This is a genomic window from Sorangium sp. So ce117 (assembly GCF_051524395.1).
Lineage (GTDB): Bacteria > Myxococcota_A > Polyangia > Polyangiales > Polyangiaceae > Sorangium > Sorangium cellulosum_B.
On record NZ_CP150309.1, the window covers coordinates 10,835,721 to 11,297,093 of the forward strand.

A 461,373-nucleotide genomic window follows, 5' to 3' on the forward strand; every position below is an offset into this window, starting at 1 on the left:
GCCAGCGGGCGAAGAGCCGGTCGCGTGGGTGCTGGCGACCAACGAGCCCGTCGACACGCCCGACCAGATCGCAGCGATCGTCGACCATTACCGGGCACGGTGGCTCATCGAGGAGTTCTTCAAGGCGCTCAAGACCGGCTGCGCCCTCGAGACGCGCCAGCTCGAGAGCTTCCGGAGCCTGACGAACGCGATGGCGCTGTTCGCCCCGATCGCGTGGCAGATGCTGCTGCTGCGCTCTCTGTCACGCCTTGAGCCCAACGCGCCCGCGGAACGAGCCCTGAACCCCACGCAGCTGAAGCTGCTGCACCAGCACCAGCCCAAGAAGCTGCCGGCTCAGGGGGCGACGGTAGTCGATGCGCTCTACGCCGTTGCCGGTCTTGGTGGACACCTCAAGCGCAACGGTCCCCCCGGCTGGCTGACGCTCGCACGCGGAATGCAAACCTTGCTCATGCTGGAGACGGGCTGGAACGCCGCCCTCGCCAACACAGCGAAAATTAAGGGGGAAATGTGATCAATCCTCAGACGACCACGACCACGTTCACGACGGCGACGGCTGGGGGTGGGCGTGGGGCCCTGAACGCGCTTGGTTGATGCCGACGGGCCTCCCCCTCAGCGCACCGCGGCCGATTCGAACCTGGGCGCCGCGTCGAACGTCTCCGCCAGCGTCCTCCGGTACTCGTCGGCCATCTGCACGAGCCCATCGATGAGCAGCGCCACATCGTGGTCCGCGCAGCCCTCCAGCGACGCCACGCACGACGCCGACACCTCGTCGCCCGTGAGCGACACGCGGAACTCCCCCGTCGTCTGGTCGTTCATCGTGAGCAGGAACCGGTAGAAAGGCTCGTGGTTCGCCGACGGCAGCCCCACGACCGGCGCGCGCAGCGTCAGCAGGCGCCCCGTCTCGTCGATCTCGATGTCCACCTGCGTCGCCGTCTCCGCCGTGGGGTACGGCCGCTGCGCGATGCGCCACGCCCTCGGACCGACACGCACCCGGTTGGCGATGAGCCCGAGCGCCGACAGACCCTGCCGGATCACCCGCTCGACGCCCGCGCGCGCCGGACACGGCGGGTACGCGTGCGGCAGCAGGCGGCCGCAGCCCAGGCACCGGTCGCACTCGACGTCGAACGGCTCCTCGCACGCCGGGCAGCGGTACACCGGCGCCCGGTCCCTGAGCTCCGCGAGCGACCGATCCCCCAGGGCGAGCAGCGGCTGGAACGCGCCCGCTGGGACCACCACGCAGTGACCCGCGAGCTCCCCGGCCGCGCCGGACGGCGCCGCGACAACGCCGATCACCCGCCCCTCGGGATCGAGCACCGGCGCGCCGAGGGGCGCCGCCACGTCGAGCTCGAACGCCGGGAGCTGCCCGTCGACCTTGCGCGCCACGTGGCAGACCCGCGCGACCGCGAGGCGCAGGCTCTGCCCCGGGAGGCAGCTCAGCACCGCGGCGCGCTCGCCGAGCCGCGGCTCGGCCGCCGCGCGGACGGCGAGCGCCGCGACGCCGGGCGGATCGGCCGGCGCGACGAGCGCCACGTCGCGGCCCACGTCCGCGGCGATCACCCGCCCCGCCATGCCCCGCCCGTCCTCGAACGTCAGCGCGACCTCCGTCGGGTAGCCGAGCCCGCGCCGGCTCGCCACCACGACGCCGTTGCCGAGCGCCACCCAGCCGGTCGTCACGAGCGCGCCGGCGCGGATCGCCACCACCGAGCGGCGGGCGCGGGCGACGCGCTCGTGGAGCAGCGCGAGATCGCCGTCGCCGTGCGGCGCCAGCTGCGACGTCATTGCGCGACGATCCTCGAGAGCGCCGTCATCAGGAGCTCGATCGTGCCGGGTTTGGCGCCGTCCCGCTGCGCGTAGGCGACGATGTCGCGCAGCCGCTGCTCGGTCTTGGCGGGCAGCTTCGTGCGCACGAGGAGCTCGGACAGGGCCCCGATCGCGAGGAAGTGGCGGAGCATCGGGTCGGCCGGCGCGCGCTCGATCTCGCGCAGGTAGCGGCCGAGGTGCTCGCGCGCGAGCGCCGCCGTGGTGAGCGGATCGATGTGGAGCGGCTTCTCCTCGGGCACCTGGCCGCGCACCGCCACGAGCCGCTCCATCGCGAGGAGCGCCGGCTCCGCGACGCCCGCGGTGTTCCCGCGGCGCGCGCCGCCCTCGGCCTGGATGAGCTCGCGGGTCGCGGCCGCCGTGCAGCGGTAGAGGTGCGCCACCGCGTCGGGCATAGCCTCGCCGTGCTCGTAGATCGCGCGGAAGACCGTGCACCGGATCAGGAGCACCATGACGCCCGGCCGCTCCTGGAAGCTGAGCGCCGCGCCGAGCACCTGCGCGTCCCGGAGCAGCTGGCAGAACCGATCGGCCGCCGCGTTCGCCGACTCCGGGCGGGACGGGATGCTCCGGCGCGACGGAGGCTCGATCTCCACCTCCGGCAGCGCGGGCGGGCGCACCGACAGCGGCGTCGCCGCCATGATGGAGGACGAGCGACGAAAGGGCACGGTGCGCGCGCTGCGGCGATCGCTGACCTGCGCCGGCGTCTCCCCGGCCGCCGCCTGCTCACCCGACAGCGGCGCCGCGGCCGCCGCGCTCCCCGGAGCCGGCTTCGCTGCGCCGCCCTCGGACCCCGGGCTCGCGACGCCGCCGATCGCCTTCGACGCCGCGCCGGCGTCGTGCGCCGGCGGGAGGATGCCGGCCTTGGGCGCGGGCGCGCCGCCGTTCTTCGACGACGCGGCGCCCGCCGCCGGCATCGGCGCCGACGCCAGGGACGGGGACAGGATGTCGGGGATCGCGTCCGCGTCGCGGATGGGGCGCGCGACCGACTCGGGCAGGCGCGGCAGGGGGGGCGCCGCCCACGCCGCCAGCTCCTCGAGCGGCGTCCGCGCCCCCGAGACCGGCGTCGCCGGCGCGCCGGCCCGCACCGACGGAGCGCTCTGCTGGCGGGCAGGCGCGGGCGGGACCGTGAAGCTCTTGAGCGGCCGGGCGCGGCCTGCCGAGGACCACGTGAGGCTCGCCCGCTGCTCCTCGGAGAACGGCGGCCGCGCGTCGAACCACGCGCCCATCGTCTCCCCGAGCCGCTGCGCCGCCTCGCCGCTCTCGCGCAGCGCCTGACGCAGCGCCTCCGGCGTGAAGGCGGCGACGCGGCCGACGCGGCGGAGCAGCAGCAGATCCTCCCGCATGCACAGCCGGAACGGCTCGGGGCCGCTCGACAGCTCCAGCGCCGTCCTGAGCAGCGGCACCCGGTGCCGCTCCGCGACGCGCACGACGGGGACGTCGATCGACACCCGCTCGTTCGCCGCGTCGAGCGAGACGAAGAGCGTCATCGCCCCGAGCGGAACGATCCACCCCACGCCCTCCTGCAGCGTCGTCGCCTGGAGGCTCGCCCCGGCCTCCGCGGAGGCGCAGTGCGCGACGAAGCGCACCGGGTCGCGCGTGCGCCAGGCGTCGATCGAGCTCCCGTCCCAGTCCGCGTCCGCGGGCGGCTTGCGCGAGGCGGAGAGCACTGGCGACCGGTCCACCCCGCACGCCTCGCACCGCGGCCCACGCAGCGGGAACCCGCACGCGGAGCAGAAGTCGGAGGCCGGGCTCGAGGGGACCGCCACGCCGACAGCATACCTCAGCGCAAGGCCGAGGTGGCACCGCGGTTTGCGCTCAGAGGAACGGATTCAGGTGGAGCGCAACCTTGGCCTCCCGCAGGTTGTGCTGAACCCTGCGGATGAAGTGGATGAACAGGTACGCCCAGGCGGCGAAGGTGACGACGCTGATGACGAGCTGGACCGTCTTGCTGACGCCGATCACCATCCAGAGCGCCGTCAGAAGGAAGGCCGCGAACGACAGCGGGACGAACCACTTCCAGCACAGGTTCATCATCTGGTCGATGCGGACGCGCGGCAGCGTCCAGCGGATCCAGATGACCACGAAGACGAGAGCCCAGCTCTTCAGCAGGAAGAGGAAGACGCCGACGAGCTGGAGCCCGAAGCTCGCCTCCTGCTGGGCCGGCGAGACGCCGGGGATCTGCCAGCCCCCGAGGAAGAGCGCGCTCGCGATGCCGCACATCACGAAGACGTTCGCCCACTCGGCGAAGAAGAAGAAGAGGTACCGCATGCCGGAGTACTCGGTCGAGTAGCCGGCCACGAGCTCGCTCTCCGCCTCGGGCAGGTCGAACGGCGCGCGGTTGCCCTCCGCGAGCGCCGTCGTGAAATACAGGAAGAACAGCGCGAACGTGATCGGGTTGCGGAAGACGAACCAGTGCCAGGGCCAGCCGCCCACGTCGAGGAGCGAGGGCCCGGCGCCGCCCTGGGCGCCGATGATGTCCTGGAGCCGCAGCGAGCCCGTCATCATGACAATGCACACGATCGCGACCGCGCCGGGGATCTCGTAGCTGATGATCTGCGCTGCCGAGCGGATCCCGCCGAGGAGCGACCACTTGTTGTTCGACGCCCAGCCGCCGGTCATGAGGCCGATGGTGACCAGCGACGTCACGGCGATGACGAAGAGGATCCCGATGTCGAGGTCGGCCGCGATGAGGTACTGGCCGAACGGCATGACGACGAACGTGGCCGACACGCCGACGAACACGAGGTAGGGCGCGAGCCGGAAGAGCGCCTTGTCGCTCTCGGCCGGGATGACGTCCTCCTTCATGATCGACTTGATCCCGTCGGCGACCCACACGAGGAGGCCCTGCGGCCCGGCGCGGTTCGGCCCGATGCGGGACTGCATGCGCGCCGAGACGCGGCGCTCGACCCAGGTGATGATCCCCGCGGTCGGCGCCATGAAGAGCAGGATGATCGCGGCGGCCACGCCAAGGAGGATCCCGGCGCCGAGCAGATCGGTCGGGGCGCTCGCGTGGAACCCCTCGGTCGAGAGCTCGATCTCGGACGGGGTCGCGCCGCCCCGCCGGATCCCGACCGCGGACCGCCGATCATGGCCGCTCGGGATCACGTCGGCCTTCGAGAGGACCTTCACGCCCTCGAAGCGCGTGATGACGTCGCCGGGCTGGAGCCCTGCCTGGCTCGCCGGGCTCCCGTCGCGCACGCCCGACACGACGAGCCCGCCGGCGGGCGGCGACTCGGCCGCGACCTCGACGCCGAAGAACGCGAGCGCCCGCGCCCCCTCCTTCACGCGCGCCTCGATGACGGCGCGGCGCGGGGTCGGCGGGAGGAAGTCCATCGTGACGCCCCTCACCGTGCCGTTCACGGGGAGCGCCCCCTGCGCGGTCGCGGGGATCTCGACGACAACGTCGCCGTGGAAGGTCGTGTGCACCGCGTCGTCGCCGCGGCCGGCGAAGCGGGATTGCAGGCCCTCGGAGAAGACCAGCGAGATCTTCGTGCTGCTGACCTGCGCGCCCTCGAGCTCGATGCTCTGGCCGGTGAGCGGCGCCTGGCCGGGGCGGCGGAGGGTGCCGCGGAACGTGACGACCGCCTCCTTCGCCTCGGCGGTCGGCAGGTTGGTCCCGAGGATCTCGATGCGGTCGCCGAGGTCGACCTCGCGCGGCACGACGTCGACGACGCTCAGGAGCTCGGGCGCCGTCCTGCTCTCGGCGCAGCCGGCCGCGCCGAGCAGCGCGAGGAGGGCCAGGAGGCACGGCAAGAAGCCTCGAGAGAGAGCTCTCCAGGGAGGAGATCCGCGCATGGTGCCGCTTATAAACCGCGCCGCTCGCGCGGTCGAGAATGCGGAGAAAAGCGCTCCTGCTCGCGCTGTCCGTCTCCCTACCGGCCTCGGACGGGGAGGAAGTACCGGCTGCCGTCGAGCTCGTTCACGCCCACGTAGAGCTCTGCCTCGAACACGTCCTTGAGCCGGCGGTAGGTCATCACCTCCTCGACGGTGCCGTGGGCCACCAGCCGCCCGGCCTTGAGGAGCGCCACGCGGTCGGCGTACTGGGCGGCCGAGTTGAGGTCGTGCAGCACCGCGACGCACGCGAGGCGCCGCTCGGCCACCTCCCTGCGCACGACCTCGTGGACCTCGATCGAGTGGCGGATGTCGAGGTGCGCCCCGGGCTCGTCGAGGATCAGCACCTGCGCCTCCTGCGCGAGCGCGCGGGCGATGGCCACCCGCTTCTGCTCGCCGCCGGAGAGCTCGGCCACCGGCCTCTCCGCGAGCCCCACGAGATCGCAGGCGTCGAGGGCGCGGGCGACCGCCTCCTCGTCCCGGCCGGCGGCGAGCATCCACGCGCCCTGGTGGGGCGCGCGGCCCATCATGACGACCTCGCGCACCGAGAAGCCGGGCGCCGAGGTGATCCCCTGCGGCACGACCGCCACGCACCGCGCGATCGCCCGCCGGTCCATGCCGGCGAGCGGCCTCCCCAGCAGGGTCGCCTCGCCCCGCGCCGGCCTCAGGGCCCCCGAGAGGACCCGGACCAGCGTCGATTTCCCCGCGCCGTTCGGCCCCAGGACGGCGCAGAGCTCGCCCGCGCGCACATCCAGGCTGATCCCCTCCAGCGCCAGCCTCCCGGTGGGATAGCTCGCGGCCACGTCACGCAGATCGATCGCCGGCCCCTGCACGCGGTCTCTTTTGTCGAATGATTTGAGTGATATCGAGTGATCTTCCCTTGCGCGAGGTTTCTTGCGGTGGTCCAATCGACTCGAGGCGTAGAGGAGATGGAAACGGCGAAGGAGACTCTGGGAGGCGGCGAGGTACCGCGTCGCGTTATTAAGCGCTACTCCAATCGGAAGCTCTACGACACGAAGGACAGTCGTTACGTCACCCTGCAGCAGATAGGGGAGATGGTCCGGGCTGGCGAAGAGGTCCAGATCATCGACAACGCGACCAAGGAGGACAAGACCGAGGTCACGCTGGCGCTGATCATCTCGGAAGATCTCAAATCGCAGCCGCGCTCGGTCCCGCTCGGCACGCTGAGAGATCTGATCCAGGAGCGCGGCGAGCGGCTGCTCTCGCAGCTGCGCGAGGGCCCGATCGGCCGGCTCATCCCCGGCGCGGTCCCTGGCGAGGGTGGCGTGGCGGCGCCTGGAACGGCGCCCGCCCCGGGGACGGAGCAGGCGACGCCCGCGTCGCCCTCGTCCCATCCGCCCCCGCCGCTCGACGCAGACAGGTCGAGCCACGCGAAGGGGCGCCTGAGCGGGATCGTCGAGAGCTCGAAGCAGACGCTCGATCAGTGGCAGCAGGCCGTCGACGAGCGCATCCGCGCCATCCTCCCGGGCCTCGGGCTCGTTCGCGATCTCCAGTCCGATGTCAAGCGCCTGTCGCAGCGCATTGACGAGCTGGAGGCGAAGCTCCAGGGACGCGCGGGTGAACCCATCGAGGGCGCGGCTCCGCACCAGGCGGGCTCCGGCGCGGACGAATCCGCGGGCGAGGGTCGCGAGGGTCAAGGGAGCGAGAGCAGGCTGGAATAGCCCTGGGCGCTCCTCTGTTCCCCCGGATGAGCCCATGCCGTTCTTCTTCAGCAAGAAACCTGCGTCCGTAGCGCAGGACCTGTCGTTGGCCAGCACCGATGGTGGCCGAGCCGACGCCTTCGAGATCGAGCTGCTGGGTCATCTGGACACGCTTTACGGCGTGAGCTGCCGGATGACGAAGAGCTCGACGGAGGCGGAGGATTTGGTCCAGGACACCATCGTCAAGGCGATGCGAGCCCGGGATCAGTTCGAGCCGGGTACCAACCTCAAGGCCTGGCTGCTTCGGATCCTGACGAACACGTTCATCAACCGGTACCGTCGCGGGGGCCTCGAGCGAGGCATCTTCGACGGCCCCGACGCCGAGCCGCTCACCGATGCGTGGGTCGGAGCGACGACGATGCGCGCGATGCGCGATCCGGAGACCCAGGCGCTCACGCCGCTCGTGGAGGCGGAGGTGCAGCGCGCCCTCGACGCCCTGCCCGAGGAGTTCCGGCTGGCCGTGGTGCTGTCGGACATCGAGGAGCTCTCCTACAAGGAGATCGCCGAGGCGATGGGCTGCCCCATCGGCACGGTGATGTCGCGCCTGCACAGGGGCCGCAAGCTCCTCCAGAAGACGCTGCGCGAGCACGCGGTCCTGATGGGCATCGTCAGCGAAGACGCGGCGAAGGACGCGCCCGCCGACCTGGACGCGTACCGCAAGCGGAAGCGGGGTGCCGCATGAGCGCTGCGAAATCGATCGAGAGCTGTTCGCGGTTCGACCACGCGCTGTCCGCCTACGTCGACTGCGAGCTGGATCCGGACCACGCCGTCGATCTCGAGTCCCACCTCGTCCAGTGCCCTCCGTGCTTCGAGCAGGTGAGGCTCTTGCGCTCGCTGCGGGCGAGCCTGAAGCGGGCGCGGCCGTCGGGGTGCCCGGACGCGCTGCGGGCGCGCGTCGCCGCGGCGGTGGCGCACGAGCAGGCGCGCGACGCGGCGCAGTCGGCCGAGGCGAGGCCGCGCCTTGTGCACAGGGGGTACGCGATCGCGCTCGCCGCGGCGGCGGGCGTCGTCTTCGTCGTGGGCGTGGCGCGGCGGCCGGACGCGCCGTCGGAGGCCGCGAAGGCGGACGCCGCGAGGGCGGCGCTCGATCGCGCGGCGTCCACCGAGAGCGTCGAGGTCCTGCTCGACGATCTCGTCACCCAGCACGCGCAGCCGCTGCCGCCGGAGACGACCAACCCGGAGGACCTCCCGCGCTTCGATCCGTTCGTCGGCGTCCCGGTACGCAGGCCGCAGTTCCAGTCGATACCGGCGAACTTCATGGGCGCCCGCGTGCACACGATGCGCGATCGGCGCGCCGCGCTGCTCCAGTTCGTGGTGCGGGGCAACCACCGCGTGACGGTCTACATGTTCAACTCGCGCGCGGTCCCGGTGCAGAAGGCGCAGCCGATCCTGCAGCCGCGCGTCGTGCGCGAGCGCCCCGTCTACGTGGGCAACATCAACGGCTACTCGGTCGCCGCCGCCGAGCGCAGCGGCGTCGGCTACGCGCTCGCCTCGGATCTCGGCGACGACGTCAGCACGCAGCTCGTCCTCGCTGCGATGCAGTGAGCGCGCCGGCGCCCGCTCTCTAGCGGGCGCCGTTCTCTCCCCTCCCTCGATCATCCCACCCCGACCAACCCTTACCGCGAGAGACCGCATGCGCTTCGTCTTCGTCATGGATCCGCTGAGCCGCGTGACGCACGACAAGGACACGTCGTTCGCCTTCATCCGAGCGGCGCAGGCGCGCGGCCACGAGAGCTACCACTGCTTGCCGCGCGACCTCTCGATCGAGGGCGGCGAGGCGCACGCCTCGGCCTCGCCGGTGCTCATCGGCGACGCGCCCCCGTTCATCTCGCTCGCGGGGGGCGCGCAGCGGCTCCGGCTCGCGGACGTGGACGCCATCTTCATCCGCAAGGACCCGCCGTTCGATCGCAGCTACCTGTACGCGACGCTGATCCTGGAGCGCGCGCGGCGCTGCCCGCTCATCGTGAACGACCCCCGCGGGCTGCGCGACGCCAACGAGAAGCTCTACGCGCTGAACTTCCCCGAGTGGACGCCGAGGACGCTGGTCACCGCGGACCGCGAGCAGATCCACGCGTTCGTGCGCGCCCTCGGCGGCACGGCGGTGATCAAGCCGCTCGACGGCGCGGGCGGCCTCGGCGTGCTGCAGATCAACGAGCGCGACAAGAACGCGCGCGCCATCGCGGACATGATGACGAACGAGGGGCACCGCCTCGCCATGGTCCAGGAGTACCTGCCCGCCGTCGTCCACGGCGACAAGCGCGTCCTCTTGCTCGACGGCGAGCTGCTCGGCGCCATCCTCCGGGTGCCCCGCGACGACGATCACCGCTCGAACATCCACGTCGGCGGGCGCGTGGTCTCGACGGAGCTCTCGCCGCGCGAGCTCGATCTCGTCCGCGCGGTCGCGCCTCGCCTCCGCGCCGACGGCCTCTTCTTCGTGGGCCTCGACGTCATCGGCGAGCGCCTGACCGAGGTGAACGTCACGAGCCCGACGGGCATCCAGGAGCTCGGGCGCTTCACCGGCGCGGATCCGGCGGCGAGGGTGATCGCCTGGGCCGAGGAGCGGGCGCGCGGCCAGGCCGCGCGCGCGTGAGCCACTTCGCTCCGGAAAGTTGGCCCGGAGCGCCCGCCTCTGCGAAGGCTCCCCCATGGGCGAGTCATTCGAGCGGTGTGCCGTGTGCAGCGACGGCGAGCAGGGTGATCGGGACGGCGGTGCGCCCGGGGATCCTCGCGCGAGGACGCGGATGGCGCGCGTGGTCATCCAGGGGCGCTCGCTGAGCCTGTGCCGGACGCACGCGGCGACCGTGGCCGTCGCCATGCCGGAGACGTTCGAGGAGATGCGCGCGCTGTTCGTGGGGCTCCAGCGCGGCGCGCAGCCGGCGCCGCGCGATCCGTCCGTCGAGCGCCGCTCCCCCATCCCGCGCCGCAACCCCGAGGATCGGCGCGTCTTCCCCCCGCGGCCGGAAGGCCGGCGGCTCGGTGCAGGACGCCGCGCCAGCGATCCGGGGGAGTGATCGCGACCGTCGCGCCGGCGCCCTCCTCGCGCGCGCCGGCGCCCTCCTCGCGCCGATCTCCGGAGCGGCGCCCGCTCTCCGCGCGGAGCGCCGCGGGCCGCCGCATGCGCGCGGCGCGTGGTAGGTTCTCGCCATGAGATCCCGCCGGCATGTCGTCATCGGGCTCGGGTCGAGCCTGGGCGATCGCCTGGCGACCCTCCGCGCCGCCATCGCGTCGCTCGGCGCTGATCCCGATCTCGACGTCATCCTCGAGTCGTCGCGCTACGAGTCCCCGCCCGCAGGCGGCCCTCCGCAGGGCCACTACGTGAACGCCGCGGTGCTCGTCGCCACGTCGCTGCCCGCGCGCCAGATCCTCGAGCGCACCCTCGCCGTGGAGCGCTCGCTCGGGCGGACGCGCCCCGATCCGGTGCGATGGGGGCCGCGCACGATCGATCTGGACCTGCTCTGGATCGAGGGCGAGGTCGTCGCGGAGCCGGATCTCGAGGTGCCTCACCCGCGGCTCTGCGACCGAGTGTTCGCGCTCAGGCCGCTGCTCGACGTCGCCCCCGACGCGCGCGACCCTCGCACGGCCGTCGCGTACGCCGCGCTCCCCGAGGCGAGCGCGCCCATTCGCAAGCTCGATCCCATCTGATCGGCGCGGCAGCGGCGCGCGGGCGCGGCGCTCAGCGCGAGCGCGGCGCTCAGCGCGAGCGCGGCGGGCCGGATGCGGCGCGGGATCGGAGGCCGGCGCGGCCGCCAGCGTACGACGCCGCGCTGCCGATCGTGACCACCACGACCAGCAGCAGCGCCCACCCCAGCGCGCCCGCCGGCGCGCCCTCGGCGAAGGCGAGCGCCCACGCGAGCGCCGCGACGACGGCGCCGCTCGCGGCGGCCTCGCGCCGCCCGGCGCGCCCGCCGAACCGCCCCACGAGGTAGCCGCCGGCGACCCCGGCGAGCGCGAACGCGATCACGTTGAGCCCCACCATCGCGAGCCGCACCGAGCCCTGTGCCCCGGCGTCCCCCGCCCGCTCGATCATCCGGCGCAGCAGCGTGTTGACGAGGCCCGCGAGCGGCAGCCACGCGATGAAGATCGCCACCGTCCCGAGCGCGATCCAGTGCCACGGCGGCCGGTCCTCGCCCTCGTCGTCGCCGCTGCTCTGCAGCACGGGGAGCTTGCGCTTCTCCGGCGCTGCCGCGCTGCCCCGAGGAGGCGCAGCGCCTGCCGCGCCGCTGCCGACGACCGGGAGGCGTCGCTTCGGCGCGTCCCCCATGGCGTCAGCTGGGCTTCGACGTCGGGGGCGGCGCGGCGGCCGGAGCCTTCCGCCAGAACTTCCGCGCTTCGTCCTGCTGGCGGACCAGCCGCCGCTGCTCCTGGATCAGGCCGCCGTAGGCGCGAGGCACCCGCGGATCCTTCGCGAGCGCGTACAGGACCTGGAGCGCCGCCTCGGCGTCGTCCGTCGCGCGGTGCGCCTTCTCGAGCGAGATCCCGAGCCGAGCGGCCATGTCGCCGAGGGCGCGGCTCTCCTCGTTCTTGTAGAGCTCGCGGGCGAACGTGAGCGGATCGACCCAGTCGACCTCGCGCCGCATGGCGGGCGGCGGCTCCTGCGGGCGCATGCCCACGCGCTCGAGCTCGGCGAGCAGGAACGAGCGGTCGAAGGTGGCGTTGTACGCCGCGGGGATCGCCCCCTTGAAGCAGCCGAGGATCTCCTCCGCGACCTCGGCGAACGACGGCTTGCCCTCGACGTCCGCGTCCTTGATCCCGTGGATGGCGGTGCTCTCCGCGGGGATGGGCCGCCCGGGGTGGATGAGCCAGTTGTAGCGCGTCAGGATCTCCCCGGAGCGGCCGATGACGATGCCGAGCTCGATGATCCGATCGCCCGCCGGATCGCGCCCCGTGGTCTCGACGTCAACGAAGGCGATGGGCTGGTCGATCCAGGCGCTGCCCGCGTCGATCTCCGACGCGACACCGACGGCGCGCACCTTGAGGAGGTGCGCGATCCCAGGGTAGTGCCGGCCCGTCGGGAAGCAGCCGCACGGGTCGGCGACCTTCACGGCGTCCTCGGCTTGGCGGGCTGGGCGGGTGCAGCCGAGGTCGCGGGGCGCGCCGCGCCGCCCGCCGGCGCGCTGGTCCCGGCGGCGGGGGTCGCGCTGGCCGCTGGGGTCGCGCTGGCCGCGGGGATCGCGCTGCCGGAGGGCGACGCGTCGCCTGGCTTCGGGGGCGCAGGCCGCGGCGTCTTGCCGAGGAGCTCCAGCTCGAGCTTGACCCACGCCTCGAGATCCTCGCCGGGGTTCGAGAGGAGCTGGAGGTTGACCTCGCGGCCGTTGATGAAGACGAGGGGCGTCCCCTCGAGCCCGACCCCGTCGGCCTGCAGCTTGTCCTTGTCGATGCGCGCCTTGGTGTCGGTCGAGACGAGATCGGCGCGGAACTTCACCATATCGAGCTTGAGCCGCTGCGCGTAGCGCTCGAGGTCGGCCTGCTCCAGCTTGTCCTGGTTCTCGAAGAGGAGGTGGTGCATCTCCCAGAACTTGCCCTGGTTGAGCGCGGCGGTCGCCGCGCGCGCGGCGGGCTCGCCGTGGACGTGCGCCGAGAGCGGGTAGAACTTGAAGACGAGGCGCACCTGCCCGTCGAAGCGCTTCACGAGCCCCTCGAGCAGCGGCGACATCAGCCTGCAGAACGGGCACTCGAAGTCGGCCCACTCGACGATCGTGATCGGCGCGTCGGGCGGCCCCATCTCCGGCGAGCCTTCGGTGGCGAGCGTCTTCACCTTGTTCGCGTCGAAGCGCATGTGGAACGCTTCGTCGCGCTCCTTCTTCGATCGGCCGTCCTTGACCAGATCGAGCAGGAGCTGCGCGGCGGGGAGGCACGCCTTGCACGGGCGCTGCTCCTTCACGCACTGCGCGATGCTCACGGGCGTGTCCGGGCAAGGGGAGAGGAGCTCGGAGACCTGTGCCCCCCACTCCCGGCGCTCGCGGGGAGTCAGCGAGGAGGTGTCCACGCCCGGCAGCGAGACCGACACCTCCGGGCTCGCGGCCGGCTTGGGCTCGTTCGAGCTCGGGTTCCCAGGACAGCCCGTGGCGCCGATCGCGAGCAACGGCAACGCGAGGAGCGGCGGCATCCAGCGCAGGAATGACATCGCGGCGCGAGCTTAGTCGGACCCCTTGCGAGATGCTAGCGCGGGTGTAGCGTCAAGAGGTGCGGAGCGTCCTCTACCGCTTCCCGGATCTGCAGCAGTTCGAGCAAATCGTGTGCGATCCGGAGGAGCGTGACCTCGAGCTCGGACTGCCCGCGGGGGAGGTCGTGGCCGATGGCGAGTGGGTGCTCGCCATCTTCGAGCTGGGCGAAAACCGCCGCGCGACGTCGGCCGCGGCGTGCGCGTCGGTCTCACCGGAGGGGGCGCGGCTCACGTTCGAGCCGCGCGACTGGCATCGCCTCGCCCACTTCGCGCGGACGGAGGCGCCCCGCCCCGGATCCGTGCCCGACACCGACGCCGCGGCGCTCCTCCGCGCCGCGGACGGGGCCGGTCCCGCCGCGTCATCCGGCGTCCAGGGCGCCGGCCCGGCGGGCCGGGCGCCGCCGCCCCCTGCGCCGCCTCGGCTGAAGGGCAAAGGCTCACGGGTCCTCGTTGTCGACGACGACCCCCACATCCGCGAGCTCCTGTCGGCGATGCTCGAGGCGGTCGAGCTCGCCGTCGTCGCCGTCGCCAGCGCGGAAGAGGCGCTGGCGCGGGTCCGCGGCTCACCGTTTCACCTCGTGGTCCTCGACTGGAACCTCCCGAAGATGACCGGCATCGACCTGTGCCGGACGCTGCGGCAGGAGCCCGGGCTCCGCGATCTCCCGGTCCTCTTCCTGACGGCGCACGCCTCCTCGCAGGACATGGTCGAGGCCTTCGCCAGCGGCGCCGACGACTACATGGTGAAGCCCTTCCGCGCCCCCGAGCTGGGGGCTCGCATCTTCAGCCTGCTCCGCCGGACCCGGCGAGGCACCTCCTGAGGCGCCTCGCCGCGGCGCAGCGGCTCCGCCGCGACGCGAGTTCGCGCTCGGTCACCGCACGCAGATTCCGCGCTCAGGTTCCGCGCTCAGAAGGCGACATCGACGTTGAGGTTGATCACGCCGATGCTCTGCGCGTAGTGCCCGCCGGAGTCGGGAGCCCTCGAGTTGGGGTGCAGGCCCGCGGTGATGCTGTCCCCCGTGGTGTCGCGGCTGACGTAGAACAGGTGGGTATACGACGCGGCGAGGTGCAGCTGCTTCGCGACATGGAAGCGCCCGCCGAGGGCGAACGAGACATCGTGAAAATCGACGCCCGATGGATCCAGGGTCTCGTCCGGAACTGCGTTGGAGTCGTACCCGACGCCGCCGAAGACCTCGATCGCAGGCCGCGGCCAGTGGCTCCAGCCCACGCGAACGCCGAACGTGTCGTTCCAGCGGCGGGGGATGTTCTGCACCACGCGGGCGCCCTCTCCGGCGAAGCCGTCGCTGTCGATCTCGCACGCCGCGCCGACCTGGGTGAGGCACTGGTTTTCCATCGAGCTCCACCGCGTCCAGTCGCCGAAGAGCCGGACCTCGAAGCGCTCCGCCGGGACGAAGCGGGCGCCGAGCCGCACGATATCCGGCAGGCCCTGGTGCAGTTCCACGTCGCTCGGGGAGTTCGACACGCCGCTGAAGCGGTTGGTGAGCGTGCCCTCGAGCGACTCTCCCCCCGTGACGTTCGGCCGCGACTGGTACGACGCGCCGATCCAGAGCTGCTCCGGCACCGCCTCGACCAGCGCGCCGACGCCGAAGCTCGCGTGGAAGCCGCTCACCTCGAGCAGCGAGCGCCCCTCGGTCGCAAGGAGGTTGTCGCCGGAGGCGTTCCGGGCGCGCACGGTGTTGACCTGGGTCCGAATCAGGTTGCCGGAGAGGCCGAGGCTGAGGCGGAGCGCCGGGATCTTGTAGGCGGCGGCGAGGGTGAAGAACATCGCCTGGAGCGATGACTCGATGGAGTGCCAGCGCTGCACGCCGTCCACCGGCCCGGCGAGCTCGCGATTGCCCTCGAACGCCGCGTTCGTATCCCAGGACGCGGCGCCGCCGAACGGCACATAGACGCCGGCGCCCAGCGCCAGATCGCCGAGCCTGGCCGAGGCGCCGAGCATCGGCGAGGCAGCCACGTTGAACAGGCTCGCCTCCCCCGTGTTCGCCCGCGGCACCGTCACGTCATCGGTCGCCGCCGCCGAGTGCGTGTAGGACGCGGCGCGCAGCGCGATATTTCCGTCCAGGAACAGATGAATCCCCTCGCTCTCGGCGAGGCCTGCGGGGTTGTAGTAGACCGCGGTCGGATTGCTCGTGATCGGGTTGCCGTGCTCGCCGCCAAACCGCGCGGTCGCGAACCCACCGGCGAGCGCGGATCCGGTCCAGGCGAGACCGCCGAGGAGGCCGACGGAGATCGCGAAACAGGGGCGGTTGATGGACATATCCGGTGTTCTCGATTCTGAGGGCGGAGGAATGCGGCGCCTGCGGCGGACCCTGCATGGTAGGGTTGCAACACCTGCCACGTCAGGGAAGGTTCTACCCGCTCAAGTCAAATGTCACCTTTCGCACGGTGTCAAATGCTTTTCTCCCGCACCATCCGGACAACGCTCGCCTCAGCTGCCCTCACCACCACGGCGCTCCTCATCGGCTGCGCCGACCCGGCAGGCAGATACGATGACTTCGAAGCTCGCGATACCACGATCCGCGAAGACCAGAGCAGCGGCGGTGGTGGTGGCAGCGACGGAAATGGCGGCGCTGGAGGCGGCGGGGACAACTGCCTGCCGGAAGCGGGCGCCGTCGACGGCGATTTCCTCTTCAGCCTCTCGGCTTATCTCAACCCGCGGGCCCCTTTCCTCTTCGTGGCCAGCCTGACCACCGAGGCCAGCGACGGCGGCCTGAGCTTCTCGCTGACCTTCCAGCCGCTCGTGGCCGCCGATCGCAAGACGCCCACGGGCGAGCCGTTCGACGTGGGTCCCTTCGCGCTGTCCGGCGATGGGACGTTCACCGCGCAGCTGCCCACGCTCATCGTGCCGGGCGACGCCAACCCCATCTCCGGCAGCGAGCTCGAGGCCACCATCACGCTCACCGGCTCCCTCTGCGCGCCCGCCGACTTCATCTGTGGCGTTGTCACCGGCACGGCGGCGAGGCCGATCCCCCTGAATCTCAAGAACTCTACCTTCGCCATGGAGCGAATCGCCGATCCGAGCAGCTACCCGGCGCCGGTCATCAACTGCAAGAGAGACCCGGCGAACCCGCTCCCGTGAGCGCCCGGTCGGGTCACGCCACGGCCTCCGCTGCGGCGGCGCCTTCGAGCTCGATCAGCGAGATCTCGGACGGCGCGCCGACGCGCATCGGCGGCCCCCAGTAGCCCGTGCCGCGGCTCACGTAGATCTGGCTGTCGCCGTGCGAGGACAGCCCGGCCACGTAGGGCTGGTCGAGCCGCACGAAGAAGTTCCACGGGAAGATCTGACCACCGTGGGTGTGGCCGCTGAGCTGCAGGCCCACGCCCCGCTCCGCGGCCTCCAGGATCTGCTTGGGCTGGTGCGCGAGCAGCACGAGCTCGCGAGAAGGGTTTCGCCCCGCGAGCGCGCGCGCGAGGTCGGGGCCATGGCCGCCGCCCATGCCGCGGGAGCTCCAGTCGTCCACGCCGGCCAGGTCGAAGCCGTGCTCGCCGTCGCCGATCGAGACACGCTCGTTGCGCAGCACCGTCACGCCGAGCCGGCGGAGCTCCGCGATCCACGCCTCGGCGCCGGAGTAGTACTCATGGTTGCCCGTCACGAAGAAGACCCCGTGCTTGGCACGCAGATCGGCGAGCGGCGCGGTGTGCTCGCGGAGCTCTTCCACGGAGCCGTCGACGAGATCGCCCGTGATCGCGATGAGATCCGGCTCGAGCGCGTTCACGCGCGCGACGACGCGCTCGAGCCAGTCCCGGCCGATCGTCGGGCCGATGTGGAGGTCGGTCAGCTGAACCACGCGAAAGCCCGACATGGCCGCGGGGAGGCGGCGGAGGCGGACGCGCACCGGGCGGACGGCGACCTCACCGAGGGCGCTCGCGGCGCCGGCGACGCCGAAGCCCATGGCGAGCGCTCCGGCCGCGCCCGCGAGGGCGCGCGAGAGGAAGGTGCGGCGCTCGCCGTCGAGCGGCTGGTTCAGCAGCGCGGTGACGCCGTGGGCGCCGAGGCGGACGAACTCGGAGGTGAGCAGGAGGAAGAAGAGCAGGACGGCGAGCCCGACCCACGTGTAGACGACGCCGGCGACGACGCCGGCGATGTGCCGGGGCAGCGCGCGGGTGAGCAAGAGGCCGAGGGGCACCAGCGACGCGAGCACCACCAGGGCCACGCTGCCGACGCGGTGCCAGAGCGGGCCGAGCTCGGGCGCGCGGATCAGGCGCTGCCAGAGGTAGTAGTGGACACCTGCCACGATGGCGCTGAAGACAGCGATGAAGACGACGAACGAGAGGAGAGGCCGCTGCACGCGTCCAGCATGACCACGGCGGCGCGCGCCTGCCGCTCTGATCCGCGCCGGAGCCAGGCTCGACAACATTTCTTAACGGAGCGACGCGGCGGACGGCGACTACGACGTGCTCACACACACGCCGAACCCGGCGGGGTAGATCGCGCTGCCGCCCTGGCACTTGGCGCCTGCGCCGCATTCCGGCGCCCTGCTGTCGATCCGGCAGAGCTGCTTGCACTGGTTCGTCAGCATCGAGCACACGAAGCCGGGCGCGCACGGACAATGCTCGTCGGCCCGCCCCTCGCCGGGCACGACGCAGCTCGTCGTCCCATCCTCGCGGACGATCGTGCAGGTGAGGCCCGTCGGGCACACGCTGTCGTTCAAGAGCTCGCAGTTCGTCGCGGGAACACAGACGGGTATCGGAACCGGAGCCCTCGCGCTCGCCTCGACGATCGACTCGGCCATCGGTCGCTCGTCGCAGTACGTCCCCGCCGCGCAGCTCTCGACGTGACCACAGCAGTACTGCCGGCACACGCCGCCCTCCCCGTCGGCCGCCACGCACCCCAGGCCAGCCGCGCAATCGGCCGCGCTGTGACAAGGGCCGCCTGCCTCGAAGCGGCCCGCCGGCTGGCAGCTGGGGATCGCATCGCCGTCGTCGAGGACGAGCTGGCAGTGCAGCGTCTGCGCGGCAGGGAGCCCCGTCCCTGTGCCCGCGCCGCCGTCCGACGAGCACTCGGTCGGCTCCCCGCCCGGGGTGCAGCCATCGCCGCACAGGTAAGCGAAGCGGGTATAGGGATCCTGCGCCTCCGGAGCGGCCGGGATGTTGACGTCCTCGCTCACGACGCCGCCGGCACCACCGTTGCCGCTGGCGCTGCCGCTCGCGGGCGGTGGGCTGCCGCCCGATTGGGTCGACGCGCTCTCGCCTCCCCCACTCCCGAACGCCGCCCCGCCGTCTTCGTACCCACCCGCCGAGGCGTCGTCCATCGAGCACGCGGAGAGCGCGAAAACCCAGACCGCCACGAGGCCAGAAAGCAGACGGGCGTGGTGTGAGCTCATTCCAGGACTACCAGAAAAGCACAAGCGGAATGAGCGTATCATGTCGCCTCCTGCATTCACAGAATGTGCCGATTCTGTGTGTCGTCGCCAGGGCGCCGAGCGCAACCTGGGTGAGGACGCCATCCTGCGCGCCGCGAACATGGGGGCACCTCGCCTGCGGGCATCCCTGGCGCAAGCATGACGCCCGTGTCGCACCGAGCGCCGGGCCTCGCGCGATGGTGTGTGATGGCGCCTACCGCGCCTCGATGTCGCGGGTGACCACGTTGCCCGCGCTGTCATAGGCGCGCACCGCGAGCAGGTGCGCTCCCGGCGGCACGATCGCGCCGAGATCCGCCTCAAACGGCTCGACGGCCTCGTCGAAGACGCCGTCGCTCGGGAAGATGGGCCGCCACTCCTCCAGGCCCGCGATCGAGACCTCGACGCGCGCGACCGGACCGAGGCCGTCCGCGACCTCGCCCGTGAGCCGGCGCCCCTGCAGCGCGAGCGCCCGGAACACCGGCGGCGTGTTGTCGACAAGGACGGTGCCCGACTCGAGGCTGTGGCGCAGCGTGCGCTCGGGCGGGTTCGCCAGCTCGTCGCTCGCCTCGACGAGGATGCGGTACTCGCCTTCGGGAAGCGCGGTCGTGTCCCATACGTGCTCGGCGCGCGTCACCTTCTCGCCCGGCTTCAGCAGGCTGCGCCAGGTCGACTGCCCCTCCATCCGGTAGGAGAGGCGGTAGCGGAGGTCGTCCTGATCTGGATTGTCGACCTTCCATGTCAGCTGGAGCGCGCTCACGGGCTTCGGCGCCTCCCCGCCCGACGGCGGGAGGCTCGAGCGAGAGGGCTTCGTCTGCCCCTTCGGCGCGGCCTCGATCGACGTGACCACGGCGCGCGCGTTGTCGGTGACGAACGAGAGCTTCACCTCGCGGAGCACCGCGCCCGGATCGCGGCGCCAGCGCGCGCGGATCTGCGCGAAGCGCGCCGGCGGGCTCTTCGCGTCGCCCGGCGCGGCGAGCGCTGTGGACCACGGGCTCCAGGTGCTGTCCGGCGCGTCGGTGTTTCCGCTCCGGGTCTCGAGCTCCAGCGCGCCGTCGGAGCGCCACGAAAGGCGCCCGAACGTGGCCCGCAGCCCGGCGTCGAGCACCTTGCTCGTCCACACCGCGTCGGCGCCGCCGACGCCCTTCACCTCGTGGAAGACCGCGGGGTCGGTGGTCGCGACGAACCTGCGCCGCCCGGCCATCAGGAAGGCGCCGACCTGGCGCTCGTCGGTGTCGGCGACGAGCCGCGCGACGTGGTTGTCGCTCACGGCGTAGAGCTGGCCTTCCGCGCCGGTCCCGACGTACGGCGTCAGGTCGTCGCCGAGGCCGAGCGAGACGTAGTGGGTGTCGTCGTCGCTCATCATCTTCTCGGCGACGCCGCTCCGATCGAAGCGCATGAGCACGCCCTTGCCGGGCTTCGGCGCGCGCGCCGGCTGCGGCGACGGCGGCCCGCTCCGGTTGCGCTTCGGGGGGGCGAACGCCTCGGCGTACTTGTTGGCGATCGCGTAGATCGCGCCGCCCTTCGCGCCCGGCGCGATGGCGATGGCCTTCACGTCGTCGGCCTCGAAGTCGTAGAGCACGGTCGCGCGCCCGGGCGCCGTGAGCTTGTAAAGGAGCGCCTTGCCGTTCGAGCCGGCGTAGACGGCGCCGTCGTCCCCGACGGCGACGCACATGAGGTGCGGCTCGTCGCTGTCGAAGTACACCTGGGCCTTGCCCGCGGCGTCGACGCGGAACAGCTTCCCCCCCGAGCCGGTCGCCGCGTAGAGCGCCTTCGCCCTGGGATCGTACGCGAGGCCCCACACGTCCTCGGTGTCGGGGAGCTCGGCGAAGACCTTCGCCGGACCGCCGTTGCCCGCGCCGCGCGGCAGGCGGAAGAGCTTGCCCTCGGGGAAGGTCCCCGCGATGACGTCGCCACCTTCGGCGAGCGCGAGCGCGCTGACCGCCATCTGCCCGGTCGTGGCCACGAGCGCGACCCGGCCGCCCGAGACGCTGTAGATCTTCCCCTCGTTGCCCGTGCCGAGCAGCACCGTCCCGTCCGGCAGCACCACGGAGCTCCAGATGGACGTCGCGTCCGGCAGCGGCGTCGCGCCGAGCGTCAGCCCGGCGCGCACGGCGCCGTTCGAGTCCACGCTGACGCCGGTGAGATCCCCGCCCTTCAGGTCCTCGAGCGATCGGAGCTCGAAGCTGCGCGTGCCCACCGCGTGGGCCGGCAGCGCGACGAGCCCCACGGCGGCGACGGCGGCGGCGAGGAGCCTGCGCGGAGAGGGGACGGCGCGAAGGTGAGGCGTTCGGGAATGGGCAGAAGAGCGCTCTGTGCTCATGGGTCGCAAGATGGAGGGGGGTCAGGAAAGAGTCAGGGAAGAGAGGGAGGCGGGAGACCGGCGGGCTCAGCGGAGGATAGGCCGGACCGTGACGCTCACGGAGTCTTTCCCGACCAGGAAGCGCTTGAGGGACACCGGCACCTGCACCTGCGCGCCGAAGGTCTCGGGCGCGTCGGACGCGGAGCTCGGGCGCAGCGTGTCCATAGCGCCCGGGGGGAGCCGCGAGGCGACCTTGCCGCGGTACGCCGCGCCGTTCTCCCGGAGCCGGAACGTCGCGACGACGCTCTCCGCGTCGTGGGTCTGGCTCGGCAGCATCGCCACGAGCTCGGCGACGTTGTTCGGGGTCGCCATCGGGCGCTCCACCTCGTAGCCGGGCGCGAGATCGATGTCCACCTGGCTGCCGGCGAGCTCGCGCGGCACCGGCACCTCGATGACGCGCGACTCGATGGGGCCCTGATGGGGCTGGAGATCCAGGCGGATCCGCGCGGGCGCGCCCGCCTCGATCTCCGGCTCGAGCACCTTCGCGCCGCGCAGCAGCACGACCTCGCGATCGAAGGTGACCTTCACGCGGGTGTCGACGCGCTCGATCGAGACGTCCTCCCAGGGGTTGTTGAGCAGGGCCCCCATCGCCCGGACGAGCCGGCTGCGGACGAAATCGTCGCTGCTGAGCGGGGTGCCGTTGCCGGCGCCGAAGTCGACCAGCGAGATGGTGCCGTAGCGCCCGATCTTCACCTGGCTCACCGCCCGCCAGGTCATGTCCCGCCGCTCGGCCGTCGTGGCCTCGACGGCGTTGCCGACGGCCATCGAGACGAAGGCGGGCGCGAGGAACTGATCGTGCGCGACCTCGACGTTCCACGTCGGGTGCGGCGCGCCCTCCACGCCGTCGATCTGGACGCGCATCGGGAAGACCGGCGCCTTCGCCGAGCTGTCGACGACGATCGCGGCCTGCCGATCGTTCACCAGCGTGCCCAGAGGCCGCACCGCCTCGCCGATCTTGAAGCTCCGGTTCTGGCTCGCGAGGATCCAGTGGACCCGCGCGATCGCGGCGGGGAGGTTCGTCACGCCGCCGTTCATCATGGGGTGGCCGAACGCGACCAGCTTGTCGCCCGACACGCGCGTGACCGTGCCGATGCCCATCGCGGAGATGTCGCCGCGCACGAGCTCGACTCCGATCGCCCCCCCGTCGACGTACTTGGTCGGCGCGCCCGGCTCCGGGCTCGCGGACGAGCCGCCGCCGGCCTGCATCGGATCGAGCCCCATGGGGCCGAGCAGATTGCTCGCGATGCGCAGCGACGTCCCGCCGAGCCCGCCGAGCATCACCGGCGTCGAGGCGCGCGCGAGGCTCGTCGATTCGGGCGGGGCGAGCGACGGCGCGACGCGCGCGGCGATCTGGCTGGCGTGGCCGGCGAGGTCGTAGGCGTCGACGGCCCCCAGGAAGCCGCGGCTCCCGTGCAGGCGAGCGGGCGCGGCGGCGCGCGGCGGCGGCGCGCCGCCGGCGCGGCTCACCGGCGCGGGCAGCGGGCCGCCGATCTTCGGGGCGATCCCGCGCGGGAGCGGCCGCGCGAGCTCGTCGAGCATCGACTTGATCGGGGTGACGCCGGCGATCGCCTCCGCGCCGAAGAGCCAGCCGTACGCGTACGCGCCGATCATCTTGCCGTTCAGGTAGATCGGGCTGCCGCTCATCCCCGCCACGGTGCGCGCGACCTCGAGGCGCGGGTGCTGCGTCTTGACGAGGACGAGGTCCTGGTTCGGCCGGAAATTGCGGAGCGTCGAGATGACCTCGACGTCGAACTTCTCGGGCGTGGTGCCGGAGAAGACGGTGAGGCCGTACCCCTTCATGCCCGGCTTCACCTCGGAGAGCGGCAACGTATCGGGCGGAGCGGAGATCGCCTGGGCCGCGCCGACGCCGACGGCGACGCTGCACGCCGCGCCGGCGAGCAGGCTCAGGGGGATGAGGCGGCCGTCGCGGTCGACGAGGGCGCGGGCGGCGCGCGCGATCGCCCTCGCGCTGCGGGTCGCGAGCGGGGCGGCGCGCGTGATGAGGAAGGAATCCGGACGAAAACACGGCATGTTGCGCAGAGGCACGGGCCAAGCTTAGCCCGGATTTGGTAGCGCGACAGAGCGGGGGCTCCGGGCGCGCCGGGAGGTCGCCGCGCTGCCCAGGGTCGCCGTTTTCCAGAGGCGGGGCGCGCCGGCGACGCTAGGCTTCGCCCCGTGAAGGATATCGCGGCGACCGCGACGCTCGTCCTTTCGTTCGCCGCCTGGGTGACCACCCACGTCGCGCTGGCCGCGCGGCTCGCGCTCCGGAGCCAGCCGCGCTGGCGCGGGCTCGTCGCGCTGGTGGTGCCGCCGCTCGCGCCGATGTACGGCTTCCGGCTGGGGTGGCGGCGGACGAGCACCCTGTGGCTCGTATGGCTGATCGTGTACGTGCTCGCGCTCCTCGTCGCGCGGGCGTGAGGAGCAGGACGTGGCGCCTGACGTGAAGGCCGACGACGTGAGGGCGGGAATGACGGCGAAGCGGCGCCCGGGCGCGCCGCCCGCGATCCTCGTCGGCACGATGAACTTCGGCGGCCGCACGCCGCCCGAGGAGGCCGAGCGCATCACCCTGCGCGCGCTCGAGCGAGGGATCACCGCGTTCGACACGGCGAACCTCTACCAGGACGGCGCGTCCGAGCGGATCCTCGGCCGGGCGCTCCGGGGCCGCCGCGCCGAGGCGCAGATCGCCACCAAGGTCGGCCTGCGCCGCGTCCGGGGCAGGCCCGAGGGCCTCGGGCGCGAGCGCGTGATCCGCGCCGTCGAAGAGAGCCTCGCGCGCCTCGGCACCGACCGCGTCGACGTCTGCTATCTCCACGCGCCGGACCCGGAGACGCCCATCGAGGAGACGCTGTCGGCGATCGACGCCCTGCTCGAGCAGGGGAAGATCCTGCAGTACGGGGTCAGCAACTTCGCGTCGTGGCAGATCCTGGAGATCATCGCGCGCCGCGACGCCGCCGGGAAGCCGCGCCCCGCCGTCTCTCAGGTGCTCTACAACGCGCTGATCCGCCAGCTCGACGTCGAGTACGCCGCCTTCGCGCGGCGGTACGCGCTGGCCACCGCTGTGTACAACCCGCTCGCCGGCGGGCTCTTGACGGGGCGGCACGCGGGGCCGGAGGCGGCGCAGGCGGGCTCGCGCTTCGAGGGCAACCGCCTCTACCAGCGCCGGTACTGGAGCAGGCGCATGTTCGAGCTCGCGGCCGCCTACGCCGCGGTGGCGGCGGACGAAGGGATGAGCCTGCTCTCGCTGTCGTACGCCTGGCTCGCGGGGCGGGACGTCGTCGATTCCATCCTGGTCGGCCCGGTCCGGGCAGAGCACCTCGACGCGGCGGCCGACGCCGTCGGGCGCCCGCTCTCGGAGGAGGCGGCGCGGCGCATGGACGCGCTCTACCGCGATCACCTGGGCACCGACGCGAGCTACGCGCGATGATCGAGCTCCTGCTGCCCGAGGCCAGGGACCTCGATCTCGCGGGCCCCCTGGCCGACTACGCCGCCCGCGGCCACGCCCGCCTCGGGCGCGTGATGACCGACGCGGGGCTCGCGGCGCTGCGCGCGCGCTCGGATGACCTGATGCTCGGGCGCGTCACGTACCCCGGGCTCTTCTTCCAGCACGACGCCGCGTCGGGCCGCTACGAGGATCTGCCGTACGGCAAGGGCTACGAGGGGCCGAGCACGTCGTACCGGAAGCTCGAGAAGATCGAGAAGGACCCGCTGTTCCTCGCCTGGATCGAGAACCCGCTCTTCGAGAGGATCGCGCGCGCGCTCATCGCCGGAGAGGTCTCCATCTACCGGGCCGTGCTCTTCAACAAGGCCGCGTCCGGAGGGACGCCGCTGCCGTGGCACCAGGACGGCGGCAGCTACTGGGGGCTGGATCGCGACCCCGAGCTGCAGATCTGGACCGCGCTCGACGACGCGCCCGCCGGTGGCGGCTGCGTGGAAGTGCTGGAAGGCAGCCACATCGACGGGCTCGCGACGCCGCTCGGCGGCGTCATTCCGAGCGACCGCGTGCGCGCAGCCGACGCGGACGCCCGCAAGATCGCGCTGCCGGCGCGCGCGGGCGAGGCCCTGCTGATCCACAACTACCTCTGGCACTGCTCCGCCATGAACCGGAGCGGCCAGCCGAGGCGAGCGTTCACCGTCTGCTACATGAGCAGGGCGACCCGCTGCCTCCGGAAGAAGAAGGCCCCACGCACGTTCACGCCGGTGTTCTGAGCTCCCCCGGGCAGGCGACCTCGGCGCGGCGGCCCCTCGCTCGCCAGCCCTCTCCTTCCCCTGGCTTCCCCTGGCTTCCCCGGACGTTCCCCGGCCGGCGTGACGTTTCGACAATTTTTCGATCCGGTGTCGCATCCAGTTCGCCCCCGTGTCGTAAGGACGGACGCCTGGACCCGCGGCAACCTGCCGCGCCCCCGCGGCGACCTGCCGCGGCGTGGAGCCTCAATTACCCACAGCGGCAATCTGCCGCAGTCACGCGGCACTTTGCCGTCTTGTCGCACCCCGCCAGCAAGCCATAACTGCGCCCGCGCGTCCCTCCGACGCCCACCACAACCCTATGGCTCGGTTCCTGTTCCCACGATGGGCCAACAAAGTGGTTCCGCTGGGGCTGCTCTTCGGAGTTCTGCCCCTCGGCGCCGCTGTGATCGGCGGATTCTGGTACTACGGTACCAACAAACATCTCGAGGTCGGGTATCAGCCGGATCAACCGGTTGACTATTCCCACAAGCTGCACGCCGGCGACCTCGGCATCGACTGCCGCTACTGTCACAGCACAGTAGAGGTATCCAGCTTCGCCGCGGTTCCCCCCACCGAGACGTGCATGAACTGTCATGCCAAGGTGCGGCGGGACAGCGAAAAGCTCCTCCTCGTGCAGGAGAGCTGGGCGACGGATCAACCCATCCCCTGGGTGCGCGTCCACAACCTTCCCGACTACGCCTATTTCGACCACTCGGCCCACCTGGCCGCAGGGGTCGGCTGCGTGAGCTGTCACGGACGCGTGGACCAGATGCACAAGGTCCGGCAGGTCCAGCCGCTCTCGATGGGATGGTGTCTGGACTGCCACCGCAATCCGGGGCCCAACCTCCGCAATCCCGCCGACGTCACCAAGATGGATATGGCACCCGCGACGGCCGCCATTGCAGGCGCCGGCATCCCCGCGAGCCACGAGGCTTATAACGATCGCGTGCCAGCGGTCACTTCCTCCGGGCGGCAGGTGCAGGCGCCGCTTCACTGCTCGGGGTGCCACCGATGAGTAAACGAACCCCTCTCCCCCTCGCCCAGGACATCTCTGGAAAGACCTACTGGCGCAGCTTGGACGAGCTCTCCGGCTCGCCCGACTTCGTCGACGCGCTCGGGCGCGAGTTCCCGCCGGCCGCGTTCGAGCCGCCGGAGGGCGTCGGGCGGCGCACGTTCCTGAGCCTCATGGGCGCGTCGCTCGCGCTCGGCGGCCTCGTGGGCTGCCGCCGGCCTGTCGAGCAGATCCTGCCGTACTCGCGGACCCCGGAGGAGGTCATCCCGGGCAAGCCGCTGTTCTTCGCGACGGCGCTGCCGATGATGGGCACGGCCTTCGGCGTCATCGTCGAGAGCCACGAGGGGCGGCCCACCAAGATCGAGGGCAACCCGAAGCACCCCGAGAGCCTCGGCGGGACCACCCTCCACATCCAGGCCTCGATCCTCGACCTTTACGATCCCGATCGCAGCAAGTCGCCGCGCGAGGGCGCGACCGAAAAGTCCTGGGACGACGCGGCGGCGTTCCTCCGCACCGAGGGCGACAAGCTCCGCGGCCGCGGCGGCAAGGGGCTCACGATCCTGACCGAGGCGCACCGGTCGCCGACGCTGGCCGCGCGCCTCGCCGATCTCCGCAAGACGCTGCCTGAGGCGCGCGTCGTCCGGTACGAGCCCTTCTCGCGCGACGCCGCGCGTGAGGGCGCGCGGCTCGCGTTCGGCAAGCCGCTCGAGACCACGCTCGACCTGACGAAGGCGCGCGTGATCGTCGCGATCGACGCCGACCTGTTCGCCTCCGACGGCAGCCCGCTCAAGCAGGGGCGCGCGTTCGCGGCGGGCCGCGCTGTCGACAAGGACCCGAAGGCGATGAACCGCCTCTACTCCGTCGAGAGCACCTTCACGATCACCGGCGCGGCCGCGGATCACCGGCTCCGCATCCAGAGCCGCAAGATCCCCGCCTTCGCCTTCGCCCTCGCGACCGAGCTCGGCAAGCGCGGGGTCGCGCTCGACCCGCAGCTGCTCAGCGCGCTCGCGGGCAAATCGGAGGGGCTCGACGCCAAGGCGACCCGGCACGTCGCCGCCATCGCCGCCGACCTCGTCGCCAACCGGGGCGAGGGCGCGGTCGTGGCCGGGCGCTCGCTGCCGAAGGAGGTCCACGGGCTCGTGCACCTCATCAACCTCGCGCTCGACAACACGGGCAAGGCGGTCCGGCACGTCGCGCCCTTCGACGACTCGCGCGAGGGCCCCGAGGCGCTCGTCGAGCTCGCGCGCTCCATCGAGAAGGGCGACGTCGAGACGCTGATCATCCTGGGCGGCAACCCGGCCTTCGACGCGCCCGCGGACGCGCGCTTCGCCGACGCGCTCGCCAAGGTGCCCGTGAGCGTGCACGTCTCGACGCACGTCGACGAGACGAGCGAGCGCACCCGCTGGCACCTGAACCGCGCCCACCCGCTGGAGTCGTGGAGCGACGTGCGGGCGGAGGACGGGACGGCCAGCATCGCGCAGCCGCTCATCGCCCCGCTCTTCGGCGGCAGGACCGACGCCGAGGTCATCGAGCTCCTGCTCGGCGGCTCGCGGACGGCCTACGATCTGGTGCGGGCGACGTGGCTGACCGCCGAGGGCGCGAAGCGCACCGAGGACGACTTCCGCCGCGCGCTGCACGACGGCCTCGTCGCGGGGACCCAGCTCGCGGACGAGCAGGTGGCCGCCGCGGCGCAGGGCGCGATCGAGGCGCTCCGCGCGTTCGCGCCCGCCGTGGGCGAGGGCCTGGAGGTGACCTTCCGGCCCGACGTGCACGCGTGGGACGGCCGGTTCGCGAACAACGGGTGGCTCCAGGAGCTGCCCCACCCGATGACGAAGCTCACCTGGGGCAGCGCCGCGAACCTCTCGCCCTCGACGGCGGCGCGGCTCGGCCTGAAGGACGGCGACGTCGTGACGCTGACGGGCAGCGGCGCGTCGGTGCGGATCCCCGTCCTCGTCGCGCCGGGGCAGGCGGACGACTCGGTGGGCATCACCGTCGGCCAGGGGCGGCGCGCGAAGCTCCGGGTCGGCCATGGCGTCGGCGTCGACACGACCCCGCTGCGCAAGAGCGACGCCTTCGAGCTCGCCGGCGGCTTCTCGCTGGAGAAGACCGGCGAGGTCGTCGAGCTCGCGCGCACCCAGGAGCACTTCGTGATGGAGGGCCGCCCGCTCGCGCGGGAGGGCACGCTCGCCGAGTTCCAGAAGGACCCGGAGTTCGCCCAGAAGCAGGTCCACGTGCCGCCGCTCCTCAGCCTGTTCAAGGAGCCGAACCGGCGGCAGGGGCACGCCTGGGGCATGACCATCGATCTCAACGCCTGCCTCGGCTGCAACGCGTGCGTCGTCGCCTGCCAGGCCGAGAACAACATCCCGGTCGTCGGCGCCGACGGCGTGCGGCAGACCCGCGAGATGCACTGGCTCCGGATCGACCGCTACTTCCAGGGCACGGACCCGAACGAGCCGGAGAGCATCTCGCAGCCGCTCCCCTGCCAGCACTGCGAGAACGCGCCGTGCGAGCAGGTCTGCCCGGTCGCCGCCACGACGCACAGCCCCGAGGGGCTGAACGACATGGCGTACAACCGGTGCGTCGGCACGAAGTACTGCGCCAACAACTGCCCTTACAAGGTCCGTCGCTTCAACTTCCTCGAGTACAACCAGCCGGACTCGGAGGAGCAGAAGATGCAGTTCAACCCCAACGTCACCGTTCGATCTCGGGGCGTCATGGAGAAGTGCACCTTCTGCGTGCAGCGGATCAACCACGCCAAGATCGACGCCAAGCGAGAGGGGCGGGAGCACATCAAGGACGGCGAGGTCGTGACCGCGTGCCAGGGCGCTTGCCCGACGCAGGCCATCGTCTTCGGCGACCTCGACGACCCCAAGAGCCAGGTGGCCGCGGCGGCCGCTAGCCCGCGCGGTTACAGATTGCTGGACGAGATCAACACCAAGCCGCGGGTCACGTACCTCGCCAAGATCCGCAACAAGAACCCGGAGCTCGCCGACGCATGAGCGCCACAGCACCCCTCCAGGTCGATCACCCCCGGCTCTCGGACCGCGCCGCCCTCTTGGACGAGGCGCCGCTCGTGCAGGGGAAGGACGACTTCCGCTCTCTCACCGACAAGATCTCGGGCATCGTCCTCAGCAAGCGCCCCCCCGGGTGGCTCGTCCTGCTGTGCCTTGCCATCAGCATCCTCTTCATCCTGGCCGGCTCGCTCGTTCACCTCGTCGGGACCGGTATCGGTATCTGGGGGCTGAACACCACGGTCAACTGGGCGTGGGACATCACCGGCTTCGTGTTCTGGGTCGGTATCGGCCACGCCGGCACGCTGATCAGCGCCATCCTCTTCCTCTTCCGCCAGAAGTGGAGGACGAGCATCAACCGCGCCGCGGAGGCGATGACGATCTTCGCGGTCGCGTGCGCCGCCATCTACCCGGTGGCCCACCTGGGCCGGATCTGGTTCGCCCACTGGCTGTTCCCGATCCCGAACCAGATGAGCATCTGGCCGAACTTCAAGAGCCCGCTGCTCTGGGACGTGTTCGCCGTCTCGACGTACGCGACGGTCTCGACCCTCTTCTGGTTCGTCGGGCTCATCCCTGATCTCGCCACGATCCGCGACCGGGCCACGACCCGGACGAAGCAGATCGTCTTCGGGATCCTCAGCCTCGGCTGGCGCGGCTCGCACCGCCACTGGCTCCACTACGAGAAGGCCTACCTGATCTTCGCCGGGCTCTCGACGCCGCTCGTGCTCAGCGTGCACACGATCGTGTCGTTCGATTTCGCCGTCTCGATCGTCCCCGGCTGGCACACGACGATCTTCCCGCCGTACTTCGTCGCTGGCGCCATCTTCAGCGGGTTCGCGATGGTCGTCACGCTGATGGTGTTCGCGCGCAAGGCGTTCGGTCTCGAGGGGCTCATCACGATGCGGCACCTCGAGAACATGAACAAGGTCATCGTCGCGACCGGCACCATGGTCGGTTACGCGTACGGGATGGAGCTCTTCATCGCCTGGTACAGCGGCAACGGCTACGAGCAGTTCGCCTTCCGGAACCGCATCCTCGGCCCGTACGCCTGGGCCTACTGGACCATGGTGAGCTGCAACGTGATCTTCCCGCAGCTCTTCTGGTTCAAGAAGGTGCGCACCAGCATCCCCGCGATGTTCATCATCTCGATCCTGGTGAACATCGGGATGTGGTTCGAGCGCTTCGTCATCATCGTGACGAGCCTCCACCGCGACTTCCTCCCCTCGAGCTGGACCTACTTCCGCCCGACCATCTGGGACATCTCGACGTTCTTCGGTTCGTTCGGCCTCTTCTTCACGCTCTTCCTGCTGTTCGTCCGCTACCTGCCGATGGTCGCGATCAGCGAGGTGAAGGGGGTCACGGCGGCGGCCGATCCTCACGGCTCGCACAGCAACGACGAGGCTCATCATGCAGCGTAACAGCGATGCCCGACGCCAGAAGCGCTCCGGGAAGCCCGCCTCGGCCGAGGAGGCACGAGCGCAAAAGGACTCCGCGCGCGACAGCCAGCCCGACATCAAGCCGCAGGGCCACGTGCCCGAGGACGACGCGGAGTACGACGAGCCCCGTGAGAGCGGGCCGCACGGTCAGGCCGCGCTCGCGATCGAGCGCAAGCTGGAGCGCAAGGCCGAGCACGACGCGGACGGCGAGTCGGCCCTGTTCGGGGTGATGGGCTACTTCACGACCCCGAAGGACATCTTCCACGCGTGCGAGGCGCTCCGGGACGCCGGGTACAGCCGCTTCGACGCGCACACGCCGTTCCCCGTGCACGGGCTGGAGAAGGCGATGGGGCTCAAGCCGTCTCCGCTGCCGTGGCTCGTGCTCGGCGGCGGGGCGGCGGGGCTCGCCAGCGCCATCGCGCTCGCCTGGTACACGCAGTACTACGACTATCCGCTCATCATCAGCGGCAAGCCGTCGTTCTCGTACCAGGCCTTCATCCCCATCTTCTTCGAGCTCACGGTCCTCTTCGCGGCGCTCACGTGCTTCTTCGGGCTCTTCGCGCTCGGGCGCCTGCCCACCTTGTTCCACCCCACCATGACGCACCCCTCGTTCCCGCGGGCGACCGACGACGCCTTCTTCATCAGCGTCGAGGCGAGCGACCCGAAGTTCGATTCCACGGAGACGCGCAACCTCCTCCAGCGCCTCGGCGCCCAGGGCATCCGGGAGGTCTCCTCGTGAAGCGCTGGTGCATTCCCCTCCTCGTCGTCCTGGCAGGCTGCCGCGGACAGGCGAGCAGCGATCCGCCGATCCACCTCTTCGGAGACATGGACTGGCAGCCCAAGTTCCAGCCCGAGGAGGGCACCAGCCTGTTCCCCGACGGGCGGGCGATGCGGCCGATCGTCGAAGGCACGGTGCCGCAGGGAGCGCTCGACGAGAGCGAGGCCTACCGCACCGGCAAGGACGGCGAGACGTTCCTGGCGTTCGCGCCCATCACCGTCGATGAGACGGTGATCCGGCGCGGCCAGGATCGCTTCAACATCTACTGTGCGCCGTGCCACGACCAGAGCGGGAGCGGCCAGGGCATGGTGGTGAAGCGCGGGTACCCGCCCCCCATCGACCTCGCGTCCGAGCGGGCCCTCGGCCTGCCCGACGGCGAGATCTTCAACGTCATCACGAACGGCGTGCGCAACATGCCGTCCTATCGGAAGCAGATCCCGGTCAAGGACCGGTGGGCGATCGTCACGTGGGTGCGCGTGCTGCAGCACAGCCAGCACGCGCGCGTCGACGACGTGCCCGAGGCCCAGCGGGGCAACATCGCGAAGGAGAGCGGAACTCCATGAAGTCCCACGGAAGTGCTCTGGCCGAGGACGCGAAGGTCCTCGATCCGGCGGTCGCGAAGCGGCTCGTCTCGGGGAGCATGGTGCTGGCGATCGTCGGCGTGGTGCTCTCGGCGGCGGCGGCGGTCTCCGACGCGAAGCGCTTTGCGTTCTCGTACCTCACCGGCTTCACGTGGCTCGTGACGATCGGGCTCGGCGCGCTGTTCTTCGTGATCATCCAGCACCTGACCCGCGCGCGCTGGTCGGCGGCCGCGCGCCGCCACATGGAGTGGATGAGCGGCATCCTGCCCGCCTGCATCGTGCTCTTCCTCCCGGTCGCGGTGCTCGCCCACGACATCTACCATCACTGGATGGGGCCCGACGCGGCGAACGATCATGTGCTGCACCAGAAGGCGCCCTACCTGAACCCGACGTTCTTCTACATCCGCGCCGTGGTGTTCCTCGCGGCGTGGGCGGGCCTCGCGCTCTGGTTCATCAAGACCTCCCGCGCGCAGGACAAGAGCGCCGATTTCCGGCCCACCGCGAGGATGCGCGCCGGGGCCGCCCCGGCCGTCATCGTCTTCGCCCTGACCATCTCGTTCGCGGCGTTCGACTGGCTGATGAGCATCGACCCGCACTGGTACTCGACGATCTTCGGCGTCTACGTGTTCGCCGGCTCGGCCACGAGCTCCCTCTCGGCGCTCGCGCTGATCACGATCGCGCTCCACAAGGCGGGGCTCCTGCGGAAGGTGAGCAACGTCGAGCGCCAGCACGACATCGGCAAGCTGCTCTTCGGGTTCACGATCTTCTGGGCCTACATCGCGTTCTCGCAGTTCATCCTGATCTGGTACGCGAACATCCCCGAGGAGACGATCTTCTACCAGCACCGCTGGGAGGGCTCGTGGAAGGTCGTGAGCCTGGCCTTGCTGTTCGGACACTTCGTCGTTCCGTTCCTCGTCCTCCTGTCGCGGCACGCGAAGCGGAGCCCGCTCGTGCTCGGCGCGGCGTCGGTGCTCCTCCTCGTGATGCACTACGTCGACCTCTACTGGCTCGTCATGCCGAACGTGGATCACCACGGCGCGCACCTGAGCTGGATCGACCTCGCCGGCTTGCTCGGCCCGCTGGGCGTTGGCGCCTGGATGCTCGCGCTCCAGGCGTCCAAGAGCCCGCTGTATCCCCTGAACGACCCTCACCTTGCCGAAGCGGCTCGGATCGACAACCCGTAAGGAGCCGGCCATGAGCGAAGCGACCGACAACACAGCGACCGATCACGCCGACGCCCAGGCCGAGGTGGATCGACCGAACAACTCGCTCATCTTCGTGATCGTGATCGCCACGCTGCTCTCGATCGTGGTGGTCGTGCTCTTCGTCAACGAGATCTTCAAGTCGACGATGGAGCGCGAGATCTCGACCAAGGTGCTGGAGCCGCCGAGCAGCGGGGTCCGCGCCCTGCGGGCCCTGGAGAAGGAGCGGCTCAGCCGCTACCAGTGGGCTGACGAGAAGAAGGGCATCGTCCGCATCCCGGTCGATCAGGCCGTCGCGCTCACCCTGAAGGACTACCAGGAGAAGCGCGTGAGGACCGCGGCCGCTCCCGCCGCGACGACCGAGGGCGCGCAGCCCGCGGACGGCGCGGCGAAGCCCGCCGAGGGCGCCGCCGCCGGCGAGCCGTCGAAGGGTGAAGACGCAGCGAAGCCGGGCGACAAGGACGCGGCGAAGCCCTCGGAGGCCGCCAAGCCTGCCGAGACGGCCAAGCCCGCCGACGCCGTGAAGCCCGCCGAGACGGCCAAGCCCGCCGACGCCGTGAAGCCCGCCAAGCCCGCGGACGCCAAGCCCGCCGCGCCTGCAGGCGCGGCGCCCAAGCCCGCAGCCCCGGCGACCCCCGCTCCGGAGCAGTGATGTCCCGCCCGCTGTCTGCCCTGCTCGCCGTTCTCGCGCTCGTGGTGGCCACGGCCACCCCGGCGCGGAGCGCGCGAGCTGCGGACACGACCATTCCGACGGAGCTCGCCGGCATCGACATCGAGGAGCGGCCGGGAGCCCTGCTCCCGCAGAAGCTCCGGCTCCGCGACCAGTCGGGGCAAGAGGTCGAGCTCGCCAAATATGCGGCGGGCGACAAGCCCCTCGTCCTGGTGCTCGGTTATTTCGAGTGCCCGATGCTGTGCTCGCTGGTCCTGAACGGCGTGCTCCAGGCCATGAAGGAGAGCGCCTGGACCGCCGGCCAGGAGTACCGCGCGCTCGTCGTCAGCTTCGACCCCCGCGACACGCCCGAAGCCGCGCGCAAGAAGCGGGCGAACTACATAGAGGCGTACGGCAAGCCGGTCACCGGCGACGGCTTCGACTTCCTCGTCGGAGACGAGGCGTCGGTGCGCGCGCTCGCCGACGCGGTGGGCTTCCACTACCGGTGGGACGACACGACCAAGCAGTACGCACACGCGGCGGGCGCGTTCGTCTTCACGCCCGACGGGCGCCTGTCGCGCACGCTGTACGGCATCTCCTTCCCACAGAAGAACTTCGGCCTCGCGCTGCGCGAAGCGGGCAGCGGGCAGGTCGGGAACGCCTGGGATCGGGTGCTCTTGTTCTGTTTCCATTACGATCCCAACGCCCGAGGGTACGTCCTGGCGACGAGGCGGCTGATGATGGCGTCAGGCGTCATCACCGTCGTGCTCATCGGGCTCTGGCTCATTCGCTTCTGGCGGACTGAACGCTCCCGCACGAGGGCGCGTGTAAACGAGGCTTCCTAGATACAAGGTGGCGGAGCCACAACTATGGTGATGAAAAACCCGATCGAACTCGGCTCCTTCTGGCTGCCCCGCCAGGGCTCGACGCTCGCTGAGCACATCGACGCCGGCTGGGACGCGGCCTACTGGGTCTCCGTCCTCTTCTTCATCCTGGTGGCGGGGGCGACGGTGCTCTTCGCCATCAAGTACAAGCGGCGGAGCGAGCGCGACAAGACGAGCCCCATCGACCACAGCACGACGGTCGAGGTCGTGTGGACGCTGATCCCGCTCGCCATCGTGATCGCGCTCTTCTTCGTGGGCATGCGCGGCTACGTGCACGCCTCCGTCGCGCCGGCCGAGTCGTACGAGATCAACGTCACCGGCGAGATGTACCTGTGGACGTTCACCTACCCCGACGGGACGACGACCGTGAACGAGCTCGGCGTACCGCGGGGCCGCCCGGTGCGGCTCATCATGAGCTCGAAGGACATCCTCCACAGCTTCTACATCCCGGAGTTCCGCGTGAAGCAGGACGTGGTCCCGGGGTCGTACACGTCGCTGTGGTTCGAGGCGACGGAGACACGGGAGACCGTGCTCCTGTGCACCGAGTACTGCGGCTCCGGTCACTCGGACATGCTCGCCACGGTCAAGGTGCTGGAGCCGTCGGACTTCGAGAAGTGGCTCGAGGGCAACAACAACAGCGACCTGCCGCCCGAGGAGCTCGGCAAGCTGCTCTTCGCCAAGCGGAGCTGCGCGACCTGCCACTCGCTCGACGGGACGCGCATCCAGGGCCCGTCGCTCAAGGGGCTCTTCGGCCGCGAGGAGGAGCTCGCGGACGGATCCAAGCTCATCGCGGACGAGAACTACTTCCGCGAGAGCGTGTTCAACCCCGGCGGCCAGGTCGTGCGCGGCTATCCGCCGGTGATGCCGTCGTTCAAGGGGCTCCTCAAGGACAAAGAAGTGGACGCGCTCATCGCTTATCTGAAGTCGGTGAAGTGAGCGCCGGGGAGAAGCAGTCATGTCGCAGACCGTAACAACCCTCGACGTCAATACGGCACCCGCCGGCGGCCACGGAACGGACTACATCCGGGCCCAGAGCGGGATCATGTCGTGGCTCACCACGGTCGATCACAAGCGGATCGGCCTGATGTACCTCATCAGCACGTTCATCGCGTTCGCGATGGGCGGGGTGTTCGCGCTCGTCCTCCGGCTCGAGTTGCTGACGCCGAAGGAGACGCTGATGAGCGCGAACACCTACAACCAGATGTTCACGCTCCACGGCGCGGTGATGACCTTCCTGTTCATCATCCCGAGCATCCCCGGCGCGCTCGGCAACTTCCTGCTGCCGATCATGATCGGCGCGAAGGATGTCGCCTTCCCCAAGCTGAACCTCCTCAGCCTGTACCTCTACTGGATCGGCGCGCTCTTCACGCTGTCGTCGCTCGTCACGGGCGGCATCGACACCGGCTGGACGTTCTACGTGCCGTACTCGAGCACGGTGACCACGACGTCGGTCCTGAGCGTCACGTTCGGCGTGTTCATCCTGGGCTTCTCCAGCGTGCTCACTGGGCTGAACTTCATCGTCACGATGCACAAGCTCCGGGCGCCCGGGATGGGCTGGTACAAGATGCCGCTCATGCTCTGGGCGATCTACGCGACCAGCATCGTCCAGATCCTCGCCACGCCGGTCCTCGGCATCACGCTCCTCCTGCTCATCGCGGAGCGCGCGTTCCACATCGGCATCTTCGACCCGGCGCTCGGCGGCGACCCGGTGCTCTACCAGCACTTCTTCTGGTTCTACAGCCACCCGGCCGTCTACATCATGATCCTGCCGGGCATGGGCATCATCAGCGAGCTCATCTCGGTCCACGCGCGGCGCAGGGTCTTCGGCTACAAGGCGATCGCGTTCTCCAGCGTCGCCATCGCCCTGGTCGGCTTCCTCGTGTGGGGCCACCACATGTTCACCTCCGGCCAGAGCGAGTTCGCGGCGATCATGTTCTCGTTCCTGACCTTCCTCGTCGCCATCCCCAGCGGCGTGAAGGTCTTCAACTGGATCGCGACGCTGTGGCGCGGCTCCATCAGCTACAGCGCGCCGATGCTGTACGCGCTGTCGTTCCTCATCCTCTTCTCGATCGGCGGGCTCACCGGCGTCTTCCTCGGGATGCTCAGCGTCGATCTGCACCTGCACGACACGTACTTCGTGGTCGCGCACTTCCACTACGTGATGGTCGGCGGCACCGTCATCGCCTACATCGGCGGGCTCCACCACTGGTGGCCCAAGATCACGGGCAAGATGTACTCGGAGCGGCTCGCGTCGATCTCCTGCGTGCTGGTCTTCATCGGCTTCAACGTCACGTTCTTCTCGCAGTTCGTCCTCGGTAGCCGCGGGATGCCGCGCCGCTATTACAACTACCTGGACCAGTTCCAGCCGCTGCACGCCTTCTCGACCGTGGGCTCGTGGATCCTGGGCCTCGGCTTCCTCGTGATGATCATCTGCTTCATCAAGTCGCTGCGCTCCGGCGCTCCGGCGCCGGCGAACCCCTGGGGCGGGCTCAGCCTCGAGTGGACAACCGCCTCCCCGCCCATCACCGAGAACTTCGTCCGCACCCCGGTCGTGACCAAGGGCGCCTACGACTTCGACACGGAGAACGCATGAGCGCGCACGCCGAGGCCGCCGACCGGCCGAACAAGGCAGGCACGGCCCTGTCCCCCGACTTCCACGTCGCCCATCATTTCGATTCCGCCGACACGCAGTTCGACGCCGGCAGGATGGGCATCTGGCTCTTCCTGGTCACGGAGATCCTGCTCTTCGGTGGGCTGTTCTGCGCGTTCGCCATCTTCCGGGGCTGGTTCTTCGACTCGTTCGTGGAAGCCCACCATCACCTCGACAAGGTGATGGGAGGCATCAACACGATCGTGCTCATCTGTTCCAGCCTGACGATGGCGCTCGCCGTCCGGTCTGCGCAGAGGAGCGACAAGAAGACCACCACCCGGCTGCTCGTGGTGACCCTGCTCTGCGCGGCCGTGTTCCTTGTGATCAAGTACTTCGAGTACCAGCACAAGTTCCACGACGGCCTCCTGCCCGGGAAGTACTTCACCGCCCAGGGCTTCACCACGGCCCACGCGGGGACGTTCTTCGCCATCTACTTCATGATGACGGGCATCCACGGGCTGCACGTCGTCATCGGGATGGCGCTCATCACGTGGATCCTCATCCGCAACCTGCGCGGTGAGTTCTCGAGCCGTTACTACTCGCCGGTCGAAGGGGTGGGGCTGTACTGGCACCTCGTCGACCTCATCTGGATCTATCTCTTCCCCCTGCTCTACTTGGTGGGCTGAGGCCTAGAGGACAGCATGTCGACACACGCAGAAGCAGCTGGCGCGCACGGGCACGGGCACGGCCATGGCCACGGCGCAGACCACGTGCCTCACGTCCTGCCGCTCAAGGTCTACATCGCCACGTGGCTCGCGCTGCTCGTGCTCACGGTCGTCACCGTGGGCGCGAGCTACGTCGACCTCGGCGCGGCCAACCTGGCGATCGCGATCCTCATCGCGACGGCGAAGGCGGGCGTCGTGGCGCTCATCTTCATGCACCTCAAGTGGGACCATAAGTTCCACGCCCTGATCTTCGCGTCGTCGCTCATCTTCCTGGCGATCTTCATCGGCTTCACCATGTTCGACACGGCCAACCGCGGCCGGGCCGAGGGGATCGAGGCCGAGCGGCCGGCGGACATCAAGGCGCCGTTCGACGGCAAGCGCGCCGCCGACGACTGGAGGATGAAGCGGGCGCACAAGGCGCCGCCGCCGCCCGCGCACGGCGCGCACGGCAACGGAGCCGAAGAGGCCAAGTGACCGGCCCGGGGCCGAGCGCCCCGCCGGCGCGAGGCCGAACGTAACCCAGCCAACAATTCCAAGTCACGGTATTCGCTGGGGTTTTTCCTGACACCCCCCGGATGTGGGCCGGGGCGCACCTCGCGCGTGCTCGCGGCTTTCGTGCGCGGTACAAGGGAGCGGATGCAAGGCAACGTCGGAAGGTTGCTCCGGGATGGACGCCGGACGCCTCGACCACGCCCTGGAAAGCCCCCCTGTCCGCGCGCGGATGCAATCCTCCTTTCAGCCATGGTCGCTTGACGCCGGGCACGACCCCGCCAAGAGCAGCGCGCCCCCTGCGGCGCGCCGGCGGCTCGCTGTCCTGCTCTCCGGGCCGAAGCCCCCCTCCTGGGACACCGCCGACAGGTGGCTGATCCAGCTGCGGTGGGGGGCGATCGCGGGGATGATCGCGACCACGGTCGCGGGCAGGAAGCTCGTCCCCGACCTCGGGCTCGCTCCGCTGATCGTCGGCATCGCCGCGATCGCGGCGGCCAACGTCGCCTGGACCATCCGGGTCGGGCGCGCGCGCCGGCCGGACGGGGGCGAGCCGTCGGCGCGCGAGCCCGCGCAGGATCACGCGCGCGCCCAGCTCGTGGGCGACGTGATCGCGAACGCCTGGATGCTCTGGTTCTCGGGCGGGCTGGCGAACCCCTTCGCCGTCTTCCTCGCCTTCCACATCGCCCTCTCCGGCCTCCTCTGCCCGCGGCGCACGACCGTGCTCGTGGGCCTGTTGACGCTGGCCGCGATCGCCGTGCTCACGTACGCGACGCCGCTGCCGCTCGACGCGGCGCCGCTCGGCGGCGAGCGCATCCGGCGGCTCGGCGACCTCGTGTCGCTCACGTCGCTGACGCTGTTCCTCGGCTTCTTCGTCGTCGTCTACGCGCACAGGCTCGAGGAGCTCCGGCAGCAGAGCCAGCGGAACGAGCGGCTGGCGATGCTCGGGCGCATGGTCGGCGGGATGTCGCACGAGCTCAGCACGCCGCTCGCGACGATCCTCCTCGCGAGCAAGGACCTCGTCGACGTGGCGCGCGAGACGGGCTCCGAGGACGCCGCGCGCATGGCCGAGACCGTGGCCGGCGAGGCGCGGCGCGCGAGCGACATCATCGGGCTGATGCGCGGCCAGATCCGGCTCGATCAGCGGCTGGAGCCGCTCGAGCTCACCCGCTTCGTGCGCGACCTGGCGAAGGTCGAGCTCGCGCGGCTCGGCTACCGCGGCGAGCTCGCGTTCGACACGCCGCGGCTGGTGCAGGCGGACGTGCTGCGGCCGGCGCTCTGCCAGGTGCTCGTCAACCTGCTCGCCAACGCCGCCGAGGCGACGGCCGACTCGGCCGAGCAGCGGATCGAGGTGAGCGTCGTCGAGCGCGGCGACGTCTGCGAGATCGCGGTCTCCGACAACGGGCCGGGGCTCAACCCCGACATCGCCGGGCGGCTCGGGGAGCCGTTCCAGACGACGAAGATGGAGCAGGGAGGCATGGGGCTCGGGCTCTACATCAGCTCGATGATGGCCTCCCGCATGAACGCGGTGCTGCGCATGGAGAGCGTCGAGACCGGCGGCGCGAAGGCGACCTTGCGCCTCCGCCTCGACGGGAGCACGGGCCCCATGGACGCGGATCTGCCCGGCGCGCTGAAGCGCTCCGGGGCCGCCTGAGGTGAAGATGACGCGACGGATCGAGACGGCGCTCCTCGTGGACGACGACGACGCGTTCCGCACCACCCTGCAGGGCGCGCTGCGCCGCCGCGGGGTCGTGGCGAGGACGGCGGCGACGATCGACGAGGGGCTCGTGGCGCTCGAGTACGAGCCGGTGGACCTCGTGGTCATCGACTACCGCATGCCGCGCGGCGACGGGCTCAGCGCGCTCGCCCAGTACCGCAAGCTGCAGCCCGACGCGGCGATCGTGATGCTGACCGGGTTCGGGGACATCCCGCTCGCGGTGGCGGCGATGCGCGAGGGCGCCGACACGCTGCTCAGCAAGCCCATCGACGCGGACAAGCTGCTGCGCGAGGCCGCGACCCTCCGGGAGCGCCAGCGGCCCCCGCCCTCGGCCTCGGCCTCGGCGGCGCCGACGCCGCCGCCGGGGAGCCTGAAGCTCGACGATCTCGAGCGCGAGGCGATCCGCGCCGCGCTGCGGGAGTCGGGCGGCGTGGTGGCCACCGCGGCGAAGCTGCTCGGGATCGACCGGCGGACGCTGCAGCGGAAGCTGAAGAAGCTCGGCGGCTAGCCGCGCGCCGGCCTTCCCGGGCGGGCCGAGGCTAGGCTTTGCCGAGCGCGTCGAGCGCGCCAAGGACGTCCCTCACGACGTCCTCGGTCTCCTCGATGCCGACCGACAGGCGGATCAGCGCGGGGGAGATGCCGATCGCCGCGAGCTGCTCGTCGCTGAGCTCGTGGAAGCTCATGATGCAGGGCTGCTCGATGAGCGTCTCCACGCCGCCGAAGCTCGGGGCGATCGCGGCGATGCGCGTCCCATCCACCACGCGCGAGGCCGCCTCTCGCCCGCCGCGCACGGTGAAGCTCACCACGCCGCCGAAGCCGCGCATCTGCTCGGCCGCGACCTTGTGATCCGGGTGCGACGGGAGCCCCGGGTAGAACACCCGCTCCACCGCGGGGTGCGCCTCGAGCGCGCGCGCCACGGCGAGCCCGGTCGCGTTCTGCCGCTCGATGCGGAGCGCGAGCGTCTTCATCCCGCGCCCGATCAGCGCCGCGGCGTGGGGATCCATGATGCCCCCAAGGACGCTCCGCATGTCGCGGATCAGCGAGATCAGCGCGCTCGATCCGGAGACCGCGCCGCCCAGGACGTCGTTGTGGCCGGACAGGTACTTGCTGGCGCTGTGGACCACGAGGTCGATGCCGCGGCCGATCGGGTCGGAGTTGCAGGGGGTCGCGAACGTCGCGTCGACGACCGTCTTCACCCGCGCCTTCTTGCAGATCTCGGCGAAGCGGGACAGGTCGATACAGTGGAGATAGGGGTTCGTCGGCGACTCGCTGAGCGCGAAGCGGGTCCGCGGCCGGATCGCCGCCTCGAGCTGATCGAACGCGCCCGGGTCGATCAGCGTGTGCTCGACGCCGAGCCGGGAGAGCACGTTGATCACGAACTGCCGCGTGCGTCGGTACACGTCGCGGAACAGGATGACGTGGTCGCCCGCCTTGAGGAGCGCGAACGCCGTGGTCGTCACCGCCGCCATCCCGCTCGCGAAGAGCAGGGCGTCCTCGGCGCGGTCGAGCGCCGCGATGCGCTGCTCGACCTCGCGCACGGTGGGATTGCCGTAACGGCCGTACTCCTGCCGCTCGGGATCCGCGTCGCCTCCGGCGAAATAGCGCTCGAGGTCCGCCGTGTTCGCAAAGGTATAGGTCGCCGTCTGCGCGATCGCAGGCGCGAGGGTGTGGGAGGGGCGCTGGCGGAGTACGCCCGCATGCACGGCTTCGGTCGAGTTCGGCAGAGCGGTCTTCATGGTGCTGGGGGCTGGATACCTCGTGGAACCGGCGGTGATAATTGTCGCACTTGACGCGTCGGAAATATAGGGAATACCATCGGATATGTCGCAACGAGTCGAGCGCCTTGCGGCGGCCATCGACGTACACGCCGAGAACGTCGCCAAATTCAAACGTGGTGAGCTGACCCCCGACCAGTTCCGTCCTCTACGGCTGGCCATGGGTGTCTACGCGCAGCTCGCGCACGTGAAGCACATGCAACGCATCAAGATCCCTGGCGGACAGCTGACTGCAGAGCAGCTCGAAGCCCTCGCGGAAGTGACCGAGCGGTGGGGTCGCGGGCTAGCGCACGTCACAACACGCCAGGACATCCAGCTGCACTACCTGGAGATCGAGGAGACCATCGACCTGCAGCGCACGCTCGTGCGCGCGGGCGTGACGGCGGTCGGCGCATGCGCCGACACCGTCCGCAACGTGACCGCATCGCACCTCGCGGGCGTGGTCGAGGACGAGGTGTTCGATGTGACGCCCTACGCGCACGCGGTCACCGAGCATTTCCTCTTCCACGAGCACAACCGGCGGATGCCGCGAAAGTTCAAGGTGGGCCTGTCGGGCAGCGCGCGCGATCACGCGCAGATCATGATCAACGACGTCGGCCTCCTGGCCAAGGTCGGCGATCTCGGCCAGGGCTTCGCCATCTACGTGGCGGGCGGGCTCGGCTCGACGCCCGAGGTCGCCCACCTCTGGCGGGAGTTCATCCCGATCGCCGATCTGCTGCCGGCGTGCGAGGCGGTGGTCAGCGTGTTCTTCCGGGACGGCGAGCGAAAGAACCGGAAGAAGGCGCGGCTCAAGTTCCTGCTCCGCAAGATCGGCGAGGCCGAGTTCCTGCGCAGGCTGGACGAGGAGTTCGATCGCATCAAGGCGGCGCGGGGCGAGGCGCTCGCGGCCGACGTGGTGCGGTACGTCTCCGAGTACCGGGAGAGCGACCCGCCCCCGCTCGAGCCGTCGCGGGAGACGCTCGGCGACGGCGCCTTCGCGCGCTGGAAGCGGACCAACACGATCCCGCAGAAGCAGCCCGGCTACCGGGTGGCCACCGTCAAGCTGCCGCTCGGCGACATCACGGGCGAGCAGCTGAAGCGCCTGGCCGACATCTCCCGTCGCTTCGGCAACGGCGAGGTGCGGGCGACGAACACGCAGAACTTCGTGCTGCGCTGGGTGCCGGAGGCGAAGATCCTCGGCCTGCACCGCGAGCTCTCGCAGATCGGCCTCGCCGAGGCGGACGCGGGGCACATCACGGACGTGGTGACCTGCCCCGGCGGCGATTACTGCACGCTCGCGATCACGAAGAGCATGGAGGTCGGCACGCGCATCCGGGATCACCTGGTGCCGAACGGCAGCCGCCAGGAAACCGAGGACTTCGTCAGCTCGCTCGGCGAGTTCGACATCAAGATCTCGGGGTGCCCGAACTCGTGCGGTCAGCACCACGTCGCGGACATCGGGATGACGGGCCTGATGGTGAAGGGCAAGGACGGCGTCGAGCGCCCGCACTACTCGCTCCGCGTGGGCGGCTGCTGCGGCCCGAGCGCGCGCATCGGCGAGCGCCTCGACGGCCGCATCCCCGAGGAGGAGACGCCCAAGGTCATCGCCGCGATCGCGCGCTTCTACATGGCCGGCCGCGCCGAGGGCGAGAGCTTCCGCGACTTCGTCACGCGCAAGGGCGTGCAGGAGATCACCCGCGCCGGCTTCGCCGCCGCCGAGGGCGCCGTCTGACCGAGCCCCCGCCGTCCCGCGCCCCGCTCAGCTGCGGCGGCGCGGGATGAGGGGGGGATCCCCGGCGAACGGGTTCATCGACAGCGCGGCCAGCACGCCGGCCGCGCCTGCCTTCACCTTCTCCATCCCCGGAGCGACCGGCGCGAGCTCCTCGCGCTCCTCGATGAGCTCGGGGGGGATCTCGAGCATGAACCGGCTCGGCGTCCTCGGCACCATCTTGCCGCGCGAGCCGCGGTGCTTCGCCCGCGTGAGGTAGAGCCGATCGCGGGCCCGCGTGACCGCGACGTAGAAGAGCCGCCGCTCCTCCTCGATGCTGTGGCCGCCCGTGTCGCCGCCCTCCGCGCCGCTCGGCGCGGCGTCCGTGGCGCGCTCGTCGAGGCTGCGCTGGTGAGGCATCAGCCCCTCCTCCAGGCCGATCACGAACACGTACGGGAACTCGAGCCCCTTCGCGCCGTGCATCGTGGTGAGCGTCACCCGATCGGTGGCCTCCTCTTCCTCCGAGTCCTGCCGCAGGGCGAGCAGCCGCAGGAACTCGGCGAAGCTCGCGCGGTCCCCCTTCCCCTTCTCGTCGCGGCGCGCGAAGACGTTGAGCAGGCCCTCGATGTTGCCCCAGCGGCGCGCCGCGGCGTTGGCCGTGGACGAGCCGGCCATGATGTCTTCCTTGAAGCCGGCGTCGGCGAGGAGCGCGCGGGCGACCTCCGCGGAGGGCTCGCCGCGCTCGAACCGCGCGCGCGTGGCCTCGATGATCCGGAGCAGCTGGCGGCAGCCCTCGATGGCGGCGGCGGTCAGCTCGTGGACGGCGTGCGGCCGCGACACCGCCGTCCAGAGCGACGCGTCGTGCGCCGTCGCGTAGGCGCCGAGCTTGGCCACCGCGACGTCGCCGATGCCCCGCGCCGGGTAGTTCAGGATGCGCCGCAGGCACATCTCGTCGCCCGGGTTGAGCGCGACGCGGAGGTAGGCGATGAGGTCCTTGACCTCCTTGCGCTCGAAGAACTGCTGGCCGCCGATCATCCTGATCGGGATCTGCCGCTCCTTGAGGGCCGACTCGATCGCGGCCGCCTGGAGGTTCGAGCGGTACAGCACGGCGATGTCCTTCGGCCGCGCGGCCTCCCGCTCCAGGAGGCGCTGCGCCTCCGTGGCCACGAAGCTCGCCTCGACGTCGGGGTCCACGCAGATGATGGACCGCACCTTGTCGCCCTCCAGCCGGGTGGCGATGAGCGACTTCTTGTGCCGCCGGGCGCCGGACTTGGCGAGCACCGCGTTCGCGACGTCGAGGATCGGCTTGCGGGAGCGGTAGTTGTGCTCGAGCTTGACGACCTTCGCGCCGGAGAAGTGCTCCTCGAAATCGAGGATGTTGCGCACGTCGGCGCCGCGCCAGGCGTAGATCGACTGGTCGTCGTCGCCGACGACCACCACGTTGCGGTGCTCGCCGCAGAGCAGGCGCAGGAGCTCCAGCTGCGCGCGGTTCGTGTCCTGGTACTCGTCGACGATCACGAAGCGGTAGCGCATCCGCCAGCGCTCGAGGACGTCGGCGCGCGTCTGCCAGAGGCGGACCACCTCGCAGATGAGATCGTCGAAGTCGAACGCCTGGAACGAGCGCAGCGCCGCCATGTAGCGCGGGTACACGAGCATCGAGATCTCGTCGTACTCGTCGATTCCCTTGCCCTGCCGCTGCGCCTCGGCCCAGGTCTCGGCGTCGAGGAACGCGTTCTTGGCGTTCGAGATGCGCGAGAGGATCGCGCTGACGTCGTAGCTCTTGCCGGCGCGGAGCTCGCGGAGGATCTCGCGGATGACCCCCAGGGCGTCGGACTGGTCGAAGATGGCGAAGGAGCCGCCGCGCAGGCCGAGGGCGCGGGTCTCCGCGCCGAGGACGTCGAGCCCGAAGCGGTGGAAGGTGCACACCTTGAGCTCGCGCGCGACCTTGGAGCCGACGAGCTTGCCGACGCGCTCGTGCATCTCGGCGGCGGCCTTGTTGGTGAAGGTCATCGCCAACATGGAGCGCGCCGGGATGCCGCGATCGAGAAGGCGGGCGATCCGCGTGGTCACCACACGCGTCTTGCCGGAGCCTGCGCCGGCGAGCACCAGCATTGGCCCGAGCTCGTGCTCGACGGCCGCACGTTGAGACGGGTTCAATAAGTCCGACACCGTGCCGTGGCCTAGCCCGGCGCGCGGCGGAGCGGGAGCTTGATTTTGTCGGAGCGCGGAGGAGGCGCGAGATGCCCCCTGGAAAGGCTCAGATGCCGGGCGGCGTGGCGAACTGCCCAGGGAACGGGTTTGCCTCCCGGCGGCGCTGGACCTCGTCGAACGTCCAGGGCGCCGTCCCGCGCTCGTTGAAGAGGGCCACGCCGATCACGCCGACGTTCCTCGTGTCGCCGTGCTTCTGGTTCGCATAGGAGCCGCGGACCGAGCCGAAGCGGAACGCGGCGACCGTGTCGACGGACTGGCGGAAGCCGTCGATCTCGAGCTCGCCGTGGGGATCGATCAGGTAACCGCGCTTGCTGAACGTCGCGGCCTGGCCGTCCATGACGTCGAGGCCGTCGACGGAGACGACGCACTCGATCCGGGTCGGCGTGAGGTTGCGCAGCACGATGCTGTAGCGCTGGCCGGCCTCGCCGATGACGTGGCTCTTCTCGCCGGCGACGAAGCCGCTCAGGAAGCCGCCGCCCTCGCCGCGGAGCCCGACCGCGACGGCGCCGCCGGCCAGCGTGAACGCCTGCGGCGACGTGCGGCGGAAGCCGGACGCGCTCGCCATGGCGCGGGCGCCCTCGGCGTCGTTGTAGAACAGGCTCGCGACGACGAAGGGGCGGTTGACGTCGGCCCGGACGAACGGCGCGGTCGAGATGCGCGACACGCGCGTCTCACCCCACTCGGTGCCGAGGCCCGGGCGATCGATGGGCTCGGGCGCGACCTGGCTGCTCGGCGCCTTGCGCGCGGCCCCCTCGGCGCGCGAGGCGCCGCCCGTGGCGGAGGGCCGCTCGATCTCGGCCGCAGGCGCCGCGGGCGAGGCGTCGGGCGACGGCGGCGCGGCGGGCGCGCCCGGCTCGTCGAACGCGGCGCCGTCCTGGAACCCCTGTGCGCCGGAGGGCTCGGGAGCGCCCGTGATCGCGCGTCCCCCCTTTGCCGTGGAATCCGCCGGCCGGGCCGCTGTGCTGCCGCCGCAGCCGGCGGTGCCCGCGAGGAGCGATATCGCCAAACAAGCCAGCCCGATTCGTCGCATCCGGTTCATGGTCCCTCCACTCCGCATTTGCGGTGTCGACCAGAGAACGGGCGCGACGAGGCTACCTTACAGCCGAGCGCGCCTGCGCCCCGGCGTGCGCGGACGGCGGCGCGGGCGCGGGGGGTTCACTCGCCGCGATCCAGCGCTGCGCGAGCGCGAGCCCGAGCGCGGCCGACGCGACGGCGAGCGCGCAGACGGCGAGCGCGGAGGCGCGCGACGCCGCACGGGCGACGGGCCGCGCCGGAGGTGCGCGCCGCGTCGAGCGCGCCCTCGGGCGGCGCGAGAGGCGCGCGGCGCCGGCCGACGCGGCGAGCAGCGGTCGGCGAAGCAGCTCGGCGGGCACCTCGCCGCGCACAGGCGTGCAGGCCGCGACGGCGTCGGCCGCGGTCGGGGTGAGCGCGGTCGCGCTGACCACCGGCCCGGCGCTCGAGGGCGATCCCTCGTGCAACCGGACGTGCACTCGGCGCACAGCGGCTTCCATGTCGGCGGCCGTCTGGAAGCGATGCTCGGGCGCCTTCGCGAGCGCGCGCAGGATCAGCTGCTCGAGCGCCGCCGGGATCGGCTGCGGCGCGAAGCGCGACGGAGGAGGAGGCTCCTGCTCGCAGTGAGCGACGCGGAGCGCGTCACCCCGGCCGCGCAGCTCGTCGAAGGGGCCTCGCCCGGCGACGAGCTCGTAGAGGACGAGGCCCATCGCATAGATATCCGCGCGCGGATCGATCGGCTGGGCGGCACACTGCTCGGGCGCCATCGTCCTGGGTGTGCCGATGACGGCGTCCGGGGCGGTCAGCGAGGCGCTGGCGTGGAGGAGCTTCGCGACGCCGAAGTCGAGGACCTTGAGCGTGCCGTCGTCGCAGAGGAACAGGTTCTCGAGCTTGAGATCGCGGTGGACGATGCCCGCCGCGTGCGCGAGCGACAGCGCGGACAGGGCCTGCAGGACCAGGTCGAGCGCGGTCGGAACCGCGACCACGCCGAGGCGCGCGAGCTCGGTCCGGAGATCGCGCCCTTCGAGGAGCTCCATGGCGAAGTAGGGGCGGCCACCGTCGGTCACGCCGAGATCGAACACGTCGGGGAGACCCGGGTGGCGCAGGCGAGCGATCGAGCGCGCCTCGGCGCGCAGGCGCGCAGAGAGATCGCTGCGGCCGGCGTGGCTGCGGTGCAGCACCTTCACCGCGAACCGGCGACCGAGCGCCCGGTGCTCGACCTCGTACACCTCGCCCATGCCGCCCTGACCGAGCAGGCGCAGCACGACATAGGGTGTGCCGGGGAGCGGCTCTCCCTCACCCAGCGCGCGGAGCGGCCACGCGCCTTCGGACGGCTCGCCCTCGCCTTTCGCGCGGAGCGACCGCGCGAAAGGCACCCTCGGCGCGAGCGACACCCCGCGCGCGTAGAGCAGCGTGCGCGCCCCGGAGCACTCGGCGGACGCGCCGCTCATCGCGCCTCTCCGACCGCGAGGTGCGCCCGCGCGCTGCGCTCGCCGTCCGGCGGCGCGGCGCGCCCCGCTCCGCCGTGAGCCGGCGTCTCCTTGCCCCCGCCTTCGCCCAGCGCCTCCGCGAGCGCCGCGGCCATCGCGTCCGCCGTCTGCCAGCGGAGCCCAGGATCCTTCTCGAGCGCGCGCGCGACGGCGTGATCGAGCGCCGGAGGCACCCAGAGGAGCGAGCGAAGCCGCGGCGCCGGTGTGTTGAGGTGCGCCCGCATCACCGCCATCGAGTCGACAACCGGAAACGGACCGCGCCCGGTGATCGCCTCAAAGAGCAGGAGGCCCACCGCGTACACGTCGGTGCGAGCGTCGACCTCCTCGCCGCGGATCTGCTCGGGCGACAGGTAGCGCGGCGTGCCGAGGACGTTCGAGCCCGTCGACGGCTCCAGCCCCTCGCGGCTCACCTTCGCGATGCCGAAGTCGATGAGCACGGCGTGCTCGGCCTCGGGCACACCGGGCGCGCTCTCCAGATCGGCAACGCCCTGCTCGGCGCAGCTCGCTTGCGCGAGGAAGACGTTCGCCGGCTTGATGTCGCGGTGGACGATGCCAGCGCGGTGCGTCGCCGCGAGCCCGCCGAGCACCTGGATGGCGATGTGCACGGCGGTGGGCGTCGCGAGCGGTCCGCGCGCGTCGAGCCGCTCGCGCATCGTCTCGCCGAAGAGGCGCGGCATGACGAGGAAGGGCCGGCCGTCGCTCGTCACGCCGACCTCCTCGACCTTCACGATGTGGGGATGGCTCAGCGTCGAGAGAGCGCGCCCCTCCTGGACAAGGCGCGCTCCGATCTCGCTCGACCCCTCGTGCATGGCGCGGAGCAGCTTGAGCGCGCGCAGCTGGCCGCGGCGCCCGGTCACCTCGAAGACCTCCGAGCACGAGCCTGCCCCGATCCGACGGAGCACACGGTAGGAAGTCCCCGGCAGCGGCTGTCCGTCTTTCTTTTGCACCATGTCCGTCGACCTCCCTCGCGGGGGCGCGCGGCGGAGCGCCGGCGCCTTCGTTCGGGAAGGGAATCGTCGCTCTCGTGGCAGAAGTTGCGCGAACAAACCGCTCAGATCATCAAAAAACGCGCAATCAACGGATGTGCAGTGGGGCGCGCTGCGGGCCGTTCAGGGCTGCACAAGGGGCGCGCGGCCTTCGCTCAGTGATAGAGGAACCACCGGACGCCCGGCTTGATCTCCATATGGTAATGGTCGACGTGCGCCGCATTGAAATTGGGCGTCAGCACGTATGTAAAAATCCCGAGGTCCGCCGCTTCGCACACGATGGACCGGAGCTCGCGCGCCTCGGGGAGCTCGGGCTGGGGCGCCCCCTCACCGCAGGTCTTGTCCCCGATGCGGCCGTGGAAGTGGCGCGCGACGCTGATCCAGGTGCCGTCGCGCTTCTTGAGGGCGCCGACGTCGATGGCCAGGCCGGCGGGGTGCCGCGTGCCCGGCGGAGCCCACGTGCCGCGGGGCTTCTGCGCTGCATCGCTGCGCAGCGCGACGTCGCCACGGTGCTTGACCGGAGACGTCGTCGCCCGGGTCGGCCCCGCGGCTTTGCGACGAGCAGCGCGGCGCGCTCCGACCTTGCCGGCGTCCTTCTTGGCCGGCCCGCTGCGCGCAGCGACCGTCCGCGTCCGCTGGCCAGGAGCCTTGGAAGCGGCGCCAGGATCGGCTTCCAAGGCGCCCTTCTCCTGCGGCGCGGCCCCCGCTGCGGCCTTCTCCTTCGGAGCGGCCCCCGCTGCGGCCCTCGCCTTCGGCCCGGCCTCTGCCACACCCTTCTGCTTCGGCCCGGCCTCCACTGCGGCCCTCGCCTTCGGCGCGGCCTCCGCGGCCCCCTTCTCCTTCGGCGCCGCCTCCGCCGACCCCTTCTCCTTCAGGCGTCGCGGCCGCTCCTCAGGTGCCTTGGACGTCGCATCGAGCGCGCCCTTCTTGCCGAGCTCCACCGGCGGCGCAGGCTCGACCGGCGAGGCCTGCCTCGTCGATTCCTCGCGGGCAGCGCCGTCCGCGGCCTCTGCCTGTTGCACCGCGCTGTCAGCGGCCTTGGCATGAGCGATCGGGTGCCCGTGCTCTCCGTCGCCGTCCACGCCCTCGCGGCCGCGCATCGGCACGTTGGGTCGATACATCGTGTAATGGACGACCTCGTCGATATCGTGCCTTGAGAGCACGGCCGCGAAATCGTCGAGGGCGAGCGCGAGGCGCGCGTCCAGGATCTCGAACATGCTCGTCACGCGCTGCTCGGGCGGGAGCACCGAATGAAAGTTCACGCCGTTCAGCCGACCCGTGAGCCGGATCGGAGCGCGCACCCCGGGCGCGTGGTCGACCTTGAGGTACAGGATCTTCCGGCGATCCAGCTCCGCCAGCGCCTCTTCGTTCGTCATGTTGGCGTAGCGGTACGCCGGAGACGCCTCGGCGACGCTCGCCGCCGGCGTCATGAGGAACGGCGACGCGGCCGACGCGGGCGCCGGACCGAGCGTCGCGACGGACGCAAGCAGCGCGCAGGCCAACGGCTTCATCAGACAGCGAAGTCGGGAAAACGCCACAGCGGCCGCACTCTAACGTGGCCGGGCTGGAAGGCTAGAAAATGGGCGGTGGCTGGACCCGTGTGCAGCACCTGAATCGCGCCGCCCCGAGCGCTGACCATCGCGGAGGGACATCGTGGCGGCTAGGCTGAGCGCGCGCGGCCGCGACCCCGGGTCGCCGCGATCCCCGCGTAAGCCCCCGTACCGCGCGCTCCCCTCCGCGACGAACACGCCTTGCAGCCGCCCACACCCATCGAACCGAGCCGAGACGCCCGCGCACCTGCCGGCGACGAGACACCTGGCGCGCCGGCAGACGCGAACGCCGCGCATGCGAGCGCCGGTGAGCGCGAGCGCCCGCGGCCGCCCGAGCCGACCGCGGCGCGCGCGCTCCTCGCCGCTGGCATCACGACCGCCGCCGTGACGGCGGTGTCCTACGCAGCGCCGAAGAGCTACGCCGGCACGCTCGTCGGCCTCACGTTCTTCGCGGCGACGTCCTGGCTCGTGCTGAGGTACGACGAGTCGACGATCCGCGCCCACGGCCTGTCCCTCGGGGGGCTCCTGGAGCCCGTGCCGCTGTCGGCGAGGCGCCTCGCCCGCGCCGCGCTCCACGCCGTCGCCTGGGCGACGCTGGTCGCCGCGATCGTCTTCCCGCTCTTCTGGCTGGGCTACCGGCTGTACTGGGGCGCGACCTCGCCGTTCGTGCTGCGCCCGCCGCCCTCGCTCGCCGACGAGATCGCCGCGCAGCTGCTCGTGGTCGCGCTGCCCGAGGAGGCGTTCTTCCGGGGCTACCTCCAGAGCGCCCTCGACCGCGTCTTCCCGCCGCGCTTCCGCGTCGCCGGCGCGACGCTCGGCCCGGCGTGGCTCCTCTCGTCGGCGATCTTCGCGATCGGCCACGTGCTCACGATCCAGCACCCGGCCCGGCTCGCCGTCTTCTTCCCCGCGCTCCTCTTCGGATGGCTGCGGGCGCGCACAGGCGGCATCGGGGCGCCGCTCGTGTTCCACGCGGCATGCAACCTCCTCTCCCTCACCCTCGCCCGCGGCTACGGCCTGTCGCCGTGAGCGCCTCCCTCTAGGGCGCGGGCCGCACCTCTCGCGGCGCTCCGGCGCGCCGCCGCGTCACGCCGGCGGTCGCGACGTCGGAGGCGGTCGCGAGGCCGGCGGCGGTCGCGACGTCAGCGAGGGTGGCGGCTGCGACGTGTGCGGGCCCAGCGGGAGGCCCGAGCTGGAGATGCCCGCGCGCGTGTCGACCGCCCAGAGGACGATCGCGGCGACGACCGGGCCGATGAAGATCCCCGCTGCGCCGAACAGCTCGAGCCCGCCGAAGATGGCGAGGAGCGCGATGAGCGGGTGCATCCCGCCGTGCGAGCTCTGGACCCACGGCCGGATCACGTTGTCCGAGAGCCCGATGAGGACCGCCGCGGCGCACATGCCGATACCCGCCCCGATGCGCCCGACGACGAACAGGTAGATGGCCGCCCCCAGCGTGACCGGCGTGGTGCCGATCATGGGGACGAGCGAGAGCAGCGTGGCCAGGAGGCCGAACAGGAACGCGCCCGGCACCTTGCAGGCAAACAGCGCGATCGTCGTCAGCGTCCCCTGGACGGCCGCCGTCGCGAGCAGGCCGAGGACGGCGCCGTGCACCGTGTCCTGGATCGACGCGAAGAGGACGTCCGTCTCCTCGTTCCTGAACGGCGACTGCGTGAGCAGCCAGCGCAGCAGCAGGCCTCCGTCGCGGAGCAGGTAGTAGAGCGCGACGACGAACAGGAAGGCGTCGACGATCGTCTGCGGCACCGCGGCGACCATGCCCCCCGCGAAGCCGGCGATCGAGCTGCCCACCCGCTCGAACAGGTTGCTCACGTACGTGCGGACATCGTCCCCGGACAGGCCAGCCCTGTTGAGGAGCCCCGTTATCCTCCCGTCGTTCAGGAGGCCTTCGACCCGCTCGATCGTGTTCGACCAATCCCGCGCGAAGAAGCGGCTTATCGAGGCGGAGGCCTCGATGATGATCACCGCGAGCGGGATGCACACGAGGATGATCACGCCCGCCGTCGAGATCGCGGGCGCGAAGGCGCGGAAGCGGCCGAGTCGAGGCGCGAGGCGGCGCTGGAGCGGGGAGACGAGGAGCGCGACCAGACCGCCGAGCAGGACGGGGACGAGCAGCCCCTTCACCATCCAGAAGAACAGAGCGATGAGCCCCGCCCGGAGGGCGAACGACAGCCACCGATCGGACTGAAAATCTTGCTGCATCGCCGGGTGCGCTCGCTCCTGCGCCGCGCTCAGCGGCCCATCGTGGGCCAAGGTAGGGTGGGCCTCCGGCAACCACCAGCGATTTCCGCGTTGCGCAAGCGCGGCGCCTCGGTTCCAGGATACAGTCAGGCTCGGCTGACGACCGCGGGGCGCACGGCCGCCTCCACAGCCGCATCAGCTGGAGGGAACGAGGATGAGCAACAGCGGAGGCGGAGTTCCGCCCGGCGGCGGAGGCTGGGGCAACGCAGGCGGCGGCTGGGGAAATGGCGGTTGGGGGTCGGGCCCACCCGGCGGCCAGGGCGTGGCGCCGGGCGGCGGTGGCGGCGCGTCCTCGCCGGGCGGAACCCCGCCGCCGGGCGGATACCCACCGCCGGGCGGAGGATACCCGCCGCCGGGCGCAGGATGGGGCGTGCCCCCCGGCGGCTACGGCGCGCCGCCTGGAGGCGGCTGGGGCCCGCCGCCGGCTCACGGCGGCGGACCGCCTCACGGCGCCCCGGCGCAGGCCTACTCCGACAAGGACCAGGCGACAGCCTTCATGCTCGCCGTGTTTCTCGGGACCTTCGGCGTCGATCGCTTCTACCTGGGCCAGACGGGGCTCGGGCTCCTCAAGCTGTTCACGTGTGGTGGACTCGGCTTCTGGAGCCTCATCGACACGATCCTGATCGGCACCGGATCGATGCGAGACGCCCAGGGGCTCGTGCTCAGGCGCGACGCGCCCGTCGGCCACCCGACCAAGAGCCAGTCCACGCTGTTCTTGCTCTCCTATTTCCTCGGCTACTTTGGCGTCGATCGCTTTTATCTGGGACAGACCGGGCTCGGCATAGCGAAGCTCTTGACGTGCGGCGGGCTCGGCATCTGGTCGCTGATCGACATCCTCATGATCGGCATGGGGCGCTTCCGCGACGCAGAGGGCAACTCGCTGCGGTTCGAGCGCTGATCGAGGGGCACGCCAGGTCAGGAGGGCAGCGAGCGGAGATACCGAGCCTCGCTGGCCGTCGCCGCGCAGCGCGCGGCGACGGGGCTACTCCAGCGCGAGCATCCGCACGGAGCGAGGCACGAGCCGCACCTCGAGCGCCCCGCGCCGCGCCTCGAAGTGCGCGTCGTCCAGCACATCGCGCGCGCGCTGGGCGCTCACGGTGACGCGCGCCACCACGTCCGCGTCTCCGGGGTTCAGCAAGAACAGCACCCGCGGCGTGCCCGACGCATCCTCGTGCAGCGTCGCAAAGACACTGTCGGGATCACACGCGAAGGCCGGCAGGCCGAGCGCGTCGATGGCGCGAGACACCGCGGCGTCGGCCGCGGCGGGGTCGTCCTGGAGGAGCGCCGGCAGGTTCTGTCCGGGGGCGAGGAGCCGCTTCAGATCGTAGGGCCGCGGCAGCTGGCGGAAGGCGCCGTCGAAGGTGGGCTCGCGGGGGCCGAGCGTGATCAGCGTCCCCTGCCGGGACGTCGCCTCCAGCCACGCGAACAGCTCCGGGCTCAGGCCGCCCGAGGTGGCGCAGATGACCCAGCGCGCCCCGACGAGCGAGATGTCGCGATCCTCGCCGCCGACGTGGGCGTAGGGGACGCCGCGCGCGTCGAGCGCCTCCTCGAACGCACGCACGAACGTGTCGGACTCCACAGCGAGCGGGTAACCGAGCCCGAGGTCGTCCTCGAGGCAGCGATCGCGGGCGCCGAAGTTCATGATCGAGAAGAACGCCCCGGTGAGCGGGCCGAAGGCGTGCATCACGCGGGAGAGCCGGCGCTCCGTGCGCGGCGTGACGATGCGCACCGGCGCCGGGCGGCGGAGCTCGTGGAACCTCGTCGCCTCGAGGGCCGCGGAGAGCTTCCGCCAGAAGGCGGCGAAGGGACGAGGGCGGCCGCGCGGATCGATCGGCGCGCCGATCCAGCGGTCGCGCTCGACCGCCATGTAGATGTTGTACCCGCGCAGCCCGTACGCGAGCGCGGCCATCATCACGAACACGCTGTCGCGCTCCTCGAGCGGCGGGAAGAACGGCGGGAAGCCGGCGCCCATCTCGCACGCGAAGGGGGGCAGCGCGAGCGCCTCGCAGCGCACGGCGAGCTCGCTCGTCCGGCGGGCGAGGATCTGCCGGCTGCTCGGGCTCGCGACGCTGTAGTAGTCGAGGCCGACGAGGTCGACGACGCGCGAGATGCGCGCCGGGTTGAGCGGCGTCGCGTCCTGTCCCATCGGGAAATTGTGCATCGTTGGCAGGCCGTCGACGCCCGCCGCGGAGAGCGCCCTCGCGAAGCGCCCCATGGCGGTCTCGAGGAGGTGCTCGTGGAACTCGCTCCAGTCGAGGTGGCGCGCGAGATCGGCCGGCGTCTCGGCGTCGAACGCAACAGGCGGCGTGATCGTGGCGAACCGCAGGTCGCCCTCCTCGGCCTGCGCGCGCTCGCGGACGATCGCGCGCACGAGCGCCGCGCCGGCGTCCTCGGTCGCGTCGCCCTCCGGCGCGGGCTCCACCCTCCTCGTCGCATACGCGCGCTGGAGCGCCTCGATCGTCCGGTACTTCTCGCGCAAGAAGTCGCGGTAGAGGGAGATCGCGTCCGGGTGGTAATCCTGGTCGTACGCCCCGTCGCGGAAGTAGAGCGCGCCCTCGTTGTCGATCTGCAAGAGCACGATGGGCCCGTCCGGGTAGAGGTGCGGCTTCAGGACCGGGGCGAGCGCGTTGAAATAGCGGGCGACCTCGTCGTGGAATGCGTTGCTCGCGTAGCTCGGGACCGGGAACCCGTACGGCAACATCGGGAGCACGACCGGGTTGTTCCGCGCCGAGCGGGCCTGGCAGCTCGGGTCCCAGATGACGCGCTCGGGGATGCCGAAGCAGGTGAGCTCAGCGTTGATGTGCGGGCCCGGGCGGGCGATGACGTAAAAGCCGAGCTCGTGCGCGAGGCGGAGAAAGGCGCCGACGTCGCGGCGCGGATCGAGCCGGCCGAAATCGAACTGCCCCGGACCGGTCTCGTGAACGGCCCACGGCACATAGATGTCGATCAGGTGAACGCCGAGCGAGCGCGTGGCCTCGAGGCAGGCGCGCCAGTGCTGCGGGTCGAGCCGCCAGTAGTGCACGCTGCCGGCGTACAGCGGGACCAGCTTGCCGCCGATGTCCAGGCCGCCCGGGACAAGGCGTACCCCCCGCGCGAAACGTTCCTCTGGAGAGATCGCGTCCTGGGTCGTGGCCACGCGCGCGCACACTAGCAAGGATCGCGGGGAGATCGATACCGCCGCGTTCGGCCCGGCGCGCGCCGGATGGGGCGACGTCGGCTCCGCGGCACAGCGCGCACAGCGCTCAGCGCAGGATCGCCACCGAGCGCGCCACGAAGTCGTAAACTGGCCCCCAGTAGACCCCGAGCAGCACGGTCGGAACCGCGAGCGCGCACGTCGTCGCGCCGAGCAGCGGCCGCACCGGTGTGGGCTCGGTGCGATCGCTCTTGTCGAGATACATCGTGCGGAGCAGGCGCGCGTAATAGAAGAGCGAGATCACGCTGTTCAGCACGCCGACGACCGCGATAGCCCAGCTCCACGCGCCCCCGGCGGCGAGCAGCGCCGAGAAGAGGTAGAATTTGCCGATGAAGCCCGCCGTCGGGGGCAGGCCGGTGAGCGAGACGAGGAACACGGCCATCGCCGCGGCGACGAGCGGGGCGCGGCGCCCGAGCCCCCGGAAGGCGGCGAACGTCTCGTCTCCTCCGCTCTCCTCGGCCACGGCCATCACCACCATGAACGCGCCGAGGTTCATGAAGCAGTAGGTGACGATGTAGAAGGCGATCGCGGCGACGCCGGCGCCGCTGAACACCGAGAAGCCGAGCAGCATGTACCCCGCGTGCGCGATGCTCGAGTAGGCGAGCATGCGCTTCACGTTCTCCTGCTCGAGCGCCGACAGGTTGCCGACGGTCATGGTCGCCATCGCGAGGCACCCGAAGAGCACCGGCCACGGCGTCGCGACGCCGGGCGGCGCGCTCCCGGCGCCGAGCGCGTCCGAGAAGAAGCGGATCAGCACCGCGAAGCCGGCCGCCTTCGGCCCCACCGAGAGGAACGCGGTCACCGGGGTCGGCGCGCCCTCGTACACGTCGGGCGTCCACATGTGGAACGGGGCGGCGCTGATCTTGTAGCCGAAGCCCGCGAGCATGAAGACCGTGCCGACGAACACGACCTCCGGCACCTTGCCCTGCTGCGCCGTGAGCGCGGCGATCCGCGCCGCGCACTCGTCGAGCCGCATCGACGCGGTGATGCCGAAGATCCAGCTCATCCCGTAGAGCATGATCCCCGACGCGACGCCGCCGAAGATGACGTACTTCAGCGCCGCCTCGCTCGATTTCGCGTCGTTGATCTTGAAGCCCGCCAGCACGAAGCTCATGACGCTGACGAGCTCGATCGACAGGTAGATGAGCAGCAGGTGGCGGCTCGCCGCCATCAGGTTCATGCCCAGCGAGAGCACGAGGATCAGCGTGAAGAGCTCGCCCGTGTCGCGGCGGAGCTCGGGCTCGATCCCGGGGGCCCGCGGGGGCACCGAGAAGAGGACGATCGCCCCGGTGACGAGCGCGAAGATCACGCGGAAGAGGTTCGAGAAGCGATCGAACGCGAGCAGCCCGTGGAAGAGCGCGCGAGGGGCGGCGTCCGTCGCCAGGAAGTACGCGCCCAGCCCGCCCGAGCAGGCGAGCGCCGCGAGGCTGAGGATCACGAGGCCGGCGAGCTTGAGGCGCGCCGGGGACGCGAGGTCCCACACGATGAGCAGCAGGGCCGCCGCGATGAGGACGAGCTCCGGCGCGAAGTAGGCGAGGCTCGCCACGTTGTCGAGGGTGCGGGGTTCCACGGCTTACCTGGCGCTGGCGAGGGCGCCCTGCCCCGGCGAGGCGCCCTCCTCCGGGGCGCCCGCGCGGGCGTACGCGGCGCCGCCCACGCTGTCCGCGCTCGGCGCGCCGGCGATCTGGGACTGCCCCGGCCTGTCGACGAGGCGGTGCACGTCGAGGGCCCCGCGATCGATGAGGCTGAGCAGCGGGCGCGGCCAGAAGCCGAGGACGAGGACCAGCGCCGCGAGCGGCGCGACCGACGCGAGCTCTCGCCCGCTGATCTCCGGGAACCTCCCGCCGAACGGCTCGAGGTACTTGCTCTGCCGCCACGACGCGCGGAACGTGCCGAGGAACATCCGCTGGAGGGCCCAGAGGTGGTAGGCCGCGGTGAGGATGACGCCGACGGCGGCGAGGATCGTGAGGACGCGGTAGCGCGGGAAGGCGCCGATGAACGTCATCGCCTCCCCCCAGAAGCCAGACAGGCCGGGCAGGCCGAGCGACGCCATGAACGCGAAGCCGACGAGGGCGGTGTAGAGCGGCATCTCCGAGGCGAGGCCGCCGAACCTGTCGATGTCGCGCGTGTGCACGCGGTCGTAGACCACGCCGACCAGGGTGAAGAGCATCCCGGTGATCAGGCCGTGGTTGAACATCTGGACGAGGCAGGCCTGGATGCCCTGCGGCGTCATCGCGCCGAGCGCCAGCAGCGTGAAGCCCATGTGGCTGACGGAGGAGTAGGCCACGAGCTTCTTCAGGTCGCTCTGCGCCATGGCGCAGAAGGCGCCATAGAGGATGTTGACAACCCCGAACACCGCCATGGCCGGCGCGGCCCACTGCGTCGCCTCGGGCAGCAGGGTGAAGTTGATGCGGAGGATGCCGTAGGTGCCCATCTTGAGGAGCACCCCCGCGAGGATCACGCTGATCGCGGTCGGCGCTTCCACGTGGGCGTCCGGCAGCCAGGTGTGGAACGGGAACATCGGGATCTTGATGGCGAACCCGACGAAGAGCCAGATCCAGACCACCTTCACCGCGGCCACGCCGAGGATCGTGAGCCCCTGCGCCGCCCAGGCGACCCGCGAGAGCTCCGGGATCGAGAAGATGCGCTCGGTGGCCTGGCCGTCGACCAGGTAGGTGTGGCCGGCGTTCAGGTAGAACCAGATGAACGCGAGCAGCATGAAGACGCTGCCGGCCAGCGTGTAGAGGAAGAACTTGATCGCCGCGTACTCGCGCCGCGGTCCGCCCCAGATGCCGATGAGGAAGTACATCGGCAGGAGCATCACCTCCCAGAAGACGAAGAAGAGGAACAGGTCGAGCGCGATGAAGACGCCGAACATCCCCGTGACGAGGAGGTTGTACATCGCGAAGTAGCCCTTGAGCTGGTCGTGGACGCTGTAGCTCGCGAGGGCGCCCACGAACGAGATCAGCGCCGTGAGCAGGACCATCGAGATCGACACGCCGTCGACGCCGACGAAGTACTCGACGTTCAGCGAGCGGATCCACACGCCGTGCTCGATGAACTGGTAGCCGTCGTTCCCGTCGGCCCGGGTGAAGCCCCGATCGAACTGCGCGTAGAGCCACGCCGCGAGCACGAGGTTCACGCCCATCAGCACGACGGTCATCAGCCGGAGCTTCCTGTCGTCCCGGTAACGCAAGAGGTGCGCGAGGAAGACCGCGACCACGCCGAGCAGCGGCAGGAACGTCAGGATCGAGAGGATGTGGTCGCCGACGAAGCCAAGGCTGCTCCCGCGCTCCGCGTGGATGCCCATCGCGACGGTCCGCCCCGGCGCAGCCGCGCCGGCCGCCACCGCGTCCGACTCGACGACGACGTGCCCGTAGAGCTCCCGCGCGCGCACGCCCGCGGTCTTCCACCGGACCACGACCTTTCGGCTCGCGCCCGGCGGGAGGGTCGCCGCGGCGGCGCCGCCCTCGAGCTCCACGCTGACGCCCGGCGGGACGCGCGGGTCCTCGGGGGATGTCCGCACGATCACCCGCGTCACCTTCAAGGGGCCGTCGCCCTGGTTCTCGATCGTGAACGAGCCGACGTGATCCGGCCCGCTCGCGGCGAGCTCGACAGGCGCGCCGGGCGGCTCCGCGCGCAGCGCGATCTGGCCGCGCGGCCCGGGCGCCCTCGGCGCTTCGAGCGCCTGCGCCAGCGCCGGCGGCGCCGCCCCGAGCACGACGGAGAGCGCGACAAGGAGGGGGATCAGGAGCTTCATCGAGGTGGACCTGGCCGATCTCGCGAGGGCGAATCCACGGCGCATGCTGACGAGGGAGAGGTTCGACATCGGCCGTTCACCGTAGGAAGTAATGAACGATGCTGAACAAGGCGACGCCGCCCAGGAGGAAGTAGACGTAGCTCTGGATGCGCCCGGTCTGCAGGGTGCGGAGCTTCGCCCCGGCGCTCAGCGTGCCCTCGGCGACGAGGTTCACGACGCCGTCGACGAGGTACCGGTCGATGGCGCCGGTGACCCAGGCGGCGGCCCGGGCCAGGACCGCGACCCCGTTGACGATGCCGTCGACGATCCAGCGGTCCATCTCGGCGAAGAAGAGGCGCAGCGAGAGGGCGGCGCGCACCACCGTCGCGTCGTAGATCTCGTCGACGTAGTACTTGTTCGAGAGGAGCTGGAAGCCCGGGAGCCGCCGCTCCCCTTCGGCCCAGCGCGGGGAGCGACGCGCGCCGTAGCGGGCGCGCGCGAGCGAGAAGGCGACGACCGCGCCGCCGACGGAGAGCGCCATGAGCGCGAGCTCGAGCCCCAGCCCGTGGCGCCGGAACGAGACCTCCGCGTGAGCGAACACCGGACGGAGCCACGCCTCCAGCAGGGGCTCGCCGTGGCCGCCGACGAAGTGGCTGGAGCAGCCGAACACGACGCCCGCGAACGCCGACAGGACCGCCAGCACCGCGAGCACCCAGGTGATCGCCGGCGGCGACTCGTGGACTTTGGTCTCGATCTCCTTGCGGGCGTGGGGTCCCTCGAACGTCAGGAAGTAGCTCCGCCACATGTAGAACGAGGTCCCGAGCGCCGCCGCGAGGCCCATCGCATAGATGAGCAGCCCCGGGATCGGGCCGGTGTTCTCGGTGCCGAACGCCTTCCAGAGGATCTCGTCCTTGGACCAGAAGCCCGCGAAGAACGGGATGGGCGCGGCGGTGATGGCGAGGCAAGCCGCCTGGTACGTCCGCGCCGTGAGCGGCATGACGCGGCGGAGGCCGCCCATGTTGCGCATGTCCTGGGCCGCGGCCTCGTCGTGCTCCACCGCGTGCATCCCGTGGATCACCGAGCCCGAGCCGAGGAACAGGCACGCCTTGAAGAAGGCGTGTGTCATCAGGTGGAACACGGCGGCCCAGTACGCCCCGACGCCGACCCCGATGAACATGAAGCCGAGCTGGCTCACCGTGCTGTAGGCGAGCACCTTCTTGATGTCGTACTGGAAGAAGCCGATCGTCGCCGCGAGGAGCGCCGTCGAGGCCCCGATGAGCGCGATGACGCCGCCTGCGACCGGGCTCAGCGAGAACAGGAAGCTGAGGCGCGCGACCATGTAAACGCCGGCCGTGACCATGGTAGCGGCGTGGATCAGCGCGGAGACGGGGGTCGGGCCGGCCATCGCGTCGGGCAGCCACACGTGGAGCGGGATCTGGGCGCTCTTGCCGGCGGCGCCGACGAAGAGGAAGAGACAAGCCAGCGTGATCAGCGCGACGCCGCCCCACACCGTCTTCGACTCGAGGGCATCCTTGAGGAACGCCTTGCCGCTCGCGTCCTTGATGACGAGCTGATCGTGGATCTCGCGGAACGTGACCGTCGAGCCCACGGTCGCCACCACGATCTCCTTGCCCGGCTCGACGCGCATCCGCTCGATCGCGGCGATCTCGAGGCCATCGCCCCCGATCACGGCGCCGTCGCCCGGCACGATCACCACGGAGTGCGCCCCGGCGTCGATCTCCTTGCGGATGAAGGGGGACACGCCGAATGGCCGCGGGCTCGAGGCGAGCTGAGCGGCGTCGGCGATACCGAGGTACACGCGCGCGCCGGGATGACCGGTGAAGGTGAGGTATCCCTTCGCCCCGGCGAGCGGCAGCGCCCTGCGCTCGCCCGCCTTGCCGCCCGCGCCGTCCTGCGCCCCGGCGGAGGCGCCGTGATCGCCGCGCGCCTCCGCGGCCACCGCGATGAAGCGCGCGCGGTAATCGGAGAGGAACCGGCCGTCGTCGAGCCACCTGGCGCCGAGACCCCAGAAGAGGAGCGCGAGGCCGCACACGAAGCCCCAGTCGCCGATCCGGTTCACGACGAAGGCCTTCATGCCGGCAGAGGCCTTCTTGTAGTCGCTGTACCAGAACCCGATGAGCAGATAGCTGCAGAGGCCGACGCCCTCCCAGCCGAAGAACATCACGATGAAGTTGTCCCCGAGGACGAGGAGCAACATCGAGAAGACGAAGAGGTTCAGGTAGGTAAAGAATCGCCAGTACGCCGGCTCGGCCTCCATGTACGAGGCGGCGTAAACATGGATGAGCGTGCCGACGCCGGTGATGATCAGCGTCATGAGGCAGCTCAGCGGATCCATCACGAACGCGAAGTTCGCGTCGAGCGATCCGATGCGGACCATCTGCCAGGCGAAGCTGTAGAGCGCGCGTTCCCCCGGGGCGAGCCCGATGAGCTGGACGAAGCTCGCGAGCCCGAGAGCGAAGGCGCCCAGCATGGCGCCCACGGCGACGAGCGTGACGCCGAAGCTCCCGATGTGGAGCCGCCTCGACACGTCGCGACCGAACGCGCTCCGCTGCAACGCGCGGCCAAACAGCGCGTTGATCACCGCGCCGAGCATCGGCAGGAGCGGAATCCACCAGAGTGGCGTCAGCGCCGTGTGGACGTGCGTGACCTGGCCGGAGTAGTCGGGCATCGTTGGGGCAGCCGGTGAGAACATGGGCCGGCACGCGCGTCTTGCTCTGCAACCACCCCGCGACGTGTCAGTCGGCTCTGGTGACTTCCCCCGCGGAACCGGAGGAGCCGCACGTTAATGGAGGGCCACAGGGCGGGTCAATACTTCCATCGGCCCTGTTCCGCCGCGAGACGCGCTGTTTCTGCGCGGATCTCGCACCTCGGCGAGGTCAGCCGTCGGTCGTCCGCTGGTCATCGCCCTCGCGCGCAGCGCCGCCGCTCGATGACGGCGCCGCGCCGCCGAGCTGCGTCACGCGCCGGATCGCGAGCCACAGATCCCGCCTGCCCTCGCCGGTGATCGACGAGAAGCCGATCGAGCGGCGGAGAGCGCCGCCCGCCATGCGCGGGGCCGCCGCGGACAGCTGGTCCAGCGCGCGCCGGACCGACGAGCGCTGCACCTTGTCGACCTTCGTCGCGACGAGCAGCAGCTCCACCGGCCGTCGCGCGGCGTCGCGGGACGCCTCGATGAAGCGGATGAGCTCGAGATCGTCCTCCTCGAGGCCCCGCCGCGCATCGACCAGGAGCAGCACCGCGGCGAGCGTGACGCGCCCGCGCAGGTACCCCTCGATCAGCGACGCCCACGCCGCTTGCTCGGACTTCGAGCGCCGGGTGAAGCCGTACCCCGGCAGATCCACGAGCTGGAACACCGCGCCGTCGCGGGCCCGCGCCTCGTAGAGGTTGATCTGCCGCGTCGAGCCGGGGTTCGAGCTCGTCCGGACGAGCCCTTTGCGCTCGACGAGCGTGTTGATGAGGCTCGACTTGCCGACGTTCGAGCGCCCGGCGAACGCCACCTCCGCGCTGACGGGCGGAGGGAGCGACGCGAGCGAGCCCGCGCCGGCGACGAAGGACGAGTCGACGATCTGGAACGGATCGAGCTGGCGCTCGGCGCGTGCCGTCGGAGCAGCTTGAGGCTTGGGGGCGCGGCGGGAGGTGGTCACTTCGAGCGGGGGGGCTGGAACTGCGGCTTGCACTCGTCGCACTGGCAGAGCGAGCGCAGGTACCGGAAGGTGTAGATGCCCGAGTCGTGCCGATCGCCCCACGTGAACTGGAGCGCGTAGTTGCCGACCTGCTCGATCTCGCGGACGTTCAGGTCACCGCCGGGCACGAAGTTGATGGTGCCGCCGTGCCCCTGGCAGTTCGCACACGGGCAGTACCCGCGCAGGAGCTCGTGCGGAAGGACGCTGCGGTGGCCGTCGGCCCAGTGGATCTCCATCACCGTCGCGCCGTGCGGCGCCTTGACCTGAGTGGGAGTCAGCTTCGGATCCTGCGGCATCGTGCCCTTCCAGGCGACGGCAGTACCACGCCGATCCGGCGCTGCAAAGCGCCGCGGCGCGTCGGCCGCGCGCCGCTCCGCTTTTCTCGGATTCAGCGGTGTCTCCGAGGTTTCCAGGGCTCCCGCGGGCTCGACCGCGCCGGCGCTCTCCGCGCCCTGCCGGGCGCCTCGGGCTAGCCGGAACGGACCGCGGTTACGCACGTCACGCATGTCACCCTGCGGCGACCACCCGCGCGTCGACGGGAGCGAGCGTCGCCTCGACGCGCTCGAGGAGCCGCACGACGGCGGCGCCCTCGTCGAGCGGCGTCAGCGGCGGCGCGCGGTCCTCGACGCAGCGGAGGAAGTGCTCGATCTCCACGGAGAGCGGCTCGCGCCACGGCACCTCGAGCTCGCGCCCGGCCGGCGCGAGCTCGAGGTGCGCGGCGGGCGCGCCGGCCGGCGCGCCCGCCGCGGCGCCGCGCGCGTCCAGGAACACGATGCGGTCGGGCGCGCGCACGTCGTCGAAGACCGCGACGCCCGCGCTGCCGACGAGCCGCAGCCGCCGCTCCTTCGTCGGGCTCGACGAGCAGAGCTCGATCCGCGCCGCGAGGCCGCTCTCGAGGCGCGCCTCGAGCGTGACGAGCTCGCCGCACGGCGAGAGGTGGGCCCGCGCCTCGGCGAGCGGGCTCGAGTCGAGCGCCGAGAGCAACGAGAGGTCGTGCGGCCCGAGCGTCCAGAGCGCCGACCGGGCCCCGCCGCCGGCGCCGGCTGCGCCGGCGCTCATCGACAGGCGCGCCGCGCTGAAGCTCACGAGATCGCCGAGGCGCCGCTCGCGCGCGAGCGCGACGAGGTGCACAACGGAGGGGTGGTAGCGGAGCAGGTGGCCGACCATGCCGATCCGGCCGAGCGCCGCGGCGCGGGAAGCGCAGCGATCGGCCTGCGCGGCGGAGAGGGCCAGCGGCTTCTCCACGAAGACGTCGGCGCCGGCCTCGAGGGCCCGCAGCGCGAGCTCGGCGTGGCTCGCCGCGGGGGTCGCGATGATCACAGCGTCCACGCGCGCGGCCAGCGCCTCGTCGATCGTGCGCACGAGCCGCGCCCGCGGGGCGAGCGCGCGCGCCCGCGAGAGGCGGCCGCGGTCGACGTCCGCCACGGCGACCACGCGCGCCCGCGCGCTCTCCGACAGCGCGCGGAGGAGCTTCTCCCCCCACCGCCCGCAGCCCACCAGCGCAACTCGGACGTTCGCGGCGCTCACGGCGCCCCCGGCGCCGCGGCGGACTCGGCCGGCCGGAGCGTGAGCTCGCCAAGGATCGCCTCGCCCTCGGCGTTGCCCGGGTGGATCGAGGGCCCGTTGATGTCGACGAGGAAGTCGTACCGCGCGCGCGCCTCGCCCTCGATCGTCGCGCGCACGCGGACGTGCTGGAAGCAGGCCGACTCGGTGGTGGCGCTCCAGGCGGGCGCCTTGCCCGGGTGCCGCGCGCCGATCGCCTCCGGCACGCTCCGGCCGCCCTCGGGGCGATACTGCTGCACGACGCCGAGCGCCGTCCTGCGGTCCGAGGCGTTGAACCTCGATTGCGTCCAGAGGACCGCGCCGCCGGCGGCGGCGCTGGTGCCCACGAGCAGCAGCATCCGCACCGCCTTGCCGTAGTCCATCCGCGAGCCGTATAGCCCCGGCGCTCGAGGAGAGCCAGCCGGGGCGGCGCGCCGCCTAACCCACGAACGACCCGAGCCCGCGGAACCTGCGGTACCGATCGTCGACGAGCTCCTCCGGCCCGAGCCCGTCCATCGACGAGAGCGTCGCCCAGAGCGCCTTGTCGAGCCGCACCGCGGCGTCGTCGTGATCCTGGTGCGCGCCGCCGGTCGGCTCCTCGACGATCGTGTCCACGACGCCGAGCTGCAGCAGATCCGGCGCGGTGATCTTGAGCCGGGCCGCGGCCTCGTCGGCGCGGGAGCCGTCCTTCCAGAGGATGGCCGCGCAGCCTTCCGGCGAGATGACCGAGTAACAGCTGAACTCGAGCACCAACACCCGGTTGGCGACGCCGAGCGCCAGCGCGCCGCCCGAGCCCCCCTCGCCGATGACGGTCGCCACGATCGGCACCCCGACCCGCGCCATCGCGGCGAGCGCGGCGCCGATCGCCTCGCTCTGGCCGCGCTCCTCCGCGCCGATGCCCGGGTAGGCGCCCATCGTGTCGATGAACGTAAGGATCGGCAGCCCGAACCTGTCGGCCATCTCGTAGAGCCGGATGGCCTTCCGGTAGCCCTCCGGGTGCGGCATCCCGAAGTTGCGCTTCACGTTCTCCTTGGCGCCGCGCCCCTTCTGGTGGCCCACCACCACAACGCTCCGCCCGTGGTACGTCGCGAGCCCGCCCACGATGGAGCAGTCGTCGGCGAAGCGCCGATCGCCCCTCAGCTCGACCCAGTCGGTGAAGAGCCGCTTGATGTAATCGAGCGTGTACGGCCGGTTCGCGTGGCGCGAGAGCAGCACCTTCTGCATCGGCGTGAGGCCCGCGAAGATCTCGCGCGCCAGCCGGCCCGTGTTGTCCTCGAGCTGGGCGAGCTCCGGCTCGAACCGCGGGTCCGCCGCGGCGAGCGCGCGCAGCTCCCGCACCTTCTCGATGAGCTCTGCGACAGGTTTCTCAAAGGGTAGGATCGAAGCAGCCACGGCCCGGACCCTAACGCTGCAGCAGGCGGACGGCTACGGCGCTGTGCTGCCGCGCTGCATCGTCCACGGGATGACGCGCGCGCACGCCCCGGCCGATCGGCCGAGGCGCCGCGTCACCGCGGTCATTCGGGCAGGGCGTTGGTCGGCTCGGCGTGGATGAAGGCGTTCGCCGGGACCTGCGACATCGGCCGGCTCCGGATGACGTTGTAGATCGTGACCGGCTTGTCCTTGCCCTTCACCTTGGCGGGCTGGAGCTCCTCAGTCTCGAACCTTCCCCCGAGCTGCGCGTACGTGCTCTCGCTGATGACGATCTGTCCGGCCAGCGCGATGGAGCAGAGCCGCGCCGACGTGTTCGCCACGTCGCCGATCACCGTGTAGCTGAGCGCCTTCGAGCTCCCGATGTACCCGGCGACGAGCGGGCCGGTGTGGATCCCGATGCCGACCGCGAGCGGCAGCTCGCCCTTCTCGAGCCGCTCGCGGTTGAACTCGCCGAGCACCTCGCCCATCTTCAGGGCGCACTCCACGCTGCGGACCGCATCGTCGCGGTGGGCGACCGGCGCGCCCCAGAGCGCCATGATCCCGTCGCCCATGAACTTGTCGAGCGTGCCTTCGAACTGGAAGATGGTGTCGACCATCCGCTCGAAGTACAGGTTCAGCATCTCGACGAGCTCCTCGGGCCGCTTGCTCTCGGCCATGCGCGTGAAGCCGCGGATGTCGCTGTTGAAGACGGTGCACTCCTCGACGTGCTGGCCGCCCTGCTTCACGGCGAGCTGGCCGCTCAGCACGCGCTCGGCGATGTTCGGCGAGAGCAGCCGGCGCAGCTGCTCGCGCGTGACGATCTCGTTCTCGATCTTCTTCCCGAGGATGTTGATCTCGATGAACATCGCCGCCTGGTAGGCGATGGCCGTCACCAGCTCGAGGTCCTTGGGCTGGAACTGCGCGAGCGTCTCCGAGTCGAGCCAGAGCACGCCGAGCACCTCGCTGTTGTGCTGCAGCGGGGCGACGATCGCCGAGCTGATCCGGTTCAAGATCATGCTCTTGCCCTTCGACGCCGCGAAGTCCATCGCCGCGTCGTGGGTCAGCACCGCGGCCCGCTCGTGGACGACGTGGTTCAGGATCGTCGACGACACGCTGATCGGGGCCGTCGTCCCGTCGCGCCGCTGCATGGCCTGCGGGGTGAGCTCGCCGTTCTCGTTGCGCAGGAAGATCACCCCGCGGTCGGCGCGGATGAACTTGAACACGCTCGTGAGGATCTTCTCGAGCAGCTTCGTCGTGTCGCGCTCGGCGGCGATCTCGCGGGACAGCTCGTGCGACAGGCGCAGCCGCTCGTAGTCGGCGCGCAGCTGGTTCATGTCGTTGGCGATCCGATCGAACGCCAGGAACCCCTTGTCGACCGCGGCGATCTGCGTCCCGATCTGCCGGGCCTGATCGTTCACATCGATGCGGGTGCCCTGCGCGACGAACGAGCCTCCGTGCGCCCCCGAGCGCCCCGGCAGCGGCGCGGTCCCGCCCGGCCCGGCGCCCAGCGGCGGCGGCGGCACGTACGGCTGCCGCGTCACCGGCGGCGCCACCGGCGTGCCCGGGAGCGGCGGCTGCGCCGGCTGGCGCTGATACTGCGGCGGCTGCGGCGGATACCCGTGGCCCGGCGGCTGCGCCGGCGCCGCGCCCTGGTGGTTGACCACGGGCGGCCAGCCCGGGACGAGGGGCGGCGCGACCGGGGCGGCCGGATCGTCGAAGCGGCCACGCGTCGACCCCAGGGCGATCTCGTCCCCGTGCTTCAGCGGCGCTTCGCCCCGGACACGCTCGCTGTTGATGAACGTGCCGTTCAGGCTCCCCAGATCGCGCAGGACGAAGTGATCGCCCCGCTGCTCGATGATGCAGTGCTCCTTCGAGACGATCTTGTCGAGCAACTGGATGGAGTTGTTCGGGTGGCGCCCCAGCGAGTTCACGGGTCGCAGATCGATCGCCTGCTGGCCCTCGGCGGTCTGCAGGATGAGGCGGGCCATCGGTTCTGGCAGATTACCCAGCCGGGCACGGACCGACAATCTTTCCGGCCGAAGTCCAGCGCCGGCCGCGGGGAGCGACCGCACCGGGCCGCGCAAAATGCGCCTTCGCCCCGCTGGAAACACCTGCGCCGAGCTCGACCGCCCGGGGCGGCTGTCGTCGGCTGTCGCATGGATACCTGACCGGATGATTAGCTGACCGGGCCCTGCATCTCATGGAGGCGTCGCCTGGAACGGCTATGCGCCCACATGCCGCCGCGTTAGTCGGCCGCATGGATTCGGCGTACCTCCTCGCGATCGATCAGGGCACCACCGGAACGACGTCTCTCCTCATGGACACGTCGGGGGCGACGCTGGGCCGCGCGACGCGCGAATTTCGCCAGCACTTCCCGGAGCCGGGCCTCGTCGAGCACGACCCGGAGGAGATCTGGCAGAGCGTTCAGGATGCCGTGGGCGAGACGCTCAGGGCGGCAGGCGTGGCCGGCAGCGCGATCAAGGCCATCGGCATCACGAACCAGCGCGAGACGACGCTCGTCTGGGAGCGCGCGACCGGGCGCCCGATCCACCGCGCGATCGTGTGGCAGGACCGCCGCACGGCGGCGCGCTGCGCCGAGCTCCGCGCCGCGGGCCACGAGCAGGCGGTCGAGGAGACCACCGGCCTCGTGCTCGATCCGTACTTCAGCGGCACGAAGCTCGCGTGGCTCCTCGACAACGTGCCCGGCGCGCGCGCGCGCGCCGAGCGCGGCGAGCTCTGCTTCGGCACCATCGACAGCTTCCTCGTCTGGCGGCTCTCGGGCGACGCGGCCGGCGGCTCGCCGGTGCACGCGACCGACGTCACCAACGCGTCGCGCACCCTGCTCATGAGCCTCGCCTCGCTGAGCTGGGACGACGCGATGCTCGCGATGCTCCAGATCCCGCGCTCGCTCTTGCCGCAGATCGTGGGCTCGGCGGGCCGCATCGCGGCGACTCGCGGCTTCCCGCACCTGCCCGACGGCATCCCGATCGCCGGCATCGCGGGCGACCAGCAGGCGGCCCTCTTCGGCCAGGCCTGCTTCGCGACGGGCGACGCGAAGTGCACCTATGGCACCGGCGCGTTCGTGCTGACCAACATCGGCGATCGCCCGCTCAGGAGCCGCTTCGGCCTGCTCACCTCCGTCGGGTGGAAGATCGGCTCCGAGGTGGTCTTTGCGCTCGAGGGAAGCGCCTTTATCGCCGGTGCGGCGGTGCAGTGGCTCCGCGACGGGCTGGGCCTCATCAAGAGCGCGGCGGAGATCGAGGCGCTCGCCCGCAGCGTGCCATCGAGCGAGGGCGTCACGTTCGTCCCGGCGCTCTCGGGCCTCGGCGCGCCCTACTGGGATCCGGACGCTCGCGGGATCATCTCCGGGGTGACGCGCGGCACGACCGCGGCGCACCTCGCCCGCGCGACGCTCGAGGGAATCGCGCTCTCCGTGACGGATCTCGTGCGGGCCATGGCCGACGACCTGGGCCACCCGCTGCGCCGGATGCGCGTGGACGGCGGCGCCGCCGCGAACGACCTGCTCATGCAGTTCCAGGCGGACGTGGCGAACGTCGCTATCGAGCGCCCCACCGACCTGGAGACGACGGCGCGAGGCGCGGCGATGCTCGCCGGGGTCGGCGCCGGCCTCTTCCTCACGAAGGAGGACGCGGCCCGCATGTCCCGTGTGGGGCAGAGCTTCCAGGTCGCGATGAGCGAAGCGGCTCGATCCGCCCACCTCCACCGCTGGGCCGACGCCATCGCCCGCACGCGCGCGAAGCGCAGCTGAGCACTCGCCGATTCCCCTGAATTTCCACGCTGTTTTCCGCTTGAACCAGGTCTTCCGAAGCTCTCTCCCGAGCCGTCATCGCGCCGCGGCTCGGCGGCCGAACGGGCTTCCGGATCAAGGAATCAACCCTAGGTTGCGAGAGTTAGGCCCAGAAGCCCCCAACCAGCGTAGAGTGCTATGACGACGGCGCATTTCCGTTCAAACTTGGTGCACTTGAACCGAGGCGCGCGGCCAGCCCACCGCCGCCTCGCTGCTTTCGATGGAGACGAGGAGGACATGCCGACTACCGAGAATGCTTCAGCCGGCGGGACGGCCGTTCGCGACATCCCGATCGACTGGGAGGCGCTGGAGGACGCCTTCGAGAACAACGCCCCAGAGGTGCACTCGTACCTGCACCTCGGCACGGGCGACGTGCTGCGGGTGGTCGACGGCGTGGCGGATCCGCAGATGCACGCGCGCATCGCGGCAGACGCGAACTACCTCCGGATCGATCCCGTGAGCTCGCGCGAGCAGTACCGGTGGATGGAGCGCTACATCCCGATGGTGGAAGACATGGATCTCCAGGCGAAGCTCAGCCAGGCGATCGATGGCAAGGGCGCGTTCCGTCGCTTCAAGGATGTGTTGATGTCCTACGGTCCGGAGCGGGAGCGCTGGTTCGCGTTCCGTAGCGAGCGGCTGCGGATCTTCATGGAGGCGTGGCTCAGCGCCCACGCGCTGAACCCGGTCCCTCGCCCGCTGTGGGTGCCGGAGGTGCCGTCTCGTCCGGAGCCGATCGTCCCGGCGGTCCCTGCGGTGGAGCCGCCGGCGCGCGAGCGCGAGGAGACGCGAGAGCCCCGCCGCGGCAAGAGCGTGGAGAGCCTGCGCAAGAACCTCCGCGACATCGCCGAGGCGCTCGGTCCACGGGATCTCGACACGCTGACGGCGTTCGCGGAGTTCCTGAAGGCGCGCCGCGCGGCGCGCTCGTTCGCGCACCACTACCACGAGGCCCAGGGGCCGGTAGACGACGACGCCGGGCCTGCTTCGCAGGAGATCGCGAGCGAGTCGCGCAGCGACACGGCGTGAGGGCGCGCCGCCGGCGCCGCGATCGCGGCGCCGGGGCGCTGGCCTGAAGGTGGGTGGGGGAACGGAGGGGAGCGGCGGCTTCGAGCGTCGAGCGGTCTAGAAGTACCAGTCGGTGCGGGCACCGATGTACTGGCCGATCGTCGACCCGGTGGTCTCCCCGGGCGCCCCGCCGGGGAGCGGCTGCCCGGCGCCAGTCCTCTGCAGGTAGCCGGACATCGCCTGATTCTTCGCCGCCTCGTTGTAGATCGCCAGCGAGTAGATGAGCTTGAAGTGCGGCCGCGCGCCCGCGCTCAGCTCACCGGTCGGCACGAGGGTCGGGACGACCGACACCTTGACCGCGGTGCCCAGCTCGCCTTCGCCGTCCTTCCGGCCCTGGAACGAGGCCTCGACGACGGGGTGGAAGTTCTTGTGCGCGAAGATCGTGGCGTTCGCCTGGACCGAGAAGTCCATCTGCTTCTCGGGAGACGTGGGGGCAGCGGCGCCCTCCGCCTCGTACGCCGCCTTCGTGTAGTGGAAGGTGGCGAGGCCTTCCAGGGCGGCGGCGTCGCCGAGCCGGAAGCCGAGGTGCTCGACCGCCTCGATGCCGAACGAGCCCGAGAAGGTGCCGTCCGAGTTCGGGGCGCCCCAGGTCTGGTACGTCTTCGCGCCGCCGGCGGCGCCGTTGGCGATGCCGGTGCCGAAGCGCACCGCCGTGTCGCTGAAGTTGCCCTGGCCGAGGCCGAGGTGCAGCTTCGCGCCGATGACGCCGCCGAAGTCCGCCTTCCCGAGGGGCTGGGGCGCCGGGATGCCCTCGCCCCGCTTCGCGCCCGGCAGGACGTGGAACTCGCCGTGAACCTTGACGTGGTGCTTGGCCTCGCCGCCGAACTCCGCCTTGTAGTTACCGGCGAAGATGGTGCGGAAGCGATCGGTCCCGGTGGCGAAGTTGTAGAAGGGCGGCGCGGCGCCGGGGGTCCCCTCCACCCCGAAATTCCGATACCCGAGGATCGCGAGCTGCAGGCCGCCGTACTTGATACCGCCGCCCTGGCCGCTGAGGTCGTCGAGGTAGAAGTAGTCGCCGATGGGCGCGTACTGCTCGCGGAAGAACTTCGCGCCGCCCCAGACGCTGAGGCCCGGGACGAGGAAGTTGCCGGCCTCGATGTACGCCTGGTTGAACTGCACCGTGATCGACTGGCCACCGTTCGAGGACGGCTGCATGAACGGCCCGCCGTACTGGTTCCAGATGGCGAACGTCATCTCGGACTTGACGTAGAAGTCATCCGGCGTCGCGCCCTTCACCACGTGCGCGACGAACGACGGCTCGGAGTAATCGCCCTCTTCGTAGCGGCCGCCGATGCCGAACCCGAGCAGGTTCAGGGACGCGCCCTGGATGTTCTGCCCGAGGGTCGGGGACCACGCCATGCCGAGGCGTGAGTACCAGTGCCACTCAAAATTCTCGCTCCCCACCGCGTGAGCCGACCGCGGCGCCGCCGTGAGGCAAAGGGCGGAGACGGAAAGCAGCCCGAGGGCTCGGACAGCGGCGCGCCGACCCGCGATTCGCTTGCTGGGGACCGACGACCTGTCTCTCATAAGTGATGTCATCGAACGACGCTCCTATCCATTCTCTGGGAGTGTGCTTTGGGGTGATGGGAGGTGATTCGGCCAGATGGCCAAGCGCGGCAGAGGTAGTGGCCTGTCAAGAGAATCCAAGTTGACTCTGTAGGAAAGAGCCACCCGCTGCCACACATGCGGGGCCCGCGGGGGGCACAGTTAACAGGAACGTTCTGTTCATGTCAAAGGTCTCCGAACACCCTTCGGCAGTTTGTCATCTTCTGCGGCGCGTTATTATTAAGTAATCGAAATCACTTGGTTAAGCAGAACCGGCTGTCTTCCAGGGCCAGGAAGGGGGGCCTAAAATGACGCATCGCACCAAAACAAGCTCGCGCTGGCTGAAGTGTTGCCAGAAGAATTCACGGGTGCCCCCTGGTGCGTTACCGGGTGCGCGCCACGCGCGTGACACGGACAGGAAGGCTGCATTGGCGAGCCCCGACCAGCTGCGCTTTCGCAGGGCGATGGCGCCGCCGCGCGCGACCGTGTGGCGCGTGTTTCGGGACCTCGAACCTGGCATTTCATGTCGATACCCGGCCGGGGCGTCGCCAGGTGCTCGTCTCTCTCCTGGGTTGAACCCAGGGCGAGCCGCCGGCCCCGCTGAGCGTCATTGACGCTCGCCGGCGCAACGAATGCGCCGCGCCAGCGAGCGGATCCTGCGCGTGCGCGCAGGACCGTGCCGCAGAGCGCAGGCAGATCGCCCACGGTCGACACGATAACGCATCGCGTTGCAACGGCGCAACGATCGCCGCTGATCCAGAGCGGGTCAGTCTCGATTGCAGTGCAGCGCGGGTGGACATGTTCTTGTCCAGGAAGGGCGTTGCGCTGTCGCCCCGAGACATCCCATCTGCTTCGGCGAGGCTGGGTGGTGCCTGGCAGGCCTCCGGGCGCGGTTGCGGCGAGCGCCTCCATGCCAGCGGCTCGCCGCGCCGAGCGCCTGAGTTGTTGAAAGAGAGGCCTCCATCCTCCGCATGAACGACGGCTCGTGAGCCCTCTTCACGATGTCTGGTGCTGTCCTTCGTAACCAGAGGTGGAATCGACCCGCGAGATGGACTTCTGCTCTCCTGCCGCCCGGTCGTGCGGCTCGACGTGGCGCGCAGCCGGTCGCTCGGCGCGGCTCAGCGAGCGGGCATGATGCTCAAGGAGACCCGGGCCCGCGCGTTCTGGTAGTACGCGTCGAGCGCCTGGGCGAGCCGCTGCCCGACATACCAGCGCTTCAGCGCGGGGGCGACCTCCTCGTAGCGTTGATCCTTGAACGGCGTGGCGCCGGAGCGCAGGACGATCTTGAGCTCGAAATCGGTGGGCTCGAGCATCGGCGCGACCATGCGATCCAGGTACAGGCTCGCGCGCGCCTGGCGGCGCAGCAGCGCGTCGAGCTCGTCGGAGCTCATCCCCTCGGCGGCCGCCGCGGCGAGGAGGCGCGCGCGCCCGCGAGCGCGCTGCTCCAGCGCGATCCGGGCGGCCTCGGCCCGCTGCGCCACCTCGGCCGAGGTCGGCGCCGGCGAGATGGGCAAGCTGGCGAGCAGCGTCTCCGCGATGTGCCTGTCGAGCGCGGCGCGGACATGCCTGTCCCGGTACAGCCCGGGCTCCGCGTCGGGATCGGCGAGCGCCTCGAGGCGGGCCTCGAAGGCGAGCTCCCGCTCGAAGATGAACTGAGGCCGGCGCACGCCGCCCGTCTCCGGCGCGTGCCAGCGCACGACGACGCGGTCGAGCGGCACCGGCGCCGCCGCCGACGGCGCGACCTGGCCGTGGGCGCTCGGCGTCAGCGACGCGAGCGCGAGCGACGCGAGCAGCGTCGTGAGGAGCCCGGAGCGGCGCACATCGGCAGGCTAGCGCAACCGCGCCGCGCATCCCATTCCTGGCAGCGCCGCGCTCGCGGAGCGTCCGGGGCGCGGGCAGCGGGTATAGAATGGCGCCACCATGTACAGGCAATTCGCGCTCGAGGGCGAGGTCCACACCTTGCTCGACTGTGTGCCGCTCTCGGTGCGGCGGAAGCTGGACCTCGCCGAGATCAAGATCTCGCTCGCGGGGTGGCAGGCGCTGTCGCGCGCGGAGCGGCTCGCCCTGTGTCACCTGCCGGCCGACACGGACGAGGACGTCGCCGTCTACGCCGAGGTGCTCCGCGGCTTCGCGGAGCGCGCCGGGGTCGCCCTCGCCCCCCTCGCGGGCGCGCCGGTGCGCCGCGCCGCCTGGGATCGGGACAGCGTCAGCGCGCGGCTGCGCGAGCGGCTCGGCCCGGACGGCGCGCTCGACGAGGGCGCGCTCGGCCGCCTGGCGGAGCTGACCGAGGAGGAGCGCTACGCCATCGTCAAGCTCGCCGATCCGAAGCGCGGGCCCGAGAAGCTGCGCGCGCTGCTCGGCGAGCTCGGGCTGTCCCGGGACGCCGGCGCAACGCGCTCGCCGTGAACCAGGCCGCGGCGAGGATCCCGGGCGCGACGAAGGCGCGGGTGAGCGCGCTGTCCGCGCGGCTCGCGCGGCTCGCGCGGGGCGAGCTCGTGGTCCCCTCGCGCTGACGTCCGCGGCGGCGGAGCGTCAGCGCGCCGCGCTCACCACTTCACCATGACCTTCGACGGGTTGACCTCCGCGGTGACGCGCGGAACGTCGACGAGCACGTCGAGGAAGTCGCTGCCCGGCTGGCTCAGATCGAGGTTCGCCGCCTTGGGCTCCACGCGCGCCACGATCGCGTCGGCGTTGACGGCGCCCACGTCCTCCGGCGTCCCCGTGATCCTCACCTGCACCACGGCCGGCGCGACCGTCGCGCGCGGGATGCCGATCACCTCGACCTTGCGCTCGAACGTCCGCGTGGCGAGCTCGCGCCCGATCTCGAGCGTCGCCATCACGCTCTCGAAGCTGTACGTCACGAGCTTCGGCGGCCGATCGAGCGCCAGCTGCCGCTGGTAGGCGCCCTCCGTGAGCCCGCTGATGTCGAACGGCGCGGTGCGCGCGAGCTGCATCACGTCGACGACCGAGCGCGGGCCGCGGGCGCTGACCATCGGCGGCTCGACCGAGACCATCCCCTTCACGAGGAACCCCTGCGCGGCGTCCCCGGTGCGGGGGACGTGCACCGGGATGGCCCGGGTGACGACGTCGTCCCACCCGAGCTCGATCGTCGACGGGTACATCTGCTCGACCATCAGCCCGGCCGGCACGTGGAACATCGACGCGTCGAGGTCGATGTGCGTCACCGTGCCGTTGCGGAGATCGAGCCGCAGCGTCCCGAGGCTCTCGGCGCGCAGGTCGTCGAGCTGCGTCCGGGAGCCGTGCACCGTGACCGCCACCTCGTTCGGGATCTGGGTCATGAGCTGCCGGTTGCTCGACTCGGGCGGGAGGATCGAGACGACGCTGAGCATCAGCGTGCGCTGCGCGTTCTCCGCGCCGTGGATGAAGGCGTAGAGGCACAGCGCGAAGGTGATCGAGAGCAGCTTGAGGCCGAGGTTGTCGAGCAGCGCCGAGCGGAGCGCCTCGCGGATGCCGGCAAGCGTCATGGCTCATCTCGCGGGGGCATCCCCTCCGCGCTCCCCTTGGATGCGGCGGTCGCCGCGGCCTGCCCGGTCGGGACGAAGGTGCGCTGCGACGGGACGGGAGAGTCGGTCGCGGCCGCCGCGGGGACGTCGACCATCGCCGGCCGGCCGCGCTCGGACGGGCGATCCGCGTCCTGCGGCGCGACCGGCCCCCCGGCGCCGGCCCCGGCCGCGGCGCGCAGGTCGGCGCTGGATCCCGTCGCGGCGCGCGCCTCGGAGCTCGAGCGCATCGGCGTGGACGTCGACATCCGCGCCATCGGCCGCGCGTCGGGGTCCACGGCCGCCTTGATCATCGAGGACGTCTTCGAGACCGGCGCTGCTGGCTTGGCCTCGATCGGCGCGGGCTTCACGGCGGCGGGCTTGCCGGGCTCGTGGGCCTGCCCGGCGCCTTGCGTCGCGCCCACGGCGGGGCCGCGCACCGGCGTGGGGAGGCTCGCGCGGCCGACCTGGGCGACCTTCTTGGCGAAGCGCCGCCTGCGCGACGAGCGACCGAAGAGCCCGAGCAGCGCGTGCCGCAGCGACTGGCCGTCGAGGTTCGAGACGATGTTGCCGCTGAAGCAGAAGCTGATCGTGCCGCGCTCCTCGCTGACGACGACGACGACCGCGTCGGTCTCCTCGGTGATCCCGAGCGCGGCGCGGTGGCGGGAGCCGAGGCTGGCGTCCAGGATCTTGGTCTCCGGCATCGGGAAGAAGACGCCGGCGCGCGCGATCTTGAGGTCTCGGATCAGCACCGCGCCGTCGTGCAGCTTGTTCACCGACTCGGGGACGAACAGCGAGACGAGCAGCTCTCGGGTGACGACCGAGTCGATGTGGATCCCCTCGCTCTTCACGAACTCCAGCACGTTGGCGTCCTGCTCGAAGGCGATGATCGCGCCCATGCGGTGGCGGGCGAGCTCGGTCGCGGCGGCCACGACCTCGTCGATGACGCGCGACTGCTGCTCGCGTCCGCTCGTGAACCAGTTGCTGCCGCCCACGCGGATGAGGGCGCGGCGGATGTCGTTCTGGAAGACGACGACCACGATGAGGATGATCGAGGAGAGGAGCCAGGAGAGGAGGTTGAGGAGCGTGGTCAGGCCGAAGATCTTCGCCCCGAGATAGATGAGGAAGACGATGCCGAGCCCGAGGCCCATCTGCATCGCGCGGGTGCCGCGCAGCACGAGGAGCGCGCGATAGACGACGTAGGCGACGATGAAGATGTCGAAGAAGTCCCGGATGACCTGCGTCGCCGGCCTCACCGAGAAGAGTCGGAGGAACCCTTCAACCATCGCCGCGCGCCCCCTGGGCGACGGGGCCGTCCGGGCGCCGACGGTCGCCGGCGCCCGCGCGCTCGATCGCGCGCATCACGTCGAGGGCCTGGCGCACGGGGCGGACGTCGTGGACACGGACGGCCGCGGCGCCGCGCGCCGCGCACGCGATCGCGGCGGCGACGGTGCCGCCGAGGCGGTCCGGGGGCGGCGCGAGCGGAGCTTCCCCGCCGTCGCCTCGCCCCGCGGCCTCCGAGGCCGCGGCGCGCGCCAGGAACGACTTGCGGCTCGGCCCGACGAGCACGGGAAAGCCGAGGGCGCACAGCTCGTGCAGCCTGGCGCACAGCTCGAGCGACTGCCGCGCGTTCTTCGCGAAGCCGAGGCCCGGATCGAGGACGAGCTCGCCCTCCGGCAAGCCTGCCTCGAGCGCCCGCGCGGCGGCGCTCGACCACTCGCGGGCCACGTCGGCCACGACGTCGTCGTAGGCGTCGTCGGGATACGCGGAGAAGCCGGCCATCGCCGACATCGGGCCGCGGCTGTGCATGAGCACGAGCGACGCCCCGCGCCGAGCGCAGAGCGCGCCGAGCTCCGCCGCGCTGTCGAGCGAGATCGAGTTGACCACGGCCGCGCCATCGTCGAGCGCGCGCGCCGCGACGGCGGGAGAGGTCGTGTCGATGGAGACCACCGCTCCCCTCTTCACCGCGTCGCGCACGCTCCCGCCGATGCGCGCGATCTGCTCGTCATCCGGCACGGGCCGCGCGCCCGGCCGCGTCGACTCCGCGCCGATGTCGATCATGTCTGCCCCCTCGGAGAGCATCGCATCGATCTGCGCGAGAGCCGTATCTTCATCCGCGAAGCGACCGCCGTCGGAGAACGAGTCCGGCGTGCGGTTCAGGACCCCCATGATCACCACGCTCCTGCGGCGTTCGAGCAGCATGCGCAGCGGGGACATTTCCTGTGGGTAGCAACTTTTGCGCCGAACGGCAATTGTCTGCTCGAATCGATGTTTTCCAGGAGCAATTGGAACATCGCGAGGGGGGGTCCGGCGCGTCGCGCTCCGCCAACGCCGGCTGGGCCGACGGGCGCGCGCCGGCGTTGGACGGCGCACCGGCGTCCACATTCGCCTCGGGCGCCGGCTTCCCGGCGGCCGCCCCCACGCTCGGGCGGGGATTCAGCGCGAACCATGGGGAAGACACGGGACGGAGGGACCGGAGGGCACGCAGAGAACGGAGGCAATCAGGCGAGGAGAAGCAAGGAGAAGCAGGGGGTCGCGGCGCCGGGCCCCCCTCCCCCACGCTCCGCGCGCCGCTGACTCGGCCTTGCTTCTTTGCTAGGGTCCCGCCTACACATTGACATCGGCGGCCCCTCGCGGTCGTCCGGTGGAGGAGGCGGGGACACGCGCGAGCGTGCCCCGTCAACCGTTTCTCAGGCTGCACCAGCGGACGAGACCGAGCGGTTCCATGCTGCGCACGCGTATCCGGGCAGGTCCCCTCGCCGGCTTCGTCTTGAGCGCCCTCTTCGCGGCGTGCTTCGCCGTGCTCGGCGTGGGCGAGCTCTTCATCCCTGCGCTCAGCCCCGAGATGGGCATGCCTGCGCCCGTGACGCTGCGCGTCCCGTACGGTCCGCGGATCGTGCGCGACACGCACGACGGGAACTTCACGCTTTCGTACGAGCACAGGCGCGTGATCGTGCCGCGCGGCACGGTCCTCTCGGAGCACAACGAGGATCACAACGCCGCGATGGCGTACGAGACGGTGCGGCGGATGCGGCGGCCCGGGCTCGGCGCGCGCCTCGCGAGCATGTACGCCATCTACTTGATCGTCTGCCTGATGCTGACGGTCTACCTGCGTCGCTTCGGGCAGAACCGGGTGCGGCTGCTCCGCACGCAGGTGGGCATGTTCGTCCTGATGACGGGCTCGCTCATCGTCGCGAAGCTCCTCCTGCTCTTCACGGCGCTGCCCGAGTTCTGGATGCCGGTCGCGGCGCTCCCGCTCTGGGTGGCGATCGCGTTCGATCGGCGGACCGCGTTCCTCGTCGAGGTCGGGGTCGCGTTCATCGCGTCGTCGCTGCTCAGGTTCGACGTCGTGCTCCTGTCGGTGCTGCTCGTGCGCGGCATCGCCGCGACGATGTTCTTCTTCAAGCGCAAGGGCTCGCGGCAGCTGTTCGTCGCGGGCAGCCTGGCGGGCATCGCCGGCGCGATCGGGTTCATCGCGCTGACCGTGCTGTTCGAGGGGAGCTTCGATCTCGGCGCCGATCTGAAGCGCTGGCTCGGCTCGAACGTGCTCGCCTGCGTCGGCGGGGGGCTGCTCGTCGGCGTGCTCGGTCGGAGCCTGAGGGAGCCGGCCGAGCGGGCGATGGGGCACGTGCCCCGCGACAAGCTGCTCGACCTCACCGACCTGGAGCAGCCGCTGCTCAAGAAGATGGCGGCGGAGGCGCCGGGCAGCTGGGAGCACGCGCGCGCGATGGCGAACCTCGCCGAGGCCTCGGCCGCGGCGATCGGCGCCGACGCGCTGCTGACGCGCGTGGGCGCCTACTACCACGACCTCGGCAAGACGGTGCAGCCCAAGTACTTCATCGAGAACCTCCCGCCCGGCGAGCGATCGCCGCACGAGGAGCTCGATCCGGAGGTGAGCGCCGACGCGATCATGGCGCACGTCGTGATGGGCACGAAGATCCTGCGTGAGGGCAACATCCCCGAGCCGGTTGTCGAGTTCGCGTACACCCACCACGGCACGCAGGTCGTCGAGTATTTCTGGCACAAGTGCGTCGAGCACGGGAACCCGAAGGACCTGACGCAGGAGCACTTCCGCTATCCCGGCATGAAGCCGCAGACGAAGGAGACGGCCATCCTGATGCTCGTCGACTCCATCGAGGCGGCGTCGCGGACCATCTGGCCGCCCGAGCACAAGAAGTTCGAGGAGATGATCCAGCGGGTGATGTTCTCGAAGCTCGCGTCTGGCCAGCTCGATCAATCCGGGCTGACGATCGAGGACCTGCGCATCATGACGAGCCGGATGGCGTCGACGCTGGTCAACATGTACCACGGGCGCATCAAGTACCCGTGGCAGCGCGAGAGCGATCGCGCCGGGCACACGCCTGCGCCGCCGACGGTCACGCCGCACCCCACGCGCCCCGGCACGCCCACGCCCGTCCCCGCGTCCAGCGCGCCGGGTCGAGACGGGACCCCGCCGCCCCCCGCGAGCGTGCGGGGCGCTCCCCCGCCGCCCCCCGCGAGCGTGCGAGGCGCTGCCCCGCCGCCTCCCGCGAGCGTGCGAGGCGCTGCCCCGCCGCCCTCCTCGAGCGCGCGGGGCGCGGTCGCGCCCGTCGTCGTGGACGAAGCCGGAGGGCCCGTGAAGGACGAGAGCCCGGCGGAGTCCGTGCGGACGCCGAGGAAGACGCACTGAGCAGGCCGAGCGCGCCGCGCGCTCCCGCGGAGGCCGAGCGGCCTGCTCCAGGAAAGGAAGGTCCGATGCCTCCCACGATCGAGCAGAGCTTCATGAAGGCCCTCTTCCACGGCATCATCGCCGAGGACATCATCTTCCCGTATCCCGAGATGCCCGCCGAGGACCGGGAGACGACGTCGATGATGCTCGACAGCGTGCGGCGGTTCTTCGCGTCGAGCGTCGACAGCAGCCGGATCGACCGGGAGCACGCCATCGATCCGGGCGTCATGGCCGAGATGAAGCGGCTCGGCCTGATGGGCCTGCAGATCCCTTCCGAGCACGGCGGCGTCAACCTCAGCAACATGGCGTATGCGCGCGTGATGCAGGAGATCGGCGGGCTCGACGCGTCGATCGCCGTCACGCTCGGCGCGCACCAGTCGATCGGCTTCAAGGCGATCCAGCTCTTCGGGACGGAGGAGCAGAAGCAGCGCTATCTCCCGAAGCTCGCGACCGGCGAGTGGATGGCGGCCTTCGCCCTGACGGAGCCGGGCGCCGGCTCCGACGCCGCGGCGATCAGGACGCGCGCCGAGCTGTCGGCCGACGGCTCGTACTACACCCTGAACGGGTCGAAGATCTGGATCACGAACGGCGGCTTCGCCGACGTCTTCACGGTGTTCGCCCGGACCTCGGCGCTCGAGGAGGGCAAGAAGCCGAAGCTCACCGCCTTCATCGTGGAGCGGAGCATGGGCGTGAAGAGCGGGCCGAACGAGCAGAAGCTCGGGATCCGCGGCTCGTCGACGACGGAGCTCTTCTTCGACGACGTGAAGGTCCCGCGCGAGAACGTGCTGGGCGAGGTCGGCAAGGGCTTCAAGGTCGCCGTCGAGGTGCTCAACAACGGGCGCCTCGGGCTCTCGGCGGGGTGCGTGGGCGCGTGCAACACGCTGATCCGGATGGCGCTCGACCGGGTCCAGGAGCGGCGCGCGTTCGGCCGGAGCATCGGCGACTTCGGGCTCATCAAGGACAAGATCGCGACGATGCTGGCGCACACGTACGCGCTCGAGTCCATCACGTACCTGACGGCGAGCCTCGCCGACGCCAAGGTCCCCGACTTCTCGATCGAGAGCGCGATCTGCAAGGTCATGGGGAGCGAGACCCTGTGGTTCGTGGTCAACGAGACGCTCCAGATCGCGGCCGGCATCGGCTACATGGAGGAGTACCCCTACGAGCGGCACCTGCGCGACGCGCGGATCAACATGATCTTCGAGGGGACGAACGAGATCCTGCGCTGTTTCATGGCGCTCTCCGGGATGAGCGGCCCGGGCAAGTCGCTCGCGGACGTCGCGAAGGCGATGCGAGAGCCCATCAAGGGCTTCGGGCTGCTCAGCGATTTCGCGCTCCGCAAGGCGCGGTCGGTGCTCGGGCGCGAGCGGATGTCGAAGGCGCACCCGCTGCTCAGCCGGGAGGCGGTGATCTTCGAGGACTGCACGGCCGAGCTCGCCACCCACAGCGAGGACGTGCTCCGGAAGCACGGGCGGGAGATCGCGGAGATGCAGTACGCGCAGCGCCGCATCGCGGAGATGGCCATCGACCTGTACTGCATGGCCGCGTGCATCTCGCGCACGACCCGGGCCATCGAGCGGCGCGGGGAGGACGGGGCGCGGCGGGAGATCGATCTCACGACCGTGTTCACCGGCATCGCGCAGAAGCGGCTGAGGCAGCACGTCGCTGACTTCCAGAAGAACGACGACGAGCTGCGCAAGGCCATCGCGGTGCGAGCTTATGCGGATCGCGCCTACCCCTTCGACATCCTGTAATCGCAGTCTGCCGCACCTCGGCGGACATCGATTCACATCAAGTCACATCGAGTCGCATAGAGTCACACACGCGCTTCGGCGCAGTACGCTCATTCATTGTGAGCTGCGCTCTGTTTCGGGACGTTTTCAGCTCACCGCCCGGACGGATTGCTCTATAGTTTGATCAGGCGTAGTATTGGGGGTGGGCCCTTCGACAGGAATCAGGTGATCACTTGTCCCAGGCTAGAGCATTGGGTGGCAGGTGCGGAGCCATGAAGGAGACTGCTGAGGGTCGTGCCGTCATGGACAAGTACCGTCTCGAGCGCAGGCTCGGAGGCGGCGGGATGGGTGATCTGTGGCTGGGCTTCGATATCAAGCTCAGGCGGCGGGTCGTCATCAAGTTCATCCGGAGCTTCGCGGCGACGGAGCCGGAGCTCATCGCCCGCTTCGAGCGCGAGGCCCGCGCGTCCGCGCGTGTCCGGAGCCCCTATGTCATCGAGACCTATGATTACGGCGTCGATCGCGGCTGCGCGTTCATCGTCATGGAGTACCTCGAGGGAGAGGACCTGAATCGCCGCCTCGAGCGCGAGGAGCGGATCCCGCTCGCGCAGGCGACGGCCTTGTTCACGCAGCTCGGCAAGGCCCTCGACGCGATCCACGCCGCGGGGGTGATCCACCGGGATCTGAAGCCGGGGAACATCTTTATCACCTCTTCGGCGGGCGACGATCTGCTCAAGGTGGTCGATTTCGGCGTCGCGAAGTCGTCCTGCTCGCGCGATCGGATCACGAAGACGGGCATGGTCCTCGGGACGCCCAGGTACATGAGCCCCGAGCAGACCATGGCGCCCAGGCAGGTCGATTACAGGAGCGATCTCTGGTCGATGGCGGTGATCCTCTACCGCGCGATCACCGGCCAGTGTCCCTTCGCGGGCGCCAACATCAATGAGCTGGTCAGGCACATCTGTCAGACGTCGTTCCCGAAGGCGTCCAAGCTCGCGCCGGAGCTCCCGCCCGGGATCGACGCGTTCTTCGCCCGGACGTTCGAGTTCGATCCGGAGGCGCGGTTCCAGTCGGGCAAGGAGATGATGGAAGCGTTCTCCGCGATCGTGCAGGTGCCGGCCTCCCTGCCGTCGTCGGAGTCGCTGCGCGCGATCCCCGTCCCGCCGCCGTCCGAGCGGAGCGCCATCGTGAAGCGGAGCGCGGTAGGCGCGGTCGCGGCCCCGCTTCGCAGCGCGATGGATGATGAGACGACCATGGCCGCCATGCTGGCGGCGCCGGCGAACGATCTCGGCAGCCCCACGGCGACGGACGCGGCCGTCGAGCCCGCCTCCGCCTCATGCGACCGGCACAGCGAGGTCGTGCTGGACAGCCGCGTCCTGCCGCCGCTCCGGGTCCCCTGGATGGTCGCCGTCGGCCTGCTCATCGCGGCCGCTTTCGTCGTTTGCCACAGCGTGGCTCAGGGCGCGCCGCGGTCGCTCGAGGCCGCGGAGAGCCCGGCGCCCGGAGGACCGTGATCTCGCGGGGCATCGCGACGCCGCCCTGGCGCTCGCATCGCCGGCCATCGCCAGGGCGCGGCGGCGCCTTTACCGCGCGCTGGTCGTGGGCGCCTCGGTGATGCCGGACGTCCACGTGAGCCTCGGGGCGCCCTCGTCGATCCAGCGGTCGCGCACACGGCGCGCGAGCTCGGGGTGCTGGGTCGACTTCACGGCCATCGCGGCCACGAGGCATGTCCCCGGCCACGACTCGTAGACGGCGATCGCGCCGACGTACTCGTCGCTCGCGAGCACCGAGTCGACGCTGCCCTGGAGGACCTTGAACACGAGCGGCCGCACCTCACCGTCGATCTCCTGCGTCGTGCGGATGATCTGCGCCTCTCCGAGCCGCACGCCATAACCGTCGGCGAGCGGCGCGTTCTTCGCCCAGAACTCGTCGAGGCAGCTGTCGGGGTCGCTCGGCCCCGTGGTGGTCGTGTAGACGACCGACAGGGCGGCGTAGTGCTCGTCGCCGTACCGGAAGGTCGCGCGCGTCGGGTAGGTCAAGATCCGCACCCTGCGCCAGCTCTTCCAGTCGACCAGGGGCACGTCGAGCGTGTTGAACCGGTCCTGCCGCCTCCCCCACGGCTCGGCCAGCAGCCGCTCCAGCGCGGCCCGCTCGGGGTCTGCCGCGTCGCCCCCCGGGTTCTCGCGAGTGACTGACGTCGGCGTCGGAGGCAACCCCGGCGGCCTCGTCGGGGGAGTGCTGCTGCAGGCGACGACCGCGAGGGACGCGAGGACCGGGACCACCTGCGCGGCCCTCCGGCGTGTGGACGAGCGCGCAGTCGACCTGGAGCAGGACATGAGCAACACGAGCCTCGGCGAGCGGCCTCATCGACGGCGGTCACGCGGGCGGATCCCGCGGCGCCGCTACAATCCGACCTCGCGCATCGCGATTTTATTCTTGTCGAAGACGCCCAGACCGAGCTCGCCCGCGATGCGAATGTACGAAGGTTCACGGCTCGCCTCTTTCAGCGTGGGCAACCCGTTCTCCTTGCGCCACGTCTCGACCACGCCCCAGCCGATCACGTCCATCGCGACCGGATCGGTCGTCGCGTAGACCGACTCGTGGAGGACGCGCCGCTTCGGGTTCTTGTCGAGCGGGCCCTGGTCGTAGATGAGCTTGAAGCCGTCCGTGATGTGCAGGCGGACACGGCTCTTCACGATGTCCTGCCCGTAGAGCTCCGCGATCTGCGGGCTCGCGGTGTGCTCGTGGAAGGAGTGCGGGTTGATGGTCGCGCCGTGGGTGATGTTCTTGAGGCAGCCGGTATAGCCGCAGATCGAGTGGTCCTTGATCAGCGAGACGTTGATCACCGCCGTCGCCTGGGTGAACGGGCGCACGAACTTGGTGGGGATGCCGCAGACCGAGATGCTCGACATCACCGCGTCCTTGTTCTCGTGAACCGCGGCGCGGATCCCGGCCGGGAACTCGGCCGCCGGCTTGGCGCTGCGGTCGGCGCAGCGGGTGCCGGCGAGGAAGGACGGGTACTGCTCGAAGATCTCCACGTTCTCCGCGGGGACGCCCGCCGCGATCACCCCGCGCACGATCTCGAGCACGAGCTCCTTGTTGGTGGCCATGGTCGCCCCCTTCTGGCCGGCGATCCCGTTGGTCTTGATCGCCACGCGATCGTCCTTGTGGACGAACCGCGCGAAGGCGGCCCCGAGGTCGGCCTTCCCGGTGAGCTCGGCCATCGCCCGCTCGAGCATCACCTTCGCCGCGGACGCGTCGGGCCAGAGGCCGTTCGGCTGCATCGAGTTCGACTTCGTGACCTTCACGATCTTCCCCGGAATGGAGAGCGGCGTGAAGCCGGGGGGCGGCGAGGCCGCGAGGCTCAGGGGCGCCTCCGCGAACGCCGCGCGCGGGCCGAGGAGCGCGGCGCCCGCGGCGCCAGCGACGAGCCCGCCGAGGAAGCCTCGGCGCGAGCGCCCCGCGGGGCCGGGATCAACGAAGCGACGGGGATCGTAGGGCATAAGACCTCGTGGTGAGCGCCTCGCGGCGGTGGTGGATGCCGCCGGTCGCGGGGCGCCCGGGGCGCTGATGGTAGCCGAGCTTCTCGCTCGAGACACGGCGCTCGGCCGCCCGGCGGCGAGGTCGACAGCGCCGCGCCGGCCGCGCCGCGCGCCTCCGCCATGGCGGCGCCAGGCCCCAGAGCGCCTCCCACCCGGGATTTGCTCGCGTTTCCAGGCAAGCGCGCGCCGGCACGCCGCTCGCTTGGCGGTGGCGGCGACGCCGAGGAGACGAACGCCGCTCGCGGGTGCGCGGAGGGCGACGTCCCTGGCACGAGACGGGAAGACCGGAAGGAGACGCGGCACGATGCAAGCGACATCGAAGGGGACAGGCTCGCCCGCCGGGCCGGCCGATGCAGTGCAGGACAACGAGGTGATTCGCCCGTGGCGAGAGCGGGCGCTGGCAGCGCTGAGGGACTCGGCCTGGACCGCGCTGGGCGGCAAGGTCGCGGCCTACATTGCGGGGTTCTTCGCGCTGGCGCTCGTGGGCTCCGGGCACGCGCTGAGCCTGCTCCCGACCCGCCCGGCAAACCCGGCGCGCCCGACAGACCCGACCGCAGAGCTGGCGATGGTCGCCGGCGATCCAGCGCCGCTCGGCTCCGCCGGAAGCCCGCCGCCCCAGGCCACCTCCGAGCCCGGCGCCGACGCGGGGGCAGCAGCGGTAGAGCCGCCGCCGCCCAGCGATGGCGGGACGGGCGCTCCCGCGGGCGGCGGCGTGACCGCAGACGGAAAGGTCGTGCTGAACCTCGCGACCGAGGCAGACCTCCGGCGCCTTCCCGGTGTCGGCCCGGCGAAGGCAGCCGCGATCCTGGCGCTGCGAGCCAAGCTCAAACGTTTCCGGAAGGTCGATGACCTGCTCCGGGTCAAGGGGCTGGGCCGGCGGTCGCTGAAGCGGCTGAGGCCGCTCGTACTCGTCGATCCGCCCTGACGCTGGACGCGAGCCGCAGCGCCAGCTCGCCTCCTCGGTCGAGCCACCCAGACAGGGAGTCTGCCAGGACCGGTAAACGCGCGGAGCACGAGATAGTGAGTCAAGGCGCGCTCGTTCTCTTCGGTATCCCCGCAACGAGATCGCGCGCGACTCCAGACATCGCGGACGCGGCGCGCGCCGACTCCCTGGGATCGGCGCGGTCTGGCGAGCTCTCGCGCGGATGCCCCCTTGCCCCCCCGGGGCGCTCGGGCACACTGCGCCGCGATGCACGTCCACTTCGTCGCCGTCGCGGGCACCGGCATGGGTGCGCTGGCGGGGCTCTTCAAGGCCGCAGGGCACGACGTCTCGGGCTCCGACGTCTCGTTCTACCCGCCCATGGGGCCGGCCCTCGAGCGGTGGGGCATCCGCCTCCTGACCGGGTTCGATCCCGCGCACCTCGACCCCCGGCCCGATCTCGTCGTGATCGGCAACGTCTGCCGCCCGACGAACCCCGAGGCCCGCGCCGCGATCGACGGAGGCATGCGGGTGACCACGATGGCGCACGCGCTCGCGGATCACATGCTCGCCGGCCGCTCCCCGCTCGTCGTGGCCGGCACGCACGGCAAGACGACGACGAGCTCGATGTGCGCGTGGATCCTTCACGAGGCGGGCAGGGACCCTGGCTTCCTCATCGGCGGCCTGCCGAAGAACTTCGAGGCGAGCTTCCGCCTGCCCCGGAGCGCCTCCTCGGCGAGCGACCGCCGCGGCCTGCCGCTCCTCGGCGAGGCGGGCGCCGGGCGCCGCAGGACGCCGTTCGTCGTCGAAGGCGACGAGTACGACACCGCCTTCTTCGAGAAGACGCCGAAGTTCTGGCACTACCAGCCCGAGGTGGGCGTCGTCACGTCGATGGAGCACGATCACATCGACATCTACCCCGACGCCGCGTCCTACGAGGCGGCGTTCCGCGGGTTCGTCGAGCGGATCCCCGAGACCGGGCTCGTCGTGGCGGCCGCGCACGATCCGCGGGTCGTCGAGCTGGTGTCGCGATCGGCGCGCGCAGAGGTCGCGTGGTTCGCGCTCGAGGGCGACGACACGCACGGGCGGCCGCCGCACTGGCTCGCCGCGCCCGCAGAGGCCGGCGAGAGCGGCCAGTCGTTCGATCTGTACGCCGGCGGCGTCCTGGCCGGGCGCTTTGCCCTGCAGATGCCGGGGCACCACAACGTGCGCAACGCCATCGCCGCGATCGCGGCGGCGGCGCAGGGCTTCGGCGTGCCGCTCTCGACCGCGACCACGGCGCTCGCCGGCTTCGCGGGCGTCCGGCGCCGGCAGGACCTCTTGTTCGAGGCGCGCGGGGTCCGCGTCTACGACGACTTCGCGCACCACCCGACCGCGGTGGAGGAGACGCTGCGCGCGCTCCGGTCCAGGCACCCGGGAGGCGCGCTGTGGGCGGTGTTCGAGCCGCGCAGCGCGACCGCGTGCCGCGCCCTCCACCAGGAGCCTTACGCGCGCGCGTTCGACGCGGCCGACCGCGTCGTGCTGGCGCCGCTCGGGCGCCCGGACATCGCCGCCGGCGAGCGGCTCGATCTCGACAGGCTGGTGCGCGACCTCGAGGGCGGGGGCAAGCGCGCGGAGGCGGCGGCCTCGGTGGACGCGATCGTCGCCGCCATCGCGCGCGACGCGCGGGAGGGCGACACGATCGCGCTCCTGTCCAACGGGGCGTTCGGCGGCATCTACGAGAAGCTCCGCGGCGCGCTGTCGGCGGGGGCGCGATGAGCGGGCGCGGATCAGCCGAGCTGCTCGAGCTCTCCGAGATCGCCCTGCGCGTCGCCGAGGAGGCGGCGGCGCTCGTCCAGGCCGGGTTCCGGGCAGGGCCGCGCGGCCTGCGCGTGGAGGAGAAGGGGCCGCACGATCTCGTGACCGAGTTCGACCGGGCGAGCGAGGACCTGCTCGTCGCGCGGCTCGACGCGCTCTCGCCCGGCGTCGCCGTCGTCGGCGAGGAGCAGAGCGCCGCGCGCCGCGCGGAGCCGCGCGGCGGGCTCGTCTGGTACGTCGATCCGCTCGATGGCACGACGAACTTCGTCCACGGCCATCCGTTCTGGTGCGTGTCCGTCGGCCTGATGGATGACGACGTGCCCGTCGCCGGCGCCGTCGTCGCGCCCGCGCTCGGGCTCCGCTGGACGGGCTTCCGGCCGCGCGGGGCCGCTCGCGCGCCGGTGGGCACGGCGGCGATCGACGGAGAGGCGCGCCGCAACGGCGAGCGATGCGCGGTCAGCGCCACGGCGTCGCTGGAGCGCGCGATGGTGGCGACCGGCTTCCCGCCGATCCGCGACCGGGCGCCGGACAACAATTTCGACGCCTTCATGACCGTCAAGCGCAACGCGCAGGCCGTGCGTCGTTGCGGCAGCGCGGCCATCGATCTCTGCATGGTCGCGGACGGAACCTACGATGCGTACTGGGAGCGCCGGCTGCACGCATGGGACGTCACCGCCGGAAGCGCGATCGTGCGCGGCGCGGGCGGCGTCATCACCGCGCTCGACGGCGGTCCGCCGAACTACCACACAGGCAACATCGTGGCGTCGAACGGCCTCGTCCATGCCCCCATCGTCGCGCTGTTCTCTCCCCCGGGCTCGCCGACCTGCTAGGCGCCGGCGCGCTCGGGGCCACCCGTACGGCATCAGGCGCTCGTCCATGACGCGTGCAGGACTCACGGGTGAATCGGGCGAGATCCTTGCGCGATTCATGCATGACCCGTGCGAGCGATGTGAACCGCCACCGGCGACCAGCGACCAGCGACCGACGACCGCGACCATCAAAACACGAGCAAAACATGAGAACGTGCGGAAGAGCTGTTGACGGAGCCGCCCAGTGAACTATCCTATGGTTGTTCCCTCTGCCGACTTCGTGAGGCGCTGGACGATTGAATCCCGAGTAAGCAAGAACCAGGGAGCCAGCAACGATACCGTGGTGAGCTAGGCCCGGAACCATTCACCGGGAAGCCTGAAGCGGTACTTAGGCTCCCACCTAGCAGCTATGCTAGGGGTTCAAGTCCTTCGGCCCACGTCCTCGGCGGTACGGAACATCTCTCCCCTGCGGGCCGTCCAAGCGGCCCGCAGTTTTTTGATGTCCTCGACATGCGCCCGGCGCACCGCGGCATCACCTGACGGCGGGGGTACCCCCCGCCTGGGCGCGGCGCTGCGGCGCTCGCGGCACCGGACAAGGCCAAGCACACCGCACAAGGAACGGGGAGCCCGCAGGGCGGCGCGGGCGGGGCACGCGGCGCACGGCCCGGCTTTTGTTTCCGTTCTCATCCCCCTTCCGGTAGCTTCGGGCCTGCGATGGATACGAGATCCCCTCGATCTGCAGGTGCGCAGCACGACGAGCAGCGCCCGCTCGTCGGCGCAGCGCGGTTTGGGTCGTCAAGCCACCTCGCGCGCCGCCTCCCCGGCAGCTCGCGCTTCGTCCGGCGCCTGGCCTTGACGCTCGCGATCCTCACCGTGCCCGGGGCTGCCCTGGCGGCGGTGACGATCAAGGGCCGGGCCACGGGCATGCCCAAGCTCCTGAACCCGGTCTGGAACGAGGCCAAGGACCCGAAGGCGAACCGGTACACGTTCCGCGAGCCGTCCCCGACCGTCCGCGCCGATGTCCGCGCGCTCTTCGGCTACGCGCCGAAGGAGCTGTGCATCGCAGCGCTCGGCGAGAAGGGCGCGCCGCTCAAGACGCCGCGCTCGATCGTCATCGCGGGCGGCCGCACCTCCCCGGTGACGATCGTCGTCGCCGAGGGCCAGCAGATCCAGTTCGAGAACCAGGACCCGTTCCCGCACAAGATCTACGACGTCGGCAACAAGGGGCTCCAGCCGGTCGAGATCGCCGCGGCCAAGACCCGCGCCTGGACACCGCCAGGCCCCGGCAAGTACGAGCTCCGCGACCAGCTCGCCCCGAGCGTCCGGTCGTGGATTGTCGTCGAGCCGAGGGCGGTGGCCGTCGCCTACCCGGATCGCCAGGGCAACTTCGCCATGGAGATCGAGGCCGGCACGTACACGCTGCAGGGCTACTTCAACGGCGAGCCGGTCGGGAAGGCCATCGAGGCGATCGTGAAGCCCGGGCCGGACGAGCAGTTCATCAAGGAGCCGGTCGTCGTGGGTGAGGCCGGCGGACCGAGCGCGGAGGCTGGAAAGTAGGCCATGCTGCTGTCGCGTTTCTGGTACGGGGTGCTCGCGCTCGCGCTCGGCGCCGCGGTCTTCGTCCTCTTCGTCGCCGCGCAGCTCTACAACCGCTCGAGCCACCGCGCGATGAGCGAGGCGCTCAGCGCCGACTCCAGCGCGGTCGAGTGGTTCCTCAACGACGACGCCCGGAAGCGCTCGAGCGCGCTCATCCGGGTCGCGCTGAACCCGGCCCTGCGGACCGCGCTCGCCAAGTCGTCGGCCGAGGCCAAGCCCGGCGCCGATCTGCGCGAGAAGGCCCGCACCGCGCTGCGCAGCGCGACCGCGGAGGTGCCCCCGGAGCTCAAGTTCGATCACGTGTGGGCCGTCGACGCGGCGGGGCGGGTGATGGCGTCGGTGGACTTCGAGCACCGCGAGGACTGGGAGCTCGGCGGCTACCCGCTGGTCGCCGACGCCCTCCACGGCTGGATCCGCGATGACGCGTGGGTCTGGAAGGGCCGCATCCTCCGCGTCGTGGCGCGCCCCGTCGAGCAGGACGTCAACGGCGAGCCGGTCGGCGCCGTGATCGGCGCCAAGATCATCGACGACACCTTCGCCCGCGCCGTCACGAAGCGCACCGGCGCCGCCGTCGGCTTCTACGCCGAGGGGGCGCGCGTCGCCTCCGGCGCGCCCGAGGGGTTCGACAAGGCGAACCTCGACCAGATCACGCAGGATCTGAAGCTGCTCGACGACAACAAGGACTACATCGAGAAGGGGCGCTCGGAGGTCCGCGTCATCGGCCAGCACCTCGGCGTTGTCTACGCGCGGCTGCCCGGCGAGGCGTGGGAGCTCGGCGCCGGCTACGCGGTCGGCCGCCTCGCGGCGTCGGTCGAGTCGCCGCTCAACTTCCTCGACAAGGCGAACAACGACGACAAGAGCGAGGTGCCCACGGCGCTGATCCTGGCCGGCGTCCTCGCCATGGCCGCGATCGGGCTGGTGCTCTCGTTCCTGGAGCACACGCGGCCGCTCCATGTCTTCCGCGGCGAGGCGGCGCGCTTCTCCAAGGGCGAGGTCGACGTGCTGGCGCCGAGCCGCTTCCGCGGCGCCTACCGGAAGATCGCGGCCGACATCAACGACGGCGTCGAGAAGGTGGCCGCGAAGGGCGGCGCGCCCCGAAAGGCCGCCGACCTCGAGCAGGTGCTCGGCCCGATCCCGACGCAGCCGGCGATGAGCGCGTTCTCGGTGCCGCTCGGCCCCGGCGAGCCGCGCCCAGACTCGCGCCCCTCGTACCCGAAGCCCATGGTGAGCCCGCGCGGCCCCACGCGGCGGCCCGGCTCGCACCCGCTCAGCGGCCCGCCGCCGGCCCGCGACTCCGTGGAGCCGGTCGAGGCGATCGAGGAGGTCTCGGACGCGGGGATGGCGATCTCCGCCCTCGAGCCCCCGGGCGCTCCCGGGCGCCCGCCGCCGCGGCGCCCGCCGCCGCCGCCGCCGCCCAGGGCGCCGGGCGCGCCCGCCGCGCCGAACCCGCTCCCCGAGCCGATGAGCGCGCCGGCCGCTCCGGCCGCGCAGCAGGACGGCGCGGGAGATCCGGACGAGCTCACCGAATGGAACGCCGTCTACGAGGAGTTCATGTCGGTCAAGCAGCAGTGCGGGGAGCCCACGAACGCGCTCACCTTCGAGAAGTTCAAGGGGACCCTGCAGCGCAACAAGGACGCGCTCGTGGCTCGCCACAACTGCTCGCGCGTTCGCTTCACGGTCTACGTGAAGGACGGCAAGGCGGCGCTCAAAGCGTCTCCGGTGAAGTGAGGCCGAGCGGCGGGGATCGCCGCGCGGCGGGGACGGGGGGGTCATGAGACGAGGATCTGCCGGCGCCGCGGGCGCCGCGTTCGCTGCGATGGTGGCCGGCGGCGCCGCGCGCGCGTCGTCGGGGCTCGACTCGCCCGACATCGGCGTGCTCCAGCTCGGCCGCGGCGGGGCGTGGGTCGCGCGGGCGGACGATCCGCTCGCCGCCTACTTCAACCCGGCGGGGCTCGCCGCGCAGCGGAGCGGCGCCCACGGCGGCGTCCACTTCATCCAGCTGGCCCAGTGCTTCACGAGGCTCGGCCCCGGCGGCCGCCCCGTCCCGCCGAGCGCCACGACGGCGATCCCGGCGCCCGGCAGCGACGGGGGCCCCGACCCCGAGGTGTGCGCCGAGGGCGGCCTGTTCCCGAACCCGCAGCTCGCGGCGACCCTGCGCCTGAGCGACGCGCTCGCCCTCGGCGTCGCGGTGCTCGGCCCGCACGGCGTCGGCGAGCGGGCATGGCCCGAGTCGCTCCGGTACACGCACCCGAGCTTCGGCGACATGACGCAGCCGTCGCCCCAGCGGTACCTGCTCACGTCGCTCGACGCCCTGATGTTGATGCCGACGCTCTCGGTCGGCTTCACCCCCGCGGAGGGGATCTCGCTCGGCGCCGGCTTCATCTGGGGCGCGGCGGCGATCGATTTCGTCAACTTCAGCGAAGCGCTCTCGGGCGAAGGGGGCGACGACTTCAAGGCGCACGGCGATCTGCGCACGCGCGCGGAGGCGACCGACCTCTTCATCCCTGGCTTCGTCCTCGGCGCGCGCTGGGCGGCGGCGGCTCACCTCGACCTGGGCGCATGGTTCAAGTGGCAGGACGCCGTGCGCGCGAAGACCGATCTCACCATCGAGTCTCGCTACTGGACGCCGGCAGGGGCGAAGGACGAGGCACCGTGCAGGGGCGAGGCGCCGGAGTGCAACGTCACCGAGGAGCAGGGCGCCGGCGATCTCACGATGCGGATCCCCATGGAGGCGAAGCTCGGGCTCCGGTACCACATGCCCCGCGCCGGCGCGCGGCGCGCGGCGGACGCACGCCGCGCCTCCGCCGCCGAGCCCCGCGTCCGCGACCCGCTGGCGGATGACCTCTTCGACGTGGAGCTCGACTTCACCTGGGCGAACAACAGCGCGGTCGACGCGATCGAGGTCCGGTTCCGCGAGGGCATCCCCGTGCGCGGCACGAGCGTGGGCACGGTGCCGCCCAACGCCGACGTCCCGCACCGCTGGCGAGACGTCCTGGGAGTCAGGCTCGGCGGCGATTTCGTCGTGCTCCCGAGCCTCCTCGCGCTGCGCGCCGGCGGCTTCTTCGAGAACAAGGGGCAGGACGACGCCGATCTGAACCTCGACTTCCACCTCGGTTACCGGATCGGCGTCGGGGCCGGCGTGACCGCGCGAGTCGGCCCGGTCGACATTTCAGCCGCGTTTCAGCACACGTCCTTCGGTGCGCTGGACAACGGCGGGAACGGGCGCCTCAAGGCCGTATCCGGCGCTGCGCTCAGCGGCTACCGCAGCATCCAGAACGTCAACGGCGGCCGCTTCGAGAGCAGCCTGGACGAGTTCGGTCTGAGCGGAACCATGCGCTTCTGAGCGGGCGGCTGCTCGGGCGTGGCTCCGACGTGCTCCGACGTGCCTCCGACGTGGTGCAGCGGAGCGCAGGACGCGCGGAGCCGCGGCGCAGCGGAGGCGCGCCGGACCGCCGGGGCGGTCGACGCGGAAGGCGGTCGCGCCTATAAGATGCCTCCACCATGAGTGAATCGAACGTCCGCAACCTGGTCATCATCGGCTCCGGCCCCGCCGGGCTCACCGCCGCCATCTACGCGGCGCGCGCCAACCTGAAGCCGCTCCTCATCGAGGGCTTCAGCGCCGGCGGCCTGATCCCGGGGGGCCAGCTCATGTTCACGACCGACGTCGAGAACTACCCCGGCTTCCCCGAGAAGATCACCGGCCAGGAGCTGATGCAGCGCTTTCGCGATCAGGCCGCCCATCAGGGTACGGAGATCGTGACGGCGGACGTGACCAAGGTCGAGCTGACGGGCCACCCCTTCAAGGTGTGGGTGGAGGACACGCTCTACCTGGCGAAGGCGGTGGTGATCGCGACGGGCGCGCGCGCCAACTACCTCGGCCTCGAGAGCGAGGACAAGCTCAAGAACAAGGGCGTCAGCGCCTGCGCCGTCTGCGACGGCGCCCTCTTCCGCGGCCAGGACGTCGTGGTCGTCGGCGGCGGCGACACGGCGATGGAGGAGGCCACCTACCTGTCCGGCCTCTGCAGCAGCGTCACGCTGGTGCACCGCCGCGACGAGTTCCGGGCGTCGAAGGCGATGATCCAGCGCGTGGTCGAGAACCCGAAGATCAAGATCCTCTACAGCCACGTGGTTGAGGAGGTGCTCGACGTGAAGGCCGACATGGTGACGGGCGTCCGCGTGAAGAGCACGAAGACGGGCGACAGCCACCTCGTGCCGGCGGCGGCGATGTTCGTCGCGATCGGCCACACGCCGATGACCGATCTCTTCGTCGGGCAGCTCGATACGCACCCGAACGGCTACCTGAAGACGGTGCCGGGCTCGACGCGCACCAACATCCCGGGCGTCTTCGCCGCGGGCGACGTGCAGGACTGGAACTACCGCCAGGCCGTCACGGCCGCTGGCACGGGCTGCATGGCGGCCCTCGACGCGGAGCGCTGGCTCGCGCAGCAGGGCGGCCACTGAGAGGACGACCATGGTCGAAGCGCTGCGCGAAGAGCTCGCCGATCTGACCGCCTCGCTCCGGGCGTTCCTCGAATGGCACGCAACGACCGGCGCGGACGGAATGCCGGGCCACCCCGCAGCGCTCCACGAGGCGCTGGGCGCGACTTCTTCGGACGGCGCTACGCCGGCGCCTCGGCGGCCGGAGCGCGGCTTCTCCGGGCAGGATGCGCCCTCGCCGCAGGTGGCGCGAGGGGGCAGCGGCGCGGCGTTCTCGCCGCCGCCGCCGCGCGGTGGCGCCGCGGGCGCCCCGCTGCCGCATCCGGAGCAGCGCGGAGCCGCCGCGGGCGCCTCCCTGCCGCATCCGGAGCAGCGCGGTGGCGCTGCGCAGCCGGAGCAGCGCGGCGGCTTCGAGTCGCAGGGGGCGTGGTCGCCGACGCAGGCGCAGCGGGGTCCCGAGCCGTCGCCCCGGCCTGCCGTGAGCGCCGCACCGGCACCTCGCGCGGATACGGCTGCACGCGCGAGCGCGACGCTGCCGGACACGAAGGAGGAGCGCGCGGCGCGCCTCTCGCTCATCGCGGAGGAGGTCCGCACCTGCCAGAAGTGTCCGCTCCACGAGGGCCGTACCCACACGGTGTTCTCGCGCGGCGACCCGAGCTCCGCGGTCGTGTTCGTCGGCGAGGGGCCAGGGGCGGAAGAGGACCAGCAGGGGCAGCCGTTCGTCGGCGCGGCAGGGCAGCTGCTCGACAAGATGATCGCGGCGATGGGGTACCACCGCGACGAGGTCTACATCTGCAACATCGTGAAGTGCCGGCCGCCGAAGAACCGGAAGCCAGAGCCGGCCGAGATGGCGGCCTGCAGCCCGTACCTCACGGCTCAGCTCGCGCTGATCAAGCCGAAGGTGATCGTGGCGCTCGGCGCCACCGCGGTGCAGGGGCTGATCGGCACGAGCGAGGGGATCACGAAGCTCCGCGGCACGTGGAAGCTCTACAAGGGCTCGATCCCGATCATGCCCACGTTCCACCCGGCCTACCTGCTGCGCCAGCCGAGCGCGAAGCGAGAGGTCTGGAGCGACCTGAAAGAGGTGATGCGCCACCTCGGCAAGAGCGCGCCGGACAGAGGCTGAGGTGGCCGCGTGCGCTTCCGGGCGCGGGCAGCCAGCGACGCAGGTGCCCGCCGCCGTCCGCGCGGGCGCCGAGCCGCACGCGCTCGCCGCTGTCGGCGCAGGCGTCGAGCCGCACGCGCCCGGCGAATCGAGCCCGGCCGAGCGGCCCTCGCTGCTGTCGATCGTGCGCTGCGCGCTGGTCCTCCTCGGCGCCCTGCCCTGGAGCCTCCCCCTCGCGCGGAGCCACGCGCCGCTCGGAGAGCTCGGCGCAGCGCTCGATCGTGTCTTTGCGCCGATGTGCCACCGGATGCCCGAGCGATCCCTCGCGCTCGACGGCGTCGTCATGCCGCTCTGCAGTCGCTGCGCTGGCATCTTCGCCGGGATCGCGGCGGGCGCCGCGATCGCGCGCCCTCGCCTGGCGATGGCGGCGTGGCGCCCGATCCTCATCGCCCTCGCCGCGCTGATGGCGGTCGACGTGGCGACCCAGGACCTCGGGCTGCGCCCCGTCTGGCATGCGAGCCGCCTCGCCACGGGCGTGGCCTTCGGTTATGCCGCGGCCGCGGCGTTCCTCACGCAGATCGCTCGCCGCCCGCTCTGAGCGCTACTTGCGGCCGCCCATGGCCCTGCACTCGTGGACGGGGCCCTTCGTGGCGTTGCGAACGCAATCGCTGTACGCGGCGAGGCCGTCCTTCCACTTGCCCGTGTCCTGGAGCGCCGAGCCCAGGTAGAGATAGGGCAGCGCGTCGCTCGGATCGGCCGCAATGGCCGCACGGGATGCCTCGATCGCGTCCTTGTACCTGCCGCGGTTGAGGAAGCTCAGCGCCTCCTTCTTCAGCTTGCCCGCGTCCTCAGCGCTGGCCGCCGGCTCCGCGGCCTTCTCTGCCTCGGCCTTCTCCGCCGCAGCCTTCTCTGCCTCGGCCTTCTCCGCCGCAGCCTTCTCTGCCTCGGCCTTCTCTGCCTCGGCCTTCTCTGCTGCGGCCTTCTCCGCTGCGGCCTTCTCTGCCTCGGCCTCCGCCTTCACCGGATCGGGAACGGCGCCGGCCCCTTTTGCAGAGGACTCCGTCAGCGCCGACTCGGTTTGCGCAGGCGTCTTCGCCCGTGCCGGAGAGGGAGCGCCCGCCGCAGCCAGGAGCTTCGTCTCGACGGGCGCTGGCTTCGGAGCCGGCGCGGCCATCGCGACCGGCGCAGGTGAGGACGGCTTGCTCGAGAACACCGCCTTGGCGACGACCGCAACGGAGATCACCCCGGCGAGCCCCGCGACCGCCGCGACGATCCGACGAAGGCGCGCCCGCCGGGCGAGGGTCTCGGGCGACAGCTGATGAACCACGACGAGCCGCTCGTCAGCGTGATCGTCGGGGCCGCTGGCCACCTCGGCGAGCGGCGGGAACGACTCTTCCTCCTCGCGCCGAAAGAACGCCGCCGTGGGCGAGGAAGGGTCGATCAGATCGAGCGCATCCTCGTCGGACGCCAGCTCATCGGGCGGGGACGCAAGGGCACCCGGCTGGCTCAGGGCGCCGGCTTGCGGAGCCATGATCAACGGGTCGTGCTCCAGCGCCTTGTCAGGGTCCGCGTCGTCCCTGTCGCCTCGAACGGCGCGCTGCGCGGCGAGCGCCTCGGACGCCGGCGCGAGCGCGGCGACCGGTGCAGCCGCGACCACCGGTGCAGACGCGACCACCGGTGCAGCCGCAACGACCGGTGCAGCCGCAACGACCGGTGCAGCCGCAACGACCGGCGCAGCCGCGGCCACCGGCGCAGCCGCAACGACCGGTGCAGCCGCGGCCACCTCCACGACGATCGGTGCGGCGGCCACCTCCGCGACGATCGGTGCGGTGGGCGCCTCGAGAGCCGGCGACACAGCGGGAGCATCGTCCGCGGCGCTGGCTGCCAGCGCAGGAGCGGCGGAACACTCAGCTACCTCGGCGACGACGTCCGAGCCGCTCGCGACCGGCCTCGCGGAGTCCCCGGTCGCGACGGCCGGCCCCTCAGGCGCCGCCGACACCCGCGGCTGGGAGGCCCGGGGACGGAGACTTCGGCCCCTGTTCGCGCGGGCCGATCCAAGAAGTCGCTTCGACATGTCCGAACCATCCTCCCGTGATTGTCACGCCCCCGATGGCGCAGGGGACCGGCGACTCGCCCTATTCATGATCCAGGCCGACCCCAACGGCGAGCGCTCGCCCGCGCATTTCCGTGCCTTCGCAGCACCATCGCCTGTGCCGGATCGTGCCGCGGTCACCCCAGCCAACCCCACCCGCGCTCGAACGCGCACACACGCGATCTCGCGCCACCGCGTTCGACAGCCCCTCCGCAAAAATGCGCACCGAGCGCACCCACTGCCCGCTGCGGCCGGTGCGCCCCGAAGGCACGGCGATCCAGGCGATGGAGCCCCCCGGCGCCGCACACGTCAGCCTCCACCGAGCTGCACCGGCCGCCCCGCGACCGGGGCAGCGCGGAGCAGGACGAGCGTGTCGAGCTTCTTCTTCGCGTCGGAAGCCATGACCGTGCCCGCCAGGTTGTGCGCCATCTCCCAGGGCACCTCGTCGTCCGCCGAGAAGAAGGCCACCGTCGCGCTGCACGCGGCGATGTCCTTCGTGAGCTGCTCGCCGGTGTTCGACAGATCCGGGCCGGCGAGCCCCTTGCGCTGCTTCTTGCCCATGCCGCCGCCGAACGGCCAGATCGCCGTCGCGAGGTCCTTCAGCACCATCGTGCTGACGGCGCAGGAGGGCGGCTTCGACGCGCGCCCCTCGGGGACCACCGTGATCTCCTTCGGGAGGTCGTCTCGACCGTCGGTCTTGATGACGACCTTCGGCGCGCCGGCCGCGCCGAGCTCGGTCACGACCGCGGCGACGGCGCTCGGCTTCGCCCTCTTGTCGGCCAGCAGCGTCACGGGCTTGCCCTCGATCGGCAGCTCGCGGATCGCCTTCGTCAGCTTCTCGGGCCCCTCCTTCTGCGCCAGATCCACGCGCTGGCCGCCGATGTAGGGGCCCATGGAGTCGACGAGCAGCTCGGGCATGCCCTTCGGCTTCGGCGGCGCGACGGGCGCCTCGACGCTCGGGGCTACCGTGGCGGCCGCGCCAGGCTCGGAGGGCTTCGGCGCGCTCTCGCACGCCGCCGCGGCCAGGAGCAGGCCGGCGGCGAGCGCGAGGCGCGGCGAGGCGCTGACAAGGAGGCAGGAAGCTCTCATGGCGCGGCAGTGTAACCAACCGGCCTGGCTCCGCGCACCTCCGCTGTGCGAGAGTTCGCGCGATGGCTTCTCCGCTCGTCGAACGGCTCGCGCAGCTCGGCTCGTCCGCCCGAACCGCCGTCGAGGACGAGCGGGGGCAGACCACCTTCGCGGCGCTCCTGGAGCGAGCCCTCCGCGTCCGCGGCGCGCTGCTCGCCGGCGGCTCGCGGCGCGGCGCGGGTGAGGCCGAGAGCCCGAGCTCCCTCGAGGGGGAGCGCATCCTGCTCCTCGTGTCGCCCGGCGCGGCGTGGGTCTCGGCCTTCCTCGGCACCCTCCTCGCCGGGGGGATCGTGCTGCCGCTGTCGGCGCTCTACCCGCCGGCAGAGCTCGAGTGGCTCGCGAGCGACGCCGGCGTGCGGCGGATCATCGCCGACGGCGACCTCGCCGCCGTCGCCGCCCCGATCGCGCAGGGCCGCGCCGTGCTCCGCGTGGAGGATCTCGAGCGCGCCGCACCCGGGCGAGACGCGGCGATCTCCGACATCGCCGCGGACGATCCGGCGCTCCTGCTCTACACGAGCGGCACGACCGGCAAGCCGAAGGGGGCGCTGCTCACGCACCGCAACCTGGCCGTGCAGGCGGAGCTCCTGCGCGCGGCCTGGGGCTTCTCGGATCACGACCTCTTGCTGCACGCGCTGCCGCTGCACCACCTCCACGGCGTCGTCATCGCGCTCATGACGTCGCTGCTCGCGGGCAGCGCGACCAGGATGCTGCCGCGCTTCGACGCCCAGCGCGTCGCCGCCGAGATCGCGGGCCGCTCGGTGACGTCGTTCATGGCGGTGCCGACCATGTACCAGCGGCTGTTCGAGCACGTCGACCGGGGCGGCGCGCCCGGCTTCGCCGCGGGGGCGCAGGCCCTGCGGCTCGCGACGAGCGGCTCCGCGGCGCTGCCGGTGACGCTCGCCGAGCGCTGGCGCGACCTCACCGGCACGATCCCGCTCGAGCGCTTCGGGATGACCGAGATCGGCGTCGGCATGAGCAACCCGCTCGAACCAGGCGCGCGGCGGGCAGGCTGGGTCGGCTTCCCGCTGCCGACCGTCGAGGCCCGCATCACGGACGACGCGGGCAACGCGTGGGCGCCGGGTGAACAACCGCCGGGTGAACAACCGCCGGGGGAACGGCCGCCGGGCGACCCGCCAGCGCCGCGCGACGCCGCGGTCGCGCGAGGCGAGCTCTGGATCCGCGGGCCCAGCGTCTTCAAGGGATACCTCGGGCGCGAGGACGCCACCGCCGCGACCTTCCAGGACGGCTGGTTCCGCACCGGCGACGTCGCCGAGCGCTCCAGTGACGGGCGCTTCCGGCTCCTCGGGCGGACCTCGGTCGATATCCTCAAGAGCGGCGGATACAAGCTGTCCGCCCTCGAGATCGAAGAGGCCCTGCGGGAGCACGGGGCGATCGCCGAGGTCGCGGTGATCGGCGTCCCTGACGAGGCGTGGGGAGACCGCGTCGTCGCGGTCGTCGTCGCCGCGCCCGGGCGAGAGGCGGAGTGCGCCACCGGACCGCTCCGCGCCTGGGCGAAGGAGCGCCTCGCGCCCTACAAGGTCCCACGCGAGTCGATCGTCGTGCGGGCACTGCCGCGCAACGCGATGGGCAAGGTCGTCAAACCAGAGCTGGTGAAGACCATCGCAGCGGGCATTGCCGTGGAGGAGCGCGGCCCTCTCGCGCGGTAGACGCGCGAGACGCGCGGTCGTCGCGGCTTGACCGACGCGCTCGGCTCCGGCCTACTCGACGCCAATGCAGCCTGCCAGCCCCATGGTCCAAGCCCAAGCCGCGTACGGCGGCCTCGCGGTTCAACCGTTCTCGCACCCCACGTACACGATCAAGCGGCCTTTCTGGTCGCTGCTCGGCCGCAAGTTCCACGTCTATGCGCCCGACGGCTCCCTCGTCTGCTTCGTCAAGCACCCGCTGCTCAAGCTGCGTGAGGAGTTCACCCTCTTCGCGGACGAGTCGGAGTCGCAGCCGCTGCTCACGATCCGCTCGCGGCAGGTCATCGCCCTCAACCGGTGCCTCGACGTCCTCGACGCGCGCACCGGCGAGCGCGTCGGCACCATCCGCTCGCGCGGGCTCAAATCGATCGTCCGCGACACCTGGGACATCCTCGACCCCGCGGATCAGCCGGTCGGGCTGATGCAGGAGGACGGCGCCGCGCTGCTCCGCCGCATGTTCCCGCTCCTCATCGGGAAGTGGCACATCGAGCTCCATCAGCAGGAGGTCGCGAAGGTGAAGCAGGTGTTCCGGTGGTTCGTGAAGGAGTTCACGCTCGACCTGTCGATGAACCAGGGGCGAATCGACGCCCGGTTCGCCATCGCCTGCTCCCTGCTCGCCCTCATGGCCGAGACCGCGCGCGAGTCCCGCTAGGCCCCCACCCGAGACCCGCCGCGGCCTCGCGAGCGGCCCGCGGCCGGCGCGGCCTTCGGACGCACGCGTATTCGCTCGCTCGCCGAAACTTGGCCCATTTCCGCGAGCTCTGCGAGGGTCCGGCGCGATGCGCCTCGATCCTGTCTCCCGCCTCGACTCCGCCTCCGAGGAGGGCCGACCGACGTCCCCCCCTGCGCCCCCGTGCGGCACGGCCCGCTTCGCCCCGAGCGGGCAGGGCGCCGACTCCGAGCGCGAGCTCAGGTCGCAGCGCTTCCTCTGGGCGAGCGCGCCGGCGGCGCCCGACGGGCAGCTCCGCGCGACGATCGAGGAGGCCGTCGAGCTCGCGCTGGCCCTGCGCGGCGCGCTGCCGCCGCGGGTCCAGGAAGGCGCGCCGGTCGAGGTGGCGATCGCCGACCAGATCTTCCGGGCCAGGGCGCTCGGCGCCGCGGGCCTCGCCGTCGCCCTTCCGCGCCTCGCGGGCGGGCGCTCAGCCTCGCCGCGCGCGCTCCACCCGGACGACAGCGCGACGCTCCTCGCCTGGCTCGGCGCGGCGCGCGAGGCGCCCGTCGCCCTCGTCTTCGACGCGGACGACAGGTCCGCGCAGGTGCTCGCGCCGGTGCCCCTCGCGGACCTCGTCGAGAGGAGCACGCGCGGCGGGTACGGCGCCGTCTCCTCCATGTCCCCGCGCGGGCAGGCGCGGAGCCTCGCGGCGCGCGGGGAGGACCGCCCCGTCGGGCCGGCGCAGCCGAGCGCCGGAGCGAGAGCCCCGATCGAGGCGCTCCCGGCGGGGCCGACAGCCGTGGACGAGGCGCTCCAGGCCGGACCGACAGCCCCGGACGAGGCGCTCGAGGCCAGGCCGACGGCCCCCGAAGCGCACGGAGCGCCAGCGTCGCCCGCCTCCGCCGAAGGGCGGACGGACGGGCGGCTGCGCGGCGTGCTGCCCCCCCGCTCCTCGAGGATCCGCCGCGCGGACGCGCCGGCGGCAGTCGCCGGGAGAAGCGCCGTCGCGGCGCGGGCGCCGGGCGCGAGCACGCCGCCGGCCACGGACGAGACGGCCGCGATGGCGCCCGCCAGCGCCGAGCCGGCCGCGCCGGCCGCCGAGCCGGGGGCGCAGCACGAGGAGCGCGGCGCAGCGATGACGCTCAGGCCGCCGCGAGGGGCGTACGAGGCCGCGCCGAGCGCGCCAAACGCGCCGAGCGCGCCGAACGCGCCACACGCCGACGGAGCCCAGGCGGACGCCGACGCGCCCCCGCAGGCGCGGCGGGAGCGGAAGGCGCCGCGCGACCGGATCCTCAGCGCGGCGGAGTGGCGCGCGCTCGCCGTCGAGCTCGACAACGCCCGCGGCCCGAAGCCGGTCCGGGTCATCGAGCAGCTGTTCGCGACCCACTACACGCCGCTGCTCGGCGCGACGCTCGCCGGCGAGACGGACGCTGCCGTGCGCGGCGTGGTCGACAGCTGGAGGACCAGCTTCGAGCACAGCTACCGGGAGGCGTTCTCGGCGCTGCGCGTGACCGGCAAGCGGCCGCCCATGGTGTTCGACGCCCCGGACATCGCCGCCCGCATCGCCCGGCTCAACGGGGCGCGCGGGGTGAAGCTCCTGCTCGTGGACGCGATGCGCTTCGATCTCGGCGAGCGGGTCGCCGCGCACCTGAAGGAGATCCTGGTGGATCGGGCCATCCTGGTGGAGCGCTCGCTCCTCTGGGCGGCGCTGCCGCCGACGACGACGGCGCAGATCTCGCTGCTCGCCCGAGGGCCGGACGGGCTCCGCGAGACGATGCCCCCGAGCGAGGCGGAGCCCGCCATCGCCCGCGGGCGCGCGGTGGCGACGCTGCGGCGCGAGCGGGTCGGATCGCGCGAGCTGATGAAGCTCGACCTCGTGGAGGCGCGCCTGCGCGCCGCGGGGCCGCCTTTCGCCGAGCGGATCGAGGCCATCGCGGAGGAGGTCGCCGACGTGATCGCGCGGTTCATGGCCAGCCTGCCGCCGCGGACGCTGCTGCTCGTGTTCGGCGACCACGGGTTCCGCATGGCACCGATGGGAGACGGCAGCGTGACCGGCCCGGCGTCGCAGGGCGGAGGCTCGCCCGAAGAGGTGCTCGTCCCGGCGCAGGCGTGGCTCGTCGGCGGCGTGCACTGAGCGGCCCTGGACTCGACAGGGGCGCGCTGGCGTTCCCGGACGGCGCTCCCCAGTTCCTGGACGCCCACCGGCCCCCTTCCCGGAGGGCACGGCCGTGTCATGACGCCCAGGAGGGCTACAGGGAGGGAGCTGCGCCGGCCGAGAGAAACGCGGTGAGCGTCGGGAGGACGAGCGCCGGCTCCTCCAGGTGGGGCGCGTGCCCGAGCGGCACCATGTGCAGCGTGGCGCGGGGGATCGCCGCGGCCGCGGCGATGCCGATCGGCGCCGGGAACACGTCGTCGCGCTCGCCCCAGAGCACCAGCGTCTCCACGTCGATCTCGCCGAGCCGCGGGAGGCGATGGGGAACGGCGCCGAGGGCGGGAAACAGCGCGTTGAACGCGGCGACGGGCGCGACCCGGCCGTCGGGCACGGCGTAAAACTCGCCGTGCAAGGCGGCCAGACGCTCGCCGAGCGGGGTGGGCCGCGGCGGACGGAGGCGGCGGAAGAGCGCGGGGCCGAGCACCCGCGCCAGGCGCTCCGGCGGGGCACGGAAATAGGCGCGGCTCCACGCCGTCATGACGGGACCGACCCCCATCGCGCCGATGAGCACGAGCTTCCGCGGGCGCGCGCGCTTGCGGAGCGCGATCTCCGCCGCGACCAGCGCGCCGAGGGAGTGGCCGACGAGGGCGGCGTCGCCGAGATCCAGCTCGAGGAGGAGCTCCTCCACGGGATCGGCGAAGAAGCGGAGGCCTTCCTCGAAGCCCCCGCCCTCGAAGGGCGGAGACGACGCGTGGCCGAAGCCGGGAAGATCCACCGCGACGACGCGGTGGCGCCGCGCGAGCTCGGGGAGCAGCGGGAACCACGTCGTCGCGGCGTTCCCGCGGCCGTGCAGGAGGACCACCGGCGAGCCGCCGCCGCCCTCCAGGTAGCGGAGCGTCGAGCTCAGCGCGGCGCGGCGGTGCACAGCGAACGGCGGCGCGCCCGCGGCGAGCTCCGCAAGGATCGCGCTCTCCACCGGGCCCAGGCGGGAGACGACGGCGTGGACGTTCGTCACAGGCGCATTCCGTAGCGCGATCGAAACGGCGCGGGAATGCCGCAGCCCAGGAGCAGCCCAGAACCAGAAGAACCAGCGGGAGAGGGCCGCCGCCGCGCCCCTCCTTCAGTCCCTGCCGTGCCCGGGGCCGAGGATGAGCTGCATCTTGGCCACGGGGTCGAAGCCCTCCACGTGCGGCGGGTGGTGGCACTGCGTGACGCAGCTCTGGGGCGGGGGCGAGAGCACGATGAGCCCCTTCTTCTCGGGATCCTTCGCGTGAAGCGAGCCGGGGCCGTGGCACTCCTCGCACTGCACGTTCTGCAGCGACGCGTTGTGCGTCACCGTGGAGCCGCCCGGCTTGCCGTACCCGGTCACGTGACAGCTCACGCAGTCCAGGTTGAACTCCTTGAAATCCTGCTGCAGCGTGGCGTAGGCCCGCGCGTGCGCGGTGCCGTCGAAGACCTTGCGCTCCTCGTCGTGGCAGTTCGTGCAGGCGTCGATGCCGATGTAGCTCGCCTCGCCCTTCGCCGGCTTCTCGGGGACGCGATCCGCGAAGGCCTGCTTGTTGTGGTCGTTGACCCGCTTGTAATAGGCGAGGAGCTGCCCGGCGACGTCCTTGTCGGCCCCGAGCTTCTCGCGCACCTCGACCGAGCTGTAGCGGAAGAAGCTGCCGGTCACCTTCGTCTCCGCCGCCTCGAGCTGCGCCTTCTCGGCCCGGAGCTTCTCGAGATCCGCCTTCCGCGCCTCGACGTCCTTCGCCGCCACCCGCTTGTCGCCCTCCCAGCCGTTGAGGCGGATCTCGAGCTCCCGGATGCGCTCCGACAGGCTGATGAGCTCCCCGGCCTTCGCGACGCCGCCCGCGTCGGCGAACACGAGCGGGCCGCTGCCGCCGCCTCGAACGAAGAGATCCACGAGCGCCACCGACTGGAGGTGGTTCGGCGTCTCCACGACAAGCGTCGACCCGATGATCTCCGGCGGCTTCGGGCCGTCGTTGCCGTCGCCGCGCTCGCTCGGCTTGCCGAGCACCAGCACGTGCAGCTCCGGCACGTTGTCAGCGAGCCGCAGCGCCTCGCCCCTGGGCAGCGCCGCGAGCCCAACGAAGACGCTCGCGCCCTGCTTCTTCGCCTCCTCGACGCCGGCCTTCATCGCGTCGATCGCCGGGCCGGCCTTGACGCCGTCGGGGTAGGCGCCGGCGCGGCCCTTCGGGTCGCTCACGCCGATGAGGCCCACCTTCACGCCGGAGACGTCGCGCACGACGACGCCCTGGACGCCCTTCGCGCCCTCGATGTTCTTGCCGAGCAGCGCCGCCCCGGACTGCTCCTGGTACTTGCCGAGCGCCTCCGCGCCGAGCGCCCAGTCGTTCTCGCCAGGCGCCCACGCGGTCAGCCCGATCTCCTTCGCCGCCAGCGCCATCGCCTCGGCCTTCCACGCGTCCTGCGAGGAGCGCTCCGGCTTCACCTCGGGGTCCGTGAAGAGCATCGGCCCGGCGCCGACCACGAGCCGATCGGGGGCCTCGCCGCGCTGGGCCTCGATCAAGGCGGCGAGGTGGTCGATGCCTCCCAGCTGATCCTTCGTGCAGCCGCACGGCTCCAGCGCGCCGGCGACGGTGCTGAGCACGTAGAGCCGCACCGTCGGCTTGTTCGCGTTCGCGTTCGCGTCCACGTCCGCGTCCGCGCTCACGGCGGCCGTCGCGGGGAGCTTGCACCCCTGACAGGCCGAAGCGAAGGCCGCCGCGGAGATCGCGACGAAGGGGATCAAGAGCGCGTATCCGCGACGCACTCCGTGAAGAAGCGAGCGCTTCATGCTCGCGCTATAGCACAGGGGCCCGGGCGCACCGCCGGGGCCGCGCCGAGAGGGCGGGGGCGCGATCAGAAGCTCGACGGCGCGAAGGGCAGGACCGTCTTCAGGTCCGAGTCGTTGAACCGGAGCTGCAGGCCGATAAAGTAATCCCGGCGATCGCCGTTCAGGATGTCGTCCATCCCGCCGAGCAGCCACAGCTTCCGGATGAACTCGTACGCGAGCGCGACGCGCCAGCGCGGCGACAGCTCCTCGCCGAAGCCGAAGAGGTCCTGGCGGAGCTCGAACCGATCGTCGAGCAGGTGGAGATCGAGGCCGAGGCCGCCCGTCGACTCCTTGATGCCGAACCGGCCCGTGAAGGGCCCGAGCCGCTTCGCGAACTGGAACGAGAACCGGAAGGCGTTCGTCGTGATCGTGCGGACCTCGCGGTAGTGCGCGGGCTCGTTCGGGTTGGTCGTGTCGACGTCGATCTGCTGGAAGTCCGTCTTGCCGCGCGGGTCGTTCACCAGCTCGACGACGTAGTACTTGTCCTCCGTCGGCTGGAGCCTGAGCTCGACGTAGCTCTTGATGGTGTTCGCGAGGAAGTTGTAGTCGGTCCGCAGCCCGACCACGGTCTGGAACCGGCTGAGCCCGCCGACGAGCTCGCCGACGTTCTCGACGACCGTCTCGACCTCGTTGATCAGCGTCTCGTCCCGGGTGATGCGGCCGAGCGTCCCCTCCCCGCGGTCGACGCGGGCGGCGACGCTGTCGACGTGCTTCAGCGCCGACTCGAGGCTCTCGGTCGCGCGGCCCACGCGCTCCGCGGCGCTCCGGAGCTCCCCGGGCTGCCCGTTCCGGCCGGGCACCTCGGCCGCGGCCGTCATCGTGCGGATGTCGCGGCTCACCTGCTCGACGTTGCGCAGGATCTCCCGCAGGCGCGGGCCCGAGTCGCCCGTGATCTGGTTGATGTTGTTGATGGTCTCCGTGACGCCCGCGCGGTTCTCGCGCACGGTCGCGTTCATCTGCTCGGTGACCTCGGCGAGGTTGTCGAGGATCTGCGCGAGCCGCTCCTGCCCGCCCTCGGACCCGACGGTGTTCCTCAGCGTCTCGGTGACGGCCTTGACGTCCTTCAGGATCTCGGAGACCTGCCCCTGCATCGACTGGATCGTCGGCTCGTCGATGTAATAGAGGACCCTCCCCTCGTCGGGGATGCGCGGCTTGCCCTCGGTGCCGGGCGAGAGCACGACGAACGACTCGCCGATGAGGCTCGTCGCGCGCTTGCCGATGGCCGCGTCCTCGTAGAGCGGGACGTCGGGGCTCATCTTGATGTCGATGCGCGCCTGGCCGTTGTAGAGCGAGATCTTGTCGACGACGCCGACCTGGATGCCCGAGATCATCACCCGCGACTGCGGCGACACGCCGATCGCGTCGGGCAGCGTGGCCCAGACGCGGTAGCCGTTCCCGCCGCCGACGTCGCGCGAGACGAAGCGGTACCCGCCGTAGGCCGCGCCCGCGAGCACGATCGTCATCACGCCGACCTTCGCGGCCTTGGAGACCTCAGCCATGCTGCGCGACGGCCACGGTAGCACGAGCCGCCCGCGGGACCGCGCGGCTTTCGCGGCGACTCAGGTGAACGAGCGCCGGGGCGGGAAACCTGCTAGCCGAGTCGAATGCGGTCATGGTGGGCCAGCGGGGTGCTCGGCGCGGCGCTCGCCTCCGCCGGCGTGGCGGCAGCGGAGCCGCCGGCGCTCACGTGGGAGGCGACGACGCGCTCGCCACAACCCCCCAAGGCGGTCTCGCCGGAGATCGCCGCGCTCGCGGCGCACTGCGGCAGCGCGGACACGGCGCTCGCCGCCGTCGCCCAGCGCAACGTCGAGCGGCAGCTCCAGGGCGGGGAGATCATGCCGCCCGACGAGCTTTCGTTCACGCTGCGCGCCGCCGGCGCGCCGCACGCCTGGCCGAGGGGATGGTCGATCTCCGGCCGAGGGCTCGGGCCGGCGGAGATCGGGGCGCGGATCGACGGGTGGCTCTCGGGCTGGACCTCCCTCGGGGTGCGGCGATGTGGGGTGGCCCAGGCGAAGAAGCCGGACGGGACGGTGATCGTGTCCGCGATCGGGGTGGACGCGCTCGCGGATCTGTCGCCGCTGCCGACGACCGCGCGGGTAGGGCAATGGGTGACCCTCGAAGGGACGATGCGGGTCCCGGCGACCGCGGCGAAGGTGGTGCTGCTGGGGCCGCGGGGCGCGCCCAAGACGGTGCTGAGCTCCCTGTCGGGCGCGCGGCTCCGCTCGAGCTTCGCGGTCGACCAGCCGGGGAGCTGGCTCGTGCAGGTGCTGGCCACGGTGTCGACCGGGCCGAGGCCCGTGCTGGAGGCGATGATCTTCGCCGGGAGCGCTCCGCCGGGCCGGTTCGTCCGCGCTGCGGCGCCGGGCGAGGAGGCCGCGAAGGGGGCGCAGGGCGACGAGGACGCGATGCTGCGGATGATGAACGCCGCGCGGGCGTCGGAGCGCCTGCCCGCGCTCGCGCGCGACGCGGCGCTCGCCGCGCTGGCGCGGGCGCACTCCGAGGAGATGATCAAGGCGAAGATGGTGGGCCACGACGTGGGCTCGGGCGATCCGGCGGCGCGCCTCAGGGCGGCCGGCTACGAGGCGACGCTCGCGGGGGAGAACGTGGCCAGCTCGGGCACGACCGAGGGAGCGCACCGCGCGATCTGGGCGAGCCCGTCGCACCGGGGCAACCTGCTCGACCGGCGCTACCGGAGGACCGGCGTGGCGGTCGTGCGCGACCCGGCCGGCCGGGTCTGGGTGACGCAGCTGTTCGCAGGCTGACCGCGGGCGCCGCGGCGCTGCGCTGACGTCCGCTGTTCCCGTACCCCGCGGGCGGACGCGCGTCGCGGCGGGCGGGCGGGCGGGCGCCCGCGGCGCGCCAGCCGCGCGCCAGCCGCGCGCCAGCGGCTTCGCCGGGCGTGTTCCATGCCTCGCCGGGCGGCCGCCGTTCCGCGCGTGTATCCTTGCGAGCGATGGCTGCACGCCCGCTTTACGTCGGTATCGACCTCGGCACCACGAACTCGACCGCGGCCGCCTTCGACGGCGAGAAGGTCACCCTCGTCAGGAACTCCCAGGGCGCGACGCTCACCCCGAGCGTGGTGAGGATCGACGCGCGCGGGACGATCACGGTCGGCGCGCGCGCGCGCCGGTTCCTCGAGAGCGATCCGCAGAACACCCGCGCGGAGTTCAAGCGGCTGATGGGGACGGCCCAGCCGATCGATTTCGCGGCGGCGAAGGTCGCGAAGAAGCCCGAGGAGCTCGCCGCCGAGGTGCTGCGCTCCCTGCGCGCCGACGTCGCGGAGCACCTCGGGGTCCTGCCGGCCTCGGCGGTGATCTCCGTGCCCGCGCTCTTCGAGCTGCCCCAGAGCGCGGCGACGTCGGAGGCGGCGCGGCGCGCGGGGTTCGAGCGCGTCGAGCTGATCCAGGAGCCGGTGGCCTCGGCGCTGGCCGCTGGCTGGACGGTCGAGGAGTCCACGGGCAGCTGGCTCGTCTACGACCTCGGCGGCGGGACGTTCGACGTCTCGCTGCTCGAGACGCGCGACGGGCTGCTGCGCGTCGTCGGGCACGACGGCGACAACTTCCTCGGCGGGCGCGATTTCGACTGGGCGATCGTCGACTGGGCGCTCGCCGAGATCGCGCGCACCCAGGGCGTCACCGTGAGCCGCGCCGACCCGCGGCACGCCGCCGCGCTTCGCAAGCTCAAGCTCGCGGTCGAGGAGATCAAGATCGAGCTCACCCGCGCCGACGAGGCGGCGCTCGCGGTGCCCGCGGCGTTCGAGGTGGACGGCGCGCCGATCGACGTCGATCTGGTCCTGCAGAGGTCCACGCTCGACGCGCTCTGCGCGCCGATCATCGACCGCTCGGTCGAGGTCTGCCGCCGGCTGCTCGCGACGCACGGGCTCGACGCGTCGCAGCTCGCGCGCGTCGTGCTGGTGGGCGGGCCGACGGTGATGCCGGCGCTGCGCGAGCGAGTCCGGGACGCGCTCGGCGCGCCCTTCGGCGAGGGGCTCGATCCGATGACGCTCGTCGCGCAGGGGGCCGCGATCTACGCGGCGACGGCGGGGCTCGACGCGCGGGCCTCCTCCTCGGGCGCGAGGGCCAAGGAGGAGGGTCGCCGGCTGTGGCTCCAGTATCCGGCCATGTCGAGCGATCTCACGCCCCACGTGGTCGGCCGCGTCATGGAGGGGCCAGGGGCCGCGCCCGAGCGGATCCGGCTCGCGCGCGAGGGTGACGGGTGGACGAGCGCCGAGGCGCCGCTCGACGCCGAGGGGGCGTTCGTGGTGACCATCGACCTGCTGCCGCGCCGGCCGAACGTGTTCAACATCGAGGCGAGCGCGGCCGGCGGCGCGCGGGTGCCGGTGCACCCGCAGGCGATCACGATCGTCCAGGGGCTCACGATCGGCGATCCGCCGCTGTCGCGCACGATCGGGGTCGCGCTCGCGGACAACTCGGTGCGCGTCTACTTCGAGCGGGGCGCGCCGCTGCCGGCCCGGCGGACGTTCGTGCACCACAGCGTGGAGAGCGTCCCGAAGGGCTCCAGCGCGTGCGTGCTGAAGATCCCCGTCGTGCAGGGCGAGCTCGACGTCGCCCACCTCTGCCGCGTCGTCGGGACGCTCGAGATCGACGGGAGCGGGCTCACCGCGACCCTGCCCGCGGGCTCGGCGATCGAGCTGACGCTCGAGCTCGATCGGGGCGGTCACCTCTCGGCGCGCGCGCTGATCCCGTCGCAGGGGCTCGTGTTCGAGCGCGTCGCGCACCTCCTCGTCCCCGAGGCGGCGCCGGAGGTGCTCGACGCCTCGATCGCCGCCATGCGCGAGCGGCTCGCCGCGGTGCGCGAGGCCGCCCTGCGCAGGGACGCGCCGCACGCGCTCGGCAAGGTGACCTACGTGGAGTGCGCGCTCGCCGAGGTGGAGCGCGACGCCGCCGCGGCGCGCGGCGGCGACGCCGACGCGGGGCAGAAGGCGCGGCGCGCGCTGCTCGATCTCGACGTCCTGCTCGAGCAGGCCGAGGCCGACAAGCGCTGGCCGGAGCTCGACGCCGAGGCCCAGGCCGCCGTCGCGAGCGCGTCGACGTGGATCTCGCAGCTCGGCTCGAGCACCGAGAAGGCGCTTCTCGAGGAGGCCGCGCAGGGCGTCGCGCGTGCGCGCGCCGAGAAGAACCAGGTCGAGCTGCAGCGGCAGCTCCGCCTGGTCCGCAACCTGAGCAGCGCGGCGTTCCAGCGCCACCCGAAGGCGTGGGTGTGGATGTTCGAGGACGCCGCCTCCGAGGCGCACCAGGCCTCGGATCTGGTCCGCGCGCAGCGGCTCGTGCGCGACGGGCGCGGCGCGGCGGAGCGCGGCGACACGGCGGCGCTCAGGACGATCACCGAGGAGCTCTGGCGCCTCTTGCCGGTCGACGCGCAGAAGCGCAGGCTCGGCCACGAGTCAGGGGTGCGGTGATGGACGACGCGCTCGGCCGCATCCGCGACAACCCGTTCTACGTGCTCGGGCTGCGCCCGAGCGCGAGCCGCGCGGAGATCGAGCGCGAGGGGCAGAAGCTGCTCGGGATGCTCGAGCTCAAGCTGGCGAGCGCCGCGACGTACCCGACGCCGGTCGGCCCCGGCGCGCGGACGGCCGACAAGGTACGGCAGGCGATGGCGGCGCTGCGGGACCCGGAGCGCCGCCTGGCGCACGAGGTCTGGGCGCGGCTCGACCCGAGGCCGCCGCCGAAGGACGATCTCGACGACGACCTCGGCGAGCTGCCGCCGCCGGAGCCGACCGGGGAGGATCCGCGGGCGCCGTGGCCCGAGGCGCTGTCCGCGCTCGGCTGGAGGGCGCGATGACCTGGGGCGTCCTCCTGGCGCTCGCCGTCGTCGTGCGGGTGATCAGCGAGGCGGCCGCGCGGAAGGCCTCGCCCGGGGCGGCGCCGCGCCCCGAGGCGCTCAGCATGGGCTTCAGGAACACCGTCGTGATGTTCGTCCTCGTACCGATGACGATCCCCCTCGCGCTCGGTCTCGCCGCGGGTCTCTTCTGGTGCGCGCTGCCGCTCGCGCCGCTCGTGCTCCTCATCGCGCCCTGGCCCGTCTCCCGTCACGCGATCATTCCGCTCGGACTGCCGCGCATCGCCTACTATGTCGCGTTGCTGTCGGACTGGACCTGGCGCGCCGACCGGCGCGGCGGCGCGGCGCTCGCGGCCGCGTGGGCGCTCTGCCGCACGCGGAAGCCGGACCCCGCCGCGGAGGCCTGGATCAACGAGCGGAGCGAGCGCGCCGGCGAGCGCGGCGGCGCGGCTCCCGCGCCGTCCTCGGCGCGCTCCGCTCCGCTGCGCGGCGCCGGCGTCGCTGCCGGCGCGATGCTCGCAGCGTACCGCGGCGACGTGGAAGGCGCGCGGGCGCTCTTCGACAGCGTCGCCAGCCTGGATGAGCGCGCCTGCCCCAGCGAGGCTCGCCGCATCGCCGCGGGCTGGCTCGCGGCCGAGGCGGCCTCCCGCGGCGACTGGACGGCCGTGACCGGATATGCGTGCGTGGGGGGCGGCCGGGCGATGTCGTTGCTCGGCGCCGTCGCCGCGCGGCTGCTCGGCGAGGAGCCCGCGCCGGGGGCGCTCGAGCTCTGGCTGCGCTGGCTCATCGCGCCCCACCGCCGCGCCACGCTCCCGCTCGTGCGCCGGGCCCTGGCAGCGGGCGCGGGCGCGCCGCGCCCGGAGCCGGAGGCGCCCGAGCCCTGCGCCGCGAAGGTCGCCGAGGGCGATCTGTGGAGCCGGGCGGTGCTGCTCCACGCCGCGCTGCTGCTCCGGCCCCGGGACCAGGTCTCGGGCGACGATCTCAGGCGGCTCGGCGGCGCGTGGGACGCGGCGCTCGACGACGAGCGCGCGCAGGCCGAGCTCCGCGAGCGGGCGGCGTCGCTCGGCGCCTCGGGGGCGCAGGCGGCGCTCGGCCCGCTGGCGCGCGCGGTCGAGGAGGATCTCGCGGCGACGCTGCGCGCGGCGCGCGTGCCGCGCGCGGCGTGGGACGACCTCGGCGCGACCATCGGCCGCACGCGCCGGCGCCTCCGGGACGAGCTCCTGTCCGAGGTGGAGATCGCGTGCGACGCCCTGCGCCGCCGCGTCGACGAGCGGCGCGAGCTGCCGGCGCTCTCGGAGTGGCGTGAGTGGACGTCGCTGCGCGCGCAGTACGAGGCCGCGGCGGTGCTCGTCGGCGTGGAGTTCCGCCGCCTCGCGTTCCCCAAGCTGCACGCCGACGTGTGCCACGCGGCCGTCTGGCTGTTCAACACGCGCAAGGAGCGGGTGATCGCGAACGCGATGTTCCGGTGGCTCCTCGCCGAGGCCGAGGCGCTCGGCGACTCGCGCCTCACGGCGCTCCAGCGCGGCAACGTCGAGTGCGGGGTCTGACGCGGGCGAAGGGCCCGTCCCGGCAGGGCCCTACGCGCCGCTCCGGTCGCCCGCGGGCCCACCCGCGGGCCCGTCCCCGCCCGGCGCCCCGGCGCCCGGCCGCCTGAGCGTCACCAGGAGCTCTTCCTGGAGCGGCTCCGGCTGGATCGTGCAGTGGGTGAGCGCGTGCTTCTCGCGCAGCCGCCGGGCCACCGCGGCGGCCACGTTCGTGCCGTGGTGCCCCTTGGCGAGGACGACGTGCACGGTGAGCACGTTGAAGCCGTCGGAGATCGACCAGACGTGCAGATCGTGGAAGTCGACGACCCCGGGCACGCTCCGGATGGTGTCCTCGACGTGGGCGAGATCGATCTCGATCGGGCTGCCCTCCATGAGCACGCGGGACGTGTCGCGCACGAGCCGCCAGCCGCCCCAGAGCACGAGGGCGCCGATGGCCGCGCTGATCACCGAATCGGCCCGCGTCCAGCCGAAGGCGAGAATGAGCACGCCCGCCGTGATGGCGCCGACCGAGCCGAGCGCGTCCGACAGCACGTGCGCCAGCGCGGCCCGCGTGTTGATGTTGTGCCCGTGCTCGCCGGTCGAGAGCAGCAGCGCCGCGACCACGTTCACGAGCAGCCCCAGCGCCGCGGTGATCGCCAGCGCCTCGGCGTGCACCGCCTGGGGCGCGCGCCAGCGGTGGGCCGCCTCGATGAAGATCCAGATCGCCGTCAGCGCCAGCGCGATGCCGTTGGCGAAGGCCGCGAGCACCTCGGCGCGCCGGAACCCGTACGTCCGCTCGCGCGTCCGCGCCTGCGCCGCGATGCGCTGGGCGATGATGGCCAGGCCGAGCGCCGCGGCATCCGCGAGCATGTGGCCCGCGTCGGCCAGCAGGGCGAGGCTCTTCGACCACCACCCGACCGCCGCCTCGACGACAAGGAACGACGTCGTGAGCGCGAACGCCGCGATCAGCCGGCGGAGCGGCGCGCGCCGGAGATCGTGGCTGTGGTCGTGGTGCTGCGGGTCGCCATGGTCGTGGTCATGGCCGTGATCGTGGTCATGCCCCGGGGCATGGTGATGCCCGTGATCGTGCCCCTCGCCGCGCCGAGCGCCGCGCCCGTGCCGGTGCTCGTCCGAGGCGCTCCCGTGATCGTCGCGCACCCCCATCGCCGCGCCGGAGCGGCTCACACCCGCTCGAGGATGGTCGCCACGCCCATCCCTCCGCCGATGCACAGCGTGATCAGCGCGGTCGCCTTGCCGGCGCGCTCGAGCTCGTCGAGCGCCGTCCCGATCAGGCAGGCCCCGGTCGCGCCGAGCGGGTGCCCGAGCGCGATCGCGCCGCCGTTCACGTTGACGCGGTCGAGGTCGATGTCGAGCTTGCGCGCCGTCTGCAGCGGCACCGCCGCGAACGCCTCGTTGATCTCCCAGAGATCGACGTCGCGCGCCTGCATGCCCGCCTTCTTGAGGGCGCGCTCCGACGCGGGCGCGGGGGCCGTCAGCATGATCACCGGCTCGGCGCCGGCCGTCGCCGTGGCGCGGATCCTCGCCCGCGGGGCGAGCCCGTGCGCCTTCACGTAGTCGCCGGACGCGAGCAGCACGACCGCCGCCCCGTCCACGATGCCGCTCGAGTTGCCCGCCGTGTGGACGTGCTGGATGGACGCCACCTGCGGATAGCGCGCCAGCGCCAGCGCATCCACGGTCTCGCCGGCGGGGCCCATCGGCGTCGACCCGAGGCTGGCGAACGCGGGCTCGAGCTTCGCGAGGGCCTCCATCGTCGCCCCGGCCCGCGGGTGCTCGTCCCTGTCGAGCAGCGGCTTGCCGTCGAGATCGACGACCGTGAAGAGGCTCTTCGCGAAGCGCCCCTCGCCCGCGGCCCGCTCGGCCTTGCGCTGGCTCTCCAGCGCGAAGCGGTCGACGTCCTCGCGCGAGAAGCCCTCGATCGTGGCGATGAGATCCGCCGAGATGCCCTGCGGGACCATCGCGAGCTTCTTGCGGAGGGCGAGGTTGTTCCCGTCGAGGGGCGCGCCGTCCGAGCCCATCGGCACGCGCGACATGCTCTCGACGCCGCCGCCGACGGCGACCTCCTGCTGGCCGGACATGACCCCCATCGCCGCGAAGTTCACCGCCTGCGCGCCCGAGCCGCAGAAGCGGTTGACGGTCACGCCGGTCACGACGTCCGGCCAGCCGGCCGCGAGGATGGCGGTGCGCGCGATGCACGCGCCCTGCTCGCCCGCCTGGGTCACGCACCCGACGACCACATCCTCGACGTCCTGCTTGCGGATCCCGGTCTTCCCGGCCAGGCGATTGAGCGATTGCGCGAGGAGCTCTTGAGGGTGCACGCCCGAGAGCGCTCCCTTGCCCGCCTTGCCGCGCCCGCGCGGCGTGCGAACGGCATCCACGATGAAGACGTCTCGCATGACAGGCCTCCGAGCCCGGTGTCCGGCCCGTGCTTAGCACACCGCCCGTTCCCGGGGCAGCCTGGTCGCGCCGGGTCTCGGTGGACCTGAGCCGGCGCGGATCGGCTATGCTCGTCGCCGATGACGGACCGGTCGCAGCGCATGGTGTGGGTCGATCTCGAGATGACAGGGCTCGACGAGAGCTCGTGTGCGATCGTGGAAATCGCGACCATCGTCACGGAGCCCGACCTGACCGTGGTCGCCGAGGGGCCGTGCCTCGTCATCCACCAGCCGGAGAGCGTCCTCGCAGGAATGAGCGACTTCGTCCGCGATCTCCACGAGCGCTCGGGGCTCCTCGAGCGCATCCGCGCGTCCACGCTCTCGGTCGGCGACGCGGAGTCCGAGACGCGCGCGTTCCTCGAGGCGCACTGCCACAAGGGGACGGCCGTGCTGTGCGGCAACTCCGTGTGGAAGGACCGCGCCTTCCTGCAGCGCTACATGCCGGAGCTCCTCTCCTTCCTGCACTACCGCATCGTGGATGTCTCGACGCTCAAGGAGCTCGTGCGCCGCTGGTATCCGCTGCGCGCCGCGCCCAAGAAGCGCGAGATCCACCGCGCGCTCGACGACATCCGCGAGTCGATCGAGGAGCTCAGGTGGTACCGGGCCAACGTGTTCCAGCCGCTCCCGGGGAACGAGCTCCGCTGAGCGATCGCGGTGAGCCGAGGGGCGCCCGAGGGCCGACCGCGCCCTAGGGCTTGCGCCGGCATCCCCAACCTCGGTCGGCACCCCGCCCCCGGCGTCCCGCCCTCAACCTCGGTCGGCGTCCCGCCCTCAACCTCGGTCGGCGTCCCGCCCTCAACCTCGGTCAGCACCCCGCCCTCAACCTCGGTCGGCGCCGCCCTCAACCTCGGTCGGTTCACCCGCCGCCCGGCCCTCCCAAATCCGGCCGGAAAGGCGGCTCTGCTGGCAATCGAAGAAAAATTGTCCTCGAAGCGAGAAAATTCGATCGATCGAGGCAATGCATTGAGTAGGCTAGCCATGCGTCCAGGCCTCCGGCACGAGGTCTGCGGCGTAGACACCCCGGCGGCCCCAATCCGCCGGGGTGTCGTTTGCTACCCGGCCTGCGCGATTGCCTCAGAACAGCTGGTCGCCGTACCACCGTTGCCCGGGGCTACCCTTGGCTTCCACGGCGGGAGTCGCGACCAGCGGGGCGGGCTCAGCACGGCGCGTCACCCCGGCTTTCGTCGCCGGCGCCTCCACGGCAGAACCCGCCGCCTCGGAGGCGCCGGGGTCGCACTGTACCGGGGAGGCTGTCGGCTCATTGTGATGTGGATCACTCACGTGAACCGGCGGCCCGGCGGGTGGGGGCGGGATCCCACGTTGGGCGATGTACGAGCTCAACGGCACCGCGACGGCGGCGCTCGTCAGCGCGACGAGCAGCAGCGCTCCGCCGGCCAGCAGGACGTTGCTGCGCGAGCGCGGCGCGGCGATCTCGACGACGGGGTGCCGCATGGCCTCCGGAGGGAGGGTCCCGGTGGGCAGCGTGTTACGGGACGCCGGAGCGGGCACGCTCCGCTCCGTATCCGGCGCCGGCTCCTGCAGCGACGAGGCGGCCGCTGCTTGAGGGCGCGGCCCCCCCGGCGGCGGAGCGCCCCCCGCGAGCGGCGCCGTGCCCACGAGCAGCGGCCGCACGGCGGCCATGAGCTCGTGGACCGTCTGGAATCGCGCGTCAGGGTCCTTCGCGAGCGCCCGGGCCAGCGCCTCGTTCACCTGGGCCGACACCCCCTCGAGCGGCGGCGGCACCTCGTCGAGCGCGCACACATCCAGATCGTCGCGGCCGTCGAACGGGCGCTGACCCCCGAGGAGGCAATACAGCAGCATCCCGAGCCCGTAGACGTCGGTTCGTTCATCGATCGCGCGAGCGTCGAAGAGCTCCGGCGCCCGGTACCGCGCCGCATCCGCCATGGCGTCCTCGGGCGCCCCGAACGGCAGGTGCAGCCCGAACGCCCTCAGGACAGCGGCGCCCTGACCGGTGATCACCACCGTGTGCGGGCCGAGATCCCCGTGCGAGAGCCCCAGCGCGTGCGCGGCGCCGAGCGTCCGCGCGACGTCGACGACGAGCTCGTACGCGACGGAGCGAAGCCGGGGCAGCAGATCTTCCACCGAGGGATCGTCGCTCTGCCGGGCAGCGATCCACCCCGCATCTCCCTCCATCCCGCCCGCGATCACAGGCACGATGCCGTGCACCCGCGCAGACAGCGAGAGGAGCCTCTCCAGCGCGCCGCGGAACGCATCGGCGTCGATGCCCATGCCCTCCTGGACATAGAGCGTCACCTCGCGGCCATCGGCGTCGAGCGCGCGATACGCCTCCGCCGGAGCGGGAGAGTCGAGGCTCGCGACGATGGTGTACCCCGCGAACTCCTGCCCGAGGATCACCATGGCCCCTCCGCCTCGATCCGCGCGACGGGCACGGAGGATTCAGGCCTCGCGCGCTGGAAGGAGAGGACAGCGCGGCGCGCGTTCTTCAATGCTGGCTGCGGTGTTGGATCAGCCCAAAAGATTCTGCTCACTGCGTCGGACCTCCGGCACGAGGTTCGAGTCCATGACACCCCCGGACACAGCGCGGGGAACATCGGTTGGCGGGGACAGTAACAGAGGTCTCAGGCGCGCGGAAGCCGTCGCCAGCGTGGACCGGCGCCGCGGAGCGCGCGAGGCGGGTCTATCACTTTCCGGAACGACGGCTCGACGGCGGAGTAATACGCCCTGAAAAGGCGCGCTCCGGGCGGGGCGACTTGGGCGGAGCCGCCGGGCGTGCGCGCTCCGGATCTTCGCTGGCGAGGGCGAGCATTGCTTGCTTTCTCGGTGAATCGTCAGGCTCCATGAGCAGAAAGAGGATCGCGCTCTGGAGCGCCTCCTCGGCCTGGTCAAAGCGCTCTGCCACGATGGACCCGACAGGGCTGCGCCCGTCACCGGGGAGCAGGAGGCGCGGCTCGCACTGGAGCCCCTGGGCGATCAGGCCGAGGGCGCCGAGCCCGAGATCCCGCTCGCCGCGCTCGACCTGCCGCAGGTACGTGGCCGAGAGCTGCGCCCGCTCCGCGAACTCCTGCATGCTGAGCCCGCGGAGCAACCGGAGGATGTGGACCGCCTGGCCGACCTCCTTGGGGAGCGTGTCGCGCATGAGCGCGAGCCTAGCAGGCAGAGCTCGCCTGAGCCCCCGAGAAGGCAGGCCGCCCCGCGTGAGGAGCGCGCCCGCTCGCCGGCGCGCCGAACGCGCCGCGCCGGCGGCGCTACAGGTACCCTTCGGCCTGCAGCGCGAACATGCGGGCATAGCGCTGGCCACGGGCGACGAGCTCGTCGTGGGTGCCCTCCTCCACGATGCGCCCGCCGTCGAGCACGACGATGCGGTCGGCCATGCGCACGGTCGGGAAGCGGTGAGAGATGACGATGGTCGTCCGCCCCTTGGACAGGGACCGGAACCGCTGGAAGACCGCGTGCTCGGCCTCGGCGTCGAGCGCCGCGGTCGGCTCGTCGAGCACGAGGATGTCGGCCTGCTCGCGCATGAAGGCGCGCGCGAGCGCGACCTTCTGCCACTGCCCGCCGCTCAGCTCGACGCCGCCCTTGAACCAGCGCCCGAGCTGCGCGTCGAGGCCCCCGGGCACGACCGTGACGACCTCGTCGGCGCCGCCCTCGGCGACCGCGCGCGCGACGCGCGGCTCGTCCGCGAGGTGCTCGACGCTGCCCAGCCCGACGTTCTCGCGCAGCGTGAGCTGGTATTGGTTGAAGTCCTGAAAGACGACACCGATCCTCCGGCGGAGCGCGTCGGGCTCCCAGGCGCGGAGATCCTTGCCGTCGAGCAGGATTCGCCCCTCGGTGGGCTCGTACAGCCGCGCGAGCAGCTTGATGAACGTCGTCTTTCCGGCGCCGTTGTGCCCGACGAGCGCCAGGCTCTGACCGCTCGGGATGTGGAGATCGATCCCCCGGAGCGCCCAGCGCGACTGGCCAGGATACCGGTAGCCGACCCCCTCGAACCGCACGCCCCGGTCGCGCGCGCCGTCGACCGCCAGGGGCGCAGGCGCGTCTCCGCGGTCGGCCGCCAGGGGCGCAGGCGCGTCTCCGCGGCCGGCCGGCGGCGCGGGCGGCTCGCCGGTCGGGATGGACAAATACTGAAAGAGATTCGACATGTAGAGGTTGTGCTCGTACATGCCGCCGACGCCGGCGAGCACGGCCTGGAACGCCTGCTGGCCTTGCCGGAAGGCGGCGACGTAAAGGACCATCTCGCCGAGCGAGATGCGCCCCGCCGCGGCGCCGGCCGCCATGGCGCCATAGCAGCCGTAGAACGCGGCGGTGCCGAGGAGCGACAGGCCATAGGACCACCCGGCGCGGCGGACCGCGAGGGCGCTGTCTTCCCGGTAGAACGACGTCGCGAGCGCCCTGTACCGCTCGAGGAACGTCGGCCCGAGCCCGAAGAGCTTCACCTCCTTGGCGTGGCCGTCGTTGGCGAGCACGTACTCCAGGTAATTGAGCCGGCGGGCCTCGGGAGAGCGCCAGTTCCGGAGGCGGAACGCCGCGCCGGAGAAGCGCGCCTCGGCGACCGTGGCGGGGACGGCCGCGAGCACGAGCGCGAGCACCGCGAGGGCGCTGAACCCGACGAGCAGCGCGGCGTACCCCGCGAGCGTGATCAGGTTCTGCACGAGGGAGAAGCTCTCGGTCACGACGGCGGCGGGGCGGGACGACGCCTCGCGGCGCGCGCGGGTGAGCTGGTCGTAGAACTCGGGGTCTTCGAAATGGACCAGCGAGAGCGAGAGCGCCTTCTCGAGGATCATCCCGTGGATGTCGATCGAGAGCCGCGCGCCGAGCAGCTGCCGCGTCAGCGAGAGCCCGCGCTGCGCGAGCGCGAGCGCGGCCACGAGGCCGAGCTCGACCGAGACCCACACGAGCGCCGCGCGCTCGTCGCGGGCGACCACCGCGTCCGTGATCGCCTTTCCCACGTAGGCTACCCCGAGCGGCAGCGCCGCCGCGGCGAGCGTGAGCGCGCCGAGGGCGACGCTCGCCGCCTTCGACGAGCGCCAGACGAGCTGGAGCGTCCGTGGTGTGTAGGCAAAGCTGTCCCGCAGGCGGGAGAGGCCGAGCATGGACGGCGGATTCTAGCCACGCCGCGGCGCTCCGCCCGCGAAGACCGGCGAGGGCGCGAGGGCTGAGGGACGCGAGCGCGACGATCACGGGCGGCCGCGGTCGCGGGCGGCCGCGGTCGCGGGCGCGCGGCGGGCGAGCGGATGCGGTGGCGGACGCGCGCCCGGCGCGGTATCCCGGGCCTCCGAAAGAAAAGGAGGCTCTTCATGTCGAGCATGTCCACGTTGACCATGGGCTACGGAGCGCTGCTCACAGCGCTCGGCGTCGGCGGATTCGCGGCGACGAGCGCGCCGACGGCGCTCATCCCGGCCGGCTTCGGGGTCGTCGCGATCGGGCTCGGCCTGCTCGCGCGACAGGAGAAGTACCGCATGCACGCCATGCACGCGTCGGCCATGGTCGGCGTCCTCGGCTTCCTCGGCTCCGCCCGCGGCCTGACCCAGCTGCCGACGCTGCTCTCCGGCGGCGACGTGGCGCGCCCCCCGGCCGTCATCGCCCAGTCCGTGATGGCCGTCCTCTCGGCGGGCTACGTCGCCCTCTGCGTGCGATCCTTCATCACGGCGCGCCGCGCCGCCGCCCGCACCTGAGCGCGACGCGCGCCGCCCGCACCTGAGCGCGACGCGCGCCGCCTCGCCACGCGGCGCGCGCCGCCTCGCGTGAGGAGCGCGCTGCCCCGTCAAGGAGCCCAGGCGCGCCTTCACAGTCCCCTCTTCCCATCGCCGTCCAGCCGGCGCGCTCGGTGCGGTCCTGTCGGGCGCGAGAGCCATCGAACGGCGCGCTCCTGCCGATCCGTAGAGAACGGCCGCTGCGGCCCCTCTCACGTGGCGCGTGGTGGATGAGCCCCCTCCCCTCTCCTCACCCGCCTTACTCTGCACGTCCCATCTCTGCGTGTCCGATCTCCACGCGTCGGATCAGGGCGCTCGCACGCCGAGGACCTCTTCATGTCGATTATTTGACAATCCGGGCCACCAGTCCGGAATGCTATAAATCCGCGCGCAAAAAGCCAGATCGGTGCCCTCGATGCCCGTGCATGATGTACTGTCATCGTCACCAGACCATCAACTACGAGAAGAGCGAGCACCATGCTTCGACGCGTCATTGCATTGGGGCTGACGGCGCCTTTTTTCCTTTCCTGCGAGGGGAGTGGTGGTGTCATCCAGATCTGGAATTGCGAGGAGTGCCTCAAGGGCTGGACCTGCACGGCGGACGCCTGCATCCCCCCGCACTGCAGCAATGACGTCACGGATGAGGACGAAGGAGAGACCGACCGCGACTGCGGCGGCTCGTGCAAGCCTTGCGGCTTCGGCGCCTCGTGCGAGACGGGCATCGACTGCAAGGAGGGCGTGTGTCGCCTGGGGGTTTGCCAGGCTCCGACCTGCGTCGACGGCGTGGCGAACGGCTTCGAGACCGGCGTCGACTGCGGCACGCGCTCGTGCCCGCTCTGCCCCGCGGGCGAGGCGTGCCTCACGGGCGAGAACTGCGGGTCCGGCGTGTGCAGGGAGCGTGTCTGCCAGCCGCCCTCGTGCGACGACGGGGTCCTGAATGGAAGCGAGCTCGCCGTGGATTGCGGCGGGGACTGCCAGACGTGCCGGTAGCCCGGAGCGCCCAGCGAGGCGACCAGGCCTCGCGACCCCACCCCGACGAGGCGCCGGCGCGTGGGAAGAGCGCCCCTCGCCTCAGAGGAACTGGACCACGGGCACCGTCTCCAGGCTGACCGTGCCGCCGGTCGCGATCCAGCGGAAGCCATCGATCAGCGCGGTCGAGTCGAAGCGATCGTCGCCGGTGTCGAACAGGATGAACCGGAGCGAGATCTCCTCGCCGCCACGCACCGGCGCGCGGGTCTTGAGCCACCGGGTGCCGCCGTCGCGGCGCGGGCTGAACCCCGTCCCCACGAGCTCGTCCGAGCCGAGCGGACATCCGTCGCAGACATCGAAGAACGCGATATTGACGCTGACCGGCCTTCCCTCCCCGTCGAACGAGAGATTGCCGTTGTACGACCCGGGAGGCGCGGGCGTCGCCAGCGCGACGAATTGATCGTTGAAGTCCTCGCAGACCCACTCCGGGTATTCGAACGTATAGAACTTGAACAGGAACTCGTAGCCGGTCGCGTTCGTCGGCGCGCGGAGGACGACCTCGAGGCCGATGTCGTCGTTGATGAAGCTGGACGGAGGACAGGAAGGGTTGTCCTGAGGGAACCCGGGCGGCGCGGAGCCGGGACCATAACTCGCGCAGCTCCCGGACCAGCAGGCGTCGGGGTGGCCAGGCAGGCGTGCGCTCCCCGTCGAGAGCGCGAGCAGGCGCGCGCCGCCCTGCACGTGCACGTTGGGGCCGAACCCATCGAAGACGCCAACCGCGGGCGACCGCTCTGCAGGCGAGCCGTCCCCGCGGACATACCTCGCGGAGAGCACACCCCACCGCCTGTCCTCGCGGGACGCCACGACGCAAAGGTCGATCGCCCTGGCCCCGTTCGCCGGATCGAAGTCCTCCAGCGAGAGGCCCTCGTCGCACGGCGGCGGCACGTCGTCGATCACCCCGTTGCAATCCTCGTCCGCCGGCGCGGGGATCTGGCCGCTCGCGTCGGGCTCGGTGACCTCGACCTCGATCGCACCTGGATTCACATTTCCATCAACATCGTTGCAGTCGCCCTCCGCGGGCGTGAACCCGTCCCCGTCACCGTCCACGTTGGGATCGGTGATGGGGATTGCGTCACCGGGGCCGAGCCCTGGCTCGCCCGGCTCATCGAGCCCGCCGGGGCCGTCCTCGCCGAGGGTCCCCGAGGGCTCCTCGCGCCCGTCTCCCCCACCCCCCGGCGCGGACGCGCCGCCCACCGCGGAGCACCCGAATGCGACGGCGAGCACCGCGATCACGGCCATGCCGGCGCAGGGGAGAGCCAACCGTTGTTCGATCATGCTGCACTTTGCCAGAGAGAACGGACCGACGTCGCGCGCAACCTCGAGCGGGCGAGCGCAACCTCGGTTCGAATGCGCGGGCTGGCACGCGCAGCTCAGGCAGATGCGCATCCTCGGGCGGACGCGCGACCGCCGAACGCGGGCAGGGTCGGGCGCGCGCCGCTGCCGGACGCTCTACATCCGCTCCGGCGCCTCGATCCCGAGCAGGCCGAGGCCCTTCGCCAGCACCTCTGCCGTCAGATCGCAGAGCGCGAGGCGCGAGCGGCGCACCTCGTCGCTCTCGGCCCGGAGCACCGGGCAGCGCTCGTAGAAGCTCGTGAACGAACCGGCGAGCTCGAACAGGTAACCGCACAGGCGGTGCGGCTCGAGCGTGGCCGCCACGTCCTCCAGCACGGCGCCGAACCGGAGCAGCTCCAGCGCGAGCGCCCGCTCCGCCGGCTCGCTCAGCACGATCCCGGCCTCGCGCGGCGACTCCACGCCGGCCTTCCGGAAGATCGACCGGATGCGGGCGTGCGCGTACATCAGGTAGGGCGCCGTGTTCCCCTCGAACGCCAGCATGCGATCCCAGTCGAACACGTAGTCCTTGATCCGGTCGCTCGAGAGATCGGCGTACTTCACCGCGCCCACGCCGACCGCCCGCGCCACGGCATCGGCGGCATCGGCGTCGAGCTCGGGGTTCTTCTCCCGCACCACCTTCGACGCGCGCTCCGTGGCCTCGTCGAGCAGGTCCGAGAGCTTCACGGTGTCGCCGCTCCGCGTCTTGAACATCTTCTTGTCGGCCCCGAGCACCGAGCCGAACGCCACGTGCTCGGCCCGGGCCGGCGGCGCGAGCCAGCCCGCCTCGCGCGCGGTCGCGAAGACCATCGCGAAGTGCTGGCTCTGCGGCGCGCCGACGACATAGACGATCCGGCGCGCGCCGACCGTCGTGAGGCGGTGGCGGATCGCGGCGAGATCCGTCGTGGCGTAGCCGTAGCCGCCGTCCTGCTTGCGCACGATGAGCGGCAGCGGCTCGCCGCCCTTGCCGGTGAAGCCGGCCGGGAAGACGCAGAGGGCGCCCTCGCTCTCGCGCGCCAGCCCCTTGCGACCGAGCTCCTCGATGACGTCGGGCAGCATCGGGTTGTAGAAGCTCTCGCCGGCGAAATCCGCGTCGGTCAGCGTCACGCCGAGGCGGCGGTAGACCGACTCGAAGTAGCGCGTCGACTCGCGCACGAGCTGCCGCCAGAGCGCGAGGGTCTGCTCGTCGCCGCCCTGCAGCCGCACGACCCGGCGGCGCGAGCGCTCGGCGAACGCCGGGTCGCCATCGAACTTCGCGCGCGCCTGCCGGTAGAACGCGTCGAGATCGCCGACCGAGAGCTCCTGCGAGGCCGCGGCCTCGCCGAGGTCGAGCATGTGCTCGATCAGCATCCCGAACGGCGTGCCCCAGTCGCCGAGGTGGTTCTGGCGGATCACGCGGTGGCCGAGCGCCTCGAGCACGCGCGCGAGGGCGTCGCCGATGATCGTGCTGCGGAGGTGGCCGACGTGCATCTCCTTCGCGGCGTTGGGGCCCGAGTAGTCGACGATCACCGTCTCGGGCTCGGCCGCGGGCGCGATCCCGAGCCGCCCGCCGCCCGCCGTCTCGGCGAGCTCGCGCGTGAGGTACGCGTCCTCGAGCGTCAGGTTCACGAACCCGGGGCCCGCGATCTCGACCTTCCGGCAGATCCCGTCGAGCTGCAGTGCCGCCACGATGGCCGCGGCGACCTCGCGCGGCGGCCTGCCGAGGCGCTTGCCGAGCGCCATGGCGGCGTTCGCCTGGTAGTCGGCGTGCGTGGAGCGGCGCAGGGAAGGATCAACCGCGGCGTGCTCGGCGCCGAACGCGGCGGTGATCGCCGCCTGGAGTGCGCGGGCGAGGGCGTGGACGGGATCGGCCATGGCGCATCCTTTGGCCCGGGCGCCCGGCCAATTCAATAGGCAAGCCGGCGCGGCCACGCCACATCAGCGCACCTTTGACAAAAATCGGGGTAGGCCGGACAGTTCACGCCCCACGTGAGCGCTCCCCCGCCCCCTGCCCCCGGCGATCCGCCGCCCGCCGCGAGCAACGCGCTCGCGGAGAGCGCGGCGGCCCAGCTGGTCGGGACGGTCCTCTCGGACCGGTACCGGATCGTGGAGCTCGTCGCGACGGGCGGGATGGGCGCGGTCTACAAGGCCGAGCACCTGCTCCTGCGCAAGTGGCTGGCCGTGAAGCTCCTCCTGCCCGCGGCGAAGGGCTCCCCGGAGCTCACGGCGCGCTTCGAGCGCGAGGCGATCGCGGGCGCGCACATCCAGCACCCGAACATCGCCTCGGCGACCGACTTCGGCACCCTCCCCGACGGCTCCCGGTTCCTCGTGCTGGAGCATGTCCGCGGCACGACGCTCGATCGCATCATCAAGAGGGGCCCGTTGCCCGCCCCGCGCGCCGCGGAGATCGCGCGGCAGATCGCGGCGGCGCTCGCCGCGGCCCACGAGCGCGGCGTCATCCACCGCGATCTGAAGCCGCGCAACGTCATGGTCGAGGACGGCACCGACGCGGTGAAGCTCATCGATTTCGGCCTGGCGAAGGTGCCGATCGAGCGCCTCTCCACGACGGACGCGCACAGCAGCGAGGCGCGGCCCGACGCCGGCCGGATCACGCTGAGCGGCATGGTCTTCGGCACGCTCGCGTACATGGCGCCCGAGGCGGCGCAGGGCATGGATCACGTCGACGAACGCTCCGATCTCTACGCGCTCGGACTCATCCTCTACGAGATGCTCGCCGGGAAGCACCCGTTCGACGCCATCCTGCCCGTCGAGATCTTCCGCGAGCAGCTCCACACGGCGCCGCCGCCGCTCCGGCTGCGCGCCCCGGGCACGACGGCGCCGCGCGAGCTCGAGGCGCTCGTGATGCGCATCCTGCGCAAGGACCCGGCGGAGCGCCCCGCGAACGCCCGCGCGCTGCTCGCGGCGCTCGACGCGGCCGTGCCGAGGTCCGAGGCGCTCGGCCTCCTCCCCTGGAAGGAGCCGCTCTCGAGCGGGTCGTGGCGGCTCAGCGACCCGCTGCGCGCGATCCCGCACGCCATGCCGCCCGAGCTGCCGGCAGGGCAAGACCGCGCGGGCGCGGCCGGCGGTGCTGCGGCCAGGGGATCCGCCGCTGGCGGCGCGGGGACCGGCGGCGCCGAGGCCGACGCGTTCGGCCTGCAGCTCGGGGCCTCCGGAGCGGACGGCGGGGCGCCCGGGAAGGCAGCGCGCGGGGCGGCAGGGGGCCGGCCACGAGCGAGAGGGCGCGCGTGGGGCTGGATGCTCGGGGTGGCCGCCGTGGCCGCGATGGGCGCGGCGGGCGCGATGCTCCTCGGCCGGCTGCCCGCGGGCGCAGGGTGGCTACGCGCGGGCGCCCCGGCGGCCGCCGGCCCGGAGCTCCAGGCGGCGCCCGCAGCGGCGCAGACGGCCCCCGCCGGGGCGCCGGCCGCCCAGGCGCAGGATGCCCTCGGCACCCCTCTGCAAGCCCCCTCCACGGCGCCCGTCGCGAGCGCCTTGGCCCCCGGGTCGGCCGACGTCGCGGCGGCGCTGGACGCGGGCGCGGCGGCGCTGGACGCGGGCGCGGCAGACGGGGGCGCGTCGGGCGCGGCGCTCGCCGGCCCGGAGCCGCTCGAGGGCGCGGGCCTCCCGGCCGAGCGCGAGCGCCTCGTGGCGACGGTCCGGGCGAAGCGGTGGGGCGACGCGGAGAGCGCGCTGCTCACGCTGCTCGAGAAGGATCGCGCCGCCTTCGAGCAACGCGACGTGATGACGGCCGCGGCCGCCGTCGCCGTGAAGAGCTCGTACCGGACCGACGGCCGCGCGGACGCGATCTTCGACGCGCTGGAGAGCCGCCTGGGCCCGGAGGGCCTCGACATCGCCTACGAGATCTGGAGCGGCTACGGGGGCACGCAGGGCGGAAAGCGCGCGGCGGCGCTGCTCCGCCGCCCCGAGGTGCTGAAGCGCGCGAGCGTCCCGCTGCGCATCGCCGTGGCGCTGCGCGAGGCCCCCTGCCGGCGCAAGGAGGCGCTCTTCGAGCGCGCGGCGCTCGAGGGGGACGCGCGCGCGCTCGTGTTCCTGGAGATGCTCCGCTCGTCGCAGTGCCAGCCGCGCATCGGGCAGTGCTGCTTCCACCACCACGAGGGGCTCGAGCGCGCGGTGCGCGCCCTGCGGGACCGGCTGCGCTACTGAGCCGACCGCGCCCGCGTGGCGCGGGCTCCCGGCGCGACGCGGTCCCGAGGGCCGCCGAGATGGGCTAGGCTCGCGCCCCCGCGTTCCACGGCGCCCAGGAGACCAGAGCACGGCGACGGGGCGACAGGCGGCGCGCGGACGACAAGGACGAAGGATCAGGAATGAGCGACAAGACGAATGAGGAGATCTACAGGGCGTATCTGCTGGCTTACGCGTGCAGCGGCGACGCCTCGAAGGTCGCGGTGCTCCAGGACGCGCGCCCGCTGACGGCGGTGGTCGCCGCCGCGCTCGCCCTCGCCGAGCGCGACCGCCATGCGAGCGAGCCGCCGGACACGTGGGATTCCCTGAGCGAGCGCCTGCAGGCCATGTTCGATGGGTTCGATCCGCACGGGTACGACCTGGCGGGCGGAGGCGACGAGTCGCTCGAAGACGACGACGAAGACGACGAGGACGAAGACGGCGACGAGCCGATCGCCTCCTGAGCCGCCCGAGGCGCTTTATCGAGGAGCGGGCCGCGCGACGCGGCCCGGCTCACCCCCCGAGGGTCGCGCCGTTCGAGGCGATGACCTCACGATACCAGTGAGCCGAGTCCTTGAGGACACGCCGGCCCGTCGGGTAGTCGACGAAGACAAGGCCGAAGCGGTGTTTGTAGCCGTGAGCCCACTCGAAGTTGTCGAGGATCGACCAGTGGAAGTAGCCGTTCACGACCGCGCCCTCGGCGATCGCCCGGCGGAGCTCGATCAAATGACGCGCCATGAAATCGATGCGCTGGGGGTCGTGCACCTTCCCGTCGAGCGAGATCCAGTCCCGGGTCGACAGGCCGTTCTCGGTGATCACGATGGGCCGCTTGTACCGCTCGTAGAAGAATTTGGGCCCCCAGTAGAGGCACTCGGGGGTGACCGACCACTCGAACGCGGTGATCGGGTGTCCCACCGGGTGGGGCACCACCTCGGCTGCGCCGTTCGCCCCGGCGCGCACCGGGACTCCCCAGTAGACGTTCACGCCGCAGAAATCGACCGGCTGCGCGATGATCTCCATGTCGCCGCTCCGGACCTCGGGCAGCTCGTTCGCGAACAGGCGGAGCCCGTCCTCGGGGTACCTGCCGAGGAACACGGGATCCATCCACCACGTGTTGGTCCACGTGGTCCGCGCGTTCACCGACCACGTGGCCGCGCGCGCCGCCTCCAGATCCTCCGGCGACGAAGTCGCGGGGTATTTCACCTGCGCGACGGGCGCATAATAGACGTTGCTCCTCCCAGGGCTCGCCGCGCGGATGGCCTGCACCGACTTGCCGTGCGCGAGCAAGACGTGGTGGCAGACCCGGAGCACCTCGGCGAAGCGCAGCCGGTCGCCGGGCGCGTGGCGACCCTCGTAGTGGCCGGCGCCGGCGAACACCTGAGGCTCGTTGAGCGTCATCCAGTCCTTCACCCGATCGCCGAGCTTCCTGACCACGACGCTCGTGTACTCGGCGAACCAGTCGGCGCTGTCGCGGTTCAGCCACCCGCCCTTGTGGTAGAGCGCGAGAGGAAAGTCCCAGTGGAACAGCGTGATGTGGGGCTCGACGCCCGCCTCGAGCAGCGCGTCCACGAGACGATCGTAGAACGCGAGCCCGCGCTCGTTGACGGGGCCCGTGCCCTCCGGGAGGACGCGCGGCCACGAGGTGCTGAGTCGATAGGCGCGGAGGCCGATGTCGCGCATGAGGGCGACGTCCTCCGGGTACCGGTGGTAGTGGTCGCACGCGACGTCGCCCGTCTGGCCGTTCCACACAGCGTCCGGCTTCCTGCAGAACATGTCCCACACGGACGGCCCCTTGCCGTCCTCGTGCGCGGCGCCCTCGATCTGGTACGACGCCGCGGCGGCGCCCCACAGGAACCCTTCCGGAAAACCCTCTTCGCTCTGCTGTCGCGTCATGGTGGCCGCCACCATACCAAAGGCGGCGGAGCTCCGGCACCGCGGCGTCAGCCAGCGTCGCGCGCCTCGTAGCCGGCCTCGCGCACGGCCGCGAGGAGGGCATCCGCCGCCGCGCTCCCCTCGACGACCGCCTCTCCGCGCTCGAGGCTCACCTCGCTCACCCGCGTCACGCCAGGGACCTTCGCGAGCGCCTTCGAGACCGCCTGGACGCAGTGGCCGCAGGTCATCCCTTCGATAACGATTCTGCGCATCTCCCCCCTATGCCCGCTCGAGGCAGCAGCGTCAACGAGGGCACGCGGGTTGCGCCAGTTGCGGCGTCCACGCCCGCGTGATGTGCTCTCGAGCGTGACGGCTCTCGAGCACACGGCGCTTGTCGGCCACGGCGGCGTGCACATCATCGAGGGCGCCGGAGGGACGCGCCGCCATGCGCTCCACCTGGTCAAGCTGGTGGTGCCGGTCGAGGGGCCTCTCGAGATCGAGGCCGAGGTCGGGCGGCCGTTCGAGGTGCGCGCGCCCGTGCTCACCGGCGCCGGCGTCGCCCATTCCATCGGCTCTCCCGGCGCGACGGTGACGACCTTTCTCGCGCCCGAGGGGCTCGGCGCGGGCGCGCAGGCGGCCGCCCGCGGGCGGGTGCTCGTCCTCGAAGGCGCGCAGGCCGAGCGGGCGCGCGCGGCGGCGCGCGACGTGCTCCGGGGCCGGCTCGATCACGCGGCGACACACGAGCTCATGAGGGCGTGCGCCGGTGCGTTCGCGCCGGGCGGCCCGCCGGTCGATCGCCGCGTGCTCCGCGCCATGCGCCGCCTGGCGGAGCAGGCGCCGGGCCGCCCCGCGCTGGGCCCGCTCGCCGCCGCGGAGGGCCTCTCCCGCTCGCGGCTCTCCCACCTGTTTCACGGCGCCTTCGGCCACCCGCTGCGCGATTACGTGACCTTCCTGCGCGTGCGGACGGCCATCGGGGCGCTCATGGACGGCGCCCCGCTGGCGCAGGCGGCGCTCGCCGGCGGCTTCCACGACCAGGCCCACCTGGCCCGCGCGATCGTCGCCACGCTGGGCCGCACGCCGGGTTCGATCGCTCGCAGCCGCTTCGTACAAGCCGAGGCCACACGGCCGGGGCCATGGTGATCCCCTGAACCCAAGGAGGATCCATGCCCCCCCGCGCTGTCGGCGCAGCCCGCGTCGCCCTCGGCCTCATCGTCCTGCTCGGCGGCATCAACGGATTCGTGCGCATCGTGCCGGTCCCCGAGCCGCTCCACCCGTTCACCCAGCTGCTTGTCGACAGCGGCTACATCCACGCCGTCAAGGTCGTCGAGATCGCCGCCGCGGTCCTGCTCCTCCTCGACCGCCGCCGTCCCCTCGCGCTCGCGCTGTTATGGCCGGTCGTGGTGAACATCGCCCTGTTCCACCTGCTGCTCGACCCCCGCGCCGGCATCAACGCCGTCGTCCTCCTCGGCCTGCTCGGCGCCCTCACCTGGCATGATCGCCACGCGTTCGCGCCGCTCCTCGCCGAGGGGCGGTCCGGGTCGCCCGCCCCGAAGGGCGACCCGGCGCGCGGAGAGCGCGCCTCGCTCGCCTAGAACCCGTTCACCTACGGCGCGCTGTCCTGGAGCACGCCGTCGGGCACGAGGCGGAGCGAGCGAACCGCGCCCTCGCGCGCGAGCAGGAGGGCGCCGAGCACGCCGGCCTCACCGCCCAGCGGAGAGGCGACGACCGGCACGTCCGCGCCGCGGACGGCGTGGCGCGGCAGCTCCTCGCGCACGCCGGCAAGCAGGATGTCGGGCGCGGCCAGCAGCTCGCCGCCCAGCACGATGAGCTGGGGGTTGAGCAGGTTCAGCAGGACCGCGATGCCGCGCGCGAGCTGCGCGCCCGCCTCGTAAAAGATCGCGCGGGCGCTCTCGTCGCCGGCGAGCGCCGCGCTCGCGATGGCGCTGACGGCGTGCGGGCGGGCGAGCGCGGCGAGCTGGGGTGAGCGCGCCGACGCCGCCTCCGCGGCGCGCCGGAGCGCCATGACCGAGGCGAACGTCTCCAGACATCCGCGGCGCCCGCAGCCGCAAGGCGGGCCGTCGTCCGCAATACGGCAGTGGCCGATCTCCCCGCTGTATCCCTGCATCCCGAAGAACAAGCGTCCATCGGCGACGAGGCCCGCGCCGACGCCGAGCCCGACATAGATCCACACATACGACGCGTGCCCCCGCGCCGCGCCGAGCTCCCCTTCCGCCACCGCCGCTGCCTGAGGCAGGTTGTACACAGGCACCTGCATGCGAAGCGCGCGGCTGAGCTCCGCGCGCACAGGGAACCGCTCCCAGCCCAGGTTGGGCGCAAGCACGCAGACGCCGCTCGGCCGCTCGATGAGCCCAGGCAAGACCGCGCAGGCGCCGCGCAGCCGCTTCCGCGGCACCCCACTCAGCTGCAGCACCTTCGGCAAGAGCTCGACGATATCGCGGACCGTCCGGTGCGGATCGCGCAGGACGGTGGGCTGCTCCAGCCGCGCCCGCAGCCGCCCGCGGGCGTCGGCCACGGCCACGGCCGTCTGCTCGACACCGATCTCGATGCCGAGGAAGGCCGCGCTGTCGTCGTTGAACTCGAGGAGCCGCGCTGGGCGCCCGCCGCGCGATTCGGTCCCGACATCGCGGACGCTGCCGCTGTCGAGCAGCTCCTCGATGATGGCCGAGACCGTCGGCTTGGTCAGCCCGCTCAACCGCGCGAGGTTCGTGCGGGAGATCGGACCGTGCTCTTGCACGAGGTCGAGGACGAGGGAGCGGTTGAGCTCCCGAGGGGTGCGGTTGTTCGCCGTCTTGTCGTTGGCACGGACCATTCGAGCAAAACCAGACTTAGCCGTCCTCGCGCAGCAAAAGCAAGGGGCGTCGCAACCGAGCTGTCACGAAAGCGCGCGCGGCGAGTTTGGTCTCCCGCGCTTCACCCGTGGTTCCCCGCCTCACCCGTGGTTCCCCGCCTCACCCGTGGTTCCCCGCGCTTCCGCCCTCTCCCCGCACGTCTTCCGCACGTCTTCCCGCTTCCTCTCGCTCACCGCACGCATCGCTGCTCGACGCCCCGCCACCTCGCGGCGCGTCAGAGCTGCTTATGTCAGCACCACAATCGTCGCTGCCCGGACGGCCACCGGCGCAGCGCCCCTCCCGCCTTCCACGTAGCAAACTGCCCCGCTTCGGGGGATGGGCTCCTACAGCCCGCACCCCCGTGTGGCGGAACGCCGCATCGCCGCAGGTGAGATGGAAACAGGGAGCGCGCGCGCTCCTCTCGGCGTCCGACCCGCCCGGACCTGGCGATCGCCCCGCTCCCCGCTCTCGCGAGGCCGCGAAGATCCGCGGCGGGCGGGCTCATCTCTTCTCCGAGGGAACACCGATTGCAAACGACAACGGGCAACGAACGACAAGCGGGGGATGACAGACGGCAGGCGCTCACCGGCAATCGACGCTCAATGAACGACAAACGGCAAACGCGGAAAGCGAGCAAACACCGAGTCGACGAGCGAAGACGCCGTGGGGCGTGAAGGCGAGCGTTCGTCAAGGCGCTGGAGTCCGGACATGCCGACGCACTGTCACCCCAGGTCGAGCCGGGGCTCGACGCGTTGGAGGACACGGCGACATCGCGCAGCGACGCGTTGCCCAGCTCGCGCGCGATGCGCATGGCCGAGGAGACGCCCGGAGCGCCGGGCCGCTTCCTCACGAGGAGTTTTCACGATCATGAAGATGACACATGTTCTGGGTGCAGTGTTCGCTGTGACGCTCGCCGCCTGCACGGCGACATCCGACGATGCCGAGGTCGCGGATCTCGCGGATGCGGAGGAGGCCGGGGCCGCGGAGGGCGCGCTCGCGGTGAGCGACGTGGCGGCAGTACCGGCGTATTTCGAGCGCGAGAGCGGCTTCACCCGCGCCCGGCCCGGCGGCATGTGCGGGGGCATCGCCGGCATACGCTGCGCGGCGGGCCTATATTGTGACTTCGTCCCCGAGGCGAACTGCGGCGCGTACGACCGGAGCGGCGCGTGCAAGCTCATGCCCGACGCGTGCCCGCAGGAGTACGATCCGGTGTGCGGCTGCGATGGCCGCACGTACAGCAACGGCTGCGTCGCGGCCACGGCCGGCGTCTCGGTGAGGAGCGCGGGCGAGTGCGGCCCCACGGTCGTGGGGATCGGCGAGAGCTGTGGCGGCTTCACCCTCGGCGGGCCGCGCGTGTGCGGCGAGGGGCTCTACTGCAAGTACGCGCCCTCCGCGATCTGCGGGCGCGCGGACGCGTCCGGCACCTGCGCGGAGAAGCCCGAGGTGTGCACGAAGGAGCTCGCGCCCGTGTGCGGCTGTGACGGCCAGACGTACGCCAACGCTTGCGCGGCGGCCGCGAGCGGCACCTCCGTCGACGCGCGAGGCGCGTGCGCGGACGCGCCGATCGAGTGAGCGAGATCGCCGCCCCGCTCCGCGGCGGATCGAGCGCGAGGAGCGCGGGCGGCGCGGCGCGCTTTCACGGCTTCTTCTCGACGGACTGCACGTCGAGCTGGATGAATTGACCGACGTACGGCTCGGGCGCCGGGGGGACGCCGTCCACGACCAGATGCTTGAAGTTGGCGATGCTGGTGTGATTCGGATCCTCACCCTTGAAGGACACCTTGGATCCGCCCCGGATCGGAATGGTCTTCGTGTGGTCGATCTTGAACGTGTCGTGCCCCACGGTGGGGTTATCGTTGAGCCAGTAGACCTCGGCCGGGTCGGAGACAGAGATGCTGTAGCGGTTGTACGTCGCGTTGTCGGGTGTACCGCCCACGCGGAAGTGATTGCCGTCGGACGTGCCGCCCTTGTAGGTCTCCGGCTCGACGACGCCGCGGAGCCGGACGGTCACCATATAGACCGTGTCGGGCGAGCCGCCGAACGTCTTGGTCTCGTCGACCAGCGCCGAACACGGACACTCGTCGCTGTTGCCCGGGTCCCGGTCGCACGGCATCTCCCAGCGGAAGCCGTCGATGCTGTCGGCCGCGGCGAGCAGGTTTTCTTCTTCGCCGCCGCTGCCGCCAGCCCCGCCGCTGCCGCCGGCCCCGCCGCTGCCGCCGCTGCCGCCGGCCCCGCCGCTGCTGCTGGAGCTCACGCTGCTAGAAGAGCTCGTGCTGGCGGCCGTCGAGGCTCCCCCGCCCGAACTCGCAGCGCTCGTCGTGCTGGAGCTGGACTGGTCGTCCGCAGGCGGGTCGGCGTCGGAGCCGCAGGCAAGAAGGAGCAACATCGCAGGAACAACGATCAAAGAGATTCTCATTTTACACCAGTCCGGCGAGGGCGCCGGCAGCAGAGGCCGGGGACGCGAAACGCCGTTGCCTTGATATCACGGCTCGTTCGCGTGGCCATGTCAGGTTCGTGAGCGGCCCGGTGCACTACCGGACGAAGCCAAAGGAGGACGTGCGACCGACAATGTGAACGTTCACATGACGGGCGTCAATGCGAATCGACCGACCCGCGGGGATCCTCGAGCGCGCGGGGGGCGAGACCGAGGACATGGGGACATGGACCTGCGCTCGCGGTAGGATGCCATGGCGTCCGGGGGCGCCGCGCTCCGTCGCGCCGCCTTCACGCTTTGCAGCGAGGTTGAACGTGAGATCGTGGATCTCTGCCCGTCGAATCCTGTGCGTCATCCTGGTCGCGCCGCTCGCCCTCGGGATGGGCATCAGCGAGCAGGAGTTCCTGTGCGAAAACGCGGCTGCGCATCTCGAGGAGTGCTGTCCGTCGTTCGCCGCGACTCCCGCGCTCTGCCAGCAGAACGTCGGCTGTAACGGGAACGAGGAGCTGTGGCTCACGGCCGACGAGAGCCGGTGCATCCAGGAGAGGGAGTGCGGCGACCTCGTCGCGAGCAACGTCTGCGAGCAGGCGGCCGCGCGCATGAAGCTCGCCGAGGGGGGGAGCGCAGGCGTCGCGCGCCCGGTGGTGTGTCAATGAGGCGGCGTATCCGCTCGTCGAGCCGGCGATGGGGCGGCGCGGCCGCGCTCTGCGGGCTCCTCGCCCCGGCCCTCGCCAGCGCGCAGGAGGCGCCGCCGGCCGCGCCGCCTGGGGCGCCCGCACCCGAGGGCCCGGCGGGGTGGAAGCGCGGCTTCGGCGTCAAGCTGCACGCCGGGGGCTCGTGGCAAAGCTTCTATTCCCTCGCCATCTATGGAGCGAGCTTCGGCGCCGCCGCCGGGGGCACGCTCGATCACGTCGCGCTCTGGGGAGGGTTCGAGGGCTTCGTCGGCGTTACCGAGTTCGGCCTCCCCGCGCGCATGTTCCGCCCGAGCTTCGCGGTGGAGACCCACCTCGGCGATTTCCGGCTCGGCGGAGGCGCTGGCCTGCTCCTGCTCGCGGTGTCCCGCGCGACGTCAACGTCGTCCATGACCTCGACGGCGTTCGGGTTCAGCGGGCACCTGAGCTACGACCTCGTCACCCTCGATCAGCACGCGATCTACCTCGAGGCTCGGATGAACGTCGATCTCGCCTCGGCGATCCTCTGGGGGCCCTCGGGAGCTCTGGGCTTCCGCTACTGAGTCTACCCACCAGGAGTCCGGCCAGGATCCAGGGAGAGATTTCAACGCAAAGACGCAAAGGCGCGAAGACGCAAGAAAGAATAAATCTCGTGTATTTTTGCGACTTTGCGTCTTTGCGCCTTTGCGTTAAAATCTCTTCTCACTCGCCAGATCGATCGCTGGCAGGATCTCTGACCTGCGCAACCAGGGACGGCCTTTGGCGCTGCGGCGCTACGGCTCTCCGCCGCCGACGCTCCCCTCGCCGTGCCGGTGCACCCGCGCCCGCCGCTCCCGGTTCCTCGCCACCTTCGCCGCGCGGCTCGCCATGAGCTCCGGCGTCGGCTTGCGCCCGAGGTGCGGCACCTGCTCCGCGTGGTGCTCGTCGAACGACCCCGGCTCGCTGCCAAGCTCGAAGACCGCGACCTCCCGCTGGCCCCGCTCGCCGAGGCGCAACGGCATCACCGCCGCGCCGATCCCCGCCCCGACGTAGACCGCGCCCTGGCCAGGCTCCCCCCGCTTGCGCGTGCCGTAGAGCCCGTGAATGTACCGGTGCCCGGCGATCTTGCCGATCGAGAGCTCGTTCAGGCGCGCGACCGTCACCTGGCCGGCGTGCGTGTGGCCCGACAGCACCAGCGGGATGCCATGGCGCCAGAGCCCGTCCGCCTCCTCGGCGATGTGCGAGAGGCCCAGCGTCGGCAGATCGCGCCGCATCCCCTTCACCGCCTTCTCGAGCGACGCGTGGCCCGTATACGCGTCGTCGAGCCCCACCACCTGGAGCCGCTCGTGGCCCAGCGTGATCACCGTGCTCGCGTTGCAGAGCACCGCGGCGCCGCCCCGCTCGAGCGCGCGCTTCACCGCGTCGGCGCCCGACCAGTGATCGTGATTCCCCAGCACGGCGATCACCGGCGCCTCGAAGCCGCGCACCACCTCTTCCAGCTGATCGAGGTAGAGCTGGCTGTGACACACGAAATCGCCCGTGAGCACGACGAGGTCGGGCCGCTGCAGGTTCGTCAGCGCGACGGCCGCGCGCTGCACCCGCACCGACGTCACGCGACCGACATGCTGATCGGTCAGGTGGGCAATCCGGAGCGACGACATCTGATCCAGGTAGGCCGCCGGCCCCGCGAAACGCCGGAGCCGAATCCCCATGGCCGGGTCCGCTCCCTCGGGCGCGGGCTCCCCCCCGGAGGCGCCAGCGCCTCGCGTGAAGAGCCTCCGCCACCGCTCCCTCGCAGGTACTGCGCTGCTCACGATGGCCGAGTGTACGGGTGAGGCTGAATGGCCGCCACCTTTTCTTTCGTCGAAGACGCCTTGACACCTCGATTCAGCGGACCGCGGCAATGCATCGACGTGACCGACGTGCGCGTCGCGATCGCCGCCGTCCGCCGCCTGGTCGCACGCGGGACAGCGCCGATCTTGGAAAACTCCGCGCTCGTGCGACTCAGGCATCCATCATCGCGCCTGAGCTCGTCGGACCAGGTCGCGATCGATGGATGCCAGGGTAGGACAGCCGGCGAGCGCCATGGCGATCGAGAGCTCATCGCGCAACCCCGCGAGCACGCGCGCGACGCCCTCGCCGCCGAGCGCGGCGAGCCCCCACAGGACTGGGCGTCCGACCAGCACCGCGCGGGCGCCGAGCGCGATCGCCTTCAGCACGTCGGTACCCCACCGGATACCGCCGTCCATCAGCACCAGGCACCTCCCGGCGACCGCGTCGGCGATCGCCGGGAGGGCCTCGATCGTCGCGGGGGCGCCGTCGAGCTGCCGCGCGCCGTGGTTGGAGACGACGACGCCGGCCGCGCCCGCCTCGAGCGCGCGGACCGCGTCGTCCGGCCTGACGATGCCCTTGAGCAGAATAGGGAGCTTCGTGAGCGAGGCGAGCCACCCGACGTCGCGCCACGTCAGCGAGGCGTCATGTCGGGAGGCGACGTAGGACGCGAGCAGAGAGCCCCGCTCCTCGGCCGGCGCGGCCGCCGCGGCGTCGATGAGGTTCGCCATCACGAGCCCCTCGGGCAGCGCGAAGCCGTTGCGCACGTCCGCTATCCGGCGGCCGAGGACCGGTGTGTCGACGGTCAGCATCAGCGCCCGGTAGCCGGAGGACTCGGCCCGCTCGACGAGGGCACGCGTGAGGCCGCGATCCTTGTGGACGTAGAGCTGGAACCACTTCGGCCCTGGAGACGCGCCCGCGACCGCCTCAAGGCTCGTCGTCGAGAGGGTCGAGAGCGTGAAGATGGTGCCGAGCTCGGAGGCCGCCCGCGAGGAGGCGATCTCACCGTCGGGGTGCGCGAGGCGCTGATAGGCCGTCGGCGCCACGAGGATGGGGAACGGCACCCTCGTGCCGAGCACCGTCGTGCTCATGTCGCGCTCGGCCACGTCGACGAGGACGCGGTAATGGATCTCGAGGCGGCGGAAGGCGCGCCGGTTCTCGCGGAGCGTGCGGCCCTCGTCGGCGCCTGATCGGTAGTAGTCATAGGCCATCTTCGACAGCCGAGCGCGCGCTGCGCGCTCGAAGTCGTCGACGGTGAGCAGCGACGGGGCGGGGCGAGGGTCTTGCACGGTGTTCTCCGCAGGCCTCGGTCTCAGTTGCAGGCGGCGAACTGCCCGCTCGCGGGCTGGTTTCCGGCCTTGAGCTCCAGCATCGCTTCGACGGTGGAGCCGTTGATGTCGGTCGCGCGGACGTGATAGGGCGCATTCCCCATGTTCCCGTCGCCGACGACGAAGTAGTTGTACGACTGCCGCGTGGCCGTCTGCCACGTGCCGTTGATCTCCACCTCCAGCTTCTCGATCGGGTGCGCATGCCCCTCGACGAGGATCTCGTTCCAGTACTTGTTGCTCGCGTCCTTGAGGCGGAAGGAGACGGCGCTCGTCGTCGGACAGGGGATGTACCGCCAGGAGATCTTCCCCGCAGCGCCGCCGTGGGTGGTCCCCAGATACCCCTCGCGCTCTTCGCCGATCTTGAGAAAGGCGCTCTTGCTGAGATCGATGTGGCCCGCCGTGCACTTCGGGTTCGTGGCGATCGGACACTGGTCCACGACCATGGCCTGCACCTTGCGCCCGTCGTCCCTGGAGACCTCGACGCACGCGCCGCACATCGCCGCCGCGTTGTAGTCGGCGGTGTTCATGGCGGCGAAGTACTGGCCTCCGCCGAACGGAACGTGCCCGACGACGTCCGGGTTGCGCCCGACGATCGGGTAGCTGCAGTTCACCTCGGTCGAGCCCATGTCGAGCGTGTAGAAGGTGATGGATCCGTTCGCGTACTCCGCGGGAAAGTCGCAGCTCACCGGCTCGCCGCCCGTTCCCGTCGACGTGGTCGCGCCGGTGCTCGTGGCGCTGGGCTCGCCGCCGCCGCTCGTCGAGGAGGTGGAGCCGGCCGTCGTGGAGCTGCCCGGACCAGCGCCCGCGCCCGTAGTGACGCCGTCCCCGCCCCCTGCGCCGGTGCTGGCGCTGGCGCCGACCGCGCCCGCGCCGCCCGGCCCGCCGGCGGCGGACGAGGCGCTCTCCGCGCTGCCGGCGTCACCGCCGCCGCCGTCGCTGCAGCCAGCGACGCCGAGCGCGATCAGCGACACGAGCGGCCATGAAATGCCCTTGGGCAGATAACCTAGCTTCATCTCGACTCCTTAAGATTTACGATAGGGATGGATTCGCGAATCCACGCGGTTGGCTTATCACGGCCCCGCGGCGCGCTGCTCGATGAAGGTGCCGGCCGCGGTCGTGTACGCGATCCACAGCGAGCCGCCGCGATCCGCCTCGATCGCCACGTGCTTGAACGACTTGCCCTCCACCGCGACGCAGCGCGCGTGAAACCGCCCTTCGCCGTCGAGCTGCCCGAGCTCGAGCGCGTGACGCGCGCCGGGCTCGCGCGAGACCGGGCGGACCCGGGCCACGTGGATCGGCGAGACGCCCTGCGTGGCCGCGATCGGCGCGGGGCTGAGCCCGTTCGGGTAGAGCGACCAGACCGCGGGCATGTCGTCGCGCGGCGCCTCGTCGACGCGGATCGCCGCCATGCCGAACGCCGAGATGTCCTTCGACGCCGGCAGGAGCACGTACGCAGGCCCTGCGGCGCCGATGGCGAGCGCGCCGCCCATCCGCGATTCCCCCGCGTCGCCGATGAAGACGACAGCGTCAGGGCCGAGCTCGAGCTTGCCTTCCGCCGTGAGCCCCAGCGTGCGGGCGTGCACCGGCGTCAGCGCCGAGCGCGCGTCGATGTACATCGCCAGCGCGCCTCCCTTCCAGCGCGACAGCGCGACAAAGGTGGCGCCGCTGCCCTCCTCGGAGAGCGGCACGGCGGCCCCGTCGTCGAGCACGGCGAAGGCCTGCGTCACGGCGCCCTCGCTCGTCTTCCGATCCGAGAGGAAGGCGAGCAGCGTGCGCCCTCCGGGCAGCGCGACGGCGGAGATCCCCGTGCCGCGGCGCCCGGCGCCGATGGGCGGCCCCTCGCCGCCGCCGAGCGGGGTCCTCCGGATCGTGCCGCCGTGATCCATGCAGTACACGAACCGGGAGGCCACCACGCACGCCGGCCACGAGGCGCGCGCTGGATCGCCGCTGCCCTCCCCGGCGTCGGGCGCGGCCTCCGCGAGCGGAGAGCCTGGCGCGGTGAGCCCGCCGAACGACGGCGCGACGTGCTGCGCCACGCCGTCGCGGTTGAAGATCACCCGGAAATCGGCGCGCTCCGCCTCGTCGGGAGACCAGAGCAGCGCCGGCCCACGGAGCGAGAGCGAGAGCGGCCCTCGGCGCAGCGTGCAGCCTGCGCCCGGCGCGGCGGCGTCCGGCGCGGCGGTGTCCGGAGCTGCCGCGTCTGGCGCTGCTGCGTCCGGTGCCGCTGCGTCCGCCACCCCCGCATCCAGCGACGGCGCGCTCGGAGCGCTGGCCGCGCTCGCGGTGGGCGCAACGGAGGGCCCCTGCGCCACAACACCCGCGTCGGGCGCCGGCCCGGCGCCAGGTGCACCCGAGCCGCCACGGCAGGCGGCGAGCGCCGCCAACACGAGCACGCGCGCGCGCAGGGGGGGATAGCTCACCACCGCGGCCCGACTCCGAGCAGGGCCTGGATGTTCCCCGAACGCATGCGAAAGCTATCGGGCGAACGGCGTGTAGCGTCAACCCGGGAGGCATCGCCGGGTGCCGCCACGTCGAGCGCGTCGCACCGAGTCGAGATCCAGGGCTCGGCGAGGGAGTCCCAGAGAACACAGCACCGCTTTTCGCTCGGCAGTCTCTCTGTCTATCCGGTGCAACCTGCCTGAACCGTCACGGCACATGGCGAAGAAGATTGAACCATCAGACGCGAGAGAAACCGAGAGAACTCCGCCTCATGGCGCCCTTGGGCGCCTCGACACCTGATCATGCCCGCTGCCCGTGGAACGAAGGGGAAGTCCACGCGAAGGGCGAAGGCTGTTTTCTCGCCACCTCTGGCGAGTCGGTCGCGCGAAGTAGATGTACGCTATGCCTGAGGATGTGCCGCTACCCGCACCACCGGTACACCGCAGCGGGCAGCGTCTCCGGAGAGACCCTTGCTTGACCGGCACCGCTCAGCTGGGGTCGTCGAGCACCTCGGCGAGCGACGCGGCGACGACGGCCCGCTCAAGCCATCGTTCCAGAATTTCCGGGGTTTTCTCGGCCAGGATGCGCTCCCGCGTCACGTCCGGCACGGCGATGCCTCGACCCCGGAGCGCGATCAGCACAGCACGCGCCGCCTCCTCGGCACGGCCCTCGTCGCGGCCTTCCTTCCGCTCCTCGGCCCGGAGATTCCTCTCGTAATCCTCGAACCACGCCCGGATCTCTGCGCTCACCTCGTCCTCCTCGTCGCTCGCCGGCTCCTGTCTTCCGAGCCGGAAGTGTACCAGCAACGGCTTGGCGATGCTCTTCTCCCACGCATCGTCCGGCAGCGCCGCCAGATCCGCCAGCGCCTCGCGCAGGAGGCGGCCCGAACCGAGCACACTGCGAACAGCGCGCGATGAACGTAACGTCTCAGTGAACGACAAACACTTACGGACGTGGGGAGCCAATTGTGCGAAAATCGTCGTCGATCGCCGCGCCCTCCGTGACGCCGTGATGGATAGGGAACCTCAGGGAGCGCTGACGCGGCGCACAGGGCGCCATGGTCGCTCGCGATCATGATGTGTAAGGAGCGCCCTCCTATCGAATCGGTCCTATCGAATCGTTCGAGAAGACCGGCGCGCGCGGCGACACCGGCGGTCCGGCGCCGGGGAGCTCGACGGTGAACGTGGCGCCGTCGCCGGGCGCGCTCTCGACACGGATCGAGCCGCCGTGCGCCTGCGCGATCTGGCGGCTGATGTACAGGCCGAGCCCCAGCCCGCCGTAGTGCCGGTCGGACACGGCGCGCTCGAAGCGATCGAAGATCCGCTCCTGGCGCGCCGGGTCGACGCCGATCCCGTGATCCTTCACCGAGAGCCGCGTCGTCCCGGCCTCCTCGCCGAGGACGATCTCGATGGGCTTGCCCGGGCCGAACTTGATCGCGTTGGCGACGAGGTTCGTGACGATCTGGTCGACGCGGGAGCGATCCCAGGAGCCCACGTTCCGGCCGCTGATCCTCAGCGAGACGGAGCAGCCGGCGCGCGCCAGATCCAGCTCGAACCGCGCGATCACGTCGCGCACGACCCCGCCGAGGTCGACCTCCGCGAGGTCGAGCGAGGCCCGATCCGTGTCGATCCTCGAGACCTCGAGGAGCTCGCGGTTCAGCCGGGCCAGGCGCGTCGCCTGCCGCAGCGCGCGCTCGACCTGCCTGCCCATCGCCGGCGGATCGCAGAGCCGACCCGAGCGAAGGCCCCGATCCATGGCCTCGAGCGAGAGCGTGAGCGACGTCATCGGCGTGTTGAGCTCGTGCGTCGCCACGGTGAGGAACTCGTCGCGCATGCGGATGGCCTCCTGGGCAGCGCGGTACAGCCGCGCATTGTCGATCGCGAGCGCGGCCCTGTGCGCCACGTGCTGGACGATCTCCAGGTCGGCCTCCCCGTAGCAGCGCCCGGGCGCGGACGAGACGACGCTCAGCGCCCCGATCGGCCGCCCCCGCGCCATGAGCGGCACCACGATGACGCTCTGCGCCCCGAGCTCGCGGATGAGCCTCGCATGCTCGTCGTCCTCGCAGTATTGCCGGAGCTCTTCCTCGGAGCACCCGGAGACCAGCAACGGCTCACCACACCGCAGCGCCCTGGCCGCCGGATGGGGCGAATCCAGGGCAGGAGAATACCGACGCCGCAGCTGCTCGAGCAGCGACTCCTTGGCGGAATCCCTGTGCGCCCAGATGCTTCGCCGGATCTGCTCGCCTTCGACGACATCGGTGATGCACCAGTCGCAGAGCGATTGCACCGCGAGCCGCGCGACGCGCGCCAGCGGGGGCTGCTCGCGCGGGAGGCGGGAGGCAAGACCGAAGTCGGCGAGCTTCACCTGGCCCGTGGTCGCGTTGACGAGGATGTTCTGGGGCTTGAGATCCTTGTGGAGGATGTCCCGCTGGTGGAGCTCCGCCACGCAGGTGACGAGGCGGACCGCGAGCTCGAGGAACCGCCCGGCGCTCATGGGCGCGTCGATGAGGTGATCGAGCGACTCGCCGCCGAAATCCTCCATGACGAGCGCCGGCAGCCCCTCGAACGTCTCGAGGGCGAGCGGCTCGACGAAGGCCTCGTGGCGGAGCGCCTTGCCCATCGTGTACTCGCGCCGGAGACGCTCGATGTCCTGCGAGCAGCCGCTCCTCGGGTCGATGACCTTCAAGATCACCGGGCGGCCATCGACGCTCCGGACCGCGCGAAGCAGGCGGGTTCTGCCACCCTCGTGGAGGTTCCCGGTGATCGTGTAAGGGGACGGAGCGCGCACGTCCTTGGGCAGACTCACGAGGACGACACGCCTCGAATCGCTGGCGCCGGTCGGCCGGGCGGAAGTTCGGGATCGTCGGCGAACCCGGAGCTGCCGAGCCCGTGTGCCGCCCCGAGGGGACTCAGCCACACAACCGGCGCGCACCCACGGCTCCCGCCGGACACCGCGCCCCCCGCCCCATGCTCCCGCGATCGTGACATCGTCAGACCCCTCCTGTATCGATACATTATCGATACCACGAGGACCCGGCTGCGCCCGCCCCTGGACGGACGGCGACTACAGGAGGGGATTCACGAAGCGATCGCCCGGCGGCTCGGGCCGCCGGTCGCACCGGACGGGCGAACCAGCCTGGACCGAGGGTCGGATCAGGATCGGGAATCTAGAAGGCGAATGGCACGTCGATCTGAAGGATCTTGTGCTCTGACGCCTTCATCGGATCATCGAGCCCCATCGCGAACGCAACGCCGGGGCGCAACCACATCTTCTCTCCCAGCTTGAAGTGGCCGCGCGGCCCCACGGCCACCGTGGTCGTCTCGCGCGTCGCGCGGGAGGCGTCCTTCTGCACGGAGACCGGCGTCGAGAGCCAGCGCTGGTGCCGGAGCTCGGCGCCGATCGACAGCATCGGGACGACGAAGTAGCCGAGGTGCACGCCGGCGGTGAAGTTGGTCTTCGACGAGTCCGGCTGCACGTCCTCCCCGCGGACCCGCAGGAGCTGGAGCACCGTGGCCTCGGCCTGCGCGGTGAAGCCGTGCGCGACATAGGCGAACCCGACGCCCGGGAAGAGCGTGAAGTCGTTGACGGCGAACATCGCGTTATCCATCGCCGAGCGGGCGTAGATCCCGGCCGTCCTCGCGGGGCCCATCTCCGGGCTCGGCGTGTTGCCGCCGCCGGAGCCCACGGGCACCGTGAGGCCAAGAAACAGCGCGAGTCGCAGCTCCGGCGTGAGCTTCAGCGCGTAGGTGGCGCCGACGACAGGGTTCAGGAACCCGAAGCCCGAGTCGCCAGCAGGCGGGGAGTTCGAGACGACGCCGAGCCGCACGAGCGGGGCCAGATCGTCGGTCACCTTGTAGCTGAAGAGCAGCGTGGACGCGACGGTCGAGCCGGAGGAGCTCGCGGAAGGAGCGCTGTAGAAGGCGATCGCGGTGTCGGAGCGCACGACGGACACGGCGACCACCGGACGGAGCTGAAATGGCAACGAATACGGAGGCGGCTTGGGCTTGTCCGCCGGCGGAGGCGCCGCCGGATCCGCGGCGGCAGGCTCCGTCGCGGGCTGAGCCGACGCCTGAAACGCAGGCAGACAGAGGAGGCTCGCGCCGAGAAACACACGGAACAACGGACGACATGGATGCTTGTTGGTCATGGGCAGAGCAGGGGGTTGGGCTGGAGGACAACCGCTGTGGCCTCGTCGCCGACGCAACGAGACGACCTTCGGAACTGCCGTCGGCTCTGCTGAGCCTGCTCCCACTCTCTGCGCAGAGAGGTTTCGCAAAGATGACAGGGACGAAATTATGGCGCGTGTTCGACACCTCTGTTCGCGGGAGGTGTCGTCACCTGCGCGCCGCGGAACTTCGGAGAAACACGCCGGCCATCCAGAGGACCCGCGGGGGCGCTCCGCGCGGAGCGCCGCCCCGCCCGGGCTACTACTGCTCGAGCACCGTGATCGAGCGGTCCCAGTACGACGCGACAACCGCCCGCGCGCCGTCCTTCGAGACCGCCACGGCGCACGCGCCCTTGCCCGTGGGCAGCGACGCGACGACCCTCGGCGGGTCGCCCGCGATGACCGCGACGCCGCTGCCGACCGGCGGCCACTGGGTCCCGCCGAGCGCCACGAAGAGCGTCTTCCGGTCGGGCGACGTGACGCCCGTCAGCGGCACCCCGCGGAGCGGGAGCGTGCTCTTCACCTCCATCGTCGAGAGGTCGATGACGCTCGCGGTCCGCGCCTCGGCGTTGAGCGTGATGCCGTACCGGTCCTCATCGAGCAGGAAGCCCGCGGTCGGCCCGACGCCGACGGGCGTCTTCCTCGTCTCGGTCACCCCGGCGACGCTCAGCAGGATCGCCGTGTTGGACAGCCGATCCGGGAAGAACACGGCGCCGCCATCGCGCGTGATGTCGCCCTCGCGCGGCTCGCGCCCGACCGCGATGCTCCGCCGGGTCGCGCCGAACGGCGACTCGCTCGGGTCGAACAGGTCGATCCACGCGCCCGCCGGCCGGCCCGCGTGCGTCAGCGCGCCGAGCGCCGCGATGTAGGGGCGCCCCTCGGCCTGCACGAGGAACAGCTGCCCGGTGGCGTGCGGGAGCGTGATGTTCGCGAGCCGCACCCCCGTCGGCAGCTCGAACTTCGTCACGCGCTTCGTGTCCGTCGTCGCCGCGACCACCGTCCTGCCGTCCGGCAGCGCCACGATGTCGCCGGGCGTCCGGCCGACGTCGAGCAGGACCGGATCGCGATCCCACGCGGTCGTGTCCATCACCGGGATCCGCGCGGCGTCCTCGTGCCGCAGCACCGCGACGTAGCGGTCGAACAGGAGCCGGATGTGGTCGCCCTGCGCCGGCATCGACGCCTTGTGGAGGAGCTCGCCGCTCTGGAGCTTGTACTCGCGCAGCGAAGCGTCGTCGGCGCTGACGTAGATCGACGCGCCGCTCGGGTTGAAGACGACGTCGAGCGGGTGCACGTCCCCGATCCGGAACTCGCGGGCGCGCCAGCGGCCCTTCGGCTCCGCCGGGGGCGGCGCGGGCTCGGCGGCGTCGGGGCCGAACGCCGCGGGGTCCGGCGCGTCGTCTGACGTGTCGCGCGTGTCGCGCGCGGCGCGCGAGGCGGCGCCCTCCGGCGCGAGCGCGGTCAGCGGCGGCGCCTCGCCGACGGGCGACTTCAGGCTGGTCAGGGTGGCGATGATCACGGCCGCGACGCCGCTCGCCACGGTCACCGCGGCCCGCGCCAGGCGCGGCTCGCGGCCGGAGAGCGACCCCACGGAGCCGCGGTGGCGCTCGCCGAGCCACCCCTTGCAGGCGCGGCACTTGCGCGCCCCCTCGACGATCCGCGCGCCGCAGCTCGGGCACGGGACGCGACGCTCGCTCATTGCAGCACCCATGCGACCTTGGCGCGATCGCCGAGCGCGAGCGCCGTGCCGCCGTCCGGGGCGAGCCGCACCCGCGTCGGCTCGCCGCCGAGCGGGTGGACCTTCGCCGCGTAGCTCTTCAGATCGACGAGGGCCACCGAGCCCGCCCCGTCGCCGCTCAGCGCGACGACCGCCTGCGCCCCGTCGGGAGCGACGGCCATGTCGAGCGCGCGGCCGGGGAACGTGACGGCGTGGAGCAGCTCGCGCTTCGACAGATTGAAGACCTGGATGGCCCGCCCCTCGTTGCACCGCACGATCGCGCGCCGGTCGATCCGGACGAGCGCGATCTGCTCCGGCTCCCGGCACGTCGTGATGCGCGCCTCCTGCCGGACCGCGCCCGACGGGAGCCAGGTGAGCGGCACCAGCGTGTTCTCGGCCCGGAGGGCCACGAAGCCCGCCGAGCCGTCGGGGATCATGAGCGCGCTGGCCGGGTTGCCCACCATCGAGGTGCGCACGCGATCCTGCTCCGAGCCGAGCCGGCTCGGGTCGAACGGATAGGCGACGCCGCCCGACGGCTCGCGCTGGCCGGACAGCGGGAGCTGGCCCGTCGTCGTGATCGCCCGGCTGCCGCTGTCGTCCACGGCCACGGGGCCCACGGCGTCGTCGCCGAACTGGATGCGCTCGATCTCGGCGTGGTACTCGGTCGCCAGGATCGCCACCGCGTGCGCCGCCGGGAGCGAGGCGAGCGCGCGCCGGCCCGAGGCGCCGACCTGGATGTCACCCACGGCCTCGCCGAGCTCGATCGTCTTGAGCAGCCGCGTCGTGGCGGCGTCGATCACGTAGATGCGCGAGGGCGCGGTCGCGTAAACCACGTCGCCCACGCGGTGCAGGCGCCGGACATGGGGCGCCTCGGAGACGAGGCTCAGCGCCTCGCCGGTCCGGGAGCTGCGCACCTCCAGGCCGGCGGACAGCGCGACGACGAAGCGGTCGCGGTCGAGCGGGAGCGCGTCGAGCGTGTCCTTGGGGAGCGAGAAGGGCCCGGCGATCGAGGGCGCCTCGGCGAGGTGGCCGACGTCGTTCGGGCGCTGCCAGACGCAGCGGCCGAGCTGGCACGACTCGCCGCTCCAGCACGGCGCCCCGCACACCGGGGCCGGGGGAGCGACCGGCGACGCGGCCCGGGACGGCGCGAACCGGTGGGGCGCCAGGTAACGGAGCGCGCCGCCGGTGCTGATGAGCCCCAGGATCGCGCCGATCGTGACGAGCGGGCGCCAGTGGAGGGAGAGCCAGCTCGCGTCCTTGGGGGCATCGGGGATCGAAGGCGCCGTCGCCGGCCGCCTGGGCGCGTCGGCCGGCTCCCCGCACTCGGGGCAGAGGGCGACCCCGGCGGCGATGCGCTCGAGGCAGACAGGACAGGTCGCCTCGCCGGCGCCGGTTGAGCGCCGGGGCGGCGGCTCCGCCCACGGGACGGGCACCGGGCTCGCCTCGGCGGCGTGGCGAGCCTCCCGCGCCTCAGCGGCGCTGGAGCCGGGCTCGGTATCGCTCCGCGTCTCGTGGTCCACCGCGCACCTGCGTCTCTTCCGTGTCCGTGACGAGCGGACATCGCGTAACCCGAGCGTGCCCGGAAGTCGAGCCTTTCGTGCCGGCGCGGCGGCCCCGGCGACGTGGCCCAAGCCACGAGCGGCCCGCGCCGTGGACGAAACGACGTGGCAGGAGATCGCACCGCCACGAAAGACGCCTCGCGCGGCGGAATGAGGGCCGCCGGCGCGGCAGAGGGGAACATGGTTGTGGCCGTCAGCTCGGCAGTCGGTGGTTGAGCGTCAGCTCGGGAGTCGGTCGGCGGCCGCCGGGTGGCCGAAGCGTCGATATCACCGGATTGACGTGCTCCCTGCTCCCGGCGCGCTCGCGCGCCATGATTCGCCTCCCGGCGCGCTCGCGCGCCATGATTCGCCCGGCGAACACCATCAAAAGAAAATCCCAGCACCATCAAAAGAACAGGCACATTCGCCAGGTGCAATTCCACCAGATAACGCGCCACGTCAGCACGCCGGGGGGACACCATCATGCTAATTTACCGGCGGGGTCTTGGGACGGCATCTTAACACGAGGTTGGCGATGAAAAAGACGGCTGGGTGCGTGGCGGCGCTTGCGCTTGTGGGCGTGCTGGGTGCGTGCAGCGCAGTGGACAATCAGGGGGTTAGCAGCAGCGGAGGCGACGCGTCATCGCAAGGGCAGGGCGCAGGCGGGCCCGGCGGGACCACCGCCGGGCCCAGCGGGACGGGCGGCTACGATGACAGCTTCGGCTCGGTCAATCCCAGCGTCGGCAGCGGCGGTGTCGGCGGGAACCCCGGGGAGGACCAGGAGACCGGCAAGTCGTGCGACGGCAAGTTCACCGGCCGGGTGCGCGACTTCCAGGAGGCGCACCCCGACATGGAGCCGCAGGACGAGGGCAAGTGCATCAACTGCGACGATCACATGATCGTCACGGACATCCTCGGAGAGGACCTGAAACCCGTCTATGGCGGCGGGGCCGAGGGCACCACGACCACGACCGGCAAGGAGAACTTCGACGTGTGGTTCCGCGACACCGAGGGCGTGAACATGCCGATGAACATCACGCTGCAGTTCGAGGACCCCGAAGGCGACGGCGTGTGGACGTACAACAACCGGGAGTTCTTCCCGATCGACGAGGCGCTGTTCGGCAACGAGGGGCGGACGCACAACTACCATTTCACCTTCGAGATGCACATCGGCTTCCAGTACAAGGGCGGCGAGCAGTTCACGTTCGCCGGCGACGACGACGTCTTCACGTACATCAACGGGCAGAAGGTGGTCGACCTCGGGGGCATCCACGCCGAGCAGCTCGAGGTGGTCGACCTCGACGAGCTCGGGCTCGAGATCGGGAAGACGTATCAGCTCGACTTCTTCTTCGCCGAGCGCCACGTGACCGACTCTCACTTCCGGATCGACACCTCGATCGAGTTCCTCAACTGCGGCATCCAGGTCAACTGACGCCGGCGACGGGCGAGGCCGCGCGCGTGGCCCTCCCGTAGCGCCTCGTCGGGGTGCCCCCTCCCTGCGACGCTCGCGCGCGCGGCGATCAGTCAGCGCAGGTGAACGTCTGCGGGCATGCCCCCGACGGCTCGCAGGCGTCGCCGCACTCCTCGTAGCAGCGCACGCACGCATCGTGGCTCTCGTCGGTGGAGCAGGAAGGCACCGCGCCGCGCAGCTGAGCACAGCGCTGCTGCGCCTCCTCCGTCGAGAGCCCCCCGCAGCCACCCGCGAGCGCGACCAGCGAGAGCAGCGCCGCGCCAATCCCCAGCCTTCGAGCCATCCAAGCCTCCCTTCGAGCCGTCCAAGCCTATCCGAAGCGCCGCGACAGGGCGCGGCTTTCCGCCGCGCGCGCTCAGCCGTCCGCCGGCCTCGGCACCGTGACGAGCCCGTATGTCCCCGCGCCGCTCACCTGGATCCACGCGCGCAGCACCTGGATCGGCCGCCCCGCGCGCGCCACGGCGGCCACCGCGTCGCCGAGGTCGCGCGCGCACGCGGCGTGCAGGTCGTCGGTCGTCTCGTGATCCTCCGCGGAGCGGCGGATCCAGACCGCTGTCGACGGCATCGCCGCGCCATCGTGCCTGTCCTGCCAGCGCCTGCCGACGAGGTGCGCCCGCAGGAGCTTCCTCGCTTCCGGGGGCGTGTCCGGGTGGAGCTCATACACCATCGTCGCGATGAACGACCTCATGCGCCCGAGCCTGCCGGAGCGCCGCGCGCCCGTCCAGACGGCGCGCGGCGCGCGTCCGCCGGACGAGCGGGCGGGCTCGCGCGGAGTTCCTGAGGGCTGGGGCGGCGGAACGGGTAAATAGTGTCCCGCCCATGCCTCCAAGCGACCTCGACCCCAGGCGTATCCTGCCCATCGCGGACCGGCTGCACGCGGACCCCAGCTACGCCGGCCGCGGCGTCACCATCGCCTTCCTCGACTCCGGCTTTTACGCCCACCCGGACCTCACGACGCCCCGGAACCGCGTCCTCGCCTACCACGACCTCTCCGCGCCCGAGGCGGGCCCCTCGGCGCTCGAGCACGGGGACGCCTCGTCGTGGCACGGCATGATGACCTCGGTGGTCGCCGCCGGGAACGGCGCGCTCTCCGACGGGCGCTTCCGCGGCCTCGCCTCGGAGGCGAACCTCGTGCTGGTCAAGGTCGGCTTCGCCCACCGCATCGTCCACGACGACATCCGGCGGGGCATCGAGTGGGTGATCGCGCACCGCGAGCAGCACGGAATCCGTGTGCTCAACATCTCCTGCGGAGGCGATTACGAGGAGTCGTACCTGACCGGGAGCCTGTCGCGCGCCGCCGACGACGCGACCCGGCACGGCATCGTGGTCGTGGCCGCCGCGGGCAACGCTGGGCACGACCCGGGGCACCGCGTCCTGCCGCCGGCCAGCGCGCCGAGCGTCATCGCCGTCGGGGGGCTCGACGACGGCGGCGCAGGAGAGCAGACGTGGAACTACCACTCTTCGTACGGCCTCACCCTCGATGGGCTGCAGAAGCCGGAGCTCATCGCGCCGGCGATCTGGCTGGCGGCGCCCATCCTGCCCGGGACGCCGACGGCGGCGCAGGCGCAGCTCCTCTCGCTGCTCGACCGCGCCCGGGACGAGGAGCTGCCCGGGCTGCTCGTCGAGCACGCGTGCGTCGATCCGGACCTCGACGCCATCGCCGGGCGCGAGCCGTACCTCGTGCGCCAGCTCGCGGCGGCCAAGCTGCGCGACCAGAAGGTGATCTCCGGCCATTACAAACACGTGGACGGGACGAGCTTCGCCGCGCCGATCGTGAGCAGCGTCGTGGCGCAGATGCTCGAGGCGAACCCGCGCCTCTCCCCGCAGCAATGCCGGCGCATCCTGATGAAGACCGCGCGCGGGCTGCCCGGCATCGCGCCGGAGCGGCAGGGCTTCGGCGTCGTGCAGCCCCGCGCCGCGGTGGCCGCCGCGCGCGCCGCCTGAGCGGGAGGCCCGGCGAGCGCGGCGCTCGCGCCGGGGGGAGCGCCGGGCAGCGGTGCCGGCGAGCTTCACGGTGACGTCGGCGCTCGCCGTGAGCGGCCCGTCGGCGGCGATCACCTTGACGCGGCCCGGCGACGCGGTCGTGAGCTCGCCGGCATCCACGCGGGCGAAGAGGTCGCTGGTCCCCCCTGCCCTGCGCCGTGACGTCGCGCTCGGGGCCGTCCTGGAAGCGGCCGATCGCCGCGAGCTGCACGGCGGCGGACTCGCCGGAGGCGAGCGCGACCGAGGCGGCGCCCGGCGCGACGCGCAGCCGATCCGGCGGCCAGCGCCTCGGGATTTCGAGCACGAACGGCGCGAAGAGGACCCGGATCCCCGTTCGTCCACATCGCACCGAGCAGGGCGGCGCGAGGCGCGCGCCCTATCCAACGTGGGTGCGCGCCGTCGCCCGCCGGCCGACGCGATCGGCGGTCATGAACAGGCAGACGCGGCCAGCCTGGGGGAATACCTTGCGTACCCCGCCGCCGGCCGGTAGCTTCCAGAGCGCCTCAAGGCTCGTTCGTCCTCGACCTCTGATCCGGCCGCCTGCTGCAACGTGGTTGCCTCGTCCGAACGTGGGAGACGGCCGGTCGTCGGGGAGCGTTTTCGCGTACGGCCCGCAGCACGATCCGGGCCGTCCGCGAGGGAAGCGGGGATCGTGCAACGGGATTGGCGGCAGACATGAGCAAGCGGCTTTATGTGGGGAACCTCGCGTTCCATTCGACGGAAGACAGCCTGCGCACCGCGTTCGAAGGGGCCGGCGTCGAGGTGCTCTCGATTCAGTTGATGACGGACAGGATGACCGGACAGTCGCGCGGGTTCGGGTTCGTCGAGGTGAGTGATGCCCAGGCGCAGGCGGCCATCAATGCGCTGCACGGCAAGGACCTCGACGGCCGTACCCTGACGATCAACGAGGCGCGTGAGCGCACCGGCGGCCCCGGCGGCGGCGGCGGCGGCGGTGGCGGCTTCCGCGGGGGTGGTGGCGGCGGCGGCGGCCGCGGAGGTGGCGGCGGCGGGCGCGGCGGTGGCCGCGGCGGCGGCGGGCGCGACCGCTGGTAGCGCTGAGAGGTCGACCCCGACGGCGCGCTCAGCGCCGCGCGGGGCCCCTCGCCCTCTCGACAACGGACCCCGGGGCGCGGAGCGCAGGGGGATCCCCCAGGAACTAAAGCAAGAAACGCCAGCGCGAAGGCGCGGCGACCCGCGCAGGAGCCCGGCCATCGCTGGCCGGGCTCCTGGCCGGGTAGAACAGAGCTAGCTGGCGCGCTTCGCGCTGGGGCGGCGGAACGGCGCGCGGCCGGCGAAGACCTGGCCGTCGCCGAGCGCGTAGGAGATCCGGAGCAGCTGGTTGTACTTCGCGACGCGATCCGAGCGGGACGCGGAGCCGGTCTTGATCTGGCCCGCGTTCGTCGCGACCGCGAGGTCGGCGATGAACGTGTCCTCGGTCTCGCCCGAGCGGTGCGAGATGATCGACCGGTAGCCGCCCTCGGCCGCCTGGCGGATGCACTCGAGCGTCTCGGTGACGGTGCCGATCTGGTTCAGCTTGATGAGGATGGCGTTGGCGAGGCCGTCCTCGATGCCCTTCGCGAGGCGCGCGGGGTTCGTCACGAAGAGGTCGTCGCCGACGAGCTGGACCTTCTTGCCGAGCCGCTCCGTGAGCAGGCGCCAGCCCTTCTCGTCGTTCTCGGCGACGCCATCCTCGATGGACACGATCGGGAACGCCTTGGCGAGTTCGTCGTAGATCGCGACGATCTCCTCGCGGGTCTTCTGCTGCTTGTCGAAGGTGTACCGCTCGGTCTTCGCGTCGTAGAACTCGCTGAGCGCCGAGTCGAGCGCGACGCCGACGTCCTCGCCCGGGCGGTGGCCGGCGGCCTCGATGGCGCGCACGACGTACTCGAGCGCCGCCCGGTTCGACGGCAGGCGCGGGGCGAAGCCGCCCTCGTCGCCGACGGCCGTGATCATGCCGTCCTTCTTGAGCAGGCCCTTCAGGGTGTGGAAGATCTCGGTGCCCGTGCGCAGCGCCTCGGCGAACGACTCGGCGCCGTAGGGGACGATCATGAACTCCTGGATCTCGAGGCCGTTGTCGGCGTGCACGCCGCCGTTCAGGATGTTCATGAGCGGCGTCGGGAGGACGCGCGCCGCGGCGCCGCCGAGGTAGCGCCAGAGCGGCAGGTCGACCGTGTCCGCGGCGGCGCGGGCGGCGGCCATCGAGACGGCGAGGATGGCGTTGGCGCCGAGCTTCGACTTGTTGGGGGAGCCGTCGGCCTGGATGAGCACCTTGTCGAGCTCGGCCTGGTCGAGCGCATCCATCCCGAGGACGGCCGGACCGAGGACGGTCTCGATGTTCTTCACCGCGGTGAGCACGCCCTTGCCGAGGAAGCGCTTCTTGTCGCCGTCCCTGAGTTCGACGGCCTCGTGCTCGCCGGTCGACGCGCCGCTCGGCACGGCCGCGCGGCCCGTGCCGCTCAGCGTGGTGACCTCGGCCTCGACGGTGGGGTTGCCGCGCGAATCGATGACTTCGCGCGCGATGACGCTCTGGATCTCCGACATGACCTCTCCTCAAGGGGATCGCCTTCGCGCGACCCCGGCTGCTCTCGAAGGGGGCTCGAGAAGCGGCCGGAGCATAGGCACGGCCCCCCCCGGATGTCGACGCTCCGGTGCACCCGCGGCGCACGGCGCGGGATCCGGCGAGGACCGACGGTCGGCCCGTCGACCTACGCGCGGCGCGAGGTGAACGCGCGCCCGGGTCGACGGTCGGTGCGCGCCTGGCGTAAGCTCGCGACCGCGTGGAAACGTCCATCGGCGTCTTCGGTGAGGAGATGCTCCTCTGGCTCTGCATGCTCCGCCAGTCCCCGCGGCGGCCTCCGGCCGATCACGTGCTGCGGCAGGCGAACCTGCTGCTCGAGGAGCTGAAGGGGTCCAGGCTCGCGCAGGGGATGCCGGTCGCGTCGGTCGACGACGGGATGTTCGCGATCGCCGCGTGCGCGGACGAGTTCGCGATGTCGCTGCCGGACCTGCGGCCGGTCTGGGCGCAGCGCCCGCTCCAGGCGTCGCGGTGGACGACCAACAACGCGGGCGTCGAGTTCTTCGAGCGGCTCGAGCGCGTCCGGAAGGGCCCGCTCCCGGTGATGGCGACGTACGCGTGCGTGCTCGGGCTCGGCTTCCGCGGGCGCTACGGGCTGCCGGGGCAGAACCCCGACGATCTGCTGCGGATCCGCCGCGAGCTGTCGCTCAAGCTCGGCGTGGATCCGGATCGGGACTGGAAGGGCGGGGTGCTCAAGCCGGTGCAGGTCGAAGGCGTCGCGGTGCAGCACCTCCCCACCCAGTCGTTCTGGCGGTCCGTCCTCGTCGGGCGGGCGCTGGCGTCGCTCGTCGCGATCGCCGGCGCGCTCGCGCTCGCGTGGACGATCGCCCAAAGGGTCCGATGAGCGGCTCCTTCGTTTACGAGCTGGCGAGCGTTCACACGCTTGTCGAGCAGGCGAACCTGGGCAACGACCAGGGGATCTACGCGGTCCCCTGCTACCTGGTGCTCGGCGAGCCCGGGTCGGGCCGCTCCACGGTGATCCGCTCGATGAACCTGACGTGGCCCGTGAGCGGCGGGCAGCTCCCGATCGGCGTGCCCGCGGCGCGGTGCTCCTACTGGCTGGCGAAGGAGGCGCTCTTCATCGAGCCGGAGGCGTCGGTGCTCGGCCCGCGGCGGGAGCCGGCCGAGCTGTCGCGGCTCTGCGACGAGCTGCGCCGCTCGCGGGAGCGCGAGCCGATCGACGGCATCCTGCTCGTCCTGAGCATCGCGGAGTTCGTCGAGCTCGACGAGCAGGGGCTCGACGCGTACGCGAACCGCATCCGCGCGTACCTCGTCGAGGTCGGCCGGGCGCTGCACGCCGATGTGCCGACGTACGTGGTGCTGTCGCGCTACGACACGCTCTGGGGCTTCGCCGAGGTGTTCCAGTGGACCGCCGAGCGCGGGCGCGAGGAGCCCTGGGGCTTCACGCTCCCGCTCGAGACGAGCCCGGACAACGCCGGGCCGCGGATCCTCCAGGAGCTCGAGGGGCTGAACGCGCGGCTGGAGTCGACCTGCCTCGCGCGGGTGAGCTCGGAGGACGCGGCCGAGGCGCGGACGCGGGCGTTCCAGCACCTGGCCGAGGTGCGGGCGCTGATGCCGCGGCTGCGGCAGCTGTTCGGGGTGATCGCGATGGCGAACGCGTTCGAGCGGGCGCCGTGGCTCCGCGCGGTGGCGATCGGCAGCGCGATGCCCGGCATGGGGGACCGGCTCCGCGCGGGGGTGACGCGGTTCATCAACATGGGGCTGGCGCAGCCGCCCAACGTGGCGGTCGCGATGCGGCCGGGGGGGCTGCCGATCCACGCGACCCTGCGGGCCGTCGTGCTGCCAGAGCGGGACATCGTGCCGCTCCGGCAGCGGTGGCGGGACGACCGTTTCACGCTCTTCTGCTTCGTGGGCGGGCTCTTGCTGCTGCTCGCGGCGGGGATCACCGAGATCATCCTGCGGTACGCGATGTGACGATGTGAGCGCGCGCCGAGGGCGGCCCCGCCGGCCCCGGCCGTCCAGTTGACATGGCAACTCGTGGGCTCAAACGCCCGCGATATGCCGGACACGTCGGCGTCATGGAATCAACCTGCTGTCCAGGAGGCTCGCTCCGTCGAGCCCGGGCGCGCGCTCGCGCTGCGACCGGGCACAGCCCGGATCAAGGGGTATCACGTCACCGCGAAGACCGGCGAGGGCCCGGGCTCCGCCACGTATCGAGCCTGTCGGGACGCCGACGGCGTCGACGTGGCGATCAGGATGCTGCACACCGATGACGCCCGAGCCGGCGATATCATGCGCTTCAGGCACGCCTACCGCGCGATACGGCAGCTCGACTCGGAGAGGGTCGTCAAGGTGTACGCCGTCGAGGAGCACGAGGACGGCCTGGCGGTCGTCACCGAGGTTTTCCCGGGCGCCCCGCTGTCCGCGAAGACGGCCTGCAAGCTGGGCGTCCGCGCGTCGCTGGACGTCTTGATCCCCGTGGCCGAGGCCCTGGCCGACATCCATCGCCATGGCCTCATCCATGGCGACGTGAGGCCTACGAACATCCTGCTCGGAGAGGACGGCCAGGTGAAGCTCACGGGCTTCGGCGTGGATTCCATCGTGACGCGCGAGAAGGAGGAGATCTATTGCCGCCGCGTCCTCTCGAAGGTCCTCCCCTATACATCGCCGGAGCAGACCGGCCGCATGAACCGGAGCGTGGATTACCGCACCGACATGTACTCGTTCGGGGTCGTCCTCTACGAGATGCTCACTGGGCGGAGGCCGTTCGAGGCGCTCGACCCCCTCGAGCTGATGCACGCCCACATCGCCGTGACGCCCGTCGCCCCCTCGGAGCTCGACCCGGAGGTGCCCGACGCGCTCTCCGCCGTCACGATGAAGCTCCTCAGCAAGAACGCCGAGGACCGCTACCAGTGCGCCGAGGGGCTGAAGGCCGATCTGGAGGAGATCCGAGCGCGATGGCAGCGCGGCGGCCAGATGGGAGCGTTCAGCCCTGGCCGCCACGACAGGAGAGATCTCTTCCGGCTCCCCCAGAAGCTCTACGGCCGCGAAGGAGACATCCGGAAGCTCGTCGGCGCGTTCGACGACGTGCTGCGGGGCAAGCGGGCGATCGTCCTCGTCTCGGGCTATTCGGGCATCGGCAAGTCGTCGCTGGTCCAGGAGATCTTGAAGCCGCTTGTGCGCGAGAAGGGCTACTACATCAGCGGGAAGTACGATCAGGTCAACCGCGACACGCCCTACAGCGCCATCGTCCACGCGTTCGACACGCTCGTCAGGCAGCTCCTCTCCGAGAGCGAGGAGCGGATCACGCGGTGGCGGGACGCCATCCTGGGCGCCCTCGGGACCAACGGACAGGTGATCTGCGACGTCCTCCCGTCGCTCAAGCACCTCCTCGGCGAGCAGCCGCCCGTCCCCGCGCTCGGCCCGGTCGAGGCCCAGAACCGCTTCATCCTCTACTTCCACAACTTCGTGTCCGTCTTCGCCCGGCACGCCCACCCGCTGGCCATCTTCCTCGACGATCTACAGTGGGTGGACTCGGCCAGCCTGAGCCTGCTCACGAGCGTCCTCGCGAGAGAGGACGTGGAGTCGCTCTTCTTCTGCGGCGCTTACCGCGACAACGAGGTGAGCCCGACCCACCCCTTCCTCGTCGCCCTGGAGCAGCTCACGAAGGGCGGCCTCGAGGCGCGCGACATCGTCCTCGCGCCCCTCGGCCTCGCGCACCTGACCGAGCTCATCAACGACAGCCTGCAGATCGGCGGCGGAGAGGCGCTCGCGGCCGCGATCCTGAAGAAGACCGGGGGCAACCCGTTCTTCGTGAAGCAGTTCATGCGGCACCTCTACGACACGAAGGCGCTGGTCTTCGATCCACCGGCGGGCTGGCGCTGGGACCTGCGCCAGATCGAGCGGCTGGAGTGCACCGATAACGTCCTGAGCCTCATGACGGAGACCATCCGGCGCCTGCCGCAGGCGACGCAGCGGGTGCTCCGGCTGGCCTCGGCGATCGGCAACACGTTCGAGATGGACGTCCTGAACACCGTCAGCGAGCGGCCCCCCGACGAGACGTACGCGAGCCTCGAGCACGCCCTCGCCGAGGGCCTGATCGTGAGCGCGGACGAGCAGGTTCGATTCGCGCACGACAAGATCCAGGAGGCCGCATACTCGCTGATCCCGGAGGGAGACAGGCCGGCGTTTCACTACCGGATCGGGAAGCTCCTGCTCGGCAAGCCGCGCTCCGGCGACGGGCGCGCGCTGTTCGACGTCGTCAATCACCTGAACAGCGCCGGCGATCTGATCCGCGCGCCGGAAGAGCGCATGGAATCGGCCAGGCTCAACCTCCAGGCGGCCGGGCGCGCCCAGGAGTCGTCGGCCTTCACCGCGGCCCTCAGGTACCTGGAACATGGCATATCCATGCTGCCCGGAGACGCGTGGACCTCCAGCTACGAGCTGACCTTCACCTACCACACGAAGAAGGGGCTCCTGGAGTCGCTCTGCGGACGCCACGACGACGCGCTCTCCACCCTCGCGGGGAGCTTCGAACGAGCGGTGGGGCGCCTCCACAAGACGGAGGTGCGCCGCCTGAAGATGAACGTGGAGATCCTGAAGAACGACCTGCCCGCCGCCATGGAAGAGGGGCTCGCCGCGCTCGGGGCGTACGACATCGACCTGCCGCCTTATCCGGACGACGACGCGCTCATGGCCGAGATGGAGCGGACGATCGCGATGATCGGCGACCGCCCGATCGCGTCGCTCGTCGATCTGCCGGCGCTCGACGATCCCGAGATCGCCGCCCTGCAGGACGTGCTCCAGGAGATGTTCTCGCCGACCTACCAGCTCGGCACGAACAACTTCGGCATCACGGTGATGAAGGCGCTCCAGAACTCGCTGACATATGGCATCTCGAGGAACTCGATCTACGCCTACGTGAACTTCGGGACGCTCCTGTGCGCCAGGCTCGACATCGAGAAGGGGTACGAGTTCGGGCGGGCGGCGGTCCGCCTGAACGAGCGCCACCCGGACGCGAAGTCCGAGTCCATGCTGTGCAACATGTGGGGAGCGTGGGTCCAGCACTGGATGGATCCCTACGAGAGCTCGAAGGCGTCCCTGCGCAAGGGCGTCCACGCCGGCATGGAGACGGGGCAGTACATCTGGGCCTTCTACAATGCGTGCAACGCGAGCATGAACGGCCTCCTCCGGGGGGAGCACCTCCACGACGTCATCGAGGAGGCGAGGCAGTATCTGCCGCTCTGCAAGCTCGACAAGTTCAACGCGATCACGTGGATCGTCGGGGCCGCCGGGCAGCTCTGCGAATACCTGAGCACGCAGGACGAGGGCGACTGGAAGCGCGGGGCCTGGGTCGACATCGACGCGGTGACCGAGGCCGCCCGCAGCATCGACAACCGGGCGTCGCTCTACTTCGTGAACGTCTTCAAGGTCCACGCCGGCGTGTTCCAGGGCGCGTACGAGGAGGTGGCCGAGATCTGGGGCTCGACCGATCCGGCCAACCTCGGCATGCTCGCCGCGTGGCACGCGAGCCCTTGTTATCACTTCTATGGCGGGCTGGCCTTCTCACGGGCCGCGGACGCCGCCGCCCCCGCGCTCAGGGCGGCGTACCTCGCGAGGCTCGGGGAGTGCGCGCGCAAGGTGGAGTCGTGGGCGGCGCTCGGCCCGGAGAGCCACCGCCACCGCAGCTTGATCCTGAAGGCCGAGGTCGCCCGGAGCGAGGGGCGAGAGGGCGCGGGCGCCCTCTACGATCAGGGGATCGCGGCCGCGCGGGAGGGTCGCTTCCTGCACGACGAGGCGCTGGCCAACGAGCTCTGCGCTCGACACTACCTCGACCTGGGGAGGAGCTTCGTCGCGCGCGCCTACATGACCGAGGCGCACAGGCTCTATGAGCGCTGGGGCGCCGTGCGATTGATGCTGCGCCTCGAGAGGGACTTTCCGCACGCGCTCGGGCCGGAGGCGCTGCGCAGGCGGACCGACCTCGCGCGGGACGGGTACGCCGACGTCCGCGGCGCCGCCGTGGGTCACGGCGCTCGCCCGGGGCTCGACTTCATGACCATGCTCAGGGCCTCGCAGGCGGTCTCCGGCGAGCTGAACCTCGGCCGGGTGATCGAGGCCCTGCTGACGATCGCGGTCGAGCACGCGGGCGCCGAGCGGGGGCTGCTGATCCGCGCGTCGAGCGCCTCGCACGACGCGCACGACGTCGAGGCCGAGGTCGTCACCCGGCGCGGCCGGGTCGAGGTCACCCTTCGCCAGACGCCCGTCACCTCGAGCGATCTCCCCACAGCCGTCCTCCAGTACGTGATCCGCACGAGAGAGAGCGTGATCCTGGACGACGCCGCCGTACCCAACCTGTACTCGGAAGACGCCTACGTGCGCGCGCGGCGCCCCCGCTCCGTGCTCTGCCTCCCCCTGGTGAAGCAGGGCACGCTCGTCAGCGTGCTCTATCTGGAGAACAACCTGACCCCGCGCGCCTTCACCGCGGATCGGATCGAGGTGCTGGAGCTCCTGGCCTCCCAGTCCGCCATCTCGCTGGAGAACGCGCGCCTCTACACCCAGCTCCAGCAAGAGAACGGCGAGCGCAGGCGGGCGGAGCTGGCGCTGCGGGAGAGAGAGGCGCGCATCCGGCGCCTCGTGGACTCCAACATCATCGGGATCGCCGTCTGGGACCTCGACGGCAGGGTCATCGACGCGAACGACGGGCTCCTGTGCATGCTCGGCTACAGCCGTGAAGATCTGACCTCGGGGAACATCCGCTGGGCAGATCTCACGCCGCCGGAGTTCAAGGAGATCACCCACCGGACGCTCGAACAGATCCGCACGACGGGTGAATTCGGGCCGCAGGAGAAGGAGTTTTTCCGGAAGGACGGCAGCCGCGTCCCGGTGGTGATCGGCGGCGCGCGGTTCGAGGGGTCGGAGAGCCAGGGGGTGGCGTTCTGCCTCGACGTGACCGAGCGCAGGCAGGCGGAGGAACGCCAGAAGCTCCTGATGAACGAGCTGAACCACCGGGTGAAGAACACGCTGGCGATCGTCCAGGCGATCGCCGTGCAGACGCTCCGCATGGCGGACTCGCCCAAGGCCTTCACGAGCGCCTTCCTCGCCCGGTTGCTCGCCCTGTCCCAGACCCACAACCTCCTGAACCAGACCGCGTGGCAGGGCGCCGACCTCCACGATGTCGTCCGCGCCGAGCTGGCGCCGCACGCGAGCGGCGACGCCGAGCGCGTCCGCCTGGCCGGCCAGGACGTCTGCCTCCGCCCGGAGGCGGCGGTGACGCTCGGCATGGTCTTTCACGAGCTGGCGAGCAACGCGGCCAAGTACGGAGCGTTATCGCAGCCGTCCGGCCACGTCGCGGTCACATGGGACGTGATCACCCAGGCGCACGAGCGCCTGCTCCACCTGGAATGGCAGGAGACGGGCGGGCCGCCTGTCCGGCCGCCGCGCCGCAAGGGCTTCGGCTCACGCTTGATCGAGCGCGACCTCGGGCGCCAGCTCGCCACGGAGGTGCGCCTCGACTACCTGCCTGGGGGCGTACGTTGCGTGATGGACCTGCCCCTCGAGCGCGTGGGCGTAGGATGAAGCCGGTCCCAGGCGGCGAACGTGGGCTGGAGGGGCTGCGTGTCCTGATCGTCGAGGACGAGCCCATGATCGCCTCGTCCCTCGAGGACGCCCTGACCGACCTCGGCTGTGTGGTGATCGGCCCGGCGCTGAACATGAAGGACGCGACGCGTCTGGCCCTCGAGGCCGAGATCGACGGGGCGAGCCTGGACGTCAACATCGCCGGCGAGAAGGTCTATCCGGTGGCCGACATCCTGAGCGAGCGAGGCATCCCGTTCGTCTTCCTTACCGGATATGGCAAAGCCGGGTTGCGCGAGTCCGATCTCAGCCGTCCGGTGCTGCAGAAGCCGTGCAGTCTGGAGCGCTTCGAGGAGATCCTGGCGGGGTGGCGGTGAGCGATTCCACCGGGCTCCCGGGCGCAGCGGCGCCTGCGCGGCGCGCCATGGCGGACACGGTCAGCGGCGCGGCGTCGACAGGCCACGTCATCTACGCCGGTTCACGCTCGCGACACGGCACCACACTTGCAAGTCTGACGTTCGCAACGTTCGCAAGAAAGGAGGCTCTTATGGCGGAACAGCATCGTCAGCCGACAGGCCAGGACGTGTCCGTGAGCAAGTCGCAGCAAGGCAAGCCCGGCAGCCAGGCGACAGGTCAGACCCCTTCCCAGGGGGCCGGCGGTCAGTCGACCGGGCTGCAGCGTCAGCAGGGCGGCGGCCAGATGGGGCGGTACAGCGCGGCAGGCGGCGTCTTCAACCCGTTCGCGATGATGAGCCGGATGATGGAGGACATGGATCGCATGTTCGACGACTTCGGCTTCGGAGGGTTGCTCTCGCCGTTCAGGCAGGGCCGCACGATGGGTGAGCCTGGTGGCGGCCGGGGTCTCTCGTCCCTCGGGGGCGGCCTCTGGTCGCCGCGCATCGAGCTGGGCGAGCGCAACGGTCAGCTCGTGGTCAAGGCCGATCTCCCCGGCGTCACCAAGGACGACATCCGGGTGGAGCTCCGCGACGACACCCTGATCATCGAGGGCGAGCGCCGGCAGGAGCAGCAGGAGCAGCGCGAGGGGATGAGCTACACCGAGCGCAGCTACGGGTCGTTCACGCGCGCCATCCCGCTGCCCGAGGGCGTGCAGGTCGACGACGTGGACGCGAGGTTCGAGAACGGCGTCCTCGAGGTCTGTCTGAAGCTGCCGCAGCAGCAGCAGCGCGGCCGCTCGGTCGAGATCAAGAGCGGCGGGCCCTCGCAGGGGACGAGCGCTGGCGGCGGCCAGATGTCCGAGAAGAACCGGCCCAGCTAGCCGATCTCGATCTGGGTCCCACCGGGGCGGCGGCTCGCCGTCGCCCCGGTGTCGCCTGGCGAAGGGGGTCAATCGTCAACCGAGCGCGACCCGCAAAGGCGCGCGACCCGGCAATGCCGCGCGGCGGCCCTACTTTGCGTCGCGCGGCGCGCCGCCCCCGGGCGCCGCCGCCTCGCGCCCTCCGAGGATCGCGAGCTCGGTCTCGATCCACCGGTCGAGCTCGCCCTGCAGGCTGAACAGCGCCAGATCGAACTCCCGCCCGTTGATGACGATGAACGGCGTCCCAGAGAGCCCGGCGCGTTCGGCCTCGGCCTTGTCGCGCGCGACCACCCGGGCGGCGGGCTCGCCCGCCATGTCGGCGCGGAAGCGGGCCATGTCGAGGCCGACCTTCTGCGCGTAGCCGAGCAGGTCCTTCTCCTCGAGCCGCTGCTGGTTCTCGAACAGGAGGCGCTCCATCGGCCAGTAGCGGCCCTGGCGGTGCGCCGCGATGGCCGCGCGCGCCGCGGCGTCGGCGTGCGGGTGCGATCGCAGCGGATACACCTTGTGGATCAGCCGGACGTGGGGCGCGTGGCGCTCGACGACCTCGTCGAGGTGCGGGACCGCGCGCCCGCAGGAAGGACACTCGAAGTCCGACCACACGACGATCTGGATCGACGCGCGCTCCGGCCCGCGAGAGGGCGAGTCGGCGAGGTCGATCTGCTTCACGTTCGGACCGAACCTCACGCCGTACGCGGCCTGGGCCTCCGCGCCGCTCGCGCCGCCGCGGATCTTGTCGGCGAGGAGCTGCGCGGCCGGCGCGCAGGCCGCGCAGGCGCGCGACTCGCGGACGCACTGCGCGAGCGACACCGCCTGTTCGGGACACGGCGCGTAGAGCTGCGAGACGAGCTGCCACCAGGTATCGCGCTCGCGGCGGACGAGCTCGGCCGTGTCCACGCCGGGCAGCTCTTCCGGCGCGCCGCCGGGCGCGTCGAGCCGCGGCGCGCCGGAGGAGCTGCCCGGGGGCCCGGGGAGCGGGACCTCGGGGGAATCGGCGAACTGGGGTTCCTGCCGCTCCGCACCGCCGCAACCCGGGAGCGCGGCGAGCGCGAGGAGCGCGGCGAGCGCGATCCGTCGTGCACCTGATCTCGGAATGAACACGCGCGGATGCTACACCCCCGCCGCGACCGGGCCAGGCCGAAGCGCCGCTCGAGGCGCGCTGCCGGCGCCGCGGCCCCTCAGAAGGCGGCGCCGAGACCGAAGGTGGTGCGGCCGGGCGCGAGGGCGACGTGCGGCGCGAACCGGAGCCGGAGCGGGCGGAGGCGGATGTACTCGTAGCTCTCGGGCCCCGGGGGCTCTTCGTACTCGAGGAGCGTGGCGTCGACGATGTTGGCCGTGAGCGCTCCGAGGATGGCGCCGAAGACGAGGCCGGTGAGCTCGCCGTCTCTGTTGGGGGAAGCACCGCCGACGACCTGGCCGAGCAGACCGCCGCCGAACGTGCAGCCGACGTTGAGGCCGAGGCTGAGGAAGCCCTTGCCGAGGTGGCCGTTGGCCCAGTGGGTGACCGGACCGCCGAGCACGAAGGGGCCGGCGGTCATCCAGGCGAACATCTCGTTCTCCGTGGCGATAGCGAGGGGTCCGAACGCGAGGGTCCCGCTGAGCACGAGGAGGTGCTGCCAGCCGTACCAGACGCGCTCTGTCTCGCGCTGCTCGCGCCAGGGAGAGCCCCCGGGCTGCCAGGACCCCGGGCTCGTCGTCCAGCTCGGGGGCGCCTGGGGAGCTCCGGGCGGCGCAGCGGGCGCAGGGAAGGCCTCGGACGCGGGCTGCATGGCGCTCGCCGGCGCCGCCGTGACCACCACGGCCGCTGCACAACCGATCCACAGCCCGCCGCGAAGCACGCCTGTCATCCTGCGATCCTCTCTCCCTTCTTCCCGCGCTCAGGACCTCTTTTACTTCCTTTCTCTCGGCCGCTGCGTGCAAATCCGGCGCCGCTTTCCTGCGAGCGGCGATGGACGGCGGCTCCGCCGGCGCGCGCCGTCAGACCCAGCGCCGCGTCGACCGGGCGTAGGTCTCGTAGGCAGCGCCGAACCGGGCGCGCAGCCGCCGCTCCTCGAACGCGATGTACCAGCGGTCGACGATCGCGACGAAGACCGCCGCGAGCAGGAGCGACGTCGCCGCGCCGCTCAACGCCGCCATGCCCGCGGCCGCAAGGCCCATCCCGAGGTACATCGGATTCCTGGACCACCGGAACAGCCCGCCGGTCACGAGCCGCGTGGGCTCGGCAAAGGTGTTGATCTCCGTCGCGGCCCGCGCGAACTGCGCCCGAGCCGCCACCGCCATGACGACGCCGATCGCCAGCGGCAAGGCGCCGAGCCAGCGAGTCGACGCCGGGAGCACCGGCGGGAACGGCAGGACGGCGTGAGTCAGCCACATGACCGCCACCACGAGGAGGAGCAGGACCGGCGGGAGCAGATTGCGCGAGGGTGCGTTCGAGGTGATCATGCCCCACCAGTCTAGCGACAGGGCAAAACGCGGAGACTCGCGTTCGGGAGAGACGATGAAGCGCCCAGAAAAGCCGCGCAAAGAGCCTCGCCAGGCGCGCTCGCGCTTCCTCGTGGAGACCATCGTCGAGGCCGCGGCTCGCGTTTTCGACGCGCACGGCTACGACGGGGCGAACACGAACCAGGTCGCCAAGGTCGCAGGGGTGAGCGTCGGGTCGGTGTACCAGTACTTCCCGAACAAGGATGCCCTCGTCACCGCGCTGCACGAGCGCCACGTGCGCCACATGCTGCGGCTCGTCGAGCAGGTGGACGCGGCGGCCGACGGCGTCTCGCTGCGCGGAGCGACGGAGGCGCTCGTCGAGAGGAGCCTCGAGCTCCACCGGTCGGAGCCGCGGTTGCAACGGCTCCTTCACGCCGATCTCCCGACGCTGGAGCAACAGCGCACGCTGAGCGCGGCCAGCCGGGCTGTCTTCGATTGCACCCGGCGGCTGCTGTCGCGCCACGGCGCGGAGATCGTCCAGCCGGATCTCGCTCTCGCCACGTACGTTGTCCTGCGCATGTTCGAGGAGCTCGTCCACGCAGCGGCCCTCGATCCGCCCGCGGGCGTCGAGGACGGCGCGCTCCGGCGGGCGATCACCGACGCGCTGATGGGTTATCTCACCGTCGGCGCGACACCGGCGCGGGCGGCGAGCCCCGCGGACCGGCCGTAGGCGCGATGCCCCTTCCCCGCGGCGCGGACGCGGGAGCCACGCGGGACGCGAGCCTGTGCAGCGACGATCCGTCCGGTCGACGACGGGCCCGCGACAACTTGCCGCATATTCCGCGCACGGCGGCCGTGCCACAGGTCGTGCGCCGGGCAGCCAGCAAGAGGGCCCTGCGCGTTCCTTCGGAGGCAGGACGACCACCATGACCCAATCGCCGAGATCCACGTTGCTTGCGCTGGCGCTCGCCAGCTTCGCCGCCTTTGCTCCAGGCTGCGGCGACGACGAGGCTGTGACGCCGGCTGGGACCGGCGGCTCCGGCGGCGAGTCTCCCGCCGGGACCGGCGGCTCCGGCGGCGAGGAGCCCGCCGTGACCGGCTCTGGCGCGGGCGGCGGCGGCGAGCCCGTGGATGACGAGGACAGCGACCACGACAGGGACGGCTTCACCCCGCGCGAAGGCGACTGCGACGACTTCAACAACACAGTCCACCCCGACGCCGAGGAGCGGAATCTCGATGGCGTCGACTCCAACTGCGATCAGTCCGACGCGCCGGTCAAGACGCTCGTGTGGAACGGCGGCCCGGAGCCCGACCTTGTGGACGCGATCGACCTCATGGACGAGGACGGCGACGGCCAGATCTCGCTCGCCGAGTTCGCCGCGGCGTGCGCCAAGTCCGCGTCGCTGACGGGCCCCGCGCGCCCCGGCGTGGTCCAGATCAACTCGTCCTGCAGCCACTCGAACAGCTGCCGCGGCATGGTCTACCAGTCCTGGAACGAGCTTTACGAGCATACATGCCGCGCCATGAACGGATGCTCGGGATGGAGCTGCGTGGAGACCGCCGAGGATCAGGATCGAGACGGCCCCGCGGCGTTCAAGGCGGCGACGTGCGACCACTGCCACTCCGGCTCGGCGGGCTCGTTCGGCGTGAAGGTGCGGCCCACCGAGGACATGGCCACTTACGTCGCCGAGTTCTGGGAGCGCCGCTCGGATCTCTACCTGCAGTCCATCATCGCGTTCGGGATCGACGGCGTCCACCCCGAAGGCTACGCCTACTCGAACATGCCCGGCGCCTACCACCTGCTCTCGCTCGCCGAGATCGATCGGCTGATCGCCTACCTGCGCACCCTGACGCCCGAGGGCAAGAGCTTCGACCCGCTGGCGCCGGCCGACCCCATCGAGCCGAGCCCCTGAGCGACCGATGAGCGCGCCGCGAGGCCCGGCCGGCAGCCAGGCGCCCGTGGCGCGGGCGCTCCCGCGAGGCGCGCTCGGCCTCGGGCTGCGCCCGCCGCACTACGACGCGATCGAGCAGCTCCGGCCCCCGCTGGGGTTCTTCGAGATCATCGCGGAGAACTACCTTGGCGCGTCGCCGCTGCCCCGGGAGCGGCTCCGGCGCATCGCCGAGCGCACCCCGATCGTCGCCCACGGCGTCTCGCTGAACCTGCTCGGCGAAGCCCCCCTCGACCGGGATCATCTGTCGCGGCTCAAGGATCTGATCCAGGAGCTCCGGATCCCCTATTTCACGGATCACCTCTGCTGGACGGCGTTCGAGGGCGTGACGCACCACGACCTCCTGCCGGCGCCGTACGATCCGGAGCTGATCCCGTACGCCGCCGGCCGGGCGTTCGAGGTCCAGGAGGCCCTCGGTGTGCCCTTCGGGATCGAGAACCTGTCTTCCTACGTCGCATGGGAGCGCGACACGATGCCTGAGTGGGAGTTCTATCGCCGCGTGGTGGAGGAGTCCGGCTGCTGGTGCATGCTGGACATCAACAACGTCTTTGTCTCCAGCGAGAACCACGGGTTCAATCCGCGCGAGTACCTCGACGGCGTGCCCTGGCATCGGGTCTTGCAGGTCCACGTGGCCGGCCACCAGATCTTGCCCTCGGGCCTGCGGCACGACACCCACGATCGTCCGGTGTGCGACGAGGTATGGTCTCTCTACGAGGAGGCGTGGCGCCGGGGCGGCCCGTTCCCGACGCTCCTCGAGTGGGACGCGGAGATCCCGCCCTTGCACATCGCGCTCGCGGAGCTCGACAAGGCGCGGCAGGTGCGATCGTCATGAGCCCGAGAGGTGGAGATCCTCCGGGCTGGCTGCGGGAGCTCCAGCGCGACTTCACCGCCGTCCTCCGCGCGCCGCTCGACGCGAGCGCAGGCCGGTTCCGGGAGCGGCAGGAGCGGTATCCCGCGGGGCTCGTGGCGCAGGTGAAGGGCGGGCCGGGGAGCCTCGCGCCGGCGGAGCGGCTCGCGATCTATCACCGTCAGTACTGGATGCGGCTGTTCACCGCGCTGCAAACGAGCTTCCCCCGCGTGTCGCGGGCGATGAGCTATTGGCACTTCAACCACCTGGCCGCGCTGCACCTCGCCGTGTGCCCGCCCCGGGACGCGGACCTCGACTCGGCGTCCAGCGGGTTCGCCGAGCGGCTCCGCGGCGCGCTGCGCGGCCCTGACGGCGCGCGCGGCGGCCGCCAGCCGGGGCGCCCGGCGCGCGGGCACGAGGACGCGTGGCGCCGGCGGATCGAGCTCTCCGGGGCGCCGCTCGCGATGGTCCGCCAGGCGCTGCGCATGGACGAGGCGGAGCGGCGCGCCTACGAGTCGCCGTTCGAGGGCCTCTGGCGGCCGACGCCGGAGGAGCTCGCCGGGCTCGCCGAGGCGCGGCTGCGCTTCGCGGTGTCGTTCACGCTCACCCACGAGGACTGGGACCTCGCGCGCTTCTCGCGGCTCGCGGGGGGCGATCTGGGCGATCTGGAAGAGCGCCCCCTGGACGCGAGGCATCGCCACGCGTCCACCCGCGCGTGGGTCTTCGCCCGGAGCGCCGCCGGCACGACCACGACCTCGGTGGATCCGCTGTTCGCCCGCCTGCTCGAGCGCAGCCGGGAGCTCTCGTTCGGGCAGGCCCTTGCCGCCGTCGAGCAGGGCTGCACGACGGCGGAAGCAGCGCAGCTGCGGGCCGATCTGCAGGGCTGGATCGCGCTCGCCCTCTCGAACGGCTGGTGGACGGGCCTCGAGGGCGCCGGGACCGCTAGCCGCGGTCCTTCTTCTTCAGCTCGCCCTTGAACCGCCACTCCACAGCCGCCTTCACGCCCAGCGTGATCACCGACACGCCGGCGAGGAGGCTGGCGACGGCGAACGCGGGCACCACGCGGACCATGTTGGCGTAGTAGACGCGCTCCACGTGGAGCGGCAGCGTCACCTGATCGGACGAGCCCGACGAGACCACGTACACGGCGCCGAACTCGCCCATCGCCCTGGCGGTGCACAGGATGACGCCATACAGGAGGCCCCAGCGGATGTTGGGCAGCGTGACGCGCCAGAAGATCTGCCATCCGTTCGCGCCGAGGACGCGGGCGACCTGCTCGTCCTCGGTCCCCTGGGCCTGCATCAGCGGGATGAGCTCTCGCGCGACGAACGGGAACGTGATGAACACCGTGGCGAGCACGATGCCGGGAAGGGCGAAGATGACCCGGGTGGAGACCTCGAGGCTCGTGAACCCGAGGCTCACCGCGTAGGTCCTGTTCACGAACGCGCCGAGGAACCCGTTCGCCCCGAAGAGCAGGACGAAGCACAGGCCGGCGACCACCGGCGAGGTCGAGAACGGCAGATCGATCAGCGTGACGAGCAGGCTCTTGCCCCGGAACTCGAACTTGGCGACGGCCCACGCCGCCGCGACGCCGAAGAGCGTGTTGAGCGGGACCGCGATGGCCGTTGTGAAGAGCGTGAGCTTCACCGCGTGGAACGTCGCGCGGTCGAAGACCGCCTGTCCGTAGGCCCTCAGCCCCTCGCTGAAGGCGTGCCAGAACACCACCCCCAGCGGGAGGACGAGGAACACGCCGACGAGCGCCACGCACAGGCCGATCAGCAGCCGGCGCGCGCCGCCGCCCTCCGCGGAGAATGCCTTGCCTGCCCGGGAGCGCGCGGCGAGCATCTCGTGCCTCGGGTCCGCCGGCCGCGGGCGGTCAGCCCGCCGCCCTGCCTGCGTGGGCGCGCGCGGCGGCGCGCTGGAGCAGGTTGATCGCGAGGAGGAGCGCGAAGGACGCCGCGAGGAGCAGGACCGCGACCGCCGTCGCGTCGGCGTAGGTGCCCGTCTCGTTCACCTCGATCATCTTGATGATCACCTGGGACGCGATCTCGGTGTCCGGCCGGTTGCCCGAGATGAAGATCACCGACCCGTACTCGCCGAGGCCCCGCGCGAGCGCCAGCGCGAACCCCGTGAGGAGCGCCGGCGCGAGCTCGGGCAAGACGACGGCGCGGAAGATCTGGAACCGGCCGGCGCCGAGCGTCGCCGCCGCCTCCTCGACGTCCCGGCTCAGGTCCTCGATCACCGGCTGCACCGTGCGCACGACGAACGGCAGCCCGACGAAGGCCATCGCGATCACCACCCCGAGCGGCGCGAGGGAGATCCTGTCGTACACAGTCCACTCGATAGGCCACTCGCGCCCCCCGCCCCCGTCCGCGAACCCCCGCCACGCGGGCCACGGATACCGGAAACCCAGGCCGGCGAGCCACCCGCCGAGCAGACCGCTCTCGGCGTACAGCGTGGAGAGCGCGATGCCCGCCGCGGCCGTGGGCAGCGCGAAGGGCAGGTCGATCACCGCGTCGATCACGCGCGCGAACGGGAACGTGTACCGGCCGAGCACCCACGCGATGAGCAGGCCGACGACGACGTTGAGGAGCGCGGCGACGAGCGAGGCGCCCAGCGTGAACCGCACGGCCGCGGCGACCCAGCCGCTCGTGATCACCCCGAAGAACCGCTCCCACCCGAGCTCCGCCGTCTTCAGGAACAGCGCGGAGAGCGGCAAGAGGACCACGAGGCTCAGGTAGAGCACCGTGACGCCCAGCGAGAGCGAGAGCCCGGGGAGCACGCGCGCGCGGCGCGACATCACTTCTTCCGCATCTTGTCGAGCTCGGCCCCCTGGCTGAAGTGGACGTTCATCACGGTCGGCCAGTCGCTGAAATGGTCCTTGAACCGGAACAGCGAGAGCGGCCTGAGCCGCTCCGCGTGCTTCTTCGCGATCGCCTCGCTGTACGGGCGGTTGTAGCGCTTCGCGATGAGCTCCTGGCCCTCGTCGGAGAAGTGGAACTGGACGTACGCCTCGGCCGCGTCCTTGACGCCGTGCCGCTCGGCGACCTTGCCGACGACCGCGAGGGGGACCTCGATCGTGATCGAGTCCGAGGGGATGACGACCTCGAACTGGTCGGCCGTGGCCGGATCGGCCGCGATCTGGAGGATCTCGTTCTCCCAGCCGAAGAGGACGTCGCCCGTGCGCTGCGCTTGTCGCGACGAGTGCGCCCGCGCGTCCCGGCGGCGCGGGCGACGGCCTCCGGCCGCTCCCCCTCGTCAATCCACAGCGGTTCCCGCCCACCTCTGCGACGTGCAGAGCAGAGCAGAGCGACGGTCACCCGCACAGGAGACGGGCCCAGATCGGCGTTTTCGGCGCGCAAGCGCACTCCCGTGCGCTGAGCACCGAAAACGTCGAGGTGGGCCCGTATCCGAAGCGGGTGACCGTCGCTCTAGGCGGCCGCGCTCCGGCGGTTAGATGCGCCGTTTCCACCGTCGTTGAGCTTCGCTTCGTGCTTTGCGACCCACTTGCGGAGCCGCTGCGACAGAGGTGACCGTCCGTTTTCGTAGTTGGCGACCGAGCTGCGCGCGAGGCCGAGCTTTTCGCCGAGCTCGGCCTGCGAGAGCCCGAGCTTCTCGCGAAGCACCTTCAGCGTCGTCGAGCCCGCCGCCGCTTGCGCGCGCGCCTGTGCGCTCGGAGGGGTGGGCGGCACGGCCTCGACCGCGCGCCCGGCCCGCTGTGTGCGCTCGACCGCCGCCGGCTGGGACTCGGCGCGGGCGCCTTCCGGCGCGGCGCGCCGCGCGACGGGCGCTCGGACGCTGTTCGTGCTCCCCGCGAGCTTCTCGCCGCAAAACGGGCAGAAGTCGAACGCGAGGACCTTGCCCGCGTCGGTGCGGAGCTCGATTCCCTGGATCGACGCGGGAATCCCCTGCGCGCGGCGCTCTTCGCTCCCCCACCCGTACACGAGCGTGAGCCCGCGCTCCTCTTGATTCACCGGTAGCCCGGTCTGACTCATCCGAAGGCAGACCGTCCTGCCGTCGCGCGTGCACTGTCGTCCGATCATGGGCATCGTCATCTCCTCTTTTCCGTGCGGGCGCAGGCGTACCCGGTCGAACTTTTGCGCAGTACTGCTCACCTGTCAAGGTGGACACATGCCAGGTCGAACTTTTGCGCGATACTGTTCATTTGTCAAGGCAGAACAATGCGAAGCCTGGGCGAGGAAGAGGCGATGATGTAGGGATCGCCCACCAGCTCGTTCCCGTCAGTTTCAGTTTAAGTTTCAGCTTCAGCTTCAGCTTCACTCGCTCACTTTTCAGCTCCGGCGTGGGACCCGCGCGTGGAGTGTCCACGTGCCCTCGCGTTCCTGGGGGAGCTTGCAGCCGATGAGCCCCGTCAACGTTTACCACTGCCAGCGATGCATCGCGCCGCTGGAGGCCCCACCGGGAAGCCGCACGATCGTGTGCCGCTACTGCGGAACACACAACGAGCTGCAGCGCCCAGAGCTGCAGCGCGCAGTCCCGCCCGGCCCGCCCGTCGCCGCGCCTCGTCCCGCTGTGGTGCCGAGACGCACGTCCGCGGCGATCCTCCTCGGGGTCGCCATCGCGATCGCCATGCTCGTGAGCATCGCCGTGCTCGCCCCGCGGGGCGCGCGGGTCGCCAAAACGTTCCGCGGCCCGCTCGAGCTGGAGTGGTCGAACGAGCGCAAATTCGTCGTCAAGTCCGACGAAACGCTCCACGGCGACGTCGCCATCTTCGAGGGCACTTACCAGATCACCTTCCACGGCTTCCCGGAAGGCACCAGGTGGAAGGTCGGGGAGAAGAGCGGGCGCATCGAGAGCAATATCTATGACATCATCAAGCTCGACAATGTCGAGGGCCAGCTCGGAAGGGTTCCAGTCGCCAAGTACCGCGATCCCCTGCTAGGGCCCAAGGGGAAGCTCGAGATCGAGCTCCCCTCCGGACAGGCAGCTTCCATCGAGCTGCGCCAGGCCGACGCCGCCATGTCCGTCCTGTCGGTCCTCGATCGGGTCAAGAATGGTCCGGTCGTCTTCGAAGGCGAGCCGAAGCAGGAGAGCGATCTGAGCAGCGTGCTCCTCCTCGAGACGGCTTCCATGAAGCTCTTCGGCCAGGCGGTCCTGCTGCAAGACGTCGATCTGGTGGCCATCACGCGCCGGCTCCCGGAGATCAAGGGCCGAAAGACGTGCACCGGGTACAAGGACCGCGCGGGCGAGCCGCTCTCCGACCTGACGATCCGGTTCAAGGAGACCGAGGCCACCGTGTTCGATAGGCGGACCGGGCTCGTCGTGCAGAAGAAGGTCTTTCCGCCGGATGAAGAGTGCCCGATGTTCAGGTTGTCGATCGACGGCGATCGCGAGCGAGAGCAAGACAGCTACCCGCCGACGCGGGACATCGAGTCATGGCTGAGCTCCCTGGTCCAGCGTTAGCCGACCGAGACGACGGGCCATGTACCGCGCCGGCGACGCGCCGAGCGCCTTGCGGAACATGGTGACGAAGCTGCTCGCGCTCTCGTAGCCGAGGTCGCTCGCGACGCTCTGCACGCTCGCTCCGCGCGAGAGGCGCTGGAGGGCCAGGACGATGTGGAGCTGCTGGCGCCAGCGACCGAAGCTGAGGCCGGTCTCCCGGACGAGCAGCCGGTTGAGGGTCCGTTCGCCGACGCCGATCCGGCGGGCCCACGTGCCCATCGTCGCGCCGTCGGCGGGGTTCTCCGCCATCGCGTCGACCAGCTTTCGGAGGCGCTGGTCGGCCGGCATCGGCAGGCGATGCTTCTCGATCGTCGCCGCCGCCAGCTCGTCGAACAGGACGGCCACGAGCCGGGCATCCGGCCCGTCGAGGTCGTACAGCGCGGGGCGCGCCGCGAGACGGACGAGCAGCTCGCGAAAGAGCGGCGTGACCGAGACGGCGCAGCAGTCGGCCGGCAGGCTCGGAGCCACGTCTGGCTCCATGAAGACGCCGTAGCCCTCGAGCGGCGCGCGCCCTCGTATCTTGTGGAGCACGCCGGCGGGGATCCACAGCGCCGAACGCGGCGGGACGATCCACAGCGCGTTCGACGCCTCGCACGTGACCTCGCCGCGCTCGAGGAAGAACAGCTGGGACTCGCGATGGCTGTGGAACTCGCTCTCCAGCCCGCCGGTGACCATGCTCAGGCCGACGGCGCTGGCGGGCCGCGCGAGCGTGCTTCGCCACTCGCCACGATCCTCGCGCGCGAAGCGACGCGAGAGCGACTCCATCGCCTCGGCCGCCGATGCGCGTGGCTCGTTCGCGATCTGGACGTCGCCATGAAAGGTCCACCCGGGGGAGCCGATCGACGACGCGGGCGCGGCCGACGAGCCTTTCGAGGTGGAGCCGGCGGAGGGCGAGGCCGATGCCGGTGATGCCGCTGATGACACGGGCGACGCGGGACGCTTCCTTCGCTTCGAACCCATGGCCGGATTGCGAAACAAAATGTCCTCATCTCGGAATGCGGTCAAGTTCGCCGGCTGCGATGGTTCCTCTGCGCGCTCCGGCGGCCGTGCCGGACTCCGGCGGCCGTGCCGGAGCCCGGGAAACCGCTCTTCGGCGGGCAGGAAAGCGGAGGCTCTTCGATGCGGAAGGTGATGACCGCGCAGCAGATCGAGGCGATCGTCGGCGCCCCGATCCCGGCCGTGCGCATGAAGCAGATCGGCGCCCTGGACGATGGATGTCGGCGCGTCCTCGCCCATGCTCCGGTCGCCGGCTTCGGTTTTCGTGACGAACAGGGAGGCTGGCGCAGCACCTTCGTCGGAGGCGCCCGCGGCTTTGCGCACGTGGAATCGCCGAAGCGCGTTCGGTTCGAGCTACCGGCGAGACACCCGACGCCGGAGTCCGGCAGCGGCGCCTCCTTCGTCTTCCTCGTGCCGGGGATCGGCGAGACCCTTCGGCTCAACGGCTCCGTGGCCGAGCGACGCGGCGGCCGGATCGTCGTCACCGTCGAAGAGGCCTTCGTGCACTGCGCGAGGAGCATCCTCCGATCCCGCCTCTGGGAGGGGCCGCGCGCTCGCGCCGCCGCCGCCGCCGCCGTCGAGCCGCCATTGCCGCGTGATGGCGCGCGCCACGAAAGCGAAGGCGGGCCCCTCGGCGATCCGAGCGTCGCTCGATTCCTCGCATCGAGCCCCTTTGCCGTCCTCTCGTCGTGGGACGCCGCGGGCTCGGGCGATACGAGCCCGCGAGGAGATTTCCCGGGCTTCTTGCGGATCCTCGACCACGAGACGCTCGTCATCCCCGATCGCCGGGGAAACCGGCGGACCGATACGTTCCACAACGTGGTGACGTGCGACAAGGTCTCCCTCGCTGCCGTGGTTCCAGGGCGCGACGACGTTCTCCACGTGAGCGGCACGGCGCACGTCACCGACGAGCCGGCGCTCCTGTCGACCATGGCGCTCGCGGGAAAGCCACCGCAGGCCGCGCTCGTCATCCGCGTGGAGCGCGCGGAGCTCCTGGCGAACGAGGCCCTTCAGCGGTCGAAGATCTGGCAACGCTCCGCCGACGTCGACGCGGGCGCCGTCCCCGATCTGATGGCGCTGGCGACTCAGCACCTTGCGCTCAACAAGGGCGGCGGCGCGAAGGCGGCGATGATTCGCCTCCTCGGCAGCGGCGCCGGCGCTTTCCCGAGGCTCCTGCGCTGGCTCATCGATCTCGGTTACCGCAAGGGGCTGACGGACGAGGGCTACGACCGCGGCGCGACGAGGGCGGACGACCCGGACAACCAGCGCGAAGGGCGCCTGCGATGACGATCGGCTCGGACAGCGAAGCGATCCGGTTCAATCCACGCGAACCACGGCGACCTGCGCGATCTTGCCGGGGGGCTCGACGTCGACCGTCACGAAATGGCGCCCGATGCCGTCGAGCCGCTCGGGGATCGCGCCGCCGCCGCCCGAGATGTACGCGGGGATCCCCGCGTTCTCGAACGCATAGAACGAGTGGATGTGGCCGTAGAACGTGAGATCCACGCGCCCGCCCGCGAGCATCGTGAGGAGCTTGTTCGCCTCGGCGCGGCTCGCGAAGGCGCCGTTGCGGGAGCCCACCGGGTCGAGGGGCGCCAGGTGCATCGTGACCACGTGCAGGAGATCCTGCCCCTCGGCGAGCCAGCCGTCGAGCCACCCGTAGGCGAGCGGATCGAGCGTCGCGCTCGCCGAGTCGAGCATCGTGAACTGCACACTCCGGAACGCGAAGCGGTAATTCCCGCGGCCAAACCACTCGTGGTAGAGGTCGTCCCGCGTGCCGAGCTCGTGGTTGCCGAGCGTCGCATAGCAGGGAAAACGGAGCGTCTTCATCTCGCGCTGGAATCGCTCGAGCTGCTCGGGCGAGCCCCGCGACGTGAGATCGCCGCTGATGAGCGCGAAGCGGACGCCCTCCGCCTCGTTCATCCTCGCGTAGATGTCCTGAACGCGGTCGATGTCCTCCTGGACGTCGGCGAAGACCGCGAACCGCCACGGCTCGCGCCGCGCCTCGTCCGGCGGGCGCAGCGAGAGGGTCGCCTCGGCGCCGGGCGGCAGGGAGAGGCGGAAGGTGCGCTGGGTCGGAAACGGCGCCTCGACGAGCTCCACGGGCACGCTCTTGCCCCCGACGCGCGCCGAGAGCTCGGCGTCGGCGAGCATGTTCTCGATCGTGATCTTCCACGGCCCGCCCGCCTCGTCGGTGAGGCGGATCGAGAGCGCGGGCGCGCTCGCCCAGAGCGCGAGCTCGCCTGGGTCGAGGCGGCGGATCGCCGCGAGCCCCTCGTCCACGGTGACGCGCGCCTTTCCCCGTGAGGCCTTTCCCACCTCCAGGTCGCGGCGCGCGCGGCCCTCGGCCACGTCCAGGCAGGAGAGGGCGAGCGGCGCGGTGAGGGCGACGAGCGCGAGGAGAGCGTCTCTCAGGATCATGGCGAGTCTCCAGGGCGGAAGAGCAGCGCGAGGCGCCCGACGTACGCGGAGCCCGCCTTCACGTCGGCGAGCAGGCCCCAGCGGGGCGAGGCATGGAGCCGGCCCTCCAGGCCGAAATGGCCCGGGACGCCGCTGCCGAGGCCGGGGAGCTTCGCGCCGCCGACAACCCCGTCGTGCCGGTGGTCGTAAACCACCTTGGCCTCGCCGCGCGGATACCCCGCGTGCCCGAGGTACGCGCCGAAGGCGAAGGAGGGAATCAAGAGCTCGTTCCCCTCGAGCGGGCGGCGGCCGTGGCGGTAGCCCTCGACCGCGATCCCCCAGCCCATCTCCGCGAACGAGCCCCGCAGCGTGCGCCCGAGGTGGGCGAGATCGAGCCGGCCCTCGAGGCTGACCTCGCCGGTGGTGATCGAGAAGTCGTCGGAGGTGTAGCGGTGATGGGTGAGCGCGCCCTCGATCTCGAGGAACGAGCCGTCCGCCGCGCGCGGGCCATCCGGCGTGCCGGGGCCGATGAAGCGATGCGCGGCCTCGACGCGGAGGCGCGCATTGTCGTCGTTCAAGGCAAACCAGCCGGAGCCCGAGAGGCGGAGGGAGCTCAGGCGCAGATCCATGCCTGGCACGAGGAACGTGCGGTACGCGAACGTGGGGTCATGGACGTAGGCGAATCCGAGCTGCGTCTCGACCCAGGGCAACGACGAAGGAGGGCTGCCGGTGCCGCCCTCCGGGGCGAGCACGCCATAGAGGTCCGCAAGAAGGGAGATCCCGAACAGGCCCACACCCGTCACGGTGGTGAGCACGATCGGCGCGATGACGCGCCGCGAGGCCCCTGAGGCCGCCGCGCCCGCGAGCCCGCCCACGGCGAGGCCGGCGCCCGCGCCCTCGAGCGCCAGGAGGGTCCAGCCCGTGCCCGGCTCACCCAGGATCAGGTGCCCGGTGCCGTGTGCGATGACCCCGGGGAACACCGCGCCGGCCGCGGCGACGGCGCGGCGCCCGATGGAGACATCCTTGGTGGGTGGCGCCGCGGTCGCCGGCGCTCCGCCTGTCGCGGAGACGGCCGGTGGGATTGGCGCGCCATCACCCGCCTCGACTTGGGCCGGCGCGACCACGAGGAGGAGCGCCAGGGTGAGGACGTGGCCTGTTGTGCGCGGGGGCCTCAGCATCGAGCTCTGCGTGGCGGGCGCCTAACGTGGCACGGCCGTGCCGGCTTTGCACGCGTCGAGAGCATCCGACCGCGCCGCCCTCGACCATCGGTCCTGAAGAGCGGGGGGCTGTAGCCGGCGCCGCAGGTCGGATAGTGTTGTCCGGCAACCAAGGAGAAGCCGCGAAGATGATCCGATCCTCACGCGCCGCGACGGCGGCCATGACAAGCCTGTTCCTGCTCCCGCTCGGAGCGTGCGTCACGGTGTCGGGGGCTCGGCCTCCCGCAGCGGCCACCGCCCCATCACCCAGCCCGGAGCCCGCGGCCCCTGCGACGAGCCCTGCTCCGGCCGCCACCGCGCCGGCGACAGCCGCCACCGCGCCGGCGACAGCCGCCACCGCGCCGGCGAGCGCCGCGCCCGGCCCGGCGGCCCCCGCGGCGGTGGATCTCGATGCGCTCTACAGCGAGGCGATCTTCAAGTCCGCCGTCGTCACGCCCTCTGCCGCGCGCAAGCTCGTGCCGCTCAAGCCCGACGCCAACGGCACCTACACCGTGACCACCTGGGCCGGCTGCCGGGGCGACGGCGGACCGAACAAGTGCGGCGCCTACGTGGCGCAGCAGCCCGTGAACGTGAAGTGGGACGTGTGGGTCACGAGCAACGGCGAGCTGCAGAACAAGTGCAAGACGTGGACAGGCGATGTGGTGCTCCAGATCCACCAGGTCCTCGGCATGTCAGCCCCGCAGCCGCCGCTCCCCGCGGACACGATGGAGCGGCAGTTCGTCACGTTCTCCGGGGTGCCGGCCGCGAGCATCTTCCGCCCGTGCACGGACGCCCGCGTCGACACCGATTCCTGCGACGGGACGAAGCTGCCTGCAAAGCAGGCTGCACCGGCGCCGGCCGACTACTACAGGTGGTTCACGAACCATGCGATGTCGTCGTGGCAAGTGCCGGAGAAGGGTCAGGCGCCCACGGGCTTCCCCTGGACCAGGCTGGGCTACTCGTACAACTGGGCTCCGGGCGCGGACATCTACGGGGTGTCCGAGTACGTCGTCTCCGGCGGCGCGAAGGCGGTGAAGCTCACCGTCGCCGCCGTCCAGACGGCCAAAGATTACTGCAAGCCTTGAGCAGCGGGCTATGACTGAAGCCCGGGGGCGTCCTCGCCCTTCTTGTCGGGCACGAGATAGATGCCCGGCAGGCTTATCAGGGTCATGGCGAACTTGGTCGCGAGGTTGATGGCGAAGATCTGCCGGATCACCTCGAACGGCAGCACGAAGGCGAAGGCACCGAAGCAAAACAGCAGGTTGTCGACCGGGACGCTGACCGCGTTGCTCGCGAGGACCGCGAGCCACTGGCGCCTGGGGCCCGACTTTCTCAGATAGGCCTCGCGGACCCGATGGAAGACTTCGGTGTCCAGCAGCTCGCTCACGACCTCCGCGACGATGCTCGCGAACACGATTCGCCACACCGGGCTCAGGATCGCCGAGAACTGCTCGCCGAGCCCCCAGGACGGGTCAGACGGCACCTGCGCGGCCCAGAGGAGATAGAGGGCCATCAGGAGATTGACCCCGCCGGCGCAAAGGATCAGCGTCTGGGCGCCGCGCTTGCCGATGGTCTTGTGGACCATGTCCCGCAAGGTGAAGGTAAGGGGATAGATGAAGGTCCCCATATCCACGGCCAGCGAGAAGACGACGCCGATCTTGAGGCTTGCGATCTGACTGATGAGCTGCGCCGCGATATAGAGCGAGATGACGACGATGGCCGCCGGTCTGACGGCGTTCGTCAGATCCTGGCTCGTGCTCCTGGACAACGATTCGGACATGAGAATCGCCTCGTTTTTCAAGGCAGGCGCGGGGATCGCCGCAGCTGTGAGCCCGGGTGCCCCGGGCAGCGAGACATCCTGGTCAACAACCAAGACAAAGGGGTGCGGGGATTCGCCGACCCTGCCGGAAGGATAGAACCGCCAAGCCGCCACAAGACGCCAGGATTTTCGTGTTTTTCTTGGCATCCTCGGGGCGCTGGGCGGCACCTCGCCGAGAATCCGCTGCGCTCTGCGCTCGACCTCGACGTCGGACGGTCGCCGGCCCTCTCCCCTACCCCAGCAGCGACGCCGCCACCCTCGGCGCCTCCCGCGCGGAGCACCCCATCCAGCCCGAGAGCCGCTCGGCCGGCTCGCCGCTCGCGAGCGCCCGGAGCACCCGCTCCGCCACGTCCGCGCGAAGCGCCCGCGTCCCGAACACCGGGTAGCCGATCGCCGCGTACGCCTTCGGATCCACGCCCGGCGCGACCGCCATCGACACCGCGCCGGGCGCCGGGCACGCGGGCACCCGGCCGCGGTCGAACCAGGCGGCGCACAGCGCGAGGCGGCGCTCCAGCGCGCCGCGCCGGAGCAGCGGCTGCACGTAGAGCACGCGCTCGCCCACCTCGATGCCGCGCGCCGCGAGCAGCGCCCGTCCCTCCGGCGCGAGCTCGGCGACCTGCTCCTCCGCGTCGCGCGCCGCCGCCGTCCCGAGCCCCTGCTCCAGCTGGTAGACGATCCCCCGCGCCGCGGCCGGGAGCGCGCGCACCTCGGGCGAGCGCAGCGGCGCGAGCAGCGCCTCGACGAGATCGCGCGCGAACGCCACGAGCCGCCGGAGCACGCGCGATCGCGCCCCCGCGCCGAGGTCCTCGAGCGCGGCGAGCCGCACGTCGGGCAGGAGCAGCGTCGGGCCGCGCGCGAGCTGCCCGAGCAGCCGCTCGCCGTCGAAGATCCGCCCGCCCACGTCGACCGAGAACCGCTCGTGCGGCGCCCCGACGAGCTCCTCGACCCAGCGCGCCCGGTCGTCCTCGGGCGCGAGCGCCGCGGGCCCCGGCGCGAGCCGGGCCCGGAGCGCCGCGATCCGCGCGAACGGGTGCCCCTCCGGCACCGCCGGCGGCTCGGCCTCCGCGCGCCGCTGCGTCGAGGGCGCGCCCGGCGACGACCGCGCGCCCGACGCCGCCCGCGCGCCCGACGCCGCCCGCGCGCCCGACGCCGCCCGCAAGCGGCGCGCCGCCCCGCCGCCCCGCTCGACGAAGCGCTGCACGAGCCGCTCGTGGAGCGCGTCGCTCAGGCGATCCTCGATCGCCCGCGTGCGCTCCTGCCACGCCGCCGCGTCGCGGACCCAGCGCGCGTGGTTCGAGATGTACGTCCACGTCCTGATCGACGCGATCCGCGTGATCAGCGTGTCGATGTCGCCGCCCACCTCGTCGATCTCGGCCACCCGGGCGGCCATCCAGCCGGCGTCGAGCGCCGCGCTCGGGCCCGAGAGCTGCCCGTAGATCTCGGCGAGGAGCGCGACGTGCGACTCGAACAGGAGCTTGCGAAAGTCGGGGATGCGGCAGACCTCCCAGAGGAGCCTCACCGCCTCTTCACCCCGCGCGCGCGCTCGCACCTCCGGGTCCTCGGCGAGCCTCGCGAGCGCGGCCGTGTCCTCCGCGTCGTCGACGAGCCTCAGCGAGCGGGCGCGCGGGCGCGCCCGGAGCGACGCGAGGAGCGCGTCGATCGAGCTCATGTCGAGCTCGCTGCTCCGCCAGAGCAGCCGCCGCACGGGGGGGAAGCGGTGCGCCTCGATCGCGAAGGCCACGCCGTCGGGGAGCGAGAGCGGCGCGACGGTGCCGAAGGTCCCGTCCGCGAGGTGCCTGCCCGCGCGGCCGGCGATCTGCGCGAGCTCGGCGGGGTCGAGGTCGCGCACGGCGCGCCCGTCGAACTTGCGGAGCGCCGCGAACGCGACGTGGCGCACGTCGAGGTTGAGCCCCATGCCGATGGCGTCGGTGGCGACGAGGTAGTCGACCTCGCCCGACTGGAAGAGGGCGACCTGCGCGTTGCGGGTGCGCGGCGAGAGCGCGCCGAGCACCACGGCCGCGCCGCCCCGCTGCGCGCGCAGCCGCTCGGCGATCTCGTAGACCTGCGGGGTCGAGAACGCGACGACGGCGCTGCGCGGCGGCAGGCGCGAGAGCTTGCCGGCCCCGGCGCTCGCGAGCCGCGAGAGGCGCGGGTGCTGGACGATGCTTGCGGTCGGCACGAGCTCGGCCACGAGCGGCCGCATCGTGTCGGCGCCGAGGAACCAGGTCTCGCGCCGGCCGCGCGAGAGGAGCAGGCGCTCGGTGAACACGTGGCCGCGCTGGTCGTGCGCGGCGAGCTGGATCTCGTCGATGGCCAGGAAGTCGACCTCCAGATCGACCGGCATCGCCTCGACGGTGCACACCCAGTAGTCCGGCCGCCTCGGGACGCGCTTCTCCTCGCCGGTCACGAGCGCGACGCGGGCCTCGCCGACCTGGGTGCTCACCCGGTCGTAGACCTCGCGCGCGAGCAGGCGCAGCGGCAGGCCGATCATGCCCGAGTCGTGCGAGAGCATGCGCTCGATGGCGCGGTGGGTCTTGCCGGTGTTGGTCGGGCCCAGGACGGCGGTGATGGGGGAAGCGTCGACCATGGCGCACGCAGCTTAGTACCGGACGCCGCAGTTACGCCCCCGCGCGACGCGCCGAGGGCGTGCGCCCGGTGCGTTCCCTCACGGGTGACCCGCGCTACGAGCCGGCGCACCGCGACGGAAGCGCAGGTACCATCGGCGAACGACGGATCTGTCCTAGCGCGCCGTCGGGTCCGCGAGCCAGGCAGCGAGCGCCTCGGGCGGGAGCGCCAGCTTGGCATCGTCGAGGCGATCGGCGCCGAGGCGCTCGAACCGTTCAGCCAACACGGAGTGCTCCATCTCGGTCAGCGGTCGGCCCAGCTTCTTCTCGAACTGCCTCGCCAGCACCCGGAGCTGCCCCTCCTTGCGCCCCTCCTGGAGGCCCTCCTTGCGCCCCTCCTGGAGGCCCTCCTTGCGCCCCTCCTGGAGGCCCTCCTTGCGCGCCTCGTCGCGTAGCGACTGCTTGAGCTGCTCGAACCATTGCTGAACTTCCGTCACGATCTCCTCCTCTTCCGCGTCTTCTGCGGTGCGCGCCGAGGGCTCTGTCGGGGTCTCGAAGCGCAATCGTATCAGCCAGGGCAGGGCGATGCCCCTCTCCCAGGCGTCGTCGGGCAGAGCGACGAGCTCGCGGATGGCATCCCGGAGCACGGTGCGCGCGCCGAGCAGGCGCAGCAGCAGGGTGTCTCGGGTGCGCGGCAGCTCGGCGATGACAACGAGGTCGATCCGCCATCCCGGCGCGGCCCGGTACAGGCCGGGGCGCCCGGGCACCGGGTCGAAGCCGAACGCATCGAGCACGGTGGCGGGCCGGCCGCTGCTGAGGACGCACAGCCGCGGGAAGGGCACGGCGCCGCCGGCGCGGCGCTCGAGCTCGTGGTGCCAGTGGAGCTGCTTGCGGACGCAGCCGCGCAGCTCGGCCGGACCGGGGGTGTCGTGGAAGGGCTCGAACTGGCAGGGCTCTGCCGCGAGTTCGCCGAGCAGGCCGAGCTCTGCGCGCAACGCGGCGCGGGCGGGATCGGGCACGTACCAGATGTCCATGGTCTGGGATGTTGCGATGACCTCGACCTGAGTGTCGGCGCCGCCGACGAGACCGAGGGTCTCGCGCAGGACGCTTTTGCCGAAGGCGTCGAATCTGCTGCGCATCGGTGCGGTGACGAGAATGGGATTCATCGGACGCGCCAGCAAGCCAATTTTCGCATGAGGCATGCTGTTTTTTGCAAATGAGGGAGAGCGGCGTCGCGTATGGGGAGGAGAAGAATTGGGGCTATTACATGCGCCGCATCGATGTCGTTCAGAAATCGTGTCTTCAGCTCTGTACCGCTACCGCGTTGGGGGGGGGCGCGAATCGATGGACAGGAGAGTGGCAGTTCATCGCGCGGAGGTTCGGGGTGTGCGCGCACGTACAGCCGGAGAGCGCGAAGGACGCGGCGGTCGAAGACGTGGGCCTTGACGCTGAGGTTCGAGCTCGCGCACGCAGCGCGCTGGCCCATGTCACGGACGAGCACGGCAGCTCGCCTTTGCCTCTGGGCTGCATCGACGTCGGCGATCGGCGGGCCCCGAACGCCTGAATAGCCGGAAAATTTCACCAACATTGCATGCACGGGAGCAAAGCTCTGAGCCACCTGGGCGGGAGCAGCTTCTCCCTCGTCAGCGACATCGCCCCTGGCCTCGATGCCGCGGAGCGCCCGGAGGGCCTGGGAGCAGCCTGCCGATGCGGGGGAGGAGAAGATGCGACAGCAGCCCGCTCGCGCTCGGCCTTCGTCGCGTCGCCGCGCCCGTGGCATGATGAGGCGAGATGCCGGCCGCTGTAAGGAGCGCGACATGGGACCCGGCCTCTGCTAGACCGCGGAGGCCCGAACGGAACGACGCTGGGACGCGGAAGGCTCGATCGCATGCTGTCGCTTGAAGCGGGGAGCGTCGTCGGTGGGAAGTATCGCCTGGAGCGGCCGCTGGCGGGCGGCGCCATGGGCTTCCTCTGGGTGGCCCGGCACCTCCAGCTGGACGTCGAGGTCGCGCTCAAGTTCATGATGCCGCAGCACGCCGACTCCCCCGTCGCGCGCGCGCGGTTCGAGCGGGAGGCGAAGGCCTCGGCCCAGCTCCGGACCCCCAACGTGGTCCACGTCTACGACTACGGCCTCGAGGGCGACACGCCCTACCTCGCGATGGAGCTGCTCGAGGGAGAGGACCTCGCGGCGTACCTCGCGCGCCACGGGCGCCTCGAGCCGGAGGAGCTGGTCGGCATCGTGAGCCAGGTGTCCAAGGCGCTCCGCCGCGCGCACGAGGTGGGGCTCATCCACCGCGACCTCAAGCCGGCGAACATCTTCCTCGCGCGGCAGGGCGAGGAGGTCGTCAAGATCCTCGACTTCGGGGTCGCCAAGACGATCGGCACCGGGCTGGCCGCCGACGCGACGAAGACCGGCACGCTCATCGGCTCGCCGCACTACATGAGCCCCGAGCAGGTGCGCCGGAGCAAGACGATCGACTTCCGCAGCGATCTCTGGTCGCTCGGCGTGATCATCTTCCAGTGCCTCACGGGCCAGCTGCCCTTTCCCGGCGAAGAGCTCGGCGACGTGCTCGTGGAGATCTGCACGGGCGACATCCCGGTCGCCTCGCAGCTCGCGCCTGCGCTGTGGCCCGAGCTGGATCGTTTCCTGGAACGCGCGCTCAAGCGCGAGCCCGCGGAGCGGTTCCAGAGCGCGAGCGAGCTCGCCCGCGCGTTCGCCGCGGCGGTGCAGCGCACGGCGGTGCCGGACTCGCGCGACTCGCTGGACTCGACCGAGGCGCAGGCTCTCGGCGTTGCGCCGGCTCACGGCGTCGCACAGGCTCTCGGCAGCGCGCCGGCGCATGGCGTCGCGCAGGCTCTCGGCAGCGCGCCAGCTCACGGCGTCGCGCCAGCTCACGGCATCGCGCAGGCTCTCGGCATCGCGCCGGCTCACGGCGTCGCGCACGCTCACGGCGTCGCGCCGGCCGGGGGTGGCACCGTGGCCCTGGACGACGCGGTGACCGCCGGCGGCACGCTGGCGGCCGGCGGGACGGTCGTCGAGGACCGCACGCGGGTCCCGGGTGGCGTCGTAGGCGCGGGCGACACGCTGGCCGCGGGCGGCACGCTGACCGCCAGCGGCACGCTGGAGGCCGTGGGAGGCGCGCTGTCCCCGCCCGTGGATCGTCGCGCCCCGTCGCGGGCGGTGCTCGCCGTGGCTGCCAGCGTGCTCGTGGTCGGCCTGGGGATCGCCGCCGTCGTCCTGCTACGCTCGCCTGCTCCCGAGGTCACCGCTTCCCCTGCGGCGACGTCTCCGCCGGACGCTCCGGCATCCGCTGCACCGCCGACACGGGTGGAAGAGGCGCCTGCCCCGCCTCCCCCGGACACGAGCGCCGTCCCCGCCACGCCGGCTTCGTCGGCCCCGACCAGCGCGGCCTCCGCCTCGGCGCCCCCCCCATCGGCCGCCCCCCCACCTGGCGCCGCGAAGGCCACGCCAAGGCCTGCGCGCCCGCAGGCGCCTCCCCCGGCCAGGCGGCCCTCTCAGGGGGCGCCCTCCAGCAAGGGCGCTTCCGAGAAGGATCCGACCTTCGGCTTCTAGTATCCCGTCTCTGAAGAGCGCGAACCAAAACCGTCGATGAACTTGACCGTCTCGTCGAGCGGCGCCCGGCCCGTACGGGTGTAACCGACCGTGGGGTCCTCGTAGCCGATCGACATGCCGCAGAAGAGGATGAGCCCGTCCGGGGGTGACAGGACCTGCGCGACGGTCTTGCGAACCTGCGACCACGCCATCTGCGGGCAACTGTGCAGCGCTTCGGCGCGCAGCAGCAGCATGACGGTCTGCAGATACATCCCGGTGTCGGCCCACTGGGCCGGGCCCAGGTCACGGTCGATGTAGCAGAACAGGGCGGCGGGCGCGCCGAAACAGTCCCAGTTGGCGATCGCGGCCCTCTGCCGCGCCTCCCAGTCCTCGCGAGCAATGCCGAGCGAGGCATAGCGCTCCCTGCCGAAGGCGGATCGGCGCTCTCTGTACGGGGACTTCAGTCCCGGCGGGTACATTTCGTACTCCCGCTCGTCCCAGGGGTCGCCTGCAGCCACGCGCGCAACGGCGAGCCTCTTGAGCTCAGCCAGCGGCGCGCCGGTCACCACGTAGATGTTCCACGGCTGGAGGTTCGATCCGGATGGCGACCAAGCCGCTGCGGATAACACGCGCTCCAGCACCTCTCTCGAGACGGGCTGGTCGGTGAATCCGCGCACCGCCCGTCGGCTCCTGACTGCCTCATAGACGTCCATGACCGCCTGCCTCTCCAGATCTTCTCATTGAAATCACAATCCTATTCGACGACTTCGCCAGGGTCGAATCGCCGCGTGGCGGAGCGAGACCGACTCGGGCGGACCACGCTCATCGCCTCCACGGACGTCGCCGCTCATGTCGTCAGGCGCCTCGCGCCCGCGCGCGAGGACGAGGACTTCGGGAACGGCGACCTCCTCTACGCCGCGGACGCCGTCGACCAGGCCTGGGCGCCGCTCGCCCGGTGGCTCCTCCGCCACGGAAGCCCCGCGGGGAGCGCGCCGGATCCTCCGAACCGGCGCGCTCCGGGCTGCACGACGAGCGAGTTACCCCGGGCTCGACACGCGGCCCTCCGTTCGCCACCTCCGGGCCGTTCGGTCCGAGCACGGCCGACGTGCTGCGCGCGCCCTATCCTATGCGGACGAGGCGGAGGCGGTGCTCGATAACCCGCGCCCGCGCCCCGGTACGGCACCCGCGCCGGCACCCGAAGCCCCGGCCGCGCCGCAGGAGCCGGCGAGCCCCGACATGTAGAAGCCCCAGCGCCCGGACGACATGGCCGGCGCGTGCTCGACCAGGCACCCCGGCATATCGGACATGGGCTCGCGCCTGGGCGGCGGGTAGTGCGGCACTTTGAGATCCGGTGCGGTCATTTGACTCCGGACCTCGCGTGAGCGGCTAAGTTCGGCCGCAAGTAAGTGCAGCCCGCGACGGCGCCAACCGTCCGGGCTGCGTGGCCGAACCCCGTTCTCCGAGGTCCGACGATGCAGTTGTACTTGATCCCACCCGACGGTGGGCAAGGCGAAGGTGCGCCTGCGCGCCGCCGCCGCGTTTCCGCCTGCCTCTCCCTGACCCCAACCCAGCGCAAGCGCTTCCGGGCAGCCTTGCGCAGCCTTCGATCGGCCTACGGCTCGTGGCCCTGCTTGGCCGAGGCGATGGACATGTCCGTCATCGCGGTCGAGAGCATCGCGAACGGGCGGGCCAACGGCTCGTCAGCGACCGCCCTGCTGTTACCAAGCCAGCTCATTGATGGCCATGAAGTCCGTCTGGATGGTGGCCATCATCGCGCAGCAGCACGCCCACCACGGACGCGATGGTGCGGGCGTACTCGGGCGCGTCAAGGGTGCGCTCCCTGCCGGTCGCCGCTGCGCGCCCTTGACCCGCCCTGCGTGCGCCGGCTGGCTGGCGCCCCGGGTGATGGGCATACGGATGCCGCCGGCGGGGGTCCCAGGCTCCGGATGGCCATCTGTTGATGATCGCGGCAATCCGCAGGGATTCGGTGAAGTTCACCGGTGAAATCCGCGCCCGGTGCCGGTGAAACCCGCATCCGGCGGCGGTGAAGTTCACCGGTGAAGAGGTGGCTCAGTGCTTCTTGGCGCGGCGCTGCTTGGTGCGAATGGCGCTCAGCTCCTTGGCTTCCTTGAGCCGGTAGCTCTCGGCCTCGATCTCGATCACCTCGGCCCGGTGCACGAGCCGGTCGACGAGCGTGACGACGCAGGCGGCGTGCGGGAAGACCTGGCCCCAGTCGGAGAATGCCTTGTTCGTGCTGAGCAGGATCGGCTTCTGCGTGTCGTAGCGACGAGTGACGACCTCGAACAGCAGGTCGGCGTAGCGGCCGTCGTAGGAGAGATAGCCTACTTCATCGATGCAAAGAAGGGCGGGAACCGTGTAGCGATGCAGCCGGCGCGCGAGCGCGGCCGAGGACTCCTGCGCGGCGAGGTCGGCGAGCATGTCGCTCGCGGTCGAAAAGCGCACCGTGTGACCGCGGACGACGGCCTGGTGAGCGACGTTCTTCAGGATCATGGTCTTGCCGACGCCGTTGGGGCCGACGAGCACGGCGTTGTGGCCGGTGGTGATGAAGCCGGGAGCGAAGAGGTCGTCGACGGCCTCGCGGTCGATTTTTTTGGGCCAGGACCAGTCGAAGTCGGCCATGGGCTTGAAGGCGGCTACGCGGGAGTTTTTGATGCGGCGTTCGAGGCTGCGCTTGTGGCGCTCGCGCTCCTCGATGGCGAGCACCTCGCGAAGCCAGGGCTTGTCGGCGAGCTCCTCCCAGCACGCGAGCAGACCAAACAGGCCGAGGCCCTTCAGGCGGGCCTTCGTCTCGGCGGGCGTTAGATCGGTCATGGCGTCGGGTCCTTCTTCAGGGCGTCGTAGGTGGCGAGCGAATGCGGCGTGACGACGAGGGCGGCGTACTGGCCGCGCGTAACGGGGATCGAGACCGGAGGCGGCAGGTGGCGCTCGGAGCGGCGACGGTCGATCACCTGGCGCACGGCGCCGACGTGGATGGTGTCGCGCTCGAGCACCTCGACGAGCGCCTCTTCGAGCTCGGCGGCGCCGACGGCGTCGAGCAGGTGTAGAAGCCGGGCGATGGCGCTGCCGACGTTGTCTCCGCGCTCGGCGAGGATGCGCAGGAATGCCTGGCTGCTGCGGGCGGCGCGGGCGAGGCGATCGAGGCCGCGATGCTCGCGGGCGCGGCGCTTCTCGTCGACCAGGCGCTGGATGTGCACGGGCTGCTCGATCTGCTGGCCGCGGTCCCACGAGCGGACATGGGTCGCGAGGATCTCGTTGCCGTCGGCGATGCGCACTTGCTCGAGGTCGGCGAGGACGACGAGCGTGCGGCTCGTCCGGTCGTGGGGAACCGAGTAGTCGTTGAGATCGAAGCGCGCGTAGGGGGTCTTTCCGACCTCGACCTCGACGCGCTCGTGAGCTGGAAACGGCGTGTCGGGGGGCCCGAGCAGCACGCTGCGCTCGTCGTCGAAGGCCTGGCGCACGGTGCGGGCGCGGTCCTCGACCCAGGAGCGATCGAGCGCTGCGGAGCTGGTCCACTCGGTCGCTTGTCGGTTGAGGTCGTCGAGGTCGGCGTAGGTCCGGGCCTCGAAGAACGCCTCGCGGACGTAGCGGATGGCGCGCTCGACGCGGCCCTTCTCGTTGCCGCGGGCGACGGCGACAGGGCGCGGCTCGAAGCGGTAATGCCCCGAGAGCTCCAACAGCATGGGGTGGAACCGGATCGCGTCGCCGTGACGCTCCACGACAGCGCTCTTGAGGTTGTCGTAGAGCAGCACGCGCGGGACGCCGTCGAACTCGGCGAACGCCTCGACATGCCCGCGAACGAAGAAGGGCATCGCCGCGCTCGGGAAGAAGCGCAGGAAGATCCGCCGCGAGTAGCTGAGTACCATGACGAAGGCCCAGAGCGGGCGCAGCGCCCGGCCGACAGCCAGCTTGCCGAAGTGCGCCCAGTCGACCTGCGCTTGCTCGCCGGGCAGCGTACGGAGCCGCTGGAAGGCCTCCGCCGGCTTCTTGGGGCGGAGACGGCCGATCACCCGGCGCAGATGATCGGGACCGCCCGGATAGCCCCGCTCCTTGAGCATGCCGAAGAGGCGACTCGAGCGCAGCGAGGGATACTTGCCGAGCTGCTCGACGATGAAGGGCACGAACGGGTCGACCATCGACGGGCGGGGCGCGACGACCTTCGGGTCGACGCCCGCTTGCCCGAGCACGCGCTGCACGGTGGTGTGATGCAGCCCGAGCTGGGCGGCGATGGTGCCAATAGGCCACTTCTCGCCGTGGTAGAGGCGCAGGATGTCCGCCTCCTTGTCTTTGGCGATCACCGCCGCCTCCCATCACCGCGGAGGGCCTCGTGGGACGCGGGGAGCGCGTCGGTGAACAGCTGACCGAGCGCGCCGCTCGCGCATGGCCCAGGGCGGAAGCCGCGCTCCGCAGAGCGAGCAGCGGCCGACATCTCGGATCCGATCGTCATCGTTGTCCTTTCGGCCGGGGGTGATCTCCGGCGCGACCTGGGACATCGACGCGGCCGCGGCTTCCGTCACCACGTGATGCGTCACTTTCTGCGCGGAGAACTTGTCCCGCTGCCGGTCGCGGTACCGGGCCTGGCGAGCGGCATGGAGGCGGCGAGCGCGAAGCCGGCTCTGGTAGGCGGCGCCGGCGCGGCGGAGCGACTCACGACGCCGGAGCGGGCGGCAGTTGGAGCAGAGGCGCTGGCCGCGATCGCAGCGACGGCAGAACCGAAGCTGGACGCGGCAGCGGGCGCAGTGGGCGAGGCGGTAGGCGGGCGAAGGCAACGGGATCCATGACGCCGCTTTCTGGACCTGGAGCCCGGCTTGTGATGAAGGTGGGGCACTCCGGCAACGCGGAGCTCCAGAAGGCCCGAGGGTGGCAGCCCTCGGGCCTTCGACTTTTCGGCCGGCGCTACGTCTACGCCGCGGAGGCGAGCGCGGCCCAGATCGGCGTGGGTGCCGGCGGTGAACGGTGAACGCTGCCGATCATGGGGCCGCGGTCTTCACCGATCGGGCGCGGCACGCGATGATCACCGACACCATCAAGGAGTCGGCTCACAAAGTGCCCCAAAAGGCGCATCTACCGGGCGCGATAACACCCTGCGTGCCGCCAAGGCGGCCGGCGTCACCGTGGAGCAGCTGCTCGACGGGCTCGCTGTGGTCCATCGCTGCCCCACGTGCGGGAGGAGCGGATGAAGCCCCGGCGGAAGGGGGCCGGACGCCCGCCTGCCGCACGACATCCCCGGAAGAAGCCGACGATGGAGGCGATCCTCGCGGAGCGCCGCATCGTCCTGGCGACGCTCGCCGGCATGCCGAAGCGCGACCGCCGCGACGTGGAGGCCGAGGTGTTGCTCAACGCCTGGAACGCCGTCCGCCGGGGGCTCTATCGTCCCGACCCACGGGACAAGCCCAGCGACGCGCTCCGGAAGTGGCTCCACGGGATCGCGTGGCGCCTCGCCTCGCACTACGTCCACAGCGCGTACGTGCGCCGCGCCGTGCTCCATCCGTCGCCGCTCGGGTTGCTGCGCGAGCCCGTCGGCGTAGACATGCACGCCCAGATCGAGGCGCGTGAGGTGTTGGACGCCATGGCCGAGCTCCCGGACTGGCAGCGGGACGCGTTGCTCTCCGCGGACGACCCGTCGCGTACGCCAAGCAGCGCCGAATGAACCCGAGCACGGCGGCGTCGCGGCTCAGGATCGCCCGCGAGGCGCTCGCGCTGAAGCTCAAGAGGTGGCGATGAGCGCCGTCAATCGGAACAACTCACGGCCCACAGTGCTGTCGGCATTCGGCAGATAGATTAGCCCGCTTGCGGCGTATCGGGTTCCTCTTCTGCCCACTCAGGTCCTGAGTCTGGCTCGCGCAGTTCGTCTTCTCCAGGCGCATCCTTCAAGTAGAGCAGCAACCAATCTACAAGCGGACGATATGGATCGCTGACCTTGGACGCGTTATTTATGCGCTGGTCGACCCTCTTATGCGCGTACTCCAAAGCGCCCACGTACTCTTCACTTGCTCGGCTGCGATCTGGGATCAGATCGAACATGAAGGCACTAGTGCGCTTGGCTATCAGCTTCAGGAAGAGCCGTGCGACGCGGCCATTCCCGTCGTGGAACGGGTGAATGCGGAAGAACTCTTCGAGATATCGAGCACAGAGTCGCGCTAGCCTGTTCTTGTCCAGTTTATCGAAGCTGACGCACGCGAACACCCCCATGTGCATCTCTCGGAGCTTTGGCTCTATCTGGTCCGCCGGAGCCCCCTCTCTCTCGCGGCCACTTCTGCCGTACAACACAGGCGCGTCGCCGTTCTGGCGAAATTGTCCAGCAAAGGACAGACCTGTACGGCGGAATATAATGTTGTGAAGATACTTCGCCTGCCGCAGAAATCGATCGCAGTCGTCACCGAAACTCATTCGGTTTACGATCCGCTCTGCTTCCATATGGCCGTCGTACATCGACTTGAAGATCGCCCTGTGCTGCTCAACGCGAATTGCTCCGCCGTGGTGAGAGCACGCCAACTCAGCCAAACGCAAGTCGGTAAGCTTGCAGAACGGCTCCAGTTCGCAATCATGGCCATTCCAGCCATCGATGTATTTACGTCGACTATGGTCGCAACTACGGCACCGTTTGGCGGTCATCGTTGCCGTAGATGGAATATACGGATTCGGCGAGCTCCTCCATCGAGGAGTATCCAACGACTGGGATACGATCGATCTTGAACGTGCCAGGATCTTGGAGATGCTCTGGGGCCATCACGCGACGACTGGTAAACTTCTTTTTGAAATGCGTCCGAATCGCATCCGCGGGGATGTGCCGATGCATCTCTTTACAGGCGTCGATCCATGGCTGCTCCATGTGCGACTGCTGCCTCAAACTCCACGCGTCAAGCGCGCCGTAAATCTGCAGCGCCCACTTCATCGGACGCTCAACGCTCGCTGGGTACGTCCTGTACGGGCTAGGCTGAGGCGTAGGGATGGCGTCGCCGCCGTACTCCTTAAACGCCAGCCATACGTCCTTGTTGACAGGACCGTGCTTCCATGGCTGGAACAGCACAGGGCCGCCCAACGCAGCATCCACATCAAACGCCATGGCAGTACCGACGCAATAGAACAGCAGCTTCTGGAGTTTCAGATGGGTCATTGGATACCTGTATGGGCAGGTTTCCATGATCCACTCCGCCAATGTGATCGCCGGGTTCATTCGTCGCTCCAGGTCCGTGGATGGCACGGAGCGCTGGCCTCGGCACAGATTGTGCCTGGCGCTGTGATTAATGCTCGGGCGTTCAGTCCCGAGACTGTTAGGGTATACTAATAGAACCCGGCCACGGAAAGTGGGCGGATCATGATCCAGGTCGTTTCAGGTCCGGGCCTGACAAAACTGAGTTTTGCGGCCAGATCGGGCGCATCGGTCTAGCTGGTACACTTTGTGCGGTGCTGTCGGTGTGGCAGCAGACCCGGGTGAACTGCCCGGTCTCGTGTCCGTCGCACACCGAAACCGGCGAAGCCGAGCACGATCTCGGCGGCGCGCTGGGCGTCGAAGACGGCTTGCAGGGGCCATGGTCTGGTTCGGCCGTCTCGTTGAGCGGGCGAGTGGAACGGCACCGGCTACTGCGCGCCGTCCGGCGGGTCCCCGAACAGCGACAACTGGACCGGCTTCCTCGGCTTTGGTCGCCATGCGAACAGGTCGAGCTGACGGGATGGTTCTGGCGGAGGCGCAGCGGACTCGACGGCGGCAGGCGTCGCGGCTGCGACGGGCGCGAGGTCCGGCAGAGGGGCCACAGGGGCGGGCGCGATGGGAGGTGGTTGCGGGGCGGAGGGCGCCGACGGAGCGGACCCGCCCGGGAGCACCCGCAGCCATCCACGCCCGGCGGGAGGTGGTGGTCAATTTCGACCAGTCGAACCCTGGACGCCTTGTGGTGCCGGCGGTGGAGTTCCTCGGGCGACCCACCGGCACAGGTGTCGATGTGGTCACCTTCACCGCCGCGCCTCGGCAGGGCTGGAAGCCCTCGTTCCGAACCGCGGTAGACTGCCCTGAGGAGGATTCCCATGGAGTACGTGAAACTTGGCCGGACCGGACTGGATGTGTCGAGGATCTGCTTGGGCTGCATGGGTTTCGGCGTTCCCCAGCCGGGATTCCACCAATGGGTCCTCAGCGAAGAAGAATCCCGGAAGGTGATCCGCCAGGCCCTCGACCTGGGGATCAACTTCTTCGACACCGCCAACGTCTACAGCGCCGGCACCAGCGAGGAATTTGTCGGTCGGGCCCTGAAGGACCTGGCCCGCCGTGACCAGATCGTACTGGCCACCAAGGTCCACGGCCGGATGCACGAAGGCCCGAACGGCGCCGGCCTGTCCCGCAAGGCCATCCTCAGCGAGGTGGACAAGAGCCTCAAGCGGCTCGGGACCGACTACATCGATCTCTACCAGATCCACCGCTGGGACTACGGTACACCCATCGAAGAGACCATGGAGGCCCTCCACGACGTCGTGAGGGCCGGCAAGGTCCGCTATCTCGGCGCCTCGGCCATGCGGGCCTACCAGTTCCTCAAGGCGCTGAACGTCGCCGACCGCCGCGGCTGGACCCGGTTCGTCTCGATGCAGGACCACCTCAACCTGATCTACCGGGAGGAGGAACGGGAGATGCTGCCCCTGTGCCAGGAGGAAGGGATCGGCGTCATCCCCTACAGCCCCCTCGCGGGCGGACGGCTGACCCGCGACTGGAGCGAGACGACCGCCCGAGAACAGAGCGACCAGGTGCTCCACCAGAAGTACGACGCGTCCGCCGATGCCGACCGACCCATCGTCGAGCGGCTGGCCGACCTTGCCGCCCGCCGCGGCGTCCCCCGGGCGCAGATCGGCCTGGCCTGGCTTCTCCAGAAGGCCCCCGTCACGGCGCCGATCGTCGGCGCGACCAGGAGCTCCCACCTGGACGACGCCGTTGCCGCGCTGTCGGTCAAGCTGAGCGCCGAGGAGGTCGCCTCCCTCGAGGAGCCCTACGTCCCCCACCGGATCGTCGGGTACCAGTGAGGGACGTCCACCCTCGTCGCCATTGCTTCCTCCTTCGTCGCGGGGGGACAGGTAACCGGTCCCGACGAGGTCGTCACGATGGCGTTGGTCGGGCGAGATCCGCAGGCGCCGCGCGAATCAGGCTATTTGACCACTTCGGGTCAAAGTTGACCATTACCGAGCAGGGCGCCTGCTCGGCGACGTCCGTGGCGAGGCTTGCCCCCTTGCGTTGGGAGCCCCCGCGGGGCTCCCGCTCAGAGGTTCGCTGTCGTCAGCCAGTGGGGGTTCTTCGTCGTGCCGTCGTAGCGCTCCGTGGTCTTGAACTGCTCGTGTTCTCCTCTGGCCCCGAGCTCGGCGGTGCGCGCCAGGATCGCCGAGACGCGCTCGCTGCCGAGCGGCTGGAACGTGTAAGCCGCCTTGAGCGCCTGCTTGAGGACACCCAGGCTGTCGCAGCCGGTGATGACCACCGACGTCGGCAAGCTCATGGGATAGTGCAGGCAGGTTATCGGCGAGATCACGCCCGCCTTCGCGATCTCCCCGCCGGCGAACGGCTTCATCCCCAGCACCCCGATGCCCTGCTGCGTCAGCACCGGGAGCACCGCCTTCTCGAAGCTCCGGTAATGGGGATCCAGGACGTTGAGAGGCATCTGCACGGTGTCGAGCGGGACGCCCTGCCGCTCGGCCATCTTCAGCATGGCGAGGTGGATGTCCGGGTCCTTGTGCCCCGTGAAGCCGATGAACCGGATCTTGCCGGCCTTCTTCGCGGCCACGAGCGCCTCCATCGCGCCGCCGGGCCCGTAGATCTGCTCGGGATCGCTCATCCGGATGATCTCGTGCATCTGCACGAGATCGATGACGTCGGTGCGCAGCCGCCGGAGCGACTGCTCGAGCTGCGCCTCGGCGGTCGCCCGGGTGCGGCCGTCGAGCTTGGTCATCAGGAAGACCTTGCTGCGGTATCCGTCCTGGAGCGCCTTGCCCATGCGCTCCTCGCTCTTGCCGTCGTGGTAGTCCCAGCAGTTGTCGAGGAAGGTGACCCCATGATCGATCGCGAAGCGAACGATCCGGATGCTCTCCTGCTCATCCGTGGAGACCGCCATGTGGTAGCCGCCGAGGCCGAGGAGGCTGACCTTCACGCCGGTCCGCCCGAGGGTCCTCGTCGGCATCACGCCGCCCGCCGGTAGAGCGACGTCCTCTTCCTCTGGCGCCCCAGGGGAAGGGCCCTCGGGAGGCTCCGGAGCGCCCGCGCCCGAGGATGTAGCGTTTTGCCGCAGCTGCGCGCTCCCCGCACACGCGCCGAGCGCGAGGCTGGCGCCCGCGGCGTGGAGGAAGGTCCGCCGAGAAGGTCGCTTCGTCATGACAGGGCAACGCTCCTTTTCAGGGCGAAGCCCGATTGCAGGGGACATGCCATGCGAACACAGGCACGAGCCCACGTTCACGACCCAGGTGGTGACCGCTGGGGGGTGAAGGAGCTCATGGCCGTCCGAGCCGCGGCTGGGCGTGAGCAGCCCGGGGGGCGGAGCGCGAGGCGGTCAGCGCGGCCTGGTAGACCGTCTGGAAGCGAGCCTGCTCGGGCCCGAGCTCGGCGGCGCGTTTCAGCGGCTCGAGCGCCTGGTCCTGGTGGCCTTGCCGGACCAAGGCGAGACCCAGCGAGTGGAGCAGCTCGGCCTGCTCGGGAAGGTGGGTGATTCCGCGCCGGAGCAGCGCGACGCCGTCCGCGTCGCGACCGAGCTCGCGATAGAGATCGGCGAGGTTCACGTAGGTGGGGACGTAGCCGGGCTCGATGCGAAGCGCGGCGAGGTAGGCGTGCTCGGCATCGCGCGGCTTGCCCGTGCGGGTGAAGATCACGCCCAGGTTGTTCTGGGCCTCGGCGCGATCGGCATGGAGGGTTTGGGTGGCGACGTACTCGCGCAACGCCCCGTCCAGCGCCCGCGCGGCGCGATCGGGCAAGGCGTCGAGGTCGACGCCCGCGAGCACGCGCGCGGCTTCGACGCGCACACCGCGCACGGGATCGGCGAGGAGCGGCGCGGCGACGGCCGCGGCGTGGCGTGGGTCGTAGCCCTCCAGCGCGCTGAGCGCAGCGCGCCGTAGCAACGGGTCGGGATCGGCGAGCGTCGCGCCGAGAACGGCGAGCGACGCGGCCGTCGCTGCGGCGCGCAGCGAGGCGACCGCCGTCCCGCGCGCGATGGCGGGGAGGGCGCCGTCGGTCGCGAGCCGCTGGAGCTCAGCGACAACGGCCGGGTCACCGGGCGCGGTGCGTGCGAGAGCGAAGGCCTCGGTATAGGTCTGGTAGCCCCGCGCGGGGCGGCCGAGCCAGGCTCGCACGGCGTCGGCGGCCCAGCTCGCGGGCTTCTGAGCGTGGCAGTCGGTGCATGGGTTCGGGATCCCGAGGCGGACCGAGAGATCCGGCCGAGGCACCCGGAAGCCGTGATCGTGACGGACGTCGACACCCATGTACGTGCGCGCCGGCATGTGGCAATCGACGCAGCGCGGAGCGGCGGGCGCGCCGGGCGTAGCGCCGGCGTTCGCGGCGGCGGCGTTCGCGGCGTGGTGGTGATGCGCGGGGACATCGAAGCGCGCCGGCTCATGGCAGGACGCGCACACGCCGTTGCCCTCGGCGCGCAGACGGCCGGAGTGCGGCTCGTGGCAGTCGCTGCACGTCACGCCGGCATTCGCCATCTTGCTTTGCTGGAACGAGCCGTAGGTGAAGACCTCGTCGCTCATCACGCCGTCGGGCGTGTAGAAGGGCGCGGTCAGCAGCTCGAGCGCCACGCTGTCGAGCAGCGGGGCGCCGTGCCGGAACGGCTGCGAGAGCGTCTCGCGGCGGCTGTGGCAGAACGCGCACGTGGCGCTCTCGGTGCCGCTCGAGGGGCTCTTGGCAAGCTGCGCGGTGCCGCTGGGCAGCCGCGTCCACGTGGCGTCCTTGCGCTCGTCGAAGCGCACGTCGAGGCCCTTCGAGGGGTCCGGCGTCCTCGCCTCGGTCCAGTCGAGGTGGCGCGCGCCGCCGCCGTGGCAGCCTTCGCAACCGACGCTGATCTCGGACCAGGTGGTGGTGAAGTGATCCGCGGCCGCGTCATACCCTTTCGTTACGTGCGTCGAGTGGCACTCGGCGCACATGTGATTCCAGTTCTGGCTGGCGGCGGTCCAGTGCAGCACGTCGCCGGCGCGCACGCTCTCGCGCTCGTGCAGGTGATACCAACGCTGCCCACCGCGTGCCTGGGAGCGCGCGTCCCACGCAAACGGCAGCGCCTGCAAGCGCCCGCCCGGGCCAGCGACGAGGTATTGCTGGAGCGGCTCGACGCCGAAGGTGTACAGCACCTCGTAGCGGTGCAGCTGGCCGTCGGGGCCATCCGTGGTGACCCAGTATTTCCCGCCCTGGCGATCGAAGCGGTGGACCTGCCCGGCGTAACGCAGGCGCGCCCCGTCGAAGTTCCCGAGCACGGTGGCGGCGGTCGCGTGCTGCATGGCCCGCGCGTGCTGCGAGCCCTGCCACGCGGCGTGCTCCTCGGCGTGGCACGGCGCGCAGCGGTCGCTGCCGACGAAGCCGGCCGCCGCGCGCTCCGGCGAGCGCTCCGCCGGGCTGACCGGCGTCGCGGCAGCCGGCGAGGCCTCCGCGGCCCCGCCTCGCGCCGCCCCGGGTTTCACCCCCGAAGCGCTCGCCGTGGAGGCGTCGTCTGGCGTGAGCGACGACGCGCTCGTGGACGCGCGCCAGACCACGAGCCCGATGAGCGCCAGAATCAGGACAGCGATGGGCCACGAGCGAACGAGTCGGGAATCGGCCATGTGCAGAGCGGAGGTGAGCGCCGCCGCGAGACGCGGGTCGTGCAGAGACGCCCGGGTCTCGCGTGCGGCAGGGTGCGCGTTTACTCGGTGAGGATGACGCCGCGGGCGGTGGCGTACTGCGCCCACGCGGCGGCGAGCTCGGCCGCCACGTCCGGATGAGCCGCGGAAACGTCGTTGATCTCGGCGCGGTCGGTGGCCAGATCAAACAGGCTCCAGGCGCGCGGCGTCGGGCCATAGGGCGCGCTGAGCCACAGGAGCTTCCAGTTGTCGCGGATCACGTAGCGGTGGTTGCCGTGCTCCCAGATCAACGTCTCCCCCGGCGCGCGCAGGCCGGTCGCCCGATCTTCGAGCACCGGCAGGATCGAATGCCCGCTGATCGGCTCGACTTCCCTGCCCTTGTAGGTGCTCCCCGGGTTGGGAACACCGGCCAGCTCGAGCACGGTCGGCAGGAAATCGATCACGTGCGTGGTTCCGTCGAACTGCGGCCTGCTCTGGTGCTGTCCCGGCAGCCGTGCGATGGCCGGAACGGAGATGCCGCCTTCGGTCGTGTAGCTCTTCCACAGCCGGAACGGCGTGGCGCTCACCTCGGCCCAGCGGGGTCCGACGCCGATGTACGAGCCCGGTCGACCCAGGTTCTCGAGCGAGTTCTCCACCGTCCCGGAGCGGCTCGGGTCGGTGGCGGCGAAGCCCTCCCGATTGCCACCTTCCGCGCCGTTGTCGGACTGGAAGAAAATGAAGGTGTTCTCGTACTCGCCGACCCGCTTCAGGTACTGGATCAACCTGCCGATGTTGGCGTCGAGGTTCTCGACCATGGCGGCGTAGATCTCCATGCGCCGCGCCTCGTAGATCCGCTCCTCCGGCGTCAGATCTTCCCAGGTCTTCGGGTTGCTGCCGCCGCTCGGCAAGCGGGGATTCGGCGTGAACGACTGGGGGATGACGCCGCGGCTCTTGAGCCGCTCGAGGCGCCGCTCGCGGATGGCGTCGTAGCCCGCGTCGTAGCGGCCGCGGTACCTGTCGATGTACTCCGGCGGCGCCTGAAGCGGCCAGTGCGGCGTGGTGTACGTCGCGAACGCGAAGAACGGCTTGCCGTCGGCGCGGTTGCTCTCGATGTACTGGATGAGCTTGTCGGTGTAGAACTCGGTCGCGTAGAAGTCGCGCGGCGGCTGCGCATACACGCCGTCCTCGCGATAGAGCCGCGCCTGTGCGGTCGTCGGCGGGTCGGCGAACTCGTTGAAGAACGTCGCCACGCCGGGGAGCAGGACGTACGATTTCTCGAAGCCGCGCGCCGGAGGGCTCTGATCCTCCGTGTCGCCGAGGTGCCACTTGCCGGCGATGTACGTATGGTATCCGGCGTCTCTCAGGATCTCGGCGACGGACAGCGCGTTGTCGGTCAGGTGGCCCTCGTAGCCGGGCTGCCCTGCTTGCGGTCCAGTACCGCCGCCCATGCGGCCCAGCCCGACGGCGTGGCTGTCGGTGCCCGAGACCAGCATCGCGCGGGTCGGCGCGCACAGCGATCCGGAGCGGTGCCCGGTGAGGATGCGGCCTTCTGCGGCGAGCGTATCGAGGTTCGGTGTGGTGATCTCGCCGCCGAACGCGCCGAGGTCCGAGAAGCCGAGATCGTCGGCCACGATCGTGACGATGTTGGGCAACTCGACGATCGGACCGCCGCCGCCCGTGCCGCCTCCGCCGCCATCTCCGCCGCCCGTACCGCCGCCGCCTTCGCCGGTCGCGCCAGCTTCACCCGAGTTGCCGGAGTCGAACGTCGTCGCGAGCGAGGTTCCGCCGTCCTCCCGAAGGGACGCCTCGGCTCGCGCCCCGGCCAAAGGTCAGCCGGGCGCGCCACGAGAAGGGCGGACGCTGACGGTGATGAGCCGCGTGGCTCGGCCGTCACGACGAACGACGGCGCCGCACGTCACCGGGGACGCGGGGGCGCTGCTTCGGTCTTCTCCTCGCCGCAGCATGCGCCGCGGCGCATGCGGCTAACTACAGCAAGAACGACAAGCGCTTGTTCGACAGCACGCCTCCGAGCGAGCACCGAACGTCCGCATGGCCACGAGGCAAGGAAACATTCGTCCGTCATAACGGACATCGCGACGCTATACAAGACAATTCTCTCGTCGCGGAGCGGTGGTCCGAGGTCCTGCCAGAAAAGCCGGTCGATATCGTCGACGACGACGCGTCCGGGCAGCGGCGGCTCACCGGAATCCCGCGGTCGCTCCTCACGATCGTCACCTGGTGGAGCGCCTCGGGCAGCGACGGCCAGAAGTCCCAGTTGTTGTCCGCGCTGCGCATCCCGGTCCGGGGGTCGCGCTTGACGGCGTGGTTGAGGTCGGGGAAGCGCAGCGGGTCGCGGAAGAAGATCAGCCGCTCGATCCTCGAGCGCCACGGCGGCCGGCTCTGGGCCGAGCCCAACCCTGTACTCGGCGCGACGTTTCGCTTCGAGCTGCCGGCGGTCGAAGGAGCCTGAGCGACGCGGACGGCGATGAGAGGCCGCGGACCCTCGTGTCCGCGGCCCTCGCGCTCACGACTGGATGAACTCCAGCAGATCCGGATTGACGACGTCCGGGTTGATGGTGCACAGGCCATGCCCCAGGCCCTTGTACACCTTGAGCGTGCCCTTCTTGAGCAGCTTGATCGACAGCAGCGCGGAATCCGCGATCGGCACGATCTGGTCGTCGTCGCCGTGCATCACGAGCGTGGGCACATCGATCTTCGCGAGGTCGTCGGTGAAATCGGTCTCCGAGAACGCCTTGATGCAGTCGTAGTGCGGCTTGATGCCGCCCATCATGCCCTGCCGCCACCAGTTGTCGACGACCCCCGGCAGCGTCTTGGCCCCTGGACGATTGAATCCATAGAACGGCCCTTCGGGCACGGCGCGGTAGAACTCCGCGCGGTTCGCGACGAGCGCGGCGCGGAACCCATCGAACACCTCGATGGGAAGGCCACCGGGATTCTTGTCGCTCTTGACCATGATCGGCGGCACGGCGCCGATGAGCACGGCCTTGGCCACGCGGCCGTCCTGCCCGTGCTTCGCGACATAGCGCGCCACCTCACCGCCGCCCGTGGAGTGGCCGATGTGCACCGCGCCCTTGAGACCGAGGTGAGCAGTGAGCTGCGACACGTCGCTGGCGTACGTGTCCATCTCGTTGCCGTCGAAGGTCTGCGACGAGCGCCCGTGACCGCGACGATCGTGCGCGATGACGCGGAAGCCCTTCGCAAGGAAGAACATGAGCTGCGCATCCCAGTCGTCTGCCGACAGCGGCCAGCCGTGATGGAACACCAGAGGCCGGCCGCTGCCCCAGTCCTTGTAGAAAAGCTCGACGCCTTCTTTGGTCTTGAAAATCGGCATGTGGCGCTCCTTCTATCTATCGAATGGCGTGACGCAGAAACGAGGCCACCTGTTCGGCGGCGAGCTGCGGGTACTGATGCTGGGGGGCGTGCTCCGACTCAGGATACACGGCCAGATGAGCGTTGGGGATCTTGCGGTTCAGCGCGAACCAGTTGTCCACGGCGGTGCTGATGTCGTTGTCGCCGCTGATGATGAGCAGCGGCGTCCGCGTGACCATCAGCTTCTGCAGCCGCCCGGCCTCATCGGCGTGATATTCCTCGGCCGCGACGACGGAGAAGCGCTATGTGACGCCGGAGAGCCCGGCGTCGCTCGGCACCTTCGACGCCGTGCTGCTGAGCCACGATCATCACGCCGACAACCTCGACCTGGCCGGGCGTGCGCTCGTCGCCGACGAGGCGCGCGTCGGCCGGGTGGTGACGACGGTGCCGAGCGCGCGGCGACTCGCCATGGTCCGGGCTACGCGCCGCAGGCCCACGAGGTGACCGGCTTCCTCGTCGACGTGGACGACGGCCCGCGCGTCTGGATCTCCATCGCTCTGGATGGGCGCACTTCCGGCAGTCCGAGGGCAACCTCCGCGGCGCGTTCGTCGCCGCCGGCCTCGAGGAGCGGACGCGCTTCCTCGAGCTCGGCGGCACGCTCGAGCTCTGACGCACCTGTCGCTCTCGAGGGGTGCTTGACTCCGGCAGCCGGCGCCTCTATGACATTCGCACATCTAGATACATGAATACATGAGTCTTTCCGAATACATCGAGACGCTGAACCTCCTCGGGGACGAGAGCCGTATCCGGCTCTGCGTGCTCCTCCGCGAGCGCGAGCTGCGGGTGACGGATCTGGTTCGCGTGACGGGCATCGCGCAGTCGCGCGTCTCGACGCACCTCGGGCGCCTCCGCGAGGCGGGGTTCGTGCGGGATCGGCGCCAGGGGCCGCAGTCGTTCTATGCGCTCGCGGTCGACACCCTGCCCGGGACCGCGAAGGCCCTCCTCGATGAGGCCACGAAGTCGCCCGACCCGACCCTGGAGGGCGACCAGCGGCGCCTCCTCGAGCTCGACGCCGAGCGGCGCGGCGGCCTCCCCGAGTCCTTCGCCGGCGAGATGGAGCGGCACTACTCCCCGGGCCGCACGTGGCAGTCGCTCGCTGTCGGCATCGCCGCGTTGCTCCGCCTCGGCGACGTCCTCGACGTCGGATCGGGCGACGGCGCGGCGGCCAGCGCGCTCGCGCCTTACTGCCGCTCGCTCACGTGCGTCGACTCGAGCAGCCGGATGATCGAGGCCGCGAGAGAGCGGTTCTCGACCCAGCCCCACGTCCGCGTCCAGGTCGCCGATGTCCACGCGCTGCCGTTCGGAGACGCCTCCTTCGACTCGGTCCTCGTGTTTCACACGCTGACCTACGCCGAGGACCCGCCGCGGGCGCTGGAAGAGTGCGCCCGCGTGCTCCGCCCGGGCGGTCGGGTGGTCATCCTGTCGCTCGACGCGCACCAGCAGCGGGAGATCACCGTGCCCTACGGCGAGCGCCACCCCGGCTTCTCGCCCTCCGACATCCGGGCCATGCTCACCCGCGTGAAGCTCGATGTCGCCGCGTCCGAAGTCGCCTGCCGCGAGACAAAGAAACCCCATTTCCAGGTCGTGCTCGCCATCGCCGACAAGCCGACCCCCGGTCCCTCCAAGAGCGCCAAGCGAGGCTGATCATGCCGTCCAACAACACAACGCCTCCCCTTCATCCACTCCAGAAGCTCCTCCAGAGCCGCATCGTCATCATCGACGGGGCGATGGGGACGACCATCCGCACCTACGGGATGAAGGAAGCGGACATCCGGGGCGAGCGATTCGCGGATTCGAAGAAAGACCTGCTGAACAACGGCGATCTGTTCTCGCTCACGCAGCCGGAGATGATCTGCGACATCCACCGGCGCTTCCTCGAGGCCGGCGCCGACATCATCGAGACGAACACCTTCGGCGCGACAAGCATCACCCAGAGCGAGTTCTTCGTGGACGACCCGCGCGAGCACGGCGGGCGGAAGGACCCGGCCTTCTATCAAGGGATCATCGACGACCCGTTCCTCAACGATCTCGCCTGGGAGATCAACGAGCAGTCCGCGCGGCAGTGCCGCGAATGGGCCGATCGCGTGGCGAACGCCGACGGGCGGCAGCGGTTCGTCGCGGGCGCCATCGGCCCGCTCACCGTCTCCCTGTCCAACTCCCCGGACGCCGACGACCCCGGCTTCCGCGTCATGACGTTCGATCAGGTGAAGCAAGCCTACGTCCACCAGATCCGCGCCTTGATCGCCGGCGGCTCCGACGTGCTGCTGGTCGAGACCATCTTCGACTCGCTCAACGCGAAGGCCGCGCTCGTCGCCATTCGAGAGGTGTTCGACAAGGACGGCAAGACCCTGCCGGTGATGATCTCGGCGGCGGTCGGGCGCGGCGGAGAGACGATGATCTCCGCGCAGACGGTCGAGGCGTTCTGGAACGCGGTGAAGCACGTGAACCCGCTCGCCATCGGGCTGAACTGCTCGCTCGGCCCGGACCTGATGTATCCGTTCCTGTCCGACCTCTCGGAGAAGTCCAGCGCCGCGATCTCCTGCTACCCGAACGCCGGCCTGCCCAACCCGCTCTCCCCCACGGGCTTCGATCTGGAGCCGCCGGACATGGCGCGCCACATCGGCGGCTTCGCGGACGCGGGCCTGCTCAACATCGCCGGCGGCTGCTGCGGCAACACGCCCGAGCACATCGCGGCCATCGCCAGGGCGCTCGCCGGCAAGCCCCCGCGCGCCCTCGACCCGAAGCCCCCCGCGGAGGTCCCGCCCGGCGGCGCGCCCTCGTCCGGCGCGCCGATTCCCCTGCGCCTGTCCGGCTCGCAGCCGTTCACGCAGCAGCCCGGCGTCTACATGATCCTGGGCGAGCGCACCAACGTCGCCGGATCGCCGAAGTTCGCGAAGCTCATCAAGGAAGGGAAGTTCGAAGAAGCGGTGAGCGTGGCGCGCCAGCAGGTCGAGAACGGCGCCAACGTCATCGATATCTGCATGGACGAGGGCATGATCGACGGCGTCGCCGCGATGACGCGCTTCCTGCTGCTCCTGGCCAGCGAGCCCGAGGTGGCGAAGGTCCCGTTCATGGTGGACTCGTCGAAATGGGAGGTCATCGAGGCGGGCCTCAGGTGCATGCAGGGCAAGGGCATCGTGAACTCCATCTCGCTCAAGGAGGGCGAGGCGAAGTTCCGCGAGAGCGCGAGGACCGTCCTCAAGTACGGCGCCGCCGTCGTCGTCATGGCCTTCGACGAGCAGGGGCAGGCCGCCACCTACGAGGACAAGATCCGGATCTGCAAGCGCGCGTACGACATCCTCGTCGACGAGGTGGGGTTTCCTCCCGAGGACATCATCTTCGATCCGAACATCCTCACGGTCGCCACCGGCATGGAGGAGCACAACAATTACGCCGTCGACTTCATCGAGGCCACCCGCTGGATCAAGGCCAACCTGCCGCACGCCAAGGTCAGCGGCGGCGTGTCGAACATCTCGTTCAGCTTTCGCGGCAACAACCGGGTGCGCGAGGCCATGCACTCGGCGTTCCTCTACCATGCCATCCGGGCCGGCATGGACATGGGCATCGTCAACGCGGGCATGCTCGAGGTGTACGAGGAGATCGAGCCGGAGCTCCGCGAGCTCGTCGAGGACGTCCTGCTCAACCGGCGTCCGGACGCGACGGAGCGGCTCGTCGACTTCGGCGAAGCGCTGAAGGCCAAGAGCGCCGGCGCCGCCGCGACCGAGAAGAAAGAAGAGGAGTGGCGCAAAGGCACCGTCGAGGAGCGGCTGTCGCACGCGCTGGTCAAGGGCATCGACACGTACATCGATATCGACACCGAGGACGCGCGCGCCAAGCTCGGCCGCCCGCTCTCCGTGATCGAGGGCCCGCTGATGGATGGAATGAGCGTCGTCGGAGATCTCTTCGGCGCCGGCAAGATGTTCCTGCCGCAGGTGGTGAAATCCGCGCGCGTGATGAAGAAGGCCGTCGCGTACCTCACGCCGTTCATGGAGGAGGAGAAGGCGGCGATGGCCGCCGCTGGGCAGGAGGTGAAGACGCAGGGGAAGATCGTCCTCGCCACGGTGAAGGGCGATGTCCACGACATCGGCAAGAACATCGTGGGCGTCGTGCTCGCCTGCAACAATTACGAGGTGATCGACATGGGCGTCATGGTCCCGTGCGAGAAGATCCTCGAGCGCGCCAAGCAGGAGAAGGCGGATCTGATCGGCCTGAGCGGGCTGATCACGCCGTCGCTCGACGAGATGATCCACGTCGCCCGCGAGATGGAGCGGCAGAACTTCAAGCTGCCGCTCCTGATCGGCGGGGCGACGACCAGCAAGGCGCACACCGCCGTGAAGGTGGCCCCGCATTACAGCGAGCCGGTCGTGCATGTGGTCGACGCGAGCCGCGCCGTGCCCGTCACGACGAGCCTCCTGAGCGAGGAGGGCAAGGCGGCGTTCGTCGCCCAGCACCGCGCCGAGTACGAGAAGCTCCGGCGGCTCCACGCGGCGCCGAAGCACAAGCTCGTCTCCCTCGAGGCCGCGCGCGCGAACCGGACGCGGATCGAATGGCGCGCCGAGGATGTGCCGGTGCCCGAGTTCACCGGCGCGCGCGTGCTCGAGGACTTCCCGCTCGCCACCTTGCGCGAGTACATCGACTGGACGCCGTTCTTCCACACGTGGGAGCTGAAGGGCGTCTATCCGCGGATCCTGGAGCACGAGAAGTACGGCGAGCAAGCGCGCCAGCTCTTCTCCGAGGCGAACGCGCTGCTCGACACGATCATCGAGAAGAAGCTGCTCACGGCGCGCGGCGTGTATGGCTTCTTCGCCGCGAGCGCCGTGGGCGACGACGTGGAGGTGTACACGGACGGGACCCGCACGACGGTGCTCGATCGGTTTCACTTCCTGCGCCAGCAGACGGCGAAGGAGAACGGCGAGCCGAACCGGTCGCTCGCGGATTTCATCGCGCCCAGGGAGACCGGCCTCCGGGACCACATCGCCGGCTTCGCGGTCACCTCCGGGATCGGCCTGAAGGAGCTGTGCGGGCGGTTCAGGGCGGTGCACGACGACTACAACGCCATCATGGCCGAGGCGATCGCCGATCGTCTGGCCGAGGCGTTCGCCGAGTGCCTGCACAAGCGGGTGCGCGACGAGTGGGGTTATGGCCGGCAGGAGGACCTGACCAAGGCCGAGCTCATCGAGGAGAAGTACCGCGGCATCCGGCCCGCGGCGGGGTACCCCGCGTGCCCGGATCACACCGAGAAAGGCACGCTCTGGCGGCTGCTCGACGTCGAGAAGAGCACCGGCATCCAGATCACCGAGTCGTTCGCGATGTGGCCCGGATCGAGCGTGAGCGGCCTGTATTTCGCGCACCCGGAGGCCCGGTACTTCAGCCTGGGAAAGATCGATCGCGACCAGGTGGTCGACTACCACGCGCGCAAGGGCATGACCGTCGCGGAGGTCGAGCGCTGGCTCGGCCCGAACCTCAACTACGACGCTTCCAACTAGCGGAAATCCCGCCAGAAACACCGGTCGATCGCGAGCGGCCGCCGGAAACAGTAGTGATATTGATAGCTTCCGCCTGTCTCGCCGCCGACGGCGGCTCCGGTGTGGCCCAACGGAGCGCCCTCGGCCGCCGCATCGCCCGCGGTTAAGGGCCCGCGGCATCAGCGGTCCCACCGTACAGCGACGCTGCACGCGCTGGTTACCATAGAGAACCTTACGCGATCTGCATCCCGTCTGGGGGGTGACACTGTATCAAAAATTATCCATACATTTAAGGGGCCGCGTTCGCTCCACAGCCTGCGGGCTCCTGGAGCCACGTATGCTCGACGCTGCCACCATCGCCCTCCGCCTCGAGCACCCAGCATCGAGGTGCTCGCCGAGCCGGACGAATCACCCACGCTCTACTCTGCACGCCTGCTCCTCGACCGCATCCGCTTCCTATGCCGCGCAATCTGCGCCTACCGCTCAGCCGCCCTCCGCGTGCTTGAAGTGCCCCGTCGCGAAGACCTCCCCTTGTGACGCGCGGGCCATACCCCTCGGCACGGCGTGCCCCTCCATCTCCACGCAAGAGTCCTCGGGAGCGACGTCATGGGAATGCGCCGGAGCTCGAGCGCGTGCCGCGGAGGGCTCGTCCTGAAGAGGCACATCGAAGCCTCGAGCTCCATCGCCGCCGGGAGCGGGATGGCGACCATCGCGCGGAAGAGCACGTGCGCCTTGCACCGGCTGCTCGATGAGCCGAGAGACAGCGTCTGAGCGCCGGGAGAGTCCGACGCTGTGGTCGAGGCAGTATATCAGACGCTGTACGCTCCGGCGCCCGCGGGCGTCGCGTTCAGGCGGAGACTCCCTTGCGCGCGACCGCCGCGAAAGGCAGCAGCACTTCCGCCTCGCCCAGGACGTCCCGGATCGCATTCACCGCGGCAGAGTGGGCCGGATCGCGTGGGTCGAAGAGCCCGGGATGTGCCACGATCAGCGTGCCGAAAGAGGCAACCGGGAACGCCGCCGAGGGGCTAGGGAACGCGGTCGGCAGCGGAGGATACGCCGCGCTGAGGTACGTCATCCAACCGACCCCCGGCGCCCCGTCGGAGAAGAGCGAGATCGGCTCTGCAGGCTGCGATTCGGTTCCGGCGTGTCCCCATTCGGGCTGGAAGACAGCGACGGCCACCCGAAGCATGTTTTCGAGCGCGGCCGGGCCCGTCTTCGGGTCGAGAGCGGCCGCGCTCACCTGGAGGTCGAGTCGGTTCGGGGCGAACACCGGGCCGATGTCGAGTGGCTCGATCCCGACCGACATCGACAGGAGGGCGACGCGCGCGCCGTCGCGCTCGACCACAAAACGCGGCGTGTACGAGGTGCGTTGCTCCTGTCCGCTCTTCCAGAGCACCGTCGCCCGGAGCAGCGCCTCCGTGCAGGACCACGCCGATTCCGAGCTCCCGGCGTCGCCGGTACGCGGCCTCCCGCGCGCGTCGGCGGCCCGGCAGCCCGCCAGATCGGGATGCACACCGGCGAGCGCCGTGAGGAAAAGGAACGTCTTGTAGCCGAGCCGTTCGGGGGAGTCGCCCCGCCCCGACCAGAAGATGCGAACGTGGTACTTGCCGATCATGAGGAGCCGCTTATCCATAGAGGCGCATCACAATGTCATCGAGCTTGGCTTTCACGTGAGCCACCACGTCCCCGTGCGATGCCATGGAGATGTGCGCCGCGCCTGAAGGCGCATCTCCGTGCTGTACTGACCAGGATTCCACGAATCTGTTCGACAGGAGCTCGTCCGGCGGATTGGCGCTCTTCTCGGAGACTGTCCCGTCTCCGCGCGATGCCTGGCCGGTCCAGCTCTCTGCGTTCGTGCGGAACGAGGGGAACAGGATCGCGGCGATGGAGCTCGCGATGAGCTGCCAGTAGACGACATTGGAGTCGTCGTTCGACACCACCTTGAGAGGCAAGAGAAGGCCACCGGCGTCCACCGGATAGGTCTGGCAGTAGATGTTGAACGTGCGCGGGTGCATGTAGAGTCTCGGGCAGCTCGCGTCCCGCTCTTCCGCCCTCTCCCGCTCCCTCCTTCGTAGGAACGCAGCTTCGTTCAGGTGGCGGCGGTGACGGAAGCGGAGGCCCCAGGGCGGGGCGAGCGCCATGATGCCAGGCGCGAAGCGCTGCACGAGGGGATCGACGAGCTCCACGAGAAGATCGAGGCTGGTCCTGGCCTTGCGTGCCTTCGGGCTTTCCGTGAGCGAGTCGTCGAAGCGGTACGCGAGCGCAAGGTTATAGGCGCAGACGGCGCGTAGGCTCACGCGATCGAGGAGCCCTGTGTAGATGTCGTCATAAAGCCTTTCTCTGTTGCGACCATCGAGGAACGCCGCCTCACCACGCTCGACGACATCGATGGCAAAATCAACGGCCGCTTCGACACCATCGATTCGCAGCGCTCGCTGCGCTAGCGTATCGATATTACGGTCGGCGCGGCCGGATGTGTGGTCCGCCGCGAGGGCATTGCCGATCTGGTGCCGCAGCGCGGCGCTCGTGCCCCTCGCGGCGGCGCTGAAGCCGGAGGACGAAGCGACGGCCGCGTGAAGGAGCTCCGGCAGGACCAGCATGTACCCGGTCGGCGGGTAGCCGGTGGTGAGCGGGTCGAAATAGAGCCAGTGCGGATCCTTGCGGCAATAGGTGGAGTTCGGCATCAACTGGTAGAGCGACGGCATCTGGCGGACGAAATAGAGCATCGCCTCGCGAGACAGCCATTTCCCCGCCCCGAGGCACAGGACCGGGTACAGGTCGCCGACGAGGTTGCGCAGGGAACGGGGCCCTTGGCCCGCGGCGAGCCCGGCGGCGAGCCCGACGACGCCATGACCGATGTCCACGGCGTTCGCCATGATGGTCGCGGCATCGCCGTCGATCAGTGCGTCCTTCAAGTTCTTCGCGTACACCGCCTGGATCCCGTTCTTGAGCTGCAGATACGCCGCGGGGACGCCGAGCGTTGGGCTCCCGATGAGAAACACCGCCGCGATCTTCGATTCGCCCGCGAGCACCCGCGAGTAGTACCGTGCGACCAGCCCGCCCATGCCGTGGGCCACGATCACCACCTGCCGCTCGCGCGTCTCGGCGAGCGCCTCGTCGACGATGGCCGCGAGCCTGAGCGCAGACTTGGCGTTGTCCTGTCGGAAGTCGTATCCCGCGCAGTAGACGCGCGGGGAGAAGCCCCGTTCCAGAGCTTCGCCAGCCGCCTCGCCGAGCTCGTCGAGCAACCTGCCATAGAAGTCGGGGATGAGCGTGTGACGATGCCGGACGAGGTCGGGTCCAGGTGGCTCGTCCACTGGAGGCCTGTGCGTTCGGAGGACCACCTCTTCGAGGTGCCTTTGGTGGCTCTCCTCGTCTGCCACCACGTCCTCCTCCGTCGCATCAGCCGGCTCGAGCGCCGCGGAGACCTGCTGGAGCGTCTCGAAATCGACGCTGAAGGTGCCTCTGCTTCGCCCGAAGGGCGCGCCCAGAGGGTTCCAGGCGAGCTCTCCGGAGACGGGATCCCGGAGGCGGGTCCCGAACAGATCGGGCACCACCACGATGGGGAGATAGCGGTTCGGCACGTGCAGCCGGTCACGGCTGTCCTTGCCGGCATATCCGATGCGGGGTAGCTGGCTCATTTAACTCCCGTAGATATCCTGGATCTCTTCATGGACCTCGCGGTCAAGGCTGTCCGAAAGCTCCATCTCGCTGTCGGCCCGGAACTGTCGCACAGCCTCCCTGGAGACGTCGTCGAGCGCCTGCTCCGCTTCTGTGCCGCCGCTCGCCGCGCCGGCGCTCGGCTCTTCCGGGAGGTCGGTCGAGGGCGCATATCCGAGGTTGGCGAGGCGCATTAAGGCCCCCCTCGTGGTCATGGCGTCCGGCATCGGATCGCCGAGGTGAAGGAGCCAGTGAAGCGAGCCTCTCTCGGCCGGAAAATAGTCCGAGTATTCCGGTCGCTCGTTGGCGAACAGGCTGATGCTCGCGGTCTTCGCCGCCTTCGGCACATGGAAAGCGGCGACGCCGCTCGCGTCGGTGACCCTCTCGATCACCTTCTCGCCCACGACGATGCGACAGACGGTGTTCTGGATCGGGGTGCCGCCGTCTCTACGCTGCATGTAGGAGAACGCGAGCTGGATCTCCGCTGTCTGGAGCCGATCCGCGCTCCCCCCCGGCGCCGTTACGGTGCCGCTCGTGGCGCCCGAGCGCAGCTTGATGACGGGGCTCACGATCTCGGCTTGCGCGTTGCCGGTCAGCGCCGCGCTGGCATGGTCGAGCGCGAGCTTCGCCGAGCCGGTCTCGAGGTGGATGACGTCCGAGAAGAGGCGCGCTTCGTCGGCGTTCAGCTTGAATACCTTCGGGGGCGGGGGTGGGCTCGGGCGGGACGAAGCGGCGCGCACGAGCTGCACCGTGTCGCTCCCGGCGACGGTCACCGTCGGCGCGGCGATCGTGATGGAGTCCTTGGTGAGGACGATCGAGCTCGCACCGCACTCCAGGCGAATCGTCGAGGGCGAGGCGTCGCCTTGATCCTGCCCGACCACGAGGTCGCCTGCCTTGACGACGATCTTGTCGGTGGCCGTGAGGTACGAGCTGCCTTGCACGAAGGTGATCGCATTGCTCTTGTCCGTGGTGCCAGCGCCTCCGACCTGGGTGATCGCGTCCTTGTGAACCGACAGGTTGTAATCGCCCTCCACCACCGCGAGCGCGTCCGCGCCCACCCGCTGGATCGAGAGCCCGCCGACGTTTCGTGCGTCGTGCCCGCCGACGTTCACCGTCTCGTTCACGTTCACCCGCGCCGTGCGGCTGCCCTTCACCACGGAGGTGTCCGCCCCGCCAAGCGTCGTCGACCGGTCGCCCTGGACCGTGGCTCGCTCGTCGCCTCCGACCGTGACCTGCCGCGCGTCGCCCACGAGCACCGTCTGTTTGCCGGCCACGTTGAGCACGTGAGCGTCGTTCACCACCTGATCGAGATCCTTCTCCGCGTGCATGTAGATGCGCTCGCTGCCCTTCGCGTCCTCGAACGAGATCTCGTTGAACCCGCCGCCGCCCGGCGAGCTCTGCGTGCGGATCCCGCTCCGGGTCATACGCTCCGGCAACGGCTCGGGCGTGGGGTGGGTGGCGTTGTAGAGGGCGCCGACCACGACCGGCCGATCCGGATCGCCGCCGATGTACGCGACGAGCACTTCCATGCCGACTCGCGGCAAGAACTGGAAGCCGAAGCCCGCGCCCGCCCATGCTTGCGCGACACGTATCCACGCCGAGCTGTGCTCGTCCCATTTGCCGTCACGGTCCCAGTGGAATTGGACCTTCACGCGCCCGTATTTGTCGAGGTAGATCTCCTGCCCGCTGCCGCCAGTTTGCTTGCTCGGGCCGACCACCGTGGCGCTCTCGGTCGTGGTGAGCATCACCCGCTTGGGGCGCGGCGGCCGATACGGCACGTCGATAGGCACACACTCGAAGCGGTTTTGGTAGGTCGGCGGTGTCGAGATCGGGTTCGAGAGCGCGCGCCGGAGCAGGTCGCGCACGGCGGATTGCGAGAGGCGCTCACCCCGCTCAAGGGCCTCCTGGAAGGCCTCGGCGCAGCCGGCGACGAGCGCATCCGCGCTCCCGGGTGCGGGGGACGACGCTGCGGCATTGGGCAGATAGCTCTCGTGACGGATCCGCACGATCGCGAACGAGCCGTGCGCGACCGGGACCGCCGTGGCGTTCCGGAGCGCGATCGTGCCGCCGGCGACGAGCCGGTCGTTGAGGCTACGCGCAGACGACACCTCGACCCGCGCACGGTATTGCTCTCGATGGACCTGCGCGGTCTCGGCGTCGACGTTGGGCTTGTCGAGATCGCCGTGGTGCCAGTACCCCTCGAGCGGCAATCCGGCGCCGTTGTGGCGGGCGCTGTCGTCCCCGTCGGCCTTGGCCAAGGCGAGGAGCGGGCGGCGGAAGTCGTAGTCGCGCACCTCGGCACGCATCGGCGCGACCGAGGCGTTCGAAGTGAACCCTTGGATGCCGGACCGATCCGGGACCGCGCCCTCGATGCTGAGCAGGGTCAGCCCCACGGCGGGCTCTAGATACGAGGCCTGGTCGACGAACACGAGGATCTCGCCGGTGCCGTCGAGCCCACCGGCGCCAGCGCCGATCGTCCTCGGCGAGTCGTCCTCGTCGTCGCGCTCCTTCGACTTCGCCAGATCGGTAAGCGCGAGGCCAATCTGGCCAGCCGCCTTCACCACGGAGCCGCCGCCGATCATGCTGGCGAACTTCGATGCCCCCTCGGCGATATTCAATGCCATTTCCCAACGCCGCTTGGCCCTGCTCGTCCCGCGCTCCTGCTCTGGTTCATCGGGCTCCCAGTCGTCCTGCGGGTGCTCGAAGAAGAAGAGCACGCCCTCCTCGGCGAAGACGCGGGTCACGAACTCGTAGTCGGTCTCTTCGTATTGCGTGCAGTAGAGCCGCTTGCGGTAGCTGTTGCGCAAATCCCAGCGGTGCCGGATGCGGTAACGCACGAGCACCTCGCCGACGATCTCGTCGAGGTACTTATCCTGAAAGATGCGCGTGTTTTTGCGATGGTTCAGGAGCCACATGCGAGGGACGAGCCGCAGCCGGACCGTCAGCGGGAACGGCTCCGATTCGCGGATCCCCTCCACCGTCGCCTCTGCGACGATCGCCGTGCGCCAGAGTCCCTCTTCGCCCAGCCGGAAGCGCACGCTCTCCCCCGCGAGCGCGCGTTCGACGGAGAGCGCGAGGGGCGAGCCCAGGGCGTCCTCGATCTCCGCCATCGGCGCCGAGATCACCACCGAGAACCAGAACAAGGAGGAGATCGCCTCCTCGCCGACGCAGGACAGCGGTGTCCAGCTCACTTGGGCGAGGAGTCCTGAGGTGACGCTCAGCTGGTCCATGCGATGTCCGGCCGCGCAGCCGCGGGATTGGAAGGAGGCCTCGTGATCGAGCCGAGACCGGTCGACTCCGTGGAGGAGGGCTGCTCGCCGTCGGGCATCGACCTTGGTCGTTTGTCGTTGGTCGTTCGCAACGGGCGTGCCAGCGAGCCTCGACCCCGCCCCAGCCAGGAGCATCGCTCCGATGGACGCTCGGGTGACATGTCGCGTGACATGTCGCGTGACATGTCGCGTGACAGATCACCCGTCTGGCGGACCGGGCGCCGCGGGGGGCAATCCTCCAGCGTTCGCAGCGTTCGGCGCACCTCCGCGATGGCATATCGAATGCACTGGCTTCCCATCGCGATGACGGGATCGGAACCGTCGAGCTTCCTGGAGGAACCAACAGATGTTGATCAAATCATCATTGTTCCCAGCAACGCCATCCGAGAGGGGCGCTGCATCGGCGCTGAAGCGCTGTCCGCGGCAGGGGGCTGTGCTGGCTCTCGCGATGGTCGCCCTGAGCGCTGGAGGGTGCGGAGACAACGCGACCTCTCTCGCGACGCCCGAGTTCGAGGGGAGCGGGGGTGGCAGCGGCGGTGATGCCGGCGGGGCCGGGGGGGGCGGGGGGGGCGGGGGGGGGCGGGGGGGGGCGGGGGGAGCGTCGATCCCGCCGGCGGTGGGGGCATCGACCCTGCCGCCGGCGGGGCCGGAGGCGGAGACATCGACCCTGTCGGCGACTGCGCACCTGGGTTCGCGGAGTGCGACGGCGATCTGGCGACCGCTTGCGAGGTCGATCTGCGGAGCGACCCGAATCACTGCGGAGCGTGCCATGCGGCGTGTGATATTCCGCATGCGGTCGCCACGTGTGACGCGCGCGCGTGCGTCTTCGCGGAGTGCCGTCCGGGCTTCCGCGATCTCGACGGCTCGCCGGCGAACGGCTGCGAGTGCACCGAAAGCAGCGGGACCGACCTGCCGGACGACGGCTTCACCGACGAGAACTGCGATGGGATCGACGGCACCGAGGCCGACGCCGTCTTCGTTGCGACGTCCGGGGACGACGCGAACCCGGGGACGAAAGAGGCGCCCAAGGCGACCGTAGCCGGCGGGATTGCGGCAGCCAAGGATACCGGGAAGGCCCAGGTCTACATTTCCGAGGGCACCTACGTGGGCGGCGTGACCCTGGAGAATGGCATCTCGCTCTATGGCGGCTACTCGCAGGCGAACGGGTGGTCCAGGTCGGACGCCTACGTCGCGACCCTCCAGTCGGGGACAGTTGCCTCGGGGCGCGTCATCGCAGTGCAGGGGAACAACATCACAGCTCCGACGACGATCGACCACATGGCCATCGAAGCGCTCGGGTCATCGCGCGCTGGCGTGTCGATCTATGCCATGTATTGCAACGGGTGCAGCGGGGTCGAGCTCAAGAACAGCAGGCTTCAGGCGGGCGCTGCCGGGCAGGGTGCGGCGGGCTCGGGCGGGGCTCCGGGACCGGGCGGCGGAAATGGAGACCCGGGCGGGCTGGGAGATTGCGGACGTGTTGGCGATGAGTCGGGCGCTCAGGGCGGACTGGGCGGAACCTCTTCCTGTGGGGGGAGGGGCGGTCGTGGCGGCAATGGCGGGGATGATGGCCCAAACAATGGGCAAACGGGGGTCTCTGGCTCGGGAGGGACACCGGGCGGGGCCGGAGGCGCATATGGAAGTACCGGCCGCCCCGGCGATCGAGGCCGTGACGGGACATCTGGCGCCAATGGCGTGAACGGCACGGGCGGCAGCGGGGCCATCGTTATTGATAGCTTCTGGAGGGGGAATGACGGGGCCGCCGGGTCAATGGGCCAACTCGGTAACTCGGGCGGCGGCGGTGGCGGCGGCGGCGGCGAGGACGACGGCGCTTTCGTCCGAGAAGGTCCAGGGAACGGCGGCGGCGGGGGTGGCGCGGGCGGGTGCGGAGCGATGGGGGGGACCGGCGGTAGGGCAGGAGGTGGTTCATTCGGTCTGTTCCTCGTGAACTCCACAGGAATCGTGCTCCTCGGGAACACCATCACGAGCGGCGACGGCGGCAGCGGGGGCGCGGGCGGCACCGGCGGCACAGGCGGCGCGGGCGGCACCGGCGGCACAGGCGGCGCCGCCTGCACGGGAGACGTGGGCGCGGGCGGCACAGGCGGCGTCGGTGGGCGTGGCGGCAACGGCGGCCACGGAGGCGGCGGAGCCGGCGGCGAATCGTGGGCAATCTACCGCTCCGGCACGACGGTCTCGACCGCTGGCAACTCCCTGCATCATGGGAGCGGCGGCACGGGCGGGTCCTCTCTCGGCAACCCCGGCGCGAGGGGGGCGTCAGGCGATCTGTTCTGATCCGCTGCAGAAGGGGCACTGCGAGTTCTTGCCCGGGAGCGGATCCTGGGTGATCATGGTGCTGTAACGCGCTCACACGGACTCGGAGGGCTGATGTGTCGATGGCGCGCCGGCCGCCTCCGGGCACCGCCGTTCCCGGTCGCCATCGGCAGGACGCGGAGAGGGGGCGCCACGCGATGAGCGTCGATCGGGGAGCGACCAACAGGAGAGCGTGGCGGCCCGCGGCGCTCACGTCGTTCGCGCCGAGGCCCCTGAACAGCACCACCGTGCCATCGAGCTGGCGAGATATGGGCGCTGGATAGACGCGTCCGCGGCCTACACCTAGTCATTGAGCCTATCGGGTGACCATGTTGAATAAGAAACTGACCAGGATGCTATTGTGCTTGTCGGGCGCGATTTTGCTCTTCGCGGTCTCGGGATGCGTTGACATCATCGGTTACCATGACAGCAAGCCGTACTGCGAACTGCATGAGGTCCGCTGCCTCAACAATGCTCCACAGCGGTGCACCGACGATCTCACATGGAAGGAGCCCTCGGCCGAGGACGTGTGCTCGGGCACAACACCGGTTTGCTCTCAAGGTGCGTGTGTCTCGGTGACCCAGATCGATGCCGGTGGCCAGCACACCTGCGCGGTCCTCTCGGACGACACCGTGGCGTGCTGGGGCAACAACGAGAACGGCCAGCTGGGCGACGGGACGCTCCAGTCCAGAGCAGAGCCTGTCCACGTTGCGGGGCTCACCGAGGTCTGGAAGGTGGTCGTCGCCGGCTCGGACGTGACAGGGCGGAGCTGCGTGGTGATGAAAGACAGATCGGTGAAGTGCTGGGGGGCCCTCATCGGCCAGAACATGCCCTCCGATGGAAGCGAGCTGAACCAGCTGGAGCCAACGGCGATCCCGGAACTCCACGATGTCGAGCACCTCGCGCTTGGCTCGGGGCATTCGTGCGCAGTCCTCCGAGACGGGACGGTGTGGTGCTGGGGTAGCAACGATTTCGGGCAGGCGGGTCAGCAGCCACGCCCATTCGTCCATGCTCCCGAGCAGGTGCACGGCCTCGGGTCGGTTCGCCAGATCTCAGCAGACCCGAGCACAGCGGACCCGGACGCTCCCAGCCTCATCGCCGCTGGCGGCGCCCATACATGCATGGTCACAGGGGACAAGAAAACAGTCCAGTGTTGGGGGTCGAACGGGTTGGGGCAGTGCGGGCTCAATACGACCGAATGGGGCTGGGGCCGCGAGGTTCGGCCGTCACAGACGGTTCCAGATCTCGATGAGGTGAACTTCCTGGATGCCGGCTACGGGCACACCTGTGCCGTCGGCCGGTACAAGGGGAGCCGCCAAACCGTGTGCTGGGGGCGTCGAGATTGCGGACATCTCGGTGGGCTCGACAATGGGGCGTGCGCGATGAACCATTGTGGGGCGGACGCCATCACCATACCGCCCGAATGCAAACAAAACACGCCCACGGTGGTCTACTCCGACCCCGATGGCGCCGAGTACCCTTCGGTCCGAGCCCTGGCCCTCGGCGCTCACCATAGCTGCGTCCTCTCCAGCGCCGATGGACAAGCCCGCGCCAGGTGTTGGGGAAGAAATGAGAACATGCAATCGAACCCGTCGGTGCGCTCACACGTCGTACCCACAGAAGAAGGTGGAATTCCTTATATCGACACGGGATTCGTCGGGCTGCTGACCGCGGGATCGCATCACACGTGCGTCAAGAGCGTTGCGGGTGATGTCATCTGCTGGGGCAGAGGGCTCCGCGGCCAGACCGGCGACAGTACTATGCCGATATGGCGCCCCGCGATGGCTGTTCAATGGAGTCTCTGATACGCCTGAAGATGCCCTGGTGACCTTTGTGCGCTCACCCGAGGCTGAATACCCAGCATTTGCGCACGGCGCAGCTGACCCGCATGAATGGACGCGCGCCATGACTCCAGGGTGGCTCGATGCGCTTGGCTTGCCTTCGAGATCTTCCGGTTCATTGTGCGTGAATTATGAGAGCGAGGCCGACGATGCGACATTACGAATTGATCATTGCATCTCAGATCTTCTTCATGCTGCCTCCCGTCGCCGGCTGCGGCCCCGAGCCGGACAATTCCGTGGAGCCGCGCGGCAGCCTCAATCGGCCGCCGCCTCCGCCGCCTCGAAAGCCTGGCGACGGTCGAGGCCTGGTCCTCGCGATCGATAAGATCTTCCTAGGCGATACGAACCCGGACACCAGCATCAACTGGGCCACCGGGTGGAAGAACTACGGTCTCGACATCGATGGCGAACTATCCACAGCCGGGTCGAGCAACCTGTGCAGGCTTGTTGGTAATGGCCTCCCAAACCGGGTCTATTTCGATGGCCCCGGCGGTATCGATAATTCGTTCGGCAAAATACTCATTCCTCTTATTCGCATATTTAACTACAGTCCATCCGCAAAAATAACCGATGAAATCTCTGCCGGCGCGTTCACGATGGTTCTTGTCATCGAAGGGCTTGGCGATGACGACTCCTACTACCCTCTCGCGGCGACGATGTATTCCGGCGCACGGCTCCCCTCGTCCCCCGGGTGGAACGGCCAGGACGTCTGGCCGGTCCTGGCTCGGCCGATGGAGGAGTCGGCCGACAACACGGCCCCAAATGGGGTCTTCCGCGAGAGCTACCTCGTCGACAATACCTGGGTGTCGGGCACTGACGGCGCCTTGGATCTGAAGCTGCGGATCTCCAAGGGATACCTCGATCTGAAGCTCCGACACGTCGTCATCACGGCGCAGCTCGACAAGGACCATCACAGCGCAATCAGCGGGACGATCTCGGGCGTCATCAAGACAGATACGTTCATCGATGACGCCAGGAAATTCGCCGCCAGCCTCAACGAAGGGTTCTGCAGCGGCAACATCGTCGATGCGATGCTCAGTCAGATCCGCTCGGCTTCGGACATCCTGGAGGACGGAACCCAGGATCCAAGCCGGGATTGCGACGCCATCTCGATCGGGGTGGGCTTCACGGCGAAGGAAGTCCGGCTTGGCGACACCGTCCCGGCCCCGGAGCCGCCGGCCGATCCGTGCCTGTGACCGGCTGGCTCTGGCTGACGCGCCGCGTCCCGCCGGGTGCCTGCAGGGCGCCGAGCGGGAGCGCGCCCCGCCCTGGCCATCGGCAGAAAGGTCTTGTCAGCGAGCAGCGCCCAGGCGAAAACAATCGCTCGAAGGGGGTCGAGCACCGACGGGCGCTGCCATGTCGTTTGTACACGGGCTATCGCAGGGGCTCATCGTTCTCGGCCGCTTTCGGCTGGACGCGGAGCTCGGTCACGGTGGCATGAGCGTCGTCTGGGGAGCGACGAACCTGGCGACGCAGAGGCCTGTGGCGCTCAAGTTCTTGAAGCGCGCGGCCCCTCATGGGTCGCGCGCAAGGAAGCGGCTTGCCCGTGAGGCGAGGGCGAGCGTGGACCACCCGAATGTCGTGGGGGTGTACGACATGTTGGAGATCGATGACACGACCCCCGTGCTGCACATGGAGCTGCTCCGTGGCCGCACGTTGCGCTCCGAGCTGCGCGAGCAAGGTCGGCTGTCGCTCCGGAGGACCGCGGACCTGCTCTGTCCGGTGGTGGCCGCGATGGGGTATGTGCATGAATGCGGGTTCGTTCACCGCGATCTGAAGCCTGAGAACCTCTTCGTCCTCGACGGTACCGCCGAGCGCCCCGGGATCAAGGTGATCGACTTCGGGGTCGTGAAGTTGATGCGGGATGACCCCGACGGCGTGGACGCGAACCTCACCACGGAAGGAGCGGCGATCGGCACGGCGGGGTATGCCGCGCCGGAGCAGGGATTGGGGAACAAGGACGTCGACGGGCGCGCGGATGTCTGGTCGCTCGGCGTCGTCCTGTACGAGTGCCTGATCGGCACGCGGCCTTTGGCCGGCGATAGCTGGAATGCCTACCTGGAGGCGAGCCTCCGCCGGGGCGCGGCGGCGCCGCCGGAAGTCGATGCGCTGGAGGTGCCGCCGGAGATCGGCGCGCTGATCGATCGGATGCTCGCCCCACGACCCGAGGAGCGTCCGACGCTGCGCCAGGTATTCGAGCTGCTGCGCGCGTATTCGTGTGAACCGGACGCTCCCTTTTCGCTGCCGGGGGTCGTGCCGCGCCCCCGGCGCACGTCCGGTGGGGCGGGCGACGCAACGGCGCCCGACTCAGCCCTCTCCGACTCGGACACAACGACCGGCGGCACGACGATGTCCGAAGAGCTCGCCGCTCAACGCGCAGACGCCGCGCGGCCCGCGCCGGGACGCCGGAAGCCGGCGTGGCGCCGCGGGGCCGTAGGGAGTGTCCTGCTCGCGGGGAGCGCACTGGTCGTGCTGGGGAGGCTGTCCTGCCATGCGGCTGATGTGCCGGCGACGGTAACGACCGCACGGTTCCTTCCTCTCCGTATGCCTGTCCTGCCGGTGGGGAGCAGCAAGCCCGCGGCGGACCAGGCCATGACCGCCATTCCAGCACCTGCCGCACCGCTCGGTACCCCACGATCGCGTGCTGGGATGACCAGGATGCCGGTGCGAGCGCCCGAACGATCCAAGGTCAACACCGATGTCCGGACGACGCCCGAAATACCCGTTGCCTCGACGGCGACCACGAACAGCGGCGCCCCAGCGGCGAAGATCGACGAGGGTGACAACGCCACGAGGCAGCCACCCCCGGACCGTCCGCCTGAGGGAACCGGCGAAAGCCGCCCGGACGCGGTGCAGAACCCCAGCGCGAAATCGCAGGACCGTGTGGGCAAGCTCATCAAGAAACCACCCTTCTGACGGCCAGGCCCTCTGCCCATGCGCCTCCGCAACGTTTTCCCGAGATGTCACCTGCTCTGCGCTGCGCTCCTCGTGGCAGTGACCGCAGCGCTTCCTCACGCCGAAGCGCAAACCAGCAAGCAGGAACGCCTGCGCGATGATGCCCGGGAGGCATTCCATCAAGGGTTCGAGCTGGCGAGCCAAGGGAGGTGGGCAGAAGCGCTCGCGTCTTACGAGCGCTCCAGGCGGCTGTACCCCCACCCGCTGACGACGTACAATATCGGGCACTGTGAGCAGGAGCTCCGGCGCTACACGCGCGCTCGACGCTCCTTCCTGCAGTTCATCGCCGAGGCTCGCGACGGAGCCGACATGGACGGCACGGCGGTGAAGGCCTGGGCGCAGATCCGCGAGATCGAGCGCGAGCTCGGGCGCCTCACGCTGTCGATCGAACCGGCCGACGCGGCGGTTCGCATCGATGGCCGCCCGCTGGAGGGCGACCTCCTTGGCGGGACGCGGGGGCGGCTCGTCGCCGGCACCCTGCCTGCGGGGCCCGGCCGGCCGCCCCCGGCAGCGCGGTTCGAGGTGCTGCTGGACGCGGGCCGGCACGAGATCGAGCTGTCGCGCCCCGGCTATCTCGGCCGCCGAGTGGCGTGGTCCGCCGCGAAGAGCGCGAACGAAACCCTCTCCCTTTCGCTGACGCCTGCGCCGCGCTCTGCCGGAGAGCGAGCGCTGCTCTACACCGGCGCATCGCTCGTGAGCGTCGGAGCGCTGGGTATCGTCGGCGGTACGGTCTCCGGCGCATGGGCGTGGGTGAAGAAGAACGCGGCGAACGACGGTCACTGTTCGTGGCAGGATAAGGTCCGCAGCTGCGATGCTACAGGGTTGAAGGCCGACCAGGATGCCAGGACCTTGTCGCATGTCGCCACCGCGACATTCTTCCCTGGTTTAGCCCTTGCCGCGGGCGGCACGGTCTTGCTGCTGTTCGCGAGAGGTGGTCCCACGCATTCAGCTGGCCCCTCTTCCAGGACGCACCTTTCGGCGGCCGTGGGGCAGAACGGAGCGCAGCTATCCCTGGAGCACGTCTGGTGAGCTGCGCAGCGCCGACCGCGGCGCCCCACCCCGAGCCTACCCGTGCTCGGCCCCATCTCCGCGGCTCACCGCTTGGGTGGCCTGTGGTCATCGAGCGTGATACCGAGCTCCTTCATCCACCGATACACCGTGTGTCGAGAGACGCCGAGATGCCCGGCCGTCGACGCCACCTTCCCCTGATGCTCCTTGAGGAGCGCTCTCAGCCGCGTGGCATCCGGCCTGGCGATCGCTTCCGGCGCCGGCGCGTCGCTCGGCCGGTCTCGCGCTTCGCCGCGCTGCGCTCCGGTGTCGACCGCCCTGCGAGCCCCCCTCGGCAGCGCCGCATCCAGCTCGGCCGACGCCTGGATCGGCTCTCCCGTCGGTGTCTCCAGGACGGACCGACGGAGCACCGCCGCGAGCTCACGGATGTTCCGCGGCCAGGAATAGAGCAGCAGCGAGAGCATGAACCGAGGCTGCACCGGTCGGTCCCCGCCGCCGAAGGCGCGCACGAAGTGCCGCACGAGGAGCGGGATGTCTTCCACCCGCTCTCGCAACGGAGGCAGCCGGATCGTGCACCCCGACAGCCGCGCATGGAGGTCCTCGCGAAAGCGGCCCGCCTCGATCAGCGCCTCGAAATCGACGTTCGACGCCGCCACGACGCGCGTGTCGACCCGGCGCGCGCTGTCGCCGCCGAGCGGCGTCACCTGGGGCTCGTCGAGGAAACGCAGCAGGCTGACCTGGACACTCGCCGCGGCTTCCCCGATCTCGTCGAGGAAGGCCGTCCCTCGGTCGGCCGACGCGAACAGGCCGAGCCGATCCCGGAGAGCGCCCGTGAAGGCGCCGCGGACGTGACCGAAGAGCTCGCTGTGGAGCGCCTCGGCGGTCAGCGCGCCGCAATTGACCGGCTTGAACGCGCCCACTCGGCCGCTCTTCTCGTGGATCTCCCTGGCTGCGAGCTCCTTCCCGGTGCCGGTCTCGCCGCGGAGCAGCACCGGCGCGCCGCCGGGAGCGAAGATCTCGACCTGGCGGAGCACCCGCGCGAGCGCGTGGCTCCGTCCGACGAGCAGCGCGCTCCGTGGGACGTCGAAGCGAAGCGGCGCGCGATGGACGAGCAGGAGCACCGGCCCCAGGCCGATGACGTCTCCTTCGGCGAGATCGCCGGAGCTCACGGGTTCGCCGTTCACATAGGTCCCGTTGTGGCTGCCTTTGTCCTCGATCCGGAGATGGTCGCGGTGCGCGACGAGCTCGGCGTGGCGGCGGGAGATGCGGGAGCTGCTCAGGCACCCTTCCCCGAGGCAGCGGTCATTGCGCCCGAGGTTCAGCGCGGTGCCCGGCGGCAGCGGCTTGCGAGTCCCGATGAGCTCCTCCCGCGGGTGGTGGACGACGCTCACGCTCCAGCTCACCTCGCGACCGCTGTCGACCGGCTCGGGCAGCTCCGCGTCGGTGCTGGTTGCCGTCGCGCTCGGCCCACGAGCGAGACCCTTTCGTTGAAGGCGCATGAGCCATGATACAACGCACGATGGTCCGGCGTCGCCGGGTCGACGTTCCCGACCGAGCCCTGCTTCCGCGCGCGTCGGCCATCGTCGACCAAGACGTCGCCCTCGACGCACGCCGGGGAGCGGTCTTCCGCCGGCCCCTTCTGCCTCATGGCCGCTTTGGGGCGTCGGGCAGGGCGAGGCGGGGGGAAGACGGGCCGCACGGCGCGGCCCGCGTGCTCGTCGGAGCGGCCCCTCAATCCGCTTCGATGTCGGAGCCTGGGTCGATGACCCGGATGCTCCCGGCCCAGGCGCAACGGCATGTCGAGTCGGCGGTGAGCGCCTTCTGCTCGGAGACCGTCACGACGGAGGCGCCCGGCGACCACGGCGCTGTGATCACCGGGACACACGGCATCGGAGTGACGACTCCCTTCGCGGCGGCGCTCGCGGCCGCGACCTCAGGATTCGCCAGCGCCTTGCACCGCCCGAAGGACGCGATGTTGACCATCGGCTGGAAGTCCATGACCGTCGCCGCGGGCGCCTCGTCGGCGTCGGTCCCGCTCGCGGCGGGCACACTGAGCGCCGAGGGAGACAGTCCCTCGCTGCATTCGAGCTTCGCTCCGTGGGTCACCAGCTTCGGCATGGGCCTCCGAGTGCGGACGCGTTGAAGGTGGAGCCGAAGAGAGACCACAAGGGCGCAAGAGACGCAAGGGGACAGAGATGAGATAGGCTTTTTTCTTTCCCTTGTGTTTCACATTCCACGCGCCCTCGCGGCTTTTCTGTCCGACAGTTGATTTCTCCAGGATTCGAACAAGATCGGAGGTTTGGTTGCCATGCGTATGGGCCCTCTATCGATCGCCTCCGGCGACGTCTCCTGCTCCGCGGTGCCCTTCCGCTACCGGAAGCGACTCTGGCTCACCGTCGTCGTCAAGGCGAGCTTCGCGATCGTGCCGGGCGGGCGTTCGATCCACGTGGGAGCGGCTGAGCTCCACTCGGAGGAGCGGCACCTCGGCGGCCACCCTGCCCGCAGCATCGAGGCGGCCAGCGATCTCGCTCCCTACCTCCCGCGCTGCGACGTGACGTTCGTCGGGCACGCCTGCGCGCCGGGCGGTCGCCCTGCGCCCGCGGTATCCGTGCGGCTCGGCCTCGCCCGCGACGGTCGGCCGATCCTCGACAAGGTGCTCCACGTCTTCGGCGATCGCGGCCCCGGCGGGCCGACGCCGTTCGAGCGCATGCCGTTGGTCTACGAGCTCGCCATCGGCGGCCGGGGAGAGCCGAACCCGGTCGGCAAGCCGATACCGAATCTCGTCGATCCGGCCGACCGCTGGCGTCCAGCCTGCTTTGCGCCGCTCTCCCGGCTTTGGCCGCCGCGGAGCAGCCTGCTTGGAGACATCGATCCTCACATCCTCGAGGCGCCGATCGCCGAGATCCCCGACGCCATCCCGTGGGGATACTTCCAGGCGGCGCCGCCGGACCAGCAGCTCGATTATCTGCGAGGCGACGAGTGGTTGGTCCTGGACGGCCTGCACCCCACCGCGCCGCGCGTGCAGACGTGCCTGCCCTCGGCTCGCGGTGCGGTCCGCGTGCTCGTGCGATCGATGAGCGCGCCGGCGGTAGGACGGGCGGTCGACATGGTCTGTGATACGCTGGCGATCGATGGAGATCGCCAGCGCTTCACGCTTGCATGGCGGGGCTGCGTCGACCTGCCCGGCGGGGAGGCGGCGCTGCCATCGCTCGTGGTAGCAGCGGCGCTCCAGGTCCAGGGCCGCGACGTGGATTGGGCTCGACTGTGGACCCAGGGCCCGCTGTCGCCGCTCTCGTCGGCGCGGCCGGTCTTGGCGACCGAGGCCGATTGTCTTGGCACGGTGACGCTCGGGCTCATTCAGCAAACGATCGCGCCGGCGCAGGCGGGCACGGCGTCCCTGGGCGCAGACATGCGCGACGCGGTCCTGTCGGCGAGGCTCGATGTAATACCGCGGGGCAGCGCTCCGCTCCCTCCTGTACCCGCGCCCGCGGGCGGGCCGACGCCGGGACAGATGTCGTCTGTCGATGATTCCGGCGAGGGTACGATCGCATTGCTGCCCGATCGTCAAGCGATGGCGGGGCTTCGAGAGGTGGCGCCGTTCCCGATCCCGCCCGCCGGGGCGCCTGGCCCAGTCGCCATGGTGCCCGGAGCGCCGTGGAGCCTGCCTGTAGCACAAGTGCAGCCGCCGCTCGACAGCGAAGGGACGCTGCTGCCGCTCGACAGCGGTGATTCGTTCTCCCCGCGGTCGCCGATGTCCGCACCGCCGCCGGTGGTAACGCCATCGCCGAGAGGCGCGCCTCCGTCGGAATCGCCGGTATCACCGCCTCTCGTGCTACCTGCTCCCGTGGCCGCGCCGGTGCCTCCCCCTGCGCTCGTGGCATCGCAGCCTACGCCGCCACCTGCGCTCTCGCCACCAACGCCCGGCTCGCCGGAGGCACTGATAACAAAGTTGCGCGCCGCCGGCGCGAGCAATAGCGATATTGAGACGCTCATGCGAGCACTGAAGCCGCCCCCGCCAAACGACGACTGAGCCGGCAGGCATCGCGGCGAGGGGGCGCTTCGGCGCGATGCCTTTTCCCGAAACGAAATTGACGGTCCAAGCTTGCTCACCCCTCCGGTGCCACCGGTAGCCCGAGCAGCCGACCGATCGCTTCGTGAACGACCTGGGCCGCCACTTCATCCCCGAGGGCGACGGCGCGGCTCAGAGTGCTGGCGAGCGAGGCGACCACCGCGGCCCGACGCGACGTCTCGGTCACGGCGAGCTCCCCACGCCCAGGGCTTGACGGTCGGGCCCGGGTTGGGCCATGCCTTCCGACGATGAGGCAGCCCTGAGGTCAAGGGCTTGAGCGCTCTCTTTGCGCGGCTGGTCGGCTTCGGCTCGGCAGCGACGGCGCTCGGCGTCGTCAGTGCAGGTCGTTTCGGCATGGACATCTCCCTTCGCCCTGGTCGGGCGTCGTTCCGCTTGTGCTTGAGCACCTCGTCGCGTCCGCAGGAGCGAGCTGTGGCTCGATCGACGATCCGCATTCACAGGCCGGCGGTCGCCCTGGTGGCCTGGATGCATGCTGGGGTCCGAAACGGGACCGTGGAGGCGCATTCTAGGGGACGGCATGTTCGACCCACAGGCCGATCACCCGGAAGGCTTCCGCGCTCATCCACGTGGCCCTCTTTCACGCTCCCAGCGTGACGCGCTCGTGGCGCACGTTCCCGTAGGGGGAAAGTCAGTGCATCGAGGCCCTCCTTGAGGTCGAGACCGGCCTCGAGCGAGCCGTTGCCCGAGCGGCGCCGAGTCCCTTGTCGATCGAGCGCTGCCGGCGGCGCGCCTTGACCGCGGCCTCCTTCATGCTTTGCGCCTGCTGCTCGATCGACTGGGCTTGCAGCCGTAGGCCCTTGGCCGAAGCGACCGCTGCGCTCTGCGCATCGTAGACCGTGCCGTCGCGCCACATGGCCCACAGCACACCCGACAGCCGCCGCGCCAGCGCCACGACCGCAATGTGGCGACCCCGGCGCTCGTCGATGGCCTTTGCCCATCGACCTAGCGGGTCGTCGCCGCTCTTGTGCCGCAGGATCGCGTGCGCCGCCTGCGTCAGCAGCGCGCGCAGATAGGCATTGCCTTGCTTGGTGATCGCGCCCAGCCGCTGCTTGTTGCGTCCCCCGGAGGTGTCCTCCGAGGGGACCAAGCCCAGGTAGGAGGCGAGCTGGTGGGCGTGGTGAAAGCGCTTCGCTTCGTCCACCACCGAGACGAATGCGGCGGCGATGACCAGCCCCACGCCGGGTGCCGTGGTCAGCCGCACGATCACCGGCTCGTGGGTGCACAGCTGCTCGAGCGCGGCATCGGCCAGCGCGATCTGAGGGGTGAGCATCTCCAGCGCTGTCACCAGGGGTCCAACGAGCAGGCGAGTCTCGGCCGGCAAGGCAGCCGCGCTCAGCACCGTGAGGAAGCCCTCGGTGGTGCACCTCGCGAGCTTGTGTCCGCAAGCGCGCAGGATGCCGCGCACGGTGGTGACGTACTGGGCCCGCGTCTCAACCAACGCGCGCCGGACAGCCAGCTGGTGGCGAATGGCCCGCCGGTGAGGCGACAGCACGTGAGCGAGTGGAATGCCCCCGCGCTCGACGGCGCGCGCTAACGCCTCGGCATCAAGGCGGTCATTCTTGCGGCCGTGCTGGCCGATGCCGAGCTGACGAGCTCGCGTGGTGTCGACGACCAGCACGTCGTGACCCCAGTCGCGCAGCGTGTCGTGCACCGCCCAGGCCTCGCGGCACGCCTCGATCGCCACCCGGGCCGGCGAGGACGACGGGCCGAGGAGATCCTCGAGCGAATCGAGCGAGCGAACCGTGCGTCGTAGCACCACGCTCCCGCACGCCACCTCGCAGAATGAGATCTCATGGACCCCCAGATCCAGCGCTACACTTCGCATGGCTGACCTCTCCTGGGCCCCCGTCTTCTGCGTCGTCGAACGCGTGGGGGTGCCCGCAGGCAACCCTGCAGGCGAGAGGTCAGCCACATTGCTCGCTGCTGCGAGCGGCTCTTTCTTGCTCGCTCCTCTCCAGAGCCTGGAGCCCCCGCCGGAGGCCTCCGTCCGCCCATCGCCCGCAGCTTTGTCCGGCTGGAGCGCGCAGGGGGAGTCAAGGGCGGCGGAGCCGGCGAGCTCCGCTCGCGAACCCTTGACGCCTCCGAGCACTCCAGCACCCTCGGCTGCCGATGGGCCGACCTCCACGGTGCTGCGGGCTGTCTTCGCAGGCCCCACCGCGCGAATGCGTCGAGCAGAGGCTCGGGTCGGTGCGGTCGGCATCATGGGTCCAGGCGCCCCGTGGGCTGCCTCATCCCATCTAGAGGGTGCGATCCGTCGTCACGCTCTCACCACATCCCGGGGCATCCGACGGATCGCGACGGTTCGCCCCCGCGGAATCGTCCCGCCAGGGATCCGTCTCGCGAACGAGGAGAAATTTTGACGCAAAGACGCCAAGGACGCAAAACTGCACAGAATCTGTTCTTTTTGCGGCTTTGCGGCTTTGCGACTTGCCGTTGAAATCTCTCGCCGGATCAGGCCTTGAGCTCGTCGAGCTCGCCGGCCTGGCCGAAGGAGCCGAAGTTCGCGATCGGCCCCCCGCCCTCCTCGGTGCAGCCGACCGCGTTCGCGAGCGTCGTGAGCAGCTTGTTGTGGGGCGCGTCCTTGTCCTGCACCGTGCTCGACTGCCGCGTCACCTTGATGTACTGCCCCGTCTTGAAGTAGCCGCCGCAGCTCCCCGCGATGATGTACGGCAGGTCGCGGAAATCGTGGCGCAGGCCGTCGGAGAGCTCGTTCATGAACACGACGGCGCTGTTGTCGAGCACCGTCGCCCCGCCCTCCTCGTAGCCGGCGAGCCGGTCGAGCAGATAGACATACTCGCCCATGAACCAGCGATCGATGTTGAAGAGCATCTCCTCGTAGCCGTCGACGGCGCTCCCGGTGTCGTCGTCCCTCGTGTTCCCGTGCGAGAGCTTGTGGTGGTTGTACTCGTGGGCCATCCCATCCCACTTGAAGATGGGCCCCGCCGCGCCCGAGCCCCATTGCAGCGTCGCCGACCGCGTCGCGCCGGTCGCGATCGCCAGCGCGAGGATGTCCATCTGCATCCGCCCGACCTTCTTGAACTCCGCGTCGAACCCCACCGTGTCCGGATCGATCCCCTCGATCTCCGCAGCTCGCTCCGGCGAGAGCTCGCGCGGGATGATCCCCGAGCCGCCCATGCCCACCTCGAGGTCGCGCACGGTCTGGAAGTGCATGTCGAGCTTGTCGCGATCGGCCTTGCTGAGCTTCTTCTTGAGCAGGGCCTCGTACTCGACCGAGACCAGGTCGAGCACGCTCTCGCGGCGCTTCGTGAGCCGCACGAGCGCCTCCTCTTCGAGGTCCGTCCCGCCGACAAGGTCCCGGTACGCGAGCCACGGGTTGTTCTCGCCGCTGACGGGCTGCTCGCTTCCGGTGTACGAGATGTGCCCGCGCACGTTCGGCGTCTTCGCCCCGACCATCAGCGTCAGCGCGGGCGTGCCCGGCGGGTTGATCTTGTTCGCGATGAACTGGTCGAGCGAGATCCCCGCCGCGTACTGGGTGCCCTGGACGAGCGGCTGCGCCGTGAGCTTGCAGCCCATCCCCTTCGCGTGATCGTCGCCCGCGCTCGGGTCGAACCCGTAGCCGCGCGGCACCATGTGGATGCCCCGCGGGATCAAGAGCTTGTCCCGGTACGCGGCGAGGGGCGCTATCGCGCGCGTCGCCCCGAACGACGCGGCCGTCAGCGCGCCGTACTGCGTGCTCGGGAAGAACTTGGCCATGTTCACGCCGTTGCACATGAAGAAGGCAATGAACCGGCGCGGCGCGCTCGCGTCGGCCTTGGCGTCGCGCGGGCGCAGCGACTCGAGGAGCGGGAGGCCGAGCATCACCCCGCACGCGCCCCGCAAGAACGTTCTGCGATTCATTGGTCCACCTCTTCCACGGCCCGGTACCTGAACGTCTTCGTCTGCGTGAGCGCGACAAGCAGCTCCTTGATGTTGTACCCGGACGCGCCGAGCTTCTCGTCGAGCTCGGCGATCGTGCACGCGTCCTCCCGCGAGAGCTGGCGGGCATTGCCGTAACGGTACCAGTTCGTCAGATAACACCGCTGCGCGACGGGGCTCTCCGCGAGCTGCGTCGCGAAATCCACGGCGCCGTCGAAGCTGATCTCACCGTCCCCGACGGCGATCGTGCCGCTCGCGTCGATCGTCTCGCCGTCCTCGTCGGCGCGGTAGCGCCCGACCGCGTCGAAGTGCTCCAGCGCGAAGCCCGGCGGGTTGATCACGGCATGGCAGTCGTTGCACGCCTTCGGCGACGTGTGCACTTCCACCTGGTCGCGCGTCGTCTTGATCTCGCCCTGGATGGGCGGCAGCGTCGTGTTGATGTCCGCCGGCGGGTCCGGGAGGTCGGTGCAGAGGATCTGGCGCTGGATGAACACGCCGCGGTGGATCGGCGAGCTCTTGTTGAAGAACGCGTGCGAGCTCAGGAAGCCGGCCTGCGTGAGGAGCCCCGCCCGCTCCGCCGGGTCGAGCGGCGTCTCCACGAGCTCGCTCGTGAACGACCCCTCCACGCCGTAGATCGGGGCGAGCCTGTCGTTCACGAAGCCGACGGGCGCCGTCATCAGCGTCCTGAAGTCGCCCTCCATCTCGAGGACGACGTGCCGGATGAACTGCCTCGTCTCGGCCGCCATGGCCGAGGACACGCTGGCGTCGAAGTCCTCGTAGAGCGCCGGATCCTTCGAGAGATCCGCGTAACGGCTCATGTGGAGCCACTGGGCGTGGAAGTCGTCCAGGGCGCTCGTGGCCTTGGGGTCGGCGAGCATGCGCCGCGCCTCGGCCTCGATGCCCTCGGGCGTGCCCAGCGCGCCGCCCTCCGCCGCTTCGAGGAGCGCGTCGTCGGGCAGGCTGTTCCAGAGCAGGTACGAGAGCCGCGTCGCGACCTCGTGGGCGTCGAGCGGGATGATCCCCCCGCCGTCGAGCTCCTCGCTGAGCTCGATGCGGTAGAGGAAGTGCGGCGACTGGAGCATCGCCTCGATGACGTGGCGCACGCCCTGCTCGAACGGCGTGCCCGCGTCGAAGAGGCCGTTGCCGCGGGCGTAGGCGGCGGCGTACGCCTCCTCCTGCTCCGCCGAGAGCGGTCTCCTGTAGACGCGCTTGCCGAGCTCGCGGATGAGCTGCCGGGCGCAGGCCGCGCCGTCGCCCTCCGGCGCGCACGGCACGATCTTGCCGAGCACGGCCTGGTCGACGACGGCGTCGGCCGCGATGGTCTCCGCGGCGCGGCGGTAATCGCGGGCGAGGCGGTCGGAGACGAGGAGCCCCTTGGCGTTGTTGTTGAACCCCTCGAACGCCGGGTCCGCGAGGAACGCCGCCGAGGCCTTCATGTCCTTGCCGAAGAGGTCCCGGACGGTGTTGTCGTACTGCGCGTGCGTCAGCCGCGTCAGGCGCGGGGTCGGGCCTGGCGCGGTGACGCCGGGCTCGCACTGGGCGCCGGGGTCGGGACCTGGGCCGGTGCCGGTGCTGGTGCTGGTGCCGGGACCGTCGCCCGGATTCGATCCGCCGTCTCCAGACGATCCCGAGCACGCGGCCGCGCTGGAGAGCGCGATGGCCGCGAGCAGCATCCTCGGGGTGCTTCGATTCACGGGCAGCTCCTTCGTGAATGAGCTCGAAGAAAGAAGAATCTACGAGCGCTCCATGGAACAGGCTATCGGGGCCAGGAGCTCAGCGTCAATGCGAGGCGACGGTGGAGCGGACGGTTCTTTCGGTCCCGTCGGTCCCGTAGGTTCCGTCGGTCCCGCCCAATGCGCCGGAGCTGTGCACCGGAATCGGCGCAGCGCGGCGATGACGCGCCGAGACTGGAAGGCGCCCAGGTGGGCGCAGGAAAGTGCCTTATCCACGATTCAGGAGACAGCGCCTGATCACGCACGCCAGGAGCGCTGGTCGTTCCTGGTCGTTCAAGGTGTCGGGGGCATTTGCGGCTGACACCTGCCCGACGAGCAGACCGCCGCCATCCCGTCCGGGAACGCGGGCGCGCACGGAGGGCACGCGCCCATGCCGGCGGGACAGACCAGGGCATCGAGCTCCGCGCTCCGGTTGAGGGCGACGATGCCTGTCCCGTCGCACCCCTCGCAGCAGCCGAGACCGTCGCGCAGGGCGCAGTCCGAGTCGACAGTGCACTCCGTCAGCGGCGACTCGCGCACGTCGAGGACGACGCAGCGCCCCGCCTCGCACGTGGCGGTGAAGTACTGGGTCGTGCGCTCCGCCTCGGTGACCTCCGGGCACGCGCCGCACGCGACGCCCCCGCACCCCTGGATGATCTCGTTGAGCTTCGTCCCGGCGCGGTTGATGGCCCTGAAGTTCTCGGCATTGGCCGTATCACAGGCGCCGCAGCAGCCCCGCGACACGAGGATGCAATCGCTCGGCGCGTTGCAGACACCTATGTCGGGCAGCTCGCCCTGACAGGCCTCCTCGCACGCGGCGAGGGAATCGAAGCGGTTCTCGTTGCCCTCGCAGCCGCCGTAGGTGAACTCCCTGCACGCGCCGGCGGCCGGGTCGTACCAGTATTTCGGGAACGCCGCCTCACACGGACCAGGATCCGCCGGCAGCAGGCACCGGACGGGCAATTGCCCGCCGCCGCCACCGCCGCCGGTCTCCGCAGACGAACCGCCTCCGCCCGGGTCCCCGCCGCCCGAACCTGCGGGGTCCACCTTTCCGGAGCAGCCTGCGGCGAGCAGAAGGGAGCTAAGCAAGCCAAGACCCAGGGATAAGCGCCGAGGCATGCCGGGCGAGTTGCAACGGGCATGCCCTGGGCGTCCGTCGATGCGCCCGCCGATCTCGGCCCGGATCGCGCGGGCGCCGGGCCTCGGTGTGCCAGACGGCGCGGCACACCATGACAGCGTCGTCGAGGGGACCGGTCCTGAGCTGCTCGCCGTCAGGGGTCGCGCGTCAGCCGGACATTGTAAAAGATGGCGCTTTCGATCGCGATGCTGCCGTTCGCCTCCTGTTGACCGAATTCAAGATCGAAGTCGACCCGTTCCTCCGCGAGCTCCGCGTCCACTGTGCACCCGGACTCGCGACAATGGCAAACCTCCTTGATGCACAGATCGATATAGGCACAGTCGACGGGCTGATCGGCCAGGAAGCAGCCGTCGCTGCCTTGCAGGTAGCCCTGGTAGGACTCGCAGAAGTAGGTGCGCTCGAGGCCGCCCGGGGTGACCACAAGGCGCGGCGTCTGGAGCTCGCACCAGCCCTTCCAGAGCTCTGTGGGGGCGATCGAGAAGCGCAGCCGGCTCTCGCTGAGCTGCGCGCCCAGCAGCGTGAAATCGAAGCCCTCGTAGGGCAGGCCGAGCGCGTAACTAACCTCTATCCCGGGGTTCGGGGGATAACCCACGTCCGGATCCGTGGGCGGAGGCATCGATGGCTCCGCCCCGAAGCGCACCGTCCCCTGGATCGCCGAACCCTCCACCGTATCGATGTCGAGCTGCACCGCGTCCGATCCCGAACGGAACTTGAAGTTCTCGACGTATCCCTCCCAGTGCGCGACGAGCAGCGCGGCCGCGCCGGATCCGCCGCCGGATCCGCCGCCGCCGGAGCTGGCCTCATCGCCGCCGATGGGCAGGTCTTGCGACTGACAGCCGATGTTCCCGAGCGAGGCAGCAGCGAAGAGCAACGCGAGCGCGACGCGAGTCGAATGATTCATGGTTCCTCCTGTCTCTTGCGGTCCATCGCTACATGGCCGGCGCGAGGAACATCCGTCTCTGTCAGTCGAGATTTTCTCGGAACGCGCAGGAGGCGCGGACTCGGCCCGCGTGCACCGAGCCCGGCGCCTCGCCGAGGAGCCGCTCGGCCTCCGCGCGTGCCTCCGGCGCCCGCCCTGCGGCGCAGAGGGCGAGCACGCGCGCGGCCATGCGCTCCTCGCGGAGCTGGCCCTCTGGAAACCGGGCGCCGAGGTCGTCGAGGCGATCGAGCGCGGCCGACGGATCGCCGTCCCGCACGGCGTCCTGCGCCTCGCGCAGCAGGGCCATCTCCGCGGCGAGCGAGCTCGGCCTCGCCGGCTGTCCGCCGCGCGGGCGCGCCGGCTCGCGTTCGCCGCCGCCTGTTGCGGGCGAGGGCGGGCGCGCGGCGTCCTCCACGCTGGGCGCGGCGTCCTCCGCGCCGGGGTCCAGCGGCCGCGGCGGTGCCGGCGCGACCGCGCGGGCGGCGCGCGAGGGCGGGGGCGCCGCCGTCGGCGCCGGCGCGGCGTCCGGGGCCGCCGCGGGCGGTGTCATCGCGGGCGGCGTCACCGCGGGCGGTGTCATCGCGGGCGCGCTCGCCGGCGGCGCTGCGCTGGCCGGCGGAGGCGCGTCGACGGTCGCCCTGCCGGTGAAGAACCCGCCGGCGAAGGCGACGGCGCCGATCAGCGCGCCCGCTGCGATCACCTTGCCCGAGAGCACGCCGCCGGCCGCCTTGCCCGCGAGGACGCCGCCGCCTGCCCCGCTGCCCGCGAGCGGCGACGGGGGCGAGGTGGGCGCCTCCCCGGACGGCTCCTGCGGCGCGCCGACCGCCAGCTTGCCCGCGAGCGCCGCGCGGAGCCGCGCCTTGTCGGACGGCGCGAGCCCGTCCGCTCGGGCCGCCCTCAGGAGCGCGCGCGCCTTGTCGCCCGGATCGCTCATGGCCATCCGCCCCCGCGCCTCGCCAGCGCCAGCTCGAACTCGCGGCGCGCGGCGCGCAGCCGCGAGTAGACGGTGTTCAGCTTCAGGTCGAGCGCCGCGGCGATCTCCGGCGCGCTCAGCTCCTCGATCTCCGCCATCACGAGCACCGCGCGCTTGTCGTCGTCGAGCTCCGCGAGGAGCGCGTCGACGAGCTTCAGCGCCTCGACCTGCTCGAGCCGCTCCGCCGGCCCCGGCCCGCGGTCCGCCACGCCGCCCGGCAGCTCCTCGAGCCCGCCCTTGCGCCGGACGAGGCGCCGGTGATCGCGCGCCACCCGGCAGAGGATCGCGAACAGCCACGCCTTCACGCTCGACCGCGGCTCGAGCTCGCCGAGCCGCCGGTGGACCACGACGAAGACGTCCTGGAAGGCGTCGTCCAGGCTCGCCTCGCTGACGCCGAGCCGGCGCAGGTTTCGCCAGACGAAGTCGGCGTGCTCGTCGTAGACCGCGTCGAAGTCGAGGACGACGGGCGCGTCGTGGGCGCCGAAGTGCGGATCGAACACGGACCCCGCGAAGGGAAGCGCCGACGCGGGGGACGTCCTCGTCACGCGAAGTACATGGCCGGCGCCCTCTGAATCCGTCACGGAAATCGCACCTCGACCCCCAGCGAGGCGCGGAGCGTGGCGGCGGCGCTCCGGTGGACCGCGCCGATGCCGACGAGCACGAACCGATCGCGCGTCACCGGGAACGGAACGTCGATCGTGAGCGGGACGCGGAGCCGGTCCGAAAGGGTGAAGGTCGCGAGCGCTCCGGGATGCGGCGCGACCCAGAGCGCCCGGTTCGAGCCGGGCGACGCCGCGCCGAAGCTGTCCGCGCTCATGACGCCGACCTCGACGCCGGCGCAGGGTCCGAGCTCGATCGAGCGATAACGCATCGCGTAACACACGCGCAATCCGCCGGTGGTCAGCTGGACGTCGCCGCCCATCGTCGTCCGCTCGACGAACGCTTGCTGCGCGCCGAAGTAGGTGCCGGACAGCTCGACGCGCACGGCTCCGATCAACATGCCCGCGGCGATGCCGGCGCCCGGGGCGACCGCCGGGAGCGAGGCGGTGTCGAGGACGCCGGAGGCCCTGAGCGTGCCGCGCAGCTCGAGGGGGCGCGACGGGCCCTGCGCCGGGGCCGCGCTGGCCCCTGGCGGGGGCGAGGCCGCGGTCGGCGCCTCGACGGCGGTGGGCGCGTCCGGAGATGCGTCCGCCGCCGCCGAGGCGCCGGCGCCTGGATCCGCGCCGGCGCCTGGATCCGCGCCGGAGATGTCGCCTGGCGCCGCGCCGGTGTCCGGCGCCGCCGTCGGGGTGCCGCGGCTCGCTGCGTCCGGATCGATCGCGAGCGCGATGATCAGCGCCGCCGCGTCCGCGAGCTCCGCGCAGGTCTCGCCGTGGAGCTCGCGCGACCGTGTCGTCTCGCCGAGCGTCGTCGTGAGGCGGAGGTCCCACGACCCGCGCTCGTTCCGGGACACCACCGCGCGCGCCTTCAGCGGCGGCTCGCCGTTCGCCTCGGATGACCGCCCGAGGCGCTGCTCGATCTCGGCCAGCACGCGCGATCGATCCGCGCATTCCCCGGGCGCGATCCAGTCGAGCTCGACGCCGCCCGCGCTCGCCGCGGTGTCGGCGCGGGCATCCCCCGCCACCGCGGCGAGCGCGGCGAGCGCGAGCGCGGAGACGACGAGGGACTCGGCGGCAGCGAGGAGGCCGCGCCGACAGGGATCGAGCAGGCCCATCGCGTCCTACGGATGGAGCGGCGGCAGCTGCTCGCGGAAAAACGCGTTGTACTTGGGATCGTTGTACCGCTCGTACTCGATCGCGAACGGGGTCAGCTGGCTGACGCCGCCCTTGTACCGGATGGTGAGGGCCATGGGCGTGACCTCGCGGTAGTTGCTGGTCAGCGGCAGGTCATCGTTGGTCTTCCCGCCCGCGGAGAACAGGGTCAGCAGCACCCCGTCGGGGTCGTCGTGCACGACGCGGAAGCCCTCCGGGACGCGCTCGTGGCCGCGGATCAGCGTGGTACAGCCGAGCTTCTGCATGAAGCTCTTGAACTGCCGCTTGCCGAAGGGGAAGCGCGCCGTGGACTTCTGGAGCTCCGCGGGGATCGCGTCGACCTCGCTGGGGTCGCTCCAGAGCATCTGGAACCGGATCTCGGGGTCGTTGAGCGAGGACACCGACGTCCACCGGGCGGCGATGGTCTCGTCGCGCGGGATCCCCGCGTGGACGAAGAGGATCCGGTCGAAGACCAGCATGTTGGGGAGCGCCTCGAAGAGGCGCATGTAGGCGGCGAACACCTCGTTGGGCGCGATGGCCGCGAGCGAGCTCATCGCCTCGGAGGGCCGCACCGGCGCGAGGACGCGGCCGTTCAGCTCGACGTAGTACTCGTGGTTGCCGCGCAGCACGAAGACGCTCTCGGGCGCGGCGAGGAAGAGCTGCATCACCGTGCGCAGGATGCCGTTGTAGCTGAACCTGCCGCGATCGATGTAGTCGCCGAGGAACACCAGCATCATCCGCGGGTTGTTCGCGGGGTCGTCTCGATGGGCCTGCACCTTGGCGAAGAAATCGGCCTGCATCAGCGCCCCCTTGAGGCACGAGTAGCAGCCGTGCAGATCGCCGATGACCAGGAGCTCGACGTCCTCGGCGGGGTCGGGCGAGGCGACGTAGACGTGGCCGTCGAGGAAGGGAGCCTGCCCGGCGAAGCCCGCGAAATCCGCCGCGCCGTCGAGCCGGCCCGCGCCGCGCGCGCGCTGCTCCTCGAGCTTCGCCTCGAACCTGCGCATCAGGTCCATGTCGACCTTGGCCTGCTCCGCGAACGTGGCTGCGTCGCTGGCGTAGTCCCACTCGAACGCCTTGAAGAACGGGTGATCGACCTCGCGCGCCTGCTTGCGCGTGGCCGGGTCGATCACCACCGCGCCCTGCTCGATCGTCTCGATGTCCACGTCGTCGATCTCGATCGGGGACGCCGACAGGAGCGACGAGAGCTCGTCGCGGAACCGCTGCTCGTTCGGGTGGACGACGCCGTCGGCGAGCATGAGCTCGTCGACGGTCGCGAGCAGCGCCTTCCGGTTGTCGTCGTCGAAGCCGTCGAGGAGCTCGAAGCAGCGGAGCTTGATCTTGGAGAGGACGAAGTCCTTCGGGTCCTCTCCCTCGGCGACGCTCTCGGTGAAATGGCTCTGGATCTGGTGGTCGATCTCGGAGAAGACCTCGTGGAAGTGGCTGGTCCACCGGCCGACGACGTCCTGGTTCTCCTGGGCCTCGCCGGCGAGGGCGTCGCGCGCGCGCTGCCGGACGAGGTCGTGGATGTAGCCGCGGATGAAGGACTTCTCGGTCGGATCGAGCTCGCCGTCGATGTACCCGAACCCGGTGAGGTAGTAGATGATGGCGTGCATCTGCTGCTCTGCGACGCGCGGATCCGGGCTGAACGACATCATCAGGCAGCTCTCCTCTTCGCGATGGTGCCCCAGGGTAGCGCAAGACGGGCGCGCGGCGGCGGCGAGCGCGCCTCACGGCCGCGCGGGCGAGCGCGCGTCGCGGCCACGGCGGCGAGCCCACATCACGGCCGCGCGGGCGGCCCTGCGCGCCCGACGAAGGCGCGGATCCGCGCGCGGTCAGCCTCGGACAGCGCGTATCCCGGGGGCGGCATATTCCGCTCGTCCACGACCCGGCGCGCGATGGCCTCGCGGAGCGAGGCCCACGCCGCGGGCGTGGAGAGGTCGACGCCGCCCTCGCCGCGCGGGCGGTGGCAGCGCGCGCACGCGCGGGCGAACACGGGCGCGATCTCGCCCCAGGCGGTCCCGTCGTCGTCCTCTGCGGCGAAGCGCCGGAGGGCGCCCGACGCGAGCAGCCACACGTCGCCGCTCGGCGAGCCGACGAGCCTGCCGCCCTGCGGGAGGCGCGCGCCGCGGGTCTCGCGCGCGCCGGCCTGCTCGAGCACGCCGAGCTCGTCGCCGTCGACGAACCACGCGCGGTCGCCGGAGACGGCGAGCCCGTGGAGCGCGGCGCGCGCCCGGAACCGGAGGCGCAGGACGCCGGCGCCGTCCTCCGCGTAGAGCGCATCGGGCGTCGCCGCGAGCAGCGCGCCCGCGCCCGTCAGGGCGAGCAGCGGCGCGGCGCCGTCCGCCGGGAGCGGGTACGATCGCAGCGCCCTCGTGGCGACGTCGAGGGCGCCGAGCCCATCGCCCCCGGCCGAGAAGGCCACGCGCCCGGCCCCCGCCGCGAGCGTCGTGAGCGGGCCGGTCGCGTAGCGCGTGACGGTCTCGCCGTCCGCCACCGCGATCTCGCGGTCCAGCGCGAAGGTGGCGCCGCCCTCGCCGAGGCCGATCGCGGACCGCACCGCGGCGCGGTCGAGGCCGTAGCGATCGGAGACGACCTCGAAGGCCCCCTGGCCCGGGAGCCGCAGCAGCCGGCCCTCGGCGTCGACGCCGACGATCCACGTGCCGTAGCCGTCGGGCGCGGGCAGGGCCGCAGCGCTCACCCAGCGGTGGGGCGTGCGCTCCACCCTGGCGAGCGCGCCGTTCACGAAGACGGCCGCGGCGCCGTCGTGGAACACCACGACGCGGCGCCCGTCGTCGGCGACCGCGCGCACCGGGCCGAGCGCCCCCGGGGACGGCCACGCGACCTCGCGCACGACGAGCGGCGGGAGGGGCGCCGCGGCCTGCGCCGCGCATCCGGCGAGCGAGAGCGCCAGCGCGCAGGACGAGAGCGACAGCGCGGCGGCGGACGCCGCTCGGCGGAGGAGCGTCACGGCGACCGGAGCAGCTCGGGCACCACCTCGCCGTCGCGCAGGTGCTCGCGCGGGGAGATGCCGAAGGCGAACAGGAAGGTGGCGAGCAGATCCGGCGGGGCGATCGGCCGCGGCCCGCCCTGGAACGTCTTCGCCGGGGCCGGCAGGAGCTGCTCGGCGTCGGTCTTGCCGAACGCGAAGCTGCCGCGGAAGCGCGGGGAGATCACCATGGCGGAGTTGTTGGGGTAGTGGTCGCGGCCCATCGCCGTGTTGAGCTGGGGCGTGCGGCAGAAGTCGCTCGTCACGAGGATGTGGGTGTGATCCGAGAGCTTCTTGCCGGCCCGGGTCGGGTGCGGGGTCTTGTCGAGCGAGCCGAGGAGGGCGGCGATCAGGTCGAAGAGCTCCTGCTGGGTGGCCGCGTGCTGGCGGTAGGTGCTCGTGTGCGTGTCGAACCCGCTGCTCGAGAAGCTCACGCAGCGGACCACGTTCCGCCGCATGGCCTCGATCGCGAACGCGGCGTTGACGGCCGCTTGCCTGGCGTAGCGGGCCGCGTGGTTGAACTCCGGGTGCGTCTGGATGAGCTTGCCCCTGGAGAACACCTCCTGGAGGCCTGAGCTCAGCATCTTGCCCAGCCCTTCCGCCTGGATGGCGAAGCCGCGCAGGGCGTCGGTGTGGCTGGATCGCGCGGCGAGGGATCTGGCCTCCTCGGAGAGGAGCGCGGTCACCGCGGCGCGGTCCTCGTCGGTGTCGTAGTGGCGCGCGCGGGAGAGCGAGCGGCTGAGGGTGCCGATCTCCCCGACCATGAGCGGGACGGCGCGCCGATCGAGGCGGTCGCCGACGAACGCCGAGGGGAACTGGACCGAGACGACGGGGAAGGTCTGGCTCGCGCCGAGCTCGCTCCCGCAGATCGCGTCGACGCTGGAGGCCAGGGTGCGGCCGCCGCTGAGGTGCCTTCCCGTGGTCGAGAACGCCGTGCCGTCGGGGTGGCTCACGGTGTTCATCGCCAGGCCGTTGAGGATGCACAGCCGGTCATGCATGTCCGCGAGGGCGCCAATGCCGGGGCCGAACACGAGGCTCGAGCCCCTGGGCGTGACCGGCGCGAAGCTCTTCGCGCCGCCGGCCGCGGGCGCGTCGACCCAGAGGCGGAGCCCCGCGGTGTCCGTGTTGTCGGTCGTCGCGGGGCTCACGAGGCCCCTGGCCTCGTTGCGAGGATCGGCCCAGAGCGTCACGTCCCAGCCGCCCGACGCGTGGATGAAGAGGAAGAACTCGTCCTCCGCGGCCTTGCCCTGCGCGGCGAGCGCGCGCGCCGGCAGGCCGAGGACGCCGGCGAGCGCCGCGCCCGCGGCGGCCTCGAGCAGCGCGCGGCGCGGGACGGCGAGGCGGCGGGGGCGGGGGTCGTGGCGAGGCATCGGGCGCGCTGCTCAGGATACCCCCCGCGGCCGCGCGCGCCCGCACGACATTGCCGTCGAACGCGACCGCCATCGCGAGCAGCGGCGCTACGCGGACGAGCTCATCGGGGATCTGGTCGTGACGCCGCCTCGACGTAGCGAGGTCGAGGTGCGCTCTGATGCCGCCTTGAGGTGGCGAAGCCGAGGTGCGCTCAATACCAGCTCGGAACGAAGCCGCGGTGCGCGAGCTGCTCGAGCACGAGGGCGACGCCGTCGTGCTCGTTGGAGCTCGTGACCTCGTCGGCGGCGGCGAGCACGTCGGGATGGGCGTTGGCCACGGCGACGCCGCGCCCGGCCCAGCCGAGCATCGGCAGGTCGTTGGGCATGTCGCCGAACGCGATCACCTGCGCCGCCGCAATGCCGTGCTCGGCGCAGTACGCCTCGAGCGCGAGCGCCTTGGTGACGCCAGCCGCGGCGACCTCGACGAAGTTCGAGCCCGAGTGCGTGACGCTCGCGAGCGCGCCCGCGTGGGCGCGCGTGACTTCCAGCAGGTCCTCGAGCGGCCAGCCCGCGTGCTGGACGATCAGCTTGGTGACGCCTTCCCTGCACAGCGCGACCGCATCGTCCCGCCGCATCCGCGGGTCGTCGCGATCGTTCGGATGTTCGCCGGGGATCACATAGCCGCGCTCGCACCCGTACTGGATCCCCGCCTCGACGGCGAAGGCGACGCCGGGTACAGCGGCGCGCAGGCTCTCGATGAGCACCGACGCGGAGGCAGCCGACAGCAGGTTCTGCCGCAGCACGGCGTCGTTGGTCACGTCATAGACGAGCCCGCCGTTGCTGCAGATGGCCGTACCGCGCAGGCCTGTCTGAGCCGCGACCTGCCGCACGCGCCGGGGCGGCCGCGCGGTCACCGACTCTCGCCACGCAGGAGCCGGACGACGAGGTGCGCGCGGCGAGGGTCAGCCGATGATCCTGACAGCGATCCTGCTGCTCAGCTGCCGGAAACGATCGTCGTTCGTCCAGATCTGATCGCAGCCGTGGTGGACGGCGCACGCTGCATGAAGAGCATCGGGGGTCTTCAGCCCGTGTAGCGCTCGAAGCGTGGTCGCGAGGTCGAAGACTTCCGGGGAGAGCGGCAAGAGTTCGAAGGCGGAGAGCATGCCCTCGTACATCGCTCGCAGGCCGCTATCATTCAACCGAACGGGTTTCACGAGGCATTCCAGTCGAACGAGAGGCGATATGTAGGCATCGCTCGATCCGAGCGAGAGCAGCGCGCGATCCGATGCACCCCTGTAGGGCTCCGCCCCCTCGACCCGATAGATGAGAACGCAAGAGTCCAGATAGATTCGACTCACGGTTCTCCCCAGCTGTCGCGCTCCGCGCTCAGCGCGGCATCAACCTGCTCCTTCGACAAGAGTCGCTCCGGGTTCTCTTCGCGCCACGCGTCGACGGCACGGCAAGCGGCCAAGAGCCTTTCATGGCGTCCACCCTCCATGGAGTGCGCGTCTCGCTTTTCGTGAATCAGCACGATGATCTCGGCTTCTCCCTCCGGCACATCCTCTGGAAGGTCGATCTCGACGTGTCGCGACTTGGGAACGCGGACAATGAGCTTGTGTGCGTGCATGGCCCTTCGTGGAGCATACGTCGACGCTCCATCCGGCGCCATCCTCGGCGTCAACCTCCAGCGGCGCCCCGAGCGTGCGGACGGGACAGCCTCCCGCGTGCCTGCTGAGGGTGCAAACCCGAGCCCGGGACGGTGCGGGCCCCGGAGCTGCTGGCCGCGCTCCCCGCTGGCCACGCTCCCCGGAGTTGCTGGGCACGCTCCTCGGCGCTGCTGCGCAACTTTCACATCCGCGGATAGCGGAGCGCCCGCCGGTGGAGGTGTCCGTCAACCCGGCGGTAGAGCGCTGCGACCTCCTTCGCACCGCCCGTCCAAGGGCCATCCTCCGCATGGGTGCGATCTCGAAAGGACGAGACGGCCATCGATGCGGGTGGGATGAGAAATTTCGTCGCCGAGATGCAATGCAACGCCAGATGCCTCTCGGCATCGCTCGCGCGCCGTGAACACTGGCCAGGCACACACGGAGGATGGTAGAGAGCGAGCGTGACGCTGGCGCGCGGTCACGTGCGTTGGCGCGCCCGAGGTGGAGCGTGCGAGGTCCTCGATCAGCATCCTGGCTTCCGTCGTGGGCAGTGTTGCTCCTCGTGCTGCTCGCGGCTGCTCCCGCGCGCGCGGAGGCGCCTCCGAAGCGCTCGCGAGCCGTCAAGGAGCTCATTCGCGAGGCCGGGGCGGCGCTGGACCGGCTCGACGTCGCGCGAGCCCGGGAGCTGTGGGGCGAGGTGTACGATATCGAGCGGTCGAACGTCGCGATGTGCAACATGGGGCAGCTCGACCTGCGGATGGGCCGCTGGGAGGAGGCTGTTGTGGAGCTCTCGCAGTGCGTCGAGCACATGCCGGCCCCGCGCACGGAGGTGGAGCGGCGCCTGTATGACCACCGGCACGCCGACCTCGCCCGGGCCCGGCGGCGCGTGGGTGAGGTGGTCCTCATGCCGCCGCCCGGCGTCGTGGGCATGTTCGTGAACGGCCGGGGGGTGAAGGACGGCAGCCGCGTCTACGTGAGGCCTGGCCAGCACGAGGTGATGGCCGTCGGGCAGGAGGGGCAGGTCGCGCGTGCGGGTGTGAAGGTGGAGGCGGGCGAGTCGAAGGCGGTGCCGCTCACGTTCGACAAGCCGGCACAAGCGCCGGAGGACCGCGCGCAGCCGCCGAAGGACCACGCTCAGCCGCCGAAAGGGGCTTCCGGGCTTGGAGCGCCCGGGCCTGCGGCGCCAAAAGGGTCGCCGCAGGGCGCAGGCCGGCCCGGGCCGGACCTCCGGATCGTCACGACGGGCGCGGTGGCCTCGGTCGGGTTCTTGGTGGCAGGCACCGTGTCCCTGCAGAGCGCGCAGGGGTACGGGCAGGAGGCGACGGCGGCTCGACATCACGCCCGGGTGATGGGCGCGGTCGACCCCGCATTTCAACCCGACTACAACGAGATGGTCGATGCTGCCGCAAACGAGAAGCTGATGCGTCTCCTGGGTACCAGCGCGTTGATCGCTGGGGCGGCAGCAGGCGCGGCCACCCTCGTGTACGTCTGGTTGCCGAACGACGCGCAGATTCGAGTGACGGCGCACGGCGCGGAGGTTCGCGTTCGATGGTGAGCGTCGGCGATGTCGCTTTGGACCATCAGCGCGTGAGCATGCCGACGCTGGCACGGAGGCCTTTCTGATGCGGCGTCCGATGTTGCTGTTCGTCTCCGCGATAACGCTGCTCGCGTGCGAAGACGAGTGGTTTGTGCCGCTGCTTCCGCCACCGGCCGATTCGGCTCCAGTGCTGTGGATGTGGGTAGGTGCGGAGGACGATGCACCTCCCTGTATCGACGGCCAGCCACCGAAGTGGGAAGGCTGGATGGTTGACGCGCCTAAGGGGCTGCCGGACACGTGCGATGCGTGCGAATGCGGTCCGGCGGCGTGCGAGCTGCCCTCCACGGTCATGGCGAACGCGATGACCTGCCCAGGCGGAAGCACCTCGATCGCGCTCGACGCCGGAGCGGGATGGGATGGGACGTGCGCTGCGCTCCCGTCGCCCGTCCAGCCGGACGATTTCGCGTCCGTCGTCCACGAGCCGCCGACACTCTCGCCGTGCACCCCCTCGGCGACATTCGAGCCGCCGCCCGTTCCTGCAAGGTTCGTCCGGGTGTGCGCCGGCAACACGACGCAGGAACCGCCGGGGTTCATCCCCTGCATGCAGGCCAGCAGCGAGGGGACCTGCAGGCGTGGCCTGACACGACACGAGTTCTTCGAACAGCTGATCGACAACCGCGCCTGCGCTCCGTGCGAGTGTGGTCCCCCAGCGGGGGGCAGGTGCGTCGCCGACGTCGGCTTGTATGGGGACAGCGCATGCAGCGACCGCCTGGACGCGGGGCTCCCTGTCGGCCTCGGGGAGACGGCCTGCGCGGACATCACCTCGCCCCTCCCGCTCAGCGCGATGCGCGCCACGCTCATGGAGGAAGAGCCAGGCGCCTGCTCCCCGAGCGTCGCTGCCGTGCTTGGCACCCTGGAGCGACGCGAGCCGCACATCGTATGTTCCTATTCCGAGATCTGGTGGGACACCCCGTGAGGCGGATGACGATGTCCATGTCGAGCGCGCGGCTCACGCTCCTGGCCGTGCTGTCGCTGCCAGCGATGGCGTGCGCCAACCATCCGGACATCGCCGGGAAGGCGGTCGTCGCCCTCGACGGTGAAACCCTGAGCTACGATACCGGCGATGATGGACGGAGGTTCGTGAAAACAGGGGAGAGGTGGTCGACGGGGTGCTACCTGAAAGACTCCTTGCCGGAGATGTCCCTGGACCGCGCGCGCGACGACGACCCGCCGATCAGCTCAATTGTATTGCTCGTCAAGCGCGAGGATGACGACGGCGAGCCTCTACCGAATGTCACGATGCACACAGGAGAGGATTTCTACGATGGCTTTTGCCACGTCGTAGCGACGATCGGCAGCGACCCGCGCGAGGTGGAGTTCTCGACGGGCGATTGCGAGCTGCAGCGGGCCCTCGACGGCCATCCCGCGCTGCTGGTATCCGCTCTGTTTCACGTCAAGGAGTGCGACGAGTAGGTCACGGCCGGCGCGGCCGGAGCCACGCGCGGCGCCGGCCGCGCCGTGGGCCCGCTGAGAGTACCCCTAATACAGGTGAAACTCCGGGTGCCGCACGAGTCCGTAACAGACGGCCGCCCACCCTGCCTCCTCCGGCGAGAACCGCGACTTCGCCGCGCCCTTCGCGCGGTGCCGCGCGACCGTCCCCTCGTACAGCGCGAAGAACTTCCCCTGCCGGTCCGGCGGCCCGAGCCGCGACGGGTAGCTCAGGAACGTCCGGTGCAGCACGTCGAAGCGCGGGGCGAACGTCGCCTCGTCCGGGTCCTGCGCGGGCAGATCGAACGCGAAGATCAGCCGCCGCTCGATGGGGACGCGCTCCTTCGCCTTGAGATCGTGCTCCAGGGCGCGGTCGCAGAGCGCGATCCCGAGCCGCTCGAACGCCGCCAGCATGAGCGCGTTGGTCTGCGTGGCGCGCGGGAGATCCAGGCCGTAATCCGGGAGCCCGAGCGCCGCGAGGTAGTCTCCCCAGGTGTCGAACAGCGCCGCCTTGTCGTCCCCCCGCGCGCGGCGCTCGACCTCGGCGGGCGCGAGGCCGCCGAAGAGCCGGAGATACGTCCTCAGGTACGCCTCGGCAGGGATAAGCCGCAGATCCTCCCTCGGAGCCCGGCTCTGCGCGACGCGCCCCGTCTCCCGGAGCGGCGCTGCAGGCCGCGGCGCGATCGCCTCCGGCGGGCCGCACGCGCCGGCCAGCGCGGCCACCGCGGCCACGCCAGCGAGGGCGAAGGCCCCCGTCCGCCCGGGCGCCCTCCCCCGGCCCTGCATCACCGCGCTCCCTCGCCGCGCGTCGCGCCGCCCCGCTCCGCCCCGCCCTTCGCCGCCCCGCCCCGCTCCAGCGCAGGCCGCACGTTGCTCGCGCGCGCATACGCCGGCGAGCGGACGATCGCCTCGACCAGCGGCCGCATCCGGTAGCCGCGCGACACGAACCGCTCGCGCAGCGCGCCGAGCAGCGCCTCGTCCTCCTCGCGCAGCGGCCGCCCCAGGAACGACTCGGTGACGCGCTCGACCGCGCACGACGCGAACTCGGGCAACCGCGTGAGATCGGCCGCGGCGCCGGCCGGGCCGCGCTCGGCGTGATCCGCCGAGGCATAGGCGCCCCGCAGCACGCCGCGCTCCCGGCTCGAGAACACAGGGTCGTAGAAGCGCTGGCACGATTGCCCCGTCTTCCCCTCCGCGTTCAGCTTGCACACCGGGTTCTCGATCGGGAACCTCTCGGCCGGCAGATAGGTCCACGTCGTCTCCTCGACCCGCGTGAAATACGCCGCGAGCGGCTCCAGCGTCGCATGACAGCTCGCGCAGCCCGGCCGGACCATCAGGTCGGGCTCCTCCGACGGCGGGAGCTCCGCGTGCTCGGCCGTGAAGCTCTTGCACAGGAACGCGCTGTAGAGCGCCGCCGCCCGCGCGCGGCGCGAGGAATACTTCGTGAGGAACACCGGCGTCGTGAGGATCCCCGCCGCGCGCGGCCCGCGATCGGGGATGAACGTCCAGGTCGAGACGTCGTGCGGCGCGACGACCGGCGGCACCGCGCCCGGCAAGAACAGGGGCGCCTCGTCCTCGCGCATCCCATACGACGGATGCAGCGAGCAGCACGCCGCAGGCGCGCTCGACCGGTAAAACTGCGCGAGCGGCCCGTTGATGAACGTATAACGACCGGTGAGGATCTCCCGGAAATCGCGATCCGCCGCGAAGACGTGATTCATCGTATGAATCGCCTCCTGCGACCACCAGAACTTGTTCCAGCCGCTGATCGTGTGCGGCGCGGAGCCGATGGGATCCTGGATGCCGAGCGGGGTATTCGCCGGCAGCACGAAGCTGCGCGGATCCCTGCCTGAGCTGTCGGCGGGCAAGCAATGCTCGAGGCCGATGCCGCAGCCGCAATCGACGCTCATCACGGGCGCGAGCGCGCTCCGGCACGAGATCGGCTCGCCCCGGTGCGCCTTCGCATAACGATCCTCGCGCACCGGCGGGCGCGCGCGGCCCGGCGGCGGCGGAGCCCCCTTCGGCGGCGGGGGGATGTCGCTCGCATAGATGTGGCCGACCTCGGCGGTCTGCGCCTCTTCCTTGCAGACCCGGACCTCGACGGTCGGCGTCTTGCCGTCCGGCTCGACAAGGAGCTGCGGCAGCGGGACATAGGCGCTGTCCGGGTCCTTCCACCCGTCGCCATAACGCTGCGTCGGGACGACGGAGAGGTAATCGCGATAGAGCCAGTAGGGGCGCACGAGCGTCGTCCGCTCGTCGAGCAGCTTCTGGGAGATGCGGGCGGGCGTCCCCTTGATGGGCGCGTAGGCCGCCACCCCGAGCCCGCTCTCGGCGTCGGAGAAGCAGAACTCGCCGTCGATCACCGGGTTCAGGCGCCGCTGGTTGACGCGGTAATAGACATAGAGCGGCTTGCCCTCCGGGCCGAGCACCTCCACCCGGCGGAGCGTCGTCGCGGGCGGCGTGAACAGCCCCGCCGGGCCGAGCTCTAGCCGCAGGACATCCATGTAGATGCGCGTGAGCCGCTCGGCATACCCCGGGCCGTCGAGGTGGCGCTCTATCCAGGCGTCCAGATCGAAGCCCGGCGACTCGATCTCGGCGAGCTCGTCGCGCGTCGGGAGCCGCCCCTTCAGGTCGAGGGAGAGCGCCCGGAAATACCGGTACTGCTCCAGCGTCGGTGCGGCGGCGGACGGCGGCGCGAACGAGGCCGCGGCCGCCGCCGCGAGCGGCGCCGCCACGGCCAGCGCGCGCAGCGCCCTCCCCTTCATGCGTCGACCTCCTCCGCGGCGGGCGGCGGGGCTTCCTCGCCGGGGAGCACCCCGGCCATCAGCATCCCGAGCTCCGTCCGCGATACCGTGCCCGCGTCCCGCGTCGCCACGATCTCGCCCCGGTACATGACCGCGATCCTGTCCGACAGCGCCAGGATCTCGTCGAGCTCCGCCGACACGAGCAGCACCGCCGCCCCCGCGTCGCGCGCCGCCACGATCTCGCGGTGGATGTGCTCGATCGACCCGACGTCCACGCCCCGGGTCGGCTGGCTGGCCACGAGCAGCTCCACCGGGCGGCTCATCTCCCGGGCGAGGATCACCTTCTGCTGGTTGCCGCCCGACAGCGCGGAGACGGGCGTCCCCGGGCCGGGCGCGCGGATGTCAAAGGTCTTTATCAACCGTTTCGCGTTCTCCTCGCGGGCGTCGTCGCGGAGCACGCCCCGCACGGCGAATGGAGCCTTGTAGTAGGTGCACAGCACGAGGTTGTCCGCGATCGCGTACGAGAGCACGAGCCCGTGGCGCTGGCGGTCCTCGGGCACGTGCGAGACGCCGCGCTCGATCAGGGCGCGGGGCAGCGCGCCGGTGACGTCGCGGCCCCGGAGGAGCACGCGCCCGGCGCGGGGCGGCGAGAGGCCGGTGATGGCCTCGCAGAGCTCGGTCTGGCCGTTGCCCTGCACGCCGGCGATCCCCAGGATCTCGCCCGCGCGCACCGAGAAGCTCACCTCGCGCACCACGTCGGCGCCCGATCCGCGGCGGCCCGCGACGCCGAGGCGCTGCACATCGAGCACGACGTCCTTGGGGCTCGCCGGGGCCTTGCTCACCTGGAGCGCCACCTCGCGGCCCACCATCATCGCCGCCAGGCCGCGCTCGTCCGTCTCCGCCGGGATCGCGGCGCCCACCACACGCCCGGCGCGCATGACCGTCACCCGGTCCGCGACAGCGAGCACCTCCCTGAGCTTGTGCGTGATGAACAGGACCGAGACCCCCCGCGCCGTCAGCCCCCGCAGCACGCGGAACAGCTCGTCCGCCTCCTGGGGGGTGAGCACGGCCGTGGGCTCGTCGAGGATCAGGATCTCCGCCTTCCGGTAAAGAGCCTTGAGGATCTCCACCCGCTGCTGCACGCCGACCGGGAGATCCTCCACCCGGGCGTCGGGATCGACGTCCAGCCCGTGACGCGCCGAGAGCTCGCGGACCTCGGCGCTCGCGCGCCGGCGGTCGAGCAGGGCGCCGCGCACGGGCTCCGCGCCGAGCACGACGTTCTCGGCGACCGTGAACACCGGGATCAGCATGAAGTGCTGGTGCACCATGCCGATCCCGAGCGCGATCGCGTCGATCGGCGAGCGCAGCGCGACCGGGCGCCCGCTCCGGAGGAGCGACCCCTCGTCCGGGCGCAAGAGCCCGTAGAGGATGTTCATCAGGGTCGACTTGCCGGCGCCGTTCTCCCCGAGCAGGGCGTGGATCTCGCCCTTTCGGAGGTCGAGATCGACCTTGTCGTTCGCCAGGACGCCGGAGAACCGCCGGGTGATCCCCCGGGCCTCGAGGACGGCCGTCACCGCCGCCCCTCCCGCTCGTACGGCAGGCCGTCGGCGGCCGGCGGCGTGGTCTTGCCGATGACGCCGGTCAAAAGCAGCAGCGTCAGGAGATAGGGCACCAGCCCGACGACCGACGATTGCTGCAGGAACGACCACGACGGCGGGATCTGGTCGCGGAAGAGCTGCAGGTTGATCTGGAACGCCTGCGCCGCGCCGAAGACGAGCGCCGCGGCCCACGAGCCGAACGGCGTCCAGTCGCCGAAGATCATCGCCGCGAGCGAGATGAAGCCGCGCCCGTTCGTCATCAGCGGCTCGAAGGACGGCACCGACTCCAGCGTGAAATACGCCCCGCCGAGCCCGGCGATCGCACCGCCGATCACGACGTTCACGTAGCGCACGCGGGCCACGTCGATCCCGACCGTCGCGGCCGCGCGGGGGTGCTCGCCCACGGCGCGCGCGCGCAGGCCCCACCGCGTGCGGAAGAGCACGAGGTGCGTCAGCGCGACCAGCGCGATGGCGGCGACGGCGATCGGCTGCTGCTCGAACACGGGGCCCACGACCGGGATGTCCGCGAGCAGCGGGACGCTGATGCGCGGAAGGACGCCCGGCGCGTGAGGCACCTGCCCGCCGAACACGCTGCCCGACCCGAAGAAGAGCTGGCGGTTGAAGAAGCCGGTGAGCCCCACGGCGAGCAAGTTGATCACCGTCCCCGCGAGGATCTGGTCCACCGAGAAGGTCACCGCAAGCGCGGCCAGCAAGAGCCCCAGCGCGGCGCCGGTGGCGACCGCGATCACGACGCCGAGCAGCAGGCTCGGCAGCGGCGGGAAGCCCAGGATCGAGCTCGCGTAGATCGACCCGAACCAGCCCGAGAACGCCGCCGCGAGCATCATGCCCTCGATGCCGAGGTTGACGACCCCGGAGCGCTCGCAGAAGACGCCCGAGAGGGCGCCCAGGGTGAGCGGGGTGGCGACGGCCAGCGTCGTGGCCGCCATGCTGGCCACGATCGTCAGCGGCGGCACCTGCGACGCGCCGACCAGCGTCACGACGAGGACCAGCACGCCCACGACCACCGCGATGAATGCGTAGCGTCGATAGCCCATCTTCGTCCTTCCCTGCTCCCGTTCCCCGCTCCGGTCCTCGGCTCCTCGCTCGATCCGGCGCGCTAGCCGCCCCACCCGCGCGTGAGCACGAGCCGCTCGTGCTCGCCCCGGACGCGGTAGATGCGCCTGACCAGGGCGTCCGCCGCGACGAAGAGCAGGATCAGCGCCTGGATGATGGAGATCACGTCGATCGGCACCTGCGTCAGGTACTGCATCCGGGTCGCGCCGCTGCGCATCACGCTGAACAAGAGGGCCGCGAGCACCGTCCCGCCGGGGTGCGCCTTGCCGAGCAGCGCGATGGCGATCGCGTCGAAGCCGTAGCCCTGCGAGAACCCGAGCTCGTGCCGGTGGTGCAGCGCGCTCACCTCGATGGAGCCTGCCAGCCCGGCGAGGGCGCCCGAGAGCGCCATGGTCGCGATCACGGTGCCGCTCACCCGCACGCCGGCGTAGCGCGCGGCGTCGGGGCTCTGCCCGGCCGTGCGGATCTCGAAGCCGAACGTCGTCCGCCGGAGCGCCCACCCGACGAGCGCCGCCGCGAGCAGGGCGAGCGGGAAGCCCCAGTGCAGCCGGAAGCCGTCCACGAGCGCCGGGATGCGCGCGCTCTCGTCGATGAGCGGCGTGCGGGAGAGCACGTTGGACGCGCCCGGATCCTTCATCGGGCCGTTCAGGAGGAAGCTGACGGCGTTGAGGGCGACGTAGTTGAGCATGATCGTGCTGATCACCTCGTGTCCCCCGGCGCGCGCCTTGATCCAGCCCGGCACCGCGCCCCACAGCCCGCCCGCGAGCGCGCCGAGGAGCAGCGTCAGGGGGACGTGCAGCGCCGCGGGCAGGCCGCCGCCCACGAGCTGCGGCAGCCAGTGGCCCGCCCAGGCCGCGGAGAGCGCCCCGAGCGCGAGCTGCCCCTCCGCGCCGATGTTGAAGAGGCCGCCCTTGAGCGCCAGCGAGACCGACAGGCCGGCCAGGATGTACGGCGTCGCCCAGACGAGCGTCTCGCTCACCGCCCGCGGCGACCCGAGCGCGCCCTCGAGCATGCCGGCGTAGGCCTCGAGCGGGTTGCCCCCGGCCAAGGCGATGAGGATACCGCCCAGGACCATCGCGGTGAACACCGAGAGGGCCGGCAGGAGCAGCGGCCGGAGGCGCCGGATCAGCTTCTCTCGCATCCTCAAGAGCCCAGGGCGATCACGGCCCCTTGGCCGGCGGCACCGCCGTCTTGAGCGTCCCGTCGAGCAGCCCTTTGCGGAGCTCCTCCATCTTCGCCTTCACCTCGGCGGGGACCTTGGCGTCGAGATCGTGATACGGCGCATACCCCGACTTGCCCTGGAAGTTGCCCGACGGCAGCTTCCCCTCCTTGGCCGACTTGATGAGGTCGAAGGTGCCGTCGGAGATGAGCTTGACGGCGCTGGAGAGCAGGACCTTCTGGGCCTCGGGCACCGTGAAGTACTGGTCGGTGTCGACGCCGATGGCGTAAACGCCCTTCGTGGCCGCGCCGAGCAGCGCGCCGTTGCCCGTCTTGCCGCCGCCGCCGAAGACGATATCGACCCCCTTGTCGATCATCGAGACGGCGGTCGTCTTCCCCCACTCGGGATCGGTAAACGTCTTATCGAAGCCGACGTCGTTGTGGTAGACGACGCTGAGCTCGATGTCGGGCTTGACGTGGCGCGCCCCGGCGCGGAAGCCCTCCCCGAAGCGCCACACGGGCGGGACGGCGTCGGTGGCGAGCACGGCGCCGATCTTCCCCGTCTTGGTCATCAGCGCGGCCAGCGCGCCGACGAGGAAGCCGCCGTGGTCCTCGGGGAAGACCAGGCCCACGACGTTCGGCTTGGTCGCGCTCTGGAACTGGTCGATGCCGATGAACTTGACGCCGCTGAACTGATCCGCCGCGGCGCGCGTCGCCTCCGTGAGCCCGAAGCCCGACGTGACGACCACGTCGTACCGCTCCTCGGCGAACGTCGCGATGTTCTTGGGGTAGTCCTTCGGATCCGTCGTCTCGATGTACTGCGTCGTGGCGCCGAGCTCCTTCTGCGCCCGCTGGAGCGCCTCCCAGGCCGACTGGTTGAACGACTTGTCGTCGATCTTGCCCATGTCGGTGACGAGGCCCACGCAGAACACCTCGGGGCTCGCGCAGTCGGCCTTCTTGCTGCTGCTGTTACACCCCGCGAGCGCGCTGGCGAGGGCCAGCAGGACCGCGATCGCGACGCGCCGCTTCTTCAACATGCCGGATCTCCTTGGAAGGCCCGCATTGGACACCGGGCCGCGCACCAAGGCAACCACCGTATCGCACTGGCGCATATTTACCCACACGGCGCTCACACGGGCGCTCTCATCTGCTGCGCGTGCTGCGCGGGAGCACGGCGAGCTGCGCGGGAGCACGGCGCGCCTCCCCTCGAGATCGCGATCGGGGGAGCAACATTTTTTCCTCGAGCGTTGTCACAGTCGATAGGCAGCGCCCGATGAGCGACGGGGCGCGCCGGCGCAGCCTTCCCGAGGAGGTCCTTCCATGAATGGTCCCGCCGTTCGATTCACGCTTTTTTGTGCACTCATCGCGTCTGCCCTCGTCCCTTCGGCGGACGCGTCGGCCTGCGGTGGAGTCGAGATCATGCCCGCGATCGACCACCGCGTGATGGGGATCGCCCAGGCCGAGCAAACGCTTCACGACGGCCGGTTCACCGCGGCGGCGGGGAGCGTGATCCGGATGTTCCCGGAGATCCGGCGGATCTCCTATGACAAGGACCCGCTGATCAACCGGGCCTTCCGCGTCCTCGCGGTGGCCACTGCGCGCGCGGACGGGGCGCTCCAGGTCGGGCCGCAGCTGCCGCGCGAGCTGCTCGAGACGTGGGGCGGGGCGTCGGCCGAGGAGCGCAAGGGGAACATCGACTGGTCGATCCGCGCGCTGCGCCGGCTGAACGAGCAGCGGAAGAACGATCCGGCGCTCCAGACCGACCTGGGCGAGGCGCTCGCCAGGGCGCCCGAGCACCGCGGCGAGGCGCTCAAGCTGCTCGGCGATCTGGCGGAGAAGGACCTCCTGACGAGCCCCGAGGCGTACGCGACGCTGGCGCGGCTGCGCGCGCTCTCGGGGGACAACGCGGGGCACGACGCCGCGGCCACCCGGTGCGAGACGATGGCGCAGAACAAGGCGCTCTGCCGGACGAGCGGCGCGGTCGGCGCGGTTGGCGCGGTCGGCCGACAGAGCTGACGCCGATGCGCGCCCGTCCGCTGCTCGCCCTGCTCGCGACGCTCGCCTCGGGCGCCGCGGGGTGTACCTCCGAGGACGCGCGGGGCCCCGCGCTGGCCGCGGCGCCGCGCGCGAGCGACCAGGGCGCCGGGGCGGCCGCTCCGGCCGCCATGGCCGCGGCGCCGGCCGGCGATCCGGCGCGCGGGGAGCGGCTCGTCGCGGAGCTCCAGTGCAACCGCTGCCACGACGGGACCGGGCAGGCGCCCGCGGCGCGCGACGCCCACTGCGTCCAGTGCCACCAGGACATCGCGGCGGGGCGGTTCCAGGCGCCGGCCGCGGCCATGAAGCGGTGGAACGAGAACCTCGTGCAGCTGCGCGACGTGCCGTCGCTCGCCGCCGCCGGCGACAGGCTGCGCCGCGACTGGATCCGCGCCTTCTTGCTGTCGCCGCACGACGTGCGCCCGCGCCTGCACGCGACGATGCCGCGGCTCCCGATCGGGCCCGAGCAGGCGAGCGATATCGCGGCCTACCTCACGCGCGATCGCCGCGAGGGGCGCGAACGTCCGAGTGCGCCGCTGGAAGGCGCGAGCGCCGCCCGGGGGCGCGAGCTCTACGAGGCCAAGGGGTGCGGGACGTGCCACGCCTTCTCCGGGGCGGCCGGGGTGACGGCGGTCGCGCCCGTGAAGGGGATGGAGAAGGAGACGCGCGCCGCGATCGCCCTGGCGCCGGATCTGAGGCACGCGCGCGACCGGATGGAGCCCGCCGATCTCGCCGCGTGGGTGCTCGACCCCGCGGCGATCAAGCCGGGAACGCCGATGCCCCAGGTGCCGATGTCGCCCGCCGAGGCGCGGGACATCGCGGCCTTCGTCACGACCGCGGAGCTCTCGCCGCGGGCGCCGGCGAGCGCGCCCGAGCGGCTGCCGCTGCTGTCGCGGCGGGTGACGTACGCCGAGGTGGATCGCCGGGTGTTCCGCGTCACGTGCAGGCACTGCCACTCCGAGCCGGATTACGCGCTCGGCGACGGCGGGCCCGGGAACACGGGTGGCTTCGGGTTCAAGCCGCGCGGGCTGAACCTCGCCACGTACGAGGGGATCGCCGCGGGCTACGTCGACGATCAGGGCGAGCGGCGGAGCGTGTTCTCGCGCGGGCCGGACGGCGCACCTCGCCTCGTCGCCGCGCTGCTGGCGCGGCAGGCGGAGGAGGCGGGCCACGCGGCTCCGGCGGTGCGCGGGATGCCGCTCGGGCTGCCCGCGGTCGGGCCGGAGGAGATCCAGCTCGTCGAGAGCTGGATCGCGCAGGGGCGGCCGCAATAGCGAACGAGCGGGAGGGGGCGATCGCCAGGGTCGCTCCGGCCTTGTCGTGGTGCCCCCCTTGCTTCCACGGTGACACCGAGGAGGTGGCCAATGCCTCGGTGGTCTCAACGCGCTCAGCACGCGGGCTCGCCTCCGAGCGGCGGGGGCAACGGGCCTCCGGGGAGGATGTCCATAGGAAGGCGTCTTTCCTTGCTCGTGTTGAGCCAGCTGATCCTGGCCGCCCTGGGCATCACGATGTCCATCGTCGCGCTCAAACGGCTGGCTACCGAGACAACCTACCTGCGTCACTACGTCTTCCAACCGCTCATCGTCATCAGCAGCGGCATCGAGTCATCGAACGCTCTCTATGCCCTGCTCGCTCGCCCGCCGTCGGACGTCTCGGTGGAGGTCCGGGAGCCCATGATGCGGCTCCGCTCCTTCATCGATCGGTACCAGCGCGATTGGTTGACAGCGACCTCGGCCCTACCGGAGGCCATTCACCTCCGCGCTGCGCTCGCTCGGGCCGGTGAGCTCGTGCTCCTGGAGGAAGAGCGCGAGGCGGCGGACACCATCGCCGCTGTCGTGATGCACCTCGAGCGCACGACCGGGCTCACGGGCCCGACGCCCGCCGCGCCGCACGTGCGGCGCGCCGACGTGGACCACCTCAGCGACGCCCTCGTCAGGCTGCACAGGATCAACCTGCGCTACATGGAGATCGCTTTCGACGCGTTCGACCACATCCGGCGGCGCATCCTCCTCGTCTTCATGGCCGTCGGCCTCGGCGGCGTCACGGCGGCGTCGCTCTTCGGCCTCGCGGTGCGCCGCGCGATCGCGCCCCGCATCCACCGGATGGTGACCGCCGTCCAGCGCTTTCGCGAGCGCGGCGTCTACGAGCCGCTCGGGGACCGGGGGGACGACGAGCTCGCCGTGCTCGCCCACACGCTGAACACGAGCTTCAAGGCCATCGCCGAGCGCGACAAGGATCGCGACCGGTTCCTCGCCGTCGCCGCGCACGAGCTGAAGACGCCGCTCACCACCATGAAGGGGTTCGCGCAGGTCGCGCTGACCCACCGGAACGACACGGCCATCCGCGAGCGCGCCCTCACCATCATCGATCGCCAGGCGACGCGCCTCGGCCGCCTGGTCCAGGATCTCCTGTGGTCGGCGCGCATCTCCGGCGGCGAGCTCCCCTTCAAGCCCGAGGCGATCGACGTCGAGGAGCTCGCCCGCCGCGTGATCGGAGAGCTCGAGCTCGTGGCCAGAGATCACAGCATTCGCCTGGTGCCCCGGGGAGACGCGCACCTCCCCGGCGATCCGGAGCTCATCGAGCAGGCGCTCTGGAGCCTGCTCGTCCAGGCCGTGTCCATCGCGCTGGAGCGCGATCCGGTGCTCATCGCGATCGACGCCGGCTCCGCCACGCGCGTGCTCATCACGATCGAGGTCCGGGGCGGGAAGGATCTCCCGGAGGACCTCGAAAAGCTGCTGGAGCCCTTCGCCGTCGTCGCGTTCGAGGGGCGGCGTGACGAGCCGCGCAGCACGGGCATCGGCCTCCACCTCGTCCAGGGGATCGCCCGGCTCCACGGCGCGAGGTTCTGGATCGAGCGGAGGGCCGGTGACCTCATGGTCTTTTCGCTGGAACTGAGGCGCTAGCGAGCAGAGGGAACATGCTGCGAAACCGCGTGCTGGTCATCGACGATGACCCCGATTTCCGGGAGCTCGTCGCCCTCAGCCTGAACGGGTGGGGGCTCCATTGCCTCCAGGTCGCCGACTGCGCCGAGGCGCTCCCGCTCCTCGAGCGCGAGCGCGACGGGCTGCGGGCGGTGCTGTGCGACTACTTCATGCCAGGGCTCTCTCCCAGCGTCTGCGCGAAGGCGATCCTCGCGCGGGTCGATCCGGCGGTGCGCGTGGTGCTCGTGAGCGCGGCGGTGGACGTCTCGGCGCTGGCCGCGGAGCTCGGGCTCGCGCGGTTCCTCCCCAAACCCTTCGATCTCGACCAGCTCCACGACGTGGTGCTCGGCCCGCACGAGCCCTCGGCGTGAGGGGCGCGGCCGGTCGCAGCGGGGCACCCCGAACGCGGCGCGCTCCGTGGTAGCCTCCCGGCCCTCGCTCGCGCGCGGGCGGACCGCGCGCCGTGCGGCGCTCGGAGGTCTGCGTCATGACAGGACAGCTTCTGGAAGAGGGCTTTACCAACCCTGGAATCGATCCGCGGCTCACGTGGCGCAACCCGCCGGCGCGCTGGGCGGTGGCGCCGGAGCGGGGCGTGCTCGTCGTCGAGCCCGCCGCGAAGACGGACTACTGGCAGCGGACGCACTACGGCTTTCGCAACGACAACGGGCCTTTCCTCTTCACCCGCGCCGGCGGCGACTTCGTGATGACCTGCCATGTGCGGTTCCGGCCGGCGCACCAGTACGACCAGGCAGGGCTCATGGTGCGGATCGCGGAGTCGTGCTGGCTGAAGACGTCGGTCGAGTTCGAGCCGGACGGCCCGAGCCGGCTCGGCGCGGTGGTGACGAACGCGGGCTACAGCGACTGGTCGACCCAGCCATTTCCCTCGGATCGCCGCGAGATCTGGCTGCGCGTCCGGCGGGAGGGGCGGGATTACCTCGTCGACAGCTCGAACGACGGCGCGGCGTGGACGCAGATCCGCATGGCCCACCTGCACGAGGACGACGGGGCGCGCGAGGTGGAGTGCGGCCTCTACGCTTGCAGCCCGCTCGGCGAGGGCTTCGTGGCGGAGTTCGATCTGCTGCGGATCGCGCCGGGGCGCGCGGCGTGAGCCATCGCGCCGTCGAGGGGGATGGCTCGCCGGCCGGGAGCGCGCGGATCAGCGGGCGAGCGCCTCGAGGTGCGGAGAGAGCACCTCGGTGAGCCAGCTCATCACCGCGCGCACGCGGCGCGGCACGCTCCTGCCGTGCGTGTGGAGGAGCGAGACCGGCATCGGCGCGCAGGCGAGGGAGGGTAACACCTCGACGAGCTCCCCCGCGGTGATGCTGGCGAACTTGCCTACCCGCGGCGCCTGGATGATGCCGAGGCCCGCCACACACGCCGCGAGATAGGCGTCCGCGCTGTTGACCGTCACCACGCTGCGCATCGGCCACTCGCGGTAACCGCCGTCGTGGGGGTACTCGAACGACGGCGCTTCGGCGCCGAGCGTCGACGAGTAATGCACGAGGAGGTGCCGATCGAGATCCTCGACGCGACGAGGCGTGCCGTACTGCCGCAGATAGGACGGGCTCGCGAGGTTCACCATCCGCAGGACGCCGAGCCTGCGGCCGACGAGCCCGTCGCCCCCCGGGGCGCCGACGCGCAGGACGCAGTCGAAGCCCTCGCGGAGCGGCTCGACGCGCCGATCGGTCGTGCTGAGGAGCACCTCGAGCTCGGGGTGGCGCGCGAGCAGCTCGGGCAGGCGCGGGATGATGACGTCGCGCGCGAAGTTCACCGGCAGATCGATCCGCACCCGCCCGCGCAGGCCCCGCGCGGCCTGGAACATCGCGCCGAGCTCGTCGGCCTCGAGCGCGAGGCGCCGCGCCCGCGGGAGGAGCTCCTCCCCGTCCGGCGTGAGGCGCACGACGCGCGTCGACCGCTGGAGGAGCCGGGTGCCGAGCTCGGCCTCCAGGGCCTTCAGCCGCAGCGACACGCGCGCCTTGGGCATGCCGAGGTGCTCGCCGGCGCGCGTGAAGCTGCCGAGCTCCGCCACCTTCACGAAGATCTTCAGCGATCCGACGTCGACGGTCATTGTTTCGATTGGCGAAACAGTGTGTCGGAGCCTCCGGCCTTCCGCAACCGGGATCGGATCGCTATTCACTGTCGCAGACAACGGCGCGCAGCCGCCGCGGACAGCGGCGAGCAGCCGCGTCGCCATCGAAAGGACCCGACAATGAGCACATCCAAGCGTAGCCCCGTCGCCCTCGTCACCGGCGGAAGCCGCGGGCTCGGAAAGAGCATGGCGCTCCACCTCGCGGATCGCGGCGTGGACGTCATCATCACCTACCGCGGCGCCGCGGCCGAGGCGGCCGATGTGGTGAAGCAGATCGAGGCCAAGGGGAGGACGGCGGCGGCCATCGCGCTCGATCTGGGGAGCACCCGCGGATTCGACGCGTTCGCCGCCGCGGTGAAGGCGGAGCTCGCCGGTCGCTTCAAGCGCGATCGCTTCGATTACCTTGTGAACAACGCCGGCATGGGCGGCCACGCGAGCTTCGCCGAGACGACCGAAGAGCAGTTCGACGCGCTCATGAACGTCCACCTCAAGGGGACGTTCTTCCTCACGCAGAAGCTCCTTCCGCTCATCGCGGACGGCGGGCGGATCCTCAACGTCTCGTCGGGGCTCACGCGGTTCAGCTTCCCGGGCTACGCCGCCTACGCCGCGATGAAGGGCGGCGTGGAGGTGCTCACCCGCTACCTGGCGAAGGAGCTCGGGCCGCGGAAGATCGCGGTGAACACGCTGGCGCCCGGCGCGATCGAGACCGACTTCGGGGGAGGCGTCGTGCGCGACAACGCCGAGCTGAACAAGATGATCGCCGCCCAGACCGCCCTCGGCCGGGTCGGCCTCCCCGATGACATCGGCGGCGCGGTCGCCGTGCTGCTCGCGCCCGAGGGCCAGTGGATCACCGGCCAGCGCATCGAGGCGTCAGGCGGCATGAACCTCTGAGGCGCTCCGAGCTCGCGGCAGGCGCGTGGTCGTCGGGCCCGCGCCTGCAGCGCGAGCAGCGAACACCACGAGCATTCCGACACAGAACGGCACAGGCCATCGAGCGTAACCGGGGCTTTTGCGAAGGAGCTCGACTGGCACATTTGGTGCTGAGTGGCAGCGCATCGCTAGGAGGCGAGCGCTCATGAGCAGGGAATTGCCTAACCATATCCTTCGAATCCTCGGGATCGGCATGCTCGCCGGCCTGTCGGTGACGCTCGGGTGCCAGGGAGAGACCAGCGTGCCAGCTGGCACAGGAGGGGCCGGCGGCGCCGGGGGTGAAGGCGGCGCGGGCGGTCAGGGCGGCGCGGGCGGTCAGGGCGGCGCGGGCGGCAGCCCGGAGACGTGCGAGTCGCAGCTGGGCGACCACGGCGACGCCTGTCCCGCGGACGCGCCTTGCGCGATCACGCTCGATGTGGAGGTGACGTGCACCGGGCACGACTTCGCAGCGGGCGGGGTGCGGGCCGTTCCGGCGGCGGGCGCGACGTACCTCGTGACGAGCAGCAACGCCCCGACGCGGCTGTTCGAGCTCGACGGCGGCGGGGCGACCCAACGCGACTTCGACGTGCAGTCCAATACCGTGAGCGTGGCGCTCTCGCCGGACGGAAGGGCATACGCCGCGGTGGATGAGACGCAAGGCACCGGTGACGGCTATCCCGGCGGTGTCGTGTTCCTGCCGCTCGCCGGAAGCGCGGCCGACAAGCAGATGGTGTTCGATCGCGACGACAAATACGTGCCGGTCATCGATGTCGCGGTGGACTCCCAGGGCGAGCCGCACATCTGGATCCTCACGGACGCGCCGGAGATCATCGAGCATGCGACGCGCACGTCCGGCGGCGCCTGGGACGCCGCGCCGGCGAGCCAGCTGGCCGACAGCGGTTGGCCCCGCTTCGTCCTCGCGCCCGACGACGCGCCGCTGGCGTTCGGCATGGTCCAAGCGGGCTCCGACGGCTGGCAGCTCCAGGTGCTCGACGGGGCCACGGAGCAGAGCCTTGGCGCTCCGGTCCCCGAGAGCTCGCCGATCCGTTACGAGCCCGTCCTGCCACCGAAGCCCGCCGCTCAAGCGACGATTCCGCGCTTCGCGGCGGTCGTGCAGCACCCCGACGGGCTGCGGCTGGCGAGCGCCGGCGAGGGCGAGGGCGAGGTCGCGATCCCCGGCACAGCGACGCCGGCGTACAGCTGCCAGCGCGGCTTCGGCGACTCCCCGTCGCCGGGCTGCCCGGCCGACTGCCACGAGGTGACCTCCGGGCTCGAATGGTCGGCCTTCTCGGCCGCGCGCACGAGCGACGGCGACGTGTGGATAGCATTCCTGATCAGCCACCTCGACTGGACGATCGCCTACGAGGTGCAGAACGCCGATCTGCCGACGTGCGTCGGCAACATCGCGGCGGACGCGAGCCGCGGCGAGCTGCGCCTCGTGCGCGTGCCTGCCGCCGGAGGCGCGCCCGAGGTCGCTGTGACGCTGCCGCTCCCCGCGATCGCAGGCGAGAGCCATTTCAGCGATGTGTACCAGCGCCACCCGCTCGTCGATGTCTCCGCGTTCGGCACGGAGCTCACCGTGGCCATGCGCACGCAGGCGTCACGCGTGGGGCCCTTCACGGCCCGCGTGCTGCGCGTCGACACATCGCTCCTCGCGCCTGCCGCGCCAGGCGACTGAGACGCGCGCCGCACATCGACGCATCGGTCCTCGACTCCACGAGCGTAGCCGCCGGATCGGATTCGGGCGCGCCACGGCTGGCGGAGCCGGCGCGAGGACAGGAGATCGAGCCCTCCAGATATCGAGCCCTCCAGATCACGATCGAGCTCCGGCAGCTCGACAGGGAACCACGGCTGCGCCTCGGGCCGAATGCGCATCTTGACACAGAACGACACAAGCCATCGCACGTGACGTCGGCTTTTGCGCAAAAGATCGACTGGCACGTTTGATGTTAAGTGCCCGCGCATCGCAGGGAGGCGATCACTGATGCGTCAGAAATTGCAAATTCACATCCTTCGAATGCTTGGGACCGGCATGCTCGCCGGCCTGTCGGTGACGCTCGGGTGCCAGGCCGATACCACCGTATCGGCTGACACCGGAGGGGCCGGTGGCGCCGAGGATCAAGGCGGCGCCGGGGATCAAGGCGGCGCGGGCGGTCAGGGCGGCGCTGGCGACGCCCCGGAGACGTGCGATTCGCGACGGGGCGACCACGGCGACGCCTGTCCCGCGGGCGCGCCTTGCGCGATCACGCTCGACGTGGAGGTGACGTGCACCGGGCACGACTTTGCAGACGGCGGGGTGCGGGCCGTGCCGGCGGCGGGCGCGACGTACCTCGTGACGAGCAGCGACGCCCCGACACGGCTGTTCGAGCTCGACGACGATGGGGCCACGCAACGCGACTTCGACGTGCTGACCGACAGCGACAGCGTCAGCGTGGCGCTCTCGCCCGACGGAACCGCGTATGCCGCGGTGAACGAGACGGAAGGCAGCGGTGACGACCATCGCGGCGGTAGTATCGTGTTCTTGCCGCTCGCCGGCGACGCGCCCGAGAAGCAGCTGGTGTTCGGTCGAGACCAGCCCTACATGCCTGTCCTCGATGTCGCGGTGGACTCCCTGGGAGGACCTCACCTCTGGATCAACACGAATGCGCCCGACAGCCCGGTGCACGCGACGCGCACGTCCAGCGGCGCCTGGGACGTCGCGCAGGCGAGCCGGCCGAGCGGGAGCGATTGGCCACGCTTCGCCCTCGCGCCCGACGGCGCGCCGCTTTCGTTCGGCTTCGTCGAAGTCGAAGATCTCCCCGGGAACTGGCAGCTCGTGGTGCTCGACGGCACCACGGAACGCAACCTCGGCGCCCCGTTCTACGCGAGCTCTCCGCTCGATTACGAGCCCGTCCCGCCGCCGCAGCCCGCCGGACAAGCGACGAGTCCGCGCTTCGCGGCGGTCGTGCGGCACCCCGACGGGCTGCGGCTGGCGAGCGCCAGCGACGGCGACGGCTTCGACGAGGTCGCGATCCCCGGCACCGCGCCGCCCACGTACGACTACGACTGCGAGGGCGGCGTCACCCCCGCCCCGCCCCCGTCTCTGGACTGCCCGGCCGAATGCCACGAGGTAGGCTCCGGGCTCGAATGGTCGGCGTTCGCGGCCGCGCGCACGAGCGATGGCGACGTGTGGATCGCGTTCCTGATCAGCCACATCGACCAGACGATCGCCTACGAGGTGCAGGAGATGAACCTGGAGCGGGTGTGCGTCGGCCACTTCGTGGCGGACGAGAGCCGCGGCGAGCTGCGCCTCGTGCGCGTGCCTGCCGCCGGAGGCGCGCCCGAGGTCGCTGTGACGCTGCCGCTCCCCGCGATCGGAGGCGAGAGCTATTTCAACGATCTGCACGAGCAGCACCCGCCCGTCGATGTCTCCGCGTTCGGCACGGAGCTCACCGTGGCCATGCGCACGCAGGCGTCACGCGAGGGGCCCTTCACGGCCCGCGTGCTGCGCATCGACACCTCGCTCCTCGCGCCCGCCGCTCCAGGCGACTGAGACGCGCGCCGCACGTCGACGCGTCGGTCCTCGACCCGACCGCGCAGCCGCCGGGTCGGACCCGGGCCGGCTACGGCTGGCGGAGCCGGCGCGAGGACAGGAGCTCGAGCCCTCCCGTGCGCTCCGCGATGCGCTGGAGCGACGCGAGCAGCGCGCCGGCCTGCTCCTCGCCGAGCAGCGCGCTAAGCCGCCTGTTCACCGCGGCGCGCGCGGCGCGCCCCGCCTCGACCGCCGCCCACCCGCGGTCGGTGAGCTCCACGAGCCGGGCGGCGACCCGCGGTGGCCGGCGCTGATCGAGGCCGTGTACTCGTGTCTATGAGCGCTGATCCTGCGCGGCCTGGGCGCGTGCGTAGTCTCGCGAGCGAAGAGAGAGCTCAACGCAAAGACGCCAAGAGCGCAAATGCATGAATCGTTCTGATTTGCGGCTTTGACGTCGAAGTCATTCGCGAGCTCACCCACACATACGAAATCGGGGAACAGAGCGCGCTGTACGTCCGCCGGCTGGACGAGCGCCTGTGCCGATCTCATCAAGGACTGTTCCGAGGCGCGCATCGTCGTTCACGGCTTTCCATTGTCAACGCTGACCTGCACCGGAGTTCAAGCATACCGGCGATCAGGCGATGCGCGCCGCGCCGCGCCTCGCGCCGCCAGGGCGGAGGCCTCCTGTCGTCAGCTCGTGAAGGGCTCCCGCCAGCGACGAGTACGTGGCCAGACTGCCTAGCTCCACGTCCACGAGGCTCCTGGCGAGCTCGGGGCGCACGCCGACCAGGAAGAGGCGCGCGCCGAGCAGGGCGACGGCGCGGCTGGTCTGGCCCAGCGCATGGGCGACCTGGGCGTCCACCGCCGGCACGCCGGTGATATCGAGCAGCACGAAGCGCGCCTCATGCCGGCCCACCCCCTCGACCACGGCCGTGAGCACCTGGAGGGCGCGGTCCCGGTCGATCGCGCCGATCAGCGGCACGAGCAGCACGCCGGGCAGGAGCGGGATGAGCGGGCAGCCGAGCTCACGCACCGTCTCCGAGAGCGTCCGCTCGCTCGCATAGGCCATCTGCAGCGCCGCGTTCTTCGCCGAGAGCGACTGCACGAGCTCGCCGCGCTCGAGGGCCGCGGCGAGCAGCGACGCCCAGACCCCGACGGTTCCCTCGTCGCCGGCCAGCTCGCGGAGGGTCGGCCCCATGAGCGCCACGACCCCCCAGTCGCGCCGCTCGGTGCGGATCGGCAGCAACATCATCATGAGCGCGCCGCTCGCGGCCGCGGGCGGCAGCAGGTGCTCCGGCGGAAACGCCTCCAGCCGATGGCGGCTGCCGATCGGGGGCGTCGCGCTGCCGTCACGGCTGTAGGCGCCGGCGACGACGAGCGTCGTCGCGTCCTCCCGGAGCGCAAGGCAGGCCCAGGTCGCGCTGGTCTTTGCGAGCCATGAGAGCGACATGGATTCCTCCTGGGAGCCGCTGACCAGCGCGAGGCCCACGTCGTGATTGGACCGCACGAGCATCCCGAGCTGCGCCACGAACTCGGCCTCGACGCTGAGGCGAGCCCGCGCGATCGAGAGGTGCGCGCCGTCCAGGAACGCCTCGACCCGCTGCGCGGACGCCGCATCCCCGCCCAGCCGCTCGCGGCGCCGCTCGTGGGACCGGCGGAGCAGGCGCACGATCGCCATCAAGGTGCCCATATCGGACGAGATGTCGACGGCCTGTTTGTAGGCGCGCTCCAGCGCCTTCGCCGGAGGAGGCGCGGCGCCCTCGATCGCCGCCTCATACGCCTCGAGCACAAGGGCGACCCCCGGCCATACCGCGGCAGGCGACGTATCGGGCGCCAGGGGCCGGGGCGCGAGGAGCAGCTCGACCATCCGTCGATCCAGATCGTCGCCGCCGTGCTCCCCCGGCGCCGCGTCCTCGTCGAGGAAGCTCTGGACCACGTCGCATCCGCACGAGATCCGCTGGATCAGCGTGTTCGGCGTGAGCACGAGCTCTGGCAGAGCCGTCTCGCCGGAGAGCATCGAGACGACGAGCTCACACGCGGCGCTCCCCAGCATCTCGAACTGCTGGCGCACCGTGGTCAGCGGCGGGTCGGCGGTTTGCGCCTCCGGCACATCGTCGAAGCCGACGAGCGCCAGCTCCTCGGGGATGCGGACGCCCGCCGCCTTCAGCGACGGCATCATCCCGATCGCGTTCTTGTCCGTCCCGAAGACCGCCGCCGTGCACGCGTTCCGCCGCGCGATGAGCTGCGGGGCAGCGTTCTCGCCGCCGGTATACCAGTTGTCGTCGGTCCGGATGACCAGCTCCGGGTCGAGCGGTATCCCCGCCTCGGCGAGCGTCTCTCGGTAGGCGTCGAAGCGCTCGCGCACATCGGACTCGTGGAAGCAGCCGACGAACGCGATGCGCCGGTGACCGTGTCCGATCAGATGGCGCACCGCGCTCCGGATCCCGCTGTGGTTGTCCGGGATCACCGACGGGCAGTTGCCCTTGTGGACATGGGTGCCGACGACGACGAGCGGGACCCGCGCGGCGGCGAGCTGCTCGATGCCGTCCACCCCGATCACGACGATCCATCCATCCACCTGTTCTCTGGCGAGCGAAGGGGCCTGGAGCGAGGCGGCCGTGCCGCGCATCACCAGCATGCGACAGCCGTGCTTCCGCGCCGCCTCGTGGATACCCGTCAGGACCGGGTTCCAGAACGAGCCGTCCAGGTAGGGGGTGATGACGCCCACGGTCATCCCACGTGGCACCCCATGAACGCCTGTACCGCCGCGGGGCGGCTCAGCAAGGCGATTCACATCACGCGTCGAGCGGCCGGCGTCTCCTCCTGTGGTCGGCTGTCCGCCCGCGCCGTCTCCCTGGACGGAGCCGTCAGCTCGGCCGCCCCGCTGCCCCGGCAACTCGACTTCACTGCCCCGGCTACCCTGAACCATCGCCCCGGTCTCCCTGCTCCCCCGTCCCACGGCTGCGCTCGCGTGCCACCTATATACCACGGTCCGGACGTATCTCTCTGCGACGGGGCGATGTCGAAGAAGGTCGACAACGGCGGCGCCTGCCCCGCGGCCACGTGAGGACACGAGACGAACACACCCGCGCCGGTTTTTCTGTTGACGAGAACACCGCCAAGGCGCGAAGATCATGGATTACGCTCGGGGACATTTCGAACTCGATCGAATAACAATGTTTCAACGCTGACCCGTCCACCCAGGGAGGGGAGCGGCGGAGAGCCTATGGGCCGAAACGGCAGGGCGGGATCCATCAGCGTCATTGCGCTGCTCGCGTTCCTCGTGTGCTTGAGACCGGCATACGGGGCGCCGAGCTCCATCACGTTCACGATAAACCATGCAGACTGCGGACAGAACAGCTTCGCGCTGTTCATGAACGGCACGCACCTGGAGACGGTGCCGAGCTCCAACGGGTGCTACTGCAACGCGACGCCGCTCGTGCGGACGATCACCGATCCAGCGGCGCTGGCGCTGTACGACCCCGCGCAGTGCAACGATTTCGGCGTGGAGGCGATCGGCGGATTCGACGGCGTCGGCTGGGGGTTCGTCCGCGTGACCGTCGAGTCGACCGCCGGCTCCGAGAGCGCGTGCATCTTCGACGCATGGGACGACAACCCGTATGGGCGCTGCTCGGATCGCGACCTGTGCCAGGGAAACAGCGTCTTCGGCTGGGCCGTCGAGGCGGACATCGACGGCGATGGGGTGAGGGCAGGGCTCGGCGCCGGCTGCGACAACTGCGGCGACGCGGCGAACCCCGATCAGGCGGACGTCGACGGCGACGGCTTCGGGGACGCGTGCGACCGCTGCGTGGGCCCCGGGAGATGGGACCACGATGGCGACGGCGTCTGCGGCGAGGTGGACAACTGCCTGGGCTGGTACAACCCTGGGCAAGAGGACGCCGACGGGGACGGCCACGGGGACGCCTGCGACTCCTGTGCAGGCTTCGGGATCTGGGACGGCGACTGGGACGGCGTCTGCGACGAGACGGACAACTGCCTCTACAGCTTCAACCCCGCGCAAGAGGAGGGCGACGGCGACGGCATCGGCGACCGGTGCGACAACTGCCCGCGCGTGCCCAACCCCGAGCAGCTCGACGAGAACCGCGACGGCATCGGCGACGCGTGCGACGTCTGTCCGGCCGCGGGCGATCGGGACCACGACCGGGACGGCGTCTGCGATCGGGACGACAACTGCGTCGACGGCTTCAATCCCTGGCAAGAAGACACCGACGGCGACGGGCATGCCGACGCTTGCGACCGCTGCCTCGGATGGAGCACGATCGACCGTGATTTCGATCTGATCTGCGACGACTTCGACAACTGTCCCGACTCGTACAACCTTCCGCAGGAGGACGCCGACGGCGACGGCTACGGGGACGCCTGCGACGCCTGCAATGGAGCGGGGATGTGGGACGCCGACGGCGACGGCGTCTGCGACGAGGAGGACAGCTGCCCCTACCTCTACAACCCGGCGCAGGACGACCCCGACAGCGACGGCGACGGCTACGGCGACCCCTGCGATTCCTGCTACGGGGCCGGGGACCGAGACTGGGACTGGGACGGGCACTGCGACGAGGCGGACATCTGCCGTGGCGTCCCCAACCCGGGGCAGGAGGACGGCGACGCCGACGGGATCGGCGACGTGTGCGACAACTGCCCGACCGCGCCCAACCCGGATCAGCACGACCTGGACTACAACCTCATCGGCGACACGTGCGACCTCTGCCCAGCGGCGGGAGACTGGGACTACGACCGCGACGGCACCTGCGATCGAGCCGATAACTGCCTGTACAACTTCAATCCCTGGCAAGAGGACAGCGACGGTGACGGCCGCGGCGACACCTGCGATCACTGTACCGGACTCAGCGAGTACGACTGGGACTGGGACGGGCTCTGCGACGACATGGACAACTGCCCCGACGTCAACAATCGCTCGCAAGAGGACGGGGACGGGGACGGCGACGGCGACGCCTGCGACTACTGCGATGGATCCGGGGCCTGGGACTGGGACGGGGACGGGCTCTGCGACGGGGCGGAGAGCTGCCCTTACGTCTTCAACCCGGAGCAGGAGGATCGCGACGGCGACGGGGTGGGCGACGCGTGCGACCTCTGCCCGCTCGTGCCCGATCCGGAGCAGCTCGACGTCGATCTCAACGGCCTCGGCGACGCGTGCGACACCTGCTCCGCCGCGGGAGACTGGGATACAGACCGTGACGGCGTCTGCGATCTCGTCGACGTCTGCTGGTACAGCTTCGACCCCTCGCAAGAGGACAGCGACGGCGACGGCTATGGCGACGCGTGCGACGAATGCCGGGGAGCGAGCCAGTCCGACTCGGATCACGACGCGGTCTGCAGCGACATCGACAACTGCGACGGCTTGTTCAACCCCGGCCAGGAAGACGCTGACGGCGATGGCCACGGCGACCCCTGCGACGGGTGTTCAGGCCGCGGCACCCGGGACGACGATCGCGACGGCGTCTGCGACGAGACCGACAACTGTGTCCATGCCAGCAACCCTGGGCAGGAGGACCGCGACCGCGATGGGCGCGGCGACGCCTGCGACCCCTGTGTGGGCTCCGGCGCCTCGGACGTGGATCGGGACGGCGTCTGCGACGACGTCGATAACTGTATTTATATCAGCAACCCCGGGCAGGAGGACCGCGATCGCGATGGGCGCGGCGACGCCTGCGACAACTGCCCGCTCGCGTCCAACCCCGATCAGCGCGACCTCGATGGCGATGGCCTCGGCGACGCGTGTGATTCCTGCTCCGCGGGAGACCGGGACGGAGACGGCGTCTGCGACACGAACGACAACTGTCCATCCCATCGCAATCCGGGGCAGGAGGACCGCGATCGCGACGGGCTCGGCGACGCCTGCGACTCGTGCGGGCAGGCGGACGGCTGGGACGACGACGGCGACAGGATCTGCGGCAACGCGGACAACTGCAGGTACCGCCACAACCCGGGGCAAGAGGACGGCGACGCCGACGGGCCGGGCGACGCGTGTGACAACTGCCCGAGCGCGCCCAACCCCGAGCAGCGCGACAGCGATGCCAATGGCGTCGGCGACGCCTGCGACCCCTGCTTCGCGGCGGGGGATCGGGACCCCGACCGCGACGGCGTCTGCGACCGCATCGACAACTGCCTTGGCCACCCCAACCCCTCGCAAGCGGACCGCGACGGCGATGGCTTCGGGGACGCCTGCGACTCCTGTGCAGGAGCCGGCGCTCTGGACCACGACGGAGATGGGCTCTGCGACGGCGAGGACAGCTGCGCCCGTGTGTACAACCCGGCGCAGGAGGACCGAGACGCGGACGGGATCGGCGACAGCTGCGACAACTGCCTGACGGCGCCCAACCCGGGGCAGGACGACGGCAACCACGACGGCATCGGCGACGCGTGCAGCCAGTGCATCGCCGCGGGAGACTGGGATACAGACCGCGACGGCGTCTGCGACGACGAGGACAACTGCGACGGGGAGATCAACCCCGGGCAAGAGGACGCGGACGGCGACGGGGACGGGGATGCCTGTGACCACTGTGCAGGGCTCGGCGTCTGGGACAACGACACGGACGGCGTCTGCGACAACGAGGACAACTGCTTCGATGGATTCAATCCAGACCAGAGGGACCGCGACGGCGATGGGCGCGGCGACGCCTGCGACCCCTGTGGCGCGGTGATCTCGAGCGGCACCGTTCGGCTGGGCGTCAACTGCAACGGCCAGCTGAACCTGTCCGACGGGTGGTGGACGGTGCCTACCTATACGGGCATCGTTTATCTGCGCGAGGGACGCTCCGTCGCCGAGGGCATCGAATGGATACCTGGCGCCGAGGGGTGGGGCGTCGGCGACGCGCGCACCTTGATCTCCAGCTATCCTGGGCGCATGGAGCTCGTCCGCTTCTCGGCCACGGAGAGCACGGCGGTCTCCACGGTCCGGGTGGGCTCGACCTTCCGCGTCACGCACGACTTCCACCCGTCGCCGGCGACGCCGTCGCTGTACGAGGTCGCGGTGACGATCGAGAACATCGGGGCGAGCCCGGTCGATCTGCGCTACCGCCGGAGCATCGACTGGTTCGGGTATGTCTACCACTCGGAGTTCGTCACCCTCCAGCCGGGCTCGGTGCCCGAGCTCGTCGGTACGGACACGGCGCCCTGGGGCTCGCACGATCCCTTCGGCTTTGTGGGGGAACAGCCCGGACCGGTGAGCGACCTGGGCCCCGGGAACTACGGTGCGCTCTTCGACTTCGACTTCGGCCCGCTCGATCCGGGCGACGCGCATGCATTCCGGCTGTTCTACGGCGCGGCGGGCACGCAGGCGGATGCGCTCGCCGCGCTCGAGGCGGTGGACGCCCAGGCGTACTCCCTGGATCGACTGGAGGAGTGGCCAGCGCCGCCGACCTTCATCCTGGCGTACAACGGCTCGGATCACGCGCCGATGTGCGGCGATGGGGCGATCGCGCCCGACGAGGAATGCGACGACGGGAATCGCACGAGCGGCGATGGCTGCAGCGCGGGGTGCCTCACGGAGCCCGACGCCGACGCCGACGGGGTGATCGACCTCGAGGACAACTGTCCGCTCGCGCCCAACCCGGGACAGTCCGACAACGACTACAACGGCGTCGGCGACGCGTGTGATGCCTGCTTCGCCGTGGGGGACCGGGACCACGACGGCGACGGCCTCTGCAACCGGAGCGACAATTGCTACGCCACCTACAACCCAGGACAGGAGGACGCGGACGGCGACGGCCTCGGCGACGCCTGCAACGACTGCGTAGGAACCGCAGCCTACGACCCCGACCTCGATGGGATATGCGAGACCCTGGACAACTGCGGGTGGCACTTCAATCCGGACCAGCGCGACCGCGACGGCGACGGCATCGGCGACCCTTGCGACGCCTGTGGCGCGGCGATCTGGAACGGTCGGGTTCAGCTCGGCGTCAACTGCGAAGGCCACCTGAACCTGGTGCTCGACCCGTACGTGCGGGACGAGTGGATCGGGATCTCCCGCGAGCCTCTGGGTCGTGACTCTCCCATCGATGGCCTGGAGGGCACCCCCGGCTCCGAGGGGTGGGGCGTCGGCGACACCATCGCGCAGGTCTCCGGCTTCGTGACGGATGGCCTGGACAGCGCCCCCGCGAACATGACGCTCGTCAGCTTCTCGGCCACGGAGAGCACGGCGGTCTCCACGGTCCAGGTGGGCTCGACGTTCCTCGTCACGCACGACTATCGGCCGTCGCCCGCGACCCCTTCGCTGTACGAGGTCGAGGTGACGATCGAGAACATCAGCGCGAGCCCCGTCGACCTGCGTTACCGCCGGGTGATGAACTGGAACATCATCGACTTCCGCGGGTCCGAGCACGTCACGATGCAGCCGGGCACGACGCCTGCGCTCCTCGGTACCGGCACGAGCCCCTGGAACCCGGCCGACCCGCTCGTCGCCGCGGGAGGGCCGCCCGAGCCGGTGAGCGACGTGGGACCCGGGGACTTCGGGTCGCTCTTCGACTTCGACTTCGGCGCGCTCGGTCCGGGCGAGTCCCACGTCTTCCGGCTGTTCTACGGCTCGGCGGACACGCGGGAGGAGACGCTCGCCGCGCTCGGGGCGGTGGGCGCCGAGGCCTACGCCCTCAGCCGGATGGCATGGGATGAGCTCGACTACGTCTTCGCTTACGCCGCGGCGGAGCGCGCGCCGGCGTGCGGCGACGGCGAGATCGATCCCGGGGAGTCGTGCGACGACGGGAACCTCACCGACGGCGACGGGTGCAGTTCGAGCTGCGTCGCCTGCGCGGACGGCGACGCCGACGGGGTGTGTGATCCCGAGGACAACTGCCTCGAGGCCGCCAACCCGTCGCAGGGGGACCGGGACCACGACGGCGTCGGCGACGCCTGCGATCCCGTGTGCGTCACGATCCAGCGCGGGCTCTTCGGCGAGGTCTCCGACACGACGGTCTGGGAGGCATACCCCCGTTACAACGAAGGGAATATGCCCTACGCCCACTCGGGTCACAGCGGCGGCTTCCCCAAGCGGGCGCTGTTCCGCTTCGATCTCGGCGGCTTCCCCGCCGGCGCGACGGTCGCATCGAGCACGTTCGGGGCCTTCGCGGTGAGCTCGGGCGCACAGGCGATCCGGGCGCACCGGATCACTGCGCCATGGGAAGAAGCGACGGTGACCTGGAGCAGCTTCGGCGCGAGCTACGACACGGCCGTCGAAGCGACCGTGACAGGGGTCCCGTACGGGGATGTGACCCTGGATCTGACCGATCTGGTGCAGGCGTGGCTCGACGGCGCGGCTCCCAACTTCGGGTTCCTCCTCGAGGAGGATCCAGGGGCGCGGACCGCATTCGGAGCGAGCGAGCAGACCAACGCGGGCCGACGTCCGTGGCTCACGGTCTGCTACACGGAACCGTAAAGCTCGTCCTGAAGATCACCACGAACCTTCATTCGCGCGATTAGGCGGGCCGCATCAGGGGGTGGCTCGGCCATCAGGATCGACAGCAGCTGGAGCACCGTCGTCACGCGGGCGTTCCTCGGAGGATCGCTGAACTTCGGTGCCACAGCATCGACCGATGCGGGGATCGGAGACAGCACACACCTCGTATTCGACCTGCCCGCTCCGCACCATGCCACATCGCACCACACATGCGCACACGCGCACGTATCACACAATGTATTGACTTTCCATAAAACGCCTGTTGTTCTTATGGTGTAAGGAGGCAGCAATGGTTGAGCAGAATTATACAATCAATCCCCACAACCAAAAGTATCCGGAGATCATCACCGAGACCGAGACCGAGGAGAAGTCCGAGTCGACAGAAGAGCAGAAGCTTGTCTACGAGTCGGGCGCCCCGAGAGGCACGTCGATCATCAAGAAGGTGACGATCACCAAGACCAAAATCCGCACCACCACCCCCTACACTGGAACGGTCTGACGGAAGGGCTGGTCGTGCGATCCGCACACGTCGTTACAGCTCGGACAGATGACGCAGACGAACCTTTCCGACCCGAGCTCGTCGAGCGCATTCGTGCGGCCATCGCCGAACGGCAGTTGACCATTCTGACTGGCGCGGTCGGCCTCGGGCAGGCCGCGTCAGTCCAGCACGCAGCCGCTCCCCTCTCGAGCTGGCACCTGTCCTTCGCCAACGGCAACTGGCTCACCGGTGGATACCTCAGCGGTTTTCACGAGCTGATCGAGCGGGAGCTGACATGGTCAGAGTCACATGCCCCCGACCTCGTCGCGCGTCACGAGCAGACGCTAAAGCGCGTGTTGCCGACGCGACCGTCCACAGCGTACCGTGTACCGAAGGACCTCACGCACAGCTCCGACCGCGAGGAGCGAACGCGATTCTATCATTCGGAGTATCAAAACAAGCTTCTCGTCGGTCTCGCCGAGTTCTTGCTCGATGCGCTCCACGCGCGCGATGCTCGTGTCCTCCTGGTCATCGAAGGCGCGAGTCACCTGTCGCCGACTTCAAGGAGCCTCGTCCGAATCCTCACGAGGCGGGAGGCGAGCGTCGCGCGGTTACGCTTCGTCATGCTGGATGAGGACGCCACCCACATCGACCCGGACGCCGCGGTCATCCCGTTTGGCGCTTACTCACGCCAGGAATTCGAGCGACACCTCGATCTAGCTCGGTTCTCGCAGGTGCAGCGGGAGGTCCTCCACAGGCTGAGCCGGGGCAATCTTCGAGTGGGTCGCGCCATGAAGCACTGCTTCGCGCGGGGCGTGACCGCGACGGGCCACCTCGACGCGCGGGCCGTCGTCGATTTCTACCTCGCCTCTCTCGACGTCGATGAAATAACGACGCTTGCCGCAGGCCACGTCCGCGGCACCTTCTCCGGAGACTTCATCGCTCAGCGGAGCGCCGAGATCACCGACCCCGCGGTCCTCGACCCCGAGAACGAGAGGGCGCACAAGGAGGCCCTGGAGCGATTCCGAAGGGGGGAGGGTCCGTTGGTCGTGGGGCACGGCCTGGCGATCAGCGACAAGCGACGACGGATCGAGTGCCTGGTCGAACCATGCGAAATACTCATGGGGATCGGGCTGTACGATACCTGGTTTTCATTCTTCGCCCCGATGTTCACAGACCACGAGCTGCGCACCCACGGCGACGGCAGCGGACCGGTGAACGGCCTCTTCATCAACGCCGCCTTCGTGCTCTATTCGATGGGCAACGCGCGGGTCTCCGTCCCGTTCCTGGAGGAGTTCCTGGCGCAATTTCCGCGAAGTCGCTTCGTCCCGACGGCCCTGTACGCCCAGTCGATGACGTATGGCCGGTATCAAATTCCGGTGGATCTCGAACGCGCGGAGACGTACGCCAGAAGGAACCTCGGCCTTATCGACGAGGAGTTCCGCGATCACGACAAATATACCTACATCAAGGTATTCGCGGAGAATGCGTACGCTTACATCAGGTCGCGACAGGGATTCCTGGAGGAGGCGCTCGACTACTGCGAGCGCGGCAACGCCGTCATCGTGGCGACTTATGGAGAGAGCGGGTATCGCCTGCACCGCTCGATCCTCATTTACAATACGAGCCAGATCTATGAGATTGTCGGGGATCTGACGCGAGCAGAGGCGCGGCTACGGGAAGCCATCACGTGCGATCCGTACTACGCCGAGTATCACAACGACCTCGGGAATTTGCTCTCCAGGGTCAAAGGACGAGAGCTCGAGGCGCTCGAAGAGTACGACCGAGCGATAGCGCTGTCGCCACCTTACTACGAAGCCCACCTCAACCGGGGAATCCTTCGCTCTCAGCTCGGGCAGGTCGCCGGCGCTCTGGCGGATTTCGAGCGGACGATCGAGATCAAACCCGAAGAATGGCGGGCGCTGCGAGAGCTGGGCAACACCAAGCTACAGCGTGGTGATGCACGGGAGGCGCTCGAAGCCTACGTGCGAGCGCTAGGCTATGAGCACCGCGACGCGGATCTCCATGCCAATGCCGGGCTCGCTCACTCCGAGCTGGGGAACGCCGAGGCCGCCCTGCTCCATTACCGTACGGCCATCGCTCTGAATCCCGCGCACGCAGCAGCCCACAACAACCTGGCAGCGGAGCTCCTCGGGCGGGGGCTGCTCGACGAGGCGCTCGAGCATGCGAGAACGGCCGCAAAACACGGGGACGACCCCGATTTCGCCGCAAACCTAGCGGCGATCGAGGGTCGTCGCAACGCACGAGCTTGACTGTCGAGTCGACGCTGCCGCGCCGTGCAAGGAGGCAGGTGAGGCTGGGCGGGACCGCCCGCTGGGTTTCTGTTTGACAACGCCCTGCGACCACCTAGCCTGAAGTATGCTGGAGACGTCGAGAGATATCCTTTTTCTGCTTCGTCCCGGCTTTGCAGACCCTGGGTATCCGGGACGCCTTTTTTTCTGCTGGCACTGCGCTCTTCTGGAGGGCGTGCTCGCTTCATTCCCGGAGCTCGCAACGACTCTCCACGTCGAAAGGATCGCGTGGGAGCGGCCACGACGAGAGGTCGTGGCCCTGGTGGGCGAAGAGAATCAGTCGCTTCCCTTGCTCATTCTGGCGGACGGGGCGCCGCCGGCGCTCGCGACGGGGTTTCATCGCGGGCGCGCTTTCGTCAGCGGGAAGGACGCCATCCTGCACATCCTGTCGGTGCGCCATGGCATTCCGGAGCCCCACCCATGATGGCCGTCAGCCGCCGTCCTCGCCCGGCTCGCCGCCGGTCCCCGGCGAGCGGCACTTCATCACCATGCGGATCTCGTTGCCCTTCTCGTTGTGCCGCACCTCGTCCATGAACGTGCGGATCAGCATCAGGCCGCGGCCGCTCGGCTTGTCCAGGTTGGCGAGATCGGTCGGATCCGGCAGGTTGCGCGGGTCGAAGCCGGGCCCCTCGTCGCGCACCACGTACGTCGCCTCGGTGCGCGTCTCGCGCGCCACGACGACCACGCGCCGATCCCGGTACGGGCTCTCCGCCCGGCGGCGCTCGACGAGCGCGGAGAAGGCGCTCGGCTGCTCGTCGAGCAGCGTCGAGCTGACCTCGAGGTTGCCGTGCACGATGGCGTTCACGAGCGCCTCGCGCAGCGCCACCGCGACCTGGATCCGGCCCGTCTCGTCGCACAGCCGCATCCGCCCCAGGCTCTGCTCGACGTGGCCCACCAGCGCGGGGACCTTCGCCACGTCGTTGTCGAGCTCGAAATGGGACTCGGTCGCCGTCAGGCACGAGAGGAGCTGCTGCTCCCGCCGATCGAGCCGCGCCACCGCGAGGACGTTCTCGACCGTGTTCACGAGCTCCGCCGCGAGGTTCCGCTTCGCGACGTAGCTCGCGGCGCCGCGCCGCAGCGCCTGCACCGCGATCTCCTCGCTGCCGTGCGCCGTCATCAGGATCACCGGGAGGTACGGGTGCTCGCGGCGGATCGCCTCGACCAGCTCCAGGCCGTCCATCTCCGGCATCTGGAGATCGGTCAGCACGATCTCGGGCATCGACCTGGCGATCGTCTCGAGCGCCTCGACGCCGTTCTCGGCGTACACGGGCTCCATCCCGGCGCGCTTCTTGAGCAAGCTCCCGGAGAGGCGCCGATCCATCGGGGAGTCGTCCACCACGAGCACCCTCACCATCGCGTCACCTCGCTATCAGAGCGCCGCTCGCCCTGCACCGGCGGCGCCGGGTCCGCCGGCGCGCCCTCACGCACGAACGCGGCGAGCTCGGGGAGCAGGCGCTCGATCTGCGCCCGCAGCGCGAACTGCGCCTCGGCCAGGCTGCCGAGCTCGTTCGCGCGCGCCATCTTCTCCAGCGCGAAGGAGGCCTCGAACGCGCCCCGCGCGCCGAAGCTGTCGACCCCGCCCTTCAGGCTGTGCGCGGCCCGCTGGAGCCTGCGGGCGTCGCCGGCGGCCACCGCGTCGTCGATGTCACCCATCCAGCGCGGGCACTCCTCCAGGAAGACCTCGGCGAGCTCGCGCAGGAGGTCGGCGTCGCCGCCCGTCCGCTCCAGCGCCTTCGTGCGATCGAACATCGGCCGGGCCGCGATCGAGGAGGGCGAAGGCAGAAGCCGCTCCTCCGATCGGGTGCTCGGCGGCCCGCTGTCGGACGCCGGCGAAGGCGCCGACGTGTACGAGCTCGGCGCGCCGAGCGACATGCGCGCCGGGTCCTCGATCTCCAGGGCGGAGGGCCCGGCGGCCAGCCGGTCGATCATGTCGTAGAGCTCGTCGACCTGCACCGGCTTCGACAGGTAGCCGTCGAAGCCGGCCCGGAGGCAGCGCTCGCGGTCGCCCTTCATCGCGTACGCGGTCACGACGATGAGCGGCATGTGCCCGCCCTCGCGCCGCTCGCGGGCCCGGACGACCCGCGCGACCTGGAGGCCGTCCATCTCGGGCATCTCCACGTCGAGCAGGGCCACGTCGTACTGCCCGCCCGCGATCTTCTCGACGGCGAGGCGGCCGTTCTCGACGATGTGCACGTGGTGGCCCTGCCGCTCCAGCCAGCGGCGCATCAGCTTCTGGTTGATCGCGTTGTCCTCGGCGACGAGCACGCGCAGGCCGCGCGCGCGCGTCCCGGGCGCGGCGCGGCGCGGGTCGGCCGACCGGAGCGAGGTCCGCGTCGGGACGCCGAAGGCGTGGAACACGGCCTCCTGGAGGTGGGACGTCTTCACGGGCTTCGTGACCATGGCGAAGACGCCGAGATCGCGGCAGCGCGCGACGTCCGCCTGCGCGGACGTCGAGCTGAGCAGCATGAGGACGCGCCCCTTCAAGATCTCGCGCTTCCGGCAGTGCTCGACCACGGCGAAGCCGTCGACCTTCGGCATGCGGGCGTCGACGATGGCGAGGCCGAACGAGCTGCTCGGCCCGACCGCGTTGCCCCCCGGCTTGCCCCAGGGCAGCGCCCACACGCCCGAGTCCTCCGAGAGCGCCGCGATCGCCGCCGCCCCCGAGTCGACGGGGACCGCCTTCATCCCCCAGCCCTCGATGGTCTCGGCGAGGATGCGCCGCGCGGTCGCGTTGTCGTCGGCGATGAGGACCTTCGTGCCGAGGAGGTCCTTCGGGATCTCCAGGCGGCGCGACCGGGCGGCGCCATCGAGCGCGCGGAGCTGGAGGGTGAAGTGGAACGTGCTTCCCTTGCCGACCTCGCTCTCGATCCAGATCTTGCCGCCCATCATCTCGACGAGGCGGGCGCAGATCGTGAGGCCGAGCCCCGTGCCGCCGTACTTGCGGGTGGTCGAGCCGTCGGCCTGAGCGAACGCGTCGAAGACGAGCCGCTGCTTGTCCGGGGCGACCCCGATGCCCGTGTCGATCACGCTCACGCGCAGCACCACGGCGTCGCCGAGCGCCTCGCCCGCGTAGAGGCTCGGCGTGCCCTGGCTGTCCGCGCTGGCCTCCTCCTCGGCGGTGGGGGGCGCGCGCGCGTCGACCTCGGCGCGGACGACGACCTCGCCGGCGTCGGTGAACTTCACCGCGTTGCTCACGAGGTTGACGAGGACCTGGCGCAGGCGCAGCGGATCGCCGACCAGCGCCTCGGGCACGTCGGGGCCGACGTCGTAGGCGAGCTCGAGCCGCTTCTCGTGGGCGCGGAGCGCGAGCGTCTTCACGGCGTCGCCGATGATCTCGCTCGGGTCGAAGACGACGGGCTCGATCTCGAGCTTGCCGGCCTCGATCTTCGAGAAGTCGAGGACGTCGTTGATGATGGAGAGCAGCGCGTCGGCCGAGATCTTGACCATCTCGAGGTACTCGCGCTGCTCCTGGGTGAGCTCGGTCTGGAGCGCGAGCGACGTCATGCCGATGATGCCGTTCATCGGGGTGCGGATCTCGTGGCTCACGCTGGCGAGGAACTCGCTCTTCGCGCGGCTCGCCGCCTCGGCGGCCTCCTTGGCCTGCTGGAGCTCGTCCTCGACCGCCTGGCGCTGCATGAGCAGGGCGCGCAGGCTCGCGGAGTGCTCGCGCTCGTTCTCGAGCGAGGCCTCGCCCATGGCGTCCGCGCGGCGCTTGGCGATGCTCGCCATCACCGCCATGGCGGGGGTGGTGACGGCGTAGACGATGACCCGGAGGAGGTTGTCTTCGTCGTACGATAAAAGGACGCCATCCTTGGAGAAGTAGAGCGCGAAGAAGACGCACGAGATGAGCGCCGTGACGATGCCGCTCCAGAGGCCGCCGCTGAACGCCGCGAAGACGATGATCATCGAGAGGATCGCGGGCGGGTTCGGGACGGTCCAGTCGAGCGCGGCCTCGAGCGTGGCGACGGCGCCGATGACGAGCAGCGCGAGCAGGGGGCCGAGCAGCGGGAGCACGAACTTCTCCCACGAGGGCCGGCTGAGGCGCCGCTGCAGCGCGGTGGGGAGCGGCAGGAACGTGCCGCGGCCGTCGGCGTCGCCGCCCAGCGACGGGCGGGGCTCGCCGCCCAGCGACGGGCGGGGGTCCGCGTGAGCGGTCCCCGGTGCGGCGACTGGCGGGGGATCCTCGGCCTTCGGCATGCCTTCATGGAGATAGCGGGGTCGCGATCGGGCGTCCACGGCCGCGAGGGTGGGCGGCCGTCGGGCGCACCGTGACAGCCGCGGCTCAGTCCGATGCCCCGGCGACCAAGACGACGCGCGCGTGGCGGGGAAAACGCCGCGAGAGATCCGACCCGCCAAGGACGACCGGACGCCCCCGCTGCCACGTTGCCATGGACGGTGCTCCCACCGGCGACATCGATCCGGGGCGGAGACCGCAGCCACAGGCCTCGCGACGCCGGAGGCCCGGAGTGCAGCGGAGAGGTTCTCGGCGAAGCGTCGCGGACTCGACAACTTTATTGGTGAATATCACATTTCCAGCGCAGCGGGTGGCAGCTTCCTCAGACTGCGTACAGGCTGCCACCTCACCGCGATTCCGAGAAAAAGCGCGGGAACAGCTCGGCGGTCACCCGAGCCGACACGAGGATGGCCTCGTGATCCCTCCGATCGCCAATCGAGGAGAACATACGCTGGAGCTCCTCGACGTGGCTGACGTCGTCCTGCGCATGGGACCTCAAAAACCGGAGCGCGCGCTGGATACCCGAGCTGCCGCCGCGCGCCACGAGGCGCTCCAGCGCCCTCGCACCGCTGTGGGCCGCCACGTACTCGAGGACATAACTCGTCCCCAGGATGGCAAGCGGAGAGCCGACGCTGCAGGTCGCCTCGTTGTAGACGACGTACGCCGTGACCGCGCTCGGCAGCGGAGCCTTGCGGACGGCGTCCGCGCGAGCGCCGAGGGTCAAGGCGTCTTGCAGCGCCCACGCCTCGTGCCCCCGCTCTTCGCGCGCCTTCTTCGCGAGGTGCTCGGCGATATCCGGATGCCTCCCCTGGGCCGCGAGACGCACACTGCTGCGCGCGAGCCACGCACTGCTCTCGCTCGTGTAGTGGAAGATCGGAACGAGCACGCACTCCGCGTACACGCCCGGCGCGATGGTCCCATCCATCAGGCTGGCTAGGATCGGGTTCTCTGGGAGCACAGCGTCGCAGGCCGCCGCCGTCTTCTCGACATCCATCATGAAGTCTGACATGACATCTCCTCTTCGTTGATCCGTCGTCCGATCGAAGACGTCAGAGGTGCCACGCGCCGCCCTGCGCGCAGGTACCGCGCCGCCGCCGTCATGACGTCCTGAACAGCGGCAATGAGAGGCTGAGCGAACATCCCGAAGTGTTCGTCCCAGATCGGCTCGCCGATGTAGCGCGCCCCGAGCTTCGCATCGGACGACACCGCCCTCGGGAGCCGCAGCCCCGAGAGGTCGCCAGCGCTTGCCCGGCGGCGCTCCTCGTCCGTGTAGAAGTGGAACCGCGGCGGCGAGCTCGGCCCGTCCGCCGCCCTGCGATGGACCGGGATGTCGCTCCGCATGAGCCCTCGCCGCGTGATCACCTCGTGGATGAGACGCGCCTCGTCTTCCGCGTCGCACTCGAGGTTCGCCGCGGAGATCCAATGCGTGACGCCGTGCCGGCGGCTCTCCGAGCACATCGCGATGCACAGCTCGGGGAGCGCCGCGGTCCTCGCCCGCCACCGCTCAAGCACGCAGAGCCGGCCCACCTCCGCGATCGTGCCCGGCGGGCCGAGGGCCGACAAGTCGATTCGGACCTTCGCTTCCAGGGGCAGCCCGTGTTCCCAGCCGGACGCCCTCACGACACCAGGGTTCGGGAGGACGAGCCTGCCAGCACCGATGCAGATCGCCTTCATTTGCCGTCCTCCTCGCGGATCACCACGATGAAGTGCCTGGTCGTCTCGAGCCCGTCGAACCGGTCGAACTCCATCGAGACCGGGGGCTCGCGGGAGGAGAGATATCCCTCCTCCTTGCCGAAGACAGACCAGCGGACCCGCAGGTGGGCTCGAACGTCGTCCGGCCGGGTGGCCAGCAAAGCGATGACTTCCTTCACGAGAAGATCTCCTTTCCGAGGCGACGCGCATACCGCTCCGGGGGCCGCAGGGACGTGCGGCCCGAGCAGCCATGAAGCGCGTTGACGTCGGACAGGGACGTCGTGTCGACCAGCGCGCCGCGTTGCACCCCCCCTGTCGCCGGAGGCCCTCCAGATCTTACCGACACGATCACGATTCTCGACGAGACCCCGGTGCAGGCCCTCGATCGAGCCGCCCCCTGGACGGACGCAGCCGGAAGGCAGGCGCCGCCTGCGTGGCGTCCGTCGTGGACGCTGCGTCGGAGGTCGCGCCATCACCCACGGACGCCCCCACGGCGCTGGGCGTCTCGTGTACCCCTTCCGGGGTATAGCTTCCGTCCTGCAGCCGTTCTACGCGGGGCTCTTGGCCAAGGGAGGTGCACCCATGGGTGATCGGGTCCGGAGTTGTGCCGACAAGCAGCGGCTCATCATCGATTTCCTGCAGACCTTGCACGGTTCGCTCGACCTCCGAACCGTCATCGATGCGGCCTTCCCCCTGCTCTTGAAGCTCGTGCCTGCCGAGTATGGCGCGCTGTGCGTCTCGAGGCAGGGAGAGCCAGGAGGCTACGATTGGTCCATGGTCGACTTCCCGATCGATTGGTTCAGCGCTTACGCGGACATGGCCCGCCACGACTTCGTACGCCAGGCCGTCCTGCGCCAGCCGAACACCGTGCTGCGTGACTCCGAGATGATCTCGCGGAAGGAGCTCACGGCGAACATGATGTACCGCCGCTCGCTCGATCTCCACATGCCGCTCGAGCATGTCATGTCCGTGCTGCTGGACTTCGGACAGAGCTGGCACGCGGGCGTCACCCTCTACCGCGGGCGCCAGCGCCCCTTCTCGGACGAGGAGCGCGACCTGCTCCAGTATATCGTTCCGTCGCTCGCCAGCGCCGTGCAGAACTGCAAGCAGTTCTCCGAGGCGTCGTGCGCCGGCCCGATGCTCGACGCGATCCTACAGCAGCAGGGCATCGAGGCCGTCATGGTGGGCGCGGGCTGCGCCGAGATCGCGCGCACGCGAGGCGCAGCTGCGCTGCTCTCACGGTGGTTCGCGCCGGTCGAGCTCAACCGGGCCGGGCTGCCTGCCGCCTTGCTCGATCAGCTGTCGGCCCTGATGCGGAACCGGGGTCGGGCGCCGGAGGTGTCCATGAGCCAGAGGAAGGTCGCGCCCTCGGGGCTCGAGCTCCAGATCACCTTCGTGCCGCTCCCCGAGGGGGCCGCAGCGGCCACCTGGGCGATCGTCCTCAAGGAGGATGCGCTCGTGCCCGCCACGTGGCAGGAGAGCCTCACCCCGCAGCAGCGTGAGGTCGCGTCGCGTATCGTGCTCGGCTGGGACAATCAACTGATCGCGGACGAGCTCGGGTGCGCGGTCGGTACGGTCAAGAAGCACGTGCTTCACATCTACGACAGGATCGGCGTGTCGAGCCGCTCGGCGCTCTGCCGGGCAGCGCAGCATGACAGATCGCCGCACGCTGCCGCCGCGACGCGGCTGTCACGCCGGTAGCGCCCGTTGGACTGACGACCTGTCCATGGGCTAGGATCGCCCGCGCATGGAACGCGACGACGATCGCTGGGATGTGCTCGCGCAGAGCGCCGTCCGCCGCGGTGCCGCCGGCGAGGCGCTCAAGCAGGTGTTCATCGCCCTGCGCGCGGGAGAGTGGAGCCTCATCCGCGCCGAGGCCAGGCGGCAAGGGCTGGCGGCGGATCGGGCGTTCTGCGAGGAGATCGCGCAGCGGGTCGTGCTCGACTTGTGGCAGGACTTGAGCAGCGGCCGCATCGAGGAGGTAAACAACCCCGGCGGATTCCTCCGGGTGCTCGTGCGTCGCACCATCATCGACCTGCACAAGAAGGACCGACGCCTCACGCTGTCGCCCCGCGCCGACGAGGACCCGCTCGCGGAGCTGCCAGACCCGGCCGCGAGCCTCGAGGACAGGGCCGCCTTGGCGATGGTGCTCCGGGAGTGCCTCGCGGCCCAGAGCCCGTCGGACCGCCAGGTGCTCTGGTCCCACGTCGTGTCCCCGAGCGCTGTAGATGCGGCTCGGCAGCTCGGGATCCCGGCCGGGACCTTCTACGTCCGGCTACTCAGGACGCGCGGGCGGCTCAAGGACTGCCTGGAGAGCAAAGGATACACCGGGGAGGAGCTGCGTCATGGGAGGAGCTAGGTCGTTCACGGAGGCCTCGCTGAGAGAAGCCCTGCACGACACGCTCTCGCGGATGGCGGACAACACGGATACCGCCCTCTCCGCCTGGGACGGCCTCCGCGCCGCGATCCACGCCGCCGGCCTCCCCGACCCAGGAGTGATGGATGACGCCGAGTACCTCCGGCTCCTCAGCGCCGGGGAGAGCGATGCTCGCGAGGAACGGCCGGCGGGCCCGGAGCTCGAGTTCCTGGCACGAGGCGCCGCGGAGTACGAGCCGTTCCCGGTGTTCGACGTGGTCGCCGGCCAGGCTCCGGCGCACCACGAGGGCTGGCCCGTCGTCGCCGTGGAGGAGAGCGGCGCCATCGCGGTCTCGCTGCCGCGCGCGTTGCTGCCGCACCTCGCCGCGCTGCGGATCCGCGATGGCCAGGACCATTGCCCGCTCGATTTCGTGGACAGCGTTGTTGCCTTGCGCCCTGACATGGGCTCGAGTGCAAACGAGGATGTGCTGCGCGGCGCCACACCCGGCTCTGAAGCGCAATCCATCGGTCCGGCCGCGAAGGGCAATGTCCCCGAGGAGACGGCCCGAAGGCTGCTTGGGCGTCGGCGCTGAGCCTTGGCCACAAGGAAGCTTCGCACGGCGCCGTCGCGGCGCGGTGCCCGGTGTGCTTCCCGGTTTTGCGGTACGATCGAGACCAGGTCGAGCGAGCCATGAGAGAGCATCTTCCCCCGCCCTCAGCAGTGTGGTTTGCCCTGATCGTGGGCATGGTGCCGAGCGCGTGCGGCCCGCCTCGCTCGCCGGAGCAGGCGGAGGCCGAGGCGGCACGGGTGCTCACCTGGGCCGTGGGCAGGTTGAACCGGGATCCCATGCCCGCGACGGGAGATGGGCTGGTGCTGCTCGTTCCAGCAGGCGCTCCACCGACAAGCGGCATGCCCGTGGCAAGGGCATGCGCGGGAGCGACCTCCTTCATGCCAGCGCCCGGCCACCACCGACGGTTCTTCGTCGCCTGCGGCGGGACGATCTTCGTGACACAGGAGGCGACGCTCTCGCCGATGCGCGGACAAGATCGAAGCCTGTACGTCTGGAATCTGCTGGCGTTCCGCGCCGCCGAATCGCCGCTTCAGCTGCTCGTCAGCGCCACGCCCACCGGAGCGTCGGAGACGCAGATTTGGCAGCTGCAGATCGAGGAGCTGTCGACGACAGGAGCAACTCCGGTCCATGGAGCGGCCGAGCTCGCCTCCATGGATGCGTTCTTCGCGACGTTCCATGTACCTCGCTGCCTCGGCGCGGCGCGGCGATGCCTGGTCCTGAACCAGCCGTCGGGTGACGAGCCGCAGGTCCTCGATGTATGGGATGGTCGCCCGGATGCGGCCACACCGGTCCAGGAGTTCAGCAAGGTGCTCGTGCAGGATGTCGCGTGGGCGTCACGGGACGGCAGGTGGCTCTACATGCTGGCCGGCCAGCAGTGAGCCCCCAGAGGTCGCGCGAGCGCCGACCCCGCTCACCTCAGCCCCTGCGCCGCGAGCGCATCCCGGAGGCGGTGAGCGAGCTCGGGGGTCTTTTCGCGGGCCAGGATGTCGTAAATACACGTGCCCATGACCGCGCCGCATACCAGCTCTCGAAAACTCTCGTCGGACGCGTCGGAGAAGACCCGCTGCCCTGGCGGCAGCTGGCTGTAGCGCTCCACGAGCACGTCCGCCTCGGCCGACAGTCCAGGGAGGCCCAGACGCTGCGACGCGATCACGCGCATGAGCGCGTCGTGCACGGCGGTGGTCGGATCGAGGTCGGCATGTTCCAGCCGCCGCAGAGCGTCCGAGATCGGCCGTGCGCTCCCGGGGACGCGGAGCAGCGCCGCCGCGCGGTTGAGCATGTACAGCGGATCTGCGTAGCTCTCCCAGGCCTCGTCGTAACCGGAAGCGGCGGCGTCCCACTGTCCGGCGCGACCACGCCACCACGCCCGGAGCCCAAGCATGCGCCCGCGCAGCACCGGGCTCATGCAGCCGCCCGCGCTCTCCTCGACGAGCCGCTCCAGCCGCGCTCCGTCGACGGGCGACGGCTCCCCGGGGCCGGCGCGCAGCTGCGCCGTCATGATGCAGGCGGCGATCTCGGCTGCCTTCATGCGCACGCAGGGCTCGGGCGAGGCATCCAGCTGCTCAAGCAATCGCGCGGCGTCATCGAGTTGGCCGAGGTCACAGGCGCGGCGGGCGAGCCAGAGCTGCGCGATCGCCTGAAACCGTCCCCCCGGCGCGGCGCTCGTGGCCAGCGCCCGCGCGGCCTCCTGTGCATCGTCGCAGGCGGGACACGCCTCCATGTAGGAGGCCCTGGTCACGGAGCACGCCCAGCCCGAATCACCGCCCACGGCCGAGCCACCGCAGTGCCGCTGGAGGATCCGCCGGTCGGTGCGCGCAGGTCGGCAATCCGGAACAAGCAGGTTCACGAGCCTGGCCAGACTGCTCACCGTGTCGGCCTCTCCAGGGTCGATCTGCGGACACTCCACCCGGCGGGTGGCGATCCCGCGCGCGGAGGCGTCGGCGACGGTGAGGGCGCGCAACGCATGCACCAGGCGCGCGCGCTGCTCGACGCTCCGCAGGTCGATGGGCTCGATGCTGCCGTGGAACACATCGCCTGCCTCGAAGGACCCTAGCGGAACGATGCGGGCTGTCGCGCTTCTCTCCGCGATCACGAGGAACGAAGCTCCGCTCGCCCTCGCGGCCTCTGCGAGCTCGGCATCGGAGCGGCCTGCGGCGCGGACGGGGATGCACCGGGTCTCCTCGGGGCCGTGCTCCTCGAGCGCGCTGCACAGCGCTGCAGCGGTGTCGCGGCCCGCCCCCCACGACAGCCAGGGCGCAGCGACGACGATGCCGGCGTTGGACAGGGGGGATGGGACCAGGAGGGGAGGCCAGAGCGCCGCTGCGGCCCCCGCTGCGGTCGCCCCGGCCGCGAGCCAGCCGGCCAGCCGCTGGCCACGCCCCCGTCGCGCCGCCTGCGCGGCCGGCCTCCTGATGAGCGCCGCGTCCTCGGTGGTCCGCAGGAAGAGCACCGGCAGGGCGAACGCAGGATCCCCCTCGAAGTACAGCGCGTGGCGAGCCGCGGCGACGGCCGCGGCGATCGGCGCCCCAGCGATCAGCCGCTCGTAGAGCGTCTTCGAGAACTGGCGGGCTGCCGCGTCCCGGATGGCGCCCTGCATGGCGATGACGGCGCTGACGCCCGCACCGAGGAGCATGGACGCCACCGACCTGGAGTGACCGGGCTCGGCCCCATGGCATGCGTTGAGCACGACCAGGCGCAGCTCGGGGTGCGCCTCGTAGATGCTCGCGATCTGCGGAGCGCCGAGCGCTCGAGCGCGGCCGCGCTCGTCCGCGACGACAAGAGCGCCTCGGCCGCGGCTGTCCACGACGCCGTGCGCGGCGAGGTGCAGGATGTGGCACCGGCGCTCGTGGAGCACTTCTCGGAGGGACTCTGCCGTCTGTCCTCTAGCCCAGACGAAATCGACCCATGCCGGATCGGACAGGCTATCGAACATCTCCTCGAGCATTCGCCGCTCGGCTTCGACATCGACGGGTGAATGTTCCGCCGGGGCCGCGCCGAAGGCCACGACGCGGAGCGGCGCCTGGTCCGGTCCAGCGCATAGCGGCGCGACGCGGGCCAGCGGATGACGGACGATGGCGATCGACGGCGAGGTGGCGAGAAACGTTCCCTTGTCGGGATCACGCAGGAGCTCCCAAGGCAGCGCGAGCAGCTCATCCTGGCTCATGCGGAGGCGCAGCCGCAGCCCCTCGCCCGCGACGAGGCGGTCTCGGGCCGCTCGGTACAGCGCCGCAACATCGGCCGTGAAGAGCGCGGCGGTGAGCTCCTGCCCGATGGCCTCCAGGCGGTCCATGGTGGCGCTGCCCGAAGCTTCGCGCTGCGAGGCGAGCGCCCCATGGTAGCGCCGGAAGACGTCCTGGAACTCGCGGGCGAGCTCGACCCGGACTCGGGATGCGCCTTCCACCTCCTCGCGGCGAGGACCGTGCGCCCTGGCAACCAGCCGGCGTTGCGGTCCGTCCAGATTGAGATCGATCGCGAGCTCTCGATAGAGCACCGTCATCGCGGCCCATTCAATGAGATGTCCCGAGGCACGTCAAGGCCGGCGATCCCGGCGCGGCGCACGCACGGAAAAATTGCACCATGACAGAGGCCGCCCAAACGACGCGACAGAATCCGCGTGCCAAATGAGAATTCAAATCGGCACAGCGGAAGGCGAGCTTCGCAGGGTCAAAGGCCGTTTGAATCCAAAAAATGGCTGGACACCGACGAGAGTTGTTGAGATGTTCCTAGGTGGCTGGCCTCTCGGGGTTGTTGTGAGGGACCAGCGTCTACACAGCCATGAAGAGGCAGCTCGCGGGGTGGCTCGTCCCGGTGATCATGGGATTGTCTTGTTGCGCTTTCGTAGATACGCCGAAAGAGTACGTTGGCGCTGACCGGGCCCAGAAAAGGGACGTGAGGAACAAAATGATGTGGGCGGGCGACGCGCTCGCCCATGCACGACGCCTTGACAAGGAAGGGAAGTATGCAGAGGCGATCGACAGCGCCAGGCAGGTATGGACCGTGCTCACCGATGCGCTAGGTCCAGAAGACGCCCGTCTCGCCGAGAGCATGCAGGTTCTGGCCACGCTCTACACGAAGGTCGGTCGTTACGCGTCGGCGGAGGGCCTGCTCGACTCGGCCCTCGCGCTGCGGAAGCAGGGCGCGCAGCGGGACGACAAGCTCATCGCCGACACGCTGAGCAGCATGGCCGTGCTGTACCGCGAGAGGGGCAGGGCGCCTGAAGCCGAAGCCCTGTCTGGCCGCGCGGTCACGATGCACGAAGAGCTGGTCGGGGCGTCGAGCCCCGAAGTTGCACGCTCGCTGCATCTCCTCGCCTCGCTCCATCGCGATCGGGGCGACTACGCCGCCGCGCGCCTCATGTGCGAGCGAGCGCTCGCCATCCGGGAGCGAGCGTCGGCGCACGAGGCCGCGGACCTCGCCGAATCCCTCAATCTCCTCGGGAGATTGTACCTGGACGTCGGCGATCACGCGGGTGCCGAGCCCGTGTTGCAGCGGGCCCTGGGGCTCCACGAGCGGGCGCTCGGCGCGGCTCATCCCGAGCTCGCGACCACCCTGAGCGACTTCGCCGATCTGCACCGGCAACGAGGCGAGCCGGCGCGCGCCGAGCAGCTCGCCAGGCGCGCCCTCGCGATCCGAGAGCGCTCCCTCGGGCCTGCTCACCCCGCCGTTGCCGCCTCCTCCGGGCAGCTCGGCAGCCTGTACCGTGAGCGAGGAGATTTCGTGCGCGCCGAGCGGCTCACGCGGCGCGCGCTGGAGGTGCGGAGATCGTCGCTTGGACCTGAGCACCCGGCGATCGCTGCATCCCTGGACGACTACGCGGGCCTGTACCACGACTGGGGCGACTATCCTCGTGCCGAGCGCCTCTACCAGCAGGCCATCGAGCTCAAGGAGCGCGTGCTCGGCGCTGACCATCTCAGCGTGGCCACGTCGCTGGGCCGCATGGCAAGGCTGCAGCGCGATCAGGGCGACTACGGGAGCGCCGAGCGCCTCCAGCACCGGGCGATGACGATCCAGGCGCGCACGCTCGGGCAGCGTCATCCAGAGCTCGCGAGCACGATCGACGACCTCGCTCAGCTCTGCATGGACCAGGGGGAGTATCCGCGAGCCGAAGAGCTCTACCGGCGCGCCATGTGGATCCGCGAGGAGACGTTCGGCGGCGATCACCCGGACATCGCCACATCCCTCACCAACCTGGCGAGGCTCGCGTGGAAGCGGGGGGACGCGGCGCTCGCGGAGCCTCTCCTGGAGCGCGCCCTCACCATCAGGATGCGCGCGCTCGGGCCGGAGCACCCCTCTGTCCCGATGTCCCTGCGCTACCTGGCGCAGGTTTATGCCAGGCGCGGCGACGACGAGCGAGCGGAGCTCACGTACCGGCAGGCGCTGTCCCTGCAGGAGAAGCTGCTCGGCGCATGGCACCCGTCGGTGGTGCCGCTGCTCTACGATCTCTCCGGCATGTACCTCGCGCGAGGTGATGTCACCCGCGCGCTCGACGCCCAGGCACGCGGAGCCGCCGTCCGGGATCGGCACGCAGCGCTCCTCCTCGCCGCCGGGTCCGAGGCGAAGAAGCGCGCGTACATGACGATGCTCGAGAGAGAGACCTCCGAGACGATCTCACTCCACATGAAGCACGCGACGGCGGACAGCAACGCTGCGCGGCTCGCACTGACGACGATCCTCCGGAGAAAGGGGAGCGTCCTCGACGCGATGGCCGACAGTCTCGCCGCGCTGCGGGGCCGACTCGGCCCCGAGGATCGGCGAGTCCTCGACGAGCTGGCCTCGGTGCAGTCGGAGCTCTCCACGTTGACATTGCGCGGCCCGGGCTCGGCCCCCATCGACCGGCATCGTGCGGCGCTCATCGCGCTCGAGCAGAGACGGCAGGCCCTTGAGGCCGACATCAGCCGGCGGAGCGCGGAGTTCCGGGCACAGGCCCCGCTCGTAATCATCGAGGATGTCCTGGCGGCGCTGCCCGATGCGACCGCGCTGGTGGAGATCGTGATGTACGAGCCCTGCGATCCGCGGACGGCGACGTGTGGAGCGCCGCGCTATGCTGCCTACGTCCTCCGCGGCGACGGCGGAGTGCTGTCCACCGACCTGGGCGAGGCATCCGAGATCGACGCCAGCGTGAGGGCGCTTCGCCGCGCGCTCGCGCAACCTTCCCTGGACCCCAGGCCTTCCGCGCGCGCGCTCGACGTCAGGCTCATGGATCCGATCCGCGCGCTCCTCGGCGGCGCACGTTCCGTGCTGGTGAGCGCCGATGGTGCGCTCAACCTCGTTCCGTTCGGAGCCCTCATCGACGAGCGCGGATCGTACCTGGTCGAGTCCTTCACATTCACCTACCTGACGAGTGGCCGAGACCTGCTCCGTCACAGGGGCGCTCGCCCGGCGATCGGGTCGAGGGCGCTGGTGATCGCTGATCCGGACTTCGGATCCGCCGCCGTGCCGTCGGGAGTGCGCGGCGAGAGCAGCGGACCGAGCGCCGCGAACCGGCGCTCGGCCGACATCGGGTCCGTCATCTTCCGCCCGCTGCACGCCACCGTCACGGAGGGGCGAACCGTCGCGAGGACGCTCGGCGAAGCGCGCTTGCTCATCGGGCCCGATGCGACCGAGGAGTCCCTCAAAGCAGCTTCTCGGCCGCACGTGCTCCACCTCGCCACGCATGGGTTCTTCCTGACCGGTAAGGCGCGGCCGCGGCCGACCGCGGACGACGGCCGTCTGGCCCAGAACGCGCCGGCAACGATTGGGGCGATCCCGATGGAAAATCCGCTGCTCCGCTCAGGCATTGCGCTCGCGGGCGCCAACCGGCGCGCAGGAGACGGAGAGGATGGCATCCTGACGGCGCTCGAGGCGGCCGGGCTCGACCTCCAGGGCACTCGCCTGGTCGTCCTGTCCGCGTGCGAGACGGGCGTCGGCGAGACGAGCTCAGGCGAAGGCGTCTACGGGCTACGCCGCGCGCTCGTCATCGCGGGCGCCGAGACGCTGGTCATGAGCCTCTGGAAGATCGATGACGAGGCGACCCGCGAGCTGATGACCGCGTACTACACCGAGCTTCAGGCCGACCGAGGGCGGAGCGACGCGATGCGCGCCGTCCAGCTCTCGATGCTGGCGAGCGGGCGGCGTGCGCACCCGTACTACTGGGCAAGCTTCATCGTGGCCGGGAACGCGACGTCCGCGCTCGGAGAGCCGGACCTCCCCCGCCCCGCTGTCCAGCCGCTGCCGCCATGGTGGTGTGGGTGCGCGGCGCCCGGGGCGGCCGCGAACTCGCGGGGCTCATGGGCCATCCTCGCCCTCGCGTTGGGGCTCGCCAGGCCGGCGGCGAGGCGTTCGTGGGACTGGCGCCGGCGCGGCCGGCCCCGGGTTGCCACTGCCGCGCTGGCCGCTCTCCTCGCGCTGGCGGGGTGCGGTCCGGCCATCACCTGCACCGTCACGAGGACGACGTCGGTGCTCCGGCCGCCCTCGCCGGCGGGGCAGGTCGCCATCAGCTCGATACGTGTCCCGGAAGAGGGGGCCGTGCAGCTCGGCGTGGTGTGGGCCCAGAGCGAGGAACGAACATCGATCGAGGAGCTCATGCAGGAGCTCATCACATCCACCGCCGCGATCGGCGGCAATTTCTTGAAGATCGATCACATCTCCACGCAGTTTACGGTGGAAACGGACGGCGTGGCCGTCTTCATCAGGAAGACCAGGGAGAACATCCAAGCCGAGATCACGCAGATCCTGGGCCGCGTTTACTGGGTCAGCGAGGCGACGCCGTGAGGCTCGCTGCGTTGACGGTCTGCCTCGGCGTGCTCGGGTGCCACACGCCCCTCCGGAGCGAGCTCACGTGGAGCGTGATGGTCACTGGAAAGCGCGCGGAGCCGTACGGGGGCAAGGTCCGGCTCGTGATGGAGGAAGATGAGGAACCTGAAACTTTCACGGATATCGGCCTCATCCAGGTCGTTGGCACACTGGCGAACGCCGAGCCCGAGATCTTGCAGCATCACATGCAGATGCTCGCGGCGCGCCTCGGATGCAACACCGTCATCCGCGTGCGTCAGGACGAGGGCGCAGAGCTCCTCTCGACGACGGGCGTTTGCGGGCGCGCGGAGCGCACCGATGCGCCTCCCGAGACACGCCCCTCCACGCACGACGCGCCCGCAGACGCGCCTGCTGATGGAAACGCTCCGGATTCACGCGTGCCCCGAGCGTCGGAAGCACTGGAGAGCGCGTCGCCCGTCAGCAATGACACCGTGACAACGAAGACCGGCGAGGTCATTCGCGGTACCATCGTCGTCGTGGAGTCGGATCGGAGCGTCGTCCTTATCGACGGGACGAGCGGCGAGCCGACAAGCATCCCCGCGTCCGCGATCGAACGGATCGAGCGGCATTCGACTGAAATCGCAGAGCATGCCGCGCCCGAGACGGCGGTTGCGTCCGTCGCGCCACCGCCACCTCACGAGCCCAGCACGCCAGGCATCGTCCGCGTGTACATCGACACTCCGGATGAGTCCATGCAGCTCCGCCGCAGCCTGCGCACCAGTATCCCCAGGTTGAGGGACACGGTGGTGCTCACCGACGGCAGTGAGTTCATCTGCAAGACGCCGTGCGGCGTGACCGTGGACGCGCGGATGGGACAGGAGTATTTCTTCAAGGGAGACTGGACGCCGCCCTCTGATCGTTTCCAGCTGGTCAACACGACCGGCGATATTCTCATCCCGGTCAAGCCGGGGAACATCTTCGTGTACCCCTGGAGCCCTCGCCTCATCGTCGGAGGATCGGTAGCAACAGGCGTGGGCATCCCCGTCACCGTCTTCGCGTTCGCTTTCGACGCGCCCACGGCGGGAAAGGTCATCTCACTCAGCTTCCTCATCTCCGGCGCCGCGATACTCGCGACCGGCATCGTACTGTACAGGGTTGGCAGCACGGAGTTCTCTTTACCGCACCGCGCATCGACGGCGCGATTCGCTCCCTCCTGGGAGCCCCGGGAGGGACTGACTTGGCACTTCTGACCACACGCGCGCGCGCGCGGGGCTGCGCGCCTGTCTCCTGCGTACTTGCCTTGTACCTGCTCTCGGCGGCCCCCGGAGCGCGCGCCGACGTTCCCGACCCGAGCGCGGCGCAGGACGAGGTGATCCTGAAGCACGGTGGTATGCTGCGCGGCACCGTCATCGAAATTGAGCCCGGCAAGCACGTCGTGATGATCGTGTACCGGACCAACGAGGAGAGGACCGTACCTTGGGATGACGTCGAGCGCGTCGAGCCTGGGAAGCATGCGGTCCGAGCGCGGCGGCCGGAGCAGAGACCTGGGCCAGACCAGCCGGCGCGCCCGGGATTCGTCCGTGTTCGCATCGTGTCACTCGACCCCGGTGCGCCCGCGGTGAGCCTGTACCGCTGGCTCGGGAACACGGCGTGGCTCTCCCCCAGTGATAAGACGAGCGTCCACGACAACGGCACCTTCAGCACCGGCTCCCAGGTGTACGGCCCACCCCTCGGGGCGTTCGAGTGCAGAGCGCCGTGCGATCTGGACGTGGATGGCAGCAGAGGGCATGAGTTCGTGCTGAGCGGCGACGGAATCGTGGACTCCATTCCTTTCAATTTGCTCGACTGGTCTGCCCCGGTGACCTTGCGCGTGGACCCAGGCAGCTTCACCGCCCACAGGTGGGGAAGTCGGATGCTCGATTGGAGGACGTTCGTTCCACCCATGATCGTCGGCGCCGCGCTGTCCACGGCCGGTGTGCTGACCGCTGAGCGCCCACAGCCCGTCAACCTCGAGCTCTTCGTCACGGGGCTCGCTGTGAGCACCCTGGCCGGCTTCATCCCCTTGACGGGCGCTATCCTGATCCTCGCAAGCCGGACCACCTTCACGGTCGCGCTGAGCGAACCAGCCACGGCGCTGGCCCCGCGGCTCGGTCCAGGCGGTCTGGTCTGGCGTTTCTGAGGGAAGCTCGCGAGACCGGCTCGCCTGCGTCGCCCCCACGTACGCAGCGGGACGCAACGCCAGGGCTGCGGCAGCGTCGCCGCAGCCGATTCGGCTCACGGCAGCGCGCCGCGGGAGCGGGATAACGTCATGGCCTCCGGATCGACGAGGAGCACTTGATACTCGCTGCCGGTCATCGCCACATCGAGGATCCTGGCCTCTGGCGAGACCGAGGTCGTCACGGAGCAGCCCGTCACGGTGAGCGATGCGTCGATGGGTGTGAGGTGGGCCTTGCCAGCGCTGAGCCATGCGATCACCCCGCCGGAGGCCGACCATGCGCCGCCCACCGAGGACACGGGCTCCTCCAGGTCTCCCACCAGCGAGAGGTGGTCGATGGGCTGCGCGTAGCGACCAAGGCGCGTCGCGAGGAGCAAGCCACCGGCGTACCCGTCCGACTTCACGTCCGTCCCGACCGGCAGGATCCACTCCTCACCCGTCCAGACTGGCCTGGGTGGCGTGGTGCCCTCGCCCTCGTCGACGATGATCGAGTCCGCCGCCTGGATCCCGTCCGAAGAGAATACGGTGAATTCCTGGGACTTCCAGGGGGCCCCCGGGACCGTGCTCACCTGACCCGCGCCGAAGCTCTCACCGTTCCAGACGAGCCGCGCTCCTAGCCCCAGCCAGCTCCCTGCCCCCCTCACAGCGACCGGGGGCTCGAGGGAGCCGTCAGGGTCAACGAGTGAAAAGTAGGCATTCACGTCGACGCCCTCCTCGATACCCCAGATCACGCCGAACCGCTCGCCCGTCCACGCCAGATCTCCGCCGTGAACCACATCGGGAGTCTCGTTACGGTCCAGCTCGACCGACGCCGAGGCACCTCCACGCGGATCGACGAGCTCAAAAAGCAGCCGCCTTCCGCCGAACGGCATGTCGACCACCCACAGCAGCCCGTACGCACCGCCCGCAGGCTCGATGTCGAGCAGCTTGCCCTGCGGGCTCGAGAGCGGCACCGGTTCGGCGACGGGCGCGCCCGTCGCGTCCAGCTGAAGCACCCAGAGGGCCTCCTCTGTTGTCCAGGCGAGGGCGTATCCGCCCTCGTTCGGCGCGAGCAGCACCGCGTCCGTCACGAGCTCGAGCACCTCGACAGCGTCACCGCTGCGGTCGAAGCACACCTCGTCGTCGCCGCCTCCGCACCCGGCAGCGAGGAGCATGCCGAGGCCGAGCCTCAGCGCGCCCCGGCGAGCCGCCAGTGTCGTTCTGTGCACCCGCATGGAGCTCCCTCGCTCGGAATAAAGGAGAAAGTCGCCTCGAACTGATAAGGTCCGAGAAAGCTGCCGCTGACCTCGTAGTCCCAACTACACCCTATGTTGGCCTGGCTCATGCTCCCCGAGAAATCCAGGCCGCTTCGCGCGCCGTAGAGCCGGGTCGAGGCCCCGTAGCGAGGGCCCTGAAAGCCGAAGGTGAAGTATGACTCGCTCTCCTCGATGAAGATGACATCGAAATCGAGGACTCCTGGCACGGAGGAACAATCGAACTCGACGGGTGGTGATACCGCCCACCTGCCAGTGGGCTCGAGATCGCACCCCTCGTCCCGCACATCGTCGCAGTTGTTGTCGATGCCGTCGCACACCTCGACCGCGCCAGGGAGCACGGTGGGGTCGCCGTCGTGGCAATCCGCCGGAAACGACACGCCGTCATCGTCGGAGTCGGACGTCACCTCCGCGCTCGCTCCGTCACGCGCGAGCTCCTCGACGCACCCCGCCTCGGCCAATCCGACGAACAGGCACAGCAAACACCGCAGGTCATGGGCACGCCGCTGGTCTTCATCTCTAGTCGCCATCGTCATGAGCCTCCGTTGCGTCGCTCGTCAACGCCGTTGAATTTGATAAAAAACGCCAGACGAGCCCGCTCGGGGCGACCAGGGCGCAACCATCAGGCCTATTGTTCTCATGCGATGACGATACAGGCAGCATGAAGCTACGCGTAATACCACCAAGGTAGCATCGACGTACCCCGGGCAGCCGCCCTAGCGAGGAACGGAGGTGGCGCACAGCACATTATCGGTCTCCGTGAGCGCCAGGCCGGCTGGGTTCGACGGCGATGAGCCCGCCGGACGCGCGACGTCCGCGGCCTCCGGGGACACGGCGGCTCGTCCTCGCGACGATCCCTGAAGCGTCGCTCTCGCGACGCGGCCAGGAGGAGCGCCGCGGGGCGCATGCTGCTCGTGTGCCCACTATCCTCGCGATGCGCCACCGGGCGGAATACCACCCGGGTGGTACGCGCGACGGGCACCACCAACGGGGTATTCGTCAGGAAGGCGGCTCATGTCAGGGTGACGCCCGGACAACCCGTGAGAGGGCAGTCACGGCGTCGTCCGTTCGTCTGAACCACAGGAGATAGATCATGCACTCGATCATGAGAGAGCCCCTTCGCCACGCGTTGGTCTTCGCGCTGGCGCTCGGCGCGGCAGCTAGCTGCGCCTTGACACCCAGCGAGGAGAGCGGCGACGAGCAGACCGCGGAGTCCAGGGCCGAGATGAGCCCGCGAGAGCTCTTCTCCGGTACGGTCATCGGCCCGGACGGCGCGCCGCTCGGCGGGGCGGCGGTCTCGGTGAACGATTCTGTCGTGAGCACGGACGCCGGCGGGTACTTCGAACTCTACACCCCCCGGAGCGATCGTTACGTCATCCACACCAGCAAGCACGACCACGTGTCAGCGTCGCTCATCCACACCGGGCTGAGCCTGCTAGATATGGAGATCAAGCTGCGTCAGGCAGAGGTGTTTCCTATCGATCCGACACGTCCCATCGCGGTGACGGACAGCAGGGGCACCCGGATATCGATCGATGCCGGCGCGCTGGTCGACCAGAGCGGGCGCCCGGCCACAGGGCCGCTGACGCTGAACATGCACACCTACAACCTGCGGGAAGAGGCGATGGTAGGAGATATGAGCGGCGTCGACGTGAGCGGCAACATCGTCACATTGTCGAGCGTCGGGGCGTTCTCCGCAGAATTCACGGATTCAGGCGGACGGCTATACAATCTGGCGCCAGGCGAGACGGCGAGCATCGCGATGGTTGTCGATCGAGAGAACCCCTACTTCGGCGACATTCCGATGTGGTATTACAACTACGAGAACGGTCTTTGGATCGAAGAGGGGACAGGCAGCGTCATCAACGGATTGGCGACTGCGCAGGTTTCCCACTTCTCCGCATGGAATTTCGATATCAAATCGTCGTCTCCCGCGTGCATCCGGCTCAATCTGGACAGCGCGTACCTGGACGAGCAGCCGGAGGGCTTCGTTCAGGCCAGGGTCGAAGTCCCGCCTCCTTGGCGCAGGGTGGCAGACGTCGTCTTGAACGACGCCACGAAGGGAAACGTCCTCTACAACCTCCCTCCGAACACTGACGTCAAGGTCTTCATCCCGAAGGACCAGCTCTACGCCGTCGTCAACACGGGAGCCCCCTGGGGAGGTGTCGGTGTTCCGCCTGTCGGCAGGCGTCCCAACTACTACCCTGCGTGCAACAGCTGGCTGGCCGTGAACGGTGTACCGCAGGTGGGCACCGTCAGCGGCACCGTCTCATTGCAGGGCCGTTCGAATCACAGCGGAGCGGCGGTACAGGCATGGAAAGAGGGCCGCCTGGTAGGCACGGCGGTCACCGACGCAGCGGGGCAGTACTCGCTGAGCGTACCGCCTGACACCTACTCGATCAAGTTCAGCAAGTCCGGCTATGTCGGCGCGACGAACGCCGCTGTTTCAGCCGCTCCAGGAGGCACGACGACGCTCGGCCTGGTCACCCTGCTCGCCGGTGACGTCGATGGCAGCAACTGCGTTGACTGGGCCAACGATGTGATGGTCATCGGGAACGCGATGGGCCTGCCAGTCGGACCGGAAGATCCACGAGATCTCGACGGCGACGGCAACATCGACAACGCGGACCTCTCCCTGGCCGTGGCCAACCTCGGCGCATGCGATCCGAGCGCAACGCCGGCATCCAGCCCGGCCCCCCCAAGCGGCATGAGGCTCTGGCTGCGCGCGGACGCGGGGGTCACGTCGAGCGTCGGAAAGGTCTCTCTCTGGGAGGACCAGAGCGGCAACGGGATCAACGGGAGCACGCCGGCCGCTTCAAGGCAGCCGTCGCTGATCGCTGGCGCCCTCAATGGCAAGCCTGTCGTCCGGTTCGAGGGTGCACAGTCGCTCGGCCTCACGAGCCCGATTCAGCCGGCCAGGTTCACGGTCTTCATCGTCGGGAAGAACAGCAAAACGTCGGAGGAGTTCAGCGTCATCCTCGGCCCGGGTGGGAGCACTCCGAACAACCAACTCCGCTGGGAAAACGGAAGTCAGGCGCTGTTCGTGGGGCTGGGCAACAGCATGCCGATCATCAAGACGACGATCGGCGACACCCGCGCTTATCACGCTCTATCGACGCGCTACGACGGCTCGACAATGACGGTCTACCGGAATGGCGGCCTTATCTCGACACACTCGTTCTCAACGACGGGGCCCTGGGTGCTCGGGCAGATCGGCGCATGGTACTCGAGCTACTTCATGGTGGGCGACCTCGCCGAGATCCTCGTCTACGACACCGCGCTCTCGGAGGCTGATCGCAGCTCGGTTAACATGTATCTGAGAGACAAGTACGCGCTCCCGTAGCGCGGCAGCCGAAGGCGTACCGCGCCGCGCCCGGCCCTCACCCCTTCACGCCGCCGGTCGTCAGCCCCGCGATCAGGTGGCGCTGCACCACATAGAACGCCGCCATGACCGGCAGCGACACGAGGAGCGCCCCCGCCGCGAACCGCTCCCACTGCGCGTCGTACTCGCCGATGTACCGCTGCAGCACCACCGGCAGCGTGAACATCTCCTCCTTGCCGAGCAGCGTCGCCGCGAGGATGAACTCGTTGTACGCCGTCATGATCGCGAACAGCGCCGTCACGGCGATCGCCGGCCGCGCCGCCGGGAGCACGACCCGGAGGAACGCCTGGAAGCGCGTCGCCCCGTCGACCATCGCCGCCTCCTCCAGGTCGACCGGGATCGCCTCGAACGCCGCCCGGAGCTGGAAGATCGAGAACGGCACCGCCGTCGACGCGTAGCAGAGCACGAGCCCGGTCCGCGAGTTGAGCAGGCCGAGCGCGTCGAGCAGGAGGTACAGCGGGATCGCGCTCGCCACCGTGGGGAACATCTGCGTCGCGAGCAGCGCGCGCAGGCCGCGGTCCTTGCCGAGGAACCGGAAGCGCGCGAGCGCGTACGCCGCCGGGACCGCGACGGAGACGCCGGCGGCCGCCGTCGCGAGCGCGACGACGATCGAGTTGGCGAGCTGGCGGGGGAAGAGCCAGATCGGCTCGCCGCCGACCTTCTTCGACGTCGTGACCACCGCCACGATGTGCTCGAGCGTCGGCTGGTTCGGGATGGGCAGCACCTCCGGCACCGGCGGGCGCGCCCCGGAGAAGGCGATCGAGGCGACCCAGAGCACCGGGTACAGCGCGAACGCGACCGCCGCGACCAGCGCGGCGTGCACCGCGATCGACTCGACAGGAGAGGGCCTCCGCGTCACGCGACCTCCGTCGCCGCCGCCGGCACGGGCGCCGATCCGGCCTCGGCCCCGCCCTGCGGGATGGCGGAGACGGGCGTCCGCCGCCGGAAGCGCCAGTCGCGCGTCGCGAGCGTCAAGAGCAGGAAGATGAGCACCGAGTACGCCGCCGCGTAGCCGTACTGGGCCTCGCGGGTGAACGCCCACCGGTACGCCTCGGAGACGAGGATGTCCGTGGTGCCGTCCGGGTCGCCGCCGGACACGAGGAACACGACGTTGAACATGTTGAACGTCCAGATCGCGCCCAGCGTCACCGCGGGCGCGAGCACCGGCTTGATCAGGGGCAACGTGATTGTCCGCAGGCGCTGCCACCGCGTGGCGCCGTCGACCTCGGCGGCCTCGAGCACGTCCTCCGGCACGGCGGTGAGCGCGCCCAGCGTGACCACCATCATGAACGGGAACCCGAGCCAGACGTTGGTCGTCACGTTGGCCGTGAACGCCGTCGTGAAGCTCGAGAACCAGGAGATGGGCTCGATGCTCGTCCCGAGCGCGGAGTTCACCGCCTCGATGAGGCCGGTGACGGCCCCGAACTGCCGGTGGAACATGCCCTTCCAGGACAGCGCGGTCACGTAGCTCGGCACGGCCCAGGGCACGATGAGGAGCACCCGGTAGAGCGCCCGGAGGCGCAGCGTCGGGCGGTGAAGGAGCAGCGCCAGCGAGACGCCGAGGACGACGTGGAGGCAGAGGTTCACCGCGGTCCAGAGCACGGTCACCGCGAGCACGAGGTAGAACGAGCCGCTCGCGAAGAGCGGCCCGCCGCGGGCCGTGAGGATGCTGATGAAGTTGGCGAGGCCGACGTACCGGAGGCCCTCGCCCCTGCCGGCGAAGAGCGACGTCGCCGCGCCGATGACGAGCGGGATCACCACGAGCACGCCGATCGCGACGACCGCGTGCGCGACGTACTTGTAGGCAGGAAGCGAGCGCCCGAGCGCGCGCCGGAACGACCGCCAGCGGGCGGTGCCGGGCGCCGCGCCCCTCGCGGCGCGGACCCACCGGAGAGCGAGCAGCAGCGCGAGGGCGCCGAGCGCGACGAGGAGCGGCGCCGGCGAGGCGGGGGGCGGGAGCGGCCGGCGGACGTCGTCGAAGCGGCGCTTGGCCTCGGAGAGCGCGACGTCGGGGGGCGCGTCGCCCCGGAGCACCTTGCGGATCGCGCGCGTGGCCGGCTCCCAGGTCGAGCGCATCGCCGGCGAGGTCGGCATCGGGATGGCCGCCTTGGCCTGCTCGGTGAACGCCGCGATGAAGGCGTCGCCGGCCGGGACGGCCACGTCGCTCCGCACCGGCGGCGTGCGCGCGACCTCGAGCCGCGTGGCCGCGGCCGCGGCGCCCGCGAGGTGGCGCGCGAGAGCCCGCGCCTCGGCGCGCCGCGCGCCCTGGGGCGAGAGCATCACCGCCTCGACGGTCAGGAACGGCCGCATCGGGAGGCCGGTCTCGCGCACCTTGGGGAGCGGGACGACGCGGGCGCGCCGCCGCGCCTCTTCCCCGAGGCCGCCCGCGAACCACGGCCCGCTGATCACGAACGCGGCGCGGCCCGCGTTGAACAGGTCGGTCACCAGCGCGCCGTTCGCGTCCTCCGGGACGACCCGGCGCTGGATCAACGTGCGGACGAGCTCGAGCGAGCGCTCGGGCCCCGGGCCGACGAAGCCGAACTGGTCGTCCTCGCCCAGCATCGCGCCGCCGAACGCCGCGAGGATCGGCATGTGCGCGTAGGCGTTCGACGCCTCGTACGCGAGCGGGTACACGCCCTCGGGGAGCGAGCCGGCCAGCGCCGCGATGTCCTCGAGGGCCGCCGGGGCCTCCTTCACGAGCGCGGTGTTCATGTAGAGCGCCACGCACTTCTGGCTGATCGGCAGGCCGAGGATCTCGCCCCCCTGCCGGACCGCGGCGAGCGCCGGGCCCTGGAACACGGCCTCGCCGCCCGGCTCGAGCGCGTCGCCCACGGGCGTGACGAGGTCGCGCGCGCGGAAGTCGCCGAGCCGCTCGTGGGCGTCGATGAACAGGTCGGGCCCCTCCCCCATGGGGATCGCGGCCTGGAGCTTCGATGCGTAGGCGTCGAACGGGACGGAGAGGACCTCGACCTCGTCGCCCTCGAAGGCCGCGACGATGGCGTCGAGCGCCCTGGCCTCGTCGTCGCGGTAGGCGTGCCATAGCCGGATCGGCGCGGCGGCCGCGAGCGCGGGAAAGAGGAGGATCAGCGCGGGCGCAGCGAGCGCGAGACGACAGCGACGGCTCGGCACGGTCGCCTCACGCTTCTCGCAGGCTCAGCCCGGAGTCCGCGTCGAAGAGGTGCACCTGGCGGAGCGCGACCCGCACGGTGTCCCCCTTCGCGACGCGCGCCGCCGGGTCGAGGCGCGCCACGAACGGCGCCCCCGCGACGGTGCCGTGCGCGTACGACTCGGCCCCGAGGGCCTCGACGATCGCCACCTCGAACGGGGCGCCGCCGTCGCCCGGGGCGAGGTCCACCTCGTGCGGGCGCACGCCGACCGTCACCTGCCGCCCGGACGAGAGCGCGCCCGGGAAGTCGGCCGCGTCGATGTCGATGGTGAGGTCGCCCTGGGCCGCGACCCACCGGCCGCCCCGGCTCTCCAGGCGCGCCTCGACGAAGTTCATGGCCGGGCTGCCGAGGAAGCTCGCCACGAACCGGGTGCGAGGCCGGGCGAAGACCTCGAGGGGCGGCCCCGACTGCTCGACGACGCCCTTGTTGAGCACGAAGATCTCGTCGGCGAGCGTCATGGCCTCGACCTGATCGTGGGTGACGTAGACGCTGGTCGCGCCGAGCCGGTCGTGCAGCTTGCGGATGTCGACCCGCACCTGCGCGCGCAGGGCGGCGTCGAGGTTCGAGAGCGGCTCGTCGAACAGGAAGAGCTGCGCCCGCCGCACGATGGCCCTGCCCATGGCCACGCGCTGCCGCTGGCCGCCGGAGAGCGCCCGGGGGTGCCGGTCGAGGAGCGGGCCGAGCCCGAGCATCTCCGACGCCTCCTTCACGCGCGCCTCGATCTCGGCCGGCGGCGTCTTCCGGAGCTTCAGGCCGAAGGCGAGGTTCTCGCGCACCGTGAGGTGCGGGTAGAGGGCGTACGACTGGAACACCATCGCGATGTCGCGATCGCGCGGCTCCAGCCGCGTGACGTCGCGGTCGCCGAGCGCGATCGTGCCGTCGTCTGCCTCCTCGAGCCCGGCGAGCAGCCTCAGCAGCGTTGACTTGCCACAGCCGCTCGGTCCCACGAGGACGGCGAACGAGCCGTCGGGCACGTCGACCGAGACGCCGCGCAGCACGTGGGTCTGGCCGAATCGCTTGTTGAGTCCGCGCACTTTGACAGACGCCATGTTGGAGACTCTCTTGGAAGGGAGGAGTGCCAGGCAGGATCAGAGACCATGGATGATCTGGTCTTCCGGGATGAGCAGCGCCCCGCTCACCGGAGGCAGCTTGACGGTGACAGCGCCGTTCGCGCCCGCCCTATATGTCTTTTTTTCGGGCGAGAGCACGTCGACGAGCACGGTCCCCCGCGTCAGCCCCGTGGTCATCGCCGCCCCGTTGAAGCTCGTGGCGCTCTGCTTCCGGGGGTGCGTGTTGAGCACCACGAGCGCATAGTCGCCGTCCGGCTCCCCCCGCTCGAACGCGAAGATCCCTGCGTCCTCGTCCCCTTCGCCCGTCCGCTCCGTCGACCAGCGCACCCGCTGCTCGCCGACGGTGAGCGCCTGGTAGCCCCTGCGCAGCGCCGTGAGCCGCTGGACCCACCGGAAGAGCGGGCGCTCCGTGTCATAGCCGCTCTCCCAGAGATCTTCGCGGTTCGCCGGATCGTCGCCGCCGCTGAAGCCCTGCTCCGTGCCGTAGTACAGGCAAGGGATGCCTTCCTCCGTGAAGAGGAACAGGAGCGCATTCTTGAGCGCCGCCTCGGGATCGGCCTTGAAGGGCGAGGCGCCCGGGCCGACATGGAGGAAGCGCGGGACGTCGTGGTTGTCGATGAAGTTGACAAGCGCCTTCAGCGGCGGAACGCCGATGCCGTTCGCGTTCGGCTCGGCGCCGTAGTTGAGCGCCCGCGCGTCCCAGAGCTCCTCGATCCGCCGCGTGGCCCGGGCGTCCCGGAAGACGTCGTGGAAGACCCGATAGAGCTGGGGGAAATACAGCACGGAATCGACAGAGTCCCCCGTGATCGGCGCGGCGCCCGGACAGCCCCCCTCCGCCTCGTCGCTGTTCTCGCGCTCGAGATTGCCGCCGAGCGCTTCGTCGTGCGGATGGGCCGGGACCTGGTGCTTCGTGAAGCTGCCGACGAGGTCGTCCTTGCCGTCGAAGGCCTCTCCGAACATGAAGAAATCGGTCTTGCCCATCGCCGCCAGCTGCAGCCGGACGTTCTGGGTGAAATAGCGCCAGAACGCGTGCTCGACGTGCTTCAGCGTGTCGATGCGGAACCCGTCGATGTCGGTGAGCTCGACCCAGCGCACGAACACGTCGACCATCGCCCGCTTCACGTCGCAGCGGGAGGTGTCGATGTCCTTAAGGCCGCCCGGGAGATCGCCGTGCACGAGCTGGTCGACATCCTCGAAATCGAGGATGCGCCCCTTGCGGTTGTAGACCTCGGGGTCCTGGAAGAGCTCGGGCTGCGGCGGGAGGTGGTTGGTCGCGGGCTCGTGGCGGAAGACGATCGGCGCCGGACCCGACTTGCCGAGCGGCGTCCGCGCCTGGACGCCGCGGGGGTCGAACTCCGGATCGTACTCGTTCACGGCCTCGAGCTGGAGGCGCCCGTCCTCGCCGCCGCCGTGGACGTCCGCGTCGGGCTGACCATTCTCGTTGATATCATAATAGAACAGCTGGCCGACGTGGTTCGTCACGATATCGAGGATGACCCTCATGCCGAGATCGTGGGCCGACGCGACGAGACGGCGCAGCGACGCGAGGTCGCCGAAATGGGGGTTCAGCTCGGTGAAATCCTGCGTCCAGTAACCGTGGTATCCGTCGACGCCGGCGTCGGTGTCGACGTTCTTGACGATCGGCGAGATCCAGAGCGCGGTGACGCCGAGCGCCTCGAGGTAGGGCAGACCCTCCTCGAGCCCCTTCCAGTCGCCGCCGTGCCACCTGCCCGGCGCCGAGGACACCCGGTGGTTGTTCCCCGCGTCGCCGTCGGCGAAGCGGTCTATCAGCACCTGATAGATGATCTCCTCCCGCCAGTCGCCCACGCCCGCGCGCGCGCGGAGCGAGGCCGACCGCGCGGGCTCCTCGTCGAGCTCGGCGCACGCCGCCGCGAGGAGCGCGAGCGAGGCGGCCCCGGCCGCCCGCGCGAGGGCGGCCGCGCGCGCCGTCCGCCAGAGGGAGAGTCTCGATCGCCGCCGGTCCATCGTGATCACCATAGCTCGGCGCGTCGAGCCATCACGCATCCACGCGAGCCGACACACGCGCCGGACGAGAGCCCATCTCGACGGATGAGCCCGATGGGCAGCGGCGCGGCCGGCGCGAGCGCGTCCGGGTCAGGCCGCCCGCGCGCTCCGGCAGGAGCTTCTGGAGTGTCAGGCAAAGCCGTAGTGTCTGCAGGAGCCTTCCGAGCCGCGGAGCGCAATGCACAGACGAGCAGCGGCACGGCGGCCGGCGCGGCCACGACGCGATTCTGCCCCGCCCTCAACGCCCCTCGCACGGCGCGAACGCTACACCAGCAGCGGTGGCCCGGTCCACGATTTCTGGACGTAAAAAGCGGGTTTTCGCGGCGCGACACCACCGACGCACACGCAATCGCGCCGCGCGCAACGCAGACGCGCAGACGCACAGCCGGGGCCGGGGCGCGCGTCGCCAGCGCCTTCGCCGGCGAATCGCGATCGTGTGAGCGCCAGCCCATCCGGTCGACGCGACATTCGCGTGACATTCACCGCGCCGTCGCGAGCCCTGTTGTTTCGCCGCGGACGCCAGCGACACGGGCTGTCGCTCCGTTGACGGTCCTGGCGTCGCATGGCACCGTCAGATTCGTGACCTTCTCGGCGCCTCCCGACCTCGTTCAGGCGAAGGCCAGTGCCGGAGATCACAGGCGCCGGTTCCAGGCGGGCGGGACCGTGGGCGAGGGCGTGATCTATATCGAGCGCCCCGCCGACAGGGAGCTCTTCGAGGCGCTCCTGCGCGGAGAGCTCTGCTATGTGCTCTCGACCCGGCACACCGGGAAGTCCAGCCTGCGACTCCAGGTCTCGACGCGGCTCCGCGCCGAGCAGGTGGAGTGCGCGAGCGTCGATCTCGGGGCGCTCGGCACCGACACCACCTCGCCGGTGAGCTGGTACCTCGGGATCGCGTCGGAGATCGCCGAGCAGCTCGGGCTGGAGCCGCCGGACGAGTTCTGGGACGCCCACTGGCACCTCGGGCCTGTGCACTGCTGGTTGCGCTGGCTCGAGGACGTCGTGCTCGTGGAGATCTCCTCCGCGATCGTCCTGTTCATCGACGAGGTCGACGCCACGCTGGCCCTCCCGTTCTCGCGGGACGATTTCTTCGCCATCCTCCGGGCCTTCGTGAACCGGCGCGCGGAGCGCCCCGCCAACGCCCGGCTGACGTTCTGCCTGCTCGGGGCGGCGGCGCCCTCGGAGCTCGTCCCGGATCCGGCGCGCGCGCCGTTCAACATCGGCCGCCCGATCCGGCTCGACGACTTCACCCGCGCCGAGGCGCGCGGCTTCCGCGCGGGCCTGGAGGGGCTCGCGGCCGACCCCGACGCGCTGCTCGACGCGGTCTTCGCGTGGACCTCGGGGCACCCCTACATGACGCAGCGGCTCTGCGCCGATCTCGCCGGAGAGCGGCGCGATCTCGACGTCGACGAGGCCGTGGCGCGGCGGTTCCTGGACCAGGGCCGGACCGAGGACCCGAACCTGCGCCACGCGGAGCGGTGCCTGGAGGCGCAGGGGCCCCGCTGCGGGCGGGCGCCGGCGCTCCTCCAGCTCTACAAGCAGCTGCTCGACGGCCACCGGGTGGGCGTCGACGCCGGCGACCCGGTCCAGCGGACGCTGCTGCTCTCGGGGCTCTCCGTGGAGCGGACGGCGGCCTCGGGCGCGCCGTACCTCGACGTGCGCAATCGCGTCGTCCGCGAGGTCTTCGACCGGGCGTGGGTCCTGTCGCGGGAGGCGGACCGAGCCACCCGGGAGCCGCTCGCGCGCTGGCTGTCGCACGGGCGGCGAGACGACTACCTCGTGGGCGGCGCGGCGCTCGCGGAGCTCACGTCGTGGTGCGATGGGCGGGCGGACCTCTCGGCGGAGGAGAGGGCGTTCCTCTCCGCCTGCGCGCGGGCGGAGGGCCAGAGGCGGTCGACGCGGCGGCTCATCAGCGTGCTCGCCGTCGCCGTCACGCTGCTCGGCGGCCTGACCCTCGTGCTGCTCTGGCAGATGGGGAAGGAGGAGCGGGCGCTGGTCCGCGCGCAGCAGGAGTCGCGCGAGAACGACGCCCGGCGGCTCGCGGCCCAGTCGGCGAAGGAGCGCGCCGAGGGCCTCTTGCCCCGCGCGCGCCTGCTCGCCGTGGAGGCGGCCCTCGCCGCCAGGGCGAGCGGCCGCCCCGCGGGCCCCGCCGTGGTGCAGGCGCTCGGCGACGCGGTCTGGGGCCCCGCCGTCGACCAGGAGGTGCTCGTCGGGCACGGCGGCGCGGTCCACCACGCGGCCTTCAGCCCCGACGGCCGCCTCGTCGCCACCGCCTCGGCCGACGGGGCCGCGAGGATCTTCCGCCTCGGCGGGCGCGACGAGCCGCTCGTGCTGCGCGCCGCCACCCCCGGCGGCGTCGTCGCCGTCGCCTTCAACCACGACGGGAGCCTCCTGGCGACGGCGTCGACCGACGGCGCGGTGCGCCTGTGGCGCCCCGACGGCCACGAGGTTCGCGCGCTCAGCACGAGGGACGCCGCGCCGACCAGCGTGGCGTTCAGCCCGGATGGCAGCCGCGTGGTCGCGGGGACGACGGGCGGCGCGATCTACGTGTGGCGCCTGGGCATGGAGGGCGAGCCGCCGCTCGTCGTGCCCCTGGGCGAGCGGCTCATCCGGCGCGCGGTGTTCAGCCACGACGGGGCCCGGATCCTCGCCACGGCCATCAGCGGGACGGTCCACGTCGTCCGCGCCGACGGGCACGGCGCCCCCGCGGCGCTGAAGGGGCACGGGCCGGGCGTCGAGAGCGCGGACACGAGCCCGGTGGACGACCGCATCGTCCTCGCGACGGGCGACGGAACGGCGCGCATCCCCGGCGCGGACCGGCGTGAGCCCGTCGTCCTCCGCGGGCACGAGGGCGCGGTGCGCAGCGCCGCGTTCAGCGCCGACGGCGGCGCGGTCGTCACGGCCTCCGCGGATGGGACCGCGCGCGTCTTCCGCGCGGACGGCAAGGGCGCGCCGGTGGTCCTCGAGGGCCACGAGGGGGTCGTGAACAGCGCCGCCTTCAGCCGCGACGGCGCGAGCGTCGTCACCGCGTCGGAGGACGGGACCGCGCGGGTATGGCGGCTCGGCGGGCCGGGCGAGCCGCTGCTCCTGCGCGGCCATGAGGGGCCGCTGACCGGCATCGCCGTCAGCCACGACGGCAGCAGGATCGCCACCGCCGGGACCGACAAGACCGCGCGCGTCTTCCGGGCCGACGGCTCGGGCGAGCCCGTCGTCCTCCGCGGGCACGCGGAGCACCTGCTCAGCGTCGACTTCAGCCCCGACGGGAGCCGCCTCGTCACCGGCTCGGCCGACAAGACGGCGCGGATCTGGCGCGCCGATGGGCGGGGCGAGCCGATCGTGCTCGGGGTCCACGACGACCGGGTGGTGGGCGTCGCCTTCAGCCCGGAGGGCACCCGGATCGTCACGACCTCGTGGAACGGCATCCTGCGCGTGTTCGAGGACGGCGTCCCGGGAGAGCCCGTCGTGCTGCGCGACGAGCGCGCGGGGCTGCTCCGGGCGGCGTTCAGCCCCGATGGCCAGCACATCGTGGCGACGTCGGGGCCCAACGTGAAGGTCTGGCCCGCGGACGGCCGCGGCGTCCCGCGCGTCCTCCCGTCGGGGTACGAGGACCGGGCGATCGCCGCCATCGCGGTGAGCCCGGATGGGAGCCATGTCGCGATCGCCGCGCTCGACGGCGGCGTGCGGCTGCTCCGCGTCGACGGCCAGGGCCAGCCCGTCCTCCTGAACGGCCTCGGCGCGGCGGTCCGGACCGTCGCGTTCAGCAGCGACAGCGCGCGCCTCGTCGCGGTGTCGAGCGACGGCATCGCGCGGGTGCTCCCCGTCGACGGGCAGGGCGAGGCGATCACCCTCCGCGCCGAGGGCGTCACGCTGACGGACGCCGTGTTCAGCCCCGACGCCACCCGCGTCGTGACCGCCGCGAACGACGGCGCGGCGCGCGTCTTCTCGATCGCGTCCGAGTCGCTGATGGCGCGCGCGTGCGCCTACGCCGGGCGCAACTTCACGCGCGAGGAATGGGCGCAGCTCATGCCCGGCATCGACTACCGCGCCACGTGCCCCGAGTGGCCAGGCGCCCCCGAGCAGGACGCCGGCGCGGCGCCGCGGCTGGACGTGCGCTGAAGCAGGGAATCGTCGGTGAGTGTCCGAGCGTGTCGGCGCGCTCCGCGACGGGCCGTGATCGTCTCTATCGACTGCACGCGGAAACGTGAACCAACGTGACCCCACGTGACCCCACGTGAACCGCGCGCTGCGCGCTGCGAAGCGCCTGGCAGCAGCCCCACAGGATGCTTCTCCCACCTTTGTTCCGTAGGGGCGGACGTTCTTGTCATGGTTCGCGCTTCAGCGGGAACCATGTATGCTCGGCCAGGCTTGCTCGCCCTCTGCCGCGCACTGCGCGGCCCCTGATCGCTGCCCGGTCTATGGCCCCGCTCGACCCGCACGCCGAGGAGCCGAACCTCGTGGATACCGCCGCTTCGCGGATCGGGACAGCCCTGAACGCCAAGTGGCGGCTCGACGATCTGCTCGGCGTCGGCGGCATGGGCGCGGTGTTCGCGGCGACCCACCGCAGGGGGACGCGGGCGGCGGTCAAGGTCCTCCACATCGAGTTCGCGCGCAACGCCGAGCTGCGGGACCGCTTCCTGCGCGAGGGCAAGATCGCGAACCGGGTCGATCACCCGGCGCGCGTCGCCGTGGTCGAGGACGACCTCAGCGACCGCGGCGAGCCGTTCCTCGTCATGGAGCTGCTCTCCGGCACCACGCTCCAGCGGCTCGCGAGCAGCGCCGGCGGCACCCTCCCCCTCGCCCAGGTGCTGCCCGTCTTCGACGTGGTGCTCGATCTGCTCGAGAAGTGCCACTCGCTCGGCATCGTCCACCGCGACATCAAGCCGGCGAATATCTTCGTCACGAGCGCCGGCCACGTGAAGGTCCTCGACTTCGGCATCGCCCGGATGCGCGACCCCGAGCGGCAGGCCACGCGCGCGGGGCTCACGTTCGGCACGCCGGCCTTCATGTCGCCCGAGCAGGCGATGGGCGTGTCCGGCATCGACGGCCGGTCCGACCTCTGGTCGGTCGGCGCGAGCCTGTTCACCCTGCTGTCGGGCAAGCGGCTCAACCGCGGCCGGAGCGAGTCGGAGTCGTATTTCCTCGCCGCGACGCAGACCGCGCCGTCGATCGCGACCGAGGTCCACGACCTGCCGGTCGAGATCGTGGCGTTCGTCGACAAGGCGCTCGCCTTCGAGCGCGGGGGCCGCTTCCAGAGCGCCGCCGCGATGCGCGGCGAGCTCCGCCGGCTGACGGCCGCGCACGCCGCCGGCCAGCTGACGCCCTCGCGCGAGAAGAAGGCGCCGCGCGTGCTCGTCCGCGGCAACGACACCATCGACGAGGACCAGGATCCGCCGTCGATCGTCGAGCAGACCTGCCAGCGGCTCGTCGGCGTCTGGAGGCAGCTCGCGCTCGTGCTCAGCAACATCCGCCAGTACGGGTGGAACCACCCCCACGTGAACAAGGGCATCCACTTCGCGTTCGACGAGATCACGCGGACGCTCTCGCAGAACCCCCTCGGCGTCCGCTGGGAGGTCACCCCGAGCGCGTTCACCTCGGGCGGCCAGCCGATCTGGCAGCCCGACAGGCCCCCGTTCGATCGCATCCCCTACCAGCTCTTCGCCGACGGCGTCCGGAAGATCCAGATCAAGGCCGGCATCACCGAGGCCGAGCTCCGCGATTTCGCGGCCATCCTGCTCCGCGACCAGAGCTTCGGCATGGGCGAGGACGACGACGCCGTGACCGCGCTCTGGGACCGGCGCTTCGAGCACATCGCGTACATGGCGATCGACCAGTTCGCCGAGGGCGACGCGGACCTGGAGGATTTCGAGGAGCAGTGCCGGGAAGTCGCGGTGGGGGCGCGCGCCCTCGCGCAGATCGAGAGCCTGTGGGACGAGAGCTCGCTCGCGGGCAGGGCGCTCCAGCGGAACGTCGAGGCCGCGCTCGCGGAGACGGGCGCGGCCGCCTCGGCGCTCGCCATCGACCCGCTGACCCGGAGCACCCTCGGCGCCCAGATCGCGCTGCCGTCGGAGCAGTGGAACGAGCGCTACATGGACGCGTTCGTCGACGGCTACGTGGACGCCGTCCGGCACGGCGACGAGGACCGCATGACGGGGGCGCTCACCGCGTGGACCGCCGACCAGATCGTCCTGCACAGCTACGAGCTCGCGTTCGAGGTGCAGACGATGCTCCGGCGCGCGTTCTTCACGCGGCTCGACGGCATGCAGCGCGGCGCGGCCGGTGCGGCGAGTGCGGCAGGTGCGGCAAGTAGATCAAGCGCCGCGGTGCCGCAGCTCTCGCCGCGCGCCGTCGACCGGACGCTCGCGCAGGCGATGTTCCCGGTCGAGGCGCTCCGGGCGATCCTCAACGATCTCGCGACGGCTCACCCGGAGGAGCCGACGGCCACCGGCGCGGCGGCCACGGGAGCGGCGGCCCCCGGCGCGGCGGGCCACGGCGGGGCGGCCGCAGGCGCTGCCCTCGGCGGCGCGGCGGCCGCAGGCGTGGCGGCGCAGGCCGGCGTGGGCCGGAGCGCGGCGCAGGCCGGCGCAAGCCGGAGCGCGACACAGGTCGACGCAGGCCGGAGCACGGCGCAGGCCGACCCAGGGCGCAGCGCGGCGCAGGCCGGCGCAAGCCGGAACACGTTGCAGGCCGGCGCGAGCCGGGGCGCGGCCCAGTCCGGCGCGAGCCGGAGCGTGGCGCCGCTCGACCCGGCGATCGTCGAGGGGCTGGCCCACGCGCTCGACGCGCTCGAGGACGGCTCGCTCTTCAGCGCCGCATGCCAGTGCCACGGCGCTGTGCAGTCCGAGCGCCTGCGCGAGGTCCTGTTCGCCTACATGCGGCGGTGGGCGCCGGGCCGGGAGGCCGAGCTCGGGGACCTGCTCTCTCGCGCCCCGGCCCCCCTCGCCCTGACGCTCCTCCAGCTGCTCGCGCAGCTCAAGACCCCCGGCGCCCTCGCCGCGCTGGAGGCCGGCTTCGCGAGCCCGCACGTCGAGGTGCGCATCAACGCGCTCGCCGAGCTCCCCGACGCCGCCGCGGGCGAGGGCGGCTCCGCGGGCTCCGCCGCCGACCGCGTCCGGGAGGAGCTCCAGAAGCTCCTCGACGACCCCGCGCCGCTGGTGCGCTGCGAGGCCCTGCGCCTCATCGGCAAGCTCGGCGTCCTCGCCGCGGGCCCGACGCTCGTGCGGCGGATCGTCGCGCCGTCGTTCCACGACCTCTCGGGGGCAGAGCGGCGGCAGTGGCTCGAGACCGTCGCGCAGCTGAACCCCGCGCGGGCCGAGAAGCTCGCGATCGAGCTGCTCGAGAAGCGCCAGCTCATCCCGTCCGAGGCGATCGAGCAGACCCGCGAGCTGGCCGCGCACTTCCTCTGCCAGGCGCGGAGCTACGAGGCGCTCCGCGCGGTCAAGGAGGCGACCAAGCCGCGCTGGTGGAACACCCCGCCGGTGCGCGACGCCGCCGCGCGCGCCGCGGTCGCGATCGCCGCGCGCCTCGTCGCGCCGACCCGCCCGAGCGATCGTCCCCTGGCGCAGGCGCACCCGGACGCGAGCGCTCCGCCCTCCCGCGCGAAGCGCTCGTACTCGCCCGTCCCGGTCCGGCGCGTGAGCCCGGGCGGGCCGCTCAGCCTGCCGGATCAGCTCGAGCCGTGGAGCACCCCGCGCCCCGGATCCATGGCCCCGAACGGCGACGCCGGCCGATCCGCCTACAGGCCGCCGCTGGTCTCGCCGGTGCCCGCCTCGACAAACGCCGCCTCGGCGCCTCCCACCTCCGTGCCGTTCAGCCGGCGTGGGCCGCCGCCTTCCTCCACGTCGTCGTCCACCCCGACGGCCGCGCCGCCGCCGATGCCGCCGTCGATGCCGCGCCCGGCCACACCGCCGAGGTCCCCCGCCCCGCCCTCGAGCGCCAGCGCCGCGCCGTACAGCGCGCGGCAGGGCCCCGCCTCGTTGCCGTTCGGCGCGCCGTCCCGCACGGCCATCGAGCCTGCGCCCGGCAGCGCGGTGCCCTCGACGAAGCCGGGGCCGTCTCCGTCGCCCCGCGGCGGGAGGAAGCCGTGAGCGAGGAGAAAGCCAACCTCCACGAGAGCACCGGCGACACGGCGATCTCGGGCGTGAAGGCCGACGGGCGGCGCCGCGCGGCGCTCGGCCTTGTGCAGATGATCTACCGGCTCGCGAAGGCGTGCCTCCTGCACAGCGACTCGAACCAGGCGGTGCTGTCGCTCGTCCCGTCCGCGATCGACAGCATCGTCCAGTTCTGCGAGCTGTCGGGGAGCGAGGCCGCGACGATCGTGTTCGCGGGCAACACCCTCTTCATCAACGGCCAGATGCTCCGCGCCTCGCGCGAGACGTACGAGGTCGCCCTGGAGCTCGGCAGCTTCTTCGAGGCCTGCGACGTCTCCGAGCTCGTGCTCGACAAGACGGTCCGTCGGGCCGAGCTCGCCGCCTTCGCCCGCCTCCTCGCCGACGCCCAGCGCGACCGCAGCATCGCCGCGCGGCTCCTCCAGTCGAGCCTGCGGGGCGTCCGCGTCCGCAAGCTCACGAACCCGTTCCCTGGCGGGGCCATCGACGGCGACGGCACCCGCATCGGCCGGATCAGCCGCACCTACGCGGCGGCGATCCTCGTGATGCGGTCGTTCTACGCGGCCCTGCGCTCGTCCCCGGTGATCCTGCCGCAGCGGGTGAAGCGCGTCGCGCAGAAGCTCGTCGCCGCGGCCGAGGAGGACGCGCGCCTGCTGCTCTCGGTCGCCGCGGGCAAGATCGCCGACCCGGACGAGGGGGGCCTCAGCGTGTCCACGGCGATCGTCGCGCTGGGCATCGCCCGGCAGCTCACGACCGACAGGAGGATGCTCGGGAGCCTCGTCACCGCGGCGCTGCTCTACGACGTGAGCCGGCTGCGGCTCACGGGGGTGCTCGCCGGCTCGGCCGACGGCGAGGAGCCTGTCGCGCGCTCTCTCCTCGAACGCGGCCTGAGCGACGACGAGAAGGAGCGGCTGCCCGCGAGCGCGGCCGTCATGTTCACGGCGCTCGGCAAGCTGCACGCGCCCTCGATCACACGCACGGTCATCGCCTACGAGGCGCTCGCGCTCCGGCAAGGCGGCCGGCAGGGCCCGCTCTACGGCGGCCGGCGCAGCCCCACGGTGCTCGCGCGGATCCTGGCGGCCGCCCGCCAGTTCACGGAGCTCCGGACGGCGCCGTTCCCGACGATCGAGACCGCGTCGGGCGGCGCCTCGTCGCTCGACGCCGTGCTTCAGCGCATGATCGCGGGCGCCGAGAGCGCGACCGACCGGGCGATCGGCAAGCTGCTCGTCGGCGCGCTCGGCATCATCCCGACGGGGACGTTCGTGCAGCTGAGCACCGGCGAGCTCGGGGTCGTCCTCTCGACGCCGCTGTCGCCCGCGCACTTCGCGCAGCCGCCGGTGCGCGTCCTGTTCGACGAGCAGGGCCACCTCCTCGGCGCGCCGTTCGACGTCGATCTCTCGCAGCGGGCGCCGGGCGCGGAGCCGTGCTTCATCGTCCGGCCCGTCGAGGTCGAGCCTCACCACGAGCGGGCGATCCGCGCCGCGTTCGGCTTCCGTTCCGGGAGGGGCGCCGCGGGGGTGGAGTCGCGCGTGACGGCCGCCGCGCCGGTGCTCTTCGGCGACGAGGTCCCGCCGACGGAGCCGGGCGACACGCTCGCGCCGCGCGCTGTCCGCTCGGAGGAAGGCGCGCGCGCCGCGCAGGCGCGCAAGGAGGCCGCGTGGCTCGGCAGGCCGCTCGCGGGCTCCGCGCAGGCCGGGTCGTCGCCGACCAGCATGCAACCCCGGCAGCCCGCGCCGGCCGAGCGCCCGGCGCCGGCCGAGCGGGGTCGCGACGAGAACCTCATCTCGACGCAGCCGCCCCCCTCGACGGCGGCGGCGCGCGCGGCGATGGCCGTCCCTCCTCCGCCGCGCTTGCCGCGGGATTCGAGGCCCTTCGGGCAGGTCGCGTCGACGAGGTACTCCGTGCCGGCGCCCGAGCCGACGCGCCCGTCGCGGCAGATCGAACGCCGGGACGACGCGCCGGCGCGGGACCCGGGCGTGGGCCAGCTGCCGACGATCGGCCCTCCGGCGGCGTTCCCGGCGTCGCGGAGGTCGGGGGATCTCCGGCTCGGCGCGTCGTCGCGCCGGTCGGATTCCCGAGTTGATCCGGAGGATTGGGACTGGGACGACGAGCTCCCGACCATCGATCCGCCGCCGCCGGGGCCGCCGCCGACCTCGCGGAGCCCTTCCTTCGCGTCCGAGCCTCCGCCCGCCAGCGCGCTCGATCACGCGCCCACGTACACCCCGCCCCGTCCTTCCAGCCACGCGTCGGACCGCGCCCCGGGCTATCCGCCGCCCCATCCTTCCAGCCACGCGTCGGACCGCGCCCCTGCCCCTCGCTATCCATCACCCCATCCTTCCAGCCACGCGTCGGACCGCGCCCCTGCCCCTCGCTATCCATCGCCCCATCCTTCCAGCCACGCGTCGGACCGCGCCCCTGCCCCTCGCTATCCATCACCCCATCCTTCCAGCCACGCGTCGGACCGAGCCCCTGCCCCTCGCTATCCATCGCCCCATCCTTCCAGCCACGCGTCGGACCGCGCCCCTGCCCCTCGCTATCCGTCGCCCCATCCTTCCAGCCACGCGTCGGACCGCGCCCCTGGCTATCCGCCGCCCCGTCCTTCCAGCCACGCGTCGGACCGCGCCCCGGGCTATCCGCCGGCCCGTCCTTCCAGCTACGCGTCGGACCGTGCCCCTGGCTACGCGCCGCCCCGCACCCCTAGCCCCACGCCGGCCCGTGCCTTCAGCCACGCGTCGGACGGCGCCCCTGGCCACGCGCCGCCCCGTACCCCCAGCCCGCCGCCGGCCCGTGCCTCCAGCCATGCGCCGGGCGGTGCCCCAAGCTACGCGCCGGAGCCTGTCCCGACGGAGCGGAACGCGCCGCGCGCGTTCTCCAGCGCCGGGTCCGGCGCGAGCCTGGACGACGCGGATCTGACGTGGACCGACGAGCTGCCGACGCTCGATCCTCCCCCGCCGCCGAGCACGGAAGAGCTCGAGCGCGATCGGCTGCTCGCGGCGTACCTGGCCGAGCGCACGCCCTTCCCGCAGGCTGGTCTTCATGAATGGAGCTCGGCGCCCAGCGAGGCGCCGGGGCGCGCCGAGGCGGACATCGACGGCAGGTGGCGCGGCGACGCGCTGTCCCAGCGGCCGGCGCCCGACTCGCGGGCGATGGCGCCGATCACCATGGCGCCGACCAGCTCCAGCTCCCTGGGCGCCACGAGGCGCCCGCGCGCGCCCATCCCGCGGGAGGAGCCCGAGGACGACGGGGGTGATCCTCCGGCGCCGGAGGGGCGGGACCGCTGATGGCCTGGCCCGCTGCGGCGAGCCGTGGGCTCGCTGCGCTGCTGCTCGCCGCGCCGGCGTGCGCCGACGACGGCGGGGATCCCCCGCCGGTCGAGCACGCCTGCAAGCTCGGGTACCTGGGCGAGGAGGGCGCCGACATCCGCATGGAGGTCATCGCGCTCGACTCGAGCGACGCGGCGCACCCGGTGAGCGACGGCGACGGGATTGACATCATCATGCCGCCGCAGGGCGGGCGGGTGCTCTTCCTGGGCGTCCGCGCGACGAACCTGAGCGCCTGCGGCGTCCAGCTGTCCGGCTCGCTCCGCGATCCCGTGTCCGGGCGCGTGATGTCCGAGTCGAGGACGGTCAACCTCAGACCGACCGGCGAAGGCTGGGGAGCGAGCGTCGACGCCGACATCTCGACCTTCGCGAACGTGGGAGTCTGCCCGAACAACTGGTCGGGCAGCGACATCTTCGATCACGACTACGAGATCGAGGTGCAGGTGAAGGACAGGGAGGGCCGGACGGCGAAGCAGGTGCGGCAGGTCCGGCCGGCGTGCAACGAGCCCGAGTTCGAGGTCGAGTGCCGCTGCATCTGCAAGCACGGGTACGTCCTCGGCGAGGCGTGCGAGTAGGCCGGAGCGCTGCGAGTCCAGCAGCGGAGTGGCTGATCCGAAGCGAGCTCGCTCGCGCCGGCGCGGCCACGCGCCCTACACGTCGAGGTCCTTCCACCGCCTCGAGCGCCGGGAGAAGATCAGCATCCCCACGAGCGAAGCGACCCCGATCGCCGCGAACGAATACCAGATCTCGTAAGGCCGGTAGGTGTCCCAGAGCAGGCGCGTCGCCTCGGCGGCGTCGATGTGCAGCGTCTCCTGCAGCGTCCTGAAGGCCTGCTGGCGCGACACCCCGAGGAGCTCCGAGAGCGACGCCACATCGCCGTCCCAGGCCTTCCCCTTGGCGAGATCGGTCTTCTCGGCGAGGTAGCGCAGGGCCAGCGTGGCCTTCTCGCCCCGGGTCCCATAGAGGATCCCCGCCATCTGCGCGCCGATCGCGGGGCCGATCGCCGCCGGGATGTTGACGTAACCGAGATAAAGCGCCTTCTTTCCCTTCGGCGCGATGAGCGCGAAATACTCGCTCTTCTTCGGGCCGGTCAGCATCTCGCCGAGGGAGAAGAGCAGGATGCCCACGAAGAGGACGTAGAGCGACGTCGTTGTCCCTGCGACGAGGATGCCGAAGATGGCGACGAGGATGCCCAGCGTCATCGCCGAGAGCACCTTCATCCTCGCCACCAGGTACGAGAAGGGCACGAGGAGCAGGACGATGCTCACCGAGTTCAGGTTGATCACGTTCTCCTGCTTGAGCTGGACCCCGCGCGGATCCTTGAGTTCGAGCCACGACGCCGGGAGCCAGGGGTTGTTCTGCACGAAGGAGGTGCTGCTGATCCAGTCCGTGTAGAAGTTCGGCATCAGGTCCCAGAGCTGGTACATCATCAGCCAGAACCCAGAGAGCAGCAGGATCACGGTGATGAGCCGCGCGTCCCAGATGTTCTTGATCGTGTCCTTGAAGACCCTCCACGCCCCGGAGGTCTTGTCAGCGCCGGAGTCGACCTCCTTGTACGTGAACAGCATCAGGAAGTTCAGGGAGATGATGGCGGCGCAGCCATAGAAGACCCACGACCAGCTCTTGCCGTGGAGGTAGCCGGCGAGCGGCGGGCCGATCGCCGCGCCCACGTTCACGAGCCAGTAGAAGAGGCCCCAGCCGACCGATGAGTTCGACTTGTCCATCGACTGGGCCAGGGTGCCCTGGATACCGGGCTTGAAGAGGGCCGTGCCCGTCGCGAGGACGACCACGCCGAGCAGAAAGCCGGTGAAGCTCCGCTGCGTCGCCATCAGCAGATAACCGATGATCTTCAGCCACACCGTGATGAAGATCGTGCGCTTGTAGCCGTACCGGTCGGCGTAACCGCCGCTGATCATCGGGAGCAGCGACTGGATGAGGGCCCAGACCATGTAAATGGTGCCCTTGTCCTGCTGGCTGAAGTGGAGCCCTCCAGGCTCGTCGGCCTGGGCGATGTAAATGGGCATGACGACGCGCACGCCGTAGTAAGCCAGCCGTTCCCACATTTCCATGATGCAGCCCATCCAGAAGGAGCGCGGCAGGCTTTTCAGGGTCTGAGCAAAGGAAAGCTTCGTCGGCGCCTCGACGGCCGGCTCGCTCACGGCGGCGTTGGTCATTTCATGCTCCTCGTGCGCCCGGGCCCCGGGCAAGCCCTCGTACCACACCGAGAGCGGCGTACACACATGGATCACAAGCGCGTCCCGCCGCGGTCCGTCAGGGGCAACTACGATTGAGCAGCTCCTTCGCAGCGAGCGAGCAGGCGTCGGTCTCACGCGCGTCGAAACAGCCGGTCTTCACCGCCGCGCTCTGCAGTCCGATTCACGCTTCGACAGTCGACAGCGCAGCTCATGGATCATCCTGGACAGCAGAACCGGGAGCCAGCGGCGCTCGCGCCATGTCGCCCACCGGGTGGGTGGTTCGCTCGTGATCCGTGAGGGGCGTTTCTTGTCAGGGCATGGCGTGATGCCCCGACCTCCACCTGCCTGCCGCGGGACGTGGCGACCGCGGTCCCGTCCGGCCAGCGCGCCCGCCTCCCCTGCCGTGCAGCGGCCGCCGGCCGAGCGGCGCTGCACCTCGGCCGCCGGCGAGTCTTTGCCTGCGGCGGCGTCCTGATGGTAGGGCAAACCCCGTGATGCACGCGCGGCGGAGCGGCGATCGATCCGGCGGGACCACGCTGGAGCAGGCGATCGCGCGTTTCCTGACCTACCTTACGGCCGAGCGGCGGGCCTCGCGCCACACCGTGGCGGCGTACCGGCGCGACCTCGAGCAGCTCGCGCGCTTCGCCCGCGAGAAGGCGGCCGCGAACGCCGATCACCGCCCTGCGCGAGCGCGCGGCAAGGCCCCGGCCCCCGGCAAGGCCCCGGCCACCGGCGAGGCCCCCTCTCCGGACGAGGCCACGGCCGTGGATGGCCTCGACGTGCTCCTCCTGCGCAGCTGGCTGGGCTCGCTCGCGCGCACCCACGCGCCCGCCTCGATCGCGCGCAAGGTGGGCGCCGCCCGCGCCCTGCTCCGTTACCTGGAGCGGCGCGGCGAGGTCGACAAGAACGCGGCGGCCCAGCTCGCCCTGCCCAAGGTCCGGCGCCCGCTGCCCACCTTCCTGGACGTCGACGCCGCCGCCGAGGTCATGGAGATCCCCGGCGCCGAGACGGCCGAGGGGCTCCGCGACCGCGCCATGCTGGAGACCCTCTACGGCGCGGGCCTGCGCGTCTCCGAGCTCTGCGGGCTCGACCTCACCCACGTCGACCGGCGCCCGGCCGACAGGGCCGCGGTGCGCGTCGTCGGCAAGGGCGACAAGGAGCGGATCGTCCCGCTCGGCTCCCACGCCCTCGCCGCCATCGAGCGCTACCTCGAGCGGCGCGACGAGCTCGCCGATCCGACGACCGGCGCCCGCGACCCCCGCGCCCTCTTCCTGTCCCGCCGCGGCGCGCGCATCGGCGTGCGCCGCGTCCAGGCGCTTGTGCAGCGCTACGGCGCGCTCGGCGCCGGCCGGGCCGACCTGCACCCGCACGCGCTCCGGCACACCTGCGCGACCCACCTGCTCGACGGCGGCGCCGACCTCCGGGCCATCCAGAAGCTGCTCGGGCACGCCTCGCTCGCCACGACGCAGCGGTACACGCACGTCTCGATCGACCACCTGCTCAAGGTCTACGACGCCGCTCACCCCATGGCGCGGAAGCGGGGCCCGGCGTGAAGCGAGCCTCGAGCTCGCCGGGCCCCGCGGTCCCGACGCTGGCCCGCGCGTGGGCGGGGCGGCTCGCCAGGAGCGCGCTCGGCGCCAGCGTCTTCGGCGTCGTGGCCGCGTCGCTCGACGCCGGGTGGGCCACGGCGGGCGCCGGCGACGACGCCGCCTTCCAGCTCGCCACCTACCTCGCCGACACCGGGGTGTTCGCGCCCGTCGCGCTCGTCGTCGGCCTGCTCGCGGGCGCCTCCGCGATCGTGATCGACCCGTCGAGCCCGCCGTCGCCAGCCACGCTCGTGGGCGCGCTGCGGGTGCGGGCGATCGGCCGGCCCGCCGACATCGCGGCGTTCGTGCCGCTCGCGGTGCTCGCGGCCTTCCTCTGGATGACCCTGTGCGCCCACCTCGCCCGCGCCCTGCTCGGCCTCGAGGCCGCGCCCCTCCTGGTGGGCACCGCCGTCGCCGCGGGCGCGCTCGGCCTCGGCCTCATCGCGGGCCTCGCCGTGCTCGCCCTCACGCCGCCGCTCCGGCGCGCGCTCGCCAAGGCCAGCGACGGCCGCCCCGCCTGCGTCGATCCGGCGGTCACGGGCGGCGTCGCGCTCGCGATCGCCGCGGCCCTGTTCGCGTTCGGGGTCGCCACGGGCGGCGTCTCGGGCGAGGGCGGCTTCCTCGGCGTCTACGGCATCTTCAAGCGCCCCGAGCTCGACCTGCGCGCCCCGGCGCTCCTCCTGGTCGTCGCGCTCGCCGCCTTCCTCGCGCCGGTCGCCGTCCGGACGGCGCGCGCGCCGGTCGCGCTCCTGGCCGCGCTCCTGCCGCTCGCGCTCACCGCGCGCGCCGCCTCGGCGCTCAACGCGGAGCCCGCGGTGGCGCAGGCGATCGAGCGCGACGCGCCCGTCGGAGGCAAGAGCCTCGCGGTCCTGCGCCGCCTCACCGATCGCGACGGCGACCGAGCGGCCGCCCTCTTCGGCGGCGGGGACTGCGACGACCGCGACGCGCGCGTCCACCCGCTGGCCGAGGAGATCCTCGACAACGGCGTCGACGACGACTGCTCCGGCGGCGATCTGACGGCCGCCGCGCTCGCCGCGCTCGCCCCCGCCCCCAAGGCGGCCCCGAGCGCCGACTCTCCCGCGGCGCGCCTGCCGGCGGACCTGAACGTCGTCCTGGTCACCGTCGACACGCTCCGCTGGGACCTCGGCTACGCGGGCAACCCGCGGCCCGTGTCGCCCAACCTCGACGGCCTCGCGGCCCGCTCCACGGTGTTCGAGCGCGCGTACTCGCTCGCGTCCTACACGGGCAAGAGCGTCGGCCCGATGCTCATCGGCAAGTACGGGAGCGAGACCCACAGGAACTGGGGGCATTTCAACAAGTTCAGCGAGGAGGACACGTTCGTCGCCGAGCGCCTGAAGCGCGCCGGGGTGCGCACGATGAGCGTGCACGGGCACCGCTACTTCGGCAGCTTCGGCGGGCTCGATCGCGGCTTCGACGTGGTGGACATGTCCGCGGCGCCGCCGGAGGGCGCGCCCTGGGACGTCGACAACAAGGCGACGAGCGCCGCGCTGACCGACGCCGCGCTGCGGCTGATCGGGTCGGCGGACAACACGGGCGGGCGCTTCTTCCTGTGGGTCCACTACCTCGACCCGCACGCGGACTACCTCCGGCACGACGACGTTGCGGGCTTCGGCGCGGCCTCGCAGCGGGATCTCTACGACGGCGAGGTGGCCTTCACGGACCGGCACATCGGCCGGCTGCTCGACGCGATCGCGGCGGCGCCCTTCGGCGGGCGCACGGCGATCGTCGTGACGAGCGATCACGGCGAGGCGTTCGGCGAGCACAAGATGTTCCGCCACGGCTTCGAGCTCTGGGAGGAGCTCGTGCGGGTGCCGCTGGTCGTCCACGTGCCGGGCGCGGCGCCGTCCCGGGTCTCGGCGCGGCGCAGCCTGATCGATATCGCGCCGACGCTGCTCGATCTGATGCGGGTGCCCGGGCCTGCCGAGGGCGCGGCCGCGAGCGACTTCCTGTCGGGCGCGTCGCTCTTGCCCGACGTGTTCCTCGCCCCGGGCGAGCAGGCCCAGGCGCGCGACGTGCTGATCGACATGCCGGCGGGGCCGTACAACGACGCGCGGCGGTCGTTCCTCCGGGGCGACATGAAGCTGACGATCTCGGGCGGCGCCCGGTTCGAGCTCTACGACCTGGCGAGCGACCCGGAGGAGCGGAAGAACCTCTGGGGCACGACCGCGGCGAAGGAGATCGAGCCGTACTACGCGGCGGCGCGGGCGCGCCTCCGCGAGGTCCACGTGACCGGCGCCCGCAAGTGACCGGCGCGCGGAAGTCACCGGCTCGCGGGGGTCACCGGCCCGCGGAACGTCTCGTGATGTCTCGGGTGCAGCTCGCTCACTCCGCGGACGGCGGGTTCCTCGCGCACCGGACCCCCATCCCGGCGTCATAGCGACCCGGGATACGGTAAAGGCCGCGGCTCGTCGTGTACAGAGACGCCTCGGGGTCGAGGGCGCTCCCGCCGCGGACGACCACGTAGTTGCCCATCCACGACGTCTCCAGAAGAGCACAGTCGACGCACGGGACCTGGAGCGGGTCCGAAGAGTCCCGAACGAACTCGCTCACGCCTCCGGCGAGATCCTGGTGGCCCCATCGCCCTGCTCCCATCGGCTTCGACCCGACAGGGGAGAAGTCGTCCAGCGCGCACGCCGGCGCGGCGTCCGCATCCCCGAGGCAACCGTAGCTCGCGCGGCTCAGGTCGAGCCCCTGGCCCCACGGGTATTCCCGCTGCTCGTCCCCGCCGGCTGCGGCGTAGTTCAGCTCCGCCTCCGTCGGGAGGCGCCCTCCGTCCCACGCGCAGAACGCGAAGGCCTCGGGCCACGTGATGCAGTTCATGGGCAGATCCTCGTTCGGCCCGGCGTCATCGGTCCAGGTCGAGCGCGGCGGGTCGCAGTGCAGGGCAGCCTTGAGCGCCGCCGTATCCTCCTCGAGCCAGCCTTTCCAGTCGGCAGACCAGCCGCTCCCCTGGATCTTCGAGTGCTCCCCTGCGCCGGCCTCGGGTGCGCTCGCCCGCGTGCCTCCTCCGGCGTCGACGAACGCGCGAAACCGCCCCACCGTCACCTCGAACGTATCCAGGAGAAAGCCGCTCACCGTCGCGGGGTAGGCGCCGTCGGCTTCGCGCGCACCAGCGAAGTTCCGGTCGAACGTGCCTCCCGGAACCAGCTTGCTGTCACAGCAGCTGATCTCCTCGGGTCCGCACAGCAGCTCCGTCCCCAGCTCTCGTGAGCCGCAGCTCCGAGGAGCAGCCGGCTCGCCGGCGCCCGCGCCGCCGGCCCCGCCGCCGCCCGTCGCATCCCCGCCGGCCCCGCCGCCGCCCGTCGCATCCTCGCCGCCGCCCGTCGCATCCTCGCCTGTCTCGCCCCCGTCAGGCTGACCGCCGCCTGCCCCGCCGCCTCCGCCTCCGCCCTCGCCGGGGGCGTCCTGTTCGGGATCGACCCCGTGGAATTCCACGCAACCACCGGCGAGGACGACCGCCGCGATGATCCAGATCGACGTGCCTCGACCACGACTCTTGCTCTTCGTCATCGCCTGCCTCCGCTCCGTTCCCCGCGCCTCGATCGCGGCCCTTCCGGTGGGGCCCGCGCGAGAATGGTAGGGTCTTCTGGGACAAGAAACGGCGTCAAGCCACGCTCAGGGAAAGCAGGTTATCGGCACCGGTACCGGCTTATCGTCACCGGTGCCGGCCGAGCGTCCGCCGACGGGCTCATGGCGATTGTTGGCGACGAGCAACCACGGCGGCCGGCGCGCGGAAGTGACCGGCGCCCACAGGTAACCGCCCCCCGGACGCGACCGTGACCTGGACGCGACCGCCCCACGAAGCGGCCGGCCCGCGTGGCTGACCGCCCGCGCCGGTCGGTGGCCGGCCGCGCGGCGCGCTTGCCGGCCCTCCGCGGCGGACGGATCTGCGCCGTGATCGCGCGATCGCGCCGACAATTACTTGCGCGTTAGCAACTAATGCGTAATAGATAATATTGTGAGTAAGCAAAAGGTCCTGGGCTCGCCGCTCGAGCGGTTCACGCGGATGATGTTCTCGCGCATCATCGCGGGGCTCGCGCGCGCGCTGCACGAGGAGGACTTCAGCGTGGCGCAGGTGGCCGCGCTGCACCTCGTCGATCAGGACGGCCCGGTGCGCGTCACCGCGCTCGCCACGTCGCTCGGGCTCTCGGCCTCGGCCGGGAGCCGGCTCGTCGATGGCCTGGTCCAGCGGGGGCTCCTGGCGCGGCAGGAGGATCCCGAGGACCGCCGCGCGAAGACGCTCGCGCTCACGCCGCTCGGCCGCCGCTTCGTCGACCAGGCGAGCGCGGAGCGGGTCCGGGTGATCATGGAGACGGCCAGGTCGCTGCCGCCCGAGATCTCGGCGGCGATCCTGTCAGCGATCAGCGCGTTCCAGCGAGAGTGAGCCACGTTCGCGGAACGTGGTGCGTGAAACCCCTTGTCCGAAGAGGAGGTCAGCATGGATATCGTCGTGTTTCTGTCTCATGAGATCCCGGCGGCGCTCGGCGCGCTCCGGGAGGTGGCCCTGGCCGACGGCGCGCTCGCGCGCTTCGACCCAAAGCAGCGCGCCGTCCTGGAGGAGCTCGCGGCCCTGCACGGCGCCCGCGCCGACATCGACGGGCTGCCGCGCGTCGCGCCCGAGGCGGTGGCCAGCGCGATCCCGGATCCGCACCGGCGCAAGCGGCTTGTGCAGCTCGCGATCGTGACCGCGATGGCGGACGGCGAGGTGACGGCGGCCGAGGTCGATGCGGTCGAGGCGCTCGCGAGGGCGCTCGGCGTGCGCGAGCAAGGCGTGGGCGTGCTCCGCCTCGTGGCGCGCGGTCACAGGGGGCTCGCCAGGGCCGCCGTGAGGCGCCGGCTCGTCGGCGCGTTCGCCGGCGAGGTCCTGAGGAAAGAGGGCCTGGCCGGCGTGCGCAGGCTCCTCGGGCCCTTCTTCCGCGCGGGCGCCGAGGATCGCTCGCGGGCCTTCCGCTACAAGCAGCTCGGGCTCCTGCCCGAGGGCACGTTCGGCCGGGTGTTCTGGGAGCACTGCACCGAGCGCGGCTTCCTGTTCCCCGGCGAGAGCCGGGACGCCATCCCGGAGCGCATGGTGTTCCACGATCTCGGCCACGTGCTCGCGGAGTACGACACCGATCCTGCGGGCGAGATCCAGGCCGGCTCCTTCCAGGCGGGGTTCATCCGGCGCGACGGGTTCGCCTTCCTGCTCTTCGTGATGCTGCAGTTCCACCTCGGGATCCAGATCACGCCCGTCGCCGCGCCGCAGACCGGGCTCTTCGACGCGCACAGGGTGCTGCGCGCGGTGGCGCGCGGCGCGGCCTGCAAGGTCGACCTGAGCGATCGCTGGGACTTCTGGGACGTCGTCCACCTGCCGCTCGGCGAGGTGCGCGAGCGGTTCGGGATCCCGCCGCTCGCCGCGATGGCAGCGCGGCAAGAGGCCGCCTGAGCGGCGCGCCGCGGGCGCCGCCTCGCTGGCAAGGCGCCCACGGCGCGTTCACCGCCCAGGCACGGTTGGCTCGATGCCCCAGCTGCGGTAACGACGTCATCGATGAGCCGGGCAGCGAGACTCGAGGCAGCCGCCGCGCCGCCGCTCCTCGACCGCGTCGACCTCCACCGCGTCGAAGCCGCGCGGGCGCTCGATCCCCGCACGCGGTCCGAGCTGGGTCAGTTCCTCACGCCGCCGCCGGTGGCGTCGTTCATGGCGTCGCTGTTCGAGCGGCCCTGCGAGGAGATCCGCGTGCTGGACGCCGGCGCCGGCGTGGGCAGCCTCCTCGCCGCGTTCACGGCCAGCGCATGTGCCCGCCGAAAACGCCCGAGCGCGATCCGCGCGACTGGCTTCGAGATCGACCCGCGGCTCGCGGCGTACCTGCGTCGGACGGCGCGCGCGTGTCGTGACGAGTGCGCCGGCGCCAGGATCGACTTCACTGCCCGCATCATCGAGGCCGACTTCATCCGGTCGGCCGTCGAGCAGCTCGACGGCGGCCGGCCTCGCCCGGGCATGCCGCGCTCGTTCACGCACGCGATCCTGAATCCACCTTACAAGAAGCTCAACTCGGGCACCGAGGCGAGGGCGGCGCTGCGGCGCGTGGGCCTCGAGACCAGCAACCTGTACACGGCCTTTCTTGGTCTCGCGATCCTCCTTCTGGAGCCGGGCGGGGAGCTCGTCGCGATCACCCCCCGGAGCTTCTGCAATGGTCCTTACTTTCGACCGTTCCGGGAGCTGTTCTTCCGAGAGATGTCGCTGCGAAGGGTGCACGTCTTCGAATCGCGCAAAGCGGCGTTCGCGGAGGACGACGTCCTTCAAGAGAACGTCATTCTTCATGCCGTCAGAGGCGGTCGGTGCGAGTCGGTCACCATCTCGTCGTCGCGCGGTCCCGAGGGCGGGCCGCTGTCCGTCCGCTCCATGCCGTTCGAGCACGTCGTCCGGCCCGGAGATCCCGAGCTGTTCGTCCACGTGGTGCCGGACGACGCCGGGGAGAGGGTCGCTGCCACGTTCGCGCGCATGCCCTCCCGATTGACGGACTTGAATGTGGGCGTCTCGACGGGAAAGGTCGTCGACTTCCGAGCGCGCGAGTTCTTGCGGCAGAAGCCCGGCAGGGGCACCGGCCCGCTGATCTACCCGACGCACCTCGCGTCGGGCGTCGTTCGCTGGCCCAAACACGGCAAGAAGCCGAACGCCCTCGTGGACGCCCCGAGGACCGCCGCTCTCTGGATGCCCAGCGGGAACTACGTGCTCGTCAAGCGCTTCTCGTCGAAGGAAGAGCGGCGGCGGGTCGTCGCCGCTCTCTTCACGCCCGAGAGCGCTCCGGGAGACAGGATCGGGTTCGAGAACCACCTCAACGTGCTTCACCGAAGCGGCAAGGGGCTGCCGGCGGTGATGGCGCGCGGCCTCGTGGCCTTCTTGAACTCGACGCTCGTCGATACACACGTTCGGCAGTTCAATGGGCACACCCAGGTGAACGCGACCGACCTGAGGAACCTCAGGTACCCGACCGTCGAGCAGATCGAGCGGCTCGGGCGGCGCGTGCCCGATCCCGGCCTTCCACAGGAGGAGCTCGACCACATCGTCGAGCAGGTGCTGTGATGGCGAGGAGCTCGAAAGCGCTCGCGCCGTTCTCCCCCCCTCTCTCCGCCCCGTTTCGCGGTAACCTCCTGCGCCACCCATGAGCGACCTCCGCCAGCCCGCCGAGACCAAGTACGAACACGAGCTCGCGGCCCTCGCCGCCAACGATACGGCGCCGAGGCCGCCCGGGTGGCGCCTCTCGCCGAAGGCCGTCGAGACCTACATCCTCGGCAGCGACAAGCCCGTCGGCGGCGTCGCGATCACCCCCAAGTACATCGGCGATCGCGCCCTCGTGCAGGTCGCCCTCGCGACCCTCGCGTCCGACCGCGCCCTCATGCTCGTCGGCGAGCCGGGCACCGCCAAGAGCTGGCTCTCCGAGCACCTCTCCGCCGCCATCAGCGGCACGAGCGCCCTCGTCGTCCAGGGCACCGCGGGCACCAGCGAGGAGCACGTCAAATACGGCTGGAACTACGCCCTGCTCCTCGCCGAAGGGCCCTCGCAGAAGGCGCTCGTGCCCTCGCCCATCCTCCGCGCCATGCGCGACGGGCGCTTCGCGCGCTTCGAGGAGATCACCCGCACCTCGTCGGAGATCCAGGACGCGCTCATCTCCATCCTGTCCGAGAAGCAGATCGCCGTCCCCGAGCTCGACCAGGTCGTCCCCGCGCAGCGCGGCTTCAACCTCATCGCCACCGCCAACACCCGCGACCGCGGCGTCAACGAGATGAGCGCCGCGCTCAAGCGCCGCTTCAACTTCATCACCGTCCCCGTCGTCGACGACCTCGAGCAGGAGATCAGCATCGTGCAGAAGCGCGAGGCCGAGCTCCGCGGCGACTACCAGGTCGGCGTCGAGCCGCCCGCCGAGCTCGCAAAGCTGCTCGTCACGCTCTTCCAGGAGCTCCGCGCCGGCGTCACCAAGGACGGCAAGACCAAGGTGAAGACCCCGGGCTCCGTCCTGTCGACAGCGGAGGCCATCAGCGTGCTCTTCAACAGCGGCATCCTCGCGCAGCACTTCGGCACCGGGAAGGTGACCGCCGACGACCTCTCCCGCTCGCTGCTCGGCGCCGTGAGCAAGGAGGGCGGCGACGACCTCAAGGCCGTCCGCGAGTACTGCGAGACCGTGGCCAAGGGCCGCGCAGGGCTCTGGAAGGAGTTCTACGCCTCCGCCAAGAAGCGCCTCGCGATCTGACGGAAGGGACCCGATGGACCTCGACCGGCTCGCCGCCGTCCACCTCTTCCCGGTGCGCCACCACTCGCCGCGCTCCAGCGCGACGCTGCGCGCCTACCTCGACGAGGTGCGCCCGAAGGCGATCTTCGTCGAGGGCCCGAGCGACGCCACCTCGCTCCTCGAGGCGCTCGTCGACCCGAAGACCGTCCCGCCCGTGGCGATCCTCGGCTACCGCACCGACGGGGAGCCCGCGTCGTCCCTGTGGCCGTTCGCCGCCTACTCGCCCGAGTACGTCGCGGTGAAATGGGCCTTCGAGCACGGCGTGCGCGTCGAGCTCATCGACATCCCCGTCGGCACGACGCTCGCGCCCTTCGACGGCGCCCTGGTCGGCCACGCCGACGCCGACGATCCGGGCGGCCACGAGCGCGAGATCGACGAGGACCGCGGCGAGCAACAAGGGGAACACGGCGGACACGGCGAGCCCGGCGAGCACGCGGACGACGGCGGCGCAGGGGACGGCGGGCCGGCCAGCGCGGAGGGGGAGCAGGAGAGCATCTATGCGGCGTGCGCGCGCGCCCGGGGCTTCCGCTCGTTCGAGGAGTTCTGGGAGGCCTCGTTCGAGGCGCCCCGCTACGATCCCGGGCCGTTCCGCGAGGCCCTGCTCGCGTACGCGGACCTCGTGCGCAGCGACGGGGACCGGCTGATCCACCGGGCGCGCGACGCGTACATGGCGCGGAGCATCCTCGAGCGCATGGGGCCGGACCTCGCCCCGAACGAGGTCGCGGCCGTGCTCGGCGCGGCGCACGCGGCAGCGTTCGCGGCGCGCGACGTCGATCCAGCGCTGGAGGCGCGGCTACCGGCGCCGATCCCGTGCGCCGTGACGCTCATCCCGTTCAGCTTTCCGCGGCTCTCCGAGCAGCTCGGCTACGGCGCGGGCAACCGGGCGCCGCAGTACTACCAGCGCGCGCACGACGCGGGCGGCGACTTCCGGCGCGCCACCCTCGAGGTGCTTATCGACTTCACCGAGCACCTCCGCCTCCGCGGCTTCATGGCCTCGCTCGCCGACACCATCGAGGCCTTCCGCCTCGCGGTCTCGCTCGCCGAGCTCCGCGGCAAGGCGGAGCCCGGCCTCGACGAGGTGCGCGAGGCGACGATCGCCACGATGTGCCGCGGCGACGCCACGCACGTCGACGGCTTCCTCTGGCCGGCCGTCATCGGGCGCAACGTGGGCCGCGTCGGGGGCAGCATCGGGAAGAACTCGCTCCAGGAGGAGTTCTGGCGCGAGGTGCGCGAGCGCAGGCTCCCCGCCACCGACGCGCCCGAGTCGTTCCGGCTGTCGCTCACGAACGAGGTCGAGGTCGGGACGAGCGTGCTCCTGCACCGGCTCCGCATCGCGAAGATCCCCTACGCGGCGTACGCCGGCACCCGGGCGGCCGGGCGGGGCGGCGCGGGCGCTCGCGGGCAGCGGCGCGGGCAGGCGGCGAGCGAGGTGCCGCCGGACGAGCTGCTCCGGCAGCTGAGCGAGACGTGGGAGGCGCAGTGGACACCGGCGACCGACGTGGCGCTGGTCGAGAAGATCGTCCTCGGCGACACGCTCGAGCAGGTGGCGACGCGGCTGCTCGAGGAGGACCTCGCGGCGTGCCACACGACCGGCGAGGCCGCCGACGTGCTGCTGAACGCCGTGCTCGCGTCGAGCGCCCGCGCGGCGGCCTCGGCGCTCGACGCGTGCGACCGGTTCGCCGCGGGCGACAGCGATCTGCCGTCGCTCGCCCGGGCGTGCCGCGCCTTCGCGGGGCTCGCGTCGTTCGGGTCGTCGCGCTCGCTGTCGTCGCTCGGCGACGGGGTGATCGCGACGATGCTGGAGAAGACGTTCGCGCGCGCGGTCCTGCGCGTCCACGGCGGCTGCACGGGCAGCGACGAGGCGGTCGCCCCGGCCAAGGAGGCGCTGCGCACGCTGCACGACGTGGCCCTGTCGCAGCCGATCGTCGACCGCGCCGCGTGGTTCGAGGCGGCGCGGGCGCTCGTGGACAGCGACGCGGTGAACCCCACGGCGTCGGGCCTCGCGTGCGGGCTGCTCTACCTGGCGCAGGGGATCGATGACGCCGAGGTGGCGCGGATCGTCGGCCTGCGGCTCGGGAGCGCGGCCCCGCCCGAGGCGGCGGCGTCGTTCCTGGCCGGCTTCCTCGAGGTGAACGCGCTCGTGCTCGTGAAGAGCCGCCCGGTGGTCGAGGCGCTCGACGCGTTCCTCGGGAGTATCCTTCCCGAGCGCTTCAAGGACACGCTCCCGGTCCTGCGGCGCGCGTTCGGGGCGCTCGGCGCGACCGAGCGGCGGTACCTGCTCGAGAACGTGCTCGCCGCGCGGAAGCTCGGGGACAAGGCCCGCGCGGCGCAGGCGGTGCTCCTGGAGAAGGACCGCGAGAAGCTGAAGGAGATGAGCGAGGACCTGTCGCAGGCGATGGACGACCTCGACGACCTGCTCTGACGCCGGGCCGGGACCGCGGCGCCCCGCGCGCCGCCCCCACGCGGCCGGCGGGGCCAGCGGGGCTCGCTCGCTTCACTCCGCCCGGCCGGCCCGCGACCAGCCGCCGACGTTGAGGTCCGGGTGCTCCGCCAGGAAGCTCTGCAAGCCGGGCGGCGGGGACGCCCACGCTGCGAGGCGCTCCGGCGCCTTCCTGGCGGGCACCACCGCCGAGCGCGAGTAGGAGCTCCACGCGCCGTCGCCGCAGGCATAACACGCAGCGCGCGCGAGCTTCGCGGTCACCCGGAGCGCCCCCCGCGCGTCGTAGGCCGGCGCGATCTGCACGAGCTCCGGCGCATCCCGCTCTTGCCGGGCGGCCTCTGGGTCGTCCTCGTCCTCGTCGAGGAGCGCCTCGGCCTCGCCCTGCAGCGCCGGCACGCCGGACACCTCGGCGAGCAGGTTGGCGATCGCCCCCTTGTCGGCGTCCCACACCGTGAACCCCACGCCCACGAAGCCGTGTGCGCCGCACGCGTAGGTGTACGTCCGCTCCTCGATGAACAGGTACGGCCCGACGCTCCCGATCGCCTCCGCCTCGTGCTGGATCACGTTGCTCCCATCCGCGTCCGGCGGCGCGATCACCTGCTGGCGCGCGCCCGTCCCGCGCAGCACGAGCTCCGCGCGGCTCGCGGTGCCCTCGCCCGGCTCGCGCGTCTCGTCGGGCCCGAAGTCGCAGGCCGAGGTCTCCACCTTCACCTCGCGCACCTCCCAGCGCCACTCCCCTCGACCGGTCGCCACGACGATCCCCGGTTCCTCGCGGATCACCGCGCCTTCCTCGGTGAGGTGCCATGTCCGAGGCGGCCCATCGCCCGTGCGGCCCCAGACGAGGAGCTCCCCACCGAGCGCGGCGCCCTCAGCGCCCTTGGACTCGGACGAACGCGGGGCAGGCGGGTGCGGGACGTCGAGGGCAACGGGAAGAGCCGACTGCGGGCGGGCGGCGCAGCCGGAGATCAGCGCAAGCAAAGCGATCGACGTGGCGAGTCGGGGGCGCGGCATGCCGGCCGGAAGAGCACGGCACATGCCGCGAAGCGCCCCCCGGAAAACCCACACCGCGCCGAGGACCGGTGTCGCCGCGGACCCACGCCGCGTGGCAGGCCAGCCCCATCGCGATCCGGCCTCGACCTGCGCCTCGCGGAGGAGCTCCCGCTCCGCGTCAGGAGCTGATCCTCAGCCGCCTTCGCCCAGCCCCGCGACCGGCTCGCACGCGACGGCGCGCTCGATGGCGGCGCGAAGCCAGCTGTGGCCCTCGTCGCCCTCGCAGCGTTCCGGCCAGACGAGCGTCAACGTGTAGCCCCTCGCCTCGAGCGGACACGGCCGCACCACGAGATCGAGCTTCCGGGCCAGCGCCACGGCGACCCGCGCGGACACGGTGAGCAGCAGGTCAGAGCCCGAGAGGATGAACGGAGCGACGAGGAAATGCGACACGGTCAGGGTCACCCGACGGCGCAGCCCCCGCGCCGCCAGCTCCTGATCGATGACGTTGTGGTCCTCTCCGTGCGGCGAGATCATCAGGTGCTCGCAGGCAGCGTAGCGCGCCGCCGTGAGCGCCTTCCGGGAGGCCGGGTGGCCCCGCCGCATCAGGCAGACGAGCTGCTCGGCCGCGAGCTGCGTGGACCGGCATCCGTCGGGCACCGGCCCGCCGCGCCCGAGCTTGGCGTCGAGCTCGCCGCGGCGCAGGAGCTCGGCGAAATCCGGCGGGATGTTGCGGCACCGCAGGTTCATGTGCGGCGCCTCGGCGGCGAGGATCCTGGTCAACGGCGGGAGCACGAGCAGCTCCAGGTTGTCGGTCGCGACGAGCCGGAACGTGCGGGTCGAGCGCCTCGGGTCGAACCGCTCGGCCTGACCGAAGACCTGCTCGAGCCGCTCGACGGCCTCGGCTGTTCTCGGCAAGAGGTCCCGCGCGCGCTCGCTCAACGTCATCTGCCGGCCCACCTGCACGAGCAACGGATCCCCGAAATGGGCGCGCAGCCGAGAAAGCGCGTGGCTCATCGAGGGCTGCGTCACGCCCACCCGACGCGCAGCGCGCGTGACGCTCCTCTCCTGGAGCAGAGCGTGCAAGGCCACGACAAGGTGGGTGTCCACCGACTGCAGACGCATGGTCGATGGATACCACGCCGACCCATAGACATCACCTATGTGTTGGCGCGCCGGCTATCGATTCGACGATCGCTCCGCCGGCGCGTATCTCTGGTCTCCGGGTGGCCCGTACCGCCGCACAGCGCCGGAGTCCCCAGGGTGCCCCCCAACCCAGGAAGCTGCCATGATCATCGAGTACATTCGCTACACGATCCCCGCAGAGCAAGAGCAGGCGTTCCTGTCCGCTTATCGCGCTGCGGCCACGGAGCTGCGCGGCTCCGTGCATTGCCTCGACTACGAGATCTCCCGATGCACCGAGGAGCCGGCGAGCTTCGTCGTCCGCATCCGCTGGGACTCGCTGGAAGGCCACCTCCAGGGGTTTCGCAAGGAGGCGTCGTTCCCGTCATTCTTCGCCAAGGTGAAGCCCTTCTACGGGTGCATCCAGGAGATGAGGCACTATGCCTTGACCGACGTCGCCGGCGCGGGGAGCCACCCTGGCGGCTGAACGATCGCGAACGACGGGGGCTCTCCTGGTTTCGCGCAAGCCATCGTGCGATGCTCGCTCGGTGACGCGAAAAATCGCATTGATCCGGGCGCGCGGGCCCGTCTCGGCGCTCCTCATGCTCCTCGTGGCGGGCGCCGCGCTCGCGGCCTGTTCCAGGGTCACCGGCGCGCCGAAGGGCCGCGAGGCAGCGCCGGAGCGCGACAGCGCCTGCGCGGATCCCGCGAAGCCCAAAGCGTACTTCTATCCAGCGGAGAACCGGACGGACTACGCGCCTGACGACCCCTGGAAAGACGGCTGCGCCATGCTGGTGCCAGATCACCTGTTCTGCTGCCCGGAGAAGGCGCCCGCCGAGCCGCGGTAACGGGTCCTACCGGAGCGGCCAACCAGGCTCCGCAGGGCAGCGCGCTCCGACGGCCCGCGCGGCCCGCGCGCGGGCCATCGCCGGTGCCGCAAAATGCGGCATGTCGTACTTTGCGGCGGCGTCGAGCGGCGTTGGCTCGCCGCGCGCCACCTGCGCTACGACGTCGGGCATGAAGCTGGCGCGCAAGCTGACGCTCGCCCTGGTGTTCGGGGTCTTCCTTGTGCTCGCGCTGAGCGCCTACGTGCAGATCCGCAGAGAGTCCAAGACCTTCGAGAACGACGTCCAGCGGGACCATCACGCGATGGGCCGCGCGCTGGCCGCCGCCATCACGGGGGTGTGGCGCACGGAAGGGCCCGCGCGGGCGCTGCGCCTCGTCGAGGACGCCAACGAGCGCGAGAGACAGGTGGACCTCCGGTGGCCTCGCCGCGGCGAACCGGAAGCTCGAGTCCGAGGCGACCGCGCGGGTCGCCGCGCTCCAGCAGCTCCGCCACGCCGAGCGGCTCGCCACGGTCGGAAAGCTCGCGTCCGGGATCGCACACGAGCTGGGAGCGCCCCTCCAGGTCATCGCGGGGCGCGCGCGCATGCTTGTCGACGGAGACGTCACGGGAGATGAGGTGCCGGCCAACGGGCAGATCATCCTCGAGCAGTCGCAGCGGATGACGCAGATCATCCGCCAGCTGCTCGATTTCGCCCGGCGCCGTAGCGCAGAGAAGCAGGAGACCCCGCTGAGGAGCGTCATTCACAGCACGTTCGTCATGCTGAGGCCGCTGGCCGAGAAGCAGGGCGTCACGATGGTCCAGGAAGAAGGAGACACGCCGGAGCTTGTCGTCCACGCCGACGCCGACCAGCTCCAGCAGGCGCTCACCAACGTGGTGGTCAACGCGATCCAGGCCATGCCGTCCGGCGGCACGCTGACCGTCGGCCTCCGGGCAGAGCGCGCCAGTCCCCCGGCCGATCAGGGAGGGGCCGAGGGGGAGTATGTCGCGCTGTCCGTTCGTGACGAGGGGCAAGGCATACCGGCCGACGTGCTGGAGCACATCTTCGAGCCGTTCTTCACGACCAAGCCCGTGGGCGAAGGGACCGGGCTCGGCCTGTCGGTCGCCTACGGCATCATCAAGGAGCACGGCGGCTGGATCCACGTCGACAGCCGGGCGGGCTCCGGGAGTCGCTTCACGATGATGCTGCCGCGGGGGAACTCATGACAGGGCGCGTCCTGATCGTCGATGACGAGCGCGGCGTCTGCGAGCTCCTCGACGCCGGGCTCAGGAAGCGCGGGTTCCGGACGGCGTGGCGGACATCGGCCGCCGAGGCGTTCGAGCTCCTCGGCGTGGAGGATTTCGACGTCGTGGTCACCGACATGACCATGCGCGGCATGAGCGGCCTCGATCTCTGCGAGCGGATCGTCCAGAACAGGCCCGATCTCCCGGTCATCGTCATCACCGCGTTCGGGAGCCTCGACACCGCCACGTCCGCCATCCGCGCCGGCGCGTACGACTTCGTGACCAAGCCGTTCGAGCTCGACGCGCTCCGGCTCACCGTGGAGCGCGCCCTGCGCCACCGCGCCCTCCGCGAGGAGGTGCGCCGCCTGCGGCGCGCCGTGGCCGACGCCCACGGCTACGAGCAGATCCTCAGCGGCAGCCCGGTGATGAGGAGCGTGTTCGACCTGCTCGATCGCGTCGCCGACTCGGACACGTCGATCCTCATCACGGGCGAGAGCGGGACCGGCAAGGAGCTCGTCGCCCGCGCCGTGCACCAGCGCAGCCGGCGGAGCGAGGGCGCGTTCGTGGCGGTCAATTGCGCCGCGGTCCCGGACGCCCTCCTCGAGAGCGAGCTCTTCGGCCACGCGCGGGGCGCGTTCACCGACGCCAAAGGGGCCAGGAGCGGCCTGTTCGCGCGGGCCCACGGCGGAACCCTGTTCCTCGACGAGATCGGCGAGCTGCCGATCGGGCTCCAGCCGAAGCTCCTGCGCGCCCTCCAGGAGCGCGTCGTCCGGCCCGTCGGCGCCGACGAGGAGCTCCCGGTGGACGTCCGGCTCATCGCCGCGACGAACCGCGACCTCGAGACAGCGATCGAAGAGCGCCGTTTCCGCGAGGATCTCTACTACCGGATCAACGTGGTTCACGTCGACCTGCCGCCGCTCCGCTCCCGCGGCGCCGACGTGCTGCTGCTCGCGCAGCATTTCCTCGAGCACTTCGCGACCGTCAAGGCGAGGCCCATCCAGGGCCTCTCGGCGCCCGCGGCGGAAAACACGCTCCCAGGCGCGCCGCGCGGCCGCGCGCCTCCTGCGTGACTGGCATGCGAGCTGCCTGCGGGCCGGTCGCGCAGATGAGCACCACCACGCCGGAGTCCGCCGCTGCGAACCGGAGCATCCCTGTCGACTGGAACGCCCTCGCGAACGCCTTCGACAACAACACTCAGCACATCCGCTATTTCCTTCACCTCGAGACAGGCGCGGTGATCCGGCTTGTCGACGGGCTCGCCGACCGGGACACGCGCGCGCGCATCGAGGAGGATCCCGGCTGCGTGCGCGTCGATGCCATCGGCGCGCCGGAGCAGTACCGGTGGCTGCAGGCGTTCATCCCGACGGTCGACGACCTCGAGCTCCAGCTGCTGCTCCTGCAGTGCCTCCAGGGGCGGGGATCGTTTCGGCGGTTCAAGGCCGTGCTCTCTGGCAGGCCGGAGCAGCTCCGACGCTGGCGCGTCTTCCGGCTCGCGCAGATCCGTGCCACCATCCTCGCGTGGTTTCACACCCGCGGTCTGATACCGGCTTCGTTCGAGCATGCGTGGCCCAGCGAAAGCGCTGAGCCGAGGAGATCTCACGCCGCCGACCCGGCTCGCCAGCGGCTCCACGCGACGGCGAGCGCCCTCGCGCCCGGCGATCTCCACGCGCTCACGTCGCTCGCAGAGTTCCTGCGCGCGACGCGCTCCGGCCTGCCGATTCCCGCGGTTTCATCGAGGGGCGACGCAGAGCGCCCCGGTGGCCTGGGCCCGTGACAGCGGGCCATGGAGACGCGATCATGAACGATATCGACGATAAACGAGATGTGACGAGCCGCCCGAGCCCCCGCCGCTGGCTCGTCGCGCGGCGAGCCACGGGCCTCGGGCCCTGGGTCGCCGGCGCCGTGCTCACGGCGATGGCCCTGGGCTCGATCGCCTGCGGCGGCGTCACCACGTTCGAAGGAGGGAAGGCGCTCGCCGTCGTGGGCCAGCCGCCCGCGCCGCCCCCGCCGCCTCCGCCGCCCCCGCCGGAGCGCGTGGTCGTGACGGACGACAAGATCATCATCAACGAGAAGATCCAGTTCGAATACGACCAGGCGACGATCCGGACGGAGTCCCACAGCTTGCTGGACGAGGTCGTCAGCACGATCAAGAAGCACACGCACATCAAGAAGATCGCCATCGAGGGCCACGCGAGCGCCGAGGGGTCGGCCGATCACAACCTGAAGCTCTCGGACCGCCGCGCCAAAGCCGTGATGAAGTACCTCGTCGACCACGGGATCGCCGCCGGTATGCTCACCGCCAAGGGCCTCGGCAAATCGAAGCCCATCGCGGACAACGACACGCCCGAGGGGCGGGAGAAGAACCGTCGCGTCGAGTTCAACATCGTCGAGCAGGACACCGCGCAGAAGACCGCGGACGCCGCGAAATGAACGCTGGTCCGAAGCCGCCCGTGAGCGGCGCTCCCCGCAAGGAGGCGAGCATGAAGCAATTGTTTTCGGGTCTCACCATGATGGTTCTGGCGAGCGCGTCCGCGGGCTGCTCCTTCGCCGTGCGGAACGCCGAGATGTACCGCGACGATACGGCCGCGCTGCTCGAGACGAGGCGCGACGAGATCAGCGCTTGTTATGACGCGGAGCTCGCGCGGAACCCCGGCGCGAAGGGCAAGGTCACCGTCGCTTTCACGGTGCTCGAGGACAGCGGCCGCATCACGAACGTCGCCGTCGACCCCGCCGGCACCACCGCGTCGGACGACGTGGCGAGCTGCGTCGTGAAGTCGATCGACGGGCTCGTCCTCACGCCGCCGGACGAGAAGCAAGGCAAGGGGAAGTTCGTCTGGGAGTTCACCGTCGGGGCTCCGAAGGCGTAGCTCCGCCGCGCCGGCGGAGCCCGGCAGCGCCGCCGCGCTCCGCCGCGCCGTCCTCCTTGTGCCAGGCGGCCACGCCCCCTATCCTGCCGCTGTGCGGCAGCGCGCACGGCGCTTGCGGCCGCTCGCCGCGCGCGCCGCGGGGCGGCTCATCGGGCTCCCGCCAAACAGGCTCTCTCAAGAGCTCGCGATCCCTCCGACACCCCACAGCGATGAGCGCCCGCACCCCCAAGAAAGCCCCTCCGCCCCCCTCCCCCGCCGGCGCGACGGACGACCTCACCGACGGCGACCGCGACGCCCTCCTGCGCTGGCGGCTCGCGCTCGGGCCCGAGGCCGAGCGCGTCGATCCTCGGCTCTCCCTCGGGGGGCTCGGCGGCGGGGCGTCCGCTCTTCACGTCGACCCGCGGCGGCTCGGCGACCTCGACAAGGCCCTCTCGTTCATCTACGACGAGCGCGCCGGCAACCTCGGCGGCTCGCGGCCGTACGTCCCCGAGTGGCTCTCCGCGGTGCGCGAGTTCTTCAGCCACGACATCGTCGCGCTCGTCCAGAAGGACGCCATCGAGAAACGAGGGCTGACGCAGCTCCTCTTCGAGCCCGAGACGCTGCCCTTCCTCGAGAAGAACGTCGAGCTCGTCGCCACCCTCATGAGCGCGAAGGGCCTCATCCCCGACGCCGCCCGGGAGGCCGCCCGGCAGATCGTGCGCGAGGTCGTCGAGGAGGTGCGGCGCGCGCTGGAGTCCGAGATCCGCACCGCCGTCCTCGGCGCCCTGCGGCGGAACACGACGAGCCCGCTCCGCGTCCTCAGGAACCTCGACTGGAAGCGTACCATCCGCAAGAACCTCCGAGGATGGGACGCCGAGCGGCGCCGCCTCGTCCCGGACAAGCTCTATTTCTGGGCGAACCAGACGCGGAGACACGAGTGGGACGTCGCGATCCTCGTCGACCAGTCGGGCTCCATGGGCGAGAGCGTCGTCTACAGCTCCATCATGGCCGCGATCTTCGCGTCCCTCGACGTCCTCCGCACTCGGCTCCTCTTCTTCGACACCGAGGTCGTCGACGTGACTCCGATGCTCGTTGATCCGGTCGACGTGCTGTTCACGGCGCAGCTCGGCGGCGGCACCGACATCAACCGCGCCGTGGCCTACGCCCAGGCGAACTTCATCGAGCGCCCCGAGAAGACGCTGTTCATCCTGATCACCGACCTGTTCGAGGGCGGCAACGCCGAGGAGCTCCTCGCCCGCATGCGCCAGCTCGCCGACAGCAAGGTGAAGTCGATCTGCCTGCTCGCGCTGTCCGACAGCGGCAAACCGTCGTACGACCACGACATGGCGCAGAAGCTCGCCGCCCTCGGGACCCCGTGCTTCGGCTGCACCCCGAAGCTCCTCGTCAAGGTGGTAGAGCGGCTCATGCGAGGTCAGGACCTCGGCCCGCTGCTCGACGCCGAGGCGCGCTGAGCGCCCGGCGGGGGCACAAAGACCACGAAGGCACAGAGGACACAGAGGTTCTTTTCCTTCCTCTGCGTCGTCTGTGCCTCCGTGGCCCCCCGCCTCTGGTACACGCGCCGCAGAGCGGCGGTCACCCGCACAGGAGACGGGCCCAGATCGACGTTTTCGGCGCGCAGGCGTACTCACGTACGCCGAGCACCGAAAACGTCGAGATGGGCCCGTATCCGAAGCGGGTGACTGCCGCTCCGGTCACCGCGCGCGGCGGGTCACCTTCGTCGAGCGCTCGTCCGTCCGACGGGCGGCGGCGCGCTTCCGGGACGTGGCGCCCCGGGCAGCGGTCGCAGAGACCCGCCGACGGGCCCCGGCCGCCCGAACCACCTCTTCGAGAGAGGGTGTCTTGACCAGGAGGGGACCCGCGCTGTCCATGGCGCTGATCGAGGGGCCAACTAGGCTGATAGAAAGTTTCACTTGAACTACCGATATGTGTGGTGGACTGATCACGTCGCTCAGCGAGGGCTCATCACCTATAAACCGTTTTGATCTTTTACGCAGCGTCGCAGTGCGGAGATCACGAGCCCTGAGCGCCCGTCCGGACGTGAACTTGTCCACCCGGGAGATCCGCTCGCCTTCCGCCTCTCACGGCGGATGCACGCAGGCACCACGGAGGCACGAAGGCACGGGTCTGGGTTTGCTCCGTGCCTCCGTGTCTCCGTGGTGATCGGCGAGGGACTGCCCCCGGGTGTCGCACCGGGCGCTCTGTCACGAGCTTGTTGCACGATGCAGGCCAACGATGGCCGGATGCCGGCATCGCCGCTTTTCCCAGGGGGACCGTGAGACGCCTTTCACGGTTGAAACCACCGGTTGCAACGGTGGCGCAGCGCGACCGCATCCCTGCCCCGGCGGGCGCCAGGTGAGACGCCAGGTGAGCTCAGGAGAGCGCCTCTCAGCCGGCGGGACCGGTCAACGACGATCCAGGGCGCTCGCCCAGGGGCCCGGACGGACCAGCCGCTCGGGGCGGGAGCGGCAACGCCACCTGAAACCTCGCCCCCATGCCCGGGGCGCTCTCCACCTGGATGGTGCCGCCGTGGGCCCTCAGGATCTGGTCCACGATGTACAGGCCGACGCCCAGCCCGCCATACGAGCTGGTGGGCGCCGCCCGCTCGAAGCGCCCGAAGATCCGGGCAATGTACTCCTGAGCGATCCCGATGCCCTGATCTGCCACCTGGAGCACCGCGGACCGCCCATCCACCGAGATGCGCACCTGGATCGGCTTGCCCCGCCCGTATTTGATGGCGTTCATGAGCAGGTTGGTGATGACCTGATCGATGCGCAGGCGGTCCCACCGGCCGATCGCGGTCACCGGCATGTCCAGGTCGAGCGTACAGCCGGCCCGCTCCAGCTCGGCCTCGAGGCGGCCCGCCACGTCGCGCGCCACGTCGCACAGATCCACGTCATCGAGGCTGAGCTCGAGGTGGCCGCTGTTGATGCGCGCCACGTCGAGCAGCGTGTCGATGAGCCGCGTGAGCCGGTCGATCTGCCCGCCGGCCTGGGAGAGCTTCGCCAGCACCTGCTCCGCCGGCAGCCCGCCGTCCGCGCGGTGGAGGGCGCGGGTGAGGCCCTGGACCTGGAGCACCAGCGCGCTGAGCGGCGTCCTCAGCTCGTGCGAGGCGACCGCCACGAAATCCTCGCGGATCTGCACGGCTTCGCGCGTCATCCGCAGCAGCCGGGCGTTCTCGAGGCAGAGCGCCGCGCGCTGCGCGACGTCGAGGGCGACCGCGAAATCGGGCGGCTCGAAGCGCTCGCCCGGCTCGACCCACACCATGCTGAGCGCGCCGAGCACCTCGCCGCGCGTGACGAGCGGCACGCACAGGTAGCTGCTGGCGCCGATCTCCTGGATCACGGCGGGATCGTCGATGTCGAGCGCCACGGCGACGTCGCGCGGAGCGCACTCGACGCGCAGGTCGGGGCGGCCGGTCGTGAGCACCGCGCCGACGCCGTCCGCGGTCAAGGAGAGCTCCCGCGGGCCGAACCGCGCCATGAACCGCGCCGCGTCGCGGGCCCTGTGCGCGGCCGCGAGCCGGCGCGCGCCGCCCTCCTCCCGCATGTCGAGCACGCACCAGGTGCAGACGCGCTCCGCGGAGATGCGCACGAGGGCCGCCGCGACGCTGTCCTCGTCGAGCGACGCCGAGAACGAGCTCGACGCCTCCGCGAGGATCTCCGAGCGGCGCACCGCGGCCTCGGCCTCGGCGCGGGCCGCCCGCTCGCGCGTCAGGAGGTGCATGCGCTCCTGCTCGTGGCGCTTGCTGTCGTCGATGTCCGTGAAGCTGCCGAGCCAGGCGACCACCCGCTTCCAGACGTCCCGCTCCGGGACCGCCCGGCACAGGTGCCAGCGGTAGGCGCCGTGAATCGACCTGAGGCGACACTCGCCCTGAAAAGGCTCACCCGACTCCAGGCAGCGCCGCCACTTGCTGACGAACTGGTTCAGATCGTTCGGGTGCACGGCGGCCTGCCAGCCCCAGCCGCGGAGCGCCTCGAACGCGAGCCCCGTGTACTCCAGCCAGCGCGAGCTCACGTAATCGATGCCGCCGTCGAGCTTCGCCGTGAAGACGCACTGCGGGATGGCGTCGGCCAGGTTCTGGTACCTCGCCTGCGCGGCGCGCCGGAGGTCCTCGACCTCGGCGTCGCGCCGCCGCTGCTCGGCCTGGCGCAGGAGCTCCGCCTGCTCCTTGATCTGCTCGCCGCGCCGGTGGAGCTCGACGAACACGGCGACCTTCGCCTGGACGACCTCCGGCTCGAGCGGCTTCAGGAGGTAGTCGACGCCGCCCACGGCGTACGCCCTGTAAATGGCCGCGAGATCGTCCGTCGCCGCCGTCAGGAAGATGATCGGCGTGTGGCGCGACCGCTCCCGCTGCTTCACGAGCGAGGCGACCTCGAAGCCGTCGATGTCCGGCAGCCGCACGTCGAGCAGGATGACCGCGAAATCCTCGGACAGGATCCTGAGGAGCGCGTCCTTCCCGCTCGCCGCGGTCACGAGGCGGTAGCTCTCGTCGACAAGGATCGCCCTGAGCGCCGTCAGGTTCTCCGGCTGATCGTCGACAAGGAGAATGCTGGTCGTCTCGGGCGGGGTGGACACGGTACGGCTCCGTGGCTCAATCCGGCCGCACCCAGTGCAGGATGGTCGACATCAGCCGCCCCTCGTCCACCGGCTTGGCCACGAAATCGTTCAGGCCGGCGTCCAGGCACTTCTGTCGATCTTCCGGCATCGCCTTGGCCGTCACCGCGATGATCGGCAGCTCGTTGAAGCGAGGATCGCTCCGGATCTCCCGCGTCGCCTCGTAGCCGTCGAGCTCGGGCATCATGATGTCCATGAGGACAACATCGATCGACGAATCGGCGTCGCGCAAGATCTCGATACCGTGCCTTGCGTTCTCGGCCAGGACCACGTGCGCCCCGCGCCGCTCGAGCAGGCTCGTGATGGCGAAGACGTTGCGCGCGTCATCGTCGATGACAAGCACGCTGCGCCCGGCGAGCGCGACCGAGGAGGAGCCGTTCGTGAGGAGCGGCGCGACCGGCTCGGGCAGCTCGGCGCGCGCCGGCCTCGTCGCCTTCGGCTCCGTCCGCTCCGCCGGCAGGTACAGGGTGAACTTGCTGCCGAGCCCGGGCGTGCTGTTCAGCGAGATCTCCCCGCCGAGCAGGCTGGCCAGCTCCCGGCTGATCGTCAGGCCGAGCCCTGTGCCGCCGTAGGTGCGGCTGGTCGACGCGTCCGCCTGCTGGAACGCGTCGAAGATGAGCGTCTGCTTCTCTGCCGGGATGCCGATCCCCGTGTCCGTGACGGCGAACGCCAGGACGGTCTTCGCCTTGACGAGCGTCTCCCGCTTGAACGTGAGCCCCTTGCTGGCCACCTCGATCTCGAGCGAGATCCGCCCGGACGACGTGAACTTGAACGCGTTGGACAGCAGGTTCTTCAGGATCTGCTGGAGCCGCTGCAGATCCGTCATGATCCCCGCGGGGACGCCGGTCGCGACCCGCACCCAGAACTCGAGCTCCTTCTGCTCGGCGATCTGCCGGAAGCTCCGCTCGACGTACTCGGCCAGCTCGGAGAGCAGCACCCGCTGGGTCTTCACGTCGATCTTGCCGGCCTCGATCTTCGACAGGTCGAGGATCTCGTTGATGAGCTGCAGGAGGTCCTGCCCCGCCGCGGCGATCGTCTTCGCGTACTCGACCTGCTTCGGCGTGAGCGTGTGCTCCTCGTTGTCCGCGAGGATCCTGGCGAGGATGAGCAGGCTGTTCAGCGGGGTGCGCAGCTCGTGCGACATGTTCGCGAGGAACTCGGACTTGTACTTCGAGGTGCGCGACAGCTCCCTCGCCTTCTCCTCCAGGGAGGCGCTGGCGCGCGCGATCTCGCGGTTCTTGATCTCGAGCTCCGACGCCTTCTCCTCCAGCTCCTGCGAGCGCGAGCCGAGCTCGGTGTTGGACCTCTGGAGCTCCTGGAGCAGCTCCTCCGTCCTCATGCTGGCGCCGATCATGTTGAACACGACGCCGATCGACTGCGTGAGCTGCTCGAGGAACGTGAGGTGGATGGGCGTGAAGTTCTGGAAGCTCGCCAGCTCGATGACCGCCTTGAGGCCGCCCTCGAAGAGCACCGGAAGGACGCAGATGTTGCGCGGCGGCGCGTCGCCGAGGCCCGAGCTCACCCGGATGTAGTCGTCCGGGAGATCCGTGACGACGATGCTCTTCTTCTCCAGGCCGCACTGCCCGACGAGCCCCTCGCCCAGCGCGAACCGGTTGGAGATGCCCTTGCGCTTCTGGAACGCGTAGCTCGACGTGAGCTTGAGCGCCGGGTACTTCTCCTCGGACTCGAGCACATAGAAGGCGCCGTGCTGCGCCGACACGAGCGGCGTCACCTCGGACATGATGAGGCGAGAGAGCGCCTCGATCGTCCGCTGCCCGGCCATCATCCCGGAGAAGCGCGCCAGGTTCGTCTTCAGCCAGTCCTGCTCCTGGTTGGCGCGCGTCGTGTCCCGCAGGTTCGAGATCATCTGGTTGATGTTGTCCTTCAGCTGGAGGACCTCGCCCTGCGCCTCGACCGAGATGGCCCGCGTGAGGTCGCCCTTCGTCACGGCGGTGGCGACCTCGGCGATGGCGCGCACCTGCGTGGTGAGGTTGCCCGCGAGCTGGTTCACGTTGTCGGTGAGGTCCCTCCACGTGCCGGCCGCGCCGGGCACCTTGGCCTGGCCGCCGAGCTTGCCCTCGATGCCGACCTCGCGCGCGACCGTTGTCACCTGCTCGGCGAACACGCGGAGCGTGTAGGTCATGTCGTTGATGGTGTCCGCCAGCGACGCGATCTCGCCCTTGGCCTCCAGGGCGAGCTTCTGGCGGAGATCGCCGTTCGCGACCGCGGTCACGACCTTGGCGATGCCGCGCACCTGCGAGGTGAGGTTCGAGGCCATGACGTTGACGTTCTCCGTCAGGTCCTTCCATGTGCCGGAGACCCCGGGCACCTGCGCCTGGCCGCCGAGCTTGCCCTCGGTGCCTACCTCGCGCGCGACGCGCGTCACCTCCGCGGCGAACGCGCGCAGCTGATCGACCATCTTGTTGATGGTGTCCTTCAGCTCGAGGATCTCCCCCTTCGCCTCGACCGTGATCTTCTGGGACAGGTCGCCGCTCGCGACCGCCTTCGTGACGAGGGCGATGTTGCGCACCTGGTTCGTCAGGTTGCCGGCGAGCTGGTTCACGTTGTCGGTGAGGTCCTTCCACGTGCCGGCGACGCCCGGCACCTGCGCCTGGCCGCCCAGCTTGCCGTCCGTGCCTACCTCGCGCGCGACGCGCGTCACCTCCGCGGCGAACGCGCGCAGCTGATCGACCATCTTGTTGATGGTGTCCTTCAGCTCGAGGATCTCCCCCTTCGCCTCGACCGCGATCTTCTGGGACAGGTCGCCGCTCGCGACCGCCTTCGTGACGAGGGCGATGTTGCGCACCTGGTTCGTCAGGTTGCCCGCGAGGACATTCACGTTGTCGGTGAGGTCCTTCCACGTCCCGCTGACGCCGCGCACCTCCGCCTGCGCGCCCAGCTTGCCCTCCGTGCCTACCTCGCGCGCGACGCGCGTCACCTCCGACGCGAACGCGCGCAGCTGCTCCACCATCTTGTTGATGGTGTCCTTCAGCTCGAGGATCTCCCCCTTCGCCTCGGCGGTGATCTTCTGAGAGAGATCGCCCTTGGCGACGGCCGTCGTGACGAGGGCGATGTTGCGCACCTGGTTCGTCAGGTTGCCGGCGAGCTGGTTCACGTTGTCGGTGAGGTCCTTCCACGTGCCGGCGACGCCCGGCACCTGCGCCTGGCCGCCGAGCTTGCCGTCCGTGCCTACCTCGCGCGCGACGCGCGTCACCTCCGCGGCGAACGTCCGGAGCTGCTCCACCATCTTGTTGATGGTGTTCTTCAGCTCGAGGATCTCCCCCTTCGCCTCGACCGTGATCTGCTTCGACAGGTCGCCGTTCGCCACCGCCGTCGTCACGACCGCGATGTTGCGCACCTGGTTGGTCAGGTTCCCCGCGAGGACATTCACGTTGTCCGTGAGGTCCTTCCACGTCCCGCTGACGCCGCGCACCTCCGCCTGCGCGCCCAGCTTGCCCTCCGTGCCTACCTCGCGCGCGACGCGCGTCACCTCCGACGCGAACGCGCGCAGCTGCTCCACCATCTTGTTGATGGTGTTCTTCAGCTCGAGGATCTCCCCCTTCGCCTCGACCGTGATCTGCTTCGACAGGTCGCCGTTCGCCACCGCCGTCGTCACGACCGCGATGTTCCGCACCTGGTTGGTCAGGTTGCCCGCGAGGACATTCACGTTGTCGGTGAGGTCCTTCCACGTCCCGCTGACGCCGCGCACCTCCGCCTGCGCGCCCAGCTTGCCCTCCGTGCCTACCTCGCGCGCGACGCGCGTCACCTCCGACGCGAACGCGCGCAGCTGCTCCACCATCTTGTTGATGGTGTTCTTCAGCTCGAGGATCTCGCCCTTCGCCTCGACCGTGATCTGCTTCGACAGGTCGCCGTTCGCCACCGCCGTCGTCACGACCGCGATGTTCCGCACCTGGTTCGTCAGGTTGCCCGCGAGGACATTCACGTTGTCCGTGAGGTCCTTCCACGTCCCGCTGACGCCCTGCACCTCCGCCTGCGCGCCCAGCTTGCCCTCGGTGCCTACCTCGCGCGCCACGCGCGTGATCTCGGAGCCGACGGTCTGCAGCTGCTGGACGACGTCGTTCACCTCATCGGCGATCTGACCGATCGTCCCAGGCACCTCGCCGATGCCGACGCGCGCGGAGAAGTTGCCGGCCTTCACCGCCTTGAGCACCTCCAGCACGGCCTGGAGCTGCATCTCCCGCACATCCAGGTGGCTGCCGTTGGCGCCGCGCTTGCGGGGCGGCGGCTTCTTCTTGCTCGCTCCGCTCCCGTGCTTGTCCTTCGAGGTCGCCGCGATGTTGTTCGATTGCATGACCACCTTCCTGACGACGATAGCGCGCCTGGAGTGCTAGTTCCCGCTTCAGGTGTTCAGGCCTCGTCGACGCCGGGGGAGCTCGGCGTCATGAGGCCCTGGAGGACCGCCGTCACGACTTGCCGCGGCGCAACACTTCTGCGACTTGCCGCTGGAGACGAGCATGCTCGATATCGCGAGCGCGACGCTCGAGTGCGCGTCGCATGCGAGAGCTTAGCTCATCGGAGCGGAAAGGTTTGGAGAGGTAGTCGGAGGCGCCGACGCGGAGGGCGCGCATCCCGGTCTCGACGGAGCCGAACGCGGTGATCGCGATGATCGCCAGCGACGGGTCCTGCTCCTTGGCCCGCGCGATCAGCTCGATGCCGTCCATCCCCGGCATGCGGATGTCGGTGATCAGCAGGTCGAAGTCCCCCGACGGCAGCAGATCGAGGCCCGACATCGCATCGGCCACGTGCGTCGCCTGGTAGCCGTGGTCCTTGGCGATGTCAACGACGAACCGGCCGAGATCATCGTCGTCCTCGACAACCAACACGCTCGGTGAGCTGAGACTCATGCTTTCTGCCCTTCCTCTCCACCCCCTCGACTGGCCCCTCTACTCGACTCCGAGCTCGCCTCTGAGCTCGCTTCCACGCTCGCCGGTGAACCGGACGCGATCGCGGGTAGCGTGACACGGAAGCGCGCCCCGCCTGTCGACGAAGCGGCGGCCTCCACCGAGCCGCCGGCTTCCTCGACGATCCCACGGACGATCGCGAGCCCGAGCCCGCTCCCGCCGCCGGCCGCCTTCGTCGTGAAGAACGGGTCGAAGATCTGCTGCAGATCCTCGGCGGGGATCCCCGGCCCCGCGTCGGCGACCTCGAAGCACACGATGGCAGAGCCCGCTGGACCTTCACATTCGGCCAGGACGCGCACCGCGAGCTCGCCGCCGCGGCACTGGGCCTCGACGGCGTTCAAGCACAGATTGAACACGACCTGAAACAGACGATCGGAGTCGAGGGCGACGCGCGCCCTCGCGGCGCCCTCGCACACGACGCTCGGCTCGATGCCGCGCCTCCTGCACTCCGGGCCGAGGAAAGCGACCACATCGTCGATGACGCGCCGGAGATCGCTGTCCGCCCGCTGCGGTCTCGGCGGCCGAGCGAGGGAGACGAGGCGAGAGACGACGCGCGTGATCCGCTCGGATTGCCGCGCGATGGTCTCCAGCTCGGCGCGCAGGTGCTCCGGGCAGCCGGGCAGGTCGGCCGCGCGGCGCGCGCGGCCATGGATCACGTTCAGCGGCGATCCGATCTCGTGGCCGAGCGAGGTCGCCACCTGCCCCGCGGCGGCGAGCGCCTGCGCCTGCTGCAGCTTGCGCTCCCCGTTCACGCGCGCCGCCTCCTCCCGCACGGCGCGCTCCCGCGCCTCGCGGAGAGAGCAGGTCATCGTGTTGAAGGTGCTCGCCAGGCGAGAGAGCTCCTCCGCGCCGCGCTCGGGCACGGCCGCGTCCAGATCGCCGCTCGCGACGCGCTCGGCCCCGGCGAGGATGGCCCGCGCCGGGAGCGCGACCGTGAAGCGCCCGACGAGCCCGGCGACGACCGCGCTGACCAGCAGCAGCACGAGGCCGGTCACCGCGAGGCCGTGATTCAACGTCCTCTCGAGCACCTCGACGTAGTGACGATCGCGCACCAGGACGGCGACCAGGGGCTGATTGGCGCTGCTCGGCCGGATGGAGACCGTGCGGAGCAGCACGGATTGCTCGGCCAGGCTGGCGGTCTCCTCGATGTCGCCGCCTTCAAGGAACGCCCGGCGCGCGAGCTGCTCGAGGCGCGCTGCTTCGCGCTCGACTCCCTTCGTGATGAAGATCGCCTCACCTTCCCTGGTGAACGCGGCGATGCCAAGGATGCGCTCGGCGCTCGCGAAATCCTCTGCCCTCCGCCGGACGAGCGCGACGTCCTTGCGCTGCAGCGCGCTCTCGACGAACGCCTGAAGCAGGGTGGCGTAGTTGCGGAGCTCCGCCGTGGCCTCCTCCCGCAGGACCTGCTTGCGGTGCGCCGACGCGAAGATGCCATACAGCAGGATGGCCATCGCGATGGGGAGGACGAGAGACAACCAGAACTGGTGCGCGAGCCTCATCCCCCCCGGTCGGCGCTGGTGCTGCAGTACCATACGGCGATCCACCGCGACCCCCAGGGGACGCCCACGCGTTAACATCCCGCGTCATAGCGCGGGTGCATTTTCCTACTTGGCGCGCACTTGGCGAGCTCATCCGCGTCGTTCGGCTCGCGCCGCGTACCTTCGTACGCCTCACTCGCCTGCCTAACGGCTGAGCTCGTATCCCACGGATCTGTACCCCGTTTTATCAGCCACCGAGATGCGAAGCCCTCGAATTACATCACCATTCCACCTGAGCGGCAAGCGCAACCTCGCGATCGACACGAGCGCTGATCTCGCTACCTCGCCACACGAGCGCTCGGCGTCAGGTATTGCCTGAGCGCTGCTCAGGACCGGGCGGACTCCTTCGTGACATCCGTCACGCGACCTGCGTGGATGCTACGTGGACGCTACGTGGATGACGCCCGCGCGCGCTTCGCCGCCGGCGCGGCCCGTGCCGCCCGTGCGGCGCGCTTCGCCCCCCCGCCGCGCGCCGCGCTCACCGCGAGCCGCTCTCCCCACCGCGAGATCGCCTGCGCCACCTCGCCGAATCCCCGTCCGGCGTCGGTCAGCTCGTACTCCACGCGCACGGGGGGCCCCGGCAGGACGCGCCGCACCACGAGGCCCAGCGCCTCGAGCTCCTTCAGCCGGCTGGAGAGCATCCGATCGCTGATCGCGTCGAGCCGCTCGCCGATCTCGCCGAAGCGCAGCGCCCCCTCCTCGAGCGTCGCAATGATGAGCCCGTTCCAGGGCTTCGCGAGCACGTCCATCGCGACCTGAAACTTCTCGCAGAGGTGCTGGCACGCGTGCTTCATGTGTCGTCCCAGACACCAGAATGACCTATCCACTTCCAAAAGGGAAGTGACTTGACATCGTGCAGTGCAGATTCATGATGCTCGCCGAACGGATGCCACTTCCCTTTCGGAAGCTACATCTTCTTTGCAAGGAGCATCGATCGTGACCACCGCCAAAGACCTGCTCTTCAGCCCCTTCGCGCTCGGCCCCCTCTCGCTGCCGAACCGCCTCGTGATGGCGCCGCTGACGCGCTGCCGCGCGGGAGAGGGCAACGTGCCGACCGAGCTCAACGCGCGGTACTACGAGCAGCGCTCCTCTGCGGGCATCATCATCACCGAGGGGACGCAGGTCACCCCGGAGGGCGTGGGATATCTCCGCACACCCGGCATCCACACGGACGCGCAGGTCGCCGGGTGGCGGCTCGTGACGGACGCGATCCACCGGGCGGGGGGGCGCGGCTTCCTTCAGCTATGGCACGTCGGGCGGGCGTCGCACCCCTCGTTCCAGCCGAACCGGCAGGCGCCCGTCTCGTCCTCGGCCGTCGCCATCCGCAACGGCCACGCGCACACGCCCGAGGGCCCGCAGCCGTACGCCGCCCCGCGCGCCCTGGAGACGGGCGAGATCGCCGGCGTGGTCGCGCAGTTCGAGGACGGCGCGCGCCGGGCCAAGGCCGCCGGCTTCGATGGAGTCGAGATCCACGCGGCGAACGGCTACCTCATCGACCAGTTCCTCCGGAACGGCGTGAACCAGAGGACGGATCGGTACGGCGGCTCGGTCGAGAACCGGGCGCGGTTCCTGCTCGAGATCACCGAGGCCGTGACGGGGGTGTTCGGCGCCGACCGGGTCGGCGTGCGGGTCTCGCCGCTGGGCGAGTTCAACGACATGAGCGACTCCGATCCGAGGGCGATCTTCGGCCACGTCGCCGCCGAGCTCTCGGCGCGCAAGGTCGTCTACCTGCACGTCGTGGAGCCGCTCTCGGGGCAGGCGCTCGACGCCGCGGCGCGGGTGACGCCCCTCCTCCGCGATCGGTTCCGCGGCGCCCTCGTCGTGAACGGCGGCTACACGCTCGAGACCGCGGAGGAAGCGCTGCGGACCGGCGCGGCGGATCTCGTCTCCTTCGGCGCGCCCTTCCTGGCCAACCCCGATCTTCCGGAGCGCCTGTCGCGCCGCGCGCCGCTCAACGCGCCCGACGTCGCGACCTTCTACTCCGAGGGCCCGCGCGGCTACATCGACTACCCGCGCCTCGGCGAGGCCGCGGTGGGGCGCGTCAGCGCCGGCGCACAGCTGGCCTGACGGCCTGACGGCCTGAGGGCCCGAGGGCCTGATCCCACGATCCGATGGCCTGATCCGGCGGAGGCGGGCGGAGGCAGCAAAGAGCTCCCGCGCCATCGCCCGTGATAGCCTTCCAGGCCGATGCCGGCCGCCCATCCGCTGCTCCCGAACGACGAGATCCCCACGGCGCCGCGCCCGGCGCGCTCGCCCGCGGAGGCGCCGTGAGCGCGGCCCCGGGCGACGTGAAGCGCATCGGGGCCGGCGAGCTCCGGGCGTTCATCCAGGACGCGGGAGAGCTCAAGAAGGGCACGCTGCTCTACGACGGCGGGCAGCTCCTGAACCTCGCGCGCTACGAGAACAAGCTGTTCTGCGACGCCAAGGGCTCGGGGGCCTCGCCTTACAAGGTGTCGCTCGTCTACAGCGACGCGCCGGCGCCCGCGTTCAAGGGGCGCTGCTCCTGCCCGGCGCGGACCTTCAACACCGCGTTCTGCAAGCACGCGGCGGCGCTGCTCGTCGCGTGGGCGCGCGCGCCCGAGTCGTTCGCCGTGAGCGAGGCGCCGCCGCCCGGCGCGCCGGGCGGCGACACCGCGCGCAAGAGCGTGAAGAAGGGCAGCGCGAACGCGCAGGCCATGATGAAGTCCGGGGTCGAGCAGGTCGGCACGCTCGTGCGCGAGCTCGGCGTGTCCGGCGTCGCGACGATCGGGGGCGACCGCATCGAGCAGATGGAGAAGCTCGCCGAGGCGCTCCGGGAGAACCGCCTCCGGCGCCTCTCGGCGCGCACGCTCGACCTCGCCGCGCTGCTCCGCGGGCAGGCCGCGGGGGGCCGGCAGGCCCGGGGCGCTCCCCGCGGCGCGCTGTCGGCGGTCGCCTACGCGAACGTGATGGCCGATCTCCTGCTCACCGCCCGCAAGCTCGAGAAGCACCTCGCGGGCGAGCCGCTCGACGACCGCCACGTCGAGGAGCTCGTCGGCAAGACGTGGAAGGCGTCCGACAGGAAGCCCGCGGAGGGCCTCACGCTCATCGAGTACGCCTTCTCGACGCGTACGACGAGCGACGATTTCGTCATCCGGGAGAGCCGCTTCATCGACCTCGAGTCGGGCCGCCACTTCAGCGAGAAGCAGATCCTCCCCGTGTTCCTGGCGAAGCGGACCGACCCGAAGCGAAGCTTCGCCGGCGAGGTGCTCGCCGGGGCGCGGGCGACGACCTACCCGGGCTACCCGCCGCTCCGCGTCGACTTCAGCGATCTCGGCGACAAGCGCCCGCTCGACGCCGGCGCCCTCGAGGCCGTGCTCGCGCGGGCGCTGCCCGACGTCGGCGCGGCGCTCGCGGCGCTCCAGGAGCACCGCAAGGACGTCTTCGCGCCCGACCTCGTGCCCGTGGCGGTGCTCACCGACACGCTCTTCGCGCGCGGCGCGCGGCTCGCGGCGGTCGACGACAAGGGGGAGGCGCTCCACCTGCCCGACGACCCGGCGCTCGAGGAGCGGCTCGCCGGCTCGCTCCGCGACGCGCGGCTCCGCGCGCTGCTCGGGGACATCGGCATCGACGCAGCGCTGCCCACGCTGTGGCCGCTCGCCGCCGTCGTCGAGGGGCCGCTCGGCCTGGAGCTGCGCCCTGTCCTCGATCAGGGCGCCGGGCAGGGGAGCGCGGCGCGTGGCGGGCCGCTAGAGGGCTCCGCGTGGAACGCCGCCGCCCGCGAGGCGGGCGCGTCGCCCGCGGCCATCGCGCTCGGCGAGGTCCGCGAGGAGCTCGCCGAGGCGCTCGTCACGGGCCTGACAGGGCTCAGCGCGCGCGCGACCGATCCGCTGGCCGCGCGGCTGCGCGACCTCCGCCTCGAGAAGCAGGCCGCGCTGCTCCAGGCGCTGCCGCAGCGGCCCGAGCCGGCCGATCGGCTCGACGACTTCATCAAGCTCTACCAGGTGCTCGAGATGGCGCTCGTCCGCCTGGCCGGCGCGACGCAGATCGACCGCGCCTCGACCGAGCGCGTGCCGACCTACGAGAGCGTCGCGGTGGCGCGGCCCGACGAGACGCTCTCCCCGGACGAGGTGGCCCGGCGGCGCGCGGCGGGCGCGATGAACCGCTACGTCGCCGCGGTCCACCACGCGCGCTACTACGCGTCGCTGCCGGCGAGCGAGCTCGTGGCGAACATCTTCCCGATCTGGGCGGACGGCACCGCGACGCCGACCATCGCGAGGACGTTCGCGCCGCTCGGGGCCGAGGCGATCGCCGCCGCGGAGAAGGCGCTCACGGTGAAGGCGGGCCGCGTGGCGAAGCTGACGGCGGTGCGGGTGCTGCAGGCGGTCGTGCTGCACGGCGGCCCGGCCCGCGCCGAGGCCACGGCGATGCTCGGCAAGGTCGCGGAGCACGCGAAGGACGCCGGCCTGCGGGCGCTCGCCCGCGACGCGCTCGACGTGATCGATGCGGCGCCGTCGGGCGGGCCGGGGAACGACGCGGTGCGCGCCCGGCGCGCCGCGCGGCTCGGGCGCGTGCACGAGCTCGCGAAGACGCTGGGCGCCGCGCCGACCAAGGAGGAGCGGCTCGAGGCGCTGAAGGCGCTCTCCGAGCTCGGCGATCTCGCCGCGCTGCCGGCGTTCCGCCGCGCGTTCTACGCGGACGCCTCCCGCGACGTGCGCGAGGAGGCCGCCTACGCGCTCGCGCAGCTCGGCGACGTCGAGATGGTCGAGACCTTCGTGCGGATGCTGGCGAGCCGCGGCGTGGACGAGCGGGAGGCGAAGATCGCCGCGTACGCGCTCGGCTTCCTCGGCGACGTCCGCGGGCTGAGCGAGCTGCTCTCGGCCTACGCCGACGGATACAAGCCCGGCATCGTGGCGGACGCGATCCGCGCGTTCGGCCCCGTGGCGCTCACGCCGCTCGTGGACCTCATCGAGGCGCGGCCGGAGCTCGCGAAGCGCGCGGCGGCGCTCGACGCGCTGAAGAAGATGGACGACACCGCGGTGGCGGCCTGCCTCGTCGAGCGGATCGAGGCGCGGCGCGGCGACGCCGATCTCGCCGACAAGGCGCCGCTCTACCTCAAGCTCGCGGACGTGCACGCGCACAGCCGGCGCGAGGTCGCGGCGGCGCTCATCTCGGCGCTCTCGAGCGCCCCCGGCAAGGAGGCGCAGGCGGCCGTCAAGGCGGCGCAGAAGGCGCTCGGCGTCGTCAAGCGCAGCAAGTAGCGCGGTGTCTCCCGGAGAGCGTGAGTGCGCGCGCCGCGCGGGGCGCCCCTCGCCACGACGAGGACCGGAAAGCCGATGTGTTTCGCTACGGTAGCTCCACAAGTCTCCAGTACTTGTTGAGCGCCGCCATGAGCTCGACGAAGCTGAGGAACGTGACCGGCTTGAGGAGATAGCCAGCCACGTTGAGGTTATAGGCGCCCACCTTGTCGCGGTCGTCGTTCGATGTGGTCAACACGACGACCGACGTGGCCCCGAGCTCTGGATCGGCCCGTAGCTCGCGCAGGAACTCGATCCCGTTCATCTTCGGCATGTTCAGGTCGAGCAGGATGAGCCGTCGTTCGACCGGGACGACACCGCTGCGCAGCATCTCGAGGGCCTCGACGCCGTTCCCGGCGACCCAGAGGGGATTCGAGATGTTGTTCCGCTTGAACGCCCGGCGGACATTCATCACGTCGACGTCGTCGTCTTCGACGAGGAGGATGTTCAAGAGTTTTTCTTCGACGTCCATTGTCTCCTAGGTTCTCATTGGCGAGATGGACGTGAACGTCAACTCCCTGCGAGGCGGCCGCGCCAGTCAGGTGCGATAGGGGCGGAGTCGATGCGCGCTGGTCGGTCAGCTCGCCCGGGGCCGCTGACGCCAGAGCGTCATCAGCACCCGTCCGACCTGGACCACGCGGCCGACCCGCCCTTTCGGCCCGGTGTCCGCAGGACGGAACGGTTCGGTGCGGTAGCTCGCGCTCGGGGGCGGCGCCTCGCGAGGAGCGGCGGCCTCAGCCGGAGCCGCGGAGACGGACGCCGGCCCGAGGCGCTTGTCGAGGTGGACCTCGACCGCCTCGCCGACCAGGTTGCTCATGTCGCGATCGTTTTCGATGCAATGGAGCAGCAGCCGATCCGCGAGCGGATCGGGCAGGTAGACGGTGACCGCGCGCCGGGAGCGGCCGTCGTTCCCGAGGAGCACCGGCGGGCCGGCGTGCGGCTCCGAGGTGGTGGCGAGCGCCTGGGGCCCGGCGGCGGCCTGGGGCCCGGCGGCGGCGCTGGCTGCCTGCGGCGCCGTCGCCGCGAGCGGCTCTGCGCCTGGCCGCGCCTCCGGTGCTGGCTCCTGCGGCGCCTCCTGCGCGCGCTCCTGCCGCGCCTCGACGGGCTTCTCGCCGTCGTGCGCGCGCTGATGGGCGGCGGGCTTCGACCTCACGACGTCGTCTGCCGCTTTGCCGCCTTCGCCGCCTGCGACGAACGCGTCGGCCTTCTCAGGCGACGGCGGCTTTCGTAGCGAGACCGCGACTTGCTTTTTGGCCATGGTGAAGCTTCTCCAGTTCTTCGAGAAGGTGGGTGATCTCTCTGGCCGCGGCGTCCCGCGGTGCGTAGCCCGTCACCCCTTGCCCGCAGGCGAGGGACTCCTGGTAGGCGATGCGATAGCCGAGCTCCGTGGAGAGCACCGGCAAGCCCGACGTCTCGAGCACCGCGCGCGCCGATTTGCCGAGCGCCGTGCGGCCTTGCTTGCGCGTGATGAGGATGCAGCCCTTGAGCGCGCTCCGCAGCGCGGAGGCCTCGCGGAACACCTCGATCGCGGCGGTGAGGGCCCAGGCGTCCGCGGCCGTGGGGCCGCAGGGGTAGACGGCGATGTCGGCGACCATCAGCGCCGATCGCGCGATCTCTCCGTGGCGCGGCGGGCAATCGATGACGGTGAGGTCGTACGCGGCGGCGACTTCCGGCAGCTGTCCCGGCTTGTGCATCGAGGCGCCCATGGCCATGACGGTCGGCGTATCGTGCCCCGCCTCGGCGGCCACGTCGCCCCACGTGCGGACGGTCCCCTGGGGATCGGCGTCGACGAGCAGCACACGCCGGCCGCTCGCCAGCGCGGCCACGGCGAGGCTCACGGCCGTGGTGCTCTTGCCGATCCCACCTTTCTGTCCGGTGAGCGCGATGATCATGATAGACCCCCCTAGCAGAACCTTCGCCGGGCGGTCCACTTTCTTGCAAGCGCGGACAGGGCTTCTACCGAGCCGTCCTGAGGGGAATTCCCGACGAGGACGTTGATTTCTCGGTGCTGTCGACGGGTTGGCCGGCACATCGCAGGAGGTTGTTCAGCTCTCTATCCGGCGGGAGCGTCTCGACGTGGAGGTGTCGTCGATGGGCAGGGTAGGATGCATCGATGTCAATCACCTTCGCCGTGTCCGAGGTCGAGCGGCCGCAGCAGCTCATGCAGGTGCTCGATCGCGCCAAGGCCATCCCGAGCCTGCTCGGCGGGGGTGAGCGCGCCGCGCCGGAGCAGCGGCGAATGCCCTGGGGCAAGCCGCGGCCTCCTTTGGCGCGCATCGAGGCGTTCTCGTCGAGCGACGCGCCGCTGGTCTCCGCGACCGATGCCAACGCGCTCGCGCAGGCGGCGCACGACGCATTTTACCTTCACCACCCGCTGGTTCTGTCGCCGGATGCCGTGTGGCTCTGCCTCGCGCAGGGGTTCGCCCACCATGTCGCGCTGAACGCCGAAGCGCTGCGCGGGCGGTTCGTCCGTCATCAGGGGAAGAAGAAGCTCGTCGTCGTTCGGCCCGACTTCTTCCTGGGCCAGCCCAATCCATGGCCCGAGGCGTTCACGGCATTCTCGGACCAGATCGCCGCGCATATCGGCCGCCTGCGCGACCTGATCGTGGCCGACTTCTCGACGACCGGCGCCGTGGAGCGCGCCGCCTCGGAGGTCGTGCTCATGGACGCGTTCCAGCCTTACTTCGAGTACGAGATGCTGGCTGGTTGCGGCATCCCCTCGGTCACGCTGCTCGGCAGCGTCGACGACTGGAAGAGCGTTCGCCGGCGCGCCGCGATGCTGTCCGAATTCGGCCTGGAGGCCTGGACCGACGCGCTCCTCCCGGTGCTCGACGAGGTCGTCCGCACCGCCGAGGGGCACGTCGACCCAGGCTTCTGGCGCTCGTTCTTCCGCTACCAGAGCGGCTCCGGGCCGAGCGAGCTGACCGGCTGGATCCTCGTCCTCTTTCCGTACCTCAAGACGTTCGATCGGAACGGCGAGCGCGTTGTGCCGAACCCGTATCTCGGCCGGTGGGAGCAGGCGCTGCGCGCCGCGGAGAAGCGCACGGACTGGAGTTTCAACCCCGAGGGACCGAGCCTTCTGCAGATCCCGAGCTCGATCTCCAGCGCCCCCGTCAGGTTCGTCGATGTGCGCGACGGCACGGATCACCCGTTGCGCTTCGTCGCAGGGCTCTTCGGCGTCACGCAGGAAGCCGCGACCGGCGCGCTCGCACCCGAGTTCGGCTGGGCGATCGTCCACGACGACGGCGGATCGAGCGCCCCGGCTACAGGTTCTCTGGCTTGAAGAGCCTCCGGTAGCTCACGTTGCGACCGGACACCATGAACACCCCGTCGCCGCGGTAGTGGACGGTCGTCGGATAGCGCGGCGACGTCGCGACGTGCGCCTTCACCACCTCGAAGACGAACAGGCTGAGGCGCTTGACGGCGCTCGTGTCGACCAGCTTGCACTCGAAGCTCGCATAACACTCGGCGATGAGGGGCGCGCCGACCTTCGTCGCCTCGACGGCGGTGAGCCCGAACTGCTCGAACTTGTCGACCTCGGATCCGTGGCTGTTCCCTATCCCGATGACGGCGCGCACGAGATCGACCGTGGGCACGTTGATCACGCACTCCTTGCTGCGCCGCACCATCTCATGGCTATCGTTCTGGTCCCAGAGGAAGCACCCCACGAGGGACGGCTCCTGCATCATCACCATGTGCCAGCCCATCGTCATGATGTTCCGCCGGCCCTTGTGCGCAGAGCTCACCAGCACCACAGGACCCGGCTCCAGGAAGCGCCTGACGTTCGCGACCGGAAAATCAGCCTTCTTGTAGGTCTTCATGCGATCACCCGTGCTGGTTAGATCAGAGCTTGCGGTACATCCACACGCTGGGGATTTCGATGTCGAACCCCGCCTTCCGGTACGCGCGTCGCGCCGGAGCGTGGCTCGGATCGCCGCTGGTGCCGACGGTGGCGACCTTCATCCCGGCCTGCTTCAGGCGCGCCGCCGCGAACTCGTACATCGCGGTGCCGATCCCCTTGCCGGCCTGCGCGGGGTCGACGGCATTGAGGCCGATCTCCCCGACAAGCGTCTCCGGAGCGAGCCGAAGCGCCACGAAGCCGACGACCTCGTCGCCGGATTGCGCCACGTACAGCTCCCAGCCCGAGTCGGCCGCCATGAGCGACGTCAGCAGCCCCTCCTGCGCCTCGTCGTCTCGCCGCTGCGCCAGCTCGTAGAGCTCGTCGCCGAGGATCGAGCGGAACGAAGCGAACACGGGCGCAAAGGCCGCGCGCCGGATGTCCTGAAGGCGGGCCGCGTCCTCGGGATGGGCACGGCGGAAATGGAGCTCAGTCATTTGGCTTTCCTCCTGTACGGCGCCATGCACGAGCATGGCGCTTGTAAAGCTTCACGCGGACTCACCCTCACGAGAATTCCCCGATCTGAGCGACGCGAAATATTCACGGAGCCACTTCATCCTTGAGCTCTCACCCCATCCCATCGCGGCCATGGCGCGCTCGATGACGTCAAACTGCGCTTGGTCGACCGGGAGATCGAGGTCGCCGACCCAGTCGATGACGTGCTCCATGGCGAGCCCCCACTCCCCGTAGCGGTGAACCCAGTCGTGCGCATCGCGGAAGCGCTCTGGGGGGAGCACGTCCTTGAAGGACTCGAGCGCGACAGCGCACAAGGCTTGGATCTCTTGTTTCGTCACAAGTCGACGATCTCGATAAATAGCCATCTCTCGCAGCGCCTTATGGGGCACACAGGCGCAGATCTGCCAGTCTGGTCGCGACCACCACCATGTACACCAAGGAGGTGACGCTTGGATCATCTGCCGGGTACTGGCTTTCCACGAAGCCCAGCCTCCGGTACAGCCGCATTGCAGGCGTGTTGTCCGCAACGACGAACAAGGAGCATTCGCCGACACCCAGCTCCTGAACACCAAGCTCGACCAGGCCGCCGACGAGCCACCGGCCCAGCCCCGCACCCCGGTGCTCGGGCGATATAACGAGCCGTCCGAGATGACAGCGACCGGCCCTCAGGTAATACTGGCCAAAACCGAGGAGATGGTCATCAGCTCCGAGCAGCACATAGGAGGGCAGCACACCGCTCCGCGTGTCCTCCAGGAAGGTGCTGTCCGTGAACGGGAATCTGAACTGCGGACCACCCCAGATCTGGCAGCTTCGTCGATCGGGGAACCATTTCTCGATCGCCATGACATGACGATCTTCTGCACGTATGAGCTTCATCTGCCTGGCGTCGTCCCCCGCATCAGAGGTCGTAAACGTGCACGGATAGTCCGGCAGCACAGAGCGTTCTCTGGAGAATCGACTCGACCTCTGGCCACTCCCCACCCGCCAGGCCGCAACCGATTCTTGGCATATGGATCGATGCGCTGACGCGCTGCGCGTGCTCGGCGAGCGTGGCGAGACATCGCTCAAGCGCAGCATACCGGATCGGGGGAACGCCATGCTGCGAGCGCACGCCGTGCTGGGCGATCATGTTCGCGACCGAGAGATCGCCTTTCACGCTCACAATCTGTATTTCGCCAAGCTTGAATCCAGCGGCTTCACCCCTGGCATGCCAGGCGCGGTACTGTGCCTCGGGTTCGGGCCACTTCTTCGAGAGCGCGACCACGAACCCACGCCCCCAGCCGCCGATGTCGTTGCAGACGTGGCAGATGATCCTCGCCCCCTCTCCGACGGGATCGGTCGCATCCCCCGTGCGGTAGTCGATCGGTCTCATCGTCGACGCAGCGCCTCCTCGTCCTGTTGAACGTAACCGTTCACGGATGAGCACGCCAGGCTGGGTTCGCGAGGAGGACGGATGGATGGACGTGGGGCGGCTCCTCGTCCCCGACCTCATCCGATGGAAAGGGGCCTTGCCTCGAATGGCTCGACCCCGCAGGGCGGCCCGACGAAGTTCATCTCACAAACTCGGCTTACCCCTCGTCCTCCCTGCCGGCCTCCCGTCGCTCGTCCTCGACACCGACCGCCGGCCCCGTTTACCTTGGACGAAAGATGATGAGCACCGTGACCGCTCCCGGTTCCCCGGGCCTCGCCGCGAGCTACATGAGGGCTGTCCGCAGCGCGCCTTTCGCGGTGATCGAGTGCGCCGGGAAGCTCGACGATCTCGTGGTCGCCGAGTGGAACGCCGAGGCAGAACGCATCTTTGGATATACCGCTGACGAAGCGGTGGGCCGCCGCCTCGCGGACACGATCGTGAGCGAGCCGGACGCCAGGACCTTCGGGCGTTCGCTCGGGCAGGAGAGCGCCCCGCTCCGCTACACCCACGCCCGCAAGGACGGGCGCGCCGTCGTGTGCGAGTGGCGGGTTGCGCCCGTGCTCGACGACGGCGGCGAGCCGATTCGGCTGCTCTGCTTCGGGCAGGATGTCACGGAGCAGGTCGAGGCTGTCGAGAAGTTCAAGGAGGGCGACATGATCCTCCGGGCCATCCTCGGCACCGTGGACACGGCCGTGACCCGGATGGATCGGGAGGGAGTCTGCACCTTCCACGAGGGCAAGACGCTCCCGTCTCTCGGCCTCAGGCCCGGCCAGTTCGTCGGAATGAACGTGTTCGACGAGCCTCCCGCGCCGATGGACATGGAGCCGATGCGAAGGGCGGTCCGGGGCGAGTTCGTCCGCACCCGCGTCGAGGCGTTCGGGATGGCCTGGGAGACGTGGCTCGTCCCGCTGACCGACGAGCGCGGGGAGCGCAACGGCGCGGTCAGCTTCACGCAAGACGCCACGGAGGCGAAGCTCAGGGAAGACGAGCTGAAGGCGCGGCTCGACCTCATCGAGCGCCAGCAACAGGTGATCCGCGATCTGTCGACGCCCATCATCGAGGTCTGGGACAGCGTGCTGACCCTCCCCATGGTGGGCGTCGTCGACAGCAGGAGGGCCGCCGACGTGATGGACGACCTCCTGGCCGCCATCGTGGACAAGCGGGCCCGCTTCGCGATCCTGGACCTCACCGGCGTCGAGGTCGTCGACACGCAGACAGCGAGTTATCTCATCGAGCTCATCCGCGCCATCCGGCTCCTGGGCGCCGAGGGGGTCATCACGGGCATCCGGCCCAACGTGGCGCAGACGATGGTCTCCCTCGGGCTCGATCTGTCGGGCATCGCGACCGTCGGAAACCTCCGCGCGGGCCTGAAGCTCTGCATGCAGCGCGTGGCCGCGGGCGGCGCGGCGCCGAACGGCGCACCGCCGCGCGCCCCCGGGGGCGCAGCGCCGAGGCTCCCGGGGGGCGGCGGGCGCTGAGGTCCAGGACACGAGGCGGGCCTCGGAGGTCGGGTAGATCGCGGTGGCCTGCGGAAGTTCACCTTTGCGTCGGCAATCCCAGGCCCGTAAGGAACGGCGGACAGGCACCGCGCGCGCGGCGCCGTGGAGACGCCGATCGTGACCACCCACCCCCGCAGCCCCAGGAGCGGCGGCCAGCGCCCCGGGAGCCCTCGCCTCGCCGAGCGCCCCCTCGTCGCTCGCCGCCCCCTCCTCGTCGCTCGCCGCGCCGCCCTGGCGCTCCCCCTCGCGCTCGCCGCCGCCGCGCCCGCCGCGTGCGCCCCTCGGGGCGCCGCATCGCCGCTCCCCGCCGACGCGCCGCTCCCCGCCGCGTTCTCCGCCGCGCTCGAGGCCGAGATCACGAGCTCCGCCGCGGCCGCGCCGTACCTCGACGCCCTCGACCGCGCCGTCGAGGCGCCGAGCGACGACGGCGCCCTCGCCACCGTGATCGCGTCGCTCGACGCGCTCGTCTTCGGCGCCGGCACCGCGGGCGGCCCCGATCCCGACGCCGCGGCCATCGCCTTCCGCTCGCGCGAGGCGCTCCCCGAGGTCGCCCGCAGGCTCCAGCGCGCCTGGGCGTTCGCGGACGTCGACGGCCGCGGCGCGCCGGAGATGCCGTTCGTGCGCGGCGCGCTCGCGAGCGCCCTCCACCGCATCGCCCTGTTCGTCGGCGACGAGGCCGCGGCGGCGACCTGGAGCGCGCGCCGCGGCTGCGCGGGTGAGGCCGCCCTCGTCGGCCCGCTCGACGCGGCGCCCCTCCACGGCCTCGCCCGGCCGTCCCCCGTGAGCTCCGCGCCGGGCGCGCCGCTCGCCAGGGCCTACCCGGGGCTCGCGCCGTTCGCGCAGAGCGCCTCGCCCATCGTCGTCCGCGCCGACGCGTGCGCCATCGACATCGACGCGGTGAGCGCCCTCCAGGGGACGCGCGCCGTGGTCGTCGACCTCCACAACCCGATCGCCCAGCGGGTGAGCCTCGCGCTCGCCTCGTCGTCCGCCGCCGTGCTCGAGGTGGGCGGCGTTCCCGCCCTCCACCGCGACTACGCGGCCGGCGGCGCGCAGGTCACGCGCTTCGCGACGGTCGAGGCCCAGCCGGGGACGCTGCGCGTCGTCGTGCGCGTGGCGCAGAAGGGCGACGGCGACGCCATCGAGCTCACCGCGTGGGGCGAGAACGGCCTGCCGCTCCGCGCCCGCGCGCCGCGCCCCGGCGCCGCCGCGACCGCGTCCGCGTCCCGCCCCGCCGCGGTCAGCCTGGCGCCGGCCCCGGCGTCGCGCGGCGCCGCCGGCCAGCGCCCCGGCGCGGCGAACGTCGAGGTCGCGGCCGCGGCCCTGCTCGCGCTCGGCGACGCGCGCGCGGCCGAGCACCTCCTCGATCTGGACGGCGACGGCCGCCTCCACCAGGGCGACGCGCGCCCGCCGGCCGCCGCGCCGCCCCCGGCCACCCCCACGCAGCGCTCGCCGGCCGCCGCGCCGCCTCCGGCCACCGCCGCTCCGCGCTCGCCGCGCCTCGATCTGCTCTACGCGAGGGCCATCCGCCGCGTGGGCGACCTTCCCGAGGCCGAGGTCGTCGAGCGCATCCGCGCCGCCGTCGATCGCGTGCTCGCCGCGTGGCCCGCGTCCTGGGAGGCGCGCCTCTACAAGGCGGAGCTCGCCGAGCGCCGCGGCGGCCGCGGCGAGGGCACCATGGACGCGCTCCGCGAGCTCGGCGTCCGGGTCGCGCCCCCCGGGCTGGCCGGACCGAGCGCGCCCGCCGTCGCCGACGCCGATCGCATGGTCCTCGCGGAGCTCGCGGTGGCCGCCCGCCGCGCGAACGTCACCGACGTCGCCGAGGCCGCCTACGCGAAGCTCGCCGCGGCGGCGCCCGGCTCGACGCTGCTCGCCGTCGTCGACGACCGCATCCACGGCCGCGCCGGCGTCGACGCGGTGAAGGCCGCCTGCGAGGGCGGGCTCGATCGCTCGAGCGCCGCCTGCCTCGGCGCGCTCCTCGACGCGAGCGACCGCGACGCGGTCCTCGCCGAGATCAAGCGGCTGCGCCGGCTCCGCCGCGCGCCGGACGCCCTGCGCGAGGTCGAGCTCCGCGAGCGCGTCGCCCGCGGCGACCTGCGCGGCGCGCTCGCCGTGTACGACGCCATGCCGCCGGGGCAGCGAACGATGCTCGAGGCGCTCGGCCTCGCCGCCGGCCGCGGCGACGCCCGCGCCGTGCGGGGCCGCCTCGCCCGCGACCGCACGACGGCGCGCGACACCCCCGCCGGGATCGGCCCCATCACCCGCGCCCTCGGCCTCGCGCCGGACCCGGCGCCGGCGCTCGAGGCCGAGGGCCGCAAGCTCGTGCTGGAGGACCAGCAGAAGGCGTTCCTCCCCGGCGCCGCGACCGCGGTGCTCCGCCACGTCGAGCGGTTCACGATCTCGCCCGACGGGCTCGTCCACTACGTCACGTACGACCTCCGCCGCGTCTCCGGCACCACGGACGTGGCCCAGGGCGCGGCCACCTACGGCCCGCTCATCGAGGGCCGCGCCATGCCGCGCCTCCTGCGCCGCCGCATCCACAAGCGCGACGGCCGCATCCTCGCGCCCGACGCGGCGTCGAACGCCGCGCAGGACCAGAGCGACCTCTCCCAGCTCGAGCAGGGAGACTACGTCGAGCAGGTCACCGAGGGCCATGCGCTGCCGGGCGACGGCGGCCAGCTTGTCATCGACACGTGGGACCTGCTCCCCGAGCGCACGAGCGTCCGCGAGGCGACGATCGAGGTCAGCCGCCCGACGTCGCTCCCGCTCGCGCTCTGGTCGCACCCGCTGCTCGGCGCCGCGGAGCAGCGCGCCGAGGGCGCCTCCACGGTCAGCGTCTGGCGCATCAAGGACCAGCCGCCGCGGCGCATGGAGGACGGCGTGCCGCGCGTGGAGATGGGCGTCGGCGTCAGCCTGGGGACGCAGACCTGGGGCCACGTGGCCGCGGCGCTCGACGAGAACATCCGCGCGCTCGAGGACCGCGATCCCACCATGACCCGCTGGGCGCGGGAGGCCGCGGGCGCCGACCGCACGCCGTCGCCCGCGCTGCTCGAGCGCGTCGTCGCGGCCGCGGGCAAGGCGGTGAAGGTCGCCGGCGGCGCCGAGCTCTCGGACATGGCGGCGCTCCTCGGCGGCGGCCCGCAGCGCACGACGGCGCGCGCGATGATCGAGCTCGGCCAGGGCAGCCGATCGTGGGTCGTCTACCGCGCGCTGCGCGAGCTCGGCGTGCGCGCCGATCTCGCGATCGCCGAGACCGAGCCGTTCAGCTCGTCGGCGGACTTCCCGCCCCACGCGGGGCGCTTCCGCCACCCGCTCGTGATCGCCCGCCTTCCGGGCGGCGACGTGTGGATCGACGCCGACGTCGAGGGCCCGCCGCTGCCCCCCGGCCGCATCAGCCCCGAGCTGCGCGGCCGCGCCGCCATGCTGCCGAGCGGCGAGCTCGTCACCGTGGCCGGGACGAGCGGCGAGACCGGCGACGAGGTCGACCTGCGCCTGACGGTCGACGCGCAAGGTAACGCCTCGGGAACGTTCACGATTTTGCTGCACGGGCGAGCGGCGCAGGCGCTCTCGGAGGCGTTCGAGACCGTGGTGGGCACGGCGCGGCGCGAGATGCTCCGGGGCGTCGTGCTCGGCTGGCTCCCGTGGGCCGACGTCGAGGACGTTGTCGTCTCGTCGACGGAGGGCTCGTGGGAGGTCGCGCTCCGCGCCACCGTGACGATCCACGGCTTCGCGCAGCCGGCGGGCAAGGACGCCGCGGCGTGGACGCTGCCGGGGCTGGAGCCGGTGCACCTCGTGTTCCCGCGCGCGTACACGAGCACGCTCGGCGCCTCGTACGCCTCGCGGGGGGCGCGCAAGAGCGCGCTCGCGATCGAGACCGCGCTCCAGTACCACGTGCGCCGCAGGATCGAGCTGCCCGAGGGCTACGCGGTCGCGCGCGCGCCCGAGGGCGTGCGCGTCGAGCACGCGGGCCTCGCGGCGTCGCGCAAGGGCAGCTACGGCGCGGCGATCGAGGAGGACTTCGCGCTGAGCTTGCCGACGGGGACGGTGTCGATCGACGAGTACAAGGCGTTCGTCGAGCGGGTGCAGGCGGTCGACAGCGGCTTCATGGCGGGCATCCGGGTGGCGCGGCCGGCGGCGCCGGCGCGGCCCTCTGGCGGCGCGCAGGGGCCGGGCGCTGTCCGCGGCGAGGCGCGGCCGCAGGCGCCGGAGAAGAAGCCGTGAGCCTCGACGTCCGCGAGTCGGTCCCGCTGGCCCCGCTCACGACGCTCGGCGTGGGCGGGCCGGCGCGCTACTTCGCCGAGGCCGCCGATGAGGCCGCGGTGGTCGAGGCGTTCCGCTTCGCCGAGGCCCGCGGCGTGCCGCTCTTGGTGCTGGGCGGCGGATCGAACCTGCTGATCGCGGACCGGGGCGTCGACGCGCTGGTGCTGCGCGTGCGCGTCCGCGGGATCGAGCTGCTGCGCGGGCGCGGCGAGGACGGCGGCGGGGAGGACAGCGGCGGGGAGATCGGCGGCGGCGGAGAAGCCGGCCGCGCCCTCGTGCGCGCGGGGGCGGGCGAGGCGTGGGACGACCTCGTGGCGCGCTCGGTGGCCGAGGGCTGGGCGGGCGTCGAGTGCCTGTCGGGCATCCCGGGCGACGTCGGCGCGACGCCGATCCAGAACGTGGGCGCGTACGGCCAGGAGGTCGCGGAGACGATCGTCGAGGTCCGGGCGATCGATCGCGCGACGGGGGCGGCCGCGGTCCTTTCCGGCGCGGACTGCGGCTTCGGCTACCGTGACAGCCGGTTCAAGCGCGCGTGGCGCGGGCGGTACGTCATCACGGCCGTCACGTTCGCGCTGCGCCCGGGGGGCGCCGCGACGGTGCGCTACCCCGAGCTCCAGCGGGCGCTCGCCGCGCCGGCGGGGGGCGCCGCGCCGCCGCTCGGCGAGGTGCGCAGCGCGGTGATCGCGCTCCGCCGCGCCAAGTCGATGGTGCTCGACCCGGCGGACGAGAACGGCCGGAGCGCGGGGTCGTTCTTCATGAACCCGACGCTCGCCCCCGGCGCCGCCGCGGCCGTCATCGCGCGCATCGAGGCGGCGGGCGTGCTCGCGCCCGGCGAGGCGATCCCGCAATATCCGGCGGAAGGCGGCCGGGTGAAGCTGTCCGCGGCCTGGCTGATCGAGCGCGCCGGCTTCGCGAAGGGGACGCGCCACGGCGCCGCGGGCATCTCGACGCGCCACACGCTCGCGCTGGTGAACCGCGGCGGCGCCACGGCGGAGGAGCTGCTCGGCCTGGCGCGGCGCGTGCGGCGCGGCGTGCTCGATCGGTTCGGCGTGGCGCTCTCGGCCGAGCCCGATCTGGTGGGGTTTGCGCCCGGCGAGATCGACGATCTGGTCAGCGGCGCCCACCTGTAAGAGGGGCCCCGGGCGACCGAGGACCCCTCCTCGACAGCTCACCGCCCGGCGTCGTGGAGCATGCCCTTGATCGCCCAGCCGCTGTCGACCTGGCGCGGGTACAGGTCGCCGACGAAGTGCGCGCCATGCATCAGCCAGATGCCGACCTGGCCGTTCGTGTGCCGCCAGACGATGTCGTCGCGACGATCGTGATCGAAGTCGCCGACGCCCTGCACCTGCCATGCGAGGTCGCCGGGCCCGTGCGCGTTGTTGTACGAGGGCGAGTCGAAGCCCAGCTCGCCGCCGAACCAGATGGCGAGCTGGCCACTTTCGTCCCGCCACAGGATGTCCGAGCGCAGGTTGCCGTCGAAGTCGCCGATGGCCTGCACCTTCCAGAAGAGGCTCGGGTCCTGGCCGCCGGGGTTGGCCTCGCCCACCCGCGTCCCGCCCGACATGAACCAGATGGCGACCTGGCCGTTCGTGTTTCGCCACAGGATGTCCGAGCGCGCATCACCGTCGAAGTCGCCGACGCCCTGCACCTTCCACGCGTTGTCGACCGGCGCCGGCTGGTTGTTGTAGCCGGGGTAGGCGGCCTGGGCGGCGTCGCCCTTGAACCAGATGGCGAGCTGGCCGTTGGCGTCGCGCCACAGGACGTCCGAGCGCCCATCGCCGTCGAAATCGCCGACGCCAGCCACCTTCCAGAAGAGGCTCGGGTCCTGGCCGCCGGGGTAGGCCTGACCGACGACGGCGCCGTCATTCATGAACCAGATGGCGACCTGACCATGGGTGTGTCGCCAGAGCAGGTCGCTCTGGCCGTCGCCGTCGAAGTCTCCGGAGCCCTGGATCTTCCAGGAGAGGCTCGGGTCCTGGCCGCCGGGGTAGGCCTCGCCGACGATGTCGCCGCCGTCCATGAACCAGATGGCGACCTGGCCATTGGTGTGCCGCCACAGCAAGCTGGTGCTGGCCGAGCAGGAGCACGTGTCGCCGTCGCCGCTGCACTGGTTCGAGGGTGACGACGGGCACATGTGTGACTTGATCCAGTCGAACTCGGAGCCCGTCGTGACTCCCTTGCTGACCCAGCCGTGGGTCGCCGTCCACGTGTGCATCGAGTGGACGGCGTAGAGCCGGCTCGCCTCGACGTTCAAGACGGCCCCGCCCGAGTCGCCGCCACAGAAGACCTGGTCGTTGAAGCGCAGGATGTCGTGGCCGTCCTCGTACCCGCCGACCTTGGCGGCGTCGAAGTTCAGGGTGCCGAAGGGGGTGCTGCAATCGGCGCCCGTGCGCCCGAAGCCGGCGATCGTGACCCGCGATCCCTCTGCGGGGTAATCGCTGGCCACGACGAAGGGCTTCACGTGCGCCGGCGCGACGCCGTTCAGCTTGATGACCGCGACGTCATGCTCGATCTGCCTCTCGGTCCATGACGGGTTGTAGTCCGGCTGGATCTTGGCCACGCCGCTCAGCACGCGCGGGCGCGCGCCCGGGGTCGCCGGGTCGGGGCGAAAGGTCACCGTCGCGTCCGTGGAGCAGCCGTTGCCGCCGACGTAGCCGTCCTCGCAGAAGCAATGCGCGGCGGTGAGGACCGTGTCCGCGGCGATGACCATGCCCGAGCAGCTCCCCTGCGAGCTCGACACCTTCACCATCGCGAGCAGATCGCCGGGCCCCGCCGGCGTCGGGTCGACGATCGGCGATGCGACCTGGGCGGTCTCCTCGAAGTCGCCCGCCCCGCCGGCGTCGGCCGCGCAGGCGACGAGCGGCATCGCCAGCAAGGGACACAGCCAGCGCCGTCGACGAACATGCTTTTGATTCATCGGTTCAATCGTCATATTGCTACCCTCCTTTTCGCTTCGCCCGCCGTGGTGGCGCGCGAAGGGGACACGCATCGCTTGCTCTGGCGCGCGCTCGCGCCCTCCGTCGTTGGAGGGCGTTCAGCGGGCCTCTTCAGCAACGCGTCGCTCTTCAGCTCTTCAGCTCTGCAGCCTTCAGCAACACACGTGCCGGGTCGGGGCGGCGCTTGCCCCCGCGGATCGTCGACGCGCAGGAGCGGAAAGCGCGCTTCTTCCGGCCCCTTCGCGAGCCCGTCGCCTCGGGTGAACTGTCGCCCCGGGAGGACCAGGTGTCTCCTTCACAGAGACAGGTTCACAGAGACAGGGCGAGTGAGGCATCACGCCAGGGTCCGGAGCTCCAGCGCGACGGATCCCTGCTCTTCCAGCGCGGACGCGCCCCCGCGCAGGCGAGGTTCGGATCGGGACCTCAGGCCGCCACGCCGAGGGGGGCGGGCGTCAGGGCGTGGTACGAGCGCCCCGTGATCGCGGGGGAGAGCGCGGTCGTTTGCCGGCCGGCGCTGCAAGCGCGGACAGCTCACCGTTCAACCCGCGCTGCACCCGCTGCGGGGCGACGCTCTCGGAGGAGCCGCAAGCACGCTGGATCTCTCGTCCAGAGGCGGGGGCGCGACCCCGGGCTCCCCGGCCGAGCCATCCGCGAGCGCGATCACCTCCGTCAACACCTATGGGCGCCGAGGCGGTCCCGGTTGTAGAGCACCTCGTTGATGCTTAACTTCCGACACATCTCCCCAACACGGTTCCAGGCGAGAACGTTCATGCATTCAAACAAACATTCTTTCTTGGCTGAATTACGCGCCCTGAGCTCCCAGCTTGAAGAGCTTCGCCAGGAAGCCGGCCGTTGCGGCGATTTCGATCCCTTGGAAAAGAAGCTGGGCTCCGTTCGCCAGTTCGTCATGGACGCGGAGAACGCCTCGCACTGGCGGCGTTGGGAAGGCGATCTCGAGCTTCTTCACGACGCCACGACGCTTCGCCATGTCCTGGATCGCGCTCTCTGCGACCTCGAAAAAGACCATTCCCGCCACCTTTGCCAGCGACTGGCAGAGGGAACCTTGCCTTTGGAAGCCTATCTGGATGCGACTTACACGGAGTTTCGGAGGTCGTTCCGGGCGGAGCTGGCGGCTTCCGGGATAGGCCCAGAATCGCGGATTGTTTTCATAGGGGCCGGGGCGCTGCCCGTCACGGCGCTGCTCTTCGCCCGGGAAAGTGAGGCGGAGTTGCTGTGTCACGATATCGATCCTGAAGCGACCCGTCTCGCGAAAAAGCTTGTCATGCATCAGGGTCTGGCGGAGCGGATCCGGTGTAGCTGCCGTCCGCTCGAAACGATCCCTTGTGTCAGACAGGCGAGCCATTTCATCATCGCCGGATTGGTCAAGGAGAAGGCCGCCATTCTTCGGCAACTAGGCGGCCAGATGCAAGGGCAGGCGAAGATCATCCTTCGCTACGGCAATGGCATCAAATCGCTCTGCAATTATCCATTCGAAAAGGAGCTTTCCGGGTCCTGGCGCGTCACCCCGCTTCTCCATACCGGGGCGGTCTATGACGCCGTGCTTCTTGAGCGACACAATCGAAGCGAGGCAGGCATGGTGGCCGCCGTCGACCAGAAGCAGGGTGTGTCGTGAAGCTGCTACTGGCGACCTGCGCGAAGATCCCTCCCGAGGCAATCGGCTGCGATCTGGCGCTCAAGAAGGCCCTGGAACATCGGGGCGTGGAGACCGTCTTGCGTCCCTGGGACCAGATCAAACCGCGGGAGGAGGCAAAAGGCCATGCGGCGGGCGTGGTCGTCCGTTCCGTATGGGACTACACGGAACAGAGCGAGAAATTCTTCCGATGGATCCATGGATTGCGTGACGCTGCGATCCCCGTGATCAATGAAGTCGGCCTGTTACTATGGAACTCGCACAAGCGGTACTTGCTGGACCTCATCGCCCACGGAGTACCCTGCCCGGTCACGCGCATCGTCGATCAAAATACAGATATAGAAACCACGGCGTCCGAAATTCCTGGGGATCGGCTCGTCTTGAAGCCCTGCATCGGGGAGAGCGGCGTGGGCGTGACCCTCGTTGAGCGCCACCAGGTGGCCGCGCAGGCCGAGGCCCTGCGCGCCGAAACGGGCCGGAACGATCTCTTGCTCCAGGAATTCATGCCGGAAATCCGCGAAGGCGAGCTGTCGCTCGTGTTCATCGACGGACATTTCGCTCATGGCGTGCGGAAGCGTCCCAATCCCGACGATTTTCGGGTGAACGCGCGTTACCGCCCGCGTGTTCCGGTGTCCGTCGTTCCCGAGAAGGAGCATGTGGCGGCCGCGGAGGAGGTCTTGCGGCATGTCCCCGGTCGTCCCGTTTACGCGCGGATCGACGGCGTCCTGCGCGGTGGCCAGTTTGTCCTGATGGAGATTGAGGTCCTCGATCCCGCGCTTTATCTCGACATGGTCCCCGCGTCGGCAAATGCGCTGGCGGACGCCATCGTGGCGGCAATACTTCCTAGCTGATCCGCGGCAGGTCCTTGTAGCGCGAATCGATTTCGCCGAGGACTTCGCGGATGACGTCCATGATCATGCGGATGTCCGATTCGACCAGATCGCCCATGACACCGATGCGGAACGTTCCGGAGGCGGTCAGCCGTCCCGGGAAGATGGTGATCCCGCGCCGCTCCAGTGCTTCGTAAAAGGGCCGGAAATCATGCGCGAACGGCTCGGGAACATGGAAGGTCGCGATGATGGGGATGGCCACCTCGTCGGGGATCAAGGTCCGGAATCCCCATTGGCGGAAGCCGTCGATCAGGATGCGCCAGTTGCACCGGTAACGCGCCCCGCGGGCGGCCACGCCGCCTTCCCGCCGGTGTCGTTCGCAGGCCCTGGCCAGGGCCGCGACAACGTGGGTCGGCGGCGTCCAGCGCCAGGTGCCGCTCTTTTCCATCGTGCTCCATTGGGCATGGAGATCGAGCGAGGGCGACATCGACCTGCCCGCCGAGGCGGCCAGGGCGTCTTTGTTGACGAGGACGAGGCCGATGCCCGGGACGCTTTCCAGGCATTTGTTGGGAGAGATGATGAGCGCCTCGAGATCGAGCGTGGCCACGTCGATGGGAAAGCCGCCGAAGGAAGCGACAGCATCGATGATGAGGCGCTTGCCCCTGCACCGGGCCACTTCCGCTACCATCTCAATCGGATTGAGCACGCCGGTGCCGGTCTCCGCGTGGCACATGGCGATGTGCGTGATGGAGGGGTCGGCGTCGAGGGCTCTTTCGAGCTCGTCGCGCGTTGGTAGCGGCAGCATCGGAAGGTCGAGGGTCGTGACCTTGAGGCGAATGCCCTCGGCGATTTCCCTGAGCCGGATTCCGTAGAAGCCATTCTGCACGATCAGGATCGTGCCGGTACGGGGCACCAGGGTCTGCATGGCCGCCTCGATGGCGTAGCTGGCGCTGCCTTGCAGGGGAACGCAGGCATGCGTCTCCGTGCCGTTGGCGATCTCGAGCAGATAGCGGCGGATCGCGGCGGTCATGTTGACGAAGTCGCCCGTGTAGGGGTTCCGGTCGAGCAGCATCGTCTCACGGATTTCCGTCGGGACCGTAAGGGGCCCCGGCGTGAGCAGGTAGTGGTCGTGTCGGCGATTCATTATAATTTCAAGACACCCACCCTCAGCAATGGCAACAGGGCCCCCCGTAGAGAGGGATAGGCCAACGGCTTCGAAAGCCGCCACGCCATTGAGCACCTCATCCATTGGAATGGGATACGGGGCCTCTCCGGAGATGGCATCGGCAAAAGCCTCGATTTCGGCGCGCTCCGTGGAGACAGCCTCAAAGGAAAAGGGACCACCTTTGCCTGCGAGGTCGACAATTTCGAGCGTGTCCGGACCACGGATCTCCGCCGAGCCCTGGGTCCCGAGTACCTGAAGGCGAAATGTCGGCGCCGTGGCCATCATCGTCGTCACCGAGGCCGTGGCTCCGGAGGCCAGGGTGAGAAGGGCGGAGACGGTGTCCTCAAGAGGCCCGAGGGCCGGGATGCGCGAGGAGCCCACCGCGAACACGCCGGTGACGGGACCGCCGAGATGGATGATCGCGTCGATCATATGAATGCCACCTCCGGCGAAGCCGCCCGCCGGATTTTCCTCCGCTGCCAAACGCCATTGCCCGGAAGAAAATCGCCCGACGAGGTTCGCGGTGAAGTTGCTTTCGATGTGACGAACGGTGCCCAGACGGCCCTCCCCGACGACGCTCTTCAGTTTGCGCATCGCGGGAAGAAACCGACGGTTGAACCCCGTGGCCACCACGACTCCCGCCGCCGAGGCCGCAGCGGAAGCCTGCACCGCGCTGGAGGAGGTGAGCGTGAACGGCTTTTCGACGAAGACGGGGCGCCCCGCGCGGACGCAGGCCTCGATCTGCGCGGCATGGAGGGAATGGGGGGTGGCGAGCACGATGCCCGCGATCGTCGGTTGGGCCAGCGCTTCTTCCAGCGAGGCGAGGACCTTGATTCCCCGCGAGGCGGCCGCCTGTTCGATGCGTCCGGGAGCACGGCTGACCGCGGCGGCAAAACGGACTTTGGGGCTGACGCCCTGCACGGCATCGACGAGGAAGGTGCCCCACCGCCCAAGTCCGACGATTGCCAGGTCGATCATCGATGTCTTTCAGGTAGAGGTTCCGTCACGTGGCCGATACCTGCGGCGCTTCGCCGTTCTTGGCCGACACGTAGAACCCGTCATGGGTGTGCAAGCGTTGCAAATTGGGATGGAGGGGACGGCGGTCCCCGGGATGCAACTTGAGCCAGAGCCGCAGGAGGAGCCGGCGCCGCTCGACTTCGGGCCAATCCTCGAAGGTGGAGCGCGAATGAAGGACCGTGTAGTTGCTCATCAGCGAGGCTTCTCCCGGTTCCAGCATGAACTTGTAGGCGAACTCGTCGCTGTCGGCGACTTGCTGAAAATAGTCGAGCGCGTCCCGCTGAAGCTGGGTCATTTCCTTGTTCCTCTCGGCCTGCTCGACGAACGGCTTGACCATGAACACGCTGAGCTGGCCCTCGACGTCGCTGAAGACCGGAACGCGGTAATCGGTTATCAGCGACCGCTCGCCCTTCGCCTCCTCTCCCTGCCAGTGGACGTAGTAACCGGCATAGAGCGGGGCGAGATATTCGGGATGGGTCTCGACGATCTTGTCATGAATGGCGAGGGCGCTCGCTATTGCGCTGTGGCCGCCCAGCTTGGCCTTGCGGATCGCCAGAAGACCGACCAGCGCGGCGAAGTCACTGTGCATGTCCAGGGGAATATTGGAGTTGTAGGCCCGCCCGCCCCCGAGATCGATGACCTGGTTCAGCCGGTCGCCGTGATGGCTCTGCTCGACCGGTACTCCGAGCTGCTTGCCCACGGCCCAGAACAACAATCCCATTTCCTCCGGCGTATAGGTCTCGACCGGCCAGCCGCGGATGATGATGACGCCGCGCTTGTGGAGAACTTCGCCGGCGATCCGGCGGATATCGTCGTGAATCTCGACGAGGGGAAAATCGCTCTCGGAAGCGGTCCGGAGCGTGAGGTCGCGTTTCCGCGCCTCATCCATGACCTTTTCGAACGCTCTCAGGTGCCGGGGCCCGAGATCGAAGGAGATTTTTTCTTTCGTCAGGTCCGAGGCTTTCCAGGCCCCGGGATGGCCAGTGTACCTTGCAAGGCTGTTGGACATGTCGATTTCCCGCGTGAAGGGTTGCAGGGCAAGGAGGCCAATCACCACCAAATCACTTCGCCGGCGGCGGGGAGAAAATTCCAGCCATTGTGTCGTAGAAGCGACGGATGCTCGGATGGACCGGCTGCTTTCCCTGGGAAGTCCTCAGCCACAGCCGCAGGAGAAAGCGGCGGCGTTCCTGTTCCGGCCAGTCCTCAAAGGGAGCGCGGTCGTGCAGAACGGCGTAGTTGTTGACGAACAACGCCTCGCCCGCTTCCAGCATGAAGGTGAATTTCAGTTCATCCCCGACGGCATGAAAGTATTCGAGCGCCTCGCGCTGTAGCTCCGTGAGCGGTTCTTTCCGCTCCGCGACCGCCTGCTCGACGACCCTTTTGTTCATGAAAGAAACGCTGACCTGCCCGTCGAGCTCGCTGAAGAGGGGCACGCGGTAGTCGGGGTTGATTGGACGCTCACCCTTCTTCTCGTTGCCCGTCCAGTGAATATAATAGCCCTCGTACAGAGGCACCAGATATTCCGGATGCGTGGCGGCAATGCGGTTATGAATTTCTATTCCGCTGGCCAGGCCGCTCAATCCCCCGGATTTGGCCCGCCGGATGGCCATCAGCCCCATGATGCCACCGTAATCGGTATGGAGCGTCATCGCGTTCTCGGAGGTGTAGCCTTTGCCCCGCGTCCCCGGTACCAGGTGGGGAACATCGGTCACATAGCCGAGACGATCCCCTTTCCAGCTTTGAACGATGGGTTGGCCCCATTGCTTGCCCAATGCCCAGTAAAGGAGAGCGATCTCCGCTTCCGTACAGCGGTCCATCGGCCATCCGCGAACGATGACCACGCCGCGGCCATTCAGGATTCTGTCGGCGATGAGCTGCACATCGTCCTGGATGTCCTCGAGCTGAAAATCCTCGTTGGAAGCGTTCTCGAGCGTGACGCTGCGTCTCCGGGCTTCCTGGACCACGCGGTCGAAGGCCTCCAGGTGTCTGGGCCCGAGATCGAAGGCAACTTCGTCCTTGGTCAGGTTCTTTCCATCCCAGGCCCGGGGGTGGTTGATCTGTTTCGTCTGGATCTTGGAGGGAGCAAACGATGTTTCCATGGTGGGTCATCCTCTCGGGGGCGTGAAGCCGGCAAAGCTGACGAGATCGTCTTTTCCCGCGTGATCCTCTCGATAGTGCTGCATTGTCGCCGCACAGTATACCGCTTCCCAGGCAATATCATCATGGGATCCTGAGGGGGACCGGCATCGATCGCCTCGGACCAGAGCGCGTCCATGCTGTTGCGGGCCGGTGCAGGCAGCCGTCTTGGCAAGCTCGGCCCGAGAGCTCCGCGGCGCGCACGTGCTGCCGCTGAGGCGACGTCCACGCCGGGCAGCGCTGCCTCCGAGCGGTGCCCGAACACTGGCTTTGCGACCGCGCGCAGCCCCGAGGCGATCAGCCGTCCTATGCCGCGCACGCCGCTCGGTTGACGAACACGCCTACCACTGAACGATGGCCGTGCCGCCACCTCTTCGTACTGAACAACTGTGGGCTCTTCAGTCCGATCGTTGTCGTGTCGTCCGTCCTGAATGTCCAAGCCTATGAACCGTAGATCAGTGCTACCCGCGCCACTCTCGGTGTAGTAGAACCAGAAAGAAGAGTCGCAAAGGAGATAGTGTAATGGTCCATCGTTTCTTCTCGCTTCGCGCCACGTTTCTTGCATTCCTTGCATTTGCTGCGCTTTCGATGTTGGCGTCGGCGCCCGCCAGTGCCCAGGAGCCACTGCCGTGCGAATCCGTCGGTTTGCTGGGTACCGCGTTCCACGATGATCTGCTGGAGCGAGTCGACGCGGTCGCAGCGGGGATACGCATCGAGAATTTGGGCCCGGCCGACAACAAGACGCTCGTCATCCACGGTGCAGAGGACGTGAGCGTGGCCGGTTGCGAGCTGACCGCGCGTCTGGGGGCGACGCTCCACCGCCGTCTGCGGCGCGACGCGCACGGCACGGTCACGGTGCGCATCACGCTCAAGGTGCTGCCCCTCGATGGAGCGAGCTTCGATGTGCGCCTGAGCAATCCGCGCGTGACCGACGTGGATCTCAGCCGCACGACCGCGATCGGTGAAGCCATTTACCGTGCGATAGCCAATCGCATGGGGGAGCGGCTGCTCCCCGTCGACCGACTGATCATCTCGCTCTGACGCGAGCTCCGGCGCCCTCCACGCCGGGCGTCGGCTCGCCGCGCGCGGCTTCACCAGCCCGCGTGTCGCATTCGAGACACTCCCGACGCAAGGTCTGTTGAATTCGCGGCCACCTATGTCCCGCATGACCCGCCGTATCAACACCACCTCGATTGCAACTGATTACAGCGCGCCGCCCTCGCCTCGCCTGCCGCCTCTCCCTCGGTGTCGCGCGAATGGCTCGGCGCAGCAGCATTCAGACGCCTCAGCGCGTCAAACGATGTTGACAGCCACTCTCGATAAACGACCATCCTTCGGCACCTCTCAGCCAGGAGGGGGCTCATTCCCCCGACACGCACCGTGAAGAACACGGCTTGATGCTCACGTCGGCGCAGCGGAGGCTCCGTGACGAGGCCAAGGCACTCGACGCTGAGCCCGGAAGCATCATGTCCCTCGCGGGCGCCATCTTCCCGCTCCCGCGCCCGATCCCCCCACTCCGGCGGCCGATCCTCTCGCTCTCGCGCCAAGAGCTCTCTCTTCTTCTCCTCTGCCCCCTCACCGGGTCTCCCTTACCCATCCGCTCCACGCGTCGAGCCCGCACGGGTGCCGCTTCGCCCCTGACGTTCGTCTCCGTCGCGCGCGTTCCGCGCTGCATTCCCTGCGCCGAGGCGAGCCTTGCGCTGCGGCGCCCCCTGCGCTTTGATGCCCGCCCTTCCCCATCCGAGGTGGAACGAACCATGGCGACCCTGGGCGACCTTCGCGAGCGCATCGACAGCATCGACGACCGGATCCTCGATCTCCTCGCCGAGCGGGCCGAGGTGGCCGTCGAGGTCGCGCACGCGAAGCGCGCCGCGAACGCCACGCAGTTTCACGACCCGGAGCGGGAGCGGCGCGTGCTCACCCGCCTGCAGGCGAAGGGCGCGGGCCGCTTCCCGGGCGACGCCATCCGGGTCGTCTTCCGGGAGGTGATGAGCGCCTGCCTGTCGCTGGAGGAGCCCATGAAGGTGGCCTTTCCGGGGACGGAGGGCGCCTTCGCGGAGGTCGCGGCGCGGCACCTGTTCGGGCTGGCCGCGCGCTACCGGGAGACGGGCACCATCGAGGGCGTCTTCGACGCCGTGCGCGCGGGCGAGGCGGCCTGCGGCGTCGTCCCCGTCGAGAGCTCGACCGACGGCTCGGTGACCCTGACGGCGGACGCCCTGATCGAGAGCGACCTCCAGATCCGGCAGGAGCTCGTGCTCGACGTCGCCTATTGCCTGTTCAGCAAGGCGGAGGGGCTGAGCGGCGTCGCGCGCGTCCACGCGCACCCACACGCGCTCTCGCAGTGCCGCCTCTGGCTCGCGAAGCACCTCCCCGGCGCGCAGATCGTCCAGACCGTCTCCGCGGCCGCGGCGGCGCACGAGGCCCTCGGCGACCCCGCCGCGGCGGCGATCGGCAGCCGCGGGGCGGGCGAGCTCTACGGGCTTCCGCTCCTGCGGGAGCGCATCCACGACCGCGCCGAGAACGCGACCCGCTTCATCGTCATCGCCCCGGCCGACGCGCCCGCCACGGGCGCGGACAAGACCTCGATCGTCTTCTCCGTGCAGGAGGAGCCCGGCGCGCTCCGCCGGGTCCTCGCCATCTTCGACGACGCGGGCATCAACCTGACCCGGATCGAGTCGAGGCCGAGCCGGCAGAAGCACTGGGACTACGTCTTTCTTGTCGATCTGGAGGGCCACCGGAGCGATCCGCGCGTCGCCGACGCGATCGAGCGGCTCCGCGCGCGCTGCGAGATGGTGAAAGTCCTCGGGAGCTACCCGCGATCGACCGGCGCGCGCTGAGGCGCGGAGGCGGGCATCCCGCCGGGCCGCGACGGGGGATGGTGCCCCGCGGGGAAGAATGATAATTTTCCGCGCCCGTGCCGGCCACGTCGCTCGCGCTCGCCCTCCGCGCTGCCCGAACGGCCGCGAGCGCGGTCGCCGGCACCCTGCTGGCCGCCGTCGCCCTGCCCGCCGCAGCGGGCGAGCCTCGCGCCGCAGGCGAACCGGTGCTCGTCCTCGCCGCCTTCCCGGGCGCCGGCGGCATCGACAAGCGCGCCATCGACCTCGTCGTCGCCCATATCCGCCCCATCGGCATCCGCCTTCAGATCGTCCGCCCCGGCACTCCGAGGCCCGTGCTGCAGACGCTCCTCCCCGAAGCCAACGCGCTCGCCGACGCGTGGGACGCGCGGGGAGTGCTCTGGATCGACGCCGGGGCGAGCGACGAGCTCGCCTTGTACGTGGTCGAGCGCGACGGCGAGCAGATCTACGGCCGCCGCATCCCGGTCTTGCCCGGACAGACCGCCACCGCCCTCGAGTCGCTCGCCAACATCGCCGGCGCGGTCGCCGAGGAGCTCCGCGAGGGCCACGTCGCCGGCCTGGCCGAGGTGAAGGTCGCCCCGGTCGGGCCGGCTCCAGCGACTCCGCCCGAGCCCGACGGTGCCCCCGAGCTCGCCACGTCCCCCGCGGCGCCCACGGCCGCGGCGCCCGCGGACGCCGCGCCGGACCTGCAGCCGCCCGCAGGCCCGCCGTCGCCATCCACGGGCGCCCGCCGCGAAGCGAGCCCGCTGCCGACGTTCGCCGTCCTCGCCGGCTACACCGGCGCGAACTTCAGCAGCGCCGCGCCCTGGCAGAGCGCCGCCGCGCTCCGCGCCTCCTGGGCGCCGGTGGACTACGCCGTCCTCGGCCTGGGGTACGAGCTGATCCCCTCGACCTCGCTCGGCGACGAGCAGTCCACGTTCGAGCTCTCGCGCCACCCGGTGATCACGACCGGCCAGGTCCGCCTCAGGCTCCCCCTTGGCCTCGACCTGCAGCTCGGCGCGCGCGCCACCGTCGATATCGTCGAGCGCGTCCCCGAGGAAGGCACGACCCAGCAGGCGCTCTCGGAGCCGCCCCCGTTCCCGCCTCCTCCCGGTCATGTCCCGCCACCGCCGCCGCCGTGGCGGTGGCCGCGGATGTTTCCGCAGCAGCTCCCGCCGCCGGAGGCCCGGACCGACGTGCTCGTGAGCGTCGCGCCGGTCGCGGAGCTCGGGGTCCCGCTCACCGGGTGGCTCCGCCTCAAGACGACGCTGGGTGTGGACGTGCTCCTGACGGAGCCTGACGCCACCGTACACCCGGGCCTCGCGCTTTCGGCCAATCCGGTGCGGATCTTCGCCGGCATCGGGCTGGAGCTCGGCCTCGCCCTGCCGGCCTCGCCAGCCCCCGCGGGCATGGTCAGGAAATGACCACCCGCGCCGCATGACCCGTCACGAAAGGAAAATTGACCCGCTTCGGGCCGTGCGTCGCACCAGGTCGAAGCGATGGACGCTGAGCACGCGCGAGCTCTCTCCAGGAGCCTCGGCCCCCTGCCCGAGCCGCTCCTGGCCAGCGCCATGACGCGCCCCGTCCCCGCCCCGCCGCCTGCCCCGTCACCCGCCGTGTCCTCGCCGTCTGACCTCGAACGGATGCGCCACGCCGGCGCGGGTGACCCGGAGGCCCAGGCCTGGCTCATGACACACGTGATCTCGCGGGTCCGCCGGATCGCGCGGACGTTCCTCCGCAGCGCGGCGGACGCCGACGACGCCGCGCAGCTCGCCCTGCTCGCGATCCTCGAGAGCGCGTCGAGCTACCGCGGCGACGCCGCCGTCGAGGCCTGGGCCAGGCGCGTCGCCGTCCGGACGATCCTCCGGTACGCCCGGCAGCAGCGCAGGGAAGGCGCGCCCGTGGCCCCGGAGAGCGCGATCGACGAGGAGATCGCCCAGGCGCCGCACCAACCCCCGTTCGAGGCCCTCCCGCGCGAGGCGCGCGCGTACCTCGACGAGCTGCCGGAGGCGCAGCGCCATGTGATCCTCCTGCACCACGCGCTCGATTACTCCATCGAGGAGATCGCCGGAATGACCGAGGTCAGCGCCGATACGGTGAAGAGCCGGCTGCGCCTCGGGATCGGCGCGCTCCGCAAGCAGGTGCGACAGGACCTCGCCGTCGGCCGGAAGAGAGCATCATGACAGGGACGCAGAAGTCCGAGATCGATCTGGACCTCCTGCCCGCGATCCTCGCCGCGGAGGCGCGCGGCGAGCCGATCCGCCCCGAGGACGCGGAGCTCCTCCGCCGCGCCGAGCAGGACGACCCCGAGCTCCGCGGCGAGGCGCCGCTCTGGGCCGCCATCGGCAGGCTCGGCGACGCGCGCGGCGACGGCCGCGAGCTCAGCGACGCCGCCATGCTGCAGCAGGTGCTCGCGCGCGCCCGCCTCGGGCCCGGGGGCGCCCGCTTCGAGCCCCGAGCCGCTCGCCTCGACCCGAGGGGCGCCCGCTTCGAGGCCGCGCCCGAGAGCACGGCGCGGCTGCGCGCGGCGCCTCGGCCGATGCTGCGGCGCGGGATCGCCGGGTCGCTCGCGGGCGTCGCCGTCGCGGCGACGCTCCTGGCCGCGCTCGCGGCGGAGCTGTTCGACGGGCCTGCGCAGGCGCCCCCATCGGCGCCCAGCGGGAGCGAGACGCTCGATCCGAGCGGCGCACGGCGCACGGTCCTGAGCCTCCCCACGCTTTCGGTGCCGGAAGCGCCTCCGCCGGGCGCCGGCGCGCCCGCCGGCGAGCCCTCACCAGGCGCCGGTGAACCCTCGCCAGGCGCCGGCGCGCTCGCACCGGGCGCCGGCGCGCCCTCCACCGAGCCGCCGCCCGGCGCGAACGCGCCCGCCGCCGAGCCCTCGCCCGGTGCCGGCGCGCCCACCGGCGAGCCCGCAACCGCCAGCGCCGTCGGGGCCCGGGATCGCGCGCAGCAGCCGCCCAGGCCGCGCGCGGAGGAGCCCGCGGCGGGCCCGCAAGCGCTGCTCCTGCGCGCGCAGACCCAGCTCGGGCAGGGGAAGAGCGCCGAGGCGAACGCCTCCTACCGCGCCCTGCTCGCACAGTACCCGGCGAGCCCCGAGGCGCGGGCGGCCCTGGTGTCGCTCGGCCAGATCGCGCTCCACCAGGGCAAGGCGGCGGAGGCGCTCGGCTATTTCGATCGCTACCTCGCCGGCGGCGGCCCCCTCGCCGCGGAGGCCCGGGTCGGCCGCGTGCAGAGCCTGCGCCGGCTCGGGCGGGCGGCCGACGAGCGCGCGGCCATCGCCGATTTCCTCGCGCGTCACGGCGAGAGCGTCCACGCGCCGCGGCTGCGCGCGCGCCTGTCCGAGCTCGGCGGCGGCTGAGCGCAGGGGCCTGACGCCAGATCGCCGGCGTCCGCGCGGTGGGGCTTCTTCAAAAAAGATTGACCCCTGATCCCGCCGCGTCGCCACCTGGCCATCGAGATGTCGCAAAACCTTTGCCGAATTGAAAAATTCTCCTCACGAGGCGGATGGCGCGCCGGTGTCCTTGGCGGGGTCGTGGCCCTCGTGTCGCTCGCCTGCTCGAGCTCCGGGGATGGTACCAACGACACGTCGGGCTCGGGGGGCTCAGCCGGCGGCTCCGGCGGCTCCGGCGGCTCCACAGGGTCGGGTGAACCGACCGGCGACCCCACGAAGCTCGTCGGCGCCTTCCAGGTGCGCTCGCTGCCTTCTGCCGAGCCGGGCGCGGCGGGCAGCACGGCGGTGATCGGGAAGATCTACGACGGCCCCACGCCCGCGCAGCTCGTCTGGGAGATGCAGGCCGAGGAGGGGGGCTGTCAGCTCCTCACGCCGCGCGTCCCGTTCTGCAACGAGCCCTGCGGGGGCAGCGCCGTCTGCGTGGAGGACGACACGTGCCAACCCTACCCCGCCGCGCACAGCGCCGGCAACGTGACGGTGACCGGCTTGAACCTCGAGTCGGGCGAGGCGTCCCTCGTCATGAGCCCCACGGCGAACAACTACCAGCCTCCCGCCGGCGTGAAGCTCCTCTACCCGCCCGTCGACGAGGGCGGTGTGCTCCGCTTCGAGGCGAGCGGCGATTTCTTCAGCGCATTCACGGTGGAGGCCAAGGGCGTGAGCCCCCTCGATCTCCTGAACGAGACGATAGCGCTCGATCCCGCTCAGCCCCTGCAGCTCGAGTGGACCCCGCCGGGGCAGGCCGGCATCTCCAAGGTCTACGTGAAGCTCGACATCAGCCATCACGGGGGCACGAAGGGGATGATCGAGTGCAACGTCGAGGACACCGGCTCGCTCGATGTCCCGGCATCCCTCGTCAAGCAGCTCCTCGACCTCGGCGTCGCGGGCTTCCCGACGATCATCGTCACGCGCAGGTCCGTGGGCTCCGCGACGATCCCGGCCGGCCGGGTCGATCTGGTCGTCTCGTCCCAGATCGAGCAGGCGGTGGTGATCGCCGGGCTCATGTCGTGCAACGACGACTCGCAGTGCCCCGAGGGCCAGACCTGCCAGAGCGATCTCACCTGCAAGTGAGCCTCGCCGATCCGCGGCGCGGCCGACCGTCTAGCTTAACAAGGAAAAGGACACAGAGACCATGACACGCACTTATCGCCCCTTGCTGCTGCCCCTCACCCTCGCGCTGCTCTCCCCTGTGGTCGGCGTCGGCTGCTCCGGTTCGGACTCGGATGTGGGCGCCTCGGGCGACAGCTCGACCAGCACCTCGTCCAGCTCCGGCGGCAACACCACCTCGTCCAGCTCCGGTGGCAACACCACCTCGTCCAGCTCCGGCGGCAACACCACCTCGTCCAGCTCCGGCGGCAACACCACCTCGTCCAGCTCCGGCGGCAGCGGCAACACCACCGCCTCGTCGTCCAGCGGCGACACCACCTCGTCCAGCTCCGGCGGGACGACCGAGAAATTCAGCTTCTTCGTGACCAGCCTCGTCGCCCTGCAGGAGCTGTCGGGCTCCCAGGACGGCTTCGGCGGCGATCTCCGCTTCGGAGAGACGGGCGCCGGCGCCGGGCTCCGCGGCGCGGACAAGATCTGCGCGACCATCGCCGAGAAGAGCCTCCCCGGCGCGGGGAGCAAGCAGTGGCGCGCCTTCCTGAGCGCCGTCGCCGGGGAGGACGGCAAGCAGGTCGACGCGATCGATCGGATCGGCGAGGGTCCCTGGTACGACCGGCTAGGCCGGCTGCTCGCCAACAACAAAGAGGAGCTGCTCAACGACCGCCCCTCCGCGGCCGACCCTGCGATCATCGACGATTTTCCGAACGAGGACGGCGTCCCCAACCACCAGCCCGATCCGAGCCAGCCCGAGGTCGACAACCACGACATGCTGACGGGGACGAACGACAAGGGACAGCTCTACAGCGCGACCGCGACCTGCAAGGACTGGACGGCCAAGTCGGGCGACACGAGCGAGGGGAGGCCGCGCGTCGGTCACTCGTGGCCCAGGAACTTCGGAGGTGGCGGCTTCCCGACCGGCGGCGGCAGCACCGGCGCCGGCTTCCCGACCGGCGGCGGCAGCACCGGCGCCGGCCCCGGCGGCAACATCAACATGGCCAACTGGATGTCGTCGCTCGACGAGTCGGGGTGCGCGCCGGGCATCAACCTCCTGGAGCAGGGGGGACCGCTACCCGGCGCGGTCACCGTCGGGTCCGGCGGCGGTTACGGCGGGTTCTACTGCTTCGCTCTGACGCCCTGACACCTTGACACCTTGACGCGGGATTGACGCGGGATGACCGGCGCGCGCCGCTGCGCGGTCAGCTTACTTGTCTCAGGAGGAATCATGTACAAAGGCACTCGCATCACGTCGATCGTCACGCTCGCCTTGCTCGCCGCGGCGCTCCCGGGCGCGTGCGGCGGCGGCGGCACGGACGACCCCGGCGTGACCGGAGAGGTCTGCGAACGCAAGAACGCCGATGAATCGACGGAGTTCCTGAAGCGCGTCGGGTGCGCCGCGGACTTCGAGGCGCTCGCTTCGGTGCCCATCGACGCCAGCTTGCCCGGCGCGCGGTCGGTCAAGGTCGTGCTGGATCAAGCCGACAAGAACGAGCTGTATTTCCAGAACAGCGTTCTCTACCTGATCCACTACGACTTCGTGTCATCGCACCTCTCCGGCGACCCGCTGCCCCTCGTCCCGCCCCTCGGCGAGTTCAACGCGACCGAGTACTTCACGCCGGATCGCCGCTTCGTCCTCGGCGCGGTGACGCACTACGAGGGTCCCGACGTGTGGGCCGTCGAGCTCTCCCCCTACGACACCGCGTCCGCGGACATGATCGCCACCCTGTTCAGGGCGGTCAAGGCGGCCTCCTTCTTCGGGTCGAAGCTCGCCTTCCACCCGACGTCGGAGGCCGTCGCGGCCGAGGCGAAGAAGCTCCCCTCCGACATCCCCGTGGTCAGCACCGGCGATCTCTACGCGGGGATCGACTACCAGCCGCTCTCGCTAGGCACGGCGGTGGGCCGGCTCCACTTCGCGAAGGCGGCGGATCTCGACTCGGAGTACCTGTCCCACCAGGACATCGTCGTCCTCGACGAGGCGCCCAACGACATCTCGGTCGTCCAGGGGATCATCACCGAGGAGTTCCAGACGCCGCTCTCGCACGTCAACGTGCTCTCCCAGAACCGGCGCACCCCCAACATGGGGCTGCGCAACGCCATGACCCACCCCGACCTGCTCGCGCTGAAGGACAAGCTCGTCGAGCTCACCGCGGGGTCGTCGTCCTGGAGCGTCCGCGAGGTCACCGAGGCGGAGGCCGAGGCGTTCTGGGAGGCGCACAAACCGACGCCCGTCACGCTCCCCGAGATGGATCTGACGGTCACCGATCTGCGCGACATCGAGGATGTGACCCCCGATCCGCCGGAGGGCGAGCCGCTCCGGGACGCGATCAAGAAGGCCGTGCTCGCCTTCGGCGGCAAGTCGGCCCACTACTCCATCCTGGCCAGGATCCCCGAGGTCCCCATCCTGAAGGCCTTCTCGATCCCGATGTACTACTATGACCAGTTCATGAAAGATAACGGGTTCTACGAGCAGATCGACGCGCTGCTCGCCGACCCGAAGTTCACCACCGACGCCGCGGCCCGCGACGAGCAGCTGAAGGCGCTCCGCGACGCCATGAAGAGCGCGCCCATCGACGCCGAGCTCCAGGAGCTCCTCAAGGCGAAGATCGAGGCGGACTACCCCGGGCACCCGATGCGCTTCCGCACCAGCACGAACAGCGAGGATCTCGACGGGTTCCCGTGCGCCGGCTGCTACGACTCGAACACCGGCGATCCGACGGACTGGGAGGATGTCCTCGACGCCATCCGCAAGACGTACGCGAGCGCCTGGAAGCTCCGCACCTTCGACGAGCGCACCTATTACGGCATCGACCACCGGACCATCGGGATGGCCTTGCTCGTGCACCACAATTTCCCGGCCGAGGAGGCGAACGGCGTGGCCATCACCAACAACCCGTTCGACACGGCAGGGGTCCAGCCCGCCTTCTACGTCAACGTGCAGACCGGCGGTGACGTGGAGGTGGTCGCCCCGCCCGCGGGTGTGACGAACGACGCGTTCCTCTACTTCTTCAACCAGCCGAACCAGCCGGTCACCTACCTGACGCACTCGAGCCTCATGCCGGAGGGCCAGACGGTCCTCTCGACGGCGCAGGTCCATCAGCTCGGCGTGGCGCTCGACGCCATCCACGAGCGGTTCTCCCCCGCGTACGGGCCGGCGAGCGGCAACGACGGGTGGTATGCGATGGACGTGGAGTTCAAGTACGACGACGACGCGAACCCCGACGAGGCGCCGACGCTCTACATCAAGCAAGCGCGCCCCTACCCTGGCCGCGGCGCCGCCTCCGAGGCGCCGTGACGCGGACGCGCGTGGATGGGCATGGGCGCGTGGATGGAGATGGGCGCGCGCCGCGCCCGGCGATCGCCCCGGGAAAGAGCGGCTCGCCGTGATAGACTGGATCGGATGGGTCACCCAGGGGAGCGCCACGGACTTCCGCAGGGCGGTCGTGGCGCTCCTGCTGGCGTTCGGGCTCGGCCAGGCGGTCGCGCTCGTCTACATGGCCACATTTCGCGGGCTCTCCTACTCCCGCTCGTCCGTGCACAGCATGGCGATGGGCAGCGTCATCACCTGCATGCTGATGCTCTCCGTGGGCAGCAGCATCGCCGCGGGCATCGGCGTCGCCGTGGGCCTGAGCGCGGTCCGGTTCCGCACGACCATGCGCGACCCCCGCGACGTCATGTTCATCTTCGCCGCCCTCGGCGTCGGCATCGCCTGCGGGCTCCAGGCGGTCGGCGCGGCCCTCGGCGGGACCGCGATCTTCGCCGCCGGGACCTTGCTCCTCCATTTCACCGGCTGGGGCTCGCGACGACAGCCGGATGGCCTGCTCCGCTTCACCGCGCCCGCCGTGCCCGAGGTGGAGGACGCGCTCGCGAGGGTGCTCCGCGCGCACTGCCGGACCTTCTCGCTGGTGACGCTCAGGGAGGCTGCGCAGGGGACCGTGATGGAGCATGCTTACCAGCTCACCATCCTCGCGCCCGAGCTCCGCTCGGCGCTCGTCACGAAGCTCCAGGCGATCCCGGGCGTGCAGGATGTCTCTCTCATGCTTCAGGAGCCGACGCTGGATCTCTAGCGGCCGAGGTCCATCGCGGAGGATGCCTGTCGTTCACGCCCTCGCGGGCGCTCTCGCTTCGTTGACGCAGCCGCCGCCGTCATCACCGCGCAAGGATCATCGATGTACAGCTACCAGCGACTCCGCGCGGCGCTCCAGGACGCCGCCCCCGCGATCACCTTCGTGCTCACGCTCGGCGCCGCCCTGTGGCTCCACGTGGGCAGCGGCCCGCACGGGCGGGTCTTCGGCTACGCGGAGGCGCTGCCCGAGGTGCTCTCGCCGGTCGAGACCGCCCGGGTGGCCTCCATCGAGGTGGCCGTCGGCGAGGAGGTCGAGGCCGGGCAGATCATCGCGACGCTGGACAGCTCGGTGATCGAGGGCGAGATCGCCGTCGCCAAGGCGGAGAAGGCCCAGGTCGAGGCCGATCTGAACATGGAGCTCGCCGTCCTCGAGCAGGAGCTCGACACGAACCGCGAGACGGTCGAGCGCCACCTCGCCGTCCACCGCGAGGAGCAGCGCCGGGCGGTCGCCGAGGCGAAGGTGCTGGACAGCGAGATCTCGCGGATGAAGCAGCTCATCGAGAACCGGCAGGCGGTGCTCGACGACCTGACGAAGCTCGACCTGCAGCACGCGACGGTCGCGGCGATCGCCAGCGAGAAGCCGCGGACGCTGAGCGTCCTCACGGAGCAGCTCAAGGCGACGGAGCGGCGGCGGAGCGGCCTCCGGGACCGGACGTCGGGGCTGACGGCGAAGCTCGACGCCGACGTGCGCGTCGCGACCGAGAACATCGCGATGCTCGAGCAGCGGCGCGCGAGCTACGTGCTGCGCGCCGCGAACGCGGGGCGCGTCATCTCCATCGACAGGCAGCCCGGCGACGTGGTCCCGGCCGGGATGCCCCTGGTGCAGCTCCTGAGCGCGCGCACGGGCGCGCGCGCGGTCGCCTGCGTCCCCGAGCGCTTCTCCCTCGGCGTCAGCAACGGGGACGCCGCCGAGCTCTACGTCCGGGGCCAGCTCAGCGACCCGATCCCGGGCACGGTCATCGACGTGGGCCCGCTCGTCTCCCAGCTCCCGCTGCGCTGCTGGCTCACGCCGGAGATCCCCGCATGGGGCCGCGTGGTCACCATCTCGCTGGACGCGCCGATGGCGCTCGTCCCCGGCCAGGCCTTCGACATCACGTTCGACGCGCGTCGCGGCGCGGCGGCCGCCCAGCCGCCGCCGCCGAAGCCCACGACGACCGTGCCGAAGGCCGGCGCCGCGCCGAAGGCCGGGGCGGTCGCGTCGCAGTCCCCCATGAAGATGCCCCCGACCCTGGCGAGCCGGACGCGCTTCGAGCCGTCCGGCGTCCTCGCGCGCCCCGGCGAGTCCCGGTACCTCCTCGTCAGCGACGACACGGGCCACGAGCAGAACAACGAGGGCGCGCCGTGGCTCTTCGCGATGTCCCCGGGCGGCGCCGTCGCCGCGGATCCGGTGCCGGTGAGCGGCGTCGACGCGCTGAACGACGTCGAGGGGATCGCGGCCGGCGACGCGGGCGAGATCTACCTCCTGTCGTCGCAGAGCTACAGCAAGAAGGGGAAGCGCAAGTCGGAGCGGACCGCGCTCCTGCGCCTCCGCCAGGACGGCCAGGGCTTCCGCGTCGACGGCGGGATCCACCTGGCCGAGGTCCTCGACGCGGACCCCGCGCGCGCCGCGGCGCTCGGCCTCCCCGACGGGACGCGGGCGCTCGACATCGAGGGCCTCGCCTTCCGGCAGGGCGCCCTGTACCTCGGGCTGAAGGCGCCGCTCGACGCGCAGGGCAACGCGATGATCTGGCGGGTCGGCTCCCCGAGCGCGCTGTTCGGCGGCGAGGGAGCCGCGGCGGTCGAGGCCGCGAGCGCGAAGAAGAAGCATCGGACCGCGGCCGAGGCGATCCGCTTCGACGCGGCCCGCGTCTCGCTATGGGCGCGCGCGCGCGTCGACGTGGAGGTCGCCGGGAAGCCCACGCCGGGCGGCATCTCGGAGCTCGTCTTCATGCCGGACGGCGCGCTCGCCATGACGTCCACGCCCTCGACGGCGGACGGCGACGCCGGCGCGCTGTGGCGGGTGGATCGCCCCGAGGGCGGCGTCCTCTCGCCGCGCCTCGTCCAGCGGTTCCCGGGGCTCAAGCCCGAGGGGATCTCGCCGTCGCTCACGCCGGGCGCGCTGACGATCGTGTTCGACGCCGCCGCGCCCTCGTTCCAGGAGATCTCGTGGGGCCAGTGAGCCAGCGCCGCCGCCGCGCGGCGATCCCCGTCATGGTGCTCTGCGCGGCCCTCTCGGGCTGCTCTTCCCCGCCGAGGCCGGCGGCGTCCGACCGCGCGATCGCCCTCTACCGCGAGGGCCGCGCGTCCGCCGGCACGCCGGCGCTCCGCCGCGCGGGCCCGGGCGCGCGGCCGAGCGCGCCCAGCGCGGGGCCGATCGCGATGACCGTGGAGGACGCCGTCGCCTGGGCGAGGGACCACAGCGCCGAGCTCGCCGCGCAGAGCGCCCGCGCCGAGGCGGCCGCGGCGCAGGTCGACGCGGAGGACCACCTCGACAACCCGGAGCTCCGCATCACGAACATCGAGCTCCAGCGCATCCGCGAGCGCGAGCCGCGCGTGAGCACCGCGCTCCGCTTCCCGGTGACCCGCCCTGGCGAGGTCGACGCGAACGTCGCGGAGGCGCGCGTGGACGAGGCCAAGGCGCTCGCCGAGGCGCGCGAGATCGAGATCGCCCTCGAGGCCGACGTCCGGTTGCTGTTCGACGAGGTGCTCCTCTTCGACGCCGAGATCGCGGCCGCCGACGCGGTGGCCGAGGCGCGCCGGTCGCTCGCCACCTGGATGAAGGGGCAGCTCGCGGCCGCGCGGACGACGGCGGTCGACGAGGCGATGACGGAGCTCACCGCCATCGACGCGGAGCAGGACGGCGTGGATCTGCGCGCGCAGCGGAGCGCGGCGCTCGCCGCGCTCCTGTCGCGCATGGGGCTCGATCCTGCCGCGCCCGTGCGCCTCCTCGGCGCGCCGAAGAGCGCGTGGCCCCCCCCGGAGCTGCCCACGGAGGCGGAGGCCGTCGAGCTCGCGCTCAAGCGCCGGCCCGAGATCGAGCTCGCGGCGGCGCAGGGCGACGCGGCGGACGCGACGCTCCAGGCCGAGCGCGCCGCGCGGTGGCCCTGGCTCTCCTTCGTCGAGGTCGGCTACGACTTCCGGCGAGAGAACGATCTCGGCCTCGGGTGGACGTTCGGGCTCGGCATCGAGCTGCCGGTGTTCGACACGCACCGCGCGGCCACCGTCGCGGCGGACACCGCGCGTAAGGCGGAGCAGCGCTCGCTCGGCGCCGCGGTCGAGCTCGTGACGCGCGAGGTGCGGACGAGCCTGAGCGAGGCGCAGGCCACCCGCGCCCTCGTAACCGAGCTCCGGCGCCGGATGAACCCCGCCGCCGAGCGCGCGGGCGCCGAGGCGCAGCGGGCGATCGAGGGCCGCAACGTCGACGTGGGGCGGGCGCTCGAGGTCGACGAGCGCCGCGTGCGCCTGGAGCTCCGGCTGCTGCGCTTCGTGCGCCGCTACTGGACCGCGGTCGGCGAGCTCCGCCACGCCGTCGGCGGCCGGCTCCCCGCCGAGGCGGGCCACCATGGCGGGAGCACGGAGCCCAGGGGCGATGCGGAGCGGTAGAGCGGGAAGAGCGGGAACGATGAGAGCCCTTCATGCATCCGCGGTCCTCGCGCTCGTCGCGGCGAGCCAGGGTGGCTGTGTGCCCCTCGACCCGGGCAGCGGCGTGGTCTTCGATCGGACGGCGCTGCACGAGATCGCGATCACCATCGACGAGGCCCACCTGGGGCAGCTCCGCACGGACCTCGACAACCGCGTCCCGTGCACCCTCGTGTACGACGGCGACGTCGTCAGCGGCGCTGGCATCCGGCAGAAGGGCAACTCGGCCGTGGATCTGTCCGAGAAGCCGAGCTTCAGCGTCAAGCTCGACGAGTTCGATGAAGAGGCGAACCTGCACGGGCTCAAGAAGCTCCTGCTGAACAACTCCAAGCAGGACCCGACGTTCCTTCGCGAGCAGATCGGCGAGGACCTGCACGACCGCGCCGGCGTGCCCGCGGCGCGCACCGCGCACGCGGTGGTGAGCGTCAACGGCGTGGACAGGGGGATCTACGTCGTCACCGAGGCCATCGACAAGCGGTTCCTGCGGCTGCACTTCGGCGAGGTGAACGACGAGGGCGCGCTCTACGAGGGCCCGTGCTGCGGCGACTTCGCCGAGGACATCGACGCCGTGGAGCTCGACGGCGGCGATGACGGCGGCGGCGCAGAGCTCCGGTCTCTCGCCGCCGCCATCCAGGAGGCGCCGGACGAGCAGCTCGCGGCGGAGGTGAGCAAGCGCCTCGACCTGGATCGGTTCCTCACGAGCTACGCCCTCGAGGCGCTGCTCGGCCACTGGGACGGCTACGCCTACCGGGCGAACAACTATTACCTCTACGAGAACCCGGTCGACGGGCGCTTCGTGTTCATCGCCCACGGGATGGACCGCATCCTGGACGACCCGCATTTCGACACCGAGACGGAGCCGGTCGCCGTGCTCCCGCGCCGGATCCGGGAAATCCCGGCGCTCGACGAGCGGTATCGCGCCGAGCTCGCCCGTATCGTGAACGCGGTGTGGGACGAGGGCGCCGTGCTCGCGGCCATCGATCGGGCGGAGCAGGTGCTCGGCGAGGCTGGCGCCGGCGACGCGACTCGAGGCGACCTGAGCGAGTTCAAGGCGCACGTGGGCGCCCTGCGCAGCGATCTGAAGCTGCGCCGCGCGCTCGTCGATCCCGCGATCGTCTGCGGCGACGGCGACGTCGCGGGGCTCGAGACGTGCGATGACGGCAACACGGCGGCTGGCGACGGGTGCAGCGCGAGGTGCCGCGTCGAGCCTTGATGGGAGCCGGGCTCGGCCCTCAGCGCTGCAACCGCGCTGAACCAGATCCTCGGATTGGCATCCGAGCGCGACAGCGCTCAAACACTGCCGCTCACCTTCGCTGCGCGGGTGCTGCCGTCGACCAATGACTCGATCGTATACAGCGCTCCATGGAAGGAGATGCTCCCGTCCTCGCTCAAGCTTCCGCCGCGCAGCACGTTGGCGGCGCTCTCGTAGAGAAGAAAGGGAGCGAGGCCGACGGGCAGCTCGCTCGCGAGCGTCCAGGTGCCCTCCGCGCCGCCAGAGGCGATCACGAGGTACTGCTGAGCACCGGACGCGTTGACGAGCACGCCGAGCGTCGAGCCGCTCCGGTCGCGGGACGTCGCGCGGAAGTTGAGGTGGGCAGCGGTGGCGAGCAAGGTGGCAGAGGTGACGGGCTTCTGGGAGGTAGACATGGCTGTGTTTGCACGACTCGGTTGCTGGCTCAGCGACAAGTTCACTGTCCCGTGTCCTGCCGGAGCTGGCTGCTGTCCTCGCTCCCGGCCGTCACGGTCCAGGCTCTCACGCGATCGAGCTCTTTGGCTGCCAGAAGAGCCCATCGTACTTCCGGGGAGATCCCGAGCGGTCCAGCCGCTGGAACGTCTCGCCGAACTTGAGGTTCCGCTGGCGGTCGCGATCGAACGGACCATGCTGGCCGTCCGCCGGCTCGTACATGGCCTCGCTCCTCCCGTGCACCTGGAAGCGCCAGCAGAGCCTCTGTTCCACGCCATCCACGACCCGCGATAAACACGCTTTCATGGCGACCACTTTCCTTGCGCTCAGCCGCGGACGCGGAAGGCACGCCGGGCGTGCGCTTCCGCATGTGCATGCAGGAGCTGCCTCGAGCGGCTCTTCGCGGCCTTGCCTGTCGCTCGAGCCCAACGGGTCCAGGCGGCATCGCTATCGACTTCGCAATCAGCTTTCGCTGCGCGAGAGTCATCATGTACCAGAAAACGAGCCGCGGCACCACGAAAGTTGATAAGCGAGGGGTCGATCTCGTCGGTGCGGGGCTTTTTCACGATCCTGCGCTTCAGGGTTCAGCGGCCAGAGACGACCGTGACCCCTCGGCGCGCGCGGCCGCGGGCTCCAGGCGAGCGACCTGATAGCTCGGGTCGACCTGGAACCATCGCACCGCGAAGCTCGGGCCCATTGAAGACTTGTGACGGTTGTTCTGGGAGAGCTCGCCGAGCGTCACGCTATCGAGGGCCAGCGTGTCGCGCGAGCCGTCGTCGTCGTTGAAGCTGCAGTCGCCGTAGCGGTGGCCGCACGAGCTCACGATGGCGCCGTGCAGCGGCCCCAGGGTCCAGTGGCCCTCTCGCCTGGCGCGGCGCGCGCGCGCACCGGCGTGCGGCTCGGGCGTCTCGAAGACAAAATAAATGCGGCGGGCCTTCATGGCCCGCCGCGATGTTACGACTCGACGAAGGAGCGATCAGTAACGACCGCGACCGCCGCCGCCGCCGCCGCCGCCGCCGCCAGCCGGACGCTCCTGGGCCTCGTTCACCTTGAGCGAGCGCCCATCGAGCATCATGCCGTTCAGCTGCGAGATGGCGCTGTTCGCCGCCTGGGCCGAGCCCATCGTGACGAACGCGAACCCGCGCGGCTGGCCGGTCTCGCGATCGGTCGGCATCGAGACCTCGCGGACCTCGCCGCTGCCAGCGAACGCGGCCTCGAGGGACTCGCGGGTGGTGCTGTAGGAGAGATTGCCGACGTAGAGACGATTACCCATGACACGTTACTTTCACGGCTTGCAGCTGCGCTCGTGAGCGCTCTTCGCCTGCCATTCGATGAAGCCGTCGCGGATCGAACGGGGACGTGCCGCGCAGCGAACCCGCGCAGGCACACGGTGCGTCGTCCAGTCATCCGCGCGAGCAACGATCTCCCTCGCGTGGAGGAGAGAGAGAACGCATCGTGTCGAGAGCCAGTGACGTCGTGAGGGGCCCAAGTTACTCCCTTGGGGCACCAACAGCAAGGAGTGTCTCAGCGATCTTGTCTCTTTCTTTCCGCCCGCAGCGGCAACCAGCGCGTGATCGCGCGATCGCGCGCTCGCCGAATGCGTCCGGAGGCGCTCAACAGCGTCTCCCGGCGGACCTGCTGGATGCGCGCCGCACTGCACCGTCAGCGGGCTCTCACACGACCAGGGAGCCGACGTCGACCCTAACCGGGAGCGAGGCACCGGTCACGTCGGCCGATCCCTCCGAGCACAGCCATGGCGCCGAGCCGGCGATCTCGTCCTCGGTGGCCCTGCGCGCCGTCGGATGCTGCGACACCCGCGCATGGGCACGTCGTCGAGCTCGGCCTCGATCTCCTGGAGCACGACGTCAGTCCGCCCGGCGCCGGTGACGGCGGCGACCCGGCGGATCGCCGCCTCGACGTTCACGTCGGAGGATGATCGCGCGGTCCCATCGCCGGGCGCGGAGCCGCCGCCGGGGTGAGGCTCCGCCGCCCCCATGCTATGGGGCCGCCATGCCGAACACAGCCGGCGACATCGACGTGGAGGCGCTGAACGACCGCCTCGCCCGGGAGCACCCGATCGACGACTACTACGAGCGCTCCCCGCTGCCGATCCGGCTCATCGAACGAAAGCGGCTCGCCATCCTCCGCGACATGCTCGGCGACTGCGCCGGCCTCGATCTCGCCGAGGTCGGCTCGGGCGGCGGGCACGTGCTGCGCCTGTTTCCGCGGGCGCGCATCACGGCCATCGACGTCTCCGACGTCTACCTCGACACCGCCCGCAGGAACCTCGCGGGCTACGACGCCCGCTTCCTCAAGGGCGAGGTCGACAAGCTCGACCTGCCGGCCGCGAGCTTCGACCGCATCCTCTGCACCGAGGTCCTGGAGCACACCGTGGACCCCGCCGCCGTCCTCGCGGCGATCGCGCGCCTCCTGCGCCCCGGCGGCGTGGCCGCGATCACGGTGCCGAACGACCCGCTCATCGCGCGGCTGAAGGGCGTCGTGCGGCGCACGCCCGTCGGCTACCTCCTGCGGGATCGCATCCAGTGGGGCGGCGACGCCTACCACCTGCACCAGTGGACGCCCGAGGAGTTCGGCCGCCTGCTGGCGCGCCATCTGCGGGTGACCGAGCGCCGCGCCGCGCCGCACGACGCGCTGCCGATCCGCGCGTGCTTCCGCTGCGTGCCCCTGTGACTCCGGCCCTGTTTCCGGGCCGCGCGGCGCGCCGCGCGCCCGCGAACCGCTGCGCGCTCCGCTACCAGGTAAACTAGGTGAACACGCCATGACCGACGCCCATCATGAGCTTGCTCCGGAGACGCCGATCGAGCTCTCCGTCCTCGTGCCCTGTCTCAACGAGGAGCTGAACATCCCCGAGCTCACCGACCGCATCCTCGGCGTCTTCCGCGCAGGGGCGCTCACGGGCGAGCTCATCCTCGTCGACGACGGCTCGACCGACGGCACCGCCACGACGATCCGCGCGCTCATGGCCGCGCACCCGGGGCTCGTCGTTGGGTGCTTCCACCCGCAGAACCGCGGCATCACGGCGGCGTGGCGCACCGGCGCCGCCGCCGCGCGCGGCAAGCTCGTCGCCACCATCGACGCCGATCTCCAGTACCAGCCCGAGGACCTCCTGCGCCTCCGGCGCGAGCTCTACGAGCACAGCGTCGATGTCGTCCAGGGCTGGCGGAGCGCCGTCGGGCGCCGCAGGGACCGCCGGTACCACCTGAGCCGCGGGCTCAACCACCTCTTGAACACCACCTTCGGCATGTCGCTCCACGACAACAAGAGCGGCTTCGTGATGTGCGCACGGGAGGTGTTCCAGGATCTCTTGACGTACAAGGGCAGCTATTTTTACTGGCAGTCCTTCATCCTGGTCGCCGCCCACGCCAAGGGTTACTCCTACAAAGAGGTCGAGACGCTCTTCGAGCAGCGGCGGCAGGGCGTCTCCTTCCTCGACCAGGCCGCGGCGCGCGCCGTGGTCAAATCGTTCTACGACCTCGGCAAGGCCGCGTGGGAGTACCGCGTGGACCGGATCCCGCCGGACGTGGCCACTCAGTACCTCCGCCGCAACCCGGTGGTCGACCGCTCGCCGGAGCGCGACCCGCTCTCCACGGCGAGGTGGCGCGCGTACCTGGCCGCGTTCAACCACACCCACTGGATGATCACGCGCGACGTCGAGCACTACTACGAGACGCTGCGCAGGACGCAGTGGCTCACGCCGTCGCAGACCCGCGAGCTCCAGGACGAGAAGCTCAGGCGGCTGCTCCGCCACTGCTACCGCAACGTGCCCTACTACCGCGCTCGCATGCAGGAGCTCAAGCTCCGGCCCGAGGACATCCGCGGCCAGGAAGACCTCCACAAGCTGCCGTTCCTCACCAAGGCGGATATCCGGCGCCACCTCTACTTCGACATCATGTCGGAGAACCACGACAAGTCGCAGGTCCTCAAGATCACGACCAGCGGCTCCACCGGCGAGCCCTTCGTCTGCTACGCGGACCGGGCTCAGCTCGAGTTCCGCTGGGCGGCGACGCTCCGGGCGCAGGAGTGGACGGGCTACCGCTTCGGCGACCCCACGGTGCGGCTCTGGCACCAGACGATCGGCATGACGAAGTGGCAGGCTGCCCGCGAGCGCGCGGACGCCGTCCTCTCGAACCGGACGTTCATCCCGATCTTCGAGCTCTCCGACGACAACCTGGGCGAGATGATCGCGAGGATCGCCGGCGCGCGGCCGGTGCTCATGGATGGCTACGCCGAGGCGCTCGATTTCCTGGCCCATTACGTCAAGAGCACCGGAAAGGTCGCGGCCCGGCCGCGCGCGATCATGTCGAGCGCGCAGACGCTGCCGCTGCCGAGCCGCCGGCTCATCGAGGAGGCGTTCGGCTGCAAGGTCTTCGACAAGTACGGCAGCCGCGAGTTCTCGGGCATCGCGTACGAGTGCGACGCGCACGAGGGCCACCACGTGGTGGCCGAGGGGTACATCGTCGAGGTCCTGCGCGACGGGCGCCCCGCCGAGCCGGGGGAGATCGGAGAGGTCGTGATCACCGATCTCAACAACTTCTGCATGCCGTTCGTCCGCTACCGCATCGGTGATCTCGCCGAGGCGATGTCCCCGTCCGCGCCGTGCCCCTGCGGCCGCGGGGCGCCGCGCGTCGGCCGCATCGAGGGGCGCGTCCAGTCCATCATCCGCGGGACGGACGGGCGCTATCTGCCCGGCACGTTCTTCGCGCACTACCTCAAGGAGTTCGATTACGCGATCAAGCGCTTCCAGGTGGTGCAGGAGGAGCGCGACGCCATCACGTTCCGCGTGGTCAAGGGCGGGCGGTTCTCGCAGCAGGTCCTGGACGAGGTGCTCGCGACGTTCCGCCATCACCTCGGCGAGCGGATGCGCATCAACGTCGAGTTCGCCGACGACATCGCGCTCGTCCGCACGGGCAAGCACCTCGCGAGCGTCTCGCGCCTCAACGTCGATTTCCAGCGCGCCGCGCCGGCGGAGATCCTCTCGTCCGGCCTGAGCGGCCCGGGCGCTTGACCGGGGGCTCCTGATGACAGCGACGAGCCGCCGCGTGGTGACGGTCTCTCGGCCGGGCGTGAGCTACGGGGGCAGCGCGCCCTATGGCCCGCCGAGCCCGGTCTACGAGGCCGTCGAGGCGCTCTTCCGCGGGCTCGGCCTCGACGCGGCCCGCGCCGGCACGCCCGCGTGGAACCCGCTCGGCGACCTGATCGCGCCGGGGGACCGCGTCGTCGTCAAGCCGAACCTCGTCTCCTCGAAGAACCTTCACCAGAAGATCACGGGCGAGCGCCTCGCCGCCTCCAGCACGCACGGCTCGCTGCTCCGGCCCGTGCTCGACTACGCGCTCCGCGCCGCCGGCCCGCGCGGGAGCGTGCGCGTCGTCGACTCCCCGGTCGAGGGCTGCGAGATCGAGAAGGTCGCCGGCCCGCTCGGCATCTTCGACGTCATCGATCACCTGAGGGCCCAGGGGCATGACGTCGATTTCATCGACCTGCGGTATTTCCGGGTCGCGCCGGTGTTCGCGCTCGACGACGTTCGCCGCTTCGGCCGCTCCTGGAACCTCGGCCTGCTCCTCCGCCGCCGCCTGCCCGGCGATCCGCGGGGCTACCGGGTCGTCGATCTGGGCTCGAGCAGCTTCTTCGCCGGCGCGGGCGCCCCGCGCAGCGCAGCGCTCCGCTTCCACCGCAGCCATTACGCGACGCCGGTGCCGCACCACGCAGGGCAACGGCACGAGTACAGCATTCCCCAGACGCTCCTCGACGCGGATGTCGTCATCAACCTCCCCAAGCTGAAGACGCACAAGAAGACGGGTATCACGCTGTCGTTGAAGAGCGTGATCGGCCTGACAAACGAGAAGTACTGGCTCCCGCACTTCACCGAGGGTGATCCATCGGTCGGCGGCGACGAGTTCGATCGGCCTCAGGGTCTCGGAGACGCGGTGGAGAACAAGCTCAGCCGGTTCCCGCTCCCCGGCGATCACTCGCTCGTCGCGCGCGCGCCGCGGCTCGGGGCGCCGCCGAAGGTCATCGATGGCAGCTGGGAGGGGAACAACACGCTCTGGCGGACGATCCTGGATCTCAACCGCATCCTGTTCTTCGCGGACCGCGGCGGCGCGCTGCGCGGGGAGCCGCAGCGGCGGTACCTGACGATCGTGGACGGCATCGTCGCGGGGGAGGGCGAAGGGCCGCTCGGGGCGACGCCCGTGCACGCGGGGCTCCTGCTCGGCGGGTTCGATCCGGGCCTCGTCGACGCGATCGCCTCGCAGGTGATGGGCTTCGATCCGGCGCGGATACCGCTCGTGCGGGAGTCGCTGGGCGGGGTGTTGCTCCCTGGCAGTCACCTCGACGAGGTAGAGCACATCGTCGACGGGCCCGCGCCGACCCACCGGTTCAAGCCGCCGCGGAGCTGGCCGTCGCTGCTGCCGGACGCGGCCGGCGCACCGCGCGTCACGGTTGCTCCGCCGCGGGCGCGAGCGTCCGGTGAATCGCGTCGATCGCGAACGTGACGTAGGCCTGGCCCTCGGATCGATCGAACCCCTGGTTCGAGAGGTGCTGGTGGAACGGCCGGAAGTGCAGCGCGCCGAGGAAGAGGTCGGCCGCGTGCTCCGGGCGGACCGGACGCAGGAGGCCGCGGGCGATCGCTCGCGAGAACCACGCGACCACCTCGCGCCGCGCGCGGACCGGCGGCAGGTCCTCGCGCCGGTCGGCCATGGACTCGACGTGCATGCCGGCCGAGCGGAGCACCGCGAGGCACGGCACGATGCGCTCGAGGTAGGCGGAGAGCTCCTCGGCGAGCTCGAGGAGCTGGATCCGCGCGTCGCGGTCGTCCGGGCCCGCCCGCGCCCGCGCCATCCACGGCGGCTCGAACGGCGGCAGCAGCGCGGCGCGCAGGAGCTGCTCCTTGGTGCCGAAGCGCTGGAACAGCACCCCGTGCGAGACGCCGAGCCGCTCCGCGATGAGCGTCGTCGAGACGCCCGCGCCGTGCTCCAGAAAACACGCGCGTGCCTCGTCGAGGATCTGCGCGTCGGTGATGTTACGCGGCCTTGCCATTTATAAGTATCATGATACTTACTTTGTGACGTCACAATGACTTTCAGGTGACGGTCGAGCGGACGCTGTCGGCGCGAGCGAGGCGCTGCCCGGAGGGCGGGCGAGCGCCGGGGAGCGCGCGGCGCGGCGGAAGCAGCCTTTCTTGGCCGAAGGAGATGCCTGATGCTTGTTCATCGCTTGAGCCAGCTGTCCCGAGCCGACCTCGCCAGGGCGGGCGGCAAGGGCGCCAACCTCGGTGAGCTGATCCAGCTCGGGCTGGCCGTGCCGCCCGGGTTCGTTGTGAGCGCTGACGCGTACGCGGAGCAGGCGCGCGCATGGGGGCTCGCCGAGCGCCTCTCGGCGCACCTCGCCGCGAGCCGCTGGGACGCGGCGGCCTCGGAGGCGGCGGAGCTCTTCGAGCGGGGCGCGATGCTGCCCGGGATGGAGAGCGCGGTCCGGGACGCGTACCGCGAGCTCGGCGCGCCGCCGGTCGCGGTTCGCTCCTCGGCGACGGCGGAGGACCTCGCCGACGCCTCGTTCGCGGGCCAGCACGAGACGTACCTCGACGTGGCGGGAGAGGACGGGCTGCTCCTCGCGCTGCGGCGGTGCTGGGCGTCCCTCTGGAGCCCGAGGGCCCTCGGCTACCGGGCGGCGCGGGGCATCGATCACCTGGCGGTCAACATCGCCGTGGTGGTGCAGCGCATGGTCCCGGCCGAGTTCGCCGGCGTCCTGTTCACCGTCGACCCGGTGGCCCAGCGCGCCGACCGCATGCTCCTGGAGGTCGCCCCGGGCCTCGGCGAGGCCGTTGTGTCAGGACACACGACCGGCGACGTGTACCGCCTGCGGCGCGCGCCGTTCGCCGGGGCCGCGGCGCCCGGCCCGGACCAACCGAACGGGGCCGCGGGCCCCGGGACGAACGACCTCGCGATCGACGACCGCGACCGCCGGGAGGCCGGCCGTCCGGCGCCGAGCGATGCGCTGGTGCTCGATCTGGGCCGCATCGGGCTCCGCCTCGAGGCCCACTTCGGCTGCCCGCAGGACGTGGAGTTCGCCTTCGCCGGGGGCTCCATTCACCTCCTCCAGTCGCGCCCGATCACCACGCTCGGCACGGCCGAGATCGAGCCCCTCCCTCCGCCCCCGCGGCTCAACCGCATGCAGCGGAGGATGCTCGAGGCCAACGACAACGACAGGTTCCCCGTCGCCCCCAGGCCGCTCGATCAATGGGGCTTCCGGGCGACGCTCCCCGCGCTCGTGCGCATGGTGCGCTTCCTGGGGCTCGACGTGGACGAGGCCGACGAGCGCGCGTGGGTCGACCAGGTGTGGCGCCCGATCTTCGTCCCACCGCAGGCGCGACCCACCCTCCGGTTGCTCCGGCTGCCGCAGAAGGTCGCGGCCAGCCTGCGCGACGACGCGATGGCGTGGTGGGAGGGCGACGGGTTCAAGCGGATCCAGGAGGCCTGCGCGCCGGTCGATCTCCGCGCGCTGGACGACGCCGCGCTCCTCCGCCGCGCCGACCGGATCACGGAGACAACGACCGCGGTCCTGGGCGAGCGGTTCGAGAGGAGCGCCAGCCAGCTGGCCGCGATCGCCCTCCGCGTCCCGGTCGCCCTCGCCGTGGGACCGAAGCGGGCGGCGACCGTCATGCGCGACCTCGTCTCGGGCCTGCGCACCCGGACGTCCGACGTGAACCTCGCGCTCTTCCACCTCGCGCGCAGGGCGGCGAGCGCAGGGCCGGAGGTCGCCGGCGCGATCCGGGCGGGGCGCCCGGAGGCCCTCCGCGAATCGGAGGCCGGCCGGGCCTACCTGGCCGAGGTCGACGCGTTCCTGGACGAGCATGGGCACCGGGAGAGCACCGGTATGTACCTCTCGGCGCCGACGTGGCGGCAGGATCCCGCGCCGCTGTGGGGGCTCCTTCGCGGCCTGCTCGACGTCGCCGAGCCGCCGTCCGAGGAGGCCGGGCTCGCGCGTTACCGGGCGGCGCTCGAGGAGGTCACCCGCGCGCTTCGCCTCGTGCCCGGTCTGCCCGACGCGTTCCGCCGCAACCTCGAGCGGCTGCGGAGCGCGATCGTGTTCCGGGAGCGCACGCACTTCGATCTGGTGCGCTCGTTCTCCGCGCTGCAGGCGATCGTGGCCGAGATCGCGCGTCGCCTCTGCGAGCGCGGGCGCCTGCCGCGCCCTGACGACGTCTTCTACCTGACGGAAGCCGAGCTCCGGGGGTGGCTGGAGGGGGCGGCGCCGCCGCTCGACGAGGTGGAGCGGCTCGTTCGACGGCGGCGCGCGACGTACGGGGTGGTCAACGCGGAGTGGCAGAAGAGGTCGTTCGGGGCGGGCGCGGGAGGCGCCTCGGGCGACGAGCTCCGCGGCATCGGGGCGTCGTCCGGGGTGGTCCGCGGCAAGGCGCGCATCGTGCGGGACGAGCGGGAGTTCGAGCGGCTGAAGGCGGGGGAGATCCTGGTCTGCCGCTACACGAACCCCGCGTGGACGCCGCTCTTCACGCTGGCCGCGGGCGTCGTGACGAACGTCGGAGGCGCCGTCTCCCACGCGGCCATCGTCGCGCGCGAGTACGGGATCCCGGCGGTCCTGGGGGCTGCCGGGGCGACCGAGCGCATCACGGATGGCCAGGAGATCCTCGTGGACGGGACGGAGGGCCGGGTGGCGCTCCTGCGCCGGGGCGACCGTCAGGACGGCGCGGGCGAGCTCGCCCGTGCCTGAGCCTTCGTCGCGCCTGCCGGTGCGGCTCCTCGCCGCCATCGCCCTGTCGACGGCGCTCGCGCCGCTCAACTCCACGATGGTCGCCGTGGCGCTGCCGGAGATGGCGCGCACGCTTCGAGTCGACTCCGGCGCGCTCCGGCAGGCGCTCGTGACGAGCTACCTGCTCACGAACATCGTCCTGCAGAGCCCCGGTGGGAAGCTCGGAGATCGCCTTGGCCACCGGCGCGCGCTCGGGCTGGGCCAGCTCCTCCTGGCGGTCGGGGCCGCGCTCGCCTACCTCTGGCCGGTGCTCCCGGTGCTCGCGGCGTCGCGCGTCGTGATGGCCGCGGGCGGCGCGATCGTGGTCCCGAGCGCGACGGCCATGCTCCGCACGGAGCTGCCGCCCGAGGTGCGCGGGCGCGCCTTCGGCGCCTTCGGGGCGGTGATGGGGCTGTCGGCGGGCACCGGACCGACGATCGGGGCGCTGCTCGTGGGGACCTTCGGGTGGACCTCGATCTTCCTCGCGAACGTCCCGGTGCTGCTCCTCTCCGCCGCGCTCGCGCACCTCGGCGCGCCGCCGCGCCCCGCGGCCGTGACGCCCGCCGCGCCGCGACCGCGGTTCGACGTCGTGGGCTCGGTGCTGCTGGGTGGGTCGCTCATCGGGCTCGTCCTTGGCCTCGAGGCCGCGCACCTCCGCTGGGCCGCGGTGCTCGGCGCGCTGGGCCTCGTGCCCTTCGTGCTCTGGGAGCGGCGCGCGGCGGACCCCGTCATCGACTTCTCCCTGTTCCGGCGGCGCGCGTTCCTCGGCGGCAGCCTGCTCATCGCGCTCCAGAACTTCGCCATGTACGCGACGATCTTCGAGCTGCCGCAGGTGGCGGGGCGGCTGTTCCACGTCGGGCCACGCGACGTCGGCACGACGCTGCTGGCCATGATGGGGACGATGGTCGTCGTCTCGCCCCTCGCGGGGCGCGGCTCCGATCGCTTCGGGCCGCGCGCGCTGGCGCTCGCCGGCTGCTCGCTCGCCCTGGCCGGCATGCTCCTGCTCGCGGCGCGGCCGCTGGGCGCGCTCACGGACGCGATCCCCGCGCTCGTGATGCTCGGCGCCGGCCTCGGCCTGACGTCCCCGCCGTCGCAGTCCGCGGCGATGAGCGACGTCCCGCGCGAGAAGAGCGGAATGGCCGCAGGCCTCACATCGACGATGCGCTACATGGGGGGCATCGTCGGCCTCACCGTGCTCGGCCTCGTCCTCACCGACCGCCCGGCGGCCGATGTGGTGAACCGCGAGCACACGATGGCCACATCCATCTTCGGCGCGGCGCTGCTCCTGACGATCGGCTGCGCCTTCCTCCTTCCCGGCCGCGCCGCCGCGCCGGTGGCGGCCGCGGGATCACGGTAGTCAGTCCACGGCCTACGGGGCGCCGACGGAGGGCTCCGGCGCTCTCGCTCCGATCAGGATGCGCAAGTCGTCGAGGTACTCCGCGTCGTCACCGCCGCAGAGGTCCGGGTCCCCTCCCATAGAGCGATCCACGCTCGCGCCCACGATCACACGATAGGCCCCGCTCGCGCCCACCTCACCTTCGTGCCCGTCGAGGATCGAGCCGGCTGGCAGCTCGTCGATCCAGAAATCGATCCGGCCTCTGTGGTAGGCCACGCACATCTTTCGAAGTTCTTCGGGACACCCTTCCTCGGGGCTCATCGCCATCCTGATCGGCGCGAAATAAGGTTCAACGTCCGTGTCGGGCCACGGGTTGGAACCTCGGACGCCTCCCGCGAGCAGCGCGCCGGTGATGTCGGAGCCGGCGCGCACCTCGAACCATTGATGGTCGATGACAGGAACGATATCCGTGTAGTGCACAACCCGCAGGAACACGGGACCGCTCTCGGGAACGGCGCCCAGGATGTCGGAATCCTGGACAGCGATCGTCACGCCATGCGCGACGCCGTCCTTGTCCGTGCAGGCAAGGGAGCGTGATGTCGAGCTGGCCGCCTCCACCTGGCATGGCGCGGCCATGTTCACTTCGTAGGAATCGAACCCCTCGTCCGGCCAAGCCTCGACGGTGACCTCGAATTCAGCCGATATCCCGGCCTGCCGGGGCTCGCAGGCGGACGTCTGCTCTGGTCCCGTCGACTCGCCGCTGCTCGTGGTGCCAGGTGACGAGGTCTCTGTGGGACCACACGCGGGCGTCATGCAGAGGGGGACGAGAGACATCACCGAAAGAGCAACCACGGAGGATGTGCGTTTCATGCCGTCACGTACAAGCAACGCGTGCGCCAGTGCGGAGATGCACGAGATCTCTGGACCTCGCGCCTGGCGCACAGGCACAGCGGCACAATTCGTCTCGAATTTGTGCCAAAATGCGCCGCGCACACCGTGCTCCGCGCCGGTGTGCGCGAGCCGCCAGGGGGAGGTTTGCGCGCCGGTTTTTGATTGACGCCGACAATGTGAACGTTCACAATTTGGTCTCCGGGTATCCTTCTGCTTTGCCCTGGGTAGGCCGCCATGCGCCCCGGCTTCTCCTCCTCATGCGCGTTCACCCTGGCGGTCGGGCTCTGAGGAGCTCGCTGGCCCGATTGGGCATCCCTCTGGAGACTAGCATGATCACTCACCTCGATTTGCCCTCCCACGCTCTGGCTCCGTGCCGTTCCCTCCTTCGTCTCTCTGCTCTCGGCTGTGTGCTCGCGGCGCTCGCCGGCTGCAGCAGCGGCACGACCGACGACCAGCCCTCCCCTGATGGGACGGGTGGCTCGGAGAATCCGGTGACGGGCGCCAGCAGCGCCAGCAGTACGACGGGCACCGGCGGGAGCACTGGTACGTCGAGCTCCGTCGGGAGCGGGGGAAGCGGTACGACGGGTACCGGCGGGAGCACGTCGGCCTCGGGGAGCGGCGGCGATCCAGGGGACGGTGGTGGAGGCGCAGGCGGCTCCCCGCCGACCTGCGACTTGCCCACCACGTTCAAGTGGAAGGCGGGGCCTCCGGTGATCAGCCCCAAGCCGCCTGCCGGCCGCAGCTGGGCATCCGTCAAGGACCCGACGATCGTGTTCTTCGAAAACAAGTACCACGTGTTTGCCACCGTGTTCGACACCACGTCGGGCAACGGCGGATGGCAGTCCATGTACTCGAACTTCACGGACATCCCTCAGGCGAACGCCGCTGATCAGCACTACATGGCGAGCTGGCCCACCGGCAGCACGGTCGCCCCCCAGGTCTTCTTTTTCCAGCCGCACAACAAGTGGTACCTCATCTACCAGTGGAACGGCCGGTACTCGACCAACGATGACATCAACAACATGAACGGCTGGAGTCGGCCCCAAGGGCTGCTCCGAGGCGAGCCGAACGGCGCGCTGGACTTCTGGAACATCTGCGACGACAAAAACTGCTACCTCTTCTTCTCGCGGGACGACGGAAAGCTCTACCGCTCCAAGGTCAGCATCGACAAGTTCCCGAATTTCGACGGTTACGAAACCGTCATGTCGGCCCCCAGCGCGAGTCTCCTGTTCGAAGCCAGCAACGTCTACAAGGTGGATGGGTCGAACAAGTACCTGCTCATGGTGGAGGCGTACGACAACAGCCCTCGCTTCTTCAGGTCGTGGACGTCCGAGAGCCTCGACGGCCCCTGGGCTCCCCTGGCGGACACCAAGCAGAACCCTTTCGCCGGCCCTGCCAACGTGACCTACGAAGGCCAGGACTGGAGCGACGACATCAGCCACGGCGAGCTGATCCGCTCCGGGCACGACGAGAAGATGACCATCGACCCGTGCGACCTGCGGTTCCTCTACCAGGGCAGAGATCCGAAAGTCGGGGGTGATTACGGCAAGTTGCCCTACAGGCTCGGGATGTTGACGCTCCAGAAGTAGCTCCGCTCCCCTCCAGTTGTGGTTTTACCACCCCGGTAAGCCTGGCGGCCGCTCGGGCCGCCAGGCGGACGCCACCTGGATTCCACCCTCCCATGACCCCCTTTCGTCGCGACGCAAAGACCGCGCTCGACGCGCTCGCGGCGCACACGTTCCCCGGCGGGCAGGTCTGGCAGGACCGCTCGGAGCGCTCATGAAAATCATCCGCTACCTGGACACGAACGGACGCGCCCGCTACGCGAGCGAGCAGGGCGATGGCACGGCCCTGCGCATCGAAGGCGACCCCTTCGCTCACTACACGGTCACACAAGAACGTGCGGAGGTCGCGCGCAGGCTCGCCCCGATCGCTCCCACGCAGATCCTCGGCATCGGCCTGAACTACCGCCGGCACGCCGAAGAGACCAAGGCCAAGCTCCCCGAGCACCCGATCGTCTTCATGAAGGGACTGAACGCCGTCCAGGATCCTGGCGCGCCGATCGTGATTCCGCGTCAGCTGGCGAGCGAGGAGGTCGATTACGAGTGCGAGCTCGCCGTGGTCATCGGCAAAGCGTGCAAGAACGTGAGCCGCGCGCGCGCGCTCGAGCACGTGCTCGGTTACACGTGCGCGAACGACGTGTCGGCTCGCGACTGGCAGCTCCGGCGCGGCGGCGGGCAGTGGTGTCGCGGCAAGACGTTCGACACGTTCGCCCCGCTCGGCCCCCGCCTCGTCACCGCGGACGAGGTCGGAGATCCAGGAGCGCTCCGCATCGCCACCCTCCTGAACGGCGAGCGCGTGCAAGACTGGACGACCGGCGACATGATCTTCGGCGTGCCCGAGCTCATCGAGTTCTTGAGCGGCAGCACGACGCTGCTGCCGGGCACCGTGATCCTCACGGGGACGCCGCATGGCGTCGGCATGGCCCGAACCCCGCCGCGCTGGCTGCGCCCGGGAGATCGGGTCGAGATCGAGATCGAGAAGATCGGCGTGCTCGAAAACCACGTCGTCTCCGAAGGGGAAGCGTGAATGACGGCGGCCCCGCCGCGCGGGGCGCCGGGCAGCTCGCGGCCCGCTCCTGGGAGCTCCTCGATTTCGTCAGCCAGCCGACCGTCTGGCGCGCGGCGCTCGCGCCCGGAGGTCGGGTCCAGATCCTGCCGGAATGGCTCGCCCCCCGGCGACGTCGCCCCGGTCGCTCGGCGCGTTCGAGCTGGATTCCACGCTCGCGCGCGCTCGAATCGACGCCGATGACTTCGGCATCACGCGCGCCGCCGGCGCGATCGCCGAGACGGGCACCGTCATCCTCGACGACGCGACCACCTCGACGCGCCTCAGCGCGCTCGCCCCCTGGATCCACGTGGCGCTCGTTCGCCGCGCCGACATCCACCGTTCGCTCTGCGCCGAAATCTCCGCGCTCGGCGGCGACCCCTACGTGGTCAGGTGTACGGGGCCATCCAAGACGACCGACGTGGAGGGCATCCTGATTCAGGGCGTGCACGGACCGGGCGAGCCAATCGCCCTGATCGTCGATGCCTGGTAGAGCGACGCCGGGAGCGCGTTCCGAGGAGTTTCCGGCGATCGGCATCGTGGCCGGCGAGTCCCGCGCGCCGGTTTTCAATTGACGCCGTAGATGTGAGCGCTCACAATTTGGCTCGGAGATTCCTCCGCTTTGCCCTGGGTAGGCCGCCATGCGGCACCGGGCCCTTCGTCCTCGTCCTCGTACGCGTCAACCTTGACAGTCGGGCTCTGAGGAGCTCGCTGCCCGATCGGGCATCCCTCTGGAGACCAGCATGATCACTCCCTTCGATTTGCCTCGCCAATCTTTGACTCCGTCCCGTTCCCTCCTTCGTTTGTCTGCCCTCGGCTGTGTGCTCGCCGCGCTCGCCGGTTGCGCCAGCGACACGGGGGACGACCAGCCGTCCAGTGGTGGTACGGGTGGCTCGGAGAACCCGACGACGAGCGCTAGCAGCACGACCGGCGCGGGCGCGAGCACGAGCGCAAGCGGCACGGGTGGATCAGGCCCCGGCACGAGCACGAGCACGAGCAGCGGAAGCGACCCGGGCACGGGCGGCGACCCGACGGGTGGGACCGGGGGGAGCGGCGGCGCTCCGGGGGACGGCGGCGGCGGCGCGGGCGCGGGCGGCTCGCCGCCCGTGACCTGCGACCTGCCCACCACGTTCAAGTGGAAGTCGGGGCCTCCGGTGATCAGCCCCAAGTCGACTGCCGGTCGCAACTTCGTCTCCATCAAGGACCCGACGATCGTGTTCCACGACGGCAAGTACCACGTATTTGCCACCGTGTACGACACGGCGGGCAACGGGGGGTGGAGCTCCGTGTATTTGAACTTCACCGACTTCGCTCAGGCGAGCGCCGCTACGCAGCAGCACATGGCGAGCTGGCCCACCGGCGGCACGGTCGCGCCCCAGGTCTTCTTTTTCCGGCCGCACAACAAGTGGTACCTCATCTTCCAGTGGAACGGCCGGTACTCGACCAACGACGACATCAACAACGTCAACGGCTGGAGCCGGCCCCAGGCGCTGCTCAAGGGCGAGCCAGGCCAGATGGGGAACACCCTTGGCGCGCTGGACTTCTGGAACATCTGCGACGACAAGAACTGCCATCTGTTCTTCTCGCGGGACGACGGGAAGCTCTACCGCTCCAAGGTCAGCATCGATAAATTCCCGGCTTTCGATGGGTACGAAACCGTCATGACGGCCCCCAGCTCGGGGCTCCTGTTCGAGGCCAGCAACGTCTACAAGGTGGATGGCACGAACAAGTACCTGCTCATGGTCGAGGCGTTCGACAACAGCCCTCGCTTCTTCAGGTCGTGGACCTCCGAGAGCCTCGACGGCCCCTGGGCTCCCCTGGCGGACACCAAGCAGAAGCCCTTCGCCGGCCCTGCCAACGTGACGTTCGAAGGCGGGGACTGGAGCGACGACATCAGCCATGGCGAGCTGGTCCGCTCCGGGAGCGACGAGCGAATGACCATCAACGCGTGCAACATGCAGTTCCTCTACCAGGGCAGGGATCCGAACGCCGGAGGGGCTTACGAAAGATTGCCGTACAAGCTGGGTCTGATCACGCTCGAGAAGTGACGCCGCGCCCCTCCTCGAGCTCTCGGTAAGGGACGTCCAGGCAGAAGCGCCGATCTCCCGATCGGCGCCTCCCCGCGAGCCCGGGCCGGCATCGGCCAGGGTCGGAATCGGGGCAAACCATCGATGCGTCCGGGGCGCCGCGCGCGCAGGATCCGCGGCCTGAATCCAGGGGATCGCTGGACGAACGGCATTCTCCGTCTATCCTTGAGCGGTGCGCTCGGGGGAGCTCTTGGGGGGGCGCTTCCGCGTCGAAGCGCTCGCGGAGAGCGGAGGCATGGGCGCGGTCTACCGCGCCTGGGACGTCACCACCGGAAGGCGGGTCGCCGCCAAGGTGCTGCACGATCCGTCGCCGCACCACCTCGCGCGCTTCGCGCGGGAGGCCGAGCTCCTCGCCCGCCTCGCACACCCCGGGATCGTCCGGTACGTCGCCTACAGCGCCGCGCGCGACAGCACGCCCTTCCTGGTCATGGAATGGCTGGAGGGAGAGGACCTCTCCCGGCTCCTCTCGCGCCGGCGGCTCTCGGTCGCCGAGACCGTGGAGCTCGGGGCGCGCGTCGCCGCGGCCCTGGGCGCCGCCCACGCGCTGGGGATCGTCCACCGCGATCTCAAGCCGGCCAACATCTTCCTCGTCGGCGGCCGGATCGAGGAGCCCAGGCTCCTCGATTTCGGGGTCGCCCGCCTCCCGGACCTGGCGCCGATCACCGGCGCCGGGGTGCTGGTCGGCACGCCCGACTACATGGCCCCGGAGCAGGCGCGCAGCGGCGATGAGGTCGGCGCGCCCGCCGACATCTTCTCGCTCGGCTGCGTGCTCTTCCAGTGCGTCACCGGCGCGCCGCCGTTTCAGGCCGATCACCTGGTCGCCCTCCTCGCCAGGATCATCTTCGACGATCCGCCGCGCCTGTCCGAGCGCTGCCCCGGCGCGCCCCCGTGGCTCGACGCGCTCGTCTCGCAGATGCTCGAGAAGGATCCGGCGCGGCGCCCGCGCGACGGGGCCGCGGCCCACGCCGCGCTCGCGGCGCAGGAGGTCCACAGCGGGGCGATCTCGGGACCGACGAGCTCCGCCCTCACCAGCAGCGAGCGCCGCTTCCACGGCGTCGCGGTGATCGGCCGCGCGTCAGCGTCCGCGCAGGACGCCACCCTCTCGATCGGCGAGGCGAACGCGGACGCCGGCGCGCTCCGGGAGGTCGCCGCCCGCTTCGAGGGGCGCCTGGAGCTGCTCGCCGACGGTACGGCGGTGCTCATCGTCGGCCGCCCGCACGTGCCCACCGACGTCGCCGCGCAGCTCGCGCGCTGCGCGCTGGCGCTGCGGGAGCGCGTCCCCGATCGCCCGATCGCGATCACGGTCGGCTGGGGCGAGCTCGGGCGCGGCCTGCCGGTCGGCGACGCGATCCAGCGCGCGGCGGGGCTGCTCCGGAGCGCGGGCCGCGCGGGCGCGCCGCAGATCCTCCTCGACAGGACCACCGCCGGGCTGCTCGAGGCCCGCTTCGAGGCCGCGATCACCGCGTCCGGCGCCGTCGAGCTGCGCGGCGAGCGCAGCGCCGCCGAGCCGTGGCGCCCGCTCCTCGGCAGGCCCACGCCCTGCGTCGGCCGCGATCACGAGCTCCGCCTGCTGGAGCAGACCTTCGCCGCCTGCGCCGGCGAGCCCGCCGCCCGGGCGGTGCTCGTCATCGGCGCCGCGGGCATGGGCAAGTCCCGCCTGCTCCAGGAGCACCTCGCGGCCCTCCGGCGCGCCGGCGCGCCCGCGGAGATCTGGGCGGGGCTCGGGGATCCGCTGCGCGCCGGCTCCATCGGCGGCCTGCTCGCGGAGGTGATCCGGGGCGCGGCGGGGATCAAGGGCGGCGAGCCCATCGACGAGCGGCGCGCGCTCCTCCGGGCCCGCGTCGCCCGCCGCGCGCCCGAGGCGGAGCGGCGCCGGATCGAGGAGTTCCTCGGAGAGCTCGCCGGCGTCCCCTTCCCCGACGAGGACAGCCTCCCGCTCCGCGCCGCCCGGCAGGATCCCGAGCTGCTCGGCGAGCAGATGCAGCGCGCGCTGCGCGATTTTCTGCGCGCCGAGTGCGCGGCCCAGCCGGTGGTGCTCGCGCTGGAGGACGTGCACTGGGCCGATCGCGCCTCGGTCGCGGCCATCGACGCGGCGCTGCGCGAGCTCGCGGACCAGCCGCTCGTCGTGCTCGCCACCGCGCGCCCCGAGATCAAGCAAGCCTACCCCGATCTCTGGGGCGAGCGCGGGCGGCAGGAGATCTGGCTCAGGCAGCTCTCGCCGAGGGCGTGCGCGCAGCTCACGCGGGAGGCGCTGGGCGGCGCGGCCGACGGGGCGCTCGTCGATCGTCTGGTCACCCAGTCCGAGGGCCAGCCCTTCTTCCTCGAGGAGCTGATCCGCGCGACGGCGGAGGGCCGGGTCGAAGCGCTGCCCGACACCGTGGTGGCGATGGTGCAGGTCCGGCTGGAGGCGCTCCCGCCCCCTGCGCGCCGGATCCTGCGCGCCGCCAGCGTGCTCGGCGAGGTGTTCTGGCGAGGCGCCGTCGCCCACCTGCTCGGCGGCGACGCCGCGCTGCTCGCGGATCACCTCGCCGCGCTCGTCACCGGGGAGCTCTGCGTCCGCCGCCGCGAGAGCCGCTTCCCCGGCGAGGAGGAGTACTGCTTCCGCCAGGCGCTCCTGCGCGAGGGCGCTTACGCGCAGCTCACCGAGGACGATCGAGCGCTCGGCCACCGCCTCGCCGCCGAGTGGCTCGGGGGCGCGGGCGAGGCCGATCCGCTGGTGCTCGCGGCGCACTGCGAGCGCGGCGGCCTGACCGCCCGGGCGGCGTCGCTGCTCGTCCGAGGCGCCGAGCTCGCGGCCGCGCGCCGGGCCTACCTCGACGCCGAGGGCTGCTACGGGCGCGCCGAGGCGCTGGTCGGCGCGCTGCTCCCTGCGGCGCGCCACGCGCGGGGCCTCGCTCGCTTCCGGCTCGGGCGGCACACCGAGGCCCTCGCCGACCTCGCCGCGGCGCGCGAGGAGGCGGCCGAGGCGTCGGAGCCGGGGGCGGAGATCGAGCTCCTCCTCGATGAGGCCATGATCCTCGACTGGACAGGCGAGTACCGGGCGGCCGCCGAGCGGGTCGAGGCCGCCGAGCGCCTCGCCGACTGGGTGGACTCACCCCTGCTCGGCGCCCGCCTGCTCCTCGGCGTGGGCCGCTCGCTCCACCGGGACGACCGCGAGGACGAGGCCGCCATGGTGCTGTCGCGCGCCGCGGAGCAAGCCGCGCGGCTCGGGGACGAGGGCTACGAGACGCACATCATCGCCCGGCTGATGCTCGGCTTCGTCCTGGCCAGCCTCGGCCGGGTCGACGAGGCGGCGCGGGACCTCGACGCGGTGATCCTCAGCTGCGAGGAGCGCAGCGATCTCATGCACCTCGGCGCAGCGCTGAACAACCGAGCGCTCGCGCGGGCCCTCCAGGGCGACCGCGCCGGGATGATCGCCGACCTCGAGCGCACCATCGCGCTCGGGCGCGACCTCGGCCAGCCCGCGTTCGAGCTCGTCGGCCGCTACAACCTCGCCGAGTACCTGTATCTGATGGACGATCTCGAGGCCGCGGCGCCCCACGCGCGCGCCGTCCAGGCGATGGGGCCGCGCTGCGACGAGCACCACGCACCGATGGCCGTGGCGCTCCTGACCGCGCGCCTGCGCCTCTACCAGGGCGACGAGGCGGGCGCTCGCGGGATCGCCCTGCGGCTGCGCGCGGCGCAGGAGGAAGCCGGCGGCGACGCGCTGAAGCCCTCGGAGGACGTGCTCTGCTCGATGATCGAGCTCGCGACCCGCGACGACGACGGCGCCGCGTGGGCCGCGCTCGAGGAGCGCTCCGCGCGCTGCTCGGTAGGCCAGGAGCGGGTCGAGGTGCTCGAGGCGCGGGCCCTCGCCGCCTTCCGTCGCGGCCGGTACGTCGATGCCCGGTCGCAGATCGAGCGCGCCCTCGCGGCCGCGTCCACCACGCCGACCGTCATGGGCAGCCGCCTCCGTCGCTGGCACACGGAGCTGACGGCGCTGTCAGCATCGGACGCCCCGGACACCCACCCTCGTCGCCGCTGAATCACCTTGCACGGGCGTGATAATGCGAAAAGATAGAATACTGAACCCATAGTCAACCTATGGGCGATGTTGGTGAGCCCGCGCTCGCGCGCCGCGCGCAGGGAGCCGCCGGGTATGCGCCAGAAATGGGAGGGGAACCCATGTCGCTCAAGGAGACATTCATCGTGCTTGTCTGGGCCGGGGTGCTGTCGGGCTGTGCCGCGGAGGTGGGGGACACCGAGGCGCTGGAGGAGCTCGTGGGGGAATCCCAGGGCGCCCTTCTGGGCGGCAACGCGCTCAGCGCGAACGCCCTGAACCTCAATGCCTTGAACCTCAATGCCTTGAACCTCAACGCCCTGAACCTCAACGGTCTCAGCGCGCAAAACCTCGCCGCGATCCGGGATCCCGGCGCGAACGGCGCGCTGGCGCGCGAATTCATGCGTTATGCGACGAGCTGCGCCCTGAGGAGCACAGAGTACTTCGCCTTCTCGTGGACGGACTCCAGCGGCACCGTCCACAACGAGCGCTACCCCGGGCTGCTCGGCGCCGCGCCGACCTGGGCGAGCGGGCCGCTCGACGAGCTCGGGCAGCGCATAGTCTCCAGCTGCGTGGCGGCGCGCGTGAACTACTATCGAATACCGGTCCTCCTCTCCGCCCGCTCGCTGCGGGATCCGCTGAAGACGCTCTCCTCGAGCCAGGAGCTCGTCGATTATCCGGACGTCGAGGGGGCATTCTGGGGCAACCTGTTCGCGGCGCAGCCCTACCTCAACGCTTGCTACAACAGCGCGACGGTCGACAACTCACGCGCCTACCAGCGCGACTGCGCCGCGGGCCACCTGCTGTCCGACGGCCAGCTCGTTGGGTGCGGCGTGATCCGCATGGTCGGACCCTGCAGCCGGGTCTGCCAGACCCTCAACGGGGCCGGCCAGTACTACCCGTCCTGCGTCGACCGCCCCGGCCAGAGCACCGCGACCGTCAAGGAGGTGATCACCACCGCTTTGCCCTGACTGGCATGTTGTTGAGCTGGCGTCGCTCTTCCAGGAAGGCGAGCGCATCAACCATCTTCTCGATCGTCGGGTGCGTCGAGGACCACTCCAGCACCGGGCCAGCCACCGCGAAGGGTGATGGAGGCAAGGTCGGACGGCTCCGAGATGGGCGAAGATGGGTTAACGGGCAAACCCGTAACATGACTCACAGTCAGTGAGTTGACGCTCGACAATCGGCACGCACTTTACTCGCGTGAAGTGCCCGAGGTAGCCTGCCGGAATGGGGATGTCGCTGACCCCGTGGGAGGCGCCGATGCGGTTCTCGCTGTTTCCTGTTTTGCTCGCGTTCTGTATGGGGGGCTGCTCCTGCGGGAGCGACACTGAGGCGGAGGAGGTGCCTACGGGCAGCACGGGTGTCGTTCCAGGCAGCACAGGCGGTGCAGATGGCGGAGGTGGCGCAGGTAGCACAGGCGGCGCAGGTGGCGGACACGTAGCGTGCATCCCAGGGCTGCAGTCGATCTCCCTGTCGCCTGACAACTCCACGGTGGAGATCGATGGCCGCTCCGCTGCGCCGATCACCTTCACGGCCACGGGGACGCTCTCCGACGGCACCACGAGGGCCCTTGAGCCGGGGGCGCTCACCTGGTCAGCGACGCGCGGCGACGACACGCCTCCGGGGACGATCGCGGGCGGCGTTCTGGCGCCTTTCGCCTCAGCGGGCGGCACGGTGCGAGTCACTGCGAGCGATGGATGCGTGGCGGGAGAGACGACCGTCGTGCTCCACCTGAGCACGGTCCTCGGTACGCCGAGCGATCAAGGCGCCTGGGCGGGGACCCCCGTCACGGGCGCTCCCGCGCCAAGCATTGTTTACCCGAGCGATCAAACGCGCTTTCCGCGGAACGTCTACCGCACGCTGTTCCAGTGGCGGAGCCAGGGGTTCACGGAGTTCCGACTCGTATTCACGGGCGCGAGCTCTACGGTCACCATCTTCACGGACGGCGCGCACGGCCTCTGCGAGGGGGCCAGCCCCGCCGCCGGGTGCTGGGAGGTGGACGAGACGACCTGGAACCACATCGCTGGCTCCAATGCCGGCGGGACCGCGACGTGGACGGTCGACGCGCTCGATACCTCGACGACGCCCGCCACCGTGCGCCGATCGGCCGCCATCGAGATAGGCTTCTCCAGGCAGGACGTGAAAGGCGCGATCTTCTATTGGTCGACGACCTCTGCCGGAGTGCGGCGGGGGAAAATCTCTCGCCAGACTCCGGAGGACTACATCGTGGGCAAGCCCCCGACGACATACTCCGACGGCGACAAGGTCAAGTGCGTCGCATGCCACGTGGTCTCGCGCGATGGCAAGTACATGGCAGCCCCTGTGTCCGCCGACTCCGGGAACAGCCTGTGGATCCTCGGGGTAACGCCGGACGCGCCGCCCGACCCGCTCGTCAAGAGCGTAGAGAACACGGACGGCCACGTCTTTGCGACGATCTCGCCCGACAACGCGCGGGTCGTCGCCGCGTCGAAGGGAGCGATGTGGATGGTCGAGCGGGAGACCGGCGCCTATGTCAACGATCTCCCGACCGGTGCGCTGAAGGGGACGCATCCGGACTGGTCACCCCTCGGGACGGAGGTCATCTTCGCCACGGGCGACGGCGACGCTCCCGGCGGCTCATCGCTCGCGCGTATTCCGTACAGCAACGGCACCTGGGGGCAGTCATCGGTCCTGCTCGCGCCGCCCGCCAAGAAGGCCAACCTCTTCCCGAGCTTCTCTCCGGACGCGGCATGGATAGCGTTCTCGCAGGGGAAGGGCGGCCACGGTGACAACACGGCTCAGCTCATGGTCCTCAGCGCGAGCGGCGGCCAGCCGGTGGAGCTCCTCAACGCGAACCGCGTCACATCGAACCAGATGACCGACGGGCAGTATCAGAACAGCCAGCCGACCTGGGCGCCGCCAGGCGATCTCAACTGGATCGCGTTCAACACGAAGCGGGAGTACGGCGTCGTTCGCCCCGAGGGGACCCAGCAGATCTGGGTGGCCGCGATCGACGTCCAGAAGGCTGGTGCAGGCCAGGATCCGAGCTACCCGGCGTTCCGCGTCCCGTTCCAGGGTCTCGACGAGAACAACCACCGCGCCTACTGGACCCTCGACATCAACGAGGACAACAGCGGCGGGGGCGGGAGCGGCGGCACAGGCGGCGCGGGGGCGGGGGGCGCGGGGGGAAGCCCGACTGAGCCCGTATGCTCGGAGATCCTCGACGTTGGTCAGATCTGCGATGCCGTGAACGACTGTTGCCAGACCGGCTCTTACTGCGACACAGCCGATGATGGCGTGACGTACACCTGCATCGCAGCGATCAGGTAGTCGCGCCGCCGCGCACGGGCGCCGAGACGGCAGCGCCCGCTCGATGATTCAGGGGGCTCTGGGTCGCCTTCGGGGCGCCCCTTGCCCCAAACCCCGAAGCGACAGGCGCCTTGTAAGGTATTTCACAGCGCGCACTGTAAACAGCGATTCTTCGAGGAGCAAGTCGCTGTGATATGCCGGTTCATGTCATGACATGTCGCACGACACATCCACTCGACGCGGTTCCGCGGCGCGCAAGCTGATGACAAGGCCGTCACTCGTGGTGTAAAGTGCATACGCATGACGGCAAGGGGATGGGTGGTGGTGTTCGCGGCGACGATCGTGATCGGATGCGGCGAGAGCAGTGACGGCAGCGGCGGTATCGCGCGGCCCGTCACGACGTTCAACGGTGTTCCCTACGGCGCGACATGTGACGGGGACGCGAGCTGCGGGGGCCAGCAGGACTCCTGCTGCCTGGGTGGCAAGTGCTCGGCCGAAGGCTGGTGCAGCCCCAAATGCGAGAGTGATCAAGACTGCCCCGACGGCTTCTACTGCATCGATCACAGCGGAACCCGCTGCTTCTCCGCGTGCGAGGACGATCGCGACTGCCCGACGGACTTCATCTGCGAGGAGAAGAGCGGACACAGGACCTGCCGCTTCAAGTAGCCGCGCGGGCGGCCTCGCCGGCGCCACCGTGTGCCAGCGCGAAATGCTGAGGATGTCGTCCAGGAAGCGCTGCCGCGGGGGCTGCTGTGTCGACCGCCCCGGCCAGAGCACAGCGACCATCAAGGAGGTGATCACCACCGCCTTGCCCTGACCGGCGCGCCCTCAAAAGGCGCCGACCTCGCCGAGCAGCGTCCCGTTCTCGATCAGGTCCACATGGCCCCGAGGGGTCGACTCGCCCGCCGCCCAGCGCGATTCGACGGAGAGCTCGAATGCGCCGCCGCACCCGGCGCAGCTGTCCCCCGATCCGCGGCCGGCGTACACGTCCGGGAACGGGTTCTCGTCGAAGGAGAAGGACAGGCGAAGGTGCGCGGCCCCGTCGTCGCCCCGATAGAGCGCCCCGCGCTGCTCGTGGTCGAGGATGCCGTCGCTGCTCGATAGGTGCCCGAGCACGAGGATCTGCAGATACGCGTCGGAGCACTCCCTGCTGCGGTCGATGTACGCCACGACCGGTGAGCTCTCGGTGTCGGCGACGAGGGACCAGCTCACGGCGCTCGTCGTCCCGTCGGCCCATGTCACGTCGAAGCTCCCGGCCCCCCCGGTCGCGTCGATGGCCTCCTGGCCGCTCACACCGAGGGGCGTCGGGTCCGAGAGGGCATGCTCCACGGCCTGACCCGTCGACTGCGGGAGGAAGTCGCAGGGATCGGCGGCGACCTCCCCCGTCTGTCCCCCGCGCGTGCACCCCATCAGCAGCCCCGCCAGGAGCCAGCAAGCAAGCCGTACGTTCATCGCAGCCTCCATCAGCATCACTTGCCGCAGCGCAGGAGCCCTCGCAAGCGCCGCGTAGCGCAGTTACGCATTATCTATCGCTCCGATGTGCTAGGTTCGATGCATAGATGCGATACAAGCCATCCGACTTCGGTGTGCTCGAGGAGCGCCGGCGGATAGCGACGGAGCTCCCCTGGTCTCACGCGGTCCTGCGCGTCCTCGAGCTCGCGGGCTACGCGGCCCTCCCCTGTCATGACGACGCGTGGGTCGCCGCTCGCCTCGCGCTCCCGCGCGACGAGGTGCGCGCGTGCCTCGAGGCCCTGTCGCGGGCAGGCCTGATCCGATGGCGCGGAGGGCGGTACGCCGCCACGGCCGAGACGGTCGACATGACCCGCGGCGCGGCCGAGCCGCGACAGCGATTGAAAGCGCACTGGCTCGACGTCGCCGCGGGCCGGCAGCGCCGCGGCGATCCGGGGCTGTACTCCTACAACCTCGTCAGCGTCGCGCGCGGCGACCTCGCGCGGCTGCGGGCCTTGCACGTGCGGTATTTTCACGAGCTCCGGCAGATCGTGTCGGATTCGCGCGAGCCCGATTGCGTCGCGCTGGTCGCGATGCAGCTCTTCGAGCTGGGCGCGTGAGGCCCGAGCCGGGCAGAGAAGGAGGTCCTGTCAACCCGGGGCAGGCCCGCAGCTGGGCATGCGGGCGCCTCGCGGGCAGAGGCCGTACTTCACCGACGCGAAGGCCCCTTGAGCCCGCCCCTCGCGGTCGAGCCGCCTCCGCCCTAGATTCGGTGCGCTGACGGCCAATTCGACTGCCAGGGCAGCCGATCCGCTCGAAGGAGGAGAATCGCGATGCGTCGTACTATGCCGACCCTCACGGGAAGCCTGATCGCAGGGCTCGCGCTCGGCGTCATGACCTGCATTTCGTCGACCGCGCTGGCCGGGCGCCCCGTCGCCCAGGTCCTCGCGGCGGATCGCCTCGCAGCCAAGGAACCCGGCGCCACGGCGGAGAATGACGAGAACCGGACCATCACGATCGGCGGCATCGGCGAGGTCGTGAGGCCTGCGGACTCGATGCGCACGAGCATCGGCGTGGAGGTGCGCGAAAAGACGCTCGGGGCCGCGCGCGACAAGGCCGCGGGCAGGTCGCAGGCCGTGCTCGCCGCCCTGCGTGGCCTCGCCATCCCAGGGCTGGAGATCCGCACTGTCGATATCTCGCTCTCGCCGATCCGGGAGTCGCACGTGCCGCATGAGGAGATCACCGAGCCCAGGATCATCGGCTATTCGGCTTCCATCCAGCTCTCCGTCGCGCTGCGGGGCGCGTCGCCGGCCGAGCTCCAGGCCGCGGGCTCGAGGATCCTCCATGCCGCGCTCGCCTCGGGCGCCAACGACGTCGGCGGGCTCGAGTTCTTCTTGAGCGACCGCACCGACGCGCGCCGCAGCGCCCTCGCGGCCGCCGTGCAGGACGCGCAGGCGAACGCCAAGGCGGTGGCCAAGGCGGCGAACGTCAGGATCGCCGAGCTGCAGTCGATCTCGGTCGTTCAGCAGGAGCGTTTTGCATTTGCGCAGCAGATGAAGGGGCTCGGAGGCGCGGACGGCTTCCCCGTCGAGCCCGGCAGTATCCGTGTCACCTCCGCGGTGACGGTCCGCGTGACGTTTGCCCCGAACCCGTGAGCTCAGGGCGGCAGCCCGGAGGCGGCGCTCGCGATCGCGGCTCGGCGCGTCCTCACGGCATGCCCGTGAAGAAGTCGTACATCGCCTTGATGGCAAAACACGGCACGCCGTGGCTCGTGTTGCTGTACGAGGGATCGTCGTGGGAGCACCAGATCGTGGGCTCCGAACAGCCGCTGTAGGAGATGCAGCCGGGGTTCACCGTCTTGCCGCTGCTCTGGCAGCCCATCACCTGGGAATACGGCGTCGAGCTCATCTCGCACCCGTTGGCGGTGCGGAACCTCGCGACCGTGCTCGCCCCGTCTCCCCCGCGGACCGTGTCGTTCTGGCCCTGGATGTACATCACGGGCGTGGGCACCTGCAGCGCGCCGTAATCGGAGGCCGCGACGGGCGCGACCGCCTTGAAGTTCAGGTGCTCGGCATCGGACTTGTGCGCCAAGATCTGCACGATCATCTGCGCGCCGGAGCTGTGGCCGGTGGCGAACACGCGGTCCATGTCGATGCAGTAGCTGTCCATGAGGTCGTCGTAGATCCGCAGGACCTTGGCGATGTCGCTGTTGTAGTTCCAGCATCCACCCCCGTCCGACGACCTCCCCACGGCGCGCACGTACTCCGTCTCGAAGGCCGACCCTCGCGTGAGGTTGATGAACTGGTCGATCGGGTTGCCGCAGGCGTGGAAGCCCACCAAGAGGGGGAGAGGGGTGTTGCCATCGTAGCTGTCCGGGAACGTGTAGATGTGATCGCCATCGACCGTCACCTTCCCGCCCTCGGGCCGCCCCGACTTGCCGCAGCCTGGGCTCGGGTTGCCCGCCGGTGATTCCGTGCCGCCGGTCCCCATGCCACCGGCCCCGGCCTGCGGTCCGCCCCCGGTCGAGCCACCTGTCGTGCCGCTGCTGGAGGAGCTGGCATCGTTGCTCGTTCCCCCTGTCGAGGTGGTCTCCCCAGCGCTCGTAGACGTGTGGGCCCCGCCTGCGCCGCCCGTGGCCTCACCGGCTCCGCCACCTCCCGTGCCGGACGAGCCGGACGAGCCTGTCTCGGACGAGCAAGCGAGGAACATCAAGGCGACGGCAGGAAAGGAGGAGTAAGCAGCTAATCTCGGCATCGTCTAGACCCTCTCGTGATCGCCCGATTCGTCTATCCGCGCTCGCCGCGCGCCGATCCCGCGATGATCTCGGGCGAGGATGCGACTCACCTGGAGGCACCAGCCCGACCGTCACGGCAGACGCGCAGAAGCGACGAAAGGCCCGGTGCGCACGGCACGCCTGTCCGTGGCAAAGCGGAAGAAGGATCGACGGGTCGACTGTGAACGCTCACATGAACGGCGTCAATCAAATTGGACCGGCGCGACGCCCTCCTTGAGCCCGGCGGGTGCGCGGCGGCGGCAACCGCGGCACCCGCGTGAGCTGTCATCGGAGCTTGGCTCGCGGTCGGGTCAGTTGGCGATGAACGCGCAGCACCCGGCGACACAGATGTAGCCATCGGTGCAGCCGTCGCTGCAAGGATCCGCGCATGTCGAAGCCGACCCGCCTTCGCCACCGCCGGGGTCGGCGCTGCCGCCGGCGCCGTCGGAGCCGCCGCCGCCATCGGTCTCGCCCGTGCTTCCGTCATCGGGGCAATCGTGCCCGCCGTCGTCGCCGCCCGGATCGCCGGAGCTGCTGCTATCCCCGGGGTCGTCGGAGCCGCTGCCGGGGCCGCCGTCGCAATGGCCAGGGCCGGTGCCGCCCTCGTTGAAGTCCGCGAGCGCACCGGAAAGCGCGACGGCATCCTCGGCCGCGCCGCCTCGCTTGACGCCGTACGGGAGCCGGCCATCGGCGTCCTTGTTGTCCTTCATCCACGCCTCGGCGTCCGCGAGCGCCCCGTCCAGGGCCGCGTCGCTCGCGCCGCTACCCACGTTCAGCAGCGCGGCGATCAGCTGGTGGCCCAGGATCAGGCTGGTGTCGCCCCGCGGCGGCGTCCGGAAGAGCTCCAGCAGCTCGGCCTGGGAGTACTCGACTCCTCCGATGGTGAGCTTCGATGTCGGCCAGCTCTCCTCGTGGTTCTTCCAGTAGCCCTGGGTGAGCGTACAGCCGTCGCCCTCGGACGGGGGCGGAGTCCCGACCACGTTGCCTCTCCCCTCGCCCAGGCGATCCGGGTCGCCGTTCCCACAGGCGACGAGAGCGGAGCCAACCAGCGACAGACACCCCACGAGCACGAACCTGCCAAGCGTCATGATTCCTCCTGAAGTTGCGCATCGCGCGATGGGCGCTCCTCGCGAGGAGCGAGCGACATCGCGCGTGTCAGGCGGCGGGCATCGCGCCGTATCGGGGCGCACAGGCGACCCCGAGCCGGCGGGACCATGTTCTCGATCCACCCGCCCCAGCTGCAGCCCATGAGGAGCCGCGCTCTCGGTTCCTTCAGTGCCGGCCTGCGCTCGGCGCGGCTCATGTTTTTGTGGGCGCTTTCCGAGCCCGTGTCGTTCTCGATCGATTGAATTTTTCCTTCACCAACACATGAGTGACCGAGATCACGTCAGGCCGTGAGATCCCGTATCATTCTCGCTCGATCAAAATCTTCCTTCATGAACACACGAGCGACCGCGATCACTTCAGCCCGTGACGATCCATCTTGTTGAACAGCCCCTGCCGCGACAGCCCGAGCCGCGCTGCTGCCTGGCTCCTGTTGCCCTGGGTCGCCCGGAGCGCGGCGGCGATCTCGCGCCGCTCCAGCGCCGCGATCTTCTCTTCGAGCGTCGCCCCCTCGGCCGGCTCGTCGCCTGCCGGCGCCGCGGGCGCGCTGCCTCGCCGCGCCGGCGAGAGGTCCTCCTCGAGGATCTCTCCCCTGCCCCCGGCCATCACGAGCGCGCGCTGCATCTCGTGCCGGAGCTCTCGCAGGTTGCCGGGCCAGTCGCAGGCCTCGAGCCGGCGCATCGCGCCGGGCGAGATCGCGGTCACCGGCGAGCGCGGCACGAGGGCCCGCGACAGGTTCAGGAAGTGCTGCGCGAGGAGCGGCAGATCGCCCACGCGATCCGCGAGGCGCGGCAAGGCGATCTCGATCCCGCGCACGCGCCAGTAGAGGTCGTCGCGAAAGGTCCTGTCCGCCACCATCGACTCGAGCGCTCTGTGGGTGGCCGACACGACACGGACGTCCACGGTCAGCGGGCGCGCCGCGCCCACCGGCAGGATCTCGCCCGTCTCGAGCACGCGCAAGAGCTTCACTTGCAGCGCCGGCTCCATGTCGCCTATCTCGTCGAGGAACAGGGTCCCTCCGTCCGCCTCGACGAACAGGCCGGGAGCGTCCTTGATCGCGCTCGTGAAGGCGCCTTTCCGGTGGCCGAACAGCGTCGATTCCAGCAGGGTCGGCGCGAGCGCGCCGCAGTTGACCGCGATGAAGGCCTTGTCCTTCCGGCGGCTCCTTGCGTGCAGGTAGCGGGCGAACACCTCCTTGCCCGTGCCCGAGTCGCCGGTGATGAGCACCGGCACGTCGGTCGGCGCCGCGCGCTCGCACAGCGTCCTCGCCTCGAGGAAGGCCGGCGACTGACCGAGCATGGCCGAGGCGTCGCCCTCGCGGGCGGCGAGCGAGCGCTCGAGCTCCGCGACGCGATCTTCCAGCGCGAGGCGCGCGGCCGCGCGGGCCACCACGGAGAGCAGCACGTCGGGGTCGACGGGCTTGGCCAGGAAGTCGTACGCGCCGCGCTCGACGAGGCGCAAGGCGAGCGGGGTCTCGCCCGCGCCCGAGACGACGATCACCTTGGCCGCGGGCCGCTCGGCGAGGAGCCTGTCCGCGAGCGCCGCGCCCTCCTCCGCGCGGCCCGTCGGCGGGAGCATCAGGTCGAGCACCACGAGGCGCGCGCTGGTGCGGCGGAGCTCCGAGAGCGCCTTCGGGGCGGCCCCGGCCTCGGCGACGGCGTACCCCTCCAGCGCGAGCAGCTCGCGGTATGCGTCGCGGAACCCCGGATCGTCGTCGATGAGCAGGACGGTCTCGGTCACGGGTGACCGTACCGCGTCACCCGGGCGCGGATCCAGGGGTGCGCGGGGCGGGGGCGGGCGGGGCCGGCGTCAGGCGGATCGAGGCGAGCTGCGAGCTTCATCCACCGTCTTGCTCACCGATCCATTCGCGGGCGCGCCCGGGGGGCGGCCTCTGCCGGGACGCGGGCGGCCGGTGCACGGGTGCGAGCCCTGCGCAACCGCTGCTCGATCCTTTCGCGGAGGACGACGGCCTGGTTGTGGAGCTCGTCCTTTGCTCCGTACACGAGCGTGAGCGTCCCGCGCTTCGCCTGCGCGACGAGCTCGTCCACGCGCCCCGAGGCCGGCTGGCGGCGGAGCTCCTCGCGATAGCGCGCCGCGAACTCCTCCCACCGGGCAGCGTCGTGACCGAACGAGCGGCGGAGCTCCTCGCTCGGCCCGATCTCCTTCATCCAGGCGTCGATCGCGAGCGTGTCCTTGCGCACGCCTCGCGGCCACAGCCGGTCCACGAGCACACGGTACCCGTCGGCCGCTTCGGGCTGCTCGTAAGCCCTCTTGAGGAGCACCGCGTCCGCCGTCTTGGCACCGACGCGCGCAGTCCGCGCCCTCCCCGTCGCCGTTCGTCGCCTCACGCTGGCCATGCCCCCTTCTTCCCTTCTCGCTGCAAACCCTACGAGGCGAGGCGCGCTTTGACCACGACGAGCGTAAGATCCTCCAGGCCCTCGCGCCGCACGACGGTCTCCCGGCCAATCTGCCGGTGATTCGTGGACTCCGCCTTCCCGGTGCTCATGGCCCTCCTCCATCGAACATGGGCCTGGACGCCGGCCTATCGGGCCTGTGGCTCCCCCATCGCGGCGATCGCGATGACCGAGTGCGCGAACGCGCCGCCAGCGCGCATCTCGGCGGCGACCCAGATGGCCTCCATGATCTCCTGCTCACTCGCTCCGTGTCGAAGCGCACCCTGGGTGTGGCCGCGGATGCAATACGGGCACTGCGTGACGTGCGCCACAGCGACGGCGATGAGCTGCTTCACCTTCGCCGGCAGGGCGCCCTCGGCAAACACGCGCTTGCTGAACTCGCGGAAGGCCTCGTCCGGCGCAGGCGCCAGATCGTGCCGTTTCTGCGAGGTCTCCTTCGATTGCAGCGGGTACACCTGGTCTCCCATAGGCTTCTCCTCGTGGCTGGCCCAGGGGCTTTTTCGATGCGGCGGCCGCGCCGCACAAGCAAGGAAGCCTCTCCATTCTGCGTCCGGCGCAACGGGTGCCGGCTACGGCATTCGGCCGACCGCCCGCCCTGGCATTCCCCGACGCACCGATCGCAGAGACGCCCCCGTTCGCCGTCGCTCGCGCCCATTCCCAGCGCGGGGATGCCTATTTCTCGCCGCTGCGCGCTACGGGGCAGAGCGCTCGCACCGGACCGGCATCGATTTCACGCCGCTCACCCAGTTCGAGCGGAGCCGCACCGCCGGCCCGGCGAGCTCGAGATCGGGGAGCCTGCGCAGGAGCTCCTCGAAGGCGACCCGCGCTTCCAGGCGCGCGAGCACGAGGCCCAGGCACACGTGCGGGCCGATGCCGAAGGAGAGGTGCTCGTTGGGCGTCCGGCCGACATCGAATTTGTGCGGATCGCTGAAGACCGCCTCATCGCGGTTGGCCGAGACGTACCACAGCACCACCTTGTCGCCGGCCGCGATCCGCTGCCCGTGGAGCTCGGTGTCCCGCACCGCGGAGCGCCGGAAGTAATAGACCGGCGGCGTGAAGCGCAGCATCTCCTCGATGGCGGTCGGGAGGAGCGAGGGATCGTCGAGAAGGCGCCGGCGCTGGTCGGGGTGCTCGAGGAGCGCGAGCATCCCGTTGGAGATGAGGTTCTTCGTGGTGTCGTGGCCGGCCGTGAGCAGCAGGTTGAAGAAGCCGCCGAACTCCGTGTAGGAGAGCTTCTCGCCGTCCACCTCGGCGGCCATGAGCAAGCTCAGCATGTCGTCCTTGGGCTCCTTCCGCCGCTGCTCGGCGAGCTGGTGCGCATAGGCGTTCATGTTGTGGAGCACGGCGTTCAGCTCCTCGGGCGTGACGCCATAGGCGGGATCGCTGGCCCCGAAGAACCGCGTCGTCCAGTCGAGCATCTGCTCCTGATCCTCGCGGGGGACGCCGATCACCTCGAGGATCACGGAGAGCGGCAGCTTGCCCGCGATGTCGCTGGCGAAGTCGCACCCGCCGCGCTCACAGGCGTCGTCGATGAGCCTCGTCACGAGCTCCCGAACGTGGCCTTCGAGGCGCTGGATGACACGGGGCGTGAACCCCTTGCTGACCAGCGCCCGGAACCGGGCGTGCCGGGGCGGATCCATCATGATCATGACATCGGGGTTGTCGCGCATGTCCCCCGGCGGGAGATCCTCGATGAAGAGGCCGCGCCCCGAGCAGAACGCGGCCGGATCGCGCGAGATGCGGGCGACGTCGGCGTGCCGCGTGATCGCCCAGAAACCCCTGCCCGCCGGCTCGGGGTGCCAGTGGACGGGCGCCTCCCGGCGGAGGATCTCGAAGCGATCGTGCGGCGCGCCCGCGAGGTAGAGGTCCGGATCGAGGATATCGACGGTTTGAGGGGTCATCTGGGGAGGATCGCCTCAGGAGCTTCGCGTGCGCAACCGCTTGCGACGCATTCTGAGCAGCGCGATGAGCGCGAGCGCCGCGGGCCATGGCCAGGGGGGCTCGTCACCGCCAGCGAAGCGGCACCCGCAGCCGCCCGTCGTGTCGCTGCTGGCGGGCGGGTCGCCGTTCGGGCTGGCGCCCGTGCCGCTGCCCGCCGTGGCGGTGCCGGTTCCCGCGCCGCCAGCGCCGCTGGCCGTCGCGGCGCCTTCGCCCGTGGTGCTGCCGCCGCTCGTGCCGGCGCCGCTGGCCGTCGTGGCGCCGCCGGTCCCCGCGCCGCCGGCGCCGCTGCCCGTCGCGCCGCCTTCGCCCGTGGTGCTGCCACCGCTGCCCGCCGCGGCGCCGCCGACCCCTGCGCCGCCGGCGCCGCTGCCCGCCGCGGCGCCGCCGACCCCTGCGCCGCCACCGCCGCTGCCGGTCGCGCCGCCTTCACCCGTGGTGCTTGCGCCGCTCGTGACGGCGCCGCTGGTCGCCGCGGCGCCGCCGGTCCCCGCGCCGCCAGCGCCGCTGCCCTCACCCGTGGTGCTTCCGCCGCCGGTACCGCCGCCTTCGCCCGTGCTACTGCGTGGGCAGCCCAGGACCGACACGTCGTCGATCGCGAGACCGGCAAGCTGGACGCTCGCGTCGCTGTCGAGGTGGAACACCACCTCCACTCGTTTCCCGGCGTATCCGCTGATGTCGGCGTAGTGCGTGCCCCATCCCGCGCTCTCCTGGAGCACCAGGTTGGAGCTACCGACGGTCGTGCTCATCGATGCGTCGAGGAACTCCCAGAGACGCCTGGCGTTCGCACCCCCGACCTCTCGGATCTCCACCCACCCGTGATCCGAGGACGCGTTGTCGAGCTGGTACTTCATCGCCCAGCGGAGCTGGATGGGCCCCTCCACCCCGGACAGGTCGATCGGCGGGGAGACGAGATCCTGATTCGAGCTCGCGTTGTACACGCCCGAGAGGTTCGTCTTCCAGCATTGCGTCCCGCCGTTGCACGTCGCGATCGGCGCGGCGCTCGGCGTGCCGAGCGCCCACGCGTCGGCTGTGCCTGCGTGCGTGAAGCCCTGCGCGCCGCCCTCGAAGTCCGCCGACAGCAGGGTGGACGGGGCGTCGCCGCGCGAGCATGAGAGCGCGGGGATCGGCGCGTCGCAGATCGTGAGGCTCCACGCGGACAACACGCCGAGGTTGTTCGAGTTGTCCGTATCGTCCCGGAGCGTGAGCGTCCACCGGCCCCCGCCGTTCTCCCCATCGAACCAGTGCAAGCGGTAGTCGCGCTCCGGCTGCACCATCATGCCGTTCAGCAGGGTGAAGTGTCCGGCCGGGAACGCAGCCTCGTCGTCGATCGTGATATCGAGGTTCGGGTAGGTCCTATTGCCGATATCGGTGAAGAGACCGTTGGTGTTGCCGGCCGGCGAGACGAGGTACACGTCCACGTCGGGGGGCATGGGATGGCTGAGCCGGACGCTCACGTTCAGGTCACCGATACGGGGCGCGCCCGGGACGTCGATGAACGACGTCGTGGGCGCGCCGAAGAGGATCTCCCTGGGCACGTTCGCGCTGTCGTACGTGGTGCACCCCACGCTCGGCGCCGCCGGATGCACGCTCACGCTGAGCCCGTAATCCCCCGCCGTCACCGAGCCGGTCACGGTCACCCTGTAGGTGCCCGCTGCTTTGACGGTCGCGAAGATGGCGTCCGAGTACGGTGTCTCGACAGGCCCGGATTGGTTGTCCACCTGGATGTCGAACCCGGACCCGAAGGGACCGATCGCGAGCGCGGCGGCGAACTGCGTGAGGTCACGCGTCGGGTCCTGATCGAGGCTCGCGAAGAGGGTGTCGCCGGCGTTGAGGGAGAGCGAGTAGCTGTCGACGTCGCTCGCGTTGGTGTGCGTGCCAGCGATCCAGCCGGTCGCGGGGAGCGGCTGCGGTGTCGTGTCGTTCGGCTCGACCTCCGCCGTGGGCGCGCCGCTCTGCACCTTGAGGTGGAGGTCGTAGGGGCGCAACTGGGCGGCCGCGGAGGGCACGCGCACGCGCGCGTAGTAGGTTCCCGCAGCCGAGAGGGGCGTGCCCGCGATGCTCGGAGAGGAGCCTCCGAACGACCCGTTGAAGACGTCGGTCTCCAGCACGGTCGTGCCATCCTGATCGAGGATGTCGAGGTCGGCGTCCTGCGATGCGGTGGAAGACGCTGTCATCACGGCGGCGTAGACACGGCTCCCGGCGGGCGCCTGGAACGAGAAGAGATCCGTGTCGCCGTCTGGAAAGAGGTTGGCGCGCACGACCGTGTCGCTGGATATGGCGTTCGCCTGCGACGCCGTCCGGTTGGGCTCGGCCTCCGAAGCGAGCTCCTGTCCGACAGCCAAGTGTGCCCTGCCGAGACCGTCGCCTTCGCTTGCGCCGCAGCCGGCGAGGATCAACGCCACCGCCCGCTGCACGACGGGCGAGTTGATGAAATCCCTACGTCTCACTTCATTTCCCTTCCGCTCAGCTGCCCCACAGCGCCCTGGCTCCGTGGCGGGGCAACATCATAGCTGCCATCTCGACTCTGTGGGTGCCGACCTCTGGAGCGAGACGCCTGAGGTACGTCACTGTGCGCCCCGCAGGCTGTGGCGTGAAGGCCGCGTCTTCGATTCATGGATAAGTCGTTGATATAACATCGTTTTTTCAGAGTGAGTCAGGGCGACACCACTTACATCGCCCCGATGCCATCGCCCACCGAGGTGGGCGGGTCGCCATCGCCCCTGTCGTGGGACGCGGCGCCGCCGGAGGGCGCCCAGACCGCTTTCGAGAAGGGTCAGAGCGTCGTGGTCCCGTCCAGCACGCCGTTCGTCGTCAGGAGCCAGGACGACGAGCTCCCGTTCTACGTCGCCGCCTGCATGACGGGAAGCAGGGCGTTCCAGTTGATCGGCGATCCCGAGTTCATCGGCGTGGTCGCGGCGGAATAATACCTGTCGCGCTGCCTCTCCTTCACAGACCCAATCTACTCGGAGACGAACCGAGTAGTTCTCGGTACATACTCTGCCGTCAGCACGCCCTATCGGCACACCTAACGCAATATTGGACTCAGCACCGGATTCCCGCCTCTCAGCACAACCCTGTAATCAACCACCTTTGTCGGGTTTGCCGCCTGAAGACGCCGAGCATGAGCACGAAGCTTCGACGCAAGGGCCTTGAATGTAAAACCGGCGGTAGACTGACCGGCGTCGCGCTTGGCACTTACATAGGCATTATAAATCCGGCGGAGCTGCTCCTCATCGAGAATACCATCGTTGTCGAGCCGCTCGTGCGTGGTCGGTGCGTCGGCACGTCGAAGCTGTTGCCCAGGTCGATTCACAACCTTGGAGCCATCTTCCCCGCCGAGAGAGTCGCCGACCTCGATTCGCCTCTGTCGCGCTTTAGCAGACAACAGATCTTCTTCCGCCTTGCGAGCAAGCCGCTTGGAATATAGAAATCTTTCGAAGAAGTCAGACGCACAGTCGACCAACTGCACCGGAGTATACGAATCAAGATCCAACTGCGCGGCAGAGGCGAGCGCGCTCCTAAGTCGCTCCAGGCTGGAAGCCATGAATCCGCTGCACATTTCCTGGGAATTGCCGAGAACCCGATGTTGCTGCTGACGTTCAACATCGATAAGATGGGGAATGATCGCTGGCCTGACCCTAACATCAACCCGGGCAGCTTCCGCCGAAATCCGCAACGCCTCTTCAAGATCATTTTGCACTCTTTGCAAGCCATGAATTTCAAGCTCGCTAGACACAATGGTGTCCATCATGGCAGACGGCGCAATGCGCGTGGGATCGTCCTTGTCCTCCTCCAACTCAACTGAGAACCTAACTTGCACTCTTTGCAAGCCATGAATTTCAAGCTCGCTAGACACAATGGTGTCCATCATGGCAGACGGTGCAATGCGTGTGGGTTCGTCCTTGTCCTCCTCCAACTCAGCTGAGAGCGCAAGAGAAGCAGAACCCATTTCCACAACCAAATTCCGAATCTCAATCGACGCAGCGCAAAACCGGGCATCCTCGGGCACGCCATTGACGGTGAGCGGCCCACCATCAGCCGGCACTGGCTGAAGATCAAAGAAGGGGAGACCAGTCCACACGCAGGGGCGAATCAAAATGGGAACGATGCGCTGTTTTTGTGCACCGGAACGGCGAACGACGTCAAACAGCGCAGTGTCATAGGTGGCGTTGAAGTCAGCGCTAACGAGAAGAAAATCAAATCCGCAGACGCCAACTTCTGAGCCACGATGACGTCGCACTCGTCGCCGGGACGCAGATGACCACGATGCCATAGATCAAGCAGATTTTCCCGGCAGAGTGAGGCGAGGTGTGCTTCGAGCATCCGCAAATGGATCTCATCGTTTTGATGATAGCAGATGACCGCACTGACCTTAGGCATGATCACTTGCTCGAAAGGCTGACCTGCTGCTGTGAAGTGTATCTGATCCGCCCAGCGGCCAGCCTTCACCTGTGAAGCCCGCGCCGCAAGGTCGCAGCTTACCACAACTCTCTCGACCTCCGCGACCGTGCGATCTTCGCGGCGGGCTTCGTCAAAAGCATATCCCAGCACGAGGCGAAGGACAGGATTCGGTCGCCCCCCCGGCGATACCTCTCTCGCACAACCCAGGGCGAGCCTGAGCGACGCGGCGTCACCTCACCCCGCCGCCTCCGCCGCCCTCTCGGGCCACCGCGCCTCGAAGCGCGCGCCGCCCCCCGGGGCGCGCTCGTAGCGCAGCGCTCCCCCGTGCCGCTCCAGCCAGCGCGTCGCGACGGCCAGGCCGAGGCCCGTGCCCGGGTGCTTCGCGTCTCGCCCCCGCCCCGTCACGAACGGCTGGAACAGCATCGCCTCGATCTCGGCCGGCACCCCCGGGCCGTTGTCCTCCACGCGCACGACAACGAAGCCGCCCTCGCCGCGCGTGACCACCGCCCGGATCCGCCCCTCGGGGCTCCCGTCGAGCGTGATGGCCGCGTTCTGCAGCAGCGCCGTCGCGACGTCGAGGAACGCCCCGCGGTCGGCCTCGACGAAGATCGACCCGCCTGCCTCGGACGCCACCTCGATGGGCGGCGCGCCCTCGCCGACGATCTGCCGGACCTGGCTCGCCGCGAGCCGCAGCGTGGAGAGCACGTCGACCTCGCTCACCTCGAGCGGCCTCGGGCGGCTGTAGCGGAGGAGATCGTCGAGGAAGCGCCTCGCCCGGTCGACCTGGGCGCGCAGCGACGCCACCGTCTCGGGCCTGGCGCCCTGCCGCTCGAGCAGCTTCGCCTGCGCGGCGATGACCCCGAGCGGATTGCGGATCTCGTGCGCGACCGCGCTCGCGAGGCGGCCGAGCTCCGCGAGCCGCTCGGCCTGGTCGGCGCGCACCTCGACGCGCTCGATCTCGTCGGCGAGGTCGCGGACGCCGATGGGCCTCGAGAACAGCCGTCGACCGAGGTGCTCCACGACGAGCATACGCAGCGGATCGGACGGGAGCGCGGCGAGGAAGACGACGAAGGCGAGCCAGCCGAGCGACGCGCCGCCGCCCGGCGCGAGCGCGGGCAGGACCTTGAAGAAGACAACGAGCCCGAGCGTCGAGAGGAGCGCTGTCAGGCCGGCGTAGGCGAGCCCCTGCGCGAAGACGCGGCGGGAGCGGCCCAGCTCGCCGATGAGCACGGCGTAGGCCACGAGCAGGATGGCGAGGAGCAGGAGCGGCGCGCCGAGGAGCACGTCGCCGAGCCGGAGCACGCGCAGCACCACGACGAAGCCGCCGCCGAGCGTGGCGAGCACGCTGCCGAAGAAGAGCGCGGCGATGCGCCGCCGCTGGAGCCCCCGGGCCGCGAGCGCCGCGCGCCCGAGGCGAACGCCGACAACGACCCACGCGACGGCCATGACGGCCGAGAGCGGGAAGAACAGCGGTCCCGGCGAGCGGGCCGCAGGACCGTAGAGGAGGCGCGGGTCGACGGCCCCGAGCAGCGCGACCGCGGCGCTCACGGCGTAGGCCAGGACGACGGGGCGGCGCGAGGCGCCGGCGATGTCGGCGTAGGCGTGGGCGAGGCCCGCGGAGACGATGATCCCGCTCGGGATAACGTGCTCGGCGAGGACGAGCGTGCCGTCGGTCTCGAGCAGGATGAGCCCTGTGACCCAGAAGGCGAGGAAGAAGCAGAGCGCGACGAGGCCGCGGCCCACGTTGCGCCCGAGCCGCAGCGCGGTGACCGCGACGGTCACGGCAGCGGCCCAGAGCGGGTAGTACGCGAGAGCGACCAGGGGTCTCACAAGGCCTCGGCGGGGTAGGAAGCCCCGACGATAGCGCCAGAGGCCCCGGGGGCGCGAGGTGTCCACGGCGTGGACAGCGGCCTGCCCATGGCCTGGGCACCGCGGCCCGCCGCCGCGCCTCGATCCGGTCGATCAGCGCGGATCCCGCGGATGGCACGGGCGCTGCTGAGAGGCCTGTCGAGGAGACGAACCATGGCAGAAGCGGTCGAAAGCTATCTCATCGCGGTGTACGGGGCCTATGCGGTCATCAGCGTCGGACTGACGATCTGGATCGCCCGCACGCTGTTCAAGAATGGATCGGTGTTCCTGGAGGAGGTGTTCGCCGACAACCCGAGGATGGCCGAGGCGGTGAACCGCCTGCTCGTGGTGGGGTTCTACCTGGTGAACCTGGGGTATGCGTCGCTGATCCTGAAGGCGGAAGGCTCGGCGACGATGACGGAGGCGGTCGAGGTGCTGTCGTCGAAGCTGGGCCTGCTCCTGCTGTCGCTCGCCGTGATGCACTTCATGAACCTCCTCGTGTTCCACCGCATCCGCCGCCGCGCGAAGCTCGCGGTGCTGCCGCCTCCGGTCGCCCCGCAGATGCGCATCGATCCGCGCACGGAGCGCGCGGAAGAGGAGATGGCCGCGCAGCGACAGCGCCGGCGGGCCGTCGCGGAGGTCTCGGCGTGACGAGCGCAGGCGCGGGCGTGAGGCGCCGTGGCGCCTCGCGCTGGCGGCGCGGCCAGGCGCCCTGGCCTCCGCGCTGCGAGGAGAGCGGGCCATGATCGAGCGAATCACCGTGCTCTATGACGCCGAGTGCGCGCTGTGCGCGCGGTGCCGCCACTGGATGGAGCACCAGACGGCGCTTGTCGAGATGGAGTTCCTGCCCGCCGGCTCGCCCGAGGCGGCGGAGCGGTACGGGGCCGTGCCCTGGCTCGGCGAGGAGCTCGTCGTGATCAGCGATCGCGGCGAGGTCTGGGCCGGCCCCGCGGCCTTCATCGTGGCGCTCTGGGCGCTCGAGGGGTACCGCGAGTGGTCGTACCGGCTGAGCGGCGACACGCTCTCGAAGATGGCGGAGCGCTTCTTCCACGCGCTCTCGGGCAACAGGAAGTGGCTCGCGGGCTGGTTCGGCCACCCGTCCTGCGCGAGCGGCTCCTGCCGGCTGCCGGGAGCGCCGGCGGCAGGGCCTTATCGGTGAAGAGAAGTAGTTCCGCCCGGTGGCAGCAATTTCCAGCTCGCTCTCATCGGACGTGGCTTCTCTGTCGGGCCCGCCGCAGACCCGCCGTCGCAACGCTCAGCTGAACGCGGCGAGATGGTCCGAGACGGCCGATGCGTCGCCGGCGTCGGAGATCAGCGCGACGTAGCCGTCGGGGCGGATGAGCACGAGGGTGCGCTCCGTCGCGCCGTAGGCGCGGGCGAGATGGCCAGCGGTGTCGGCGACGTCGTCGGGGCCCGCCGGCTGCCCGACGACATGGAGCGTCCTCAGGTCGGAGGCTGAGGCGCCGATCGCAGGCGCGGGCCCGAAGCTCAGCAACGTGAAGCGCCCGCCGCGCGTCAGCTCGAACAGCCGGCGTTCACCTTCCACCGTGGTCAGCTTCGTCGCGTCGGGGGCGCGGTCGCCGGCGCGGAGCAGGGCAGCCTCGTCGCGGTCGTCGCGCGCCAGGGAAGAGCCGCGGTAGTGGATGTCGAGCTGGGTGATGCTCGCATCGCGGCGGAGGGCGACGTCCTTCCGCTCGAGCGCCTGCTGGAGGCGCGTGTTCGAGAGCGCGAGCACGCCGGCTGCGATCGGCCGCCGCTCGGCCTCGTAGCTGTCGAGCAACGCCGGCGAGGCGCCCTTCGCGACCGCCGCCAGCTTCCAGCCGAGGTTGTGCGCGTCCTGGATGCCCGTGTTCATCCCCTGGCCGCCGGCGGGCGAGTGGATGTGCGCCGCGTCGCCGGCGAGGAACACGCGACCCTCGCGATATCTGTCGACGAGGCGGACGTTCGCGCGCCACAGCGACGACCACGCCGGCTCGTGGAGCCGGAGGTCGGTGCGACCGCTCCGCCGCTCGAGGATCGCCCGCAAGTTCGCGAGGCTGAGCTCGGGATCCTGTCGCGGCGCGACGACGGCATGAACTTGAAAGACGTCGGTCGAGGGCAGCGGGCAGAGGCCGACGGCGCCCTCCTCATGCCACCAGATGCGCCAGGCGTCGCGGTCGAGGCCGTCGACGCCGGCGTCGGCGACGATCATCCGCACTTCCTCGCGGGTCTCACCCTCGAACGCGATGCCGGCCTGCCTGCGGACGATGCTGTGGCCGCCGTCGCAGCCGACCAGCCAGCGAGCGGCGACCGTCTCCGCCTCACCGCCCTTGACAACCACCGCCGACACGCCTGCGTCAGACTGCTCGAAGCTCGCGAGCGCAGCACCGAACTCGACCGCGCCGCCGAGCTCCAGGAGCCGCAGCCGCAGCGCTTCCTCGGTGCGCCACTGGGGCGTGATCAGGCTCGCCGGATAGGGGATGTCGGAGCGACCCTTCAACGCCTCGGGGACGGCGCCGCCCAGCGTCTCCCGGCCGTCGGGAGCCGTGGAGAGGATCAGCATCGCCATCCGGCCGTGGGCGATCACGCGATCGACGATGCCGAGATCGTCGAAGACCTCGAGCGTGCGCGGCTGGATGCCCTTGCCGCGCGAGCCGGGCCGCGGGCCTGGGGCGGCCTCGATCAAGCGGAAGGACACGCCGCTGCGGGCGAGCTCGCAGGCCAGCGTCAGCCCGGTCGGGCCGGCGCCGACGATCAGCACTGCGCACGCCTCGGGATCCGCCATCGCCAGCCTCCGGTTGAAGAGAGTGATCCATCTCTTATCATCCGCGGCCTTGATAAGAAATGAAAATCTCTCTAAACGATCGGGGCCATGACGACGGGGACACGAACGCCAGCGCGCCGCAGGCGACGCGGCGCCGAGCTCGAGGCCGATCTGCTCGGCGCGGCCTGGGAGGAGCTGGTCGAGGTCGGCTTCGCGAACCTGACCATGGACTCGGTCGCCGCGCGCGCTCGCACGGGGATCGCGGTCCTGTACCGTCGCTGGGCGAACAAGGACGAGCTGGTGCTGGCCGCCCTCCAGCACCGCCGGGACGAAAGCCCGGTCGCGGTCCCCGACACCGGCGCCCTGCGCAGCGACCTGCTCGCCCACCTGACGGCCCTGAGCGACGCCCTCGCCGGCTTCTTCGCCATCGCCGCAGCCGCCGCCTTCTCGGGGTTGCTGGCCGGCACCGGCCTGACCCCCTCGCAGGTGCGCGACAAGGTCATGGACACCCGGAAGCCGCGTGTCCGCATCCCCTACCAGCGCGCCCACGACCGCGGCGAGATCGACCTCGAGCGCGTCCCCGCCGCCGTGCTCGCCATGCCGTACGACCTCGTGCGGCACGACCTGCTCATGGATCTCAAGCCGCTGAAGCCCGCGCGCATCCAGTCCATCGTGGACGAGCTCTTCCTGCCCCTCGTACACACCTTTGGAGCGCGCGAAGGCCACGCAGCACGTCGCGTCCGGCGTCGACGGCGTGCTGACTGATCCACGAGAGCGCCGCGGGCCGCCTCCGCGCCGCCGACCCGACGTCCTCCAGCTTCCACGCTCCCTACGCGCACGCTACCGGCCGGCGCCGACAGCGCCGACCAGCTTCAGGAACAGAGCTGCATCCAGGTTGACACCCGCGAAGAACCCGGGCGCCGCCTTCCATTTCCGCTCCACATCGAACTGCCCCGCCGGCACACGGTCGTTCTCCTTATGGCCGCCGGTCAGCTCCGGCACGGTTTGCCAATGGGCCCCGGCAAGCAGGCCGAAGCCGGGTACGAACTCGTAGAAAGCGCCCGGATAGATGTGCTCGAGCGGCTCGACCAGGGAGATGCCGACCCCCACGCCGATCCCCTCGAGCGAGAGGGCCCGGCGCTTCCGGTCAATGTTGGTCCCCCAGGGTCGCCAGGCGATGAACGGGATGGGCGGCGCGATCCCCTGGGTCTTCTCGAACCTCCGGATCACGGGGACCGTCTCTCCCTTCATGGATGTAGAGCGGTACTCGACCTTGGTCGACCAATCGGCGATGAGCGCAAGCCCCACCGAGAATTTGTAGATGGGGAGCGTTTCGATCGAGATCTGCGACGACTGCGTCTGCCCCTCCCCTCGCACCGTGAGTTGCATCCTCGGCGATGCGCAGTGCTTCGCGACGAGCATGCGCACGGCGGTGTTCGCCTGAAGCTGCGCCTGAAGGGTACGGACTTCACGCTCCGCGCTCGCGGCGTTCTGCTCGGCCTGCCTCGCCTTCTGCTCGAAGGCATACCGCTCGGCGAGGATGTCCTTCTGGGCGCTCTCTCGCTGGGCATCCAGCTCCTTCTTGTAGGCGTTCTTCTCGTCCGCCGTGATCTGCCCATCGTTCGCGATTCTATCCTTGATGTCTTTGACCTTGGCCTGCTCGTCCTTCAGCGCGTCGCTTACATCCTGATCACGGCTGAGATTATCGAGCTGTTGAGCGAGCGCAGTGGACTCCTCCTTGGGACCGGCCTCTCCCTCTGTCGGAGTCGAGAGCGACGCTGCCCTGGACGCCAGCTCCGCCGCGCGCTCCTGGTTCTTCTTCGCCTCGGCCTTCTGCTCGCTGACCACCTCTCTTGCCTGCTCGATCTTCTCTGCCTGCGCGTCGGCGCTTTGCGCCCCGCGTCCCAGCGCCTCAGTCCCTCGCGCCAGCGCGCCGTTGACGGCGACGACGTTGCCGACGACGCGGGCCTGGTCGGCGTTGCCGCAGGTCGTCAGCGCGAGTTCCTGAATGGGCTTCCCGTTCCGGGGGACCACCACGATGACGACCTCGTCGTCCTCATCGATGCGCTCCATGGCGAACGGCGAAGCGCCCGTCTCGTCGAAGAACAAGATGGCAAAATTACGCGCCGGACAATAGATGTTCTGAGGCGCATCCGTCTTGTTCTTATCGATGCAATCGTCAATCCACCCCTTCGTAATCCTCTTGCTTACCTGTGCATACGCGCTCTGCAGCGCCTGATAATAGTCGTACGAACCGGCCACAAGCGTGGCCCGGATTTGTTCGCCCGCGTCGAGCTCGAAGGCTAACCTCGTGAACGCCCCGGCGCTGGTCGTCGAGAAATCGAGCTGGGTCTTGTAACCGGCGTTCACGCCCGCGAGCATCGGAACATCGAAACACGTGGCCCCATTGCCTTTCTCCTTCGCGCACTTGGCCGGAAAGGCCTGCTCGCCCTCGATGAACACACCGAGCCCCTGGGGCGGCGCGTTGTAGACCGCGACCGCATAGCGCGCGTTCGCCAACTTCTTCGTGAAGGCCGTCGGGTGAACGAGGCGCAGCGAGCCGTCGGGCGCGTAGTCGAGCTCGAGCGCGACGGTCCACGTCGGCTCGCTGATGTCGATCTTAACGGGTGCGTTCGAGAGCGTAAGCGTGAGTGCTGTCTGGGGATCGTTGTCGCGAGAGGAGAACCAGAGGGTGGACGGCCCGCTCGTGAGCCGGGGCACGTCTAGCGCGAGCTTGAAGCACTCGCGTGGGTCCACGTCGGACGGGTCCGTAGCGTCCTTCCTCTTCGCCGCCTCAGGGCAGTCCTGCTGCGCGAGGGGCTCGCGGTTCATGAGCAGATCATCGCCCTGACGGTTGGGGCAATCTCGCCGGACGTAGTAGTTCTCGACGTCGCTCGCCAGCGTTGCGCCCTTCGCGGCAACGAGCTGACCTGTCTTCGCGTCGCACGAAAGATCCAAGATCGCGTAGCCCGGGTCTCCCGCGTCGGCTCTGGGTGTGGCCAACAGTAGGCTTCCGCACGCAGCGATTGAAACAAGAGCTATCCCAAACACTCGCTTCATGATGTTCACCGTCCCTCGGTGTTCGCTTCGCTCACCGGCTAGTTCCCGCCACCGCCCGCCTGGCCACCACCACCATCCCCGGCTCCCCCGCCATCTCCGCCTCCCTCGCCATCTCCACCGCTCCCGCCATCCCCGCCGCCGCCACCGCCACCGCCACCGCCACCAGCTCCGGCGCCGCCCTCGCCGCCGGCGCTCCCCTGAATGCCCCCCTCACCACCTCCGCCCTGGTCGCCGTCATCAGCGCCATCACGCCCGCAGATGCGCTCTATTTCTTGGCGGCCTACCGCGATCGGCCGCAGGTTGAAGCCCTCGCAATCGCCGGGCTTGCCCTCGTGCGAATACGCCGTGGCGTAGATCGAGACGAGGTCTTCCCCCTTGGGCAAATCGATTAGGAACGCGAAATCGCGCGTGCCGGCAGCGTCGTTGACGAGGAGCGCCGCGCTCGGGATCACGAGGTCTGCCCCGCCTGCCCCGCCTGCCCCGCCCGCCCCACCGCCTTCGCCTCCGGGGCCGCTGCCCCCACCATCGCCCGCGTCGCCCGCCGCTCCGGCATCGCCGCCTCCACCGCCCGCCCCGCCGACACCTCCGCCGCCCGCCCCGCCGGCGTCATCGCTCGGCGCGTGGCAGAACGTCGGCCCCGGGAGCATGTCCACCGTCGCGCCGTCGACCCTCAAATAAATGACGACGGGCCTCAAGGGAGCCTCGCCGAGATCGGGCTGGCGCAGCTCCAGGAGCACGTAGACGCGCCGCGCCGCCTCGGACGAGCACGTCACTTCCGGCAGGATCCGGAGCGTCGGTCGTTCCCTCGGCCTCGGAGACTCGCCGTCGGTGCACGAGGAGAGCGACAAGGCGCTCGTGAATAAACAAAGGAGACCGATAGCTCCCGCCCGGAGCTGTCGGCTCGCGCGCAGCATCGCCATGTTCACCTCATGAATATAAAATAGCTGGCCACCCGGTAGGGCGCGCGCAGCGCAATGCCGCTGCGCCGCTCCGACCAACCGCCGATTCGTCGCAAAGAGCCTTTCGGTCCCTCGTAAATCCCGTCCTTGCCAAGGCGAGATTTGGGTTCAGTGTGCTCACACTACACGCATCGTGCGCGCCTTTCAAGCCTTATGGTGAGCCGCCGTTCATCGGTCGCGTCACGCGCGGCGCTGGATCGAGCAGCGCGCACGTCGCCGCGGTCCACACGTCGTCTCGTCCGGCGATAGCAGCAGGAGCGGCAGGGGAAGCGGCGAGGCTCGGACGCCGCTATGACTGGACGGGCCGGCGTTCCGGCATTCCGGGGTCCGCTGTCGTGCTAGTCCCCGATACCGCAGCGCTCGACGAGCGCGTTCGCGAACATTGCCGCGAGCCAGTCGTCGACGCGGGCGCCGAATGTCGCTTGCAGGCGCTCCAGGTCGTAGTCACCGCGGAGGCACTGCCCCCAGTGGAAGGTGTGCGGCATGCGCCGGTCGTCCAGGGCCGTCCATATCCGCTCGAACGCGCGCTGCGTCCGGCTCGATCCGGTCGCGGGCAGCTCGCCGCGTCGAAGAGCCGGTCGTCCCGCAGCAGGGTCGCGCCGAGCCGATTGCAGAGCTCGCGGATAGAGACAGGCCGGGACGCCCGCTCGATCCAGAGCGATTTGCCCCCGCCGACACGAGGTGCAGCCCGAGGATGAAGTCCTGCATGGCGCCGACCCCGGCGGCGGAGTCGTGCGTGCCCGTGGCCATGGCCCCGTAGATCGTCTGGCCGTCGCTCGCGCCCGACGTCGGCAGCGACAGGTCTCGTCGCCCAGTGAGCCTCCCGCGTGACGCCGACGCGGGTCACGACCGCTGCCGTCACGCGGCCGCGCCCGCTCAACCCGGGCAGCAGCGACGGCCTGCTCCAGGGGTGGCATGAACCGGTGGGTCACCGCAGGCGAAGCGGCGGCACAGGGCGCCCCGTTGGGCCACACCGGAGTCACCCTCGGCAGTGAAATAGTGAAAAACCATGAAAATTCTATTGTTTCCAGCGACCGCTCGCCATCGAGCGGTGTTTCTGGCGGAATTTGTGAAACGCAGAGCTAGGGGAGCCATCGGCCCACCTCGGCGATGACACGGGCGACCCCCACGATCGCCGCCGTACCGCCCAACCGCTGCAGGAGCGGAGAGAGCTCGGTGAGGCTGCCGAAGCCTACCAGCATCCGAGGGAGCTCGTCCGTCCAGTCGTTGCCGAACTCGTTGCAGATGACCCTGGCTGCGTCGGCGAGAGCCATCCAGGGCGCGCAAGCCGCCAGGATGCGCAGCGCCTCCCGATCGCCATGGGCCCAGTAGGCGGACATGACCTCTCGTACGGCCTTCTCGCGCATGTCCTCGGGGAGATCGGGTAAGATGCCCGCGAAGCTGACCATGCGCGATTCCCCTTCTCGGCTCTCCGCGAGGCGCCAAGCTTCGTCGGGCGAGAGGTCCGTGGGGCGAATCACCATGTCCCTCGACAGATACTCGTCCACCTCGTCGTATGTCGCGCCCGCGCGGAGCCGGCGGGTTCGCTCGGGGTTCGCCGCGCTCCGGTCCGCCGTCACGTGAGGGATGGGTCGGGGAAGGATCTCATCGAGACCTGCGCAAGCGTCCATAGCCCATCCCTGGACCAGCTGCTGCTCCGAGCCCGTCACCTGGGAGGCGAACGTCACCAGCGCCTCGGCACGCTCACGCATGGCTCCAGTCGGCTTCGTCACATCGACCGTTGGCTCTACATAAGGCGCCGTGCGATAATCTACTTCTTCGATGCTTCCCTCCTTCGCGAACAACGAGGCTTCGACCAGGGCGCACCGAACGACAACGCAGAGAAGCGTTGCCCTCTCTTGCTCGGCCGCTGCAGTGCGCGCCGGACGGCAGGCTTCGATGAGCGCGTCCTCGGCGGCGTAACGCGCGCGACGAGCGTCAGTGGTGAACCCGACCAAGCCTCCGGGATGGCTCATCCAGATTCGGAGCCACTCGGGTGACACGAGCGTCAGCAAGTCAAATATTGATACAGAGCGCCGCTTCATGTGGGCGCCCAGATACTCCACGAGGTAGGATGGCCACGCCTCGGGCAAGATGGCTCCGCGCGTGAGCGCCGCCAGCCCCCTCACGATGAGGGCATCTTCGATGGACGCGACCTTGTTGGTTTCCATCGTCCAACCTGCACGAGTCGCGTCGTCGCGGAAGGAGAATTTGCCGTCGTCGCTCAGCAGGACGAGCCGCTGAGCAGCGTGCGGTCCGTCCTTGAAGGCCTCAACCTCGGTTGCGTCCAAACCCAGTGCCGAGACGAGATCATCGTTCGATACCGGTGCGAGCACCGTCCCGAGTGCATCGAAGAAGCCAATCAACGAGGGGGCCACGTCGCCCGCGCTCTCGACGGTTCGCTGCGCTTGCACCGTTCCTTCCGGAGATTCGCTCTCGCTCGCAATCAGGAAAACACTCGTCTTCTCCGGAGACCAAGCGAGGCGCTCATGCAACCCCAGGCCGCGTGCGGAAGAATCCTCCGGACTGGTGGACACAAGGATGTGTGCCCCATCGCAGGCCTCGCCCAGGAAAGGCATTCGTCGATGAGGCCATCCATCCGCCGCCCTCTCGATCCCGTCCACGATCACGAGCAACTGGGGACATTCCTCGTCTGGAACCGAGGAGACCGAATCGACGCCTCGTAGCGCCATTCGGATCGACAGCATCAGCTCCTCGGGGCTCCGCGGTCGACTGAATACTGCTGTCTCTGAGCTCCGAAACAAGCCAAACAGCAGCTTCAGCACGTCGCGTTCGACCGCTGTTCCCAGGCACGGGCTTACCGGTACGAAGATCACCTCGGCCGACTTGCGCTCCACGATCGACAAGGCCCACCGCGCCAGGAGGGCCGTGCGCGCCGCGGGGTTGGCGCTCACCACCATCCCGCAGGGCGGCCCGCCGACAAGCCAGTCGTCAAGCTGTGTCAGCAACGGAAGGATGTCGGGCGAAGTCGGCCGAGCGCGGATCTCTTCCGCAATGGTCCGCCAGAACGAAGCAAGGCCGCGGTGCGATCGGGCATAGCCTCCCTCCGGGCCGCGCAAGGATTGGAGCGCATCTCGTCTCACGGCGAGCTCCTGACCGCCAGTCGAGTCGTCGAACCCATCGGCCCACGTGCGTCTGCTCATCGAGCTCCCTGGAATACTTTCGCGGTTGCAGGATGATAGGTCGTCGCGCACCCGATGTGGACGCCCACCGCGACCCCGGCGACGCCCATCGAGCCCTGCCGCCCTCCGCCTGGACAGCCCGCGGGCGGTCCCACGACCCGTGCACACCCGGCGGAGCGATGGCCGCGATGGCCGACCGCCAGTTCACTCTCACTGCAATCGCTGGAGGCGTCGCCACGGGACGCATGGCCTCCGGGAGAGCCGCTCGCGGTCCCCAGGAGAGCGCCTCGATGCGCTATTTGTCTAGTGAATGCCCAAGGATGTACCCACCAGCAGGCCAGGCGAGGTCCCGCCCGCGGCGACGACCGAGGAGAAGGCGCCTGTGATCCTGCGCGGCCTGCTGCGGGTGTTCCGTCTGCGCCTCGTTTACTCCGGCGACGACCTCCTGAACCCGCCGGTCGTTTTCACGCCGTCGCGAGGGGCGACGCCCATGGGGCGCGAGGTGCGGAGCGGCATCGCCCTGCCCCGCGACGCTCGCGCATCGCGGCTCCACGCGACGCTCCACACAGACGCGCTCGGCCGGCTGCGGGTCGTCGATGAAAAGAGCCGCAACGGCACGCACGTGAACGGACGGCGCATCGACGAAGCGTTGCTGGACGACGGCGACGTGCTCTCGATTGGCGACTCGTACCTGGTGGTCCGCGCCGAACCGGAGCCCCAGGCCGACGCGCCGGTGCCATCGCTCCTCGGCGACGCTCCATCGATGTGCGCGCTGCGCGCCGCTATCCACCGCGTCGGCCCCACCGAGGTCACGGTGCTGCTCCTCGCCGAGAGCGGCTGCGGCAAGGAGGTGGTGGCGCGCGCCGTGCACGACGCCAGCAAGCGGCGAGGGCCGTTCGTGGCCGTGAACTGCAGCGCCATCCCCGAGAGCCTCGCCGAGAGCCAGCTGTTCGGTCACCTGGCCAACGCGTTCAGCGGGGCTGTGGCCCGCCCCGGGCTGTTCCGCGCCGCCGACGGGGGCACCCTCTTCCTGGATGAGGTCGGCGATCTCCCGCAAGGCGTGCAGCCCAAGCTCCTTCGCGTGCTGCAGGATCGCATGGTGCTCCCCGTCGGGGCGACAGCCCCGGTCGCCTGCGACGTCCGCATCGTCGCCGCGACGAACCGCGACCTCACGGCGGATATCGCGGCGCACCGCTTTCGCGGCGATCTCTTCGCGAGGCTCTCGGAGTTCCCGCTCGGGATCGCGCCGCTCCGCGAGCGGCGCGAGGACGTGCTGCCCCTGCTCGATCACGCGCTGGGCCGGCCCCGCCCGCGCATCAGCTCCGCGCTCGCGGAGGCGCTGCTCCTGCATCCGTGGCCCTTCAACGTTCGCGAGGTGTTCGCCCTCGCCGCGCAGCTCCGCATTCGCGGCGGCGAGGCCGGCGTGCTGGATCTCGAGCTCGTGGCCGACCGGCTCGGGCCTCCGTCCGGCGCAGCGCCCGCAGCTCCACCGACGACCACCTCCGACGCGCACCCTTCGTCGGCCCCCGCGCCCTCCAGCGAAGAAGATCCATCGAACGCAGCCGACGAGCGGGAGCCTCCGCCCGATCGAGCCCAGCTCGAGGAGCTGCTCCGGGCGCACCGCGGCGTGGTGGCGGACATCGCGCGGGCGACGCGCCGGTCGCGCAAGCAGATCTATCGATGGATTGCCCATCACGACCTCGATGTGCAGCGCTTCCGCCGCTGACGTGGCCGCTCACCGCGCGCGCTCCCCGAGCGCGAAGCAAATTACAGCGTGGGCGGCATATCGCATTGGCCCCGCTGCTTCGCGCGGGCCGGGGCATCGATAGGTCGTTTTCCCCCATCGTTCACCGTTATAGGATTCACCCGAGCCGTTCGAGGCCGCCGAGTCTGAACCGAGGCGCAGCGTGGATTCACTCCTCAGATCGAGCATCGGCCAGTACCTCATCACCGAGGAGATCGGCCGTGGGGGGATGGGGGTTGTCTACCGCGCGGTCCATCGGAGCGTTGGACAGCTCGCGGCGGTCAAGGTGCTCTCCAGCCAGCTCGCCCGGGACGCGAGCCAGCTTCGTCGGTTCACCAATGAGGCGCGCGCGCTGAGCCTGGTCGATCATCCGGGGCTGGTGAAGATCTTCGATTTCGGTGAGACGCCCCAGGGCGAGCCGTACATCCTCATGGAGTATCTCCGAGGTGAGCTGCTCCGGAGTCGCCTGATGCGATGCAAGAGGCTCGCCCTCCCGGAGGTGCTTCGTATCGGCCGTCAAGCGGCGTCGGCGCTTTCGGCGGTCCACAAGAACGGGATTGTCCACCGCGACCTGAAGCCCTCGAACATGATGCTCGTCGCCGACGACGAGGCGTCCGGCGGGGAGCGCCTGAAGCTGCTGGATTTCGGCATCGCCCGGTTCACCGAGGACAAGGCCGATCTCACCGCGCCGGGCTCGGTGCTCGGAACGGCGATGTACATGTCGCCCGAGCAGTGTGTCGGCCAATCGCCGGTGGACAGCCGATCCGATGTCTACTCCCTGGGCGTCGTCCTCCACGAGCTGCTCGCCGGGGAGCCGCCGTTCACGGGTGAGCCCGTCGAGGTCCTGCGCATGCACCTCTTCCAGGATCCGCGTCCTCTGAGCGAGGTCGCCCCGGAGGTGCCCCAGGAGATCTCGAGCTTGATCCGGCGCATGCTGGCGAAGGAGCCGTCGCGGCGCCCGGATATCGCCCAGATCGCCGAGGCCATGCGCCGCGACATCGCAGCGACGCCCGCGGTCACGCCGGTGGCGGTCGTGGGATCCGCAGCGGAGTCGACGCCAGCAGCGACACCGGAGGCGGGGTACGCCGGCAGGACGACCGTGAAGAAGCCAGTCGTCCGGGAGACGATCCCGCACGAGAGGGGATCACGACCAGGCGGAACGAAGGTCGCCGAGGCGGCGGAGGTGGCTCGGTCCGAGGCCGCGCCGTCACCCGGCCCCGGGGCCGACAACACACCGGAGCGGATGGAGCTGCGCGTCGAGCGCACCGAGACGCAAGAGGTCACCCCGCCGTCCGCGCGGCCGCGGGGGCGGGGCCTGGTCGGCCTGCTCGCGATCCCTGCGCTGCTCGTGACCGCGTCCTATGGCCTCGTTCGCGCGTGCAGCAACGGCGTCGGCGGCGGCCCCGCGCAGGCTGCGCTGACCAGAAGGCTCCCCCTGAAGGCTGCGCTCGTGGCGAGCGCACCAGCGAGGCCCGCGCCCCCGGAGAGAGCGCCCGTGACGCTGTCCAACATGGTGCGGCTCCAGGGAGGCCAGTTCCGGATGGGGAGCACGCTCGCCGAGATCGACGCCGAGTGCCAGCGCCTCGGGCCCGAGTGCCGCCGGGACCTGCTCGAGCGCGAGCAGCCCGTGCGAGAGGTGACCGTCTCCCCCTTCTACATCGATGCTTACGAGACCACGAACGCGGAGTTCGCCGCGTGGCTCGATGTCACCTCGCCGGCGCTCGACATCAAGGAGGATCCCGAGCACCGCATCCAGCGCTATGTACACGAGCGCGCGCGCGGCTATCTGCTGGTCGATCTCTTCCCCGAGCATTCGGGGATCCTCCTGCGCCCGGAGAGGCGCTTCGTGCCCCGGCCGGGCCACGAGAATAAGCCGGTCATCCAGGTCACCTGGGACGCCGCCTCGCTCTACTGCAAAGCCCGCGGGAAACGCCTCCCCACCGAGGCCGAGTGGGAGTTCGCCGCGCGTGGCGCGACAGCGCGCCGGTTTCCATGGGGCTCGGATCCACCCCGCTGCGATGGGGTCGCCTTTGGCGTGTACGAGAAGGGCCTCTGCGAGAGGTCTCCGAAGGGCGAGCACGACGTGGGCACGTCCCTGCAGGACAGGACGCCGGAGGGGGTCTGGGACCTCGGCGGCAATGCAGCGGAATGGGTGCAGGATCAGTTCTTGCTTCCTCACTACGGCTCATGCGGCGATTGCATCGATCCCGTGACGGAAGGCCCTGGCGTGTCGCGCGAGGAGGACCAGCGCATACGCCGCGGCGGTTCATGGCCGGCGCTGGATGTGATGTCTCGAGGTGTGACGCGCGGCCGCTCGAAGCGCATCGAGGGTCGCTCCGGGCTCGGGTTCCGGTGCGCCTCGCGGTGAGCCCCCTCGCCGACGGAGGGCGGCGAGCAGGGCGCGGCAGCGGCCGCATGACCAGGAACGAACGGAGAGGGCGCTTCACCGCCCGGCGCTTTCGCTCGCGCAGCTTATCGGTCCTCGTGCGCTTCAATCATCCAGACAACACGCCTCCAGGAGAACATGATCATGCCGATCCGGAACACCGCTGCGAGACCCAAGCGGGCAACACAGTCCACGACGGCTCCTGCGAAGTCAGCCAGCAAAAAAGCCAGGAAGAGCGCCCCCTCCACGTCGAGCGACGAGCTCCACCGCCTGCGGTGGGCGCTCTCGGTGCTCGTCGGCGACACGACGAAGAACCTCTCCGCCGCCGCGACCGAGAAGTTCCTGGCTCCCGCGAACACGAAGATCGCCTTCGAGGGGACGGTCGAGCAAGACGCCTACGTGTACCTGGTGCAGGTCGCCGAGATCACTCGGACCATCACGACGTACCCGCTGGATGGCGAAGCCATCCACGCCAAGGCCGGCGAGGCCACGCGCATTCCAGCCACGGGGTGGCTCGTCACCCCCGCCCAGGGGAAGATCCTCGCGTTCAGCTCACCGACACCCCTCCGCCGCAAAGAGATCGCCGCGGCGCTCGCCGGTCGCGATCCGGCGCCTGGACAGGCGGGTCACAAGGACGCCAGGCCCGCCGAGTTCGGCACGTTTACCGACGCCAATGGCATGAAGGCTTCCCAGATCAACCCCTCGGGCCCAGCAGATCCCCTCATCACAAAGCCAAAAGCCGTCACCACGCAGGTCGGGCGATAAAGGCGCTGCGATCGACGTTCTCGCGCGGCACGTCACCGCGCGTGACCTGCGCGGCGGGCGCGCCGGCCGGCCCCCGGTGAGCCGAGGCGCCGTGGGCGTCGAGCCCTCAGGCGCTCCGGTGGCGAAAATCGACGAGGATCATGCTCCCGGTCCCCTCGATCCTCGCCGTGGGGGTCTGCAGGGAGAGCGACTGCTCGCGGCTCCATTGCTGGACGCTGTACGTGACGTAGTGATTCAGATCGTCCACGGTGACGAACCGCTTGCGACCCGTGCTATCGGCGGCGCCACGAAGCCCCTCGAGCACGAACGACGTGAACACACCGAGCTTGGCTTCCGGACGCTCCATCGCGATCTGCTGGGAAGTGCTGCCCGAGAGGACGGCGATGCCCTCGGCGAGCTCGAAGGCCTCGTGGACGAACCCAGGGTCGAGCGAGGAAGCGCCGGGCGCCCGGCCGAGATCGACCCCAGCGTGGCAAGCATCGAGGACGAGGATCTTGCGGCGGGCGGGTGACTCGAGGAGGATCTTCTTGATCCTGTCGACCGAGAGGGACGTCTCGGAGAGCACCTGATTGCCGGTGTCGCGAAAGAGGAGATGCGGTTTGCCGTCGTGGAGGGTGCCATGACAGGAGAAGTGCACAAGGAGCAGGTCATTGGGGCTCAGCCCACTGGCGAAGAGGCTCAGCTCCTGCAAGACGCGGTTGCGCAGGGGCAACATGCGCTCTTCTTCGACGTCGTCGTGCATCGACTTCACGACGGCGTAACCCAGCTCGTTCCTGAGCGCGTTCCCGAGCGCGATGACGTCGTTCACACAAAAACGCAGATTGCCGAGGCTGCGGTCATCGTAGCGGCCCACGCCGACGAGGAACGCATAACGAGCGGCCACTGGACCGAGCACTTGCGCCTCCGCGGCGGCGATGGCGCGTTCCGCCTCGGTATCCGCGATGCGCGCTGCCTCATCACGGCGGTCGGGAGCCCGCTGTGCCCTCGCCGTCGACCCCTGGCCGAGCGCCGGCTGCTGGATCGGCTCTACCGCGCGCATCCACAGGATGCCCTGGTTGTGCGCGGCCCGCGCCGACAGCGGCGGGGGTGGGGGCGGCGCCGAAGACAACGGCGATGAGGCAGCCGGCGCCACACCAGCAGGGTATGGAGCTGCGCTGGCTGTCACAGCTTCGGCGGTGAGCTGCTCCGTGATCAGCCTCCGGAGCTCATCGTGGAAGGGGCGGAACGTGTCCTCGGCGCCCGGGGTCGTGAAGCGCTGGAGAAAGGGGCGCGTGACCCGCAGAAAGGTGGTCGCGTGAAGATGGCTGCTCCAGCCGGTATGCGCGGCGATGGTCGAAAGAGGGAGCGGTGAGGGGGAGGCGCAGAGGACGGCCAGGCTGCGCTTGACCAGCACCTCCGACTCGGCAGGCAGGTGGTTCACGCGGCCCCATAGCTTGATGAAGACGTCACGCAGCGTGCGGGGGAGCGGACTGCCGAGGCGGCCCTCGGGGGGCAACCGCCGCAGCCACTCGGCGAGCTCGACGGAGTAGAGCATGTTGCCCTGGGCGCGCTGCACGGCCTCATCGGCGACGTAGGCCGGGAGGCCGAGCTCCCGGACGACGCCGTCCCAGAAGGCCCGGCACGCCGCGTGATTCGAGGGGAACCACCGCGGGGCGTCGAGGTCGACGTGCGCCGGGGCGTAACGCATGAACCAGCTGAGATCCGTGGTAGGGCGCGAGGAAGCGAGCAGGAGGACGCGCGGCGGGAGCTGGGCGGGGAGCAGGCGGGCGAGCGCGGAGTGACCCCTCTCGTCTTCCGCCTCGTCGAGGTCATCCATGACGAGGAGGAGGCTCATGGACTCCGGCTCCAGGACACGCCTCGATATCCGCTCGACGAGGTCGATGAGGCGGCGCTCGGGGTGCGCATTCCGGTCGCGCATGTCGATGAAGCGGTCCTCGAGCTGCGTTGCGAGCGAGCTCGCGACGATCTCGGGCCGATCGAACGCGGTGGTCCTCAGGAAATGGGAGGCGACCGCCCAGCGCGCGCTCCCCGGGCGCGCTCGCACGTTGCGTTCGACCTGCTCGGCCCAGCGCGCGAGGTGCCGGCTCGCGCCGGCGATCACGCCGCGCACGCGCTCGACCTGGCTGGTCGCGGTGACCCGCTGAAGATAGCTGGCCAGGATCGCGCTCTTGCCGACGCCAGGCGCCCCCGTGACGAGGACCGTGGTCGCGCCCTTCCGGAAGAGCGCGTCGATCTCGTGGAGCACCTCGTCGCGGGCGAGAAGCTGAGGATGGTGCTGGCGCTCGCCGCCGAGATTGACCCGATCGCCAGATGCTCGATCGCCATGATGCGGGGTCATGCTGCTTACGTGATTCGAGTTCTGGACGGCTGTCAAGGGGCTGCTCGCCGGCCTTGGTATCGACCTGTCCTCGAAACATCGCCTCTCGGCGTCGTCTCCTCACACCACCTGGCCAGGACTCGCCTGCGTCGGCTCTGAACGTAAACATGCTGGGCTGTCGAGCGGGTCGTTGCGGTCCGCGTGCGCGTGTCGTCCGACGGCGTTGGCCGGCGAGCGCGCGGTCGCGTGATCGCGCGAGCGCGCGGGCGTCAGCCGCTTCCGGGCGGCCCACGTGCGCGCCCGCGCGCCGTCCCATGGTCACCGCGCGCCGTCCCATGCTCCTCCAGCCTTGGCCAGGTCGCGCCATGTCGGCGCGGGCGTGGAGGACGCCCGCGGGCGACGACGATCCCGCGCCGAAGCACGCGCTCGGCGAGGGCCAGCGTGCCTGGCTCGGGCGGCGTAGTACGCACGCCGGCCCGGCCGTGAGCCCAGCCCCACAGCACATCTGCTTGGCACCTCGTGTGCAATGACAATGACGAGGAGGACACGCGCTGACGGACAGCCCGATCGACAGGTGTTCTGCGATGGGGACATGGGCCGTCATGCCGGCTCCGATTCGAGGACAAGGGCCCATTGGCTTTTTCCGGAGGTGTCATCATGGCATTCTTTCAGCATCTCAAGCGTCAGGACAAGCGCGACGCCGGCTCAGATTTCCTGGCCCCGCGGATGCGTCTCAAGCACGTTGCGCTCATGGCGCTCACGGCCTCGACCGTCCAGCTCGGCTGCGTCGGCGACGGGGACGTCTCGCATGCGGTGTCAGACGAGGAGGACATCGCGAGCGAGGCAGCCGCGCTCTCGCTCTACCAGCAGAACCCCGTCGGCAACCTGTCCGTGCTCTCGCCCGCCGAGGGCGCGCCCTTCGCGATCGCGACCAAGAGCGCATGGACCTCGGCCCCCGGCCTGTCCAGCGCTGTCTACTCGCACGCGGGCGACAACCTGGAGATCAGCTTCAGCGCCGAGATCTACGCCACGAACACGGTGTGGCTGCGTGCGCTCGTCGACGGCGCGCCGGTCTCGCCGAGCGACGTGAAGATCAAGATGGGCAGCGAGAACTTCGACGGCACGCGCTCCTTCACCTTCGTGAAATCGGGCGTCTCGGCCGGTCAGCACATCGTCGAGATCCAGTGGTACGTGGTGAGCGGCGGCGACGCCCAGATGCGCGATCGCTCGCTCGTGGTCAACTCGGCCGCGCCCTTCAGCGGCGACGGCCGGCTCGCCGTGGCCGCCGCGCCCAGCGGCCCGGACCTCATCAAGACCACCACCGCCTGGGAGAACGTCCCGGGCCTCACAACCCAGCTGACCACGAGCGCCCAGCAGGACCTGATCGTCACCTTCTCGGCCGAGGCCGCCTCGAACAGCGGCCGCATGTTCGTGCGCGCGCTCGTCGACGGCGTGGACGTGGGCAACGTGACGCTGCTCCACGCCAACATGTCGAACCGCGGCGGGACGCGCAGCATGACCTTCGTCGCGCCCAACGTGCCCGCCGGCAACCACACAGTGCAGATCCAGTGGTCCGGCGACACCGCCGGCGGCGACATCCGCCTTGGCGACCGCACCATGGCCGTCTCCGCCGCGCCGGCCTCGGCCCCGGGCGGCTCGACCGCTGCGGCCACCATGCAGGGCCCGCCGGTGCCCTTCTCCGGCCTGACCTGGACCAACATCCCCGACCTCTCGGTCAACCTCAACACCCAGGCTCCCGCCGAGAGCGCGGCGATCACCTTCTCCGGCGAGGTCTACTCCTCGAGCGGCCGCCTGTTCCTGCGCGCCCTGGTCGACGGCGTGCCTGCGCAGCCCGGCGACGTCACCCTCATCCAGGGCGAGCCGCTCATGCGCGTCAACTCGCACACCTTCGTGCTCAAGAACCTGCGCCCGGGCAACCACACCGTGACCCTGCAGGCGCGCAGCGACACCGGCACCACCGCCAACATCCGTGACCGCTCCCTCCGCGTGACCGCCAAGCGGCGCTCGGGCTCCGATTTCGCCCAGGCGTTCATGGGCATCGGCCAGGGCTACGGCCACTCGCCGCGCGTGCGCACCCACAAGGCCCTGGTGCTGTGCATCGACCCGGTCCGCCCGGATCACGCCGCGCCCTCGCTCTCGCAGATCCTCAACTACCACGAGGGCGGCGACGGCGGCATGAGCATGAAGGGCTGGCTGGCCGACAACACCGACGGCAAGCTCGCCTTCGACAGCTTCCAGTACGTGAACTGCGGCCCGTTCGCCCAGGCGCCGGCCGCGCACCAGGGCAACTGGTACTGGGACACGCCCGGCGGGCACGCCGAGGCCTGGCGCGACGCCATCCGCGCCGCCGACCCGAGCATCAACTTCCACAACTACGACACCAACGGCGACGGCAAGATCACCCGCGACGAGCTCGTCCTCATCGTTGTGCGCCCGCAGAACTCGGCCTACGGCACCAACCGCAGCGTCGACGTCGCGGTCGACGGCAACTCGACGCCGCTGAACTTCGACCTCCTCGACGTCTATCTATCGCCGTTCGACTCGGATCGTCGCAACGGCGTGGGCCTGCTCGCCCACGAGCTCACCCACCGCATCCTGGACGCGCAGGACATGTACGGCTGCGACTCGTCGAGCACGGCGTCAAAGTACTTCGACGCCATGTACTGGCACTGGCAGGCCACCCACATGGGCCCGTTCGAGAAGCTGAAGAGCGCCCTCGTGACCCCGGACCTCGTCGAGATCGGCTCGTGGACCACCCAGACCGTCCCGCTGGCCTCGATCGAGACCCGCAAGGAGGTCACGCTGCTCTGGGACGCCGCGCGCGGCGACAAGGAGTACTTCCTGCTCGAGAACCGCTGGGGCGCCGGTGACGTCTACGACTCGCCGCTCGGTTCGAGCGTGGTCGTCTGGCACATCGTCGAGGACCCGACGCTGGCCGCCCAGTACCCGCCCTCCGGCGCCGAGAGCTGCAGCATCGTCCACAAGCAGGTGCGCAAGCTCGGCCAGCTGACCTTCGATGGCGAGGCCCGCGAGCTCTTCTGGGCCGACGGCACGAGGACCAACATCACTGTCACCGCGCGGGGCGCGTTCGGCGAGCTCACCAACGTGGAGATCAAGAAGCAGGGCCTGATCGTCCTCCCGTTCCCGCGGCCAACCGTCCCCCCGATCCTCACCAAGTAGTCCGCTACGCGGACAGGAGAGGACGTGGCGCGCGGCTGCGCGGGCCCATCGAGCCCGCGCAGCCGGCAGCCGCCTCAGTGCACCCGCATCCCCGGCTTCGCCCCCGAGTCCGGCGACAGGAGATGCACCGTCTCGTCCCCCGCCGCGAGCACCATGCCCTCGCTGAGGCCGAACTTCATCTTCCGCGGCGCCAGGTTGGCGCACACGATGACGAGCCGCCCGACGAGGTCTTCCGGCTTGTAATACGCCTTGATCCCGGCGAACACCGTCCTCCGCGCCTCCCCGCCGAGCGAGACGGTCAGCTTGAGCAGCTTCTTCGCCTCGGGCACGTGCTCCGCCGCGACGATGCGCGCGACGCGCAGGTCGACCTTGGTGAAATCGTCGATCGTACACTCCGGCGCGAGCGGCTCCTTGGCGAGCGCCGCGCCGTCGTCCTCCGCGGCCGCGCCCCCAGCCGCCGCCTGGCCCGCCTCCGCGTTCGCCCCGGCCGCGCCGCCCGGCGCCGCCGCCTCCTCGGCGGGGCGGCCCTCCGCGATCATCTTCTCGACTGCACCCGGCTCGACCCGCTTCATGAGGTGCTCATACGCGGCCACAGGCGTGCCCACAAGCGGCGTCTTCGCGAGCTCCCACCGGTCCATGGGGCACCCGAGCAGCCGTGCAACGTCGTCGGCCAGCTTCGGGAGCACCGGCGCCAGGTAGAGCACGATCTGCCGGAACAGGTTGAGCGCCACGGTGCAGACGGCCTGCAGCTCCGCCTTCTTCTCCGGCTGCTTCGCCAGCGCCCACGGCTGCATCCGGTCGACATACTCGTTCGCCCGGTCCGCCAGCGCCACGATGCTCCTCGTCGCCCGCGCATAGTCGAACGCCGCGTACGCCGCCCCGATCGCGTCGCCCTCCGCCGCCGCCGCCGCGAACAGCCCCCCGTCCTCGGGGTAAACCGCCGACAGCCCCGTCTGCGCCACGAAGCGCGACGACCGGCTCGCCAGGTTCACGACCTTGTTCACGAGCTCGGCGTTCACCTTGTTCACGAGCTCTTCCAGGTTCAGATCGATGTCATCGACCTTCGAGCTCAGCTTGCTCGCGTAGTAATAACGGAGGTACGCCGGGTCGAGGTGCTTCAGGTACGTCGAGGCCAGCACGAAGGTGCCCTTGCTCTTCGACATCTTCTCTCCGTTCACGGTGAGAAACCCGTGCACCTGCACGCGCGACGGCAGCGAGAACCTCGCGCTCTTCAGCATCGCCGGCCAGAAGAGCGTGTGGAAATACACGATGTCCTTCCCGATGACGTGGACGATCTCCGTCTCCTCGGATCGCCACCAGTCGTCGAACGCCTCGCCTTCCCGGACGCACCACTCCTTGCTCGCAGCCATGTACCCTATCGGCGCGTCGAACCAGACATACCAGTAGTTCCCTGGCGCGTCGGGGATCTCGAACCCGAAGTACGGCGCGGGGCGCGATACGTCCCAGTCGCGGAGCGGCTCCGACAGGAAATGCCCCGCCAGGTAGTTCGCGATCTCCTTCGGCATCCGCCCCTCGCCCTGCGTCCAGGTCGACAGGAACGGCCGCTCCGGCTCGATGGCCACCATGAGGTGCTGCGCGCTCCGCACCTCGGGCCGCGCGCCCGTGAGCGCGCTCCTCGGCTCGACAAGATCGGTCGCGGCGTAGGTCGAGCCGCACCGATCGCAGCTATCGCCGTACTGGTCCGGCGCCGCGCACTTCGGGCAGGTGCCCTTGACGAAGCGATCCGCCAGGAACATGCCCTCCTGCGGATCGAAGAGCTGCGTGACCTCCTTCGTGGTCACCATGCCGCGCTCGCGCAGCGACGCCCAGATCTCCTCGCACAGCGCGCGGTTCGCCGGGGAGTTCGTGCTGCCGTAGTGGTCGAACCGGATCTGGAACGCCGCGAAATCGCGCTGGTGCGCCGCGCTCATGTCCGCGATGACGTCGGCCTCGCTCCGCCCCTCTTGCCGAGCGCGGATCATGATGGCCGTGCCGTGGGTGTCGTCGGCGCACAGGTAAATGCACCTCCGCCCGGTCATCCGCCAATAACGGGCAAAGATGTCGGTCTGGGTGTACTCGACGAGGTGGCCGATGTGGATGTGCCCGTTGGCGTAGGGCAGCGCGCTGGTGAGCAGGAGCCGTTTCATGCTGCGCTGGACTTTGCACGAAATCCCAGCCGGATGCGAGCCGCGCGGTGGCGCGATGCCGCGCGGGCGCGCCTTCCAGCGGAGCGCCGCGCCGGCCCACGTGGACACGACAGCGGACGTGCAGCCATGGACGGAGCGGGCTCGGGCTCTAGATACGTAGTGAACCGATCGACGGGGAGGGGACCATGGCAGTACAGAGGAAGCAACAGAGGAAACAGAGGCGTGGTGGCAAGGAAGGCGGAGCGCAGGCGCTGGAGGCCCAGCCCCTCCTCCGCCAGCGAAGCGAGGAGATCCAGCCTTTCGGGACGGTCGTGGACTATCCGCTGGCGCTCGCCGCGAAGTCGCGCGCGGAGAGCATCCGGGCGCTGAATCAGATCCTGTCGGACACGCTCGTCCTGCGCGACATGTACAAGAAGCACCACTGGCAGGTGTCCGGGGCGACCTTCTTCCAGCTCCACCTGCTCTTCGACAAGCACTTCAAGGAGCAAGCCGCGCTGATCGACATGCTCGCCGAGCGCGTCCAGATGCTGGGCGGCGTCTCGATCGCCATGGCGCACGACGTCGCCGAGACGACGAGGATCGAGCGGGCGCCCCGCGGCCGCGAGCAGGTGCCCGCCCAGCTCTCGCGCCTGCTCGACGCGCACGAGCTCATCCTCGCGGAGACGCGCGAGGCGGTGAAGCTCACCACCGAGAACCGCGACGATGGCACCGCCGACCTGCTCATGAGCGACGTCCTCCGCACGAACGAGATGCAGGTGTGGTTCCTGTCCGAGCACCTCGTCGACACGCCGCTCGTCCGCGCCACCTGAGCGCCGGCACGCCGCTTTCCCCTCCCCGTCCAGCCCTCCGGGCGCGCTCCGAAGATTCGACAGGGCGCGCGTAACCTTTCCGGGCCCCCGATCGTGATACCGCCAGGAAAGGGGTTATGTGATGCGTACTACAAAAGACGTGGTGGTGATCGGCGGCGGGCTCGCGGGCCTGGCCGCGGCGGCGTACCTGGGCCGGGCGGGTCGGTCGGTCGCCCTCGTCGAGAAGGCGCACGCGCCGGGCGGCCGCGCCTCCACGCAGGAGAGCCACGGCTTCTCGCTGAACCTCGGCGCTCACGCGCTCTACCGCGGGGGCGCGGCGCACGAGGTGCTCCGCGAGCTCGGCGTCCGGTTCACCGGCGCGGCGCCGTCCCCGTCGGGCGCGCTCGCGCTCGACCGCGGCGCCCTCCACACCTTGCCGTCCGGCGCCCTGTCGCTCCTCACGACGGGCCTCTTCCCCCTCGCCGCGAAGGTCGAGATGGGGCGCGTCCTTGGCGGCCTCGCCGCGGCGAACCCCGCGCCGCTCGCGGCGGTCCCGGTCTCGGCCTGGCTGCGCGACGCCTTCCGGACGCCCGAGGTGCGCCGCTTCGTCGGCGCGCTCGTCCGGCTGTCGACCTACTGCGCCGACGACGATCGCCAGAGCGCCGGCGCGGCGCTCGCGCAGGTGCAGCTCGCCCTGAGCCACGGCGTGCTCTACCTCGACGGCGGCTGGAGGACCCTCGTCGACGGCCTGCGCGACGCCGCCGTGGCGGCCGGCGTGGAGATCCTCACCGGCGCGCGCGCGGCGCAGATCGCGGCCGAGGGCGGCGCCGTCTCCGCCGTGGAGCTCGCGAACGGCGACCGCCTCGGCGCCGGCGCCGTGCTCGTCGCCGCGAGCCCGCGCGCCGCGGCCGCGCTCGTGCCCGCGAGCGCGGCGCTCGCCGCGTACGCGGAGCGCGCCGTCCCGGTCCGCGCCGCGTGCCTCGACGTCGCCCTGTCGAGGCTCCCTCGCCAGCGCCCGGGCTTCGTGCTCGGCATCGACCGCCCGCTCTACCTGTCGGTCCACACCGACGCCGCGCGCCTCGCCCCCGCGGGCGGCGCCGTGATCCACACCGCCCAGTACAGCCCCGAGCTCGCCGGCCGCGACCCCGAGCGCGAGCTCGAGGATCTGCTCGACCGCGCGCAGCCCGGCTACCGCGGCGCGATCGTCGAGCGCCGCTTCCTGCCCTCGCTCATCGTCTCCAACGCCGTGGTCACGGCGGAGGGCGGCGGCCCCGCAGGGCGCCCTGGCGCCCGCGTCCCGGATCTCGACGGGCTCTTCCTCGCGGGCGACTGGGTCGGGCCGACGGGCATGCTCGCCGATGCGAGCCTCGCCAGCGCGCGGGACGCCGCGCGGGACATCCTCTCGCGCCGCGCCCTCGACCGCGCGGCGTGACGGGGTTACCCGACGCTCCATGAGCAGCTCCACGGCCTCTCCTGCCGCGAGCGCCGGGCTCGCCGCCCCCGGCTTCGTCGCCGCGAGCTACCGCGAGCACGAGCGCTTCCTCTGGGCCATCTCCTACCGGCTCACCGGCAGCGCCGCGGACGCGGACGACATCGTGCAGGAGACGTTCGTCCGCGCGCTGGAGCGCCCGC

At 70.7% G+C, this 461,373-nt stretch carries 351 protein-coding genes, 1 other RNA gene and 3 pseudogenes (2 of these 355 running past the window's edge); 182 read left to right on the top strand and 173 right to left on the bottom strand.

Annotated features, from left to right (window positions below):
• Positions 1-511, top strand: the final stretch of a protein-coding gene (locus WMF46_RS40590) for an IS4 family transposase (RefSeq protein ID WP_437979672.1). It extends 974 nt beyond the left edge of the window; 511 of the gene's 1,485 nt are visible here — the last part of the coding sequence; its start codon lies beyond the left edge, outside the window; its stop codon occupies positions 509-511.
• A 98-nt stretch (positions 512-609) separates the two neighbouring features.
• Here WMF46_RS40590 and WMF46_RS40595 read toward each other — a convergent pair whose 3' ends face one another.
• The 4 genes from WMF46_RS40595 to WMF46_RS40610 form a co-directional block, all read right to left on the bottom strand.
• On the bottom strand, positions 610-1,779 hold the full coding sequence (locus WMF46_RS40595) for a trypsin-like peptidase domain-containing protein (RefSeq protein WP_437982126.1): 1,170 nt from the start codon (positions 1,777-1,779) through the stop codon (positions 610-612).
• The gene (locus tag WMF46_RS40600; RefSeq protein WP_437982127.1) at positions 1,776-3,500 is read right to left on the bottom strand and encodes a hypothetical protein; all 1,725 of its coding nucleotides are present in this window, start codon (positions 3,498-3,500) and stop codon (positions 1,776-1,778) included. Before WMF46_RS40600 ends, WMF46_RS40595 begins: the two co-directional genes overlap by 4 nt.
• 133 nt (positions 3,501-3,633) lie before the next feature.
• On the bottom strand, positions 3,634-5,571 hold the full coding sequence (gene nuoH, locus WMF46_RS40605) for an NADH-quinone oxidoreductase subunit NuoH (protein WP_437982128.1): 1,938 nt from the start codon (positions 5,569-5,571) through the stop codon (positions 3,634-3,636).
• A gap of 119 nt (positions 5,572-5,690) precedes the next feature.
• Positions 5,691-6,482 carry an ABC transporter ATP-binding protein gene (locus tag WMF46_RS40610; RefSeq protein ID WP_437982129.1) on the bottom strand — a complete coding sequence of 264 codons (792 nt, stop codon included), beginning with the start codon at positions 6,480-6,482 and terminating at the stop codon, positions 5,691-5,693.
• 96 nt (positions 6,483-6,578) lie between these two features.
• On the opposite strand from WMF46_RS40610, the gene WMF46_RS40615 reads away from it, so the two are divergent.
• The 6 genes from WMF46_RS40615 to folK all read left to right on the top strand — a co-directional run bounded on the left by WMF46_RS40615 (position 6,579) and on the right by folK (position 11,012).
• The gene (locus tag WMF46_RS40615) at positions 6,579-7,331 is read left to right on the top strand and encodes a polyhydroxyalkanoate synthesis regulator DNA-binding domain-containing protein (protein ID WP_437982130.1); all 753 of its coding nucleotides are present in this window, start codon (positions 6,579-6,581) and stop codon (positions 7,329-7,331) included.
• A gap of 34 nt (positions 7,332-7,365) precedes the next feature.
• Positions 7,366-8,052: a sigma-70 family RNA polymerase sigma factor gene (locus tag WMF46_RS40620; RefSeq protein ID WP_437711896.1), complete on the top strand. Its 687-nt coding sequence runs from the start codon at positions 7,366-7,368 to the stop codon at positions 8,050-8,052.
• Positions 8,049-8,915, top strand: a complete 867-nt coding sequence (locus WMF46_RS40625) for an anti-sigma factor family protein (RefSeq protein ID WP_437982131.1) — start codon at positions 8,049-8,051, stop codon at positions 8,913-8,915. Before WMF46_RS40620 ends, WMF46_RS40625 begins: the two co-directional genes overlap by 4 nt.
• An 88-nt stretch (positions 8,916-9,003) precedes the next feature.
• Positions 9,004-9,960: a glutathione synthase gene (gene gshB, locus WMF46_RS40630; protein ID WP_437741930.1), complete on the top strand. Its 957-nt coding sequence runs from the start codon at positions 9,004-9,006 to the stop codon at positions 9,958-9,960.
• 55 nt (positions 9,961-10,015) lie between these two features.
• Entirely contained in the window at positions 10,016-10,381 is a 366-nt protein-coding gene (locus tag WMF46_RS40635; RefSeq protein ID WP_437982132.1) for a hypothetical protein, read from the top strand.
• A gap of 133 nt (positions 10,382-10,514) precedes the next feature.
• The gene (gene folK / locus WMF46_RS40640; protein WP_437982133.1) at positions 10,515-11,012 is read left to right on the top strand and encodes a 2-amino-4-hydroxy-6-hydroxymethyldihydropteridine diphosphokinase; all 498 of its coding nucleotides are present in this window, start codon (positions 10,515-10,517) and stop codon (positions 11,010-11,012) included.
• Between the two features lie 49 nt (positions 11,013-11,061).
• On the opposite strand, the gene WMF46_RS40645 is transcribed toward folK, so the two are convergent.
• From WMF46_RS40645 to WMF46_RS40655, 3 genes are read right to left on the bottom strand one after another with little or no spacing between them, the layout of a single operon-like run.
• A complete protein-coding gene (locus tag WMF46_RS40645; RefSeq protein WP_437982134.1) occupies positions 11,062-11,631 on the bottom strand; it encodes a hypothetical protein in 570 nt (189 codons plus the stop codon).
• 4 nt (positions 11,632-11,635) lie between these two features.
• The gene (locus tag WMF46_RS40650) at positions 11,636-12,412 is read right to left on the bottom strand and encodes a 3'-5' exonuclease (protein WP_437982135.1); all 777 of its coding nucleotides are present in this window, start codon (positions 12,410-12,412) and stop codon (positions 11,636-11,638) included.
• Positions 12,409-13,494: a DsbA family protein gene (locus WMF46_RS40655; protein ID WP_437982136.1), complete on the bottom strand. Its 1,086-nt coding sequence runs from the start codon at positions 13,492-13,494 to the stop codon at positions 12,409-12,411. The genes WMF46_RS40650 and WMF46_RS40655 overlap by 4 nt, the downstream gene beginning before the upstream one ends.
• Before the next feature lie 59 nt (positions 13,495-13,553).
• On the opposite strand from WMF46_RS40655, the gene WMF46_RS40660 reads away from it, so the two are divergent.
• Positions 13,554-14,351 (top strand): response regulator transcription factor, encoded by a 798-nt coding sequence (locus WMF46_RS40660; protein ID WP_437904776.1) that lies wholly within the window; start codon positions 13,554-13,556, stop codon positions 14,349-14,351.
• 86 nt (positions 14,352-14,437) lie between these two features.
• Here WMF46_RS40660 and WMF46_RS40665 read toward each other — a convergent pair whose 3' ends face one another.
• Entirely contained in the window at positions 14,438-15,808 is a 1,371-nt protein-coding gene (locus WMF46_RS40665) for an OmpP1/FadL family transporter (RefSeq protein ID WP_437982137.1), read from the bottom strand.
• A 135-nt stretch (positions 15,809-15,943) separates the two neighbouring features.
• Here WMF46_RS40665 and WMF46_RS40670 point away from each other — a divergent pair, with 135 nt between their 5' ends.
• Complete coding sequence (locus WMF46_RS40670) at positions 15,944-16,630, top strand: hypothetical protein (RefSeq protein WP_437982138.1); 687 nt, start codon at positions 15,944-15,946, stop codon at positions 16,628-16,630.
• Between the two features lie 13 nt (positions 16,631-16,643).
• On the opposite strand, the gene WMF46_RS40675 is transcribed toward WMF46_RS40670, so the two are convergent.
• From WMF46_RS40675 to WMF46_RS40690, 4 genes are all read right to left on the bottom strand, one after another.
• Complete coding sequence (locus WMF46_RS40675; RefSeq protein ID WP_437982139.1) at positions 16,644-17,840, bottom strand: metallophosphoesterase; 1,197 nt, start codon at positions 17,838-17,840, stop codon at positions 16,644-16,646.
• Between the two features lie 99 nt (positions 17,841-17,939).
• Complete coding sequence (locus WMF46_RS40680; RefSeq protein WP_437982140.1) at positions 17,940-18,839, bottom strand: hypothetical protein; 900 nt, start codon at positions 18,837-18,839, stop codon at positions 17,940-17,942.
• A 268-nt stretch (positions 18,840-19,107) separates the two neighbouring features.
• Positions 19,108-21,213, bottom strand: a complete 2,106-nt coding sequence (locus tag WMF46_RS40685) for a hypothetical protein (protein WP_437982141.1) — start codon at positions 21,211-21,213, stop codon at positions 19,108-19,110.
• Between the two features lie 66 nt (positions 21,214-21,279).
• Positions 21,280-23,283, bottom strand: coding sequence for a SpoIVB peptidase S55 domain-containing protein (locus WMF46_RS40690; protein WP_437982142.1), 2,004 nt, complete (start codon positions 23,281-23,283; stop codon positions 21,280-21,282).
• 144 nt (positions 23,284-23,427) lie between these two features.
• Here WMF46_RS40690 and WMF46_RS40695 point away from each other — a divergent pair, with 144 nt between their 5' ends.
• From WMF46_RS40695 to WMF46_RS40775, 17 genes are all read left to right on the top strand, one after another.
• Complete coding sequence (locus WMF46_RS40695; protein WP_012240189.1) at positions 23,428-23,670, top strand: hypothetical protein; 243 nt, start codon at positions 23,428-23,430, stop codon at positions 23,668-23,670.
• A 10-nt stretch (positions 23,671-23,680) separates the two neighbouring features.
• Complete coding sequence (locus tag WMF46_RS40700; protein ID WP_437982143.1) at positions 23,681-24,676, top strand: aldo/keto reductase; 996 nt, start codon at positions 23,681-23,683, stop codon at positions 24,674-24,676.
• Complete coding sequence (locus WMF46_RS40705) at positions 24,673-25,458, top strand: phytanoyl-CoA dioxygenase family protein (RefSeq protein WP_437982144.1); 786 nt, start codon at positions 24,673-24,675, stop codon at positions 25,456-25,458. The genes WMF46_RS40700 and WMF46_RS40705 overlap by 4 nt, the downstream gene beginning before the upstream one ends.
• A gap of 337 nt (positions 25,459-25,795) precedes the next feature.
• On the top strand, positions 25,796-26,491 hold the full coding sequence (locus tag WMF46_RS40710) for a cytochrome c3 family protein (protein ID WP_437982145.1): 696 nt from the start codon (positions 25,796-25,798) through the stop codon (positions 26,489-26,491).
• Positions 26,488-29,487, top strand: coding sequence for a TAT-variant-translocated molybdopterin oxidoreductase (locus WMF46_RS40715; protein ID WP_437982146.1), 3,000 nt, complete (start codon positions 26,488-26,490; stop codon positions 29,485-29,487). Before WMF46_RS40710 ends, WMF46_RS40715 begins: the two co-directional genes overlap by 4 nt.
• Positions 29,484-30,917 (top strand): NrfD/PsrC family molybdoenzyme membrane anchor subunit, encoded by a 1,434-nt coding sequence (nrfD, locus tag WMF46_RS40720; RefSeq protein ID WP_437545833.1) that lies wholly within the window; start codon positions 29,484-29,486, stop codon positions 30,915-30,917. Before WMF46_RS40715 ends, nrfD begins: the two co-directional genes overlap by 4 nt.
• Positions 30,907-31,674, top strand: a complete 768-nt coding sequence (locus tag WMF46_RS40725; RefSeq protein WP_437982147.1) for a DUF3341 domain-containing protein — start codon at positions 30,907-30,909, stop codon at positions 31,672-31,674. The genes nrfD and WMF46_RS40725 overlap by 11 nt, the downstream gene beginning before the upstream one ends.
• The gene (locus WMF46_RS40730) at positions 31,671-32,276 is read left to right on the top strand and encodes a c-type cytochrome (protein WP_437982148.1); all 606 of its coding nucleotides are present in this window, start codon (positions 31,671-31,673) and stop codon (positions 32,274-32,276) included. The genes WMF46_RS40725 and WMF46_RS40730 overlap by 4 nt, the downstream gene beginning before the upstream one ends.
• Positions 32,273-33,478 (top strand): hypothetical protein, encoded by a 1,206-nt coding sequence (locus WMF46_RS40735; RefSeq protein WP_437904789.1) that lies wholly within the window; start codon positions 32,273-32,275, stop codon positions 33,476-33,478. The genes WMF46_RS40730 and WMF46_RS40735 overlap by 4 nt, the downstream gene beginning before the upstream one ends.
• A 10-nt stretch (positions 33,479-33,488) precedes the next feature.
• Positions 33,489-34,148, top strand: a complete 660-nt coding sequence (locus tag WMF46_RS40740) for a hypothetical protein (protein ID WP_437982149.1) — start codon at positions 33,489-33,491, stop codon at positions 34,146-34,148.
• Complete coding sequence (locus WMF46_RS40745; protein ID WP_437982150.1) at positions 34,148-34,990, top strand: SCO family protein; 843 nt, start codon at positions 34,148-34,150, stop codon at positions 34,988-34,990. Before WMF46_RS40740 ends, WMF46_RS40745 begins: the two co-directional genes overlap by 1 nt.
• A gap of 30 nt (positions 34,991-35,020) precedes the next feature.
• Positions 35,021-35,965, top strand: a complete 945-nt coding sequence (coxB, locus tag WMF46_RS40750) for a cytochrome c oxidase subunit II (RefSeq protein ID WP_437982151.1) — start codon at positions 35,021-35,023, stop codon at positions 35,963-35,965.
• 19 nt (positions 35,966-35,984) lie between these two features.
• Entirely contained in the window at positions 35,985-37,622 is a 1,638-nt protein-coding gene (gene ctaD, locus WMF46_RS40755; RefSeq protein ID WP_437982152.1) for a cytochrome c oxidase subunit I, read from the top strand.
• The gene (locus tag WMF46_RS40760; RefSeq protein ID WP_437982153.1) at positions 37,619-38,305 is read left to right on the top strand and encodes a cytochrome c oxidase subunit 3 family protein; all 687 of its coding nucleotides are present in this window, start codon (positions 37,619-37,621) and stop codon (positions 38,303-38,305) included. The genes ctaD and WMF46_RS40760 overlap by 4 nt, the downstream gene beginning before the upstream one ends.
• 15 nt (positions 38,306-38,320) lie before the next feature.
• Positions 38,321-38,818 (top strand): cytochrome C oxidase subunit IV family protein, encoded by a 498-nt coding sequence (locus WMF46_RS40765; RefSeq protein ID WP_437982154.1) that lies wholly within the window; start codon positions 38,321-38,323, stop codon positions 38,816-38,818.
• A 193-nt stretch (positions 38,819-39,011) separates the two neighbouring features.
• Entirely contained in the window at positions 39,012-40,484 is a 1,473-nt protein-coding gene (locus tag WMF46_RS40770; RefSeq protein ID WP_437982155.1) for a sensor histidine kinase, read from the top strand.
• Between the two features lie 7 nt (positions 40,485-40,491).
• Positions 40,492-41,055, top strand: coding sequence for a response regulator transcription factor (locus tag WMF46_RS40775; protein WP_437982156.1), 564 nt, complete (start codon positions 40,492-40,494; stop codon positions 41,053-41,055).
• A 31-nt stretch (positions 41,056-41,086) separates the two neighbouring features.
• On the opposite strand, the gene WMF46_RS40780 is transcribed toward WMF46_RS40775, so the two are convergent.
• A complete protein-coding gene (locus WMF46_RS40780; RefSeq protein WP_437545856.1) occupies positions 41,087-42,283 on the bottom strand; it encodes a trans-sulfuration enzyme family protein in 1,197 nt (398 codons plus the stop codon).
• Between the two features lie 85 nt (positions 42,284-42,368).
• Here WMF46_RS40780 and WMF46_RS40785 point away from each other — a divergent pair, with 85 nt between their 5' ends.
• Positions 42,369-44,033, top strand: a complete 1,665-nt coding sequence (locus WMF46_RS40785; protein ID WP_437982157.1) for a nitrite/sulfite reductase — start codon at positions 42,369-42,371, stop codon at positions 44,031-44,033.
• 27 nt (positions 44,034-44,060) lie between these two features.
• Here the strand turns inward: WMF46_RS40785 and WMF46_RS40790 are convergent, their stop codons facing one another.
• The 5 genes from WMF46_RS40790 to WMF46_RS40810 form a co-directional block, all read right to left on the bottom strand.
• Complete coding sequence (locus WMF46_RS40790; RefSeq protein ID WP_437904797.1) at positions 44,061-46,178, bottom strand: ATP-dependent helicase; 2,118 nt, start codon at positions 46,176-46,178, stop codon at positions 44,061-44,063.
• An 88-nt stretch (positions 46,179-46,266) separates the two neighbouring features.
• Positions 46,267-47,250 carry a hypothetical protein gene (locus WMF46_RS40795; RefSeq protein WP_437982158.1) on the bottom strand — a complete coding sequence of 328 codons (984 nt, stop codon included), beginning with the start codon at positions 47,248-47,250 and terminating at the stop codon, positions 46,267-46,269.
• 61 nt (positions 47,251-47,311) lie between these two features.
• Positions 47,312-48,682 (bottom strand): serine/threonine-protein kinase, encoded by a 1,371-nt coding sequence (locus WMF46_RS40800; protein ID WP_437982159.1) that lies wholly within the window; start codon positions 48,680-48,682, stop codon positions 47,312-47,314.
• Entirely contained in the window at positions 48,679-49,671 is a 993-nt protein-coding gene (locus WMF46_RS40805) for a serine/threonine-protein kinase (protein WP_437545866.1), read from the bottom strand. Before WMF46_RS40805 ends, WMF46_RS40800 begins: the two co-directional genes overlap by 4 nt.
• 191 nt (positions 49,672-49,862) lie before the next feature.
• On the bottom strand, positions 49,863-51,218 hold the full coding sequence (locus WMF46_RS40810) for an extensin family protein (RefSeq protein WP_437982160.1): 1,356 nt from the start codon (positions 51,216-51,218) through the stop codon (positions 49,863-49,865).
• A gap of 240 nt (positions 51,219-51,458) precedes the next feature.
• Here WMF46_RS40810 and mrtC point away from each other — a divergent pair, with 240 nt between their 5' ends.
• Entirely contained in the window at positions 51,459-52,283 is an 825-nt protein-coding gene (gene mrtC / locus WMF46_RS40815) for a myxosortase MrtC (protein WP_437711967.1), read from the top strand.
• A 57-nt stretch (positions 52,284-52,340) separates the two neighbouring features.
• Here the strand turns inward: mrtC and WMF46_RS40820 are convergent, their stop codons facing one another.
• Positions 52,341-53,522 (bottom strand): AI-2E family transporter, encoded by a 1,182-nt coding sequence (locus WMF46_RS40820; protein ID WP_437982161.1) that lies wholly within the window; start codon positions 53,520-53,522, stop codon positions 52,341-52,343.
• 142 nt (positions 53,523-53,664) lie between these two features.
• Between WMF46_RS40820 and WMF46_RS40825 the strand changes: the two genes are divergently transcribed.
• Positions 53,665-54,408 carry a TM2 domain-containing protein gene (locus WMF46_RS40825; protein WP_437982162.1) on the top strand — a complete coding sequence of 248 codons (744 nt, stop codon included), beginning with the start codon at positions 53,665-53,667 and terminating at the stop codon, positions 54,406-54,408.
• An 84-nt stretch (positions 54,409-54,492) separates the two neighbouring features.
• Here the strand turns inward: WMF46_RS40825 and WMF46_RS40830 are convergent, their stop codons facing one another.
• The 10 genes from WMF46_RS40830 to WMF46_RS40875 form a co-directional block, all read right to left on the bottom strand.
• A complete protein-coding gene (locus WMF46_RS40830; protein WP_437982163.1) occupies positions 54,493-56,646 on the bottom strand; it encodes a beta-galactosidase in 2,154 nt (717 codons plus the stop codon).
• A 106-nt stretch (positions 56,647-56,752) separates the two neighbouring features.
• Positions 56,753-58,273: an NADH-quinone oxidoreductase subunit N gene (locus WMF46_RS40835; protein ID WP_437982164.1), complete on the bottom strand. Its 1,521-nt coding sequence runs from the start codon at positions 58,271-58,273 to the stop codon at positions 56,753-56,755.
• 3 nt (positions 58,274-58,276) lie between these two features.
• Complete coding sequence (locus tag WMF46_RS40840) at positions 58,277-60,532, bottom strand: complex I subunit 4 family protein (RefSeq protein WP_437982165.1); 2,256 nt, start codon at positions 60,530-60,532, stop codon at positions 58,277-58,279.
• A 7-nt stretch (positions 60,533-60,539) separates the two neighbouring features.
• Positions 60,540-63,131, bottom strand: a complete 2,592-nt coding sequence (locus tag WMF46_RS40845; RefSeq protein ID WP_437982166.1) for an NADH-quinone oxidoreductase subunit L — start codon at positions 63,129-63,131, stop codon at positions 60,540-60,542.
• A 208-nt stretch (positions 63,132-63,339) separates the two neighbouring features.
• Positions 63,340-64,107, bottom strand: coding sequence for a ribosome biogenesis GTP-binding protein YihA/YsxC (gene yihA, locus WMF46_RS40850; protein ID WP_437982167.1), 768 nt, complete (start codon positions 64,105-64,107; stop codon positions 63,340-63,342).
• The gene (locus tag WMF46_RS40855; protein ID WP_437545883.1) at positions 64,104-64,442 is read right to left on the bottom strand and encodes a gamma-butyrobetaine hydroxylase-like domain-containing protein; all 339 of its coding nucleotides are present in this window, start codon (positions 64,440-64,442) and stop codon (positions 64,104-64,106) included. Before WMF46_RS40855 ends, yihA begins: the two co-directional genes overlap by 4 nt.
• A 211-nt stretch (positions 64,443-64,653) precedes the next feature.
• Complete coding sequence (locus tag WMF46_RS40860; protein WP_437982168.1) at positions 64,654-65,673, bottom strand: Gfo/Idh/MocA family protein; 1,020 nt, start codon at positions 65,671-65,673, stop codon at positions 64,654-64,656.
• Positions 65,670-66,071 carry a hypothetical protein gene (locus tag WMF46_RS40865; protein WP_437982169.1) on the bottom strand — a complete coding sequence of 134 codons (402 nt, stop codon included), beginning with the start codon at positions 66,069-66,071 and terminating at the stop codon, positions 65,670-65,672. The genes WMF46_RS40860 and WMF46_RS40865 overlap by 4 nt, the downstream gene beginning before the upstream one ends.
• Positions 66,072-66,126: 55 nt before the next feature.
• Complete coding sequence (locus tag WMF46_RS40870; RefSeq protein ID WP_437982170.1) at positions 66,127-67,080, bottom strand: acetyl-CoA carboxylase carboxyltransferase subunit alpha; 954 nt, start codon at positions 67,078-67,080, stop codon at positions 66,127-66,129.
• A gap of 122 nt (positions 67,081-67,202) precedes the next feature.
• On the bottom strand, positions 67,203-69,086 hold the full coding sequence (locus tag WMF46_RS40875; RefSeq protein ID WP_437982171.1) for an adenylate/guanylate cyclase domain-containing protein: 1,884 nt from the start codon (positions 69,084-69,086) through the stop codon (positions 67,203-67,205).
• 236 nt (positions 69,087-69,322) lie between these two features.
• On the opposite strand from WMF46_RS40875, the gene glpK reads away from it, so the two are divergent.
• Both glpK and WMF46_RS40885 read left to right on the top strand, forming a co-directional pair.
• Positions 69,323-70,867, top strand: coding sequence for a glycerol kinase GlpK (gene glpK, locus WMF46_RS40880; protein ID WP_437982172.1), 1,545 nt, complete (start codon positions 69,323-69,325; stop codon positions 70,865-70,867).
• 276 nt (positions 70,868-71,143) lie between these two features.
• Entirely contained in the window at positions 71,144-71,929 is a 786-nt protein-coding gene (locus tag WMF46_RS40885; RefSeq protein ID WP_437545893.1) for a UPF0158 family protein, read from the top strand.
• Positions 71,930-72,025: 96 nt separating this feature from the next.
• On the opposite strand, the gene WMF46_RS40890 is transcribed toward WMF46_RS40885, so the two are convergent.
• Together WMF46_RS40890 and WMF46_RS40895 are read right to left on the bottom strand one after the other, a co-directional pair.
• The gene (locus WMF46_RS40890) at positions 72,026-73,372 is read right to left on the bottom strand and encodes a carbohydrate porin (protein ID WP_437982173.1); all 1,347 of its coding nucleotides are present in this window, start codon (positions 73,370-73,372) and stop codon (positions 72,026-72,028) included.
• A 1,259-nt stretch (positions 73,373-74,631) separates the two neighbouring features.
• Positions 74,632-75,333: a hypothetical protein gene (locus tag WMF46_RS40895; RefSeq protein ID WP_437545897.1), complete on the bottom strand. Its 702-nt coding sequence runs from the start codon at positions 75,331-75,333 to the stop codon at positions 74,632-74,634.
• Positions 75,334-75,433: 100 nt separating this feature from the next.
• On the opposite strand from WMF46_RS40895, the gene WMF46_RS40900 reads away from it, so the two are divergent.
• Positions 75,434-75,919 (top strand): nitrate reductase associated protein, encoded by a 486-nt coding sequence (locus WMF46_RS40900; RefSeq protein ID WP_437982174.1) that lies wholly within the window; start codon positions 75,434-75,436, stop codon positions 75,917-75,919.
• Positions 75,920-76,059: 140 nt separating this feature from the next.
• Here WMF46_RS40900 and WMF46_RS40905 read toward each other — a convergent pair whose 3' ends face one another.
• Genes WMF46_RS40905 through folP form a run of 3 tightly spaced genes read right to left on the bottom strand, consistent with a single transcriptional unit; the run spans position 76,060 to position 79,215 of the window.
• The gene (locus tag WMF46_RS40905) at positions 76,060-76,998 is read right to left on the bottom strand and encodes a CdaR family protein (protein ID WP_437982175.1); all 939 of its coding nucleotides are present in this window, start codon (positions 76,996-76,998) and stop codon (positions 76,060-76,062) included.
• Positions 76,995-78,299, bottom strand: coding sequence for a diadenylate cyclase CdaA (cdaA, locus tag WMF46_RS40910; RefSeq protein WP_437982176.1), 1,305 nt, complete (start codon positions 78,297-78,299; stop codon positions 76,995-76,997). The genes WMF46_RS40905 and cdaA overlap by 4 nt, the downstream gene beginning before the upstream one ends.
• Positions 78,292-79,215, bottom strand: a complete 924-nt coding sequence (gene folP / locus WMF46_RS40915; protein WP_437982177.1) for a dihydropteroate synthase — start codon at positions 79,213-79,215, stop codon at positions 78,292-78,294. Before folP ends, cdaA begins: the two co-directional genes overlap by 8 nt.
• 523 nt (positions 79,216-79,738) lie before the next feature.
• On the opposite strand from folP, the gene WMF46_RS40920 reads away from it, so the two are divergent.
• The 3 genes from WMF46_RS40920 (at position 79,739) to WMF46_RS40930 (ending at position 84,968) form a co-directional block, all read left to right on the top strand.
• Positions 79,739-81,682 carry an HDIG domain-containing metalloprotein gene (locus WMF46_RS40920; RefSeq protein ID WP_437982178.1) on the top strand — a complete coding sequence of 648 codons (1,944 nt, stop codon included), beginning with the start codon at positions 79,739-79,741 and terminating at the stop codon, positions 81,680-81,682.
• 65 nt (positions 81,683-81,747) lie between these two features.
• Positions 81,748-83,475 (top strand): acyl-CoA dehydrogenase family protein, encoded by a 1,728-nt coding sequence (locus WMF46_RS40925; RefSeq protein ID WP_437982179.1) that lies wholly within the window; start codon positions 81,748-81,750, stop codon positions 83,473-83,475.
• A gap of 251 nt (positions 83,476-83,726) precedes the next feature.
• Positions 83,727-84,968 (top strand): serine/threonine-protein kinase, encoded by a 1,242-nt coding sequence (locus WMF46_RS40930; RefSeq protein ID WP_437982180.1) that lies wholly within the window; start codon positions 83,727-83,729, stop codon positions 84,966-84,968.
• A gap of 69 nt (positions 84,969-85,037) precedes the next feature.
• Here WMF46_RS40930 and WMF46_RS40935 read toward each other — a convergent pair whose 3' ends face one another.
• A complete protein-coding gene (locus tag WMF46_RS40935; RefSeq protein WP_437982181.1) occupies positions 85,038-85,790 on the bottom strand; it encodes a hypothetical protein in 753 nt (250 codons plus the stop codon).
• A gap of 66 nt (positions 85,791-85,856) precedes the next feature.
• Positions 85,857-86,957 (bottom strand): DUF362 domain-containing protein, encoded by a 1,101-nt coding sequence (locus WMF46_RS40940; protein ID WP_437982182.1) that lies wholly within the window; start codon positions 86,955-86,957, stop codon positions 85,857-85,859.
• A gap of 343 nt (positions 86,958-87,300) precedes the next feature.
• Here WMF46_RS40940 and WMF46_RS40945 point away from each other — a divergent pair, with 343 nt between their 5' ends.
• The 10 genes from WMF46_RS40945 to WMF46_RS40990 all read left to right on the top strand — a co-directional run bounded on the left by WMF46_RS40945 (position 87,301) and on the right by WMF46_RS40990 (position 98,257).
• Positions 87,301-87,921: a helix-hairpin-helix domain-containing protein gene (locus WMF46_RS40945; RefSeq protein ID WP_437982183.1), complete on the top strand. Its 621-nt coding sequence runs from the start codon at positions 87,301-87,303 to the stop codon at positions 87,919-87,921.
• Between the two features lie 264 nt (positions 87,922-88,185).
• The gene (locus tag WMF46_RS40950; RefSeq protein WP_437982184.1) at positions 88,186-89,673 is read left to right on the top strand and encodes a UDP-N-acetylmuramate--L-alanine ligase; all 1,488 of its coding nucleotides are present in this window, start codon (positions 88,186-88,188) and stop codon (positions 89,671-89,673) included.
• Positions 89,670-90,542: an inositol monophosphatase family protein gene (locus tag WMF46_RS40955; RefSeq protein ID WP_437982185.1), complete on the top strand. Its 873-nt coding sequence runs from the start codon at positions 89,670-89,672 to the stop codon at positions 90,540-90,542. The genes WMF46_RS40950 and WMF46_RS40955 overlap by 4 nt, the downstream gene beginning before the upstream one ends.
• 242 nt (positions 90,543-90,784) lie before the next feature.
• Positions 90,785-90,977: non-coding RNA, 6S RNA (gene ssrS / locus WMF46_RS40960), on the top strand.
• A 258-nt stretch (positions 90,978-91,235) separates the two neighbouring features.
• Positions 91,236-92,078, top strand: coding sequence for a hypothetical protein (locus WMF46_RS40965; protein ID WP_437982186.1), 843 nt, complete (start codon positions 91,236-91,238; stop codon positions 92,076-92,078).
• A 3-nt stretch (positions 92,079-92,081) separates the two neighbouring features.
• Positions 92,082-93,845, top strand: a complete 1,764-nt coding sequence (locus tag WMF46_RS40970) for an MXAN_5187 family protein (protein WP_437982187.1) — start codon at positions 92,082-92,084, stop codon at positions 93,843-93,845.
• Between the two features lie 43 nt (positions 93,846-93,888).
• On the top strand, positions 93,889-95,460 hold the full coding sequence (locus WMF46_RS40975) for an OmpP1/FadL family transporter (RefSeq protein ID WP_437982188.1): 1,572 nt from the start codon (positions 93,889-93,891) through the stop codon (positions 95,458-95,460).
• Between the two features lie 158 nt (positions 95,461-95,618).
• Positions 95,619-96,578 carry a thioredoxin-disulfide reductase gene (gene trxB, locus WMF46_RS40980; RefSeq protein ID WP_437545928.1) on the top strand — a complete coding sequence of 320 codons (960 nt, stop codon included), beginning with the start codon at positions 95,619-95,621 and terminating at the stop codon, positions 96,576-96,578.
• Between the two features lie 10 nt (positions 96,579-96,588).
• Positions 96,589-97,680 carry a uracil-DNA glycosylase family protein gene (locus tag WMF46_RS40985; RefSeq protein WP_437982189.1) on the top strand — a complete coding sequence of 364 codons (1,092 nt, stop codon included), beginning with the start codon at positions 96,589-96,591 and terminating at the stop codon, positions 97,678-97,680.
• 1 nt (position 97,681) lies between these two features.
• A complete protein-coding gene (locus WMF46_RS40990) occupies positions 97,682-98,257 on the top strand; it encodes a DUF2085 domain-containing protein (RefSeq protein ID WP_437982190.1) in 576 nt (191 codons plus the stop codon).
• A 3-nt stretch (positions 98,258-98,260) separates the two neighbouring features.
• Here the strand turns inward: WMF46_RS40990 and WMF46_RS40995 are convergent, their stop codons facing one another.
• Both WMF46_RS40995 and WMF46_RS41000 read right to left on the bottom strand, forming a co-directional pair.
• Positions 98,261-99,514, bottom strand: a complete 1,254-nt coding sequence (locus tag WMF46_RS40995; protein ID WP_437982191.1) for a hypothetical protein — start codon at positions 99,512-99,514, stop codon at positions 98,261-98,263.
• A gap of 546 nt (positions 99,515-100,060) precedes the next feature.
• Positions 100,061-100,840, bottom strand: coding sequence for an ExbD/TolR family protein (locus WMF46_RS41000; RefSeq protein WP_437982192.1), 780 nt, complete (start codon positions 100,838-100,840; stop codon positions 100,061-100,063).
• 62 nt (positions 100,841-100,902) lie between these two features.
• On the opposite strand from WMF46_RS41000, the gene WMF46_RS41005 reads away from it, so the two are divergent.
• From WMF46_RS41005 to WMF46_RS41015, 3 genes are all read left to right on the top strand, one after another.
• Positions 100,903-102,546: an AMP-binding protein gene (locus tag WMF46_RS41005; protein ID WP_437982193.1), complete on the top strand. Its 1,644-nt coding sequence runs from the start codon at positions 100,903-100,905 to the stop codon at positions 102,544-102,546.
• Between the two features lie 82 nt (positions 102,547-102,628).
• Positions 102,629-103,234, top strand: a complete 606-nt coding sequence (locus WMF46_RS41010; protein WP_437295507.1) for a hypothetical protein — start codon at positions 102,629-102,631, stop codon at positions 103,232-103,234.
• Positions 103,235-103,361: 127 nt separating this feature from the next.
• Positions 103,362-105,368, top strand: a complete 2,007-nt coding sequence (locus WMF46_RS41015) for a hypothetical protein (protein ID WP_437982194.1) — start codon at positions 103,362-103,364, stop codon at positions 105,366-105,368.
• 115 nt (positions 105,369-105,483) lie between these two features.
• Here WMF46_RS41015 and WMF46_RS41020 read toward each other — a convergent pair whose 3' ends face one another.
• The 3 genes from WMF46_RS41020 to WMF46_RS41030 form a co-directional block, all read right to left on the bottom strand.
• Positions 105,484-106,401, bottom strand: a complete 918-nt coding sequence (locus tag WMF46_RS41020; RefSeq protein ID WP_437982195.1) for an alpha/beta fold hydrolase — start codon at positions 106,399-106,401, stop codon at positions 105,484-105,486.
• A 105-nt stretch (positions 106,402-106,506) separates the two neighbouring features.
• Entirely contained in the window at positions 106,507-108,138 is a 1,632-nt protein-coding gene (locus WMF46_RS41025; protein ID WP_437982196.1) for a multiheme c-type cytochrome, read from the bottom strand.
• 110 nt (positions 108,139-108,248) lie between these two features.
• On the bottom strand, positions 108,249-109,721 hold the full coding sequence (locus WMF46_RS41030) for an MlaD family protein (protein ID WP_437982197.1): 1,473 nt from the start codon (positions 109,719-109,721) through the stop codon (positions 108,249-108,251).
• Between the two features lie 105 nt (positions 109,722-109,826).
• On the opposite strand from WMF46_RS41030, the gene WMF46_RS41035 reads away from it, so the two are divergent.
• The 4 genes from WMF46_RS41035 (at position 109,827) to WMF46_RS41050 (ending at position 115,568) form a co-directional block, all read left to right on the top strand.
• Positions 109,827-110,984: a CAP domain-containing protein gene (locus WMF46_RS41035; protein ID WP_437982198.1), complete on the top strand. Its 1,158-nt coding sequence runs from the start codon at positions 109,827-109,829 to the stop codon at positions 110,982-110,984.
• 191 nt (positions 110,985-111,175) lie between these two features.
• Entirely contained in the window at positions 111,176-113,641 is a 2,466-nt protein-coding gene (locus WMF46_RS41040; RefSeq protein WP_437982199.1) for an Hsp70 family protein, read from the top strand.
• On the top strand, positions 113,641-114,024 hold the full coding sequence (locus tag WMF46_RS41045) for a hypothetical protein (protein ID WP_437982200.1): 384 nt from the start codon (positions 113,641-113,643) through the stop codon (positions 114,022-114,024). Before WMF46_RS41040 ends, WMF46_RS41045 begins: the two co-directional genes overlap by 1 nt.
• Positions 113,982-115,568 carry a hypothetical protein gene (locus tag WMF46_RS41050; protein ID WP_437982201.1) on the top strand — a complete coding sequence of 529 codons (1,587 nt, stop codon included), beginning with the start codon at positions 113,982-113,984 and terminating at the stop codon, positions 115,566-115,568. The genes WMF46_RS41045 and WMF46_RS41050 overlap by 43 nt, the downstream gene beginning before the upstream one ends.
• Positions 115,569-115,598: 30 nt before the next feature.
• On the opposite strand, the gene WMF46_RS41055 is transcribed toward WMF46_RS41050, so the two are convergent.
• Positions 115,599-116,729, bottom strand: coding sequence for a cation diffusion facilitator family transporter (locus WMF46_RS41055; RefSeq protein WP_437982202.1), 1,131 nt, complete (start codon positions 116,727-116,729; stop codon positions 115,599-115,601).
• A complete protein-coding gene (locus WMF46_RS41060; RefSeq protein ID WP_437982203.1) occupies positions 116,726-117,958 on the bottom strand; it encodes an acetyl-CoA C-acetyltransferase in 1,233 nt (410 codons plus the stop codon). Before WMF46_RS41060 ends, WMF46_RS41055 begins: the two co-directional genes overlap by 4 nt.
• Before the next feature lie 120 nt (positions 117,959-118,078).
• Between WMF46_RS41060 and orn the strand changes: the two genes are divergently transcribed.
• Positions 118,079-118,642, top strand: coding sequence for an oligoribonuclease (gene orn, locus WMF46_RS41065; RefSeq protein ID WP_437904847.1), 564 nt, complete (start codon positions 118,079-118,081; stop codon positions 118,640-118,642).
• 429 nt (positions 118,643-119,071) lie between these two features.
• Here orn and WMF46_RS41070 read toward each other — a convergent pair whose 3' ends face one another.
• The 3 genes from WMF46_RS41070 to WMF46_RS41080 all read right to left on the bottom strand — a co-directional run bounded on the left by WMF46_RS41070 (position 119,072) and on the right by WMF46_RS41080 (position 123,069).
• Entirely contained in the window at positions 119,072-120,376 is a 1,305-nt protein-coding gene (locus tag WMF46_RS41070; protein WP_437982204.1) for a serine/threonine protein kinase, read from the bottom strand.
• Positions 120,377-120,659: 283 nt separating this feature from the next.
• Positions 120,660-121,115 (bottom strand): helix-turn-helix domain-containing protein, encoded by a 456-nt coding sequence (locus WMF46_RS41075; protein WP_437982205.1) that lies wholly within the window; start codon positions 121,113-121,115, stop codon positions 120,660-120,662.
• A 109-nt stretch (positions 121,116-121,224) separates the two neighbouring features.
• Positions 121,225-123,069 carry an ABC transporter ATP-binding protein gene (locus WMF46_RS41080; RefSeq protein ID WP_437982206.1) on the bottom strand — a complete coding sequence of 615 codons (1,845 nt, stop codon included), beginning with the start codon at positions 123,067-123,069 and terminating at the stop codon, positions 121,225-121,227.
• 204 nt (positions 123,070-123,273) lie between these two features.
• Here WMF46_RS41080 and WMF46_RS41085 point away from each other — a divergent pair, with 204 nt between their 5' ends.
• Together WMF46_RS41085 and WMF46_RS41090 are read left to right on the top strand one after the other, a co-directional pair.
• Positions 123,274-123,651, top strand: coding sequence for a hypothetical protein (locus tag WMF46_RS41085; protein ID WP_437545963.1), 378 nt, complete (start codon positions 123,274-123,276; stop codon positions 123,649-123,651).
• 495 nt (positions 123,652-124,146) lie between these two features.
• Entirely contained in the window at positions 124,147-124,659 is a 513-nt protein-coding gene (locus WMF46_RS41090; protein ID WP_437982207.1) for a hypothetical protein, read from the top strand.
• A gap of 81 nt (positions 124,660-124,740) precedes the next feature.
• Here WMF46_RS41090 and WMF46_RS41095 read toward each other — a convergent pair whose 3' ends face one another.
• Together WMF46_RS41095 and argS are read right to left on the bottom strand one after the other, a co-directional pair.
• Positions 124,741-125,973, bottom strand: coding sequence for a choice-of-anchor L domain-containing protein (locus WMF46_RS41095; RefSeq protein WP_437982208.1), 1,233 nt, complete (start codon positions 125,971-125,973; stop codon positions 124,741-124,743).
• A gap of 174 nt (positions 125,974-126,147) precedes the next feature.
• Positions 126,148-127,881, bottom strand: coding sequence for an arginine--tRNA ligase (gene argS / locus WMF46_RS41100; RefSeq protein WP_437982209.1), 1,734 nt, complete (start codon positions 127,879-127,881; stop codon positions 126,148-126,150).
• A gap of 114 nt (positions 127,882-127,995) precedes the next feature.
• Between argS and WMF46_RS41105 the strand changes: the two genes are divergently transcribed.
• Together WMF46_RS41105 and WMF46_RS41110 are read left to right on the top strand one after the other, a co-directional pair.
• Positions 127,996-130,167, top strand: a complete 2,172-nt coding sequence (locus WMF46_RS41105; RefSeq protein WP_437982210.1) for a serine/threonine-protein kinase — start codon at positions 127,996-127,998, stop codon at positions 130,165-130,167.
• A 161-nt stretch (positions 130,168-130,328) separates the two neighbouring features.
• A complete protein-coding gene (locus WMF46_RS41110) occupies positions 130,329-130,649 on the top strand; it encodes a hypothetical protein (protein ID WP_437982211.1) in 321 nt (106 codons plus the stop codon).
• Positions 130,650-130,698: 49 nt separating this feature from the next.
• Here WMF46_RS41110 and WMF46_RS41115 read toward each other — a convergent pair whose 3' ends face one another.
• Both WMF46_RS41115 and WMF46_RS41120 read right to left on the bottom strand, forming a co-directional pair.
• A complete protein-coding gene (locus WMF46_RS41115; protein ID WP_437982212.1) occupies positions 130,699-132,078 on the bottom strand; it encodes a GH1 family beta-glucosidase in 1,380 nt (459 codons plus the stop codon).
• A 47-nt stretch (positions 132,079-132,125) separates the two neighbouring features.
• Positions 132,126-132,329: a CopZ family metallochaperone gene (locus WMF46_RS41120; RefSeq protein WP_437904857.1), complete on the bottom strand. Its 204-nt coding sequence runs from the start codon at positions 132,327-132,329 to the stop codon at positions 132,126-132,128.
• A gap of 94 nt (positions 132,330-132,423) precedes the next feature.
• On the opposite strand from WMF46_RS41120, the gene WMF46_RS41125 reads away from it, so the two are divergent.
• Both WMF46_RS41125 and WMF46_RS41130 read left to right on the top strand, forming a co-directional pair.
• The gene (locus WMF46_RS41125; protein WP_437982213.1) at positions 132,424-133,197 is read left to right on the top strand and encodes a helix-turn-helix domain-containing protein; all 774 of its coding nucleotides are present in this window, start codon (positions 132,424-132,426) and stop codon (positions 133,195-133,197) included.
• Positions 133,198-133,220: 23 nt separating this feature from the next.
• A complete protein-coding gene (locus WMF46_RS41130; protein WP_437982214.1) occupies positions 133,221-133,649 on the top strand; it encodes a membrane spanning transport protein in 429 nt (142 codons plus the stop codon).
• 11 nt (positions 133,650-133,660) lie between these two features.
• Here the strand turns inward: WMF46_RS41130 and WMF46_RS41135 are convergent, their stop codons facing one another.
• A complete protein-coding gene (locus WMF46_RS41135; protein WP_437982215.1) occupies positions 133,661-134,887 on the bottom strand; it encodes an ROK family protein in 1,227 nt (408 codons plus the stop codon).
• An 886-nt stretch (positions 134,888-135,773) separates the two neighbouring features.
• Between WMF46_RS41135 and WMF46_RS41140 the strand changes: the two genes are divergently transcribed.
• Complete coding sequence (locus WMF46_RS41140) at positions 135,774-136,478, top strand: Kazal-type serine protease inhibitor family protein (RefSeq protein WP_437982216.1); 705 nt, start codon at positions 135,774-135,776, stop codon at positions 136,476-136,478.
• A gap of 64 nt (positions 136,479-136,542) precedes the next feature.
• Here WMF46_RS41140 and WMF46_RS41145 read toward each other — a convergent pair whose 3' ends face one another.
• Positions 136,543-137,160: a hypothetical protein gene (locus tag WMF46_RS41145; protein ID WP_437982217.1), complete on the bottom strand. Its 618-nt coding sequence runs from the start codon at positions 137,158-137,160 to the stop codon at positions 136,543-136,545.
• 494 nt (positions 137,161-137,654) lie between these two features.
• Between WMF46_RS41145 and WMF46_RS41150 the strand changes: the two genes are divergently transcribed.
• Both WMF46_RS41150 and WMF46_RS41155 read left to right on the top strand, forming a co-directional pair.
• On the top strand, positions 137,655-137,996 hold the full coding sequence (locus WMF46_RS41150; RefSeq protein WP_437982218.1) for a hypothetical protein: 342 nt from the start codon (positions 137,655-137,657) through the stop codon (positions 137,994-137,996).
• A complete protein-coding gene (locus WMF46_RS41155; RefSeq protein WP_437982219.1) occupies positions 137,993-138,574 on the top strand; it encodes a hypothetical protein in 582 nt (193 codons plus the stop codon). Before WMF46_RS41150 ends, WMF46_RS41155 begins: the two co-directional genes overlap by 4 nt.
• A gap of 210 nt (positions 138,575-138,784) precedes the next feature.
• On the opposite strand, the gene WMF46_RS41160 is transcribed toward WMF46_RS41155, so the two are convergent.
• The 9 genes from WMF46_RS41160 to WMF46_RS41200 form a co-directional block, all read right to left on the bottom strand.
• Positions 138,785-139,702, bottom strand: coding sequence for a metallophosphoesterase (locus WMF46_RS41160; protein WP_437982220.1), 918 nt, complete (start codon positions 139,700-139,702; stop codon positions 138,785-138,787).
• A gap of 303 nt (positions 139,703-140,005) precedes the next feature.
• Positions 140,006-141,109: an alpha-hydroxy acid oxidase gene (locus WMF46_RS41165; protein ID WP_437982221.1), complete on the bottom strand. Its 1,104-nt coding sequence runs from the start codon at positions 141,107-141,109 to the stop codon at positions 140,006-140,008.
• 23 nt (positions 141,110-141,132) lie between these two features.
• Positions 141,133-142,161 (bottom strand): expansin EXLX1 family cellulose-binding protein, encoded by a 1,029-nt coding sequence (locus WMF46_RS41170; RefSeq protein ID WP_437982222.1) that lies wholly within the window; start codon positions 142,159-142,161, stop codon positions 141,133-141,135.
• A 57-nt stretch (positions 142,162-142,218) separates the two neighbouring features.
• Positions 142,219-143,568 carry a hypothetical protein gene (locus tag WMF46_RS41175; RefSeq protein ID WP_437982223.1) on the bottom strand — a complete coding sequence of 450 codons (1,350 nt, stop codon included), beginning with the start codon at positions 143,566-143,568 and terminating at the stop codon, positions 142,219-142,221.
• A gap of 507 nt (positions 143,569-144,075) precedes the next feature.
• Positions 144,076-144,552, bottom strand: coding sequence for a hypothetical protein (locus WMF46_RS41180; RefSeq protein ID WP_437982224.1), 477 nt, complete (start codon positions 144,550-144,552; stop codon positions 144,076-144,078).
• Positions 144,553-144,682: 130 nt separating this feature from the next.
• Positions 144,683-146,392 carry an ATP-binding protein gene (locus tag WMF46_RS41185; protein ID WP_437982225.1) on the bottom strand — a complete coding sequence of 570 codons (1,710 nt, stop codon included), beginning with the start codon at positions 146,390-146,392 and terminating at the stop codon, positions 144,683-144,685.
• Between the two features lie 361 nt (positions 146,393-146,753).
• Positions 146,754-147,707 carry a hypothetical protein gene (locus WMF46_RS41190; protein WP_437982226.1) on the bottom strand — a complete coding sequence of 318 codons (954 nt, stop codon included), beginning with the start codon at positions 147,705-147,707 and terminating at the stop codon, positions 146,754-146,756.
• A gap of 307 nt (positions 147,708-148,014) precedes the next feature.
• Entirely contained in the window at positions 148,015-149,448 is a 1,434-nt protein-coding gene (locus WMF46_RS41195; RefSeq protein WP_437982227.1) for a YncE family protein, read from the bottom strand.
• Positions 149,445-150,986, bottom strand: coding sequence for a YncE family protein (locus tag WMF46_RS41200; RefSeq protein WP_437982228.1), 1,542 nt, complete (start codon positions 150,984-150,986; stop codon positions 149,445-149,447). The genes WMF46_RS41195 and WMF46_RS41200 overlap by 4 nt, the downstream gene beginning before the upstream one ends.
• Positions 150,987-151,539: 553 nt before the next feature.
• Here WMF46_RS41200 and WMF46_RS41205 point away from each other — a divergent pair.
• Positions 151,540-152,436: a fibro-slime domain-containing protein gene (locus WMF46_RS41205; RefSeq protein ID WP_437982229.1), complete on the top strand. Its 897-nt coding sequence runs from the start codon at positions 151,540-151,542 to the stop codon at positions 152,434-152,436.
• A gap of 88 nt (positions 152,437-152,524) precedes the next feature.
• Here WMF46_RS41205 and WMF46_RS41210 read toward each other — a convergent pair whose 3' ends face one another.
• Positions 152,525-152,758 carry a hypothetical protein gene (locus tag WMF46_RS41210; protein WP_437982230.1) on the bottom strand — a complete coding sequence of 78 codons (234 nt, stop codon included), beginning with the start codon at positions 152,756-152,758 and terminating at the stop codon, positions 152,525-152,527.
• A 72-nt stretch (positions 152,759-152,830) separates the two neighbouring features.
• Entirely contained in the window at positions 152,831-153,163 is a 333-nt protein-coding gene (locus WMF46_RS41215) for a hypothetical protein (protein WP_437982231.1), read from the bottom strand.
• A gap of 131 nt (positions 153,164-153,294) precedes the next feature.
• Between WMF46_RS41215 and WMF46_RS41220 the strand changes: the two genes are divergently transcribed.
• The 3 genes from WMF46_RS41220 (at position 153,295) to WMF46_RS41230 (ending at position 155,511) form a co-directional block, all read left to right on the top strand.
• Positions 153,295-154,419, top strand: coding sequence for a S8 family serine peptidase (locus WMF46_RS41220; protein WP_437982232.1), 1,125 nt, complete (start codon positions 153,295-153,297; stop codon positions 154,417-154,419).
• A gap of 52 nt (positions 154,420-154,471) precedes the next feature.
• Complete coding sequence (locus tag WMF46_RS41225) at positions 154,472-154,948, top strand: hypothetical protein (RefSeq protein ID WP_437982233.1); 477 nt, start codon at positions 154,472-154,474, stop codon at positions 154,946-154,948.
• A 185-nt stretch (positions 154,949-155,133) separates the two neighbouring features.
• Entirely contained in the window at positions 155,134-155,511 is a 378-nt protein-coding gene (locus WMF46_RS41230) for an RNA recognition motif domain-containing protein (protein ID WP_437982234.1), read from the top strand.
• Positions 155,512-155,703: 192 nt separating this feature from the next.
• Here WMF46_RS41230 and eno read toward each other — a convergent pair whose 3' ends face one another.
• Positions 155,704-156,999 carry a phosphopyruvate hydratase gene (gene eno, locus WMF46_RS41235; protein ID WP_437982235.1) on the bottom strand — a complete coding sequence of 432 codons (1,296 nt, stop codon included), beginning with the start codon at positions 156,997-156,999 and terminating at the stop codon, positions 155,704-155,706.
• Between the two features lie 236 nt (positions 157,000-157,235).
• Between eno and WMF46_RS41240 the strand changes: the two genes are divergently transcribed.
• The 5 genes from WMF46_RS41240 (at position 157,236) to WMF46_RS41260 (ending at position 165,842) form a co-directional block, all read left to right on the top strand.
• Positions 157,236-157,877, top strand: coding sequence for a DotU family type IV/VI secretion system protein (locus WMF46_RS41240; protein ID WP_437904885.1), 642 nt, complete (start codon positions 157,236-157,238; stop codon positions 157,875-157,877).
• Positions 157,874-158,968: a type VI secretion system protein gene (locus WMF46_RS41245; protein ID WP_437982236.1), complete on the top strand. Its 1,095-nt coding sequence runs from the start codon at positions 157,874-157,876 to the stop codon at positions 158,966-158,968. The genes WMF46_RS41240 and WMF46_RS41245 overlap by 4 nt, the downstream gene beginning before the upstream one ends.
• A gap of 84 nt (positions 158,969-159,052) precedes the next feature.
• Positions 159,053-164,569 (top strand): AAA family ATPase, encoded by a 5,517-nt coding sequence (locus WMF46_RS41250; RefSeq protein ID WP_437982237.1) that lies wholly within the window; start codon positions 159,053-159,055, stop codon positions 164,567-164,569.
• Complete coding sequence (locus WMF46_RS41255; RefSeq protein WP_437982238.1) at positions 164,566-164,943, top strand: response regulator; 378 nt, start codon at positions 164,566-164,568, stop codon at positions 164,941-164,943. The genes WMF46_RS41250 and WMF46_RS41255 overlap by 4 nt, the downstream gene beginning before the upstream one ends.
• A 170-nt stretch (positions 164,944-165,113) precedes the next feature.
• A complete protein-coding gene (locus WMF46_RS41260) occupies positions 165,114-165,842 on the top strand; it encodes an Hsp20/alpha crystallin family protein (protein WP_437982239.1) in 729 nt (242 codons plus the stop codon).
• Positions 165,843-165,971: 129 nt separating this feature from the next.
• Here WMF46_RS41260 and WMF46_RS41265 read toward each other — a convergent pair whose 3' ends face one another.
• The 3 genes from WMF46_RS41265 to WMF46_RS41275 form a co-directional block, all read right to left on the bottom strand.
• The gene (locus tag WMF46_RS41265) at positions 165,972-166,979 is read right to left on the bottom strand and encodes a DsbA family protein (RefSeq protein WP_437982240.1); all 1,008 of its coding nucleotides are present in this window, start codon (positions 166,977-166,979) and stop codon (positions 165,972-165,974) included.
• A 77-nt stretch (positions 166,980-167,056) separates the two neighbouring features.
• Complete coding sequence (locus tag WMF46_RS41270) at positions 167,057-167,725, bottom strand: hypothetical protein (RefSeq protein ID WP_437982241.1); 669 nt, start codon at positions 167,723-167,725, stop codon at positions 167,057-167,059.
• A gap of 130 nt (positions 167,726-167,855) precedes the next feature.
• Positions 167,856-168,320, bottom strand: coding sequence for a methyltransferase family protein (locus tag WMF46_RS41275; RefSeq protein ID WP_437546038.1), 465 nt, complete (start codon positions 168,318-168,320; stop codon positions 167,856-167,858).
• A 55-nt stretch (positions 168,321-168,375) separates the two neighbouring features.
• Between WMF46_RS41275 and WMF46_RS41280 the strand changes: the two genes are divergently transcribed.
• From WMF46_RS41280 to WMF46_RS41295, 4 genes are all read left to right on the top strand, one after another.
• Positions 168,376-169,029, top strand: coding sequence for a TetR/AcrR family transcriptional regulator (locus tag WMF46_RS41280; protein ID WP_437982242.1), 654 nt, complete (start codon positions 168,376-168,378; stop codon positions 169,027-169,029).
• A gap of 196 nt (positions 169,030-169,225) precedes the next feature.
• Entirely contained in the window at positions 169,226-170,212 is a 987-nt protein-coding gene (locus WMF46_RS41285) for a MopE-related protein (protein WP_437982243.1), read from the top strand.
• Positions 170,213-170,219: 7 nt separating this feature from the next.
• Complete coding sequence (locus WMF46_RS41290; RefSeq protein WP_437982244.1) at positions 170,220-171,080, top strand: DUF692 domain-containing protein; 861 nt, start codon at positions 170,220-170,222, stop codon at positions 171,078-171,080.
• Positions 171,077-172,072, top strand: coding sequence for an HvfC/BufC N-terminal domain-containing protein (locus WMF46_RS41295; protein ID WP_437982245.1), 996 nt, complete (start codon positions 171,077-171,079; stop codon positions 172,070-172,072). The genes WMF46_RS41290 and WMF46_RS41295 overlap by 4 nt, the downstream gene beginning before the upstream one ends.
• On the opposite strand, the gene cysW is transcribed toward WMF46_RS41295, so the two are convergent.
• On the bottom strand, positions 172,038-172,940 hold the full coding sequence (gene cysW, locus WMF46_RS41300; protein WP_437982246.1) for a sulfate ABC transporter permease subunit CysW: 903 nt from the start codon (positions 172,938-172,940) through the stop codon (positions 172,038-172,040). The genes WMF46_RS41295 and cysW overlap by 35 nt on opposite strands.
• Before the next feature lie 31 nt (positions 172,941-172,971).
• On the bottom strand, positions 172,972-173,895 hold the full coding sequence (locus WMF46_RS41305; protein WP_437982247.1) for an ABC transporter permease subunit: 924 nt from the start codon (positions 173,893-173,895) through the stop codon (positions 172,972-172,974).
• A gap of 15 nt (positions 173,896-173,910) precedes the next feature.
• Between WMF46_RS41305 and WMF46_RS41310 the strand changes: the two genes are divergently transcribed.
• Positions 173,911-174,054 (top strand): hypothetical protein, encoded by a 144-nt coding sequence (locus WMF46_RS41310; RefSeq protein WP_437982248.1) that lies wholly within the window; start codon positions 173,911-173,913, stop codon positions 174,052-174,054.
• Between the two features lie 472 nt (positions 174,055-174,526).
• Here the strand turns inward: WMF46_RS41310 and WMF46_RS41315 are convergent, their stop codons facing one another.
• A complete protein-coding gene (locus WMF46_RS41315; protein WP_437982249.1) occupies positions 174,527-175,144 on the bottom strand; it encodes a helix-turn-helix domain-containing protein in 618 nt (205 codons plus the stop codon).
• 313 nt (positions 175,145-175,457) lie between these two features.
• Between WMF46_RS41315 and WMF46_RS41320 the strand changes: the two genes are divergently transcribed.
• Positions 175,458-176,519: a hypothetical protein gene (locus WMF46_RS41320; protein ID WP_437982250.1), complete on the top strand. Its 1,062-nt coding sequence runs from the start codon at positions 175,458-175,460 to the stop codon at positions 176,517-176,519.
• Here the strand turns inward: WMF46_RS41320 and WMF46_RS41325 are convergent.
• Positions 176,490-177,323, bottom strand: a complete 834-nt coding sequence (locus WMF46_RS41325; RefSeq protein WP_437982251.1) for an AraC family transcriptional regulator — start codon at positions 177,321-177,323, stop codon at positions 176,490-176,492. The genes WMF46_RS41320 and WMF46_RS41325 overlap by 30 nt on opposite strands.
• A 354-nt stretch (positions 177,324-177,677) precedes the next feature.
• On the opposite strand from WMF46_RS41325, the gene WMF46_RS41330 reads away from it, so the two are divergent.
• Positions 177,678-178,841: a pyridoxamine 5'-phosphate oxidase family protein gene (locus WMF46_RS41330; protein WP_437982252.1), complete on the top strand. Its 1,164-nt coding sequence runs from the start codon at positions 177,678-177,680 to the stop codon at positions 178,839-178,841.
• 30 nt (positions 178,842-178,871) lie between these two features.
• Here WMF46_RS41330 and WMF46_RS41335 read toward each other — a convergent pair whose 3' ends face one another.
• Together WMF46_RS41335 and WMF46_RS41340 are read right to left on the bottom strand one after the other, a co-directional pair.
• A complete protein-coding gene (locus WMF46_RS41335; protein ID WP_437982253.1) occupies positions 178,872-179,975 on the bottom strand; it encodes a metallophosphoesterase family protein in 1,104 nt (367 codons plus the stop codon).
• Positions 179,972-181,132 carry a hypothetical protein gene (locus WMF46_RS41340; protein ID WP_437982254.1) on the bottom strand — a complete coding sequence of 387 codons (1,161 nt, stop codon included), beginning with the start codon at positions 181,130-181,132 and terminating at the stop codon, positions 179,972-179,974. Before WMF46_RS41340 ends, WMF46_RS41335 begins: the two co-directional genes overlap by 4 nt.
• A gap of 167 nt (positions 181,133-181,299) precedes the next feature.
• Here WMF46_RS41340 and WMF46_RS41345 point away from each other — a divergent pair, with 167 nt between their 5' ends.
• Positions 181,300-182,235: a hypothetical protein gene (locus tag WMF46_RS41345; protein WP_437982255.1), complete on the top strand. Its 936-nt coding sequence runs from the start codon at positions 181,300-181,302 to the stop codon at positions 182,233-182,235.
• Between the two features lie 8 nt (positions 182,236-182,243).
• On the opposite strand, the gene WMF46_RS41350 is transcribed toward WMF46_RS41345, so the two are convergent.
• From WMF46_RS41350 to WMF46_RS41360, 3 genes are all read right to left on the bottom strand, one after another.
• Positions 182,244-183,083 carry a queuosine precursor transporter gene (locus tag WMF46_RS41350; protein ID WP_437982256.1) on the bottom strand — a complete coding sequence of 280 codons (840 nt, stop codon included), beginning with the start codon at positions 183,081-183,083 and terminating at the stop codon, positions 182,244-182,246.
• 118 nt (positions 183,084-183,201) lie between these two features.
• Positions 183,202-185,556 carry a helicase-related protein gene (locus tag WMF46_RS41355; protein ID WP_437982257.1) on the bottom strand — a complete coding sequence of 785 codons (2,355 nt, stop codon included), beginning with the start codon at positions 185,554-185,556 and terminating at the stop codon, positions 183,202-183,204.
• Between the two features lie 153 nt (positions 185,557-185,709).
• A complete protein-coding gene (locus WMF46_RS41360) occupies positions 185,710-186,699 on the bottom strand; it encodes a hypothetical protein (RefSeq protein ID WP_437982258.1) in 990 nt (329 codons plus the stop codon).
• Between the two features lie 722 nt (positions 186,700-187,421).
• On the opposite strand from WMF46_RS41360, the gene WMF46_RS41365 reads away from it, so the two are divergent.
• Positions 187,422-189,107, top strand: a complete 1,686-nt coding sequence (locus WMF46_RS41365) for a protein kinase domain-containing protein (RefSeq protein WP_437982259.1) — start codon at positions 187,422-187,424, stop codon at positions 189,105-189,107.
• Here WMF46_RS41365 and WMF46_RS41370 read toward each other — a convergent pair.
• The 3 genes from WMF46_RS41370 to istA all read right to left on the bottom strand — a co-directional run bounded on the left by WMF46_RS41370 (position 189,104) and on the right by istA (position 193,402).
• A complete protein-coding gene (locus WMF46_RS41370) occupies positions 189,104-189,799 on the bottom strand; it encodes a nitroreductase family protein (RefSeq protein WP_437982260.1) in 696 nt (231 codons plus the stop codon). The two genes, WMF46_RS41365 and WMF46_RS41370, sit on opposite strands and share 4 nt — an antisense overlap.
• Before the next feature lie 1,357 nt (positions 189,800-191,156).
• The gene (locus tag WMF46_RS41375; RefSeq protein ID WP_437982261.1) at positions 191,157-191,918 is read right to left on the bottom strand and encodes an ATP-binding protein; all 762 of its coding nucleotides are present in this window, start codon (positions 191,916-191,918) and stop codon (positions 191,157-191,159) included.
• Positions 191,915-193,402: an IS21 family transposase gene (gene istA, locus WMF46_RS41380; RefSeq protein ID WP_437982262.1), complete on the bottom strand. Its 1,488-nt coding sequence runs from the start codon at positions 193,400-193,402 to the stop codon at positions 191,915-191,917. The genes WMF46_RS41375 and istA overlap by 4 nt, the downstream gene beginning before the upstream one ends.
• A gap of 479 nt (positions 193,403-193,881) precedes the next feature.
• Between istA and WMF46_RS41385 the strand changes: the two genes are divergently transcribed.
• Together WMF46_RS41385 and WMF46_RS41390 are read left to right on the top strand one after the other, a co-directional pair.
• Positions 193,882-194,064, top strand: a complete 183-nt coding sequence (locus WMF46_RS41385; RefSeq protein ID WP_437982263.1) for a hypothetical protein — start codon at positions 193,882-193,884, stop codon at positions 194,062-194,064.
• 216 nt (positions 194,065-194,280) lie between these two features.
• A pseudogene (locus WMF46_RS41390) lies at positions 194,281-194,828 on the top strand (RNA polymerase sigma factor).
• A 57-nt stretch (positions 194,829-194,885) separates the two neighbouring features.
• Here WMF46_RS41390 and WMF46_RS41395 read toward each other — a convergent pair.
• Together WMF46_RS41395 and WMF46_RS41400 are read right to left on the bottom strand one after the other, a co-directional pair.
• Positions 194,886-195,719, bottom strand: coding sequence for a Fic family protein (locus WMF46_RS41395; protein WP_437982264.1), 834 nt, complete (start codon positions 195,717-195,719; stop codon positions 194,886-194,888).
• Positions 195,697-196,281: a Panacea domain-containing protein gene (locus WMF46_RS41400; RefSeq protein ID WP_437982265.1), complete on the bottom strand. Its 585-nt coding sequence runs from the start codon at positions 196,279-196,281 to the stop codon at positions 195,697-195,699. Before WMF46_RS41400 ends, WMF46_RS41395 begins: the two co-directional genes overlap by 23 nt.
• An 845-nt stretch (positions 196,282-197,126) precedes the next feature.
• On the opposite strand from WMF46_RS41400, the gene WMF46_RS41405 reads away from it, so the two are divergent.
• On the top strand, positions 197,127-198,107 hold the full coding sequence (locus WMF46_RS41405) for an aldo/keto reductase (RefSeq protein ID WP_437982266.1): 981 nt from the start codon (positions 197,127-197,129) through the stop codon (positions 198,105-198,107).
• Between the two features lie 233 nt (positions 198,108-198,340).
• Here WMF46_RS41405 and WMF46_RS41410 read toward each other — a convergent pair whose 3' ends face one another.
• The 6 genes and pseudogenes from WMF46_RS41410 to WMF46_RS41435 all read right to left on the bottom strand — a co-directional run bounded on the left by WMF46_RS41410 (position 198,341) and on the right by WMF46_RS41435 (position 205,432).
• Entirely contained in the window at positions 198,341-199,441 is a 1,101-nt protein-coding gene (locus tag WMF46_RS41410) for an aldo/keto reductase (RefSeq protein WP_437982267.1), read from the bottom strand.
• A 115-nt stretch (positions 199,442-199,556) separates the two neighbouring features.
• Positions 199,557-201,866: a multiheme c-type cytochrome gene (locus tag WMF46_RS41415; protein WP_437982268.1), complete on the bottom strand. Its 2,310-nt coding sequence runs from the start codon at positions 201,864-201,866 to the stop codon at positions 199,557-199,559.
• Between the two features lie 80 nt (positions 201,867-201,946).
• Positions 201,947-203,689, bottom strand: coding sequence for an arylsulfatase (locus tag WMF46_RS41420; RefSeq protein WP_437982269.1), 1,743 nt, complete (start codon positions 203,687-203,689; stop codon positions 201,947-201,949).
• A gap of 364 nt (positions 203,690-204,053) precedes the next feature.
• Positions 204,054-204,230: pseudogene (locus WMF46_RS41425) on the bottom strand (catalase); the annotation flags it as partial.
• Positions 204,231-204,387: 157 nt separating this feature from the next.
• Complete coding sequence (locus tag WMF46_RS41430) at positions 204,388-205,215, bottom strand: alpha/beta fold hydrolase (protein WP_437982270.1); 828 nt, start codon at positions 205,213-205,215, stop codon at positions 204,388-204,390.
• A 16-nt stretch (positions 205,216-205,231) separates the two neighbouring features.
• Positions 205,232-205,432: an alpha/beta fold hydrolase gene (locus WMF46_RS41435; protein ID WP_437982271.1), complete on the bottom strand. Its 201-nt coding sequence runs from the start codon at positions 205,430-205,432 to the stop codon at positions 205,232-205,234.
• 67 nt (positions 205,433-205,499) lie between these two features.
• Between WMF46_RS41435 and WMF46_RS41440 the strand changes: the two genes are divergently transcribed.
• The 4 genes from WMF46_RS41440 (at position 205,500) to WMF46_RS41455 (ending at position 211,489) form a co-directional block, all read left to right on the top strand.
• On the top strand, positions 205,500-205,697 hold the full coding sequence (locus WMF46_RS41440) for a hypothetical protein (RefSeq protein WP_437982272.1): 198 nt from the start codon (positions 205,500-205,502) through the stop codon (positions 205,695-205,697).
• Between the two features lie 246 nt (positions 205,698-205,943).
• Positions 205,944-206,897 (top strand): ArsR/SmtB family transcription factor, encoded by a 954-nt coding sequence (locus WMF46_RS41445; RefSeq protein ID WP_437904926.1) that lies wholly within the window; start codon positions 205,944-205,946, stop codon positions 206,895-206,897.
• 2 nt (positions 206,898-206,899) lie between these two features.
• Complete coding sequence (metH, locus tag WMF46_RS41450) at positions 206,900-210,739, top strand: methionine synthase (RefSeq protein WP_437982273.1); 3,840 nt, start codon at positions 206,900-206,902, stop codon at positions 210,737-210,739.
• 585 nt (positions 210,740-211,324) lie between these two features.
• Positions 211,325-211,489 (top strand): hypothetical protein, encoded by a 165-nt coding sequence (locus tag WMF46_RS41455; protein WP_437982274.1) that lies wholly within the window; start codon positions 211,325-211,327, stop codon positions 211,487-211,489.
• Positions 211,490-211,565: 76 nt separating this feature from the next.
• Here WMF46_RS41455 and WMF46_RS41460 read toward each other — a convergent pair whose 3' ends face one another.
• The gene (locus WMF46_RS41460) at positions 211,566-212,351 is read right to left on the bottom strand and encodes an Imm52 family immunity protein (RefSeq protein WP_437982275.1); all 786 of its coding nucleotides are present in this window, start codon (positions 212,349-212,351) and stop codon (positions 211,566-211,568) included.
• Positions 212,344-213,966 (bottom strand): esterase/lipase family protein, encoded by a 1,623-nt coding sequence (locus tag WMF46_RS41465; RefSeq protein WP_437982276.1) that lies wholly within the window; start codon positions 213,964-213,966, stop codon positions 212,344-212,346. The genes WMF46_RS41460 and WMF46_RS41465 overlap by 8 nt, the downstream gene beginning before the upstream one ends.
• A 33-nt stretch (positions 213,967-213,999) precedes the next feature.
• Here WMF46_RS41465 and WMF46_RS41470 point away from each other — a divergent pair, with 33 nt between their 5' ends.
• Positions 214,000-214,350 (top strand): hypothetical protein, encoded by a 351-nt coding sequence (locus tag WMF46_RS41470; protein WP_437982277.1) that lies wholly within the window; start codon positions 214,000-214,002, stop codon positions 214,348-214,350.
• Between the two features lie 9 nt (positions 214,351-214,359).
• Here WMF46_RS41470 and WMF46_RS41475 read toward each other — a convergent pair whose 3' ends face one another.
• Positions 214,360-217,608, bottom strand: a complete 3,249-nt coding sequence (locus WMF46_RS41475; RefSeq protein WP_437982278.1) for a type VI secretion system Vgr family protein — start codon at positions 217,606-217,608, stop codon at positions 214,360-214,362.
• Between the two features lie 1,806 nt (positions 217,609-219,414).
• Here WMF46_RS41475 and WMF46_RS41480 point away from each other — a divergent pair.
• From WMF46_RS41480 to WMF46_RS41500, 5 genes are all read left to right on the top strand, one after another.
• A complete protein-coding gene (locus WMF46_RS41480) occupies positions 219,415-219,936 on the top strand; it encodes a hypothetical protein (protein ID WP_437982279.1) in 522 nt (173 codons plus the stop codon).
• A 347-nt stretch (positions 219,937-220,283) separates the two neighbouring features.
• Entirely contained in the window at positions 220,284-221,759 is a 1,476-nt protein-coding gene (locus WMF46_RS41485; protein WP_437982280.1) for an RCC1 domain-containing protein, read from the top strand.
• 185 nt (positions 221,760-221,944) lie between these two features.
• Positions 221,945-222,991, top strand: coding sequence for a hypothetical protein (locus WMF46_RS41490; RefSeq protein ID WP_437982281.1), 1,047 nt, complete (start codon positions 221,945-221,947; stop codon positions 222,989-222,991).
• 160 nt (positions 222,992-223,151) lie between these two features.
• The gene (locus tag WMF46_RS41495) at positions 223,152-224,711 is read left to right on the top strand and encodes a protein kinase domain-containing protein (RefSeq protein ID WP_437982282.1); all 1,560 of its coding nucleotides are present in this window, start codon (positions 223,152-223,154) and stop codon (positions 224,709-224,711) included.
• 348 nt (positions 224,712-225,059) lie between these two features.
• A complete protein-coding gene (locus tag WMF46_RS41500) occupies positions 225,060-225,779 on the top strand; it encodes a hypothetical protein (RefSeq protein ID WP_437982283.1) in 720 nt (239 codons plus the stop codon).
• A 65-nt stretch (positions 225,780-225,844) separates the two neighbouring features.
• Here the strand turns inward: WMF46_RS41500 and WMF46_RS41505 are convergent, their stop codons facing one another.
• Positions 225,845-227,257, bottom strand: coding sequence for a sigma 54-interacting transcriptional regulator (locus tag WMF46_RS41505; protein ID WP_437982284.1), 1,413 nt, complete (start codon positions 227,255-227,257; stop codon positions 225,845-225,847).
• Positions 227,258-227,489: 232 nt separating this feature from the next.
• A complete protein-coding gene (locus tag WMF46_RS41510; protein ID WP_437982285.1) occupies positions 227,490-227,876 on the bottom strand; it encodes a DUF4280 domain-containing protein in 387 nt (128 codons plus the stop codon).
• Positions 227,877-228,066: 190 nt separating this feature from the next.
• On the opposite strand from WMF46_RS41510, the gene WMF46_RS41515 reads away from it, so the two are divergent.
• Positions 228,067-229,788, top strand: a complete 1,722-nt coding sequence (locus WMF46_RS41515; RefSeq protein ID WP_437982286.1) for a DUF2169 family type VI secretion system accessory protein — start codon at positions 228,067-228,069, stop codon at positions 229,786-229,788.
• A 688-nt stretch (positions 229,789-230,476) separates the two neighbouring features.
• On the opposite strand, the gene WMF46_RS41520 is transcribed toward WMF46_RS41515, so the two are convergent.
• The 14 genes from WMF46_RS41520 to WMF46_RS41585 all read right to left on the bottom strand — a co-directional run bounded on the left by WMF46_RS41520 (position 230,477) and on the right by WMF46_RS41585 (position 246,182).
• On the bottom strand, positions 230,477-232,051 hold the full coding sequence (locus WMF46_RS41520) for an IS110 family transposase (protein ID WP_437982287.1): 1,575 nt from the start codon (positions 232,049-232,051) through the stop codon (positions 230,477-230,479).
• Between the two features lie 248 nt (positions 232,052-232,299).
• The gene (locus tag WMF46_RS41525; protein WP_437982288.1) at positions 232,300-233,706 is read right to left on the bottom strand and encodes a DUF1552 domain-containing protein; all 1,407 of its coding nucleotides are present in this window, start codon (positions 233,704-233,706) and stop codon (positions 232,300-232,302) included.
• Positions 233,703-235,418: a DUF1592 domain-containing protein gene (locus WMF46_RS41530; RefSeq protein WP_437982289.1), complete on the bottom strand. Its 1,716-nt coding sequence runs from the start codon at positions 235,416-235,418 to the stop codon at positions 233,703-233,705. Before WMF46_RS41530 ends, WMF46_RS41525 begins: the two co-directional genes overlap by 4 nt.
• Before the next feature lie 312 nt (positions 235,419-235,730).
• The gene (locus WMF46_RS41535) at positions 235,731-236,525 is read right to left on the bottom strand and encodes a BPTI/Kunitz domain-containing protein (protein WP_437982290.1); all 795 of its coding nucleotides are present in this window, start codon (positions 236,523-236,525) and stop codon (positions 235,731-235,733) included.
• Between the two features lie 182 nt (positions 236,526-236,707).
• Positions 236,708-237,475 (bottom strand): hypothetical protein, encoded by a 768-nt coding sequence (locus tag WMF46_RS41540; RefSeq protein ID WP_437982291.1) that lies wholly within the window; start codon positions 237,473-237,475, stop codon positions 236,708-236,710.
• 61 nt (positions 237,476-237,536) lie between these two features.
• Positions 237,537-238,427, bottom strand: a complete 891-nt coding sequence (locus WMF46_RS41545; protein ID WP_437982292.1) for a hypothetical protein — start codon at positions 238,425-238,427, stop codon at positions 237,537-237,539.
• Entirely contained in the window at positions 238,424-239,047 is a 624-nt protein-coding gene (locus WMF46_RS41550) for an RNA polymerase sigma factor (protein WP_437982293.1), read from the bottom strand. Before WMF46_RS41550 ends, WMF46_RS41545 begins: the two co-directional genes overlap by 4 nt.
• Positions 239,044-240,180, bottom strand: a complete 1,137-nt coding sequence (locus tag WMF46_RS41555) for a hypothetical protein (protein ID WP_437982294.1) — start codon at positions 240,178-240,180, stop codon at positions 239,044-239,046. Before WMF46_RS41555 ends, WMF46_RS41550 begins: the two co-directional genes overlap by 4 nt.
• Before the next feature lie 6 nt (positions 240,181-240,186).
• Entirely contained in the window at positions 240,187-241,875 is a 1,689-nt protein-coding gene (locus WMF46_RS41560) for a metallophosphoesterase family protein (RefSeq protein WP_437982295.1), read from the bottom strand.
• A gap of 122 nt (positions 241,876-241,997) precedes the next feature.
• Positions 241,998-243,188: a c-type cytochrome gene (locus tag WMF46_RS41565; protein WP_437982296.1), complete on the bottom strand. Its 1,191-nt coding sequence runs from the start codon at positions 243,186-243,188 to the stop codon at positions 241,998-242,000.
• Positions 243,185-244,576 (bottom strand): DUF1501 domain-containing protein, encoded by a 1,392-nt coding sequence (locus tag WMF46_RS41570; protein WP_437982297.1) that lies wholly within the window; start codon positions 244,574-244,576, stop codon positions 243,185-243,187. Before WMF46_RS41570 ends, WMF46_RS41565 begins: the two co-directional genes overlap by 4 nt.
• Positions 244,577-244,767: 191 nt before the next feature.
• Complete coding sequence (locus WMF46_RS41575; RefSeq protein WP_437982298.1) at positions 244,768-245,469, bottom strand: HAD family hydrolase; 702 nt, start codon at positions 245,467-245,469, stop codon at positions 244,768-244,770.
• A 48-nt stretch (positions 245,470-245,517) separates the two neighbouring features.
• A complete protein-coding gene (locus WMF46_RS41580; protein ID WP_437712213.1) occupies positions 245,518-245,913 on the bottom strand; it encodes a type II toxin-antitoxin system VapC family toxin in 396 nt (131 codons plus the stop codon).
• Positions 245,910-246,182, bottom strand: coding sequence for a hypothetical protein (locus tag WMF46_RS41585; RefSeq protein ID WP_437982299.1), 273 nt, complete (start codon positions 246,180-246,182; stop codon positions 245,910-245,912). The genes WMF46_RS41580 and WMF46_RS41585 overlap by 4 nt, the downstream gene beginning before the upstream one ends.
• A 569-nt stretch (positions 246,183-246,751) precedes the next feature.
• Here WMF46_RS41585 and WMF46_RS41590 point away from each other — a divergent pair.
• From WMF46_RS41590 to WMF46_RS41600, 3 genes are all read left to right on the top strand, one after another.
• Entirely contained in the window at positions 246,752-247,756 is a 1,005-nt protein-coding gene (locus WMF46_RS41590; protein ID WP_437982300.1) for a tetratricopeptide repeat protein, read from the top strand.
• A gap of 247 nt (positions 247,757-248,003) precedes the next feature.
• Positions 248,004-248,714: a hypothetical protein gene (locus tag WMF46_RS41595; RefSeq protein WP_437982301.1), complete on the top strand. Its 711-nt coding sequence runs from the start codon at positions 248,004-248,006 to the stop codon at positions 248,712-248,714.
• Between the two features lie 17 nt (positions 248,715-248,731).
• The gene (locus WMF46_RS41600; RefSeq protein ID WP_437982302.1) at positions 248,732-249,211 is read left to right on the top strand and encodes a hypothetical protein; all 480 of its coding nucleotides are present in this window, start codon (positions 248,732-248,734) and stop codon (positions 249,209-249,211) included.
• Positions 249,212-249,277: 66 nt separating this feature from the next.
• Here the strand turns inward: WMF46_RS41600 and WMF46_RS41605 are convergent, their stop codons facing one another.
• The 6 genes from WMF46_RS41605 to WMF46_RS41630 form a co-directional block, all read right to left on the bottom strand.
• Positions 249,278-250,012: a hypothetical protein gene (locus tag WMF46_RS41605; protein WP_437982303.1), complete on the bottom strand. Its 735-nt coding sequence runs from the start codon at positions 250,010-250,012 to the stop codon at positions 249,278-249,280.
• Entirely contained in the window at positions 250,012-251,991 is a 1,980-nt protein-coding gene (locus tag WMF46_RS41610) for a DUF1585 domain-containing protein (protein ID WP_437982304.1), read from the bottom strand. Before WMF46_RS41610 ends, WMF46_RS41605 begins: the two co-directional genes overlap by 1 nt.
• Positions 251,988-253,544: an ABC transporter ATP-binding protein gene (locus WMF46_RS41615; RefSeq protein ID WP_437982305.1), complete on the bottom strand. Its 1,557-nt coding sequence runs from the start codon at positions 253,542-253,544 to the stop codon at positions 251,988-251,990. The genes WMF46_RS41610 and WMF46_RS41615 overlap by 4 nt, the downstream gene beginning before the upstream one ends.
• Positions 253,541-254,623 (bottom strand): ABC transporter permease, encoded by a 1,083-nt coding sequence (locus tag WMF46_RS41620; RefSeq protein ID WP_437982306.1) that lies wholly within the window; start codon positions 254,621-254,623, stop codon positions 253,541-253,543. The genes WMF46_RS41615 and WMF46_RS41620 overlap by 4 nt, the downstream gene beginning before the upstream one ends.
• Positions 254,624-254,685: 62 nt before the next feature.
• Positions 254,686-255,783 carry an ABC transporter permease gene (locus tag WMF46_RS41625; protein WP_437982307.1) on the bottom strand — a complete coding sequence of 366 codons (1,098 nt, stop codon included), beginning with the start codon at positions 255,781-255,783 and terminating at the stop codon, positions 254,686-254,688.
• 19 nt (positions 255,784-255,802) lie between these two features.
• Positions 255,803-256,837 (bottom strand): BMP family lipoprotein, encoded by a 1,035-nt coding sequence (locus WMF46_RS41630; RefSeq protein ID WP_437982308.1) that lies wholly within the window; start codon positions 256,835-256,837, stop codon positions 255,803-255,805.
• A gap of 382 nt (positions 256,838-257,219) precedes the next feature.
• Here WMF46_RS41630 and WMF46_RS41635 point away from each other — a divergent pair, with 382 nt between their 5' ends.
• From WMF46_RS41635 to WMF46_RS41655, 5 genes are all read left to right on the top strand, one after another.
• Positions 257,220-257,816, top strand: a complete 597-nt coding sequence (locus tag WMF46_RS41635; protein WP_437982309.1) for a hypothetical protein — start codon at positions 257,220-257,222, stop codon at positions 257,814-257,816.
• 5 nt (positions 257,817-257,821) lie between these two features.
• Positions 257,822-259,108, top strand: coding sequence for a c-type cytochrome (locus WMF46_RS41640; RefSeq protein WP_437982310.1), 1,287 nt, complete (start codon positions 257,822-257,824; stop codon positions 259,106-259,108).
• A 195-nt stretch (positions 259,109-259,303) separates the two neighbouring features.
• Positions 259,304-260,737 carry a sensor histidine kinase gene (locus WMF46_RS41645; RefSeq protein ID WP_437987995.1) on the top strand — a complete coding sequence of 478 codons (1,434 nt, stop codon included), beginning with the start codon at positions 259,304-259,306 and terminating at the stop codon, positions 260,735-260,737.
• A gap of 14 nt (positions 260,738-260,751) precedes the next feature.
• The gene (locus tag WMF46_RS41650; RefSeq protein WP_437982311.1) at positions 260,752-261,126 is read left to right on the top strand and encodes a response regulator; all 375 of its coding nucleotides are present in this window, start codon (positions 260,752-260,754) and stop codon (positions 261,124-261,126) included.
• A 116-nt stretch (positions 261,127-261,242) separates the two neighbouring features.
• Positions 261,243-261,863, top strand: coding sequence for a DUF1349 domain-containing protein (locus WMF46_RS41655; RefSeq protein ID WP_437982312.1), 621 nt, complete (start codon positions 261,243-261,245; stop codon positions 261,861-261,863).
• Positions 261,864-261,911: 48 nt separating this feature from the next.
• On the opposite strand, the gene WMF46_RS41660 is transcribed toward WMF46_RS41655, so the two are convergent.
• Positions 261,912-262,823, bottom strand: a complete 912-nt coding sequence (locus WMF46_RS41660; protein WP_437982313.1) for a LysR family transcriptional regulator — start codon at positions 262,821-262,823, stop codon at positions 261,912-261,914.
• Between the two features lie 141 nt (positions 262,824-262,964).
• On the opposite strand from WMF46_RS41660, the gene WMF46_RS41665 reads away from it, so the two are divergent.
• The 3 genes from WMF46_RS41665 to WMF46_RS41675 all read left to right on the top strand — a co-directional run bounded on the left by WMF46_RS41665 (position 262,965) and on the right by WMF46_RS41675 (position 267,285).
• Positions 262,965-263,735 (top strand): SDR family NAD(P)-dependent oxidoreductase, encoded by a 771-nt coding sequence (locus WMF46_RS41665; RefSeq protein ID WP_437982314.1) that lies wholly within the window; start codon positions 262,965-262,967, stop codon positions 263,733-263,735.
• A gap of 184 nt (positions 263,736-263,919) precedes the next feature.
• Entirely contained in the window at positions 263,920-265,431 is a 1,512-nt protein-coding gene (locus WMF46_RS41670) for a hypothetical protein (protein ID WP_437982315.1), read from the top strand.
• Positions 265,432-265,737: 306 nt separating this feature from the next.
• Complete coding sequence (locus tag WMF46_RS41675) at positions 265,738-267,285, top strand: hypothetical protein (RefSeq protein ID WP_437982316.1); 1,548 nt, start codon at positions 265,738-265,740, stop codon at positions 267,283-267,285.
• 70 nt (positions 267,286-267,355) lie between these two features.
• Here the strand turns inward: WMF46_RS41675 and WMF46_RS41680 are convergent, their stop codons facing one another.
• Positions 267,356-267,544, bottom strand: a complete 189-nt coding sequence (locus WMF46_RS41680; RefSeq protein WP_437982317.1) for a hypothetical protein — start codon at positions 267,542-267,544, stop codon at positions 267,356-267,358.
• 354 nt (positions 267,545-267,898) lie between these two features.
• Positions 267,899-269,998, bottom strand: coding sequence for a substrate-binding domain-containing protein (locus WMF46_RS41685; protein WP_437982318.1), 2,100 nt, complete (start codon positions 269,996-269,998; stop codon positions 267,899-267,901).
• 492 nt (positions 269,999-270,490) lie between these two features.
• Here WMF46_RS41685 and WMF46_RS41690 point away from each other — a divergent pair, with 492 nt between their 5' ends.
• Positions 270,491-276,670 (top strand): thrombospondin type 3 repeat-containing protein, encoded by a 6,180-nt coding sequence (locus WMF46_RS41690; protein ID WP_437982319.1) that lies wholly within the window; start codon positions 270,491-270,493, stop codon positions 276,668-276,670.
• On the opposite strand, the gene WMF46_RS41695 is transcribed toward WMF46_RS41690, so the two are convergent.
• Positions 276,655-276,777: a hypothetical protein gene (locus tag WMF46_RS41695; RefSeq protein WP_437982320.1), complete on the bottom strand. Its 123-nt coding sequence runs from the start codon at positions 276,775-276,777 to the stop codon at positions 276,655-276,657. The genes WMF46_RS41690 and WMF46_RS41695 overlap by 16 nt on opposite strands.
• 203 nt (positions 276,778-276,980) lie before the next feature.
• Between WMF46_RS41695 and WMF46_RS41700 the strand changes: the two genes are divergently transcribed.
• The 3 genes from WMF46_RS41700 to WMF46_RS41710 all read left to right on the top strand — a co-directional run bounded on the left by WMF46_RS41700 (position 276,981) and on the right by WMF46_RS41710 (position 279,905).
• Positions 276,981-277,190 (top strand): hypothetical protein, encoded by a 210-nt coding sequence (locus WMF46_RS41700; RefSeq protein ID WP_437982321.1) that lies wholly within the window; start codon positions 276,981-276,983, stop codon positions 277,188-277,190.
• 116 nt (positions 277,191-277,306) lie between these two features.
• A complete protein-coding gene (locus WMF46_RS41705) occupies positions 277,307-279,442 on the top strand; it encodes a tetratricopeptide repeat protein (protein WP_437982322.1) in 2,136 nt (711 codons plus the stop codon).
• A gap of 106 nt (positions 279,443-279,548) precedes the next feature.
• On the top strand, positions 279,549-279,905 hold the full coding sequence (locus tag WMF46_RS41710; RefSeq protein WP_437982323.1) for a DUF3088 domain-containing protein: 357 nt from the start codon (positions 279,549-279,551) through the stop codon (positions 279,903-279,905).
• 6 nt (positions 279,906-279,911) lie between these two features.
• Here WMF46_RS41710 and WMF46_RS41715 read toward each other — a convergent pair whose 3' ends face one another.
• The 5 genes from WMF46_RS41715 to WMF46_RS41735 form a co-directional block, all read right to left on the bottom strand.
• On the bottom strand, positions 279,912-280,835 hold the full coding sequence (locus tag WMF46_RS41715) for a response regulator (RefSeq protein WP_437982324.1): 924 nt from the start codon (positions 280,833-280,835) through the stop codon (positions 279,912-279,914).
• Positions 280,829-283,678, bottom strand: a complete 2,850-nt coding sequence (locus WMF46_RS41720) for a response regulator (RefSeq protein WP_437982325.1) — start codon at positions 283,676-283,678, stop codon at positions 280,829-280,831. Before WMF46_RS41720 ends, WMF46_RS41715 begins: the two co-directional genes overlap by 7 nt.
• A gap of 383 nt (positions 283,679-284,061) precedes the next feature.
• Positions 284,062-284,724 carry an iron-containing redox enzyme family protein gene (locus WMF46_RS41725; protein WP_437982326.1) on the bottom strand — a complete coding sequence of 221 codons (663 nt, stop codon included), beginning with the start codon at positions 284,722-284,724 and terminating at the stop codon, positions 284,062-284,064.
• On the bottom strand, positions 284,709-285,389 hold the full coding sequence (locus WMF46_RS41730; protein WP_437982327.1) for a GNAT family N-acetyltransferase: 681 nt from the start codon (positions 285,387-285,389) through the stop codon (positions 284,709-284,711). Before WMF46_RS41730 ends, WMF46_RS41725 begins: the two co-directional genes overlap by 16 nt.
• Entirely contained in the window at positions 285,386-285,586 is a 201-nt protein-coding gene (locus WMF46_RS41735) for a hypothetical protein (protein WP_437982328.1), read from the bottom strand. Before WMF46_RS41735 ends, WMF46_RS41730 begins: the two co-directional genes overlap by 4 nt.
• A gap of 403 nt (positions 285,587-285,989) precedes the next feature.
• Between WMF46_RS41735 and WMF46_RS41740 the strand changes: the two genes are divergently transcribed.
• The 4 genes from WMF46_RS41740 (at position 285,990) to WMF46_RS41755 (ending at position 289,212) form a co-directional block, all read left to right on the top strand.
• Entirely contained in the window at positions 285,990-287,108 is a 1,119-nt protein-coding gene (locus WMF46_RS41740; RefSeq protein WP_437982329.1) for a helix-turn-helix transcriptional regulator, read from the top strand.
• A gap of 46 nt (positions 287,109-287,154) precedes the next feature.
• Complete coding sequence (locus tag WMF46_RS41745) at positions 287,155-287,766, top strand: RNA polymerase sigma factor (RefSeq protein WP_437982330.1); 612 nt, start codon at positions 287,155-287,157, stop codon at positions 287,764-287,766.
• The gene (locus tag WMF46_RS41750; RefSeq protein WP_437982331.1) at positions 287,753-288,355 is read left to right on the top strand and encodes a hypothetical protein; all 603 of its coding nucleotides are present in this window, start codon (positions 287,753-287,755) and stop codon (positions 288,353-288,355) included. The genes WMF46_RS41745 and WMF46_RS41750 overlap by 14 nt, the downstream gene beginning before the upstream one ends.
• Positions 288,356-288,453: 98 nt before the next feature.
• Positions 288,454-289,212: a hypothetical protein gene (locus WMF46_RS41755; protein ID WP_437982332.1), complete on the top strand. Its 759-nt coding sequence runs from the start codon at positions 288,454-288,456 to the stop codon at positions 289,210-289,212.
• Positions 289,213-289,244: 32 nt separating this feature from the next.
• Here WMF46_RS41755 and WMF46_RS41760 read toward each other — a convergent pair whose 3' ends face one another.
• A complete protein-coding gene (locus WMF46_RS41760; protein WP_437982333.1) occupies positions 289,245-291,830 on the bottom strand; it encodes a CHAT domain-containing protein in 2,586 nt (861 codons plus the stop codon).
• Positions 291,831-292,222: 392 nt separating this feature from the next.
• Between WMF46_RS41760 and WMF46_RS41765 the strand changes: the two genes are divergently transcribed.
• From WMF46_RS41765 to WMF46_RS41775, 3 genes are all read left to right on the top strand, one after another.
• Positions 292,223-296,083: a tetratricopeptide repeat protein gene (locus tag WMF46_RS41765; RefSeq protein WP_437982334.1), complete on the top strand. Its 3,861-nt coding sequence runs from the start codon at positions 292,223-292,225 to the stop codon at positions 296,081-296,083.
• 128 nt (positions 296,084-296,211) lie between these two features.
• Positions 296,212-297,315, top strand: coding sequence for a hypothetical protein (locus tag WMF46_RS41770; protein WP_437982335.1), 1,104 nt, complete (start codon positions 296,212-296,214; stop codon positions 297,313-297,315).
• Positions 297,303-298,244: a hypothetical protein gene (locus tag WMF46_RS41775; protein WP_437982336.1), complete on the top strand. Its 942-nt coding sequence runs from the start codon at positions 297,303-297,305 to the stop codon at positions 298,242-298,244. Before WMF46_RS41770 ends, WMF46_RS41775 begins: the two co-directional genes overlap by 13 nt.
• 95 nt (positions 298,245-298,339) lie before the next feature.
• Here WMF46_RS41775 and WMF46_RS41780 read toward each other — a convergent pair whose 3' ends face one another.
• The gene (locus tag WMF46_RS41780) at positions 298,340-299,434 is read right to left on the bottom strand and encodes a hypothetical protein (RefSeq protein WP_437982337.1); all 1,095 of its coding nucleotides are present in this window, start codon (positions 299,432-299,434) and stop codon (positions 298,340-298,342) included.
• Between the two features lie 14 nt (positions 299,435-299,448).
• Positions 299,449-300,063 (bottom strand): putative metal-binding motif-containing protein, encoded by a 615-nt coding sequence (locus tag WMF46_RS41785; protein WP_437982338.1) that lies wholly within the window; start codon positions 300,061-300,063, stop codon positions 299,449-299,451.
• Between the two features lie 563 nt (positions 300,064-300,626).
• Here WMF46_RS41785 and WMF46_RS41790 point away from each other — a divergent pair.
• On the top strand, positions 300,627-302,876 hold the full coding sequence (locus tag WMF46_RS41790) for a carboxypeptidase regulatory-like domain-containing protein (RefSeq protein ID WP_437982339.1): 2,250 nt from the start codon (positions 300,627-300,629) through the stop codon (positions 302,874-302,876).
• 37 nt (positions 302,877-302,913) lie between these two features.
• Here the strand turns inward: WMF46_RS41790 and WMF46_RS41795 are convergent, their stop codons facing one another.
• The 4 genes from WMF46_RS41795 to WMF46_RS41810 are packed head-to-tail and all read right to left on the bottom strand — an operon-like array spanning position 302,914 to position 309,150.
• Positions 302,914-303,774, bottom strand: a complete 861-nt coding sequence (locus tag WMF46_RS41795; RefSeq protein ID WP_437712264.1) for a sugar ABC transporter permease — start codon at positions 303,772-303,774, stop codon at positions 302,914-302,916.
• On the bottom strand, positions 303,771-306,044 hold the full coding sequence (locus tag WMF46_RS41800; protein WP_437982340.1) for an extracellular solute-binding protein: 2,274 nt from the start codon (positions 306,042-306,044) through the stop codon (positions 303,771-303,773). Before WMF46_RS41800 ends, WMF46_RS41795 begins: the two co-directional genes overlap by 4 nt.
• Positions 306,045-306,051: 7 nt before the next feature.
• Positions 306,052-307,131, bottom strand: coding sequence for an ABC transporter ATP-binding protein (locus tag WMF46_RS41805; RefSeq protein ID WP_437982341.1), 1,080 nt, complete (start codon positions 307,129-307,131; stop codon positions 306,052-306,054).
• 39 nt (positions 307,132-307,170) lie between these two features.
• Positions 307,171-309,150: an alpha-amylase family glycosyl hydrolase gene (locus WMF46_RS41810; protein ID WP_437982342.1), complete on the bottom strand. Its 1,980-nt coding sequence runs from the start codon at positions 309,148-309,150 to the stop codon at positions 307,171-307,173.
• 606 nt (positions 309,151-309,756) lie between these two features.
• Between WMF46_RS41810 and WMF46_RS41815 the strand changes: the two genes are divergently transcribed.
• From WMF46_RS41815 to WMF46_RS41830, 4 genes are all read left to right on the top strand, one after another.
• A complete protein-coding gene (locus WMF46_RS41815) occupies positions 309,757-313,290 on the top strand; it encodes an AAA-like domain-containing protein (protein WP_437982343.1) in 3,534 nt (1,177 codons plus the stop codon).
• A 338-nt stretch (positions 313,291-313,628) separates the two neighbouring features.
• Positions 313,629-317,258 carry a protein kinase domain-containing protein gene (locus tag WMF46_RS41820; RefSeq protein ID WP_437982344.1) on the top strand — a complete coding sequence of 1,210 codons (3,630 nt, stop codon included), beginning with the start codon at positions 313,629-313,631 and terminating at the stop codon, positions 317,256-317,258.
• The gene (locus WMF46_RS41825) at positions 317,255-320,560 is read left to right on the top strand and encodes a hypothetical protein (protein WP_437982345.1); all 3,306 of its coding nucleotides are present in this window, start codon (positions 317,255-317,257) and stop codon (positions 320,558-320,560) included. The genes WMF46_RS41820 and WMF46_RS41825 overlap by 4 nt, the downstream gene beginning before the upstream one ends.
• Positions 320,560-321,174, top strand: a complete 615-nt coding sequence (locus WMF46_RS41830; protein WP_437982346.1) for a hypothetical protein — start codon at positions 320,560-320,562, stop codon at positions 321,172-321,174. Before WMF46_RS41825 ends, WMF46_RS41830 begins: the two co-directional genes overlap by 1 nt.
• Positions 321,175-321,249: 75 nt before the next feature.
• Here WMF46_RS41830 and WMF46_RS41835 read toward each other — a convergent pair whose 3' ends face one another.
• A complete protein-coding gene (locus WMF46_RS41835) occupies positions 321,250-322,773 on the bottom strand; it encodes an MFS transporter (protein ID WP_437982347.1) in 1,524 nt (507 codons plus the stop codon).
• A gap of 515 nt (positions 322,774-323,288) precedes the next feature.
• Here WMF46_RS41835 and WMF46_RS41840 point away from each other — a divergent pair.
• Both WMF46_RS41840 and WMF46_RS41845 read left to right on the top strand, forming a co-directional pair.
• The gene (locus WMF46_RS41840; RefSeq protein WP_437987996.1) at positions 323,289-324,347 is read left to right on the top strand and encodes a tyrosine recombinase XerC; all 1,059 of its coding nucleotides are present in this window, start codon (positions 323,289-323,291) and stop codon (positions 324,345-324,347) included.
• Entirely contained in the window at positions 324,344-326,647 is a 2,304-nt protein-coding gene (locus WMF46_RS41845; protein ID WP_437982348.1) for a sulfatase-like hydrolase/transferase, read from the top strand. The genes WMF46_RS41840 and WMF46_RS41845 overlap by 4 nt, the downstream gene beginning before the upstream one ends.
• A gap of 76 nt (positions 326,648-326,723) precedes the next feature.
• Here WMF46_RS41845 and WMF46_RS41850 read toward each other — a convergent pair whose 3' ends face one another.
• Complete coding sequence (locus tag WMF46_RS41850) at positions 326,724-327,911, bottom strand: formylglycine-generating enzyme family protein (protein WP_437982349.1); 1,188 nt, start codon at positions 327,909-327,911, stop codon at positions 326,724-326,726.
• Between the two features lie 448 nt (positions 327,912-328,359).
• On the opposite strand from WMF46_RS41850, the gene WMF46_RS41855 reads away from it, so the two are divergent.
• From WMF46_RS41855 to WMF46_RS41875, 5 genes are all read left to right on the top strand, one after another.
• Positions 328,360-328,785 (top strand): MarR family winged helix-turn-helix transcriptional regulator, encoded by a 426-nt coding sequence (locus WMF46_RS41855; RefSeq protein ID WP_437546235.1) that lies wholly within the window; start codon positions 328,360-328,362, stop codon positions 328,783-328,785.
• 54 nt (positions 328,786-328,839) lie between these two features.
• Positions 328,840-329,823, top strand: a complete 984-nt coding sequence (locus WMF46_RS41860) for a hypothetical protein (RefSeq protein WP_437982350.1) — start codon at positions 328,840-328,842, stop codon at positions 329,821-329,823.
• 102 nt (positions 329,824-329,925) lie between these two features.
• Complete coding sequence (locus WMF46_RS41865) at positions 329,926-331,461, top strand: Eco57I restriction-modification methylase domain-containing protein (RefSeq protein ID WP_437982351.1); 1,536 nt, start codon at positions 329,926-329,928, stop codon at positions 331,459-331,461.
• Positions 331,462-331,540: 79 nt separating this feature from the next.
• A complete protein-coding gene (locus WMF46_RS41870) occupies positions 331,541-332,626 on the top strand; it encodes an ATP-binding protein (protein WP_437982352.1) in 1,086 nt (361 codons plus the stop codon).
• Between the two features lie 13 nt (positions 332,627-332,639).
• Positions 332,640-335,087, top strand: coding sequence for a DUF5682 family protein (locus WMF46_RS41875; protein WP_437982353.1), 2,448 nt, complete (start codon positions 332,640-332,642; stop codon positions 335,085-335,087).
• 72 nt (positions 335,088-335,159) lie between these two features.
• On the opposite strand, the gene WMF46_RS41880 is transcribed toward WMF46_RS41875, so the two are convergent.
• Together WMF46_RS41880 and WMF46_RS41885 are read right to left on the bottom strand one after the other, a co-directional pair.
• On the bottom strand, positions 335,160-335,885 hold the full coding sequence (locus WMF46_RS41880) for a hypothetical protein (protein WP_437982354.1): 726 nt from the start codon (positions 335,883-335,885) through the stop codon (positions 335,160-335,162).
• A gap of 402 nt (positions 335,886-336,287) precedes the next feature.
• Positions 336,288-337,217, bottom strand: coding sequence for a LysR family transcriptional regulator (locus WMF46_RS41885; protein ID WP_437982355.1), 930 nt, complete (start codon positions 337,215-337,217; stop codon positions 336,288-336,290).
• Positions 337,218-337,380: 163 nt separating this feature from the next.
• Here WMF46_RS41885 and WMF46_RS41890 point away from each other — a divergent pair, with 163 nt between their 5' ends.
• The 8 genes and pseudogenes from WMF46_RS41890 to WMF46_RS41925 all read left to right on the top strand — a co-directional run bounded on the left by WMF46_RS41890 (position 337,381) and on the right by WMF46_RS41925 (position 343,600).
• Complete coding sequence (locus tag WMF46_RS41890; protein ID WP_437712298.1) at positions 337,381-337,701, top strand: putative quinol monooxygenase; 321 nt, start codon at positions 337,381-337,383, stop codon at positions 337,699-337,701.
• Positions 337,702-337,762: 61 nt separating this feature from the next.
• On the top strand, positions 337,763-338,062 hold the full coding sequence (locus WMF46_RS41895) for a hypothetical protein (protein ID WP_437982356.1): 300 nt from the start codon (positions 337,763-337,765) through the stop codon (positions 338,060-338,062).
• A 563-nt stretch (positions 338,063-338,625) separates the two neighbouring features.
• A complete protein-coding gene (locus WMF46_RS41900) occupies positions 338,626-339,264 on the top strand; it encodes a sensor histidine kinase (protein WP_437987997.1) in 639 nt (212 codons plus the stop codon).
• Positions 339,261-340,316 (top strand): annotated as a pseudogene (locus WMF46_RS41905) (sigma-54-dependent transcriptional regulator); the annotation flags it as partial. The gene WMF46_RS41900 and the pseudogene WMF46_RS41905, both read left to right, overlap by 4 nt.
• 71 nt (positions 340,317-340,387) lie before the next feature.
• The gene (locus tag WMF46_RS41910; protein WP_437982357.1) at positions 340,388-341,056 is read left to right on the top strand and encodes a UPF0158 family protein; all 669 of its coding nucleotides are present in this window, start codon (positions 340,388-340,390) and stop codon (positions 341,054-341,056) included.
• A gap of 23 nt (positions 341,057-341,079) precedes the next feature.
• The gene (locus WMF46_RS41915; protein WP_437982358.1) at positions 341,080-341,712 is read left to right on the top strand and encodes an OmpA family protein; all 633 of its coding nucleotides are present in this window, start codon (positions 341,080-341,082) and stop codon (positions 341,710-341,712) included.
• Positions 341,713-341,762: 50 nt separating this feature from the next.
• Entirely contained in the window at positions 341,763-342,149 is a 387-nt protein-coding gene (locus WMF46_RS41920) for an AgmX/PglI C-terminal domain-containing protein (RefSeq protein ID WP_437982359.1), read from the top strand.
• A 209-nt stretch (positions 342,150-342,358) separates the two neighbouring features.
• Positions 342,359-343,600 (top strand): VWA domain-containing protein, encoded by a 1,242-nt coding sequence (locus tag WMF46_RS41925; protein ID WP_437904994.1) that lies wholly within the window; start codon positions 342,359-342,361, stop codon positions 343,598-343,600.
• A gap of 934 nt (positions 343,601-344,534) precedes the next feature.
• Here WMF46_RS41925 and WMF46_RS41930 read toward each other — a convergent pair.
• From WMF46_RS41930 to WMF46_RS41950, 5 genes are all read right to left on the bottom strand, one after another.
• The gene (locus tag WMF46_RS41930; protein ID WP_437982360.1) at positions 344,535-346,724 is read right to left on the bottom strand and encodes an ATP-binding protein; all 2,190 of its coding nucleotides are present in this window, start codon (positions 346,722-346,724) and stop codon (positions 344,535-344,537) included.
• Between the two features lie 16 nt (positions 346,725-346,740).
• Positions 346,741-351,075: a HAMP domain-containing protein gene (locus tag WMF46_RS41935; RefSeq protein ID WP_437982361.1), complete on the bottom strand. Its 4,335-nt coding sequence runs from the start codon at positions 351,073-351,075 to the stop codon at positions 346,741-346,743.
• A 112-nt stretch (positions 351,076-351,187) separates the two neighbouring features.
• A complete protein-coding gene (locus tag WMF46_RS41940; protein WP_437982362.1) occupies positions 351,188-351,628 on the bottom strand; it encodes a response regulator in 441 nt (146 codons plus the stop codon).
• On the bottom strand, positions 351,625-353,217 hold the full coding sequence (locus WMF46_RS41945; RefSeq protein WP_437982363.1) for an ATP-binding protein: 1,593 nt from the start codon (positions 353,215-353,217) through the stop codon (positions 351,625-351,627). The genes WMF46_RS41940 and WMF46_RS41945 overlap by 4 nt, the downstream gene beginning before the upstream one ends.
• A 395-nt stretch (positions 353,218-353,612) precedes the next feature.
• On the bottom strand, positions 353,613-354,017 hold the full coding sequence (locus WMF46_RS41950; RefSeq protein WP_437546281.1) for a winged helix-turn-helix transcriptional regulator: 405 nt from the start codon (positions 354,015-354,017) through the stop codon (positions 353,613-353,615).
• Positions 354,018-354,159: 142 nt separating this feature from the next.
• Between WMF46_RS41950 and WMF46_RS41955 the strand changes: the two genes are divergently transcribed.
• Together WMF46_RS41955 and WMF46_RS41960 are read left to right on the top strand one after the other, a co-directional pair.
• Positions 354,160-355,290, top strand: coding sequence for an alkene reductase (locus WMF46_RS41955; RefSeq protein ID WP_437982364.1), 1,131 nt, complete (start codon positions 354,160-354,162; stop codon positions 355,288-355,290).
• A 200-nt stretch (positions 355,291-355,490) separates the two neighbouring features.
• Entirely contained in the window at positions 355,491-358,442 is a 2,952-nt protein-coding gene (locus WMF46_RS41960; protein WP_437982365.1) for a HEAT repeat domain-containing protein, read from the top strand.
• A gap of 85 nt (positions 358,443-358,527) precedes the next feature.
• On the opposite strand, the gene WMF46_RS41965 is transcribed toward WMF46_RS41960, so the two are convergent.
• From WMF46_RS41965 to parA, 3 genes are all read right to left on the bottom strand, one after another.
• Positions 358,528-358,950 (bottom strand): response regulator, encoded by a 423-nt coding sequence (locus tag WMF46_RS41965; RefSeq protein ID WP_272102242.1) that lies wholly within the window; start codon positions 358,948-358,950, stop codon positions 358,528-358,530.
• A 105-nt stretch (positions 358,951-359,055) separates the two neighbouring features.
• On the bottom strand, positions 359,056-359,736 hold the full coding sequence (locus WMF46_RS41970) for a hypothetical protein (RefSeq protein WP_437982366.1): 681 nt from the start codon (positions 359,734-359,736) through the stop codon (positions 359,056-359,058).
• Positions 359,687-360,409, bottom strand: coding sequence for a ParA family partition ATPase (gene parA, locus WMF46_RS41975; RefSeq protein ID WP_437982367.1), 723 nt, complete (start codon positions 360,407-360,409; stop codon positions 359,687-359,689). The genes WMF46_RS41970 and parA overlap by 50 nt, the downstream gene beginning before the upstream one ends.
• A gap of 182 nt (positions 360,410-360,591) precedes the next feature.
• Between parA and WMF46_RS41980 the strand changes: the two genes are divergently transcribed.
• The gene (locus WMF46_RS41980; RefSeq protein WP_437982368.1) at positions 360,592-361,761 is read left to right on the top strand and encodes a DUF4419 domain-containing protein; all 1,170 of its coding nucleotides are present in this window, start codon (positions 360,592-360,594) and stop codon (positions 361,759-361,761) included.
• Here WMF46_RS41980 and WMF46_RS41985 read toward each other — a convergent pair.
• Genes WMF46_RS41985 through WMF46_RS42005 form a run of 5 tightly spaced genes read right to left on the bottom strand, consistent with a single transcriptional unit; the run spans position 361,742 to position 364,204 of the window.
• On the bottom strand, positions 361,742-362,299 hold the full coding sequence (locus WMF46_RS41985) for a flavin reductase family protein (protein ID WP_437546295.1): 558 nt from the start codon (positions 362,297-362,299) through the stop codon (positions 361,742-361,744). The two genes, WMF46_RS41980 and WMF46_RS41985, sit on opposite strands and share 20 nt — an antisense overlap.
• Before the next feature lie 22 nt (positions 362,300-362,321).
• Positions 362,322-362,813 carry an N-acetyltransferase family protein gene (locus tag WMF46_RS41990; RefSeq protein ID WP_437982369.1) on the bottom strand — a complete coding sequence of 164 codons (492 nt, stop codon included), beginning with the start codon at positions 362,811-362,813 and terminating at the stop codon, positions 362,322-362,324.
• Positions 362,814-362,864: 51 nt separating this feature from the next.
• On the bottom strand, positions 362,865-363,197 hold the full coding sequence (locus tag WMF46_RS41995) for a MafI family immunity protein (RefSeq protein WP_437982370.1): 333 nt from the start codon (positions 363,195-363,197) through the stop codon (positions 362,865-362,867).
• Between the two features lie 13 nt (positions 363,198-363,210).
• Positions 363,211-363,675 (bottom strand): GNAT family N-acetyltransferase, encoded by a 465-nt coding sequence (locus WMF46_RS42000; RefSeq protein WP_437982371.1) that lies wholly within the window; start codon positions 363,673-363,675, stop codon positions 363,211-363,213.
• A 55-nt stretch (positions 363,676-363,730) separates the two neighbouring features.
• Positions 363,731-364,204: a macro domain-containing protein gene (locus tag WMF46_RS42005; protein ID WP_437982372.1), complete on the bottom strand. Its 474-nt coding sequence runs from the start codon at positions 364,202-364,204 to the stop codon at positions 363,731-363,733.
• 278 nt (positions 364,205-364,482) lie between these two features.
• Between WMF46_RS42005 and WMF46_RS42010 the strand changes: the two genes are divergently transcribed.
• The 3 genes from WMF46_RS42010 to WMF46_RS42020 all read left to right on the top strand — a co-directional run bounded on the left by WMF46_RS42010 (position 364,483) and on the right by WMF46_RS42020 (position 371,129).
• A complete protein-coding gene (locus tag WMF46_RS42010) occupies positions 364,483-365,721 on the top strand; it encodes a PAS domain S-box protein (RefSeq protein WP_437987998.1) in 1,239 nt (412 codons plus the stop codon).
• A gap of 138 nt (positions 365,722-365,859) precedes the next feature.
• Entirely contained in the window at positions 365,860-369,960 is a 4,101-nt protein-coding gene (locus tag WMF46_RS42015) for a hypothetical protein (RefSeq protein ID WP_437982373.1), read from the top strand.
• Positions 369,957-371,129 (top strand): UDP-N-acetylmuramate dehydrogenase, encoded by a 1,173-nt coding sequence (locus tag WMF46_RS42020; RefSeq protein ID WP_437982374.1) that lies wholly within the window; start codon positions 369,957-369,959, stop codon positions 371,127-371,129. Before WMF46_RS42015 ends, WMF46_RS42020 begins: the two co-directional genes overlap by 4 nt.
• Positions 371,130-371,167: 38 nt before the next feature.
• Here the strand turns inward: WMF46_RS42020 and WMF46_RS42025 are convergent, their stop codons facing one another.
• Positions 371,168-372,916, bottom strand: coding sequence for a trypsin-like serine protease (locus WMF46_RS42025; protein WP_437982375.1), 1,749 nt, complete (start codon positions 372,914-372,916; stop codon positions 371,168-371,170).
• Between the two features lie 812 nt (positions 372,917-373,728).
• On the opposite strand from WMF46_RS42025, the gene WMF46_RS42030 reads away from it, so the two are divergent.
• Positions 373,729-374,568 (top strand): nicotianamine synthase family protein, encoded by an 840-nt coding sequence (locus WMF46_RS42030; RefSeq protein WP_437982376.1) that lies wholly within the window; start codon positions 373,729-373,731, stop codon positions 374,566-374,568.
• On the top strand, positions 374,565-375,437 hold the full coding sequence (locus tag WMF46_RS42035) for an ATP-grasp domain-containing protein (protein WP_437982377.1): 873 nt from the start codon (positions 374,565-374,567) through the stop codon (positions 375,435-375,437). The genes WMF46_RS42030 and WMF46_RS42035 overlap by 4 nt, the downstream gene beginning before the upstream one ends.
• Here WMF46_RS42035 and WMF46_RS42040 read toward each other — a convergent pair.
• The 3 genes from WMF46_RS42040 to WMF46_RS42050 are packed head-to-tail and all read right to left on the bottom strand — an operon-like array spanning position 375,430 to position 379,697.
• A complete protein-coding gene (locus WMF46_RS42040) occupies positions 375,430-377,559 on the bottom strand; it encodes a 2-aminoethylphosphonate--pyruvate transaminase (protein ID WP_437982378.1) in 2,130 nt (709 codons plus the stop codon). The genes WMF46_RS42035 and WMF46_RS42040 overlap by 8 nt on opposite strands.
• Before the next feature lie 25 nt (positions 377,560-377,584).
• Positions 377,585-378,655, bottom strand: coding sequence for a TauD/TfdA family dioxygenase (locus WMF46_RS42045; protein WP_437982379.1), 1,071 nt, complete (start codon positions 378,653-378,655; stop codon positions 377,585-377,587).
• A gap of 4 nt (positions 378,656-378,659) precedes the next feature.
• Entirely contained in the window at positions 378,660-379,697 is a 1,038-nt protein-coding gene (locus WMF46_RS42050; RefSeq protein WP_437982380.1) for a TauD/TfdA family dioxygenase, read from the bottom strand.
• 559 nt (positions 379,698-380,256) lie between these two features.
• Between WMF46_RS42050 and WMF46_RS42055 the strand changes: the two genes are divergently transcribed.
• From WMF46_RS42055 to WMF46_RS42110, 12 genes are all read left to right on the top strand, one after another.
• Positions 380,257-380,775 carry a hypothetical protein gene (locus WMF46_RS42055; protein ID WP_437982381.1) on the top strand — a complete coding sequence of 173 codons (519 nt, stop codon included), beginning with the start codon at positions 380,257-380,259 and terminating at the stop codon, positions 380,773-380,775.
• Positions 380,776-381,491: 716 nt separating this feature from the next.
• Positions 381,492-382,571, top strand: a complete 1,080-nt coding sequence (gene pheA, locus WMF46_RS42060; protein WP_437295690.1) for a prephenate dehydratase — start codon at positions 381,492-381,494, stop codon at positions 382,569-382,571.
• Between the two features lie 77 nt (positions 382,572-382,648).
• Entirely contained in the window at positions 382,649-383,992 is a 1,344-nt protein-coding gene (locus tag WMF46_RS42065) for a hypothetical protein (protein ID WP_437982382.1), read from the top strand.
• Positions 383,993-384,211: 219 nt separating this feature from the next.
• Positions 384,212-384,751, top strand: a complete 540-nt coding sequence (locus WMF46_RS42070) for an RNA polymerase sigma factor (protein WP_437987999.1) — start codon at positions 384,212-384,214, stop codon at positions 384,749-384,751.
• Positions 384,748-385,926 carry a tetratricopeptide repeat protein gene (locus WMF46_RS42075; protein WP_437982383.1) on the top strand — a complete coding sequence of 393 codons (1,179 nt, stop codon included), beginning with the start codon at positions 384,748-384,750 and terminating at the stop codon, positions 385,924-385,926. The genes WMF46_RS42070 and WMF46_RS42075 overlap by 4 nt, the downstream gene beginning before the upstream one ends.
• A gap of 174 nt (positions 385,927-386,100) precedes the next feature.
• A complete protein-coding gene (locus tag WMF46_RS42080) occupies positions 386,101-387,087 on the top strand; it encodes a hypothetical protein (protein WP_437982384.1) in 987 nt (328 codons plus the stop codon).
• 61 nt (positions 387,088-387,148) lie between these two features.
• Positions 387,149-388,258, top strand: coding sequence for a hypothetical protein (locus tag WMF46_RS42085; RefSeq protein WP_437982385.1), 1,110 nt, complete (start codon positions 387,149-387,151; stop codon positions 388,256-388,258).
• Positions 388,259-388,342: 84 nt separating this feature from the next.
• Positions 388,343-390,409 (top strand): PEP/pyruvate-binding domain-containing protein, encoded by a 2,067-nt coding sequence (locus WMF46_RS42090; protein ID WP_437982386.1) that lies wholly within the window; start codon positions 388,343-388,345, stop codon positions 390,407-390,409.
• An 88-nt stretch (positions 390,410-390,497) separates the two neighbouring features.
• Complete coding sequence (locus tag WMF46_RS42095; protein WP_437982387.1) at positions 390,498-391,181, top strand: DUF4956 domain-containing protein; 684 nt, start codon at positions 390,498-390,500, stop codon at positions 391,179-391,181.
• Between the two features lie 102 nt (positions 391,182-391,283).
• Complete coding sequence (locus tag WMF46_RS42100) at positions 391,284-393,398, top strand: HlyD family secretion protein (RefSeq protein ID WP_437982388.1); 2,115 nt, start codon at positions 391,284-391,286, stop codon at positions 393,396-393,398.
• Positions 393,395-394,822 (top strand): TolC family protein, encoded by a 1,428-nt coding sequence (locus WMF46_RS42105; RefSeq protein WP_437982389.1) that lies wholly within the window; start codon positions 393,395-393,397, stop codon positions 394,820-394,822. Before WMF46_RS42100 ends, WMF46_RS42105 begins: the two co-directional genes overlap by 4 nt.
• A 19-nt stretch (positions 394,823-394,841) precedes the next feature.
• On the top strand, positions 394,842-396,071 hold the full coding sequence (locus WMF46_RS42110; protein ID WP_437982390.1) for a CotH kinase family protein: 1,230 nt from the start codon (positions 394,842-394,844) through the stop codon (positions 396,069-396,071).
• Between the two features lie 77 nt (positions 396,072-396,148).
• Here WMF46_RS42110 and WMF46_RS42115 read toward each other — a convergent pair whose 3' ends face one another.
• The 4 genes from WMF46_RS42115 to WMF46_RS42130 form a co-directional block, all read right to left on the bottom strand.
• Positions 396,149-396,505 (bottom strand): hypothetical protein, encoded by a 357-nt coding sequence (locus tag WMF46_RS42115; protein ID WP_437982391.1) that lies wholly within the window; start codon positions 396,503-396,505, stop codon positions 396,149-396,151.
• A 106-nt stretch (positions 396,506-396,611) separates the two neighbouring features.
• Positions 396,612-396,815 (bottom strand): hypothetical protein, encoded by a 204-nt coding sequence (locus WMF46_RS42120; protein ID WP_437982392.1) that lies wholly within the window; start codon positions 396,813-396,815, stop codon positions 396,612-396,614.
• A gap of 304 nt (positions 396,816-397,119) precedes the next feature.
• On the bottom strand, positions 397,120-397,482 hold the full coding sequence (locus WMF46_RS42125) for a hypothetical protein (RefSeq protein WP_437982393.1): 363 nt from the start codon (positions 397,480-397,482) through the stop codon (positions 397,120-397,122).
• Positions 397,483-397,518: 36 nt separating this feature from the next.
• Positions 397,519-397,815 carry an RNA recognition motif domain-containing protein gene (locus WMF46_RS42130; RefSeq protein WP_437982394.1) on the bottom strand — a complete coding sequence of 99 codons (297 nt, stop codon included), beginning with the start codon at positions 397,813-397,815 and terminating at the stop codon, positions 397,519-397,521.
• Positions 397,816-398,552: 737 nt separating this feature from the next.
• Here WMF46_RS42130 and WMF46_RS42135 point away from each other — a divergent pair.
• The 3 genes from WMF46_RS42135 (at position 398,553) to WMF46_RS42145 (ending at position 403,054) form a co-directional block, all read left to right on the top strand.
• Positions 398,553-399,233 (top strand): methyltransferase domain-containing protein, encoded by a 681-nt coding sequence (locus WMF46_RS42135; protein WP_437712402.1) that lies wholly within the window; start codon positions 398,553-398,555, stop codon positions 399,231-399,233.
• Positions 399,234-399,321: 88 nt separating this feature from the next.
• Positions 399,322-401,568: a glycosyltransferase gene (locus tag WMF46_RS42140; protein WP_437982395.1), complete on the top strand. Its 2,247-nt coding sequence runs from the start codon at positions 399,322-399,324 to the stop codon at positions 401,566-401,568.
• Between the two features lie 34 nt (positions 401,569-401,602).
• A complete protein-coding gene (locus WMF46_RS42145; protein WP_437982396.1) occupies positions 401,603-403,054 on the top strand; it encodes a DUF362 domain-containing protein in 1,452 nt (483 codons plus the stop codon).
• Here WMF46_RS42145 and WMF46_RS42150 read toward each other — a convergent pair.
• Positions 402,996-403,598, bottom strand: a complete 603-nt coding sequence (locus WMF46_RS42150) for a TetR/AcrR family transcriptional regulator (RefSeq protein WP_437982397.1) — start codon at positions 403,596-403,598, stop codon at positions 402,996-402,998. The two genes, WMF46_RS42145 and WMF46_RS42150, sit on opposite strands and share 59 nt — an antisense overlap.
• Before the next feature lie 162 nt (positions 403,599-403,760).
• Between WMF46_RS42150 and WMF46_RS42155 the strand changes: the two genes are divergently transcribed.
• Positions 403,761-406,289, top strand: coding sequence for a PEP/pyruvate-binding domain-containing protein (locus tag WMF46_RS42155; protein WP_437982398.1), 2,529 nt, complete (start codon positions 403,761-403,763; stop codon positions 406,287-406,289).
• Positions 406,282-407,664 (top strand): MFS transporter, encoded by a 1,383-nt coding sequence (locus WMF46_RS42160; protein ID WP_437982399.1) that lies wholly within the window; start codon positions 406,282-406,284, stop codon positions 407,662-407,664. The genes WMF46_RS42155 and WMF46_RS42160 overlap by 8 nt, the downstream gene beginning before the upstream one ends.
• 12 nt (positions 407,665-407,676) lie before the next feature.
• Here WMF46_RS42160 and WMF46_RS42165 read toward each other — a convergent pair whose 3' ends face one another.
• Positions 407,677-408,636: a hypothetical protein gene (locus WMF46_RS42165; protein WP_437982400.1), complete on the bottom strand. Its 960-nt coding sequence runs from the start codon at positions 408,634-408,636 to the stop codon at positions 407,677-407,679.
• A gap of 305 nt (positions 408,637-408,941) precedes the next feature.
• Here WMF46_RS42165 and WMF46_RS42170 point away from each other — a divergent pair, with 305 nt between their 5' ends.
• The 8 genes from WMF46_RS42170 to WMF46_RS42205 all read left to right on the top strand — a co-directional run bounded on the left by WMF46_RS42170 (position 408,942) and on the right by WMF46_RS42205 (position 421,224).
• Positions 408,942-410,123 (top strand): non-reducing end alpha-L-arabinofuranosidase family hydrolase, encoded by a 1,182-nt coding sequence (locus WMF46_RS42170; RefSeq protein ID WP_437982401.1) that lies wholly within the window; start codon positions 408,942-408,944, stop codon positions 410,121-410,123.
• Between the two features lie 190 nt (positions 410,124-410,313).
• Entirely contained in the window at positions 410,314-411,123 is an 810-nt protein-coding gene (locus WMF46_RS42175; protein WP_437277536.1) for a fumarylacetoacetate hydrolase family protein, read from the top strand.
• A gap of 133 nt (positions 411,124-411,256) precedes the next feature.
• Positions 411,257-411,634, top strand: a complete 378-nt coding sequence (locus WMF46_RS42180; RefSeq protein WP_437982402.1) for an LUD domain-containing protein — start codon at positions 411,257-411,259, stop codon at positions 411,632-411,634.
• A 310-nt stretch (positions 411,635-411,944) separates the two neighbouring features.
• Complete coding sequence (locus WMF46_RS42185) at positions 411,945-413,189, top strand: non-reducing end alpha-L-arabinofuranosidase family hydrolase (protein WP_437982403.1); 1,245 nt, start codon at positions 411,945-411,947, stop codon at positions 413,187-413,189.
• Positions 413,190-413,463: 274 nt separating this feature from the next.
• Positions 413,464-417,252, top strand: coding sequence for a serine/threonine-protein kinase (locus tag WMF46_RS42190; RefSeq protein WP_437982404.1), 3,789 nt, complete (start codon positions 413,464-413,466; stop codon positions 417,250-417,252).
• A gap of 140 nt (positions 417,253-417,392) precedes the next feature.
• On the top strand, positions 417,393-418,238 hold the full coding sequence (locus WMF46_RS42195) for a hypothetical protein (protein ID WP_437982405.1): 846 nt from the start codon (positions 417,393-417,395) through the stop codon (positions 418,236-418,238).
• A 523-nt stretch (positions 418,239-418,761) separates the two neighbouring features.
• On the top strand, positions 418,762-420,579 hold the full coding sequence (locus WMF46_RS42200) for a TolB family protein (protein WP_437982406.1): 1,818 nt from the start codon (positions 418,762-418,764) through the stop codon (positions 420,577-420,579).
• A gap of 279 nt (positions 420,580-420,858) precedes the next feature.
• Positions 420,859-421,224: a hypothetical protein gene (locus WMF46_RS42205; RefSeq protein ID WP_437982407.1), complete on the top strand. Its 366-nt coding sequence runs from the start codon at positions 420,859-420,861 to the stop codon at positions 421,222-421,224.
• Between the two features lie 162 nt (positions 421,225-421,386).
• Here WMF46_RS42205 and WMF46_RS42210 read toward each other — a convergent pair whose 3' ends face one another.
• Positions 421,387-422,010, bottom strand: coding sequence for a hypothetical protein (locus WMF46_RS42210; RefSeq protein WP_437982408.1), 624 nt, complete (start codon positions 422,008-422,010; stop codon positions 421,387-421,389).
• 107 nt (positions 422,011-422,117) lie between these two features.
• Between WMF46_RS42210 and WMF46_RS42215 the strand changes: the two genes are divergently transcribed.
• The gene (locus WMF46_RS42215; protein WP_437982409.1) at positions 422,118-422,627 is read left to right on the top strand and encodes a DUF4423 domain-containing protein; all 510 of its coding nucleotides are present in this window, start codon (positions 422,118-422,120) and stop codon (positions 422,625-422,627) included.
• A 213-nt stretch (positions 422,628-422,840) separates the two neighbouring features.
• Positions 422,841-423,662 (top strand): SIMPL domain-containing protein, encoded by an 822-nt coding sequence (locus WMF46_RS42220; protein WP_437982410.1) that lies wholly within the window; start codon positions 422,841-422,843, stop codon positions 423,660-423,662.
• Between the two features lie 52 nt (positions 423,663-423,714).
• Here the strand turns inward: WMF46_RS42220 and WMF46_RS42225 are convergent, their stop codons facing one another.
• The 7 genes from WMF46_RS42225 to WMF46_RS42255 form a co-directional block, all read right to left on the bottom strand.
• Entirely contained in the window at positions 423,715-424,761 is a 1,047-nt protein-coding gene (locus WMF46_RS42225) for an alpha/beta hydrolase family esterase (RefSeq protein WP_437982411.1), read from the bottom strand.
• A 330-nt stretch (positions 424,762-425,091) separates the two neighbouring features.
• A complete protein-coding gene (locus WMF46_RS42230; protein WP_437982412.1) occupies positions 425,092-425,868 on the bottom strand; it encodes a hypothetical protein in 777 nt (258 codons plus the stop codon).
• Positions 425,869-426,238: 370 nt separating this feature from the next.
• On the bottom strand, positions 426,239-427,624 hold the full coding sequence (locus tag WMF46_RS42235; protein ID WP_437982413.1) for a sigma-54-dependent transcriptional regulator: 1,386 nt from the start codon (positions 427,622-427,624) through the stop codon (positions 426,239-426,241).
• Positions 427,625-427,737: 113 nt separating this feature from the next.
• Entirely contained in the window at positions 427,738-428,241 is a 504-nt protein-coding gene (locus tag WMF46_RS42240) for a DUF488 domain-containing protein (RefSeq protein WP_437982414.1), read from the bottom strand.
• 185 nt (positions 428,242-428,426) lie between these two features.
• The gene (locus tag WMF46_RS42245; protein ID WP_437982415.1) at positions 428,427-428,765 is read right to left on the bottom strand and encodes a carboxymuconolactone decarboxylase family protein; all 339 of its coding nucleotides are present in this window, start codon (positions 428,763-428,765) and stop codon (positions 428,427-428,429) included.
• Between the two features lie 225 nt (positions 428,766-428,990).
• Positions 428,991-430,199 carry a cytochrome P450 gene (locus WMF46_RS42250; RefSeq protein ID WP_437982416.1) on the bottom strand — a complete coding sequence of 403 codons (1,209 nt, stop codon included), beginning with the start codon at positions 430,197-430,199 and terminating at the stop codon, positions 428,991-428,993.
• A 15-nt stretch (positions 430,200-430,214) separates the two neighbouring features.
• Positions 430,215-432,686, bottom strand: coding sequence for a proprotein convertase P-domain-containing protein (locus WMF46_RS42255; RefSeq protein ID WP_437982417.1), 2,472 nt, complete (start codon positions 432,684-432,686; stop codon positions 430,215-430,217).
• Between the two features lie 234 nt (positions 432,687-432,920).
• Here WMF46_RS42255 and WMF46_RS42260 point away from each other — a divergent pair, with 234 nt between their 5' ends.
• On the top strand, positions 432,921-433,163 hold the full coding sequence (locus WMF46_RS42260) for a hypothetical protein (RefSeq protein WP_437982418.1): 243 nt from the start codon (positions 432,921-432,923) through the stop codon (positions 433,161-433,163).
• 101 nt (positions 433,164-433,264) lie between these two features.
• On the opposite strand, the gene WMF46_RS42265 is transcribed toward WMF46_RS42260, so the two are convergent.
• The 3 genes from WMF46_RS42265 to WMF46_RS42275 form a co-directional block, all read right to left on the bottom strand.
• Complete coding sequence (locus tag WMF46_RS42265; RefSeq protein WP_437982419.1) at positions 433,265-434,320, bottom strand: MXAN_5187 C-terminal domain-containing protein; 1,056 nt, start codon at positions 434,318-434,320, stop codon at positions 433,265-433,267.
• An 11-nt stretch (positions 434,321-434,331) separates the two neighbouring features.
• On the bottom strand, positions 434,332-434,790 hold the full coding sequence (locus WMF46_RS42270; protein WP_437982420.1) for a hypothetical protein: 459 nt from the start codon (positions 434,788-434,790) through the stop codon (positions 434,332-434,334).
• An 84-nt stretch (positions 434,791-434,874) separates the two neighbouring features.
• Entirely contained in the window at positions 434,875-436,470 is a 1,596-nt protein-coding gene (locus WMF46_RS42275) for an ATP-binding protein (protein WP_437982421.1), read from the bottom strand.
• 192 nt (positions 436,471-436,662) lie between these two features.
• Between WMF46_RS42275 and WMF46_RS42280 the strand changes: the two genes are divergently transcribed.
• Both WMF46_RS42280 and WMF46_RS42285 read left to right on the top strand, forming a co-directional pair.
• Entirely contained in the window at positions 436,663-437,139 is a 477-nt protein-coding gene (locus WMF46_RS42280) for a hypothetical protein (protein WP_437546413.1), read from the top strand.
• Positions 437,140-437,230: 91 nt separating this feature from the next.
• Positions 437,231-437,647 (top strand): thiol-disulfide oxidoreductase DCC family protein, encoded by a 417-nt coding sequence (locus WMF46_RS42285; RefSeq protein ID WP_012240487.1) that lies wholly within the window; start codon positions 437,231-437,233, stop codon positions 437,645-437,647.
• Positions 437,648-437,743: 96 nt separating this feature from the next.
• Here the strand turns inward: WMF46_RS42285 and WMF46_RS42290 are convergent, their stop codons facing one another.
• Positions 437,744-439,252, bottom strand: a complete 1,509-nt coding sequence (locus WMF46_RS42290) for an FAD-dependent oxidoreductase (protein ID WP_437982422.1) — start codon at positions 439,250-439,252, stop codon at positions 437,744-437,746.
• An 87-nt stretch (positions 439,253-439,339) separates the two neighbouring features.
• Here WMF46_RS42290 and WMF46_RS42295 point away from each other — a divergent pair, with 87 nt between their 5' ends.
• A complete protein-coding gene (locus WMF46_RS42295; protein ID WP_437982423.1) occupies positions 439,340-439,996 on the top strand; it encodes a TetR/AcrR family transcriptional regulator in 657 nt (218 codons plus the stop codon).
• Between the two features lie 75 nt (positions 439,997-440,071).
• On the opposite strand, the gene WMF46_RS42300 is transcribed toward WMF46_RS42295, so the two are convergent.
• The 4 genes from WMF46_RS42300 to WMF46_RS42315 all read right to left on the bottom strand — a co-directional run bounded on the left by WMF46_RS42300 (position 440,072) and on the right by WMF46_RS42315 (position 446,414).
• Positions 440,072-442,300: a hypothetical protein gene (locus tag WMF46_RS42300; RefSeq protein WP_437982424.1), complete on the bottom strand. Its 2,229-nt coding sequence runs from the start codon at positions 442,298-442,300 to the stop codon at positions 440,072-440,074.
• A gap of 29 nt (positions 442,301-442,329) precedes the next feature.
• On the bottom strand, positions 442,330-443,139 hold the full coding sequence (locus WMF46_RS42305; RefSeq protein ID WP_437982425.1) for a hypothetical protein: 810 nt from the start codon (positions 443,137-443,139) through the stop codon (positions 442,330-442,332).
• 449 nt (positions 443,140-443,588) lie between these two features.
• Positions 443,589-443,735 carry a hypothetical protein gene (locus WMF46_RS42310; protein ID WP_437982426.1) on the bottom strand — a complete coding sequence of 49 codons (147 nt, stop codon included), beginning with the start codon at positions 443,733-443,735 and terminating at the stop codon, positions 443,589-443,591.
• A 597-nt stretch (positions 443,736-444,332) separates the two neighbouring features.
• The gene (locus WMF46_RS42315; RefSeq protein WP_437982427.1) at positions 444,333-446,414 is read right to left on the bottom strand and encodes a hypothetical protein; all 2,082 of its coding nucleotides are present in this window, start codon (positions 446,412-446,414) and stop codon (positions 444,333-444,335) included.
• 289 nt (positions 446,415-446,703) lie between these two features.
• On the opposite strand from WMF46_RS42315, the gene WMF46_RS42320 reads away from it, so the two are divergent.
• The 3 genes from WMF46_RS42320 to WMF46_RS42330 all read left to right on the top strand — a co-directional run bounded on the left by WMF46_RS42320 (position 446,704) and on the right by WMF46_RS42330 (position 451,288).
• Positions 446,704-448,119 carry a sigma 54-interacting transcriptional regulator gene (locus WMF46_RS42320; protein WP_437982428.1) on the top strand — a complete coding sequence of 472 codons (1,416 nt, stop codon included), beginning with the start codon at positions 446,704-446,706 and terminating at the stop codon, positions 448,117-448,119.
• A 181-nt stretch (positions 448,120-448,300) separates the two neighbouring features.
• A complete protein-coding gene (locus tag WMF46_RS42325; RefSeq protein WP_437982429.1) occupies positions 448,301-450,505 on the top strand; it encodes a protein kinase domain-containing protein in 2,205 nt (734 codons plus the stop codon).
• A 156-nt stretch (positions 450,506-450,661) separates the two neighbouring features.
• The gene (locus tag WMF46_RS42330; RefSeq protein ID WP_437982430.1) at positions 450,662-451,288 is read left to right on the top strand and encodes a hypothetical protein; all 627 of its coding nucleotides are present in this window, start codon (positions 450,662-450,664) and stop codon (positions 451,286-451,288) included.
• A gap of 106 nt (positions 451,289-451,394) precedes the next feature.
• On the opposite strand, the gene WMF46_RS42335 is transcribed toward WMF46_RS42330, so the two are convergent.
• Positions 451,395-453,626, bottom strand: a complete 2,232-nt coding sequence (locus tag WMF46_RS42335) for a caspase family protein (RefSeq protein ID WP_437982431.1) — start codon at positions 453,624-453,626, stop codon at positions 451,395-451,397.
• A 636-nt stretch (positions 453,627-454,262) separates the two neighbouring features.
• Here WMF46_RS42335 and WMF46_RS42340 point away from each other — a divergent pair.
• Entirely contained in the window at positions 454,263-456,806 is a 2,544-nt protein-coding gene (locus WMF46_RS42340) for an EF-hand domain-containing protein (RefSeq protein ID WP_437982432.1), read from the top strand.
• Between the two features lie 74 nt (positions 456,807-456,880).
• Here the strand turns inward: WMF46_RS42340 and metG are convergent, their stop codons facing one another.
• Complete coding sequence (metG, locus tag WMF46_RS42345; RefSeq protein ID WP_437982433.1) at positions 456,881-458,953, bottom strand: methionine--tRNA ligase; 2,073 nt, start codon at positions 458,951-458,953, stop codon at positions 456,881-456,883.
• Between the two features lie 185 nt (positions 458,954-459,138).
• Here metG and WMF46_RS42350 point away from each other — a divergent pair, with 185 nt between their 5' ends.
• The 3 genes from WMF46_RS42350 to WMF46_RS42360 form a co-directional block, all read left to right on the top strand.
• Entirely contained in the window at positions 459,139-459,762 is a 624-nt protein-coding gene (locus tag WMF46_RS42350) for a Dps family protein (RefSeq protein WP_437982434.1), read from the top strand.
• A gap of 121 nt (positions 459,763-459,883) precedes the next feature.
• Positions 459,884-461,173: a phytoene desaturase family protein gene (locus WMF46_RS42355; protein ID WP_437982435.1), complete on the top strand. Its 1,290-nt coding sequence runs from the start codon at positions 459,884-459,886 to the stop codon at positions 461,171-461,173.
• 19 nt (positions 461,174-461,192) lie between these two features.
• Positions 461,193-461,373, top strand: partial view of a sigma-70 family RNA polymerase sigma factor gene (locus tag WMF46_RS42360; RefSeq protein ID WP_437982436.1) — the 5' portion only. Its footprint extends 800 nt past the window's final position; 181 of the gene's 981 nt are visible here — the first part of the coding sequence; the start codon lies at positions 461,193-461,195; its stop codon lies beyond the right edge, outside the window.

Bases quoted from the DNA above. Each gene is read 5' to 3' on its own strand.
- WMF46_RS40595 (WP_437982126.1), bottom strand. From the start codon at position 1,779: ATGACGTCGCAGCTGGCGCCGCACGGCGACGGCGATCTCGCGCTGCTC.
- WMF46_RS40615 (WP_437982130.1), top strand. From the start codon at position 6,579: ATGGAAACGGCGAAGGAGACTCTGGGAGGCGGCGAGGTACCGCGTCGC.
- WMF46_RS40620 (WP_437711896.1), top strand. From the start codon at position 7,366: ATGCCGTTCTTCTTCAGCAAGAAACCTGCGTCCGTAGCGCAGGACCTG.
- WMF46_RS40625 (WP_437982131.1), top strand. From the start codon at position 8,049: ATGAGCGCTGCGAAATCGATCGAGAGCTGTTCGCGGTTCGACCACGCG.
- gshB (WP_437741930.1), top strand. From the start codon at position 9,004: ATGCGCTTCGTCTTCGTCATGGATCCGCTGAGCCGCGTGACGCACGAC.
- WMF46_RS40635 (WP_437982132.1), top strand. From the start codon at position 10,016: ATGGGCGAGTCATTCGAGCGGTGTGCCGTGTGCAGCGACGGCGAGCAG.
- folK (WP_437982133.1), top strand. From the start codon at position 10,515: ATGAGATCCCGCCGGCATGTCGTCATCGGGCTCGGGTCGAGCCTGGGC.
- WMF46_RS40645 (WP_437982134.1), bottom strand. From the start codon at position 11,631: ATGGGGGACGCGCCGAAGCGACGCCTCCCGGTCGTCGGCAGCGGCGCG.
- WMF46_RS40655 (WP_437982136.1), bottom strand. From the start codon at position 13,494: ATGTCATTCCTGCGCTGGATGCCGCCGCTCCTCGCGTTGCCGTTGCTC.
- WMF46_RS40665 (WP_437982137.1), bottom strand. From the start codon at position 15,808: ATGTCCATCAACCGCCCCTGTTTCGCGATCTCCGTCGGCCTCCTCGGC.
- WMF46_RS40670 (WP_437982138.1), top strand. From the start codon at position 15,944: ATGCTTTTCTCCCGCACCATCCGGACAACGCTCGCCTCAGCTGCCCTC.
- WMF46_RS40685 (WP_437982141.1), bottom strand. From the start codon at position 21,213: ATGAGCACAGAGCGCTCTTCTGCCCATTCCCGAACGCCTCACCTTCGC.
- WMF46_RS40690 (WP_437982142.1), bottom strand. From the start codon at position 23,283: ATGCCGTGTTTTCGTCCGGATTCCTTCCTCATCACGCGCGCCGCCCCG.
- WMF46_RS40705 (WP_437982144.1), top strand. From the start codon at position 24,673: ATGATCGAGCTCCTGCTGCCCGAGGCCAGGGACCTCGATCTCGCGGGC.
- WMF46_RS40710 (WP_437982145.1), top strand. From the start codon at position 25,796: ATGGCTCGGTTCCTGTTCCCACGATGGGCCAACAAAGTGGTTCCGCTG.
- WMF46_RS40715 (WP_437982146.1), top strand. From the start codon at position 26,488: ATGAGTAAACGAACCCCTCTCCCCCTCGCCCAGGACATCTCTGGAAAG.
- nrfD (WP_437545833.1), top strand. From the start codon at position 29,484: ATGAGCGCCACAGCACCCCTCCAGGTCGATCACCCCCGGCTCTCGGAC.
- WMF46_RS40725 (WP_437982147.1), top strand. From the start codon at position 30,907: ATGCAGCGTAACAGCGATGCCCGACGCCAGAAGCGCTCCGGGAAGCCC.
- WMF46_RS40735 (WP_437904789.1), top strand. From the start codon at position 32,273: ATGAAGTCCCACGGAAGTGCTCTGGCCGAGGACGCGAAGGTCCTCGAT.
- WMF46_RS40740 (WP_437982149.1), top strand. From the start codon at position 33,489: ATGAGCGAAGCGACCGACAACACAGCGACCGATCACGCCGACGCCCAG.
- WMF46_RS40745 (WP_437982150.1), top strand. From the start codon at position 34,148: ATGTCCCGCCCGCTGTCTGCCCTGCTCGCCGTTCTCGCGCTCGTGGTG.
- coxB (WP_437982151.1), top strand. From the start codon at position 35,021: ATGAAAAACCCGATCGAACTCGGCTCCTTCTGGCTGCCCCGCCAGGGC.
- ctaD (WP_437982152.1), top strand. From the start codon at position 35,985: ATGTCGCAGACCGTAACAACCCTCGACGTCAATACGGCACCCGCCGGC.
- WMF46_RS40760 (WP_437982153.1), top strand. From the start codon at position 37,619: ATGAGCGCGCACGCCGAGGCCGCCGACCGGCCGAACAAGGCAGGCACG.
- WMF46_RS40765 (WP_437982154.1), top strand. From the start codon at position 38,321: ATGTCGACACACGCAGAAGCAGCTGGCGCGCACGGGCACGGGCACGGC.
- WMF46_RS40770 (WP_437982155.1), top strand. From the start codon at position 39,012: ATGGACGCCGGACGCCTCGACCACGCCCTGGAAAGCCCCCCTGTCCGC.
- WMF46_RS40775 (WP_437982156.1), top strand. From the start codon at position 40,492: ATGACGCGACGGATCGAGACGGCGCTCCTCGTGGACGACGACGACGCG.
- WMF46_RS40780 (WP_437545856.1), bottom strand. From the start codon at position 42,283: ATGAAGACCGCTCTGCCGAACTCGACCGAAGCCGTGCATGCGGGCGTA.
- WMF46_RS40785 (WP_437982157.1), top strand. From the start codon at position 42,369: ATGTCGCAACGAGTCGAGCGCCTTGCGGCGGCCATCGACGTACACGCC.
- WMF46_RS40795 (WP_437982158.1), bottom strand. From the start codon at position 47,250: ATGCGACGAATCGGGCTGGCTTGTTTGGCGATATCGCTCCTCGCGGGC.
- WMF46_RS40800 (WP_437982159.1), bottom strand. From the start codon at position 48,682: ATGAGCGGCGCGTCCGCCGAGTGCTCCGGGGCGCGCACGCTGCTCTAC.
- WMF46_RS40805 (WP_437545866.1), bottom strand. From the start codon at position 49,671: ATGGTGCAAAAGAAAGACGGACAGCCGCTGCCGGGGACTTCCTACCGT.
- WMF46_RS40810 (WP_437982160.1), bottom strand. From the start codon at position 51,218: ATGAAGCCGTTGGCCTGCGCGCTGCTTGCGTCCGTCGCGACGCTCGGT.
- WMF46_RS40825 (WP_437982162.1), top strand. From the start codon at position 53,665: ATGAGCAACAGCGGAGGCGGAGTTCCGCCCGGCGGCGGAGGCTGGGGC.
- WMF46_RS40840 (WP_437982165.1), bottom strand. From the start codon at position 60,532: ATGTCGAACCTCTCCCTCGTCAGCATGCGCCGTGGATTCGCCCTCGCG.
- WMF46_RS40845 (WP_437982166.1), bottom strand. From the start codon at position 63,131: ATGCCCGACTACTCCGGCCAGGTCACGCACGTCCACACGGCGCTGACG.
- WMF46_RS40855 (WP_437545883.1), bottom strand. From the start codon at position 64,442: ATGCCGCAGGATCCGAAGCTGACTCCCACTCAGGTCAAGGCGCCGCAC.
- WMF46_RS40865 (WP_437982169.1), bottom strand. From the start codon at position 66,071: ATGGACTACGGCAAGGCGGTGCGGATGCTGCTGCTCGTGGGCACCAGC.
- WMF46_RS40875 (WP_437982171.1), bottom strand. From the start codon at position 69,086: ATGGCCCGCCTCATCCTGCAGACCGCCGAGGGCCAGCAGGCGATCGAT.
- glpK (WP_437982172.1), top strand. From the start codon at position 69,323: ATGCGCCCACATGCCGCCGCGTTAGTCGGCCGCATGGATTCGGCGTAC.
- WMF46_RS40885 (WP_437545893.1), top strand. From the start codon at position 71,144: ATGCCGACTACCGAGAATGCTTCAGCCGGCGGGACGGCCGTTCGCGAC.
- WMF46_RS40900 (WP_437982174.1), top strand. From the start codon at position 75,434: ATGTACAGGCAATTCGCGCTCGAGGGCGAGGTCCACACCTTGCTCGAC.
- WMF46_RS40905 (WP_437982175.1), bottom strand. From the start codon at position 76,998: ATGACGCTTGCCGGCATCCGCGAGGCGCTCCGCTCGGCGCTGCTCGAC.
- cdaA (WP_437982176.1), bottom strand. From the start codon at position 78,299: ATGGTTGAAGGGTTCCTCCGACTCTTCTCGGTGAGGCCGGCGACGCAG.
- folP (WP_437982177.1), bottom strand. From the start codon at position 79,215: ATGCTGCTCGAACGCCGCAGGAGCGTGGTGATCATGGGGGTCCTGAAC.
- WMF46_RS40920 (WP_437982178.1), top strand. From the start codon at position 79,739: ATGCTGCGCACGCGTATCCGGGCAGGTCCCCTCGCCGGCTTCGTCTTG.
- WMF46_RS40925 (WP_437982179.1), top strand. From the start codon at position 81,748: ATGCCTCCCACGATCGAGCAGAGCTTCATGAAGGCCCTCTTCCACGGC.
- WMF46_RS40930 (WP_437982180.1), top strand. From the start codon at position 83,727: ATGAAGGAGACTGCTGAGGGTCGTGCCGTCATGGACAAGTACCGTCTC.
- WMF46_RS40935 (WP_437982181.1), bottom strand. From the start codon at position 85,790: ATGTCCTGCTCCAGGTCGACTGCGCGCTCGTCCACACGCCGGAGGGCC.
- WMF46_RS40940 (WP_437982182.1), bottom strand. From the start codon at position 86,957: ATGCCCTACGATCCCCGTCGCTTCGTTGATCCCGGCCCCGCGGGGCGC.
- WMF46_RS40945 (WP_437982183.1), top strand. From the start codon at position 87,301: ATGCAAGCGACATCGAAGGGGACAGGCTCGCCCGCCGGGCCGGCCGAT.
- WMF46_RS40950 (WP_437982184.1), top strand. From the start codon at position 88,186: ATGCACGTCCACTTCGTCGCCGTCGCGGGCACCGGCATGGGTGCGCTG.
- WMF46_RS40955 (WP_437982185.1), top strand. From the start codon at position 89,670: ATGAGCGGGCGCGGATCAGCCGAGCTGCTCGAGCTCTCCGAGATCGCC.
- WMF46_RS40965 (WP_437982186.1), top strand. From the start codon at position 91,236: ATGGATACGAGATCCCCTCGATCTGCAGGTGCGCAGCACGACGAGCAG.
- WMF46_RS40970 (WP_437982187.1), top strand. From the start codon at position 92,082: ATGCTGCTGTCGCGTTTCTGGTACGGGGTGCTCGCGCTCGCGCTCGGC.
- WMF46_RS40975 (WP_437982188.1), top strand. From the start codon at position 93,889: ATGAGACGAGGATCTGCCGGCGCCGCGGGCGCCGCGTTCGCTGCGATG.
- trxB (WP_437545928.1), top strand. From the start codon at position 95,619: ATGAGTGAATCGAACGTCCGCAACCTGGTCATCATCGGCTCCGGCCCC.
- WMF46_RS40985 (WP_437982189.1), top strand. From the start codon at position 96,589: ATGGTCGAAGCGCTGCGCGAAGAGCTCGCCGATCTGACCGCCTCGCTC.
- WMF46_RS41000 (WP_437982192.1), bottom strand. From the start codon at position 100,840: ATGAGAGCTTCCTGCCTCCTTGTCAGCGCCTCGCCGCGCCTCGCGCTC.
- WMF46_RS41005 (WP_437982193.1), top strand. From the start codon at position 100,903: ATGGCTTCTCCGCTCGTCGAACGGCTCGCGCAGCTCGGCTCGTCCGCC.
- WMF46_RS41010 (WP_437295507.1), top strand. From the start codon at position 102,629: ATGGTCCAAGCCCAAGCCGCGTACGGCGGCCTCGCGGTTCAACCGTTC.
- WMF46_RS41015 (WP_437982194.1), top strand. From the start codon at position 103,362: ATGCGCCTCGATCCTGTCTCCCGCCTCGACTCCGCCTCCGAGGAGGGC.
- WMF46_RS41030 (WP_437982197.1), bottom strand. From the start codon at position 109,721: ATGGCTGAGGTCTCCAAGGCCGCGAAGGTCGGCGTGATGACGATCGTG.
- WMF46_RS41035 (WP_437982198.1), top strand. From the start codon at position 109,827: ATGCGGTCATGGTGGGCCAGCGGGGTGCTCGGCGCGGCGCTCGCCTCC.
- WMF46_RS41040 (WP_437982199.1), top strand. From the start codon at position 111,176: ATGGCTGCACGCCCGCTTTACGTCGGTATCGACCTCGGCACCACGAAC.
- WMF46_RS41045 (WP_437982200.1), top strand. From the start codon at position 113,641: ATGGACGACGCGCTCGGCCGCATCCGCGACAACCCGTTCTACGTGCTC.
- WMF46_RS41060 (WP_437982203.1), bottom strand. From the start codon at position 117,958: ATGCGAGACGTCTTCATCGTGGATGCCGTTCGCACGCCGCGCGGGCGC.
- orn (WP_437904847.1), top strand. From the start codon at position 118,079: ATGACGGACCGGTCGCAGCGCATGGTGTGGGTCGATCTCGAGATGACA.
- WMF46_RS41070 (WP_437982204.1), bottom strand. From the start codon at position 120,376: ATGGTGATCCTCGGGCAGGAGTTCGCGGGGTACACCATCGTCGCGAGC.
- WMF46_RS41075 (WP_437982205.1), bottom strand. From the start codon at position 121,115: ATGCGCGACACGCTCCCCAAGGAGGTCGGCCAGGCGGTCCACATCCTC.
- WMF46_RS41080 (WP_437982206.1), bottom strand. From the start codon at position 123,069: ATGCTCGGCCTCTCCCGCCTGCGGGACAGCTTTGCCTACACACCACGG.
- WMF46_RS41085 (WP_437545963.1), top strand. From the start codon at position 123,274: ATGTCGAGCATGTCCACGTTGACCATGGGCTACGGAGCGCTGCTCACA.
- WMF46_RS41090 (WP_437982207.1), top strand. From the start codon at position 124,147: ATGCTTCGACGCGTCATTGCATTGGGGCTGACGGCGCCTTTTTTCCTT.
- WMF46_RS41095 (WP_437982208.1), bottom strand. From the start codon at position 125,973: ATGATCGAACAACGGTTGGCTCTCCCCTGCGCCGGCATGGCCGTGATC.
- argS (WP_437982209.1), bottom strand. From the start codon at position 127,881: ATGGCCGATCCCGTCCACGCCCTCGCCCGCGCACTCCAGGCGGCGATC.
- WMF46_RS41110 (WP_437982211.1), top strand. From the start codon at position 130,329: ATGAGCGACAAGACGAATGAGGAGATCTACAGGGCGTATCTGCTGGCT.
- WMF46_RS41115 (WP_437982212.1), bottom strand. From the start codon at position 132,078: ATGACGCGACAGCAGAGCGAAGAGGGTTTTCCGGAAGGGTTCCTGTGG.
- WMF46_RS41120 (WP_437904857.1), bottom strand. From the start codon at position 132,329: ATGCGCAGAATCGTTATCGAAGGGATGACCTGCGGCCACTGCGTCCAG.
- WMF46_RS41130 (WP_437982214.1), top strand. From the start codon at position 133,221: ATGCCCCCCCGCGCTGTCGGCGCAGCCCGCGTCGCCCTCGGCCTCATC.
- WMF46_RS41135 (WP_437982215.1), bottom strand. From the start codon at position 134,887: ATGGTCCGTGCCAACGACAAGACGGCGAACAACCGCACCCCTCGGGAG.
- WMF46_RS41140 (WP_437982216.1), top strand. From the start codon at position 135,774: ATGAAGATGACACATGTTCTGGGTGCAGTGTTCGCTGTGACGCTCGCC.
- WMF46_RS41155 (WP_437982219.1), top strand. From the start codon at position 137,993: ATGAGGCGGCGTATCCGCTCGTCGAGCCGGCGATGGGGCGGCGCGGCC.
- WMF46_RS41160 (WP_437982220.1), bottom strand. From the start codon at position 139,702: ATGGGGATTCGGCTCCGGCGTTTCGCGGGGCCGGCGGCCTACCTGGAT.
- WMF46_RS41170 (WP_437982222.1), bottom strand. From the start codon at position 142,161: ATGAAGCTAGGTTATCTGCCCAAGGGCATTTCATGGCCGCTCGTGTCG.
- WMF46_RS41195 (WP_437982227.1), bottom strand. From the start codon at position 149,448: ATGAGCGAGCGTCGCGTCCCGTGCCCGAGCTGCGGCGCGCGGATCGTC.
- WMF46_RS41205 (WP_437982229.1), top strand. From the start codon at position 151,540: ATGAAAAAGACGGCTGGGTGCGTGGCGGCGCTTGCGCTTGTGGGCGTG.
- WMF46_RS41210 (WP_437982230.1), bottom strand. From the start codon at position 152,758: ATGGCTCGAAGGCTGGGGATTGGCGCGGCGCTGCTCTCGCTGGTCGCG.
- WMF46_RS41215 (WP_437982231.1), bottom strand. From the start codon at position 153,163: ATGAGGTCGTTCATCGCGACGATGGTGTATGAGCTCCACCCGGACACG.
- WMF46_RS41220 (WP_437982232.1), top strand. From the start codon at position 153,295: ATGCCTCCAAGCGACCTCGACCCCAGGCGTATCCTGCCCATCGCGGAC.
- WMF46_RS41230 (WP_437982234.1), top strand. From the start codon at position 155,134: ATGAGCAAGCGGCTTTATGTGGGGAACCTCGCGTTCCATTCGACGGAA.
- eno (WP_437982235.1), bottom strand. From the start codon at position 156,999: ATGTCGGAGATCCAGAGCGTCATCGCGCGCGAAGTCATCGATTCGCGC.
- WMF46_RS41245 (WP_437982236.1), top strand. From the start codon at position 157,874: ATGAGCGGCTCCTTCGTTTACGAGCTGGCGAGCGTTCACACGCTTGTC.
- WMF46_RS41250 (WP_437982237.1), top strand. From the start codon at position 159,053: ATGCCGGACACGTCGGCGTCATGGAATCAACCTGCTGTCCAGGAGGCT.
- WMF46_RS41255 (WP_437982238.1), top strand. From the start codon at position 164,566: ATGAAGCCGGTCCCAGGCGGCGAACGTGGGCTGGAGGGGCTGCGTGTC.
- WMF46_RS41260 (WP_437982239.1), top strand. From the start codon at position 165,114: ATGGCGGAACAGCATCGTCAGCCGACAGGCCAGGACGTGTCCGTGAGC.
- WMF46_RS41270 (WP_437982241.1), bottom strand. From the start codon at position 167,725: ATGACAGGCGTGCTTCGCGGCGGGCTGTGGATCGGTTGTGCAGCGGCC.
- WMF46_RS41275 (WP_437546038.1), bottom strand. From the start codon at position 168,320: ATGATCACCTCGAACGCACCCTCGCGCAATCTGCTCCCGCCGGTCCTG.
- WMF46_RS41280 (WP_437982242.1), top strand. From the start codon at position 168,376: ATGAAGCGCCCAGAAAAGCCGCGCAAAGAGCCTCGCCAGGCGCGCTCG.
- WMF46_RS41285 (WP_437982243.1), top strand. From the start codon at position 169,226: ATGACCCAATCGCCGAGATCCACGTTGCTTGCGCTGGCGCTCGCCAGC.
- WMF46_RS41290 (WP_437982244.1), top strand. From the start codon at position 170,220: ATGAGCGCGCCGCGAGGCCCGGCCGGCAGCCAGGCGCCCGTGGCGCGG.
- WMF46_RS41295 (WP_437982245.1), top strand. From the start codon at position 171,077: ATGAGCCCGAGAGGTGGAGATCCTCCGGGCTGGCTGCGGGAGCTCCAG.
- cysW (WP_437982246.1), bottom strand. From the start codon at position 172,940: ATGCTCGCCGCGCGCTCCCGGGCAGGCAAGGCATTCTCCGCGGAGGGC.
- WMF46_RS41305 (WP_437982247.1), bottom strand. From the start codon at position 173,895: ATGTCGCGCCGCGCGCGCGTGCTCCCCGGGCTCTCGCTCTCGCTGGGC.
- WMF46_RS41315 (WP_437982249.1), bottom strand. From the start codon at position 175,144: ATGCCCATGATCGGACGACAGTGCACGCGCGACGGCAGGACGGTCTGC.
- WMF46_RS41320 (WP_437982250.1), top strand. From the start codon at position 175,458: ATGAGCCCCGTCAACGTTTACCACTGCCAGCGATGCATCGCGCCGCTG.
- WMF46_RS41325 (WP_437982251.1), bottom strand. From the start codon at position 177,323: ATGGAGTCGCTCTCGCGTCGCTTCGCGCGCGAGGATCGTGGCGAGTGG.
- WMF46_RS41330 (WP_437982252.1), top strand. From the start codon at position 177,678: ATGCGGAAGGTGATGACCGCGCAGCAGATCGAGGCGATCGTCGGCGCC.
- WMF46_RS41335 (WP_437982253.1), bottom strand. From the start codon at position 179,975: ATGATCCTGAGAGACGCTCTCCTCGCGCTCGTCGCCCTCACCGCGCCG.
- WMF46_RS41340 (WP_437982254.1), bottom strand. From the start codon at position 181,132: ATGCTGAGGCCCCCGCGCACAACAGGCCACGTCCTCACCCTGGCGCTC.
- WMF46_RS41345 (WP_437982255.1), top strand. From the start codon at position 181,300: ATGATCCGATCCTCACGCGCCGCGACGGCGGCCATGACAAGCCTGTTC.
- WMF46_RS41355 (WP_437982257.1), bottom strand. From the start codon at position 185,556: ATGGTCGACGCTTCCCCCATCACCGCCGTCCTGGGCCCGACCAACACC.
- WMF46_RS41360 (WP_437982258.1), bottom strand. From the start codon at position 186,699: ATGAATCCCATTCTCGTCACCGCACCGATGCGCAGCAGATTCGACGCC.
- WMF46_RS41365 (WP_437982259.1), top strand. From the start codon at position 187,422: ATGCTGTCGCTTGAAGCGGGGAGCGTCGTCGGTGGGAAGTATCGCCTG.
- WMF46_RS41370 (WP_437982260.1), bottom strand. From the start codon at position 189,799: ATGGACGTCTATGAGGCAGTCAGGAGCCGACGGGCGGTGCGCGGATTC.
- WMF46_RS41375 (WP_437982261.1), bottom strand. From the start codon at position 191,918: ATGACCGATCTAACGCCCGCCGAGACGAAGGCCCGCCTGAAGGGCCTC.
- WMF46_RS41385 (WP_437982263.1), top strand. From the start codon at position 193,882: ATGACGCCGCTTTCTGGACCTGGAGCCCGGCTTGTGATGAAGGTGGGG.
- WMF46_RS41395 (WP_437982264.1), bottom strand. From the start codon at position 195,719: ATGACCGCCAAACGGTGCCGTAGTTGCGACCATAGTCGACGTAAATAC.
- WMF46_RS41400 (WP_437982265.1), bottom strand. From the start codon at position 196,281: ATGAACCCGGCGATCACATTGGCGGAGTGGATCATGGAAACCTGCCCA.
- WMF46_RS41405 (WP_437982266.1), top strand. From the start codon at position 197,127: ATGGAGTACGTGAAACTTGGCCGGACCGGACTGGATGTGTCGAGGATC.
- WMF46_RS41410 (WP_437982267.1), bottom strand. From the start codon at position 199,441: ATGACGAAGCGACCTTCTCGGCGGACCTTCCTCCACGCCGCGGGCGCC.
- WMF46_RS41415 (WP_437982268.1), bottom strand. From the start codon at position 201,866: ATGGCCGATTCCCGACTCGTTCGCTCGTGGCCCATCGCTGTCCTGATT.
- WMF46_RS41430 (WP_437982270.1), bottom strand. From the start codon at position 205,215: ATGCCGATTTTCAAGACCAAAGAAGGCGTCGAGCTTTTCTACAAGGAC.
- WMF46_RS41435 (WP_437982271.1), bottom strand. From the start codon at position 205,432: ATGGTCACGCGGACGCCGCTGCTCATCATCAGCGGCGACAACGACATC.
- WMF46_RS41445 (WP_437904926.1), top strand. From the start codon at position 205,944: ATGAGTCTTTCCGAATACATCGAGACGCTGAACCTCCTCGGGGACGAG.
- metH (WP_437982273.1), top strand. From the start codon at position 206,900: ATGCCGTCCAACAACACAACGCCTCCCCTTCATCCACTCCAGAAGCTC.
- WMF46_RS41455 (WP_437982274.1), top strand. From the start codon at position 211,325: ATGGGAATGCGCCGGAGCTCGAGCGCGTGCCGCGGAGGGCTCGTCCTG.
- WMF46_RS41460 (WP_437982275.1), bottom strand. From the start codon at position 212,351: ATGGATAAGCGGCTCCTCATGATCGGCAAGTACCACGTTCGCATCTTC.
- WMF46_RS41470 (WP_437982277.1), top strand. From the start codon at position 214,000: ATGCCGGACGAGGTCGGGTCCAGGTGGCTCGTCCACTGGAGGCCTGTG.
- WMF46_RS41475 (WP_437982278.1), bottom strand. From the start codon at position 217,608: ATGGACCAGCTGAGCGTCACCTCAGGACTCCTCGCCCAAGTGAGCTGG.
- WMF46_RS41480 (WP_437982279.1), top strand. From the start codon at position 219,415: ATGGGCCAACTCGGTAACTCGGGCGGCGGCGGTGGCGGCGGCGGCGGC.
- WMF46_RS41485 (WP_437982280.1), top strand. From the start codon at position 220,284: ATGTTGAATAAGAAACTGACCAGGATGCTATTGTGCTTGTCGGGCGCG.
- WMF46_RS41490 (WP_437982281.1), top strand. From the start codon at position 221,945: ATGCGACATTACGAATTGATCATTGCATCTCAGATCTTCTTCATGCTG.
- WMF46_RS41495 (WP_437982282.1), top strand. From the start codon at position 223,152: ATGTCGTTTGTACACGGGCTATCGCAGGGGCTCATCGTTCTCGGCCGC.
- WMF46_RS41500 (WP_437982283.1), top strand. From the start codon at position 225,060: ATGGACGGCACGGCGGTGAAGGCCTGGGCGCAGATCCGCGAGATCGAG.
- WMF46_RS41505 (WP_437982284.1), bottom strand. From the start codon at position 227,257: ATGCGCCTTCAACGAAAGGGTCTCGCTCGTGGGCCGAGCGCGACGGCA.
- WMF46_RS41510 (WP_437982285.1), bottom strand. From the start codon at position 227,876: ATGCCGAAGCTGGTGACCCACGGAGCGAAGCTCGAATGCAGCGAGGGA.
- WMF46_RS41515 (WP_437982286.1), top strand. From the start codon at position 228,067: ATGCGTATGGGCCCTCTATCGATCGCCTCCGGCGACGTCTCCTGCTCC.
- WMF46_RS41520 (WP_437982287.1), bottom strand. From the start codon at position 232,051: ATGATGCCGACCGCACCGACCCGAGCCTCTGCTCGACGCATTCGCGCG.
- WMF46_RS41525 (WP_437982288.1), bottom strand. From the start codon at position 233,706: ATGAATCGCAGAACGTTCTTGCGGGGCGCGTGCGGGGTGATGCTCGGC.
- WMF46_RS41540 (WP_437982291.1), bottom strand. From the start codon at position 237,475: ATGAATCATTCGACTCGCGTCGCGCTCGCGTTGCTCTTCGCTGCTGCC.
- WMF46_RS41545 (WP_437982292.1), bottom strand. From the start codon at position 238,427: ATGAGCGATCCGGGCGACAAGGCGCGCGCGCTCCTGAGGGCGGCCCGA.
- WMF46_RS41555 (WP_437982294.1), bottom strand. From the start codon at position 240,180: ATGGGCCTGCTCGATCCCTGTCGGCGCGGCCTCCTCGCTGCCGCCGAG.
- WMF46_RS41560 (WP_437982295.1), bottom strand. From the start codon at position 241,875: ATGATGTCGTTCAGCCCGGATCCGCGCGTCGCAGAGCAGCAGATGCAC.
- WMF46_RS41570 (WP_437982297.1), bottom strand. From the start codon at position 244,576: ATGCCTCGCCACGACCCCCGCCCCCGCCGCCTCGCCGTCCCGCGCCGC.
- WMF46_RS41585 (WP_437982299.1), bottom strand. From the start codon at position 246,182: ATGCACGCACACAAGCTCATTGTCCGCGTTCCCAAGTCGCGACACGTC.
- WMF46_RS41595 (WP_437982301.1), top strand. From the start codon at position 248,004: ATGGTTGACGCGCCTAAGGGGCTGCCGGACACGTGCGATGCGTGCGAA.
- WMF46_RS41600 (WP_437982302.1), top strand. From the start codon at position 248,732: ATGTCGAGCGCGCGGCTCACGCTCCTGGCCGTGCTGTCGCTGCCAGCG.
- WMF46_RS41605 (WP_437982303.1), bottom strand. From the start codon at position 250,012: ATGCAGGGCCGGGGGAGGGCGCCCGGGCGGACGGGGGCCTTCGCCCTC.
- WMF46_RS41610 (WP_437982304.1), bottom strand. From the start codon at position 251,991: ATGAAGGGGAGGGCGCTGCGCGCGCTGGCCGTGGCGGCGCCGCTCGCG.
- WMF46_RS41620 (WP_437982306.1), bottom strand. From the start codon at position 254,623: ATGGGCTATCGACGCTACGCATTCATCGCGGTGGTCGTGGGCGTGCTG.
- WMF46_RS41625 (WP_437982307.1), bottom strand. From the start codon at position 255,783: ATGCGAGAGAAGCTGATCCGGCGCCTCCGGCCGCTGCTCCTGCCGGCC.
- WMF46_RS41630 (WP_437982308.1), bottom strand. From the start codon at position 256,837: ATGTTGAAGAAGCGGCGCGTCGCGATCGCGGTCCTGCTGGCCCTCGCC.
- WMF46_RS41635 (WP_437982309.1), top strand. From the start codon at position 257,220: ATGCCCGCGATCGACCACCGCGTGATGGGGATCGCCCAGGCCGAGCAA.
- WMF46_RS41640 (WP_437982310.1), top strand. From the start codon at position 257,822: ATGCGCGCCCGTCCGCTGCTCGCCCTGCTCGCGACGCTCGCCTCGGGC.
- WMF46_RS41650 (WP_437982311.1), top strand. From the start codon at position 260,752: ATGCTGCGAAACCGCGTGCTGGTCATCGACGATGACCCCGATTTCCGG.
- WMF46_RS41655 (WP_437982312.1), top strand. From the start codon at position 261,243: ATGACAGGACAGCTTCTGGAAGAGGGCTTTACCAACCCTGGAATCGAT.
- WMF46_RS41660 (WP_437982313.1), bottom strand. From the start codon at position 262,823: ATGACCGTCGACGTCGGATCGCTGAAGATCTTCGTGAAGGTGGCGGAG.
- WMF46_RS41665 (WP_437982314.1), top strand. From the start codon at position 262,965: ATGAGCACATCCAAGCGTAGCCCCGTCGCCCTCGTCACCGGCGGAAGC.
- WMF46_RS41670 (WP_437982315.1), top strand. From the start codon at position 263,920: ATGAGCAGGGAATTGCCTAACCATATCCTTCGAATCCTCGGGATCGGC.
- WMF46_RS41675 (WP_437982316.1), top strand. From the start codon at position 265,738: ATGCGTCAGAAATTGCAAATTCACATCCTTCGAATGCTTGGGACCGGC.
- WMF46_RS41685 (WP_437982318.1), bottom strand. From the start codon at position 269,998: ATGACCGTGGGCGTCATCACCCCCTACCTGGACGGCTCGTTCTGGAAC.
- WMF46_RS41690 (WP_437982319.1), top strand. From the start codon at position 270,491: ATGGGCCGAAACGGCAGGGCGGGATCCATCAGCGTCATTGCGCTGCTC.
- WMF46_RS41700 (WP_437982321.1), top strand. From the start codon at position 276,981: ATGGTTGAGCAGAATTATACAATCAATCCCCACAACCAAAAGTATCCG.
- WMF46_RS41710 (WP_437982323.1), top strand. From the start codon at position 279,549: ATGCTGGAGACGTCGAGAGATATCCTTTTTCTGCTTCGTCCCGGCTTT.
- WMF46_RS41715 (WP_437982324.1), bottom strand. From the start codon at position 280,835: ATGGTGAGGGTGCTCGTGGTGGACGACTCCCCGATGGATCGGCGCCTC.
- WMF46_RS41720 (WP_437982325.1), bottom strand. From the start codon at position 283,678: ATGCCGAAGGCCGAGGATCCCCCGCCAGTCGCCGCACCGGGGACCGCT.
- WMF46_RS41725 (WP_437982326.1), bottom strand. From the start codon at position 284,724: ATGTCAGACTTCATGATGGATGTCGAGAAGACGGCGGCGGCCTGCGAC.
- WMF46_RS41730 (WP_437982327.1), bottom strand. From the start codon at position 285,389: ATGAAGGCGATCTGCATCGGTGCTGGCAGGCTCGTCCTCCCGAACCCT.
- WMF46_RS41740 (WP_437982329.1), top strand. From the start codon at position 285,990: ATGGGTGATCGGGTCCGGAGTTGTGCCGACAAGCAGCGGCTCATCATC.
- WMF46_RS41745 (WP_437982330.1), top strand. From the start codon at position 287,155: ATGGAACGCGACGACGATCGCTGGGATGTGCTCGCGCAGAGCGCCGTC.
- WMF46_RS41750 (WP_437982331.1), top strand. From the start codon at position 287,753: ATGGGAGGAGCTAGGTCGTTCACGGAGGCCTCGCTGAGAGAAGCCCTG.
- WMF46_RS41755 (WP_437982332.1), top strand. From the start codon at position 288,454: ATGAGAGAGCATCTTCCCCCGCCCTCAGCAGTGTGGTTTGCCCTGATC.
- WMF46_RS41760 (WP_437982333.1), bottom strand. From the start codon at position 291,830: ATGACGGTGCTCTATCGAGAGCTCGCGATCGATCTCAATCTGGACGGA.
- WMF46_RS41770 (WP_437982335.1), top strand. From the start codon at position 296,212: ATGGAGGAAGATGAGGAACCTGAAACTTTCACGGATATCGGCCTCATC.
- WMF46_RS41780 (WP_437982337.1), bottom strand. From the start codon at position 299,434: ATGCTCCTCGCTGCCGGGTGCGGAGGCGGCGACGACGAGGTGTGCTTC.
- WMF46_RS41785 (WP_437982338.1), bottom strand. From the start codon at position 300,063: ATGGCGACTAGAGATGAAGACCAGCGGCGTGCCCATGACCTGCGGTGT.
- WMF46_RS41790 (WP_437982339.1), top strand. From the start codon at position 300,627: ATGCACTCGATCATGAGAGAGCCCCTTCGCCACGCGTTGGTCTTCGCG.
- WMF46_RS41805 (WP_437982341.1), bottom strand. From the start codon at position 307,131: ATGGCGTCTGTCAAAGTGCGCGGACTCAACAAGCGATTCGGCCAGACC.
- WMF46_RS41810 (WP_437982342.1), bottom strand. From the start codon at position 309,150: ATGGTGATCACGATGGACCGGCGGCGATCGAGACTCTCCCTCTGGCGG.
- WMF46_RS41830 (WP_437982346.1), top strand. From the start codon at position 320,560: ATGGCCTGGCCCGCTGCGGCGAGCCGTGGGCTCGCTGCGCTGCTGCTC.
- WMF46_RS41835 (WP_437982347.1), bottom strand. From the start codon at position 322,773: ATGACCAACGCCGCCGTGAGCGAGCCGGCCGTCGAGGCGCCGACGAAG.
- WMF46_RS41840 (WP_437987996.1), top strand. From the start codon at position 323,289: ATGCACGCGCGGCGGAGCGGCGATCGATCCGGCGGGACCACGCTGGAG.
- WMF46_RS41850 (WP_437982349.1), bottom strand. From the start codon at position 327,911: ATGACGAAGAGCAAGAGTCGTGGTCGAGGCACGTCGATCTGGATCATC.
- WMF46_RS41860 (WP_437982350.1), top strand. From the start codon at position 328,840: ATGGATATCGTCGTGTTTCTGTCTCATGAGATCCCGGCGGCGCTCGGC.
- WMF46_RS41865 (WP_437982351.1), top strand. From the start codon at position 329,926: ATGAGCCGGGCAGCGAGACTCGAGGCAGCCGCCGCGCCGCCGCTCCTC.
- WMF46_RS41870 (WP_437982352.1), top strand. From the start codon at position 331,541: ATGAGCGACCTCCGCCAGCCCGCCGAGACCAAGTACGAACACGAGCTC.
- WMF46_RS41875 (WP_437982353.1), top strand. From the start codon at position 332,640: ATGGACCTCGACCGGCTCGCCGCCGTCCACCTCTTCCCGGTGCGCCAC.
- WMF46_RS41885 (WP_437982355.1), bottom strand. From the start codon at position 337,217: ATGCGTCTGCAGTCGGTGGACACCCACCTTGTCGTGGCCTTGCACGCT.
- WMF46_RS41890 (WP_437712298.1), top strand. From the start codon at position 337,381: ATGATCATCGAGTACATTCGCTACACGATCCCCGCAGAGCAAGAGCAG.
- WMF46_RS41910 (WP_437982357.1), top strand. From the start codon at position 340,388: ATGAGCACCACCACGCCGGAGTCCGCCGCTGCGAACCGGAGCATCCCT.
- WMF46_RS41915 (WP_437982358.1), top strand. From the start codon at position 341,080: ATGAACGATATCGACGATAAACGAGATGTGACGAGCCGCCCGAGCCCC.
- WMF46_RS41920 (WP_437982359.1), top strand. From the start codon at position 341,763: ATGAAGCAATTGTTTTCGGGTCTCACCATGATGGTTCTGGCGAGCGCG.
- WMF46_RS41925 (WP_437904994.1), top strand. From the start codon at position 342,359: ATGAGCGCCCGCACCCCCAAGAAAGCCCCTCCGCCCCCCTCCCCCGCC.
- WMF46_RS41935 (WP_437982361.1), bottom strand. From the start codon at position 351,075: ATGCAATCGAACAACATCGCGGCGACCTCGAAGGACAAGCACGGGAGC.
- WMF46_RS41940 (WP_437982362.1), bottom strand. From the start codon at position 351,628: ATGAGTCTCAGCTCACCGAGCGTGTTGGTTGTCGAGGACGACGATGAT.
- WMF46_RS41945 (WP_437982363.1), bottom strand. From the start codon at position 353,217: ATGGTACTGCAGCACCAGCGCCGACCGGGGGGGATGAGGCTCGCGCAC.
- WMF46_RS41950 (WP_437546281.1), bottom strand. From the start codon at position 354,017: ATGAAGCACGCGTGCCAGCACCTCTGCGAGAAGTTTCAGGTCGCGATG.
- WMF46_RS41965 (WP_272102242.1), bottom strand. From the start codon at position 358,950: ATGGACGTCGAAGAAAAACTCTTGAACATCCTCCTCGTCGAAGACGAC.
- WMF46_RS41970 (WP_437982366.1), bottom strand. From the start codon at position 359,736: ATGGCCAAAAAGCAAGTCGCGGTCTCGCTACGAAAGCCGCCGTCGCCT.
- WMF46_RS41980 (WP_437982368.1), top strand. From the start codon at position 360,592: ATGTCAATCACCTTCGCCGTGTCCGAGGTCGAGCGGCCGCAGCAGCTC.
- WMF46_RS41985 (WP_437546295.1), bottom strand. From the start codon at position 362,299: ATGAAGACCTACAAGAAGGCTGATTTTCCGGTCGCGAACGTCAGGCGC.
- WMF46_RS41990 (WP_437982369.1), bottom strand. From the start codon at position 362,813: ATGACTGAGCTCCATTTCCGCCGTGCCCATCCCGAGGACGCGGCCCGC.
- WMF46_RS41995 (WP_437982370.1), bottom strand. From the start codon at position 363,197: ATGGCTATTTATCGAGATCGTCGACTTGTGACGAAACAAGAGATCCAA.
- WMF46_RS42000 (WP_437982371.1), bottom strand. From the start codon at position 363,675: ATGGCGATCGAGAAATGGTTCCCCGATCGACGAAGCTGCCAGATCTGG.
- WMF46_RS42005 (WP_437982372.1), bottom strand. From the start codon at position 364,204: ATGAGACCGATCGACTACCGCACGGGGGATGCGACCGATCCCGTCGGA.
- WMF46_RS42010 (WP_437987998.1), top strand. From the start codon at position 364,483: ATGAGCACCGTGACCGCTCCCGGTTCCCCGGGCCTCGCCGCGAGCTAC.
- WMF46_RS42025 (WP_437982375.1), bottom strand. From the start codon at position 372,916: ATGAATCAAAAGCATGTTCGTCGACGGCGCTGGCTGTGTCCCTTGCTG.
- WMF46_RS42040 (WP_437982378.1), bottom strand. From the start codon at position 377,559: ATGATCGACCTGGCAATCGTCGGACTTGGGCGGTGGGGCACCTTCCTC.
- WMF46_RS42050 (WP_437982380.1), bottom strand. From the start codon at position 379,697: ATGGAAACATCGTTTGCTCCCTCCAAGATCCAGACGAAACAGATCAAC.
- WMF46_RS42055 (WP_437982381.1), top strand. From the start codon at position 380,257: ATGGTCCATCGTTTCTTCTCGCTTCGCGCCACGTTTCTTGCATTCCTT.
- pheA (WP_437295690.1), top strand. From the start codon at position 381,492: ATGGCGACCCTGGGCGACCTTCGCGAGCGCATCGACAGCATCGACGAC.
- WMF46_RS42070 (WP_437987999.1), top strand. From the start codon at position 384,212: ATGCGCCACGCCGGCGCGGGTGACCCGGAGGCCCAGGCCTGGCTCATG.
- WMF46_RS42075 (WP_437982383.1), top strand. From the start codon at position 384,748: ATGACAGGGACGCAGAAGTCCGAGATCGATCTGGACCTCCTGCCCGCG.
- WMF46_RS42085 (WP_437982385.1), top strand. From the start codon at position 387,149: ATGACACGCACTTATCGCCCCTTGCTGCTGCCCCTCACCCTCGCGCTG.
- WMF46_RS42090 (WP_437982386.1), top strand. From the start codon at position 388,343: ATGTACAAAGGCACTCGCATCACGTCGATCGTCACGCTCGCCTTGCTC.
- WMF46_RS42100 (WP_437982388.1), top strand. From the start codon at position 391,284: ATGTACAGCTACCAGCGACTCCGCGCGGCGCTCCAGGACGCCGCCCCC.
- WMF46_RS42110 (WP_437982390.1), top strand. From the start codon at position 394,842: ATGAGAGCCCTTCATGCATCCGCGGTCCTCGCGCTCGTCGCGGCGAGC.
- WMF46_RS42115 (WP_437982391.1), bottom strand. From the start codon at position 396,505: ATGTCTACCTCCCAGAAGCCCGTCACCTCTGCCACCTTGCTCGCCACC.
- WMF46_RS42125 (WP_437982393.1), bottom strand. From the start codon at position 397,482: ATGAAGGCCCGCCGCATTTATTTTGTCTTCGAGACGCCCGAGCCGCAC.
- WMF46_RS42130 (WP_437982394.1), bottom strand. From the start codon at position 397,815: ATGGGTAATCGTCTCTACGTCGGCAATCTCTCCTACAGCACCACCCGC.
- WMF46_RS42135 (WP_437712402.1), top strand. From the start codon at position 398,553: ATGCCGAACACAGCCGGCGACATCGACGTGGAGGCGCTGAACGACCGC.
- WMF46_RS42140 (WP_437982395.1), top strand. From the start codon at position 399,322: ATGACCGACGCCCATCATGAGCTTGCTCCGGAGACGCCGATCGAGCTC.
- WMF46_RS42150 (WP_437982397.1), bottom strand. From the start codon at position 403,598: ATGGCAAGGCCGCGTAACATCACCGACGCGCAGATCCTCGACGAGGCA.
- WMF46_RS42155 (WP_437982398.1), top strand. From the start codon at position 403,761: ATGCTTGTTCATCGCTTGAGCCAGCTGTCCCGAGCCGACCTCGCCAGG.
- WMF46_RS42175 (WP_437277536.1), top strand. From the start codon at position 410,314: ATGAAAATCATCCGCTACCTGGACACGAACGGACGCGCCCGCTACGCG.
- WMF46_RS42180 (WP_437982402.1), top strand. From the start codon at position 411,257: ATGGCTCGCCCCCCGGCGACGTCGCCCCGGTCGCTCGGCGCGTTCGAG.
- WMF46_RS42190 (WP_437982404.1), top strand. From the start codon at position 413,464: ATGGGCGCGGTCTACCGCGCCTGGGACGTCACCACCGGAAGGCGGGTC.
- WMF46_RS42195 (WP_437982405.1), top strand. From the start codon at position 417,393: ATGTCGCTCAAGGAGACATTCATCGTGCTTGTCTGGGCCGGGGTGCTG.
- WMF46_RS42205 (WP_437982407.1), top strand. From the start codon at position 420,859: ATGACGGCAAGGGGATGGGTGGTGGTGTTCGCGGCGACGATCGTGATC.
- WMF46_RS42210 (WP_437982408.1), bottom strand. From the start codon at position 422,010: ATGAACGTACGGCTTGCTTGCTGGCTCCTGGCGGGGCTGCTGATGGGG.
- WMF46_RS42215 (WP_437982409.1), top strand. From the start codon at position 422,118: ATGCGATACAAGCCATCCGACTTCGGTGTGCTCGAGGAGCGCCGGCGG.
- WMF46_RS42220 (WP_437982410.1), top strand. From the start codon at position 422,841: ATGCGTCGTACTATGCCGACCCTCACGGGAAGCCTGATCGCAGGGCTC.
- WMF46_RS42225 (WP_437982411.1), bottom strand. From the start codon at position 424,761: ATGCCGAGATTAGCTGCTTACTCCTCCTTTCCTGCCGTCGCCTTGATG.
- WMF46_RS42230 (WP_437982412.1), bottom strand. From the start codon at position 425,868: ATGACGCTTGGCAGGTTCGTGCTCGTGGGGTGTCTGTCGCTGGTTGGC.
- WMF46_RS42240 (WP_437982414.1), bottom strand. From the start codon at position 428,241: ATGGCCAGCGTGAGGCGACGAACGGCGACGGGGAGGGCGCGGACTGCG.
- WMF46_RS42245 (WP_437982415.1), bottom strand. From the start codon at position 428,765: ATGGGAGACCAGGTGTACCCGCTGCAATCGAAGGAGACCTCGCAGAAA.
- WMF46_RS42250 (WP_437982416.1), bottom strand. From the start codon at position 430,199: ATGACCCCTCAAACCGTCGATATCCTCGATCCGGACCTCTACCTCGCG.
- WMF46_RS42260 (WP_437982418.1), top strand. From the start codon at position 432,921: ATGCCATCGCCCACCGAGGTGGGCGGGTCGCCATCGCCCCTGTCGTGG.
- WMF46_RS42280 (WP_437546413.1), top strand. From the start codon at position 436,663: ATGGCAGAAGCGGTCGAAAGCTATCTCATCGCGGTGTACGGGGCCTAT.
- WMF46_RS42285 (WP_012240487.1), top strand. From the start codon at position 437,231: ATGATCGAGCGAATCACCGTGCTCTATGACGCCGAGTGCGCGCTGTGC.
- WMF46_RS42290 (WP_437982422.1), bottom strand. From the start codon at position 439,252: ATGGCGGATCCCGAGGCGTGCGCAGTGCTGATCGTCGGCGCCGGCCCG.
- WMF46_RS42295 (WP_437982423.1), top strand. From the start codon at position 439,340: ATGACGACGGGGACACGAACGCCAGCGCGCCGCAGGCGACGCGGCGCC.
- WMF46_RS42310 (WP_437982426.1), bottom strand. From the start codon at position 443,735: ATGCCGCACACCTTCCACTGGGGGCAGTGCCTCCGCGGTGACTACGAC.
- WMF46_RS42315 (WP_437982427.1), bottom strand. From the start codon at position 446,414: ATGAGCAGACGCACGTGGGCCGATGGGTTCGACGACTCGACTGGCGGT.
- WMF46_RS42320 (WP_437982428.1), top strand. From the start codon at position 446,704: ATGCCCAAGGATGTACCCACCAGCAGGCCAGGCGAGGTCCCGCCCGCG.
- WMF46_RS42330 (WP_437982430.1), top strand. From the start codon at position 450,662: ATGATCATGCCGATCCGGAACACCGCTGCGAGACCCAAGCGGGCAACA.
- WMF46_RS42335 (WP_437982431.1), bottom strand. From the start codon at position 453,626: ATGACCCCGCATCATGGCGATCGAGCATCTGGCGATCGGGTCAATCTC.
- WMF46_RS42340 (WP_437982432.1), top strand. From the start codon at position 454,263: ATGGCATTCTTTCAGCATCTCAAGCGTCAGGACAAGCGCGACGCCGGC.
- metG (WP_437982433.1), bottom strand. From the start codon at position 458,953: ATGAAACGGCTCCTGCTCACCAGCGCGCTGCCCTACGCCAACGGGCAC.
- WMF46_RS42350 (WP_437982434.1), top strand. From the start codon at position 459,139: ATGGCAGTACAGAGGAAGCAACAGAGGAAACAGAGGCGTGGTGGCAAG.
- WMF46_RS42355 (WP_437982435.1), top strand. From the start codon at position 459,884: ATGCGTACTACAAAAGACGTGGTGGTGATCGGCGGCGGGCTCGCGGGC.